We start from the raw sequence: 347,562 nt of genomic DNA on the forward strand, positions 1-347,562 counted from the left end.
TATTACGCTTTCCCGCTGAAGAGTCAAGGTTTTATTTGGTTTCTTTCGAAGTCAAACTCATCTGTTCTCTTCCTGACCCGGCGAAGTATGTTTCGTTGTTCCCGGTCAGTGGAGGCGCATTATAGGGAGTTCCTGACAGGCTGCAACCCCTAATTTCAAATAATTTTCCAACCGCGTTTTTTTTCATCAAAAAGTGCGGAAATGAGTCATTTTTCTACTACTTTTCAGTTAAACAGCCAATACCAGAGTGAAACTGTAGAGTAAAATAGATATATAAGATGTTAGCCAGGACAAATCACCATGCAATTTAATGCCCAACAACAAGCCGCTCAGCGCAACCTTTCCTATTTACTAGCTGAAAAGATCGGTCAACGTATCCTGGCAGGGGAATATATAGCCGGTGCCATACTACCAGGGGAGATAGAACTGGGTGAAGAGTTTGGTGTCAGCCGCACTGCGGTACGTGAAGCGGTAAAAATGTTAGCCGCGAAAGGGATGTTGTTACCACGACCACGGATTGGTACGCGTATTATGCCGCAATCCAACTGGAACTTTCTCGACCAAGAGTTACTGACCTGGTGGATGACACGCGAGAATTTCGATCAGGTGATGCAACACTTTATTCTAGTACGTACTGCGTTGGAACCACAGGCCTGTGCTTTGGCTGCGGTTAACGCTAACGCGGCACAAAAAAAACAGTTAACTATATTAATGGCTGAAATGCAGGCGCTGCATGATGAATTTGACCGTGAACGCTGGATTCAGGTTGATACCCAATTCCATCAGTTGATTTACGAAGCCAGCGGTAATCCGTTCCTGACGTCTTTTGCCAATTTGTTCAGTTCTGTCTATCACAGCTATTTCCGCGCCATTACTGGAGATGAAGTGATTAAGCTACAACATCATCAATCTATCGTTGATACCATTCTCGCCAGTGACCGAGAGGGTGCCTGTGCTGCATGCCAGATATTATTGCAGGACAAAGAATAACGGTATTTTTTATTGGTAATGGTTATCTATATATAGAAGAGACAATATTGATAGTGAGTTCCATCAGGCGATAGCATGATTAAATCGGCTCACAGCTCGGTGGTTCTGACTGATAAGGCTATCTATTAGGGTTTGTGGTGTGCTGGCACCATCAGCCATTAGTTTCACGCTGAGAGACCGAACCGCGATCCACCAATTCTGGTGTAAGGGTGAGAATCTGTGGCTCTTCGTGCAAGTTATTCAATCTATGAATCAATGTATCGATCGCCAATTCCCCCAGTTCATCTTTTGGTTGATGAATCGTGGTGAGCGGCGGCGTCATATAACGGGCTATCTCAATATCATCATAACCAATTACTGCCATATCTTGCGGAATGGATAGACCCACCTGATACAACGCCTGATAAACCCCCACCGCCATGGCATCATTGCTGGTAAAGACCGCTTCTGGCGGTTGTGGCAACGCCAGTAATTGTTTCATTGCAGCGAGACCACCAGCAAATTCGAAGTCACTGGCAATTTCATATCCTGACAGAATCGGCAATCCAGCACGCTTCATCGCTTGTCGATAACCTTCCAGACGTTCCCGCGCAGGGGTTTTATCCTGTGGACCCGCAATACACGCGATGCGTTTATAACCTTTAGCGATCAGGAAATCTGTAGCCATTTCCCCACCCAATAAAGAGTTATCCTGAATAGTGTCGTTCACACCCTCAAAAGGTGCCCAATCCATCATCACTATAGGTAAAAAAGGATAACAGCGTAGAACATCCTGTGATGGGCGGTGATTTTCGGTACACATCAACAACAAACCATCGACTCTTTTTTGTAGTAAGGTTTCCATGCTGCGGTTCATGCGGTCAATATCACCCTCGGTATTACACAAAATCAGGCTATAGCCACGCTCATAACAGCTGCGTTCCACGCCGCGAACCACTTCGGCATAGAATGGGTTACTACTGGCCGTTACCAACATTCCAATCGTGCGTGTTTGATTGAGCTTCAGGCTGCGCGCTAAGGCAGAAGGGGCATAGTTGAGTTGCTTGATGGCGGCAATCACTTTTTCGCGCACCGCATCGCTGACAAAACGATCTTTATTGATAACGTGAGAAACTGTCGAGGTAGAAACGCCCGCCAAGCGGGCGACATCTTTCATGGTGGCCAAAATTACCTCTGACTTTGTAAAAATGTATCAATTTCGGCCCGCCAGGGAATGGAGGGTTGAGCACCAGAACGTGTTACCGCAATGGCAGCGGCGGCATGAGCAAAACGTACCGCAGTGGCCATAGTCTGACCTTCCAATAGCGCGGTAAGTAACGCGCCATTGAATGTATCACCGGCAGCAATAGTATCAACCGCATCAACTTTAAAACCGGGCATTAACTTACCTTGACCTTGTTCGCTGAGCCAAACACCACGGCTGCCCAGTGTGATAATTACCGTCGTAATGCCTTTATCATGCAGAATCTTTGCCGCTCTGTCGGCATCGTTATCATTTTTGATATGAATACCGGTCAAACGCTCGGCTTCAGTTTCATTCGGCGTGATCATATCCACCAGTTGCAGCAACTCATCTGGCAGTTCGCGCGCGGGGGCTGGGTTTAGAATCACCTGGGTCTGATTTTCTCTGGCCAGTTTCGCTGCCGCGATAACTGTTTCCAGCGGTGATTCTAATTGCATCAGCAATGCCTGAGCATCAATGACCTTTTGCTGGTAGCGTTGTAAATAATCTGGCGTGACGGCAGCATTGGCTCCGGCGTTGATGCCAATGACGTTTTCACCTTCACCATTGACGAAAATTAACGCCACACCGGTAGTTTCACCGGCAATAGCTTCAACTGGGCCAGTATCGATTCGGTCTGTGGCTAATTGTTGACGAACCCGCTCGCCGATGTCGTCTTCACCCACACAGGCAATAAATGCGATATCCGCGCCACTGCGCCCGGCAGCCACCGCCTGATTAGCACCTTTCCCACCGAAAGCAACGTTATATTGCTTCCCGATCACCGTTTCACCCGGACGAGGGAACTGCTGAATATTCAGAATATGGTCAGCATTGATACTGCCAAGAACCACCAGCTTACCTGTTTCCATCACATCTATTCCTTTGTATTTGAAGTTGCAGGAGAATTAACAACGTTCACTCATCCGAATCCGTGACTTAAATCAGTTCATCGATGTGCTTGCCCATGTAATCAACCTACAACTCCAATACCGTGGGTTTATTAAATAACAACTAATGAGTCATTTTATTATTTAGTCACTAGCTTCAAATCAACAGGAATAATGGCCTGCACTTTCTGACCTTTCAGTACCTTATCCGCAGTTTGTACCCCGATAGCGCCAATTTGGTCAGGACGTTGAGCAATAGTCGCGCCCAGCTTGCCACCTTCAACCGCTTTAATACCATCATCGGTACCGTCAAATCCAACCACTAATACATCGGTTTTACCTGCGGTCTGCAATGCACGCAGAGCACCCAGCGCCATTTCATCATTCTGTGCGAACACCGCTTGTACCGTTGGATGTGCGGTCAGCAAGTTCTGCATCACGTTCAAACCTTTAGTGCGATCGAAGTCGGCCGGTTGGCTAGCCAACAGCTGGAATTTATGCTGTTCCATTGACTGTTTGAAGCCTTCGCCACGTTCACGAGCCGCAGAGGCTCCGGCAATACCTTCCAGTTGAATAACTTGGGCGTCATTACCCAGTTTTTTGGCAATAAAGTCACCGGCCATTTTGCCGCCAAAGCGGTTGTCGGATGCTACGTGGCTGACCACCTCACCTTTGGCTGCCAAACGATCCAGCGTAATCACCGGAATTTTTGCCTGATTGGCCATTTTGATGGCATTGCCTACCGCATCGGAGTCGGTCGGGTTGATCAATAGTAGTTTGGTGCCACGAACTGTCAGATCCTGCACATTGGCCAATTCTTTTGCTGGGTTGTTCTGTGAATCCAATACCACCAGGTTGTAGCCCAGTTTATCCGCTTCTTTCTGTGCTCCATCTTTCATAGAGACAAAAAATGGGTTATTCAGAGTGGAAACCACTAGCGCAATGGTGTCTTTTGCCAGCGCGTTAGCACTCACGGTGGCGCTCAGTGCAACAACAGAGATCAAGGTAGCCAGTTTTTTCATTTTCATGGTCGTAATTCCTGTAGGGAGAGAGGTTATTTGCTGCTTTTGTTATCTACCAATACCGCGAGCAGAATAACTACTGCTTTTACGATCATTTGGTAGTAGGAGGAGACACCCAATAAATTTAAACCGTTATTCAAAAAGCCGAGGATTAGAGCACCGATTAGCGTACCAACAATACGTCCTTTACCACCAGCCAGACTGGTTCCACCCAGAACAACCGCCGCTATGGCATCCAGTTCATAACCGGTACCTGCCGTCGGCTGAGCTGAGGATAGACGAGCAACTTCGATAATACCTGCCAGTGCTGCCAATAAGCCGCACAGGGAGTAAACGATAATTTTGACTTTATCAACGCTGATACCGGATAGACGAGTTGCAGCCTCATTGCCACCTAACGCATAGATATAGCGACCCAAACGAGTATGGTGCAGCATGTACCAAGCACTAACAAAAACGATAGCCATCAACCAAATTGGCGTTGGAATGCCAAGTGGGCGGCCAATACCGAACCAGCCAAAGGCATCGGCAACATCGGTAAAGCCAGTATTTACTGGGCTACCGTTGGTGTAGACCATAGTGACACCGCGCAACAGCAACATCATGACCAAGGTAGCAATAAAGGCCTGTACTTTGCCTTTCGCCACAATCACTCCAGTACAGGCACCAACGAAGGCTCCAGCGGCCAGAGCAGCACCCACGGCAACCAGTGCATTCATTTCCATCCCGACAAGAGATGCGGCCACCGCGCCGGTTAACGCTAGCAGGGAACCAACGGAAAGATCGATGCCAGAAGTCAGAATAACCAATGTCATCCCGACCGCCATAATGGCGTTGACCGAAGTTTGTTGCAAAATATTGAACAGATTATTCAGGGTGAAAAAATTCGGGCTAAGGGACGAAACCACAGCAATCAGCACCAGCAGCGCAATCAATGATTTTTGTTCTAATAGCCACTCTTTACTGAACCAGCGTTTGGTCTGGATAGTCTGGGAACTCATATCTGATTACTCCTGCTTTGCACCGTATTGCTTGCCGACAGCGGCTGCCATCAACACTTCCTGAGTGGCCTGTTCAATGGAGAACTCACCGCTTAAATGACCTTCATGCATCACCAGAATTCTATCGCTCATTCCCAGCACTTCCGGCATTTCCGAGGAAACCAGAATGATACTCAGACCTTCTTGCTTGAACTGGTTGATTAACTGATAGATCTCTTTTTTCGCTCCCACATCTACACCACGAGTGGGTTCATCCAAAATCAGGACTTTTGGCCGAGTCATTAATCCCCGGGCAATGGCTACTTTTTGCTGATTACCGCCGGATAGTAAGCCAATAGGCTGTTCCATCGACGGTGTTTTGATATTAAATAAACGAATAAAATCGGCGACAGCTTGTTGTTCATCGGCCTGTTTCAGCGAGCCACCACTACGGCTGAAATAGCGTAATGCGGTCAGCGACATATTTTCTTTCACCGACATGCCCAAGACCAGTCCATCCCGCTTACGGTCTTCCGAGATATAGACAATGCCATTAGCCAGGCCATCTTGCGGTGAGTGGGTTACCACTTCACGGCCATTGAGCATCACATAGCCAGATTGACGTGGTAGCGCGCCGTAGATGATTTTCATCAGTTCGGTTCGCCCCGCCCCCATCAATCCCGCAACACCAAGGATTTCCCCTGCACGCAGGCTAAAACTGACATCATGCACGCCGGGACCACAAAGCTGCTTCACCTGCAACCGCACGTCGCCCAGCGGTAGATTCAGCCGTGGGTACTGTTCTTCCAGTTTGCGACCCACCATCATTTCAATCAGCGTATCTTCCTGTAACTCACTCACCGGTTTTTCACCGATAAATTGGCCATCACGAAAGACAGTAACATCGTCGCAGATCTCAAAAATTTCTTTTAAACGGTGAGAGATATAAACAATACCGCGCCCCTCAGCCTTTAACTCTCTGATCACATTAAATAACGAGGCGGTTTCCGTGTCCGTCAGCGCATCCGTTGGTTCATCCATAATGATGACTTTGGATTCAAAGCTCAGTACCTTGGCGATTTCAACCATTTGCTGATCGCCAATGGAGAGTTCACCCACCAAACGGTGGCTACTGTAATTCAGGTTCAAACGGGCAAGCAGGCGATCCGCTTCGGCATACATCTTTTTCCAATCAATGCCGCCAAAACGGTTAACAAATTCTCGTCCCAGAAAGATATTCTCGGCGATGGTCAATTGCGGAATCAGATTTAATTCCTGATGAATAATCCCAATGCCCGCTTCCTGTGAAGCTTTGGGACCATTAAATACCACTTCCTGGCCGAGAAAATGCTGGCTGCCGGCATCTTTACTGTAGATGCCAGTCAGCACTTTCATCATGGTGGATTTCCCAGCACCGTTTTCGCCCACCAGCGCCATTACCCGTCCCGGATAGACACTGAGTGCGGCACCAGATAGTGCTTTAACGCCGGGAAAGGCTTTATCAATCCCTTTCAGTTGCAGCAAAGGTTGCATAAATGCCTCAGAAAGTTACGCCCGCGCACAAGATCACGTTAGCAAAGGGGGAACATTCCCCGCTACGGATCACGGCATGGCTATGTTTGGTTTGCTCTTTGAAGGCCTCATGGCTGACATAGTGCAAAGCAATGGAGTTTCCCTGGTGTTGTTCTAGTTGTTTAAGTTGTGTCAGCAACGCTTCATGGAGTTGCGGATTTTTATTAACCATCTCTTCCGCCAAAATAGCGCTCTCAACCTGCATTTCCTGCGTTACCACCGACAGCACCTGAAGAAAACCAGGTACACCCTGTGTTAGCGCTAAATCAATGCGAGAAGTACTGTCTGGAATCGGCAGCCCTGCATCCGCAATGACTATTTGGTCGGTATGTCCAAGTCTGGAGATAACCGCAGAAATATCAGAATTCAGTAATGCGCCTTTTTTCATTTTTTGCTCCAACAGCGAAACGTTTCGCTGACTAAGAGTTTAGAAAAACGGCAGGATAAGGCAAAACAATTCTGGCCAATTTGTGATCGCCATCGAAACGTTTCGCTAAAAATTTTTTGAGGGAAAAGCGAACCTGATAAATAACAGTGAGAAGGGAAATATGATAAATCGTGGGGTCGAGTCTGAGGCCGCCATATTGACGGCCTCAGACGATTAAATTTCTACCTGTGTTCCCAACTCGATCACCCGGTTTGGCGGGATTTCAAATTGATCCGGCGCTCGCAGAGCATTTCGGCTTAGTGCCATAAACAGCTTGCCACGCAAGAACAGATACCACGGTCGTTTGGATAGAATCAGCGACTCATGCGACATAAAGAAGGAGGTTTCCATCATCTGGCAAGGCAAACCTTCCAACCCGCAACGATGGAAGATTTCCTCCACGTTTGGTGTTTCCCGCCAACCGTAACTGGCCACGACCCGCCAGAAGGTCGGTGATAATTGCTCGATGGTGACACGTTTTACATTATGTACATAAGGCGCATCTTCAGTACGCATTGTCAGCAATACCACGCGTTCGTGCAGTACTTTGTTGTGCTTGAGGTTATGCAGCAAGGCGAACGGGATAACATTCATAGCCCGCGACATATACACCGCGGTACCCGACACCCGCACCGGCGGCGATTTCTCCAGAGAGGCAATCATCGCTTCCAGAGAGTTACCGTGCTCATGCATCCGCCGCAATAATCGGAAGCGCTCGCTTTTCCAGGTCGTCATGATAATGAACATCACCAGACCGAGACTCAGCGGCAACCAACCACCGGAGAACAGTTTTAAGGCATTCGAAGAAAACATAGGAATATCAATGATCAGTAATATCACCAATAAGAACGCCACAAAAAACCGATTCCAATGCCAGTTTTTCAACGCCACGGTACAGAATAGTATGCTAGTCAGCACCATGGTGCCGGTTACCGCAATACCGTAAGCCGCAGCCAGATTACTGGAACGCTCAAAACCAATAATAACCAGTACCACGGCGAGATACAGCGTCCAGTTAATCACTGGAATATAGATCTGACCGGACTCCATCTCAGAAGTATGAATAATACGCATCGGCGGCAGATAGCCTAAACGCACCGCCTGACGCGTCAGGGAGAATACGCCGGAAATAACGGCCTGCGAAGCAATGACCGTTGCCAGCGTCGCCAAAACCAATAACGGTATCAGCGCCCAGTCGGGTGCCAACAAGAAGAAGGGGTTTTTAATCGCTTCAGGGTTTTTGAGTAATAATGCACCCTGACCGAAGTAATTCAGCACTAAAGATGGCAATACCACGGTAAACCAAGCCAAACGGATAGGGAACTTACCAAAATGACCCATATCGGCATACAAGGCTTCCACGCCGGTTATCGCCAGTACCACTGCGCCCAGCGCGAAGAAAGAGACAGCCTTGTGTTCGGCAAAAAAGGCAAACGCCCACTTGGGATTCATTGCAGCCAAAACATCTGGGTTATCCATGATCCCACGCACACCCAGCAATGCCAGCGTCAGGAACCATACCAACATCACGGGAGCAAATAGTTTGCCGACACTGCCGGTACCATGTTTTTGAATAGCAAACAGCAGTGTTAAAACGGCAATAGAGCAGGGAACAATGTAGGGGTCGAGAGAAGGGGCGGCAATTTCCAGCCCTTCTATAGCCGACATCACCGAAATAGCCGGCGTAATGACCACTTCCCCATAGAAGAAACTGCCACCAATTAAACCGAGAATAACCAATATCGAGGTCGCACGGGAGGATGTATTCCTGCCAGCTAATGACATCAGGGTTAAAATTCCGCCTTCGCCCGCGTTATCTGCTCGCATAACGTAAGTAAGATACTTCAGCGAGACTATCAGGATTAACATCCAGAAAATCAAAGACAGAAAACCAAAAACCACGTCAGGACGGACATCAAAACCATAATGACCAGAAAAGCACTCTCTCAGTGTATAGAGAGGACTGGTACCAATATCACCGTAAACCACCCCGATTGCCGCCAGAGTTACCGTCGACAATGATCGTTTATGCTCTGTGCTCATAATTTGTTTCTTTTGCTAGAACATCCATAAGCTGATGTGTGCGTTTAAGAGCCAATAACCTCTATTCTAAGCCCTTGGCGCCCACCAAAAGGCGCACAGTATGCACGATTTACACTGATTGCCTACCCTTAAATCGGGCGGTAGAGAAAGAAAAAAAGGGTGCCATACCTATCATAGATAATAGAAAAATTTTACTAATCAACAAGCTATAACATTAAAAAAAAGATGGTTAATTCCCGTCGATCGGGTAAAAATCCATTCACGCATAGACCATTAGGATAATTATGACGCAATCAACACAATTGGCAGACAGAATATCCCGTTTGAGCAGCGCGCTGGAAACGGGTCTGTATGAAAGGCAAGAAGCCATTCGCTTATGCCTATTGGCAGCACTCAGCGGCGAAAGCGTCTTTTTACTTGGTCCACCGGGGATTGCTAAGAGTCTGATTGCTCGTCGCCTGAAATTTGCTTTTCGTCATGCACGCGCTTTTGAATATCTGATGACGCGTTTTTCTACTCCAGAGGAGGTGTTTGGCCCACTGTCTATTCAGGCATTAAAAGAAGAAGGGCGCTATCAACGTATGACCAGCGGCTACCTGCCTGAAGCTGAGATCGTGTTTCTGGATGAAATCTGGAAAGCAGGGCCAGCCATTCTGAATACCCTGCTAACGGCGATTAATGAACGACGTTTCCGTAATGGCGATAAGGAAGACAGTATTCCCATGCGCCTGTTGGTCACCGCCTCCAACGAATTACCCGAAGCCGACAGCAGCCTGGAAGCTCTTTATGACCGAATGCTGATTCGTTTGTGGCTTGATCGAGTGCAGGAGAAACAGAATTTTCGCTCACTGTTGCTAACCCGGCAAAATGAAAACCACAACCCTGTGGCGGAAAATCTCAGTATCAGTGATGAGGAATTCCACCAGTGGCAACCGCTGATTGATAAAATTATGCTGCCCGATCACTGTTTTGAGCTTATTTTCCAACTACGTCAACGCCTAAGTGCATTGGAACAAGCGCCTTACGTTTCAGATCGCCGTTGGAAGAAAGCCCTACGTCTCCTTCAGGCCTGCGCATTCTTTAGTGGCCGCGATACAATTACGCCGATCGATCTGATTTTACTGAAAGATTGTCTGTGGCATGACCTCAATTCTCTCAAGCTACTGCAACAACAGTTAGAACAACTGCTGTGTGAACAGGGTTATCAGCAGCAAAGCCTGATGATGCAGTTACAGCAGATTCAGGGGCAATGGTTGCAACATCAGCAACAACAAAATGACCGCCAAGCGCTGACATTGATAAAACAAAGCGGTCTATTTAGCCGCAAGGCACAATATACTCTGCCAGAAAATCTGACTGATAGCGCGTTGACCTTATTCTTGCAAAGGCCACTGAACTTGCATGATATTCAAGTCAATCATCTGCAAATCGAGCGGGATGCATTAATACAATGGCTGAATAAAGGCGGTGTACTACGCGCAAAACTGAATACCATTGGGTTTGCTCAAACGATAGAGGCCGAAATTGATGACCGCCAGCATCTGGTTATTCTTGATGTCAGCCGTCAGGGTGCGGTTCTCTCGCTGCCAGGTCAGTCTGCCAGCACGGTACCGGAAGCATTATTGACACAGATGAATGAGCTGGAAAGCCGTCTGGCGGAACAGCGTCGTCAGTTCAGCCAACATCAACCTTGCCTATTCACGCCTTCAGCGTGGCTAGCCAAAATTGAGGCTAGCTTATTGCAAGTCGCTGAACAGGTGAAACAGCAGCAACAAAAATTGCGTGGGCACTAGATCATGTTAAGCCTGGCAACGCTGGATATGCTGTTATCCATCAGTGAAGGCCAACTGATAGATGAACTGGTGATTGGCTTGTTGGCTGCACCTCAGTTGGCTATTTTCTTTGAAAAGTTTCCCCGAATGAAACGCGCCTTACTGAAAGATATTCCCAGTTGGAAATTAAAGCTGAAACAACGTATTCAGGAAGCTAATGTCCCGCCAGCATTAGCCAGCGAGTTCAGCTTATATCAACGCTGCCAACTGCAAGAAAGTACGGCTTTTTATCAGCAGATTTGGGCTATTGTCGAAAATCTGGAGAACATCCATTCCCCTTTTGCGACACAAGCCAGATCCATGTTGGAAGCCGCTGATCTCGCCAATAATCCCCCCAATGGCGACAGCCTGCAAACCCTGTTTTTGCAACGCTGGCGCGTAAGCCTGACGCTACAAACCATGACTGTTCACCACCAACTTTTGGAGCAGGAACGTGAGCAGTTACTTGCCGAACTACAGCAACGGCCAGCGCTAAGCGGTGCCCTCGAACCGATACTGGCAGATAACGATACGGCGGCGGGGCGACTGTGGGATATGAGCCAAAGCCAGTTACAGCGCGGGGATTACCAGCTATTACTGCAATACGGCGATTTTTTACAGCAACAATCCGAATTACAGAAACTGGCTGAAAAACTGGGTCGCAGCCGTTCAGCTAAAGCATTACCCACGCCCGATGCGCGCTTCGAGCCTTATTCTGTGATGGTAAGAATGCCGGATGCGGTTCCAGAAGAGGTCAGCGGTATTCACCAAAGTAACGATATTCTACGTCTGCTTCCTACCGAGTTAGTCATGCTGGGTATGAATGAATTGGAGTTTGAATTTTATCGCCGCTTACTGGAAAGGCGCTTGCTGACTTACCGTTTACAAGGTGATGCCTGGCAAGAACAGCGGTTACAAAGGCCGGTAAGCCTGAAAAATAGTGATGAACAGCCGCGTGGCCCATTTATTGTTTGCGTAGATACGTCCGGTTCGATGGGCGGGTTTAACGAGCAATGCGCCAAAGCTTTCTGCTTGGCATTACTGCGTATAGCTCTGGAAGACAACCGCCGTTGCTATATCATGCTATTCGCTACAGAAATTATTCACTACGAACTATCAGCATCTAGCGGTCTTGAACAGGCCATTCGTTTTCTCAGCCAACGTTTTCGCGGCGGAACCGATCTGGCCGCCTGCTTATCGGCAACACTCACTAAAATGGATGATCGGGAATGGTATGATGCGGATGCGGTGATCATCTCCGATTTTGTCGCCCAGCGCTTGCCAGAGGAACTGATCCGCAAAATCAAAATTCAACAACAAGCTCATCAACATCGATTCCATGCTGTTGCCATGTCGGCCTATGGCAAACCCGGCATTATGCGGATTTTCGACCATATCTGGCGTTTTGATACCGGATTAAAAAGCCGCTTAATGCGCCGCTGGAAGCGCTAACTCAATGATTAATCAGTTAAGTAGCCCCGCGCCCACGTTAATTGACAGCCCTAATATCGTCATATTAAAGATGAAAGATAAAACCGACTGAAACAACACAACGCGGCGAACATCCGGACTACCGATAGAAACATCAGCAGTTTGCGAAGCCACGCCGATCGTAAATGCAAAATAAAGAAAATCCCAGTATGTCGGTTTGGCTATCTGATCGGGGAAAATCAGCGGCAGTACTTTTTCTGGCGTCGGTTGGTTTAAATAAAAAAGAAACAACCCGACGATGATGTCGGGTTGCCTGATAAAACTATCGGGTAAAACACAGAATAATTACAGCAGACCTGCTACTTTTTCACTGATTTCCGGGCCCCAAACGCCACATTGAACTTGGCCAATATGTTGTTGTTGCAGCAATAACATCACCAACCGAGATTGTCCGATGCCGCCACCGATAGTTTGTGGCATTTCACCACGCAGCAGTGACTGGTGCCACTCCAATTTCAGACGGTCTTCATCCGCAGTCAGCGCCAGTTGGCGTTTCAGCGTTTCCGCATCCACACGAATACCCATGGAGGAAATCTCAAATGCATCTTCCAAAATCGGGTTCCAGACAATAATGTCACCGTTCAAACCAGCAAAACCTTCGGCGCTCGGCGACGTCCAGTCATCATAATCTGGTGCACGTACATCATGAGATTTCCCGTCGGCCAGCTTACCGCCAATACCGATCAGGAATACCGCCCCCAATTCTTTGGCAATCGCACGTTCACGGCCTTTAGCATCCAAATCAGGGAAACGGGTAAGCAGAGTTTCGCTATGTACAAAGTGAATTTTCTCCGGCAGGAACGGTTTGATACCAAACTCCGCACTCACTGCTGATTCTGTTTCTTTAATCGCCGTGTAGATCTTGTTAACGGTGAATTTCAAGTAAGCCAGGTTGCGTTCTCCGTCACCCATGACACGCTCCCAGTCCCACTGATCTACATACACTGAGTGGATCGCACTAAGACGATCTTCATCAGGGCGCAACGCTTTCATATGTGTGTATAAGCCTTGATCAGCACCGAAATCGAAACGCCCCAGTGTCTTACGTTTCCATTTAGCTAAAGAGTGCACCACTTCAAAAATGGCCTCAGGTAGCGTTTTCACTTTTACCTGTACCGCTTTTTCCGAACCAGACAAGTTATCCTGAGTACCATCACCAACGCGGCTAAGAATAGGTGCCTGCACTTCGATCAGACCCAGTTGCTGTTCCAACTGGCGAGAAAAGAAGGATTTTACGAAGCTGATTTGTTGCTGTTTCTGGATAAATTGTTTTTTCATGGTGATTTTCTCAATGCTTAATGTTCAGAATGCCGTATGGCTTGACATCGATTAAGCAACAGAACAGACCAATAATTCAATATACAATAAGTAATATTGCCTTTTCACTTTCAATCATTCATTTTTTACTAGTTAAAAATAAACAATCATTAAAAATAGGGGGTAAATATGAGCGAAATGTATCAAATCGATAATCTCGATCGCGGCATCTTGAATGCTTTAATGGAAAATGCACGCACACCTTACGCTGAATTGGCCAAAAACTTTGGCGTAAGTCCAGGAACTATCCATGTGCGGGTCGAGAAAATGAAGCAGGCTGGCATTATTACTGCCGCCTGTGTTCACGTTGATCCCAAACGGCTGGGATATGATGTGTGTTGTTTTATCGGCATTATTTTAAAAAGTGCCAAAGATTATCCCTCAGCACTAAAGAAACTGGAAAGTCTGGAGGAGGTCGTGGAAGCCTATTACACCACTGGGCACTACAGCGTCTTTATCAAAGTCATGTGTCGATCTATTGATGCGTTACAGCAAGTACTTATCAACAAGATCCAAACCATTGATGAGATCCAGTCGACAGAGACGCTAATCTCGTTGCAGAACCCCATTATGCGTACGATTGTTCCTTAATGAATAAATAAGTATACCCATATTGTCCACAGGTAGATCCCAGCTGATTCACAGAGTACAATAGCGTCTCTTTACTTTGGTTGGGTTGTTTATGGCTGATATTACCCTGATCAGTGGTAGCACATTGGGCAGCGCAGAATATGTTGCTGAACATTTGGCTGAGAAATTGGAAGAAGCCGGTTTCTCCACTGAGACATTGCATGGTCCGGAATTAGATGAACTCTCTCTGAAAGGCCTGTGGCTGGTGGTGACCTCGACTCATGGAGCCGGAGATCTGCCTGATAATCTACAACCTTTATTAGAGCAAATAGATCAGCAACAGCCCGATCTGTCTCTGGTTCGCTTTGGTGCCGTCGGTTTAGGCAGTTCTGAGTACGATACCTTTTGCGGTGCGATCCAAGCGCTTGATCAGCAATTGATCGCCAAAGGAGCGAAACGGATCGGTGAAATACTAGAGATCGACGTTACTCAACATGAGATTCCTGAAGATCCAGCGGAAGAATGGGTAAAAAGTTGGATTAATTTACTCTAATACGCTCAAAGATCACGCGATCAATTGTGGATAACTATGCTTAAAAGCAGGGTAAAACCGGTAGTTATCCATATAACAACCTTAGTACACATTATGAGCTGTGGATAACATGCCATTTAGATCCCAGCTTATACGCAATAGGATCACCGATCATTCACAGCAAACGATCCTCCTTAATCCCATGATCTTATTTGTGAATATTCACTTATCCACAGATGATCACGATCCTAATAGAAGATCTAATAAAGAGATCTTTAAATAAAAAGATCTTCTTTTAATTAAGGGCGATCCTAAGGCACTTGGTCGATCGTCTAAACTTGAGTAGAATCCCCCACCCTAGGGCAAACCAACGATCATTCGCATAACGGCGAGGTGCAGTACCATGTTTTATCCAGATCAATTTGACGTCATCATCATCGGTGGTGGTCATGCAGGCACAGAGGCTGCTATGGCAGCGGCACGCATGGGACGTCAGACCCTATTACTGACACACAATATCGATACCCTGGGGCAAATGTCTTGCAACCCAGCGATAGGGGGTATTGGTAAGGGACATCTGGTAAAAGAGATCGATGCTCTCGGTGGACTAATGGCCATCGCAACTGACCACGCAGGTATTCAGTTTAGGATACTAAACGCAAGCAAAGGTCCTGCCGTCAGAGCGACTCGGGCACAAGCGGATAGGGTACTTTACCGTCAAGCGGTACGTACTGCTCTGGAGAATCAGCCAAATCTGATGATCTTCCAACAACCTGTTGAAGATCTGATTGTGGAAAACGATCGTGTCGTGGGTGCAGTTACCCAGATGGGGCTTAAATTCCGCGCCAAAGCCGTTGTGCTGACCGTGGGTACCTTCCTGGATGGCAAGATTCATATCGGGTTGGAAAACTACAGTGGTGGCCGCGCAGGCGATCCTCCGTCCATCTCGCTTTCCCAGCGTTTACGTGAATTACCGCTTCGGGTTAATCGCCTGAAAACCGGTACACCACCGCGCATTGATGCGCGAACCATTGATTTTAGCCAATTGGCTCCACAGTTAGGTGATGATCCTGTACCAGTATTTTCGTTCCTCGGTAATGCATCACAACATCCTGAACAAATGGCTTGTCATATCACCTACACCAATGAAAAAACCCATGAGGTGATCCGTAATAACCTCGATCGTAGCCCAATGTATGCTGGGATCATTGAGGGGATCGGACCACGTTACTGCCCTTCCATTGAAGACAAAGTGATGCGTTTTGCCGATCGCAATGCGCATCAGATCTTCCTTGAACCTGAAGGGTTGACCAGCAACGAAATTTATCCAAACGGTATTTCCACCAGCTTGCCATTTGATGTCCAGATGCAAATCGTTCGTTCGATGAAAGGTATGGAAAATGCCCGCATCATTCGTCCTGGCTATGCTATCGAATACGATTTCTTCGATCCTCGTGACCTGAAACCAACCCTGGAAAGCAAATATATCCAGGGGCTGTTCTTTGCTGGACAAATCAACGGAACGACCGGATACGAAGAAGCTGCAGCTCAAGGGTTGCTTGCTGGCCTTAATGCTGGCCGCTTTGCCAACGACGACGAGGGTTGGTTCCCACGTCGCGATGAAGCTTACCTTGGCGTTTTGGTTGATGATTTAAGCACTCTAGGCACCAAAGAACCGTACCGAATGTTTACATCCCGAGCTGAATATCGCTTGATGCTGCGCGAAGATAACGCCGATTTACGACTGACCGAAATGGGGCGGAAATTAGGGCTGGTCGACGATGCTCGTTGGGCTCATTACAGCCTAAAAATTGAGCAGATCGAGAAAGAACGTCAACGCTTACGGGATATCATGGTGCATCCGAACTCTGAAAAAATTCAAGAGATCAATGCCTTACTTAAAGCACCTTTGTCGAAAGAAGCCAATGGTGAAGAATTACTACGTCGCCCTGAAATCGATTACCGCATGTTAACTGCATTGGATAAATTTGGCCCTGCATTGAGTGATCCCCAAGCTGCGGATCAGGTTGAAATCCAAGTGAAATACGAAGGTTACATTGCGCGTCAGCAGGAAGAAATCGAACGTCAGCTGCGTAATGAAAACACATTGTTGCCTACAGATTTGGATTACAGTCAAGTTTCCGGTTTGTCGAATGAAGTGACCGCTAAGCTAAACGATCACAAACCTAGCTCGATCGGGCAGGCATCTCGTATTTCAGGTGTCACGCCAGCGGCAATATCCATTTTGCTGGTTTGGTTGAAAAAACAGGGTCTACTTCGCCGCAGTGCCTGATGTTTTATCCGGTGTGCTGCGTTTGGTTCCCCGCTGACAGCCAACTGATAGTTGGCTGATTAACTATTCGATTATTTATCAACGCTGGTAGTACTATTTCTGTCCAGAGGACATTGTGGTGTTAAAAAAATTAGAATCCTTGCTAAAAATCGCGGGAATATCATTACCCGATAAGCAAAAACAACAACTTGTCGGCTATGTTGAACTGCTGCACAAATGGAACAAAGCCTACAATCTGACTTCCGTTCGTGATCCGGAACAAATGCTTATTCGCCATATTCTGGACAGTATCGTGGTTAACCCGCATTTGCAGGGGCAACGTTTTATCGATGTGGGGACGGGGCCAGGCTTACCGGGAATCCCTTTGGCGATCGTACGTCCTGATTCCCATTTCACCTTGTTGGACAGTCTTGGCAAACGGGTACGGTTTTTGCGCCAGGTACAACACGAGCTGGGATTGAATAATATCGAACCAGTTCAGAGCCGGGTGGAGGACTTTAGTGGTGAACCCGGTTTTGACGGCGTAATAAGCCGTGCATTTGCTTCGTTAGACGATATGCTGTCATGGTGTCATCATTTGCCAAGTCGGCCTGAAGGGCGCTTCTACGCACTGAAAGGTGTGTGTCCTGACGATGAGTTGGCCACCTTGCCAAAGGGTATCCAATTGGAGTCAGTTGTCCGATTACTGGTGCCTGAGTTGGATGGTGAACGACATTTGATTATTCTTAAGCCAAACTAACTTTGTTTTTTATCAAAAAAAGTCAATAAACTTAGCTCGTTTTAGATAATCTTCAAAGGCTCGGTTTTTGTCGCTAGTTTAAATGCAAAACGCATAATATTTAACCTGTCGTTCACAATGACCGCCAGCAGCACATGATAATAATTAATTGAAGGCAGATACATAGTAACTAATGTAATTAATTCTATTGTTATTATATCCGTATTTGTATTTAAGTTGTTGCAATATCATTATCGAAAATGTCAATAAAAGGTTTTCACCTGGTAGATAAGTTGTTTTAGAAAGGTTTTAATTTAATATTTTGATTTTTATATATTTTTAATCGCTCTTTTGGTTAAAGACACAGAAAAATATTCTGGTTATATAGAGAGAATATTGAGTTATGTGATGCACTGCACGATTTGTTGATTATTAGTGGAATCGTCTAACAATTAAATGAGATCTTTATTTCGAGGGATTTCTTGTGAAAAGAGTCCTAAAGAAGAAAATTTAAATAATTGTTCACCTTTTCGCTACTTATCGATTGAATTCGTTTGTGTGCCCCGTATAATTTGCTCGTTTTTTGCTGCTTGACTCTCTGGAGCAAAGGCAGTTTTATACGTCACTCAGAATACCCCCTCAGGGGTAGGGAGAGAACAAACGTCATGCCTGTATCCCTTTACAATGGGAAAATTGCGCGAAAGTTGCTGCTTTTGCAGTTAATGACTTTTGTTGTTCTCAGTGCCGCTTTCGGTTTAAAAGGCTTGGAATGGAGTGTTTCTGCACTCGCAGGGGGTTTGGCGGCTTGGTTGCCAAATACCATGTTTATGCTGTTTGCTTGCCACCATCAGGCAAAAACAGCCGCTCCGGGTCGTGTTGCTTGGACGTTTGCTATTGGCGAAGGATTAAAAGTTATCGTTACGATAACTTTACTGATTGTGGCTTTGGGGCTGTTTAAAGCGGCGTTTGTCCCACTCGGTTTAACCTACTTATCGGTGCTGATTGTGCAGATATTGGCACCGGTCGTAATTAGCGGTTACCGTACTTAAAACAGTTATCGTATTTAACTAAAAAAGGGTAAGAGGCATCATGTCTGCATCAGGAGAAATCTCTACTCCAAGGGACTATATAGGCCACCATCTGAATAACCTTCAGTTGGACCTGCGTACCTTCGAGTTGGTCAATCCCCACTCTACTGGCCCTGCATCGTTCTGGACGTTGAACATTGACTCATTGTTCTTCTCTGTCGTGCTGGGGTTAGCTTTTCTGCTTTTGTTCCGCAAAGTTGCTGCAGGTGCCACTAGTGGTGTTCCGGGTAAATTGCAGACTGCCGTTGAATTGATTATCGGTTTTGTCGACAGCAGCGTGAAGGATATGTATCACGGCAAGAGTAAAGTGATCGCTCCTCTGGCACTGACCGTGTTCGTCTGGGTTTTCCTGATGAACATGATGGACTTGCTGCCAATCGATTTGCTGCCTTACATCGGCGAACACGTCTTTGGGTTACCTGCATTGCGCGTGGTACCGACTGCGGACGTGAGCATTACCTTGTCTATGGCTTTGGGTGTCTTCATCCTGATCCTGTTCTACAGCATAAAAATGAAAGGTGTAGGCGGTTTCGTTAAAGAATTAACGATGCAGCCGTTCAATCACCCGGTATTCATTCCAGTCAACTTGATCCTGGAAGGTGTCAGCCTGCTGTCCAAACCGGTTTCACTCGGTCTACGACTGTTCGGCAACATGTATGCGGGTGAGTTGATCTTCATCCTGATTGCTGGCCTGCTGCCGTGGTGGTCTCAGTGGTTGTTAAGTGTGCCTTGGGCCATTTTCCATGTACTGATCATTACGTTGCAAGCCTTTATCTTCATGGTTCTGACGATTGTCTATCTCTCGATGGCGTCTGAAGAGCACTGATTTTCTTATAACACTACTGCGTTTAACTGAAATAACTGGAGACTGTCATGGAAAACCTGAATATGGATCTGCTGTACATGGCTGCCGCTATAATGATGGGTTTAGCGGCAATCGGTGCTGCGATCGGTATCGGCATCCTGGGTGGTAAATTTTTGGAAGGCGCTGCACGTCAGCCTGACCTGATTCCTCTGCTGCGTACACAGTTCTTTATCGTCATGGGCCTGGTTGACGCCATCCCAATGATCGCTGTTGGTCTGGGTCTGTACGTGATGTTTGCTGTCGCGTAAGTAGAGATTTTCTCTACTGTGAACTACACCAAACTATTAACTTTGAAAGAGGCATTGTGCTGTGAATCTTAACGCAACAATCCTCGGCCAGGCCATCGCGTTTGTCCTGTTTGTCATATTCTGTATGAAGTATGTATGGCCGCCAATTATGGCTGCCATTGAGAAGCGTCAAAAAGAAATTGCTGACGGTCTCTCTTCTGCTGAACGTGCCAAAAAAGATTTGGACTTAGCGCAAGCCAATGCGACCGACCAACTGAAGAAAGCGAAAGCAGAAGCTCAGGTGATCATCGAGCAAGCGTCTAAACGTAAAGCTCAGATCCTTGATGAGGCTAAAGCCGAAGCTGAACAGGAACGTAACAAAATCGTGGCGCAAGCGCAGGCAGAGATCGACGCCGAACGTAAGCGCGCTCGTGAAGAGTTGCGTAAGCAAGTCGCGATGTTGGCAATAGCTGGCGCCGAGAAGATCATCGAACGTTCCGTGGATGAAGCTGCTAACAGCGACATCGTTGATAAACTGGTCGCTGAACTGTAAGGAGGGAGGGGCTGATGTCTGAATTTGTAACTGTAGCTCGCCCCTACGCCAAAGCAGCTTTTGACTTTGCTGTTGAGCACCAGGCGGTTGAACGCTGGCAGGAAATGCTGGCGTTTACCGCTCAGGTAACGTGCAATGAACAGATTGCTGAATTGCTTTCCGGTGCTGTTGCGCCTGAAGCAATGTCGAAAACGTTCATCGCCGTTTGTGGTGATCAGCTCGATGTGCCCGCTCAGAACTTCATTCGAGTTATGGCGGAGAATAGCCGTTTACTGGTTCTTCCTGAGGTGTTACAGCAGTTTATTCAACTGCGTGCCTCATTGGAGGCTACCGTCGACGTTGAGGTGTTCTCAGCGAGAACACTGAACGACGAACAGCTGGCTAAAATTGCCGCTGCGATGGAAAAACGTCTGTCACGCAAAGTTAAGCTGAATTGCAAAATTGATAAGTCTGTAATGGCCGGCGTCGTAATACGTGCGGGCGATATGGTGATAGATGGCAGCGTTCGCGGTCGTCTTGAACGCCTGGCAGACGTCTTGCAGTCTTAAGGGGACTGGAGCATATGCAACTGAATTCCACCGAAATCAGCGAACTGATCAAGCAGCGCATTGCTCAGTTCAATGTGGTGAGCGAAGCTCACAATGAAGGTACTATTGTTTCCGTCAGTGACGGGATCATCCGCGTACACGGTTTGGCCGAAGTTATGCAGGGCGAGATGATCGCATTGCCAGGTAACCGTTATGCAATCGCACTGAACCTGGAGCGCGACTCTGTTGGTGCAGTCGTTATGGGTCCGTACGCCGATCTTGCCGAAGGCATGAAGGTTAAATGTACAGGCCGTATCCTGGAAGTTCCTGTCGGTCGTGGCCTGTTGGGGCGCGTCGTCAATACTCTGGGTGAACCTATTGATGGTAAAGGTCCGGTAGAAAACGACGGCTTCTCCGCTGTTGAAGCTATTGCACCGGGCGTTATTGAACGTCAATCCGTTGATGAACCCGTTCAAACGGGTTACAAATCCGTTGATGCCATGATTCCAATCGGTCGTGGTCAGCGTGAATTGATCATCGGTGACCGTCAAACCGGTAAAACTGCTCTGGCGATCGATGCGATCATCAACCAGCGCGATTCCGGCATTAAATGTGTGTATGTTGCTATCGGCCAGAAAGCCTCTACTGTTGCAAACGTAGTGCGTAAACTGGAAGAACATGGCGCTTTGGCTAACACCATTGTGGTGGTTGCTACCGCGTCAGAATCCGCAGCATTGCAATACCTGGCACCTTACTCCGGTTGTGCCATGGGTGAATATTTCCGTGATCGCGGTGAAGATGCGCTGATTATTTATGATGACCTGTCCAAACAGGCTGTTGCATATCGTCAAATCTCCTTGCTGCTTCGTCGTCCACCAGGCCGTGAAGCTTATCCTGGCGACGTATTCTACCTCCACTCCCGCTTGCTGGAACGTGCTGCGCGTGTCAACGCCGACTATGTTGAAGCATTTACCCAAGGTGAAGTGAAAGGTAAAACCGGTTCTTTGACCGCTCTGCCGATCATCGAAACGCAAGCAGGTGACGTTTCCGCGTTCGTTCCGACCAACGTAATTTCCATTACCGATGGTCAGATCTTCCTGGAATCCAGCCTGTTTAACGCCGGTATTCGTCCTGCGGTAAACCCAGGTATCTCCGTATCTCGTGTGGGTGGTGCAGCGCAGACCAAGATCATGAAAAAACTGTCCGGTGGTATCCGTACCGCTCTGGCACAGTATCGTGAACTTGCGGCGTTCTCCCAGTTCGCATCCGATCTGGATGATGCTACACGTAAGCAACTGAGCCACGGTCAGAAAGTGACTGAGCTTTTGAAACAGAAACAGTATGCGCCGATGTCTGTCGCACAACAGTCTCTGGTTCTGTTTGCTGCCGAACGTGGTTATCTGGGTGATATCGAGCTGGCGAAGGTGGGTAGCTTTGAAGCTGCGCTGTTAGCTTTTGCTGATCGCGAGCATGCTGAGCTTCTGCAACAAATCAACCAAACTGGCGCGTATAACGATGAGATCGAGGCCAAGCTGAAAGGCATCCTCGATACATTCAAGGCAACCCAGTCCTGGTAACGCTATGCGGCTCTGCTTTTCATTAGAGAAGCAGGCCGTCTGGCAATGAGGAGAAGCAGAAATGGCCGGCGCAAAAGAGATACGTTCCAAGATCGCCAGCGTGCAAAACACGCAAAAGATCACCAAAGCCATGGAGATGGTCGCCGCCTCCAAAATGCGTAAATCGCAGGAACGCATGGCGGCCAGCCGTCCTTATGCAGAAACGATGCGTAGTGTGATTGGTCACCTCGCGTTAGGTAATCTGGAATACAAACACCCGTACCTGGATGAGCGTGAAGTTAAACGCGTTGGGTATCTGGTGGTTTCTACAGACCGTGGTCTATGTGGTGGTTTGAACATTAACCTGTTCAAAAAACTGTTGGCTGAGATGAAAGTCTGGTCCGAAAAAGGTGTCGAGTGCGATCTCGCCCTGATCGGTTCCAAAGCGGCCTCTTTCTTCGGTTCCGTGGGCGGCAATATTGTTGCTCAAGTTACTGGCATGGGGGATAACCCTTCTCTGTCAGAACTGATCGGTCCGGTGAAAGTGATGCTGCAAGCCTACGATGAAGGCCGCTTGGACAAACTGTATGTAGTCAATAACAAGTTTATCAACACCATGTCTCAGGAACCACGGATCATGCAGCTGTTACCTCTTCCACCTGCGGAAGACGGCGAGCTGAAGCTGAAGAAAAAATCCTGGGATTACCTGTACGAACCTGATCCTAAAGCGTTGTTGGATACTCTCCTACGTCGCTATGTGGAATCACAGGTTTATCAGGGTGTCGTTGAAAACCTGGCTAGCGAACAGGCCGCGCGAATGGTAGCGATGAAAGCCGCCACCGATAACGGCGGTAGCCTGATCAAAGAGCTACAGTTGGTTTACAACAAGGCTCGTCAGGCCAGCATCACTCAGGAACTCACCGAGATCGTCGGGGGAGCCTCCGCGGTTTAACCAGGCTATTACCCTAACTAGTTCAGATTGCGGGAAAGCGGTAACTGAGCGAGCCTCTTGGCGCTTACTCGAGTAAGCAACGAGAGTGAGAGAAGACAGCCAACGCGTCAGCAATGTGAAATATGACGGGTAAATGTATTACGTAGAGGATTCAAGATGGCTACTGGAAAGATTATCCAGGTAATCGGCGCCGTAGTGGACGTCGAATTCCCCCAAGACGCTGTACCAAAAGTGTACAACGCCCTTGAGGTCGAAGGCACGGCTTCCAAGCTGGTGCTTGAAGTTCAGCAACAGCTAGGCGGTGGTGTTGTTCGTTGTATCGCAATGGGCTCTTCCGATGGTCTGAGCCGCGGGTTGAAAGTCACCAACCTGGAACACCCAATTGAAGTGCCAGTCGGTAAAGCGACCCTGGGCCGTATCATGAACGTATTGGGTGACCCAATCGACATGAAAGGTCCTATTGGTGAAGAAGAGCGTTGGGCAATCCACCGTGAAGCGCCTTCTTACGAAGAGCTTGCCAGCTCTCAGGATCTGCTGGAAACCGGTATCAAGGTAATGGATCTGATTTGTCCGTTTGCTAAAGGCGGTAAAGTTGGTCTGTTCGGTGGTGCGGGTGTAGGTAAAACAGTAAACATGATGGAGCTGATCCGTAACATTGCGATCGAGCACTCAGGTTATTCTGTATTTGCCGGCGTGGGTGAGCGTACTCGTGAGGGTAACGATTTCTACCACGAAATGACGGATTCCAACGTTCTGGATAAAGTATCGCTGGTTTACGGTCAGATGAATGAGCCACCGGGTAACCGTCTGCGTGTAGCACTGACTGGCCTGACCATGGCGGAAAAATTCCGTGATGAAGGTCGTGATGTACTGCTGTTCATCGATAACATCTATCGTTATACCTTAGCCGGTACAGAAGTTTCTGCACTGCTGGGTCGTATGCCATCGGCGGTAGGTTACCAGCCAACACTGGCAGAAGAGATGGGTGTGTTGCAGGAACGTATTACTTCCACCAAGACGGGTTCAATCACCTCCGTACAGGCCGTTTACGTACCTGCGGATGACTTGACTGACCCATCACCAGCAACCACCTTTGCTCACTTGGATGCTACCGTGGTATTGAGCCGTCAAATTGCCTCTTTGGGTATTTACCCAGCAGTTGACCCGCTTGACTCCACCAGCCGCCAGCTTGATCCATTGGTTGTTGGTCAGGAACATTACGATGTAGCGCGTGGCGTGCAGTCTATTCTGCAACGTTACCAGGAACTGAAAGATATCATCGCGATTCTGGGTATGGACGAGTTGTCAGAAGATGACAAACTGGTTGTATCCCGTGCGCGTAAAATCCAGCGCTTCCTGTCTCAACCGTTCTTCGTGGCAGAAGTCTTCACCGGTTCACCGGGCAAGTTTGTTTCGCTGAAAGATACCATCCGTGGTTTCAAAGGCATTATGAACGGCGACTATGACCACTTGCCGGAGCAGGCGTTCTACATGGTTGGTACCATTGAAGAAGCAGTGGAAAAAGCCAAGAAACTGTAACGCTGTTGACTGGAGGGTGACATGGCTGCAATGACTTACCACCTGGATGTTGTAAGCGCAGAGAAAAAGATGTTCTCTGGCGTAGTACAAAAAATTCAGGTGACGGGTAGTGAAGGTGAGCTGGGTATTTTCCCTGGTCACGCCCCACTGCTCACTGCCATTAAGCCTGGCATGATACGTATTGTTAAACAGTTCGGTGAGGAAGAGTTTATTTATCTTTCTGGCGGCATCCTCGAGGTGCAACCGAGTGTTGTAATCGTATTGGCTGACACTGCTATTCGCGGAACGGATTTGGATGAAGCTAAGGCGCTGGAATCTAAGCGTAAAGCTGAAGCCCACATCAACAATTCCCACGGTGATGTCGACTATGCTCAGGCATCCGCTGAACTGGCGAAGGCGATCGCGAAATTACGCGTAATCGAACTAACCCGTAAAGCGATGTAACTGTATAGAGTCAGATAGTTTATTGCTGTCTGACTTATAGAGTAATAAGGTGCCAGTTAGTGAAAGCTGACTGGCATTTTTCTTTTCTTCTTTTCTTCTTTTCCTTTCCCTCTGTCTCATTTAATTAATCGCGTTTATCTTGTTGTTCTATTAATAGTTAAACCATTGTTGATGATTTCGAGCTGTTTTAGCTCATTCGTTAATTAATAATTAGGGTTATTTTTGTCAATAAATCTGGCCTATAAACAGAGCCTGTAGATAATCAGATAAATCCGTGGCGTCACTAAGCCATTTTTTTATCGAGAGAGTTTCTTTCTGATTTGTCTTGTTTTTTATCGTAAAATAAGTGCTTTATTGCATGATAAAGTTAGTATTGATCAGTAAAAATAGCGTTAAAACGTCGTCGATTGCCGACACTTTTTTCTGCTTTTTTTGAGCTTATACATAAGTAATGCAATCCTTTAGCTATGCGGGTTTGCGGCATTTTTCGCTGAGAAATATGTAGTAATTTTATCGGTAAACGGTTTTACTTTCGTCCATTCAATGGGAGTTATCAGGTTGCTTATGTCTAACAGCACAATGAGTGTAGTTATCCTTGCCGCAGGTAAGGGAACTCGTATGTATTCCGACCTTCCTAAGGTATTGCACCCTTTGGCAGGTAAACCGATGGTTCAGCATGTTATTGATGCGGCAATGAAGCTGGGTTCCAGTAATGTGCATCTGGTTTACGGTCACGGTGGGGATTTACTGAAAAAGACGCTTAGTGATCCCGCATTAAACTGGGTATTGCAGGCAGAACAGTTGGGTACGGGTCATGCGATGCAGCAGGCTGCGCCTTATTTCTCTGACGATGAAGATATCTTGATGTTGTATGGCGATGTGCCGTTGATCTCCGTCGATACCTTGCAGCGTTTGTTGGCAGTTAAGCCTGAAGGCGGTATTGGATTGCTGACGGTGAAATTAGGCGATCCTACCGGTTATGGCCGTATCGTACGTGAGAATGGTGAAGTTGTGGGTATCGTTGAACATAAAGATGCCAGCGAATCTCAGCGCACCATTAACGAGGTCAACACCGGTATTCTGGTCGCTAATGGCCGCGATCTAAAACATTGGTTGTCCATGTTGGATAATAATAATGTGCAGGGTGAGTTCTATATTACCGATATTATCGCTCTGGCTCATGCTGCGGGTAAAAAAATAGAAACGGTGCATCCTTCTCGTCTCAGTGAAGTTGAAGGTGTGAATAACCGTATGCAGTTGGCGAGTCTGGAACGAGAATTTCAGTCAGAGCAAGCAGAGAAACTGTTGCTGGCTGGTGTCATGTTACTGGATCCAGCGCGTTTTGATCTGCGTGGTGAATTAACTCACGGCCGCGATATTACCATTGATACTAATGTCATTATCGAAGGTAAGGTCACTTTGGGTGATCGAGTTAGAGTTGGTAGTGGTTGTGTGCTGAAAAACTGTGTCATTGGCGATGATTGTGAAATAAGCCCGTACAGTGTGCTGGAAGATGCGCGTTTGGATGCAACTTGCACCGTAGGACCATTTGCTCGCTTGCGTCCCGGTGCCGAGTTGGCCGAAGGCGCTCACGTTGGCAACTTTGTCGAAATCAAAAAAGCACGCTTGGGCAAAGGTTCTAAAGCCGGTCATTTATCCTATCTGGGTGATGCCGAAATAGGTGCTGGGGTGAATATTGGTGCTGGAACAATAACCTGTAACTATGATGGTAAGAACAAGTTTAAAACCATCATTGGTGATGATGTTTTCGTTGGCTCCGATACTCAACTGGTTGCGCCCGTGACTATCGCCAAAGGAGCCACTATTGGTGCCGGCACTACGGTTACCCACAACGTGGCTGAGAATGAACTGGTATTAAGCCGTGTTAAACAGGTCAATATTCAGGGTTGGAAACGTCCGGCCAAAAAAATCTGATTGATATCCTTTCATGGTGTCATGCCATGAAAGGAATGTTTTGCTCGGTGTTTTTAGCTTTGAGTGGCTGAAAATATCAAGCAAAACATAATAATCCCCAAACTCTACAGGCTCGGGGAACCCGGAAAATCCGGAAAAATCAGGTCACTGGCATCGAATAGGTTCTTTTCAAAGAATCTAAAATAGGAATTAAACTGATGTGTGGAATTGTTGGCGCAGTAGCGCAACGTGATATTGCTGAGATTCTGATCGAAGGCTTGCGCCGTCTTGAGTACCGTGGCTATGACTCTGCCGGTCTATCCGTGGTAGATAGCAAAGGTAATATGACTCGTCTTCGTCGCGTGGGTAAAGTTCAGGCTTTGTCTGATGCGGCAGAAAAAACGGAGTTACACGGTGGCACTGGTATTGCTCATACCCGCTGGGCAACCCACGGCGAACCTTCCGAGTCGAATGCTCATCCGCATGTTTCTGAGTATATCTCCGTGGTTCATAACGGGATTATCGAAAACCACGAGCCATTGCGTGAGTTGCTGATTAGCCGTGGCTATAAGTTCAATTCAGAGACTGACACTGAAGTTATTGCTCATCTGGTGGATTGGGAACAACGGCAGGGCGGCTCTCTGTTGGAAGTTGTGAAGCGTGTCATTCCTCAGTTGCGTGGTGCTTACGGTACCGTCGTCATGGATAGCCGCGATCCAAGTACGCTGGTGGCCGCTCGTTCTGGTAGCCCGCTGGTTATCGGCTGTGGTGTAGGTGAAAACTTTATCGCTTCTGACCAACTGGCATTATTGCCAGTCACTCGCCGCTTTATCTACCTGGAAGAAGGTGATGTGGTTGAAGTTACGCGTCGTAGCGTAAAAATCTTCGATAAAAGTGGTGATGCTGTTGAACGTGCTGAAATTGAATCTCAGGTTCAATATGATGCTGGCGAAAAAGGCATTTATCGTCACTACATGCAGAAAGAAATCTATGAGCAGCCGATGGCGATTAAAAACACGCTGGAAGGCCGTTTAAACCACGGTTTGATCGATCTGTCAGAATTAGGCCCGAATGCTGATGAGCTGCTGGCTAACGTTCAACATATCCAAATCATCGCCTGCGGGACCTCTTACAACTCAGGAATGGTTTCTCGTTATTGGTTCGAAGCTTTGGCTGGCGTACCTTGCGATGTGGAAATTGCCTCTGAGTTTCGTTACCGCAAGTCTGCGGTGCGCCCAAACAGCCTGTTGATCACCTTATCTCAATCCGGTGAAACGGCGGATACGCTGGCAGCACTGCGTTTGTCTAAGGAACTGGGTTACTTGGGTTCTCTGGCTATCTGTAACGTAGCTGGCTCTTCTCTGGTACGCGAGTCTGATTTGGCGTTAATGACCAAAGCCGGGACTGAAATCGGCGTTGCCTCAACCAAAGCTTTTACCACCCAATTGACGGTATTGCTGATGCTGGTGGCTAAAGTTGGTCGCCTGAAAGGCAAGCCGGAAAGTTTAGAGCACGACGTGGTGCATGCATTGCAGGCGTTGCCTGCACGTATTGAACAAATGTTGTCTCTGGATAAAACTATTGAAGCACTGGCTGAAGGTTTCTCCGACAAACAGCATGCCTTATTCCTCGGTCGTGGCGATCAGTATCCGATCGCAATGGAAGGGGCGCTGAAACTGAAAGAAATCTCTTATATTCATGCGGAAGCTTATGCTGCTGGTGAATTGAAACACGGCCCGCTGGCGCTGATTGATGCTGATATGCCGGTCATTGTGGTTGCACCAAACAATGAATTGCTGGAAAAACTGAAATCCAACATCGAAGAAGTGCGTGCCCGTGGGGGGTTACTGTATGTTTTCGCTGATCAAAACGCTGGTTTTACCGACTGCGATGGGATGAAGATTATTCAGCTGCCACATGTAGAAGAGATTATTGCGCCTATTTTCTACACAGTGCCGCTACAACTGCTGTCTTACCACGTAGCCTTAATCAAAGGTACCGATGTGGATCAGCCACGTAACCTGGCAAAATCAGTTACGGTTGAATAGTTGATTTCAATTTATTCCTCTGCAGGTTAATCCTGCTGATATTGCGCTAAAAATAGTCCGTTATGAAAATAATGGGCTATTTTTTTAATGGTAGATTAGCTGAATAGTTGTTCATTTTGACGCTCAGGTACTGGTGTTGGTCGTTATATGACAAACTGATTACAGTGCGAAAAACCCTCGGCTGTACTGATGCATTTTAGCGGAGATCATGCTTATTGATCTTTTTTACTGATGATAAATCCTCTCTTTTTTGAATTGTCATAAAACCGTCATATTTAATACATTTTTCTGTCACTAAACTGTCCTATTTTCCCTCCTGCACCATACTTAATCTGATGAACACAATTTTGAGTTTGATTCCAATATCCCATTAGGAGGGATTATGAGACTGATGCGTACCACCGTAGCCAGCATTGTGGCAGCGACCTTATCTATGACAACTGTGTCCGCGTTCGCTGCTGCTAGCCTGACGGGTGCAGGTGCGACATTCCCCGCACCGGTGTATGCCAAGTGGGCAGATTCTTATCAGAAAGAAACAGGTAACAAGGTTAACTATCAGGGGATCGGTTCTTCGGGTGGCGTGAAGCAAATTATCGCCAATACCGTGGATTTCGGTGCCTCTGATGCGCCGTTGTCTGATGACAAGCTGGCGGCAGACGGTTTGTTCCAGTTCCCTACCGTGATTGGTGGTGTGGTGCTGGCAGTCAACTTGCCGGGCGTTAAATCGGGTGAACTGACCTTGGATGGTCAGACATTGGGAGATATCTATCTCGGTAATGTGAAAAAATGGAACGATCCCGCTATTGTTAAATTAAATCCAGGCGTAAAACTGCCGGATCAAAATATCGCGGTAGTGCGTCGTGCCGATGGTTCAGGTACTTCATTCGTATTCACCAGCTATCTGGCGAAAGTGAATGCACAGTGGAAAGAGAAGATCGGTGCCGGTTCTACGGTTAACTGGCCGACCGGTTTAGGCGGTAAAGGTAATGATGGTATCGCCGCTTTCGTTCAGCGTTTACCGGGTTCAATTGGTTATGTGGAATATGCTTATGCCAAACAGAACAACTTGGCTTACACCAAATTGATTTCTGCGGATGGCAAAGCGGTCAGCCCAACGGAAGAGAATTTCAGCGCCGCAGCGAAAGGCGTTGATTGGAGCAAGACCTTTGCACAGGATCTGACCAACCAGAAAGGTGAGGGCGCATGGCCAATTACTTCTACCACCTTTATTCTGGTACATAAGGCCCAGAAAAATGCAGAGAAAGGTGCTGAAGTGTTGAAGTTCTTCGACTGGGCTTATACCCACGGAGCGAAACAAGCCAGCGAACTGGATTATGCAACATTGCCAGCCGAAGTGGTTGAACAGGTTCGTGCCGCCTGGAAAACCAATGTAAAAGACAGTTCAGGCAAAGCATTGTTCTAAGTCAGTCAAATACGAATAAAGCAGTTAACAGATCGATATTGTTTTCATTAATTGTCCCTCCCATCAAGTGGGGAGGGACATAACACCCGGATGAGAAGAGAGTCTATGGCTGGTTATAAGCCGACTATCAAAGCACCGAGCAAGTACGGTGACATCATTTTTGGCGCACTGGTAAAACTGGCTGCGCTGATAACCCTATTCCTGCTGGGCGGGATCATCATTTCACTGATCGTTGCTTCCTGGCCAAGTATTGAAAAATTTGGTTTTGCCTTTCTGTGGACCAAAGAATGGGATGCACCCGCTGAGCAATTCGGCGCGCTGGTGCCTATTTACGGTACGGTGGTGACTTCACTAATTGCGTTGATTATTGCCGTTCCCGTCAGCTTTGGTATTGCATTATTTTTGACCGAGCTGGCACCAAACTGGCTGAAACGCCCGTTGGGCGTCGCTATCGAACTATTGGCAGCCATTCCAAGTATTGTTTACGGGATGTGGGGCTTGTTTGTCTTTGCGCCGCTCTTTGCCAAATATTTCCAGGAACCGGTCGGTAACGTACTTTCAGGTATTCCTATTGTTGGTGTGCTGTTCTCCGGCCCGGCGTTTGGTATTGGTATTCTGGCTGCCGGTGTGATTCTGGCGATCATGATTATTCCTTACATTGCGTCTGTTATGCGTGATGTGTTCGAACAAACGCCGGTAATGATGAAAGAGTCAGCCTACGGCATTGGCTGCACCACCTGGGAAGTGATTTGGCGGATTGTGCTACCTTTCACCAAAAATGGGGTGATCGGCGGCGTGATGCTGGGTCTGGGGCGCGCGCTGGGCGAAACCATGGCGGTGACCTTTATCATCGGTAATACCTACCAACTCGACAGTTTTTCGCTATTTATGCCAGGTAACAGTATCACTTCGGCGCTGGCCAATGAGTTTGCCGAAGCCGAATCTGGCTTGCATACCGCAGCGTTGATGGAGCTGGGGCTTATTTTGTTCGTTATCACCTTTATTGTTCTGGCGTTGTCGAAGTTGATGATTTTGCGTCTGGCTAAGAAAGAGGGGCGCTAATATGAACACCATAGATATGCAAACTAACCCAGCATTGCTGGAAACTCGTCGTAAAAAGCAGGCTTGGCGTCGTCAAAAGAACCGTCTGGCACTGGTTTTATCTCTGGCAACTATGGCCTTTGGTCTGTTTTGGCTGGTGTGGATTCTATTTTCCACCGTCACCAAAGGCGTTGACGGTATGTCTTTGGCGCTGTTTACCGAGATGACACCGCCACCGAATACTGCGGGTGGTGGGTTGGCTAACGCCATTGTCGGTAGTGGATTATTGATTCTGTGGGCCACTGTTATTGGTACGCCGCTGGGCATTATGGCTGGTGTTTATCTGGCTGAATACGGGCGTAAATCTTGGCTGGCGGAAGTCATCCGGTTTATCAATGATATTCTGCTATCCGCACCGTCTATTGTTGTCGGTCTGTTCGTTTACACCATTGTAGTGACGAGAATGGAGCATTTTTCTGGCTGGGCTGGGGTGATCGCTTTGGCGCTGTTACAGGTGCCGATTGTTATCCGCACCACGGAAAATATGCTGAAATTAGTACCAGACAGCCTGCGTGAAGCGGCTTATGCTCTGGGAACACCGAAATGGCGCATGATTTCTGCCATCACGCTCAAAGCATCCATTTCAGGCATCCTGACGGGGATCTTGCTGGCTATCGCCCGTATCGCCGGGGAGACAGCACCGTTGCTGTTCACTTCGCTCTCCAATCAGTTCTGGAGTACCGATATGAGCCAGCCGATTGCCAACTTGCCAGTCACTATCTTTAAATTTGCCATGAGTCCTTTTGCTGAATGGCAGCAGTTGGCCTGGGCCGGTGTATTGCTGATTACCCTGTGCGTTTTGTTATTGAATATTCTGGCGCGGGTTATCTTCGCGAAGAAAAAATACTGATTCGTCACCCAAATTCAAAAAAGCGTAGCTTAGGCTGCGTTGGCTAAAAGAGAGAAGTCTTGATGAGTATGGCTACTGAGACCACCAACAGCAAAATTCAGGTTCGCGATTTGAACTTCTATTACGGCAAATTCCATGCGTTGAAGAATATTTCGTTGGATATTGCTAAAAACCAGGTCACGGCTTTTATCGGTCCATCAGGCTGCGGTAAATCGACTCTGTTGCGTACCTTTAACAAGATGTATCAGTTGTATCCGGATCAGCGTGCAGAAGGGGATATTTTGCTGGATGGTGAAAATATTCTAACGGATAAACAAGATATTGCCTTGCTGCGTGCCAAAGTAGGGATGGTGTTCCAAAAGCCAACGCCGTTCCCAATGTCGATTTACGATAACATCGCTTTTGGCGTGAAACTGTTTGAAAATCTGTCACGTGTTGATATGGATGAGCGGGTGCAGTGGGCGCTGACTAAGGCGGCACTGTGGAATGAAACCAAAGATAAGCTGCACCAAAGTGGTTATAGCTTATCTGGTGGTCAGCAGCAGCGCTTGTGTATCGCTCGCGGCATTGCCATTCGTCCAGACGTGCTATTGCTGGATGAGCCTTGCTCTGCGTTGGATCCCATCTCTACCGGGCGTATCGAAGAGTTGATCAGTGAGTTGAAATCCGATTATACGGTAGTCATTGTGACCCACAATATGCAACAAGCGGCTCGTTGCTCAGACCATACAGCATTTATGTATCTGGGTGAGCTTATTGAATTTAGTGATACTGATACCCTGTTTACTGCACCGCAGATGAAGCAGACTGAAGACTATATCACCGGTCGTTATGGTTGATTGCCTGACTCACTAGGCTATTACACTGACCCTGTAGATTTGCCTGGCTGAAAGTCGGCTTTTGGTTTAGGCATCTGCAATAGGTCGCGTTCATTACGCCTATTGGGATAGGCTTATACGTACGGGAAGTATTATGGATAACCTGAATCTGAATAAACATATCTCTGGTCAGTTTAATGCTGAGTTAGAGCATATCCGTACCCAGGTGTTAACCATGGGTGGGATGGTCGAGCAGCAGTTGACCGATGCGATTACCGCAATGCATAACCAGGATGGTGAGTTGGCGAAGCGTGTCATTGAGGGTGATAAAAAGGTCAATATGATGGAAGTGGCGATTGATGAAGCCTGCGTGCGGATCATTGCCAAACGTCAGCCTACTGCCAGTGATTTACGCTTGGTTATGGCGATCATCAAGACAATTTCCGAGCTGGAGCGTATTGGCGATGTGGCGGATAAAATTTGCCGTACCGCATTGGAAAAATTTTCCCATCAGCATCAGCCGCTGTTAGTCAGCCTGGAATCTTTGGGTCGTCACACTGTACAGATGCTTCATGATGTACTAGATGCGTTTGCTCGGATGGATTTGGATGAAGCCATTCGTATTTATCGAGAAGATAAAAAAGTGGATCAGGAATATGAAGGGATCGTGCGTCAGTTAATGACGTATATGATGGAAGATTCTCGCACTATTCCTAGCGTATTAACTGCACTATTTTGCGCCCGTTCCATTGAGCGCATTGGTGATCGTTGCCAGAATATTTGTGAATTCATTTTTTACTTCGTTAAAGGGCAGGATTTCCGCCATTTGGGTGGCGATGCTCTGGAACAACTTCTTGCTGACAATAAAGACAGTCAAAAATAATTTCTAATGCCCGGTTTTTTTCCGGGCTTTTTCCCTCCGCTCTTCCCCCTGTTTTCCCGCCTGCCGCCTGATACAGCCTGAGTTTTTCGTATAGTTAAAATGGTTATAAACATAGTGTTTTATATTATTTCCTGACCTAAGTCCAAATTGGTAGCTTATGTTCAATGCGGCACATCAATTACTTAGGAGTTATCCATGAAACACCACGCTATAGCATTAACGCTGCTCGCCAGTTTAGTTACGCTTTCCGGCCAGGCACAGGCCGATAAACTGGATGATATTAAGCAGGCTGGTGTGGTGCGAATTGCCGTTTTTGATAGCAATCCCCCGTTTGGTTATATTGATGAGCAAAGTAAAAAACTAGTGGGCTACGATGTGGATGTGGCGAATGCAATCGCGAAAGATTTGGGCGTCAAATTGGAGCTGAAAGCAACTAATCCGGCAAACCGTATTCCGTTATTGGCATCGAAAAAAGTCGATTTAATTGCTGCTAACTTCACTATTACTGATGAACGCGCTAAACAAGTTAACTTTAGCCTGCCTTACTTTGCCACGGGTCAGAAATTTATTGCCCGCAAAGGGGTATTAACGACGCCAGAAGATATCGGCAAGCTGCGTATTGGTGCGGATAAAGGCACCGTCCAAGAGATTACTCTGCGGGATCGTTATCCAACGGCCAAAGTGATTTCTTATGATGATACGCCGCTGGCATTCACCGCGTTACGTAATGGTAACGTACAGGCTATCACCCAGGATGATGCCAAATTAGTCGGGCTGCTGGGCAATGTGCCAGCGGCGCAAAAAGCAGACTTTGAAATTTCTCCTTTCAGTATTACCAAAGAATACCAAGGCATAGGTATCCCTAAAGGTGAGGATCGCCTGACTGCAGCGGTAAACCAAACGTTGGAAAAACTGGAAAAAGACGGTGATGCGGTGAAGATTTATAACCATTGGTTTGGGCCGGAAACCAAATCTGCCCAACCTCGTGGTGACTTTACGTTTGCGCCTTTGGATCAACAACCTAAAGCCTGATTTTATGGGTAGTTAGGCGAGCTTAAACGGTTAAAACCCCTGCATTGCCAGCCAATGTGGGGGTGTTTGTTTGAAGGAGACGGAGAAACAAGATGGATTTTATTGCACAACTGAATGGACATAAGGCGATATGAACCTGCATCAATTCACCGACTGGTTGTTGGTTTCTCCCTATCTTGGTTGGCTTTGGGACGGATTTTTACTGACGCTGTGGATCTCCGTCTGCACGGTCGTCGCTGCAACTTTACTGGGTTTTTTCCTGGCGGCTGCACGCGAGAGTCATCTGAAATCATGGCAGTGGTCAGCTATCGCCTACAGCACGCTATTTCGTAATACTCCATTGTTAATTCAATTGTTTTTTTGGTATTTCGCCGCTGGTCAAATTTTACCCTCTGGCTGGATGGAGTGGCTGAATACGCCTCATGAATTGAGTCTGCCTGGATTTACCTTGTATTGGCCTTCTTTTGAGTTTCTGGCGGGTTTTATTGGTTTGACGCTCTATTCGACAGCTTTTATTGCGGAAGAGTTGCGTGCGGGAATTAGCGGTGTTGCCAAAGGGCAAAAATATGCCGCTCACGCTCTGGGATTAACGGGGTGGCAATCCATGCGCTATGTGGTTTTGCCTCAAGCGCTTAAAATAGCCATGCCGCCGTTATTGGGGCAATACATGAATATTATCAAGAACTCATCGTTAGCGATGGCGATCGGTGTCGCGGAACTTTCTTACGCTTCTCGTCAGGTAGAAACTGAAACTTTGCGCACTTTTCAGGCCTTTGGTGTTGCCACACTGTTGTATATCTCGGTGATTGCTTTAATCGAGGCGTGGGGTATGTGGCGTCAACAGCGGCTGGCAGCCAGAGGACATTAAGATGGATTTTACGATTATTACCGATAACTGGCGCTATTTGCTGTGGGGTACTTACCCGGAAGGGCCGCTAGGTGGCGCAGCATTAACCATACTGATCAGCCTGATGGCTGGTGTTGCATCTGCTATTCTGGGGGTTATTTTTGGTGTTGCTCTGGCAATGTCCCGTGGTGTCTGGGCCGGAATACTTGCGGCGGTATTAGGGTTCTTCCGGGCCATTCCGGTGATTATGCTGATTTTCTGGACTTATTTTTTATTGCCGATCGTTTTTGGCGTGGATATTCCGGAAATCACCACCGTAGTTTTCGCTTTGGCGCTGATTGCGGCTGCCTATCTGGCTCATGCGGTTAAAGCGGGAATTATGGCGGTCGGCGAAGGCCAGTGGCAGGCTGGTTTATCTCTGGGGTTCAATCGTTGGCAGGTTTTGGCTTATGTCGTATTGCCACAGGCGCTACGTATCATGGTGCCTTCGTTTATTAATCAATGGATTTCACTAATAAAGGATACATCGCTGGCATATATCGTTGGTGTGAATGAACTGACTTTTCTGGCGACTCAGGTCAATAACCGTAGCATGGTATACCCGATGGAGGTTTTCCTGTTTGTCGGCCTGATTTATTTTGTGCTTTGCCTGATGCTGGATGTGTTCGCCAACGCCATTAATCGTCGTTTCAATCCGAAAAAAAATCGTATTATTAGGCTGTCATGGTGCTGGTGGCGGAATAAATCGACGCTTCCCGCGAATAACCTACCATCGCCGTCAAACATGACACGCTCAATCTGAGGTATAAGGTTAATTCTCGTTATTTATGTACCCGTGATTCACTTTAATGTTGTACGCAAATAATGCGATGGTGAGTTTCACGGTTAGCGAGTTAATTGATGATAAATTCAATAAATACAGCGCTTTGAGTTTAATGACTGAAATTCAGACTTGATTGTCAGGCATGCAATAGCTGTGAAATAGAGACTATTTGGCACAAACATCTGCGAAAATGCGCTAAAAAAGAGTGTGATCCGGCTCAACATTGGTGCATTTTGTTATAGGATAGCTGCCGACTATTCACTCCTTTTGTGGAACTCTAATAATGAGTAAGCCAAACCTTGATGTTGAGCAGGGGATGCTCGAACGCGTATTCAAACTAAAACAGCACGGTACAACGGCGCGCACTGAGCTGATTGCCGGTATCACCACCTTCCTGACTATGGTCTATATCGTTTTTGTGAACCCACAGATTCTTGGGGTGGCGGGTATGGATGTGCAGGCTGTTTTCGTCACTACCTGTCTGATTGCTGCTTTCGGCAGTATCCTTATGGGATTATTGGCTAACTTGCCTGTCGCATTGGCACCGGCTATGGGACTGAACGCTTTCTTTGCCTTTGTGGTCGTGGGTGCGATGGGCATTTCATGGCAGGTGGCGATGGGCGCTATTTTCTGGGGCGCAATCGGTTTCCTTTTGTTAACGATTTTTCGTATTCGTTATTGGATGATTGCCAATATTCCATTGAGCCTGCGCGTCGGTATCACCAGTGGTATTGGCTTGTTTATTGCAATGATGGGGCTGAAAAATGCTGGCATTGTGGTTGCCAATCCGGACACTCTGGTCGCTGTCGGTAATCTGACCTCCCATAATGTTCTACTGGGTGCGCTAGGTTTCTTCATCATTGCGGTACTGGCTTCCCGTAACATTCATGCTGCAGTGCTGGTTTCTATCGTCGTGACTACGCTGATCGGCTGGGCATTGGGTGATGTTCAATACAATGGTATTTTCTCCATGCCACCGAGTGTGACGTCGGTCGTTGGGCAGGTGGATATTGCTGGTGCGTTGAATCTGGGTCTTGCTGGAGTGATTTTCTCCTTTATGCTGGTTAACCTGTTCGATTCATCTGGCACGCTGATTGGTGTTACCGATAAAGCCGGTCTGACCGATGATAAAGGCAAGTTTCCACGCATGAAACAGGCTCTGTACGTTGACAGTATCAGCTCGGTTGCTGGTGCTTTTGTTGGGACTTCGTCAGTAACGGCGTATATCGAAAGCTCCTCTGGTGTTGCCGTCGGTGGCCGTACCGGTTTAACCGCCGTTGTCGTCGGTATTTTATTCCTGCTGGTGATATTTATTTCTCCGCTGGCGGGCATGGTGCCTGCTTATGCGGCAGCTGGTGCGTTGATTTATGTCGGGGTTTTGATGACCTCCAGTCTGGCACGAGTCAAATGGGATGATTTGACCGAAGCGGTTCCGGCCTTTGTTACCGCCGCGATGATGCCATTTAGTTTCTCGATTACGGAAGGCATTGCGCTGGGCTTTATCGCCTATTGCGTGATGAAACTGGGTACAGGGCGCTGGCGTGAAATCAGCCCGTGCGTTGTGGTTGTGGCGCTGTTATTTGTATTGAAAATCGCGTTTGTCGATCACTGATAACGAATTGTTTGCCTAATGGTCATCACGGCCACCGCATCGACCTGATGTGGTGGCCGTTTTCCTTTCCAGGCCGCTTCTTGCACCTATAATGTGATTGGCAACAAAAAAGTCAATATTCCTACCTCTATAGCATAAAGAATCATCAAAAAATGCCGTTAATAGATCTGGACCTATCCAGCTCTCTTTTAGTGAGTGATATGACAATGATTAAGACCACTCAGGCCAGATTTACCTTATTAGTCAGCATCTTCTTTATCTTATTACTGATAATCACCTTTATGGTTATCCAGTCGTTTATCACACCACAACTCAAACGTTCTGAAAGTACGATTATCGGCAATAGTGTTGATCAAATTGCTACCGCGATTAGCACCCAAATGAATAAAGTAGAAGCACAATCACGCAGCATGACTCAGGCGGTTTCGTTAATGGACAGCAGCGCGATTGACTCATTGTTACCGGGATTAGTCGATCAATATGGCGATTCGAATGTATTTGGTGGAGGAATCTGGCCGTTACCTAATAAACGGCAAGAAGGGACGATCAAGTTCAGTACCTTTTATGCGCGCGATGCCAGTAATAAGCTGGCAGTCAATACCCATTGGAACTCACCGGAATCACAAAATTATTTCGAGCAACCTTGGTATAAAGAGGGCTTAAAAAGTGCCAAAGGTTTTTGTGCGTGGGCAAAGGCGTATCAGGATGACGCCAGTCCGCAGCCACGAACCAACTGCGCCATGGCTATTTATAAAGGCAATGAGGTTTACGGTGTTTCTACCATTGATGTCACGCTGGGTTTCTTTAATCAATTAGTCAGCCAGATGGAGCAAAAAATTCACGGTTCTATTTTAATCGTAGAATCTGATGGAAAAATTGTTGGCAGCAGTTTGTCATCTGAAGGATCGTCAGGGTTACAGAATCTGTCTGATATCAGTGCTTCCTCCCCTATGGCGGCAGAAACGCAACGATTGCTGGCTAATATTGCTAATCAGCCAGTAGCAGAACAGGAATATTATCGGGACGGTCAATCTCATACTTTATTTATACGACCAATAGCGAATAGCCCTTGGTATTTGGTGACCGATCTGCCAACCAGCTTATTAGTTAAACAGAGTAATAGCATTCTGTTCCATTTAGGCTTGGTGCAAATTCCGATCATGCTATTGCTGTTTCTATTCCTGATATTCTCAATTCGTATCTTTATGCGGCGTTTGGCGGTGTTAAAACAGAATATTACTGCTTTGTCGGCAGGTGGTGCGGATTTAACTCAACGGTTGCCAGCCAGCAGTAGCCCTGAATTTAATGCCATCAATCAGAGCTTTAATCAGTTCATTGATTATTTACAGCAGATGATGCGCCAGGTAGGCGAAAGTAGTCTGGCTATAGCATCAGCCTCACGACAGATAGCCAGCGGAAATCTAGACTTATCCGCTCGTACAGAGGATCAGGCCAGCGCTATTGAACAAACCGCAGCGTCAATGGATCAGCTAACCAGCACAGTGAAGCAGAATGCGGATAATGCCAGCCATGCCAATCAGTTAGCTATAGATTCATCAGCGGTCGCCGTAAAAGGTAGCACTGTGGTTGGACAGGTTATCAGTACCATGGGCTCGATTAATCATTCATCGAAAAAGATCGTTGATATTATCAGCGTCATTGACAGTATTGCCTTCCAGACCAATATTCTGGCCCTCAACGCCGCCGTTGAAGCGGCTCGAGCGGGTGAACAAGGGCGCGGTTTTGCGGTGGTAGCATCTGAAGTTCGCAGCTTGGCTCAGCGTTCGGCTACATCGGCCAGAGAGATCAAGAAGCTGATTGAAGATTCAGTTGCTGATATTGCGACCGGAACTGATCTGGTGGCCGATGCTGGCCATACCATGAATGATTTAATGAAAGGCGTATCAAATGTTGCTGAGCTAATGAATGAGATCATGTCTTCTAGTCAGGAGCAAAGCCTAGGTATTGAGCAAGTTAATATTGCAATAAATCAGTTAGATAATTCTACTCAGCAAAATGCGGCTCTGGTGGAACAAGTGGCAGCCGCTGCCCAAGCCATGCAGGAGCAAACCGTACAGTTAGAGGGTGTGATCAGCGGCTTTAAAATTTAGCCTGCTTGTTATGGGTAATTTGTTTTAAATCCCTTCTCTAAACAGAAGGGATTTTTTATTGCCGTTTAGTGAGGTAACACCTCGGTTTAAATATACCAAAAGCACGGAATATATATATGAATAAAACAGGTTACTTGAAATAATACTTATTATAGTTAAGTGTTAATTTAAAACTAACCGGCATTAATAACACAATAAATTTAAATTTAATAACATTAGAAAATGGATGATTTGGTGTAATATTTTGATTTTTTTGTAAGTTTAAGTTTACTTATTTATATAATCCACTGTAAATAAACTGATTTATTTATTATCGATTTAACTAATTTATGTAAATAGCTCGGTGTTTGATCTTGCCAACTAAATATCCTATAATTTTTCGCCTTATTGATATAGATGCAGCAATAAAATCAAGCAAGCGTGGCAAAGGAATGTGATTATTTAAATAAATTTTTTTCTATGAAAGATATTGAATGCATTAGTATTTGAAATTTAATTAATAGGTTAAGGAAGTATAGAATCAATCTCTATACGGGGTTTTTGCTACCATAATAAAATTATAGATATTCATTATATTATTTATATAACCATATAGATGTGTGTTTTTTATAAAGGTGTAGTAAATGAAAAAAAATTTTGCGTTATATTTATTTTCCTCGATATGTATTTTCTCAAGCAGTATTTCTTATGCGGTGGTTACACCAACAAGCGGCATGGTCGTATTTAAAGGTAAAGTTGTTGACTCGACTTGTACTGTTTCTAGTTCTGGCGCTGAAATTGTGATGGGAACTTATCTTAAAAATGAAATTAGTGGTAAAAATACGCTGGTTGGTGAAAAAAAACATTTCAAAATTAAACTTTCCAGTTGTCCGATCTTATCGGGTTCTGACGCAATAAAACTAGAATATCAGTTCACCGGTATACCTGATGATGAAGAGCCATCCTTAATTAAGTTAGACAGCGGTTCTACCGCTGAAGGTATTGGTCTTGCTTTATATGATGCATCAGGTGTCGATCGAGTAGACTTAAACAGTAATATTATACATGCTAGATCGGTAAATACCACGGATATGGAAATTCCACTACAGGCGGCATTCCATTCTAGCGGTAAAATAGCTAAATCAGGCTCTGCCAATGCTACAGCTAATTTTGTAATTAATTATAAATAAATAGTTAATCTTGGCTTTTATCATGAATAAAAGCCAAGAGATATTCTGGGTACTTTTTAAATAAGGTTTTATGATAGATGAGGTCAATATTTTATATTGTAATCATACTTTTTGGTATTGGATCTGCGAATGCTGATATCATTGTTGGTGGGACGAGAGTTATTTATAATGGAGAAAAAAAGGAAACATCCATATCAGTGATGAACGGGAGTGAAAGTCGGCCTTACTTAATCCAATCTTTTATTCACAGTCATATCAAAGGCGATAAACCCCCATTTATCGTGACACCACCATTATTTAGACTGGACGCAGAGAAAGAAAACACCCTACGTATTATGCGTACCGGCGGGAGTTTGCCTACCGATCGTGAATCAGTTTTTTATCTTAATGTGAAATCTATCCCTTCAGTTAATGACAATGAACAGAATACCTTAGTAATAGCGGTAAAAACGCGGATCAAATTATTTTACCGCCCTGAGGGTATAAAAGGTGATGCTGATGAAGCTTATAAATCCCTTACGTTCCGCCAAATTGGTAATCAACTCGAGGTTAAAAACCCGAGTAATTACTATGTCACTATTGGGCAATTAAAGGTCGCGGGCAAGGTGATTCCGGGTGTGGATATGATCGCACCACAAGAAATTATGCACTACCTTTTGCCTTCCAAAAACCCAGGGTGGGTCAGTTGGAATAGTATAAATAGCTATGGTGGAGTTAGCACGGAGATAACAAAGAATCTGCTTTAACAGGAAGACGCAAGATTAGCGGGAGGCTGAAATATATTATGTTAAATACAAGTCAAGGCGGTGAACAATCATTTCGATATGACTTCATTTTGGTATTAATTCCTTATCTACTGATACCCACATTGTTATCACCCTCTGTGTTCGCGCAGGACTATTTTCGGGTGTCAGCATTGGAATTAAATGATATTGAGCAATCGGTTATTGATTTAGGCGTATTTTCAACCACCGATGGACAATTACCAGGACAGTATCAGGTTGCTATTATTCTCAATAATCAAGAGAGAGATGTTAGACAGATTGATTTTATTCAGTTACCAAATAAAAAATTATCACCACAGTTGACTATTGATGATTTAAAACAGTTAGGTATAAATTTTTCGGTTTTTCCCGCATTAAAAACGTTATCGTCTGAAGATGTGATTAATGATATTGGAGAATATATACCACAGGCTTCAATAACATTCGATTTTTATCGTCAACGGCTGGAAATCAGCATTCCGCAGGCAGCATTAGATAATCAAGCTAGAGACTCGGTTGCCCATCATTTATGGCAACAAGGGCAATCAGCATTATTGATGAGCTATGATTTTAGTGGTTCTGATAATCATCATGATCATGAAAGAAATCAAAGTTATTTCTTAAATTTACGCAGTGGAATAAATATTGGTCCTTGGCGATTACGCAATCAATCGGTGTATAACTATGATGCTGGCCATAACAAGGATGGAAATAATTTTTCTACCCTAGGTAGTTATATCCAACGAGATATTCATCAGCTAAAAAGCCAGATGATGGTTGGTGAAACTTTTACTGCTGGCAATATATTTGAAAGTGTTCAGTTTACTGGGGCCTCTATTACGTCAGAGGGTTTAATGTTGCCCGGTAGTCAGCGTGGTTTTGCTCCGATTATTCGTGGTATTGCTCAAAGTAATGCGCGGGTTACTGTTCGTCAGAATAACTATATTATTCACGAAAGCTACGTGCCTCCTGGGCCATTTATTATTACAGATCTGTATGCTACATCTGGCTCAGGCGATTTAGATGTGACGATCAATGAAAAAAATGGCCAACAGCGTAAATTTGTCCAACCATTCTCATCGGTGCCGATAATGCAGCGGGCAGGACAATTAAGATATCAGCTGATATTTGGCCGTTATCGCCATGCAAGCACCGAAGTGTACAAGCCCTACTTTAGTGAAGCTGAATTTATTTATGGCCTTTCTAACCAGTTAAGTCTGTTATCTGGTATGCAGATTGCGGATAACTATAAATCATTAAACGGGGGAATAGGTCTTGGAATGGGGGCTTTTGGTGCATTCTCTCTGGATATGACGTTGGCAGAAACTCAGTTTCGTCATCACGGACATAAACAAGGGCAATCCTACCGCATCCAATATGCCAAAAGTATTGCGGCAACAGGGACTGCACTGACGCTGGCTGGATATCGCTATTCCACGTCAGGCTACTATTCGTTTAACGAGGCAAATGAATGGATAGGTAAAAAAGAAACCCGCCACGGCACAAATAAGCGTCATCGGTTGCAGTTATCCCTAAATCAAGGAATGGGGGATTTTGGGCGCTTATATTTATCTGCTTATCAGCAAGATTACTGGGGAGAACAGGGGGCAAGCCAATCATTATCTGCTGGTTACCATATTAGTTATGGCGGCATCGGTTATGGGCTGAATCTCGCTTATAGTAACAGCAAAGAATCCATTCGGCGCAAAGATAGGCAGGCATCTTTTAATGTTTCTATTCCGTTGGATAAATGGCTACCTGGTGGATGGGCGACTTACAGCATCAATAAAAATGACCATGGGCAGGGAAGTCAGCAATTTGCCATTAATGGTAGCGCTCTGAGCGGTGGCGTTTTGTCATACGGTATTACAGGGAGCCAGAATAATTATCAGGGCGGTTCGAGCGCTGGCGCTTCGTTAGGATATACCCATTCATCAGGTCGAATGAATATAGGCTACAGCAACAGTGATCATCGCCGCTCACTGAATTACGGATTATCTGGTGGCATGGTCGCCCATCACGACGGTATCACGTTCTCTCAACCGTTAGGTGAAACTGTGGTGCTGGTAAAAGCCGCCGGTACGGCAGATACAGAAATTGTGAATCACAGTGGAATAAAAACGGACTCTCGCGGCTATGCCGTTATTCCTTCAGTGGAACCTTATACTTATAACCGTATTGCTCTGCATACCGAAGCGCTGGCTGATAATGTAGATATTGACGATGCCGTGAAAAATGTTGTGCCAACGCGCGGGGCGGTCATTTCTGCCGATTTTCGCGTCCGTCACGGATACCGTGTATTGGCGACATTACGGTATCACGGTAAATCCGTGCCTTTCGGTGCCAAGGTGGCATTAACCAATAGCCATAGCAGCGGCATTGTTGGTGATAACGGCGAACTTTATCTGAGTGGTGTGTCAGAAAAGGCCACAATAAATGTGCAATGGGGTAAAGGAAAAGGGCAGCAATGCTATGTGAACACTGATTTATCCGCTTTTTCAAAAAAATCAGGCGTATTACAGATCGCAGAGAATTGTCACGATTAAAAGGATTTAAGTATGTTTTTGTTAGTCAAAGTTATCTTTAATAATAGAGATAAATACTATCTTATCGTTTTTATATTTCTTTTCTTCTATTCCTCATCGGTTTTTTCTGCTGTTCCCTATTGTGCAGCACATAATGTTGCTGTCTCCTTTGGCGATATTTCAGTACGTAATGATGTCAGCATTGGTGAGTCGTTTGGTGAGAAAGTAGTCGTAAAATCAAGGATAATGTGCCGGCACTGGCATGAAATGAGAATGTTTGTTGATTCGGTCGCGGGTGCTGAGTACGAGAATAGGGTTTTTAATACAACTATTCCTGGTGTTGGCATTCGATGGGAGACAGAGAACGAAAATAAAGTAAAACAATTAATGGCTTTGGGTGGTGTTCGTGGGTTAAGTACCAAGGTTACGTATAAGAATACGTTTTCTTTAATTAAAACCGGCGATCACGTTTCTGGGCAGTCGGGTAATATTCTAATTAATATGAAATATAAACAGTATGAGAATATCGGAGGAAGTTTATATTCATATAATATTAGCGCATTTAGTGTAAGGGAGGCCTCTTGTGAAGTTCTTACACCCAGAGTTAATGTACCGATGGGAACGATATTAAAAAGTCACTTTAGAGGTAAAAATAGTACCATCGGAGAACAAGTTTTTAATATTGCGGTGAAATGCAAAGGACCCGCTCAGGCAAGTATTACCTGGCAGGGTGGTGATACCAATGGGGTGATTAACGCTGATGCAACGTCAACGGCTAAGGGCGTGGATATCCAGCTCTGGGATGGCGACCATCCTTTGGAATTTTATAAAGAGATTACGTTGGGTCATATTGCAGGGGAAATCCGTTTGCCTTATACAGCAAAATATTATCAAACCAGTGACAGAGTCTCTGTTGGTAGTATTAATGCGACAGCGACTTTTACGATCAACTATAAGTGAATACGGTATAAGAAGCCGTGGGCAATGCTGGCGGCATATCTATCTTTACGATGTTGAAAGATGTTTTTGTTAACGGATTACTTTAAAATCATAGAGATAAATAGGTTTGTGAGCAATTACTAACATTCTTGTTTTTTTATGCTGTGTAGCGCCTCAAGTGAGGCGCTAATATGATGTAAAATATTACTTCCCGATACAGAAGCTAGAGAAAATTCGGCCTAACAAATCATCTGAACTGAATTCACCCGTAATTTCACTAAGCGATTGTTGAGCAAGGCGTAATTCCTCTGCCAACAATTCCCCAGCGTAGTTGCTGACCAGCTGTTCTTTACCTTGCACCAAATGCTGGGCTGCCATTTCCAGAGCCTGTAAATGACGGCGACGGGCCAGGAAGCCACCTTCAGTATTGCTGGTAAAGCCCATACTTTGCTTCAAATGGTCGCGTAGCAGATCGATTCCATCGCCAGTGCGAGCGGATAAACGAATAAGTGAGTAACCATTCACTTCCGTTAAACCTAGCGTCTCGTCTGTTACATCGGCTTTATTTCGTACCACGGTTATCGGCAATGTCGCCGGTAATCGAGCCATAAACTCTGGCCAGATGGCAGCCGGTTCGGTCGCATCAGTAGTGGTTCCGTCTACCATAAACAGCACTCTATCGGCTTGTTCGATCTCGTTCCATGCTCGCTCTATACCAATCCGCTCTACTTCATCGCTGGCTTCGCGTAAACCGGCGGTATCGATAATATGCAATGGCATGCCATCAATGTGAATGTGTTCCCGTAGTACATCGCGGGTAGTGCCGGCTATATCTGTCACAATTGCGGCTTCACGGCCAGCTAATGCATTGAGAAGGCTGGATTTACCTGCATTTGGTCGACCAGCGATAACGACTTTCATTCCTTCCCGCAGCAAACTACCCTGACGGGCTTCAGCCCGGACTTTCGCCAAATCGCTCATGACACCATTTAATTGGCCTTCGATCTTGCCATCAGACAGGAAATCAATTTCTTCATCGGGAAAATCAATCGCAGCCTCTACGTAGATTCGCAAGTGAGTAAGTGCTTCCACCAGTTGATGAATGCGGATAGAAAATGCGCCCTGTAATGAGTTGACCGCAGAACGGGCAGCCTGCTCAGAGCTGGCATCAATCAGATCGGCGATGGCCTCTGCCTGTGCTAAATCCAGCTTATCGTTGAGAAACGCCCGTTCGGAGAACTCTCCAGGGCGAGCAATGCGCAGGCCTGGCAGCGCCAGAATGCGTTTTAATAACAAATCCAGTATCACCGGGCCACCGTGGCCCTGTAATTCAAGTACGTCCTCGCCAGTAAAAGAATTCGGGCCAGGGAAGTAGAGAACGATACCCTGATCTAGCGTCGTGCCATCGGTATCACGGAAAGGTAAATAGTCGGCATAGCGTGGTTTGGGAAGTTTACCCAACACCGCTTGGGCAACGGCGGCCACGGCGCGACCTGAAACACGTAAAATGCCAACCCCACCGCGGCCTGGTGGGGTTGCTTGTGCGACGATAGTATCCGTTGCGCTCATGGTTATCTCTCTCTTTGGCGTGGCGTAAATCGAATTTCTACTAAAAAGAATAAGGCGGTCAATTGACCGCCTTAGGCTATTAATACAGATGATTACCGGTAAATATTATTTCTTTTTGTCACGGCTGTGTAAGCCACGTTTTTCCAAACCACGGTAAATCAACTGCTGCTGGAGGATGGTCACCAGGTTACTGACGATATAGTACAGCACCAGACCTGCTGGGAACCACAGGAAGAACACGGTGAAGATCACTGGCATAAAGGTCATGATCTTTTGCTGCATCGGGTCAGTCACGGTGGTTGGTGACATTTTCTGAATGAAGAACATGGTGATACCCATCAGAATCGGCAGAATGTAGTACGGGTCTTGTGCCGATAAATCATGGATCCACAGGATGAACGGCGCGTGGCGCAGCTCAACAGAACTCATCAACATGTAGTACAAGGCAAGGAAGATAGGCATCTGGATGACCAGCGGTAAGCAGCCGCCCAGAGGATTAACTTTCTCAGCTTTGTACAGCGCCATCATTTCCTGGCTCATACGTTGCTTATCGTCGCCGATTCGCTCACGCATTGCTGCCAGTTTAGGCTGCAACATGCGCATCTTCGCCATCGAGGTATACTGTGCCTTCGTCAGCGGGTACATGATACCACGCACGATAAAGGTGATTACGATGATGGAAAAGCCCCAGTTACCGACGAAACCGTGAATGAATTTCAACAGTTTGAACAGTGGCTGAGAGATAAACCATAGCCAGCCGTAGTCAACAGTCAGGTCAAGGTGCGGTGCGATAGCCGCCATTTTGTCCTGAATTTCCGGACCCACCCATAGGGTTGCGGCCAGTTGTTTCTGTTCACCCGGTTGCACCACAACCGGCGTACCTTTGAAGCCGATAGCCGCTAACCCATTGCCCAAATCGGCAGAGTAGAAGGTATTGGTTTCGTTGGCTTCTGGAATCCACGCAGTTGCAAAATACTGTTGCAGCATCGCGACCCAGCCACCTTTGGTGGTGATATTCAGCGGATTTTTTTCGATTTTATCGAAAGCATATTTCTGATAGTTATCTTCATCAGAAGAGTACGCCGCGCCGCGGTAAGTGTGCAGAGCAAAATTATTGCTGCCAGTATCACGATGTTTAGGCAGATTGATGCTTTGCTTCAACTGCCCAAATAACGTCAATTCTAACGGTGCAGCAGAGGCGTTCTTAACCTGGTAATCCACGCCAATCGCATAATCATTACGCTTAACAATGAATGTTTTCGTAAAGACTGAGCCATCTTTTGCGGTAAAGGTCAATGGGATACGCAGTTCGTCCTGACCATCAGCCAGTACAAAGCTGTTTTGCGCCGCTGCGAACAGTGGGCGTTCGCCGTTTGCCGGGTTATCCGGGCCGTTTTTGCCGGTCAGACCGCTTTGTGCCTGATAAACAAAGGCCGGGGTCGTTTCCAGCAGTTCGAATGTTTTGTCTGAACCCAGAGAATCCGGGTAAGCCAGCAGGTTAGCCTGCTCAATGTCACCGCCACGGGTATTAATGGTCAGAGACAGCACATCAGTTTTAACCGTGATCAATTGACCTTGACCACTGGCTGGCACAGCCTGGCTTGCAGTATCACCGGTTGCAGCATTCGAAGTCTGTTGCGTGGTCTGAGCTACGGTTTGTGGGTTGTTATCCACTTGCCATGCTTGCCAGATCATGAAAGACACGAACAGCAGCGCGATGAGGAGAAGATTGCGTTGCGAATCCATCGTTAGTGTTCTCTGTTATCGTCGGGTTTCGGCGGCACGGGATCATCGCCACCTGGGTTCAAAGGGTGGCATTTTAATACGCGTTTCAGCGTTAACCAACTGCCTTTTATCATGCCAAACCGGCGCAATGCCTCAATTCCGTAATGAGAGCACGTCGGATGGAAACGACAGCGCGGCCCCAACAGCGGACTGATAGCGAGCTGATAGCCCCTAATCAGGCCGATCAGGATGCGGGAGCCTGGCGACAGTGGCGGCGCCATAATTTTTCCAAAGCTTCCGTCAACGCACGGTTATCAAGGTCAGCCACACCTTTTTTAACCAACACCACAAAATCCATAGACGGCAACGTATGTTGATGCAAGCGGAAGCTCTCGCGTGTTAAGCGTTTGATCCGATTACGTTCATGAGCACGTTTGACATGTTTTTTGGCGACGGTAAGACCGATGCGGGGATGCCCCAGCTCGTTCAGGCGGCCGAGGATGGTGATTTGCGGCGTGCCAGCCCGTTGTGGCTGCTGGAAGACGAAAGTGAAATGACTGGGAGTTAACAAACGTAACTCCCTAGGGAAAGCGAGCTTAACCACTCAGTCGGTTAGCTTTATTACTTAGAAACAGTCAGACGAGTACGGCTTTTCGCACGACGGCGAGCCAGAACTAGACGACCATTTTTGGTGGCCATACGAGCACGGAAACCGTGGCTACGGTTGCGCTTCAATACGGACGGTTGGAAAGTGCGTTTCATAGCGATTTCTACCTAAACTTAAAATAATTACTGATTCAGTAAACGCGTTTGGCTGCTCGGAGTGAAGACCACCGACGCCTCAATCGCAACATATAAAGAAGCGGGATTGTAATAATTGTACAGTCCTGAGTCAATTCACATCGCGCAAGCCAGCGAAGAAGTTTTCTACACTGGGTGTTTACCAAGGAGCCTGCCCGTGTTTACCACTGAATTCCGTTTGGCTAAAAGCCATCAGAAACACAGGCATCACACGTAGGGCTGAGGATTATACGGACTCCTTGATAAATCGCAAGGATCGCATCAAGATCCTTTGATCAATAATAGCGTTCGTGATTGTGGGTAGGCTGTGGGTTATTTCAGGAGAATCTGAGTTTTTTCTTGATTATTCGTTGTGAACTTAACCAAAAGTAGCCAGGTAGGTTACACTTTTATGCTCAGGTCGCAGCCTGTGGATAAAAAGGATCTAATCTGTGAGGAAGGGGAGGATCTATTGCTCCATTTGCGCTATGATCCGCCATTCCGATCGCGATCTCTACTCTGGGATCGTGGGGGGATGTTAATCGTAAAAAAACAACCTAAAAATGGTTCGCATGTCACTGAGGCCTGCTACAGGCCAATTGGCGTGTGTCAAAAACGATGATTTACACAATATCCTGATTTCTTTCTTTTATTGATCTTGTTCGAGTGGAGTCCGCCGTGTCACTTTCGCTTTGGCAGCAGTGTCTTGCCCGATTGCAGGATGAGTTACCTGCCACAGAATTTAGTATGTGGATACGCCCCCTACAGGCGGAACTGAGTGACAATACTCTGGCGCTTTACGCACCTAATCGCTTTGTTTTGGACTGGGTCCGTGATAAGTACTTAAACAATATCAATGGTTTGCTCAATGATTTCTGTGGTACTAACGTACCCTTGCTGCGCTTTGAAGTTGGGAGCAAACCCGTGGTGCAAAGGATGAATCAACCGGTTACGGCAGCCAGCGTCAGTGCGCCTGTCGTTCCAGTGATTCGTAGTGCGCCGATGCGCCCTAGTTGGGACAGCTCACCGGTACAGCCGGAGCTTTCTTATCGTTCCAATGTTAATCCTAAACATACATTTGATAACTTTGTTGAAGGTAAATCCAACCAGCTGGCCCGTGCGGCAGCTCGTCAGGTCGCGGATAATCCGGGTGGAGCCTATAACCCGTTGTTCTTGTATGGCGGTACCGGTTTGGGTAAGACTCACCTGTTACATGCGGTGGGTAATGGTATTATGGCGCGTAAGGCCAATGCCAAAGTGGTTTATATGCACTCCGAGCGTTTTGTGCAGGATATGGTTAAGGCCTTGCAAAACAACGCAATTGAAGAATTTAAGCGTTACTATCGTTCAGTTGATGCGTTACTGATCGATGATATCCAATTCTTTGCCAATAAAGAGCGTTCACAAGAAGAGTTCTTCCATACTTTCAATGCGTTGCTTGAAGGTAATCAACAAATTATTTTGACGTCGGATCGCTATCCGAAAGAAATTAATGGGGTGGAAGATCGCTTAAAATCGCGCTTTGGCTGGGGTCTGACGGTGGCGATCGAGCCGCCTGAGCTGGAAACCCGCGTGGCGATTCTGATGAAAAAGGCCGATGAAAACGATATTCGTCTGCCTGGCGAAGTGGCGTTCTTTATTGCCAAACGTCTGCGTTCCAACGTTCGTGAGCTGGAAGGCGCGCTGAACCGCGTCATCGCTAATGCAAACTTTACCGGACGCGCGATTACCATTGATTTCGTGCGTGAAGCGCTACGAGATTTGTTAGCGTTGCAGGAAAAACTGGTCACTATTGATAACATTCAAAAGACAGTGGCCGAGTATTATAAAATCAAGGTCGCAGACCTGCTCTCCAAACGGCGTTCCCGTTCGGTGGCCCGCCCACGCCAAATGGCAATGGCATTGGCCAAAGAGCTAACCAACCACAGCCTGCCTGAAATCGGCGATGCGTTTGGTGGCCGCGACCATACCACGGTGTTGCACGCCTGCCGGAAAATCGAGCAGTTACGTGAAGAAAGTCACGACATCAAAGAAGATTTCTCTAACTTAATCAGAACATTATCCTCCTAGCGCTATGAAATTTATCATTGAACGTGAGCATCTGCTAAAACCCCTGCAACAGGTCAGTAGCCCGCTGGGTGGACGTCCAACGTTGCCGATACTGGGCAATCTGTTGCTGCAAGTGACTGAAGGCTCTTTACTGCTGACTGGCACCGATCTGGAAATGGAGATGGTGGCGCGCGTTACTTTGTCCCATCCTCATGAACAGGGTGCGACAACCGTGCCAGCACGGAAGTTTTTTGATATTTGGCGCGGTCTGCCGGAAGGGGCTGAAATTACCGTCGCGCTGGATGGCGATCGTCTGTTAGTGCGTTCTGGCCGCAGTCGCTTCTCGCTGTCGACTTTACCTGCTGCGGACTTCCCTAATCTGGATGATTGGCAGAGCGAAGTCGAATTTATGCTGCCACAGGCAACATTGAAGCGTCTGATTGAGTCTACTCAATTCTCTATGGCTCATCAGGATGTGCGTTATTACCTCAACGGGATGTTATTCGAAACCGAAGGTGAAGAGTTGCGCACCGTTGCGACCGATGGCCACCGCTTGGCGGTCTGTTCCATGCCAATTGGTCAATCCTTGCCCTCCCATTCGGTGATCGTACCGCGTAAAGGGGTGATGGAACTGGTACGTTTGCTGGATGGCGGTGACACCCCATTGCGCCTACAAATAGGTAGCAACAATATACGTGCTCACGTAGGTGATTTTATTTTCACCTCCAAGCTGGTTGATGGCCGTTTTCCTGATTATCGTCGGGTATTGCCGAAGAATCCGGATAAAACCCTGGAAGCCGGTTGCGATTTGCTGAAGCAGGCGTTTGCGCGCGCGGCTATTTTATCTAACGAGAAATTCCGCGGTGTTCGTCTGTATGTAAGTCACAATCAGCTCAAGATTACCGCCAATAATCCTGAGCAGGAAGAAGCCGAAGAAATCCTGGATGTCAGCTATGAAGGGACGGAGATGGAAATCGGTTTCAACGTTAGCTACGTGTTGGATGTGCTTAACACCTTGAAATGCGAAGATGTACGCTTGTTGCTGACGGATTCGGTTTCCAGCGTACAAATTGAAGATAGCGCCAGTCAGGCGGCCGCCTATGTCGTTATGCCAATGCGTCTTTGACTTATAGCGGGCTATTGACTTGCCAGCTTGAGATTGGGTCGTGCTCGCCATCCTCACGTACATTAAGTACGCTCCAGTGGCTGTGCGCTGTCCGCCTCCAATCTACCTGCGACAATGACGCCCTGAATCAGATGTCTATCTGAAGCAAGACGATAACGCCCTCGATGGTTCGATAATGAAGAAAGCAGCAGCATGGCATTGACGCGTTTACTGATAAAAGATTTCCGCAATATCGAATCGGCAGATCTGGCTCCGGCAGCAGGATTTAACTTCCTTGTCGGCCCTAATGGCAGTGGAAAAACCAGCGTTTTGGAGGCGGTTTATACCCTTGGTCACGGTAGGGCCTTTCGCAGTTTGCAGGCGGGAAGAGTGATACGGCACGATTGTCCCGAGTTTGTGTTACATGGCCGGGTTGATAGTGGTGAACGCGAGCTGTCGGTGGGATTGAGTAAAAGCCGCCAGGGTGACAGTAAAGTACGGATTGACGGCAGCGATGGCCATAAAGTGGCTGAACTGGCACAAATGTTGCCGATGCAGTTGATTACGCCAGAAGGTTTTACCTTATTGAACGGCGGGCCGAAATTTCGGCGCGCTTTTTTAGACTGGGGTTGCTTCCATAATGAACCCGGTTTTTTTACTGCCTGGAGTAATCTGAAAAGGTTACTTAAGCAGCGCAACGCCGCGCTGCGCCAGGTGAGTCGCTATGCGCAAATTCGACCTTGGGATCAGGAAATTATCCCGCTGGCCGAGCGTATTAGCGAATGGCGAGCGGCATACAGCGACGCTATTGCCGCAGATATTTCTGCGACATGCGCCCTGTTCCTGCCAGAGTTTGCCTTGAGTTTCTCTTTCCAGCGCGGCTGGGATAAAGAGAGCGACTACGGTGAGTTGCTGGAACGCCAGTTTGAGCGTGACAGAGCGCTAACCTATACCGCCGTCGGGCCACATAAAGCGGATTTTCGCATTCGGGCTGAGGGTACACCGGTAGAGGATTTGCTATCGCGCGGTCAGCTAAAACTGCTGATGTGCGCATTGCGGTTAGCGCAGGGTGAGTTTCTCACCCGACAGAGCGGGCGGCGTTGCCTGTATCTGCTTGACGATTTTGCTTCCGAATTAGACACCGGCCGACGTCGTTTATTGGCCGAACGTCTGAAAGCTACCCAGGCACAGGTTTTTGTCAGCGCGGTTAGTGCTGAGCAAGTGGCCGACATGGTTGGTGAAAAGGGCAAGATGTTCCGAGTGGAACATGGCAAAATAGAGGTTCAACCACAGGATTAAAAATGAGCGAGAAACGTTGATGTCGAATACTTATGACTCCTCAAGTATCAAGGTATTAAAAGGGCTGGATGCGGTTCGTAAGCGTCCGGGCATGTATATCGGTGATACTGATGATGGTACCGGTCTGCACCACATGGTATTCGAGGTTGTGGACAACGCTATCGACGAAGCCCTCGCTGGCCACTGTAAAGAAATTATCGTCACCATCCATTCGGATAACTCGGTTTCTGTACAGGATGATGGCCGTGGTATCCCAACCGGTATGCATGATGAGGAAGGGGTATCAGCCGCTGAGGTCATCATGACCGTGTTACATGCTGGCGGTAAATTTGACGATAACTCGTACAAAGTTTCTGGCGGCTTGCATGGCGTGGGTGTGTCAGTTGTTAACGCTCTGTCTGAAAAACTGGAGTTGGTGATTCGCCGTGAAGGTAAAGTTCACGAGCAGACTTACAAAATGGGTGTGCCGCAAGCACCACTAAAAATGGTGGGTGAAACCGATCAGACCGGGACTACGGTGCGTTTCTGGCCGAGCTTCCAGACCTTCACCAATAACACCGAATTTCAATACGAAATTCTGGCGAAACGCTTGCGTGAGCTGTCGTTCCTGAACTCCGGGGTTTCAATCAAACTGAAAGACAAACGTAACGACAAAGAAGACCACTTCCATTACGAAGGCGGTATCAAAGCGTTTGTTGAGTATCTGAACAAAAACAAAACCCCGATCCATCCGAAAGTGTTCTATTTCTCTACTATGAAAGATGACATCGGTGTGGAAGTGGCCTTGCAGTGGAATGATGGTTTCCAAGAAAATATTTACTGCTTTACCAACAACATTCCACAGCGCGATGGCGGTACCCATTTGGTTGGTTTCCGTACGGCGATGACGCGTACGCTGAACAGCTATATGGATAAAGAAGGCTACAGCAAGAAAGCCAAGATCAGTGCCACTGGGGACGATGCCCGTGAAGGCCTGATTGCCGTGGTATCGGTTAAAGTGCCGGATCCTAAATTCTCCTCACAGACTAAAGATAAGCTGGTTTCTTCCGAAGTGAAAACCGCGGTTGAAACGCTGATGAACGAGAAGTTGGTCGAGTATTTGCTGGAAAACCCAAGCGACGCCAAAATCGTGGTCGGCAAGATTATTGATGCGGCTCGCGCTCGTGAAGCTGCACGCAAAGCCCGTGAAATGACGCGTCGTAAAGGGGCATTGGATCTCGCCGGTCTGCCTGGCAAGTTGGCGGACTGTCAGGAACGCGATCCGGCATTATCTGAACTTTACCTAGTGGAAGGGGACTCGGCGGGCGGATCGGCAAAACAAGGCCGTAACCGTAAGAATCAGGCGATTCTACCGCTGAAAGGTAAGATTCTGAACGTTGAGAAAGCGCGTTTTGATAAGATGCTGTCTTCGCAGGAAGTGGCCACGCTGATTACTGCGCTGGGCTGCGGTATTGGCCGGGATGAATATAACCCGGACAAGTTGCGCTATCACAATATCATTATCATGACCGATGCCGATGTTGATGGTTCTCACATCCGTACGTTATTGTTGACGTTCTTCTACCGTCAGATGCCAGAAATTATCGAGCGCGGTCATGTGTTTATCGCTCAACCGCCGCTGTATAAAGTGAAAAAGGGTAAGCAAGAGCAATACATCAAAGATGATGATGCTATGGAACAATATCAAATGTCTCTGGCATTAGATGGTGCCGCCTTGCACATTAATCCTGAAGCACCAGCTCTTTCCGGTGAACGTCTGGAAGCACTGGTTGCTGAACATTACAGCGTGCAGAAAACCATCAAACGTATGGAGCGCCGCTATCCACGTGCTTTGCTGAATAATCTGATTTACCAGCCAACGCTGTTGGAAGACGATTTGGGCAACAAAGAGGTGGTTCAACAGTGGATTGACTCACTGGTTACCTTGCTGAATGAAAAAGAGCAGCACGGCAGCAGCTATAGCTCGATTGTGCGTGAAAACCGCGAACGCCAGATGTTTGAACCGATTCTGCGTATTCGCACCCACGGAGTTGATACCGATTACGATCTGGACTTCGATTTCATTCACGGTGGCGAATATCGTAAGATCTGTCTGTTGGGCGAGAAATTGCGTGGTTTGATCGAAGAAGGTGCTTTCGTTGAACGTGGTGAACGTCGTTTGGCAGTAGACAGCTTCGAAGGTGCTCTGGATTGGCTGGTTAAAGAATCACGTCGTGGCTTGGCAATTCAGCGCTATAAAGGTCTGGGTGAAATGAACCCAGAGCAGCTTTGGGAAACCACGATGGATCCAGAAAGCCGTCGTATGTTGCGTGTCATGGTGAAAGATGCGATTGCTGCGGACCAACTATTCACCACCCTAATGGGTGATGCGGTTGAGCCTCGTCGCGCCTTTATCGAAGAGAACGCTTTAAGAGCTGCAAATATCGATATCTGATTATTTGCGTGAAAAAAACCGGAGCAGGTGACTGTCTCCGGTTTTTTTATGTCTAAAAATACGGATCAATACAGTATTAGTGGGGCGTGGCTGCATGGGTATCAGCGGCTCGGAATACTAGGGGAAAAATAGTGCTCAAGACGTAACTCACTCTTTTTGTTATGGGTCATCGATTCAGTAAACCGTTACTGGTATTCACTCGCTGAATCGCGTTAGCATGATGTAAGACGATGTAAATATATGAGGATGTCATGGCTATTGAACTGATTGCGATTGATATGGACGGTACGTTACTCAATGGGCGCAACCAAATTACCCCCAGAGTGAAGCAGGCCATCAATGCGGCTCAGCAAAAAGGTGTTGTGGTCGTATTAGCGACGGGGCGCCCGTATATCGGTATCACAAAGTATTTGCGTGAGCTGGATATGGAGAACAGCAACGACTATTGCATCAGCAATAATGGTGCGTTAGTGCAAAAAGCGGCAACCGGTGAATGTGTGCTGCAAGAAACGTTACGCTTTGATGATTATCTGTATTTTGAAGCTTTGGCGCGGCAGCTCGGCGTCCATTTCCATGCTTTTGATTACAATACCTTGTATACCGCTAATAAAGACATCAGTAAGTACACGGTTCACGAAGTTTTACTCACGGGAATACCGTTGAAATACCGTAGTATCAGCGAAATGGATTCAGCAATGCGTTTCCCTAAAGTGATGATGATCGATGAGCCGGAACTGTTGGATCGTGCCATCGCGCAGATTCCCGCCGAGGCATTCGACAGTTATACCATTATGAAAAGCTCACCTTATTTTCTGGAAATTCTGAACAAGCGAGTTGATAAAGGTGCTGGCGTGAGAATGCTGGCTGAGCATTTGGGGATTACTCGGGAAAACGTCATGACTTTAGGCGATCAGGGCAATGATTACGCCATGATTGAATATGCTGGCCTCGGTGTTGCAATGGGCAATGCCATTCCTGAGCTGAAAGAAATCGCCCAGTACGTGACAGCGACCAATGAAGAAGATGGCGTCGCTGTCGCGATTGAGACATTTGTATTGAATTAAGCCGATATAGATTTAAAGCGTGCTGGCGGAGCCAGCGACTCTGTGAGGTTAATGACCCAGCGCTCGCAGCGGTGAAAACCGGCAGGATAAGCGCTACAGCGGGTTATTACCGGGAGCTGATATGGCCTATAAACAAGAAAAGCAGCTGACCTTTGATCCCCGAGGTCACCAGTTAACCAATATTAATGTCTGGACGTCTGACAGTCAGTGGTTGGTGTATGACGTGCGGCCAAGTGGTGCCTCGTTCACCGGTTTGACCATTGAGCGAGTAAATTGTCACAGCGGTGCCATTGAAGTGATTTATTTCGCCCAGCATGGTGCACATGTTGGCGTTGTAACCGTTAGCCCAGATCTGCCTGCCCGCTATGTTTTTATCCACGGTCCGGAACATCCAGATAGTCAGTGGCACTACGATTTTCATCACCGGCGCGGTGTGATTGTCAGTGAGCCGGATCGTGAACTGGCGATAACGCTGGATGCTATGGATATTACGCCTCCGTACACACCAGGTGCGTTACGCGGTGGGACACATGTGCATGTCTTCAGCCCCGATGGTCGCCGCCTAAGCTTTACCTATAATGATCATGTGCTGCATGAACGTGATCCTGCGCTGGATTTACGCAATGTTGGGGTTGCTGTGCCGCTACATGGTGTCAATCCACCGAAACATCATCCGCGCGAATATGATGGCAGCCATTTTTGTGTTCTGGTCAGCAGTACCACGCCGACACCGCAGCCAGGTAGTGACCAGATCAATCGTGCATATGAAGAAGCTTGGGTGGGTGATCAAGGATATGTGAAAGCGGATGGTTGCCGGCAGCGCTGGGCGCTGGCATTTATTGGCGATACTCTCTCTGCGGAAGGAAACAAGGTTTCGGAAGTATTTATCGTTGATTTGCCTGACCAGGATCGTGATTTTTCCCGTGAAGGCATCCTTCCATTGGCTGGCGATAGCCAGACGTTACCTGCGCCGCCGCTTGGCATACAGCAGCGGCGGCTGACTTATACCGATAAACGACGCTTTCCTGGCCTGGCAACTACGCCACGCCACTGGCTGCGATCCTCTCCAGATGGGCGCGCTATCGCTTGTTTGATGAGAGATGATGCCGGAGTCGTGCAGTTATGGTTGGTATCGCCACTCGGGGGCGAACCGCAACAACTGACGCAGGGTAGGCATGATATTCAATCGGCGTTTAGCTGGAGTCCGCAAGGTGACAAAATTGCGTTTGTCAGAGACAACAGTATTGCGTACTGCGAAGTGTCCAGCGGACGCATTCAACAGCTGACGGAGCCAACGGCAGAGCCGCCATCTGGCGATGCGGTTGTGTTTTCACCCGATGGGAAGCGAATTGCGTATATGCGTAACCTTGATGGTTGGACGCAGATATTTACGGTTGAAGCCGGTTAGTGATGATTAACCGGTAATCTCTGGATAATTACGGTGTGGTTTGCGTCTCGGCTGTGGCGGTGTCGTTACTCGCCGCCGTATTCTGCGCTTCTTCCTTACGGATGCGTTCACGCGGGGAGTCTGGTGCTTTATCTTCGTCAGAACGCAAATAATCGTAAGGTAGCAATAGCGTGTCCATCACGGCTGAAAGCGGTAAATCGACCGCCAGCATTGAGCGTAATGGCCAACCGGTATTATCGTCTTTGAGCATGTCTAGGTTAGCATGAGTACCGGAGTAGTAACCCTGGCTGCTGCTGGTGTGAGTCATAATGCTGGAGCAACCGCTGGTGAGCAGCAGCGTACAGCCGGTGACTATAGGAAGAACTGCGCTTCTCATCATCTTTTACCATCTCATTTGGCAGTATTTGGTTTGTCAGCCAGCGTAAAGTCGATCACTCAATTTATAGCATCTTATGGCAAGAATTAGAGAATAATTTACATATAGATGTGGTGTTGTTCTCAATTTAGTGTCGATGCCATAACGCACTTCATCTTGGTTCAAAAATTTTTTCCATTTTATCAGTTGAAAAAAAACAACCCGCCCCCACTTTATTATTAGGCCAAGAGAAAATATGCCGATTGGATATTCAGGCTAAAAGTCTGTCCATTAAGGAAGACTATTTTAATCCTTGCTAATAAATTTAGGAGGCAGTTTTTATGCGTAACTCAGATCTTGCTCCACTATATCGTTCTGCTATTGGTTTTGACCGTTTGTTTAATTTACTTGAATCTGGACAGAGTCAGAATAACGGCGGCTACCCACCATATAATGTCGAGCTGGTAGACGAAAATCGCTATCGTATTACTATCGCCGTTGCCGGTTTTTCTGAGCAAGAACTGGACATTGTTACCCAGGATAACTTGCTGATTATTCGTGGTTCTCATGGGGAAGAAACCACTGATCGCACGTATTTATACCAAGGGATCGCTGAGCGAAACTTTGAACGAAAATTCCAGTTGGCCGAACATATTAAAATTAAAGGTGCCAATTTAGAGAACGGCTTATTGTATATTGATCTGGAGCGTATCGTACCGGAAAGTATGAAGCCGCGTCGGATCGAAATTAAGTAATATAGTTTCCCCTATGCATTGAATATATTATTATTTAATATTTTGGCTTGCCGTAATAGGGAGCCAATCTGTCACGGGCTAATTTCGGCTGACCATTATTTATGATGCCGTTATTAATTGGCCGTGGCTGTCTATTATCTCGCTTCAAAGAAGGAGTTAACATTATGCGTAATTATGACTTATCACCTTTGCTTCGTCAGTGGATTGGTTTTGATAAATTGGCAAGCACCATGCAGGGTTCTTCCGACGCTCAGGGGTTCCCTCCATACAATATTGAAAAGAGCGATGACAATCACTATCGCATCTCTTTGGCGCTTGCTGGGTTCAAACAGAGTGAGCTGGATATCGAAGTGGAAGGGCCGCGACTGACGGTACGTGGAAAGCCAACACCGGTGGAAAAACCTGCGGAATATCTGCATCAGGGCTTGATTCGTAAAGAGTTCACCCTGACCTTCACTTTGGCAGAACACCTAAATGTCGATAATGCACAGTTTGAAAACGGCTTGCTGCATATCGATCTACTGCGTCAGGTACCTGAAGCGTTGCAGCCACAGCGGATCAGCATTGGCCGCCCGGCTGAAGAGCGACCAGCGTTGGATAATGCGGCCACTGAACAGCAGTAATTTGCCATGATTTGCACCGGTTTCGACACTCGGAGCCGGTGCCAATAACAAAAAAATCTAATCCCTCCAATAATTGTCTTTCGCGCCAGAAACATTCCTGTTCTCTGGCGCATTTTGTGGTGTATCCCACAGTCCCTTGATTGCCCTTCTGCCAGAATTCCTACTAATTGTAATAATTTAAGACCGTAGTCGGTCGACCGGATTTTAAACTTAGGCAAGGAAGTGATTTATGAGTGATATCGCCCTTACCGTCAGTATGTTGGCGCTGGTCGCCGTATTGGGGTTATGGATTGGTAATTGGAAGATATACGGCGTTGGGCTGGGAATTGGTGGAGTGCTATTTGGCGGAATTATCGTCGGCCATTTTGCTCAAACCTATCAGGTCAGTCTAAACGGCGATATGCTGCATTTTATTCAGGAATTTGGCCTGATTTTATTCGTTTATACCATTGGGATTCAGGTTGGCCCTGGTTTCTTCTCTTCTTTGCGTGTATCTGGTCTACGTTTGAATGCCTTTGCCATCCTGATGGTGGTGATGGGCTGTCTGGTCACGGCGGTTATCCATAAGCTTTTCAATGTTCCCCTGCCAATTATTCTCGGTATTTTCTCCGGTGCAGTGACCAATACTCCAGCGCTGGGGGCGGCTCAGCAGGTACTGACCGACCTCGGTTCTTCACCGCAATTGGTTGGGCAAATGGGTATGGGTTATGCCATGGCATATCCATTTGGTATCTGTGGCATTTTGTTGGTGATGTGGCTGATCCGTCTGGGTTTCAAGATTAATATTGATCGGGAAGCCAAAGATTTTGATAACCGTAGTGGACAGAATCGCGAGCTGCTGCAAACCATGAACGTGGCGGTACGTAATCCCAATCTGGATGGATTGGCAATGCAGGATATTCCTCTGCTAAACAGTGATGACGTGGTGTGCTCACGGTTAAAACGCGGTGAGTTATTAATGGTGCCGCTGCCAACAACCCTGATTGAATTGGGTGATTATCTGCATTTAGTCGGTCAGCGGGAATGTCTGGAAAAAGTGCGTTTGGTGTTGGGAGAAGAGGTGGATGTCTCGCTCTCGACGACCGGAACGGTCTTGCAGTCGGCCAGAGTGGTGGTGACCAATGAGGCGGTATTGGGGAAAAAAATCCGCGATATCAATTTAAAGCAAAAATATGATGTAGCGATCACCCGATTAAATCGCGCCGGGATCGAGTTGGTTGCCAGCAATAATGCCAGTCTTCAGTTTGGCGATATTCTTAATTTGGTCGGACGTCCAGAATCAATCGAAGCGGTCGCGGCCGTGGTCGGTAATGCCCAGCAAAAATTGCAACAGGTACAGATGTTGCCGGTTTTTATTGGCGTAGGCTTAGGCGTCTTGCTGGGTTCGATTCCGTTATTTGTGCCTGGCTTCCCGGCCGCATTACGTTTGGGGCTGGCGGGTGGCCCACTGGTCATCGCGCTAATTCTGGGACGTATTGGTAGTATCGGTAAGCTGTATTGGTTTATGCCACCCAGCGCCAACCTTGCGCTACGAGAATTGGGTATCGTGCTGTTCCTGTCGGTTGTCGGGCTGAAATCCGGCGGCGATTTTATCAATACGTTGGTCTACGGCGATGGGCTGGCATGGATTGGTTATGGCGCGATGATTACTGCCATTCCATTGTTAACCGTCGGTATTTTGGCTCGAATTCTGACCAAGATGAACTATCTGACCCTGTGTGGAATGTTGGCTGGTTCCATGACCGATCCCCCAGCGCTGGCTTTTGCCAACGGGCTGCATCCCACCAGTGGCGCAGCGGCACTTTCTTATGCGACTGTTTATCCGTTGGCCATGTTTCTGAGAATTATGTCGCCGCAAATATTGGCGGTGCTGTTCTGGACGCTGTAGTAGTGCGTGCTTAGCGTGCTAAAAATAAAAAAGGACAACGGGAGATCTGTTGTCCTTTTCTCGAGAATAAACCGGCTAATAACCGCGTATGGCTCAGCTTTTAGCGGGCTTCCTGATAAGCTCGTTCGACTTCTTCTGCCAGAATAACTACACCTTTTTCGATTTGATCCGGTTCAGGTACGTAATTCATACGCATACATTGGTGAGTATGCGGCCAGTCATGTTCCAGACCAGGGAAGAAATAATGGCCTGGCACCATTAATACACCGCGTTTCTTTAGGCGCTGATACAGTAGTTCAGTGCTGATTGGCAGATCTTTAAACCATAACCATAGGAAAATAGCGCCTTCTGGTTTATGGATCAAACAGCGCTCGGCGGGAAGATAGCGCCGTAGTATTTCAATAGTTTGCTGTACCCGCTGTGCGTAAAATGGCCGAATGACTTCGTTGGATAAGCGCAGCAAATCACCGCGTTCAATCATTTCTGCCGCGATTGCTGGACCGATACTGCCAGGAGACAGGCTAATAATGCCATTCATATTGGTGATCGCTGAAATGACTTTCTCATCGGCGATTACAATGCCACAGCGAGTTCCTGGCAAGCCCAGTTTTGACAGACTCATGCATAGGATAATATTGGAGTTCCACAGTGGCGTGGCGTCACTGAAGATAATGCCCGGAAAGGGAACGCCATAGGCATTATCTATCAATAATGGTACTTCGTGCTGCTGAGCTAAGGCATCCAGTCGGATGAGCTCTTCATCCGTAATGACGTTGCCTGTTGGATTAGTCGGTCTGGAGACAGAGATCAGCCCGATATCTTCGGTAATATTAAGGTGATCAAAATCAACGTGGTATTTAAATTGTCCTTCTGGCAGCAACTCAATATTGGGTTTGGTCGAGACGAACAGCCCTTCATCCAAACCGGCATCGGCGTAGCCTAAATACTCGGGAGCGAGTGGGAATAATACTCGACGTAGGGAGCCATCAGCGTGGCGACCAGCGAATAAATTGAATAAGTAGAAAAACGCGCTTTGGCTGCCATTTGTCAGTGCAATATTCTGTGGTTCGACCTGCCAACCTAACTCATCACTCAGCATTTTAGCCAGTGCATTCAGCAGTAGATTTTTGCCCTGAGGACCATCGTAGTTACACAGTGCTTCGGTGAGTTGTCCTTTATCCAGCATCTCCTGACATAGCTGCCGGAAGTAGGCATCCATTTCAGGGATTTGTGCCGGATTACCCCCGCCAAGCATGATGGCACCTGGGGTACGTAATCCTTCATTCAGGTCGTCCATCAACCGTGTAATGCCCGCGTAACGGGTAAATTTTTCGCCAAAAAGAGTGAACTTCATAAATGCTGACTAATTGTTATTTGGAGGTAAAGAAGCACCATACAGCCAGATAATTACCGGTGCAACGTATCGTCAATTCTGCCTACTACGTGAAAACACCAGCAATAGGCAGAATATCAGGATAATACTTGGTATTGTTGTGCTTTATCTCTAGTCCAGGCGACTAGGACTTTATCGCCCTTATATTATCGGCTAAAAACATAATAATCAGTGGGTTGCTGCTATCGCGGACGAGGCGATTTTTACAGCGGACTGAGGGTGATTTCGACCCGGCGGTTTTGTGCTTTGCCTGCGGTAGTGCTATTGGTAGCAACCGGGTTATCCGGGCCAGCACCGATGGTACGGATACGGTTAGCGGCTACGCCTTGAGTAATCAAAGCACTGCCGACCGTCTCGGCACGCTGCTGAGATAAGATCATGTTATGGGCGCGGGCACCAGTGCTATCGGTATAGCCAGTCACATTCACCGCTGTTTTTTCATACTCTTTCAATACCATGGCTACACCGGTCAGGGTATTGGCACCCGCTGGTTTTAAATTGCTGCTATTGGTATCGAAAGTCACATTATTTGGCATATTCAGCACGATATTGTCGCCCTGACGGGTGACACTAACGCCAGTGCCGCGCATTTTGTCTCGCAGCTTGGCTTCCTGCACATCCATATAATAACCGGCTCCGCCACCCAGCGCTGCACCTGCGGCAGCACCAATTAATGCGCCTTTGCCGCGATCTTTCTTGGATGAAGACAAAACACCGATACCGGCACCGAGTACTGCGCCGATACCGGCACCATAGCCGGACTTCCCTGCCTGAGATTCGCCGGTATACGGGTTAGTCGTACAGGCCGAAAGAGCCAGCGTAGTGCAGAGAACTGCGGCAAGGGAAAGCGTACGTTTTTGCATGTCATTTCCTTAAATGTCGTTCGGGCAGATTTTCTAAAGCTTGTATCCACCATCAGTAATGTGTGCAGTCATTCCCTGCAATTTTTTGGGGATGAAGGCTAAGGGCATCGTTATCCGGTAAAACGTCGTGGAATACTATTGAGAAAACTCTGATAGTGTCGCCAAACATAGACGTTTGGCTGGTTTATCAGCGAATAAGGCACGGCAATGTGCAGAGTTGAGGGGGGCCGAGTCATAGCCCCACGGTGATAATAAAAATTAATCAGGATCACAGGTCATTGCGAGGTGGGGCTGTTGGTAATATGTCGGGCAAGAAGTTGAATCCTAGACGCGTTTTGACTTTGGCCGAAGGTTTCGAGATGACTTCGGTGATGATATTGATAACACCATCGGCTCGCATTTGTTCAATTAATGCATTGACGGCTGCGGAGCCTGCTCGTCTTATGGTTCCTTCTCTATTTGGGGTCAACACATAAGCCGGATCCGTTACCGTTGCCATAATGCTGGCAAACCTGATTTCATTATTAGTTTCATCAATAAGATCAAAATAAATATTGGCAGCACTCACGCTGACTACCTGATGGTTTAATCTCACCACGGCAATACGGTTGGTCATACCGTAAACTTTCAGGACATTTCTGATTATTTGATTTGCTATCTGCCCGGCATAGCGATTTGCCTCTATCTCACTGGATAATATGTCATATTTATTACAGTCACTTTTTCTTTCATGATAAATGTCACCCCAATCCGCTATCGATTCGAGTAGGTTGTATCTTTGCTGCCGCGTCTCCGCAATAGTGCCTCGGATAATTTCAATATCGAATCTGTCTTCAGATGTGACCCATTCACCATGATGTAAAATAAGCGGAGAAAATTCCTGTGGAACATAGGTGGAGAGTGTTAATTGATAGGTGCCTAATGGGAAGCGCTGAGCTTGTAGTGGTGTACTGATATCATTGGCGCTATCACTGCCACTGCCACTGCCACTTGTATCACTTTCTTTATTGCTACAGCTCAAATCATTGCTGAATATGGCATAGGCACCAGCGGGTGGATTGAGCTCTACGTAGCGAGCATAGTTTTGTGTGGCATAAGAAAAAGCACTGGTCACGCTATCAATCACATCAGATCTTCCCTGTTGTTCTGCTACGTTATTGATAGTTTGAATTAAACGATGGCCGGAACCAGGATTTTGGAGAAAAGCGTCCATAGCATCGTTATCATTATCGAGGGATTGTCGATCCAGAATGCCATTTAGCGTCTGGATCAGATATTCCGTTGACCAGGTACGTAAATTGGTTCCGAACAACAGAGTAAAATCCTCTAGCACGGCAGAGATCCAGGTGGCGCAAGAATATCTTACTTGGCGTGGGTAACGTCCGCTGATGACGTTTTTAATGGGGGTTTGGCAATAACGTGCAGCGGCGGGAAGCGTTAGAGACTGGTTATGTAGGTGAGGATCAATATGAGTCAGTATCAGAGCATTTTTATCTACTACCGGCTCTGGCGATGGCGGATTGATGGGTTTTACCGGTTTGGCTTCTCCTGCCAATATAACCATTTTTGACTGATCCTCGCCGGAGAAAAATGTTTTGATTTTTGTCCATGCGGATTCAACCTGAGTACAGTGGCCTTGAGTAATGACGTTATAGAGTGCTAATGGGCCAGAGGTCAAACAACCCAATATCCCAGCGACACCGCGTTTATTTCTGATATGACCACTTTGTTGTGTGGCCATCAGAAGGTTTTCCATCCTCAACGACCCGTCAGGGCTACCATTATAAATGACAATATCCGGCAAAAAACCGGCTTCCGGTTGAACGACTCGGCCTAAATCAATAATTGGCGAAAGATAGCGTGGTTGGACGCCGATGCTTTCCATATAATTCAAAAATAACTTTTCATTTTGGAAGTGAAAAAGAAAAGAAAGGCGGGTGGTTTCTTTTTGTAACTCGAACTCAAGGGTATTTATTACTCCACGGCCTGAAATCATGACGGTACGTTGAGTGATGGTAATATCCGTATTCTGTTCAAGATTAAGGGTAAACTCACTGCGTTCTGACACGGAAAAGCTCAAAAGAGCCTGCTGAATAGGCGGTTTGGTTTCTGCGGTATTGATGGTGAAGACTTCACTCAACGGTATCACTTTTTTGCTTGGTATTTCGCAATGTATTGAGCATTCAAGGGGCTTGATTCCTAACATCACTGGCTCTTGCCACTGCTCTCCTGGCTGTGAGCCAAGTAATGTGATTTCTTCTGGCTGATTAAATGAAAAACTTTCGGTGGATAGTTTTTCATCATTATCTAGTGTGTAGGTAGGGCCAATTTCATCAATGTTATTTGAGACAGACAAATATTGAGAGAAAACAATTTCAGGTATCGAAATAAATAAAATTAGCAGTAAAATTTTATTTTTCCTCTTCATTTTACCTCCTTTTTACTAAACACTTTATTTTTTCTTGAAGTGTGTTTTTATCTTTTGTATGTATATGGCTATATGATGTTTATCTTGTTCGTTACAATATCTTTTTTTAATTAATGGATTTCATTTAACATGGCTGAAGTGAATTTATCGATGTGTTTATTGTGAAATTTAGAACGCATCATATTTATAATGAAAATCAGGTTTATTTTTATTCACTCACGGTGAAAAAATCATTATTTCCCTTCATTGCCACAAAAACATTGGTCTTCATGAGTTAATAGGCTAAATAAAAATACCTATGGAGCGACGCCACCTGAGTAATGGTAGCGTCTGAACTATTTTAATAAACCTTCATCATGAAGGATCCTGAAATTGGAATCCCAGTTTATTTTTGACAATCGCTGAGGGTTGCGAAATGACATTAGATTTAAGTGTTTTTTTCCCTTTTTCTTTCAGATAACGGGCTAGTTCTCTTACTGCCGCCGTTCCTGCACCTCGAACGCTACCCTCTTCATGTGGTTTTAACACATATTGTGGGTGAGTTATAGAAAGACTAAGATAGCTATCTTCGCCATTATCATCATTTCTTGATGCTAATACACTGATTATTTTTCCCTTCAGTTTAACCACTACAAATTGATGGTCGTCAGTGTTGTCATGCAAAAGATCAGATAACATATGGCTGGTAACTCTGGCGGCATAAATGGTTCTATCTTTATCAGTTAAAGGTGATCTTGTTTTATCTGATTCATATTTGATCTGACTATAGAATTTAAACCAGTCGGTAACAACTTCGGCTATTTCTTCGGTTAAATTGGTCTCGATATGCCGATCTCCTCCAGGAATCACGGTCACCTCAAAATACAAACCTTCAGGCCGAACCCATTGATTATTGTCTCTAATCAGTGGTGTCGGCGGTTCTTGAGGATGAATATAATTCTCTAAAGGTAAAATATAACTGCCGAGTGGTAGATTTTGCGCGGCGCGAGGAGAGGCCAATGTCTCCTGATTTGCATTATGTATAAAATAACGTACGTAATTTAATTGTGCATAATCGAAAGCGTCCTGCATCATTGCTATTAATGGTTCGATACCCAGAGTGGAAATTGCCTGTTGAACACCTTCAACTAACCGATTCTCCGCCTCCTGATCAGAACCGGCATAGCCTGTAGTCCCGTGTTCATTAATCTGTTGTATAACATGGACTAAATGTGTGGTGGTCCAATCCATAATATTTTCACCAAAAAGCAACGTAAAATCTGCCAGCAAACTAGATAATCTGGACCCACAACGAATACCGGTCTGCCGTGGATAACGGGCAGATAGAATCTCCTCAATTGAGGTTTTACAGGCTTTTGCTACTGCGGGGAGAGTGAGTGCCTGGTGATGTAAGTGCATATTAAGACTGGCTAATTGCAGTATCGATGGGGTGGGATTATCTGCTGGTAAGTTGGGTGGCTGCTCTGGTGCAGGTAATGGCGTTACCGAATCAGTCAAAACCCATGTTTTTCCTTTCCCATCTGCCCGAGAAAACTCGTTTATACCGACCAGTTCATCAAGTTGGTTGCAGTGTCCTTGAATCACATAATTAAAAATTGCCAGCAGAGGGATGCCGAAACAGCCAGCAATACCTAAAGCCCCCCGTTTATCACGATGAGGATGTTTATTAATGGCTATTATCGCTCTATTCAGTATTAACGGATTGCTATTCTGGAGGGTGGGGTCTTCCCCCTCTCCGGGTATTCCATTGATGATATATAAGTTTGCTAAATCATCAGGTGATAATTTGGTATTAATCCAGAATGGGACATTGAGTCGCTCTGTTCCTTTAGCTTCAACGTATTGAAATTGCAAACTGTGGTCATTGAATTTCAAAAGAATAGATAAGTTATCTGTATTGTTATTTAATCTCATATTTATAGGTTTTTGGATTCCTGTACCATAAAAAAACAAATCTCTACCAACAACGATAATCTGCGGTCTGTTAATTGACTGCACGCTGAATCGACTATTTTCATTAAAATCAAAATTCAGTAGTATAATATTATTGATGTCTTCTGTTTTTTGATGGTGATTATTTATTATATCTCTTAATTCTAATTTCTTCTCTTCAATAATAACGCAGTTTAGCGTGCAAAGAACCGATGGTTCAAAGGTCTTTATGGAACTGATTTGGCCTGCCATACCGATTTTATCCAACCCTGCCAAGTTAACAGATTCTGTAAAACTATAATGAGGCGCATTAAATTTATCATTTTTATAAATTGTTACCTGCATGCCGTCAGGTATTTTTATTGAAGATAATTTATCATTTAGATTTTGGTTTTCAGTATTATAAAGGTCTATCATTTCTGGTGGATTTAGGCAAAAATGCTCGCCTTGAAAATGGTCTTCAGTGTAGAAGCAGATGGGGGCGACTGTTTTTCCTTTGGATTGCAATGGCTCTTTTATATCTATCATCGATATAAAATCATGTGGTCTAGCTCCGCAGGAATAGATAGATGTTAAAATATAGAGTAATAATAATGATTTATTATTCATAATGACTCCATTAATTTTATGTTTTTGGAACTCTGGTTCGTTATTGTGGCTATTCATTAAAAAATAAATGCAAGACTGACTTTAATAAAGGCAGGGTTGATGATAGCAAACCCGTAGTGCGTTTGTTTATACGGTGATCGTTTATCTTATTAATTCACTATCCTATTTTTTGATAAGACAATTCACATGAGTTTTTAGAATATATCTATTTCCATATCTCTTTGTTAATTATTTTATATAACTGAGGTGAGGTGTTTTTGTTTGTATACAAAACACCTATTGGTTGATTAGTTATTAATAAGCACGTGGTTTGGTTGTGTGTTGTTTAATTTTATTAATCTAATTAGAGATTAATTCTGTCGCTAATTATTTTTTTCAGAATATTGGTCATACAGCCATTGCATGGTGAGAATAACGTTTTGCGTTTCTTCATTATAGGTACGTTCTGTAACCGTAAAACCTTGTTTACGATAGAAGTGATAAGCCCGCTGATTCTTCTGGTAGACCTCCAAGGTGAGGGCGGGATACTGTGCCTGCGCATGCTGCATCAATGCCTGACCAATATTCTGGCCAAAGTAATTTTGCCTGACAAACAGTGCTCCAATGAGTTGCTCATTAAGAATACTGATGAATCCGTAGATATCATCTTGTCCCTGATAGATCCAGCTAATGGCTTGCGGTAGATAGGTATCCCGAACCAATGCCGCACTTTCGTGCCAGTAGGTTTCTGGCACAAAAGGGTGTGCTGCAATAGTGCTGGGAAGCCACAATTTCATCAGTGCATCCTGATCTTCTGGCTGAGCTTGGCGAATCATTTATCAATGTTATCCGGGTGACGGAAGCAATTGCACATATGATCGTTTACCAGCCCGGTAGCCTGCATAAAGGCATAACAGATTGTCGATCCAATAAATTTAAACCCTTTTTTCTTCAGCGCCTTGGACATCGTGTCTGAGAGCGGCGTTGTGGCTGGCGCTTCGGCCAGACTCCACCAATGATTGACTTTCGGTGTGCCATCGACAAAGCGCCAGATAAATTCCGAAAAATCTTCGCCGTTTGCTTCCATAGCCAGATAGGCCTGAGCGTTGGTAATAATTGCCTGAATTTTACCCCGATGGCGGATTATGCCGCTATCCAACACCAATTTTTCTACCTCTTCCGATCCCATCTTTGCCACACGCACCGGATCAAAGTTATGGAAACATTTGCGATAGTTTTCACGTTTTTTCAGCACAGTTATCCACGAAAGACCAGCTTGTTGCCCTTCTAGGCAAAGCATTTCGAATAATGCCCGGCTGTCAGTACATGGAACTCCCCATTCATTATCGTGATAAGCAAGATAAAGCGGATCCGAAGTGACCCAACCACAGCGCTGTAAAGCCATATTTTTCTCTCTTAATGGTTTATCCAGGCTGAAGATGATCGCTGTTCAGGCAACGATAAGCAACCGACACATTTTTCATTTTGTTGAAAACTTGATCAAGATAGAAAATGATTAATAATTGATCTCTTGAAAGAGAATAAACTTTTTTTCTGCAATAATAAATAATTTAATGGTGAATAATATGCTTTTAAAGAGAAAAGTTCTGATGTTGCCTCTGGCTGGGTTACTCAGTTTGGGATTGCTTTTCGAGGTGACTCCTGCTGCAAAGGCTTCTTCATTCAGTCAATCGCCACTTTTATCGTGTTCCTGTGGTGACGAGTGCCATCGATGTCATGAGTTTTTGTCTCCGGTGGCGAAGAATAATCCAACAACAGTGTTTGCCATGCCAGGCCCCATTATCTGGAAGTGCTGGTTAGGTTGTCCATTACGTTGAATAAAATTCAGGAGGATAGCTCAACCAAAAATAAGGGTATTGCCTGAGTTATTTATATGATTATTTGGATTTTTTCCACCAGGGGAATCCTTTTTACTAGGTAGTATATATTTTTTGTACTAATCGATAATTATGCATTTATTAGTCATCTATATGTTTTTATTGGGTTATTTTCTTGACTGTTAGCCGTATCGGTCAATAATTATACAGCCATAAGCATGAAATACTGCTTTTGGTTCTCCTTTAAATACTTTATAGGATAATTAATATGATGAATAATATAAAACACTTCCGTAAGTCACTTATCACGGGTGCTGCTTTTGCTTTGCTGCTCAGTGCAGGGCAGGCAATGGCCACTGATGCGACCACGATGTTACCGACCACAGACGTAGTACCAGCGGATTCTTCTGCGCCAGCGGTTACCAGCTGCCTGAGTTCGACGAATATGCTGGATTTAACCTGCGTTCTTAATGCCATGATGCAGAGTATGACCCCCACTCCTCCGGTAACCACCGCAACTCCACCAACGGCATAGGATCAGGTCAGCATGTAAAATTTTGAGTGCTGACTGCACGAGGTTAACCGCTCAAAATTTTACCTAAATAAGGTCGCTGAACAGGCCTTGTCAGCAAACAAGATGAGGTAAGTTCAGCTTTATTTTACATATTCCGCCGTGGGCTATTCCTGCCACGGCGCGTGATTCACTGCCATTGTCTGGCTAATTAATCAACAAATTCACCTTCATTCGCTTATCTTGCCGGATTCTGGCTGTATATCTTACGGTCAACGGGTATACTGATTCATTCAATTTTATCCACTTGTATCGCGTGCGAATCCAACATGCAAAAGTTTGATACCAAGACCTTTCAGGGCCTGATCCTGACGTTACAGGACTATTGGGCGCGCCAAGGCTGCACCATTGTTCAACCACTGGACATGGAAGTCGGCGCGGGTACCTCTCACCCAATGACCTGCCTGCGGGCGCTTGGCCCAGAGCCAATCGCTGCTGCTTATGTACAGCCTTCCCGTCGTCCAACCGATGGTCGTTACGGCGAAAACCCTAACCGTCTGCAACATTATTACCAGTTCCAGGTCATTATTAAGCCTTCTCCAGATAATATTCAGGAGCTGTACTTAGGCTCGCTGAAAGAGCTGGGTTTGGATCCGACCATTCACGATATCCGCTTCGTTGAAGATAACTGGGAAAACCCGACATTGGGTGCCTGGGGGCTCGGCTGGGAAGTGTGGTTGAACGGTATGGAAGTAACCCAGTTTACCTACTTCCAGCAAGTCGGTGGTCTGGAGTGCAAACCGGTTACTGGCGAAATCACTTATGGCTTGGAGCGTCTGGCGATGTATATCCAGGGCGTAGACAGCGTATATGATTTGGTGTGGTGTGATGGTCCACTGGGTAAAACTACCTATGGCGATATTTATCATCAAAATGAAGTTGAGCAATCAACTTATAACTTTGAATACGCCGATGTTGATTTCCTGTTCTCCTGCTTCGAGCAGTATGAGAAAGAAGCCCAGTCACTTTTAGCGCTGGAAAATCCGTTGCCATTGCCCGCTTATGAGCGAATTTTGAAAGCAGGTCACACCTTTAACCTGCTGGACGCGCGTAAAGCCATCTCGGTGACCGAGCGTCAACGCTATATTCTGCGCATTCGTACGCTGACCAAAGCGGTCGCCGAGGCCTATTATGCCTCCCGCGAGGCATTGGGTTTCCCTATGTGCAAAAAGAATCAGAACTAAGAGGCTGTCATGACTCAACAGACTTTCCTGGTGGAAATCGGCACGGAAGAGTTGCCACCAAAGGCTCTTCGTTCCCTGGCGGAATCTTTTGCCGCTAATATTACCGCAGAGCTGGATAGCGCGAATTTATCTCATGGTGACGTGAGCTGGTTTGCTGCTCCTCGTCGTTTAGCGGTAAAAGTGGCCAATTTGAGCGCTGCTCAAGCTGACCGTGAAGTTGAAAAACGCGGCCCTGCCATTTCTCAGGCTTTTGACGCTGAAGGCAAGCCAACCAAGGCTGCTGAAGGTTGGGCGCGCGGTTGTGGTATCACCGTGGATCAGGCTGAACGTCTGGCTACGGATAAAGGCGAATGGTTGTTGTACCGTGCTCATATCATTGGCCAATCCGCGCAGCTATTATTAGCGGGTATGGTGAGTACGGCTCTCAGTAAGCTGCCGATTCCTAAATTGATGCGTTGGGGCGATAAAGAAACCCAATTTGTTCGTCCGGTTCATACTGTGACCATGCTGTTGGGTAGTGAACTGATCCCCGGCACCGTCTTAGGGATTCATTCTAATCGTGTGATTCGCGGCCATCGCTTTATGGGCGAAGCCGAATTCACTATCGATAGTGCCGAACAATACCCGCAAATTCTGCTGGAGCGCGGCAAAGTTATTGCTGACTATGAATTGCGTAAATCTATCATTAAACGTGATGCTGAGTTGGCGGCGCAGAAAATTGGCGGTGTTGCTGATCTGAGCGAAAGTTTACTGGAAGAAGTGGCTTCACTGGTCGAATGGCCGGTGGTACTGACGGCGAAGTTTGAAGAGAAGTTTCTCGCAGTTCCGGCGGAAGCGCTGGTTTACACCATGAAAGGGGATCAGAAGTACTTCCCGGTGTACGATGCTGCGGGCAACCTGATGCCTAACTTCATCTTTGTTGCCAACATTGAATCTAAAGATCCTCAACAGATTATTTCTGGTAACGAGAAGGTGGTTCGCCCACGTTTGGCTGATGCCGAATTCTTCTTTAAAACCGATCGCAAACAACGTCTGGAAGATAATTTACCGCGTCTGGAAACGGTGCTGTTCCAACAGCAATTGGGTACTCTGCGCGATAAAACTGATCGTATCCAAGCGCTGGCGGGTTGGGTTGCCGAGCAAATTGGTGCCGATGTCAATCACGCAACCCGCGCCGGTTTGCTGTCTAAATGCGACCTGATGACCAATATGGTGTTCGAATTTACCGACACCCAGGGCGTGATGGGAATGCACTATGCTCGTCATGATGGCGAAGCTGAAGATGTTGCCGTGGCGTTGAACGAGCAATACCAACCGCGCTTTGCCGGTGACAATTTGCCATCCAATCCAGTTGCCTGCGCATTGGCGATTGCCGATAAGATGGACACATTGGCGGGTATCTTTGGTATTGGTCAGCATCCGAAAGGCGATAAAGATCCGTTCGCATTACGCCGTGCATCACTGGGCGTATTACGCATTATCGTCGAGAAAAATCTGCCGTTGGATCTGCAAACCCTGACCGAAGAAGCCGTGCGCCTGTATGGCAGCAAGCTGACCAACGGCAAGGTTGTTGATGAAGTGGTCGAGTTTATGCTGGGTCGTTTCCGTGCTTGGTATCAGGAAGAAGGCCACAGCGTGGATACGATTCAGGCTGTTCTGGCTCGTCGTCCGACCAAACCGGCTGATTTTGATGCGCGGGTTAAAGCTGTCAGTCACTTCCGTACTCTGGATGCGGCTGCCGCTCTGGCTGCAGCGAATAAGCGAGTGTCGAATATTCTGGCGAAATCCACGGATACTTTAAATGATCGCGTCAATGCTGCCGTCCTGAAAGACTCTGCCGAGTTGCAATTGGCTACGCACCTGGTCGTGCTGCGTGACCAGCTGACACCGCTGTTTGCTGAAGGTCGGTATCAGGAAGCGTTGGTTGAACTGGCAACGCTGCGTGAAAACGTCGACGCCTTCTTCGATAACGTCATGGTGATGGCTGAAGACGATGCTGTGCGGATTAACCGACTGACATTATTGAGTAAATTACGTGAACTGTTCTTGCAAGTAGCAGATATTTCTCTGTTGCAGTAATCCAGTTTTCGGCCAAGGCAAAGGGGGATAAATTACCCCTTTGCACTATTCTTATTGATTCAGGGATGTGTAATAAGAACGGACACTTGTGAAAATAAACGTTTATTACAGGAGTAATTCCCTATGGCTTTTGCACTGAATACGCATCGGTATTCGCGTTGGTTAACGTCAATTTTGGCGCTGTTTATGGTGTTTCAGCTCACAGCATGTGGCGATAAAGAGCCAGAGCAACGCAAGGCTTTCATCGATTATCTGCAAAATACCGTGATGCGTAGTGGGATGAAACTGCCAACGCTGAGCGAAGATCAGAAACAGAAATTCGGCCCATATGCTAGTGATTATGCGATTTTGGTGACATTTTCGCAGCAGTTGAACCAATCTATCGATGCTGGGTTCACGCCTGCGATGACGCAGATTAACGAAATTCGGGTCGCGCAGGATTATCTGAGCAAACGTCCCGTATTGCAGCAGGCAGCGGGTACGCTCAATTTATTGACCCAACAGATTCAGACTGCCAAACATCAAGCTGATACCGCGCAGGCGGCATTGAAGCAGCCGGATGATCTGAAAGTGGTTTACAATCAGGTTTATGACAAGCGGGTAACGCAGCCTTCGGCGGTATTGATTCCTGCAATTCCAACCTTGGCTTCTTTTGTACAAGATTTGGTTCAGGTCGGCGATTTCCTGCAACAGCAAGGGACTCAGGTGACCTTCAATGACGGTGGTGTACAGTTTCCGACTCAGCAACAAGCGGTTCAGTACAATACTATGATGACCAATCTGGTCGCGAAATACCCGGCGATGGCTTCCGCGAAGAAAAGTGTTCAGGCTGCCATTCAGTAATCACTTCTTTTACTGTCAGGGCATCGTAATGATGGCCTGACAGACATCTCAAACCTCCTTTCGTAGTATGCCTATTCCCCCAGATTGTTAGAAAGAAAGTGATACCGTGATGGTATCGGTAAAGGCTCCAGCCGTTGGTGTGGTTTGTCCAGATAAGATCTGTGCCGAATAGGTATAGTTTTTGGTGACTAAATCTGAGTTGGTACTGGTAGGAGCGTTGCTCGACCAAGCTTGCCCTGCCGCCAGATTGCCCCAGCGAGGAAAGGTGTTATTCGCACCCTGATAAATATCATAAGCAATGATATTGCCAGTACCGGTGCCAGTGCCATTTCTCGCCATATAACGTACACCGCCGACGGAGTGCTGGCCGTTATCCAGACTGACGGTATAAGTACTGCCTTTGGTGCAGACGACGGCAATATTTCTATTACTGACAGAAGAAAAACTACTGAGTAGCGGTTGGGAGCCAAAGCTGACTGAATCAGCAGTAATGGTCGTGCAGTCATTGGAGACAACGATTGTGACGATTAAAGGTAGTATCGGTGATCCTGTGGTCTGCCCACCCAGCGCACAGGTCAATATTGTACAGATAGAGTAAGTAGTTTTAATGCCGAGCGTTGTTGTATAGGTGCCTGCGGCGACGTTTAAGGATGATGAAGGTAGAGTGAGCAAATAAATCGGCAGCGTGAAGTTTTTGTTCGATGTAGAGAGGTTAATCAGGCTGCTGCTATTAAAATTAATTCCTGCTCCACCGATCAGCATTGGTGTTGTGCAAGGATTGGTGTTTGTGGTGCATACGCTTATTGGGATTGAATCTGTACTCGCCGCCGAGGTTTGTAACACTGGCGTGGAGCCATTGAAATAGGTTGAACTGACTAATTGCAGTGAGATGGTGTCATTAGTCAATAATCCTAGCACTGAAACAGTACAGTTCACTGATACTGAACCTGACGTTGAAGATGCGGGAGGAGTTTTTAGTGCAAAAGAGGTGACCGAGCCAAAAGTTCCATTCACTTCAGCAGTAGTACAGGCAGCCTGGACACAGTGAGTTCCTCCCGCTAGCAAGGCAATAAATAAAACCGCAAGGCCTATCATTCTTTTCATTTAATTTACCTGTGCTGGGGTGAGTGGGCAAACTATCGGGCTGCTCATCGTGGCGGGTTGAGAGGTTGAAGCATCGAAAGGCACTGTGATCTGACACTTTCTGCCGTCTGGCGTCACGACGGTTAAATCATTACTGGCAGCCAGGTCTTCCAGATACACAATGCCATCCCAGCCGACGTAAGTTGTCGTTTGCTTATCTCGTTGGATCTGGCTGGAGAGCGGTAGCGGCTTGCCCTGTTGATTGACGAGCACAAAACTCAGCGAGTTGGATTTTTTGAAATCGAAGTTCAGCATATAGCCGCTATGACGTTGCACGGATAGCCTTTTTTCGGTGTTGCCTATCCTTATATCCGCCGGTAAATCGGTGGTATCAATTTCATATTTGGCCGGATAATAAGATGTGATTCTGGGTACTAAAAGATAGCCACTATTATCAGTCACGCCGATTAGCTGATTTTCATAACGCACTCGCACGTTGGAATAACCCTGAGTGCTCACCAATACAAAAGCATCACTGATACGGTTGGCAGCGAACAGTGATTTATCCATCAATACCAACGAACCGCTGAGATCTGCCCATTGGGTGTCATCACCCGTATTACCATAGGTGCCAATAGCTGATTCAAACTTGGCGTTGCGCCAATTCAAGCTCGCTTGCTGATAATGGCTTTGATCTGATTGTCTGGCATAGGCCAGATCCCAGCTTAGGCCTCCATCACTCGGCATACCTCGGTTATAATTGACCTGCTGGCGGGTTTGGCCGTCGAGGTTGCGTTGGCTGGAAATACTGGCACTCGACTGCGTACCGAAAGGAATCATCAGAGAAAGGGCACCTGACCAGCCGTTGGCCTCAATATCGCGGGTGGCGGAAAGATACAGGCTGCTACCAGAGAGCAAAGAGTGGCTCCAGGACAGACTAAATAAGCGTGTTTGTTCATCGTCTTGGCCGTGAACATCAATATAGGCCGCCCCTAAATTGCCGAAATCATTCAGCATCACGCTGGCAGAATATTGAGCGCTACGACGACTAAGGGAATAAGTTGCATGATTATTGCCATCGTGACTATCGTAACTGGCCAGATTACCAAAATCGGGACTTCTTTGGGTATGCTGCGTGCCGAGGCTGAAACGGCCATGATCATACTGATAGCCCCAGCTGATTTGATTACCGCTTTTTCCTCGCATATTGCTTTGGCTATAAGCGAGATTTATCACGCCGAAATGACCGGGTTTAAATATGCTACCTAAGCCACCCAATGCCAGTGATTCAGCACTTTCACCGTGGCTTTCCAGGGTTAGATAATCAGTTACGCCATAACGGTAAGAGCCACTGACGACCGGTGGGCCATAGTCAAAGCTGTTGATACCATAGCCACGGCGGATGACGCCAGTAGAGAATGCATAATCGGCCAAGCCAGGTTTAAGTAGGGTGCTGGAAACGTAGAATGGCAGTGATACTGAAACCTGTCGACCCAGCGCATCCGTGGTCACTACAGTAGCTTCGCCTGCACCGTTGATAAAGGGCACATTGGTCAGGGTGAAAGGACCTGGACGGGCATGTTCACTGCTGGTCATATTGCCGTTGATAAATAAATCCACCGAGGTCGGCACCACGGCTTGGCCGGAAAACTGTGGCAGCGGAAAGGTCACAATATCGGGTCGGATGGAGAAGTCGCGGGAAACACTCAGGCCACCTATGCGGATGCTATTGCTCCAGACCAGAGAATCCGTGATTAGATCGCCAGCCTGCCAGCGAATGGCATTGGCTTCGTCAAAATGAGAGAAAGTGGTGTCGTAACGCAGATAACCGCCATAATTATCGCTACTTTCGCCAGAAAGTGCCTGTTTCGCGATACCGGAGTTGGAAATGTATCCATAGTGGCCAAATAGTCGCTGTTCACTCCAGGCCGCTAACTGACTATTACGCTTATAGCGGGAGGCATAAATATCGTAATTGAATAAAGCGCCAGTGCTGCTGACGGCCTGAAACTTCGGGTTTCTCATCGCGCTGGAAAGCGCCTGATTAGGTAGCCAGTCAGTGGGGACATCAAGCAACAGGCGCTGTTTTTCGCTGTCATACAGAACGGTTATTTGGGGAGCAGCACTAACGTCGGTTCGTGGAAAAGTCAGGTGCTCGGCGGCAATACCTGTGCGCTGTAAATCTTTTCCCCCGATCAAATAATGCCCATGTTGGAATTCAACCGGTACCACCAGGCCGGTTGCATATTGATTAATAACAAGTTCCAACTGGTACTGAATCATCTGCTCGGTCGATAACGCCGTCGGTGGCGGTGGCGGTGGCAGGGCAGACAATAATTCTTCTGCCGGCGATTCAGCATGAAACCCAGAAAAAACTGTCGTAATGATCACCAGTCTCCAAAATGGAGAATTACGGCCGTTTTTCATCAAGGTACTGTCTGTTCGTCCCTATTAAATTATTTCATACCCAGTTTGACGTTCTTTTGATTATTGACTTGCATGGTCAGCGAGGTAGCCGAATTGACACTAACTGGCCAGCGTTGGATGGAATGAGCCAGTACATAACCTAATAAACCATCTGAGACTTTTTTGTTCAGGCCTCCTTGTTGAAGGCTCACGTCACTTAGGCGGGCATGAATTGCGCCGCGATTGGTCACTTCCAGCATTTTCCGACCTTGCTGATCGACCAACTGCCAGCTTAATTTGGGTTGTTGAGAATTTTTTTCGGCGGCCAGATTGTCGTAGGCCAATCCATCACCATAGACAAAGAGTGGAATGGAGTAGCGCATTTGGAAATTCACGCCGAGGCCTTCTTGTGCTTTGGCGGAAAGCGTCGGTGTGGGAATTTCATCAATTAAAATGCGATAGGCCTGCTCCTGACCGGCTGGCGGTTCGATTTGTTTAATCAAACGGATCAATTGTCTTTTCCCTGCCTCGATACGAACAATCGGAGGGCTGGCGATAGTACTATTTTGTTGGTCAACATAGCCTTCTTTACCTGCCAATTGCTGCCAGCCTAAAACGCGGATTTGCATTATGGCGGCTTGCTCACCTTTATTTTCCACCCATAGAGTTGAGGATTTTTGTGCGGCAGGAATAATTGGGTCAATGGGCCAAATCAGCACATTATTGGCCGCTGATGCAGAAATGGTGATAGCCGAAAAAAATAGTGAAATTAATAATTGATAACAGTCTGTTGTGTGTTTTTTTGGTTTTTTCATTGTATCTTTCACCATGATAAGGTCACTGTTAACGTATCGGTATAAACCCCTGAATAGTGACTTCCATTTAAGGTTAATAAACCATAAATGGGTAACATAATATTGGTGTTATCACTAAAATTGATGGCGATATTGCTATTGACAGGGATAGCCATATTATTTGTGGTGTTATAAAGGTTGTAAGGCACGAGATATGACAGCGTACTGTGTTTCATATTGCGAACTGTGGTGAAGTTGCTGCCACCATTAATACCCATATTGAGAGAAGTGCCCGGCGTACAGGCGATAATAATTGATGAATTTTGGCTATAAGCCCCGGTAATTTGAGCCGTAGAATTACCGGGAATAGTACCGAAATCAATTTGCCCAAATACGCCGGTATTGGTGCCACTAATTAAGCAACCGTTAGCAATAGTGGCCGCGACCTGAAAGGTTTGTGTGGGTAACGCATCGATTTGGGTAATAAATAAAAATAATAAAAAAGGCCAGTTGCGAATAAATAGCGAGATACCTAGTGGCTTATGCCCCATAGCCTCCGTACTCCCTGTTATTAGTAGGTGATTTGTACGTTGATAGTATCGCTGTAGCTATCTGGGTAAAGTGAGGCGGGGCCAGAGACTCCCGTAATATTACCAAAGAAGGTATACAGGCTACCGTAGGTAGAATCCCCGGTTGTTGTCGCGACCACCGTGGTGTTATTGGTGACGATAGTGCTGTAAGCACTGTCGGTATACAGTCCGTAAACTATTGTCTGGAGTGGGTTGCTCGCTCCGGTCAAATAGCGAGGGGTGCTGGGCGCGGTGCCATGAACCACTCCGTTTACAGGCAAAGAATTACTGCTAATAACAGTTAGCACGGGAGTTACGCCTGGAGAGCAGAGAACGCTAATAGCGCTGCCGTTTGATCCTGAAGTAACAGAAAGAGTAGCACTAGCACTAGTGAACGTGGTGGTGGGAAATGCACCAAAACTCAGCGTACCTAGCGCCAAGCCACTGGAATCCGTCGGATTACCATTGACCATACAGGCACTGGTTAATGTTAGCGTCGCTCCAATGGTTCCGGTCGTTGTTCCGGCTGCCAGTGCAGAATTAAGGAAAAGCAAAGGAATACCGAGAGAGCAGAGAAGATGGTTTTTTTTCATCACTTACCCTTAAATTAGAGGGTTGGTCTATTTTTATAAGAATAAAACTAGACGGTTTAATTAATGGTACTTTAGGATTAAACACTAGGTTAGCAGCGGGTAAACTTCAAGTTTGCCAAATGTAGATTAGTTAATTTATTCTGAAATAAAATTTTATTTTATAATTGAAATCAAATATAGGAATTATGTGGTTATGTAGGGAGTGTTCCAACTGATTAATATTGTTTAACTCTCCCATTCCTCTAGAAAAACCCCCATTTAACTGCTTTTCTGTTCATTTTTTTTCCGTCATTCCAGCGGCTGTTTTCGAGAATAGTTCATTTCTTTTATTTAAGTAAAAATAAATCGTGATGATGGTCACGTTTTTAAAACAAAGATCACGGCATTGAATGTGATGTGAATCACGTTTTGTCTGAATTAAGGTGAAATAATATGCAAATTATTAACAAACAAACAGAGAAAATGAGACTTGCGTCACGCATAACACCCCTACTAGTTGGTTTATCATGTGACATCTATCACAAAATTTCCTCGGATTACACCCTTATAAAAGCTCGTGCTAGAGTTTTATTTGTATACAGCAATTCGGCGGATTTCGCAGTGTCGCCTTAATAATTATCTCGCGCTCTTATTGTCAGCGCGTACCAATAGGGGTGTTTTTATGTTTTCACCAGACATCAAGGTTAAAGTGCAAAACTTTGGCCGATTCCTCAGTAATATGGTCATGCCGAATATCGGCGCATTTATCGCTTGGGGTATTATTACAGCGTTATTTATTCCAACTGGCTGGCTGCCAAATGAAACGTTAGCCAAGCTTGTTGGCCCGATGATTACTTATTTATTGCCATTGTTAATCGGTTATACCGGCGGACGTTTGGTTGGCGGCGAGCGCGGTGGTGTCGTCGGTGCCATTACGACCATGGGCGTGATTGTGGGTGCCGATATGCCAATGTTCCTCGGCGCAATGATCGTGGGGCCGTTGGGTGGCTGGGCCATTAAGCACTTTGACCGTTGGGTCGACGGTAAAATCAAAAGCGGCTTCGAGATGTTGGTCAACAACTTCTCTGCCGGTATTATCGGTATGCTGCTGGCGATTTTGGCCTTTATGGCCATCGGGCCATTGGTTGAAATTCTGTCCAAAGCGTTGGCTGCTGGCGTGCATGTGATGGTTAAAAATAACCTGTTGCCGCTAACCTCTATCTTCGTCGAACCGGCGAAAATTCTGTTCCTGAATAATGCCATCAACCACGGCATCTTCTCGCCATTGGGCATTCAACAGGCTACGGAAACCGGCAAGTCGATTTTCTTCTTGATCGAAGCCAACCCAGGCCCAGGTATGGGTGTACTGATGGCTTACATGTTCTTCGGTAAAGGCAATGCCAAGCAGTCTGCTGGCGGCGCGGCTATCATTCATTTCTTCGGTGGTATCCACGAAATCTACTTCCCTTATGTGCTGATGAATCCACGTCTGTTGCTGGCGGTGATTTTGGGCGGTATGACCGGCGTATTCACTCTGACTTTGCTGAATGGCGGTTTGGTTTCTCCTGCCTCACCGGGTTCAATTCTGGCCGTGCTGGCGATGACGCCTAAAGGTGCTTACCTGGCTAATATCTCCGCTGTTGCTGCTGCTTTTGCTGTTTCTTTTGTTGTTTCAGCCATTTTGCTGAAAAACACCAAAGTCAAAGATGAAGACGAGAGTCTGGAAGATGCTACTCGTCGTATGCAGAATCTGAAATCGCAATCCAAAGGCGTTCAGGCAGCGAATGCTGCTGCGGCCGCTGGTGACCTGACCACGGTGCGTAAAATCATTGTGGCCTGCGATGCGGGTATGGGGTCTAGCGCGATGGGAGCCGGTGTCTTGCGCAAAAAAGTGCAGGACGCGGGGCTGAAACATATCTCGGTGACTAACTGTGCCATCAATAACTTACCTGAAGACGTCGATCTGGTCATTACTCACAGAGATTTGACCGAGCGGGCCATGCGTCACGCGCCTCAGGCACAGCATATTTCATTGACTAACTTCCTTGATAGCCAACTGTACAGCAACCTGACGGCACGTTTGGTAGAGGCCAGCAACACGGCGGAAAGCGCGCCAATAGTGCAGAAAGTGATTGAAACCCTTGATGACAGTTTTGAAGCTTCAGAATCCAGTCTCTTCAAACTGAGCGCGGAGAATATCTTCCTAAATCAACATGCTAACAATAAGGAAGACGCAATTCGCTTCGCGGGTGAACAGTTGGTTAAAGGCGGATACGTCGAGCCAGAATATGTCGCTGCCATGTTGGAGCGAGAAAAACTGACCTCTACCTATCTGGGGGAATCTATTGCGGTACCTCACGGCACGATTGAAGCCAAAGACCGCGTGCTGCGAACCGGCGTGGTGTTCTGCCAGTATCCAGACGGTGTTCGCTTTGGTGATGAAGAAGATGAAGTGGCTCGTTTGGTGATCGGTATTGCGGCACGTAATAACGAACATATTCAAGTTATTACCAGCCTGACCAATGCGTTGGATGATGACTCCATCATCGCGCGTCTGAGTAACACAAAAAGTGTGCAGGAAGTTTTGGACCTGCTCTCCGGTAAGAAATCAGCCTGAGGGCGATGAGTGTTGTCGGGCTGCGTAGAGATTTACGCAGCCTGAACAGGGGTCGGAATTCTCCAATGACTCGCTTTTCCAACGACAAATTCAAAGGTAAAAAACGATGAAAGCATTACATTTTGGTGCAGGTAACATTGGTCGCGGTTTCATTGGCAAATTACTGGCTGATGCAGGAGCTGAAGTGATTTTCGCCGACGTCAATCAACCGTTACTGGATGAGTTGAACCGTCGCAAGTGTTATCAGGTTAATGTGGTCGGCGAGCAAGCGCGTACGGAAGAGGTTAATAACGTGAGTGCCGTGCATAGCGGCAGCGAGGACGTGGTCACGCTGATTGCTGATGTCGATATTATTACCACTGCGGTTGGGCCACAGGTGTTGGCCAGAATAGCCGATCGTGTAGCGCAAGGGTTGGTAGCTCGCCACCAGAAGGGAAATAATCAGCCACTGAATATTATCGCCTGTGAAAATATGGTGCGTGGTACCAGCCAGCTAAAACAGCATGTTTTCGCCGTGCTGCCGGACAATGAAAAAGGCTGGGTTGAAGATCACGTCGGGTTTGTCGATTCCGCCGTCGATCGTATTGTGCCGCCGTCAGCGGCAGGCAGCACCGACCTGTTGGCCGTGACGGTTGAAACCTTTAGCGAGTGGATTGTCGATCAAACGCAGTTTAAGGGTCAGCCACCGAAAATTGCCGGTATGGAACTGACTGATAACCTGATGGCTTTTGTTGAACGTAAACTATTTACGCTGAATACCGGTCATGCCGTTACCGCTTATCTTGGCCAGTTATCGGGCCACCAAACCATTCGCGACGCTATTCTCGATCCACAGGTACGCCAGGTTGTTAAAGGGGCGATGGAAGAAAGTGGGGCGGTGCTGATTAAGCGCTATGGCTTTGATCCACAGAAACATGCGGCTTATATCAACAAAATTTTATCTCGCTTCGAAAACCCATACTTGCATGATGATGTTGAGCGGGTGGGGCGTCAGCCGTTACGTAAACTCAGCGCAGGCGACCGACTGATCAAGCCGCTGCTAGGCACACTGGAATACCAGTTACCTCACGACAATTTGGTGAAAGGTATTGCCGCCGCGATGAGTTATCGTAGCCAGCAAGATCCTCAGGCGCAGGAATGGGTTGAATTACTCGACACCGTCGGTCCGAAAGTGGCATTGGCTCAAGTTTCTTCATTGCTGGTCAATAGCGAGGTTGTCGAACAGGTGGTGAATGTGTATAACGCCATGCAGGAAAACCTGATGCACTGAGTTTTCGGGGGCGCGGATATACCTACTTTTTTACTCTCCCGGCATGAGTCGGGAGCTGAATTCCGTGGCGGGTAGAATGGAAAGTGAATGCTGACAGAAGGGATATCACTTTCTGCTCGGGACATCGGCTTAACAACACGGTTTTTATCTCGAAATAGTGGCGTATAACCCAATAGATTTTACGTTGTGCAACGGCAGTGATGAGGCGAGCTATCGCCAACGCCGCAGTCACGTGAAAGATGCAGGGTAGGGATCCGCCAGACGGCTATTAACCAACCATTGCAGTAGAAAACTGATGATTGAGAAAGCACAGGCATTTGAAAATCGAGTTCTGGAGCAGCTTAACGCCGGTAGAACCGTTCGGAGTTTCTTGATTGCCGCCGTAGATTTGCTGGCTGAGGCGTTGAACGTTCTGGTGGTGCAGGTTTTCCGCAAGGACGACTATGCGGTGAAGTATGCCGTTGAGCCGCTATTGATTGTTGATGGGCCGTTGGGGGAGTTATCGGTACGCCTCAAGCTGGTTTATGCCCTTGGCGTGATTTCCCGTCAGGAATATGAAGATGCTGAACTACTGATGGCGTTACGTGAAGAAATGAATAACGACGGCACCGAATATCGTTTCACCGACGATGAGATGCTGGGGCCGTTTGGTGAATTACACTGTGTTACCGCGCTACCGCCAGTACCGACATTTCTTACGGCGGAAGAAGCTGAGCCGTCGCTGATTGCCATGCAGCACCAGCGTTATCAGCAGGTACTACGTTCTACTATGGTGCTGTCAATTACCGAATTTATCGCCAGAATCAGTACTAAGCAGGTTTCTAAACTGTCACCGGTCATACCGCACTGATAAGCTGACTACACTGCCACTCCCGGCTCGTCGATTAACCGCCAGAGCGCGGTAATCGATACTCACCCTGTCCTGCATATTAAACCGTCACCGTATCCGGCTAACCTTCAGTACATGCTGCTATTGTCAGGCTTTTTAGCTGGCTCGCTGCTATCCGTTTTAATAACCGTGATATTGAGGGAGGGGGGGCCGGCACGGCAGCATGTCAAATCAGTGGATTACCGGCAGGAATTGGATAGTTATCTGCGGAGTAGTGGGCTGCCGAAAGATCCACATCCTGATACACTATAGGTGATATCCTATCCCCAACTTTAGCGAATTTTCGTGCCCATCAGTGGCATGTACGGGCCAACATTATGAAAGAACAAGCAGAAATCAAACGTCTTAGCGATATGCTGGATGCATTGAACCATAAAGACACCACGGTGATTCAACAAGGCAATGTTGATTTAATCGCCCAGCATATGAAAGAAAAAGAGAAAATGGCGGCTGAAATTCAGCGCCTGAAAGAAGTTCGGGTAAAAAATCTGAGCGTTCAGGCACAAGAGTTGACCAAAATGCCATTTAGCCGAGCGATCACCAAGAAAGAACAAGCTGATATGGGCTCGTTGAAAAAAGTGGCTCGTGGCTTGATTGTGGTTCACCCAATGACTGCGCTGGGTCGTGAGATGGGTCTGAAAGAAGTCACCGGTTACGCGAAAAAAGCATTCTGATTTTTATCTGCGGTAAAACAGAAACCGGGTTGATGCTAGTGCCATCACCCGGTTTTTTCTTTTCTTTTGCAGAATATGTACAGATAAAGTGTTTAGGTTGATGCTCGGCCGAGCAGGCGGTGGTTGAAATTTTCTATTTCTCCGCCGGTCAATCGCATGACCATCGCTTTACTCCAGCTGGCAGAAAGCCCAGCGGCGCTCAGTAAGCGGCGATACTCCTCTTCATCAAATGGCATATGGAAAGAGATAGCGATAGCTTCTGCTACCGAGATTTCGCTGTTGCGCGTAATCAGCGTTAAAGGCTGCTCATCACTGACCTTGCCCGCGGATACCACGCGATAAAGCCAGCCACACAGGCCTGTTTGCTGCATTAATACCGAAAGATCCTCAATACCAAAATGGAAATTGAGTTTGTAGCAAGGTGAACGTGGTTGTGTGACCTGAATCAGCGCTTCTCCCCAACGGAAAATATCACCGATATAGACATTGTCCTCTGTTAGCCCTTCGGTCGAAATATTTTCTCCGAAACTTGGCGCGGTGAAACTCTCCGCCTGTTCTGGGAATTGCTGACGCCAATGTTCGTAATGCTCACGCGGATAATGACACAGCGCTCGGTCTGGGCCGCCATGAACGCGTTTTTCCGCCTGTTCATCGCCTGCTAGCCCTAACGGCGTCAACATCAGGCTACCGTCTATTTGACGTTTGCCAATGGCGCTGGGGGTGCTGCCCGAATATGACTCGATATTACCGATATAGACCTGTGGATAATCCATAAGCTTCTCTTGTCTGCTGCCAACGAAGAAGATTAATAATACCGACAATGAGCTGGGTGACAAATTACAAAATCAAATGAATGTTATAGCATTAATTAACGGTGATGAAGTAACGGGAGCGACTGGATATCGCTCCCGTTGTCGTTTGAGTATTAGAAGGTTTCCCAGTTATCTTGCTGATTCAATTTTACATTTTCCGCGGTCATACGCGGTGGCGTGGTTTTCGTCGTCGGAGTGGTTTTGGTCGATTCAGTGCTTTCCGACAAGCGGAATACCGCCACTGCCTGCGCTAACAAAATGGCTTGTTCTGCTAGTGAATCGGCTGCGGCAGCAGACTCTTCTACCAGCGCGGCGTTTTGCTGGGTAGTACTATCCATTTCGGAAATAGCCTGACTAACTTGGGTAATACCACGGCTTTGTTCATCGGATGCTGATGCGATTTCCGCCATGATATCGCGCACATGTGTGACTGACCGGACGATGTCTTCCATGGTTTGGCCGGCGTTTTGCACCAAAGAAGTCCCCTTATTCACCTGAGAAACTGACTCGCCGATCAACCCTTCAATTTCTTTAGCTGCCTGCGCGCTGCGCTGAGCCAGATTACGGACTTCACTGGCGACGACGGCAAATCCACGGCCTTGCTCTCCTGCGCGTGCCGCTTCGACTGCTGCATTTAGCGCCAGAATATTGGTCTGGAAAGCAATGCTGTTGATCACTGAAGTGATTTCGGAAATACGTTTAGAACTACTGGAAATATCCCCCATGGTGCGTACGACATCATTGACCAGTTTTCCGCCTTGTTCGGCGGTATCAGAAGCTTCAGTGGCCAGTTGATTGGCATGGTGGGCATTGTCAGCGTTCTGTTTCACCGTTGCATTCAATTGCTCCATACTGGCGGCGGTTTCTTCTACCGCCGCTGCCTGTTGTTCGGTGCGTGACGAGAGATCGGTATTTCCGGCGGCTATTTCTCCAGAGGCGTGAGAAACCTGGCTCACCCCGATGCGAATTTCATCGATCATCCCGCGTAGATTTTCATTCATACGAGCTACGGCATTCATTAACAGGCCTAGCTCATCGGTGCGGGATGACGTGGTCGCTGAGGTCAGATCGCCGGTGGCAATACGTTCAGCCATTGCCAGAGTCGTACGTAACGGAACGGTAATTTGACGAGTGATGCGCCATGCGATCAATAAACCAAGCAGCAGGGCGATAATGGCCGTCAGCGTCATTTGCATCTGTGCTTTGTCAATTTCGTCGTGAGTGCCTTGCAGTTCCTGCGCAAACAGGTTGGATATCAGCGAATTTAGCTCAATGGCTTTATTTTCCAAACGCTTACCAGCCGCCACTTCTTGCTCATAAGCCGGTAAATAGGCCAGAATATTCCCTTTGTAGGCTTTCAGGCTGTCGATTACCGGCAGCATCAGTTTTTGTTGCTCGGTGGACAGCACAGGCAAGAAAGCATTTGCGGCATTTTGTGCCACATCAATTGCGGTGATCATTGAGGCTTCAGCCTCTTTGTTTCGGTCTAGCAGTAACCCGCGAGCGTTGTAGCGTACGGCCATCAGCTTTTGATTCATTTCTGCCAATAAAATGCGGGAATTGGTATCTGCGCCTTCATTCAGAAAATTCTGTGCAAGCTGGTTCAGGTATTTCTGCGTTTCTGAAATATTCCAGCTTTTCCTCACGTTGTCTTTTTTTTCAACCGTGGCTAAAAAGTCTTTTTGATCTAGCTGGTAGGCTTTGATGACCTCGATAATACGGTTGATATTCTTTTGGTTTTCGGCATCCCAGTTCATGCTTTCATTTTGAGCCAAAAGCGTAAGAATGTTATTGATATGCTTGGCATTGGTGGTCATAAATTGCGGATTATAGGAACGCTCGTACAGCGCTCGATTGTACTTTGCCTGGTTCACTTCTTCGTTGATTTGATAGCTCAGATCAACCTTATAGGCACGATCTTCAATCGCGGAAAAATGGTACGCTCCGGTGCCTGCGATAATGCTCACCAACAGCAACATAATGAAAAAACTCAACCCCAGTTTTTTCCCGACGTTTACGTTTTCGAAGCTTCCAAATATATTACTTATTGCAGCCATACTATTCTCCGTTATGCGGTGTTTCTGAGATCAATCAGCGTAGGTCACTCCGAGAAGGGGCTAATTATTTGGGGAATGATTATTGCTGGCTTGTTTAGGGAGCAGTAAACGGCCGCTCTTGAGCGCGGATTACCGTCCCAAAAACGATGTGGGCAATAGATCTTCTTGTACAATCTATCGGCAACTAACGGTTAAACTTTAGCAATGAAGCCCATTGGTGGTGAGAGATAGGATGGGGTGATAAAGGGAGAAATTGGGCGAAAATCCGATATATTCCTGCTGATTTGCAGCAAATCGCGACATATCGCCAGAAAATCGCTTTCGGCGGATATAAAAATGCCAGCAAGTCACTTGCTGGCAGGGTCTTTAGCAGTAAGGCACGGTAAAACCGAGTCTATTCTGACTAATTTGGTTTATTTTTTTGCTTCAGCAAAACGTTTTGCCGCTTCGTTCCAGTTAACCACGTTCCAGAATGCTTTGATGTAGTCTGGGCGACGGTTTTGGAATTTCAGGTAGTAAGCATGTTCCCATACGTCGAGGCCAACGATTGGGAAGCCTGACGCGCCAGAAACCGCTTCACCCATCAGCGGGCTGTCTTGGTTGGCGGTAGAAACGACGGCCAGTTTGCCGCCATCTTGCAGTACCAACCATGCCCAGCCAGAACCGAAACGGGTCGCAGCCGCTTTTTCGAATTCTGCTTTGAAGCTTTCTACGCTGCCGAAATCGCGTTCGATAGCCGCTTTCAGATCGCCTTCCAGCGTGGTGTTCAGCGCCAGACCTTTCCAGAACAGGCTGTGGTTAGCATGGCCACCGGCGTTGTTACGCATAAAGGTGCGTTTATCAGCAGGAACTTTGCTCAGATCTTTGATGACTTCTTCAACGCTCAGGTTAGCCAACTCTGGATAAGCTTCTAACACGGTGTTCGCGTTGTTGATATAAGTCTGGTGATGTTTAGTGTGATGGATTTCCATCGTCTGCTGGTCAAAATGTGGTTCTAGTGCGTCGTAAGCATAAGGCAGGGATGGCAGTGAGTAACTCATATTCATCGTCTCCGTAGTGTAGAGCAGCGCAAAAAAGTGAGCGCCGCGTAAGCATTCGGATCATTATAGTTAAATAAATGATATTGAAAATGATTATCAATTCCATATTAATAGTAAGGCTTTACTCGGCAATTAAGCGTTGTGGATGGGTATACACCGTGGCTCTGCCTGGTTTGCTGAAACCGACTAGCGTGAGATTGCAGCGCTCAGCAACCTCGACGGCCAGCGTAGTGGCGGCGGAAACGGCAAACAGGATTTCGACGCCGCACATGGCGGATTTTTGCACCATTTCATAGCTGGCGCGGCTGGAGACTAAAACCGCACCCTGCTGCCACGGCTGTTTGGCACGTACTCCTAAAAGTTTATCTAGGGCGACATGACGGCCAACATCTTCGCAGCCACCTAATAATTCACCTTCTGGGCTGATCCAGGCGGCAGCGTGGGTACAACCGGTCAGTTGACCTACGGTTTGTACCTGTTTGAGCTGTCCTAGTGCATTATCAAGCTGGCTGACATCGAAACGTTGACTAAAGGGCAAGGGTGCTATCGGGCGGAAAATATCGGCCAGTTGTTCAATACCACACACGCCGCAGCCAGTACGACCCGCCATCGCTCTGCGCCGCTCTTTCAAACCAGCAAAGCGGCGGCTGGATAGCTCAATAGCCACTTCAATGCCGTTACAGGTTGGATGGACGTCGATGGCATAAATGTCCTGTGGGCTGCTGATAATCCCTTCCGATAAAGAAAAACCGAGAGCGAAGGCTGCCAGATCTTTCGGGGTTCCCATCATAACAACATGGGAGATTCCGTTATATACCAGTGCGATAGGAACTTCCTCCGCCAACCAATCGGGTTGAGTTGTGGTGAGATCCTGCCGTTGCCACAGTTCAAGTTGCCTGGCACCGCAAATATTGGTCGGCTTAGCTGTTCGTGCTGGTTTGATCTGGCTCACTGATGCGATCCCGAGTGTTATAACCCATAATGACAGTGTGGTAGTATTCCACGGTAAGGATAAGGCTGTGAACCTTATTCTCTACCGCTGTAAGGCGGTAGTCAGAGAACGATTTTAGCGCCGACCTATTTATTAGGGAAAGCGCCTGTTTAAAACACTGTGACAATCGTGAATTGAGGAGAGATCCATGCAGGTCAGCAGAAGGCAGTTCTTTAAGATCTGCGCTGGCGGTATGGCAGGAACCACGGCAGCGGCACTCGGCTTTGCGCCGGCAGTGGCGTTGGCGGAAACGCGACAGTATAAATTGCTGCGTGCCCGTGAAACTCGTAACACCTGCACATATTGCTCCGTTGGTTGTGGGCTATTGATGTATAGCCTTGGCGACGGTGCAAAAAACGCCAAAGAGAGTATTTTCCACATTGAGGGCGATCCGGATCACCCGGTTAACCGTGGCGCACTTTGTCCGAAAGGTGCAGGTCTGATTGATTTTATTCACAGCGAAAGTCGGCTTAAATACCCTGAATACCGCGCGCCAGGTTCTGATAAGTGGCAGCGAATCAGTTGGGATGATGCCTTTACCCGCATCGCCAAGCTGATGAAAGAAGACCGGGATGCGAATTTCATTAAGACCAACGACGCTGGCGTTACCGTCAACCGTTGGCTGAGCACCGGTATGCTGTGTGCCTCTGCATCCAGCAACGAAACGGGTTTTCTGACCCAAAAATTTAGTCGCGCTCTCGGCATGCTTGCCGTAGACAACCAAGCACGTGTCTGACACGGACCAACGGTAGCAAGTCTTGCTCCAACATTTGGTCGCGGTGCGATGACCAACCACTGGGTTGACATTAAGAACGCGAATTTGATTATCGTCATGGGCGGTAATGCGGCAGAAGCGCATCCGGTGGGATTCCGCTGGGCGATGGAAGCCAAGATCCACAACAATGCCAAGCTGATCGTGATAGATCCGCGCTTTACCCGTACTGCATCGGTGGCCGATTTCTATACGCCAATCCGCTCCGGTACCGATATTGCGTTCCTGTCCGGCGTATTGTTGTACCTGATCACTAACGAAAAAATTAACCGTGAATACGTCGAGGCCTACACCAACGCCAGCCTGCTGGTACGGGAAGACTTTGACTTCGAAGATGGTCTGTTCAGCGGTTATGACGCCGATCATCGCAAATACGATAAAACCAGCTGGAACTATCAGTTGGATGAAAACGGTTATGCGAAACGGGATACCACACTGCAAGATCCACGTTGCGTGTGGAATTTGCTGAAACAGCATATCAGTCGCTATACGCCGGAAGTGGTGAGCAATATTTGCGGTACGCCGCAGGCCGACTTTATCAAAGTCTGTGAATATATTGCCGAAACCAGTGCGGCGGATAAAACGGCCTCTTTCCTGTACGCATTGGGTTGGACCCAGCACACCGTCGGTGCGCAAAATATTCGTACCATGGCAATGATTCAGTTGCTGCTCGGTAATATGGGTATGGCTGGTGGTGGGGTTAATGCCTTACGTGGTCACTCCAATATTCAGGGATTGACCGATCTTGGTTTGTTGTCACAAAGCCTGCCGGGCTACATGACTCTGCCATCGGAAAAATATCCAGATCTGCCAACTTATCTCGCTGCCAATACGCCAAAAGCCCTGTTACCGGGTCAGGTGAACTACTGGAGCAACTACCCTAAATTCTTCGTCAGTATGATGAAGAGCTTCTACGGGGATAAAGCGCAGAAGGAAAATAGCTGGGGCTACGACTGGTTGCCGAAATGGGATAAAGGTTACGACGTACTACAGTATTTCGAAATGATGTCTCAAGGTAAGGTCAATGGCTATCTATGCCAAGGCTTTAACCCGGTCGCTTCCTTCCCGAATAAAAACAAAGTGATAGCCTCACTTTCCAAACTGAAGTTCTTGGTCACTATTGACCCATTGAATACGGAAACCGCGAACTTCTGGCAGAACCACGGCGAGTTTAACGACGTCGATCCGTCAAAAATTCAGACTGAAGTATTCCGCTTGCCGTCTACCTGCTTCGCTGAAGAAAACGGCTCTATCGTCAACTCTGGCCGCTGGTTGCAGTGGCACTGGAAAGGCGCTGATGCCCCAGGCGAGGCGATGAACGACGGTGGTATTCTGGCGGGTATTTTGCTGCGTATCCGTGAGATGTATCGCCGTGAAGGCGGTGCAGTGCCAGAACAGGTGCTTAATATGACCTGGGACTACCTGACACCGGAAAATCCTGAGCCGGAAGAAGTGGCGATGGAAAGCAACGGTCGCGCATTGGCAGATATTACCGATGCCGATGGCAAAGTACTGGTGAAGAAAGGCGAGTTGTTAAGTACCTTCGCTCATCTACGCGACGATGGAACCACTACCAGTGGTTGCTGGATTTTTGCCGGTAGCTGGACACCTGCGGGTAACCAAATGGCGCGCCGCGATAACGCAGATCCGTCTGGTTTGGGCAATACGCTGGGTTGGGCTTGGGCATGGCCGCTGAACCGCCGCATTTTGTACAACCGTGCATCGGCTGATCCACAGGGAAAACCTTGGGATCCGAAACGTCAATTGCTGGAATGGGACGGCACGAAATGGACTGGGATTGATGTTCCTGACTATAGCGCCGCCGCACCGGGTAGCGGCGTCGGGCCGTTTATCATGCAGCCAGAAGGAATGGGGCGTCTGTTTGCTATCGATAAGATGGCGGAAGGACCGTTCCCGGAACACTATGAGCCGTTTGAAACACCGCTAGGTACCAATCCACTGCATCCGAACGTGATCTCTAACCCGGCAGCTCGTGTATTTAAAGACGATTTAGCCAGCATGGGTTCCCATGAGCAATTCCCTTATGTCGGAACCACTTATCGTCTGACGGAACATTTCCACTACTGGACCAAACATGCGCTGTTAAATGCCATTGCCCAGCCAGAGCAGTTTATTGAAATAGGTGAAAAACTGGCCGAGAAGAAAGGCATTCAGCACGGAGATACGGTCAAAGTCAGCTCCAGTCGTGGTTATATCAAGGCCAAAGCAGTCGTGACCAAACGCATTCGCACTCTGAATGTTAACGGGCAGGAAGTGGATACCATCGGTATTCCAATTCACTGGGGTTATGAAGGGGTGGCGAAAAAAGGCTTTTTGGCCAATACCCTGACGCCGTTTGTTGGCGATGCCAATACGCAGACGCCAGAGTTCAAGGCGTTCCTGGTTAACGTGGAAAAGGTGTAACGGAGAACAACTATGTCACTGCAATCTCAAGACATTATCCGGCGCTCCGGTACTAATTCCCTGACGCCACCGCCGCAGGATCGTAATTATCAGGAAGAGGTGGCGAAGCTGATCGACGTCACTACCTGTATTGGCTGTAAAGCCTGCCAGGTTGCCTGCTCAGAGTGGAATGATATCCGCGATAAAGTCGGTAATAACGTCGGGGTGTACGATAATCCCGCTGATTTAACCGCCAAATCCTGGACGGTTATGCGCTTTTCTGAAGTGGAAGAGAACGGCAAACTGGAATGGCTGATCCGCAAAGACGGCTGTATGCACTGCGCCGATCCGGGCTGTCTAAAGGCATGTCCGGCGGAAGGGGCTATTATTCAGTATGCCAATGGCATCGTGGATTTCCAATCGGAACACTGCATAGGTTGCGGTTACTGCATTGCCGGTTGCCCGTTCGATATACCGCGCATGAACAAAGACGACAACCGGGTGTACAAATGTACCCTGTGCGTTGACCGCGTTAGCGTGGGCCAGGAACCCGCTTGTGTGAAAACCTGTCCGACCGGAGCAATTCACTTTGGTACTAAAGAGGCGATGAAGGAAGTTGCGGCGGGTCGTGTTGCCGAATTGAAAACTCGCGGTTTCGATAACGCCGGGTTATACGATCCGGCAGGCGTGGGTGGGACTCACGTGATGTACGTGTTGCACCATGCTGACAAACCGCAGCTTTATCACGGTTTGCCGGAAAACCCGAGTATCAGCCCGACGGTCACCTTCTGGAAAGGCATCTGGAAACCATTGGCTGCGGTCGGCTTTGCTGCCACCTTCGCCGCCAGTATTTTCCATTATGTCGGTGTTGGCCCTAATCGGGTGGAAGAAGAGGACGATGAAGAGGATAAAGAGGATAAATCGGTCTCTACCTCATCGGACTCATCGTCACCAACCCAGCCATCTTCCGAACAGCAAGATGGGGAGACGCGGAAATGAAGAAAGAAAAGCCGATCCAGCGCTATAGCGCACCGGAGCGAATCAACCATTGGATAGTGGCCTTCTGCTTTATGTTGGCGGCAATTAGTGGACTGGGATTTTTCTTCCCATCCTTTAACTGGTTGATGAATATCTTTGGTACGCCGCAACTGGCACGTATTCTCCACCCCTTCGCCGGGGTGGTTATGTTTGCCTCGTTTATGATCATGTTTCTCCGTTACTGGAAACACAACCTGATCAACCGCGAAGACATAGTTTGGGCGAAGAATATTCATAAAATTGCCATGAATGAGGAAGTGGGCGATACGGGACGCTATAATTTTGGTCAGAAATGCGTATTCTGGGCAGCAATGATAAGTCTGGTGCTGTTACTGGCCAGTGGTGTAGTTATCTGGCGGCCTTATTTCGCCGAGTATTTCCCGATTCCATTGATTCGCCTGGCATTGCTGGTGCACTCATTGGCTGCGGTCGGCCTGATCATTATTATCATGGTTCACATTTATGCGGCGCTATGGGTGAAAGGCACGATAACGGCGATGGTGGAGGGTTGGGTTCCTGCTGCATGGGCTAAAAAGCATCATCCACGTTGGTACCGGGAAGTCCGTCAGAAAAAACAGGAAGAGAAACCCTGAGATGAGTATTCGCATTGTCCCTAAAGATCAACTTAGTCAACAAAGCGAAAGAGCAACAACGGCGGGGACAATCCCGCCGTTACTTTTCGCCAATTTAAAAAGCTTGTATACCCGTCGCACCGAACGTTTACGGCAACTGGCGCTAGATAATCCGCTGTCTGATTATCTCGATTTTGCTGCCAAAATTACTGAGGCGCAGCAAAAAGCGTTGCATGATCATCCGCTTACATTAGATATGCATGCGGAGCTGGAACATTCGGCGGCCACGGGAAAACCGCCGTTGGATGCAAGCGTGTTTCCGCGTACCGAACATTGGCGGCTATTGCTGTCGGCACTGATCGCGGAGCTACGCCCTGACGCACCGGAACATATTTTGGCGGTGCTGGATAATCTGGAAAAATCCTCGGTACACGAGCTGGAGCTGTACGCCGATGCATTGTTGAATCGCGAATTTGGCAAAATTGGCAGCGAAAAATCGCCGTTTATCTGGGCGGCGCTATCGCTGTACTGGGCGCAAATGGCGAGCCAAATTCCAGGTAAGGCTCGTGCGGAATATGGTGAACATCGCCAGTTCTGCCCGGTTTGCGGCAGTATTCCGGTTTCCAGCGTAGTGCATATCGGTACGGTAAACGGTCTGCGTTATCTGCACTGCAATCTGTGCGAAAGTGAATGGCACGTGGTGCGGATAAAATGCAGTAACTGTGAACAAAGTCGGGATCTCAATTACTGGTCGCTGGACAGTGAACTGGCGGCAGTAAAAGCCGAAAGTTGTGGTGATTGCGGTACTTACCTGAAAATTCTATACCAGGAAAAAGATCCGCAGGTCGAGGCGGTGGCGGATGATTTAGCCTCCCTGATTCTGGATGCCAAAATGGAAGGGGAAGGTTTCGCTCGCAGTAGCGTGAATCCATTCCTGTTCCCTGGCGAGTAACCTCCCATTATCAGCCTGATTTGAGTGACTATGAGCGCAGAACCCCATCATCTTTACAGCCAGTTACCTGCCATAGATCGCCTGCTGCGGGAGCCAGAAATGGCTCCTTTGCTGGATGAATATGGTGCGGCATTACTCACCGAAACCTTGCGCAAAATGCAAATGCAGGCGCGCGAGATTATCCGCCAGACTCAGGCGCTGCCACACTGGCATAACCGCTGGATTAGCGAATTACGTCATTGTTTGAATCAGCGGCAACCTGCCTTAAAACCCGTTTTTAACCTGACTGGTACGGTATTACATACCAATCTGGGACGTGCGCCGCTGGCTGAATCAGCGGTGACAGCAGTCATGACGGCAATGCGCGGTGCAGTGACGCTGGAATATGACCTTGATGATGCCGGACGCGGGCATCGCGATCGCGCAGTGGCTGATTTGCTCTGCGAGCTGACGGGTGCAGAAGATGCCTGCATTGTGAATAACAACGCTGCCGCAGTATTACTGATGCTGGCAGCGGTGGCGGCAGGCAAAGAAGTGGTAGTTTCGCGGGGAGAACTGGTGGAGATCGGCGGCGCGTTCCGCATTCCTGATGTGATGCGTCAGGCTGGCTGCCAACTGGTTGAAGTCGGTACGACCAACCGCACACATCTGAAGGATTACCGTCAAGCGATCGGTGAAAATACCGGCTTGCTGATGAAGGTTCACACCAGCAACTACAGTATCCAGGGGTTTACTGCGGCGGTAGCCGAGGCACAGTTGGCAGCACTAGGGCAGGAGTTTTCGTTGCCAACGGCTACGGATCTGGGTAGCGGCTCATTAATCGATATGACTCAATACGGTTTACCCGCAGAACCGATGCCGCAGCAGCTCATTGCTGCTGGTGTTGATTTGGTGACATTCTCCGGTGACAAATTGCTGGGTGGGCCGCAGGCCGGGATTATACTGGGCAAAAAACACGTGATCGCCCAGCTCCAGCAACATCCGCTAAAACGTGCCCTACGGGTAGATAAAATGACCCTTGCGGCATTGGAGGCTACACTACGCCTTTACCAACAGCCGGATCGATTGACTGATTTATTACCATCCCTGAATTTACTGACTCGCCCACAACAGGCCATGCGTGACAGCGCCGAACGGTTATTACCGCGCCTGAGTGCTCATTACCCAGCCTTTGACCTTGCCAGCGAGGCCTGCTGGTCACAGATTGGCAGCGGTTCTCTGCCCGTGGATCGTTTACCCAGTTGGGGAATTACCTTTACGCCGAAAGACGGGCGCGGCAGCAGTTTACAAGTGTTGGCAAACCGTTGGCGGAGTTTGGCGCGACCGGTGATCGGTCATCTTCGGGATGGACGAATGTGGTTAGATTTACGCTGTTTAGATGACGAAGACGCATTGCTCAGGGAGCTAGTTTCATGATTATTGCCACCGCCGGTCACGTTGACCACGGTAAAACTACGTTATTACAGGCTATCACTGGTATTAATGCCGATCGCCTACCAGAAGAAAAGCAGCGTGGTATGACTATCGATCTGGGCTACGCCTATTGGCCGCAGCCGGATGGCAGTAGTCTCGGTTTTATTGATGTACCCGGCCATGAAAAGTTTCTGGCCAACATGCTGGCAGGAATGGGCGGGATTGATCACGCCCTGCTGGTTGTTGCCTGCGATGATGGTGTGATGGCACAAACCCATGAGCATCTGACCATTTTACGCCTCAGTGGCCGACCCAAATTGACCGTGGCGCTAACCAAGGCCGATCGAGCCGATGAACAGCAAATTGCACAGGTTCGCCAGCAGGTATTAGCTGAATTAGTACAACAAGGTTGGGTTGCTGAGCAAGTCAGTCTATTTGTGACCGCCGCCAATAGCGGCACTGGCATTGACGAACTACGTACTCACTTGGCACAACTCAATCGGCAACAGAGTGATGCTCAACGTATTCAGCGACGTTTTCGTCTGGCTATCGATCGGGCTTTCAGTTTGAAAGGCTCGGGATTGGTAGTGACTGGCACGGTGCTGGCAGGACAGGTCGCCGTGGGTGAGACGCTGTGGCTAACAGGTAGCGATTGTCCGGTACGGGTGCGCGGTATTCATGCGCAGAATCAGTCCGCCACTCAGGCGCAGGCTGGCCAGCGCATCGCGTTGAATATCACTGGTGATACCAGTAAACAGCAAATCTCTCGAGGTGACTGGCTATTGGCACAACGCCCGCCGGAGACACAGGATCGGGTGCTGGTGGAAGTGACGACAGATACGCCGATGCATCATTGGCAATCTCTGCATTTACACCAGGGAGCCAGCCACATTACGGGTCGTGTTTCCATGTTGAATGGCACTGAAACCCCGATGCTGGCCGAATTATTACTGGATACGCCGCTGTATCTGGCGGAAAACGATCGCTTTATTCTACGGGATATTGGGGCGAAACAAACCCTCGGTGGCGCGCGGGTCATCGCCCTTACCTCACCCAAAAGAGGGAAACGGCAACCCGCGTTTTTGGCATGGTTAACGGCGCTGGCTCAGGCGAGCAGCGACATTGAAATCTTTAATCTTCACCTGACTAAAGGGCCGTTATCGATTCAACAATTCGCCTGGGCGCGTCAGTTGAGTGATAAGCAGGTGAGTGAGTTGCTGGCGGACAGTCATCACCTGGTTGCCGGTGATAGCGTACTCTCCACCGAAATGGCTGAGAGCGTTAGCCAAAGTCTGCGACAGGTACTCAGCGGTTACCATCAGCAACATAGTGATCAGTTGGGGCTGGGTCGTGCGCGGCTTCGGCGTATGGCGCTACCCACGTTGGATGAGGGGTTGGTTTATCGGGTCATTGATGAGTTACTGGCTTGCGGACAACTGACTCACACCCGTGGCTGGTTGCATCTACCGGAGCACCGCTTGGCGTTTACGCCAGAAGAGGAAAAAGAGTGGCTGCGTGCGCGTGGGTACTTTGGCAGTGATCCGTGGTGGGTGCGCGATCTGGCGGTAGCGATTGAAATGGATGAAGAGCAGATGCGTGGATTATTACGCAAAGCGGCCAGGCTGGGACATATCACTGCGATTGTCGCGGATCGTTACTATCTAAATGACCTAATCTATCAATTTGCTGATCTGATTCGTACTTTGGATACCGAAAAAGGCAGCGCCAGCGCCGCCGACTTCCGCGATCATTTAGGCATTGGTCGTAAACTGGCGATTCAAATTCTGGAATTTTTCGATCGCAGCGGCTTCACTCGTCGTCTTGGCAATGATCATATTTTACGAGATCGCGGTATGTTCAGTTAACTGTTTGCCTGCGTTAGGTATATCCATAGCAAGACCGCGATGTGTCCTGCTTTTCGCATGTTGGCTTTTGATGCAATAAGGAAAAGTAAGGAAACGAAAGGGTTAAAGTACGTTCTGTCAGTTGAAAAAGTCGAAGGGCTGGTGTTCCATTATCTGGAGCCATTCTTTATCGATCATCTGAAAAAGGACGTTCATATGAAGTTATGCCTAACGCTGATGACTATCTTTCCTCTGCTTGCGATGGCCGATGCTAGCAGTAGAAACGGAAAGGTAGAAACCCAGCGGCCTGCCGATTTTTTAGATATAAAAAAATTTATTCCCGAAGTACAAACAGATATACGCTACTTTTCTGAGCATAACTTTGTGGGGCGGCGAATTGAGGGTTATCAAATGCCCGTTTGCTTACTTACCGAGGCTGCGGCTGTGGCTCTTAAATCGGTCGTAAAACAATTACTTCCTATGGGGTTGACGCTGAAAATTTATGATTGTTATCGTCCACAGACAGCAGTCAATGATTTTGCTCGCTGGGCCACTGATATCAATGATACAAAAATGCGTGCTGAATTTTATCCTACGGTTGAGAAAAGTCAGCTTTTCGAGCAGGGCTATATAGCTTATAACTCAGGCCATAGTCGCGGTAGTACGCTTGATTTAACCATTGTTCCTCTCGATAGCCATGAAGTTTCCTCCCTTACCCGCTGTTCTGTTCCTCAATCCTCGCATTATCCTGATAATAGTTTAGATTTTGGTACGGGGTTTGATTGTTTTAGCCCGGCATCTCACCCTGATTATCAAGGTATTTCCGCACAGGCTCGCGCTAACCGATTATTGCTACGACTGTTGATGACTCAGGCAGGATTTATACCTCTGGACACGGAATGGTGGCATTTTACCTTGGCTAACGAACCCTATCCGGATACCTATTTTGATTTTCCGGTTAGGTGATGTTATCGCTCAGTAGGCTGTAAAGCTGGGGTAGCAATGCGCTGGATCGCGGTGTGGCGACTCCAGCGCAGGAATAGATTATTCAACTACCACTACCGGCTGACGGCGAATGAAAATACTGACTAAAGCCAACCACAGCAACCCGCTGATCAAGTTGAACAAATTGAAAATACCGCTGTTGCCCCACAGATAGGCAACCTTAGCCAGTTCAATACCTAAGGTGAAAATAAACATGCTGATCATCCCCATCGCGGCTGAAACCGTGCCTTTGCTGATATCACTGGCAAACAGGGTTAAGCGCACCAGGCCGGCATTCGCTAAACCAATACCAAAGGCATACAGGCTTAAGCCTGCGGTCATCCACAGATAGGCGTGGGATGAATAAAGTGTGGAAACCGCTGCCAGCATTAATCCGACGAGCATTGGGCCTGCGCCGAGCTTAATCAGCTTGGGGATACTGGTTTTGCCGCTCAAACGTGCCAACGTCAAGTTACCAATAATCAGAGCACTAAAAATAGGAACCTGCAAAATACCGTAATCAAACGTCGAGAGTTTTTCACCACTGATCAAAATAACCGGTGATTGGGCGATCCAGGCTAGCAATGGTAGGCTGGCGAAGCCCAATGCCAGAGCACCACACAGAAAACGGCGATTAGCCAATACTTGCTTATAGTCGCGCCACATGGCTGAAAGCGACAGTTTCTCCCCTTTCAGTACTGCCGTTTCCGGCATCGCTTTCCATAAGCCTACAAAAGAAATTGCACCTAGCCCGGCAAACAGTACAAACATACTTTGCCAAGGGGCAACGTGAATCAGTGCGGCACCGGCCAATGGGCCGAGCAGAGGAGCAATCAGAGCCACATTGGCCATTAGAGCGGTGATTTTGATACATACCGCTTCTTCAAATGATTCCTGAATGGTGGCATAACCGACGGCACCGATAAAGCACAGGCCGATCCCTTGCAGGAAGCGCATGGCGATAAATTGCTCTATGGTATTGACCAACAAAATAGCCAAACAGGTAACGATAAAGAAAGCAACGCCAGCCAGCATGACCGGACGACGGCCACGGCGATCGGAAAGTGGCCCTAGCAGCCATTGCAGGAACATGCCTCCGGCCAAATAGGCCGTCATCGACGTCGGTACCCATTCAATACTGGCGTTGAAATCAGCCACGACCGCCAGCATACCCGGCTGGATCATATCGTTGGCAATATAGGCTGCGAATTCGAATAGTACTAAACACAGGGGAAACAGCAGCGCCCGGCGACCCAGGGGTTTCGCAGGTGATAACGTAGTTTGCATAGATTATATTACTAATAATAATGAAGAAAAGTTGAACTGCTCCAGAGGAACACTCTGTTGAGACGAGTCAGGGCGGCTATTTTGCCGCCAATATTGAGTAATGGCAACGATTTACATCCATATTAATAATTAATTAGCGTGGGCGTATATTTCGTTTTGGGGTATTGTGAGCGGCTTAAGCATGTAACTAATTATTAACTCTCCTGGCCCAAATACACGAGTGACAGAGAACCGGCATGACCAACAAGATCGGATGGATTGATAACTTGCGGGCGGTAGCTTGCATCATGGTGGTTATGATTCATGCCACGACTTACTCTCTCACCAGTGGATCATCAGTCGGTGAATTCAGTTGGGATATCGCCAATCTATTGAATTCGGCATCGCGGGTTGGTGTGCCGCTGTTTTTCATGATCTCAGGCTATTTGTTCTTTGGTGAAAAAAGTGCCGGTAAGAAACATTTTCTACGTATCGGTCTGTGTCTGGCTTTTTACAGTGCCATTGCCCTGATTTATATCTCTACCCTGACACCAATTGGTGGCTGGGTCTCATTGAAGCATATTCTGCAAAAGCCGGTGTTTTATCACTTGTGGTTTTTCTACGCCATTATTGTCGTATATCTGGTTTCACCCTTGGTGAATGTGAAGCCGGTTTCTGGCCGTTATCTGGCAGTTGTGATGCTACTACTGGCCATATTGGCCAATCCGAATACTAGTAAATTCGCGCTCGATGGCGTGCATTTGCTGCCCGTTAATTTGTATATCTATGGTGATACCTTCTATTACTTGCTGTATGCCATATTGGGTCGTGCAATCGGTATGTTGGAGACACGGGAGCGGAATATCAGTTGGGGTGCGGCGGTAATCTTTATCATCAGCGTCAGTTTGATTGTTATTTCGACGAAAAAACAAAGTATTATCAATGGTAACTTCGCAGATACCTTCTATATGTACTGTAGTCCGCTGGTCTTTATTGCCGCAGTATCGCTGCTGGTTTGGTTTAAAAACTGCCTCGCTCAACCGGTTGGCTGGTTAACCTGGCTTTCAGGTCACTCACTGGCTATTTACGGACTCCATGCGTTAATCATTCACTTTATCCGAACCCATCACTTTGATTTTACGGCTTTCCCGCTCCTGAATATTTTCTATGTTTTCGCCTTGGCACTGAGCGGTAGCATATTGTTATCCATGGCGTTACAGCGAATTGATAAGCGGCGTTTAGTCAGTTAAAACCGGTGATAGGTCAGAAAAGCGCGATCGAGCACCTAACTTACTGACTATCACGTTTTGGCCTATTAGTAATATCTCCTACTATTCGAAAATAGATTATTTATTTACTATGTGAATAGTACAGCTAGCACCAGACAGTAAACACGTTATAATCATCGCCTTATATTCATATCTTCTCTGGAAGATCATCGTCCCCGGTGGGGCGGCTGGACTTCAAATTCAGATGGGGCCGCCAGCGGTCCCTGGCAGGTTCGACTCCTGTGATCTTCCGCCAAAACTCTTCCGTATCACTCCCCAAAAGTCTTAAAAACCCAAGTAAAACCAATAGATAGAGTGTTTTGTTGTCCGTGGGCGTCCGAGCTTATCTCTCTAAATCCGTAACAATTGTGTATAGTAAAGGGTATAGAATTACCCTATACCTTTTTGAGCTATACACATGCCACTTTCAGATATCCAGATTCGCCGTGCTAAACCACAAGAAAAAGCCTATACCCTGAGTGACGGGCAAGGGCTATCACTCTTAATTGAACCTAACGGTAGTAAAGGGTGGCGCTTTCGCTATCGTTTTGCCGGTAAAGCCCGATTAATGTCATTAGGGACTTATGACTTGATATCCCTTGCTGAAGCTCGCTCTAAGCGAGGTTTTCGTTTTCAAATTGTTCCGGGCTGACACCGCCACAGGCACTGTGGCGACGCCACCGATTGTAATCACACTCGATATAATTAAAAACCGTCGTCCGCATTATTTCCCGACGGATAAAGCGTTCTCCATGGATACACTCCACTTTCAGCGAATGAAAGAAGCTTTCCGCGCACGCATTATCGTAGCAACAACCTTTTGCGCTCATGCTGCCGTGCAGGTTGTGCCGCTTCAGTAACGCCTGATAATCCGCTGAACAGTACTGGCTGCCACGGTCAGTATGAACAATAACGTTTTCCGGCCGTTTACGCCGCCAGAGCGCCATTTTCAGCGCATCGCAGGCAAGTTGGGCTGTCATACGTGCTGACATCGACCAGCCAATAACTGCACGAGACCACAGGTCAATCACCACCGCCAGATACAGCCAGCCCTCATCCGTGCGAAGATACGTGATATCGCCTGCCCACTTCTGGTTCGGGCCGCTGGCGATGAAGTCCTGCTTCAGCAGGTTTTCCGATACCGGCAGACCATGTTCACGGTAGTTGACCGGGCTGAACTTTCGGCTGGCTTTCGCCCGTAATCCCTGACGACACAGGCTGGCAGCGATGGTTTTAATGTTGTACTCCGGTAACTCATCAGCAAGGCGAGGCGCACCATAGCGCTGTTTTGCCTCAGCGAATGCATTGCGGACAGCCTCATCACAAACGAGCCGGAACTGCTGACGTGGAGTGATCTGGCAACGACGATTACGCCAGGCATACCAGCCGCTTCGGGCAACCTGAAGCACCCGGCACATCGCTTTGATGCTGAACTCTGCCTGATGTTTTTCGATGAAGACATACTTCATTTCAGGCGCTTCGCGAAGTATGTCGCGGCCTTTTGGAGAATGGCCAGTTCTTCATCCCGTTCAGCCAGTTGCCGCTTAAGGCGGGCGATTTCAACAGACATTTCCAGCCTCGCATATTCCATCAACGCGACTTTATGTGTGTCTTTATAGGGTCTGTAGTGGATCACAAAATCAGGGGATTAAGCTGGGATTATAAAACCAATAACCCCTGTTACTTCGCCATAAAAATTATCGTTAACAATCTGGTGAAGCATGACAAATGGGGCTACAGCCTGAATTGGGGCTGGCGGCGCGATCAGTTAGCCGATCTGGAACGTATGCTGTATTTGCTGGATGGTAAAACCATCCCTAATAACCGGCACGATATCTCCATTCGGTTCATGGATTTTGTTCGCGATAATCCACATCAACAGGTCTTCGAGGATGATCTCTTTAGCATTCGTTATTTTCAGAAAGGCAGCGGGCATATCACGTTCAAGCGTCTGGATCTGGTGGAGAGGATGAATGATATCGTGGCAAAACATTTTCCTGGATCGCTACCTGCTGCAAAATAAACGCTATACGCGTAATGAGCCTCGTCACTGATTTCTGGCATACTACGTTGATTACAGCGTTGTTAGTCAGATTAAAGCGGAGGCAGCATGGTAGATAAACACATAACTCAATCCCCGGCAGGCGAATTTGTTATGTTTGCCAGCAGTGACGGGAGAGTGCGTGTTGAATGCCGCTTTGAAAGCGATACGCTATGGCTCTCTCAGGCGATGATCTGTGAACTGTACGGAAAAGCTAAAGCTACCATCAGCGGGCATATAAAGAATATCTTTGAAGATGGTGAGCTTGAGGAGAATTCAGTTGTTCGGTTTTACCGAACAACTGCCAGTGATGGGAAAAATTATCAGGTTCAATATTTTAGCCTGCCCGTCATTCTCGCCGTTGGCTATCGTGTCCGCTCGCCACGAGGCACTCAATTCCGCCAGTGGGCCACCCAAATGCTCCAGGAATATCTGATCAAAGGTTTTGTGATGGACGACGAGCGGCTGAAAAATCCGCCTGTTGGTACATCGGCTGTACCTGATTACTTTGATGAGATGCTCGAACGCATCCGCGATATTCGGGCCAGCGAGCGGCGGGTTTATTTGCGGGTTCGGGAGATTTTTGCGTTAGCTGCCGACTATCAACCGTCGCTAAAAGAAACCACGCAGTTTTTTCAAACCATCCAGAACAAACTGCATTTTGCCTGTACCGGGCATACCGCTGCCGAACTGATCCATCAGCGTGCTGATGCCAACCAGCCCCATATGGGGTTGAGCAGCTATAAAGGCGAAGAAGTGCGTAAAAGCGATGTGACGGTGGCGAAAAATTATCTCAACCAAGATGAAGTCAGTGAACTTAACCGCGTGGTCAACATGTGGCTGGATTTTGCCGAAGATCAGGCTCGGCGTCGCCAGCAGGTGTTCCTGCGTGACTGGCAGGAAAAGCTGGATCAGTTCCTGCAATTTAATGACCGCGAGGTTCTACAGGGTGCTGGTACTGTCAGTAAGAAAATGGCAGATGAAAAAGCACAGGCTGAATACATCCAATTTGCTGAGCAGCAACGCCGCTTAAAAGAAGCTGAGGGGGAAAAGGATATTGCCGGTTTACTGCAGTGGAAAACCAGCAACAAGAAATAGCCTTCAATGCTCCCAGTTTCCACAAGCAAAATCATTTGGGGGCACAATAGGGGGCACCAACCAAAATCCAACACGATAAAATCAAATAAATTCAATAGCACTAGCTATCAAATACGACTCCTGTGATCTCCTTAACTCAACAAAATCCCCGTAATCACTGGATTAAATGCTCATTATTGTCGCTATCAAGTAAAAGTATTTGGGGGCATAAAGAAAAGCACCTTGCCTTCGGTGCCTATCTTGAGATTTCTCTCGTTCAAGCGCCTGAAAAACGTGATGTATTGAAGAAGGTATGACATTCGAAAATGTTATCTTTTTTAGTTATCACATCTTCGCATCGAAAAGCAGACATCTCACAAATCAATAAAGTATTTCAATTCATTCTAAAGTTAAATAACTCCTGATCAATTCAATAAATCATAATGATGGTGTTGGTGATTAGCATAATCAGTTTATGATATTATTATTAATTATTTTTATTTATTATATTTTATTAGTTTTCCGTATTGACTCTGTATGTAAGTAATTTTTTATCGAGTATTCACAGCGTTTTTTAATACAAAATTAGTACAATGACAGACATGATATCGCACTCATCGATAAATTCAGTCATGGGGTTGGTTAGAAGAAATCATATTAATTTGATAAGGAAATAATAAAGTGAAGTGTTCCCGGACATTATTAAGCTTAATGACTACAGCCGCATTATCTATTACAGCTGTAGCCGCTAATGCCGCAGACCCTGGTTGTGCGGGTGAAGAAATGCCGTTACTGGGCGGAGTTGTACTGACCTGCGCCACCGATCTTGGCATTAAGCCTAATCAAGGATTCGATATATCATCTGAAGTCAGTGCTGCTTTATCTGATGGTAAATCAATATTTTTCCCTGCCGGTAATTATCTTATTGGTAGCGATATTGTTTTGAAAGACAAAAATAGTTTGGTTGGTTCTGAATCTGGCGTGACAATATTCCGTGGTGTAAAGCCGAACAAATCAATATCTATTGGTAATGATACTTACGGCACTATAATCAATCAATTGACAATAAAAAACATTATTTTCGATAATGCCACGGTGAATTTTTACGGGAATAAAAGAAATATAGAAATTATCAATAACGCTTTTATTAATACCGTCTCTGAAGCACAACAACTTTCTGTTTCGCATAATGCTTTTACTATTCATGGTAATGTTTTTTTACGGGATAAAAACCACCCTGGCGTAGGCTTCTCTACCTACAGAAATAATAATGCGAAAATTGAAAATAATGTTGTTGGTGATATTTCAGACAAAAATTTACTATTAACTTTAAATTATTATGATATTGGAACTTTTAATGTCATTAATAAAATTAAAAAATCAGCAAAAAACAAAGAATTGACTGTTTTGGATGAGCAGGGATATTTTGTTGCGGGTTGGTATGCGACTGATGGGCTAAAGAATTCTGTTTTTCGTAATAATGTTATCTCCGGTAACACACTCGATTGTTTAGATGTTAGTGGTGAAACCGATAAAGCCAAGTGTAAGATGACCAGAGACCATGTTATCTATATAAAACAATATAATAACGTCGATGTTGTTAATAATTATTTTAGCGGCTGGCCACTTGATGCTGCAGGTAACATAAAATTCCGTAATGCATCACATCTTTATTTTGCTGGTAATTACTTAAACAAGACTGAATTCAACGCCAGGCCTTATGATAATAGCGAAACGCTGAAGATGGATAATACATTCATATTTAACAATGTCTTGCAAGAAACCGCTATCGGCTATTGGCAAAACTTTGAAGATACGGACGAAAAATATATAGATGCGAGAAATTTTGTTGTCTTCGATAATGTCTTCAGCGCTGAAGACCAGACTGCTAGCCGTATCAATACCTCTTGGCGTAGTACTCACGGTGAATTCTTAGAAGCGAATAATCGTTATACTGACCAGACACCAGTATTGGCTAACCATCTTTTTCAGTCTGTAGATATTACTACCGCTAAAGAACGTTTTCCTGCGAATAAATCAGCATTATTAGCGGTAAAACCGATTCCATTATGGAACAAGATCGGTAATATCGGTGGGCAGGATCTGCAAGAAAATCAGTTGGTCAGGTTAGATATTGAGGTTGAAGGCTATCCATCTCAATTCGTGGTTTATGAGCCTAATAGTTCAAGTGATTACTCCACCTACCGTTGGGCGGCAAAGTTAACCGCCTTGTTTAATGAAAAAATCAAAGGAGCCTGTGCCGGGATCCTGACCAGTAAAGTGACGACTGATAATAGCTGTAAATTTATGACGCCAATGGGGTCGAAATATTTAAATGATATTTATACAACTGAAGGTGGAGCAGCAACTTATACCATTAATATTATCAATAAGTATCTCGAGGTGGGTTATATTTCAGGTTCGAAAATCGAACTTGGTCAGTCAGTTAAGTTAGCGGTAACTTTCGAAGATGGAACACATAAGGAAGTGACTTATACTCCAGATCATGAGTACCGAACGGCAGCTCATCGCTGGACTGCCGAGTTGGCTCATAAGATTAATACCAGCATACCTGGTTTATGTGCTGGCCAATATACGGAGTCCAAAGGACAGAATAATGGGATTGCTCAATGCAAAAACGTGATACCCTCTAACTCATCATATTTAAATAAAATCTATACCGTTAACGGGCAATCGGCAAAAATAGACATCAGCATTGAGAGCTAATTGTTAGTTATAGCAGGTAAAAGATATTAACTTTAGATGTCCATTCGTAAAAAAGCGGCAATTTTATTTGCCGCTTTTTTTTTGATGAAGGCCTTCACCCTCTCTCTTCTAACGACGACAACACCGCTATTTATTGACGGAGAGCGTCTGAGTTATCTTTCTAAATAGTTATCATTTTAATTAATTGATGCTCTATCTTATGTAAACTCTATGTGAAATATATGTGAGTTTGCGCGCAAAAATAGACCAATTTTATGCTGCTTTTACTGGCAAAATCATGGCTAAAGTTCTTTATTAAAGCGATATATCAATATGTGAAAAAACATAATTATATGATTATAAACAGCTAATAATTACTTTTGGTGTTGTTTGCATTCAATAATCTGCCGTTATTACTTTGCTTGCTTGTACTTGTCTATACGAGTATATGTTAACAAACATCCAAAGCGAGCAGTGCCCCCAGGCACTCAGAAACACTGTTGAAGGAAATTGCCGTGACGACTGAAAACAGATTTCGTGATAGTGAGATTCGTGCCCCTCGCGGTACGCAGCTAAACACCAAAAGCTGGTTTACCGAAGCACCATTGCGCATGCTAATGAATAATCTTGATCCTGAGGTGGCTGAGAATCCTAAAGAATTGGTGGTTTATGGTGGTATTGGCCGAGCGGCTCGTAATTGGGAATGTTACGACAAAATTGTCGAAAGCCTGAAAGCATTGAATGACGATGAAACACTGTTGATTCAGTCCGGTAAACCTGTTGGTGTTTTCAAGACGCACAGCAATGCACCGCGTGTATTGATCGCCAACTCTAATCTGGTTCCTCACTGGGCAAACTGGGAGCATTTTAACGAGCTGGATGCCAAGGGGTTGGCGATGTATGGCCAGATGACGGCGGGCAGTTGGATTTATATTGGTAGTCAGGGCATCGTTCAGGGCACTTATGAAACCTTCGTTGAGGCTGGCCGCCAGCATTATAACGGTAGCTTGAAAGGGCGCTGGGTTCTTACTGCCGGTTTAGGCGGCATGGGGGGCGCGCAGCCGTTGGCAGCAACGCTGGCTGGAGCCTGTTCACTGAATATTGAATGTCAGCAGAGTCGTATCGATTTTCGTTTGAAAACCCGATATGTGGACGAACAGGCGAGCGATTTGGACGATGCCTTGGCACGTATCAAGAAATATACAGCTGCCGGTGAAGCGGTTTCCATCGCGCTGTGCGGCAATGCTGCTGAAATCCTACCGGAGCTCGTGCGCCGTGGCGTTCGCCCGGATATGGTCACCGACCAAACCAGTGCACATGACCCCCTGAATGGCTATTTACCGAAAGGCTGGGCTTGGGAGGAATACCGTCAGCGGGCGCAAAACGAACCGACGCTGGTCGTGAATGCGGCAAAAACATCGATGGCCGAGCATGTTGAGGCGATGTTGGCTTTCCAGAAAATGGGCATTCCTACTTTTGACTATGGTAATAATATTCGCCAAATGGCTCAGGATATGGGAGTCAGCAATGCTTTTGATTTCCCAGGTTTTGTGCCCGCCTATATTCGACCACTGTTTTGTCGTGGTATTGGCCCGTTCCGTTGGGCTGCGTTATCCGGAGATGCTGAGGATATTTATAAAACCGACGCTAAGGTTAAAGAGCTGATTCCGGATGATGAACATTTGCATCGCTGGTTGGATATGGCTCGCGAGCGCATCAGCTTCCAGGGGTTACCGGCACGGATATGTTGGGTGGGTTTAGGGCAGCGAGCTAAATTGGGCTTGGCATTCAATGAAATGGTTCGCAGCGGCGAGCTGTCGGCACCTATTGTTATTGGTCGTGATCATCTGGATTCCGGTTCCGTTGCCAGTCCGAACCGTGAAACCGAATCCATGCAAGACGGCTCGGACGCGGTTTCCGACTGGCCATTGCTGAATGCGTTACTCAATACCGCCAGCGGTGCGACCTGGGTTTCTTTGCATCATGGTGGCGGTGTTGGCATGGGCTTTTCGCAGCATTCCGGCATGGTTGTGGTGTGTGACGGTAGTGATGACGCCGCTGAACGTATCGCCAGAGTGCTTCATAACGATCCGGCCACTGGCGTCATGCGCCATGCCGATGCTGGATACGAAATTGCGATCAATTGCGCGCAACAACAGGGGCTGAATTTGCCCATGGTTGCCGCCACTCAAGGGAAGAAAGCATGAAAACTCTGACACTGCGTCCTGGCAAGTTGACTCTGGCCGATCTACGTCATATTTATCAGCATCCGGTACATATTACGCTGGATGAAGGAGCCTACGGACCGATTCAGAAAAGTGTGGATTGTGTCCGTGCCATATTGGCGGAGAAACGTACCGCTTATGGTATCAACACCGGTTTCGGTCTGTTGGCTTCGACCCGAATTGCCACGGAAGATTTAGAAAATCTGCAACGTTCAATCGTGCTTTCTCATGCGGCAGGTGTTGGTGAGGCTAATGATGACGCCATTGTGCGCCTGATTATGGTGCTCAAGGTAAATAGCCTGGCCCGCGGTTTTTCCGGTATTCGCCTGGAAGTGATTCAGGCATTGATTGCCATGGTGAATGCCGAAGTGTATCCCCATATCCCGTTAAAGGGTTCTGTTGGCGCTTCAGGTGATTTGGCACCGTTAGCCCATATGAGTTTGCTGCTGCTGGGTGAGGGTAAAGCCCGCCATCAAGGTGAGTGGTTATCGGCAACGGAGGCGCTGGCTAAAGCAGGTATTAAGCCATTGACGCTGGCAGCAAAAGAAGGGCTGGCATTACTGAATGGTACGCAGGTTTCTACGGCTTATGCCTTGCGCGGTCTGTTTGAAGCCGAAGATCTTTATGCAGCGGCGACGGTGTGTGGTGGACTCACGGTGGAAGCTGCTCTCGGTTCTCGCAGCCCGTTTGATGCCCGTATCCATGAAGTTCGTGGCCAGCGTGGGCAAATTGATGCGGCTGAGGCCTACCGCCATTTACTGGGCGTACATAGCCAACTATCTGATTCCCACAAAAACTGTGAAAAAGTCCAGGATCCGTATTCCCTGCGCTGTCAGCCACAAGTGATGGGCGCTTGCCTGACTCAAATACGCCATACTGCGGAGGTGCTGGCGGTTGAATCTAATGCTGTATCTGATAATCCGTTGGTTTTTGCCGAGCAGGGTGATGTGCTGTCGGGGGGGAATTTCCACGCCGAACCGGTGGCAATGGCTGCTGATAATCTGGCATTAGCGCTAGCGGAAATCGGTTCTCTGTCTGAACGTCGAATCTCACTGATGATGGATAAGCATATGTCTCAGCTACCGCCGTTTTTGGTGGATAACGGCGGTGTTAACTCTGGTTTTATGATTGCTCAGGTTACGGCAGCGGCGCTGACCAGCGAGAATAAAGGGCTGGCATTCCCATCAAGCGTCGACAGCATTCCTACATCCGCCAACCAAGAGGACCACGTTTCTATGGCACCGAGAGCCGGTAAACGTTTGTGGGAAATGGCAGAAAACGTACGTGGTATTTTGGCGGTAGAGTGGTTGGCTGCCTGCCAAGGGCTAGATCTACGCCATGGTCTGAAAACCACAGAAACACTGGAGTTTGCCCGTCATCTGCTCCGTGAGCGGGTGGCTTATTATGATAAAGATCGCTTCTTCGCCCCCGATATCGAAGCCGCTAGTCAACTGTTAGCGCAGCGCCATCTGAATACGCTGATGCCAGCAGGATTACTCCCAAGCCTTCCATAAAATAATAACAGACTATATGGGTGATTCCGTTGTGTGGCATCACCCTCTCTGACCCCCTGCCTGCAAGGGCTTATCTATTGCGAGAATGCACCATGAAAAATGATTCATCCACGCTGAAACGCGGTCTTAGCGCCCGGCATATCCGTTTTATGGCATTAGGTTCTGCCATTGGAACCGGCCTGTTTTATGGTTCGGCGGAAGCGATACGTTTGGCAGGCCCCGCAGTCTTGTTGGCTTATTTAATTGGCGGTGCCGCGGTGTTTATGGTGATGCGGGCGTTGGGTGAAATGGCTGTACACGAGCCGATTGCAGGTTCTTTTGGTCACTATGCCGGGTGCTATCTAGGACCATTGGCCGGTTTTTTGACTGGCTGGACATATACCTTCGAAATGATCATCGTAGCGCTGGCCGATGTAACGGCTTTCGGTATCTATATGGGGCTATGGTTCCCTGATGCACCACAATGGGTGTGGGTGCTCAGTATTATTTTCTTTATTGGTGCGCTGAATCTTTGCAGCGTGAAAGTATTTGGTGAAATGGAGTTTTGGCTCTCATTGCTGAAAGTGACTGCCATTATTGCCATGATCGCCGCAGGTTTGGGCATTATGATGTTTGGTTTCGGAGCCGGACATGAGAGTACCGGGCTAAGTAACCTATGGGCGCATCAGGGTTTTATGCCTAATGGTATCAGCGGCGTCATCGCATCATTTGCCGTGGTCATGTTTGCCTTTGGTGGGATCGAAATCATTGGTGTGACGGCCAGTGAAGCGAAAAATCCGGAGAAAGTGTTACCCAAGGCGATCAACACGGTTCCGGTACGTATTCTACTCTTTTATGTCCTGACATTATTGGTGCTGATGGCAATCTATCCGTGGAATAGCATCGGCCAAAATGGTAGCCCATTTGTTGAGATTTTCAGCAGTCTGGGAATTAGCTCGGCAGCCAATATTCTTAATTTAGTGGTTATCACCGCCGCGATTTCTGCGATTAATAGTGATATTTATGGTGCTGGACGCATGATGTACGGCATGGCTAAAGAAGGCCAAGCACCGAAATGCTTTAGCCGCCTGACACGCAATGGCGTGCCTTGGATGACCATCCTGGTGATGTCAGTTGCTTTGCTGTGCGGCGTAATACTGAATTATCTGATCCCCAAAAACGTCTTCCTGATTATTGCCTCTATTGCGACCTTTGCAACGGTGTGGGTATGGCTGATGATTTTGATTTCTCAGGTCGCTATGCGTCGTGCCATGAGCAAAGAGCAGGTGGCTCGTTTAACCTTCCCGGTACCTTTCTGGCCGGTGGCACCGATATTAGCCATTTTATTTATGGGCTTTATTATTGTGGTGTTAGGTTACTTCCCTGATACGCGGATTGCGATGTACGTTGGACTGGGTTGGATCATATTAATGACACTGGCTTGGTGGATTTGGGGTCGCAAAACGTTGGCTACCTCGTTTGAACTGGCAGAGCGTAGCGAGCCTTAAAAGCTTATCGCAATAGATATCCAGCAGGTGGTCAGCGCTACTGCCTGCTGGGTGTCTATGTAATATTATTATTTTTACCCCTTTCCACCCATTCCACCCATTCCACCCATTCCACCCATTCTCCCTTTGAATGCAACGAACGGCACTATTTAGATATATATCTCACTAAGGGTTATTTTTAACCGGTGTTGAAGCGTTAATCTGAGCGGCTAATTCGTGGGTTAGTACGGTTAACTCGGTGTTTTGACGGAGCAGTTCGAGCATTTGCTCCGCCATTGTTGCCGCCATCTTTTGTCGTTCTTCATTGGCGATGGCCAGTGCCTCACGGTGCTCAGCATCGGCTTCGGCGTGAGCTTTATCTCGTTCGGCCTGACGGGTTTGCGCCAACAGAATCAATGGTGCGGCGTAAGCAGCCTGTAAACTGAATGCCAGATTCAGCAGGATAAACGGATAGATATCAAATTGGGTAAAACCCATCACATTAACACTAATCCAAACGGCAACAATCAGGGTTTGCGCTCCTAAAAAAATCGGGGTGCCGAAGAATCGGGCAAAAGCTTCGGCTTTTAGCGCAAACCAGCCGTTACCAAACGGGCTGGCGAGATGTTCATGAGTGCGATGAAAGCGTAAATAATGACGTTTCGATGTGTCGCTTGATTCGGCTGTAGGCGAAGACTGAGGCTTATTCATATCATTTATCCATGCAGTTAATTATCCAGCTTCAGTTTGAAACTAAATTGCTAATCACTATAGTGGAATAAATGAGCCAATGTTTATGTCGATAAATAGGTTATTGTCGATTTATTAGACATGAAATTCTATTCTAGTCGAATGAAATCCGGTTAAGATAGTTGAACTACCGAATGGTGATAAACTCAATGTTATATTAATTCCTAGAACAAGCCAGGAGTGACGACGCATGCCTACCAGATCTATAACGCGGTGGATTAAACGAATTGTACTGGTAGTGGTAGTGATAGCCGTTACCCTGTTGGCGGTGCGTATTTATGATACTCAGCGCGGCCCCAAACTTGAGCTATGGCATACTTTTGTTCCACATGACATGCGTGCGGCAGAAATTGACAAGGCGAGCTGGGCTGATTACCTCAAGTCTGAGGATAATGTCTTTGCTGAGGTAAAAGCTAATGTTACCGATAAGCTGGAACCACGGGTTCAGGTACCACTTAATCGCTATTATTCTGAAAGCCCGATCTATTCACCGCATTTCGCCAATGATTGGAACCGTTCTTATATATTGAAACCGGATGGTACGCCGAAAGGCGCTGTGGTGTTATTGCACGGTTTGACCGATACCCCTTATAGCTTGAGGCATATTGCCGAAAATTATCGTCAACGGGGTTATGTGGCGGTAGGTATTCGTTTACCAGCTCATGGCTCGGTGCCTGCGGCATTAACGGATGTGGTATGGCAAGATTGGATGGCGGCGACCCGTTTAGCGGTGCGTGAAGCGACAACCTTGAGCGGGAAAGGGCTGCCTTTGCATATTGTTGGTTTCTCCAACGGTGGTGCGCTGGCGATGAAGTATGCGCTGGACTCTCTGGACGACACTCAACTGGTGAAACCTGAGCGTGTTATCCTGATTTCACCAATGATTGGCGTAACCAGTTTTGCGCGCTTTGCGGGTATTGCTGGCTGGCCTGCTGTTTTCCCTGCATTTGCCAAAGCCTCCTGGCTGGGTATTGTGCCGGAGTTTAATCCATTCAAATATAATTCCTTCCCGGTTAACGCTGCTCGTCAGTCGTATTTATTGACGGCAGCGCTACAACAGCAGATTTCCCGCGATGCCAGAGATAAAAAACTGGATGATTTACCGCCGATTCTGACCTTCCAATCTTTGATGGACTCTACCGTTAGTACGCGTGCAGTGGTGACGGCGTTATACAACCATCTACCTAAAAATGGTAGTGAAGTGGTGTTGTTTGATTTAAACCGTGCCGCCAGCTTCGGCCCGCTGCTACGGACTTCGTCTTATACTGCACTGGCTCGTTTATTACCGCCACCACCGCGTAACTACAGCGTGACCATCATTACCAACGTTTCGCCACAGAGCAATGATACTCTGGCTCTGACCACTCTGGCGGGTGAAACTAAAGAAACTACGCAGCCAACCGGGTTACCTTATCCACCGGATATTTTCTCATTGTCCCACGTGGCACTGCCTTTCCCGATGAGTGACTCACTGTATGGTCGTTATCCAGAACCACGCGATCAATACGGCATCAGTCTGGGTACTTTCGCTGCTCGGGGTGAGCGTTCCGTCTTGGTCGTTGGGTTGGATTCCTTGATGCGTATCTCATCAAATCCTTTCTACTCATATATGTTGCAGCGTATTGATGCAAAAATAGACGCGCCAGCAAAGTAAGCCTTTAACCGCCTCCTTTTCAGGAGGCTCAGATCGCTGACAAATCTCGATCCAGCGATCTCTGGTGGAGAAGACAAGCAAAAGAGTCAAGCGTCCGCGCCAAGGATGGCGCAGAACGAGCCGACAAGGAAGTATTCACGGCGTCTTGACGGTCGGCTGGTTTTCACCGCGGCGAGCACTTTGTCATTCACCTCAGCCTCCTTTTCAGGCGTTTTTTTTATGTAGAAATTTTAACTTGGCGCTTTTCTCCTCATTGTTACACCTCATTGCTTTTTTCTCTGACGATAAACTTGTCTTAGCGCATATTCGCTGAGCAGATAATCAGTAAGATGCATTGCCATAAAATTAATAGTGCGCTTATTTTTTATGGAGTGAACCAGCAGTGATGGTGGCTGTCTGATTGATTCAAGTTGTATATGGTTTATCCTGGGATCCGGTTGTTTATGGACAGAGTTAAGTCTTTATCACAACAAAGTATTTCTTTGTTGTTGGCGCTCTACATTGGTATTTTCCTGAATATCTCGGTGTTCTACCGTAGATTCGACTCTTTTTCCCATGGAATTGAAGGCATAAAGGTACTGGCCGCTGCGACAGAGATAGTGGCTACCATTCTGTTTACCTTCTTTGTGATGCGCCTGATTTCTATAGGTGGCCGGCTGTTTTACCGTATCGCGGCCAGTTTATTGGTGTTGATTTCGGTGGCAGCCAGTTATTACATGACATTCTTCAATGTGGTTATTGGCTATGGCATTATCGTCTCGGTCATGACCACCGATATCGATCTTTCTAAGGAATTGATCGGCCTGCATTTTATTATTTGGATGATGCTGGTCAGCGCATTACCGTTGTTGCTGATTTGGAAAAACTCACTGCGTTTAACGTTGCTGGAGCAATGTTGTACTCCGGGCCAACGCATTAAGCCGTTATTGTTGTTATTGGCCGTCGTGGCCTTAGTCTGGCTGCCATTACGCTATCTGGATAAAGCGCAAAAACTGGATGAACAGCTAAAAACGATTGATTTGCCCAGTTATGGTGGCGTGGTTGCGCATTCCTATCTGCCATCCAACTGGCTGGCTGCGTTGGGTTTATATGCTTATACCCAGTTTGATGAAAGTCAGGATGCCGCCAATTTGCTCGATCCGGCCAAAGAATTTACCTACGTTGCTCCAGCGGATATTGATCAGACTTATGTGGTGTTTATTATTGGCGAAACGACCCGCTGGGATCATATGGGCATTCTGGGCTATTCACGGGATACCACACCACGCCTGAGTAAAGAAAAGAATCTGGTGGCATTCAAAGGGACGTCTTGTGATACCTCAACCAAACTTTCACTGCGTTGCATGTTTGTGCGTGAAGGAGGGGCGTCGGATAACCCACAACGGACGCTTAAAGAGCAGAATATCTTTGCCGTGCTGAAGTCTTTAGGCTTCAGTTCGGAACTGTTCGCCATGCAAAGTGAAGTCTGGTTCTACAATAATGCTAATGCGGATAATTACTCATTCCGGGAAATTATTGCCTCTGAGAAACGTAATGACGGTAAACCGGTGGATGACATGCTATTGGTTGATGAATTGAAGGAATCTCTGGGCCGTTATCCTAATGGTAAGCATCTGGTGGTATTGCACACTAAAGGCTCCCATTATCTGTATTCTCAACGCTACCCTCGTAGTTATGCCCGTTATACGCCGGAATGCATGGGTATTGATGATTCCTGTACCCGAGAACAGCTGATTAATGCTTTTGATAACAGCGTGCTCTATACGGATAGCTTTATCGCTAATGTCATCGATCAGGTGCGAGATAAAAAAGCGATGGTGTTCTACGCAGCCGATCACGGTGAATCTATCGAAGCGAATGCTCATTTCCACGGTACACCTCGTGAAATGGCTCCCGCAGAGCAATTCCGGGTCCCTTTATTGGTTTGGGCTTCCGATAAATTTTTGGCCGAACCACAACACCAGAAAGCGTTTGAGCAATTACAGGTTCAGCAGCGATTGGGAGCAAAACATCGCCATCAGGAACTGTTTGACTCGGTTCTGGGTTGCCTGGGTTATACCTCACCCGACGGTGGAATTGTGCCCGAAAATAACTGGTGTCAGGTGCCGAAAAATAAAACGCATCAAATAAAATGATCTTATGCGCCAGATGGTTTTCTATCTGGCGCGAATCCGGTTTCCTCTCCGCAGTTTACTGCTGCTGTTGTATACTCCCACGCTTATTCCCCGTAACCAGAGACCTCCATGACTTATCGCGTGGCGTTTATTGACGATCATGACATTGTGCGTTCGGGTTTTGTGCAACTGTTATCCATGGAGGATGATATTCAGGTCGTTGGGGAATTTAGCTCGGCACAGCAGGCTCGCGCCGGTTTACCGGGGCTGAATCCACATATTTGTATTTGCGATATTTCCATGCCGGATCAGAGTGGATTGGATTTGCTTAAAGATATTCCCTCTGGAATCCGCGTTATCATGCTGTCGATGCATGATAGCCCAGCGCTGGTAGAAATGGCTCTCGAACGCGGCGCAAAAGGTTTTCTTTCCAAACGTTGCAAACCAGAGGATTTGATCACTGCGGTACGAACTGTGGGTTCGGGCGGTGTTTATTTGATGCCGGAAATCGCCCAACAACTGGTGCAGGTGGCTATTGATCCTCTAACTCGTCGCGAGCGGGAAGTGGCTATTTTACTCGCTCAAGGTATGGAGGTGCGTGAGATTGCTGAGTCTTTGAGCTTATCGCCGAAAACTGTTCATGTGCATCGAGCCAATCTTTTTGCCAAATTGGGTATCAGTAATAACGTGGAACTGGCGAAGCGGGTATTGAGTTTATGATGCAGCGCCTGATTACGCTGTTGGCATTATTTTTTATCTATTTTGCCGCGGCTTTTTGTTTGTGGGGAATTGGTACCTTGCTGGTTGAACAGCCATTGCAAGCATTGCTGCTGTTCCCCTTCGGTTTGCGTCTGGGCATTTTATTACAAAGTCCTCGAGGATACTGGCCGGGCGTTTTATTGGCCGATGCTCTGTTGATATGGTTGTTGGCCGATCAATTTGGCAGTCTGATATTTTTATGGACGGCGCTGCCGGTCTTATTGCTGACTACATTATTGGCGGTGTTTGCCTCGCCTTGGCTGCTACGTCATCAACAAAGCGACAGTGAATGGCAGTGGCCATTATTACAAGGCGCGGTGATTGCTGTGGCTGCGTTGATTCAGGCTGCGGTTTGGCAACTCTCTACCGGTCAGGGCGGAATGGCGTTGCTATTGGGATTCTCTGGCGGTTTTACCATTGCCCCGACGTGCCTGCTTCTGTGGCACTATTTGGCGCGGCAGATTTGGTTGCCTCTGGAACCTGGGTTGATTCACAAGCCGATTAACCTACGCCTACGCCATCTGGTTTGGTATTTGTTGCTGTTTGCATTGAGTATTTGGTTGCAACATCAAGTCAATGAGGCTGAGTTAAGGCGCTTTGCCCCTTTCTGCCTGGCGATCCCGATTGTATTTATGTCTTATCGTTATGGCTGGCAGGGAGCGCTGGTCGCCACTTTGCTCAATGGTGTGGCACTGATGGTAAACGAACCGGCTCAAATTGATTCACATCGGGATTTACTGTTGTCCCTGTTGGCGCAGAGTCTTACCGGTTTGCTGTTGGGGGCGGGTATTCAGCGACAGCGTGAGCTGAATCAGCAATTATCAGTGCGATTGAGTGAAAACCGTCGGCTGGCTCGGGATCTGGTGATTGCCGAGGAGCGAACTCGTCGAGAAGTTGCCAGAGAGCTACACGACGAGGTGGGACAAAGCATTACCGTCATTCGCACACAGGCCAGCATTATCAAACGCTTAACCGAACAGGTGCCGGTAGTGGCCAGCGCCGAAGTCATCGAGACACTGGCGCTGAGGGTTTATGACGGCGTCCATGATGTATTGAAACAGTTATGGCCCGCCGCGCTGAATAATTTACCGCTCTCTGCGGCGGTTGCTGCTTTGATGCGTGAATTGATTCCGCAGGATCAATCCGTGCTGGGAGTATTGCAATGGCAATTGAGCGATCAGTCTCTGGATGAAACGCTGAAAATTACGCTGTACCGTATTTGTCAGGAAGGCGTCACCAATGCTTATCGTCACGGCGCAGCCACGCGAATCGAGGTGAATGTGCAGCAGGTGAAACAGCAGGTACATTTGACGATTCGTGACAATGGTAAAGGTGTCAATCTTGAGCTATTTACGCCCGGCTATGGTCTACGCGGTATGCAGGAACGAGTGAGCGCATTGGGTGGAAGTTTTAAACTGGAGGGAAATAATGGCACTTGTTTGAGTGTGATCCTGCCCACAGTTCCTTCGTTAACTAAGCAAAACTAGGAAATATTCCCGATTCATGCAGGAAAGGTGCCCGTTTCTTTCTTACGCGCGCGCGCCATGATGACCACACTTTTATTAATGTCTGAGGTTCAACATGTGGTCTTTCTTTAAAAGCCGCGATAACGTACCGCTGGTAACGGATCAAAAAGAAATTGATACGGCCTATAAATATTGGCGTATTCAGTTAATGTGGACGATGTATATCGGCTATGCCGCTTTTTACTTCACCCGCAAAAGTTTTAACTTCATCATGCCAGCAATGCTTAGCGATTTGGGACTGACCATGTCTGACGTCGGCATTTTGGGCACTCTGTTTTATATCACCTACGGCTGCTCAAAATTTATTTCCGGAATGATCAGTGACCGTTCAAACCCACGTTTCTTTATGGGTATTGGCCTGATAATGACCGGGATAATTAATATCCTGTTTGGTATGAGTTCCTCTCTACTGGTGTTCGGCACCTTGTGGATTATCAACGCCTTCTTCCAAGGCTGGGGCTGGCCGCCATGTTCTAAAATTCTGACCAGCTGGTATTCTCGCTCCGAGCGCGGTGGTTGGTGGGCGATCTGGAATACTTCCCATAATTTTGGCGGTGCGTTGATTCCATTGTTGGTTGGCGGTATTTCACTGCACTTTAGCTGGCGTTACGGCATGATCATTCCCGGTATTATTGGTGTGGTGATTGGTTTGCTGATGTGCTGGCGTCTGCGTGATAAGCCAAGCACCATGGGGTTACCTAGCGTCGGGAGATGGCGTAACGATGCCATGGAACTGGTGCAGGAATCCGAAGGCTTGGGTCTGACGAATAAAGAAATCGTAAAACGTTATGTATTAACCAATAAATATATCTGGTTACTGGCGGTGTCTTATGTGTTGGTTTACATCGTGCGTACCGCGATAAACGACTGGGGTAATCTGTATCTGACGCAGGAAAAAGGCTACTCCCTGATGACGGCCAACTCTGCGATTTCACTGTTTGAAGTGGGTGGCTTTATCGGTTCTCTGGTGGCTGGTTGGGGGTCTGATAAGTGGTTCCGTGGCAACCGTGGTCCGATGAACCTCATTTTCGCCATCGGTATCTTCCTGTCCGTGGCGTCTCTGTGGATTATGCCGGGTGTCAGCTACGTATTACAGGCTGGCTGCTTCTTCGCCATCGGCTTCTTTATCTTTGGCCCACAAATGTTGATTGGTATGGCGGCGGCAGAATGCTCGCATAAAGATGCCGCAGGGGCTGCGACTGGCTTTGTGGGTCTGTTCGCTTATCTGGGTGCGGCATTGTCTGGCTACCCGATTGCTCGCATTATGGAAGTGTGGCATTGGAATGGCTTCTTCGTGGTCATTTCTATCGCGGCCTGTATGTCTGCATTGTTCTTATTGCCGTTTCTGCGCGCACAATCTCCGCGCTCGATCGAGGCAAGTGCCAGCGTCTGATAGCAGGCTGGTAAAGGGTTAATACTTCATTTTTTGGCCGATACGGTGGTTTTATCAACACTTAGTGTCCGGTTATTAAAAAGTGATTGACGACCCAGGAGCGTAGCAGTAAGATGCGCCCCGATTCGGCGAGTAGCGCAGCTTGGTAGCGCAACTGGTTTGGGACCAGTGGGTCGGAGGTTCGAATCCTCTCTCGCCGACCACATTTAAGAACCCTGGCTTTTTAGTCAGGGTTTTTTTCGATCATCTGCTTTATGGGTGAGAGTGACACCGACACTGGCTGCTTCTATCGTCGGAATGTTGAACCAGATTGACAAAACCCAACTCAAATTTCGTCAGATAATGCGTATATAGCAGCATTTCCTCCTGTTTCACTCACCAATCACAAAAAAAACTGGGCATATCTTCATCTTTCAGCAACAAAGTTTTTCTAATTGTCTTTGGGTGTTACCACTGGCATAGACATTTTACCCAGTGAATAACACTGAATAATTAGTAGTAGCATAATTTTTAATGCTAACTATGTTAATGAAAAGTTTTTTTTATGTTTGCTTGCTGTTTCTCATCCTCTGTATAAAACCCTATCAGCCGTATTGACGTTGCTGTTAACTGTTGCCAAATTGGTACCCTCAGGGGTAGTTAACGAGAGACGTTTTGGGGGTTAACCTCTTCAATCCGACCGTCTGAATAGGTTTCTATTCGGCTCCTCATTTTACCATTCCTGTGGCCATCGGGCCAAAACAGCACAGACCGCAGACTAAAAAATTATAGGGTCTGGTTGTACACACAACACACATCACACATCACCATAATGGAGCACAAGCGATGACGATTTCCTTGGGAAACGCAGGGATAGTAAAACTCGGTATTGGGCTAGTTGCGCTGGCGGTTTCTGCCGGTATTCAGGCAAAAACTTTGGTGTATTGCTCAGAGGGGTCTCCTGAAGGTTTTAACCCACAGTTGTTCACCTCTGGTACGACTTATGATGCCAGTTCTCGTGCCATCTATAACCGTTTGGTCGAATTCAAAATCGGGACGACCGAAATTCAACCGGCTCTGGCCGAGACGTGGGATGTCAGCGAAGACGGTAAAACTTATACTTTCCATCTGCGTAAAGATGTGAAGTGGCAGGACAGCAAAGATTTCAAACCTACCCGTACTTTCAATGCCGATGATGTGATCTACACCTTTATGCGGCAAAAAGATGAAAACCATCCTTATCATAAAGTTTCTGGCGGCAGCTATGAGTACTTCCAAGGGATGGGGATGGGAGATTTGATCAGTAAAGTCGAAAAAGTTGACGACCATACCGTCCGTTTCGTACTGACCCGCCCAGAATCGCCATTCCTCGCTGATTTGGGAATGGATTTCGCGTCTATCCTGTCGGCTGAATATGCCGATAACATGATGAAGGCAGGAACACCGGAAAAAGTCGATCTTAACCCGATCGGTACCGGTCCATTCCAGTTGCAGCAATACCAGAAAGATTCACGCATTCTGTATAAAGCCTTCGACGGTTATTGGGGTACTAAACCGAAAATCGATCGGTTGGTATTCTCTATTACACCTGATGCATCAGTACGTTATGCAAAAATGCAGAAAAACGAATGTCAGGTTATGCCGTACCCAAATCCGGCTGACATCGCTCGTATGAAAGAAGATAAATCGATCAACCTGATGGAGCAAGCTGGCCTGAACGTCGGTTATGTGTCCTTCAACGTTGAGAAAAAGCCGCTGGATAACGTTAAGGTTCGTCAGGCATTGACCATGGCGGTCAATAAAGATGCGATCATTGAAGCGGTTTATCAGGGTGCAGGCCAGCCAGCTAAGAACCTGATCCCACCAACAATGTGGGGCTATAACAATGAGATTAAAGATTACGCCTATGATCCGGTTAAAGCGAAAGAACTGCTGAAAGAAGCCGGTTTGCCAGACGGTTTCTCTATCGATTTGTGGGCAATGCCGGTTCAACGTCCGTATAACCCGAATGCCCGTCGTATGGCTGAGATGATTCAGTCTGATTGGGCTCAAGTGGGTGTAAAAGCCAAGATCGTGACTTACGAGTGGGGCGAGTATCTGAAGCGTGCCAAAGAAGGCGAGCACCAAACGGTGATGATGGGTTGGACTGGGGATAATGGGGATCCAGACAACTTCTTCGCCACATTGTTTAGCTGCGATGCGGCGAAACAAGGTTCTAACTACTCCAAATGGTGTTACAAGCCGTTTGAAGATGTTATCCAGCCAGCACGCGCTGAGTCGGATCAAGCTAAACGTGCCGCGTTGTACAAACAGGCTCAGGTCATTATGCACGACCAGGCTCCAGCTCTGATTGTTGCTCACTCCACCGTGTACGAACCTGTGCGCAAAGAAGTGAAAAACTACATTGTTGATCCGTTGGGCGGACATTACTTCCAGCAAGTGGATATCGTGAAATAAGCTGTCAACGCCGTTTATGGATGAGGGGGCTACGGTACCCTCATTGATCTGGTGTTCCAGATGTTCAAGACATCGTTATAGATGTGAGCCTTAAACCCATCCCTGTGAGTTGAGCCTGTGTGGGTGGCTTCAGGGGTCGGGTTTTTAATAAGCCTGACGGCCTATGAGCTGTCGGGCAATTTACACAGAGAGTTCGGGATATGTTTCAGTTCATACTCCGACGTTTGGGGTTAGTGATCCCAACGTTTATCGGCATAACATTGCTGACTTTTGCATTCGTCCACATGATCCCCGGTGATCCGGTGACCATCATGGCTGGGGAACGCGGTATCTCCGCAGAGCGTCATGCACAAATCATGGCGGAAATGGGGCTGGATAAGCCTCTCTATCAACAATATTTCCACTACGTCAACGGCGTATTGCATGGTGATTTAGGGATATCCCTCAAAAGTCGTATCTCCGTCTGGGAAGAATTCGTACCTCGCTTTAAGGCCACGTTGGAGCTGGGTCTATGTGCGATGTTATTTGCCATCAGCGTTGGGATTCCCGTTGGGGTATTGGCAGCGGTCAAACGAGGTTCGATTTTCGATCACACCGCCGTTGGGATTTCCCTGACCGGTTATTCAATGCCGATCTTCTGGTGGGGCATCATGTTGATTATGCTGGTTTCGGTACAGCTTAATCTGACGCCGGTTTCCGGGCGGGTCAGCGATACCATTTTCCTCGATGATAGCCATCCTTTGACCGGTTTTATGCTGCTCGATACTCTGATTTGGGGCGAAGAAGGCGACTTCAAAGATGCAGTAATGCACATGATTCTGCCCGCGATCGTGCTGGGCACTATTCCGTTAGCGGTTATTGTGCGCATGACCCGTTCTTCCATGCTGGAAGTGTTGGGCGAGGATTATATCCGCACTGCGCGCGCCAAAGGTTTAAGCCGAATGCGCGTGATTGTGGTGCATGCATTGCGTAATGCCTTACTGCCTGTGGTCACGGTGATCGGTTTGCAGGTGGGTACTCTGCTGGCGGGGGCAATTCTGACCGAAACCATTTTCTCCTGGCCTGGCCTGGGACGTTGGTTGATGGATGCGTTGCAACGCCGTGATTATCCGGTAGTGCAGGGCGGCGTATTGCTGGTCGCCATCATGATTATTGTTGTTAACCTGCTGGTAGACGTGCTCTACGGCGTGGTTAATCCGCGTATTCGTCATAAGAAATAAGGGGCGCAAAATGTCTCAAATTACCGAGTCAGCAGTAAAAAGTGCGCCGAAGCCAATGACTCCTATGCAGGAGTTTTGGCACTATTTCAAGCGCAATAAAGGGGCTGTCGTTGGCCTGTTCTATATCATTATCATGCTGGTGGTGGCGATTGGCGCGGGATGGTTAGCACCACACTTGCCAGCAGAACAATTTCGCGACGCATTGCTCAAACCACCCGTTTGGCAAGAAGGAGGTAGCTGGAAATTCCTTCTTGGTACTGATGACGTTGGCCGCGATGTGCTATCCCGCCTGATGTACGGTGCGCGTCTATCTCTGTTAGTCGGTTGCCTGGTGGTCACACTGTCGCTGGTCATGGGCGTGGTGCTCGGCCTGTTGGCTGGGTATTTTGGCGGGATAGTTGACGCCATTATCATGCGTATCGTCGATATCATGCTGGCATTGCCGAGTCTGTTGCTGGCATTGGTGTTGGTCGCCGTATTTGGGCCTTCCATTGTGAATGCCGCGTTGGCGCTGACGTTCGTGGCATTGCCACACTATGTCCGTCTGACGCGTGCTGCGGTATTGGTGGAAGTTAACCGCGATTATGTCACCGCCTCTCGCGTTGCGGGTGCCGGGGCATTGCGCCAGATGTTTATTAATATCCTGCCAAACTGTCTGGCGCCGCTAATCGTGCAGGCGTCTCTGGGTTTCTCTAATGCCATTCTGGATATGGCCGCTCTCGGCTTCCTTGGCATGGGTGCGCAACCACCCACGCCAGAGTGGGGCACCATGCTCTCCGATGTGTTGCAGTTTGCGCAGAGCGCTTGGTGGGTTGTGACCTTCCCCGGCGTGGCAATTCTGCTGACGGTTCTGGCATTTAACCTGATGGGGGACGGCCTGCGTGATGCTCTCGACCCCAAACTCAAGCAGTAGAGGAAGAGAGACATGGCACTTTTAAACGTAGATAAGCTGTCGGTGCATTTTGGTGATGAAAATGCGCCATTCAAAGCGGTAGACCGGATTAGCTATAGCATTGAGCAAGGTCAGGTCGTGGGTATTGTGGGTGAATCGGGTTCCGGTAAATCGGTTAGCTCGTTGGCTATCATGGGGTTGATCGATTACCCCGGTAAAGTCATGGCGGATAAACTGGAATTTAACGGACGTGATCTGACTAAAATTTCTGAAAAAGAGCGTCGGCAGTTAGTCGGTTCTGAAGTCGCGATGATTTTCCAAGATCCGATGACCAGCCTGAATCCTTGTTACACCGTGGGTTATCAGATTATGGAGGCGCTGAAAGTACATCAGGGCGGCAACCGCCGCACCCGGCACCAACGCGCAGTGGATTTGCTGATGCTGGTGGGCATTCCTGATCCGGCTTCCCGCTTGGATGTTTATCCTCACCAGCTCTCCGGCGGGATGAGTCAGCGGGTCATGATCGCCATGGCCATTGCTTGTCGCCCCAAATTACTGATTGCCGATGAACCGACCACTGCACTGGATGTGACGATTCAGGCCCAGATTATCGAACTGCTGTTGGAGTTACAGCAGCAGGAAAATATGGCTCTGCTATTGATTACCCACGATTTGGCTCTGGTGGCTGAAGCCGCTCATCATATTATTGTGATGTATGCCGGTCAGGTGGTTGAAACTGGGAAAGCGGCGGAAATTTTCCGCGCCCCGCGCCACCCCTACACTCAGGCATTACTGCGGGCATTACCGGAATTTGCGCAAGATAAAGCACGACTGGCGTCGCTGCCGGGTGTCGTGCCGGGTAAATATGATCGGCCGGATGGTTGTCTGCTCAATCCGCGCTGTCCTTATGCCAACCTTCGTTGTCGTAGCGAAGAACCAGAATTGCTCGGCCCGTCTGGACGTCAAGTTAAATGCCATACACCGCTGGATGATGCGGGGAGGCCGACCCTATGAGTCGCAATATTGAAATGAATAATGAGCCGCAACTCGCCAGACCGCTGTTACAAGCGATCGATCTAAAAAAATACTATCCAGTCAAGAAGGGACTGTTTGCACCGGAACGTCTGGTCAAAGCACTGGATGGCGTTTCGTTCACGCTGGAACGCGGTAAAACGTTGGCAGTGGTCGGAGAGTCTGGCTGTGGTAAATCAACCTTAGGCCGGCTGCTGACCATGATTGAAATACCAACCGGCGGCGAGCTGTATTATCAAGGGCAAGATTTGTTGAAGCCGGATGAAAGCGCAGAAAAACTGCGCCGACAGAAAATTCAGATCGTATTTCAAAATCCTTATGGCTCGTTAAATCCGCGTAAAAAAGTGGGCCAGATTCTGGAAGAGCCTTTGCAAATCAATACCACATTAAGTAGCAAGGAGCGGCGAGAGAAAACATTGGCGATGATGGCAAAAGTTGGTTTAAAAACCGAGCATTACGATCGCTATCCCCATATGTTTTCTGGTGGCCAGCGGCAGCGTATTGCCATCGCCAGAGGTTTGATGCTGAACCCAGACGTGGTGATTGCTGATGAACCGGTGTCTGCATTGGATGTATCTGTGCGGGCACAGGTATTGAATTTGATGATGGATTTGCAGCAGGAACTGGGACTGTCTTATGTCTTTATCTCCCACGATCTATCGGTGGTGGAACATATTGCTGATGAAGTGATGGTGATGTACCTCGGTCGCTGCGTTGAGAAAGGGAGCAAAGAGGCCATCTTTAACAATCCGCGTCATCCTTATACACAGGCGTTGTTGTCGGCGACACCGCGACTGAATCCAGATATGCGCCGTGAGCGGATTAAATTGACGGGCGAATTACCCAGCCCGATGAATCCGCCGCCGGGATGTGCATTTAACGCGCGTTGCCGCAGAGCCTTCAGCACCTGTAGGCAATTACAGCCGCAACTTAAACACTATGGTGATCAAATGGTAGCGTGTTTTGCTATTGATCAGGATGAATCCGAAGTCGGTAGTTAATGTAGTTAATATAGTTAATACCGATGATAAGAGCTAAAAAAGCACCGATGAGTTAATAATCGGTGCTTTTTTTATAACCCAAAGCAAATAATAAGCGAGTAAATTGTATATAGGTATCTCAGCAAGATCTTTCATATTTTTCTCTCGCTGAGATCTCACTTAGAACATCAGTTGAATATTTTTTCGATAATTTGAATATTATGCAGTTTGCATCGTTATTGACTGAATTTATCACGCCATTCTTTAATGAGATAATGCTCACATATTGAAAATATTTTGGCATCGCGATGAGATGGAAATAAACCGGTATTCATTCAATATAAAACAGGAACGTAATTATACGCTCCTGTTTATTGTAGATGATTCTCTTTTCGCTTTTATTGTGGGTAAGGCACCCAGTCTCCACCATTTAAGCGAATGTAGGTTTTTCCCTGATATTGCATAACCACGGCATTATCATTTTCAGATATAACGGCGGTCTCTGGTAAGCCTTTAATCAAAGTCTGCCAGTCAACGTCTGGAGCCGTAAATATCTTGCCGTCAACCACCCGGGAAACCAGCTCTGAAATAGCCAAATAGCTACTTGGCGCTTTGATGACGATCGGGCTGGCTGGATCCGCTGCTTTCATGCCAATCATCTTAATGCCTACTGGAATATGCGTAATGCCTGGGCTGGGTATGTCACGTAAGCCGGACATTTGCATCTTGTCACCAACCAATGCGGCACCGTGTTCAGGCACCACGACCACCATGACTTTACGGCCAGATTTCTCTAATTCCCCAAAGAAGGTATCGAGCTGATCAAACATAGTTTGCGCTCTGGTTTTGTAATCGGCGGTTTTATTGGTTCCGACAAAACGGTTGCCATCATGCAGTGGTACAAAATTCACGAAGGTTGCACTTCTCGCACCTTCCGTCCCTTCTTTCTGCTGTGCCAACCAACGATTCAATAGCTCCAGGTTGTTATAAACCGGCTCATTATCAAAGGAAACCAATTGGTTGCTGATATCTTTCTGTGACATCAGTGGCGCACGCATATTGGCATCTTCCCGCAGATTCTGTAGGTAATTACCGAAAACCCCTGAGTGATCCAGCATCAATTGGGATGTGAAGCCCAATTTTGCTAAGTTATCAAATAAATAGCATTGTTGTTCTGCGGATTGGTACAGATCATGGTGGGATTCCTGACCGCAGCTGGCGCGCAGTAAACGAATTGACGCCGGGCCACTGTAGGCGGTTGCCGAGTTGAAATTTCGGAACACCAAATCAAACTGATTCCACAGCGGATGCTTATCTAACTGAATGGCCTCTATATCTGACCATGATAGAGAACAGACATTAATAACCAGTAAATCAAAAGGTTGAGCGTCATTTGGTAATGTGGACGGGAACTGAGTGACGCGGTTTTTTTCCTGCGCGTAGAAATTGTTCAGGTACGCCGTTAGGTTTGCGCTGGTTGGCGGCGCGTCCACCGCAGGCTGCGCACTGGTGTGAGCGGTTGGAATATTGCTCTCGGTGGCAGTCGTGGTACTGGGTAGCAGGGATAACGCTGGCCCTGCGAGAGTTACCACGTTTAGCCAAATTATTGCCGCAATGATAAATACCGTGACGCGAATCCACTGGGAAATGAACAGATAGCCGACCAACATCACAAAGGCTGCACCGATCATGCGCCAGTTGATGAAGCGTTCAATCAATTCGATGATATAGCTGAAACTAAACCCAGCGACCTGTGAGCTTTGGCTCAGGATGCTGCTGAAACCCGGTAGCCAGGTATCGTGGAGGAACAGCGCCAAGCCGATGGGAATACCAATCCAATGGCGTAAGCGATGCAGCCGTTCAGCAGGAATAGGGAAAACCAGGTAAGCAACAAACACCAAGTTAGCAAATGGATGAAAATTAAGGTAGCCAAACCAGAGTAGAGCCAGTTTCAGTAGGAAATAGTAGTTCCAGCCGCCCAGACCGCGCCAATAACGCCATGGCGTCTGTGATTTTTGCGCATTCTTTTTCAGGTTCATGGTTATTTCTTAATAGGTGAAGAGGAGCCGTCACGCAACCAGATCCCTTCTGATTTCAGATAGCGTGCTGAGAGAAAAAGGTGTTGCTTCTTTGCCCACCAGGCGGGAAAACGACCACGTAAAAAATAACCAAGTGGGAAAAAAACGATAGCCGCCAATAACATAACCTGAAAAATCTCGCTGAGATTCATTAAGTATTCTCCTCGCGTTTACCTATATTCAACGTTATAGCCACTGGTTTTCGGCGCTCTGATGGTACAGAAGTCGGCCGATCTTTTTCCCGTTGATGAATTTTACTATCAATAAAGTTTTGCACATAATCTGGATTGTTCATCTGATTGACTTCAGAAATGATCTCACGATCTTCATACCACACGAGGCGGTTACTGAAGGTTTCATTTACCGGTAGACGGAAAATGTAATTCAGCGCCGTATCCAGATCATTTATTCGACAGGTCGACAGGAATACCACCAGACGATCGCTAGCAAATGTCACAATATCGCCAAAACGTCGTATATGGCACAGCGTCAGTGCCTGACGGGCGGATAGGCCGGGTACTGGGCGCAACGCAACCAGCACGCCTTTGCCATCTTCTGGTAATAAAGTATTGCCTGTTAAAGACAGCACGGACTGGCAGAATTGATCCAGCGGCAGATAACCTTTTAGCTGTAATGGACGAAGTGAGTCCAGTAAATTATTAATATCTTCAGGTACATGGCGAGAAAAACGCTGTCCTTGAATACCTTCTATCATGGTCAGAAAACGAGATAAAGGGGCGATGTGAGGTACGATCAGATTGACACCGCAGGCTAATAACAGGCGTTCATCGCTATAACGCAGACTGGAGTCCATTTCACGCACCACGATTTTCAGTGCATTCCCACGGTGCCGGCGCAAACTGTGAATCTGGCGGGCGAGTTTATCGATCTGATCGCTTTGAGTGAGGGAAAATATAATGGTCGCAGCATAGGTGGAAAAGGCTCGTTCGGATAATAAGAGATTATTTTCAAACAGTTGCCAGTTGGCAGAGAGCGGCGGAGCCCCTTCCAGAGTGGTGGCGGTAGCCAAATAGAGATATTCGTCGTTACGAGACTGCGCCAACGGTTGTTGCTCTTTCTCTTCGGTCATCTGCCAGCCTTCAGAGCCGGGCTGCAATTTAACCAATTGGTTGGCAGTCACGCTGCTGGCAGTACTCCACCAGGAAACCATATATTGCGCGTGATCGTGCTGCCATTGCAGGCTGGCAAGCCCTTGCAGTGCTTTATGCTGATTAACCAGTTGCGTTTTAAGTTTACTGACTCCGCTGCCGTGACTGAGAATCACTAATGTGGCTTGATGTTCTTCCAACCAGTGACTTAATTCCTGTACCCAGTGCTGAGTTTCTTCCGTAGTGAACGTTTGCCACAAGCTGGCATGCGCTAACAAAATAAAAAAACGCTGCTGTGGTCTTAATGATCGCATTAAGTCATTGGCAAAATTTTTAACGGCAGCTTTTTTTTCTGGCAGGGTAAATAAAGGCAGTTTTTCTGGCCCGAAACCGGCAAGGTCTGTCAGTAAATGTGTGGGTTTTTGACCGGAACAAATCAATGCCGAACGGGTATTTTTGGGCTGGTTTCTAATTATCTGTTGGCAGAATAGATTTGCGTCATTCTCGCGGTCTATATTGATCCAATAGAGCCCAGAGGCCTGCACAACGGCCAATTCATCCCAAATTTTACCAATACCTAATGAGAATGTTCTCGACATGGGTTTTTTGCTTCTAAATTGGGTTGAAGTTCTACAGGTCAATGCAAACGAAATGCTGAACATAATTATATCATTGCACCTGACATTAACCAACTTTGTACTAGGATATTAAGTTAAGACTTATCTTAATAGGCAAAGTATACTCTAATTATCAAAATACTTAATTACACTAGCCTATTTTTCAAGGGCCGTAGAATGAATACTCAAATAGATCGGTTCTATGTGAATTCATCCCCCGAAGTTCAGGATGATCTACTAGCATTAAGTCGAGCGTTTGCCTTACCAAAATTAAGCTATATCGATATTGTTCGTCAGGAACGTTTACAGCAGATGATGGCTCGATGGCCATTATTGGCCGAGCTGGCTCAGTTCACAGGGAGCAAATAGTTTATGCCAGTGATTGCAATGCAGGGTTTAAGAGGCGGTACAGGCGCGACATCCATCACCGTGGCTCTTGCCTGGGCATTACAACAGCTAGAAGAGTCGGTTCTGGTCATTGATTTTTCCCCTGATAATTTATTGCGTCTTCATTTCAACATGCCGTTTGAACAGTCTGGCGGCTGGGCGAGAGCCTCGTTAGATCACCACGACTGGCAGCAGCAGGCCATGCGTTATACGCCATTGCTGGACTTTCTGCCTTTTGGTCAACTCAATATGGCAGAACAGCGGCAGTTGCCAACGACGCTGTTGCAGCCTGAACACGACTGGCAGGAAAAAATAGCGACATTGAAAGCCACCGCCGAGCATCGCTGGATTCTGCTGGATGTTCCCGCTGGCGACAATATTCTGTCGCAACAAGCGCTGGCGCTGGCGGATAAAGTTATTGTGATGATTGCCGCCGATGCCGCTTGCCACGCCCGTTTACATCAACAGGCTCTGCCGGTAGATAGCCATTTTCTGCTTAATCAATTTTCGGCTACCAGCCGTTTGCAGCAAGATATGCACCAGTTGTGGCTGCAAAATTTACGCAACTTACTGCCGTTATTTATTCATCGCGATGAAGCAGTGACGGAAGCGTTGGCGGCTAAACAGCCATTAGGCGAGTACGCGTCGCAAAGTTTGGCTGCTGATGAAGTGAATACACTGGCTAACTGGTGCCTGATTCATTGTGCCGGGGGGAATGTATGAGCCTGTTAATGCGGGGACTGTTTATGCCCCCGGTATCGCAGGGATTACAGCGCCACTATAACCAATATTTGAATCAAGGATGTACCGTTCTCACTGCGTTCCTAAACACGCTGGCAGTGGCGTTGGGCTGGTTTTTTCTGCGCCTCGAATCTCCGAGTTGGCAGAATGTGATTCAACATCGCACTTACTGGTTCCCACATATCGCTGCGCGTCGCCCACGGTTGGCGGATGGTTTACGCTATTTACTGCAAGGCATTTGGCTATTGTTAGTCCGTCCTGATTCTGCGGATAGTGAAAAGCCGAAACCGGTTTCCAAGACGCCAGGTTGGTTACGCACCCAAAAGCAACGTTATCGGCAATGGCTTGATGTTTTGCCGGAGAATGTAAAAAAAAATCGGTTGGAGCAAGCAGTTGTTGCACGGCTTAGCCGATTACAAAAACGCACTCGCCGTATTCTTTTTATTACGCTGAGTATTATCGCTGGGATCTTGGCGCTGATTTGTATTTCCCAGCCTTTTGGGTTGATGGCGCAATTTATCTTTGTGTTACTGCTGTGGGCGATAGCTATGGTAGTACGGCGCATCCCAGGGCGTTTGCCGACGCTGATGTTGATTGTGCTATCGGTCACGATTTCCTGCCGTTACCTGTGGTGGCGCTATACCGAAACGCTGAACTGGGACGATCCCGTGAGTCTGGTCTGTGGTTTGCTGCTGTTATTGGCAGAAACCTACGCTTGGGTGGTGCTGGTTCTGGGTTACTTTCAGACTATTTGGCCGCTTAACCGCCAGCCAGTGCCTATGCCAGAAGATATTTCGACCTGGCCGACTGTCGATCTGATGGTGCCCACTTACAATGAAGATCTTAGCGTAGTAAAACCGACTATTTATGCAGCATTAGGTATAGATTGGCCGAAGGATAAGATTAATATCTATATTCTGGATGACGGTAATAGACCTGAATTTAAAGCCTTCGCCGAGCAAGTTGGGGTGAACTATATCGCTCGTACAACCCATGAACACGCGAAGGCCGGTAATGTTAATCACGCATTGAAACAAGCCAAGGGTGAGTTTGTGGCCATTTTCGACTGTGACCACGTACCGACCCGCTCTTTCCTGCAATTGACGGTGGGATGGTTCTTTAAAGACCTGAAATTGGGCATGTTGCAAACGCCACACCATTTCTTCTCTCCCGATCCTTTTGAACGTAACCTTGGGCGTTTTCGTCAAACGCCTAACGAAGGCACGTTGTTCTACGGCCTGGTACAGGATGGGAACGATATGTGGGACGCCACGTTCTTTTGTGGCTCTTGCGCGGTGTTGCGGCGCAGTGCTTTGGATGACGTGGGCGGGATTGCGGTTGAAACGGTTACCGAAGATGCTCATACCTCATTACGCCTACACCGCAAAGGTTATACCTCAGCGTATATCCGTATTCCGCAGGCGGCCGGATTGGCGACGGAAAGCTTATCGGCGCACATCGGCCAGCGTATTCGCTGGGCGCGGGGCATGGTACAGATTTTCCGTCTGGATAACCCCTTGCTTGGCAAGGGGCTGAAGTTTGTGCAGCGGTTATGTTACGCCAATGCCATGTTGCACTTTTTGGCCGGTATTCCGCGTTTAATCTTCCTGACGGCACCGTTGGCTTTCCTGCTTATGCATGCGTACATCATATTTGCTCCCGCGTTGGCAATTGCACTCTATGTATTGCCGCATATGATTCATGCCAGTTTGACCAACTCGCGTCTACAGGGAAAGTATCGTCATTCATTCTGGAGTGAGATCTATGAAACCGTGCTGGCGTGGTACATCGCCCGACCAACTACCGTAGCGCTGCTGAATCCGCGCAAAGGGAAATTCAACGTAACGGCCAAAGGCGGTTTGGTGGAAGAGCAGCACGTGGACTGGGTGATTACTCGCCCGTATATGGCGTTGGTATTACTGAATCTAGCGGGATTGATTGCCGGGTTATGGCGTTTGGGCAACGGGCCGACAAACGAAATTATGACGGTGGTGATCAGTCTGGTGTGGGTGATTTACAACATGACTATTCTCGGTGGCGCGGTGGCAGTAGCGGTTGAGGCCAAGCAGGTTCGTCAGTCTCACCGAGTGGAGATTGCGATGCCTGCGGCCATTGCTCGTAACGACGGTCACCTGTTTGCCTGTACCCTGCGCGACTATTCTGATGGTGGTGTGGGGATAGAAATGCGCGAGGAAGGATTACTACAGGATGGCGAAACGGCGACGCTGCTGCTTAAACGTGGCCAACAGGAATACACTTTTCCGTGCAGGGTAACTCGGGCGTTTGGCAAGAAAGTTGGCATGCAAATGGACGATCTGAGCGTGGCGCAGCATATCGACTTTATCCAGTGTACCTTTGCCCGCGCCGATACTTGGGCGCTGTGGCAGGACGGTTTTCCTGAAGATAAGCCGATTGAAAGTTTGCGTGATGTTTTGGCGCTGGGTTTCAGAGGCTATGTTCGTATGGCGAGTTACGCTCCGCCGTTGATTCGTAATGTTTTGGTTGGATTTACCTCTTTGCTTGCGTGGGTAGCGTCATTTGTTCCTCATGGCGTAGGACAGGGCCGGACTCTGCGGAGTCAGGATCAGACAGTGGCTCAACATTGATGATGATATGATGATTAGACAAATAACCTGGTTTACAGCATTGGCTCTGGGGCTAACAACACTGTCTCATGCCGAAACTACCCCAATCGGTACGGCGGTCGAACCGTTGGTATTGGCCTCTCCTGCGGCAGTCGACCCTTCGCTGGTAGCAACCGCGGTGAATCCTGTGACGTCGCAAGTCGCACCCGTGCGGGATGTGGTATACCCGTTTGCCAAATTGGCTCCGCCGCCGGGAAATTTCTCCTTGTTGAGCGTCAAACCGGAAGGTCAACTGGAATTCGGTGTGCGCAGTGACGAGGTAGTCACTCAGGCAACCTTGAATCTGGAGTTCACGCCGTCACCGTCGCTGACGCCAATTGAATCGCAGCTCAAAATCTACTTGAACGATGAACTGATGAATGTCATGGCGATTACCCGCGAGCAATTGGGCAAATCGAATCGAATCCAGCTATCCATCGATCCGCGTTACATTACCGACTTCAACCGCCTACGGCTGGTGTTTATCGGGCATTATCAGGGTATCTGCGAAAACCCGACACATCGATCCGCGTTACATTACCGACTTCAACCGCCTACGGCTGGTGTTTATCGGGCATTATCAGGGTATCTGCGAAAACCCGACAAACAGTGCGTTGTGGCTGAATATTGGCAAGGCTAGCTCGTTGGATCTGCGCTATCAGTCCTTGCCGCTGAAGAATGATTTATCTCATTTTCCTGAGCCATTCTTTGATACACGTGATAGCCAAGCGCTGACGCTGCCCATTGTTTTTGCCGCTGCTCCAAACGTGGAGCAGCAAAAAGCCGCCGCGATTCTAGCCTCGTGGTTTGGCCAGCAAGCACAATGGCGTGGTCAGCATTTCCCGGTAACCTTCAATCAGATTCCTGACCGCCATGGGGTAGTTTTTGCGACCAACGACAAGCGACCTGATTTCCTGAAAGATTATCCGGCAGTCAATGCGCCAACGGTGGAGATGATCAGCCACCCGGATGATCCTTATGTGAAGTTACTGCTGGTTCTGGGGCGAGATGATAAGGATTTGATTGTTGCGGCAACCGGTATTGCTCAGGGTAACATTCTGTTCCGTGGGCAAAATGTTACCGTAGACAAGGTTGAGCAATTGGCTCCTCGAGTCCCTTATGATGCGCCAAACTGGGTGCGTACCGAAAGGCCGATGACTTTTGCAGAGCTACAGCAATATCCTGAACAGCTACAGAGTAATGGGCAGTTGCCGCCACCTATTCTGCTTTCGATGAATTTGCCGCCAGACTTATTCTTGTTGCGCAGCGCTGGTATCGATATGCAGCTGAAATATCGTTATACCACACCTATCTTAAAAGACGGTTCACGCCTGAGTGTCAGTCTGAATGACCAGTTCTTTACTGATTATCCACTGGTGCCGAGCCGTAATGAAAACGCTAAAATTTTGCGTTTACCACTGATTCAGGGACTGCAAGACGATACCCGAGTGGTCACTATACCGGCGTTGAAATTAGGCATGTCCAACCAACTACGCTTTGATTTCGATTACAGCACCTTGATTGCCAGCAGCTCGGAAGGGCGTTGCGAAACCTTCACCACCTCGCCAAACCATGTGGTGATCGACGGCAACTCGACTATCGACTTCTCCGGCTATCGTCACTTTATGGAAATGCCGGATTTGCGCTCCTTTGCCAATGCGGGCTTCCCATTTAGCCGTTTGGCTGATTTATCCCAAACCTTGGTCTTGGTTCAGCCTAAACCGCAGCCCGCTCAGGTCACGGCATTATTGAATACGGTGGGAAATATTGGTGCGCAGGTAGGTTACCCGGCGATAGGTATTAGCATTACAGATGACTGGAGCAAGGCAAAAGATAAAGATGCCGATATTCTGATGATCGGCGCTATTCCGCCAGAACTACGGGATGATAAGAAAATCAACTTGCTGGTTGATGCCACCCAAAGCTGGGTGAAAATGCCGAACCGCCAGCCAGCGATCGCGGCGGCAACATCTGATCCGACGGATTTAGTCCCTGATAGTAAAACTACCATCAGTTCCGATGGTGCCATGTCGGCGATTATTGGTGTTCAATCGCCTTATCACGACCAGCGCAGCATCGTCGCGTTGTTGGCCGACAGTCCACACGGTTACGACTTGTTAAGCGACGCGTTACTGGATACCGGTAAACGTGCGGCGGTGTTTGGTTCCGTTGCCGTGATTCGTGATTCGGGCGTCAACAGCTTGCGGGTGGGCGATACTTATCAGGTGGGTCACCTACCTTGGTGGGAACGCATTTGGTTTGCCTTATCCACTCATCCCGTGATGCTGGCTGCGGTCGCGGTGTTGGTTGTCGTCTTGGCTGCCATGCTGTTGTGGCGCATTCTGCGGGCTGTCAGCCGCCGCCGTCTATCGCCGGAAGATAGGGATTAAGTTTTATGGTGGTGATGTTTAACCGACTGATATGCAGCCTGTTGCTGTTAGCCTGTAGTGGGGTAGCAGCAGAGAGAGAATGGCCAGCATGGCAGCAGTTCAAACAACACTATATCAGCCAAGGGGGACGGGTGATTGATGCCAGTTCCCCAAAAATGATTACGACCTCGGAAGGCCAGGGCTATGCATTATTTTTTGCGTTGGTAGCCAATGACCGCCCCACGTTTGATTTGTTGCTGGATTGGACGGAAAACAATCTGGCTGCGGGGGATTTAACCGCTCATTTACCGGCGTGGCTCTGGGGCAAGAAAAAGGATAATAGCTGGGGCGTGCTGGACACTAATCCCGCGTCCGATGCTGATTTATGGATCGCTTACGACCTGCTGGAAGCGGGGCGTCTGTGGAACAGTCGGCGCTACACGACTATCGGTACCCTGTTGTTACAGCGTATTGCCAAAGAGGAAGTCGTGAATATTCCAGGGTTGGGATTCATGCTGTTGCCGGGGAAAGTGGGGTTTGTGCATGGCAACAGCTGGCGCTTAAATCCCAGCTATCAGCCACCGCAACTACTGGCACGTTTTGCCAGTATGAATAAGGGACCGTGGAAGGCGATAAAATCGGTAAACCAGCGGCTATGGCTGGAAACAGCGCCGAAAGGGTTCTCACCGGATTGGGTGGTTTGGCATAAAAAAAAGGGTTGGCAAGCGGATAAGGTCATGCCCAATATCGGCAGTTATAACGCGATTCGGGTTTATCTATGGGCTGGCATGTTAGCCGACAACAGCCCACAGAAAGCGGCGTTAATCGAGCGTTTTCAGCCGATGATTGAGGTTACGCAACAACAGGGTCTTCCTCCGGAGAAAACCGATACTGCCAGTGGAAAAACCGTCGGTAATGGACCGGTGGGTTTTTCGGCAGCCTTATTGCCGTTGTTAAGTGCGGGTAAGGCGGCTCACGGTTCAGCAATTTTAACAAAACAGCTACAGCGAGTGGAACAATTCCCTCCTGGATCCGACGCTTATTACAGTTCTGTTTTGACGCTTTATGGTCAAGGATGGGCACAGAATCGTTATCGTTTTAATCAGCAGGGTGAGCTTTTACCCTCTTGGGGCAGTCAATGCGAAACTTCAAATTAAACTGGCTGAGTGTATTTCCTTTTAGTCTAGCGGCGCTATTGCCGCAGGCCAAAGGTGCGGAGGCCATTGCTCCTACCCAATTCCTTTTGGAACAGGTTCGTCTGGGGGAAGCGACCCATAAGGACGAACTGGTACGCCAATCCCTGTATCGCCTGAGTTTAATGGATCCTAATAATCCGGAGGTTGTGGCAGCCGGAGTTCGTCAGGCTCTCCGGCAAGGGAATATGGAGGAGGCGAAGAAACAGTTGGATAAACTGCAACAACTTGCCCCTGACTCTGATATTTATCGCCAGTCAAAAATGGCGTTGGCATTAACGCAGCCCGAAGTCATGCAAAAATTACAACAGGCGCGTTTACTGGCGACCGCCGGGCGTATTCAGGAAGCGAAAACCCAATATGATTTGCTGTTGAAAGGCGAACCGCCTACGTTGGATCTGGCGGTGGAGTACTGGCGACTGGTGGCGCGCTTGCCAGGGCAGGAACCCGCGGCAATGTCGCAGTTGCAACAGTTGGACCAAAAATTCCCCGGTAATATTCCACTGCGCATGGCGTTAGCCAGAATGCTGTTTAGCCAAAAACAGGATGCCCAAGCCTATAGCCTGCTACAGCAAATAGCCGCCGATCCGGCTGGCAAGGTGCAGGCCGCCAATTTGTGGATGGATAACATCAAAACGTTGCCGGTCAGCCCGCAGAGTGTTTCTCTATTAAATCGTTTTCTCGACGTTTTCAGTGACGGCGTGGAGGGAGATAACGCGCGAAAAGAACTGGCCCGACAGGAAAAAATGCTGGCGGATCCCAGCTACCAGGCACGTTTGGCCGGTTTATCCCAAGTTGATAGTGGCGGGAGCAATAGCGCTATTCCAGAGCTGAAACAGGCGCTATCTTCGTCACCGAATGACGCCGAAGTGCTAGGCGCGTTAGGGATGGCCTATGCGCGAGCTGGGGATCGACAAAAAGCGAACAGTTTATTTGAACAGGCCAAAAAAGCGGACACCAATGGGCTAAACAGCGATAAATGGACCAGTCTGATTAAAACTAACCGTTACTGGTTGCTGGTGAATGAGGGCGATAAGATACTGAAGGCGGGTAACTATGCTCAGGCTCAGCAAAAATATCAGCAAGCGCGGCAACTGGGCAGCAGCGACAGCTACGCAGTGCTGGGATTGGCGGACGTTGCAGTCGCTCGTCATGATGATAAAACCGCCGAGCCACTTTATCAGCAAGCATTACGTCTGGATCCGGGCAACAGCAGTGCGGTGCGTGGACTGGCGAATATTTATCAGCGCCAATCCCCTGAACGGGCGATAGCTTACCTCAATGGCTTGCCGCCGGGGCAACAGGCCAAAATGCGTGACACCCTGAACGGACTGAGGCTGGATGGGCTAAAACAGCAGGCGGAGAAATTGGCGGCGCAGCAGCATTGGCGTCAGGCGACGGAAACGTATCGCCAAGCGCAAAAGATGGCACCTGACGATGTTTGGCTAACTTACCGTCTGGCGCAGGCGCTATATCAGGATGGACACCCGCAAGACGCCGATACTGAGTTTAGTCAACTGGCGGCTCGCAAGCCCAATGATCCCGAACAAGTTTATGCTTACTCGCTCTATCTTTCCGGTACCGGACGCGATACGCCGGCCATCAATCATTTGGCAACCCTGCCGAAAGCGCAGTGGAGTGACAATATTCGCGAGTTGGACCAGCGGTTACAATTCGAACGGGTAGTGGAAAATGCGCGCCAGATCCGCAATCGTGGGGATGAAACTTCCGCTATTGCCTTGTTGCGCCAACAGCCAGCCGATTCCCGCATAGACTTGACGCTGGCTGACTGGGCATTAGAACGCGGTGATTATGATCAGGCACTGGCGGGTTATCGTGCCGTTCGCACCCGAGAGCCGAATAACCCTGATGCTCGTTTAGGGGAAATCGAGGTGCTGGTCGCTCAGGGCAATGTCAGCTCTGCTCGCGAACTGTTACACAGTGAATCGGTGGCACAACCGGATGCGACTCTCAATACTCAACGGCGGGTGGCGAATGCCTGGAGTGGTGTTGGCGAACCGCAAAAAGCGGCGGCTATCTTCCAGCAATTGAAACCGCTGGCGGAGAAAGAGGGACCTTCGCAGAGCAATGCCCTGCTGTTTCGTGACTCGGCACGCTTATCCCAACAGATGGGTGAACCCGCATTAGCGCAGGATGATTACAAGCGAGCGATGGTCAGCAGCGGTATCACAGCAACCCTACCAGCGGATAACGACAGTTACACCCGACTGACGCGTAATCAAGCGACAGATGACTGGCTGAAACGCGGTATCCGTTCTGATGCTGCCGATTTGTATCGCCAGCAGGATACACGCGTAACACTGGATCATGACTATGTCCGTTCCAGCGGTACCAAAGGTATTTCCGATCTTAAAGCCCACAACACTATGTTGCAGGTAGATACGCCGCTGTCTGACGGGCGGGCATTTTTCCGTGCGGATACCATCCAAATGGATGCCGGTACCTTTAATGCGAACGAACGCTATAAGGCCGGCACTTGTTATGACGTTGCCAACCCCTGCTTAACTAACCTGCACCAACGGGCAACTGGCACCAGTATTTCTGCCGGTTGGAAAAATGATAGCTGGGAAACGGATATCGGTACCACGCCGCTGGGCTTTGACGTCGTGGATGTGGTCGGTGGCCTCAGTTACAGCAGCGATTGGAACCATATTGGCTGGACGGCAACGGCATCTCGTCGTCCTATCTCCAGTTCGTTGCTGGCTTTTAGTGGCAGGGTCGATCCTAATACCAATGTGACCTGGGGGGGCGTACGAGCCAACGGCGTCAGTCTGGGAACCAGCTATGATCGTGGCGAAGCACATGGTGTCTGGAGTGATGTCAGTTATCATTATCTGACCGGAAAGAATGTGGCCGATAACCAGCGCCTGCGATTAATGACCGGCTACTACTATAAGCTGATTAATGAAGATAACCGCCGCGTTACCGTTGGCTTGAACGGCATGTGGTGGCACTATCAGAAAGATCTTAGCGGTTATACTCTGGGGCAAGGGGGCTATTACAGTCCGCAGCAATATCTGTCATTGGCGATACCAGTGAACTATCGCGAACGCACAGAAAATTGGTCATGGGAACTGGGTGGTTCGATTTCTATTTCTCATTCGGCAACTAGTGATCAACCGCGTTATCCTCTACAAGGGTTACTGAATTCGGCCAGCCAAACGGTGAGAGATCGTAATGCGGTGGAGTTGGGTGATAGTAGCAGTGGAGTGGGTTATACGCTGCGAGCGATCATTGAAAGACGGCTTAGTTCCCATTGGACATTAGGTGCTGGAGTCGATATTCAGCAGGCGAAAGATTATACCCCGAGCCACGCGCTGGTTTATTTGCGCTACTCAATGGCCGGTTGGCAAGGCGATCTGGATATGCCACCACAACCCTTGGTGCCCTACGCTGATTTTAAATAGCGGTAATGCGGGCTTTATCGGCAAATAAGCCGTTTTTCGGCAATTTTTACCCCATAAAGCCTATCTTCCCAATAGGCAAAGATAGAAACCCGCGATATCCTTGCCCCTCGGTTTAGCACCGCAAGGTAAAATCGACACTCGATCGAGTATACTCAGGCTAAGTTGGCGATGGTCTGGGTGGTCAGGTCGCTTTTTATCAGGCTTTATTGACGGAGAAAGAGTTTGCGGGTCAGGCATTCGTTAACGATAAAACAACTGGCGACAGTGTTCTGTGTAGCGCTGGTGACAATTTGTATTTTTATCGTCATTCAACTGTTCCACTCTGTGCAGCAACGCAAAGACGATTATGCCAAGCAGTTGGAGAGTATTGCGTATTCCGTTAAAAATCCTCTATCAGCGGCGGTGCTGAGTGTGGATCTCCCGGAGACCAAACGCGTCATAAATAGCCTGCTGCCTATTGGCATTTTAAGCCGGGCCAACGTGGTATTGCCCAATAACCTTCAGGTCTTGCATGCCAATTTCAAGCCGGAGCGACCGGTTCCTGATTGGGTGCGCCATGTGTTTCAACTCCCGGTACAAATCACGGTACCGCTCTATTCTTTAGAAAGCGTTCCCGCCAATCCCAAGCCCTTGGCCTATCTGGTACTTCAGGCTGATTCTTTCCGTATCTACCAGTTTATTATCAATACCTTATCGACCATGTTTTCAACTTACCTGTTGATGGTATTGATTCTCTCTGTTTCTATAACCTGGTGTATTAACCGACTTATTGTTCACCCTTTACGCGCGATGGCTCGTGAGCTGGATAATATTTCTCAGGAACAGGTATTGGGCCACCAGCTTACTATTCCAGCACGCCATTATGATGACGAAATAGGCATGCTGGCGCGTAATTACAATCGGAATCAGCAGTTACTCTCTAAAGTCTGCGCTGAGATGAATCGTATCAGTAACCATCATCCAGTAACCGAATTACCGAATCGCACGCTATTTTTATCCTTGCTGGAGCAACATATTGCATCCGGTGAGCGGGTGGAAAAATTCCACCTGCTGGTGGTGGGTATTGAAACACTGCACGAAGCCTACGGGGTGATGACCGAGTTACAAAATGAGCAACTGTTGCTGACGATTGTGCAGCGACTGGAGCAATGCATTGATAATCATTGCTTGCTCGGGCAGTTGAGTAAAACCGAATTTGCCGTATTGGCAAAAAAGATTTCACGACCTTTCCCTGCCCTGCAACTTGCTCGCCGTATTATGGCGCAAGTTACCGCACCGTTAACTTTCGAAAATATGCAGCTGCGCCCGCGTGCCAGTATCGGTATCGCCCAATATCTTAATCAGCAGGAAAGTGCCGAAGATGTTATGCGCAATGCCAGCTCTGCCATGATGACGGCTCAGCATCAGGGACGGCATCAGATATTGTATTTCGAACCGCATTTATCCGAAAAAACGCAGAAACGGCTAACTTACGAAAACGATATTCTTCAAGCTATTGAGAAACGTGACTTCACGCTGTATTTACAACCTCAGTGTGAGTTGAGTACCGGGACGGTGATGGGCGCCGAAGCCCTATTGCGCTGGAATCAGGCGGATGGAACCTATCTTTCTCCTGCGGATTTTCTGCCGCTGGTGGAAGAGAAAGGCGTTATGGTGCCATTAGGCAATTGGGTATTGGAAGAGTCTTGTCGGATTCTGGCTGATTGGCAACAGCAGGGGATTCATTTATCGCTGGCAGTGAATATCTCTGGCTTACAGGTGCAGGATGATGCCTTCTTACCACACCTAAAAACCATTATTAATCATTACGGTATTGATGGTCGTCATCTCGTTTTGGAAATTACTGAAACTGCCCATATTCCCGATCTTGACGAAGCGTTAGTGTTATTGCGCGAATTGCATGCATTGGGTGTGTCTGTTGTGTTGGATGATTTTGGTATGGGTTACGCCAGTCTACATTATCTCAATTGCCTGAAATGTTTGCCCATAGACATGATCAAGATTGACAAGAGTTTTGTAAAATCGTTACCTGACGACGATGTTATGGCGAGTATTATTGGCAGTATTTCCACGGTACTTGAATTACGCGTGATGGCTGAGGGGATTGAAAACCAAGCTCAGTTGAAATGGTTGCTAGATCATGGAGTCACCTATGGGCAGGGCTTCCTATTCTCTCGCCCGGTCGCGCGTGAAGAGTTTGAGGCACGCTTTCTGAAACGTTGACCGGTTTTTTCGGTCGAAAAGAAGTCACCTTCTTTCATTATTTCTCTCCGCTCTTTTTCTGGTTTTTTCCCTTGCTGGCCGTTTTGACAAGCCTGACCACAAATATTTAACCATATTGTTTGTCAGGTTACTTTTCCTTGAAGCGTTTCAGTTCTTAGTTTCGTGTTAATGAGACAATTTACGATAATAAATGACTGCCATATTGTTATGGGGGTGTTATTTTTCGCGCTAGCGCGGAATAGAAAAATGAAGCGTCCCTTTCATTTGCGGAGACCATAACGACAAATCGCCGTGCATTTCTCCAAAAGGACATTGATATGAAAACTAACATCTTTAAAAGTCTTTATTTTCAGGTGCTAACAGCAATTACGTTAGGCGTCTTGTTAGGCCATTTTTACCCAGATATTGGCGCTCAGATGAAACCTCTGGGCGATGGGTTTGTAAAACTTATTAAAATGATTATTGCACCAGTGATCTTTTGTACGGTTGTGACGGGTATTGCCGGCATGGAAAGTATGAAAGCGGTCGGACGAACAGGAGCGATCGCACTACTTTATTTTGAGGTTGTCAGTACCATTGCGTTACTGATCGGTCTGGTGATTGTCAACGTGGTGCAACCGGGAGCCGGGATGAATATCGATCCGGCTTCTCTGGATGCCAAAGCGGTTGCAATGTATGCGGATCAAGCCTCACAGCAAGGGATTATTCCATTCCTGCTGGATATTATTCCCGGTAGTGTGATCGGCGCATTTGCCAGCGGCAACATTCTGCAAGTCTTGCTGTTTGCTGTACTGTTTGGTTTCGCTCTGCATCGACTGGGCGAGAAAGGTCAATTAATCTTCAACGTTATCGAAAGCTTCTCCCGCGTTATTTTCGGTATCATTAATATGATCATGCGCCTCGCACCGCTGGGTGCTTTTGGTGCAATGGCCTTTACCATCGGTAAATATGGCGTCGGTACACTGTTGCAGTTGGGTCAGTTGATTGTTTGTTTCTATGCTACCTGCATTCTGTTTGTCGTGGTGGTTTTGGGATCTATTGCCCGCGCTAACGGCTTCAATATCTTCAAATTTATCCGTTATATAAAGGAAGAATTGTTGATTGTCCTGGGAACCTCCTCTTCAGAATCGGTGTTGCCACGGATGCTGGAAAAAATGGAGCGAGCCGGCTGTAAGAAATCGGTGGTAGGGCTGGTTATTCCAACCGGTTACTCATTCAATCTGGATGGTACCTCGATCTACCTGACAATGGCTGCGGTATTTATTGCCCAAGCGACTAATACTCATATGGATATCATGCACCAAATCACCTTGTTGGTGGTGTTGTTGCTGTCATCGAAAGGAGCCGCGGGTGTGACAGGTAGTGGTTTTATCGTCTTGGCAGCCACTATTTCTGCCGTCGGGCATTTACCTCTGGCCGGATTAGCACTGATTCTGGGTATCGACCGCTTCATGTCAGAAGCGCGTGCCCTGACAAATCTGGTGGGTAACGGCGTTGCCACCATTGTGGTGGCAAAATGGTGTAACCAGTTAGATAACGACCAATTGCAGGCGACATTGTCGAATAAGACTCAGGAGAATAAACCAGGAAGCCGGGTTTCTTCTTCCTGATACGTTCTGTAACCGTTCAGATAATTAATCAGCCACCGGTAGCTTGTCGTTACCGGTGGTTTCTGCATAATGAAACACTACCCATTATCATTTAAATCGCTTGGTGATGTTTGTTGAATATTATTTTTCGTCATGATGAGTGACATCGGCAAACACATGCGGTCTAACAGAATGGTACACTTCTGTTTTCCGCTCTCACCTGCTGTGATGAGTATGGTTTTTTATCCAATATAAATGCATTCCAATGATTTTCAGATAGTTGAACTGGTTTGGACATGTCATTTCTTTCAACATTGGATAGTTTTACATTTGGATAGTGATTAAGTAGGGGTTCACATGCAGGGCACCAGAATTCGTCTTATAGTTGGTGGGTTGCTGTTGGCGGCCGCCAGCAGTAATGTGCAGGCTGAAGCACTACAGCCCGATCCTGCCTGGCAACAGGGTAAATTGGATAATGGGTTTACATGGCAGCTGTTGGCAACGCCACAGCGCCCAAGCGACAGAGTAGAGCTACGTCTGGTCGTTAATACGGGTTCATTGTCCGAAAGCGCTCAGCAAGTCGGTTTTGCTCATTTGTTGCCGCGTTTGGCGTTAATCAGCAGTCAAAGTTTTACACCAGCCCAACTCCAGTCGCTGTGGCAACAGGGGGTTGATAGCGATCGCCCTTTACCTCCAGCCATTACTTCTTATGATTTCACGCTTTACAGTCTGAGCCTGCCGAACAATCGTCCCGATCTGATAAAAGAAGCGTTGGCTTGGTTATCTGATACGAGTGGTAAATTGGCGATCAGTGAGCAAACAGTTAATGCCGCGCTGAATCTTTCCAGCGATCCGATTGCCACCTTCCCGCAAAATGTGCAGGATGCCTGGTGGCGGTATCGTCTGAAAGGTTCCTCGCTGCTCGGTCACGATCCGGGCCAGCCTGTGACACCTCCGGTGGACGTCGCGAAGTTACAGCAGTTCTACCAGCAATGGTATACGCCAGATGCGATGACGCTGTATGTGGTTGGGAACGTTGATAGTCGTAATCTCGTGGCACAAATCAGTAAGAGTTTCTCTGCTTTGGAAGGGAAACGCCAGACTCCATCTTCTATTGCGACGTTGGCACCTTTGCCGTCGGAGCCGGTAAGTTTGATGAGTGAACAAGCCACGCAGGACACACTTTCATTGATGTGGGATAGCGCTTGGCATCCGATTCAAGACTCTCAGGCATTGAGCCGCTATTGGCGTAGCGATTTAGCCAGAGAAGCCCTGTTTTGGCATGTTCAGCAGGTACTGGAAAAAAGCGCACAAAAAAGTCTGAAGCTTGGGTTTGACTGCCGGGTACAATATCAGCGTGCTCAGTGTGCGATTCATTTGAATACGCCGACCGAGAATCTGATGGCAGGTACCACCTTTATTGCTACCGAATTGGCGAATCTACGTACCAATGGTTTAAGTCAGGCTGAGTTTGATGCTTTGATGGCGCAGAAAACCGACCAGCTGAGCAAGTTGTTTGCAACTTATGCCCGCACGGACACCGATGTATTGATGAGCCAGCGCTTGCGTTCTCAGCAAAGTGGTGTGGTTGATATTGCACCAGAGCAGTATCAGAAGCTGCGACAGACGTTCCTGTCCGGTCTGACATTGGTCGATTTGAATCGAGAGCTAAAACAGCAACTGTCTCAAGATACCACCCTGGTTCTGGTGCAGCCTAAAGGTGAGCCGGAAGTGAATGTGAAAGCGTTGCAGGAAAGTTATAACAGCATCATGGTACCGCACACCCCCGCGACAACGCCGGAAGAAGTGAAACCGGAAGTGCTACCTGAAAGCACTAGCGCACAGTAAATTGACTCAATCGGGGCCTTTGGGCCCCGATGAGTTTCCTACGTAAAACGATAAGCGTCATTATCTTATTAATTAGCGTGGTGGCATTACCGCCAATGGAATAATCGCTCCGCGATACTGGATAACCGTACTGGCGGTCAGATGACCCCGCACTGCGGCCTGTTGGGCGCTGCCTCCCGTTAAGCGAACAGCCAGATAGCCCGCGCTGAACGAATCTCCGGCGGCAGTGGTATCGACGATTTTTTCTTTTGGCAAGCGAACTGCCGGAATGACCTGCTGTTCCGCAGGCAACTGGCTCCCTGCTTCCCGATGCCAGACGATGCAGGCATCAGCACCACGCTTGATAATAATCTCATTCACGCCCAACGCCTGTGTACGATCGATCACTTGTTCAACGGACATCTTGCCCCATAGCATGTCTTCGTCATCCAGCGTCAGAAAGGCCATATCAGTGCAGGATAACATTGCGTGGTAGGCTTCCTGCGTTTCGGCCTGGCTTTGCCACAAGCGCGGACGGTAGTTGTTATCAAAAATAACTTTACCGCCTTTGGCTCGACAGGTTTGTAGCAATTTCAGTAGACGCTGGCGGCTTTCTGCATCAAGAATCGCGAGACTGATACCGCTAAGGTAAAGATAATCGAAGTCTGCCAGTTTCTGACAAATTTCGTCAACTTGTGGACTATTAAGCCAAAAACGGGCGGCAGCATCGTTGCGCCAGTAATAAAATGTGCGCTCGCCAGTCTCGTCGGTTTCAATGAAATAGAGGCCGGGTAGCTTGTTATCCATGCGCTGAATCAGGTCGGTTTGTACTTTTTCTTTCTGCCAGGCTGCTAGCATTTCATTGCTGAAATTGTCAGTGCCTAATGCAGTCACGTAATGAACGTTCAACGCCTGCTCATCAACCTGGCGGGCAATATAAACCGCCGTATTCAGAGTGTCACCGCCAAAACCTCGGCTAAGATCCGTCCCTTTTTGCGACAGTTCAATCATGCATTCGCCAATAACGGCAATATTTTTGCTGGTCATAGAAAGCGGCCTATTTCTAAACGATATTCAGTCATGGGTGAAATAGGGTTAGTCTCTCTGCTGCTTGGGTGGGAGTCAATAGAATTAAAATGCCGTTTTATATTTTTTATGACACAGGTCGGGAAACAGATAAGTTTCCCGCTATTTCATTAGTCATTAGGGGGCTTTTCGCAGTTCGGTGACGCATTTCCCGCCAATACCCCAGTTATCGGTATCGACCTCATCGATTACGACCACTGTTGTTGAAGGGTTTTTACCCAGAGTATCAACAAGCAGTTGAGTTACGCCGGCAATCAACTGTTTCTTTTGCTCAGCAGTGGCACCTTCACGGGTTATTTTTATGTTCACATAGGGCATGATTCTCTCCATTTATCTTATTGTTAGAGCGGCAAGACTCACTGTAGATGGCTTTATATCGCGATGCCAGCGTCCTGGGATGCTGCAGTTATTAATAATCTGCCACTCTTGCGTATAAAGTTCTGGTCGAACGAGTCGATAACATCTCCAGAAGGAAAAATGTTCTTATCAGAGAACGTCAGACTGCTGACAAACCGCGATCCTGCGATCTCTGGTGGGGAAGACCGGTAGAAGAGTCAAGCGTCCGCGCCAGGGATGGCGCGGAACGAGCCTACAAGGACGTATTCACGGCGTCTTGACGATCTGCCGGTTTTCACCGCAACGAGCACTTTGTCATTAACCTCACGTTCTTATCAGAGAACGTCTTTATGATGGTGGAAAAACTGATACAGCCACTGTCTGATACCCCGAGATATGGCGACAAAACTGATGCTAACTAACAAAATATCAGATTTACTTGCGCCATCCCTTGTCGCTCTGGATTGTAATAAGGGATTTAACTTCTGGCGGCAATGTCAGTGTAGGTATACTTTCCAACCGATTTATCGCACTTCAGGGACGTTACTGGCGATCGAACTATTGACGGCTGTTTATCACCCGTCTTCTCCGGAAACCCGACTTTCTCCCGAGGATTATTTCTCCGCTATTAGCATTCGAGCTCGCCTGAATGTCGTGTTGGAGCAGTTAGAGTTAGTCAGACAATGGCACGGGCTATTTACTCATCGATCGATGCTGGTCTCCATCAATATTGATGGGCAGGCACTGATGGCGATGCAAAATGACCCGGATGCGCGGCAACTGATCGAATCCATGCCTTATGTCAGATTTGAATTGGTTGAACATATGGATACGGCCTGTAATACACCCTTCTCGCAAATCGCTGAGGCGGATCGATTGTGGTTGGATGATTTTGGCTGCGGTGTGGCTAATTTTTCATCCTTTGTTAGCTGGCGTTACGAATACATCAAAATTGCTCGTGATCTCTTTATTCTGTTGCAGCAAAGTGAAATAGGGCAGCAGTTATTCTTCACATTGGTAACGCTGATGAGCCGCTACAGTAAAGGTGTTATCGTCGAAGGCGTGGAAACCGATAAGGAATGGGCGCTGGTGAAACGCTCTGATGCCTGTGCTGCACAGGGTTACTATCTTTCCCGACCCGCACATTTTGATATGTTACAGTCACTTCCTCTCTCATTCGCTGGGTAACAGGCGGGTACAGTTTCTCCCTTTTTGTTGATTGCCCATCATGCATGAGCGTTAGCTAACTCATTTTCATGATGAATGAAATGATCACGCTCTTTATTCGGGATATTCATTCTTATCCATCTGGCTATGACTCTTAGCGAGGAGGCCTCGGCAGTAGTATGCTACATGAGTGGTCCTGAATCTCCTCAATGGAGGCCAGATGCCGCTGCGGTAAATTTCGTTTGGTTGCCAATAGCAAAAACTCGCCATTGGGTAATGCGGTCATGGCCAGCCCGTATTTCCCCATGTTGGCTGCCGCGTCTTGTACGCCCGAAGCCAGTAACCGAAATGCTCCCTGTTCCGCTAACTCGTTGACACTGATTCGTCGAACTAAATAATTATGCCCCAATAATCCGTCTGGCAGAGGTTGCCACCTTGGGCGGAAAGCTTCGCTTTGAGCGATCAGCGCTTTTTTTACTGTCGGTGACAGACAGGAAATATGAATGTGCAGTTGGTTTTGGCTGCGACCAAATTCCGAGTTCACCGCCAGCGAGATATCCCGATCCTCAATGGGTGAACCATACTTATCAGCCATGTAATGTCTGGCTTGCCAGGCCTGCAAAAAATAGTTGGGTGTTTTTGGCTCCAGTAATTCAGGGCTTTCTATCCCGCTAATTTTTCGAATCGGCATCAGCAAATATTGCAATGGCCCATTGCGGTCTTTGTACACGACAAAACCGGCTGATATATCCACTTCTACGCAGGGTTGGGGGGAATGCGTTCGCTGTTGGTTTGGCACACATTGCTGGCTGACAATCTGCCATAAAGCATCGGAGTTTCCGATTTTTGATGGTAAAGCAAAAACAGCAATGGCGGCAAGTAGCGCCAAAAACCCCAAAGCAATCGTCTTGCGGCCAGTCAGAAATGCCATTAACAGATCCTTGATGAGTGATTAAGCTGCAGGCAGTATAATTTCAAATTCTGGCGGAGATCAACGGATTCATGTTTTGCTAAATCATTGACAAATAAAATATTTGTGGTGAGAATCAATCGGCGCTATGCGCGCGGAACAGGTGGGTTTTTATCATTTTTATATTTTGCCGTCGCGATCCAAGCGGCACAATATAGCGTCAAACGAGCGAAAAAATAGAAAAAGGCCATTAAACCGATGACCGAGCCGAAAGCCGCACCGGAGGGTGAGCTGGCAAGGCGGGGTAGCATCATGGTCATGACAAATTTAATGATTTCAAATCCGATAGCGGCAATTAATGTACCGCGTAGTAGAGCTTTCTTTGGTGGTTTATGGCGTGGCAGAATCCAGAATATCCACAGGAATAACAAATAGTTTGCTGAGATAGAAATAGACAGGGCAATGAGCGTCATCGCTGGTCTTAGCCATTCGATACCGCCTAATCCCAATGCATTAACGATCGCAGACTGAGCTGAGCCGGCAATTGAGGTCAGCGATAGTGTAATAATCAGCGCTAGCACCAAACCAGTCAGTGAAATGAAATCGCGGGTATAGCGAATATAGAACTTCTCCACATCTTGCGGATTACGCTCCCAAACATCCCTGGATTGCGCACGAATGGCTTCGCGTAAATTGCCCATCCAGCTCACGCCGGAATACAGTGCAATAACCAGACCGGTGAGTCCTACGGTGGTACGCTGCTGAATAGCGGTATTCACCGTATTTTTCAATGTGGCCGCCAAGCTGGGATCGCTAATACTATTGACAATTTTATTGATCAATTCTGCCAATAAATCGGGATTGGAGGCCAAAATAAAACCGACGGTAGCAAAAGAAACCATTAAAATTGGAATTAAAGATAAGAATGAAAAGTAGGTAATGGCGGCACCGAATTGGCTGCCTAAACGATCGTTAAATCGGTCGGTGGCGCGGATAATATGTGCCACGCTTGGGTAGGTTTTAATCCGATTGCCGATGCGGGCGAGAACAGAAATAGCTTCCTTTCCATTTTCAATTCCGGCACTTAGCAGTGCGGTCTTCGTTCGCTGCGTAGGTGGCTCTGCGCGGGATTGCTGCTGATTATCCTTAGATGAGTTCGGCATAATGTTCCTCAATGGCCTAAATTCATATTTTATGCAGATGATTATCCTAAAGAATATTCTACAAAGACGGCGATATTTGTTGATAATAACAGAGTCGTTGGTTATCACAACCGGCAGGCATAACAGGCCAATCTACTCACGTAGGCAGATAGGTTCCTTGATAAACGGCTTTATTGACTACCCTCATCTCAGGGTGGTGGTGTGATCCAATTATCCCAAACGGGTACGGGTTGTAGTGTTTCTACCAAAAAATCGATAAAAGAACGTACCTTGGGGTTGCTATAGCGGCTGGGGAAATAAAGGGCATATAAACCGTGAGTAGCGTGGGTAATTTCTCCGTCCAACGCTAGCGGTGTAATTTCCCCACGTTGAATGGCATCGCCAAGCAGGTAAGTGGGTAAATAGGCAATTCCTTGATGTTCCAATACGGCTTTCAGTAACACCAAGCTACTATTGGCCTGAATAGGCGAACGAAGTTTAAGTAAATGTACGCTACCCGCTTCATCGGTATCTTTTAATATCGGCGTCAAACCTGGATAGAGTAAACATTGGTGGTTTGTTAATTGTTGCACTGATGTCGGGATACCCATTTTTTTCAGATATTCCGGACTGGCACAATATGCCCAATGAATAGTTGATAGTTTTCTTAATGAATAATTATCGGGTGGCGTAGAGGCAACGCGGATAGCAATATCAAAATTGCTTTCATTTAAATTAACAAAGTTATCGTTTAGATCTATATATAAATCAACGTCTGGGTAACGAGTGCGATAGTTATTAACTAGAGTAATCAGATGGGAGTAGCCAAAGGCAATTGAACAGGTAAGGCGTAATTCTCCTTGAGGACGATTATAAAATCCCGCGGTAGTATTCAATGACTCATCAAAATCTAATAATAATTTCGTGGCTCGGTGGTAAAGATAAGTCCCGGCATCAGTCAGGGTCAGGCTGCGTGTGGTTCTTTTTAGCAGCATAGTGCCTAACTGTGATTCCAGATGGGATAGGCTTTTACTCACTGCAGACGGTGAGATATTGAGCTGCGTAGCCGCCTCAGACAGCCCACCGCATTCTATGATCTTCACTAATATCTCTAACTGCTTTAACGATGCAATATTACTCATTCTTTCCTTCAGGTCATTAGTGATTTTAGTAAATGGCATCAATGTTGTATTTCATTTGCCTACTACAAATGTAATCATTTATTACCAATAGCGATATGTTATTCGTATTAAGAATAAGAAATAAAAAAGGTGAGCTTAATCACAAATAAGATATTTGCTTACCGAATTGAAATGAAAAGGTGACTGAAGTCACATGAAATTTAAATATCACACCAAGGAAAATATTATGTGGAAACGTCTGGAACCCTACAAATCTTCTATTATTCTTTTGTTCGCGCTGACGCTCGGTGGAGTTATTGGTATTTATGCCCCTTCTCTGGCGCTTAAATTACAGCCTATCGGAAAGATATTTCTTAACTTGTTGTTTATGATTATCGTTCCACTTGTGAGCGTTAGTGTGATGTCGTCTATTGCCGGCATGACAGATTTGAAAAAACTTGGGCGGATAATGGGGTTGATTTTTGCTATCTCCATCATTATGGCGTTAATTCCGGCGGCAGCTATTGTCGGATTAGCGACCTTATTTGACCCCGCTCAGGGAGTTACCATCGAGTTAACGCAAGAGTTTAAAGCTGGCAACGGTGAAATGAACTTTGTGAATATGGTGACGACCAATGACTTCGTTGGTTTATTGTCCAAGTCCAACATTCTGGCATTGATTATTATGTCTGTCATTGCCGGTATCGCGATTGGTCAATCTGGTGAGCAAGGCAAACAAATTGCCGAATCATTGAACGGATTAAACACCGTTATTATGAAAATTGTCTCGATTATCATGAAAGCGGCACCATTAGGGCTAGGCAGTTATTTTGCTGCAACTATGGCGAGTCAGGATCCTCAATTATTGATGACCTTTGCCAGAGCCATCGGTTTATTCTTTATCGCCTCTCTACTTTATTACGTCTTTGGTTCGATTCTCTATTCCTGGATCGGCGGTGGGATGAAAGCGGTGCGTGCTTTCTGGCAACATGCCATTGAACCTTCCGCGACGGCATTAGGGACTTGCTCTTCATTAGGATCGCTACCGGTGACTATTCGGGCGGCCAAAGCTATGGGTATTAACCCTGAAATTGTCGATATCTCCTTACCGCTATTAGTGAATTTAAATAAAGGTGGCGTGGCGATGATTGCTGCGCTGAAGATTGTCTTTATCTTCTCGGTCCTGGGATTGGATTTCACGACGGAAACTTTCTTCCTGACCATGCTGATTTCCGTTCTATCCGCCATCATTGTTGGTGGTGTGCCGGGCGGTGCTTTCCTCGGCGAAATATTCATTGTCACGACGCTGGGTCTACCGGTTGAAACCATACCGATGCTGGTTGTTATTGGCACGATTACCGATGCGCCTGCGACTTTGATTAACGTCATCCATGACCTGAATGCAGCGCAAATCATTGAAAGATTTTCCGGTAAAAAACAGCCAGAACATCAGGTTGAACTGCCAACAGTGAATGAACCTACTTGCTAAAACACAACGATGCAGCGTGGCGGATAACCCGTAAGTCGCTGTGAAAATTTAAGTATTCCAGCACCAAAAAAGGAAAAAATAATGACGTCTAAAAAATTGGAAACAGCGTTAGTGACTGCCGGGCGCGCGAAAAAATTTACCCAAGGCTCAGTTAATACCATTATTCAACGAGCGTCGTCTCTGGTATTTGATTCGGTAAAAGCGAAAAAGTTTGCCACCGCCAATCGGGCAAAAGGTGAATTATTTTATGGCCGCCGTGGCACTTTGACCCATTTTTCGTTCCAGGATGCGATGGTGGAGCTGGAAGGTGGCGCGGGTTGCGCACTTTATCCCTGCGGTGCGGCGGCAGTAACCAATGCGATTCTTTCTTTTGTTGCTATGGGTGACCATGTTCTGATGACTGGCGCGGCTTATGAGCCGACGCAGGATTTCTGTAATAAGATTTTGTCAAAACTGGGCATCACGACCACTTATTATTCGCCATTAATTGGTGCGGGTATTACCGAATTAATTCAGCCGAATACCAAAGTCGTATTTTTAGAATCACCTAGCTCCATTACGATGGAAGTTCAGGATGTTCCGGCAATGGTGAAAGCGATTCGGGCGACGAACCCAGATATTGTGATCATGATTGATAATACTTGGGCGGCCGGGGTGTTATTCAACGCGCTGCAGTTTGGTATCGATATTTCTATTCAGGCCGGTACTAAATATATCGTTGGCCATTCTGATGCGATGTTGGGAACGGCGGTATCTAATGCCCGTTGTTGGGATCAACTGCGAGAGCATTCCTATCTGCTTGGGCAAATGGTGGATGCTGATACGGCCTACGTTGCCAGCCGAGGCCTGCGAACGTTGGGCGTTCGTCTAAAACAGCATCAATCCAGCAGTATTCAGATTGCCAAATGGTTGGCCGCCCGTCCTGAAGTTGCGCAGGTTAACCATCCGGCCTTACCGTCTTGTCCCGGTCATGAGTTCTATCTACGGGATTTTTCCGGTAGCTGCGGTTTGTTCTCCTTTGTATTGAAATCGCGTCTGACGGATGAACAAGTTGCTCATTATCTGGATAATTTTGAACATTTCAGCATGGCTTATTCATGGGGTGGATTTGAATCCCTGATTTTAGCTAATCAACCGGAAGAGTTAGATGAGATTCGCCCCGTCGGCGGGGTCGGTTTTGAGGGTACCTTAGTGCGGGTACATATTGGACTGGAAAATGTGGATGATCTGATTGCCGATCTGGAAGCCGGTTTTAATCGTTTGATTGGCTAATCAGTCGAACCGTCATTAACGGTTAAATTTTGTTTATGTATCAAACAGCCGGAAGAAATAACTTCCGGCTGTGATAGATCCCATTTCTACACGATGAGCATATTGTTCGTTGTTATCGCTACAAGTGGCATCCATTTCAACATGGCCATGTTTAGCCATCTTATGCAGCATCAGAATATCAGGCCTGAGTATGGACTGCATAAAACACAATTTTAATTACCGGTTATGCCCGTCAGCAATAAACAGCGGTAAACCCGTTGGGTATTTGCCGTGACTTTTCTCCGTTTTACCACGACTTCTTATCATTTTTCATTTCGATAGCAAAGAAAACTGAAGATTTTTTAACCAGACACTGTCACTTTGTCGCTGACCCACCTGTTTTTCTTTGTATCCCCACCTCATTAGTATTTTTCATTATATATCTAACAAAGCGTTTGATTTTATTGAAGCATTACAAGGAGTAAATGCATTAAGTAAACTACTGTGTCAGTCGTCTCGGCCTTTAATCGACGACTGGCGTCTATTTGTGACAGTATCTATTTTTATTTATTCGGATTTTTCTTGTTGTCATAGTGTAAATTCTGAATTGTCATTATTATTTACATGGGGTTATATATGGACATATTTACATGATTGTGACTGTAAGGGTTGTAGCTTGATTTATTTATTCAGTTCTTGTGAATATTTTTCATATGGATTTAAAAGTATATACAATGCAAAGTTTCCAAAAATGGATTTAGATAGAGATCTTATACTCATTAGTGATTTACGCTTTTTGCAAAGAGAAAAGTTTAGTGATGGCGATATTATTTTCATTAATTACGATGGTCATAATGAAGCATTACTATTGGCTTTAATGGATGTTAAATTACGAGTAAAAGAGATAAGTATTGTAATATTATATCACTTCAATAAGATGTACACATTTATTGAGGAGATGGTTTTTTTTTAATATTACAAAGTTCATTATAAGTAGCTTGAATTGCATTTGTAGTATTCATACTATAATAAATAGCTATTATCATTCAAATGAAGTGAGCGTTTTCATTTTTAAAAAGAGTAAGGTTATATTAAAAGTGGATACATCATTAAATGACAATGAAAAGAGGGTAATAACGTATATTTTACTGGGTCTTAATAACAAAAAGATATCAAAAAAACTAAATATTTCAAATAAAACAGTGAGTTACTATAGGTGCTCAATCTATAAGAAATTAAAAATAAATAATTTATCTTGTCTTTTTATCAGGTTTAATAGGCATTCTGAATTACTAATTGATTAGTGAGTTGATACCAAACACAATTTTTAATTATAACATCATTTTTAATTTGTTTTGACTGAATTGTAGGGTTTTACGATGACTTTATTTTAAACTACAATGCACAACCTCGGATATGTAATATTTTAGTATTATAGTTATCTACCAGTATTTATGAGAAGAAACATCAATAGTTGATGAAGTGATTTATTTTTTCGAATAAAAATGATGATTGCTATTGTTAAAATAATAAAATGGAATATTTAAAAAAATAAAGTTGAAAATGTCATTTCATTTTTATTATATGATTTAGCAAGGTTTGAAAATATATGAATGAAAATATCATCAGGTCTTTTTTTAAAACAAATCACCGGACTTCCCTATTTTTTTCAGCGAAAAATAAACTTCAGCGCCAATATTTTTGTTTGGCTATTTTTCTCTTCCAGGCTCTGTTCCTCATCAGTCCCTCGTTTTCATCTGAGCTTGCCAGTACCCAGAAGGAGCGTAAAGCAGACAAGACACACATGGTGACTAAGTCATATGTACTGGGTGAGGGAGAAACAGTAAGCAGTGTGGCAAAAAAACTGGGGCTAACGCTTGCACAACTGGAGCAGATAAACCAGTTTCGTACCTTTCCACAAGGATTTGAGCAAGTTAGTTCAGGTGAAGAGATTGATATTCCTGTGCCGATAATTGCGGAGCAGGGAGCCACAAAGGTTAGTGTGGTTACTCCCAATGAAGTAAATTGCCCCGTCGGCATTGAGAATAATCCTCAGACTAAGGAATATGTAAAGCGAGTCAGTGCCTTATTGGCTTCATCTGACCCCACTACAGTCGCAACGGATGTCGTTCGTTCGGAGGTTTCCAGTACAGCGAACAAAGAAATTCAGAAGTGGCTGGGGCAGTATGGAACGGCTCAAGTGCGGCTAAATGTGGATGATAAATTTTCACTAAGGGAAAGCTCACTGGATTGGTTGTTTTCGTTCTACGACTCATCATCCGCCATCATTTTCACACAACTGGGCATACGCAACAAAGATCACCGTAATACCGCTAATTTGGGGTTGGGGGGGCGTATCTCAATGGGAAACTGGATATTGGGAGCAAACACTTTTTATGATAACGATCTGACAGGTATCAATTCACGCTTAGGGTTTGGTGCAGAAGCTTGGACTGATTACCTACAATTGTCCGCAAACAGCTATATGCGTCTGAATAATTGGCATCAGTCGCGGGATTTTATTGATCACGATGAACGTCCTGCGAACGGGTTTGATATACGAACAAATGCCTGGTTACCGGTCTTACCTCAGTTAGGGGGAAAACTGATGTATGAACAGTATAGTGGTGATAGTGTGGCGCTGTTTGGTAAGGACAAGTTACAGAAGAATCCTTATGCAGTAACCGCGGGGATAACCTATACACCATTCCCGTTGTTGACGTTCGGTATCGATGAACGTAGAGGGAAAGCAGGTAAAAGTGATACTCAGTTTAATATTCAGCTCAGCTATCATCTAGGTGAGAGTTGGTTATCCCTGACTGACCCATCCGCAGTGGCGGGCACACGTCAGTTAGCAGAAGCACGTTATAACTTGGTTGATCGTAACAACAACATCGTATTGGAATACCAAAAGCAGGATATTTTAAATATTACTAGTACCGAACAATTAAGAGGGTATTCTGGCGATAATGGAATTATACTCACGAAAATTGTTAGTAAACATAATGTTGAACGTGTTGAGTGGATAAATATTTCCGCATTGTTAGCCGCAGGAGGCAATAGTGTTGAGTTACCGGGACGTAAATTAGCCATTACTTACCCCCCTTACCAGATAGATGGTAATAATACCTATCACGTTGATGTTGTAGCTTATGATTCCAGGGGGAACCGATCAAATATAAGCACAACGGCGATAACTGTTTTGCAAAAAGAAAATACTCCAAGTACGGTTAACGCAGTCATCAGTGAGTTAATTACCGTCACAAATAATGCTTGGGCAAACGGAGTTGCGACCAACAGTGTGAAAGCGACTGTTACCGATGAACAAGGCTCTCGCCTCATTGATCAAGTAGTCAATTTCAGTGCTGATAATGATGCAATAATCTCTGCAACAGGAACCACCGATAGCAACGGTGAAGTATTAATAACACTGACAAATAACACTGTCGGAGAGGCTATCGTAACAGCAAGTATCAACAATACTGAGTTGACTACACCCACTATCTTTTTACCCATTGATATCATAACCGGTATTAATGTTAACAATTACAGATTCGCAGCTAATGAGGGTTTTCCCTCTACTGGTTTTGTTGGCGCTTATTTTCAGTTTGAGATAAACACGACTACTACACTTAATTCGAATTATAATTGGACGAGTAGTCAGCCTGATTGGGTGGCGGTAGATAATAATGGGAGTGTGAAATTTTTAGCTGAGCCGAGTAATAAAAGTCCTGTAACTATTACAGCTACCAGTAAAAGTGGAAATGGTGTCGAACTCAGTTATACGTTTACCATTGATAATTGGTTTATACATAATGATAGTAATTATATGACTGGTTCTGCAGCAGATAAATGGTGTGCTAGTTATCCAGGCTATGAGGTACCGAGTTATCGTTTGATCACTAATGCATGGGAAAATAGCTCCGGTACTCGAGGTGTTGGTGCTTTTTGGCCAGAGTGGGGAAAAATCAGTTACTTTAATGTAAATTTTCCTGACGACCAGCACTGGGCCAAAGAATACAGTTCGAATGGGGAAAAACGATACACCGTCGGTCTGACGAGTGGATATCTTCAACCTATCGATTATCCACCGGGTAACAATACTATTCGCCATGTTACTTGTATAAAACAATTATAATATTTTAAAAAGTTGGCGCGGGAGCAGTAATAAGGGAATGAAGAATTGCGGCTTTATTTTGGTGGAAGAAATAATATGACCCGATTGGGAAATCAGAATTTTTAACAGACTATTTTTTAACTATATGATTCACAATAATAAATCGCGAGGCATTATGATGTACAACGGCCAACATAATCCAAAGGATCTCTTTGAGATTCTTCAGACGGCTGACAAACCTCGCTCCTGCGGCCTCTGGTGGTGAAAACAGGGTGAAAAGTCAAGCGTCCGCGTCAAGGATGGTGCGGCTCAAGCGGCAAGGACGTATTGACGGTGTCTTTACGATCTACCGATTTTTACCATTGCGACCACTTTTTTTAATCAACTCAGCCGGAAGAAATAACTTCCGGCTGTGATAGATCCGACTTTGCGATACCACCACCATATTATTTCATAACTTTCTGGTTTTATTAAATATTTACCAGAATATGACAAAATGTATGGGTGGTTTTCCTAAGTTAACCTCTCATGGTCACAAATTCTTCCGCAGCAGTAGGGTGGATTGCCACAGTATTATCGAAGTCTTTTTTGGTTGCCCCCATTTTCACGGCCACAGCGAAACCTTGCAGAATTTCGTCCATACCGAAACCAATCCCGTGAATACCGACGATCTTCTCCTCTACACCGACGCATACCAGTTTCATTCGGCACGGCTGACGGTGTTGGGTGACGGCGCTGTACATGGCGGTGAAGGCGGATTTGTAGACTTTCACCTGATCGTCACCAAATTGTTCGCGTGCCTGCGGTTCGGTCAAACCGATGGTGCCGATTGGCGGATGGCTAAATACTACCGTTGGGATATTGCTGTAATCCAGATGCTCATCCGGCTTATTGTTAAATAAGCGTTCGGATAGGCGGCGACCTGCGGCGACGGCAACCGGCGTCAGCTCGACTGCACCGGTATTATCACCGACGGCATAAAGACCTTTCACATTGGTATTCTGGAACTTATCGACGATGATATAGCCATTTTCATTGGTTTTTACACCACTGGCGGCCAGATTTAGGTTATCAGTTGCTGGTTCACGACCAATAGCCCAAATCAGATGATCAACGGTGACTTCGGTACCCTTTTCCAGTTGTAGGGTTAGGCTACCATCGGCATTTTTAATCACGGCTTTTGGCACGGATTCGGTATGCAGTGTTGGCCCTTCGGTGTTCATGACTTCCACCAGCGTTTCGACGATCAATGGATCGAAGCTGCGCAGCGGTGCGTGTTTACGTACAAACAGGTGGGTTTCTGTACCTAACCCGTTTAATACGCCAGCAATCTCAACGGCGATGTAACCCGCGCCGACAACGGCTACGCGTTTTGGCAGTTCATCCAGTGCAAAAAATCCGTCAGAATCGATGCCGTATTCCGCGCCGGGAATATTTGGGTGACTAGGGCGGCCACCGGTGGCGATCAGGATGTGATCCGCTGTGATCTTCTCGCCGTTGACTTCAACGGTATGGGCATCAATAAAGTGGGCAAAGCCTTTAATTACGTCAACTTTGTTATTGCCTAAACCACGCTCGTAGGACTGATGAATACGATCAATATAAGCGGTACGGTTGGCGATCAGGGTTTTCCAGTTGAAGTGGTTCACCGTGGTGTCAAAGCCATAGTCTGGGCCGTACATACGGATGGCTTCCGCGATTTGTGCCGCGTGCCACATGACTTTCTTTGGCACACAACCGACGTTTACGCAGGTTCCACCCAGATCTTTGGCTTCTATCAAGGCACATTTTTTACCGTACATGGCTGCCCGGTTGATTGATGCAATGCCGCCACTGCCACCGCCAATTGCCAGATAATCGTAATGTTTGGTCATCAGGGTCATTTCCATGAGTGTAGTTTTAAATAAGCTAAGAGTTTAACGCCTGATCCCACTTTGTCGCAAAGGTTGCATCAATGGTTGTGATAGGCATTGGAAGACGAAGGGAGTTTAGCGTTAAACGATGATGAAAAATGCACCGGCAACCTGAGAGTTAAGGGTTGAAGTTATATGATTGCCCTTGTGATGTCATACTGGCGGCAGCAGGGAATCGCTGCCGCTTTTACGTGCATTTATTCAGGTACAACCCATTTGACCAGAGTATGGCCGTGGCCAGATGGTACCAAGGCTTTATGCAGCCAAGGTAGTAGGTCGGTCATCTGTTTTTCCAGCTTCCACGGCGGGTTGATCACGATCATACCGGAAGCTGTCATGCCGTGCTGATCGCTGTCTGGGCGTACTGCCAGTTCGATTTGCAGAATGCGGCGGATGCCTGTGGCTTCCAGTTCTCGCAGCATACGTTTGATTTGTTGACGTAATACCACGGGATACCACAATGCATAAGTACCGGTCGCAAAGCGTTTGTAACCTTCCTGAATACCTTTTACCACGTCCTGATAATCGGTTTTCATCTCGTAGGGCGGATCCATCAGAATAAAACCGCGACGAGACTGCGGTGGCAACTGCGCTTTCAACTGTTGGTAGCCATCGGCACGCTGAACTTTAGCCCGCTCATCTTTAGCGAACTCTTTCCGCAGCATTGGGTAATCACTAGGATGCAGCTCGGTCAGGCTGATTTTGTCGTATTCGCGTAATAAATGACGCGCGATCAACGGTGAACCCGGATAATAACGCAGCTGTTCCCCATGATTTAACGCCTTGATGGCGCTCATATACGGAGCTAAATCAGCGGGTAAATCTTCCCGTTGCCAGATTTTAGCAATACCTTCCAGATACTCCCCAGTGCGTTCAGCATGTTCGCCGCTCAGCTGATAGCGACCAGCGCCTGCATGGGTATCCAGATAGAGGAAAGGTTTTTCTTTTTCTTTCAAAGACTCAATTATCAGGCTTTGAACAGTATGTTTGAGTACGTCGGCATGGTTGCCTGCGTGAAAACTGTGGCGATAACTTAACATTTGCGGCTTCTCCTGCGGCTTAGGCAGCATTATCTATCAAAGGGATTGATGTCGCCAGCCATTGATTTTCCGCACGATAGACCTCATGTTAATCTTTCATCCGCATTTATGGCCTGACGGTAGGAATAATATGAATAATTTACCGTCAGGACGACAACAAAAATCAGGACACCCTATGACAAATCCGCTATTGACTCCGTTCTCCCTGCCGCCGTTTTCGGCTATTCGCCCTGAAGATATCGTGCCTGCGGTGCAATCCGCGTTAGATGAATGTCGTCAATCGGTGGAGCGAGTTGTGGCTCAGGCAGGGCCTTTTACCTGGGATAATCTGTGCCAGCCGCTGGCTGAATCCGATAATCGCTTATCCCGTATTTGGTCGCCAGTAGGCCATCTGAATGCGGTAAAAAATAGCCCGGAATTGCGCACTGCCTATGAGCAGAGTCTGCCGCTACTGTCTGAATATGGCACTTGGGTTGGTCAGCATAAAGGTTTGTATCAGGCGTATGTCAGCCTAAAAGAAGGGCCGGGTTTTGCCGAATTAACACCGCCTCAGCGTAAAGCGGTGGACAATGCCCTGCGCGATTTCCAACTGTCCGGCATTGGTTTACCAGAGGAACAGCAGAAACGTTACGGTGAAATCGTGGCGCGATTGTCTGAACTGGGTTCGACCTACAGCAACAATGTGCTTGATGCCACTATGGGTTGGAACAAGCTGGTTACTGATGAAAAAGAGCTGGCTGGTTTGCCGGAAAGCGCGCTGGCTGCCGCCCGTGCGATGGCTGAGGCCAAAGAGCTGGATGGCTGGTTGCTGACATTGGATATGCCGAGTTATCTGCCAGTGATGACTTATGCCGATAATGCTTCCCTGCGGGAAGAAATGTATCGTGCTTTTGCCACTCGTGCTTCCGACCAAGGTCCAAATGCTGGCAAGTGGGATAACAGCGAGATCATGGCAGAAATTCTGACGCTGCGTCATGAATTGGCGCAATTACTGGGCTTTGCCAGCTATGCCGATCATTCGCTGGCGACCAAAATGGCGGAAGAGCCACAGCAGGTACTGAATTTCTTAACCGATCTGGCCAAGCGTGCGCGTCCGCAGGCGGAAGAAGAATTGGCTCAGTTACGCGCCTTTGCTGAAGAACACTTCGGTGTGAGCGAATTGGCGGCTTGGGATATTCCTTATTACTCCGAAAAACAAAAGCAGCATTTATTCTCCATCAGCGATGAACAACTGCGCCCTTATTTCCCAGAACAGCGGGTTGTAGAAGGCCTGTTTGAGGTGGTTAAGCGTATTTATGGTATTACCGCCAAAGAACGTCATGGTGTTGATAGCTGGCATCCGGATGTGCGTTTCTTTGATTTGTTTGATGCCAAAGGCGAACTGCGCGGGAGTTTCTATCTCGATCTGTATGCCCGCGAGCATAAACGCGGCGGTGCCTGGATGGGAGATTGCATCGACAGCCTACGTTTGGCTAATGGTGAGTTGCAAAAGCCGGTAGCCTATCTGGTCTGTAACTTTAACGGCCCGGTTGGTGATAAGCCGGCGCTGTTTACCCATAATGAAGTTACCACGCTGTTCCATGAATTTGGTCATGGCTTACATCATATGTTGACCCAAATCGATACTGCCGGTGTTGCGGGTATCAGCGGTGTGCCTTGGGATGCGGTCGAATTGCCAAGCCAGTTTATGGAAAACTGGTGCTGGGAACCGGAAGCGTTGGCGTTTATTTCCGGTCACTATCAAACCCATGAGCCTTTGCCGAAAGAAATGCTGGATAAGATGCTGGCGGCGAAAAATTATCAGGCGGCGCTATTTATTCTGCGTCAATTGGAATTCGGCCTGTTTGATTTCCGGATGCATTACGAATTCGATCCGGTTAAAGGCGCACAGATCCTGCCAACCTTGCAAGAAGTGAAAAAGCAGGTTGCCGTAGTACCAGCACCAAGCTGGGGCCGTTTCCCGCACGCGTTCAGCCATATTTTTGCTGGCGGTTATGCTGCAGGTTATTACAGCTATCTGTGGGCCGAAGTGCTGTCGGCGGATGCGTTCTCCCGCTTTGAAGAAGAAGGGATTTTCAACGCTGAGACAGGTCAGTCCTTCCTCGATAATATTTTATCCCGTGGCGGTTCAGAAGAGCCGATGATGCTGTTCAAACGCTTCCGTGGGCGCGAACCGCAGTTGGATGCTATGCTGCGCCACTATGGTATTAAAGGTTAAGTCTGAAGGGCATTATCCCGCGTGAGCATTCGTTTATTTTGTGAAGAAGGTGCCGATTCCGGCACCTTATCTATTCTGGCTGAGCGCTGGGGTTTGGTTTCTGACGAGCAGGCGACGATGGCACTGGTGTTAACACCGACACATCTGGAACTGCGCAAGTTGGATGAACCCAAACTCGGCGGGATTTTTGTCGATTTTGTTTCCGGTACTCTGGCTCATCGCCGCCGCTTTGGCGGCGGTCGGGGTGAAGCGGTCGCCAAAGCCGTGGGCATCAAAAAAGGTTATTTGCCGAATGTGGTCGATGCCACTGCGGGTTTGGGGCGCGATGCTTTTGTTCTGGCCGCGTTGGGGTGCAAAGTTCGCATGCTGGAGCGTAATCCGGTTGTCGCCGCACTGCTGGATGATGGTTTGCAGCGGGGTTATCAGGATCGAGAAATCGGTGGCTGGCTGCGGGAGCGCATGACATTACTGCATGCTTCAAGCCTAACGGCGTTGGTTGATATTGATCCGCGACCGGAGGTGGTTTATCTCGATCCCATGTATCCTCACCGACAAAAAAGTGCCTTGGTGAAGAAAGAAATGCGGGTGTTTCAGTCTTTGGTGGGTGCTGATGAAGATGCTGATGGCTTGCTGGCTCCAGCACGTGCGCTGGCAACTAAGCGAGTGGTCGTCAAACGTCCCGATTATGCGGAACCTTTAGCTGGTGTAGCTGCCCAAGCCGCGATTACCACTAAAAGTCACCGTTTCGATCTGTATTTACCTTAATCGCGACTTTCTCTAATAAACCCCGCTATTCCAGAGGAATAGCGTGAAATGATTAGAGAAAGTGTTCGCTGGGCTGAAAACCGGCAGATCGTCAAGATGCCGCGAATACGTCCTTGTCGGTGACATCCTTGGCGCGGGCGTTTTACTCTTCCCCCTACTTACCAACCAGAGAGTACAGGCTTGAGTTTGATCAGCAGTCTGGCTTAGAGCACGCCCTGCGCCAGCATCGCGTCGGCGACTTTGACGAAACCGGCAATATTGGCACCGTGCACGTACTGAGTTTGCGGCCCTTCTCCGCCATAATCGACGCAAGATTGATGGATATCCAGCATAATATGGCGTAAACGCACATCCACTTTCTCTGATTTCCAGCTCAAACGAGCCGCGTTTTGTGCCATTTCCAGCCCAGAGGTGGCAACACCACCAGCATTGGCCGCTTTACCCGGAGCAAACAGTACGCCAGCTTCAATAAAGGCATCAGTAGCCTGAATGGTTGTTGGCATATTTGCACCTTCCGCTATAGCTTTCACGCCGTTGGCAATAAGCTGACGGGCCGCAGGCAGATCCAATTCATTCTGTGTGGCACACGGCAATGCAATATCCACTGGCACGTTCCACGGTTGCTCACCAGCCAAATAGATTAGATTCCGCTCGCGAGCATAATCTTCTACGCGTCCATAACGCTGGTTTTTAATTTCGGATAAATGTGCCAGCTTCTCGGGGGTGAAACCGGCTTCATCAACCAATGTGCCGCCAGAATCGGAGACGGTAATTACACGAGCACCCAATTCCATCGCTTTTTCAATGGTGTATTGCGCAACGTTACCCGCGCCGGATACGGCCACTTTCATGCCTTCAAAACCCAAACCGTGACGTTTTAACATCGCGTCGGTGAAATACACCAAGCCGTAGCCAGTGGCTTCCGGGCGAATCAGGCTGCCGCCGAAAGACAAACCTTTGCCAGTGAAGACACAGCCGGTGTTGTTGGATAACTTTTTCATCATCCCGGCCATAAAGCCCACTTCTCGTCCACCGACACCAATATCACCGGCTGGCACATCAGTGTCTGGGCCAAGATGACGATACAGTTCAGTCATTAATGCTTGGCAGAAACGCATCACTTCAGCCTGACTTTTTCCTTTTGGATTGAAGTCTGAGCCGCCTTTACCGCCGCCCATTGGCAAGGTGGTCAGGGCATTTTTGAAAGTTTGTTCAAAACCAAGGAATTTCAGGATCGACAGATTGACTGACGGATGGAAGCGCATCCCACCCTTGTATGGCCCAATTGCGGAACTGAATTGTACTCGCCATGCGCGGTTTACCTGTACCTGGCCTTTGTCATCCACCCATGAAACGCGAAACTGAATAACGCGCTCAGGCTCAATCAGTCGTTCCAGCAAACCCTGTTCCCGATAGCGAGGATTCTGTTCCAAAAATGGCCATAAAGAGGTGAAAACTTCACGGACTGCTTGCAGGAATTCGGGTTGGTGAGTATCACGTTGTTGTAAAGATTCTAGAAACGATGACAAAGAGGTTAACGCATTCATTAATGATTCCTTTGTGCAGAATAGAGCTCCCCTAACGACTTCTTATTGGCATGAGTATGACGAAATAGTGAGGAGGTGATGTTGTGTCTTAATTGACTATATCACTGCTTTCTATCGATGTAACAAAGGTTTTCTGACTGAAATATAACGAAGTTATCGGGAGATACTTCAATGCTATTCGGAGTTATATATGTAAAACGCCTGCATAGGCAGGCGTTTTAAGTAAATACTAATTCAGTCCTAGTTTATTCGTCGTCTTCATCATCTTTCAATGGAACGATCAACATGTCGACGTGAACTGTATTGATTAGCTGGCGAGCTGAAGACATCAGCTTGCTCCAGAAGTCTTGGTGATGGCCGCACAGCACCAGATCGATATCGTATTTCTTGATAGCATCAACCAGAACCTGGCCCAGATCGCCGCTACCGCTGAGGGTTTCAGTGATTGGATAGCCTGCATTTTGGGACAATTCGGTCAGCGCATTATGTGTTTCTTCAGAAATACGCTTTTGCATATCGCCGAGATTGACATCAATGAGACCGGTATACAGGTCTGAATAGTTAACATCGACATGGATCAGGGAAACTTTGGCATTGTACGGTCTGGCCATAGAGACCGCTTTTTCAACCAACACCTTGCTTTCCGGAGAGAGGTCAACCGCAATAAGAATGTGTTTATAAGCCATAAGTAAACTCCTTCCATAATGCTAATTAATGGGTAAGCACTCATTCAGTCAACTGAACGGGCGCTAACGCTATGCTCGTATACTATCACTATGATCCATAAGTGAAGTGTTTACCGGATCACAATGACGAATTTAAATTTTTTGCCTTGGGTTAGTATGACTGTTTTACACCAATAGCCCTATTAATCCTATTGCCAAGCTGGTTATTGTCAACGTTTAGGCTGATTTTCTGGCCATTACACCGTTAAATATGGCGTTAATCATGCTGGCAATCCACAGAGGCAGAAGCACGGTTAGCAAGACAGCCCGTGATAATTTGACTCGTGGTATTTAGTTAAGCAAGTTTAACCTTTGAGAGTAATTCTGGACGTTTTAGGGTGGTATTGCAGCCATAAAGAGCAGATTCTGTAAAAAGAGATATTGGGGTGAACACGAGAATATCAGGCTACTGTTGATTTAATTTCCTACACTGGTAAATGGGTTGGCACAAATATTCAGCGATAGCGTCGGCCCATTTAAAAAAGTGATAGAGACGTGTTTAGATGTCTCGGGGGTATTTGTAATGGCTAGAGTGGGTGATTGTGCTGCGGCAGGGAGAGCCCTTCGCTAGCGCAAGATATCGCCATAGGGGGGATCATGATCAGTACCGTCGCGCTTTTCTGGGCTTTATGTGTGGTGTGTGTGGTGAATATGGCGCGTTACTACTCGTCCTTACGGGCGTTGTTAGTGGTTTTACGCGGTTGTGACCCATTACTGTATCAATATGTGGATGGTGGCGGCTTCTTTACCTCTCACGGCCAGCCAAGCAAACAGATTCGGTTGGTGCGTTATATTTACGCTCAGCGTTATACCGACCACCATGATCCGGAATTCATTCGCCGTTGTGAAAGGCTACGAGGTCAGTTTATTCTCACCAGTGCCCTATGTGGGTTGGTGGTTGTCAGCCTGATGGCGCTTGCTCTGTGGTACTGAAATATGCGCTTTCTTATGTTAGCCAACTAAAAAAGGCGACCCGATAAGGTCGCCTTTCTATTTGTAGTCACGTGAGTTCATTCAGCCAAGCTTAAATGAATTTTAACGCCACCCAATACAGAGAGCCAGAAAGAAGAATCGATACTGGCAGAGTAAGAATCCACGCCAACATGATACTTTTAATGGTTTTCCCTTGTACGCCACCGCCATCAACCAGCATGGTACCGGCTACAGCAGAGGAAAGAACTTGGGTCGTGGAAACGGGCATACCGGTGTAGCTGGCAATACCAATAGAAACCGCAGCGGTCATCTGGGCAGAAACCCCTTGCGCGTAGGTCATTCCTTTCTTGCCAATTTTCTCACCAATGGTGACTGCAACACGTTTCCAACCGACCATAGTACCCAGAGAGAGTGCCAGAGCAACGGCAACGATAATCCAGGTTGGTGCGTATTCCACGGTTTCCAGCAGGTCTTTGCGCAGGTCGTTAAGGAAACGACGGTCTGCGGAACTGGTTTCCGGCAATTTGGCAACGGTACCTGCAGTCTCAGCGACACACATCAGTAAACGACGCATATGACCGCGTTGATCTACATTCAGTTGCTCATAGCTTTGCAGGTTGGCCAACAGTGTCTGAGCATGGTCGATAGCGATCATGGCGCGAGAACTGTCACAATGAAATTGCGCTGGAGTCTCTGGCAACGTCTCTGGTGACGGAACCAATGGCTTCAATGCGATAGCATGAGGAAGTACTTCATTGTGCTGCTGATAATATTGTTGTAAATGGGTCACTGCATCCCGCGTACGGGCAATATCATAACCGGTGGCATTCATATTAACGATAAAGCCAGCCGGAGCGACGCCAATTAACACTAACATAATCAGACCAATCCCTTTCTGACCATCGTTAGCACCGTGAGAGAAACTCACGCCGATAGCCGATAGAATCAGTGCAGTACGAGTCCAGAATGGTGGCTTACGTTTGCCATCTTTCTTTTCACGTTCAGCAGGGGTTAGATGAATACGCGCTCGCTTCTTGGTTCCGCTCCAGTAACGACGCAGCAGGAACACCATCAAACCTGCAATAATCAAGCCCACTAATGGCGACAAGATCAACGACAGGAAGATTTGTATCATTTTCGGAATGTTCAGCGCATCCACTACGGATGTACTGGTCATCAGGGCATTGGTTAAGCCGATCCCGATAATGGCACCAATCAGCGTATGTGAACTGGAGGCAGGAATACCAAAATACCAAGTACCCAGATTCCAGATGATAGCAGCCAATAACATGGAGAAGACCATCGCCAACCCATGAGACGAACTGACATTCAACAAGAGATCTGTAGGTAACAGATGAACGATGGCATAGGCCACGCTCAAACCGCCCAGCATCACGCCAAGAAAGTTAAAGACCCCAGCCATAACGACAGCAATCTGCGAACGCATGGCGCGGGTGTAAATTACGGTAGCAACCGCATTGGCTGTGTCATGAAAACCATTAATGGCTTCATAAAACAGCACGAACAGTAAAGCAAGAACTAACATAAGGCCGGTATGGAAATCCAGGCCAGCGAAAAGATGTAGCATAAGCGTTACGCCAGTTTGTGGACATGAACGCGGCGCATTATCGGTGACAATGGGGGCTGGGTAAAAGGAAAATATGACCTTTTTTTGATATAGGCACCAATGAATGCATGATTAACATGAACATAAGCACGATATATCAGCATGTTACTTGGTTTTACGCATTCTAACATTTTCTTACTATAGCGATCTTTTGGCTAGAGCCTTACAATCTTCCGCCGCTGGTTATTCGGTTATTTGTAGTAAATAGTGCGGTAAAATTAACCAAATACCGAAATTTTGCAGCGATAATGATTTTACAGAGAGAGGCCGAGAGTGGAACAGTTTGATGTGGTGGTGGTGGGGGCGGGAGCCGCAGGGCTATTTTGTGCTGCTCAGGCAGGGCAATTAGGACGTCGGGTACTGCTGGTGGACAATGGCAAAAAGGCCGGACGTAAAATTCTGATGTCTGGCGGTGGGCGTTGCAATTTCACCAACCTCTATGTCGAACCGACCGCATATCTTTCGCAGAATCCCCATTTCTGTAAGTCAGCGCTGGCTCGTTATACCCAATGGGATTTCATTGATATAATGAATCGTTATGAAATTGCCTATCATGAAAAAACCCTCGGTCAGTTATTTTGCGATGATTCCGCGCAGCAGGTCGTCGAGTTACTGTTAAAAGAGTGCGAGCTGGGTCAGGTTACGATCCGCCTACGTAGCGAAATTCTGGCGGTTGAGAAAACCGATACAGGTTTCGAACTACAGCTTAATGAACAAAAAGTGAGTGCTTCCTCACTTGTTATCGCTTCTGGTGGTTTATCAATGCCGGGATTGGGAGCGACGCCATTGGGTTACAAAATCGCTGAGCAATTTGGTTTGAAAGTGTTGCCAACCCGCGCGGCTTTAGTCCCTTTTACCTTGCATAAGCCTTTGCTGGAGCATCTGCAAACTTTATCCGGCATATCGGTACCCACAGTGGTGACGGCAGAGAACGGTGTCAGTTTTCGCGAGAGTATCCTGTTTACCCACCGTGGGCTTTCCGGGCCGGCAATATTGCAACTTTCCAGCTATTGGCAGCCTGGCGAATATGTAAGCATTAACTTACTGCCTGATACCGATCTGGATAGCTTCCTAAATAATGAACGTCAGGCGCACCCAAATCAAAGTTTGAAAAATACGCTGGCTCAGTTATTACCGAAACGGTTGGTGGAATGCTTCCAATTGCTTGGGCAATTACCCGATGTCACCTTGAAGCAGTTAAATCCCCCACAGCAAGCCGCTTTGGTGCAGATGTTGCAGGCATGGCGTGTACAGCCTAACGGAACCGAAGGCTATCGTACGGCGGAAGTCACCATTGGCGGCGTCGATACTCAGGAACTGTCCTCCAAAACGATGGCGTCACATAAAGTGCCGGGGCTGTACTTTATCGGTGAAGTGGTGGATGTGACGGGCTGGTTAGGCGGCTATAACTTCCAGTGGGCGTGGAGTTCAGCCTGGGCTTGTGCGCAGGCGCTAGCAACTTTGTGCAGAGACAATAAAGTTTGTCCGTTAGCACTAAAGTTTGTCCCTTAGCTCATTTTTGGACAATAAAGTTTGTCCACTAAAGTTAAATAGGCTAAATTTTGTACAGGCCAGATGATTTTGGATACTGTATGGGACAAAGCAGAAAACTCGAAACTCTTGAAGACTATAAAAGGGCTTTAAAAGGGAAGTATGGAATTGGTGAAGGAGCTGACTACAAGCCGTGGCTCAGAGTTCAGGATGTAAAATCTCAAGGTATCCGCTCTCAAGTCTATGGCAGAAAAGTTCGCAGAGTACACCACCTGCTATCTTCTTTAGAAAGTGAGTTATTTTATCTGTCTGAATTTAGTGATGTTGTCATAGATATCCGAGAACAGTTCCCATTATTACCATTGAATTTATCGCATAAAATCGCCAAAACGATAGGTGTTAAACACCCTTCTCATCCCGTTACTAATGAATCAATTATAATTACTACCGATTTTCTACTTACTATTCAGTCCAGTAACGGTATTCAATACCAAGCCATATCAGTCAAACCAGAAAGCGAAACTAACAATCAGCGCTCACTCGAAAAAATCGATATTGAACGTATTTGGTGGGAACTGCTTGGTATTAATTTTAAATTATATATCGGCAACAAATTAACACGAGCACAAAGCCGAAACATTAGCTGGGCAACATCGCCATTTCGTGAACAGTTGGCGATTTTCTCTGATGTTCAAGTTGAGCAAGCATTGTATGTGTTAAGAGTTGGAAAAATTTTTATTCATGAAATCTGTGATTGTTTTATAAGTGAGAAAATTGTGTCGCATTTAGAAGCATTAACATTATTGCGATATCTTATTGCAGATAGGTTCATCGAGGTTGACTTATCCTTCAACATTGAAGAGGCTGGTATCCTAGACATTACCCAAGTGCTGTTAAATCAGAGAGGTGTGGGAAATGGAAATTGCTAAGAACTCTGTTTGGAGCTTCAAAGGCGCAGAAGATTTATCTGATGGGAAATATCGGGTCATTGAAATATTGGATGATATTGATTGTATTTTATTATTTTCACTAAATAGCACATCACCAACCGAAAGACCAAGAGCAACTCTTCTCTCTTATTTTATTCAGCAGGTTAAAAATAGACATGTTTCAACGGATACTTATCTTTTACCGATTTACTTACTCGTTGGAGAAGAGGAAATAACTGAGGCGCATAAAATTAGAAGAGATAAAAATTATGATTTAATTAATTATTTGATTTCCGATAAAAATTTTTTATTTGATTACGCGACTAAGGAAAGAGTTAACTATTTAACTGAACATGCATTAAAAAATAACACTAATAGTAAGATGATTGCTAGACTTCTTACTAGATACTGGCGTTATGGTCAGGAAAAAATGTCGATGCTTTCAGCGTTTTCTTTTAGTGGTGCAGCTGGGAAAATTCGCCAACTCAATAAAAAACCTCTGGGGGCACCTAAGACTTCTAGAACATTATCTGTAGAGAGGTCGGAAAAATATATATTAGGCAGTGCAGATAAAGATAAATTTAGTAAAGCATTAAAGAAATACTTTCTCAAAAAAAATGGTTTAACACTATCAAAAACATACAAGTCCATGCTTAGAGATTACTTTTCTGATGAAATTCGTTTAGCTGATGCCAAAGGATGTTCTCCGCATATTCCAACCCAAAAACAATTTAATTACTGGACAAAAAAGTTGTTTTCAAAGGATCAGATAATTCTGGCGAGAACGACAGAAAATGATTATTTGCGTAATAAAAGAGGAGTGCTAGGGAGTGTCACTCAAGCATCTATTTTCCCAGGGAGCTTTTACGAAATTGATGCTACCGTCGCTGATGTACATATCGTATCTGAATTTGGGGCACAATATCTTTTAGGCAGACCGACAATATACGTCATTGTAGATAGAGCAAGTCGCATGATCGTTGGGTTACATGTTTCTCTTTTTCATGCATCTTGGCGCGCAGCAAGACAAGCTCTTGCGAATTGTTTTTTACCAAAAAAAGATTATTGTCAGCAGTTTGGAATTGAAATTGATGAATCAGAATGGCCATGTGCTCATATTCCCCAGTCTTTAGTATGTGACAATGGAGAAATGATTGGTTTGAAGCCAAATCAAGTGGTTACTCCTATGACAGAACTAAAGTTCACGCCCCCTTACCGTCCCGATTGCAAAGGTGTTGTCGAAAAGCGTTTCGACATTTTAAATAAAGATGTTATTCATGACCTTCTTGGTTCGACAAGAGGTGGACAAATTGTTAGGGGGAGTAGAGATCCTAGGAAAGACTCAATATATACTTTAAGCCAATTAACTGTTCATCTGATTCAAGCTGTTTTAGAGCATAATCGCTCCATTATTAATGATCTTGCCCAAACAAGCTCATTGCTTATAGAAAATGACCTTTCGCCAACGCCAATAAATTATTGGAAAATCCATCTAATAAAACATAGACATGCACTTAAATCTTCCGATAAAAATGAGGTCATTTCTCGGCTGCTTCCACCTGCGGAAGTTAGCATGACTAGGAGTGGAATTCATTACAATGGCTTATATTACTTTTGTGAGCAGGTTGAACAATTAAACCTTGCTTCTATTGCCAGAACATCGGGGCGTTGGCGTTTACATGCACGAATTGATGAGAACACTACAGATTATATCTATGTCCGTCTGGATAAAAATAAAGATTTTACCAAGTGTACTCTTTTACCTCGCAGCAAAATGTTAGAGGGGAAGAGCATGGTGGAAGCTGAATTTCTTCAAGACTGGCTTGATGTTAAACGGGAATTAAGCCCTATAACAGTTACGTCGATCGATGATCATAAACGACGTAAAGAAATGAAAAAAGATGCCAAACGAGTTCGTCTGCTTTCATTACCCTCTATTAACGAAAGAGTAAGGGATATTCGGCAGCATCGTGCTGAGGAGATAATAGCTACGACTAATGCATTGAGTGAAGATAAGCTATCCTCAGGGGGAGCTGAAGATAAATCAGCCTATATTTGTGACTTTGTCAAAGTCCTGCCGAGAAGAAAAAAAGGGGGGACGGAATAATCATGAGGATTGTTAAGGCAAGCTATAACCAAGCCATTTTACCTGAGCATCAAGGAAATCCTTTGATCGAAGCGCTCCCCCCTAAAAAATCTTGGGAGGGTATGATGGATGCTTTCAGTAACTATCCAGAAATGGCAGAGGATATTAGAGACCATACTAATCCAATGGTGCGAGAGGAATATCTCACTCGATTGAAAGAACTTAGGCAACCACTGCCAATATATTACGATTGTTTTAGAGCGATAGAGAGGGCTTTAAAACAAGGGTATTCTGCGAAAAATCCTCTGACCCCTACGATGGCACAATATCTTCATTATCCAGTTAATGAACGTCCGCACATTGAGCCTAAAACGGGTTATTTTGTCCCAAAAGCGGAGACAATAACCCTTATAGGGGAAAGTGGAACTGGTAAAACTAGTATGCTTGAGCAAGTTTTGAACTATTTTCCTCAAGTAATAGAACATTCATCGTATAAAGGACTGCCAGTTCAACCAAGGAGGCAAGTCGTCTGGGTTAAAGTTGACTGCCCTAGTAATTCTAGTGTGCGAGACTTATGTGAAGAGCTGCTCACTCACTTAGATCTCGCTATGCAACGAGAAAAAACGAAGTCAGCGGGAACTATAGGCGGTTTAGTTAGGCAAATAGAGCAGCATATTAAATCCAGCTTTCTTGGCGTTTTAGTGATCGATGAAATGCAGCGTCTACGATTCAAGCGAACAGGGGGCGAAAACAATCTTCTCAGTTTTTTGCATAGTCTGATTAACAATCTTGGCGTCCCAATATTTTTTTGTGCTAATCCCCCATTTAATGAAACATTAGAAAAAACATTGAAAGCTGCTCGTAGAGCTGAGAGTGGAGGATATTTTACGATGAAGCTTTTGGAACGAAAGAGCGATTCTTGGGAAGCTTTTGTTCATGAATTATGGGATCTTCAATGGACAAGTTTTTTCAACGAATTAACCGATGAACTCAACGATAAAATCTACGATTTATCCGTGGGTAATCTAGATATGGCACATAGGATTTATCGTGAGGCGCAACGTTTAGTCATTGGCTCAGGTGACGAAAGAATTACTACTGCTACGTTGGAAATTGCCAGTATGTTAGCTTGTGGTCTATCATCCAAAACAGAAGAAATAAAACTAATAAAATCAGATCAATTCCTACCAAGAAGAGCTAAAGCCTCTACAATTAATATAGTTAAAAATAATGAAGAAAAGTTTAAAACCCATAGTGCTGGAGATATAACTAAGCCGCAACATCCTGAGTTTGCTAATCAGTTGAGGGAGATTGTTGGTTCGGTTGATATACTCAGTCGGATAAAAAATCCTGATTTATTTCAGCAGGCTGGAATATCGGATAACCCGATAGATTTTTTAAGGTTGCATGACATGATGTTGGATGATCCTCTTGTTAAACTATCAACCTATTGATATATATTTTTTTGTCTCTATAGCATCTTTTTTTTCTGAAACTATTTGATCCTATTACTATTTAATTGCAGATATAGGATAAAAATATAACAGGTAAAGTTGGTTTGATACTAGTACGAATCTATTATCAGAAGTGAGTTAATCGAATAGAACTGGAGGAATACATTGCAACTTCCACAGGCATTACCTGATGAGTCTCTATTTAGCCGCTTGTGCAGACATTTGGCAGTAAATGGAATTAATACTTCCCAATATTTAAATGTTCTGCTGGCAAACTCTCGTGTAACAATACATCCCTATCTGACTTCTGATTTGGGAAGGATTAGTGTTTTCTGCGACGAGTCAGCTGAGCAACTATCTATGAATCAGACGCTTATCTGCTTGTTTTCCTACTATCTACCTAATTATGCATCTATCATCAATGATCCTGCTTCCTCTGCCCATCGCTTGATCAGAGCTTGCCAACTAGCAGCCTACAGAAACACAGAAAATTTAGATATTAAGTATTGTTCAAAATGTGCTGAAAATGAAATGAAAAATTATGGTGTAACATATTGGCACTGCTCACACCAAATACCAGGCGTAGAAGCGTGCCATCAACATAAGATATGGCTAGAACATATAGGGCTACCTGGTAGAACTCATATTGCAGCTTGGTTGTTACCACCATCGCATGCAAATAGCAGTTGCTGTTGTACTCCATTAGCAACTCAATTTGCTCTGTATTCAGAGCATCTGCTTAGTTTGATCAGGACTGGAACATTGCCAGAGAAGTTAGATTATCGCACCAGAATGTTTAACAACAATTTTGTTACGATAAATGGGCGAATCCGTAGAAAACCTCTTGCAAGTAAATTATTCGAAATAGCACAACAACTGTTCCCTTCTATAAATCATCTGAAGCCTAAAGCCGCAGATGACTATGCATATTGGGCTTCAGCTTTTGCAGGGAAAATGAATCAGCATCCATTCAAATACTTGCTATTGGATTTTTGTCTTGAAATTCAAACTCAAGATAACCCAGTTTCTATTCCTCTAACATTAACTCAGAGAGATGTGACACTCGAACAACGTTGTTGTAACTTGTTATATCGGGGTATTTCTATGGAAAATGTAGGGTTGCAGATTGGTAAAAGTCGATGTTATGTGAAAACAGTAGCGCTCAAATATAATATCCCAGTCAAACTAAAGCCAAAAAAAATCACAGAAAACATTAAACTCCATGTGATTCAACTAGCTAGAAAAGGTTTTCATCGAAAAGAAATTGCACGTCGATTTAATATATCAAAAGGTAGCGTTGAGATAATCATTTCGACAACAAGTGGGCTTGTCGATTTTCGAAAAAAATGTAAATTTGAATCTAAGCGACGTTCCTATAAATGCCAAATAATTAGATTCATTCAAAATAATCCATATGCATGCAGGCAAGATATCAAAAGATATTGTAGCAATGCATTCTTCTGGTTATACCAGCGCTGCCCAGCGTGGCTTGAGTGCCATTTACCTGCTGTCAATAAGCCAAAATGTGTGATTCGTGTGGATTGGGCTATAAGGGATAAAATTCTATCGAAAGAAGTAGCTTTTATTATAGAGGAACAAGGAGGTACAATTACACGTACTCAACTTGATCGAATTCTTGGGGGACATGGCTGGTTAACAAAAAATAAAAAAAGACTACCATTAACGCTAGATATTTTTAGTCGTTTAACTAAGGAAATAGATAAAGTAAATATATTCTCGGAGTAATACCATAGATAAAATTTATGAGGTGTTTATTATTGTTAATACTATCTTTCCGGATGAATCATTAAGTGGGTTTGTATTTCGTATTTTGTATTGTTATGGAGCTTTGATAAATGAAAATGATTTGTTAGGTGTGGTTAATTCGGCTGGTAGTAAATGGGTTTTCTTTCCTAATATAAACCCAGGCCATCAATATATGTTTCAACCATATCCGCCATTAGATATGTATGATTCTTTTAACCGAAGATTAAAGCAGTCTTCATTAATTTATAAAACAAATCCAAAATCTGTCTTATCAATTTTTTCTAAAATCTTCTACAATAGACATGTCGATCATGATTTTTATAGAAAAAATAAAAAAATACCTGACATTGAAATAAAGTTTTGTGTGGATTGTTTTTACGAGAAAATAAAAGAAAATGGTATCTCTTGGTTTAAGAGTGATTGGGAAGAGCCACATAGTAGATGCCGTATTCATCATAGGACTCTTATCAAGACGTCTCATTTAATTTCTTGCTGCAAACGTGACCGGCTACAAAACATTCAAGCAGCACTAACAGGAGTATGTCCCTGTTGCTTAACAAACTGTTGGCCAAGTATAAATAATGAGACATATTTTGATTTGGGGTTACCTAGGGATAATGAAACTCTTGATTCTTTTATATCACCTTGCGCAATAGAAATATTTGTACATTGGATAGTCATTTTTAATAAAGGAAATGCTTTTAATCTTGATTTTAATGCAGCTCATTGGATTAATATAATTAGATACTCTTCAAATGGTAATCTAAAACCAAACATTGAAAGTCTAGAGCATATCCTAGCAAGTTTTAAATATTATATACCGGTAGCATATGATTACTTTATTAACCATTTTTTAGATGAATTAAAAATTTCATGTGAAGATTGTTTCCCTCACGAAATTAAGATTCCTTTTTTAGTTAGTAAAAATAGAAATTGCTATGAGTGTATTAATCAAAAAAAAACATGTCCACTTAGTCATTCTATAAAATTATTTAGTTTATCAAATAGTTTAGACGATATTGTTCTAGGGAGAAGAAATTTTTGTGATGCTAGATTTGTAAAGCCATTTAGCCAAGATGATATATTTTTTTATATTGATAGATAATGGATGTGACTTATATTATAGTTATATTATCTATTAACAGGCGGCTTAAATATATGTTGATTTTCATCGACACCGAGTATACAAACCCTTCAGTTCCAGAGTTAATCAGCATTGGTATGGTTTCCGAGGATGGTCAGTACCAATTTTATGCTGAGCTTGATGATTTTGACTCAACTCTTTGCAATAGATTCGTTACTGAAAATGTATTACCTCAACTAAATTTTACATATAAAATGTCAAGACAGGAGTTAACAAATAAATTGTACTCTTGGTTTTTAACCCTACCTCGTTCAATAACAATATGTGCTGATGATTTTCTTGATGTAAAATTATTAACGGATCTTTTTGTGGAACGACCTCTTAATTTAAATGCTGGCTGGTTTGATTTAAGACACCTTATTAATACAAGTATCTACCACGATGCTGTTTGCCATTATCATGATAAATATGGACCTTGGCATCATGCACTAAATGATGCCAAGGCTCATCGCATTGGATGGCTGGCTTGGATGGACAATAGGAAACGGAAATTTTTCTCAAAATAATGAAATTATTAAAAATAAGAAATTAATATTTTATGTATGTTATACAATGATCCACCCTAGATAAGGGACTTAAAAAATCTAGTTAACAATCCTGTGAGTTTTGATGAGAATATCCCTATGGTCTACAACTTTCAGTGCTGAAGCTAATATTTTCCTATCAGGTGTTAAAGCAAATTGTGAGCATTTTTTATATCACGTAAATTACCTCCTGTCGGTTTATCATTCCAGCCCTTACCATGTATTTCTCCTCTAATATTCTCAGCACCGAACTAATTCGCATAATGTATCGCTACGAGGATTTCCGCCTTCTCATCGGTGTGTAGTCTCTCCGGTCTTTAGTACCACAGCTAGAGATTACATCAATTACTAAACAACTTGGCACCAGAAGAATATTGGCTGATAAATAATCAGGGTGAGATATCAAAAATTATATGGAACTAAAGTCAGTATTTTTACAGTAATTCTGCTCAAACTGGCGAAGAGTATCAAGAAATTTCTGACGCGATATTTTTCAGCTCTAGGAACGGAGCCATCAATTATTCAGATACATACCTGAAAAACAGATTTGGCAATATCGATACCAGCAACTCTAATCTTGTTCATGTAATGTTACTCCCAGATTAATGCAGTCAGTAAAAGTATGGTACTGGCTACTTTAGAAGGGAACGTCCATCACATTACTATATTGTTTTATTAATCACATTGTGACTCATAAAGAATATTACAGGCTCACCGATTACTACCGGAGAACTCTAGAATGACAACAAATAGTTATGAGGTTGCTTTAAATGCAATGGCCACATTGATAAATACAGTGCCCTTGTTAGGGGGAAGCCATAGCCGTGAAGACTACGAGCAGGCTCTCGAGATGGTAGATCGACTAATCGGTACCGACGAGAAGAACCCGCTGATCGACCTGTTGGCTAAAAAATTGCTGATTATGAAAATACCGCCCCCGAATTTGAGGCATTTAACGCGCGTATAGCTGCATTACCGCAAGAGTTGGCGATACTACACTTGATAATGGATCAGCACGGGCTGAATCAAAGAAGTTTTAAAGAGGAGATCGGTGCCCGTTCTTTGGTCAGTATGATCCTGAAAGGAGAGCGTAAGCTGACTCTGGATCACATGAAAGCTCTTTCAAAGAGCTTTGGGCTACCAGTTTCTGCCTTTATTTATGATAACATATGACGTTTGGAAAAATAACATCGCTCTTTGGTGGTCAGAAACTGGCCACGTATACCTGCAATAACCCTGCCGTGCTCACAATAAGATTGTGTCGCATTAAGGTGGAGTCCGGTAACATGCCGTTTTTTCTGATGTTACCTGCTTATGTCTTTAATCCTAAAAGTTTTCAGTCGGCTGCATTACCCAGCTGATGTTATTGCTCAGTGTGTTAGCTGGTATCTCGCTTACTCTCTGAGTTTACGTAACTTGGAAGAGATGATTGCAGAGTGTGGAGTTATCGTTGACCACTCTACACTTTACCGATGGGTTATCCGTCAGTGCCGGTGTTGGATAAAGTATTTCGCTGGCATAAACGTTCTGTAGGGTGTTGATGGCGAATGGACGAAACCTACATCAAAGTTAAAGGGCCGTGGAAATATCTGTACCGTGCGGTCGATACTACGGGTCAAACCGTCAACTTCTTGCTGACAGCCAAACGGGACGCGGCAGCTGTATTACGCTTCTTTTACAAGGCCATTCGACACTACGATAAACCTGAGATAGTGACCATTGATAAAAGTGGTGCTAACACGGCAGCGCAGACCACACTTTCAACACTGACAAGCCAGAAGAAAACATGATCACTATCAGGCATGACAATCTATATGAATAATCGGGTTGGGCAAGATCACCGGAATATCGAACGACGGATACGGCTGATGCTGGGATTTAAATCATTTCGTCGGGCTTAGACGATATTGGCGAGCATTGACAGTTAGTGCATATGATACGTGAAGGGCAATATCAGCACCCACACGGGGAGGATTATCCCCCCGACAGAGCAATTTTATTTGTTGGCTGCCTAAAAGATCGGCAGCGCAACTTTTGCTGACTTGCCTACGCTAATGCGACAGAGCAATTTTTATTGAGCAACATACAAACTTTACCATTTAACATTTTGAAAATATGGGCTAATTGTTAACGAAAACTTGCGAATCTCCCTGTACATCAGCTAATGTATAAAACTGATATTTTATGTAATTTAATGGGGTTACCTATGGTATATCAGGATCCGTTGCCAAAACTTATCGTAAAAAAATCAACGCTATTAAACGAGAATCAGGGATTTGTAATCCCACTTTTGGAAGAAATTGAACCAGATGTTTTTAAACCTATAAGTAAGCAGGATTATCCAAGCGATATACTGATTACAAAGGGTTTTCCAAGTGTTGACGAACGTTTTGGAGTAACTGATTTATTCGTATTAGCTGCCCACTCTTACGATGAGACGAAAAGTATAAAGGATGGAAAATCACGATACTGGGCAATGGGCTCTGATGCAGAAAATCTTGCTCAGAATACGCTATTACCAGTATTAGAAATTAGTCTGCCGGATAAGCAAAATGGAATGTTGCCGCAGGATGTTATTCCGTTAAAACAACCATTTTTTATTCTTGATGGTACGGATTTATATGGCCCACTAACTAGTACTCAAAATGATGACAAACGTTATATAATTGAACCTCATGTCCACTCATTGCTAAGTTATGGAAAAGGTTTTTTAGGATGCTTCAAAGTTAGTGATTTAGAAAAAGCACTTGTTACAGTTATAGAAAACAATGTTGAAACATTATATGTATCGTCTTTCAAGACTATTTCAAAATATAAATCAAAAAGTATTGACTATCTTTCTGACGATCAATTAATTAAAGTTGTTAATGCTCAAGGTTTTGGCAAAAAAGCACAGCCTTTAGGAAAAAAAGAAGCCCAACGTCTCCAACAAATAATTGCTGAAAGTGAGAAAACCAATCAGATTTTTAAACAATATGAAAGAGTTGAACGATTAAAGAATTTACTAGATCGGTACTTGTCAGAGTCTGATATTGGTTATTCCTTGATAAAGGAATATTTAAACACGAATGCTGGAATGCGTTTTTTAGAAACGTATATCGAAGATAATAAGTCTTCACTCTTGCAAGAACATTTGGAAAAAGTAAGAGATGATGTTGAACAAGAGGAAAGTCGAATTCGTTCCAGCCTGAGTCGTCTTGAAGAGACATTAGTTAGTAAAGAAAATCAGCTACATGAATATGAACAAAAAGTTGAAAGTAAGAAGCGTGAAGTCGAAAATAAAATCGCTGAATTTGAAGCTGAAAAAGAAGATGCTATAAAGAAAAAATTAGAAGAAAAACAATTAAAACTTTCAACTGAAATTGACAAAGCTAAAGAGAATCTATCCCAAATAAATATAGATATAGAAAAAAGAGCAAATTTACTTAATATCGCTAATGAGGCTGTGCAATTAAATAAAAGAAAAGACTATCTTGAAGAACATAATATGCTTCTCAAGTCTACTGCTGATGGATATCAAGATGTCTTAAGAACTACAAACAATCAAGATCTTGCTAAAAAAATTGGTGAGATGGAAGCCATCAATAAAGTATTAAATGGTCAGTCCTATCTTGATACGACAATGTTTGATGCTAAGCCTGTTGTATTTACTAGTGATGAACCTGAGCGAGTCGAAGATCTGATTGATTGCTTATGCTCCAAATTTTCCGAGGATGGTGGTAGAGATTTCTCTCAAGAGGAAATGACCAATCTTATAGTTTCAATTAATCAATCTTTCCTTACAGTTCTTAGTGGCCCCCCTGGGACTGGGAAAACATCAACTGCTACGAGACTTGCTGAGTCCCTGCATCTAGGGAGCCCCGCAGGCGATAAGAATTTTTTGTTTGTGCCTGTCGGGCGCGGTTGGGTATCAAGCCGGGATATTCTAGGCTTTTATAACTCTCTGAAGGGTGTTTACCAAGAATCACGTACAGGGTTATATGGTTTTTTACAGCATAAGAGTAATGGTGCTCAAAAATTAATACTTCTAGATGAAGCAAATTTATCATCAATGGAACATTATTGGTCTGATTTTATAGGGCTATGTGATGCTGAATATTGCTCAAGGGCGATAGATACAGGAATACCAAAAGATGATCTAAGATTCATCAATATTGATAATTCCGTTAGGTTTATTGCAACTATAAATAATGATTCAACAACTGAACGATTATCTCCTAGGCTAATTGATAGGGCTCCTATAATAAACTTAGATATTTCTAATGATATGGCGCACAATTTTGCTGGAAAAAAATTGGAAGGGACAATAAGAATCGAGACTTTGAATAAACTATTATCCCCTCGAGAAGACATTGAATTATCAAAAGCAAATGACTTAATATTAAATCGTATTATTGAACATTTATCAAAAAGAGACTCAAAATTAGGGAATTCAGTTCATATTAGTAAACGAAAAGTTAATGCCATTACGAACTACTGTTCCGTTGTTAGCCCTATTTTAGATAATGAAATTGCGATGGATTTCTCGATTGAACAACATATATTACCTCATATAGAGGGTTATGGTCAGGGCTTCAAAAATCGGTTAGGAGAACTCTCGGATATTCTTGGACGTTCTTACCCTAGGTCATCCGCACAATTAGAACGAATTATTACTACTGGAAATGAGTTTACGAGCTCTTTCTCATACTTTTAAGTTCGGGATGCGAACATGCAACTTGATATTATAATACTTTCAGGTGATCGTAGTGGGTTAGTAATAAATTTGGGTGAGCTGAGTTCACACAGTTCCATTACTTCATGGGTAAAGGAAAATGAAGCATTAGAGTTGCGCTTAGAAGTTATAGGTTCGTATTCAGAAGCTGAAATAGTGTTATATGACCACCAGATAATAGCAACGGAAATCCTCGAAGATGAAGGGCGTACTGTTTTTGTTTGGAAGCCTAAACGTAGGTGGGGTGAACAGTATGAGTACTTATTCTTTAATTATTTTGGCATTGCAGAGTTTACGGTAAAACTTTTTAGCCATTCTTTCATTGATCCTGATTTCATCAACTTCCAACCTATAGAGGTACTTGCATCTAAAGCTAATGCTAAAAATGTAGAATATATGTTATCTTATTTGGCAAAATTAAATGATGATGAACTCCATTCTATTTTCCAAACTACAAAATATAACTCGGGCTTTAAGGATGGAGTAAACTCCCCTCGAAGTAATTTAGAACGATTGGAATATGCATTTCAACTTGTTTGTACTTTATTACCAGAAATTTTGAAAAAACCCATAACTAAACTTTTACCTATTCAGAAGATAATTAGCCCTAATGACTATAATGTTTTTGATGATTCATCATTAGGTTGGCTAATGTCAAACCTCTCTGTATTAGATGAGTGCGATGATATAAATCAATCTCATTTAATATATGGCACTAGAATGTATAGAGCATCTTCTCTTCAAGTATCTGAACTTGAGGAAAATACCGATGTTTATGAAAACTGGGTCGTTCATGGTTTCTTAGACCTTTTGATTGTTGAAATTTCCAATCAAATTTCCTCATACGATAATATTTTTCCTCAATCATCTAAATTATCAATCCCAAAACCAGATGGATACTCTTCATTTTTTGATCAAATTAACAAATTCAGAAAGAGTTTATTAAATGGTCAGATAACAAGATGTGAGAAGTTAGCTAGTTCAGCAACAAAGTTAAAATTTCATTTAGATAATTATCTTCCTGTTAGTCAAGTATTGAAACAAAGGCCTATCCTTACTCCAAAGGCGGCGGCAAATACAGCTTATCGTTCAATTTTTATTAATTTCATCAATTGGTTTGAAAAAAGCTCTCCTGATTGGTCAGTTTATGAAAATCTATTTGCGATAAAAAGTATTCCTATTTTATTTGAATCATACTCTTTTTATAGAGTAGCAGAGACGCTATCTGGTATTTTTGATGGTAAACAGAAAATAGGTAATTACTGGGAGGATAGTGTTGGAAATGAAATAACATTGTTCCGTGAGCCTATTTACTGGATGAATAAGAATCGGAATATAGCAGATTCGATTTTTATTAACACTGAAGGCCTTTCTTCCACGAAAACAGGTATTAGAAAGCGAGACTATTCACATAGATACGCTCATCGAAGTCCAGATATTGTTATTGAGATTAAATTACCCAATGGTTTTCGAAAGCTACTTATTTTAGATGCTAAATATACTAGCGCTAAATTGGCTGTAGATAAACACTTGCCTGAATGTACAATGAAATATGTTCATGGAATACACTTGAAAGGGAGTGGGGCAACGGTTGTTGATGCATTTACTATATTATATCCAGATGTGCAGGGTAATTTATATAGCTTTCATTCTTTTGAACATGATGTGTTTAGCGATAATCCAGTTACCCCATCATTGCAATGTGTTGGGCTGGAGTTAAGTGAGTCAGAACATCAAGATAATTTATTTAAAGTTATAAACGCTACTCTATTAAATGCACTACGTCATAGTTATAATAGTGAAGATATAAATAAATTAGAAAAAAAAGTAAATTAAAGATACTGAGTTCAGATAAAATATCTAGACCCACTGTTATTGGGAAATATTGAGTTAAAGCTTGGGAATAAGTAAAGAGCGTGAGGCATCCATGCTCTTATGACGCAATAGCTAATTTTGAATTGTATCGTTCTGTCTGATAAGTCCCCCTCTTACTGACATCAAAAAACGCAGGTAACAGAGTTTTGGGGCTCTGTCGCATTAGCGTAGGCAAGTCAGTAAAAGCTGCGCTGCTGATCTTTTAGCCAGCCAACAAATAAAATTGCTCCGACGGGGATAATCCTCCCCGTGTGGGTGCTGATATTGCCCCACACTTTTTCATGCTCTCCTTGACAGCTTAAGACATCAGGCATAGTATTTTGAAAGCACTGTGTTTATATACAGTTGTTTCTTTGTTTTATTTTTAATTATGTCGAAGAGGAAAATACGATGAGTGGTGGAGATGGTAAAGGCCATAACAGCGGAGCCCATAGTACAGGTGGAGTAAATGGTGGCCCGACTGGCCTTGGTGGAGGAGGAAGTCATGGAGGCGGAGTCGGTTCGGGTGAGGGGGCGTTTAAAGTGGCCTCACAGCGGTCAGAAGGCGGTTGGCTAAACAGCTATAACGCTGCAGGTCAGTTGATAGGTTCGACACGCCAATCAGGCAATGGCAGTGGTAATAGCGGTAACGGTGGCGGGTCTGCTAATAATGACGCGGAAAAGGCTAGACTGGCGGCCGAAGAGGCTAAACGTCAGGCCGAAGAGGCAGAGATAAAACGAAAAGCGGCGGAAGATGCGGCTAAGTGGGATGCGGCCCATCCCGTAGAAGTGGCAGAACGGCAGGTGAATGAAGCTCAGCAACGTATGGATCAGGCCCTGCAGGATAAATCATCCGCAGAACAGCGAGCCGCGAACCATGATGCTGTTGCTAATGGTCTCCAGAATGAAGTCTCACCACTGCTAAAAGAAGCTCAGGAGTTCAGGGATAAATTCGCGAATCTCGCTAAAGGGGGGGCATTAGACCCTTCAATCCCCGCGCTTTATCATATGGCGCTGACTATGAATGCGGAAGCATCGCGTAAGAAGCAAGCCGCTGATCAGAAGCAAGCAAGTGCTAACAGCGAGCGCGCGGCTGCGGTTCAGTCCCGAAACGAAGCCAATGCAGCGAGTCAGCGTTTAGAACAAATGCGGCAGGAGAAAATCAAAGCGGAAGCTCACCTGAATGCGGTTCGTCAAAAAGTAGCAGAGGATAAAAAAGCTCAAGAAGAAAATGACGCGGTGAAAGATGCGGTTAAATTTACTGCGGATTTTTATCAGACAGTGACAGAAAAGTATGGTGTTCAGTCGGCTAAAATAGCACAGGAATTGGCCGAGGCGGCTAAAGGAAAGCAGCTCCGTAGTGTTGATGAAGCATTAAAGGCTTTTGATAATTATAAGGATGTACTGAATAAAAAATTTAGCGTGAAAGACCGAGAGGCGATAGCGAAGGCGCTGGAATCGATTGACCGAGACCTGATGGCAAAGAATTTGGCCAAGTTCAGTAAGGCGTTTGGATTAGTAGGTAAGGCCATTGATGGAGTAGATGTTGTAAAAGAAATTAATAACGGTATGGAAACGGGAAATTGGAGACCTTTACTCGTTAAGCTAGAAACGTTGGCTGCTGGGAGAGGGGCAGCTTCGTTAGTTGCATTTACTTTTGGAGTCATGACTGCATCTCCATTAGGAATTTTAGGTTTTGGTTTGCTAATGGTCATTACCAGCACATTAATTAATGATGCGTTAATTGAAAAGATAAATAAATACGTGTTTGACTTATAATGTTTTAAAATTTAAGGCCCTATCGACTGATAGGGCTTTTTTTTATACTTAAAAAAATAATACATAAAACTCCAAGTGGAATAGAAAATATAAAGCAAAATATATAATAAATGGCGTAAAGCCCATTCTTACCTATATCTTCGCTAAAAATTCCTTTATGCCAAAATTCTTTTTTAGTATAAATAAGAGCTATTATTTCGATTAGTTTTTTTGAAAAAGGGTATAGTAATGTACTTATAATTAATATGGACCAAGCTAAAATTAAATTATTTTCTAGCCAAGTGTTACTTTGCCATAAAAAAACGCACAGAAAAAAAACACCCCAGCCGACATTATTTATATAGTATTTCTTATCCATGTAAATACCTCATTTTCATTTGTGTCTATTTGTCTTTCTATTCATTTTATATAAGAATAATTATCTTATCTATACAGAAACACAGATAACTTGCTAATTTTAAGTGTGCACTTTTAGATCTATTTTGTAAAGTCCGAAAAAATTTGGCAAATGAACTTCTTGAGATCCTTTTATTCTGAGCGTAATCTTCTGTCCAGAAACGAAAAAACCGCCTTTCGGCGGTTTCTCGCCGGATCCTTGAGCATCGAACTCTTGAATCCGGACGGTAACTGAGCTCTTCGCGGGAATTAGTCACCAAATCAGTTCTTGTAGTTTAGCCTCTAGAGGTAGACTTGGGGTTTGAAGTCCAGTGATGTTAAAAACCACTGCTAAGCAGTCTCATAAATCGACTCTGATACGATCCAGTCTCAAAATGACCAAAAATAGATATTTGGAACCACTTTTTCGCCCCTAATATGTAGTCTCATAAACCTAGATATTTCAGAATATTAGCTTCTTAACGTGTTTTTTCGCACCGTTGGCCCTCGAACCCCTAACTCAATACCCGCCAATATAGTTTGCGCCCGATGAAATGATTTAAATCCCAGCATCGGCCATATCCGTTGTTTGATATTCCGATGATCTTATCCAACCCGGCTATTCATATAGATTTTTCTGCCTGATAATGATGATGTTTTTGTAAGTATCCCCTCAAAACGGCCCATTCACTTTTAGAGATCTTCCGACATACTGATTATGTCCCCGAGGAGATCGCTATGTGTAAAATCCGATTCACCGAGCACCAGATCATCGCCGTTCTGAAGTCTGTCGAAGCCAGACGCACCGGTGCCGCGAGGCCGCTATTTCCGAAGCCAGCTATTACAATTGGAAGGCGAAATATGGCGGGATGGAAGCCGCTGATATCAAAAAGATCAAAGATCTTGAAGACGAAAATCGTCGTCTGAAGCAGATGTTTGCCGAACTGAGTTTGGAATGCCGGACTCTGAAAGACATCATCAAAAAAAAGCTTTAAAACCAGCGATAAAGCGTGAGCTTGTCAACTATTTGACCGCGCAGTTTACGATGAGCATACGCCAGGCATGCAGGGCGTTATCGCTCAGCAGGACGGTGTTTTGTTACCAACTGGATACGCGACGTGATGAACCGGTGAGCCAGGTGCTGACCGAGGCGGCCGAGCGCTATCCTCGTTACGGCTTTAAGAAGCTTTTTCAGGTAATTCGCAGGCAGGGGCACGTCTGGAACCACAAGCGTATACACCGGATTTACTGTCTGTTGAAACTGAATTTTTGTCGTAAGGGTAAACAACGCCTGCCGGTGCCCAATCCGGCTCCGCTGGCAACGCCGGAAGCACTTAACCAAAGTTGGTCCATCGATTTTATGCCCGACGCATTGACATGTGGTCGACGTTTTAGGACTTTCAACGTCGTGGATGATTTAACCAGCGAGGCGCTGGCTATCGACATTGACCTGAATATCCCTGCTCAGCGGGTCGTCCGGGTGCTGGACAGGATAGTAGCAAACCGTGGATATTCGCTGAAGATGCGGATGGATAATGGGCCGGAACTGATATCACTGACTTTGGCGCAATGGGCTGAAGAGCATGGTGTAGTGCTGGAATTTATCAAGCCAGGTAAGCCAACACAAAACGCGTTTATCGAACGATTTAACCGAACGTACCGGACAGAAATACTGGATTTTTATCTGTTCAGAACACTGAATGAAGTACGGGAAATCACGGAGCGCTGGCTGAATGAATACAACAGTGAGCGTCCCCATAAATCCCTGAATAACCTGACACCGGAAGAATACCGGCTAATGGCTGAGAAACCGGAAATCTCAAAAAGTGTGTGGAACTAAAGTTGGGATACTTACATTTTCTTCTGGCTTGCCGGTGTTGAGTGTGGTCGGCGCTGCCGTGTTGGCGCCATTGTCACTATCTCAGGTTAATCGTGGTGTCGAATTGCCTTGTGAAAGAAGCGTAATGCAGCTGCCGCGCCCTGTTTGGCGGTCAGTGAGAAGTCGACGTTTTGACCCGCAGTATCTGTAAGTACTGGATATCGGAATGCTGGAGGAGCCGCTTGTGAAGCCATTTTTACGATAATGGATAACAGTCAATTAGGGATATTCTTGTAAACAATAGGAAATAGCAATACTGCCAAAGTAAGAGATTTTTACTATCAAAATGAATAAGCCTAATATTAAACTAACAAGCGGACTTTAGTTTCAGGGGATAACTAAATGAGAATACTCAATAGTCTAGGGTGCTAACTCCAAGATCATTAGCCAATGGAATCAGCATCTTTCTGTCTAACGGCCAGTTATCTAACAGCTTATTTTTCTTGTATTTAAGCATCCAATAAATAAGTAAAATAGTGCTTTGTTTATAGAGAGCGCCATCAGTATATTTGGACTTAATAATTTCTGGGATAACTTTATTCTTTCTCACAAATATCTCAATCTTTCCAATTAATTCTGAATCTATTAAATCTTCAAATTCATCCAGAATAGTCAGAATTGATTTCTGAGTCTCGGCTTTTATTCCTGTAAAACTGTAATACAAAGCATCAAGTTTGGAAATGATACCTAGTTCTTCTATTGCACCTTGATTAAGCTCTTGACTTACCTGAGTAAAAAAATCATCAGTTGTTTCTATAAGGGCCATACACTTAGCAACAGTCCTGTGAACTTTTGGTTTTATCGCTGTTTTAGCCTTATAAATAGCATCATGAGTTAACTCAGCATGTGCATGCTGAAGTAACGTTCTAATTTGAACTTCGCAGGGGATATCAATTGGGATATCAACAGAATTAAAGGTTATTGCATGTTTAGGCCGCAAGACAAAATGAACTGATTGATAAGTAAATAATAACGGAGCATTTTCTTTGTCTATATTAAAATGTTTACAGGCATCGAATGACCAAAATTCAGACGATTTTATGATATCACATATAAGCTCAATATCTTCAATGACAAGTACTACAAACCGTGCACCTACTTTATCCTCAATCTCATTGTATGGGTCAGCGTAATGCTTACCAGCGCGATAAAATGCTTTGTCGATTAGTGACTTTTCATCTTTTAACCGATGTTTGGCAGGCAATTTGAGAAAGGTATCTAGATCCTTACCTCTCTCCTTTATAGAAGAAGTAATTTCTTGAACAATAAATTGGCCCCAAGATTTATAGACAGACTCTTCTTGGAGCCATTTTGCTTGAAATTCAGCTTCGGTCATTCCTGCGTCACTATTTTGTCCTTGATAATCACTTGTGTCCACTCCGCCGCCACCCCTGATTCATCTTTGTCTCCATCTATTGTTGTCATGGTTATCAACTCCTTGAAGGACTCTGACGGTGCGGAGATTTTAACATTCTTACTGAAGCTAACTTTTCTGAACTTCAGACTACCTGAAATGTGTTCAATATCTTTAGTAAAAGAAGCTGTCGGAATGCCAGCGTTTTCCATATATTCAGAAAAAGCATCCTGAACATCTGATTCAAAATATGTTGCACCAAAATCCGCAGTGCCAATAGAAGATGAGGTGTCTACCTTGAGATAAGTTGTTAGGGCATTAATATAATCACTCTTCTTGGATTCAGGTACATCTAGTTCGGCAATGAACTTCTTAGTTTCATCATAAAATTGTTTAGTAGTTCTCGCACTCGTTTGGGGATATCCGCAACCGAGGAAGTCAGCATAAAAATATTTAGCAGCAGCTTTTCCTCCTGTTTTACTTATCTGAGAATCAGATACCATCACAACCCATTTGTCATTTAAGTTGCTATAGGGTGAATCATAGACATCCTTTTCAAAAAAACCCGCTGTTTTATATAGCCTGGAGCTAGGTGTTAAGAGTACTTCTTCAACATACTTCAATGATATTTCACCCGTTTTGTCATCAACTTCTTTTTCATAGGCACTGTGTGTTTCTGCTTTGATAATTCCTAAGAAATTTTTGGCTGGATGACCTTGGGTACCAGTAAATACAACTACAATTCCACCCGGTATTGTTCTGATTTGCTGGGCATCTGAAAGTGATGTGGCAAAGTCGTAAGATGACACTGCGAAAGTATCATCAGCTTCCTCTACAGCTCTTTCAACAATCAGAGGAAGATCCTTAGCTTCTTTTTGATTGGTAATTTCCATTTGTACTGCCCGCGAGCTTGACCCCAGAGCCTCAATAACTCTTTGTTTGAAAGTTTCCATTGCCTCATAAGAAAAACGGGTAAAATCTCGGCTTTGCATTGGTTTTTTTTTCTGGCCTTCAGCGTCTCTTTGGTAGACCTGATGGATGATGATACGGTCAATATTTAAATTTAATAACTGCATCTCATTACCTTGTAATAATTTTTTATCCTGAATTCCAATAGGGAATAGATTAGGATAATTTAACCCTGTTTACTACATATACCATTGCCTTTTGATATGGGGTATAGATATTTTTCTACGTATATCTATGAGTGGGGGTGCTAGAAACAAAGCGAAATTGTATACGTTTCGTTAAACCAGTTGTGATTATTCATCAAGGTGGCCGTCAGCAACATAATGGCCACTACGTCTAATTTATGACTGAAAAATCGCAACCCGCAACCATGTTGGACACGGTGCTTTAAAGATTTTTGGTTCTGCCATGTGACTTTTCCAGCGTGTTAGCTCTGTTTATAAGAATATTGTATCAAATTACAGGAATCAATTTACCCAGTTAACAGACAAACTTTATTGTCTGATTTGCCCATAAGGGACAAACATTATTGTTCTTACACAAACTTGTGCAGAGACAATAAAGTTTGCCCGTAAGCAATAAAGTTTGCCCGTAAGCGCATTTTTATACAACAAAGTTTGCCCGCATGTTTTTCATAGACTAAATTTTAATCATGTGAAATGTTTGTGGAAACCTTATGGGAAAAGGACGAAAGCTTGAAACTCTCGGGGACTATCAGCGGGCACTAAAAGACAAATATGGGATTGGCGCTGGCGTTGAGTACAAACCTTGGTTAAGAGTTCAGGATGTAAAATCTCAAGGAGTCCGCTCTCAAGTTTTCGGCAGAAAGGTTCCGAGGGTGCACCATTTTCTATCCTCATTAGAAACACAATTCTTTTACTTGGCCGAATTTACTGATGATGTTATAGACATACGAGAGCAGTTTCCCCTTCTCCCACTGAATGTATCTCAAAAAATAGCTAAAACAATTGGTGTCGAACATCCAACTCACCCCAATACTGGCGAGCCAATAATTGTCACCACTGATTTTCTTCTCACTTTGCAAACTGTTCACGGCGAGAGATACCAAGCTGTTTCGGTCAAGCCTGAAAGCGAATTTAATAACCAGCGTTCGCTTTGACCTGCTCCCAGTTTCTATTCCTCTAACATTAATTCAGAGAGATGTGACGCTCGAACAACGTTGTTGTGATTTGTTATATCGGGGTATTTCTATGGAAAATGTTGGGTTGCATATTGGCAAAAGTAGATGTTATGTGAAAACAGTAGCGCTCAAGTATAATATCCCAGTCAAACTTAAGCCAAAAAAAATCACAGAAAACATTAAACTCCATGTGATTCAACTGGCTAGAAAAGGTTTTCATCGAAAAGAAATTGCACGTCGATTTAATATATCAAAAGGTAGCGTTGAGATAATCATTTCGACAACAAGTGGGCTTGTCGATTTTCGAAAAAAATGTAAATTTGAATCTAAGCGACGTTCCTATAAATGCCAAATAATTCGATTCATTCAAAATAATCCATATGCATGCAGGCAAGATATTAAAAGATCTTGTAGTAATGCATTCTTTTGGTTATATCAGCGCTGTCCATCGTGGCTTGAGTGCCATTTACCTGCTGCCAATAAGCCAAAATGTGTGATTCGTGTGGATTGGGCTATAAGGGATAAAATTCTATCGAAAGAAGTCGCTTTTATTATAGAGGAACAAGGAGGTACAATTACACGTACTCAACTTGATAGAATTCTTGGGGGGCATGGCTGGTTAACAAAAAATAAAAAAAGACTACCATTAACGCTAGATGTTTTTAGTCGTTTAACTAAGGAAATAGATAAAGTAAATATACTTTCGGAGTAATACTATAAATAAAACTTATGAGGGTGCTTATTATTGCTAATACTATTTTTCCGGATGAATCATTAAGTGGATTTGTATTTCGTATTTTGTATTGTTATGGAGCTTTGATAAATGAAAATGATTTGTTAGGTGTGGTTAATTCGGCAGGTAGTAAATGGATTTTCTTTCCTAATATAAAAACAGACTATCAATATATGTTTCAACCATATCCGCCATTGGATATGTATGATTCTTTTAACCGAAGATTAAAGCAGTCTTCATTAATTTATAAAACAAATCCAAAATCTGTCTTGTCAATTTTTTCTAAAATCTTCTACAATAGATATGTAGATCATGATTTTTATAGAAAAAATAAAAAAATACCTGACATTGAAATAAAATTTTGTGTAGATTGTTTTTACGAGCAAATAAAAGAAAATGGTATCTCTTGGTTTAAGAGTGATTGGGAAGAGCCACATAGTAGATGTCGTATTCATCATAAGAATCTTATCAAGACTTCTCATTTAATTTCTTGCTGTAAACGTGACCGGCTACAAAAAATTCAAGCAGCATTGACTGGAGTATGTCCATGTTGCTTAACAACCTGTTGGCCAAATATAAATAATGAGACATATTTTGATTTGGGGTTACCTAGGGATAATGAAACTCTTGATTCTTTTATATCACCTTGCGCAATAGAAATCTTTGTACATTGGATAGTCATTTTTAATAAAGGAAATGCTTTTAATCTTGATTTTAATGCAGCTCATTGGATTAATATAATTAGATACTCTTCAAATGGTAATCTAAAACCAAACATTGAAAGTCTAGAGCATATCCTAGCAAGTTTTAAATATTATATACCGGTAGCATATGATTACTTTATTAACCATTTTTTAGATGAATTAAAAATTTCATGTGAAGATTGTTTTCCACACGAAATTAAGATTCCTTTTTTAGTTAGTAAAAATAGAAATTGCTTTGAGTGTATTCATCACAAAAAAACATGTCCACTTAGTCATTCTATAAAATTATTTAGTTTATCAGATAATTCAGATGATATTGTTCTAGGGCGAAGGAATTTTTGTGATGCTAGATTTGTAAAGCCATTTAGCCAAGATAATATATTTTTTTATATTGATAGATAATGGATATAATTTATAATATAGTTATATTCTCTATTAACAGGTGGGTTAAATGTATGTTGATTTTCATCGACACCGAGTATACAAACCCTTCAGTTCCAGAGTTAATCAGCATTGGTATGGTTTCCGAGGATGGTCAGTACCAATTTTATGCTGAGCTTGATGATTTTGACTCAACTCTTTGCAATAGATTTGTTACTGAAAATGTATTACCTCAACTAAATTTTATATATAAAATGTCAAGGCAAGAGCTAACAAATAAATTGTACTCTTGGTTTTTAACCCTACCTCGTTCAATAACAATATGTGCTGATGATTCTCTTGATGTAAAATTATTAACGGATCTTTTTGCGGAACGACCTCTTAATTTAAATGCTGGTTGGTTTGATTTAAGACACCTTATTAATACAAGTATCTATCACGATGCTGTTTGCCATTATCATGATAAATATGGACCTTGGCATCATGCACTAAATGATGCCAAGGCTCATCGCATTGGATGGCTGGCTTGGATGGACAATAGGAAACGGAAATTTTTCTCAAAATAATGAAATTATTAAAGATAAGAAGTTAATATTGTATGTATGTTGTGCAATAATCTACCATAGATAGGGGACTTAAAATATCTAGTTAACAACCCTGTGAGTTTTGATGAGAATATCCCTATGGTCTACAACTTTCAGTGCTGAAATTAATATTTTCCCATCAGATGTTAAAGCAAATTGTGAGCATTTTTTTATATCACGTAAATTGCCTTCCGTCGGTTTATCATCCCAGCCCTTACCATGTTTTGCGCCTCTAATATTCTCAGCACCGAACTGATTCGCATAATGTATCGCTACGAGGATTTCCGCTTTCTCATGGGCGCAGAAAGACTGGATCTGATAGTCTCTAATTTCAAAAACTTTATCTATAGCAATAGCCTTACGCTGCTTTGTTGCTATAGAGCCTCCTTGACCAAAATGGCTACGCATTCTGTTTTCAAATCTTTTTGTTGAACCAACATACCAACTTCCCCCTTCAAGACGTAAGACATAAATATAGTATATCTCATCTTTTGCTATTGATTTTCCCATGCTTATAGTCCGAATATGTCATATTAAAAATGTTTATGTAGAATAATGTATAAGTACTTAGACTGCAATGATATTACTATTTTTCATTTTAATTCAATTAGATACAACCCTTGGCTTTTAGTAAAAATATTACCATTTATAGTTAAGTTTAAGGGTTTTTACCCAAAAATAATTTTTAGAGAAGCAGGTGAACTATCTAAAAACTGCCATTTTCATTGGCAATATGACCGAGAATTGCTATATTATCATTTAGAGTTAAATATTTTAAGGTCTATTATATGATGATAAATGCAAAGTTAGGGAAAAGAAAATATCTTGGTGGCGCGTCCTTCCTTATTCCAGTTGATATGAATTTTGAATTTATATTAACCTTAGAGGAAAAAGACTGTCCATCATTATCCAAAACGACTGATTTTCCAATGATATTAAAATTTAATGATTATGCAGATAATCAATCTGTATCATTTTCAACTATCGATGGCAAGATGGTTATGACATTACATAATTGGAATGGTGTGGCCACAACGCTAAATGAACCGTTTAAACTTATAAAAATAGAAACTAATGCCGATGTGGAAATGATGATGGCTAATAGTAGAGTTGGGACTACTAATCATTTATCATTACAGTTCTGGTTAAATACATATGAAGAATGAAACTCCACGATTTGAATTGCCTGAAGCTATTCCATTAGGTGGTTTATCAAAAAACACAACAACATACTTAATTCAAGTAACAGAGGATAAGCTGCTACGTATTTTAGATAAATATCGGGATAAAGCGATACGCTCTAAGTCTTGGGAGTTGCCTTGTGGGATTTTTTTTACTTTGATAATTACTATATTTACAGCTGATTTTAAAGATTTTCAGTATATAACTTCCAGCTCACTTAACTTGATATTCTCCATTTCAGCATTTATTTCACTTGTATTAACGGTTAAGAATTTTTGTGCTAATAAAAGCTTACCTTCAGTCGAGGATTTAGTTTCTGAAATAAAAGGGGAGAATAAATAAATTATTAATCTGATAATTATAACTGAAATATAATAATTTGATGATAACTTACTTAATTCATGTTTCTAGTAAGTTTTTGGGAGAGCACAATGGATATTTTAAAGGTACCTTTTGGTCTTGATACTTACGGGAATTTAGTTTCTGTTGACAATATAGTTAAAGGTCAATCATATTTCTGCCCTGCTTGTAGTACTCAGCTGGTGTATAAATCAGGAGAAATTCGTGCAAAGCATTTTTCTCATCCTGCTGAATCTGGCTGTAGTCCTGAGTCAATCTTGCACAAGACAGCTAAGAGGTTAATAAAAAATGTTATCATCAGTAACTCAAATGAAACTAATGAAATTGAATTAGTTAATTATTGTCGTAGTTGTGGCGACGAATATGTAGTTCGTTTAAAAAAAGGGTTTTTCTCAGGAGCGGAAGAAGAAGTATCAATACCTCCTTATATTTGTGATATTGTTGGATTTAAAAATAATGAAATGAGACTTGCTATAGAGATTTTTGTTACTAATGAAGTAAATAGTGAAAAGGCAAAAGGACTAAAGTTATTTTGGATTGAACTTGATGCCCAGTCTGTAATTAATAATCCTTACTATTGGCGGCCGAAAAAAAGTAGACTTAAAGATGGCTTCTGTGATAGCTGTAATATAGAAATAAAACATATTCAAACAGTCGCTGATCATTATAGTATTAATCGAGATTTATATTCTCCCATTTCAGATTCTCGAGTTTTTTACTATATTGCCGGTGTTGAGGTATGTTTTAAATGTAAAAATGAGATTCCGGTTTTCTGGTGGCCTGGCGTCCCATTTTCTTCTGATGAGCCTTTATTACCGAGACCGCATACTATTAAATTAATTTATTCTAAAAAATTTCATGGCTCTTATTGGGCCAATACATGCGCTTATTGTAATTCTACACAAGGGGATAATTATTTGTTCATTTTAAATGGGGCCATATTCGGAAAGTTTCCATTATGTTATGAAAATATTCCTAATAACAATAATATTGAAACTCAAACATCCAATTCTATATCTACTGTTATGAAACGATTGATAGATAAAAACATTGGCTGGCTTGATGATTAAGTTGTGTTAATAAATAAAATGTTAGTATATTTTTTTATACTTTAACCTAAATTTTATCTTATAATTATAGTACTGCATATTCTATTTTAATTAATAATAACCAGAGATGTTTATAGGCTCAGATAAGAAGAACTCTAAATGTGAATGATACGATTATGCGGGATAACTACAGTTTTACTTCATTCGCTTCTACCGCATAACGTCCATAACTTTGTTTCTGCTCTTCAGTCAAAAAAATCGATAGGCATTTAGCACTCCTTGCATAATTATGACGTTGGTCTATTTTTAATTATCTCAAATGTTATAAGTTTTAAGACTACCCAAAACGGCACTAAACATGAGTATAAACCATCCATCAGAAACTGACGGTACAAATTACTGAGCTTAAATGTGTAGGCGTCAGAGATGTCCGGATTTTTTCCGACATAATGTCGGGAGCCACATATGAACGTGAAGGCTTACAACGATTACTTGCCCGTGCAGAAAAGGATGACATCATTATTTGTACCAAAATGGACCGGCTTGGGCGCAATACCGCAGACATGATCTACATTGTTGGTGCTTGTTATAAAAAAGGTATAGCCCCATTCGTTTTCTGGAGAACGGGTTAAGTACTGAAGGAACAAAGGAGAAAATGGTGATTCAAATTTTGGCTGCCGTTGCAGAAGCAGAACGAGAACGTATACTGGAACGCACTAATGATGGCAGAATTGTAGCTATGGAATTAGGTGTCAAATTTGGGCGAAAACCACACTCTAAATCAGCATTTTTCTGGCAACTTATCAATCAAAACCAATCAGAAAAAATAGCACTAGAAAGAACTCGGGCTTCACGAGCAACGTATTTTCGGTTAAAGAAATTAGAAACAAAGCAGAAAACATCAGAAATAGAATATTAAATTAACCTTGATTGACAACTACCTATTTGAATAAAAGAATAGGTAATACAAAACGAATTATGATAGGGAATTAAAATCTATGGAAAAAATAAATATACTTAAAGAAATTCGCGAGCTAAAAAGTCAACTATCTTATGCTAAAAATATTGGCTTTTTTATGGGGGCCGGTACTTCCTGTGCTTTGGGCTTGCCAAACATAGCTCAATTAACTGTTCAAGTCGAAAAAGCATTAATAGAGCCATTATCAGATCTTTTTAATATTATTAAAACTGACTTATCGAAACCTGACGAGACGATTAGTATCGAAGATATTCTTAACCAGATAAGACGAATTCGTGAAATTACGGAAGAGAGAGCTGATAGGGCGTTTCTTGGCGTTACTGGCACGAATGCACGTGATCTGGATGTGGAAATTTGCAGAAATATTTATAATCTAATCACTGAGAAGGAAGCTAGCGCTGATCTGACTGCACCAAAGAAATTTTTCGCATGGTTAAATATGCAAAACAGAGATTTTTCAAAAGAAATTTTTACTACAAATTATGACCTGATAATAGAAAAATCTCTTGAAGCAATTCGCGCACCATATTTTGATGGTTTTGTTGGCTCTTATGAGCCTTTTTTTTGGCAAGAAAGTGTCGAAACACTTGTTCGTAGAAACGATCTAACTCAGAACTGGATTCGATTATGGAAGATACATGGTTCCCTTAGCTGGTTTTGGAAAAAAAGAGAAAATCTAAAATCTCATAAAGTTATACGCCTTGGGAAAATAGATAAAATTGAAGAAGAGAAAAATGAAATAGTCATTTATCCATCAAAAGAGAAATATGACTTATCTCGTAGGCAACCCTTTTTAGTTTACTTCGATCGACTTAAGAATTATTTATTAAGTGGTGAGCTTCTATTCATTTTCACCGGATATTCTTTTTTAGATCAGCAGGTAATCGCCCCATTTTTAACGGAGGCAATAAGTAGAATCAGGCCATACGCTGTATATGCTGCATCGGTGTGTAGCCATTCAACGCCATATTCGGACGTTCGTTATTATAAAACCATTGCCACTGAGTGGCATAGTTCTGCAATTCATCCAGTGATGTAAACAGGTACTGCCCCAGCAAGTCATAACGCACCGTCCGGTTATATCGCTCAATATAGGCATTCTGCTGAGGTTTGTCGGGCTGAATAAAACGAAGGGTTATATTCTGATGAACCGCCCATGACATCAGCATCTTGCCCGTATATTCCGGCCCGTTATCACACCGTATTGCTGTCGGTTTCCCTTTCCACTCAATGAGTTGTTCGAGCGTTCTGATTACCCGACTCGCGGGCAGGGAGAAATCCACCTCAATTGCCAGCGCTTCACGATTAAAGTCGTCAATAACATTCAGTAAACGGACTGAACGACCATCCGATAGCTGATCATGCATGAAGTCCATCGACCAGCATTCGTTTCTGTTTTCAGGCACTACCAGCGGTTCAGGTTTATCCCGTTTCAGTCGTTTCTTCGGCTTTATTCGCATGTTCAGCGACAACTCGCAGTAAATCCGGTATACCCTTTTGTGGTTGAACCGGAAGCCTTTGACATTACGCAGGTATAAAAAACACAGGCCAAATCCCCAGTTGCGCTGACTGTCAGTGATGCGGAGCAACCAGTCAGCAATGAGATCATTTTCTTCATTCAGATGAGGCTGATAGCGATAACAGCTTTCGCTGACAACAAACAACTGGCAGGCAAAACGCACACTGACGTTTCGGTTTCTGACCGCATCCTGTGCCATCTGCTTTCGACGCGATGGCGTCACCACTTTTTTGCCATGGCCTCCTGAATGATTTCGGCTTTGAGCCGTTCTTCAGCATACATTTTTTTGAGGCGACGGTTTTCGTCTTCCAGTTCTTTCAGACGGGTCATCATGGAGGCGTCCATACCGCCAAAACGAGAACGCCACTTATAGAAACTGGCATTGCTCATGCCATGCTCGCGGCACAGTTCGGTCACAGGTGTTCCGGCCTCGGCTTGCTTCAGGATGGACATGATCTGGCTGTCAGTAAAACGTGATTTTTTCATAGAGATCTCCCCGGTTCAGATTACGAGAAAATTCTACTTATAAATACACCGGTTTTTCGGGGGGATTACCAGCATATAAATGAAATTATTTTCAATTGTTTGAGGCAAAACAATAGGCTTAGTGTTGTTGTCTTTTTCTATGCAGATAGTGAAGTCAAAAAATTGCATTTACTCTCAGCTGGGTATCTAAATTTATCGGTATTCGGACCAACAACTGCGATTATAAACGGAACGTTAGGGAGTTGGGTTTTTGATCAATCTGAGCTAAAAAATAAAGAAAAAGGTGATGGTTTTTGGAATGCTGAGGAAGAAAGGTTCTTGCTGGGTGATTTTAATTATTTGGTTGAGTTCTTAGTTGGTAATTCTGGTCGAAGCAGCGAGATCGAGGTATCAATAAATGAAGAGTGACTCTACATATTTAGGCAAGGTTATTCGTGTTGACTCCAGTACTGTAGAGGTAGAGGTTTCATCAGAAATACCTTCCGCAGCTCCGATAATTAACGGTCGCCTGTATAAAATAGGCCAGATCGGCACATTTGTAAAAATGCCAATGGGAAATATTACTATCTACGCTATCGTTGCTGCGGTAAGTGACAGACCATTTGCAGAAAACAGTGATGACGAATATAGAATCAGCTCGAAATTCCTTTCAGTTCAGCTTATTGGTGAAAAAATAGGTGACAGTGAGTTTGAAAAAGGTGTGGGAACTTACCCTACAATAGGCGATGAGGTACACCTTGTAATTGAACACGATTTATTTGAAATTTATGGCGAAAAAGATGCCGGTTCCATTGAGGTTGGGAAACATTCTTCTTCTGAAAACTTAGGCGTTTATGTAGATACACATAATTTGATTCTACGCCATTGTGGAATTTTAGGCTCAACAGGAAGCGGGAAATCTAATACTACCGTAAGTATTTTGAAATCTATTTTACATGGCTATATTGGCTCAAGGATTATACTGGTAGATCCCCATGGGGAATATGCATCTGCATTTCCTGATGCCAAAGTACTTAGAATTAATGAAGTAGAATCCCCATTGGTAATACCATTTTGGCTTATGACATTTGAAGAGCTTGCCTATTTTCTTGTAGGTGCTGATTACCGTGATGAACAAAGAATAGAATATCGTTTACTGAGAGATCTTGTAACAAAACTTAAGAAAGAAAATCTAAATTTAAAATCTGGGATTGTTAATGAAAATCTTATTACAGCGGACTCACCCATTCCATTTAGTGCTAGGCGGCTATGGTATGAGATGAATTGGTTACTTAATGCATCATTTTCTTCTGCAAAGAAAGATGAACAAACTAGAGATACAGCAAATGAACTGGTTGCTGGGGATGCAGAAAAATTGACTCCGGCAACCTTTGAAGCATATGCAATGGGCAACATAGCCCCATATAAATCTCAACACGCAGAGTATTTTTCTTACGAAAAGAAATTACTTTCTCGACTCAGAGATACCCGATACGATTTTCTGTTCAATCCAGGTGATTACAAAACAGCAGATTCTAAAAAAGATTTGCATGATTTACTAACTGATTGGATCGGCTGTGAACAGCGATTAACAATACTAGATCTTAGCGGCGTACCATTTGAGGTGTTAGATATAACCATAGGCTTAATTACAAGATTTGTTTACGACAGCATGTTCTGGGGACGTAAAGAGTCATATACTGGTAAGCAAAGACCATTGCTCTTAGCATTCGAGGAAGCTCATACGTATCTAGGGAAAAATGATAAGAGTAATTATTCGAAAGCTGCTGTTGAAAAAATCTTTAAAGAGGGTAGAAAGTTTGGCGTAGGGGCGCTGGTAATTTCTCAACGCCCCTCAGAGCTGTCAGAGACTATACTTTCCCAAATTGGTACACTGATAGCTCTTAGGCTTACCAATTCAAGCGATCAATCTATAGTAAAATCATCAGCGCCTGATAATCTAAACAGTCTTATGGATCTTCTTGCATCTTTGCGTATAGGTGAAGCCGTTATCTCTGGTGAAGCTATAAAAATCCCATCACGAGTTCGGTTAAAATTGAACCACCCGAGACCAACCAGTGAAGATCCAAAATTAATTGAATGTTGGACAAAAATATTCCCTCAAGATGCAGATAATTATAAAGTCGTTGTAACTAAAATACGTGAGCAAAAAATATAATTAATGGAGAATAAAAATGGAACGAAGAAATGTCTCATCAAGCATGATTCGGAGTATTGGGTACGACGAGTCTATTTCTTTATTAGAGATTGAATTTAATAGTGGAGCGGTCTGGAACTACCATGATTTTCCGCTTGCGAGTTGGTATGAATTCGATGGAGCAGAATCACACGGTAAATTTTTTCGTAGCTCCATAAAGAATAATTATCGAGAGTCACAAGTAGGGTAACCTATGGGTGAACTGCCACCGAATCATATGGTATGACCAGTGGTAGTCACTATTTTATCTTATGCTGAATAGTAAAAATAACTATTAATCAATTGGTTATTTTATTTCCCTGTCATTTAGCGTAGGTTTTCGCCCCATTGGGCCTCAACCCCCCAATTCTACAGTTTCATTCTTTCAACTCTACTAATAACAGCCTATCGTGTGTAATTATTAGACAGTCTATTTCCATGGAGCCTTAGTTATGAGCTACGACTAAACCGGCATAAGCATGCCAACTATTCTGAAATTCACTTTATAGTGCTAGGTGGCTGAGATTGAAAGTTGTTCAGATATATCTTGTGGGTAGGGTCTTTATTCCATTGCTGTTGTAGTGGCTTTAGTGGGCAAACTTTATTGTCTGATTTTAACCTTACGGGCAAACTTTATTGTCGCTACACACAACTGTGCAGAGGCAATAAAATCAAGCCGTGTTGTCACAATGGCAGGAGATACAGCAGTTTCTATCCCGAAGAATAATCGCCATTTAATCAGTTTTAGCCACACTAATAGCGGTAAATGGCCTTGCTGAATAAAGCGAACTTTTGCCCGATTGTTGGACAAGTCATGGCGTCTGATTATGACGCCATGTTTACTGGCAGATATTAGGCTGCGGTAGCCAGTTTGGTGGCAAAACCAAGGAAAAGCAGGCCAACCAGTGAGTTGCCCAACTTGGCGAGACGTTTTTTCTCGCTCAGGAAGTGAGTTAATGCTGCGCCGGAGAAAATCAGCAATGACATATAGAAAAAGCTGATTAGTTCCAGAATCACCGCCAGTATCACAAAGGAGAGGCCGGTGTGAGCATAACTCTGGTCGATAAATTGCACAAAGAACGAAACATAAAACAGAATGGCCTTGGGATTAGTCAGGCTCAACGTTAGCGCTTTACGGAAAGTGTGTTGCGCTGCCTCGGTTGTTTCGCTCGCGCCTTTCTTCACCAGTGTGCTGTAGAGAATCTTAATCCCTAGATACAACAGGTAAATGGCCCCCAGCATCTTGACCAGCGTGAATAAAAACGGCGAAGAACGGATCAGTGACGCGATGCCGACATAAGCGAAAAATATCAGTATTGCATCGCCGATAAATACCGCAGATGCCGCTTTATAGCCTTCTTTGACGCCGCGGGTAATACCCGTTTTCAATACAAACAGGGTGTTTGGCCCCGGCACGATAATGATAAAAATGGCACCCAGGACGTAAGTCCAAAGATAGAGTACTCCATAACTCTCAAACACAACAACCTCATCATCAATTCACACTGTGAGTGACTATTTTGTCGGACGTTTAGTCCATTAAAAGCGAATGTATTCTACGCCTTTTCGTTCGCTTATGGCAGTCGAGTGTGATCCGTGTCATGTTTTTATTTCAGGAGAATATAAGGCAGCGATTGTGCGGAGATCGTCCACGATCGTGAGGCTAATGTAGCGGTGCATCCAAAAGCTATCGTCAACTTGGCCGCTATTTTTTATTTTGGCTCGATCACTCTGGCCATATAGGCAATATCCACATACTGACCATCGCGGAAGGCAAAGCGTTTACCGGTTCCCTCAGTTTCAAAACCAAATTTCTTATACAAGGCAATGGCTGCGGTATTAGCGATTTTTTTCGCCCAGATATCTTGGGTTGGAAGCGGGAGCTGAAGTGTATCGCGATAGACCTTCGGATGGGCATATAGCGGTTGTAGCGCCAAATAATCCGCAGGTTCTACCGAGCGTATATACACATTATTCATAAGGGCTATCCAGACGATTAATATTTGAATAACCTAACAAAATATCGATATATTCACTGTAGTCAATGATATTCGTGCTGATTAAAAATAATGCTTTACAGTTGAGAGTGATAATGATTATCATTGTCGTGCTTTCAGATGAGGCCACCAACTTTTAGGTGTTCACATGATGAAAGCACGACATTGCTCACATTGCTTCCAGTGTTTACTTAGCCAGCCGGGTGCTGGCTTTTTTTTTCTCTTCCCACACCACATTGTCTGCTTTATGGCTGTTTTTCTTCCTCGTCAGATCATTTTTTTTAGGTATTTTTCTTGGTCTAATTTTTTGAACAGAGAAGTGAGTTTTTTGCGCTTTCATATTTTCCTACGGCATCTAGACTAAAGAAAACGTTGAGGAGAATTGAATATGATTTATCTACGCAAAGCAGAAGAACGTGGTCACGCTAATCACGGCTGGTTAGATAGCTGGCATACCTTCTCATTCGCTGATTATTACGATGCCAATTTTATGGGATTTTCGGCACTGCGGGTGATTAACGAAGATGTTATCGATCCCGGCCAGGGTTTCGGTACCCATCCCCATAAAGATATGGAAATTTTAACCTATGTATTGTCTGGCACCGTGGAACATCAGGACAGCATGGGCAATAAAGAACAAATCCATGCGGGTGAGTTCCAGATAATGAGTGCCGGGACGGGTATACGTCATTCCGAATACAATGGCCGTGACGATCAGCCGCTGCACCTTTATCAAATCTGGATTATTCCAGAGACAAAGGGCTTAGCGCCGCGTTATGAACAGAAGATGTTCGATAAACCACAGGGGCGTCAGTGGGTGCTGTCGCCAGATGCTCGCGAAGGCTCGCTGAAAGTATTCCAGGACATGACGTTGTCGCGCTGGGCGCTGAAAAAAGAGGAACAGTCGATCTACCCGATTCAGGCGGAACGTCGTATCTGGATTCAGGTTGTGCGTGGAAAAGTGTCTATTAATGGTCATCATGCCAGTACCAGCGACGCATTCGCCATTTGGGATGAAACGGCGCTGTCGGTTCATGCCGATGAAGACAGTGAAATATTATTGTTTGATCTGCCGCCGGTGTAAAAGTGTGTTTGACCGAGTCATGTTGTCGGTGATTTTGACCTGAGTAGCCTATCAGGCTCATTTCTCGGCTAAAAAGGGTATGCGCATCGCGTTATACCCTTTTTTTTGTTAAAATCCCCGGCCAACCCTCTTGTGCCAGTTCATTGATAATGAAGAAAAAAAGGCCAGTGCTTCAAGATGTTGCCGATATGGTGGGCGTCACTAAAATGACGGTCAGCCGCTATTTGCGTAATCCGCAGCAGGTTTCCGCTGTTTTGCAGGGGAAAATTGCGCTGGCATTGGATGAACTGGGCTACATCCCCAATCGGGCTCCCGATATTTTGTCGAATGCCACCAGCATGGCAATCGGCGTGCTATTGCCTTCATTAACCAACCAAGTTTTCGCCGAGGTCTTACGTGGCATTGAGAGTGTAACCGATGCGCACGGTTATCAAACCATGTTGGCCCATTATGGTTACCAGAAAGCGTTGGAAGAACAGCGGCTGACTTCACTGCTCTCCTATAATATCGATGGTTTAATTCTTTCTGAACGGGATCATACTCCGCGGACTTTGCAGATGATTCAGATTGCTGGAATCCCGGTTATTGAGTTGATGGACTGCATCTCTCCCTGTATTGATTTAGCCGTTGGTTTTAATAATTTTGAAGCTGCCCGCCAGATGACGCAGCAGATCATTGCACGAGGTCACCGTCACGTCGTTTATTTTGGCGCGCGTCAGGATGAGCGGACGGTGATTAAGCAGCAAGGTTATGAGCAAGCAATGCGCGAATCCGGTTTAGAACCGGTGAGTGTCATGACCCGCCGTTCATCTTCCTACTCTGCCGGTGGTGAACTATTGCGTGAAGCGCAGATTAGCTATCCGCAGATTGACAGTATTTTTTGTACCAATGATGATTTGGCGATCGGCGCATTTTTTGAATGCCAGCGTCAGGGGCTGTCAATTCCGCAGGACATGGCGATTGCGGGTTTCCATGGTCACGATATCGGTCAGTCGATGGTTCCCCGTTTGGCCAGTGTACTGACACCGCGCGAAAGAATGGGGCAAATTGGGGCAGAACGGCTAATAGCCAAACTGCGTGGCGAGTCGGTTCACCCCAAAATGGTGGATGTCGGATTTACTATTCTACCCGGTGGTAGCATCTGAACGCTGGCCGCTTCTGTGTTAAAGAAATACCCCCAATCTTACGATAAAGGGGGATTTTAGACTGCTGACAAACCTCGCTCCTGCGATCTGCCGGTTTTCACCGCGGCGAGCACTTTGTCATTAACCTCATTTCTGTGTTGATCTTGGCGGGCAACGCTGGCGCTAAATTACCATTGCCAATAACAGGCAGCCGATCAGTCCACATAGCGAAATAATGGTTTCCAACACTGACCAGGATTTAACGGTTTCCATAATGGTCAGGTTGAAATACTCCTTGAACAACCAAAAGCCAGGATCGTTCACGTGAGAGAAAATCACGCTACCGGAACCGACGGCGATCACCATTAATTCAGGGCTGACACCGGTAGTGGCAATTAGCGGTGCCACAATACCGCCCGCAGTAATCGCCGCCACTGTGGCCGAGCCAAGCGCAATACGCAGCAAGGCGGCAATCGACCACGCCATCAGAATCGGTGAAACGCCACTACCATTCATTATCCCAGCAATATATTGTTCAATACCGCTATCGACCAACACCTGCTTGAAGGCACCGCCACCACCGATAACCAAGAGCATCATGGCGATAATCTTGATGGAATCCGTCACGGTCTCCATCACTGACTCCATTGAACGCCCACGGTTAAGACCAAAGGTGAAAATGGCAATTAACACGGCGATCAAGGTAGCGATAACCGGATCGCCGAAGAATTCAGCGAAAGCCAGCATCGGGTGGCCTTTCGGCAGAATCATTTCGGCCACCGCCCGCAGCGCCATCAGAATAACCGGCACCAATGCCGTGCTGACGCTAACGCCAAAACTTGGCATCTCTGCATCGGTAAAGGTTTTTGGGTTATACAAACCCTCAGGAACCGGTTTATCAATCCCTTTCAGGAACCGCGCATAAACCGGCCCCGCCAGAATGACGGTAGGAATGGCCAGCAAAGTCCCGTACAACAGCGTCTTGCCCATATCCGCATGGAAAATAGTCGCAATGGCCGTAGGACCAGGATGCGGCGGCAAAAAACCGTGAGTCACCGACAACGCAGCAGCCATCGGTACCCCAACATACAGCAAGGGAATGCGAGCAGAAGCCGCGATACTGAAGACCAGCGGGAGTAACAGCACGAAACCGACTTCATAAAAGAGAGCAAAACCCACAGTAAAACCGGTCAATAGCACCGCCCACTGAATATGTTTTTTGCCGAACTTATCGATCAACGTCGTAGCTATGCGTTGAGCGCCACCACAATCCGCCAACAGTTTGCCCAGCATGGCACCAAAGCCCATAATCAAAGCCAAACTACCCAGCGTACCCCCCACCCCAGCTTTAATAGACCCCACCACTTTATCGATCGGCATTCCCTGCATAATACCGACCGCCAGCGCGACCAATATCAGCGAAATAAAGCCGTTCAGTTTGAAGCGGATCATCAGTAACAGCAGCATGGCAACGCCAACCGCGACAATGACTAATGGCATAGCATTTCTCCAATATATTTATCGCTTTTAGTTATAATTTATATACCCTGCATCTTTCCCGCCGCAGCTGTGTTGGCTGCTTTTGCTCACCCCAGTCACTTAGTGGACTAAGCTCCTGGGAATTCGCGCCATTGCCGCCTTGCTGCAACGCGAAATCTATTGGGTATTGCCCTGCATCTTTCCCGCCGCAGCTGTGTTGGCTGCTTTTGCTCACCCCAGTCACTTAGTGGACTAAGCTCCTGGGGATCCGCGCCATTGCTGCCTTGCTGCAACGCGAAATCTATTGGGTATTGCCCTGCATCTTTCCCGCCGCAGCTGTGTTGGCTGCTTTTGCTCACCCCAGTCACTTAGTGGACTAAGCTCCTGGGGATCCGCGCCATTGCCGCCTTGCTGCAACGCGAAATTGGCTGGATATAGTGCTGATCCAGCACAGGCTACGGGACCCGCAGCATGGTTTTATTATTACGCTCAGACATGAGTGCAGGCTGGCGTGATGGCGCGATTGAGTACAAAAATTGATGTTCTTCCCTTTGTGATAACCGTCACATCTCCATTTGTTACCGGTATCATGATACCGGTAACATGATAAAATACGGAACCGTCGAACAGGGTAAATTCCCATTCTGAGATAGAGATCAAACTTATGGCAGGACAGAGCATCATTGTGATGGGCGTATCGGGCAGCGGTAAAACGACGGTTGGTGAAGCCGTTGCTCGTGAAATTCACGCCAAGTTTATTGACGGTGATGATTTGCATCCTCGGGCCAATATCCAAAAAATGGCCAGCGGGCATCCTCTGAATGATGAAGATCGCATGCCATGGCTGGAACGTTTGAATGACGTGGCCTTCAGTCTGAACCACAAAAATGAAACTGGGATTATTGTCTGTTCTGCGCTCAAGCGTCGTTACCGCGATCGTTTACGCGCAGGCAATGAAGAGATGGTTTTTCTGTATCTGAAAGGGAGTTTTGACGTGATCATGCAGCGTTTAAAAGCTCGTGCCGGCCATTTTATGCCGACAGAATTACTGAAAAGCCAGTTTGAAGCGCTGGAAGAACCACCGGTAGACGAGAAAGGTGTCATTTTCGTGGATATCGATGCCGATATTGATGAAGTGGTACGACGCTGCGTTGCAGCACTGGATAAAACGGAGTGAGTGTCGCACCAAGTGCCAATACTGACCCTTCAGACTGCTGACAAACCTCGATCCAGCGATCTGCCGGTTTCACCGCGGCGAGCACTTTGTTATTAACCTCAAGGGCCAATACCGGCCCTTTTGCATTATTTTTCGCTTTTTGGCTGAACAATCACGCCATGAGATAAGCTCTGACGCCGTCCAAAAACATCTGCGTAGAAAGCATCACCAAAATCAATCCCATTAGACGCTCTAACGCGCTAACACCTTTATCTCCCAACAACCGTAAGAACAAGCCTGACATTAGCAGGATCACCGCAGACAAACCCCAGGCAATCAGCAACGCCAGCACCAAATGGCTCATGCGGTTCGGGTATTGATGAGAAAGTAGCATCAGCGTAGCCAAAATTGATGGGCCAGCCATCAGTGGGATTGCCAGTGGCACCAGGAAAGGTTCCTCGCCAGCAGAAAGGCCGGTGGAGTTACCTTCATGGGATGGAAAAATCATCTTAATCGCGATCAGGAACAGGATGATACCGCCGGAAATAGACACAGTTTCGGTGCGCAAATTCAGAAACTCTAGAATCTTCTCCCCAGCAAAAAGGAAAATAAGCATTAATATTAAAGAGATAAGTAACTCTCTAATCAATACGACCCGTCGCCTTTTCGGTTCCAGGTGCTTGAGAACCGACATAAAGATAGGCAGGTTGCCTAAGGGATCCATAATCAAAAACAGCAACACGGTTGCTGCAATCATTTCTGTCATTGTGACCTCAACGAACAAAGAAACTCTGGTATATCAAACCAGATAAGCTCAGACATTAGGAGGATTACTGGGAATTCCTCCGGTATCGAATAAATTAACTTGCCACTTTTTACATATTTTGTAAGGTGGTATCAGGTCTTTCTTAGTTAGTCTGCCATGCCTTGCGGGCGTGCAGCGCCACAAGACAGGCATCCCTTAATCGGTTGTCACCTCTTCCAAGGCAGGACAGTAAACATGAAAAACGTTGGTTTTATCGGCTGGCGCGGTATGGTCGGCTCGGTGCTCATGCAGCGCATGATCGAAGAACGCGATTTTGACGGCATCCGCCCGGTCTTTTTCTCTACCTCCCAGCACGGCCAGGCAGCACCGAGCTTTAGTGGTCAGCAAGGTACTTTGCAAGACGCCTATGATATTGATGCGCTTAACGCGTTGGATATTATCATTAGTTGTCAGGGTGGCGATTATACCAACGAAATATATCCTAAGCTGCGTGAAAGCGGTTGGCAGGGATACTGGATCGATGCAGCTTCTTCTCTGCGTATGAAGGATGATGCCATTATTATCCTCGACCCAGTGAACAGCCAAGTGATTCAGCAGGGGCTGAATAACGGCATTAAAACTTTCGTCGGTGGTAACTGCACCGTTAGCCTGATGCTGATGTCGTTGGGCGGTCTGTTTGCCAATAATTTGGTCGAGTGGGCATCGGTGGCGACCTATCAGGCAGCGTCAGGCGGTGGCGCACGTCATATGCGTGAGTTACTGACCCAAATGGGCATGCTGCATGCCGGTGTCGCGAAAGAGCTACAAGATCCGGCCTCGGCGATTCTGGAAATCGAGCGCAAAGTTACGACCGCCACTCGCAGTGGCACCTTGCCGACCGATAATTTTGGCGTGCCATTGGCGGGTAGCTTGATTCCATGGATTGATAAAGCGTTGGATAACGGCCAAAGCCGTGAAGAGTGGAAAGGTCAGGCAGAAACTAACAAAATTCTGAACACGGGTAGCATCATTCCGGTGGATGGTTTGTGCGTACGCGTTGGTGCGCTACGCTGCCATAGCCAGGCGTTTACTCTGAAACTGAAAAAAGACATTCCGTTACCGGAAATTGAACAATTATTGGCAACGCATAATGATTGGGTTCGGGTGATTCCAAACGATCGTGAATTGACTATGCGAGAGCTGACACCTGCTGCCGTGACCGGTACGCTTAATACGCCGGTAGGGCGGTTGCGTAAGCTGAATATGGGGCCGGAATATCTGTCCGCCTTTACCGTTGGCGACCAGTTATTATGGGGTGCAGCAGAACCGCTGCGTCGGATGCTGCGCATTCTACTGAAATAGTGGCTGATGGCCTGGTGCCGTTCGCTCAGAATGATGAGAGGTTGTCGTGTAGCGGCAACCTGTTTTTATACGTTGAAATCAGTGTTCCTCCGCGGTATTAAATGGCACTTTAATCGTAATGCGGGTGAATTTCTCCGCCTCACAGTTAACGGTGACGCCGTATTGATCGCCGTAGCGCACTTTGATACGCCTATCGACCAAATTCATGCCTAAACCATCGCCCCCCAGTTTTGGCTGATACAAACCGGCATTGTCCTCGACATCCAGTGTCAAAATATCGTCCTGCAACTTCCCGCGCAGCGTGATTTGTCCATTGTTGAACATCTGTGAAATCCCGTGCTTGATGGCGTTTTCTACTATGGGTTGTAGAGAAAATGCAGGTAAACGAGCCTCCAGAACGTGATCCGGCAAGTGGATGTTCACGCTTAAACGATCGGCAAAACGGGCCTTTTCGATTTCCAGATAGGCATTTACATGCTCGATTTCATCACTGAGAGTGACAATATCGTGGCTGCGCTTCAGGTTTTTACGAAAGAAAGTGGAGAGAGAAAGCACCAGCTTCCGGGCATGATTTGGGTCACGGCGGATCACGACTGATAAGGTATTGAGGGCATTAAACAGAAAGTGAGGATTAACCTGTGCATGGAGCAGTTTGATTTCTGACTGCGCTAATAGTTGTTTTTGGTGCTCAAATTTGCCGGCCAGAATCTGTGCTGATAACAGGTGGGCAATACCTTCACCCAAGGTTCGGTTGATACTGGAAAATAGCTTGGTTTTCGGTTCATACAGCTTGATCGTGCCAATGACCCGATGTTCTTCACCCCGCAGTGGGATCACCAACGTCGAACCCAGTTTACACGTCGGTGAAATGGAACAGGTATAGGCCACCGCATTGCCGTCGGCATAAACTACCTGATTCATCTCAATGGCTCTATGAGTGTGGTTTGAGGTAATGGCAGAGCCGACAATGTGGTGATCTGATCCGGTACCGATAAAGGCCAGCAATTTCTCCCGGTCGGTAATGGCAACCGCGCCGACGCCCAGTTCTTCATAGAGAATGCGAGCGACCCGCATACTGTTTTGCTGATCAAAACCGTGGCGCAATAAACCCTCGGATCGGGCCGCAATCTGCAAAGCTTTGGCCGAGAACGCCGTGGTGTATTTTTCAAATATCGCCCGCCGGTCTAATAAGATACGCATAAACATAGCTGCACCAATGGTATTTGTGATCATCATTGGCAGGGCAATATTCTCTACCAATTCTAGCGCTTCGGAAAATGGGCGTGAAACTGCCAGAATGATCGCCATTTGCAAGACTTCGGCCGCCAGAGTGACGCCTGCAATCACCAGTGGTTGAAATAATAGATCCAGCCGATTTTTGCGGATCAAATAATTATGCAGAAAACCGCCAATCAATCCTTCGGCTACGGTGGACAGCATACAAGCGGTAGCAGTCATTCCTCCCATCGAATATCGATGCAACCCGCCGGTTAAGCCCACCAGAAATCCAACCGATGGCCCACCCAATACACCACCTAATACTGCACCAATAGCGCGAGTATTGGCGATTGAATCGTCAATATGCAGGCCGAAATAAGTCCCCATGATACAAAACATGGAAAAAGTGAGGTAACAAACCAACTTGTGTGGCAAGCGGATTGTTACCTGCATCAAAGGGATAAATAGCGGTGTTTTACTGAGTAGATATGCGATGACCAGATAAACGCACATTTGTTGTAGTAATGAAAAGATCAGTTCGACCTGGCTAACGCCCATGCTGGATTGCCTCCGTTATTCTTGAAGCTATTGTAACCAATCAATAGATAAGAAAACTTTAACCGGAACAATTAAATATAAAAAAATTGCAGACCGTGATATCTGCTGCTAATGCATGGATTTAGCCAAGAAGATGCCACAACCAGAAGCAAAATAACGGCATTACCATGATTTTCTCATGAATAAAATTATCATTGATAAGTAACCCTTTTTTTTACGAAGCTTTGACTATGCTTATAGTTTGGGGCGTGCGTTACACGCAGTGGATCGCGCTTGCGTATGTGGTTTCACCAACGCACATTTTGGAATTTTGGATGGAACAGGCCCCGCCTTTGATCTTGATCATTAATTATCCATTGAATGGACTGCATGATAGATAGGTTAATAAATTTAATTTATATGGAAATAATTGCTTATAAATCATGATATTAATAACGGGAATGATGATATGTCAGTACTTCCATCTCTAGATGTAATTGATCAGGTTATTTCTGGCAATTATTCTGATCCTTTCTCCATTCTTGGCATGCATAAAATTGCCGATTGTTTGCAAGTTCGAGCGCTGTTTCCAGATGCGCAAGAAGTATGGGTGATTGACGGAAAGACCAGTAAAAGAGTGACTCAACTGGATTGTCTTGATCCGCGTGGGTTCTTTGCTTCCACGATCCCCAGACGCAAAAATCCATTTTTTTATCAGTTAGAAGTAAAATGGTCGGGTAACACCCAAATTGTTGATGATGTGTATCGATTTGGACCATTACTACAAGATATAGATAGTTGGCTACTGGCTGAAGGTACCCACTTACGACCTTATGAACGTTTAGGGGCTCATCCAATGTCTCTGGATGGGGTTAATGGTGTAAGTTTTGCCGTTTGGGCACCTAATGCCAGGCGAGTGTCGGTTGTTGGTGAGTTTAACTTCTGGGATGGCCGACGACACCCGATGCGGCTGCGTAAAGAAAATGGTGTTTGGGAGTTGTTTTTACCCGCGGTTAGCATTGGACAGTTATATAAATACGAGATTATCGACAGTAATGGCAATATAAGGCTAAAAGCAGACCCTTATGCATTTGAAGCTCAGATGCGACCAGAAACTGCCTCACTAGTCAGCCCGTTACCCGATATTGTTGAAAACTCACCAGCCAGACAACGCGCTAATGCTCTGAATGCACCAATCTCCATTTATGAAGTTCATCTCGGTTCTTGGCGAAGACATACTGAAAACAATCATTGGTTGAGCTACGGCGAATTGGCCGAGCAGTTAGTGAATTACGTCAAATACATGGGTTTTACCCATATCGAATTACTTCCTATTAGTGAGCATCCATTCGACGGCAGTTGGGGCTATCAGCCTTTGGGAATGTATGCGCCTACTCGCCGTTTTGGTACGCCGCAGGATTTCAAACAATTTATCGAGAAAGCCCATCAGGCTGGACTCAACGTCATTCTGGACTGGGTGCCGGGGCACTTCCCCAGCGATGAATACGGTTTAGCACAATTCGATGGTACGGCGCTGTATGAATATGCCGACCCGCGCGAAGGCTACCATCAGGACTGGAATACCCTGATTTATAACTACGGCCGTAATGAAGTGCGTAATTATCTGGCAGGTAATGCTTTTTACTGGCTGGAACGTTTTGGTATTGATGGCCTGCGTATTGATGCCGTGGCCTCGATGATCTATCGGGATTACAGCCGGGCAGAAGGGGAGTGGGTACCCAATAAATACGGTGGTAGAGATAATCTGGAAGCCATCGAATTCCTGCGTTACACCAATCATACTCTTGGTGTTGAGCGGCCAGGTGCGGTGACATTGGCTGAAGAATCAACCGACTATCCTGGCGTGACCTTACCGCCAGAAATGAATGGTCTGGGCTTCAACTACAAATGGAATATGGGTTGGATGCACGACACGCTTAACTATATGCAGTGCGACCCTGTTCACCGCAAATACCACCACAATCTAATGACTTTCGGTATGTTGTACGCTTACACCGAAAACTTTGTGTTACCGATTTCCCATGATGAAGTTGTACACGGTAAACGCTCGATTCTGGATCGGATGCCCGGTGATGCTTGGCAGAAGTTTGCCAATCTACGTGCCTACTACGCCTTTATGTGGGCGCATCCCGGTAAGAAGTTGCTGTTTATGGGTTGCGAATTTGCCCAGGGGCGCGAATGGGATTTTAACCACAGTTTAGACTGGCATCTATTGGACGACGAAGAGGGTTGGCACTGTGGTGTTCAGCGTTTGGTGCGGGATCTTAACCACTGTTACCAACAAAATGCGCCGCTGTATGAATTGGATTATCAGCACGAAGGTTTTGAATGGCTGGTGGTTGATGACAGTGACAACTCGGTCTTTGCGTTTTTACGCCGCGATGCTGCCGGGAATGAACTGATTGCGATCAGTAACTTTACGCCAGTGCCGCGTTATGGCTATCGGATTGGTGTTCCTCATTCCGGTTGTTATCGGGAAATCTTGAATACAGATTCGATGCATTATTGCGGCAGTAATCAGGGGAATCACGGCGAAATACTCAGTCAGTACATTGGTAGCCATCACCACGCCCATTCATTGGAATTGACCTTGCCGCCGCTGGCAACCTTGTATCTACTGCGAGAGAGATGAAATGGCAACTCTACTTGCGGGATCGCCTACACCTTTGGGGGCTAATTTTGACGGTAGCGGCATAAATTTTGCCTTTTTTTCCGCTCATGCCGAAGGTGTGGAGCTGTGCCTGTTTGATGCTGAAGGGCTGGAAATCCGCATCCCGCTTCCTGTGCGCAGCGGCAATATCTGGCATGGTTATCTGCCCGCCGGTAAACCTGGGCAGCGTTACGGTTTCCGCGTTAGCGGACCGTTTGAGCCTCGACAGGGACATCGTTTTAACTCACATAAGTTATTGCTCGACCCCCGAGCCAGAGCGGTAGAGGGGCAGTTGTTAGACAGCCCGAGTCTGGCTGGTGGCCGCGATCAGCCGGATTTGCAGGACAGCGCAGCGGTAATGCCAAAATCAGTGGTCGTGCATGAAGAATATGATTGGCAGCACGATGCTCCTCCGGCAGTTCCTTGGGGAAATACGGTTATTTACGAAGCCCATGTTCGTGGACTGACCCAGTTGCATCCCGATATTCCGGCTGATCTGCGTGGTACTTACGGCGCGCTAGCTCATCCGGTGATGATTGATTACCTGAAAAAGTTGGGTATTACCGCACTGGAGCTGCTGCCAGTTCAGCACCATGTTGATGAACCTCGGCTGCAAAAAATGGGGTTGGAAAATTACTGGGGCTACAACGTCTTGGCAACTTATGCCATTGAACCGGCTTATGCCTCGCACCGCGTCGGTATTTCACCACTCACGGAATTCAGGGATGCGGTGAAGGCTCTGCATCGTGCTGGTATTGAAGTTATTCTGGATGTGGTGTTCAACCACACAGCCGAGCTGGATGTAGAAGGGCCAACCCTGTCTCTGCGTGGCATTGATAACGCCAGCTACTATTGGTTAAGCCCACAGGGTGACTATGAAAACCCAACCGGATGTGGCAATGCACTCAAGCTGGATCAGCCTGAAGTGGTTTGCTGGGTAATCGATTGTCTGCGTTATTGGGTTGAAAGCTGCCATGTGGATGGTTTTCGTTTTGATCTGGGAACAACTTTGGGGCGAACGCCGTCTTTCTCGCCAGAGGCTCCATTCTTCAACGCGTTAAGAGCCGATCCTATTCTAGCCCATTGCAAACTGATCGCAGAGCCTTGGGATATCGGCTGGGGCGGTTATCAGGTCGGTAATTTCCCCACTGGTTTTAGCGAATGGAATGACCGGTTCCGCGATGATATCCGTTGTTTCTGGTTGCGGGATGATCTTTCGTTGGGGCAGTTTGCCCGGCGCTTTGCCGGATCCAGCGATTTGTTTGAACGCCGTGAACGGCGGCCTTCAGCCAGCATTAATCAAATCACGGCCCACGATGGTTTTACCCTGCTCGACCTATTGTGCTTTGAGCAAAAGCATAATCAGGCCAACGGCGAGAATAATCGAGATGGTACCGCAAATAACCATAGCAACAATTTTGGCTGTGAAGGGTTAACGGCAGATGAAGAGGTTTGGCAGCGTCGCCGAGCCTGTCAGCGCGCCTTACTCAGTACATTACTGCTTTCGCAAGGAACGCCAATGCTGCTGGCTGGCGATGAACATGGACATAGTCAGCAAGGCAACAATAACGCTTATTGTCAAAATAATATCCTCACTTGGCTAGATTGGTCGCGAGCTGATAGCGCGCTGATAGCTTTTACCTCTGGGCTTATTCACCTGCGGCAAAAAATTCCTGCGTTAACCCAAGACCGTTGGTGGCAGGACAGTGATGGCAATGTGCAATGGCTGGATTATCGCGGGCAAGCCATCGACGCGGCCGCTTGGGAGCGGAGAGATCAAAAGTGGCTTCAAATTCGGCTATCTCAACGATGGCTGGTGGTGATCAATGCTACTGATCAGCCTTGCGAGATGACTTTACCTGCCGGGGAGTGGCAACTGGCTTTCCCCTTTGAGCCACAAAATATCACTCAGGCACAGCAGACATATCCATTGATCTGGCATAGCTCAGTATTTTCAGTGTTTGTGTTTGAACAGAAAATTTAAGGAACTTTCCATGGCTAAATTCGAAAATAGAGATCCGTTTATGTTGGCCAGACAATTGCCGATTAAATCTGTTGCGTTGATTCTGGCCGGTGGGCGCGGCTCGCGCTTAAAGGATCTGACCGCTACCCGGGCTAAACCGGCAGTACATTTTGGCGGCAAGTTTCGGATTATCGATTTTGCGTTATCCAACTGTCTAAATTCAGGCATTCGCCGTATTGGTGTGATTACTCAGTATCAATCCCATTCCTTGGTACAACATATTCAACGTGGCTGGTCCTTCCTGAACGAAGAGATGAATGAATTCGTTGATCTTTTGCCCGCCCAGCAACGTCTGAGTAATGAAGAATGGTACAAAGGTACCGCAGACGCGGTTTATCAGAATCTGGATATTATTCACCGTTACAACGCAGACTATATTGTCATTTTGGCGGGCGATCACATTTACAAAATGGATTACTCGCGCATGCTGATTGACCATGTCGAAAAAGGGGCTAAATGCAGCGTAGCTTGTATTCCGGTGCCGATTCAGGAAGCTTCTGAATTTGGCGTCATACAAGTCTCAGATGACTATCAGATCGTTTCTTTTATGGAGAAACCAGCCAATCCGCCAGCCATGCCAGGCAATCCAGAGATGGCGCTGGCCAGCATGGGAATCTATATTTTTAATGCTGATTATTTGTACAAATTATTACTGGAAGATATGAATACGCTGGGATCGAATCATGATTTCGGCAAGGATTTGATTCCTAAAATTACCGAGCGCGGAGAGGCATGGGCGCATCCATTTACCCTGTCATGCGTCACCTCCAACTCGGAATTACCACCTTACTGGCGTGATGTTGGGACACTGGATGCTTACTGGCGTGCCAATCTGGATTTGGCGTCGGTCACGCCTGAGTTGGATATGTATGACCGCAGTTGGCCGATTCGTACCCATATGGAGCCGCTTCCACCGGCAAAGTTTGTGCAGGATCGAGACGGTAGCCACGGCATGACCATGAATTCGCTGGTTTCTGGCTGTTGTATTGTGTCTGGTTCGGTGGTGGTGCATTCAGTTTTGTTCCCGCGTGTGCGGGTTAACTCATTTTGTCATATCGATTCGGCGGTGCTACTGCCCGATGTCCGTGTTGGGCGCTCCTGTCGCTTGCGGCGCTGTGTTATTGACCGCGCCTGCCAAATACCGGAAGGCATGGTGATTGGTGAGAACGCAGATGAAGACAGCTCGCGTTTTTATCGTTCGGAACATGGGATAGTCCTGGTAACGCGGGAGATGCTCGCCAAGCTATAACAACATCCTGGGTTGGCGTGAAAACGGCAGCCTCGATACAGTATGTTGTCTGTAACCCTATCGACAACTGATGAAATACAGGAGTGATAATGCGGGTTTTACATGTCTGTTCTGAGTTGTTCCCTTTATTGAAAACCGGGGGGCTCGCGGATGTTGTGGGGGCGTTACCTGCCGCCCAGATCGCCGGTGGTACTGATGTGCGGGTCATTTTACCGGCATTCCCTGATTTAATGCAGGGCATTCCTCATACCGAACTGGTCAAAGAACTCGATACCTTTGCTGGGCACGTGACATTACGTTACGGTATCTATAATGGGGTAGGTATTTATCTGATTGATGTGCCTGGTTTGTATGATCGCCCCGGCAGCCCGTATCACGACCAATCACTGAATGCCTATAGCGATAACCATCGCCGTTTTGCGTTGTTGGGCTGGATGGCCTGCGAACTGGCCTGCGGATTAGACAGCTATTGGCGACCGACTATGGTACATGCGCACGATTGGCATGCGGGTTTGACCTGCGCCTATCTGGCCGCTCGAGGTCGCCCTGCACGTTCGGTCTTTACCGTACATAATCTGGCTTATCAGGGGTTGTTCTCCGCCCATCATATGGCCGAGTTACAACTGCCACCGTCGTTCTTTAATATTTATGGCCTGGAGTTTTACGGTCAAATCTCATTCCTCAAAGCCGGATTGTTCTACGCCGACCATATCACTACCGTTAGCCCGACTTATGCCAAAGAAATCACCCAGCCTGCCTTTGGTTACGGTATGGAGGGTCTGCTACAACAGCGAGCACAGGAAGGGCGGTTGACCGGTGTACTAAATGGCGTTGATGAGAGTATCTGGGATCCGGCCACGGATAAATTACTGGCTGAGTGTTATGACAGCGAGAATTTGGGCGGCAAAGCCATTAATAAGGCACAGTTGCAAAAATCCATGGGATTAGAGGTGACGGATAAAAAACCGGTCTTTGCGGTAGTGAGTCGTTTAACCTCACAAAAAGGATTGGATCTGGTGCTACAGGTATTGCCTGAACTGCTCAGAGCTGGTGGACAGCTAGCGGTGCTTGGGTCTGGGGACGCAGTATTGCAGGATGCCTTTTTGGCTGCGTCGGCGGATTATCCCGATCAGGTTGGTGTACAAATTGGTTACCACGAGGCATTTTCGCACCGAATTATCGCTGGCGCGGATGTTATTTTAGTTCCGAGTCGGTTTGAACCTTGCGGTTTGACACAATTGTATGGCTTGAAATACGGTACCTTGCCATTGGTGCGCCACACTGGCGGCTTAGCGGATACCGTCGTGGATTGTGCTTTGGAAAATCTGGCCGATGGTAGCGCCTCGGGGTTTGTGTTTGATGAATGTGAAGCAACGGAGCTAGAAAGGGCGATTCGACGAGCCTTTGTTCTCTGGCTTCGACCAAAACATTGGCGGCATGTACAGCGTCATGCGATGGGGCTTGATTTTGGTTGGCAGGTAGCCGCAGCGGACTATCGGTCTCTTTATCAGCACTTGTTGTAACCACGAACTAGGGAAATATCGCTTATGACTACACCCTTCAGTTATACCTCGCCGATAGTCAGTGTGGATGCTCTAAAACATTCCATTGCTTATAAACTGATGTTTATCGTTGGTAAGGATCCCGGTATTGCGACCCGACATGATTGGCTGAATGCGACGCTGTTTGCGGTGCGTGATCGTATGGTGGAGCGTTGGCTTCGCTCGAATCGGGCGCAGCTTTCCCAAGATGTGCGTCAGGTTTATTACTTATCGATGGAGTTCTTGCTGGGGCGGACGTTATCTAATGCTCTGTTATCCATGGGTATTTATAATGATATTGAAGTAGCATTGGATGAAATGGGCATCGATCTGAGCGAATTGCTGGCGGAAGAAAGCGATCCGGGATTGGGCAACGGCGGTCTGGGACGTCTGGCCGCCTGCTTCCTTGATTCTTTGGCTACTCTGGCACTGCCGGGACGTGGTTACGGTATTCGCTATGAATACGGTATGTTTAGCCAGAAAATCGTGAATGGTCAACAGGCAGAATCTCCAGATAACTGGCTGGAATACGGCAATGCTTGGGAGTTTCCTCGCCACAATACTCGCTATAAAGTGCGATTTGGCGGCCGCGTTCAACAGGAGGGTGCCAAAATTCGTTGGCTGGAGACCGAGGAAATTCTGGCTTGCGCCTATGATCAGATTATCCCCGGATTTGATACTGACGCTACCAATACACTGCGGTTATGGTCAGCTCGAGCCAGTAATGAAATCAATTTGGGCAAATTCAATCAGGGTGACTACTTTGCTGCGGTAGAGGATAAGAACCACTCAGAAAACGTATCGCGCGTGTTGTATCCGGATGATTCCACCTATTCTGGTCGCGAATTGCGACTGCGACAGGAATACTTCCTGGTTTCCGCCACGGTGCAGGATATTCTGGCCCGTCACTGGGCATTGCATCATACCTTCGACAATCTGGCGGATAAAATTGCTATCCACCTTAATGACACCCACCCGGTATTGTCCATTCCCGAATTAATGCGTCTACTGATTGATGAGCATAAATTTACTTGGATAAAAGCCTGGGGAATGGTGGAAAAAATCTTCTCTTACACTAACCATACTTTAATGACCGAAGCGCTGGAAACCTGGCCGATTGATATGATTGGTCGAATTCTGCCGCGTCACCTGCAAATCATTTTCGATATCAATGACTACTTCTTGAAACAGGTACAAGAATTGTTCCCCAGCGACAATGAGTTGTTGTCCAGAGTTTCTATCATTGATGAAAGCCATGGGCGGCGGGTGCGTATGGCGTGGTTAGCCGTAGTCGTCAGTCATAAGGTGAATGGTGTTTCTGCCCTGCACTCCGAATTAATGGTGCAATCACTGTTTGCCGATTTTGCTCGTATTTTCCCCGATCGTTTCTGCAATAAAACCAACGGGGTCACGCCGCGTCGTTGGCTCGGGTTGGCGAACCGTCCGTTGGCGGCGGTATTGGATGACAGCATTGGTCATAACTGGCGAACCGACCTTAGCCAACTGAGTGATATCAAACCCAATATTGATTACCCGAGCTTCTTGCTGGCAATACAAAAAGCCAAGCTGGAGAACAAAAAACGGCTGGCTATTTATATCGCGAAAAACCTGAACATTGTGTTGAATCCGGAGGCATTGTTCGATGTGCAAATTAAACGTATTCATGAATATAAACGGCAACTGCTGAATGTATTACATGTGATCACGCGTTATAACCGTATTTTGCAGGATCCTGATGCCAATTGGGTCGGGCGAGTGGTAATTTTTGCCGGTAAAGCGGCATCGGCTTATTACAATGCCAAACAAATTATCCGCCTGATCAATGATGTGGCTAAAGTGATCAATAATGATGAACGTATCAATAACTTATTAAAAGTGGTCTTTATTCCTAACTATGGCGTGAGCCTGGCTCAGATCATTATTCCGGCAGCAGATCTTTCCGAGCAAATATCGCTGGCGGGAACCGAGGCTTCGGGGACCAGTAATATGAAATTTGCACTAAACGGTGCGCTCACCATTGGTACTCTGGATGGTGCCAATGTAGAAATTCGCGAGCATGTCGGGGAAGATAATATCTTTATCTTCGGTAATACCGCTGAGCAGGTAGAGGATTTGCGATCTAATGGCTATAACCCGCGTAAATACTATGATGAGGATCCCGAGCTTCATCAGGCGTTGACGCAAATGGCGACCGGCACTTTTAGTCCGGAAGAACCTAATCGTTATACTGGACTGTTTGATTCCCTGGTTAATTTGGGGGATCACTACCAATTATTGGCAGATTATCGCAGTTATATTGATACGCAGGATAAAGTGGATGAGTTATATCAGCAACCGGATGAATGGGCTCGTCGTACCGTGTTGAATATTGCCAATATGGGGTATTTCTCATCTGACAGAACCATTCAGGAATATGCCGATGATATTTGGCATATTAAGCCGATAAAACTGTAAGGTAATTTATTCTCTGTCCACTTAATAAACCCTTTCATTTGAAAGGGTTTATTGTTTGGTTTGTCGATGTTGAATATTGGCAGGTTTATCTGGCATATCACACCGTTTTTCTGATTTTCCCACCTCAGCAAACTGCCCCAGATTTGCCGATTTATCTGGTGCAGTTTGGCTGATATCAGGTTCAGGAAACCAGTGAGAGCGACTGAATTTTTTCTGCCTGTACAGCGGCTAGCCAAACAGCAACTCGTTGTTTTTGCACATCATCTAGTAACATGCCCAGTTTGGTACGACGCCAAATGGCATCATCTAGCTCAACAACCCATTCATGTTCGACCAAATAACGCAGCTCTGCTTCGTACAGGCCATGACCGAAATCTTCGCCCAAATCGCTGAGGCAGGTTGCATTGGCCAGAATGATTTCGCTATGGCTACCGTAAGTCCGGGTATAACGGCGAGCCACAGCTTCCGGCAACCAATTGTAACGATGGCGCAGTTTGACCGTATAAAGGTCGCGATCGCCGCCGATATCACCACCTGGCAATGAACCATTTTTGGTCCAGGCCGGGCCAACTTTTGGGTAATACTGCGTCAGTTTTTCCAGCGCATGTTCGGCCAGTTTGCGGTAGGTCGTTAGTTTGCCACCAAAGACGGACAGTAATGGTGCTTTACCCTGCTCGTCGGCGACATCCAGTGTGTAATCACGGGTGATGGCTTGCGGTGAGTCAGATTCATCATCACACAGTGGACGCACACCAGAATAGGTCCAGACGATATCGTCACGGCTCAGTTGCTGTTTAAAGTGATCGTTATACACTTTCAGCAGATAGCCGATTTCTTGATCGTCAATTTTCACCTCTTTTGGATCGCCTTGGTACTCCACATCGGTGGTACCAATAATGGAGTAATCATCAAGCCAAGGAATCACGAACACGATACGGTGGTCTTCGTTTTGCAGAATATAGGCTTGTGGCTGATGGTGTACTCGCGGTACGACGATATGGCTGCCTTTGATCAGGCGGATACCGTAAGGCGATTTCAATTTCAGACCATCGTCAAAGAACTGTTTCACCCACGGACCTGTGGCATTAACCAGACCTTTGGCGCGCCAGGTTAAGGTTTTACCGGTGTTGTTATCGGTCGCTTCAATCACCCACAGGCCGTTTTCACGCCATGCGCGGGTGACTTTGGTTCGCGTGCGCACTTCGCCGCCGCGTTCAACCACTTCCTGAGCATTCAAAACGACCAGACGGGCATCATCGACCCAGCAGTCGGAATATTCGAAACCGCGCACTAATTCTGGCTTCAGTACCGAGTCTGCGCCAAAACGTAGCCCTTTACTGGCTGGCAAGGTGGTACGTTTACCCAAATGGTCGTACAGGAACAAACCCGCCCGAATCATCCAGGCTGGGCGCAGATGGGGCTGATGCGGTAAACGGAAACGCATAGGGAAAGCGATATGCGGAGCCATTCTCAGCAACACTTCACGTTCGGCCAGTGCTTCACTCACCAGACGGAATTCGTAATGTTCCAGATAGCGCAGGCCACCGTGGATAAGTTTGGAACTGGCGGAAGACGTAGCACAGGCCAAGTCTTGCGCTTCCAGCAGCAATACTGACAGGCCACGTCCGGCAGCATCCGCAGCGATGCCGGCACCGTTAATGCCACCACCGATCACGATCAAGTCTTTGGTTTCCATGTAACCTTCCTCCAGATGTTCGAAACAGCGCTTTAATGTTCGTTTTCGCTCATGATTGTAATCAAAAACCAACAAACAAGCCAAGAGTTAACCAAAAAAAAACATTCATGCGTGATGGTGGTAACGTTTTTGTTGCTGAATCATTTTACAGATGTAACTCATTAGGCTGAAACAAGACGCATTTTTATTTTTAGTGTGATGGTTATGGTAAGGCAGATCGACGAAGCGATATTTATTGGTGATAAATAGTGTCGAAATAATAGAGGCGAGGGATGCGGTGAGCGGGGGCTTAATCCCCTTACACCGCAAAAATGCATGATGGCTATCGAAGGGTGTTGATCAGCACAATTCCAGTTGGACTCCGTGCTGCTCGATGATTTTCATCACGCTGGCTGGTGGTGGTTGATCGGTAAACAGGTAATTGATCAGATTCATATTACCCAGATTGACCATGGCATTACGGCCAAATTTGGAGTGGTCAGTTACCAGCATGACGCAGCGGGAGTTTTCAATAATGGCGCGTTTGGTACGTACTTCATGGTAGTCAAATTCTAGTAGAGAACCGTCCATATCGATGCCACTGATACCCAAAATGCCGTAATCAAGACGGAATTGGGAGATGAAATCCAACGTGGCCTCGCCGATGATTCCACCGTCACGAGTGCGGACTTCACCACCGGCCAGAATCAAACGAAAATCTTCTTTGGCGGTCAATAAAGTGGCTACGTTAAGATTATTGGTTACCACCCGTAGATTTTTATGGTTAAGCAAGGCATGTGCGACAGCTTCAGGTGTGGTTCCAATATCAATAAACAAGGTTGCACCGTCAGGAATCTGGCTGGCAACCCGTTGGGCGATACGGGCTTTTTCTTCCGACCACATAACCTTACGATCATTATAGGCTGCATTCACCGAGCTGGACGGTAACGCCGCTCCGCCGTGGTGGCGATGAATTTTGTTCTGATCGGCCAGATCATTCAGGTCGCGCCGAATGGTTTGTGGGCTAACGGCAAAGTGTTCTACCAACTCTTCGGTGCTGACGTAACCCTGCTGACGCACCAGTTCAATAATCGCATCATGTCGCTGCGTTTGCTTCACGATAATCCCCTAATTTGCCCAGTTATGGTGGACAGTTATTGTGTGGTTCGGGTGCTGTTACGCGTATCCCAAAATGCCATCAGTAAGCCGATTATCAGGCCAGAAACATGTGCTGCATTAGCGATCGATAGACCTAGAATATCGAAATACCCAGCGACAAGCCAAAGTACCGAGAAGGCCATCAGGCCGTTTGGCAGGGAAATGCCTCTTTCAGGTGCCCGTTGTCCAGTGAGCCAAACATAGCCCATTAACGCATAAACCACGCCAGACAAACCACCAAAGTTGGAACCGCTGAACAGGGATTGTCCCCAGCCACTGAACACGGCGGAAACAATGGTTAATACCACCAGTTTTCCCGTGCCAAGCCGCTTTTCCATTTGCCCCCCCAGATACCACCACCACATCAAATTAAACAAAATGTGCATCAGGGAAAAGTGCAGTAAACCATGGCTGACCCAGCGCCAAAATTCGAAATATTGACTGCTATTACGCGGCCATGCCAGCCAACTCATTACCGTATTATCGCCGACAATCTGCATCAGGATATAAACGGCAATACAAACGACCATCATGCTCAGGGTTAATGGGCCAGCCTGACTGCGTAAATTTTGTAGCAGCGAGACGGGTTGGTAAGGTATCTCGGTATGAAGATTACCAGATTGCCAGCTCGCGGCTTGATAGCGTGGATTGAGCGGATCCAATAAAAATTGTTCCAGTTCATGCTGAACCTGGGGGAGTTTTTCATCCTCGGCTAACCAGATTTCTGCATCTTGAGTGCCATGTCGGACGCTAAGTTCCACCTTTTGGGTAGCCATGTAGTCCACAAAGGCCTGCGCCAGACGTAGGTTAGAAATTACTATTACACGAATCATATTTATAGTTTACCGTCTAACGTTATGATCTATAAAACATCTCAGTAGTTATCGCCTTGACTGAGCCTGTTAGCAAGCTGATTCTCCCTTTTCGCTGTAGGGATGTCATCCGTTGTTTAAAAAAGCGTGTCGTAATTACGTTAAAAAAGCCGACGAATCGCGGTTTTCACCTGTGGTAGGGCAAGAGATCAGACAGAGGCCGGAAATGGCCTCTGCATAGGAAAAGAACGAAACTCAGGCTTTCTCGGTTGCGATATCTTGCGGGTAATGTTTGGCCCACGCTTCGAAACCGCCGTTAATACTGTAGACCGCGTCAAATCCTTGTTCCAGAAGATACTGGGCTGCGCCTCGGCTACTGTTACCGTGGTAGCACATGACCATCACCGGTTGATCAACATCGGTGTGCTGTATAAAAGCGGGTAAGCTACCATTGGTGAGATGGAATGCTCCCGGTGTGTGACCCGCTTCATAGCTTTGTGGATCGCGAATATCTACCAGAACAGTCTGGCCTTCTTTCCAGCGGGTATAGGCTTGCTCAATATCGATTACTTCAAATTGTTCCATGCTACTGACGCCCTTTTATTGGCTACTGATTGCGGTTATGCCGCTATTGTAATCAATTCTGCGCCGATTAAGACCAGTGCATTAGTGTGGATAAAGATTTTGGCGGCTAAATGCCGTATCCCATCATCTGTAACAGCCTCTGGGCTTGTTGCACGGCTTCTTGGCGATGCGCAACGCCGAGTTTCTGATACAAGTTGCGAATGTGTGTTTTGATGGTGGTTGCTGCCACATCCAGTTCACCGGCAATCTGATCGTTACTGTAACCGGAATAAATCAGCCCCAATACTTGCCACTCTCGCTGTGTTAACGGACTGGTTCTAATCAGCTCTGGTACCTGCGGATGGGTCAATAATTTATCGACAAAACATTCATCAAAATGCGCAAATTTATGACGATGATGCTGATTAATATCTTTGAGAATACGTTGAGCGCGGTGTTGCTCCAATTCAGGTAATGCATTCAACTGAATGAGCTGACGCAACTGTTGCGCCATCGCTTCCCCTTCGGTCACGAAGTGGCTGATAAAACCGGTACGGTTGGCCAGAGTCAGAGATTCGATCAAGGCTTTCTGCGCTTCGCCTTTGCGTCCGGTCTGCCAGTACAAAATATTACTGAGTAGCAAATTACGGTTGAGGTCGCTGGTCAGGCGCAAGCGGCGCGCATTTTCGTTTAATTCATCCAGCACCACTTCGGCCTCATCAAAATAGCCGAGCATAATTTGTACTCTGGCGATATTGCGCCATTGACCTTGCAGGAAATGATTATCGGCCATACCCGGTTTTTCGGCCTGACGTAGCCAGTTGGCTGCCGCCGCTTTATCGCCGGTCATCTGCCAGTAAATCACCCGTGGTTTATCCGCATTGGTCACCCAATCGCGGTGATATTGCGTGTCGTGAAGCAACGCTTCGCAGCTCTGGAGATACCGATGAGCATTATCCAGATCGCCACGCGCCAAGGAGCATTTTGACAGCATGGCCAGGCACTGTAATTGCTGCTGTGGCTGATAGTTAGCGAGGATCGCAATTCCCTGACGAGCGGCTTCTTCTGCTTCGTCCAGTCGTGACCAAGACCACAGAACCTGCGCGCGAATACGTAGTAAGAATTCATGCATTGGTAATTGTTCAAGGTGCTGCTCGCGTACCAGTTCGAAGGCTTTTTCCTGGGTTTCAAACGCGGCTTGCAGAAAACCTTGAGCAATCAGAATTTCACTTTGTTGCAGTAATGCCCAGAGCGCATAGTGATAAGCCTGATGACGGCGAGCCATTTGCTCGGTTTGTTGCATCATGGGTAATGCGCGCGCCAGCTCCCCTTTGCAGTGGTGAACTTCACCGGTGACGGACGTGGCAACAATCCGGCTGTAGTAGCTGGCCATCGGCAAATATTTCAGGGCGTCGGCCGCCAGCCTTTCCGCTTCATCAGGTTTACCAGCATTAATGGCAACTTGTGCTCGCAGGGCATCAAACTCGGCGCTGAGCGCAGCATCAATCGGAATTTTTCGTTCCTGCATGGCCGATTCAGCCTGACCCAGTAGGGTATTGACCTCGCTGTAGCGATGTTGGCTTTGTGCCAGCCACGCCTGTAACAACGCCAATTCGGGATGTTGCACTAACACCGAATAGGGGAGCGCGTTCAGGCATTGTTCCAGTAACGCCAATTCGCTGTGATTGAACAGCGACCAGGCATGTTGCAGTAAAATATCCCTCAGCATCCCGACATCGCCAGCGGCTAGAGCATGGTGAATGGCTTCCGCTGGATAGCCCAGCGCTAGCCAGCCTTCGGCAGCGGCATGGTGTAGATCCGGCAATTCCAGCGCCAGCTCCCATTGGCAACGTTGGCGTAGGAACGTGGCAAACAGCGGGTGGAAACAGAACCACTCGCCGGTATCATCCATGCGATGAATAAACAGGCCTTGCCGTTCCAACTCCTCTAATCGCTGCTGACCGTTATCTTCACCCGTCAGGCGTACAATCAGTGCGTCGTTCATTGAACGCAGCACCGAACAGCGCAGCAAGAATGCGCGGGCGTTGGTCTCCACCTGATCCAGAACTTCATCGACCAGATAATCGGACAGATGGCTGGCATTCAGCCCAGCCAGACGCTTGGCAGATTTTTGCGCCGATGAATTGGGTTGACGGGAAGATAGCGCAATAAGCTGTAACGCCGTTGCCCAGCCTTCTACCTCGTCACACAGGCGGCTGCTGTCGCTCTGATCTATAGGCTCAGGCAGGCGACAATCAAAGAATTGTTGTGCTTCCTGATGATTGAAAGCCAACTGCTGTATACCCAGTTCCAGCAATTGATCACGCACGCGTAGATTGGCAATGCCGAGAGGTGGCAAGGTGCGAGATAACATAATTAGCGTTAGGTTTTCCGGTTGATGGCGCAGGAAAAAACGCATGGCTTCATGAACGGCATCGTTGATGATCAGATGATAATCGTCAATCACCAGATACAGAGGGCCATCCCAGTCGGATAACTCGACAAACAATTGGGCAAATAGGGCTGAAAGGTTAGCATATTGATGCTTTTGGCTGAGAGCTTCACTCTTGCTGCAATGACCGCCAGTCGCCTGTTGTATTGCCGCGACTAAATAGGTTGCGAAACGTTCTGACTGATTATCGCTTTCATCCAGTGAATACCATCCAAGATTGGATTGACCAGACGCCCATTGCGCAACTAATGTCGTTTTTCCATATCCTGCCGGGCAGTTAACCAATGTCAGGCGATAGTTCGCTGCGCCAGAGAGTTTGACCAATAGGCGATCGCGAACAACGGTATTTTGCAGCCGTACCGGCCGGCTCAGTTTTGATGGGATCAGCATATTATTCCAGACTCAAATGGCGGCTACAGGCGTACGCATTCATAAGGATAATTATTTTAAGCCTCGTAATTAATCACCCCTGTTAAGGTCTGATAACGGCTATGTTATTGCAATAACGTTAGTGCTTCCTATGGTTGTAAGTTGCACCTGATCACATTTTTAGCTACGCCCTGCGACTCATCCCCAGCTAATCCTCTGGCAGGATGATGCTCTTGCCACTTCTCCTCGGCAGGATAAGGGTAAAATTACCCCACTCACAGGATAGAGACCTCCCTATGTCACAGCCCACGCTCAAAAAGGATGATTTTCTGGCAGCACTGACTCGTCAGTGGCAGCACTTTGGCCTTGGTTCAGCGCAACAGATGACTCAACACCAATGGTGGCAAGCGGTTAGTGCTGCATTGGCCGAGCAGTTGGCTGCTCAGCCGGCACCCACCAAGGTGAAAAAGGTACAGCGCCATGTGAATTACATTTCAATGGAGTTTTTGATTGGCCGCCTGACGGCGAATAACCTGATTAACCTCGGTTGGTATGAAACCGTAGAGACGCTGCTGGCTGAACAGCAGGTCAATTTGAGTGACTTGCTGGAGCAGGAAACCGATCCTGCATTAGGCAACGGTGGATTGGGACGTCTGGCTGCCTGTTTCCTTGATTCGATGGCCACGGTGGAGCAACCGGCTACCGGTTATGGCCTGAATTATCAATATGGGCTTTTCCGTCAGTCTTTTAGTGCCGGAAAGCAGCAGGAAGCACCGGATAACTGGCAGCGTGAAAGCTACCCGTGGTTCCGCCATAACGCGGCATTAGCTGTGGATGTCAGTTTCGGCGGCAAGCTGGAGAAACAGACGGATGGTCGCCAAATTTGGCGTCCGGACTTTACTCTGCGTGGCGAAGCCTGGGATCTTCCGGTGCTCGGGTTCCGCAATGGTGTAACCCAACCGCTGCGTTTATGGCAGGCAACCCATGTTCATCCATTCGATCTGACTCGCTTTAACGACGGTAAATTCCTGCTGGCCGAACAAAATGGCATTGAGGCAGAAAAACTGACCAAGGTGCTGTATCCCAACGATAATCATCAGGCCGGTAAGCGTCTGCGTCTGATGCAGCAATATTTCCAATGCGCTTGTTCTGTTGCCGATATTCTGCGTAAACACCATGTTGCTGGTCGCGCGCTGGCCGATTTGCCCGAATACGAAGTGATTCAGCTAAATGATACTCATCCGACGATCGCGATCCCTGAAATGCTGCGGGTGCTGTTGGATGAGCATCAATTGAGTTGGGATGCCGCCTGGGCGATTACCAGCAAAACTTTTGCCTACACCAACCATACTTTGATGCCGGAAGCTCTTGAATGCTGGGATGAAAGATTGGTTCGCAGCCTGCTGCCGCGCCATTTTGCCATTATCAAACAGATTAACGCGCAGTTTAAAAAACAGGTGGATAAACAGTGGCCAGGCGATAAAGCGCTGTGGAGCAAACTGGCGGTCCACCATGATAAACAAGTGCGGATGGCCAATCTATGTGTAGTCAGCGGCTTTGCCGTGAACGGCGTGGCGCAACTGCATTCAGATTTGGTGGTTAAAGATCTGTTCCCAGAATATTTTCAGCTGTGGCCAAATAAATTCCACAACGTCACTAACGGTATTACGCCACGCCGCTGGCTTAAACAATGTAACCCGGCGCTTTCCACGCTGATCGACGAAACGTTGAAAGTGGAGTGGGCTAACGATCTGGATGCGCTACAAGGGTTGGAGTCTTACGCCGCCGATCCGCAATTCTGCGCGCGTTATCAGCAAATTAAATATGACAACAAGGTCAAACTGGCCGAATACGTACATCGGACTATGGGTTTGACCTTAAACCCTGATGCAATATTTGATGTGCAAATCAAACGCTTGCATGAGTACAAACGTCAGCATCTGAATTTGTTACATATTCTTTCCCTATATCGTCAAATCCGCGATAACCCAGATCTGGATATTGCTCCACGAGTGTTCCTGTTTGGCGCTAAAGCGGCTCCGGGCTATTACTTGGCGAAAAATATTATTTATGCGATTAATCAGGTGGCCGAAAAGATCAATAACGATCCGATCGTGCGTGATCGACTGAAAGTGGTGTTTATTCCTGACTATAAAGTCTCCGTTGCCGAATTGATGATTCCGGCGGCAGACGTATCTGAGCAAATCTCTACCGCCGGGAAAGAAGCCTCTGGTACTGGCAACATGAAGCTGGCGCTAAATGGAGCACTGACCGTGGGTACGCTGGATGGAGCCAACGTTGAGATTGCTGAGCAGGTCGGCGAAGACAATATCTTTATTTTCGGTAATACCGTAGAGCAGGTGAAAGCAATTCTGGCGAAAGGTTATCAGCCACTGAAAGTGTTGAAGGCCAATGCCCATCTGAAAGGTATTTTGGATGAATTGGCCAGCGGTGCTTTCAGCAACGGCGATAAACATGCTTTCGATATGCTGCTGCACAGCCTGCGTGAAGGTGGCGATCCTTATTTGGTATTAGCTGATTTTGCATCATATTGTGAGGCGCAACAGCATATCGATTCCCTATACCGTGATAAAGATGAATGGACACGCCGCACCATTCTGAATACTGCCCGAGTGGGAATGTTTAGTTCAGATCGTTCAATTCGCGATTATCAACAGCGAATTTGGCAAGCCAAACGTTGAGGAGAGACTGCATGGATCGTAAATCGCTCGATCAAGCAGCGGCGCTGGCGGGGATAGCCGCCAGCTACATTAATGCACACGGTAAGCAGCAGGCTATCCCGGCGGAAACCAAGCAAAAATTACTGGAAGCTATGGGGCGAGATCCAGATACTGCGCGATTGCCAGTAAATGAAAAAACGCCGCTGCCAGTGGTAAAAGTGTTTACCTATGGCAATCCGATGACGTTGATGGTTGCCGGTGAAGGTGATTACCACTGGCTCTTGGAAACGGAAGAAGGAAAACCTTATCAAGGGCGCGTCGGTGCCCAGAAGACACTGACGCTGCCGGCATTTCTACCTCTTGGCTATCATTGTTTGACGCTAATACAAGGCACTCGGCAATGGTCATGTTCTGTCATCGTTGCGCCACAGCGTTGCTACGAACCCGATGCGCTGCTAACAGGAAAGAAACTGTGGGGTGCCTGTGTACAGCTGTATACATTGCGTTCGGATCGTAACTGGGGCATCGGTGATTTTGGCGATTTAGGCCAGATGATAGAACAGGTAGGCGAGCGCGGCGGTGCATTTATTGGTTTAAACCCGATTCATGCGCTCTATCCGGCTAACCCGAACAGCGTGAGTCCCTATAGCCCTTCATCTCGCCGCTGGTTGAATGTGATTTATATCGATGTGAATGGTGTTGAGGAGTTTCAGCGAAGCGAAGCTGCCCAATGCTGGTGGCAGTTACCGCAGACGCAAAGTACGCTGGCAGCGATACGTACCGCCGAATATGTTGACTATGCACAGGTAATAGCGCTGAAATTGGCTGGTTTACGCTTGGCTTTCCCGTTGTTTTTAGCCCGAGCGGCAACCGATGCACGTATGCAGGCATTTCGCCTGTTTGTCAGCCAAGGCGGTAAGAGTTTGCAGCAGCAGGCGGCTTTTGATGCATTGCATGCGTATTTAAGTCAGCAGGATGCCTCAATGTGGGGCTGGCCGGTATGGCCAGAAAAATATCGAGATGGACAGGGTCAAGGTGTCGCTGAGTTTTGTCAGCAACATAGCGATGACGTGACTTTCTATCTATGGCTGCAATGGCTGGCGGCAAGTCAGTTCGCCCATTGTTTCCACCAGAGTCGGCAGCAAGAGATGCCAATAGGTTTATATCGGGATCTGGCTGTGGGGGTCGCCGAGGGCGGCGCGGAAACCTGGTGCGATCGCGAGCTGTATTGCCTGAAAGCCTCGGTTGGCGCACCACCTGATATTCTTGGTCCGTTAGGCCAAAATTGGGGGCTGCCGCCGATGGATCCACATGTGATGGTCGCCCGTGCTTATCAGCCTTTTATCGATTTGCTGCGTGCTAATATGACCAGCTGTGGCGCATTGCGTATCGACCACGTTATGGCATTGCTGCGTTTGTGGTGGATACCTTACGGTGAAACTGCCGATCAGGGCGCTTATGTGAAGTACCCGGTTGATGACCTGATGGCTGTATTGGCGCTGGAAAGTCAGCGTCATCATTGCATGGTGATCGGCGAAGATTTGGGTACTGTGCCTGTTGAGATCGTCAGTAAACTGCGTGATAGCGGCGTCTATTCTTACAAAGTGCTCTACTTTGAACGGGACAGTGAAAATACTTTCCGCGCGCCGCAGTCTTATCCGGTACAGGCGATGGCGACTATCACCACTCATGATCTACCTACACTACGTGGCTACTGGCAAAGTGATGACCTAACCTTGGGCAATTCGCTGGGTTTGTATCCTGACCAGACTATCCTGAAACAGCTATATGTGGATCGGGAAAGAGCTAAACAAGGGTTGCTAGAAGGTTTGCATCATTATGGCTGTGTACCGAAAAAGGTGGGTCATAAAGCGGCGTTGCTGTCGATGAGTCCGGTGCTAAATCGCGGATTACAGCGCTATGTCGCTGACAGTGCCAGTGCGCTATTGGGGCTACAGCCGGAAGATTGGTTGGATATGGCAACGCCGGTTAATATTCCCGGAACCAGTGATGAATACCCGAATTGGCGGCGCAAGCTGAGTCAATCTCTTGAAGAAATGTTTGCCGATCAACGAATTAATCGCCTGTTGAAAGATTTGGACAAACGGCGGAAGAACGTCTCGGCAAGCTAGCTGGGTACGGTGGCTGCCGGAATCCGCTAAATACGCATAGCAAGAAAGCATAAAAAGGGGAGCCGATGGGTTATTGGCTCCCCGTTTGGTTTTCATCACATCTTAACGTTGGCGGCGTGAGTAATACATCGCACTTCGCATGAGATGCGGCGAAAACTGCAATCAGAATCAATAAATCAAAATAATAAATCAGTAGTAAGAATGCTCACCGCGCTGGTGTTCGGTTAAGTCTCTGACGCCTTTCAATTCCGGGAATTTCTGCAACAGTTCTTTTTCGATGCCTTCTTTCAGAGTGACATCAACCATTGAACATCCGTTACAACCACCGCCGAACTGTAAGATAGCCAGTGCGTCATCGGTGATTTCCATCAGCGTGACACGGCCACCGTGGCCGGCAAGCTGCGGATTAATTTGAGACTGCAACACGTATTCAACCCGTTCCATCAGCGGGGCGGAATCATCCACTTTACGCATTTTGGCATTAGGCGCTTTCAGGGTGAGTTGAGAGCCTAACTGGTCAGTAACGAAGTCGATTTCGGCATCTTGCAGATAAGGCACACTCAATTCATCAACATAAGCTGATAATTGCTCGAATTTCAGCTCAGTATCTGTTGCTTCAACTGCATCCGGTGGACAATAAGAAACACCGCATTCCGCCGTTGGGGTACCGGGGTTGATAACAAATACGCGGATTTGGGTGCCTTCTTCTTGATTTGCCAGCAATTTGGCAAAATGAGATTGTGCTGCATCTGTTATTTTGATCATGGCATTAGCTCAATAGTTGACTACTCTAGTCGGTTATAATACGCCCATTGACGTCGTGACTACAAGGTGCGGCAAATACACCATACCTGCAATGAACTGACCTTCTGCTCCATGAGTGTATGACTTATCTCACTCACCGTGCTGCCGGTTGTTATCACGTCATCCAATAACACCACATCCTGACCTCGGAAATCTTCGGTGAAGCGAAAAACACCCCGTAGGTTTTTTCTGCGTGCGCGTGCATTAAGTTGTTGCTGGGGAGGTGTTGCTACCAGACGTTGCAGGCTTCCGGGATGATAATCGCAACTTAGCCAACGGGCCAGCGATCTCGCCAGCAGGTCGCTTTGGTTGAATCCCCGTCGCCAGTTTCGCTGATGGTGTAAGGGAACGCTAATCAGCCGCTGCGGTTTACTGGCTGTTTCATCGGCATATTTTACGGCGCGCCAGCGTAAAAACAATAATCGAGCCAGCGCGGGGGCCAGCTGCGATATGCCGCCAAATTTCAGTTTTTTAATCAGAGTACTCAGCGGTGGCTGATAGGCGCTGACAAACAGCATTCGTTGCCATGGGGGGGAGTGCAGCAGACAGCGGCCGCAGGGCAAATCAGGTTGTGAGGATGGCAAGCCACAACAAAAGCAGCAGGGCGGCGGCATCGGTAGATGGCGTAAACAGAAGCAACAAATTCCATGATAAGCCAGATGTAATGGCTGTTGGCATAGCCAACACAGCCCGGTGATTGTTAGCATAGACATCTTCCTTGATGGTGAAGGCAACTGGATAATAACCTATGACAAAGCTTTACTGGCAGACCTGCGGCGAAGGCGATCGCGATCTTGTGCTACTGCACGGATGGGGACTGAATGCCGAGGTCTGGCGTTGCATGATTGAGCGGCTCGCGCCGCATTTTCGTCTCCACTTGGTTGATTTACCGGGCTATGGTCGCAGCCGAGGTTATGGTGCGATGTCACTGCATGATATGGCGGCGATGGTATTGGAGCAGGCTCCGCGAAAGGCTCTGTGGCTGGGCTGGTCAATGGGCGGGTTGGTCGCGAGTAAGATAGCGTTAGACCACCCAGAGCGTGTGAGTGGATTGATGACGGTTTCCTCTTCTCCCTGTTTTACTGCCCATGATGAATGGCCGGGGATACGTCCGGAAGTTCTTGCCGGTTTCCAGCAACAGCTTAATGAGGATTTCCAGCGCACCGTTGAGCGTTTTCTGGCATTACAAACATTGGGAACGGAAAGCGCCCGACAGGATGCTCGCCTGTTGAAATCGGTGGTATTGAATCACCAAATGCCCGAAGTGGATGTATTGACTGGTGGTTTGGAAATTTTGCGGACCGTGGATTTATGCCGTGCATTGGTCGATTGCTCGGTACCGTTTCTGCGCATTTATGGTTATCTGGATGGTTTGGTGCCGCGCAAAGTGGCCACGTTGCTGGATGCGTCTTTACCGCGTAGTCGGTCAGTAGTGATGAAAGGGGCTGCTCATGCACCGTTTATCTCTCATCCTGACGATTTCGCTGAACTCATTATTAATTTTTCCTGTGAGATAGCGCTGAATTCCTGATTCACTCTCGCCGTTGGGGGAGGGGGTATCCGCGTTATCCCCAACGGTAGCGAAATAAATGGGTCATTTAGTGGCTAAATGGTGAATCTACTCAATAATTATAAGGGTTAGATAGGGTGCTACAGAAGAACGGGCAGTTTATCGCATTGTTATCTCTGTAACCCTTCCTCTGGGATGACGCCCTGCTTGTGGGGGCATCAATGCAAATCAAATCTAACTCATATCGTTATTACTTTTCTCAATTTTTCGTATACGCACCCATAAATTTAATGCGAGGTATTATAATGAAATTATTGAAAAATTTATCAATTGCTCTGATTGTTGGTGGTTTGTCTTTTGGCGCTCTGGCGGCGAAAGAAATCACCAAAGAAGAAGCGAAAGATAAAGGTTATGAATTGATTGGCACTATTTCTTCTAATGGCGAAGCCACCTCTCCAATGGGTGTGAAACAGGATTTGTCGGCGAAGGCTGATGAAAAGGGCGGTAAGTACTACGTCATCATCGCGGAAAATGAAAAGAAAAAATTCGATGCTACGGCAGAAGTGTATAAATAAGTCATTTTAGATGACAGAAAGGTGATGTCATTGCTGACATCACCTCTTTTTTTAGCAAAATCTGCCGTAAGTTCTCGCCTATCAATGGGTTTTTAACTGATATACCACGGTATTGCATTTCGGGCCTTCTGGGCAGCTTTTACAACCGCCACTCAGGCATCCGCTATTATCCTGCTCAATCCGCTTCAGTTTTCCCATTGCTATCAACCGTTCCAGCATCGCTTCAATCAATGGCAGGGGCGCAGCCAACAACTGGCTTAATTGACTGGCTTCCATACGACCATTGAGTGCGATAGCGTCACGTAGTTGCATTAAGCTGGCCATGCACATGTCCCCGCAAATTAATGACAGTTACCGCTACTTTGGCAGCAACTGTTTGACGTGTTGTTCTGTAACCGGAAAGTCACCCGGCTACGAGCGCGACGCAGAGCAAACAGAATCAACCCGTTAAAGACCACGATCGCAGTGATGAATCCCAGACTTTGCTGTGGGTGGCTGCTAAAGGTCGCGGTCTGGTAAAACAGCGTTGCGAGGGAATAAGCCACGTTCAACCCCCATAAGATTGAGAAGGTCATCCAGCCACGGCTGGTTTCTCGCGCAATGGCACCCATCACCGAAACGCAGGGAACATATAACAGCACAAAAATCAGGTAGCTGTAGGCCGCAATACTGGAACCGAATTTAGCGCTCATCATACCCATGGAGCCTGCAGCCATTTCCCCATCGCCTTTACTGGCTTCAATGGGGTTGGATAACACGCTCAGGCTGAAAGTATCTTTCAATCCCTGCCAGGTTTCGTTTACCGCACCATTCAATTCATCCAGCAAATTAAAACCTTCTGCATCAAAAGGTTCATTCTTGATTTGTTCTGCGGTGTATAAAGTATTTAGCGTACCGACTACCACTTCTTTCGCCATTGCACCAGTGACCAATCCGACGGTTGCCTGCCAGTTATCGGCATGAACACCCATCGGTATCAGTAGCGGCGTCAGCACCTTACTGACGGAAGCCAGAGCGGAATCATTGATGCTATCAGCAGTTTGACCACTAAAGGTAAAACTGTTTAAGCCGCCGATCAGGATACTGGCGACTACGATGACTTTCCCTGCGCGCAGCACAAAGCCTTTTAGGCGTTGCCAAGTTTGCAGCAGCAGGCTTTTCAGATGTGGAACGTGGTAAATCGGTAACTCCATGACGAAAGGCGCAGCCTCACCGCGCATGATGGTGTGTTTGAGTACCAGTCCGGTGAGAATCGCTACCACAATACCGAGTAAATACAGCGAGAAAACGATACCTGCGCCGTCCTGACCGAAGAAAGCCGCAGCGAAAACGGCGAAGATGGCCAGCCGAGCTCCACAGGACATAAAGGGCGCCATCATCACGGTAATCAGGCGCTCGCGCTGAGCGTCCAGTGTGCGGGCACCCATAATGGAAGGCACATTACAGCCGAAGCCGACAATCAGTGGGACGAAAGACTTACCGGGTAGACCCAGTGATTGCATTAGTCGATCCATAACAAAGGCCGCGCGAGCCATATAACCGGAGTCTTCCAGAAAGGACAGAAACAGATACATCATGCCAATTTGTGGTACCAGCGGTAATACGGTGTTGATGCCGCCACCAATGCCTTGTGCCAGGAATAGTGTCAGCCAATCAGGGAAGTGCAGGGTGTAACCGACCCATTGCAAGCCCTGAATAAAAATAGCGGCAGAACCAATATCAAAGATGGGTTGTAGTGCGCCGCCAATATTGATGGCCAACACAAACATCAGGTACATCACGAATAAGAAAATGGGCACGCCCAGCCAGCGATTCAGAATAACGCTGTCCAGTATTTGAGTCAGCCGGTTGGGTTCAGCCTGTTGCGCATTACTGACGGCATCGCACAGCGTGGAGATACTTTGATAACGGGCGTCAGCGATCACCAGCTCAGGATCTTCATGTTGTTGGTCTTTTAGCTGTTGGCGGGATTCGGCCAGCAGTGCAGGCGAAACGCCAGAGCGAGCCAGGCTATAAATGTCACCTTCCAGCATTTGCAGCGCCAACCAGCGCCGTTGCTGCATTGGCAAGTTTTCCGGCATGGCGACAGTGAGTTTCTCCACTTCTTCTAGCAGAATGGGCGGGTAGTTGACCAAGGCGCTGTCGGTGTTGGGCTGATATTGATCGATACTGTTTTTTAGCTCGGTAATACCGGTAGCACGAGTTGATACCAATGGAATCACTGGGCAGCCGAGACGTTGAGCCAAGGCTGCAACATCAATGTTTATCCGCTGACTTTGCGCGATATCCAGCATATTTAGCGCAACAATGCAGGGAATGCCTAGCTCGAGTAGTTGCAGCGTTAAATAGAGGTTGCGTTCCAGGTTTGACGCATCGATAACGTTGATCAACAGGTCGGCTTCGCCGCTGAGAATGTAATGGCAGGCAATTTGTTCATCCAACGAGGTCTGTTCGGAAATGGTCGTCAGAGAATAGGTTCCGGGCAGGTCGACTAATGTCACCTGATGCTGTGCCGTGGAAAAATGGCCTTCTTTCCGTTCTACCGTCACCCCGGACCAATTACCTACCCGTTGACGAGCTCCGGTGAGTTGGTTAAATAGCGTGGTTTTACCTGCATTGGGGTTGCCAATTAAGCCGATTGTGAGTGCTTTCATGATCCAACGTGATATATGAGTAAATTGAAGTTAAGCCAGACAAGGTGAGAGACCCAACCAAGCAGCAGAAAATAAAAAAGAACCTGAAAATTAAGGCTGTAGGTCCAAAGTGAGAAAGTCTAAATCTTTTTTGCGTAATACCAAGCTGACCCGGCGAGTTTCAATCTGAATGGGATCGCCTAATGGTGCGACGCGCACAACATTAAATGATGAGCCAGGCAACATGCCAAGAGACAATAATTTCTGCCGGTAAGCCGGACTGATTTCAGGAGAAAAACCTAAAATCTTATAAGCACGTTGAGGAAGAAGATGCATATAACCCTCGTGATAATAAAAAAATGACATTATCGGCAACTGGATGACTCACTCAACACAACGCAGCATCATGGTGTAAATAACTCATTATCTGTCTGGGATACTGCGCTAACTTTTGAGTAATAGACTGTAGCGCCAAGCGAGAATAGATAAGATAATGATAGTGAGAACCGTTATCGTATTCAACTACAACTAAAGGCCTAATGGTAAATATTCATTACGACATTAGGAATATTATATTCAGAATAGAAATTTTCTTTGTTTTAGCACCAAAATTCGGCATTCGCAAATGAGAACGGTACGTTAAATCAGTTAAGAAATGGTATTTCTCTCACCAATCTAGATGAAAATAATTTTAATTTACAACATTCTTAATTCACCATGATTTGAATCAATAAATGTTGGAACTTATATTTTATTGGTTTCTCTGTTTTGTTTCTCAATCAATTTTTATGGTTACGTGTAGTGTCTGTACTATTTTGTGAAGTTCAGCACAGAATGGGTCAGAGAGGCATTTCAATGCCATGATTTATTACGCCAACTTAATGATGAATATAAATATTCGGCTGAATAGACCGAAAGATTTTCAAAGAAAAGATGGAATATGGTGAAACAGAAACATGGCGTGATGCAGAAAAAAAGCGCCGCTGATACAGCGGCGCAGCAGAACTAGCGTTTTTTACCTAAGGCAGCGGCCAAGGCATCACTCATAGCGCTGTTGCCTACCGAGGTCGTATTTGCCCGCCCTTTTGCTGACGATTTATCCCGAGCATCGGCGTTATGACGTCCAGCCTGACTCGGTACGTGACTCTTTTCGCTGCTGCCGCGGCGAGAATGGCTTTCCCCTGGCTGTTCATCCAGACGCATGGTCAGTGCGATACGTTTCCGCTGTAGATCCACTTCCATCACTTTGACTTTGACAATATCGCCCGCTTTCACCACTTTGTGCGGATCGTCGACAAATTTATCGGCCAGTGAGGAAATATGCACCAGACCATCCTGATGGACGCCGATATCGACAAAAGCACCAAAATTGGTCACGTTAGTCACTGAGCCTTCCAGAATCATGCCGACGGTGAGGTCGTTCATGGTTTCTACGCCTTCGGCGAAAGTCGCCGTTTTAAACTCAGGTCGTGGATCGCGCCCCGGTTTTTCCAGCTCTTTCAGAATATCGGTTACTGTTGGTACCCCAAAGCGCTCGGTGGTGAAATCCCGTGGTTGAAGATTACGTAGAACACTCGGGTTGCCCATCAAATCTTGTAATGCCTGTTCTGTCGCAGCCAGAATACGTTCGACCACCGGATAGGTTTCAGGATGCACCGTGGAGGCATCCAACGGATTATCGCCGTGGTTGATACGCAGGAAACCTGCGCATTGCTCAAAGGCTTTTGGCCCCAATCGGCTGACTTTCAAAAGTTGTTCCCGGTTGCGGAAACGACCATTTTCGTCACGCCAGTTAACGATATTTTGCGCCATCATGCGGGTTAAGCCGGCTACCCGTGTCAACAGGGGCACTGATGCGGTATTCAAGTCTACGCCGACGGCGTTTACGCAGTCTTCTACCACGGCATCCAGTTTTTTCGCCAGTTGGCTTTGGCTAACGTCGTGCTGATACTGGCCGACGCCGATGGATTTTGGATCGATTTTAACCAATTCAGCCAGCGGGTCTTGCAGACGGCGGGCGATGGAGACGGCACCACGAATGGAGACGTCCAGATCTGGGAATTCCAATGCTGCCAGTTCAGATGCTGAGTAAACTGAGGCCCCAGCTTCGCTGACAATCACTTTCTGCGCGGTTACCGCCGGATATTGCTGCTGCAACTCGGTAAAGAAGCGTTCGGTTTCCCGCGAGGCAGTACCGTTGCCAATAGCAACCAGTTCGACCTGATGTTTAAGACATAAAGCTGCTACAGTTGCCGCCGCTTTGGCTGTCTGCCCGGTATGTGGGTAAACCGTGTCGTAGGCCACCAGTTTGCCGGTAGAATCGACCACGGCAACTTTCACTCCGGTACGCAAACCCGGATCGAGGCCCATAGTTGCACGCATCCCGGCAGGAGCCGCCATCAGCAAATCCTGCATATTTCGCGCAAATACCTTAATGGCTTCCTCTTCCGCTCGCTCGCGTAGGGTGCTCATCAGTTCGGTTTCCAGATGCAACAATACCTTGATACGCCACGTCCAGTTAATTACCGCTTTGCGCCATGCATCTGCTGGGGCGTTATTCAGACGTAAATCCAGATGGTTGATAATGATCTGCTCACCCTGACTTTCGCGTGGCGGTTCGTCAAATTGAGGATCGGCATTCAGCGCCAGTTGCAGAATGCCTTCATTACGACCACGGAACATGGCCAGTGCACGGTGGGAAGGAACCTGAGCGATAGGTTCGTGGTGATCAAAGTAATCGCGGAATTTTGCCCCTTCCTGCTGTTTACCTTCCACTACTTTTGAAACCAAATGTGCATTCTTCCATAAGTAATGACGTACTTTGGCCAGCAGCGTGGCGTCTTCGGCGAAACGCTCCATCAGAATATAGCGTGCGCCATCTAACGCAGCTTTGGTGTCGGCTACGCCTTTATTGGCGTCAATATAGGCGGACGCAACGGACTCTGGCTCTTGTTGCGGATGACTCCATAGACTGTCAGCCAGCGGTTCCAGACCGGCTTCAATCGCGATCTGGCCACGAGTACGGCGTTTCGGTTTATAAGGCAGATACAGGTCTTCCAGCTCGGTTTTGCTCATGGTGCTGTTAATCGCACCAGCAAGTTGCTCGGTTAGCTTGCCTTGATCTTCGATAGATTTAAGAATGGTTTGGCGGCGGTCTTCCAATTCACGCAGATAACCCAGGCGGGTTTCCAACTGACGCAACTGGGTATCATCCAAGCCGCCGGTAACTTCCTTACGATACCGTGCAATAAAGGGCACGGTATTACCTTCATCAAGCAGGCGGATAGCGGAGATGACTTGCTCCGGCCGGGCCTGTAGTTCGCTTGCAATAATGCGGCTCAGTGGTTCATTCATAAGTCTGGTATCAAGTTGATAGATGAATAGGGAAATCAGAGAAGACAGTTATACGGATTGCGGCGAAGAAATGCCAGTGCGACGGTTATGCCAGCAAGCCAGAGAAAGTAGTCTCTTAACATTCCGCTTTGCAGTAATAAATTGAAGCCAGTCATACCTAAAGCACTGCCTAACGAATCGCCTAAGGTGGCGGACAGCGATACCAAACCAAAATAGGTAGCGAAACGACCTGGCTCGGCGAATGCGGCATTAACGGCGTTTGAACAGGGCATAAATATCATCAGTGCAAAGGCGAAAAGACAACCAGCAAGTAGGATTAAAACCATACTGTGGGCGTAGTAGATTAGCAGGAAGGACAGGGAAAAGATCACTAGGGCGACTTGATGGAAATACGCCTGAATATGTTGATTAATATAGGTGCTAACCCAGTGCTGAAGCATCATGACGGTGAGTGCTTCTACCATGTAGAACAGCGTTAGGTTGCTTTTTTCACCCAGTATTTCACGAATATAGAGTGGAATGGTAGAAAAGAGTTGGGCATATAACATCCACAACAGGCTATTGATCAACAGAAATCGGCAGTAATGTTGTTTCCTGAAAGCGGTCAAAAAATCAGTGATGACCGCTTTGTTTGTCGTCGCTGGCGGTGGTAATTGAGGCTCTGGCAGGAAAAGTCGGCAGAACAGTAGCAGTAGCAGATAAAAGCCCCCAATGATCCAATACAGTCCGCCGGGGAAATGTCGCATGATAGTAAAACCTATGGCCGGAGCGACAAGTGCCGAGCTATGCATTAGGACATAGATAAAGGAGTAATCAGCAGGGGCGTGAACCTCGTTCAATAAAGCCTGCTTTTGGCGAGCAATACAGGATTGGGTCAGCAGTACGACGGAAGAGATACCAATACCCGCAATGCATAGGCACCAAGGTGCCAGAATCCCTATCAGATTATCGGTCGCTGCCAGAAAAAAACCGGCGGCGGCGATACTCAAAGAAAATGTCAGGCTGGTACGTAGGCTAAGCCGATCAAACCAAGGCCCCAATATGACTTTTGCCAAGCGCGAAATAAACACGTAGCCAAAAATAATGGTGCCAACAGTGGCTACCGTCAGCTTGAGATAGCTATGAAGATAGATGGCGAGGGTTGTCATCAGCATGTAATAAGCCAATGACGAACCAGCAAAAATGATAGAGATTACCCGTAATGGCTGCGATTGTATCCATAGCAGCATTGAGTCAGACCTAAGCCAGCTGTCGAGAGCGATGACCTTCACCCAGCGGGTAAGTGAGATACAGATCCATCATGTGGCGTTGCCAGAGATGGAGCGCTTCGGCAAAGCGATAGGCCAACCGCAGAGCCTCTTCCACACAGGCGATGGACAAGGGAGGGCTGGTGGCGGCAAACTGACTCAATGAATTAAGATGATCATAATCCTCATCGGTTTCGGCGTGGGTGACCAACGGTTCTACCAGTTTATAATCCAATAAGTTCTGAGTAGCGATATTGAGGTAAAATTGGCGGGTTTCATTTACCCGCCGAGCTGTTTTCTCTAATACGGCTACACAGCTTTTGTAAACGAAACAATTCCGCTTGGCGGCCATTTGTAGTATTGCGCAAATCGCGCGAGTACAAGGCAGTGGCAGTAATTCTCCCTCCAGATTGGGTAATTGATGGGCATGACGAAAGCGTGTTGCACTCAGCTTGAACAGATAAGGGTGATCCCATTCTTCGGACAAGTGCGTGATGAATTTATCCGCCATTAACGTATTCGGGGTATGACTCAGTGCGGTTCCCAAGTGCTGAATCACACTATGGGTATGGTGATAGTTTTCTATTGCCCAAGCGTAAAGGGTATTCAGATCTGAAACTGTAGTGGGTGTCTCCATCCGTGACCAAAACGGGTCAAAATACAAAATATCTGCCCAATGATTAAGTTCGTTATTGATCACGTCGGCAGCATCGCTGGCATCAATGTAGTTTGCGCCGACAGGGAAAGGATAAAGCAGAATATTTTTATGCAGAAATGCCATAAAGTCTCTACTGAAATCGGCACTGCAACCGGCTTCGTTTAATGCTGATGCAGGATTTCGATGTGCAGATAGCTTTTCAACAAAAAATGCATTGATATCGTCATGAATGACCTCAACGACCTGCAATCTTGATGTGATACGCAATGTGCGCTCACGAGGATACTCAACCACAACCGAATTTTTTAGCCGCATAGTCTTCTCCAGTTCTAACTGAGATATGGCGCAGAATCTAGGCGCTGTGCAACCAATTCATTTGTCGTTGAGGGAAAGGGAATGCTTTCTCGACGTAGAACACCCGAACACCCCGATAGAATAAATGAAACTGATCGCCCAGTGAGGCCAGATTGATCAGACTGCTGTCGATATCGCGTTGCAAGCGGGCACCGATAATGTCGCTACAAGCTTTACCGTAGCTACCACTATGAGGATAACCATAGGCCTGAGTGGCCGGAATACTGGCGAAAGAAGTCCGGTTATCAAGCGCCTCCGACTGCCATATGGTGAGGGTGTTAATGACGTTTGGGTTATCAAGTAGCTCATTAAAAAACGCTGCGATAGAGTCGATAGATTCGGTATAACCCGGTGAACCAAATAAATCTATGGCATAAGCAAACGCCAAAGGATCCTTGGCCGCAATATTTTCCAATGTAAGCTGAAACATTAATGTGGAGGTTAATGGTTCCAACTCACTCAGCGGGACGTGGGTGAGCGCCTGACAGAGAGTATCCCAAGTCTTTTTCATTCGATGGGCGTGAAAAGCGTGCAGAATAAAAAGCTCTTGTAGCTGTTTATCCTCGGTTTCTGCGGCGCATCGAATCAGCGCCTTGTCTAATCCATACAGCACATGACACATCTCAACGGCGAGTTTGCAGCAGTGTGGCGTCAACCCGTAATACTCGCTCATGGCATTTCCTTTGAGCCAAGTGCGTAGCGAAAGAATAATGGCAGAAAACTGCTGATCCATCTCTTTGGCTTGAATAATATTCAAAGCATCAGCGGCAAAAGACAAATCCTGTGGAGTCATAAGAGGTAACGCTGGGGGTATTGCTGTGTTATCCATAAAGTAGCCTCTATCCCTAAATAGTTGAATTTATGTCGTTAGTGTCAAATAACCGTTCAGAATTAACTAAGGTGTTATGGGTAGCGAAACTTAATGATGGGTGATAGTGCTGATAAATATCGTCATGCCACATCTCAAACCAATTAGTGAGGCGATGACAACTGGTGAATATTTGAGTGACCGTTTGTGCCGGTAGCGTCGGATAATCTTCCAGCAGATGTTCGAAGATATCGATATGTTCAAACTCTTGATCCACCCGTAAATGGTGAATGAGCTGATCAGTAAATATCTGGGGAAGAGCCAGCTGTCGACCTGCGGTCTGATAGAAATCGGCCACCGAGTGCCCATTTTGGGTTGTGGCTTCCAGCAGTGCTTCGCAGGCGTTGTACACCAAGGTACCCATCTTGGCGACACTGTTCATAAAATAGGTAATATTGGTGGTGCTTGCCAAAGGAGGGCTATTATCCAGCTTGGACATGTCAATGCCAGTAGAGTGGCAGGCCGACATAAACAACCGGTAATGATCCCATTCTTCTCTGAGATGACGGAATTGGGTATTTTGCCCGGTTTTATCATTAGCGTATTCTATTGCTCGTGGCATATGCGACATAACGCTGCGCGTGTGATGCATATTTTCCTGTGCCCAACCGATAAGTAATGACGCAGGTTCTACGCCATCGTATAAACCTTGCCATACCGGTTGGTCATACATCCTATCCACCCATATGGGTAGCCAGCGGTTGAACTCCGTCAAAAACAGCGGCGTTGGAATGGATTGATAATCGGTTAGGCACCAGATGAAACCGGCTGATTCCAAAGACGTTAACGCTTTATTGATCGTGGTTATGTCGAGTAATAGCTCCTCGGCGATTTGTTGAGCGGTATGTTTCCCATCACAATAGTCAAGCAGACGCCTAAAGCTATCCCATTGTTCGATGTCTGCAATTGTGAGCAGAACCCCCGCTCTCGAAGCTGTATCTGTTGATACTACTGTGTTGGGCAGTAATAGCGGTTTGGTACCTTCCATGGCTTGAACTCCAGTATGTGAACGACAACATAAGCGAACCCCCCTAATACATTAGGGAGGTATTTGGCCGCTATTGGTCGGCAGCAGGACGAGGTTTATCTTTCTCTGGTAACTTGGTTTCTAGGATAATAATTTCCATTTTAAAACCCTCAGTGACATGTAATAAATCCATAGATAACATAATGTTAATTGATGACCTTCGGGCTGTTTTCTGCCCGCCTTAATCTTTATAACTCGGCGTATAAAAAGTCAACACAGTCAGTCTTAATGTGAAGTGGCGTTAGCACGAATTAGCCCAAAATAGGCGGTCAATCGAGTGGGGAATTCCTTGGTTTCTAAGGGAATACACTTATCGGCAGAAAGTTGCGTTATATTGGGTAGCTAAATCTACATGGCCAACCGATGTTGAGTGGATAAGAGAATGTCAAAAAGTAATTACATCACCCGCGAAGGCTGGCAGGCTCTGGACCTCGAACTAAAATACTTATGGCGAGAAGAGCGGCCACGGGTTACACAGGCGGTTTCTGAAGCGGCGGCGATGGGGGATCGTTCGGAAAATGCTGAATATATCTATGGTAAAAAGCGATTACGCGAAATTGATCGACGGGTACGTTTTTTATCCAAGCGTTTGGATGTATTGAAAATTGTTGATCCCGATCCGCGTCAAGAAGGCAAAGTCTATTTTGGCGCATGGGTTCGGGTCGAGAATGATCAGGGAGAGGAGCGTGTTTTTCGCTTGGTTGGTCCTGATGAATTTGATCCAGCGAAAAAATGGATCTCGATTGACTCGCCAGTAGCGCGTGCCTTGATTGGTAAACAGGTGGATGACGAAATTACGGTTCAGACGCCTAACGGTGAGGCAACTTACGAGATATTGGCGATTCGCTACCGACCATTTGACGAAAATTGTTGATTATTAGGTAGAACAATAAGCTTTGTAACAATTTCGACTAGAATATATACCATAAATTGCTGTCTGTTAGTGTGATATTTTCTAACAATATTAAGGTCGGGCAATACAGCCTTTGGGAGTAATAAAATGCAAGAGAATCACAAGATTCTGGTCGTCGATGATGACATGCGCCTACGAGCGCTTTTGGAACGCTATTTGACTGAGCAAGGTTTTCAAGTCCGCAGCGTTGCCAATGCTGAACAGATGGATCGCTTGCTAACCCGTGAATCATTTCACCTGATGGTGCTTGACCTGATGCTGCCGGGGGAAGATGGCTTGTCTATTTGCCGCCGTTTACGCAGCCAGAGTAACCCGATGCCAATCATCATGGTCACCGCGAAAGGCGAAGAAGTCGACCGTATTGTCGGGCTGGAAATTGGTGCTGATGACTATATTCCCAAGCCGTTCAACCCGCGCGAATTGCTGGCGCGTATTCGTGCCGTTTTACGCCGTCAGGCCAATGAACTGCCTGGCGCACCGTCACAGGAAGAGGCGATTATCGCATTCGGTAAATTCAAACTGAATTTGGGGACACGGGAAATGTTCCGTGAAGACGAGCCTATGCCATTGACCAGCGGTGAATTTGCTGTGTTGAAAGCGTTGGTAAGCCATCCGCGTGAACCGTTATCGCGCGATAAGCTAATGAATCTGGCCCGTGGCCGTGAGTACAGTGCAATGGAACGCTCGATTGACGTACAGATTTCTCGCCTGCGTCGTATGGTTGAAGAAGATCCTGCTCATCCACGTTATATTCAGACCGTTTGGGGTCTGGGCTACGTCTTTGTACCGGACGGCAGTAAAGCATGAGGCGATGGCGCTTTTCTCCACGTAGCTCGTTTGCCCGCACTCTGTTATTGATAGTGACTTTGCTGTTTGTCAGCCTGGTCACTACCTATTTAGTGGTGCTGAACTTTGCCATCTTGCCCAGTTTGCAGCAGTTCAACAAAGTCTTGGCTTACGAAGTCCGTATGCTGATGACGGATCGCCTGCAATTGGAAGATGGCACGCTATTGGAGGTTCCGCCGGCTTTTCGGCGTGAAATCTACCGCGAGTTGGGTATTTCGTTATATACCAACGCCGCGGCGGAGGAGAGTGGCCTGCGCTGGGCTCAGCATTACAAATTCCTCAGTGACCAAATGGCTCAACAACTTGGCGGACCAACGGATGTTCGTGTTGAAGTCAGTAAAAATTCACCGGTAGTATGGTTGAAAACGTGGTTATCGCCCGATATCTGGGTACGCGTTCCACTGACTGAAATCCATCAGGGCGACTTTTCACCGCTGTTCCGTTATACCTTGGCCATTATGCTGCTGGCAGTCGGCGGAGCCTGGCTGTTTATCCGCATCCAAAATCGACCTTTGGTTGAACTAGAGCATGCGGCGCTACAAGTGGGGAAAGGCAATATTCCGCCGCCACTCAGAGAATATGGCGCGTCGGAGGTGCGTTCGGTGACCCGGGCATTTAACCAGATGGCCTCTGGGGTCAAGCTACTGGCAGACGATCGTACTTTGTTAATGGCCGGAGTTAGCCACGACTTGCGCACCCCGCTGACCCGTATCCGTCTGGCAACCGAAATGATGGCGGAAGAAGACGGCTATCTTTCCGAATCGATTAATAAAGATATCGAAGAATGTAACGCCATTATCGAGCAATTTATTGATTACCTGCGTACTGGGCAGGAAATGCCTACTGAAATGAGTGAGTTGAACGCTATTCTCGGTGAAGTGATTGCAGCAGAAAGTGGTTACGAACGGGAAATTGAAACCGATTTATGTGACGAAGAAGTTTTGGTCGAGGTGCATCCATTATCGATCAAACGGGCACTGGCTAATATGGTGGTGAATGCCGCGCGCTATGGTAATGGTTGGATCAAAGTCAGTAGTGGTACCGAGTTGCAGCGAGCCTGGTTCCAGGTGGAAGATGACGGGCCAGGAATCAAACCAGAAGAGTTGAAACATTTGTTTCAGCCATTTGTTCGGGGAGATAGTGCACGTAGTACTAGCGGCACAGGGCTGGGGCTGGCTATCGTTCAGCGCATTATCGATGCCCACTCGGGGATGTTGGATATTGGTACCAGTGATAAAGGTGGGTTACGTATTCGTGCTTATCTGCCGTTATCGCTGGATGTCAAATCTTCAACTTTGGGAAAACACAGCTAACAGACGGTAGCGATGTGTTGGAGCATTCGACCACGTTGTTATTAACCGGAAAGGGCACGAATAGATTTCGTGCCCTTTTTGCATTAGCGTGACGAATCAGATTTTTGGACCGGCGCTAACCAATGCCGCCCCAGCTGGGGTATCGGTATATTTATCGAAGTTGGTTGCAAAGCGTTTCGCCAAATCTTCGGCTTTTTCTTGCCATTGCTCAATGCTGCCGTAAGTCTGACGCGGATCCAAAATATCTGGATTGACGCCTGGCAGAGCGGTGGGTACGGCCAGATTAAATATTGGTAAAGTAAATGTTTCTGTCTTATCGATATCACCATTTAGGATGGCATCAATAATAGCGCGAGTATCTTTAATCGAGATACGTTTGCCAGTGCCGTTCCAACCGGTATTCACCAGATAGGCCTGAGCACCAGCCGCTTGCATGCGTTTCACCAACACTTCCGCATACTGAGTCGGGTGCAGAGACAGGAATGCGGCACCGAAGCAGGCAGAGAAGGTCGGCGTTGGTTCGGTGACACCGCGTTCGGTTCCGGCCAGTTTTGCGGTGAAACCGGATAAGAAGTGATACTGAGTCTGGTCAGCGGTCAGTCGAGATACCGGCGGTAGAACACCGAATGCATCAGCGGTCAGGAAGATCACTTTGTTTGCATGACCGGCTTTGGAAACCGGCTTAACGATGTTTTCAATGTGGTAGATCGGGTAAGAAACTCGGGTGTTTTCCGTTTTGGATCCGTCGTTGAAATCAACAGTACCGTCAGCCAGCACCATCACATTTTCCAGCAAGGCATCCCGTTTAATCGCGTGGTAAATATCTGGCTCGGCTTCTGCAGATAATTTGATTGTCTTGGCGTAGCACCCGCCTTCAAAATTAAACACACCGTCATCGTCCCAGCCATGCTCATCATCACCGATCAACTTGCGTTTAGGGTCGGTCGATAGCGTCGTTTTACCGGTGCCGGACAGGCCGAAGAAGATCGCCACATCGCCTTTTTCCCCAACGTTCGCCGAGCAATGCATAGAGGCAATACCCTTCAACGGCAGCAGGTAGTTCATCATCGAGAACATCCCTTTCTTCATCTCACCGCCATACCAGGTACCGCCAATTAACTGCATACGTTCGGTTAGGTTGAAAGCCACGAAATTTTCGGAGTTTAGACCTTGCTGTTTCCAGTTCGGATTCGTGCACTTCGCACCATTCATGACAATAAAGTCAGGCTCGAAATGAGCCAGCTCTTCATCTGAAGGGCGAATAAACATGTTTTTAACAAAGTGTGCCTGCCAGGCAACTTCGGTGATAAAGCGAACCTTCAGACGAGTATCAGCGTTGGCTCCGCAGAAAGTGTCCACCACAAACAGGCGCTTATCGGACAATTGCTTTGTCACCAGTTCTTTCAAATGAGACCAGGTTTCCTGACTTAGCGGTTTGTTATCATTCTTGCCTTTCCCCTGATCGGCCCACCACACGGTATTTTGGGTGATAGCGTCACGCACAATATATTTATCTTTAGGGGAACGACCAGTAAAAATGCCCGTATCTACGGCAACAGCGCCCAAGTTGGTGACAGTGCCGCGCTCATAGCCTTCTAGTCCAGGCTTGGTTTCTTCCTGAAATAAAAGCTCATAACTTGGGTTGTAAACTATCTCGCTTACATTATGGATGCCATAACTGGCGAGCTCTTGCGGGGTGATTCCTTTAACACTCATGTCTAACTCCTGGGTCACTTATTATTATGCCAACGATTGTAAATCTTCATTTCCGATTAACAGCGATTGCTATCAAAGATTTTAATATATGAGCTACTTTTCGCTGGGTTATGAGAGATAGAACACGAATTATAGCAAGAGAGTGAAACAGCAGGAGAATCGGGCACAGAAGATGTGCCCGTAAAGGACAGAAAAATTAATGTATTTGAGTGTCAGCCGGGCTATTACCGCCCAGTAATCTGGAGATATCTACAGCGTCAAACAGATGATGGGTTCCGCAATACTCACAGTGCATATCAATTTTGCCATCCTGCTCCAGTAATTCCTGCACTTCTTCGGCAGGTAATGTGGCCAGCGCATCGGCACAGCGTTCGCGAGAACAAGTGCAGCGGAAGCTAACATTCTGCGGCTCGTAGAGTGTCACTTCTTCCTGATGGTACAGACGATATAGCACTTCATTTGCTGGCAGAGTAAACAACTCTTCGGCTTTGATGGTGGTGGTCAACTGCGCCAGATGATCGAATTCATCCTCATTACGCTCTTCAGCGGGTAGAACCTGCAATAACATGCCAGCGGCGGCTACCTTGCCGTCTACTTCACCGGTGCGGATAAACAGACGGGTTGGCAACTGTTCGGATTGCATGAAATAGCTTTCCAGACATTCGGCCAGAGTTTCGCCTTCCAGACCGACCACGCCCTGATAGCGTTCACCTTTGGTTGGGGTAATGGTAATCACCATATAACCGTTGCCAACCATTTGTTTTAATGAACTCTCGGCAGAGATCTCGCCATTGGTTCGCGCCACGCCACGCAGTTCCTGCTGATTATTGCCGTTAATAACCGCCAGCGTCAGTGGACCATCACCCTGTAACTGTACGGTAATATTGCCGTCAAATTTTAGTGTAGCAGTCAGTAAACTTGTCGCGACCAACATCTCACCCAGCAGTTTTTTTACCGGTGCAGGATAATCGTGGTTGGCAACAACCTGCTGATAAGTTTCATTAACGGTTACCAGCTCGCCGCGAACTGCATGATGGTTGAACAGATAGCGGTGTAATTGGTCGTGATTAGACATAGTTTTCTCTCTTAAAGGCCGCCGGTTATTCCGACTCGCCGTATTTAAATTTGATCAGATTACGGCGCTCTTTTTTATCTGGCCGTCGATCCGGATGTGGCATGGTCAGGGCATTCAGTTTACGAGCCTGAGCGACTTTTTCCCGGTTAGCCACACTCGCCTCGGTTTCTTCGTAAAGTGCCTGAGCTTCTGTTGCGCTACGGCGTTGGCCGTGAACGGCTAAGACTCGAACTGTACGTTCATCATTCCCTTGGCGTAAACGAATTTCTGCGTTCAGTTCAACCAGCTTGCTGGGTTTCCCTCGCTGGCCGTTATAGTGAACTTTACCGCCATCAATCATGTCCCGCGCGATGGCTCGGGTTTTGTAAAAACGTGCGGCCCACAGCCATTTATCCAAACGAATAGCCGTGTCAGATGCCAATTTTTCTTTCACAGAATCTCCTGTCCGTTAAGCTGCACCAGTACCGTTATGCCGAATAGCGGGTAACAACTTGCGATAATCACCGATCGCGGGATGGCTTTGGAAGGTTTTCTCCGCACAACTTGAATCCGGGTTTTTTACACCCAGGCAATAACGGATACCAAAGGCCTTTGCGGCATCCAAAATGGCCTCGCTGTCATCAACGAATAAGGTTCTGGCTGGGTTGAACCCGGTCTGCTGGGCAACGGCCTGCCACAAACGTTGATCTTCCTTTGGATAACCAAATGTATGGGTGGAAAGTAATAAATCAAGGTGCTGATCGAGGCCGGTATGTGCAATCTTGGTATGCAGACTATGAGGATGGGCATTGGTCAGTAAAATGGTTTTTCGTCCCGAGTCGCGTAATCCCTGGAGAAACGGCAGTGTATCTTCACGCAGGCTGGCGCGCGGACCGACTTGCGTCGTCATGGCATAAATATCCAGATCCAGCCTTTGGCTCCAATAATCAAAGCAATACCAATTCAGCGTGTGCTGTACCGCGTGATATTCATCATTAATGATCGCTTTGGCTTGCGCTAATGGAATGTTCCGACGCTGGCTGAGGGTTTCAGGCACCAGACGTAGCCAAAAATAGCTGTCAAATTCCAAATCCAGTAATGTACCGTCCATATCCAACAGTACGGTATCGACATCTTGCCAGTTAACATCCCAGGGCATAATCACTCCAATTGGCAGGCAGTCCAGCGATCGCCAGAGGACAGCCACAAAAATTTCGCTAAATAATATTTAGCCTAGCATAGCAAAATGACAACCTCTGCGTGTGGTTGATGCGGTACCGCCGCTTAGCGAAGGTAAGACGGAGGGGAGAGGGGGGTATCGAAACAGTGATCATAATAGCGCTGGATATCAACTAGGCGGGTTCGGTTTTTACGCATCCGCACGAGCACCAGATAACCATTGATGGCCAAACAGGCCATTAACGCGAACAGCAGTAACGTGGTGCCTAAATAGCGGCTCAGGGTGATCACATCCGGTTCGCTGTGCAGCGTGATATGTCGCGTACCGTTGGCATCAACGGTAATACTGGTGATAACGCCCTCGGCCTTGAATGGTGTATTCAATAATAATCCGGATAAACGTTGCAGCTCGCGCCATTGCTCTAATGCGGTGTAATCAAACAGCGGTATAGAAGGGATCGGATGACTCACCAACTGCTTGCCTTCATCACTACTAATCAAAAAGCCGCCGGGCGGTGGGCTATTTAACGCTTCCGTGGCCAGATGCGTTTCGCGATAAACAAAGGAAGACGTTGCTGTTTTCACCAGTCTTTCCAGCGCATCAGCACTGACCGGACGGAGCAGCACATTCATGCCTTGCAGTGCACCGGACTGCGCCCGCTTGGTCAGCGCAGCCCAGTTTTTGGCATTACCCAGATTGACCAGCGCATTTTTCAATCGGCCACAATCAGATTCGTTTCTACATAATTCATTGGTCTTCAAAACAATATCGGCAAAGTCATCCAACAAGGTCATGCCGGATTTCTCAATCGCGGTAGCTAACTTTGGGTTAACGTTAGCGTCATTGCTTTCCTGCGGATGCAACTGCTGATGAACGGTTTCCACCAGTGCCGCGGCTTTTTCAATGATTTCAGATTCGGGTTGTGGCAATGGCGATGCGGTATTCCAGTAAATACTGGAACAGTCAAATGGTGTAAAAGCAAGGTTATTCTGGCTCATGGTACTGGGCGGTACGTAACACATACCGGTACCTCTGGCTTTCAGCATATCCCCAATACGCAACGGCATTTTTTCCAGTGCCAGTACGCTGGTAACCTGTTGAGTTTGCGCGCCCTGAATCCATGCCATGCTGAGTTTAAGCGGTAGGCTAAGAGGAATATAGGTTAGCAGCAGTATTAAGATCGCCAGCGATCCCAACATCAAAGTCAGATTCTTTCCCCAGCGCTGCAAAGGAAAGTTCTTCATCTCATCATGCAGGGATAAATAACGTCCCTGACGAATAACCTGACGATTCAGATAGATATCAACGTTGGTTTTCTTACCGAGATCATGAGTGAAATAGGGTAGCCAATGTGCGGGATAAATCAGATCGATAATTCCGAGGGAAATGTTATTCATCTGACTTTGATTGGACTCGCCAAATAATCCCCAGCGCTTGGGTGTACCACTAAGGCAATGCACTTCTTTGAGATCGTTAGCTGAGAGTGGCCGAAATAAATGCCAACAGGCCCAGGATATCAGTGCGATAGCCACCAGAATCAGCCAAGGTAACACCACGGCAGGGCTAATCAGGCTAAGAAACAGCAGGAGTAAAGCCACACAGATTGTGGCAGCTTGCGTCAGGCCATTCGATCCGTAAAGCGCGTGTTCTTCTGGTGTTTCCTTACGAATATTCACCAGTTCAATGTGTTCGCTATCTTCCTTACGGATAGACGCGTTTTGCAGTGAAGAAGGGGCTACCTGCGGGAACGGTATCTCCAGCGTGTAGTCTTTGAGGGAATGACCGTTTAATGAGATGACCAGCGGGACGGTGTTGGTCTGGATAATCTCAACAAAATTATCCTGTGCGATAAAGGGTTTCCAGAACGGTGGCAAGTGAATCTCAACAGAATCAAGATAATAGCGCCATTTATTCGGTTCATCACTGGCGACACCGTAGCGGGTAATTGCACGGGTGACAGCATAGACATTATCACTGTCTGGAGTCAGCGCCAGTTCAGTAGATGCGTTAGTGTGGCCCTGAAGTGCTTTGGGATCGAAGCTGGGCAAGGTATTGGATGTGCTGCTCCCGGGCAGGTTAAGCAGGTAGTTCTCCACGGCAACGCGTTCTTCCGGTGCCAGGGTGCGATGCGTGGGTTTGATAAATGAAAGGGGAACTGAAGAAGCACTGCGGCACTTAAACCACCATAGCAGAGCAACAGCAACAAGGCTGGTAAAGAGTAAGGCCAATATTAATACTATTGTGCTCATCCCATCCCCATCCGAGTGCGACTTAACTCTATTAACTCTATGAAAGAATGCATATTATGCATAAAAACAGTACCAAGGCATACGGAAGAGTTATTTCGTGAATCTGCGCAACAGCGTCTAGGTCAGCGATATAATCAGATAAAAGTGCTCTTCAACGGCCTATTTGACATGAAAGATAACAGGGTAGATACAGGTGGAATATCAGCATATTCCTATTTTCATCTGCGTACTTTAACGCTTTTGGCATTAGGGTAGGGGGTTTTCTAATGGGATAAGCCTTGCTTACGCCCGTTATCATGTTAAAAACAGGTAAATTATATCCAACTGGCGTTGCGATAAAGGTTCCCATTAACGCACAATGTGATCAAGTTCTAAAAGAATCCCTGTGTATTAGACTTTAGCATTAGCGGGACAAGAATATATTGGCCTGAGGCACGTTACGGTAGGCTGGTAAGCCCTAATACTACGTCATATTAGCAGTGGGTTATTAATTCGGGGCTATCATGAAACACCTGCAAAAACCTAAAATTCTGAATATCGAAACGGTTGCCCGCTCTCGCTTGTTTAATGTTGAAGCGGTCAATCTGGAGTTTAGTAACGGTGTCCACCGGCTCTACGAGCGGATGCGACCTTCTCATCGTGAAGCGGTAATGATTGTGCCAGTGATTGGTGACAATTTATTGCTGATTCGAGAATATGCCGTAGGGATAGAATCCTATGAGTTGGGTTTTCCCAAAGGATTGATTGATCCCGGAGAAGATATGCTGGAGGCCGCTAACCGCGAGTTAATGGAAGAGGTAGGTTACGGTGCCAAGCGTTTTGATTATCTGACTAAATTGACAATGGCACCGTCTTATTTTTCCAGCAAAATGAATATTGTGGTAGCGCGGGATCTTTATCCACAAAGCCTGGAAGGAGATGAACCAGAGCCTTTGCCACAAGTACTGTGGCCGATAGCTAACATGATGGATTTGCTCAATGATCCGGATTTTAACGAGGCGCGGAATGTCAGCGCATTATTTTTGGCGCAGAGATTCTTAACCGCATAAAAAACGGGCCAATCGTTAGACTGGCCCGTTTCTGATGGCAGTGTCACCTTAGCACGGTATCGTCTTAGAACAATTCCTGACTTTGCCCATTATCGATTATCGTGGTGCCCACTTCATGTACTGCATGTTCCGTCGGCTGTGTGCCATCAATAAAGTACTCAGGGCGACTCCCTGCGCCACCGTCAGATAATTTGCCAGTACGTTTATCGATAACGACGGTAACAATGCCCGGCGGCGGTGTGGTTTTCTGTTCTGGAATGCCTTCAAGCGCGACTTTCATAAAGTCATCCCACGCGGGTTGAGCTGTTTTTGCGCCACCCTCGCCGCCAGTAATCTGATCTGCAATCGCACCAGAGCCTGAACTACGGCCAAGATTACGGCGATGGTCATCAAAACCGATCCATACTGATGTCACGGTATCCGGGCCGTAGCCAGAGAACCAGGCATCTTTCGAGCTATTGGTGGTACCGGTTTTACCGCCGATATCGTGACGTTTCAGGTCACGGCCAGCACGCCAGCCAGTCCCCATCCAACCCGGTTCGCCAAAGATATTGGTGTTCATCGCATCTTTAATCAGGAAAGCCAACGGCGTGCTAATCACATGCGGAGCATATTGCTGTTCACTGTCCTGCTGCACCTGAGAAGGAGAAACCTGCTCTAACTCTGGCATGGGAACATTACTGATATTGTTGCTCTGTGAGGTTGCAACATTTTCCACATTATCATCTGAAAGTGCTATTGAGCGCTGCGTATCACCGTAAATGACCGGTAGATTACAGTCATGACACACGATCTTCGGTTTGGCTTCGAACAGCACGTGATTCGCTTCATCGGTGATTTTGGTGATGAAATAAGGGTCGACCAGATAGCCACCGTTGGCCATCACAGCGTAGCCACGTACGACTTGCAGTGGAGTGAATGATGCTGAACCCAGCGCCAGCGACTCTGAATGTACAATATTCTGGGCTGGGAAGCCGAAGCGTTGTAGATATTCGGCAGCGTAATCTACGCCCATTGCTCGCATTGCTCGAACCATCACCACGTTCTTAGACTGCCCTAGACCCTGACGTAAACGGATTGGGCCATCATAAGTTGGCGGAGAGTTCTTTGGCCGCCAATCCGTACCGGCACCGGCGTCCCAACGGGTAATCGGCAAATCATTGAGAATCGTCGCCAATGTCAGGCCTTTATCCATCGCTGCGGTATACAGGAAGGGTTTAATATTCGAGCCAACCTGGCGTAATGCTTGAGTTGCGCGGTTAAATTTACTTTGGTTAAAGTCAAAACCCCCCACCAGCGCTTTGATCGCACCATTGTTCGGATCGATAGAGACAATCGCAGAGTTGACGTCAGGTACCTGCGCCAGCCACCAAGTATCATTAACCTGGCGAACCCAAATTTGCTGACCGGCTTGTACCACATCGGTGACGCGTTTGGGGGTTGGTCCCTGGGCGGTATCGGACTTAAACGCGCGCGCCCAGCGCATACCTGCCATTGGCAGCGTCACGCTACTACCGTTGGCCAGCATTGCGGTTGCCTGATCGGCATTCGCCAGTGTCACAACCGCCGGGAGTAATGGACCATAAGTCGGCAATGTTTTCAGCGAATTGATGATCTGCGCTTGTGTCCAGGCGCTTTCACCCACTTTCCACAACACGTTTGACGGGCCACGATAGCCGTGGCGCATATCATAGGCCAGCACGTTGGCGCGCAGGGCATCGACGGCGGCCAGCTGTAGCTTTTTGGTGATGGTGGTATAAACCTGATAGCCGTCGGTGTAAGCATTTTCACCGTAACGCTTTATCATCTCCTGCCGCACCATTTCTGCCAGATAAGGTGCCGAGAAAGCAATTTGCGGTGCGTGGTAGCTCGCTTCAATCGGTTCGCTGCGCGCCTGATCGTATTGAGACTGAGTAATATATTTCTCGTCCAACATCCGCGATAGCACAACATTTCGGCGCGATACGGCCCGATCGTGAGAATAAAGCGGGTTGAAAGTTGATGGTGCTTTAGGCAAACCGGCAATCATGGCAACTTCGCTCAGGGTCAGCTGATTGACTTCTTTACCGAAATAAAACTGAGCTGCGGCACCCACGCCATAAGCGCGGTATCCGAGATAAATCTTGTTCAGATAAAGCTCAAGGATTTCATCTTTGGTTAATAGCTGCTCAATACGCACGGCCAAAAAGGCTTCCTTGATCTTACGCATCAAGGTTCGTTCCGGGCTTAAAAAGAAGTTTCTCGCGAGCTGCTGGGTAATGGTACTTGCCCCTTGAGAGGCATGGCCAGAAACCAGAGCAATCGAAGCTGCCCGCAAAATACCCACAGGATCAACCCCATGGTGCTCATAGAAGCGGCTGTCTTCTGTCGCAATAAACGCATGCACCATTTCCGGTGGGATTTGCTGTAAGGACAGCGGAATTCGGCGTTTTTCGCCAAATTGGGCGATCAATTCGCCATCGGCACTATACACCAGCATAGGTGTCTGTAGTCGGACATCTTTCAGTGTGGCAACGTCGGGTAGCTGTGGCTCAATATATTTGTACAGGCCAAATATCGAGGCTGCTCCCAGTAAAATGCAACACACCGCAAGAATTAAAAAATACTTTACGAACTTCACCTGAGATTTCCCATTCAATGTCATTTGGGCAGTTTATAAACAACCGCGCCGTAGTATAAAGGCAGCCATGCAACATGGATACGTTCTTTTCTGCTCTCTCGATATGGAGGTCGATGAAGATGTACGCACAAATATGGCAGGTTGGGCTGGATATTCAAATGAGCAGCGTCCGGGCGTTAGCGGTGCTGCGGCGACGATATGGCTGGCAGCTGCGCTATTGGTGGCAACAACCATTGCCGGACGGTGTTTTACAAAATGGGAATTTACAACATTTAGAGGCGTTGAGCGAGTTGCTTTCGCATTTGCGCAAACAATTACCAAGACATATTTCTTTACGTATTACTCTTCCGATTCAGCGCATATTACAACAGAACTTCGCACTGCCGGATAAACGACTGAAAGAACCGGATCGTAGTCATTATATTTATAGTGCCGCGGCTCGCCAGTTCCCGCTTATTAGCCAGGTATTGGCTTTGGATTACCGCGAAAATAGCGCTGAGCAACAACCACAGTTGATCACTGCGGCACGTCAACAAGATATTGAGCGCTGGCAGGATTGTCTGCAACAGGCCGATTTTCAGCCCGAGGTGATCGATATTTCCCCCTGTGCACTGCGTTATATGGCGAATGCGGCTGGGTTGCAACCGCAGCATTTACTGGTACACGGTCTGGAAAAAGAGTGGCTTTGGACGACATCTGCGGACATGCCTTTTCGCTATGGCTTAATCCCCGCCCCAGTGGATCGCTGCACGTCTGAAATACTGGCTGAACTACACAGACTGAACCCTGCGGTGGACGCCAAACCTTACGGCGTCTATTACAGCGGTATGCTAGCCGGGCCATTACCCGCGAATACACGGGCTTGGTCGCCTTTTCTCGCGTTTAGGCAACGCCAGCCCCCTTTCCCTGTTTCACCGATGTCTTTTGCGCTTGCTGGGGGATTGGCAATTCGCCCGGTAGATGCTGATGTATCAGGTTAATTTTTTGCCGTGGCGGATGGCTCGCCTACAGGCACGGTATCGTTTCTGGCGTAATTTATTGATAGGGCAGATGGTCGCTATCGTGATGTTCGCAATATGTATTACCGGCTTCCTGCATACGGAACGGGTGCAACATCGGCATGAAGAAGAAACCCTTTTGGCACAGATTATGCAATTGGACACCATGGTGCAATCGACGAAGCGACTCCAGGCTGAGTTGCAACAGCGAAAAGATCATCATGATCGCCAACAGCAAATTTATCGGCGAACTCAGGACTATCTTACGTTGTTAAATTTGCTGGCATTATCGATGCCAGAAAATTGTTGGCTAACCCAATTGCTTCAGCAAAAACAGGTGTATCACTTCGATGCTTATTGCCGCGATTATGCCGCGATTAACCAACTTCATATCGAGCTTGCACAAATAAGAGACAAGGCTGATATCCAGATACATGGCATACAGCGTCAAGATAACAAGGAGAAGTTATTCACAATACAAGCACGATGGTGGCAGGAGGGAGAAACCGATGAATAATTTTCACCTGCGATTACAGGCCCACTCAGGGGCTGTACTTTATTTTTGGTTAAGTATTGTCAGTGTGGTCGTTTTTATCCTGTTGTATATCATGATGATTCGTCCCGAATGGCAAAAATGGACGGCAGTGAAAGAGAGTGTTTGGGCACTACAAAATAAGCAAGTACAGCACAAACTGATTTTGGCCAAATTACCGGCTCAGAACCGGCTTCGGCAACAGTTGGAACAATCGCATTTGCCACTTCGTACGCAAACAATGTTGAAGCGTCCATTGATTAGCCATATTGGAGAATGGGTTGTAAATAGTGGTGGACAGATTGTGAGTTTGCAGCGACAAGTTTCGGAAAATGAGGGTGTCATCAAAGCCAAGCAATGGCACGGAGTTTTACAAACGACTTTTCAAGGGTTGATTGAAATCCTTGGCAATATTGATGCCCTTTACCCTCCTGTCGGCGTCGAGAATCTGCAGGTCATGGCTGAAACAACGGGGTTGAAAATCACGTTAACGTTTTTGGAACCTGCTACCGAATATGACAATGAATAATTGGCGCGGAAAAATCCTGCTGCCCGTGTCGTTACTCGCTATCACAAAGGCTATCGGGCAGCCCAATCTTGAAATACGGCGTGATCCATTTCGGCCAGTGGCGGTGTCACCCTGTGAGAATAACGCCCATCATTTACTGAAAGGGTGGGTATTACTCGGTGTGGTGGGTGTCGAGGGGGCGTATCGTGGTTGGGTTTCAGGGCGTGATGGGCAATGGCTGCGCCTGGCGACAGATGAATATGTGCAAGCCGGTTGGCGAGTGGAGCGTATTGATTTGAAGCAATTGGATTTGTACTACGAAAACCCAGATGAATCTTGTGTGGAGGCTCCTCGTTCATTGTCTTGGTCTCTCCAAAAACGCTAAAGATTAAGGATAAAATATCTGCCTAAAAGGATGTTGGTTTATGAAATTCTCACCCCGATCGCACGGTATCGGTATCGTATTTTTACTGTTGTATTGTTCACTTTGTCGTAGCGAGCAGAGTGAGCCGCCAGTGTCGCTGGTATTTCAGAATGCGCCATTTTCTGTGGTTTTACAGTCACTTGCCGATTATAAAAATCTTAATCTGGTGGCCTCCGCTAATGTGGGCGGCAACCTAAGCCTTCGTTTGGTTGACGTTCCCTGGCAGCAGGCATTGGATACGGTGTTACGCATGGGTAACCTGACCGTTGAGCGAGAAGGAAATCTGTTGCTGGTGCTGACGGAACAAGAAGTCGCCACACGGTTTTTACATGATCAAGGACAAAGAGAGAAAAAGGCGAAACACCAAGTGTTGGATCGCCATTCACAGGTGCTGCTGCATGCAGAAGCGGAAGAGATAGCGGCCAATCTTAATGTCAATCACGGAGGGTTGCTTTCTCCCCAGGGCCGTGTTTTTGCGGATAAGCGAACCAACCGGTTATTGATCCGCGATACGGCGGAATCCATTGCAGCACTAAAAGCCTGGCTGAGTGAATTGGATTCTCCTTTGCAGCAGGTGCAGCTTGCCGCACATATTGTGACCATCAGCAGTGAAAGTTTGCATGAATTGGGGGTGCGCTGGGGCATTCCCGCACGTGATAGCGGTGGTTCAGCACTAAGAATCAATAACTTCAATGTTGGTCTGCCGATCCAGAATAGTGCGATTACTGCCGGTTTTAATATTGCCCGTATCAGTGGCCAGCTACTGGATCTGGAATTGAGCGCCCTAGAACAAGAAAATCAGGTGGAAATTATTGCCAGTCCACGTCTGACCACTTCACACCAGCAAACTGCCAGTATCAAACAAGGAACCGATATACCTTACAGCGTTAGCAGCGGTAAAAATGGCGGAACCACGGTTGAATTTAAAGAAGCAGTGCTGGGGATGGAGGTGACTCCACGCATCTTGGGCGCAGGGAAAATAACGCTCAAATTGAAAATCAGCCAGAATATGCCGGGTATGGCGATCAAACGTGGTGAAAATGAATCGCTGGCGATCGATAAGCAAGAAATAAAAACACAAATTACGGTTAATGATGGTGAGACAATTGTTCTTGGCGGTATTTTTCAGCAAAAAAATTCTCGGGGGGCAAATAAAGTGCCGGTTTTATCCGATATTCCATTGCTAGGCCACTTGTTCAAACAGACGGTTAACGCGAAAAGCAGGCGGGAGTTGGTTATTTTCATTACTCCTCGATTAATTAGTATTTGACGGTATTGGGCAGGTAAGGAGCAAAAAGAGTCTATTCTTGACGGTAATCTGCAACTTTTTGTGTGATTGGGGGCTTCTAAGTTTGACGCTGCGACGGATTTAGCTTACAAGGGTTACCGAATTGAGCTCCGAGGTTTTAAGTAACGTTGATACGCCGATAAAAACGTATGGTTTCCCTCCCACGACGTGTACAACGATTTATTCGGTTGCCAAACTACCAGAAGTGCTGAGATAATTTTTCGTCTGATCTCGCACTATCGCTCATGAGGTTTCAGTTTAGGTCCCGCCGCTGATTTGATTGGCGGGGCGGGTTATCATTAACGAATAGTCTTAGTAATACCAAAAACATGGCAGAGAAACGCAATATCTTTCTGGTTGGGCCTATGGGTGCCGGCAAAAGCACTATTGGTCGTCAGTTAGCTCAGCAACTCAATATGGAGTTTTTCGACTCTGATCAAGAAATTGAGCGACGTACCGGAGCTGACGTGGGCTGGGTATTCGACGTGGAAGGCGAAGAAGGTTTCCGCGATCGTGAAGAAAAAGTTATTAATGAACTAACGGAAAAACAGGGCATTGTTCTGGCGACCGGTGGAGGTTCTGTGAAGTCTAAGGAAACTCGTAACCGTTTGTCAGCCCGTGGCGTTGTGGTGTATTTGGAAACCACTATCGAGAAGCAGTTGGCTCGTACTCAGCGTGACAAAAAACGTCCGTTGTTACAGGTTGATGCGCCTCCACGTGAAGTGCTTGAAGCACTGGCAAAAGAACGTAACCCGTTGTACGAAGAAATTGCAGATGTCACCATCCGCACTGACGATCAAAGCGCGAAAGTTGTTGCTAACCAGATCATTAACATGCTGGAAAGCAATTGATTTTGGCATTCTACTTGTACCGCAAGGCATAAGTTACGTTACGTTAAGAAGGTCACTGAGCGCGACATGGAGAAGATTACTGTCACGTTAGGGGTGCGTAGTTACCCCATTACGATAGCCGCAGGATTGTTTAACGATCCGGCCTCTTTTAAACCGCTAAAGGCGGGTGACCAGGTAATGCTGGTGACTAACCAAACGCTGGCTCCTCTCTATCTGGATTCTATCCAGTCGGTGTTGGAGCAAAGTGGTATTCAAGTTGATCAGGTGATTTTGCCTGATGGTGAGCAGTATAAATCTCTGAGCGTTCTGGAGCAGGTATTTTCTGCCCTTCTGGAAAAACCGCACGGTCGTGATACTACACTTATCGCTTTAGGTGGTGGTGTAGTAGGCGACCTGACCGGTTTTGCCGCTGCTTGTTATCAGCGTGGCGTTCGTTTTATTCAGGTTCCGACTACACTTCTCTCTCAGGTAGATTCCTCTGTGGGTGGAAAAACGGCGGTTAACCATCCGCTGGGCAAGAACATGATCGGGGCATTTTACCAACCGGCCTCGGTAATTGTTGATCTTAATTGCCTAAAAACCCTGCCATCTCGTGAGCTTGCTTCTGGCCTGGCCGAAGTGATCAAATATGGCATCATTCTCGATTCCGATTTCTTTGTCTGGCTGGAAAACAACATTGATGCGTTGCTGGCGTTGGATATGGAAGCGCTGGGCTACTGCATTCGCCGTTGCTGCGAGCTAAAAGCCGCGGTGGTTGCTGCCGATGAGCGAGAAGAGAATGGGCTGCGTGCTCTACTCAATTTAGGTCATACTTATGGTCATGCCATTGAAGCCGAAATGGGTTACGGTGTCTGGCTGCACGGCGAAGCGGTTGCTGTAGGTATGGTTATGGCCGCAGAAACAGCCCATATTATCGGTCAGTTCTCTGCTGGTGATATTGAGCGGATAAAAAAACTGTTGCTACGTGCGGGCTTGCCGGTGAATGGTCCTGCGCAAATGACGCCGGAATCCTATTTGCCGCATATGATGCGTGATAAAAAGGTATTGGCGGGTGAACTCCGGTTGGTACTACCGACGGCGATTGGCAAATCCGAGGTTCGCGGTGGTATTTCCCATGAGATAGTCCTTGCCTCGATAACTCGTTGCCTGGCAGGGTAAATGGCATAAGTATTATGATGTTGTATGATATAAACATCATATTTCTTCGCAAAGGTCCGTCCTGGTCTCTTTGTTGTCAGTCAACTTAATCTGCCGAATCGTTGCTGAAGCAACGGTAGGCTTTTTGCCTCGAGTTGGAGGGTTTAGATGGATGAGTTAAAGCCGGAAGACGATCTGAAGCCTGATACAAGTGATCGCCGTCCTACACGCTCGCGCAAGGCCTCGAGCGGACCTAAAATTGCTGTTTCACGTCAACACATCATGATTGGCATTGGTATTTTGGTGTTGTTGCTGATTATTATTGCAATAGGCTCTGCGCTAAAAGCGCCGACACAGCATGAAGCTTCTCAGCAGAATCCTAATGTGGCTGCCAGAGATATCAATCTCGCTGATTCATCTTCACTGACCAGTGGCGCTCAAACAAACATGACAAACAGTACCAGTGATGGTCATGATGGTAGTGGCGTGAATAACTCTGGGCAACCACAAGCAATCAATGTTCCAGCCATTTCATCTACGCCGACCGAAGCGCCGCCGTTGGCAAATGGTAACGCAGCAACTCAGCGGGTTGATCTGCCAGGCAACATGTCTGATGCATTGTCTCAGCAACAAGGGCAAGTGGATTCGCTTTCTCAGGATCTGAACGGTGCAGTCTCAACGCTGCCTACGGCTCCGGCGACTGTTTCGTCTTCAACTGCGCTCAAAGCACCCGCAGTGCGTGAAAGTACCACCAAGCCAGCACAAAATCTTGCTAACGGAGCGAATAAACAAACCGCTACCGCGCATAAAAATGTGACAGCCGTGGGTAAGGCACCGTCTAAAAATACGTCTGTAGCCTCGAACAATAACGGCTCTTTGACGAGTGTGCCGGGTAGTCACTTTACTTTGCAGTTAAGCAGCGCGTCACGTTCTGATACTTTGAATGCCTATGCGAAACAGCAAAAATTAACCAACTATCAGGTTTATGAGACTAAACGTGATGGTAAGCCTTGGTATGTGTTGGTAAGTGGTAACTATGCTTCTTCTGCGGAAGCGAAGCGGGCGATTGGCAGCTTACCGGCGGATGTCCAAGCGAAGAAACCATGGGTTAAACCTGTACATCAAGTACAGAAAGACCTGAAAAAATAAATCATTCTTATCTGTGCGCTGATGTGCTGTTTGAAACAGAGTACAATCTGCGGCTCTGAATTATTAAGTAGCTAACTGACGGCATGAAGAAAAACCGCGCTTTTTTAAAATGGGCTGGTGGGAAATATCCGCTGGTTGATGACATTCGACGCCATCTGCCAGCGGGGGATTGCTTGATTGAGCCATTCGTCGGTGCGGGCTCGGTGTTTTTGAATACCGAGTATGAATCGTATATTCTGGCCGATATCAACAGCGACCTTATCAATCTGTATAACATTGTTAAGCTGCGTACTGATGACTTTGTGCGTGACGCTCGCGTTTTATTTACCCCTGAATACAACATGTCTGAACAGTTTTATCTGATTCGGCAAGAGTTCAACGCCAGCAAAGATGCTTACCGCCGTGCATTGTTGTTCCTCTACCTTAATCGCCATTGTTATAACGGCCTGTGTCGTTATAATTTGAGCGGTGAGTTCAATGTGCCTTTTGGCCGTTACAAGAAACCATATTTTCCAGAAGCTGAATTATATTGGTTTGCAGAAAAATCCCAAAAAGCGGTTTTTGTCTGTGAACATTACCAGGAAACCTTGCAGAAAGCGGCTAGTGGTTCCGTGGTGTATTGCGATCCGCCTTATGCTCCGCTTTCTGCAACAGCGAACTTCACGGCGTATCACACCAATAATTTTGGTGTTGCAGATCAACAAAATCTGGCTCGTCTGGCTTATCAACTGTCATCTGAAAGCCAGATTCCGGTACTGATCTCTAATCATGACACTGAATTGACGCGAAATTGGTATCATCAGGCGTCATTGCATGTGGTGAAGGCGCGCCGCACGATCAGCCGTAATATTCTTGGCCGTAACAAAGTAAACGAGCTTTTGGCGCTGTACAGCTGAGTGGGATATCCCACCGGGTAAGGATACAAACCCCGCGCTTCCCACAGCGAGAATACGCCTCGGGAAGCAGATGAAAAGTTTGGAGAAGCGGATGAAAAAGTTTTTGATTGCCCCGTCCATTCTGTCGGCAGATTTTGCCCGGTTAGGTGAAGATACCGCGAAGGTAATTGCTGCGGGCGCTGATGTGGTTCACTTCGATGTGATGGATAACCATTACGTCCCAAATCTTACCATGGGACCGATGGTATGCCAGGCGCTGCGCGATTATGGTATAACCGCACCGATTGACGTTCATCTGATGGTTAAACCCGTTGATCGCATCGTGCCGGATTTTGCCAAAGCGGGCGCGAGTTATATTTCGTTCCATCCTGAAGCCAGCGAACATGTTGATCGCACTCTGCAATTGATTAAAGACCACGGCTGTAAAGCTGGCCTGGTATTCAATCCAGCAACACCACTGAGCTATCTGGATTACGTGATGGACAAATTGGATGTGATCCTGTTGATGTCGGTAAACCCCGGTTTCGGTGGCCAGTCCTTCATTCCCGAAACCTTGAATAAATTGCGTCAGGTGCGTCAGCGCATTGATGAAAGTGGCTATGATATTCGCCTGGAAGTTGATGGTGGTGTCAAAGTGGATAATATCCGCGAAGTTGCTGCTGCCGGAGCTGATATGTTCGTAGCCGGTTCTGCCATTTTCGGCAAGCCGGACTATGCCGCAGTGATTGATGCGATGCGCAGCGAATTGGCGGCGGTTTATGGCTGAGTTTAATGCGATTCGTGGGTTGGCTTTCGATCTGGACGGTACCTTGGTGGACAGTGTTCCTGGGCTATCCAGCGCGATGGATATGGCATTAGAACATCAAAGATTACCAAGGGCTGGTCAGACGCGGGTTTCCACCTGGATTGGCAACGGAGCCGATGTTTTGGTTGAGCGAGCGCTGCGTTGGGCTGGCGTGGAGCCACAACCTGAGTTATGCCGCCAGACTCGCGAATTGTTTGATGGCTATTATGCGCAAACCGTAGAGCGCGGTAGCCAGCTTTTCCCTCAGGTTAAAGACACTCTGGCACAATTGGCTGCGGCAGGTTTGCCGATGGGGCTGATTACCAATAAACCCACGCCTTTTGTTGCTCCTTTACTGGCTTCTCTCGGTATTGCTGATTATTTCTCACTGGTTATTGGTGGAGATGATGTTATCGAGAAGAAACCCCACCCTGCGCCGTTGTATTTGATGCTGGGGAAAATGGGGCTACGCGCTAGCGAACTGCTATTTGTCGGTGATTCGCGTAATGACATTATGGCCGCACAGGCTGCCGGTTGCCCCTGTGTAGGTTTGACTTATGGATATAACTACGGTGAATCTATTGCCGAAAGTCATCCAGATTGCGTATTAACGCATTTTGCCGATCTGTTGCCCGCCATCGGGCTGCCATCTTTAAAAAATCAGGAAGTATGAAATGAGTAAACCCACTGAATTAAAGAAACCCATTGTATTTAGCGGCGCTCAGCCGTCCGGTGAATTGACCATTGGCAACTACATGGGTGCTCTGCGTCAGTGGGTACAGATGCAGGATGAGTATGATTGCATCTATTGCATCGTAGATCTGCATGCCATTACTGCTCGTCAAGACGCGGCTTTATTAAGAAAAAGGACGCTGGATACGTTGGCGTTGTATTTAGCTTGCGGCATTGATCCTGAGAAAAGCACCATTTTTGTCCAGTCTCATGTGCCCGAGCATACTCAACTGAGTTGGGCGTTGAACTGCTACACCTATTTTGGCGAATTGAGCCGTATGACTCAGTTTAAAGATAAGTCTATTCGTCATGCGGATAACATCAATGCTGGCTTGTTCGATTATCCGGTGCTGATGGCGGCGGACATTCTGCTTTATCAAACTAATCAGGTGCCAGTGGGTGAGGATCAGAAGCAGCATTTGGAACTGAGCCGCGATATCGCAGGCCGTTTCAATGCAATATACGGTGATATCTTCAAGATGCCAGAGCCATTTATTCCGAAAGCTGGCGCGCGGGTGATGTCTTTGCAGGATCCGACCAAAAAAATGTCCAAATCAGACGAAAATCGTAATAACGTGATCGAGCTGCTGGAAGATACGAAATCTGTGGTCAAAAAAATCAAGCGCGCTATGACCGATTCTGATGAACCGGCAGTGGTTCGTTACGATGTGAAAGAAAAGGCTGGTGTATCTAACCTGCTGGATATTCTTTCTGGTGTTACTGGTCAGTCGATTGCGGAACTGGAACAGCATTTTGAAGGTAAAATGTACGGTCACTTGAAAGGTGAAGTGGCTGATGCGGTTTCTGGCATGCTGAGCGAGTTGCAGGAGCGTTATCATCAGTTCCGTAATGATGAGGCTTATTTGCAATCTGTCATGCGTGACGGCGCGGCCAAGGCTCGTGTTCGCGCACAGGATACGTTAGCAAAAGTATATGAAGCTATTGGTTTCGTTGCTCATCCATAAAGCATAAATCAAAGCGCCGTTGGCACGGCCATTGCCAGCAAAACCAGGGACATGTATTGCGTCCCTGGTTTCAGACGGCGGATAAACCGCGATCCTGCGATCTGCCATTTTCACCACTACGACCATGTTTAACCTCCTTGTTTGATCTTATCCTGCTGCTTTCCTGCGTTGATAGTCAGAATTAGCCGACTTGTTCAGTCTGTTCCTGCTGAAAATGTTGGTTGGAATGTTCCACAGATGAAAACCAGTTCAGTTTTTCTCGTAGGCTGACCACGCTGCCGACAATAATCAGACTTGGACTGTTGACCTGTTGGGATAACAACGCCAATTGGTTGAGTTCACCACTCACGACTTTTTGTTGGCGCGAAGTCCCATTTTCGATCAAAGCGACTGGCGTGGTGGCATTCATTCCGTGGTGAATAAGCTGTCGTTGAATGTCGCCAGCCTGTGACAGACCCATATAAAACACGAGTGTTTGTTGTTCAGCCGCCAGATTGGCCCAATCGAGTTGGTTATCTGATTTGGCATGTCCGGTAATCAAACGTACGCTCTGGGCATGATCTCGATGCGTCAGGGGAATACCGCTGTAAGCGGAACAACCTGATGCGGCAGTAATACCCGGAACCACCGAGAAAGGAATACCGGTTCCGGCTAATGTTTCCAGTTCCTCGCCACCGCGACCAAAAATGAAGGGATCGCCGCCTTTTAGCCTGACAACCCGTTTACCAAGCTGCGCCTGATCTAGCAGAATCTGGTTGATTTGTTCCTGTGGTACGCAATGATGACCCGCTCGTTTGCCAACGAAAATTCGTTCAGCATCGCGGCGTACCAGATTCATCACCTCATCAGAAACCAAACGGTCATAGACCACGACATCGGCCTGCTGAATTTGCTGCAAACCTTTTAACGTTAACAGGCCGGCATCGCCAGGGCCTGCACCGACTAATACCACTTCCCCGCGATCCGTCAATGGTGCACTAAACAGCTGTTCAACCAATTGGTGGGATTGCGGTTGATCGTCATTAGCTAACGATTGTGCCAGACGATCATGAGATAGCAGTTTTTCCCAGAAGCGGCGGCGGGCGGTCATGGCGGAGAATTGCTGTTTAACCCGTTGACGCAGGCTACCTGCGAGCCGAGCCAATTGGCCTAGATGCTGTGGCAGCATGGCTTCAAGTTTTTCTCGCAGCAGTCGAGCCAAAACGGGCGCTTTGCCTCCAGATGAGATCGCAATCATGATCGGTGAGCGATCAATGATCGACGGCATAATAAAGCTGGCACGTTTTGCATCATCCACGACATTACAAAATATTCGTTGCTGATTGGCGCCTTGGTATACCCGTGCGTTGACTTCAACTTGATCAGTGGCGGCGATGACTAACCATTTCTCTGCCAATAATTCAGGCGCAAATTCTCCGCATACCAATGAAATCAGGCCTTGTTCCGCCCATAAATGGAACTGAGGTGAGAATTCGCAGGCATTGACGGTTAGCTGTGCGCCAGCATCCAGCAACAAGCGCGCTTTGCGCTCGGCAATATCACCACCGCCGACCAATAGGCAGGCTTTGTGTTGCAGTTGGCAGAAAATAGGTAAGTAATCCATCAACAATCCTTAATTCTATAGCAGACAGAACCAGCCCTGGTGCAGGGCTGGCGGCCATAATTATGATTTGGCAGTTTGCGGTTGAGTGGTTGATGCAACGACCGGACGCTGGTCTTTCGGTGTAGCGTACCAGTAGCCCAAGCCCATAAACACGGCACCGGACAAGGTGTTACCCAGCGTCACCCACAGCAGGTTATGGCCAATGCCACTCAGGGTATAAGCCTCGCTATGATGACCAAACCAAGATAGGGCAAATAGCGTCATATTCGCTACGGAGTGTTCGTAGCCGGAGGCGATAAAGGCCAGCAGGCACCACCAGATAGCGATAAACTTGGCCGCGCCTTCAACGCGAATTGCCATCCAGATTGCCAGACAAACCAACCAGTTACACAGCACGCCTTTAAAAAATAAAGTCATCGCTGGTGCCGTGGTTTTAGCCAGTGCAGCGCTGTGGATCAGGCTGGTATCGACCGGTAATAGGCTGCCACCCGCATAGTAATAAAGCAGAGCAACAAACACCGAACCAAGCAAATTACCTAACCATGTTTGGGGTAGCACGCTCCACATCTGGCTGGATTTGATCGTGCCAGCTTTGACACCTAGCGTCAGGAACATGGTGTGGCCGGTAAATAATTCGGAACCGGCAATGATAACCAGCGTCAATGCCAAACCAAAAGTCGCGCCCATGACCAAAGGACGCAATGCTGGATCGACCAGATTACCCAGTGTGAAAATCAGAATAATACCCAGCCCGACATAAGCACCGGCCATAGCAGAGCCAATCCAAAACCCTAGTGGACTGTCTTTCGCCAGTTTTACGATGCGGGCCGCATTAGCGGCACATTTGTTAAGAGTATCGGTGTACATATTTGATCCTAAATATAAAAATAATTTTGTTGGCTATTTTCCAGCCCGGCGGCACGATGCCGGGCTACCGTATTCGGGATGATTTAGCTTTTGACCTGAACCACGCCATCGCGCACACGTGCGTCAAAGTGACGAACAGAACGAGTCTCATCTTCCAGACATTCACCGTCATGCAGACGAAAATGTTGTTTTTTCAACGGGCTAGCAACCCATAGTTCACCCTGATGTTCGGCAATTAGCCCACGTGATAACACGCTGGCTTCAGCAAAGGGATCGATATTACTGATGGCAAAAACCTGTTCATCATCATAGGGGCGAAAAATGGCCACCTGTTGTTCCTCGACCAAAGCACAAACTCCGGTGCCAGGTAAAATCACCTCTAACGGACAGACCCTAATCCACTGGCTCATTAGTTAGCCTCCTGTTCAAGTATCCGTACCGGAATGCGCTCATCAGGGCGCGCTGGGCGATGTTGTTCTCGCTCGCTGACTACCTGAACACTCGGGTCACGTAATGGACTGTTAATAAAGTGGGCGAAACGAAGCTGTGCGGCAGGATTTTCGACGGTAGCTTTCCATTCGCAGATGACGATTTCACGCAGGCGGGCAATTTCGGCTTCAAGTTGGTCATTAATGCCCAGTTTGTCGTCGATAATCACGGCGCGCAGATAATTGATACCGCCTTCCAGGCTTTCCAGCCATACCGAGGTGCGCTGTAGTTTGTCGGCAGTGCGGATGTAAAACATCATGAAACGATCCAGATAGCGCATTAAGGTTGCTTCATCAAGATCGGCCGCTAGCAGATCGGCATGGCGAGGTTTCATTCCGCCGTTCCCACAGACATACAGGTTCCAGCCGTTCTCTGTGGCGATGATACCGACATCTTTGCCTTGGGCTTCGGCACATTCGCGGGTACAACCGGAAACACCGAACTTCATTTTGTGCGGCGTGCGGATGCCTTTATAGCGGTGTTCCAGTGAAACGCCGAAGCCGACACTGTCACCTACGCCAAAGCGGCACCAAGTACTGCCAACACAGGTTTTGGCCATACGCAGGGCTTTGGCATAAGCGTGGCCAGTTTCAAAGCCCGCTTCGATTAACTTCGCCCAAATGGCGGGTAAATCGTCTTTCTGTGCGCCGAACAAGCCGATACGTTGTGAACCAGTGATTTTGGTGTACAGATTATATTCCCGACCTATCTTGCCGATGGCAACCAGACCCTCTGGCGTAATTTCACCGCCAGCGGAGCGTGGAATAATTGAGTAGGTGCCGTCTTTCTGGATATTACCGAGGAAGTTGTCGTTGGTGTCCTGTAACGGCGTGAGTTGCGGTTGCAGGACATAATCATTCCAGCAGGATGCCAGCAACGAGCCGATCGTCGGTTTACAGACTTCACAACCGTAGCCTTTGCCGTATTTCGCCAGTAATTCGCCGAAGGATTTAATGCCGTCGACGCGTATCAGGTGGTACAACTCTTGGCGAGAATAGGCGAAGTGTTCACACAGATGATGGTTGACTTCAATCCCTTGCTTACTTAGCTCGGCATTCAATACTTGCGTGACAAGAGGAATACAGCCGCCACAGCCAGTTCCGGCTTTGGTGGCTGATTTGATGGCCGCCACGGTGTGACATCCATTATTGACAGCCTGAATAATGTCACCTTTGGTGACATCAAAGCAGGAACAAATTTGTGCCGTTTCGGGTAATGAATCCACACCGATTGCCGGTTTACTGCCAGCATGAGCCGGTAAAATCAGACTATCTGGATTTTCTGGCAGGGGAATATTATTCAGAGCCAGTTGCAACAAATTGCCGTAATCGCTGGTATCGCCGACCAACACGGCCCCGAGCAGGGTTTTATTGTCCTGACTGACCACCAAGCGTTTGTAAATCTCTTTCGTTTCATCGAGATAAACATAGCTGCGGGCACCTTCAGTGCGGCCATGAGCATCGCCGATACCGCCAACGTCAACGCCGAGCAGTTTCAGTTTGGCGCTCATATCCGCGCCCTGGAAGATATTTTCCCGTTCCAGTAAGTGGTCAACGGCGACCTGCGCCATTTTATAACCAGGCGCGACTAGGCCGAAAGTGCGCTCTTGCCATGAAGCACATTCGCCGATGGCATAAACGTCGGGATCGGAGGTTTGGCAGTAATCGTTAATGGCAATCCCGCCACGTCGTGCTGTCGCTAGGCCACATTGGTGTGCCAGTTTATCTTGTGGGCGAATACCGGTGGAGAAGACGATAAAGTCTACTTCTAACGAGGTACCGTCGGCGAATACCATAGTTTTACGGCTGTTTGGACCGGTATGGAGAATTTCCTGAGTATTTTTGCCAGTGTGAACCCGTACGCCCATACGTTCGATTTTCTGACGCAGTTGATCGCCACCCATAGGATCAAGCTGCTCGGCCATTAAGACCGGGGCGAACTCGATAACATGGGTTTCAACGCCCAAACTTTTTAGTGCGCCTGCGGCTTCCAGCCCCAGCAGACCACCACCAACGACAGCCCCGCGTTTACTGCGGCGGGTACAGGCTTCGATGGCATTCAGGTCTTCAATCGTACGGTAAACAAAGCAATCCTGACCTTCACTGCCTTTAATCGGTGGAATCCATGGATAGGAGCCGGTAGCCATGATCAGCTTATCGTAATACAGCGTTCTGCCGGTATTGGAGTGGATGACTTTCTCTTTACGGTTGATGGTGATAGCGCGTTCACCCACCAGTACTTTAATCCCGTGTTTCTCATAAAATCCTTCACGCACCAGAGAAAGTTCTTCGGCGGTATGATGAGAAAAATACGAAGAGAGATGTACCCGATCATAAGCGATGCGAGGCTCTTCACAGAATACAGTAATGTCGAATGCGTCTTTATCTGCTTTATCCAGTAAATCTTCAATAAAGCGGTGGCCGACCATGCCGTTGCCGATAACAGCAAGTTTGACTTTGCTCATTTTTGCCTCAATTTTTAGTTTTCTACGCTTACCTTAATCTCCCGGAGATCGGGCTTATTGATGTAAATCAATTTGCCGCCCATATACCTCTAAGGTGGTAGATTTATGATTTATAAGGTTTTTTATAAGTTGAGGATTTCATTCATCTTTAGCTGAATGGTGTCAGTTGTGTCATTTTTTCGCTCGTGGAATAAAAACGGTCGACCAAGGAAGAGTTCGGTAAGCTAAGAGCAAGGGTGTCTTTTCGAATAAAAGTTAGCGGGGCAAATAGGGGGCGTTATGGCTGGGCAACAAATACGGATTATTCACAATGTACGGCGGGTCGGATTCACCGGGTTATGGCTGTTCAGCGTGGCTGAGGGGAAAATTACGGCAATAGAGCCACAGCCGGCCAAGATACCGCAAGGTACCGATGTGTTGGATGGTGAAGGCGGATTAATTCTGCCAGCATTTATTGAGCCGCATATTCATCTGGATACGACACAAACTGCGGGGCAACCAGCGTGGAATCAATCAGGAACGCTGTTTGAAGGTATTGAGCGCTGGGCTGAGCGTAAGGCGTTGTTAACCTACGAGGACGTAAAACAGCGTGCCTGGCAGACGCTGAAATGGCAGATAGCCAATGGCATTCAATATGTTCGAACCCACGTGGATGTTTCCGATCCGAGCCTGACTGCGCTGAAAGCTATGCTGGAGGTGAAACAGGAAGTCAGTCCGTGGGTGGAAATGCAGATTGTGGCTTTCCCACAGGAAGGTATTTTGTCTTATCCCAATGGGGAAGCTTTGCTGGAAGAAGCGCTACGTTTGGGGGCTGATGTGGTCGGAGCCATTCCCCATTTCGAGTTTACGCGAGAATATGGCGTGGAATCTCTACATAAAACTTTCGCACTGGCGCAGAAATATCAGCGGCTGGTGGATGTGCATTGTGATGAAATTGATGATGAACAATCCCGTTTTATTGAAACCGTTGCCGCATTGGCTCACAAAGAAGGAATGGGCGGACGCGTTACGGCCAGCCATACCACCGCGATGCATTGTTATAATGGCGCCTATACTTCTCGCTTATTCCGCTTACTGAAACTCTCTGGTATTAACTTTGTTGCTAATCCGCTGGTAAATATTCACCTACAGGGTCGCTTTGATACTTATCCTAAGCGCCGGGGAATTACGCGGGTGAAAGAGATGCTGGAATCAGGAATTAATGTTTGCTTTGGTCATGATGACGTTTTCGATCCCTGGTATCCGTTGGGGACGGCCAATATGTTGCAAGTTCTGCATATGGGTCTACATATCTGCCAGTTAATGGGATATGACCAAATTAATGACGGATTGGATTTGATTACCGTTAATAGTGCTAAGACTTTAAATTTGAATGGATATGGTTTGGTTGTTGGGCATCAGGCCAACCTGATTATTCTGCCGGCGGAGAATGGTTTCGAAGTAGTAAGGCGACAGGTGCCGGTGCGTTATTCCGTGCGCGGTGGGCAAATTATCGCGCAGACCAAGCCTGCAGATAGCCGGATATATCTGGCTGATGAAGAGCGGATTGATTTTCGGCGTTAAAAATAAAATCGCCTTCCCGCCGTATTGGGGGAAGGCGATAATCACGACGTCAGTTAGCGAGTCACATGGCCGTGGCTGCGGTGTTTAGTAAAGAAGCCCAGAATCAGACACATCACGAACACCACCAGATACAAACCATTTGCTGTCGCCAGCGCGGCGTGAACGCCTTTTTCTGCCACGATAGGGCCGGTTACCACGAAGGTCAGCATGGTGCCCACGGTACCGCAGGTCAGAATAAAGTTAACCAGTTTCGGTGAGGAAACCTTGGTTTGTAGAGAGCCTAAGGTAATCAGCGTGGTGTAAATTGCGCTGGAAACAAAGCCCAAAGTCAGGATGTAGTAGCTCAGATACTGCGGATTATCTGATGTTACAAACAGGTACATTGCACCTGTAGCCAGCGCCGCCAGTACCGTAACGATATGTTGTAAATCAAAGAAGCGCAGAACACCGCTGAATACCCACATACCGATCATGTAAGAAATCCAGAAATTACTGACTAACTGGCCTGCTTGGCTAATGTCCATACCGAATGTTTTGGTCGCATATTCAGGAACCCACTGAATAAAGCCCAATTGGCCCAAGATGTAGCACAATGCGGCGATTGCCAGGAACAACACGCCAATGCCCCACTTTTCTTTAGTCACTGGCTTGCTATCCGTGCTGGCCTTGTGACCCAGCACTGGAAATTCGGAGCACAATGTCAGGACGAAAATGGCCAGATACAACAGACCAATACAGGCATAAACCCAGTACCACTCAACGCTACGGGCTAATAGCATCGCAGCGACAACCGGGAAGATCATACCAGCCATACTGAAGAAAGAATCGGTAAACAGCAGGCGTGAACCACGCTGACGACCTTCATACATATGCGTCACCAGGAAGGTCCCGATGGACATGGTAATACCGCTGACAACCCCGAGGATAAACATACTCGCGGAGAATACCATCAGGTTATGCCCGACCATCAAGCCGACTATGGCAATCAGCATCAGAATAAAACCGAAGATAAGCTGACGCTTCAACGGGATGATTTCCATCAACCAAGCGTTGAGGAAGATAGAGATCAAAATACCGGCGTTAAGAAAAGTAAAAGTATTACTCATGCTGGCAATAGGCAGATTGAAGTACTCTGCGATATTCCCCATTACCATCCCTGTGACGATAACTAACGCACCGGTGAGCGCGTAAGAAAAGTAGCTGATCCAGGTGAGCCGAATGCGATTGCTGTTGTTCATAGATAAGACCTGCGTGTCAGTAATAAGACGAATTAAGATCAAAACTGGCGTAGGGCTAAAACGGAACTAAACCTGTTTTCAGCACTAAGGCGGCGAATCCTAGCACAGGCATAGTCCATTTTTGTGACCTATATCTGAATTTTGGTGCAATCCATGAAAATTATTAATGAAAAATGGCGAGGTATCACAAATAAAATGCATTAATAACCGAACGGAAACCTTATTTTAAGTTAGCTTCCGTACTTATTATGGCTCGTTTCAGTACTATTTTTTGCGACGAGAAAACTCAGGGTTGGAATGCTCTGAGGCCATGATATTGAGATTTTTTCATCCAGATAAAGGGACTGCTCCGGTGAAAATAATAATAGCTTTAGGTTGTCAGTGCGGTTGATTCACCGGCGTTATCAAAGACAGCGATTATCTGCCTGGTTGGGTATGTTCGCGATATTAATGCTATTTATCGCACCAGTGATTTCCACCTCGCTGGAGAATGCGCGCGGGCCAGATCTATCCACATTGATAATGGATACTGGCACTGAAAGTATGCCGGTTGCACACACCCATGGTGATATCACCCATTCATCGGTGAAGTCATCAGTGAATCACGCCGGTAATCTGCCGATGATGAACCATGCGGCTTGTGACTATTGCCAGCTCTTGGTTCATCTCCCATTACTGAATACCGCAGAAAATGCCGATGTTCGCATCACTACGCGATTAGCCGTGGTGGTGGCTGTTTTATTTCTTTCCTCGCCAATAATGGCCAAAGATATTTATTCTGAATTACAGCCCCGCGCCCCCCCCCTGCGTTTTATTTCTGAAAACAAAAAAAGATAACCATAAATATGATGTGGATAAGTATCACATCGGACGGACTTATATCGTTCCAGGAATAACAATGTCTAACAAATATAACACCTGCAAAAAAACAAAACTGGCCTACGCGGTGGCTTCTGCTTGCTCTTTATTTGCTCTCGGTAGCCTGTATGTTTCTGCAGCTCATCACCAACAGGGTGATGCACCAACGAAACTGAATGATGCGGACGTTATCACCGTGACTGCACCCGCACATTCACCGCTCACACTAACGACCTCGCCTAAAACGCCACGTCAACCCGTACCTGCCAGCGATGGTGCTGATTATCTGAAAACCATTCCCGGTTTTTCCCAGATACGTAATGGTGGCACTAATGGTGATGTGGTTTTTCGTGGGATGTTTGGTTCACGACTGAAAATTCTGACTGATGGTGCAGAAATTCTCGGTACCTGTGGCTCCCGCATGGATGCGCCGACCTCCTACATTTCGCCGGAAACCTTTGATGTGCTGACGGTGGTAAAAGGCCCGCAGTCGGTATTGTGGGGATCAGGCGCATCCGCCGGAACCATTTTGTTCGAGCGTGAGCATCCACACTTTACCGAAACCGGTGTGGCTGGAAATGGCAGCCTGTTGGTTGGCTCCAATGGTCGCTGGGATAAGAATATTGATATCAGCTTGGGTGGTGAGCAGGGTTATGTCCGAGTGATGGGGAATCAATCTCAAGCGGGGGATTATAAAGACGGTAATGGCGCGCGTGTGCCATCAAAATGGAGTAAATGGAATACTGATGTCGCGGTAGGCTGGACGCCTAATACCGATACGTTACTGGAAGTGACTGCGGGGAAAGGCGACGGTGAAGCCCGCTATGCGACCCGTGGTATGGATGGTTCGCAGTTCAAGCGTGACAGCTTGGGTATGCGTTTTGAACAAAGCAATATCGGTGACGTTCTCGATAAGATCGAAGCCAAAATGTACTACAGCTATGTTAACCACATTATGGATAACAGCACGCTACGTACACCGCCACATATGGCAATGTCTGGTAATCCGGATCGCCGTACCATCGGCGCTCGTATGATGGGTACTTGGCTATGGCAAGATGTGAAAATGGAACTCGGTGGCGATTGGCAAACGGATACCCACCGGAAAAACAATAAAACTCACTGGAGTAAAAATGCCAGCTTTACCCACTACGGCCTATTCGGTGAGTTAGGCTGGGATTTGGATGAACAGAACAAACTGATTACCGGTGCGCGCCTCGATCACCACTCGGTGATCAACTACCGACGAGCGGATCAACCCGAACGCCTAGCCACGTTGCCTGCTGGCTTTATGCGTCTTGAGCACCATGTAGCGGACATGCCGCTGATGTTCTACGCAGGCGTCGGTCATACCGAGCGTTTCCCCGATTTCTGGGAGCTATTTTCTCCGACCTTCGGGCCTAACGGTACCACCAGCGCTTTTGATGGGGTAAAAAGTGAGAAAACTACTCAGTTGGATATCGGCGGGCAGTATAACGGCCAGCAATTCAGCGCTTGGGTTTCGGGTTATGCCGGACGAGTGAATGATTTCATCCTGTTTAAATATGATCCGAAGGATCTGCGTAAAAGTCAGGCTGATAATATCAACGCCACTATCATGGGCGGCGAAGCGGGTATCGCTTACGGGTTCAACGATAATTGGAAAACCGATGCCAGCCTGGCGTATGCCCGTGGGCAAAATACCAGCGATAACCGACCTCTACCGCAAATTTCGCCTCTTGAAGCCCGTTTAGGTCTGACTTACGAAAGTGGTGGCTGGAGCAGCACCGCTTTGTGGCGCTTGGTCAGTAGCCAACAACGAGTAGCGATCAATGAAGGTAATGTGGTTGGCAAGGACTTTGCCAGCAGCGCAGGGTTCGGTGTTTTATCCGCGAACGTGGCCTATAAATTCAATGAACAGGTCAAAGTCAGTTCGGGGATTGATAACCTACTCAACAAGGATTACAGCGAGCACCTTAATCTGGCTGGTAACAGTGGTTTCGGCTATTCGTCCAATACGCCGGTGAATGAGCCGGGCAGAACAATTTGGGCGAAATTAAACGTCACCTTCTGATTCTGGTCATTTACGTGCTAAACAGGGGCGTGGCAGGTTGAAATCTGCGACGCCTTATTTTCTTGGGGTGGTAATACGGATTCACGCATTATCACCGTTGGCACAAAGCTGACGGCTGGCGTTTGCGGATGGATCAGCAGGCGGGTGGCAAATTGTGCCATTTCGACGATAGGGAAATGCAGGCTGGTCAGTGCTGGTGAGACAAAAGGCGCGCGCTCGCCACTGTCGTAGCAAATCAGTGAAATATCTTGTGGCACCTGCAATCGATGTTTGTTGATAGCCAATAGTGCGCCAATCGCCATCTCTTCATTACAACAGTAAATCGCCGTGGGCCTTACAGATTGTCTGAGTATCTCATCTGCCCGCAGGTAACCACTTTCCAGATCATAAACGCCGCTCAGGCAAGCGACCGGTGTTAAATTCGCCCCAGCCATGGCATCAAGAAAACCTTGTAAACGTACCCGACGGGATGGCCGATCGGCAGTACCGCTGATGCAGGCAATACGCTGGTGGCCAGCATCAATCAGCACCTGAGTGGCAATTTGGCTGGCACGTCGGTGATCGAAAGCGACGCAGCGGTTTTCCAAACCGGGCACCAGCCTATCCAACAACACGAAGGAGCGATGACTCGCCGCCAACTGTCTGAGTCGTTCATCGCTGAGAAAACGTACGTGCAGAATCAATCCATCACAGCGTAAATTGAATAGCCGCTGGATGGCCTGCCATTCTTTATCGGCATTGTCACGCCCTTGGGTAACCAACAATTGCTTACCGTGCGATTCCGCTTCGGTTTGCACAAAATCCATCAGCGCACCGAAAAAACCGCCGCGATAAGAGGTAGTGACCAAACCGAGGGTATTACTGTGGCTGGAGGCCAATGCACGAGCCGCCGGATTGGGCGTATAACCCAAAACTGCCACCGCTTGCTCGACTTTCTCACGCGTTTGGGGTTTCACGTTAGTATCACCGTTGACCACGCGGGAAACCGTAGCACGGGATACCCCGGCTAATACCGCGACGTCTTCCAGTGTAACCATGTGTTGCTCCTATTTTCTGACAGTCAGCCGCCAGAGTATAAGCACGGCTGACGGAGTGGGTATAAGCACCAAAAATATCATTTAAATTGAGGTAGATAAGGTTTGTTGACCTCCAATACCTCGTTTAATAAGGGTTGAGCGATGCTGGCATTCGCGACCAGTGGATTGGTCACCAGAGCCAATAAGGCACTGTTACGATCGCCATGTACTGCTGCCTCAATAGTTAAGCGCTCATAGGCTTTTACCTGTTGAGTCAATCCATGCATGGATTCGGGCAATGTACCGAATGTCAGTGGATGGGCACCTTTCGCATCAACAATACAGTTAGTTTCTACCACAGCATCGTCCGGTAAACCGCGAATTGCCCCACGGTTTGCTGTATTCACTACTAATTGCGTACCGAGGTTATTATAAATCGCACGAATTAGCTCTAGGGCAACCTCTGAATAAAAGGAGCCGCCGCGAAAGCTCAGTTGCTCTGGTTTGGTATCCAGAGCAGGGTCGGCATACAGTTCAAACAGTTCTTTTTCGACCTGCATCACCTGTTCAGCGCGGGTGCCACGTTCTTTTGCCGCTTCCACCTCTTCGGCCAGCATGTCTTGAGTCTGATAGAAATAACGGTGATATGGGCAGGGAATCGCACCCATTGCGCGTAAGAACTCAGGAGGCCAAGGTGCTTCCTTGATATTGTTCATGGTGAGAGATGCGCCATCACACAGCATTTTTAGTACATCGGCGGTAACGTCTTTACCTCGCTGTAATACTTCATGTACCCAAACCATGTGATTCAGCCCGGCAAAGCGCAATTGAATATCTTCATAAGGCGTGTGCAGCAGGTTGGCGATCATGTGGTGCATACTGATTGGGACATTACACAGACCAATGATTTTGGCTTTGGTATAACGGGACACCGCTTCGGTTACGATACCGGCTGGATTGGTAAAGTTGATGATCCAGGCCTCGGGGGCTAAACGCTCTACCCGTCTGGCGATATCCAGCATCACGGGAATGGTACGTAGCGCTTTGGCAAAGCCGCCAACGCCAGTGGTTTCTTGGCCGATCAGATGGTATTTCAATCCCAAACGTTCATCGGCGGCACGGGCAGGTAACTGGCCGACGCGGAACTGGGTCAGCACAAATTGGGCATCGCGAATGGCGTCATCCAGTGAGAAATGCAGGCTAACCTTAACCTGTTCCAATCCGTGGCGTGCCAGCATGCGTTGAGTCAGGGCGGCGATAGTTTCAACTTTCTGCCGACCGGGTTCAACATCGACCAGAGCCAGTTCGGTGATGGGTAATTCATTGATACGCTGAATTAAACCGTCAACCAGTTCCGGGGTGTAACTACTACCGCCGCCAATAATAGCGATTTTAAATGGTTTCACTCTAGGTCTCCAAACGGCGTTGATGCCGGTAAATTTCGATCATCTCAGTGGCTAAGCTCAGGATCACCGTAGCGTTGATTAGGTGAGCCGGTACGTGAATGGTGATAAGGGGCATGAGCCGTTTTCCGCAGCCTTCGCCATGCCAATCAGCCGGGTTGAAATCTGACTTGCCTGTTTGGCAGAAGCCAATAATTTGGTCATATCCGGCCTAGCGGTGCCGGACGTGGCTTGGTGGCTGGTTCATTCGTGGCGACCATTCGTATTTATTCTTTGAATAGGCTGGTGGATATTCCTGCGATATCTAGCAGCGCAACGATTTACAGTAGTGCTTTCAACCCTGTTATCTGTCTATGGTGGATAAAATAAAAATGAGAGCGCTCTCATTTGCGTATAGAGTAACAATTAACCAAAATCAAAATGCGAGGGCGATCGCAAAAACAGGGAATGGGAGCAGAATGGGTTGGCAAGGCGTGATCTCACCTGCAAAACTATTGACTTAAATGGGACTAAATTGCGGTTTATTTCGGTTTTTAAGAGAAATGACTCGTTTTTTATCAGAGCGGTCTACTTTGTTAAGTAAATATTGGTAAATCGGTAGCGTTGAGGGGAGCAGCTCTTTAGAATCAAGGCGCTTTTCCGTTGTTTGTATCCAAGAGAAAGGAACCGTTAATGTTTAAACGTATTTTAGTGACCTTCGCTACGCTGATTTCCCTGACTGCTATGGCTCCAGCCGTTTATGCAGCCGCAGCCCCCCACGTATTGCTGACCACATCCGCAGGGAATATTGAATTAGCGCTCGACAACCAGAAGGCACCGGTTTCGACCCAGAATTTTATTAACTATGTTAACAATGGGTATTACAACAATACGGTTTTCCACCGTGTGATTCCAGGGTTCATGGTTCAGGGCGGCGGTTTTACCGCTGATTTGCAGCAAAAAGCGACTAATGCCTCAATCAAGAACGAAGCTGATAATGGCTTACGTAACCTGCGCGGGACTATCTCGATGGCGCGCACTGCGGATAAAGACAGTGCAACCAGCCAGTTTTTCCTCAATGTAGCAGATAATGCTTTCCTCGATCATGGTCAACGTGATTTCGGCTATGCCGTATTTGGTAAAGTCGTAAAAGGTATGGATGTGGTTGATAAAATATCTCAGGTGCAAACACAAAATATCGGGCCGTATCAAAACGTACCCGTTAAACCTATCACTATTTTGTCGGCAAAAGTTTTACCTTAATTGACGAACATCCGTCTTTGTAATAAGCAGAGACGGAATCTTCGACCGGCATTATTTTAATTTCCTCTCCGCTATCTGTATTTCCGAGTATGTTGTGTTATCGCGTCGCGGGTGGCTCCCTCATTTTTCTGGCACCTTTGATGTATATTAATCTGACTGGGGCTGGGGTAACGTTGGCAGGAATGGTATCCATATACCGTCCGCGAAATGGCCTGCGGGATGACATTGTGCAAATTGCAGCTAAAAGTATGGTGCGAGAGTAAGGGCGATAAATGCGCTACAGCATATTGATTTTTATCATCGTCGCGCACAAATACTGACGCAAACTCATCAATAAATAACTTGAAAATCAGTAAGATGGCAGGGTCATGATTTAGATTGGATTGAAAATGCTGTTACTGATAGATAACTACGATTCGTTTACCTACAACCTTTACCAATATTTCTGCGAACTTGGCGCAGAGGTACTGGTGAAACGTAACGATGAAATACAGATTGCCGACATCGAAAAACTGGCACCTTCGCATCTGGTGATTTCCCCCGGGCCTTGTACACCGAATGAGGCAGGTATCTCGCTGGCAGCCATTCGCCATTTCGCCGGTAAAATACCGATCCTTGGCGTTTGTCTGGGTCATCAGGCGCTGGGGCAGGCCTTCGGTGCCAGCGTGGTCAGAGCGCGTCAGGTTATGCACGGTAAAACCAGCGCTATCAGTCACAACAGCCAAGGTGTATTCCGTGGCTTAAATCAACCCCTCACCGTAACGCGTTACCACTCTCTGGTCATCGCCAAAGAAACACTTCCCGATTGCTTTGAACTCACGGCATGGAGCGAACATGATGGTGAAGTGGACGAAATCATGGGAATTCGCCACCGGTTCTTACCACTGGAAGGCGTCCAGTTTCATCCAGAAAGCATCCTCAGTGAGCAAGGTCATCAATTATTGGATAATTTCCTTAAAAATTAGCCTGTTGTGAATGTTTCCCCGTTAAAGGTGTTTTTTGTTTGCCATGATTTGATTTTTTATGCATATTTCATGATTATGTTTTCATTGTTGGCTGGCGAATTTCATGCCATTTATCGAGGTGGACAGCAGAATGATAGAAAAGTCAGTGGTAAATCGTAGTACATTTGACCGGGTGATTTTGCCTGTTTATGCGCCAGCTCAGTTCATTCCCGTAAAAGGAAAGGGAAGCCGAGTCTGGGATCAACAGGGCAATGAATACATCGATTTTGCCGGTGGTATTGCTGTAACCGCTTTGGGGCACTGTCACCCAGCGTTAGTCATGGCTTTACACCAGCAAGGTGAAATGTTGTGGCATACCAGCAATGTTTTCACCAACGAACCCGCACTACGTCTGGCCGAAAAACTGATTGCTGCTACCTTTGCCGACCGGGTCTTTTTCGCCAATTCTGGTGGCGAAGCCAATGAGGCCGCCTTCAAACTGGCTCGTCACTACGCGATTGAGCGTCATAGTCCGTACAAAACCAAAATCATTGCTTTTCATCATGCTTTCCATGGTCGTACGCTGTTTACTGTCTCTGTGGGTGGGCAGCCTAAATATTCCGATGGTTTTGGCCCGAAACCAGCAGATATCATCCATGTACCCTTTAATGATCTGGCGGCAGTCAAAGCGGTAATCGATGACCATACCTGTGCCGTTGTGCTGGAACCGATTCAGGGTGAAGGTGGCGTTACCGCCGCGACTCCAGAGTTCCTGCAAGGTCTGCGTGATTTATGCGATCAGCATCAAGCCTTGTTGGTATTCGACGAAGTACAGAGTGGGATGGGGCGTAGTGGTAAACTGTTCACCTATATGCATTATGGTGTTATCCCAGATATTCTGACCACGGCGAAAGCGTTGGGCGGCGGTTTCCCAATCAGCGCTATGTTGACGACGGAAGAGATTGCTTCGGTGATGACGGTCGGTACTCACGGAACCACCTATGGCGGTAATCCGCTAGCCTGTGCGGTTGCAGAAGCTGCGTTGGATGTGATTAACACCCCGAAGGTTCTTAATGGTATCGCGCAGCGTCACGAGCTGTTTGTCACGGCATTAACGGCTATGGGTCAGCAATACGATTTGTTCAGTGATATCCGTGGCATGGGATTATTGGTCGGTGCGGAGTTGAAACCACAGTTTCATGGTCAGGCACGCAATTTCCTGACGGCTGCCGCTGCCAACGGCCTGATGATTTTAAACGCTGGTCCAAATGTACTGCGTTTTGCACCTTCACTGGTGATTGAGCTGAAAGATATTGAGCAGGGTATGCAGCGTTTCGCGCAGGCAGTTGCCAGTATCTTGAACGTGGATTAATACGTATTGTCTGGCGGTATGTCAGGTCTAATCGGAAGATTGAAGGGAGGTGGTTCCTCCCTTTTTTAATCAGCTATCCCGCAATTTTCTGTTCAGCCAGATCCCATGATGTGGCCGTTGACGCCACGCCAGAGACGAGATGGTGTGCATGACACTTAAGTGAGACAGAATCCGCCGCAGGTGGCGCTCCATTTCGGTCATTGGCATATCAGGATGCAATTCTGGCGGTTGTAAGACGCTATTTTCACTACTGGGACCATCATATTCCAAGCGTTGCTGACAACTCTGCAAGGCAATTTCACAGCGTTGTAAATAATCCTCAGCCAACTTATCCGTCAGCATATAGTGATCGCGCGCTAGGATAGTCATCGCATTGATATGCTCGACAATAAACTGGCTATGGGTCACCCATAGGCGCATATCTGCCAGATAGCGTGAATTGAAGCCCGGCTCTTGCATCGCCTGATTGAGGGAGGTAAAAACGGCATTATGGGACTGATTTACCAACATTCGTTCTTTGGCTAATTCATCTGTATTGGGATTTTTCGTCAGTAATGACTGCAATAGCTTTTGATCGTTTTCCAACGCTTGATGAGCATTTTTGCGTAACAGACCACTCTGCCACTGCGGCCACAGCCAAATAGCGCTACCAAAGGCCAGAGCACAGCCGATCAGCGTATCGATCAGGCGGGGAACCAGAAAATTCAGGCCGTTCAGAGCCAATAATTGCAAGGTATACACAGCGGTAATTGTCAGCCCAATCACGGCCAACCCATAGTTTTTCCGCAGAACTAGATAAGCCGCCAGTGTGATAAATAGCATAATGATTAGCGTGATATTTTCTGGCAATTGTAAATGCAACAAGCCAGCGGCAATCACCAGCCCGACCACGGTACCCAAAGCTCTATGCTGAATTCTCACTCGCGTGGCGTTATAACCATTTTGCGTCACCAACATCACGGTCAGTAAAATCCAGTAAGGTTTTGGCAGGTTGAATACCATGCCCAAACTGCTGCCGATAGCCAGAGTGACGGCTAATCGACCGGCATTACGCAAAGCGACAGATTTAAATGAAAGATAGCTTCTTAACGCTGGCCAGAAAGGCAGTCGGTGCTGATCTGACATCAGCTCTCGTCGGTACAGCGGGCGTTGGTTACGCAATAAACGTGCAATGCGGCGAAAATGGTAGAAGCAAAATTGGCCAACGGGGTTATCAGGATATTGTCCGGCAATTTTCTCCAGAGCTGCCAGCTCTTTTGTCATGGTAAAACGCTGTAATTGATGACGGTGGTAGAGAATATTATCAGCTACCACGCGTAATCGGTGCGCAATAATCTGTGCATTACGACGGATAACCGCTTCGGCGTGGCTTTGCTCAACCAGTTTTTGGACTTCCTCCGGTTGGTGCAGACTTACGGTTATATGCTCCTGTAAATCCAGAGCCACCTGAAACATCATACGCAGGCGCTTTTGTTCCATTTTATGAGCGAGCGGCAACATATTAAGTTGTTGATATAGCTGATTGATCAGATCCATTACCGCTTGCTGGCGTTGCAACAATGGCGGTAACGCCGTTTCTGGATCGATATGTTGGGTTAATAGGCTATATTTAGCTTCTAAATAATCGGCCAGTTGCCGATATAGCTGACTAAGAGTTTCCCGCATCGGCTGCTCTTTCCACAGACGGAACCATAAACTGGTAAATAACCCATACCAAGCGGTGCCAATGATGAAAAGCAGTGGGGTATGCCAGATAGGAAATCGGCCAATCATGCTGAGTGTGAATATTGCCGCCACTAGTGCGGCTGGCAGTAAACGGGCATGAAGTGGACTTATTGCACCATTAATGCCGAGAATCAGGGTCAATCCAAACATAATCAGCGGCAGGGGAATGTGCCACAGCAGGCATTGCTGAATAAGAAAACTGCTGAGGGCAAATAGAGTGCCGCCAATCACCCAGCGTTTGGTGAAACGCTTGTGAGGGGTATCTAAACCGGCAATATTACAGCAGGCTGGTACCAGAGCGAAAAGCAGGCCCAGTTGCAGATCACCGAATAATAAGCCAATACTCACTGGTAAGCAGAGCACCAGCGTTTGCCGCAATGCATAATTAACTTCAGGGTGGTAAATCAGCCGCCGCCACATCAGTTCGATACCAGTAATTTGTCTTTTTGAAAAGAAAAAGCCGGTATTGTATTAAGGATACGATACCGGCTTTGGGAGGAGTTAACGGGTGCCGTAAACGACAATCGTTTTTCCGTGCGCAGAGATCAGGTTTTGATCTTCGAGCATTTTCAGTATGCGACCGACAGTTTCGCGGGAACAGCCAACAATCTGACCGATTTCCTGGCGAGTAATTTTAATCTGCATCCCATCTGGGTGTGTCATAGCATCAGGCTGTTTTGCCAGATTGAGCAGCGTTTGCGCGATACGTCCGGTAACATCGAGGAAGGCGAGGTTACCCACTTTTTCCGACGTAATTTGTAAGCGATTCGCCATCTGTGCAGACAGACGCATCAAGATATCTGGATTAACCTGAATCAGTTGGCGGAATTTCTTGTAAGAAATTTCAGCCACTTCACAGGCGGTTTTTGCACGAACCCAGGCACTACGCTCTTGGCCTTCTTCAAATAATCCAAGTTCACCGATGAAATCCCCCTGGTTTAAATAGGAGAGAATCATTTCTTTACCTTCTTCATCTTTAATCAGAACCGCAACGGAACCTTTCACGATGTAGTAAAGCGTTTCGGCTTTTTCACCCTGGTGAATCAGCGTACTCTTCGATGGATACTTATGGATATGGCAGTGAGACAGGAACCATTCGAGAGTAGGGTCTGTTTGTGGCTTGCCGAGAACCATTCGCTGTTATCCTCTGTTGTTATCGCTGCCTAACTTAACAGGGTTCAGAGTTCCCCGTACGGCGTGCTTATAAAATACACTTTCTCTTAGCATATTAATGTGCTCAATTGCTGAAAGGTATAGCCTTGATACATACTAGATAAAGATCCTTCATTGATTCTTGATCTTTAGCCTTTTTATTCTAAGAAAGATCTCTTTCGGCTTTGTTTGTAGCACAGGATGAAGCCAGTGTCTTGTGTTGTATCGCTTCAGCATGATAAGGGTCGGGTTACATTGCCACTTTATGAATGAAAGAGTAGTCTGATTCGGAAAAATCAACGGGGAGTGATGGGTATGCAGGCACGTGTAAAATGGGTTGAGGGTCTGACTTTTCTGGGCGAATCAGCTTCTGGCCATCAGGTTTTAATGGACGGTAACGCTGGCGATAAAGCGCCGAGTCCAATGGAAATGTTGCTGATGGCGGCGGGAGGATGCAGCGCTATCGATGTGGTTTCCATTTTACAGAAAGGGCGCAATAACGTACGCGACTGCGAAGTAAAATTAACTTCGGAACGCCGGGAAGAAGCTCCTCGTCTGTTTACTTTGATTAATCTGCACTTTATCGTTAGCGGTAAAGACCTTACAGAGAAAGTGGTGGAACGCGCCGTCGAGCTTTCTGCGGAGAAATACTGCTCTGTCTCACTGATGCTTGGCAAGGCGGCCACCATCACTCACAGTTTTGAAATTCGGACTCTGGCCTGTTGACATCCTCCCCGTCCTAAAGAATGGAGATTCCTACAGCGTTCAGACCGGAGCCTGAATCACCTCGGTGGGTGACTGCACCCTCCCTCCACAGGCAAGCACGGCATGCCCTGCCGCTAAAATGTTACGAGCACCATTGATATCGGCGTTCTCGGTATATCCGCACTCAAGGCACTCGAATCTACTTTGTGACAGGCGGTTCTCTTTCACTGTATGACCACAGCAGGCGCAACGCTGGCTGGTATATTGGAGGTATCGCCAGAACCTGACCACCGCGCCAGAGCTGCTTGTACTCAAGCTGGCGACGCATTTCATACCCCCCCTGATCCCGTATCGAGCGGTTCAAGCCTGATTTGGCTTTGACGTTTCGTCCGTGCTGCTCTGCCGTGCTTTTTGCCGATTTCGACATGTTACTGACCTTCAAGTCTTCAATGATGATCATCGCGTGGTTTTTGCTGATTTCACTGGTGACTTTATGAAGGTAGTCGCGGCGGATACTGGCAATATGCGAGTGCAGACGCTGAATTTTTACCTTCTGTTTCTGCCAGTTTGCGCTGAATTTCACTTTGCGGATTAACTGGTGCTGGAGTATTGCCAGCTTGCGCTGGCTTGTTTTGAAACTGTTGACGGGCGGGTATACCGTGCCATCTGAAAGCGTGGCGAGTTTTGTGACTCCGGCATCCAGTCCGACCATCGATTCTGCGTTGTGAACGGGGGGTAGCCACTTCGTATTCAGTCTGGATACTGGCGTACCATTTCCCACATGACTAACTGACAGTGACGTTTTTCACTTCACCCACTATTTTTTAAATAAATGCCCTGTTTTTCCAACTGGCGGATTGTTCGATAATCCCGGCGAAGTACATCTTTTGATGAGTGAACCAGATAAATGGTTCCAGGCTGACTGAATACATCTTGCGTGACGCCGATAGATTGACCATCATCGATATAAAATACCGCCTGCGAGAAGGACGCCAGTTTTTGCAGCTCAGTGACAAAATCCTGCTGATGGAAAATACCTTCATGGGTATTAATTAGGCAAACATTATAAGAATGGTTGAGCAATTGGTAAGGTGCAGGTGATTCCGTCAGAGCTAAAAAACGTTCAGGTTCGGTAATTGCCATGACTGTTGCACTTATCTGACCGAGTTGCGTAGTGCGAGCTGATATTTCCGGCCTTAGGATGCCATCGGTTCGTGCGGCGACTTCGACCAATTTGGGGCCTTGTGCCGTCAACATCACTTCCGCATGACTTGGGCCATTATGAATACCCAATGCAGCAATAGCCTGACGGGTATAATCCACCAGCGTCCAATAGTGTGTAAAAGATTCGTCCAGAATATCATCGATATCGTAGAGAATTCGGCCAGATTCAAGACGGACTTTAGTATAGCGAACCACTTCGGTAACCCGTGTTTTACCCTGAAGAGAAACCATATTTACCACGTATTCGACGCCGTCGAGATATTCCTGAATTAATACCTGTTTATTGACGATATTCAATTTACTGTGGCTGCCAAGAATTTGCGCAAAGGCTGCTTTAGCCTCGGTAAGGTTATGACAAATAAATACGCCATCAGAACCCGCACTGGCGAGCGGCTTCAATACTACAGGGAAGAGGTTGTGATGTTTAATCCACCATTCCGCGGCCATCCATTCTTGCGTTTTTAGCTGCTTGGCTGCGGCTAATCCAGCACTTGAAATGGCCTGAATCATGTCATATTTATTCCTACGAGCATGGCTATGGTTATAATCATTAGAAAATCCTAATGCAAAATGGCGATTTAATTCGTCACTAAGTAACACACCACTTTCTGCTCCAGCAATAATATAATGGGGCGAAAACATACTTATTTTCTGACAGGTTTCAGCATAATCTTGACATGTCAGAAAAGCAGAGTATATCGTATAGTCAAAGTTCTTGTAATAATATTCATGTATATCAGGATCAGATGAAACATGGAGTAAAACACATCCGTAATCATAAAGTTCTCTTGCCAAGAATTTACCTGACGAAAAACCATCAACAATGACGACTCTAATCATTTTTAACTCCTGGTTATTTAGCTGTCTTTAATTTAAAAATGGATAAGTAAAGTAATAGAATAAGAATAAAACTCAATGAAACTATGCTACTTATAGAAACAGATATCCGCTCATCAAGGTATTGCAATATCAAAGTAAAAATAGGTAAAGTCAGTAAGACTAATGAAACTCTTAGCGCCGTTAAATAAAATATTGTTTTTTGTATAAGATAGATAGGAAGAATATGGCCGATGAGAACCAGTATGATCAGTGGAATTATATAATTATCATTAACCAAAAATAGTTGTTTATCTGAGGAGAGATAAACAAATGATGCCAGCAATATTAATATATTCCGTACTGCAAGGATCTCGTAAGTTTGCCAGCCGCGTTGAAACATTATTTTAGATACGATGGTGTACAGAACGGTGCCGAGTGCACAAAGAATGACGCTAATAATCCCTACGATACGTTGAGTCGGCGAAGTGCTCGTTAGTCCGCTACTGCCAGTAAAGGAGTTGATCAACATAATGAATACGGCGATCAGCACTAAATATGAAACCACTTTTTCAGCTCGGGCCGCGGGAGTGTTATCTTTTAACCAATGGGAGAGGACGTAAGAGGACAGAACGATAGTCAATGCCGGTCCGCAGGCAACGGAAACTACGCCAACTACGGCAGGTTCAAGGTAGCGCAGAGAGTAGAATAGACCGCCCCAATTTAATAACACTGATATATTTACCATTAAAACTAACCAGGCATCTGACTGTATTTTTCCTATGAGTTCGGAAAGACCTTTACGCCACGAGATAATAAAGAAAACCGAGCTTGATGAAATAAAACAATAAAAAACCAGTGTCATTGTATTAAATGATTGCGTAATATAAGCAACATATACATCAAAAGCTGCGCTAATTAAACAGAATGTAACGCCGATAATTATACCGATATAATGTATTGGCACGAAGTTAACCTTTTATTCCTTTACGATGGTGACTTTATTTTTGTCAATGGATATCTTCAGCGTGCTGTTAACAGTTATACCTGTTTTTTCCAGTACGTGGTTTCTACCATTTTGCTGTACTTTCTCTACGGCACAAAAAATCCCAGTCACTTCGCCACCAAAATGGCGGATTGATTCCACCAGTGAAATAGCCGTTCCGCCAGTACTTAATGTATCGTCAATAATAGCAACCCGATCACCGTGACAAATGCCATTTAAATATAAAGAACCTTCGAAGTATTCGGATTGGAGGTTAACTTTGTGTGTTGTAATATCGTCTAAACTATAGGGGTACCAGCGTGCCATAGCCAAAGGTATACCGGTAAAGATTGAAATTGCAGTGGCCAGCGGAGCCCCTTTATCTTCTTCAGTTACGATTTTATCGATAGTGAGATCCATTGTCTTTATAATACGGTATGCCACTTCGATTAATAATTCTGGACGCAAGGCTGGAAGTTGATCAGTAAATTCGTTAACCGTTGTTAGATGCCTCCCTGAATAGACAATCTGAGCGTTATTATAGACTTCTTCAAGTAACATAGTGAATATCCTTATGCGCTTTAACTTAATTGTTACGGTAACTATTACTCCAATGGACTATTTATTCCGAATATTCTGGATAGATACCATCCCAGCGACTTTTGTATTTCCAGGCGCTATCGAAAAATAATGTTATGATTGTTTTATTTTCAACTTTTTCAACAAGTTTTTCACAGATAACTAGATTTGCTCCGCAGGTTGGGCCAATGTTCAGTTTTTCACTTTCGTTGTACTCCTTCATTTTTTTCCACGACTGATTTCCATTAACGGTAACCACTTCATCAATTAAGCCAATATCGGTATTTACCGATATGATTCCTGCGCCTAACCCCATAAGGTTATGATTACGATGTTTGAAATTTAGATGATTTTTCAGGGCATAGATAGGAGAGGAGTTTTCAACCTCAATAGCAATGGTTTTCAAACGTGGAAAATCAGATTTCAAAATGTGGCTGATGCCTGAGAAGGTGCCACCTGTCCCAATGCAACAGATAAAGTAATCTGGGATAATACGCTGTCTGTTTAGTTGTTCGCAAATTTCATGACCACATTGATACCAAGCCTCTTTATTCAGTAAAGACGTTGATTGATCGATGAAAAATGTATTTTCACGGTTCTTTTTAAGGAAGGAGTTGGCGCTGTCGATGGTTCCTGACAGAAATTTATCTTTTGCCGTCTCTACAATTGTCGCACCAAATCTTAATATTTGATCTTTTCGTTCCTGTGTCATTCCTTCCGGCATGAAAATTACAGTCTTATAACCTTTTCGCTGTGCTATCCATGCTAATGAGGCACCACCATTACCCGTTGAGCATTCAATCAGTGTCATTCCTTTTCTTATTTTCTTGGTTTTCTCTAACTCATTTATTATATGAATGAATGTTCTATCTTTATGACTTCCTGTTGGGTTTTGATACTCACATTTGGCAAATACTTGATTCCCATTCAAATTGAGTTTGTTTATTTTTATCAGTGGTGTATTTCCAATAACCGTGTTCTCCATTTATCGATTCCCTTTAATTGTTCGCAGTAGTGAGTAATGCGTGAAAGAGGCATGATAGAAGGAAAATTAACATTGTTTTATTTTAAATAAAAGAATTTAATTTATTGCTTTAATTAATTATATTTATTTATATTATTAATTATATTGGTAACTGTATCAGGTGGAGTGAACCAGAAGCTATTAATTAATAGCCTCTGAGTGTATTAAATTGGGTTGCATGAAGATATGTTATTTAATTATCCAATTTTCTTTCCTTCCAATAATTGCTGAACTAATGGAGCCATAATTAACTCCATTGCCAGACCCATTTTCCCACCGGGTACTACCAATGTATTGATATTAGAGATGAACGAGCCTTGTATCATTGCCAGCAGATAAGGAAAGTCGATTTGATCCAATCCGCGAAAGTGAATGACAACAAAACTTTCATCCAACGAAGGAATCGCTTTAGCGGCAAAAGGATTGGAGGTATCTACGGTAGGGACACGTTGAAAGTTAATATGGGTTCGGGAAAACTGAGGTGTAATATAATTGATGTAATCGTCCATTGAACGTACGACGGAATCCATCACGGCTTCACGAGAATGCCCCCGTTCGCCGGTGTCGCGCACCAGTTTCTGGATCCATTCCAAATTTACGATCGGGACGACGCCAACGAGTAGGTCGACATGTTTGGCCACGTTGTGATGCTCGGTAACAACTCCACCATGCAATCCTTCATAAAATAGGACATCGGTTGGTTCAGGCAACGCTTCCCAAGGCGTGAAGGTACCTGGAACTTGGTTGTATGGCACCGCTTCATCGTAAGTATGCAGATATTTGCGCGAACGACCTTTGCCGTGCTCACCGTATTCGATAACGCTTTTTTCCAGCAGGCCAAAATCATTGGCTTCAGGGCCGAAGTAACTGATATGACGACCTAAATCCCGTGCTTTACGAATCTCGGCGTCCATTTCTGGTCGGCTGTAACGATGAAAACTGTCACCTTCTATTTGCGCTGCTCGTATCTTTAGTTGTTGAAATATTTTACGAAAAGCCAGGCTGGTTGTGGTTGTACCTGCTCCGCTTGAACCTGTTACTGCAATAACCGGATATTTGGCTGACATAAGCGTTCTGCTCCGTAGAATTTCGATATTATTAGTATATTTTTCAATTAACTATCGATTTTTTTACTCTGTAAAAAAGAACGATGGTCATGGCCGGAGAAAAATGGCGGATAGCTATTTTTAGGGTAAAGAGGAAGTTTTGTCATCTTGTTTCACTGAGGAATCTCGCTGGATTCCTCAGTGAATGGGGGAATGCGCGGTGGTTTACTCTTGTTCTTCTGTACCAGCCCGAAACTGTGATTTAGGCATAATATTGATGGTTTCATGTAGTTCAGACCACACTAACACTGCCTCGCCATTCACCAGTTGGCGACGAACATCTGCAACTTTCTGCGCCAAAGTACGCTCTTGTTCGCCGTAGTCTGTGCCTTCGCGCAGTACAAAACTTTCCAACAGGTTTTCCAGTGTTTCGTTGTCTATGTGTTGCCAGGGGATAATCACTGCTGATACTCCAGATAAAGGGAAAGCCAGGTCGGAATACGTTGTTCCAGCCACATTTGTGGTTGTTTGATCGAGCCACCGACAAATCCAACGTGGCCGCCATGTTCAGTTAGCTGGTATTCAATATTTGCCGGTAATACCGCCGGATCGGGGATGACATCGGGCGTCATAAAGGGGTCGTCTTTGGCGTGGATAATCAGCAATGGGGTGCAGATTTGTGGCAATAGCGGCAAGGCGCTGCAACGTTGGTAATAGTCCAACGCATCGGTAAATCCATGCACTTTGGCCGTGATGACATCGTCAAAATCCCGTATGCGCCGCAGATTCTTCAATTGGGACAAATCCAGTGGCAAACTACCTGGATAACTCAATAGCTTGCGGGTTGCATTGAGTTTAAGTTGACCCAGTAAATAGCGCTGATAAATACGCGAAAGCCCTTGTTCCAAACGGTCGGCGCAGGGTTCCAGCATCAAAGGTGCAGATACCACTACCGCGGCGTCCAATAGGCTATTTTCGCCGTGCTGTGCCAGATAGCAGGCCAACATATTGCCTCCTAGCGAGACACCGATGGCAGCGGTTGGAACTCGACCATAATGATTCCGCAGCCATTGCAGGAAGAAACGGGCATCTTCTGTTTCGCCCGAATGATAAATTCTCGATTTACGATTCGGTTCCCCGCTACAGCCACGGAAATGCATTACAACGGCGAGCCATCCCTGCTCCTGACATGCATGAAGTAAACCGTGAGCATAGGGGCTGTAGAAATTGCCTTCCAATCCATGAAACAGCGCAACGCGAGGTTTATCCTGAGCAAAAGCCGGATTTTCACTCCAAGCGAGATCGACAAAATCCCCATCCGGCAGCTCCAGTCTTTGCCAGTAGGGTTGAAGGCGCACCCTACGGCGAACCAGACGCGGTAATAGGGTCTGCAAATGTGGGTTACTTGCCCCGACGAGGGGGCGAAAAATCTCATACATATAGTGAATATAAATCATGCAATTGCTCTTGTATGATCAATATCACACTGTTAGCTTCATTGATATATCGCATCTATTCCAAAGGTAAGAGGCACCCGCGTTATGGCGCTGAGTTTATTTCTTTCAATGTTGGGATTTCTTTGGGTTGCCGCAATCACGCCGGGTCCGAATAATATGTTGTTGACCGCATCTGGCGCGAACTTTGGATTTTCCCGATCCATTTGGTTGATGCTGGGAATTATGCTGGGCATGCAAAGTGTGCTGTTATTGGTGGCATTCGGCGTGGGTAGCCTGATTCTGATTTACCCTTCGCTACATTTTGCCTTAAAGGTATTGGGGAGCCTTTATTTACTGTGGTTGGCATGGAAAGTGGCCACTTCGGTATATCAACCATTGGAAACGGATATGGCACCTCCCAAGCCGATACGTTTATATCAGGGTTGGTTACTACAGTTTCTTAATCCAAAAGCCTGGTTGATGGCACTAGGCTCGGTGGCCAGCTTTAGTCTGGTTGGAGAGGCTTATAATCATTCCATCCTGATGATTAGCCTGGGGATGTTTTTGGTCAATCTGGTGTGCAGCACTATCTGGCTGGGATTTGGCAGCGTGATTGGACGCATGTTACGTAGCCGTCGTGCATGGTTCACTTTCAATATCTCGATGGGGATACTGACTGCGGCCTGCGTGCTGCTTATTTGGCATTAATCACGCGAATGGTTTTCTGCATCCTGAGGTACGAATCCAACCAAGTTATGCATCAGGCGACACTATTGGGTAACAGACCGGTTATCGGTCTGAGATTTCTGAAGATTAACCATCGATTAGCACGAGCGAGAATATTGCTAGATCATTATCGGCGTTAGCCGTTGAGCTCATTTGCCAATTTATGTACTGCGGTTTCTACGGCATCAACGCTAATATCTTCAACCCGTGACCCAGCATAAACCATGACATGGCGGACTAATGGATACCAGCGCAGGTATTTCTCTGGCCGTGCCTCAAATAATGCCACGACTGGAATATCGAGTGCTGCACTGAGATGGACAGGGGCACTATCAGCAGAAATAACCAGATCCAATTGACTCATTGCCGCCACTAAATCGGGTATTGATGGAGTGGCCAGCCAGCGAGCAGTAACCTCGCCAAGCTGTCGCTCGGTTGGATGGTCTGCTGGGTCATGAAATATTAACAGTTCCATTTGTGGCGATAACTTGGTCGCCAGCGCATGCCATTTATCCCAACTCCAGCGACGTTGTTCAGATTTATTAGAGATAAACAGGCCTACCCGCAGTTTGCTTTTTACACCTAAATCATGCTGCCATTTAGCTTGCAACTGTGGTTCTGGGTAAATATGAAGTCGCAGGCTACTGATATCTGGATAGCCCAGCTCTGGCAACAATGCAAAACCTGACAGCGCTTCATGGCGTACCGCTCGATTAGCAATATGGTCAGAATTGCGGTCATCAAATTCTGTTGCTTTGGTGTGCCAACGGCAGTCAGATACATTAAGTTGTTTGGCGAATTGGATACTATTTTTGTTCATGCCACCGTTAGGAATGACCAACATATCGAAACGCAGGCGGCGCAAGCGCCAGATCAGCGCCAAGCGGTCAAAAATAGCTGCCAGTTTACCCGGGCGCAGGTTCCGCTCGCACTGTTTACTGTAAACATAGGTATGTATCGCACTGATATCCGGATTGTTTTTTAGTGCTTCCTGATTATATTTATTAGCTAATACATGGATTTCGGCCGCTGGCCAGCGTTGTTTCATTGCATGAATTAATGCGGTGGTACATACCATATCACCAAGGAAATCAATCCGGATTACCAATATGCGATGCATTGCAACCTATTCCTGTAGATATACTGCTGCTCTGTTGAGGGAATAGATTTATCTATGACATAGCTTTAAGCAATATATTTATTGGATACATTTGGATTTTATCCCTGTTTCAAGGCTATTTTACGTCAATGATTATGCTGGTTCTCTTAACCGGATTATTGATGTTTTTGCCTTACACATAACCTAAAAAACAGGATACAGCGGATTGCTCGCCAGTATTCGCGCGGGGTTACCGCTCCCAACCATATTAGTCTCGGCAATTTCAGCGCAATAAATTGCTTGGCCAACTGAGTGCGTACTGGTGGGGAGGTTATTTTTTTGCGTAGTAAACCAAACAGGTGACCACTTTCTTGGTTGATATGACGTAGTAGTGCGCGCCGTAAACGCGCTGGAGCGGTGGTAGCCGTGTTGATTAACGCCGATAAAATAGCCAGATAGCTTTCCGCTCGACGTTGCAAAGTTTGCGGCGACGGGGTTTGGGTAATAGATTGCGGATTGGTGCGATAACCATAAAAAGGGGTCGCGCAGAACCCAATACGTTGTGCTGCCAGTGCCAAATATGTCGTCCACAAAATATCTTCATGTAGCATTTGTGGAATAAAGGCGAATTGATGAGTCACGATAAATTCACGTCGAATCAGCTGTAGCCAGGCATAATGAGGCCATTCTTGTTGCTCAACACAGTGAATAATCCAACTGGAGCCATCCAGTATCATCCCCCAGGTTTGTTTGTGCAGAAGTGGCGGGGATAGCGCGGGATTAGGGTCAGTAGTGAAGCTGTAGCCATTACCGATTAACATCTCCAGTTGTTGTGCCGTAGCCTGCGTTAACCAGGTTTTCAACGCTTCAGGAGCCAGCCAATCATCACAGTCGGCAAAAGCAATCCATTGACCGCTGGCATAGCGGATTCCCGTATTACGGGCAACGGACAAACCTTGATTGGACTGATGAATAACCTGAATGCGTGGGTCATTTAACGCGTGATTGGCTAGAATTTGCGCACTCTTATCACTGGAACCGTCATTGACTGCGATAATTTCAATAGATACGCCTGTCTGGCTACTCAACGAGTCGAGTAACGTAGACAGGTAAGCCTCACCGTTGAATACGGGAACGATAATACTGATATCAATTTTTCTCATGTCGTAATCATCCTAAAATTACGGCAATCGTCATGTTATTAAACCTTAAATACCTTAAAATTAGCGGGTCAGTGACTCTAATTGCTCTTGTGCATCCAGCCAGTGCATTTCAGTTTCCTCCAGCTTGGATTTCACTTGTATCTGTTGTTGCAAGCACTGTGTCAGATCGGCCTTACGGGAAATATCGTATAAGGCTGAGTCTGCCAGTTGCTGCTCCACGGCAGCCAGCTCTGCGCTGAGTTTATCCATCTGCTTTTCCAGTGTCATGATTTGCTTACGCAATGGCTGTGTCTGCGTGCGCAATTCAGCTTCACGACGTTTTTGATCTTTACGTTGTTGTGCGCTGTTGGCAGAGACTTCTTTCGCTGGATTATCTTGTTGACTTTGCTGACGTTGAGCATCAACCAGCCATTGTTGATAGTCCTCCAGATCGCCATCGAACTGCTCGACTTTTCCGTCGTGTACCAGATAGAGATCGTCAGTGGTTGAACGCAGTAAGTGGCGATCATGGGAAACCACCACCAGCGCGCCTTCAAAATCGATCAGCGCTTCAGTCAGTGCTTGGCGCATATCCAAATCCAGATGGTTGGTCGGTTCATCCAGCAGTAGCAAGTTTGGTCGTTGCCAGATAATCAGAGCCAGTACCAAACGTGCTTTTTCACCACCGGAGAAGCGTGCAGTCGGATCGGTAACCTGATCGCCCTGAAAACCGTAGCCCCCCAAATAATCACGCAGTTGCTGTTCTGATTCTTTCGGTGCCAGACGCGTCATATGCTGTAGCGGTGATTCATCTGCACGCAGAAATTCCAGTTGATGCTGGGCGAAGTAGCCCAGTTTGATGCCTTTGGATAAGCCAATTTCACCGCTTTGTGGCTCAAGTGTGCCGGCGAGTAACTTAATCAGTGTCGATTTCCCCGCGCCGTTGCGGCCTAACAGACCGATGCGGGAACCGGGCACCAGATTCAACTTGATGGATTGCAGAATGGTTTTATCACCATAACCCGCGCTGACCTTTTCCATGCGTAACAGCGGATCCGGCAGGCTTTCAGGTGTGCGGAAACTGAAACGGAACGGATTATCAACATGTGCGGGGGCGATCATCTCCATACGTTCCAACATCTTGATTCGGCTCTGTGCTTGTTTGGCCTTGGTCGCCTGGGCGCGGAACCGATCGATATAGTGTTGCAGATGAGCGACTTTTTCCTGCTGATTTTGATACATGGATTGTTGTTGCGCCAGTTTGGTCGCGCGCTGGCGTTCGAAGGATGAATAGTTTCCGGTGTATTCATTCAGCGATTGTTGTTCAATATGCAGAATTTTATCGATAATAGGATCAAGAAAATCCCGATCGTGAGAAATCAGAACCAGTGTGCCGGGATAGCTTTTCAGCCATTTCTCCAGCCAGATAACGGCATCCAAATCCAAATGGTTGGTCGGTTCGTCCAGTAGCAGCAAATCAGAGCGGCACACCAAAGCCTGCGCCAGATTCAGGCGCATACGCCAGCCGCCGGAGAAAGAGCGCACTGGTTGTTGTAGCTGCTCCTGTGAGAACCCCAGGCCGTTTAACAGACTGGCGGCGCGTGACTGAATAGTCCAAGCCTGGATAGCGTCCAGTTTCCCATGCACTGTAGCAATGGCGTGACCGTCATTTTTTTCATTGGCGATCTTTAATTCGGATTCTAACTGACGAAACTCACGATCACCGTCGATAACATACTCTATCGCCGGTATATCCAGTGCTGGAGTTTCCTGATTAACCCAAGCCAATGCCCAATTACTCGGAAAGGTTGCGTTGCCCCCATCGGCGCCCATTTCGCCTTTCAGTAACGCCAGCAGGGTTGATTTGCCACAGCCGTTTTTACCGACCAACCCGATTTTTTGCCCTGGGTTTACAGTCGCGGTGGCATTGTCCAGTAAGACGCGGGTACCGCGTCGAATTTGAAGCGAGGAGAAAACAATCATAGAGTGCCGTATGTTTAGAGTATGTTAAATTGTCATCATAATAAGGTATCCCTGGTATTTAAAGTCGCCGGGGATTGGCTACACTACTTATCCTCATGACTTGATTGAATAAGCTTGCCGGAGGTCGTTAGCTTGCCTCCTACCTGTAACGCCAATTACGTTGGGTACATTATGTTGGTTACAAACAGGGCGTCAAACGTCCTATTTTTAGTCTTTGCGACGCATGGTAACGGAAAACCCGCACCCTGACGACGCTTTGGAGGGGAATGATGTCACCGCCGCCGAAGGTTTTGCTGCTATATGCCCATCCGGAATCACAGGACTCAGTGGCAAACCGGGTTTTACTACAGCCGGTAAAACAGTTGGAGCATGTCACTGTGCACGATCTTTATGCACATTATCCGGATTTTTTTATTGATGTTCACCACGAGCAACAACTGCTGCGTGAGCACCAGGTTATTGTTTTTCAGCACCCACTTTATACTTATAGCTGCCCGGCATTACTGAAAGAATGGCTGGATCGTGTTTTGGCGCGCGGATTTGCCAATGGCGTTGGCGGTAATGCACTACGGGGCAAGTATTGGCGTTCGGTGATTACCACTGGCGAGCCGGAAGGGGCTTATCGGGTCGGCGGTTATAATCAGTATCCGATGGTTGATATTTTACGGCCGTTCGAATTGACGGCGTCCATGTGTCATATGCACTGGATTGAGCCAATGATTATTTATTGGGCGCGGCGGCAAAAACCGGAAGTGTTGAGCAGCCATGCTCAGGCCTATGCTGAGTGGCTATCATCACCTTTGCGATTGGGAGGGCAATAATTATGGAAGGTTCGCCGCTATTAACCGCAATTATACTGTTTTTGTTTGCCGCAGTGGTTGCGGTTCCCATTGCACAGCGGCTAGGAATGGGGGCGGTATTGGGATACCTGATTGCGGGTATTGCCATTGGCCCGTGGGGGCTCGGTTTTATTCGTGATGTGGATGAGATTCTCCATTTCTCTGAATTGGGCGTGGTTTTCCTGATGTTCATCATCGGCCTGGAATTGAATCCGGCCAAGCTTTGGCAGCTCAGACGCTCGATTTTTGGCGTTGGCGCAGGACAAGTGGCGATCACGGCAGCGGTATTGGGCGCGTTGCTCTACTTTACCCATTTTTCCTGGCAGGCCGCAGTGATCGGCGGTGTTGGTTTGGCGATGTCGTCCACCGCGATGGCGCTGCAATTGATGCGTGAAAAAGGGATGAACCGTAATGAAGGCGGTCAACTCGGTTTCTCCGTACTGCTATTTCAGGATATTGCCGTGATTCCCGCATTGGCGCTGATTCCCATTTTGGCGGGCGGCGGCGGTGCCAATGACTGGGCAAAAATTGGTCTGAAAGTCGCGGCATTTGCCGTGATGCTAATTGGTGGCCGCTATCTGCTGCGTCCGCTATTTCGCTATATCGTGGCGTCTGGAGTCAGGGAGGTCTTCACTGCCGCAGCGTTATTGGTGGTATTAGGATCGGCGTTGTTTATGGACGCGCTGGGTTTGTCGATGGCATTGGGCACTTTTATCGCCGGTATTCTGTTGGCTGAAAGCGAGTTTCAGCACGAATTGGAAATTGCGATCGAGCCATTCAAGGGATTATTGCTGGGGTTATTTTTCATTTCCGTCGGTATGGCGCTGAATATAGGTGTTATTTTTACGCATTTGCTGGAAGTGCTGCTTGGCGTTCTGGCGTTGGTTGCGATTAAAATGACGGTACTTTACGGCTTGGCGCGGGGATTCGGGCTACACCGTTCGGTGCGTCTTCAATTTGCCGGCGTACTCAGTCAGGGGGGGGAATTTGCCTTCGTACTCTTCTCGGCAGCCTTCAGCCAGCATGTGCTGACAGGAGACCAACTGGCGCTGCTGTTGGTTATTGTCACGCTGTCCATGATGACCACACCGCTGTTGATGCAGAGCATCGACCGTATTCTTTCCCGACGCTATAACGCACCCGATGAAAACGACGAAAAACCCTTTGTGGAAGACAATGATCCGCAGGTTATCGTGGTGGGATTTGGGCGCTTCGGTCAGGTTATCGGCCGATTACTGATGGCCAATAAAATGCGGATTACCGTGCTGGAGCGTGATGTCAGCGCCGTCGGTGTCATGCGCAAATATGGTTATAAGGTTTATTACGGCGATGCGACGGAATTGGAGCTGCTACGTGCTGCCGGCGCAGATAAAGCCAAAGCGATAGTGATTACCTGCAATGAGCCAGAAGACACCATGACTTTGGTGCATTTGTGTCAGCAACATTTCCCTAACCTGCATATTTTGGCTCGTGCCAGAGGCCGTGTGGAGGCGCATGAGTTATTGCAAAACGGAGTGAAAGATTTTAGCCGCGAAACCTTCTCCAGTGCGCTGGAGTTGGGGCGCAAAACACTATTGGAATTGGGGATGCATCCCCATCAGGCTTATCGGGCACAGCAACATTTCCGCCGGCTGGATATGCGAATGCTGCGCGAATTAGTGCCGCAGCATCATGGTGATGTGGCGCAGATTTCCAGAGTAAAAGAGGCCCGCCGCGAACTGGAAGATATTTTCCAACGGGAAATGCTGCATGAAAGCAGGCAGCTCGATGGTTGGGATGAATACGAGTAATACCGGAGAGACAATCATGTCCGTAACCCGTAAACGATTTATTGCTGGCGCGACCTGCCCGCAGTGTAAGGCCATGGATACGCTCGCTTTATGGCGGGAGGATCAGGTAGAAGTCGTGGAATGTGTGAAGTGTGGTCATCATCAGCGACAAACCGATCAGCAGGTCAATCAGCATGTCCGCCCGAAAGAGCAAGTTATCGGTATTTTTGATCCAAAGTAGCGTTATCTGCAGTGATTTTTTATGCTGAAGGGTACAGGGGGTCAGATTTCCGCTACAATCTGTGCCAATTTTTGTTCCAAGGGTAGGAGATGTCATGAAAGTAGCAAAAGACCTAGTGGTCAGCCTGGCTTACCAGGTACGTACAGAAGACGGTGTTTTAGTTGATGAGTCTCCGGTGAGTGCGCCGTTGGACTACCTGCACGGACACGGTTCCCTGATTTCCGGTTTGGAAAATGCATTGGAAGGCCATGAAGCGGGCGACCGTTTTGATGTGCGTGTAAGTGCTGATGACGGTTACGGCAGCTATGATGAAAATCTGGTTCAGCGTGTACCGAAAGATGTATTTATGGGCGTTGACGAACTGGAAGTCGGTATGCGTTTCTTGGCTGACACTGATCAGGGCCCAGTGCCGGTAGAAATTACGGCAGTGGAAGATGAGCACGTTGTGGTTGATGGTAACCATATGCTGGCTGGTCAGGATCTGAACTTCCACGTTGAAGTTGTAGCTATCCGTGAAGCGACGGCTGAAGAGCTGCAACACGGCCATGTACACGGCGAACATGACCACGAACATGGCGACGGTTGCTGCGGTGGTCATGGACATGATCACGACCACGACCACGACCATGATCACGGCAAACAAGGCGGTGGTTGCGGTAAAGGCGGTTGTGGCTGCCACTAAGGCATCACGCGTCAATAAAAAGCCAGCCGCAAGGCTGGCTTCTTTGCAATACCAACCTCAATAGTGAGGAGGCGGCGTTTCATCGGCCTGTGATGCCAACATTGATGGTTGAGAAGCCCGCAATTTATCCGTCAGCAAACGCAGATGTTCCCGCAGCTTGGTCATTTCCAACTGGTGCTCGGTCACAATCAGATTTAATTCTTCAATGGTCACTTCCTGAAACGCCAGGCGACTTTCCAGCATTTCAAGCCGTTGTTCGAACAGCGACGCTTCCATAATATTTCCTCTCGTTATCCCTAGTGACGATTCTATAATTCTTGCATGCATTGACGCATGTTTGAATGACAGACATATCCGAGATTCTACCCGTAAATGCCGCAAAATGCCTCGTACAGACGTGGACAACAAGAGAAAGGAAACTTATTGTGATAAAAAAAGTCGAAATATCACTGAATACTGTCAGTACAGAGATTGTTTTGTCTTCGCACAGACAGTTATAGTACTAAAACTTACACAATCGTTGCTTGGGGTAAGAAGCCCCGGGCCAATTGGAGAAATGGATGAAATCATTGTTTAAAGTAACCTTGCTGGCCACAACCATGGCACTGACCCTGAACGCAACTCAGGTTATGGCTGCTGACGCGGCAAAAACTCCTGAAGCGGCTGCAACGACTAACAGCAAGTTCAAAAATGACGACCAGCAATCCGCTTACGCGCTGGGTGCATCTTTGGGTCGTTATATGGACAACTCACTGAAAGAACAAGAAAAACTTGGAATAAAACTGGATAAAGACCAGCTAATCGCCGGTGTTCAAGACGCTTTCGCCAATAAAGCCAAGCTGACTGATGAAGAAATTGAAAAAACGCTGCAAAGTTTTGAATCTCGTGTAAAAGCTTCTGCTCAGACAAAAATGGAGCAGGATGCGAAAGAAAATTCAGATAAAGGCACCAAATACCGTGACACCTTTGCGAAAGAGAAAGGCGTGAAGAAAACCGCTAGCGGCCTGCTGTATAAAGTTGAGAAACCGGGTGCTGGTGATGTGCTGAAAGACAGCGATACCGTCGTGGTCAACTACAAAGGTACTTTGACTGACGGCACGGTATTTGATGATTCATACAAACGTGGTGAGCCACTGTCTTTCCGTCTGGATGGCGTTATTCCAGGTTGGACTGAAGGCCTGAAGCAAATCAATAAAGGTGGCAAGATCACGCTGGTGATTCCACCTGAACTGGCTTATGGCAAAAATGGCGTCCCAGGCATCCCAGCTAACTCTACTCTGGTATTTGATGTAGAGCTGTTGGATGTGAAAGCTGCACCTAAAGCTGATGTAGCTGCGGAAAAACCGGCTGCGGAAGTTGAAGCAAAAGCTAAAAAATAAGCCGGTAGCGCTTATCTGACCATTAAAAACCGCTGCGAATTATTTTCGCGGCGGTTTTTGTATCCAGCACCGCATTTCACCTATCTTATCGTTGATAACTTGACGCTCATGGGTTGTGGGCTTAACGTCAATACCACGCGCAAACGCAAGGATTTTATCTTGGCATATTTGCTAGACTAAAATTCAGGATATTGAGTTATGAGTCTGCCATTGCTATTGAGACAGGCTCTATATAGAGGATGTGTCTTCGATGTCTAATTCGCTTCTAAGTGGCGAAACCAGTGAACTGGATTTACTGGATGAACGTCCGTTTAGTCAGACGGACTATGAAATACTGAAATCATACGAGGCCGTCGTTGATGGTTTGGCCATGTTGATTGGTGGACACTGCGAAATCGTCCTGCATTCCTTGGAAGACCTAAAGTGTTCAGCGGTCAGAATTGCCAACGGAGAGCACACTGGCCGACAGATTGGTTCGCCAATCACCGACCTGGCGTTGCGCATGTTGCATGATATGGCTGGCGCTGATAGTAGCGTATCCCGTGCTTATTTTACTCGGGCAAAAAGCGGCGTCCTGATGAAGTCCGTGACCATCGCCATTCGGAATCGCAGTCAACGAGTCATAGGTCTGCTGTGCATCAATATGAACCTGGATGTGCCTTTCTCACAAATTATTCAGACATTTATGCCGCCGGAAACGCAGGAAGTGCCTTCCTCGGTCAACTTTGCCTCCTCGGTGGACGATCTGGTGGCTCAAACCCTGGAATTCACCATTGAAGAGGTGAATGCGGATCGTAATGTGTCGAATAATGCGAAAAACCGTCAAGTAGTACTCAATCTTTATGAAAAGGGTATTTTTGATATCAAGGATGCGATCAACCAGGTTGCCGAGCGCTTAAACATCTCTAAACATACAGTTTATCTCTATATCCGCCAATTCAAAAGCGGTGACCTGATAGGACATGAACGCTGATGCTGCGTTATTGTCTACTGGTTACCGGCCCGGCTTATGGAACTCAGCAAGCCACTAGTGCTTACCAATTTGCACAGGCTTTACTGGCGGCAGGGCACCAACTGGTGAGTGTCTTTTTCTATCGGGAAGGGGTGCTCAATGCCAATCAGCTCACCTCACCGGCCAGCGATGAGTTCGATCTGGTTCGGGCGTGGCAGCAGTTGGCAAAAACTGACAGCGTAGTGCTAAACGTATGCGTGGCAGCCGCGCTGCGACGAGGCGTCTGTGATGAGCATGAAGCCAACCAGCTTGGTCTGAGCCGCGCTAATCTACAACCCGGCTTCACCTTGAGTGGCTTGGGTTCATTGGCTGAAGCGGCGCTGACATGCGACCGTGTTGTACAATTTTAGGGATGAGAATGAAACGAATGGCTTTTGTTTTCACCCAAGGGCCACATGGTAATGCCAGTGGCCGTGAAGGACTGGATGCCTTACTTGCCACATCGGCACTCAGCGAAGATATCGGCGTTTTCTTTGTCTCGGACGGCGTATTCCAACTTTTGCCTCGGCAGCAACCGGAAAAGGTTCTCGCCAGAAACTATATTGCGACTTTTGGTGTCCTACCTTTGTATGACGTCGAAAAGTGCTATGTGTGTGAAACGGCGCTAAAACAACGTGGTCTGACCGAAGTCAGCGATTGGGTGTTGCAGGTTGAGAAATTATCGCCGGAAAAATTGCGTCTTCAATTGGCAACTTATGATGTTGTGCTGACATTTTGAGCGTATCAGGATACTAAACATGTTGTATACCGTCAGCCGTTCACCTTTTCAATGCGATTTATCTGCGCTGTTAAGATTAACCACTGTTGGGGATGACATCCTGTTTTTACAGGATGGCGTATTAGCGACGCTTAGGGGTAGTGATGTTCTTAACATCTTGTTAAATAACTCAGCTTCGCTGTTTGTGTTGGAAAACGATTTGGCGGCCCGCGGTCTTATTGGTCAAAATTCAGACAAAATTGCGGCAATCGGTTATAATGACTTCGTCGATTTAACCGCTAAACATCGTCAACACTTGGCATGGTAATACGACTAATGCTGTATATTTCTTGACACCTTAGGTAGTCAGCCATAAAATTCTGCGTCCTCGTACTCTGCCCTTAGTGCATACGAGGTGGATTTATCACGTGTTTACGAAGCAAAAACCAGGAGCTTTTTTAATAATGGCAACGATTAACCAGCTGGTTCGCAAGCCACGTAGCATGAAGGTTGCCAAGAGCAACGTTCCTGCACTGGAAGCCTGCCCGCAGAAACGTGGTGTATGTACCCGCGTATATACCACCACCCCGAAAAAACCTAACTCCGCACTGCGTAAAGTTTGCCGTGTGCGTTTGACTAACGGTTTTGAAGTCACCTCCTACATCGGTGGTGAAGGTCATAACCTACAGGAACACTCCGTGATCCTGATCCGTGGCGGTCGTGTTAAAGACTTGCCAGGTGTGCGTTACCACACCGTCCGCGGCGCGCTTGACTGTTCAGGTGTTAAAGACCGTAAGCAAGCTCGTTCCAAGTACGGCGTGAAGAAGCCAAAGGCTTAATGGTTCTCCGTTAAGTAAGGCCAAACATTTTCACTTTAATGTCAAAATAAACTCTTAGAGTTTTGGACAACCCTGAATTAACAACGGAGTATTTCCATGCCACGTCGTCGTGTTATTGGTCAACGTAAAATCTTGCCAGATCCTAAGTTCGGATCTGAGTTACTGGCCAAATTTGTAAACATCCTGATGGTAGACGGTAAAAAATCTACTGCAGAAGCAATTGTCTATACCGCGCTAGAAACCCTGGCTCAGCGCTCTGGTAAAGACTACCTGGAAGCGTTTGAAACCGCTCTTGATAACGTGCGCCCGACTGTAGAAGTCAAGTCTCGCCGCGTGGGTGGTTCAACCTACCAGGTACCAGTTGAAGTTCGTCCGGTTCGCCGTAATGCCTTGGCAATGCGTTGGATCGTTGATGCTGCTCGTAAACGCGGTGATAAATCCATGGCTTTGCGCTTGGCGAATGAACTGTCTGACGCAGCAGAGAACAAAGGTTCTGCTGTTAAGAAACGTGAAGACGTTCACCGCATGGCAGAAGCCAACAAGGCGTTCGCCCACTACCGCTGGTAATCACCACGCTGTAGTCATGCTAACCATGCGGGCGCTTCAATTGGCCAACCCGCATGGGTTAACTGAACTTGAACGCCCTAGGAATAGAGGAATCAAATGGCTCGTACAACACCCATTGAGCGCTATCGTAATATCGGTATCAGTGCTCACATCGACGCCGGTAAAACCACCACTACCGAACGTATTCTGTTCTACACCGGTGTAAACCATAAAATCGGTGAAGTTCATGACGGCGCTGCCACCATGGACTGGATGGAACAGGAGCAGGAACGTGGTATTACCATCACTTCTGCTGCGACCACGGCCTTCTGGTCTGGTATGGCTAAGCAGTTTGAGCCACACCGCGTCAACATCATTGACACCCCAGGACACGTTGACTTCACCATTGAAGTAGAACGTTCCATGCGTGTTCTTGATGGTGCTGTAATGGTTTACTGTGCTGTTGGTGGTGTTCAGCCGCAGTCTGAAACCGTATGGCGTCAGGCTAACAAATATAAAGTTCCACGCATTGCGTTCGTTAACAAAATGGACCGCATGGGTGCTAACTTCCTGAAAGTTGTTGGTCAGATTAAATCTCGTCTGGGCGCGAATCCAGTTCCATTGCAACTGGCAATCGGCGCGGAAGAGAAATTCACCGGTATTATTGACCTGGTGAAAATGAAAGCGATCAACTGGAATGAAGCTGATCAGGGCGTGACCTTCGAATATGAAGAGATCCCTGCAGACATGGTTGAACTGGCTGCTGAATGGCACCAGAACCTGGTTGAGTCTGCTGCTGAAGCTTCAGATGAGCTGATGGACAAATACCTGGGCGGCGAAGAGCTGACCGAGGCAGAAATCAAGAAAGCTCTGCGTCAACGCGTTCTGAACAACGAAATTATTCTGGTTACCTGTGGTTCTGCGTTTAAAAACAAAGGCGTACAGGCGATGCTGGATGCAGTTATCGAATACCTGCCAGCTCCAACTGATGTTGAAGCTATCAACGGTATTCTGGATGACGGTAAAGATACCCCGGCAGTTCGTCACTCAGCTGACAACGAGCCGTTCTCTGCACTGGCATTCAAAATTGCTACCGACCCGTTTGTGGGTAACCTGACCTTCTTCCGTGTGTACTCTGGTGTTGTAAACTCCGGCGACACCGTGTTGAACTCAGTGCGTTCACAACGTGAGCGTCTGGGCCGTATCGTACAGATGCACGCCAACAAACGTGAAGAGATCAAAGAAGTTCGTGCAGGCGACATCGCAGCTGCAATCGGTCTGAAAGACGTGACTACTGGTGACACTCTGTGTGATCCAGCTAATCCGATCATCTTGGAACGTATGGAGTTCCCAGAACCGGTTATTTCTGTAGCTGTTGAACCAAAAACCAAAGCCGACCAAGAAAAAATGGGTATGGCTCTGGGTCGTCTGGCAAAAGAAGATCCATCATTCCGCGTTTGGACTGATGAAGAATCTGGTCAGACTATCATCGCAGGTATGGGTGAGCTGCACTTGGATATCTTGGTTGACCGTATGCGCCGCGAATTTAACGTGGAAGCAAACGTCGGTAAACCTCAGGTTGCTTACCGTGAAACTATCCGCGATACCGTTAAGGACGTGGAAGGTAAGCACGCTAAACAGTCAGGCGGTCGTGGTCAGTATGGTCATGTTGTTATCGACATGTCTCCATTACCACCGGGTGGCGCAGGCTATGAATTCGTCAACGAAATCGTTGGTGGTTCTATTCCTAAAGAGTTCATCCCGGCCGTTGATAAAGGTATCCAGGAACAGCTGAAAGCTGGTCCACTGGCAGGTTATCCGGTTGTAGACGTTAAAGTTCGTCTGCATTACGGTTCTTACCATGACGTTGACTCCTCAGAATTGGCGTTTAAATTAGCCGGTTCTATTGCCTTTAAAGAAGGTTTCAAACGAGCTAAACCAGTTCTGCTTGAGCCAATCATGAAGGTTGAAGTCGAAACCCCAGAAGATTACATGGGTGACGTAATGGGCGACCTTAACCGTCGTCGCGGTATCATCGAAGGTATGGAAGATACTGCTACCGGTAAAACCGTTCGCGTCAAGGTTCCGTTGTCTGAAATGTTCGGTTATGCTACTGACCTGCGTTCTCAGACTCAGGGCCGTGCTTCTTACTCCATGGAATTCCTGGAGTATGCTGAAGCACCTAGTAACGTCGCTAAAGCCGTTATCGAAGCCCGTGGCAAATAAGCTTTCGGGTTTAAAACAATGATCCAGTGCTCTCTCATAAGTGGGAGAGCACAAGAGTAAGGAATATAGTCGTGTCTAAAGAAAAATTTGAACGTACCAAACCCCATGTAAACGTCGGTACTATCGGCCACGTTGACCATGGTAAAACTACCCTGACTGCAGCAATCACTTCCGTACTGGCTAAAACCTACGGCGGTAACGCTCGTGCATTCGACCAGATCGATAACGCTCCGGAAGAAAAAGCTCGTGGTATCACCATCAACACTTCTCACGTTGAATATGACACCCCGTCTCGCCATTACGCGCACGTTGACTGCCCAGGTCACGCCGACTACGTTAAAAACATGATCACCGGTGCTGCGCAGATGGATGGCGCGATCCTGGTTGTTGCTGCAACTGATGGCCCTATGCCACAGACTCGTGAGCACATCCTGTTGGGTCGCCAGGTTGGCGTTCCTTACATGATCGTATTCATGAACAAATGCGACATGGTTGACGATGAAGAGCTGCTGGAACTGGTAGAAATGGAAGTTCGTGAACTTCTTTCTGCTTACGATTTCCCAGGCGACGATATCCCAGTAGTTCGTGGTTCAGCGCTGAAAGCACTGGAAGGCGAAGCTGAGTGGGAAGCTAAAATCATCGAACTGGCTGGCTTCCTGGATTCTTATATCCCAGAACCAGAACGTGCTATCGATAAGCCATTCCTGCTGCCAATCGAAGACGTATTCTCTATCTCTGGCCGTGGTACTGTAGTTACTGGTCGTGTAGAGCGCGGTATCGTTAAAGTTGGTGAAGAAGTAGAGATCGTTGGTATCAAAGATACTGTTAAATCTACTTGTACTGGCGTTGAAATGTTCCGCAAATTGCTGGACGAAGGCCGTGCTGGTGAGAACGTTGGTGTTCTGCTGCGTGGTATTAAACGTGAAGATATCGAACGTGGTCAGGTTCTGGCTAAACCAGGTTCTATCAAACCACACACTACCTTTGATTCAGAAGTTTATATTCTGAGCAAAGACGAAGGCGGCCGTCATACTCCGTTCTTCAAAGGCTACCGTCCACAGTTCTACTTCCGTACAACTGACGTGACCGGTACCATCGAACTGCCAGAAGGCGTTGAGATGGTAATGCCAGGTGACAACATCAACATGAAAGTTACCTTGATCCACCCAATCGCGATGGACGACGGCCTGCGTTTCGCAATCCGTGAAGGCGGCCGTACTGTAGGCGCTGGTGTTGTTGCTAAAGTAATCGCTTAATTTCTTTACTGATTAAGTTAGAAGGGCGCTCAGGCGCCCTTTTTTTATATAAAAAGAAAATAATCTTAATTGAAATAAAAAGCATTCCTATTTACACTTATGGCATTGATTAAGAAGTGAGCCTTATATGTACGTATGCCTGTGTAACGGAGTGTCTGACAAAGTTATCCGCAATGCTGTTCGTCAGCACCATCCTCATACTTTGAAGCAATTACGCCAACTGGTTCCCATCGGTACTGACTGCGGAAAATGTATTCGACAAGCGAGAGAAATCTTGATTGAGGAGTGCGCGAATATTCCAGAAATGAATGACGTCGCTTAAAACATAACAGGGATAACATTCCCCACACTTTGCCATCTGGTACTACACTTTTAATACTGGAAGCGGGGAGGTTACCTATGAAAGGCGATAAAAAAATAATTTCTCATCTCAATAAGCTACTCGGAAATGAGTTGGTTGCTATCAATCAGTATTTTCTTCACGCCCGAATGTTCAAAAACTGGGGGCTGATGCGCCTTAATGATAAGGAGTATCACGAGTCCATCGATGAAATGAAGCATGCGGATCGCTATATTGAACGTATTCTATTTCTCGAAGGCATTCCTAACCTCCAGGATCTCGGCAAAATCAATATCGGTGAAGACGTTGAAGAAATGCTTAAATCAGATTTGGCATTAGAATTAAGCGGCGCGAAAGATTTACGTGAAGGTATCGCGTATGCGGATTCAATACATGACTATGTCAGCCGAGATCTGCTCAAGTCGGTTCTGACAGAAGAAGAAGAGCATATAGACTGGTTGGAAACCGAACTGAGTCTCATTGAACGCTTGGGCATACAAAATTATTCTCAGGCACAACTCGCGAAAGAATAGCACCATGCGTACCGCACGAATAAGTGAGTATCAAATTGGATACTCACTTATGGCTATAACAAAGTGTGAAAATCGGTAGATCGTCACGACGCTGTTAATACATCCTTGCAGGCGCGTTCCGCGCTATCCGCAGTGCCAATGCTAACTCTTCTACCCGTCCTCAACACCAGAATTGCGTCGTCGATACCCAAGCTGTTATGTGGAACGATACCTGCATCAGTCAACCTTCATTCCCGAGGTAGTTTGTTCGGGTTAATGTTTATCGGGTCCTGATTGACAAACTTTGTAAGTTCTCGCATAGATTTTCAACAGTAGCTTGCTTACTTCCCTAATTTACGTATAATGCGCGTGCCTACCTAATCTTGGTTGGTCAGATTGAATTTAGTCTGTCGGAAGTAGTTATTTAATACTTCTGAACAATACTCCCGATTTGGGGGTTATATGTTGAACGATTACACTCTCCCATCAATCGAAATGGGTGTGAGTAGTAATCATTTATGTTTATAAATAATTGGAGCTCTGGTCTCATGCAGAACCAAAGAATCCGTATCCGCCTGAAAGCGTTTGATCATCGTTTGATCGATCAATCAACTGCGGAAATCGTCGAGACTGCCAAGCGCACTGGTGCGCAAGTCACCGGTCCGATCCCGCTGCCGACCCGCAAAGAGCGCTTTACCGTTCTGGTTTCTCCGCACGTCAATAAAGATGCGCGCGATCAGTACGAAATTCGCACTCACAAGCGTCTGGTTGACATCGTTGAGCCAACCGAGAAAACCGTTGATGCTCTGATGCGTCTGGATCTGGCTGCCGGTGTAGACGTGCAGATCAGCCTGGGTTAATCAGGTCATTGAGCGATTGAGAGGTTGAAACAATGATTGGTTTAGTCGGTAAAAAAGTGGGCATGACTCGTATCTTCACTGAAGATGGCGTTTCAATCCCAGTAACTGTTATCGAAATTGAAGCGAACCGCGTAACTCAGGTCAAAAGCCTGGAGAACGACGGATACCGTGCCGTTCAAGTAACTACCGGTGCTAAAAAAGCTAACCGCGTTACCAAACCGGAAGCGGGTCACTTCGCTAAAGCTGGCGTAGAAGCTGGCCGTGGTCTGTGGGAATTCCGCCTTGCAGAAGGTCAAGAATTCACTGCTGGTCAAGAAATTAGCGTTGAAATTTTCGCTGACGTTAAGAAAGTCGATGTTACAGGTACATCTAAAGGTAAAGGTTTTGCCGGTACTGTTAAGCGCTGGAACTTCCGTACCCAAGATGCAACCCATGGTAACTCCTTGTCTCACCGCGTTCCGGGTTCTATCGGTCAGAACCAGACTCCGGGCAAAGTGTTTAAAGGCAAGAAAATGGCTGGCCACCTGGGTGACGAGCGTGTAACCGTTCAAAGCCTGGACGTAGTACGTGTTGACGCTGAGCGCAACCTGCTGCTGGTTAAGGGTGCTGTACCGGGCGCAACCGGTGGCAACCTGATCGTTAAACCAGCTGTGAAGGCGTAAGGGGATAGCAATGGAATTAGTATTGAAAGACGCGCAAGGCGCGCTGACTGTTTCCGAAACTACCTTCGGTCGTGATTTCAACGAAGCGCTGGTACATCAGGTTGTTGTTGCTTATGCAGCAGGTGCCCGTCAAGGTACTCGCGCTCAGAAGACCCGCGCTGAAGTGACTGGTTCCGGTAAAAAACCGTGGCGCCAGAAAGGTACCGGCCGTGCACGCGCAGGTTCTGTAAAGAGCCCGATTTGGCGTTCAGGTGGTGTGACCTTTGCTGCGAAGCCTCAGGACCACAGTCAGAAAGTAAACAAAAAGATGTACCGCGGCGCGCTGAAAAGCATCCTGTCCGAATTGGTACGTCAAGATCGTCTGATCATTGTCGAAAAGTTCTCTGTAGAAGCGCCTAAAACTAAGCTGCTGGCACAGAAACTGAAAGATATGGCTCTGGAAGATGTACTGATCATCACTGGCGAATTGGACGAGAACTTGTTCTTGGCTGCTCGTAACCTGTACAAGGTTGATGTCCGTGATGTAGCAGGTATTGACCCAGTTAGCCTGATCGCCTTCGACAAAGTGGTTATGACTGCTGATGCTGTGAAGCAAGTTGAGGAGATGCTGGCATGATTCGTGAAGAACGTCTGCTGAAAGTACTGCGCGCGCCGCATGTATCTGAAAAAGCGTCCGCTGCGATGGAAAAAAGTAACACCATCGTTCTCAAAGTTGCCCTCGACGCGACCAAAGCAGAAATTAAAGCTGCAGTGCAGAAACTGTTTGAAGTCGAAGTCGAAGACGTTAACACCTTGCTGGTTAAAGGCAAGAGTAAGCGTCACGGTCAGCGTGTTGGTCGTCGTAGCGACTGGAAAAAAGCTTACGTCACCCTGAAAGAAGGCCAGAATCTGGACTTCATCGGCGGCGCAGAGTAAGTCGGAGGAGTAAACAATGGCAATTGTTAAATGTAAACCTACATCTCCGGGTCGTCGCCACGTTGTTAAAGTGGTTAACCCTGAGCTGCACAAGGGTAAGCCTTATGCCCCGTTGCTTGAGAAATTAAGCAAAAGCGGTGGTCGTAACAACAATGGCCGTATCACCACCCGTCATATCGGTGGTGGCCACAAGCAGCATTATCGTCTGGTTGACTTCAAACGCAACAAAGATGGTATCCCTGCAGTGGTTGAGCGTCTGGAATACGATCCGAACCGTTCCGCGAATATCGCGCTGGTTCTGTACAAAGACGGCGAACGCCGTTATATCCTGGCGCCTAAAGGCCTGAAAGCTGGTGACCAGATCCAATCTGGTGTTGATGCTGCAATTAAAGCAGGTAATACCCTGCCTATGCGTAACATCCCAGTTGGTTCAACGGTTCACAACGTAGAAATGAAACCAGGTAAAGGCGGCCAGTTGGCGCGTTCTGCTGGTGCATACGTTCAGATCGTTGCTCGTGACGGTTCCTACGTTACTCTGCGTCTGCGCTCCGGCGAAATGCGCAAGGTTCTAGCTGATTGCCGCGCCACCTTAGGTGAAGTCGGTAATGCTGAACACATGCTGCGTGTGCTGGGTAAAGCAGGTGCAAGTCGTTGGCGTGGTATTCGCCCTACCGTTCGCGGTACTGCGATGAACCCGGTAGATCACCCACACGGTGGTGGTGAAGGTCGTAACTTTGGTAAGCACCCGGTAACCCCGTGGGGCGTTCAAACCAAAGGTAAGAAGACCCGTAGCAACAAGCGTACTGATAAGTTCATCGTACGTCGCCGTAGTAAAAAATAATTAGAGGATAAGCCATGCCACGTTCTCTCAAGAAAGGTCCCTTCATTGACCTGCACTTGCTGAAGAAGGTAGAGAAAGCGGTGGAAAGCGGAGACAAGAAGCCAATTCGGACTTGGTCCCGTCGTTCAACGGTCTTTCCAAATATGATCGGTTTGACCATCGCTGTCCATAATGGTCGTCAGCACGTTCCTGTTTTTGTTTCCGATGAAATGGTCGGTCACAAATTGGGTGAATTCGCGCCGACCCGTACTTATCGCGGCCATGCGGCCGATAAAAAGGCTAAAAAGCGCTAAGGTAGGAGGAAGAGATGGAAACTATCGCTAAACATCGCCACGCTCGTTCTTCTGCTCAGAAGGTTCGCTTGGTAGCGGACCTGATTCGCGGTAAGAAAGTGTCGCAAGCTCTGGAAACTCTGGCCTATACCAACAAGAAAGCTGCTGGTTTGGTTAAGAAAGTGCTGGAGTCTGCCATTGCTAACGCAGAACACAACGATGGCGCTGACATCGATGATCTGAAAGTCACGAAGATCTTCGTAGACGAAGGCCCAAGTATGAAGCGTATTATGCCTCGTGCAAAAGGTCGTGCAGATCGCATCCTGAAGCGCACCAGCCACATTACTGTGGTTGTGTCCGATCGCTGAGACTCTGGAGACTAGCAATGGGTCAGAAAGTACATCCTAACGGTATTCGCCTGGGTATTGTCAAACCTTGGAACTCTACTTGGTATGCGAATACCAAAGAATTCGCTGACAACCTGGACAGCGACTTTAAAGTTCGCCAATTCCTGACTAAGGAACTGGTGAAAGCTTCCGTTTCTCGCATCGTTATCGAGCGTCCAGCGAAGAGCATCCGTGTGACTATTCACACCGCTCGTCCTGGCATCGTTATCGGCAAGAAAGGTGAAGATGTCGAAAAACTGCGTAAGGTCGTAGCGGATATCGCTGGCGTTCCTGCGCAGATTAACATCGCCGAAGTCCGTAAACCGGAACTGGACGCAAAATTGGTTGCTGACAGCATCACTTCACAGCTGGAACGTCGCGTTATGTTCCGTCGTGCTATGAAGCGTGCTGTACAGAACGCAATGCGTCTTGGCGCTAAAGGTATCAAAGTTGAAGTAAGCGGCCGCCTTGGCGGTGCTGAAATCGCGCGTACCGAATGGTACCGTGAAGGTCGTGTTCCGTTGCATACTCTGCGTGCGGATATCGATTACAACACATCTGAAGCGCACACCACTTATGGTGTAATCGGCGTTAAGGTATGGATCTTCAAAGGTGAGATCTTGGGTGGTATGGCTGCTGTTGAACAACCGGAACCGGCTGCTCAACCTAAAAAGCAGCAGCGTAAAGGCCGCAAGTAAGGAGAATCGCTGATGTTACAACCAAAGCGTACAAAATTCCGTAAGATGCATAAAGGCCGTAACCGTGGTCTGGCGCAGGGTACGGATGTTAGCTTCGGTGAGTTCGGCCTGAAAGCTTGTGGCCGTTGCCGCCTGACGGCTCGTCAAATCGAAGCAGCCCGTCGTGCGATGACACGTGCAATTAAGCGTCAAGGTAAGGTCTGGATCCGTGTATTCCCGGACAAACCGATCACTGAGAAGCCGCTCGAAGTGCGTATGGGTAAAGGTAAGGGTAACGTGGAGTATTGGGTTGCCCTGATCCAGCCAGGAAAAATGTTGTTTGAAATGGCTGGTGTACCGGAAGAAACTGCACGCGAAGCATTTAAGCTCGCAGCAGCGAAACTGCCTGTAGGAACCACCTTTGTAACTAAGACGGTGATGTAATGAAAGCACAAGAGCTGCGTGAAAAAAGCGTTGAAGAGCTGAACACTGAGCTGCTCAACCTGCTGCGTGAGCAATTTAATTTGCGCATGCAGGCGGCTAGTGGCCAGCTGCAACAAACTCACCTGTCGAAACTAGTGCGTCGTAATATCGCACGTGTTAAGACTTTACTGACTGAAAAGGCGGGTGCGTAATGACTGACCAAACTCGTACTCTGCAAGGTCGCGTAGTTAGTGACAAAATGGAGAAATCCATGGTCGTTGCTATCGAACGTGTGGTGAAACACCCTATTTATGGGAAATTCATCCGTCGTACGACGAAATTGCATGTACATGACGAGAACAATGAATGTGGTATCGGTGACGTGGTAGAAATCCGCGAATGCCGTCCATTGTCAAAGACTAAGTCTTGGACGCTTGTTCGCGTTGTAGAGAAAGCGATTCTGTAATAGAGTAGCCAACTCGCATAGAATAAACGGCTCAGAAAGTGAGCCGTTTATTTTTTCTACCCATAATTTGGAACCGGTGTTATAATGCCGCGCCCTCATTAGTGGGGCTTTTAAACGACCTATTCTGGGTCCTAAAGTAGTAGTTGACATTAGCGGAGCACTAACATGATCCAAGAACAGACTATGCTGACCGTGGCCGACAACTCCGGTGCACGTCGCGTAATGTGTATCAAGGTTCTAGGTGGCTCGCACCGTCGCTACGCAGGCATCGGCGACATCATCAAAATCACCATTAAGGAAGCAATTCCTCGTGGCAAGGTGAAGAAAGGCGATGTGCTGAAGGCGGTAGTGGTGCGCACCAAGAAGGGTGTACGTCGCCCGGACGGTTCTGTCATTCGCTTCGATGGTAATTCTTGCGTTATTTTAAACAATAACAGCGAGCAGCCAATCGGCACGCGTATTTTTGGGCCGGTAACTCGTGAACTGCGTAATGAGAAGTTCATGAAAATTATCTCTCTGGCACCAGAAGTACTCTAAGGAGCGAACCATGGCAGCGAAAATCCGTCGTGATGACGAAGTTATCGTGCTAACCGGGAAAGACAAAGGTAAGCGCGGTAAAGTAAAGAATGTCCTGTCTGCTGGTAAGGTCATTGTTGAAGGTATCAACCTGGTTAAAAAACATCAGAAGCCGGTTCCGGCCCTGAACCAACCAGGCGGCATTGTTGAAAAAGAAGCTGCTATTCAGGTTTCCAACATTGCGCTGTTCAACGCGACAACCGGTAAGGCTGACCGTGTAGGCTTTAGATTCGAAGACGGCAAAAAAGTACGCTTCTTCAAATCTAATAGCGAAACTATCAAGTAATTTGGAGTAATACGATGGCGAAACTGCATGATTACTACAAAGACGAGGTGGTCAAACAACTGATGTCTCAGTTTGGCTACAACTCTGTCATGCAAGTCCCTCGGGTCGAGAAGATCACCCTGAACATGGGTGTTGGTGAAGCGATCGCTGACAAGAAACTGCTGGATAATGCAGCAGCTGACTTGACAGCAATCTCCGGTCAAAAACCGTTGATCACCAAAGCCCGCAAATCTGTTGCAGGCTTCAAAATCCGTCAGGGCTATCCGATCGGCTGTAAAGTAACCCTGCGTGGCGAACGCATGTGGGAATTTTTAGAGCGACTGATCTCCATTGCTGTTCCACGTATCCGTGACTTCCGTGGCTTGTCCGCTAAGTCATTCGATGGCCGTGGTAACTACAGCATGGGCGTGCGCGAGCAGATCATCTTCCCGGAAGTCGACTATGATAAAGTCGATCGCGTGCGTGGTTTGGATATTACCATTACCACTACTGCGAAATCCGATGATGAAGGCCGTGCATTGTTGGCTGCTTTTAACTTCCCATTCCGCAAGTAAGGTAGGGTTACTGATGGCTAAGCAATCAATGAAAGCACGCGAAGTCGTTCGCGTGAAACTAGCTGAAAAATACCGCGCTAAACGCGAGGAATTGAAAGCTATTATCTCTGGTGTGAACTCTTCCGACGAAGATCGTTGGGATGCTGTTCTGAAGCTGCAGTCTCTGCCGCGTGATTCCAGCCCGTCCCGTCAGCGTAATCGCTGCAACCAAACTGGTCGTCCGCATGGTTTCCTGCGGAAGTTCGGGTTGAGCCGCATTAAAGTCCGTGAAACCGCAATGCGCGGTGAAATCCCGGGCCTTAGAAAGGCTAGCTGGTAATTTCACCAATTGAATCACGGGAGTAAAGACAGATGAGCATGCAAGATCCGATCGCGGATATGCTGACCCGTATCCGTAACGGTCAAGCCGCGAACAAAGTTGCGGTCACCATGCCTTCCTCCAAGCTGAAAGTGGCAATTGCCAACGTGCTGAAGGAAGAAGGTTTTATTGAAGATTTTAAAATCGAAGGCGACACTAAGCCTGAACTGGTTTTAGTACTTAAGTACTTCCAGGGCAAGCCAGTGGTAGAAAGCATTCAACGTATCAGCCGTCCAGGTCTGCGCATCTATAAGAAAAAAGATGAGCTGCCAAAAGTTATGGCCGGTTTGGGTATCGCTGTTATTTCTACCTCTAAAGGTGTTATGACCGATCGTGCAGCTCGCCAAGCTGGTCTTGGTGGCGAGATTATCTGCTACGTAGCTTAATTCGGGAGGAAAGAATGTCTCGTGTTGCAAAAGCACCCGTCGTCATTCCTGCCGGCGTAGAGGTAAAACTCAACGGTCAGGTTATTTCGATAAAGGGTAAAAACGGCGAGCTGACTCGTACCATCCATAGCTCCGTTGAAGTTAAGCAAGTAGAAAATACACTGACTTTCGCTCCATGCGAAGGCGCTGTAGACGGTTGGGCCCAAGCGGGTACCACTCGTGCATTGCTGAATTCAATGGTTATTGGTGTTACCGACGGCTTCACTAAAAAGCTTCAACTGGTAGGCGTAGGTTACCGTGCCGCAGTTAAAGGCAATGTGGTGAATTTAGCCTTAGGCTTCTCTCATCCAGTTGACCATGAATTGCCGGCTGGCATCACTGCAGAGTGCCCGACCCAAACTGAAATCGTGCTGAAAGGCGCTGATAAGCAGGTGATTGGTCAGGTTGCGGCAGATTTACGTGCCTACCGTCGTCCTGAGCCTTATAAAGGCAAGGGTGTCCGTTACGCCGACGAAGTCGTGCGTACCAAAGAGGCTAAGAAGAAGTAAGGTAACACTATGGATAAGAAAGCAGCTCGTATCCGTCGTGCGACCCGCGCACGCCGCAAGCTCAAAGAACTGGGTGCGACTCGCCTGGTGGTACATCGTACCCCACGCCATATTTACGCGCAGGTTATCGCACCAAACGGTTCTGAAATTTTGGTAGCAGCTTCTACTGTAGAAAAAGCTATCAATGAGCAATTGAAGTACTCCGGCAACAAAGATGCCGCAGCAGCTGTAGGCAAAACTATTGCTGAGCGCGCATTGGAAAAAGGGATCACGAAAGTATCCTTTGACCGTTCCGGTTTCCAATATCATGGTCGAGTCCAGGCACTGGCAGATGCTGCCCGTGAAGCTGGCCTTCAGTTCTAAGGTAGAGGTGTAAGATGTCACACATCGAAAAACAAGCTGGCGAACTGCAGGAAAAGCTGATCGCGGTAAACCGCGTATCTAAAACCGTAAAAGGTGGCCGTATTTTCAGCTTTACCGCACTGACAGTAGTTGGTGATGGTAACGGTCGCGTTGGTTTTGGCTACGGCAAAGCACGCGAAGTTCCAGCAGCGATCCAAAAAGCGATGGAAAAAGCCCGTCGCGCTATGATTAATGTTGCTCTGGATAGCGGTACTCTGCAGCATCCTGTTAAAGGTGCTCACACGGGTTCTCGCGTATTCATGCAACCAGCTTCCGAAGGTACCGGTATCATCGCCGGTGGTGCAATGCGCGCCGTTCTGGAAGTTGCAGGGGTTCATAACGTATTGGCCAAAGCTTATGGTTCCACTAACCCGATCAACGTGGTTCGTGCAACTATTTTAGCTCTGGAAGATATGAAATCCCCAGAAATGGTCGCTGCCAAGCGTGGTAAGTCCGTCGAAGAAATTCTAGGGAAATAACCATGGCAAAGACTATTAAAGTAACTCAAACAAAAAGCAGCATCGGTCGTTTGCCAAAGCACAAGGCAACTCTACTCGGTTTAGGTCTGCGTCGTATTGGTCATACTGTAGAGCGTGAGGATACTCCTGCTGTGCGTGGTATGGTCAACTTGGTTTCCTACATGGTTAAAGTTGAGGAGTAACAGATGCGTTTAAATACTCTGTCTCCGGCTGATGGTGCCAAGCATGCGCCTAAGCGTGTAGGTCGTGGTATCGGTTCTGGCCTGGGTAAAACTGCCGGTCGTGGTCACAAAGGTCAGAACTCTCGTTCTGGCGGTGGCGTACGTCGTGGGTTTGAAGGTGGTCAGATGCCGTTATATCGTCGTCTGCCGAAATTCGGCTTCACCTCTCGCAAAGCGATGATCACGGCAGAAGTTCGTCTGTCTGAACTGGCTTTAGTGGAAGGCGACGTAATCGACCTGAACACGCTGAAAGCCGCTAACGTTGTTGGTACCCAGATTGAATTCGCGAAAGTTATGCTTTCTGGCGAAGTCACTCGTCCGGTAACTCTGCGTGGTCTGCGTGTCACCAAAGGCGCTCGTGCTGCTATCGAAGCTGCTGGCGGTAAAATTGAGGAATAAGTAGCAGATGGCTAAGCAACCAGGATTAGATTTTCAAAGTGCTAAAGGCGGATTAGGCGAACTGAAGCGCAGACTTTTGTTTGTTATCGGTGCGCTTATTGTTTTCCGTATCGGCTCTTTTATTCCGATTCCTGGTATCGATGCCACTGTGCTTGCCAAATTGCTCGAGCAGCAGAGAGGCACCATCATTGAAATGTTTAATATGTTCTCTGGTGGTGCTCTCAGTCGTGCTTCGATCTTTGCCCTGGGTATTATGCCGTATATTTCGGCGTCAATTATTATCCAGCTGTTAACGGTGGTTCATCCAGCGTTAGCTGAAATAAAGAAAGAAGGGGAGGCTGGCCGTCGTAAGATTAGTCAGTACACCCGTTATGGCACGCTGGTATTGGCTATATTTCAGTCGATCGGTATTGCTACCGGTCTACCGAATATGCCTGGGATGCAAGGTCTGGTATTAAATCCAGGCTTTGCCTTCTATTTTACCGCTGTTGTTAGCTTAGTCACTGGGACAATGTTCTTGATGTGGCTGGGTGAACAGATTACTGAACGCGGTATCGGTAACGGTATCTCAATCATAATCTTTGCTGGTATTGTCGCGGGGCTCCCGCCGGCAGTTGGTCATACCATCGAGCAAGCTCGGCAAGGCGACCTGCACTTCCTCCTGTTGCTGTTGGTTGCAGTATTAGTGTTTGCAGTAACCTTCTTCGTTGTTTTCATCGAACGTGGTCAACGTCGTATTGTCGTTAACTATGCGAAACGTCAACAAGGACGTCGTGTTTATGCAGCACAGAGCACACACTTACCGTTGAAAGTGAATATGGCTGGGGTTATCCCTGCGATCTTCGCTTCCAGCATAATTCTGTTCCCTGCCACGATTGCATCATGGTTTGGGGGCGGGACAGGTTGGAACTGGCTGACGACTATTTCGATGTATTTGCAGCCAGGACAGCCGCTTTATGTGTTACTCTATGCGTCTGCAATCATCTTCTTCTGTTTCTTCTACACGGCGTTGGTGTTTAACCCGCGTGAAACAGCAGATAACCTGAAGAAGTCCGGTGCATTCGTGCCAGGAATTCGTCCGGGAGAGCAAACGGCGAAGTACATCGATAAAGTAATGACACGTCTAACCTTAATTGGTGCGATGTATATTACTTTCATCTGCCTGATCCCGGAGTTCATGCGTGACGCGATGAAAGTACCATTTTACTTTGGTGGTACCTCACTACTAATCGTAGTTGTGGTCATCATGGACTTTATGGCTCAAGTGCAAACTCTAATGATGTCTAGTCAGTACGAGTCTGCATTGAAGAAAGCAAATCTGAAAGGCTATAATCGCTAATCAGAGATGTTTGAGAAGTTACGGAGAGTAAAAATGAAAGTTCGTGCTTCCGTCAAGAAATTATGTCGTAACTGCAAAATTGTTAAGCGTAACGGTGTCGTTCGCGTAATCTGCAGTGCCGAACCAAAGCATAAACAGCGTCAAGGCTGATTATCTTGCATATTTTTCTTGCAAAGTTGGGTTGAGCTGGCTAGATTAGCCAGCCAATCTTTTGTATGTGACAGCAATGCTATTTGAGTATCCTGAAAACGGGCTTTTCAGAATGGTATTGCCGTATAAAATAGTAGGAGTGCATAGTGGCCCGTATAGCAGGCATTAACATTCCTGATCAGAAACATACTGTTATCGCCTTAACAGCGATCTACGGTATCGGTAAGACCCGTTCACAGGCTATCTGTGTTGCTGCGGGTATTGCTGAAAATGTTAAGATCAGTGAGCTGTCTGAAGAGCAAATCGAGAAGCTGCGTGACGAAGTTGCCAAGTACGTTGTAGAAGGTGATCTGCGTCGTGAGGTGACCCTGAGCATCAAGCGTCTGATGGACCTTGGGACTTATCGTGGTTTGCGTCATCGTCGTGGTCTACCAGTTCGCGGTCAGCGTACTAAGACCAACGCACGTACCCGTAAGGGTCCGCGTAAACCGATCAAGAAATAATCGGGGTGATTGAATAATGGCAAAGGCACCTATTCGTGCACGCAAGCGTGTAAGAAAGACAGTCTCTGACGGTGTGGCTCATATCCATGCTTCTTTCAACAACACCATCGTTACCATTACTGATCGTCAGGGTAACGCTTTGGGTTGGGCAACAGCCGGTGGTTCCGGTTTCCGTGGTTCTCGTAAATCTACTCCGTTTGCAGCGCAAGTTGCAGCAGAGCGCTGCGCAGAAGCAGTGAAAGAATACGGTATTAAGAACCTGGAAGTTATGGTTAAAGGACCTGGTCCTGGTCGTGAGTCAACTATTCGCGCGTTAAACGCGGCTGGTTTCCGCATCACTAATATTACTGATGTGACTCCGATTCCTCATAACGGTTGTCGTCCGCCGAAAAAGCGCCGCGTATAACGTTGCTTTTAGGTTTGTTGGAGAGAGAAAATGGCAAGATATTTGGGTCCTAAGCTCAAGCTGAGCCGTCGTGAGGGCACAGACCTGTTCCTTAAGTCTGGCGTTCGCGCGATTGACACCAAGTGTAAGATTGAACAACCACCTGGCCAGCACGGTGCGCGTAAACCGCGTCTGTCTGACTACGGTGTGCAGTTACGTGAAAAACAAAAAGTTCGCCGTATCTATGGTGTTCTGGAGCGTCAATTCCGTAACTACTATAAAGAAGCCGCTCGTCTGAAAGGCAACACAGGTGCAAACCTGTTGCAATTGCTGGAAGGTCGTCTGGACAACGTAGTTTACCGTATGGGCTTTGGCGCAACTCGTGCTGAATCACGTCAGCTGGTTAGTCATAAAGCTATCATGGTAAATGGTCGCGTTGTTAACATCGCTTCTTATCAGGTATCTCCGAATGACGTAGTCAGCATCCGTGAGAAAGCTAAAAAGCAGTCTCGTGTGAAGGCAGCTTTGGAGCTGGCTGAGCAGCGTGAAAAGCCGACTTGGCTGGAAGTTGATGCTGTCAAGATGGAAGGTGTGTTCAAACGTATTCCTGAACGTACTGATCTGTCCGCGGACATTAACGAACACCTGATCGTCGAGCTTTACTCCAAGTAAAGCTTAGTACCAAAGAGAGGACACAATGCAGGGTTCTGTGACAGAGTTTCTAAAACCGCGCCTGGTAGATATCGAGCAAGTCAGTTCGACGCACGCCAAGGTGACCCTTGAGCCGTTAGAGCGTGGCTTTGGCCATACTCTCGGCAACGCACTGCGCCGTATTCTGCTTTCATCTATGCCGGGTTGCGCGGTGACCGAGGTTGAGATTGATGGTGTACTACATGAGTACAGCACCAAAGAAGGCGTACAGGAAGATATCCTGGAGATCCTGCTCAACCTGAAAGGGCTGGCGGTGAGAGTTCAAGGAAAAGATGAAGTTATTCTTACCCTGAATAAATCTGGCATTGGCCCTGTGACTGCAGCCGATATCACCCATGATGGTGATGTCGAAATCGTCAAGCCGCAACATGTGATCTGCCACCTGACCGATGAAAACGCATCTATTAGTATGCGTATCAAAGTTCAGCGCGGTCGTGGTTATGTGCCGGCGTCTGCCCGAATTCATTCGGAAGAAGATGAGCGCCCGATTGGTCGTCTGTTAGTAGATGCATGCTATAGCCCTGTAGAGCGTATTGCCTACAATGTTGAAGCAGCGCGTGTAGAACAGCGTACCGACCTGGACAAGCTAGTCATCGAGATGGAAACCAATGGCACGATCGATCCTGAAGAGGCGATCCGCCGTGCGGCAACTATCTTGGCTGAACAACTTGAAGCTTTCGTTGACCTACGTGATGTACGTCAGCCGGAAGTTAAAGAAGAGAAGCCAGAGTTCGATCCGATCTTGCTGCGCCCTGTTGACGATCTGGAATTGACTGTCCGCTCTGCTAACTGCCTTAAGGCAGAAGCTATCCACTACATCGGTGATCTGGTACAGCGTACCGAGGTTGAGTTGCTGAAAACGCCGAACCTGGGTAAAAAATCTCTTACTGAGATTAAAGACGTACTTGCTTCACGTGGTCTGTCACTAGGCATGCGCCTGGAAAACTGGCCGCCGGCAAGTATTGCTGACGAGTAACCGGATCACAGGTTAAGGTTTTACTGAGAAGGATAAGGTCATGCGCCATCGTAAGAGTGGTCGTCAACTGAACCGTAACAGCAGCCATCGCCAGGCTATGTTCCGTAACATGGCCGGCTCTTTGGTTCGTCATGAGATCATCAAGACGACCCTGCCGAAAGCGAAAGAGCTGCGTCGCGTTGTTGAGCCGCTGATTACTCTTGCCAAGACCGACAGCGTTGCTAATCGTCGTCTGGCATTCGCCCGTACTCGTGATAACGAGATCGTGGCAAAACTGTTTAACGAGCTAGGCCCGCGTTTTGCGAGCCGCGCCGGTGGTTACACTCGTATTCTTAAGTGTGGCTTCCGTGCAGGCGACAACGCCCCGATGGCTTACATCGAGCTGGTTGATCGTGCTGCGTCTGAAGCAGAAGTAGTTACAGAGTAATCTGTAAACGCGTAAAAAAACCGGGCTTGCCCGGTTTTTTTACGCCTATCAAACAGTAAAATTCCAACCCATTTTTGGTAATTTATCTCGCTGATTATCGACTCTCTGATGGATTAAGCTGTTGATACATAATGAGATGGAGTGACGTCTAACGTGTTGTTAGTTGATGAGCGAGCGGAACGACTTATAGTCATACATTAAAAAATGAGTTTAATGATTGGCCTGACTATACTGATTCCTTAGAGTTGGAGAATAATTCTCATATTTACTCTGATCTAAGAGCCAGTTATTGAAGGATATAACTTATTTTTCCCCCTAGTATTATTGTAGCTTTAGTAATACGCGGACTATAGCTAACTTGCTGATACGAATTAAATTTGTTGATGCAGGATTTTGAGCAGCAAAAAATTTAGGCAAGTATCTCGTGTTACTTTATTTTTGGCTCACGTAAACTGGGCTAAGTACGAATTTCACTGGGTTATTATCATCATTTAGTCGCTTAAAAATGATCTGGAGAATAAAAATGTTGAAGATTGGACAGTTAGCCAAGCTTGCTGATGTTACGCCAGATACTGTGAGATATTACGAAAAACAAGGGATGATGGAACACGGTGTACGTACCGAGGGTGGTTATCGACTATATACCGATCAAGATTTACAGCGCTTACGCTTTATTCGTTATGCAAAGCAATTAGGTTTTACTCTTGAGACGATCGCCGAATTGTTATCGATCCGGGTGGATCCAGAACATCATACTTGTCAGGAGTCAAAGTCTATCGTTGACTCACGGTTAAGTGAGGTAGACGGTAAACTCAAAGAGTTGCAAAAAATGCGCGAGTCTTTGAAAAGATTAAGCGATGCTTGCTGCGGTAGCCACCATACCAGCACTTATTGTTCGATATTAGAAGCGCTAGAGCAAGGTGCTACTGAAGACTCTACAAGAGGATGATTTTTTCATCAGGCTCTTTCATTGTTCGGAGGACAGCAGTATCATTCGGCTGTTTTTCAAACAATACTGATTGCAATGAGGATATACCATGACTACTTATCGTCATACCAAAGGCAAAATTAAAAATAATGCCATTGAAGCATTGTTACGTGATCCGTTATTCAGAGTTCGTATAGAGAAGAATAATAAAGGGAAAGGCAGTTACCAGCGGAAAGATAAACACGTTAAAGGCTGTAACTGGGAGGCCAGTGGTAAAAGATCAGCAGATTTATTACCACTGGCCTTCTGGTTTTAGATAATAAAAAAGCCATCTTATTGAACTGCATCCGATGGCTTTTTGCATAGCAAAATAGTGATTATTTAGTTTGTTGTTCTTTTAATAAGTCACGGATTTCAGCTAGCAATTTTTCTTCTGTTGTTGGTGCCGGTGGCACCGCAGGTTCTTCTGCTTTTTCACGACGCATTTTATTCATTAATTTAATTGCAGAGAAAATGGCTAATGCCACAATAACAAAATCAAAAATACTTTGAATAAATGATCCATAATTCATGACTATTGCGGGAATGGTGCCTTCAGCTTCACGTAGTACAACATGGAATTGTTTGAAGTCTACGCCACCCAATAATAACCCTAGTGGTGGCATAATGATATCAGCCACCAGTGAAGAAACTATTTTCCCAAAAGCTGCACCGATGATAACACCGACAGCCAAATCAACCACATTGCCACGCATGGCAAACTCACGAAATTCTTTCATAAAGCTCATAACAATACCCCTTAAAAATATATAACTAGCAAAAAGATCTTCTATCCCAATAATTATAGGAAGTTTTTATTTATTTCCCATAAGAATGGTTTTAATTTTTTTGTTCTTCATTGATGATCGTAAGATTAGCCAATTATAGGAAGAATGGACTTGGCTGGAACAATCTCTCCACATCAGGTACGAACTTCTTGTCAGTAATAAACATAATCACGTGATCGCTTTGTTGAATAACGGAATTTCTATTGGCAATAATGACTTCATCACCACGCACAATCGCACCGATCGTTGTGCCTGGCGGCAGCTTAATATCTTCTACCATACGGCCAACAACTTTTGATGTACTTTCATCCCCGTGAGCCACAGCTTCAATGGCTTCAGCCACACCTCGCCTCAAGGACGATACGCTGACGATATCTGCTTTACGAACATGGCCTAATAAAGCAGAAATTGTTGCCTGTTGAGGCGAGATGGCAATGTCAATAACGCTACCTTGAACCAGATCGACGTAAGCACTGCGTTGAATTAGTACCATGGCTTTTTTGGCTCCCATGCGTTTTGCTAGCATGGCCGACATAATATTAGCTTCATCATCATTGGTGATGGCAATAAATACGTCTACTTGTTCGATGTGTTCTTCAGCTAATAATTCCTGATCTGAAGCGTCACCATAGAATACGATAGTATCATGCAGCATTTCGGCTAATTCAGCGGCTCGCTGCTGGTCACGTTCAATTAATTTTACACTGTAATCTTTTTCTAATCTTAATGCTAAACCGGCGCCAACATTACCGCCGCCTACAATCATAATGCGTTTATAAGGTTTTTCCAGCCGCTGTAACTCGCTCATTACTGCGCGAATATGTTGCGAGGCGGCGACAAAAAACACTTCATCACCAGCTTCAATAATAGTAGATCCCTGTGGCCGGATAGGACGATCTTGTCGGAATATAGCCGCTACTCTCGTATCAATATGTGGCATATGTTCACGCAGTGACGACAATGCATTCCCAACTAGCGGGCCGCCATAATAAGCTTTAACCGCGGCAATACTGACTTTACCTTCGGCAAAATTAACGACCTGCAAGGCGCCAGGGTATTCGATCAATTTATAGATATAATCAATAACCAGTTGCTCTGGGGATATCAAATGATCGATTGGTACGGCTTCAGGCAAGAACAATTTTTCGGATTCACGGATATATTCCGGTGAACGAATTCGGGCAATTCGATTTGGCGTATTAAATAGCGAATAAGCGATCTGGCAGGCGATCATGTTGGTCTCGTCAGAGTTGGTCACTGCGACCAGCATATCCGCATCTTCAGCTCCCGCTTCTCTTAGTACCCGAGGATGTGAGCCGTGGCCTTGTACAACACGCAGATCAAACTTGTCTTGCAGTTGGCGAAGGCGAGTTGTATTGGTATCAACAACGGTAATATCGTTGTTTTCACCGACTAAATTTTCTGCCAGCGTTCCGCCAACCTGTCCCGCACCGAGAATTATTATTTTCATCGCGTTCTCTGTTTACCCTGAAGTCAGTCCAAAATATCCATCAATAACCACTACGCTGCTGCTTAATTAACCTTTAATAAGCTTAGCGTAAAAGAAACCATCGCCATCTTCCGGATGAGGCAGATTTTGCTTACCGGGTTGGGCTGGCGTGCCGGTTTCGACTAAACGAGCCTCTGGGTGACGTTGCAGGAAATTAGCAATCTGTTGCTGGTTTTCTTCTGGCAAAATAGAGCAGGTTGCATAAACCATCACGCCATCTTTTTTCAGTTTAGGCCAGATAGCTTCAAGAATTTCTGATTGTAGCTGCGCAAGTTCCGCAATATCGCTATCGCGACGTAGCCATTTGATATCAGGGTGACGGCGAATAACACCGGTTGCCGAGCAAGGTGCATCAAGAAGAATTCGGTCGAACAACTGATTGCCACACCATTTATCCGGAGCGCGGCCATCACCCACTGTTACAGTGGCGTGTAGCTGAAGACGCTGCAGGTTTTCTTTGACTCGACTTAAGCGTTGTTCATCAATATCTACGGCTAGCACATGAGATTTAGGCGCAGCCTCCAAAATATGTGTAGTTTTCCCACCAGGTGCTGCGCATAAGTCGAGGATCTGTTCTCCATTCTGCGGATCCAGCAGATCAACACAACCTTGCGCCGAGGCATCCTGAACCGTTACCCAACCTTGGGTAAATCCGGGAAGATCGTTCACCGCACAAGGTGTTATCAGACGAACTGCATCACTATATTCCGTGTGTGGTTCAGCCTCAATTCCGGCCTGTTTCATCAACTCAAGATAATCTGCACGTGAATGATGAAGACGGCTAACGCGTAGCCACATGGGGGGTTTTTGGTTATTGGCATCAATAATCTGTTGCCATTTATCTGGATAGGCCTTTTTAATTCGTGCCAGTAACCAGCTTGGGTGCAAATAGCGGCTCTCGTTATTAGCAGCACGTTCCAGCAGGTCAACCTGCTGTCGTTGGAATTGGCGTAATACGCCATTGACTAGCCCTTTGAGCTGTGGCCGTTTCAATGCAACTGTGCCTTCCACGGTTTCCGCCAATGCTGCGTGAGGTGGAATTCGGGTATAAAGCAATTGATAGAGACCGACCATGATCAGGTAATGGAAAACTCGCTGTTTACCCGTCATTGGACGCGCCATTAATTGCTGGATGCACCACTCAAGTTGTGGGAGAACGCGTAAAGTGCCAAAACACAACTCCTGCAGCAACGCACGGTCTTTATCGGAAATACTCTTTTGGAGACCAGGTAAAACTGTACTGAGGGATTGCCCTTTATCCAGTACCTGGCTAATTGCTTTGGCAGCGATGCTGCGGAGGTTATATGTGTTTTTCATAGCCAAAAAAGCTGACAAAAGTCAGCAAAATAAAGGGAAAGAATAGCCCGATAATGAAGTATCGAGCGATGAAGTTGTTGTTAAAACTTGTTCACTACGCCAGTTGATTACCGACGGTAAACCATTCACGTCGAGAGTTAAGTAAATCTGCGGCGGACATCGATTTTTTGCCAGCTGGCTGCAACTGAGTGATGTTGAGCATACCGTCAGCAGTTCCCACTTGAATACCTTGCTTATCGGCTTGCACGATAGTGCCAGGTTGCACATCTTCCACTGCGGGGAGAACTTGAGCCTGCCACACTTTTACCGGCTGTTCGTCGATAACAAAGTAGCTCACAGGCCACGGATTGAAAGCACGGATGCAGCGTTCTAACTGTTGCGCAGACAGCGACCAATCCAGCTTCGCTTCCTCTTTGCTTAATTTTTCTGCATAAGTCACTAATTGCTCGTCCTGAACCTCAGGCTTGGCTTGACCTACAGCCAATTGTTGCAGCGTTGTCAGCATGCCTTGCGGCCCGAGCTCGGCCAACTTGCTATACAGGCTGGCGCTGGTGTCCTCCGGCTGTATCTGGCAGGCAATTTTATGCAACATATCACCGGTATCTAAACCGACATCCATTTGCATGATAGTGATGCCGGTTTCTTTATCGCCAGCCCACAATGAACGTTGGATCGGTGCCGCACCACGCCAGCGTGGTAGCAGGGAGCCGTGAACATTAATACAACCCAGACGCGGCATTTCTAATACGGCTTTCGGTAAAATAAGACCGTAAGCGACGACGACCATAATATCGGCGTTAAGATCAGCAACCAGATGTTGGTTTTCTTCTGGCCGCAGAGACTTTGGCTGAAAAACCGGAATGTGGTGTTGTTCAGCTAAAATCTTTACCGGGCTGGGCGTCAGTTTATTCCCCCGGCCAGCCGGACGGTCTGGTTGAGTGAATACCCCAACGACTTGGTGCCTGGAAGCGGTTAGCGCATCAAGATGACGCGCTGCAAAATCGGGCGTTCCGGCAAAAATAACCCGTAAAGAATCTGACACGGTTGGTTTCCTGCGTAAAAAGGATTAGTTGGCGCGAGCGTTAAGTTTTGCCAGTTTATCCAGCTTTTGTCGGATGCGCTGACGCTTCAGTGGCGACAGGTAGTCCACAAACAGTTTGCCAATCAGATGATCCATTTCGTGCTGGATACAAATTGCCAACAGATCGTCAGCTTCCAGTTCGAAAGGTTTCCCGTCGCGATCTAATGCTCTGATCTTTATTTTCTCGGCACGGGGAACCAGAGCACGTTGCTCAGGGATAGAGAGGCAGCCTTCTTCAATACCGGTTTCACCACTTTTTTCCAGTAGTTCCGGGTTAATTAAGACTAAACGCTGGTCGCGGTTTTCGGAGACATCGATGACGATAATCTGCTGATGAATATCCACTTGCGTAGCGGCTAGCCCAATGCCTTCCTCTGCGTACATGGTGTCGAACATATCGTCCACGATGCGTTGGATTTCTGCATTGACTTCTTTTACTGGCGTAGCAACTTTGCGCAGCCGCTCATCTGGATAATGTAATACTTGTAATACTGACATAAATATCTAGATCTGTGTCCGAATGGTGAATGATATTCAGTCTCCATTCTAGACATTTTTAGCTTGGATTGACAGCATCGGCTACCATTTGAACAAATTGGTGTTGACACACAAAGCCGCCAGGGAGGGCGAATGTTAACAACCGAGTTGTGGTTACGTATCAGTAAGATTAGCGGGTTGGGCGCGGCTAAAAGTCTGGTCATTGGGCAATGTCTGCTTGCTGGCGGTGATTTTCATGTGGGAATGTTGCAACTTTCAGGGTTGAGCGAGCGGCAATGCCAACAATTTTTGACGGTCAACCCTCGCCACATCGCGGCGACGTTATCTTGGTTGGATCAACCTGAGCATCATTTGCTTATCTACGGTCAGCCCGGCTATCCGACACAGCTGATGGCAATTTCTTCCGCGCCACTCATGTTGTTTGTTAGCGGAGCAAAAGAAGCGCTAGCGATGCCTCAGATTGCCATGGTGGGGAGTCGTAACTTTAGTCACTATGGTGAACGGTGGGGGCGACTCTTCTCTACCGAGCTAGCCCAGTCTGGAGTGGTGATTACCAGCGGTCTGGCCATTGGAATCGATGGAATTTGCCATCAGGCTGCTTTACATGGCGGAGGCAGAACCATCGCGGTTCTGGGAAGTGGGCTTGCCAATATTTATCCAAAGCGACATGGGAGACTGGCGCAAGAGATTGTCGCCGAAGGCGGAGCGTTAGTTTCGGAGTTTTTATCCACGGCTTTACCTATCGCGACTCACTTCCCTCGACGTAACCGCATTATCAGCGGTTTAAGTGCGGGAGTGATTGTTGTTGAAGCGACGCGCAAAAGTGGTTCATTGATTACTGCTCGTTATGCTCTGGAGCAAGGGAGGGATATATTTGCATTGCCAGGCCCTTTGGGTAGCACGGGAAGCGAAGGTACACATTGGTTGATTCAGCAGGGTGCTTATCTGGTTTGTCATCCCAGAGAGGTTATCGAATATATCGGTGGCGCATTACAGTGGTTATCTTTGTCCGACGAAAACATTATTTCTTCGTCGGAGGCACAACTTGAATTGCCATTTTCCGATGTGTTGGCTAACGTAGAATATGAGGTGACACCCGTTGATGTCGTCGCCGAACGTGCCGGCCACTCTGTACCAGATATCGTGGTAAAACTGCTCGAACTAGAGTTGGCAGGGTGGATCGCAGCTGTACCCGGCGGCTATGTCCGAATAAGGAGGGCAGGCCATGTTCGACGTTCTGATGTATCTATTTGAAACTTACATGCATAACGAAGCAGAAATGCTCGCCGATCAGGACAAAATTACCGATGATCTCGCTGAGGCGGGCTTTTATCGTGAAGATATCTATAACGCCTTAAATTGGCTCGAAGCACTGGCAGATTTACAGGAAGGTGAAATTGCACCTTATCAATACACTGCCGATCCTTTCGCGCTACGTATTTATACCCCGGAAGAAAATGTACGTTTGGATACCCAATGCCGTGGTTTTATCTTATTTCTTGAGCAGATCAATGTACTAAAACTCAATACCCGTGAAATGGTGATTGATCGTATTATGGCGCTTGATTCCACGGAGTTTGATCTCGAAGATCTCAAATGGGTGGTACTGATGGTGTTATTTAATGTTCCTGAGTATGAAAATGCCTATCAGTTGATGGAAGATTTGCTCTTTGAAGTGAATGAGGGCTACCTGCACTAGGTGGTAGTATGAGAGCAGACAAATCTATTAGAGAAGGCATAATGACAAAAACTGTAACTGCGAAGGGTAATGGGTTATGCCCTGAATGTGGATCAGCATTAGTGATCCGCAGCGGTAGTCATGGCCCATTTCTTGGATGTTCCCATTATCCTACATGCCAATATATACGCCCGCTAAAAGCACAGACAGATGGTCATATCATTAAAGTTCTGGAAGGGCAGGAATGTCCAAAATGTCAGTCTACGTTAGTACTTAGGCAAGGGCGCTATGGCATGTTTATCGGCTGTAGCCAATATCCACAATGTAATCATACGGAAGTCATAGATAAACCGGATGAGACATCTATTGCGTGTCCGCAATGTGGCCAAGGTAAGTTATTGCAGAGAAAATCCCGCTTTGGGAAGGTTTTTTATGCCTGTAATCGCTATCCGGACTGCCAATTTTCACTTAATCAGCAACCTATAGCTGGAGAATGCGCTCATTGCCACTATCCGCTTCTGATGGAAAAGCGTACTGCTCAAGGCGTAAAGCGTTCTTGTGCTAGTAGATTATGCGGAAAACCAGTAACAACTGAGTAAGAACCCATGAGTAAAGAAGAAGTTTCCCGTTTCGAAGGTGTGCTGCAAGCTTTGCAGCAGGAAGAGATTATCGCCTATCCGACTGAGGCCGTTTTCGGGTTGGGCTGTGACCCAGATAGTGAGAAGGCAGTGAATGATTTGCTGGCATTAAAACAGCGGCCTTGGCAAAAAGGGCTGATTCTGATTGCCGCTAATTATGAGCAGCTTTTACCTTATATTAATGATGAAAAACTGGATGATACTCAGCGAGCTACGATATTTTCCAGTTGGCCAGGCCCGGTAACATGGGTTATCCCAGTGAGAAAAACGACCCCGCGTTGGCTTACGGGGCATTTTAACTCTTTAGCGGTACGAGTTAGTGATCATCCTCTGGTCCAGCAGCTTTGCACTTATTATGGTAAGCCGTTGGTGTCGACCAGTGCCAATCTGAGTGGATTGGAGCCTTGCCGTACTGAAGAAGACGTGAGAAAGCAGTTTGGTGCTGATTTCCCAGTATTGTCGGGGCTGGTAGGGGGGCGTTTAAATCCATCCGAAATTCGTGATGCCCTCACCGGTGAGCATTTTCGCCAAGGTTAAGGACATCAAGTGGAACAACCATTCGCAGTTTTTGGTAATCCGATTAGCCACAGTAAATCGCCGCGTATCCACGCCCTTTTTGCTGCTCAAACGGGAATCGCTCATCATTACGGAACGGTACTCGCTCCCCATGATGACTTTGAAGCAACGCTGGCGGCTTTTTTTGCTCAAGGGGCGAAAGGCGCAAATATCACCACGCCATTTAAAGAACAGGCTTATGCTATTTCTGCCGAGTTGACCGATCGTGCCGCGTTTGCTGGTGCCGTGAATACGCTAAAAATGCAACAGAATGGGCATTTGCTCGGAGATAACACCGATGGTATTGGCTTGCTAAGCGATCTAGAACGTTTGAATCTGATCAAACCGCAGGATCGTATCTTGCTGGTTGGTGCTGGTGGTGCCGCTAGGGGAGTGATATTACCGCTGCTTTTCTTCGGTTGCCAACTTGTTATTACTAACCGAACATTTAGCCGTGCGCAGCAGTTATCCGATGTTTTCCAACATCAGGGTGAAATCGAAGCCATTGAAATGGTGAATCTTGCCGCACAACAATTTGATTTAATCATCAATGCAACGGCGTCAGGCATTTATGGTGATGTTCCCACTCTTCCAGCTTCGCTGATTACTCAGAACTCTCGTTGCTACGATATGTTTTATCAACAGGGTTTAACGCCGTTCCTGGCTTGGGCGGCCACTCTTGGCGCGACGCAGTATGCGGATGGTTTAGGAATGCTGGTTGGGCAGGCTGCGCATGCGTTCCATCTTTGGCACGGAGTGATGCCTGATGTTGAGCCAGTATTGATAGTGTTAAAAAAAGAGTTGGGTAACTGATTGCGTCGGACATATATAGAGGGAGTTAATTATTCCCTCTATATAGATAGAAATAGAATCGATGAGAGCGAAAGGATTACTTTCCTTCAGCCAAATAGTTATCTTTCCAACGGACGTAATTGTTAGCTGAGTAAATCAGCCCTTCTCGTTCAGCAGGTGACAGTGGGCGAACTTGTTTCGCCGGACTTCCTATATAAAGATAGCCGCTCTCTAATCGTTTACCGGGCGCAATCAAACTACCTGCACCAATCATTACATCATCTTCTATCACTGCACCGTCCAGTAAAATCGACCCCATGCCGACTAATACACTATTTCCTATCGTGCAGCCATGAAGCATGGCTTTATGCCCGACGGTGACATCTTCGCCGATGATAAGAGGATTACCCGCCGGATTATATTCGGACTGATGAGTAACATGTAACACACAGCCATCCTGAATATTGGTACGCGCACCAATTTTCACTTGGTTTACATCACCCCGGATAGCAACCAAGGGCCATATACTGACATCATCGCCGAGCAAAACATTACCGATTACTACGCTGGATCTGTCGATCATAACCTTTTGACCAAGGATTGGTGTGTAATGAAGATAAGGACGAACAGAATCAGACATGGAAAGGCCTCGTAGTAGGAACGTATTTTATTGGCAATACTAGCTTTTGCTGGTGGAATTACAACCAAAATGCCAGTGAGTTCAACTTGAATACAGTCAAGATCGTGCAAGATCTACCCGTAAGGAGTGAAAATCACTCAAACAGTAGAAAAAGGTGAAAAAAGGGTTGTGCAAAAAATTCGACTCCCTATAATGCGCATCCATCGAGACGGCACACAACGAATCAAGTAGTTAAGTGACCGGCAAAGAGAACAGAGAAATTCAACGAAATAAGTAGTTGACTCTGAGTGAGGAAAGCGTAATATGCGCACCTCGAGTTACCCACCGAAAGGTTGCTAACTCACTGCTCTTTAACAATTTATCAGACAATCTGTGTGGGCACTCGCAAGACGATATCTAGCCTGTTTCGGCAGGCAGAAGAAATATCAAAGTCTTGAAGAGTGACCAAAGCAGTACACATTTGAACTTCGGTTCGAATGCATATTTGCAGAAAGTAATCTTTGAGCATCGCTACCCTCGGGTAGCAAATCAAACAAATCTTAAATTGAAGAGTTTGATCATGGCTCAGAT

At 46.7% G+C, this 347,562-nt stretch carries 301 protein-coding genes, 2 tRNA genes and 12 pseudogenes; 207 read left to right on the forward strand and 108 right to left on the reverse strand.

All coding sequences use genetic code 11. The annotated features are described in order from the left end of the window. The first annotated feature begins 300 nt into the window (after positions 1-300). A complete protein-coding gene (locus DJ39_RS00165; protein ID WP_004718157.1) occupies positions 301-990 on the forward strand; it encodes a FadR/GntR family transcriptional regulator in 690 nt (229 codons plus the stop codon). Between the two features lie 151 nt (positions 991-1,141). Here the strand turns inward: DJ39_RS00165 and rbsR are convergent, their stop codons facing one another. The 7 genes from rbsR to kup form a co-directional block, all read right to left on the reverse strand. Continuing rightward, positions 1,142-2,155: a ribose operon transcriptional repressor RbsR gene (gene rbsR, locus DJ39_RS00170; protein ID WP_038251067.1), complete on the reverse strand. Its 1,014-nt coding sequence runs from the start codon at positions 2,153-2,155 to the stop codon at positions 1,142-1,144. A gap of 2 nt (positions 2,156-2,157) precedes the next feature. Next, complete coding sequence (gene rbsK / locus DJ39_RS00175) at positions 2,158-3,084, reverse strand: ribokinase (RefSeq protein WP_004718160.1); 927 nt, start codon at positions 3,082-3,084, stop codon at positions 2,158-2,160. A gap of 158 nt (positions 3,085-3,242) precedes the next feature. After that, the gene (gene rbsB / locus DJ39_RS00180) at positions 3,243-4,130 is read right to left on the reverse strand and encodes a ribose ABC transporter substrate-binding protein RbsB (protein WP_004718162.1); all 888 of its coding nucleotides are present in this window, start codon (positions 4,128-4,130) and stop codon (positions 3,243-3,245) included. A 26-nt stretch (positions 4,131-4,156) separates the two neighbouring features. Beyond that, positions 4,157-5,125: a ribose ABC transporter permease gene (rbsC, locus tag DJ39_RS00185; RefSeq protein WP_004718164.1), complete on the reverse strand. Its 969-nt coding sequence runs from the start codon at positions 5,123-5,125 to the stop codon at positions 4,157-4,159. Positions 5,126-5,131: 6 nt separating this feature from the next. Then, a complete protein-coding gene (gene rbsA / locus DJ39_RS00190; protein ID WP_004718166.1) occupies positions 5,132-6,637 on the reverse strand; it encodes a ribose ABC transporter ATP-binding protein RbsA in 1,506 nt (501 codons plus the stop codon). Between the two features lie 7 nt (positions 6,638-6,644). After that, positions 6,645-7,064, reverse strand: coding sequence for a D-ribose pyranase (gene rbsD / locus DJ39_RS00195; protein ID WP_038242232.1), 420 nt, complete (start codon positions 7,062-7,064; stop codon positions 6,645-6,647). 213 nt (positions 7,065-7,277) lie between these two features. Next, positions 7,278-9,146, reverse strand: a complete 1,869-nt coding sequence (gene kup, locus DJ39_RS00200; RefSeq protein WP_038242228.1) for a low affinity potassium transporter Kup — start codon at positions 9,144-9,146, stop codon at positions 7,278-7,280. Between the two features lie 284 nt (positions 9,147-9,430). On the opposite strand from kup, the gene ravA reads away from it, so the two are divergent. Both ravA and viaA read left to right on the forward strand, forming a co-directional pair. Continuing rightward, entirely contained in the window at positions 9,431-10,939 is a 1,509-nt protein-coding gene (gene ravA / locus DJ39_RS00205) for an ATPase RavA (protein ID WP_004718173.1), read from the forward strand. A 3-nt stretch (positions 10,940-10,942) separates the two neighbouring features. Continuing rightward, the gene (gene viaA / locus DJ39_RS00210; RefSeq protein ID WP_004718175.1) at positions 10,943-12,409 is read left to right on the forward strand and encodes an ATPase RavA stimulator ViaA; all 1,467 of its coding nucleotides are present in this window, start codon (positions 10,943-10,945) and stop codon (positions 12,407-12,409) included. A gap of 12 nt (positions 12,410-12,421) precedes the next feature. On the opposite strand, the pseudogene DJ39_RS00215 reads toward viaA, so the two are convergent. Together DJ39_RS00215 and asnA are read right to left on the reverse strand one after the other, a co-directional pair. Beyond that, positions 12,422-12,673 (reverse strand): annotated as a pseudogene (locus DJ39_RS00215) (DUF1345 domain-containing protein); the annotation flags it as partial. Positions 12,674-12,733: 60 nt separating this feature from the next. Then, complete coding sequence (gene asnA / locus DJ39_RS00220; RefSeq protein ID WP_004718179.1) at positions 12,734-13,726, reverse strand: aspartate--ammonia ligase; 993 nt, start codon at positions 13,724-13,726, stop codon at positions 12,734-12,736. Positions 13,727-13,894: 168 nt separating this feature from the next. Here asnA and asnC point away from each other — a divergent pair, with 168 nt between their 5' ends. The 29 genes from asnC to DJ39_RS00365 all read left to right on the forward strand — a co-directional run bounded on the left by asnC (position 13,895) and on the right by DJ39_RS00365 (position 46,509). Next, the gene (asnC, locus tag DJ39_RS00225; RefSeq protein WP_004718181.1) at positions 13,895-14,356 is read left to right on the forward strand and encodes a transcriptional regulator AsnC; all 462 of its coding nucleotides are present in this window, start codon (positions 13,895-13,897) and stop codon (positions 14,354-14,356) included. Positions 14,357-14,447: 91 nt separating this feature from the next. Continuing rightward, on the forward strand, positions 14,448-14,888 hold the full coding sequence (gene mioC, locus DJ39_RS00230) for an FMN-binding protein MioC (protein WP_038242219.1): 441 nt from the start codon (positions 14,448-14,450) through the stop codon (positions 14,886-14,888). A 382-nt stretch (positions 14,889-15,270) separates the two neighbouring features. After that, positions 15,271-17,160 (forward strand): tRNA uridine-5-carboxymethylaminomethyl(34) synthesis enzyme MnmG, encoded by a 1,890-nt coding sequence (mnmG, locus tag DJ39_RS00235; protein ID WP_004718186.1) that lies wholly within the window; start codon positions 15,271-15,273, stop codon positions 17,158-17,160. Between the two features lie 118 nt (positions 17,161-17,278). Next, positions 17,279-17,899, forward strand: a complete 621-nt coding sequence (rsmG, locus tag DJ39_RS00240; protein ID WP_038242254.1) for a 16S rRNA (guanine(527)-N(7))-methyltransferase RsmG — start codon at positions 17,279-17,281, stop codon at positions 17,897-17,899. 644 nt (positions 17,900-18,543) lie between these two features. Continuing rightward, positions 18,544-18,927 (forward strand): F0F1 ATP synthase subunit I, encoded by a 384-nt coding sequence (gene atpI, locus DJ39_RS00245; protein WP_038242217.1) that lies wholly within the window; start codon positions 18,544-18,546, stop codon positions 18,925-18,927. 40 nt (positions 18,928-18,967) lie between these two features. Further along, entirely contained in the window at positions 18,968-19,792 is an 825-nt protein-coding gene (atpB, locus tag DJ39_RS00250; protein WP_038242216.1) for a F0F1 ATP synthase subunit A, read from the forward strand. Positions 19,793-19,839: 47 nt separating this feature from the next. Further along, on the forward strand, positions 19,840-20,079 hold the full coding sequence (gene atpE, locus DJ39_RS00255) for a F0F1 ATP synthase subunit C (protein WP_004393045.1): 240 nt from the start codon (positions 19,840-19,842) through the stop codon (positions 20,077-20,079). A gap of 61 nt (positions 20,080-20,140) precedes the next feature. Beyond that, positions 20,141-20,611 carry a F0F1 ATP synthase subunit B gene (gene atpF / locus DJ39_RS00260; RefSeq protein ID WP_038242211.1) on the forward strand — a complete coding sequence of 157 codons (471 nt, stop codon included), beginning with the start codon at positions 20,141-20,143 and terminating at the stop codon, positions 20,609-20,611. A gap of 14 nt (positions 20,612-20,625) precedes the next feature. Continuing rightward, positions 20,626-21,159: a F0F1 ATP synthase subunit delta gene (gene atpH, locus DJ39_RS00265; RefSeq protein WP_004718197.1), complete on the forward strand. Its 534-nt coding sequence runs from the start codon at positions 20,626-20,628 to the stop codon at positions 21,157-21,159. 14 nt (positions 21,160-21,173) lie between these two features. Further along, entirely contained in the window at positions 21,174-22,715 is a 1,542-nt protein-coding gene (atpA, locus tag DJ39_RS00270; protein ID WP_004718198.1) for a F0F1 ATP synthase subunit alpha, read from the forward strand. 61 nt (positions 22,716-22,776) lie between these two features. Beyond that, on the forward strand, positions 22,777-23,646 hold the full coding sequence (gene atpG / locus DJ39_RS00275) for a F0F1 ATP synthase subunit gamma (RefSeq protein WP_004718200.1): 870 nt from the start codon (positions 22,777-22,779) through the stop codon (positions 23,644-23,646). Between the two features lie 156 nt (positions 23,647-23,802). Further along, positions 23,803-25,185, forward strand: a complete 1,383-nt coding sequence (gene atpD / locus DJ39_RS00280; RefSeq protein ID WP_038242209.1) for a F0F1 ATP synthase subunit beta — start codon at positions 23,803-23,805, stop codon at positions 25,183-25,185. Positions 25,186-25,206: 21 nt separating this feature from the next. Next, on the forward strand, positions 25,207-25,629 hold the full coding sequence (locus DJ39_RS00285; protein WP_038242203.1) for a F0F1 ATP synthase subunit epsilon: 423 nt from the start codon (positions 25,207-25,209) through the stop codon (positions 25,627-25,629). A 564-nt stretch (positions 25,630-26,193) separates the two neighbouring features. Then, positions 26,194-27,564 (forward strand): bifunctional UDP-N-acetylglucosamine diphosphorylase/glucosamine-1-phosphate N-acetyltransferase GlmU, encoded by a 1,371-nt coding sequence (gene glmU / locus DJ39_RS00290; RefSeq protein ID WP_038242200.1) that lies wholly within the window; start codon positions 26,194-26,196, stop codon positions 27,562-27,564. Positions 27,565-27,761: 197 nt separating this feature from the next. Continuing rightward, the gene (gene glmS, locus DJ39_RS00295; protein WP_004718208.1) at positions 27,762-29,591 is read left to right on the forward strand and encodes a glutamine--fructose-6-phosphate transaminase (isomerizing); all 1,830 of its coding nucleotides are present in this window, start codon (positions 27,762-27,764) and stop codon (positions 29,589-29,591) included. Between the two features lie 382 nt (positions 29,592-29,973). Beyond that, entirely contained in the window at positions 29,974-31,014 is a 1,041-nt protein-coding gene (pstS, locus tag DJ39_RS00300) for a phosphate ABC transporter substrate-binding protein PstS (RefSeq protein ID WP_038242199.1), read from the forward strand. Between the two features lie 105 nt (positions 31,015-31,119). Next, on the forward strand, positions 31,120-32,076 hold the full coding sequence (gene pstC, locus DJ39_RS00305) for a phosphate ABC transporter permease PstC (protein WP_004718212.1): 957 nt from the start codon (positions 31,120-31,122) through the stop codon (positions 32,074-32,076). A 1-nt stretch (position 32,077) separates the two neighbouring features. Next, on the forward strand, positions 32,078-32,965 hold the full coding sequence (pstA, locus tag DJ39_RS00310; protein WP_004718215.1) for a phosphate ABC transporter permease PstA: 888 nt from the start codon (positions 32,078-32,080) through the stop codon (positions 32,963-32,965). 62 nt (positions 32,966-33,027) lie between these two features. Further along, positions 33,028-33,804 (forward strand): phosphate ABC transporter ATP-binding protein PstB, encoded by a 777-nt coding sequence (gene pstB, locus DJ39_RS00315; RefSeq protein WP_004718216.1) that lies wholly within the window; start codon positions 33,028-33,030, stop codon positions 33,802-33,804. A 133-nt stretch (positions 33,805-33,937) separates the two neighbouring features. Next, positions 33,938-34,666: a phosphate signaling complex protein PhoU gene (gene phoU / locus DJ39_RS00320; protein WP_004718218.1), complete on the forward strand. Its 729-nt coding sequence runs from the start codon at positions 33,938-33,940 to the stop codon at positions 34,664-34,666. A 195-nt stretch (positions 34,667-34,861) separates the two neighbouring features. Beyond that, positions 34,862-35,698 carry an ABC transporter substrate-binding protein gene (locus DJ39_RS00325; RefSeq protein WP_004718220.1) on the forward strand — a complete coding sequence of 279 codons (837 nt, stop codon included), beginning with the start codon at positions 34,862-34,864 and terminating at the stop codon, positions 35,696-35,698. 130 nt (positions 35,699-35,828) lie between these two features. Continuing rightward, positions 35,829-36,566 (forward strand): amino acid ABC transporter permease, encoded by a 738-nt coding sequence (locus tag DJ39_RS00330; protein WP_004718221.1) that lies wholly within the window; start codon positions 35,829-35,831, stop codon positions 36,564-36,566. 1 nt (position 36,567) lies between these two features. Then, the gene (locus tag DJ39_RS00335; protein WP_004718223.1) at positions 36,568-37,347 is read left to right on the forward strand and encodes an amino acid ABC transporter permease; all 780 of its coding nucleotides are present in this window, start codon (positions 36,568-36,570) and stop codon (positions 37,345-37,347) included. Between the two features lie 304 nt (positions 37,348-37,651). Continuing rightward, positions 37,652-38,980: an NCS2 family permease gene (locus tag DJ39_RS00340; RefSeq protein ID WP_004718226.1), complete on the forward strand. Its 1,329-nt coding sequence runs from the start codon at positions 37,652-37,654 to the stop codon at positions 38,978-38,980. Between the two features lie 206 nt (positions 38,981-39,186). Further along, entirely contained in the window at positions 39,187-41,091 is a 1,905-nt protein-coding gene (locus tag DJ39_RS00345) for a methyl-accepting chemotaxis protein (protein WP_038242252.1), read from the forward strand. Positions 41,092-41,714: 623 nt separating this feature from the next. Next, entirely contained in the window at positions 41,715-42,260 is a 546-nt protein-coding gene (locus DJ39_RS00350; RefSeq protein ID WP_004718231.1) for a fimbrial protein, read from the forward strand. A gap of 77 nt (positions 42,261-42,337) precedes the next feature. After that, positions 42,338-43,006 carry a fimbrial biogenesis chaperone gene (locus DJ39_RS00355; protein WP_038242196.1) on the forward strand — a complete coding sequence of 223 codons (669 nt, stop codon included), beginning with the start codon at positions 42,338-42,340 and terminating at the stop codon, positions 43,004-43,006. A 38-nt stretch (positions 43,007-43,044) separates the two neighbouring features. Then, positions 43,045-45,570 (forward strand): fimbria/pilus outer membrane usher protein, encoded by a 2,526-nt coding sequence (locus DJ39_RS00360; protein ID WP_069971747.1) that lies wholly within the window; start codon positions 43,045-43,047, stop codon positions 45,568-45,570. Positions 45,571-45,582: 12 nt separating this feature from the next. Beyond that, positions 45,583-46,509, forward strand: a complete 927-nt coding sequence (locus DJ39_RS00365) for a fimbrial protein (RefSeq protein WP_004718236.1) — start codon at positions 45,583-45,585, stop codon at positions 46,507-46,509. Between the two features lie 183 nt (positions 46,510-46,692). Here DJ39_RS00365 and mnmE read toward each other — a convergent pair whose 3' ends face one another. From mnmE to rpmH, 5 genes are all read right to left on the reverse strand, one after another. Beyond that, positions 46,693-48,057, reverse strand: a complete 1,365-nt coding sequence (gene mnmE, locus DJ39_RS00370; protein WP_004718238.1) for a tRNA uridine-5-carboxymethylaminomethyl(34) synthesis GTPase MnmE — start codon at positions 48,055-48,057, stop codon at positions 46,693-46,695. A gap of 105 nt (positions 48,058-48,162) precedes the next feature. Then, positions 48,163-49,803, reverse strand: a complete 1,641-nt coding sequence (gene yidC / locus DJ39_RS00375; protein WP_038242190.1) for a membrane protein insertase YidC — start codon at positions 49,801-49,803, stop codon at positions 48,163-48,165. A 2-nt stretch (positions 49,804-49,805) separates the two neighbouring features. Then, positions 49,806-50,063, reverse strand: a complete 258-nt coding sequence (gene yidD, locus DJ39_RS00380; RefSeq protein ID WP_038242187.1) for a membrane protein insertion efficiency factor YidD — start codon at positions 50,061-50,063, stop codon at positions 49,806-49,808. After that, on the reverse strand, positions 50,027-50,386 hold the full coding sequence (gene rnpA, locus DJ39_RS00385; RefSeq protein WP_025380108.1) for a ribonuclease P protein component: 360 nt from the start codon (positions 50,384-50,386) through the stop codon (positions 50,027-50,029). The genes yidD and rnpA overlap by 37 nt, the downstream gene beginning before the upstream one ends. Before the next feature lie 17 nt (positions 50,387-50,403). Continuing rightward, a complete protein-coding gene (gene rpmH / locus DJ39_RS00390; RefSeq protein ID WP_004718242.1) occupies positions 50,404-50,544 on the reverse strand; it encodes a 50S ribosomal protein L34 in 141 nt (46 codons plus the stop codon). A 696-nt stretch (positions 50,545-51,240) separates the two neighbouring features. Here rpmH and dnaA point away from each other — a divergent pair. The 6 genes from dnaA to DJ39_RS00420 all read left to right on the forward strand — a co-directional run bounded on the left by dnaA (position 51,241) and on the right by DJ39_RS00420 (position 59,921). After that, positions 51,241-52,632 (forward strand): chromosomal replication initiator protein DnaA, encoded by a 1,392-nt coding sequence (gene dnaA, locus DJ39_RS00395; RefSeq protein WP_004718244.1) that lies wholly within the window; start codon positions 51,241-51,243, stop codon positions 52,630-52,632. A gap of 4 nt (positions 52,633-52,636) precedes the next feature. Then, positions 52,637-53,737 carry a DNA polymerase III subunit beta gene (gene dnaN, locus DJ39_RS00400; RefSeq protein ID WP_004718245.1) on the forward strand — a complete coding sequence of 367 codons (1,101 nt, stop codon included), beginning with the start codon at positions 52,637-52,639 and terminating at the stop codon, positions 53,735-53,737. A 192-nt stretch (positions 53,738-53,929) separates the two neighbouring features. Then, complete coding sequence (recF, locus tag DJ39_RS00405) at positions 53,930-55,015, forward strand: DNA replication/repair protein RecF (protein WP_004718248.1); 1,086 nt, start codon at positions 53,930-53,932, stop codon at positions 55,013-55,015. A gap of 19 nt (positions 55,016-55,034) precedes the next feature. After that, a complete protein-coding gene (gene gyrB, locus DJ39_RS00410) occupies positions 55,035-57,449 on the forward strand; it encodes a DNA topoisomerase (ATP-hydrolyzing) subunit B (protein ID WP_004718251.1) in 2,415 nt (804 codons plus the stop codon). A gap of 251 nt (positions 57,450-57,700) precedes the next feature. Continuing rightward, a complete protein-coding gene (yidA, locus tag DJ39_RS00415; protein WP_004718252.1) occupies positions 57,701-58,513 on the forward strand; it encodes a sugar-phosphatase in 813 nt (270 codons plus the stop codon). Between the two features lie 121 nt (positions 58,514-58,634). Continuing rightward, entirely contained in the window at positions 58,635-59,921 is a 1,287-nt protein-coding gene (locus tag DJ39_RS00420) for a YidR family protein (protein ID WP_004718254.1), read from the forward strand. Between the two features lie 28 nt (positions 59,922-59,949). Here the strand turns inward: DJ39_RS00420 and DJ39_RS00425 are convergent, their stop codons facing one another. Then, entirely contained in the window at positions 59,950-60,297 is a 348-nt protein-coding gene (locus DJ39_RS00425; protein WP_038242248.1) for a YceK/YidQ family lipoprotein, read from the reverse strand. A gap of 320 nt (positions 60,298-60,617) precedes the next feature. Here DJ39_RS00425 and ibpA point away from each other — a divergent pair, with 320 nt between their 5' ends. From ibpA to DJ39_RS00440, 3 genes are all read left to right on the forward strand, one after another. Next, complete coding sequence (gene ibpA / locus DJ39_RS00430; protein WP_004718257.1) at positions 60,618-61,031, forward strand: small heat shock chaperone IbpA; 414 nt, start codon at positions 60,618-60,620, stop codon at positions 61,029-61,031. 164 nt (positions 61,032-61,195) lie between these two features. Then, a complete protein-coding gene (gene ibpB / locus DJ39_RS00435) occupies positions 61,196-61,654 on the forward strand; it encodes a small heat shock chaperone IbpB (protein ID WP_038242174.1) in 459 nt (152 codons plus the stop codon). Between the two features lie 229 nt (positions 61,655-61,883). Next, positions 61,884-63,542, forward strand: a complete 1,659-nt coding sequence (locus tag DJ39_RS00440; protein ID WP_004718260.1) for a putative transporter — start codon at positions 61,884-61,886, stop codon at positions 63,540-63,542. Positions 63,543-63,642: 100 nt separating this feature from the next. On the opposite strand, the gene DJ39_RS00445 is transcribed toward DJ39_RS00440, so the two are convergent. The 6 genes from DJ39_RS00445 to DJ39_RS00470 form a co-directional block, all read right to left on the reverse strand. Beyond that, a complete protein-coding gene (locus DJ39_RS00445; protein WP_004718262.1) occupies positions 63,643-64,896 on the reverse strand; it encodes a valine--pyruvate transaminase in 1,254 nt (417 codons plus the stop codon). A 242-nt stretch (positions 64,897-65,138) separates the two neighbouring features. After that, positions 65,139-65,798, reverse strand: coding sequence for an OmpA family lipoprotein (locus DJ39_RS00450; RefSeq protein WP_004718264.1), 660 nt, complete (start codon positions 65,796-65,798; stop codon positions 65,139-65,141). 268 nt (positions 65,799-66,066) lie between these two features. After that, positions 66,067-68,226: a class I SAM-dependent methyltransferase gene (locus DJ39_RS00455; RefSeq protein WP_004718266.1), complete on the reverse strand. Its 2,160-nt coding sequence runs from the start codon at positions 68,224-68,226 to the stop codon at positions 66,067-66,069. Between the two features lie 354 nt (positions 68,227-68,580). Continuing rightward, a complete protein-coding gene (locus tag DJ39_RS00460) occupies positions 68,581-70,767 on the reverse strand; it encodes a GNAT family protein (protein WP_038251070.1) in 2,187 nt (728 codons plus the stop codon). Between the two features lie 362 nt (positions 70,768-71,129). Beyond that, a complete protein-coding gene (locus DJ39_RS00465) occupies positions 71,130-71,582 on the reverse strand; it encodes an N-acetyltransferase (protein ID WP_038242168.1) in 453 nt (150 codons plus the stop codon). Next, complete coding sequence (locus DJ39_RS00470; protein WP_004718273.1) at positions 71,579-72,151, reverse strand: DNA-3-methyladenine glycosylase I; 573 nt, start codon at positions 72,149-72,151, stop codon at positions 71,579-71,581. Before DJ39_RS00470 ends, DJ39_RS00465 begins: the two co-directional genes overlap by 4 nt. A 701-nt stretch (positions 72,152-72,852) precedes the next feature. Between DJ39_RS00470 and DJ39_RS00475 the strand changes: the two genes are divergently transcribed. The 4 genes from DJ39_RS00475 to DJ39_RS00490 all read left to right on the forward strand — a co-directional run bounded on the left by DJ39_RS00475 (position 72,853) and on the right by DJ39_RS00490 (position 77,261). Beyond that, entirely contained in the window at positions 72,853-73,119 is a 267-nt protein-coding gene (locus tag DJ39_RS00475; RefSeq protein ID WP_004718276.1) for a hypothetical protein, read from the forward strand. A gap of 305 nt (positions 73,120-73,424) precedes the next feature. Next, positions 73,425-74,339, forward strand: coding sequence for a glycine--tRNA ligase subunit alpha (gene glyQ / locus DJ39_RS00480; RefSeq protein WP_004718277.1), 915 nt, complete (start codon positions 73,425-73,427; stop codon positions 74,337-74,339). Between the two features lie 9 nt (positions 74,340-74,348). Then, positions 74,349-76,418, forward strand: coding sequence for a glycine--tRNA ligase subunit beta (gene glyS / locus DJ39_RS00485; RefSeq protein ID WP_004718280.1), 2,070 nt, complete (start codon positions 74,349-74,351; stop codon positions 76,416-76,418). Between the two features lie 123 nt (positions 76,419-76,541). Continuing rightward, the gene (locus DJ39_RS00490) at positions 76,542-77,261 is read left to right on the forward strand and encodes a DUF3053 domain-containing protein (protein WP_004718281.1); all 720 of its coding nucleotides are present in this window, start codon (positions 76,542-76,544) and stop codon (positions 77,259-77,261) included. Positions 77,262-77,348: 87 nt separating this feature from the next. Here DJ39_RS00490 and DJ39_RS00495 read toward each other — a convergent pair whose 3' ends face one another. From DJ39_RS00495 to DJ39_RS00515, 5 genes are all read right to left on the reverse strand, one after another. Next, entirely contained in the window at positions 77,349-78,365 is a 1,017-nt protein-coding gene (locus DJ39_RS00495) for a Csu type fimbrial protein (protein ID WP_038242163.1), read from the reverse strand. Then, a complete protein-coding gene (locus tag DJ39_RS00500) occupies positions 78,366-80,735 on the reverse strand; it encodes a fimbria/pilus outer membrane usher protein (protein ID WP_004718289.1) in 2,370 nt (789 codons plus the stop codon). A gap of 65 nt (positions 80,736-80,800) precedes the next feature. Then, positions 80,801-81,565 (reverse strand): fimbrial biogenesis chaperone, encoded by a 765-nt coding sequence (locus DJ39_RS00505; RefSeq protein ID WP_004718291.1) that lies wholly within the window; start codon positions 81,563-81,565, stop codon positions 80,801-80,803. Positions 81,566-81,573: 8 nt separating this feature from the next. Continuing rightward, positions 81,574-82,095 carry a Csu type fimbrial protein gene (locus DJ39_RS00510; protein ID WP_004718293.1) on the reverse strand — a complete coding sequence of 174 codons (522 nt, stop codon included), beginning with the start codon at positions 82,093-82,095 and terminating at the stop codon, positions 81,574-81,576. A gap of 20 nt (positions 82,096-82,115) precedes the next feature. Then, positions 82,116-82,706, reverse strand: coding sequence for a spore coat protein U domain-containing protein (locus DJ39_RS00515; protein WP_038242159.1), 591 nt, complete (start codon positions 82,704-82,706; stop codon positions 82,116-82,118). A gap of 661 nt (positions 82,707-83,367) precedes the next feature. Between DJ39_RS00515 and DJ39_RS00520 the strand changes: the two genes are divergently transcribed. The 4 genes from DJ39_RS00520 (at position 83,368) to DJ39_RS00535 (ending at position 88,135) form a co-directional block, all read left to right on the forward strand. Further along, positions 83,368-85,302 carry a PTS mannitol transporter subunit IICBA gene (locus DJ39_RS00520; protein WP_004718297.1) on the forward strand — a complete coding sequence of 645 codons (1,935 nt, stop codon included), beginning with the start codon at positions 83,368-83,370 and terminating at the stop codon, positions 85,300-85,302. 106 nt (positions 85,303-85,408) lie between these two features. Beyond that, positions 85,409-86,572 carry a mannitol-1-phosphate 5-dehydrogenase gene (locus tag DJ39_RS00525; RefSeq protein ID WP_004718299.1) on the forward strand — a complete coding sequence of 388 codons (1,164 nt, stop codon included), beginning with the start codon at positions 85,409-85,411 and terminating at the stop codon, positions 86,570-86,572. A 295-nt stretch (positions 86,573-86,867) separates the two neighbouring features. Further along, a complete protein-coding gene (locus DJ39_RS00530) occupies positions 86,868-87,422 on the forward strand; it encodes an MltR family transcriptional regulator (protein ID WP_004718301.1) in 555 nt (184 codons plus the stop codon). Positions 87,423-87,778: 356 nt separating this feature from the next. Beyond that, complete coding sequence (locus DJ39_RS00535) at positions 87,779-88,135, forward strand: YibL family ribosome-associated protein (RefSeq protein WP_004718303.1); 357 nt, start codon at positions 87,779-87,781, stop codon at positions 88,133-88,135. A gap of 92 nt (positions 88,136-88,227) precedes the next feature. Here DJ39_RS00535 and yiiM read toward each other — a convergent pair whose 3' ends face one another. From yiiM to fdhD, 4 genes are all read right to left on the reverse strand, one after another. Beyond that, on the reverse strand, positions 88,228-88,908 hold the full coding sequence (yiiM, locus tag DJ39_RS00540) for a 6-hydroxyaminopurine reductase (protein WP_004718305.1): 681 nt from the start codon (positions 88,906-88,908) through the stop codon (positions 88,228-88,230). Between the two features lie 152 nt (positions 88,909-89,060). Beyond that, the gene (locus tag DJ39_RS00545; protein WP_004718307.1) at positions 89,061-91,004 is read right to left on the reverse strand and encodes a methyl-accepting chemotaxis protein; all 1,944 of its coding nucleotides are present in this window, start codon (positions 91,002-91,004) and stop codon (positions 89,061-89,063) included. A gap of 413 nt (positions 91,005-91,417) precedes the next feature. After that, complete coding sequence (sodA, locus tag DJ39_RS00550; RefSeq protein ID WP_038242150.1) at positions 91,418-92,044, reverse strand: superoxide dismutase [Mn]; 627 nt, start codon at positions 92,042-92,044, stop codon at positions 91,418-91,420. Positions 92,045-92,165: 121 nt separating this feature from the next. After that, a complete protein-coding gene (gene fdhD / locus DJ39_RS00555; RefSeq protein ID WP_004718312.1) occupies positions 92,166-92,996 on the reverse strand; it encodes a formate dehydrogenase accessory sulfurtransferase FdhD in 831 nt (276 codons plus the stop codon). A gap of 187 nt (positions 92,997-93,183) precedes the next feature. Here fdhD and fdnG point away from each other — a divergent pair, with 187 nt between their 5' ends. From fdnG to DJ39_RS00595, 7 genes are all read left to right on the forward strand, one after another. Next, positions 93,184-96,231 (forward strand): formate dehydrogenase-N subunit alpha, encoded by a 3,048-nt coding sequence (gene fdnG, locus DJ39_RS00565; protein ID WP_115369932.1) that lies wholly within the window; start codon positions 93,184-93,186, stop codon positions 96,229-96,231. Between the two features lie 12 nt (positions 96,232-96,243). Continuing rightward, the gene (fdxH, locus tag DJ39_RS00570) at positions 96,244-97,209 is read left to right on the forward strand and encodes a formate dehydrogenase subunit beta (protein ID WP_004718318.1); all 966 of its coding nucleotides are present in this window, start codon (positions 96,244-96,246) and stop codon (positions 97,207-97,209) included. After that, the gene (gene fdoI, locus DJ39_RS00575; protein ID WP_038251073.1) at positions 97,206-97,841 is read left to right on the forward strand and encodes a formate dehydrogenase cytochrome b556 subunit; all 636 of its coding nucleotides are present in this window, start codon (positions 97,206-97,208) and stop codon (positions 97,839-97,841) included. The genes fdxH and fdoI overlap by 4 nt, the downstream gene beginning before the upstream one ends. A gap of 1 nt (position 97,842) precedes the next feature. Beyond that, positions 97,843-98,772, forward strand: a complete 930-nt coding sequence (gene fdhE, locus DJ39_RS00580; protein ID WP_038251075.1) for a formate dehydrogenase accessory protein FdhE — start codon at positions 97,843-97,845, stop codon at positions 98,770-98,772. 30 nt (positions 98,773-98,802) lie between these two features. Beyond that, positions 98,803-100,188, forward strand: a complete 1,386-nt coding sequence (selA, locus tag DJ39_RS00585) for an L-seryl-tRNA(Sec) selenium transferase (RefSeq protein WP_004718323.1) — start codon at positions 98,803-98,805, stop codon at positions 100,186-100,188. Then, the gene (gene selB, locus DJ39_RS00590; protein ID WP_038242138.1) at positions 100,185-102,050 is read left to right on the forward strand and encodes a selenocysteine-specific translation elongation factor; all 1,866 of its coding nucleotides are present in this window, start codon (positions 100,185-100,187) and stop codon (positions 102,048-102,050) included. The genes selA and selB overlap by 4 nt, the downstream gene beginning before the upstream one ends. A gap of 195 nt (positions 102,051-102,245) precedes the next feature. Further along, the gene (locus DJ39_RS00595) at positions 102,246-102,995 is read left to right on the forward strand and encodes a M15 family metallopeptidase (protein ID WP_038251599.1); all 750 of its coding nucleotides are present in this window, start codon (positions 102,246-102,248) and stop codon (positions 102,993-102,995) included. A 78-nt stretch (positions 102,996-103,073) separates the two neighbouring features. On the opposite strand, the gene DJ39_RS00600 is transcribed toward DJ39_RS00595, so the two are convergent. Beyond that, positions 103,074-104,300 carry an MFS transporter gene (locus tag DJ39_RS00600; RefSeq protein ID WP_004718327.1) on the reverse strand — a complete coding sequence of 409 codons (1,227 nt, stop codon included), beginning with the start codon at positions 104,298-104,300 and terminating at the stop codon, positions 103,074-103,076. 236 nt (positions 104,301-104,536) lie between these two features. Here DJ39_RS00600 and DJ39_RS00605 point away from each other — a divergent pair, with 236 nt between their 5' ends. From DJ39_RS00605 to DJ39_RS17190, 3 genes and pseudogenes are all read left to right on the forward strand, one after another. Next, a complete protein-coding gene (locus DJ39_RS00605) occupies positions 104,537-105,529 on the forward strand; it encodes an acyltransferase (protein WP_004718329.1) in 993 nt (330 codons plus the stop codon). Between the two features lie 179 nt (positions 105,530-105,708). Continuing rightward, positions 105,709-105,803 (forward strand) — tRNA-Sec (locus tag DJ39_RS17800). Positions 105,804-105,965: 162 nt separating this feature from the next. Next, positions 105,966-106,196: pseudogene (locus DJ39_RS17190) on the forward strand (Arm DNA-binding domain-containing protein); the annotation flags it as partial. Here DJ39_RS17190 and DJ39_RS00610 read toward each other — a convergent pair. After that, positions 106,162-107,120: pseudogene (locus DJ39_RS00610) on the reverse strand (IS3 family transposase); the annotation flags it as partial. The pseudogenes DJ39_RS17190 and DJ39_RS00610 overlap by 35 nt on opposite strands. A gap of 69 nt (positions 107,121-107,189) precedes the next feature. On the opposite strand from DJ39_RS00610, the pseudogene DJ39_RS00620 reads away from it, so the two are divergent. The 6 genes and pseudogenes from DJ39_RS00620 to DJ39_RS00645 form a co-directional block, all read left to right on the forward strand. After that, positions 107,190-107,570, forward strand: a pseudogene (locus tag DJ39_RS00620) (DUF4942 domain-containing protein); the annotation flags it as partial. Between the two features lie 87 nt (positions 107,571-107,657). Next, on the forward strand, positions 107,658-108,686 hold the full coding sequence (locus DJ39_RS00625) for a virulence RhuM family protein (RefSeq protein ID WP_071815373.1): 1,029 nt from the start codon (positions 107,658-107,660) through the stop codon (positions 108,684-108,686). A 690-nt stretch (positions 108,687-109,376) separates the two neighbouring features. Beyond that, entirely contained in the window at positions 109,377-111,392 is a 2,016-nt protein-coding gene (locus DJ39_RS00630; RefSeq protein ID WP_004718336.1) for a hypothetical protein, read from the forward strand. Positions 111,393-111,886: 494 nt separating this feature from the next. Beyond that, the gene (gene hutU, locus DJ39_RS00635) at positions 111,887-113,578 is read left to right on the forward strand and encodes a urocanate hydratase (RefSeq protein ID WP_038242919.1); all 1,692 of its coding nucleotides are present in this window, start codon (positions 111,887-111,889) and stop codon (positions 113,576-113,578) included. Continuing rightward, the gene (gene hutH / locus DJ39_RS00640; protein ID WP_038242917.1) at positions 113,575-115,110 is read left to right on the forward strand and encodes a histidine ammonia-lyase; all 1,536 of its coding nucleotides are present in this window, start codon (positions 113,575-113,577) and stop codon (positions 115,108-115,110) included. Before hutU ends, hutH begins: the two co-directional genes overlap by 4 nt. Before the next feature lie 92 nt (positions 115,111-115,202). Next, positions 115,203-116,597 (forward strand): amino acid permease, encoded by a 1,395-nt coding sequence (locus tag DJ39_RS00645; protein ID WP_004718342.1) that lies wholly within the window; start codon positions 115,203-115,205, stop codon positions 116,595-116,597. A 165-nt stretch (positions 116,598-116,762) separates the two neighbouring features. Here the strand turns inward: DJ39_RS00645 and DJ39_RS00650 are convergent, their stop codons facing one another. Then, a complete protein-coding gene (locus tag DJ39_RS00650; RefSeq protein WP_004718344.1) occupies positions 116,763-117,287 on the reverse strand; it encodes a DUF1003 domain-containing protein in 525 nt (174 codons plus the stop codon). Between the two features lie 229 nt (positions 117,288-117,516). On the opposite strand from DJ39_RS00650, the gene DJ39_RS00655 reads away from it, so the two are divergent. From DJ39_RS00655 to dppF, 11 genes are all read left to right on the forward strand, one after another. Further along, entirely contained in the window at positions 117,517-118,980 is a 1,464-nt protein-coding gene (locus tag DJ39_RS00655) for an alpha/beta hydrolase (RefSeq protein ID WP_038242916.1), read from the forward strand. Positions 118,981-119,423: 443 nt separating this feature from the next. Then, positions 119,424-121,115: a kdo(2)-lipid A phosphoethanolamine 7''-transferase gene (gene eptB / locus DJ39_RS00660; protein ID WP_004718348.1), complete on the forward strand. Its 1,692-nt coding sequence runs from the start codon at positions 119,424-119,426 to the stop codon at positions 121,113-121,115. Positions 121,116-121,223: 108 nt separating this feature from the next. Further along, positions 121,224-121,814, forward strand: coding sequence for a response regulator transcription factor UhpA (gene uhpA / locus DJ39_RS00665; protein WP_038242915.1), 591 nt, complete (start codon positions 121,224-121,226; stop codon positions 121,812-121,814). Next, positions 121,811-123,340 carry a signal transduction histidine-protein kinase/phosphatase UhpB gene (uhpB, locus tag DJ39_RS00670; RefSeq protein WP_038242914.1) on the forward strand — a complete coding sequence of 510 codons (1,530 nt, stop codon included), beginning with the start codon at positions 121,811-121,813 and terminating at the stop codon, positions 123,338-123,340. Before uhpA ends, uhpB begins: the two co-directional genes overlap by 4 nt. Before the next feature lie 94 nt (positions 123,341-123,434). After that, complete coding sequence (gene uhpC, locus DJ39_RS00675; protein WP_004718352.1) at positions 123,435-124,772, forward strand: MFS transporter; 1,338 nt, start codon at positions 123,435-123,437, stop codon at positions 124,770-124,772. Between the two features lie 126 nt (positions 124,773-124,898). After that, positions 124,899-124,975 (forward strand) — tRNA-Pro (locus DJ39_RS00680). Between the two features lie 622 nt (positions 124,976-125,597). Continuing rightward, a complete protein-coding gene (gene dppA, locus DJ39_RS00685; protein ID WP_004718354.1) occupies positions 125,598-127,208 on the forward strand; it encodes a dipeptide ABC transporter periplasmic-binding protein DppA in 1,611 nt (536 codons plus the stop codon). A gap of 200 nt (positions 127,209-127,408) precedes the next feature. After that, on the forward strand, positions 127,409-128,428 hold the full coding sequence (dppB, locus tag DJ39_RS00690; RefSeq protein ID WP_038242913.1) for a dipeptide ABC transporter permease DppB: 1,020 nt from the start codon (positions 127,409-127,411) through the stop codon (positions 128,426-128,428). 10 nt (positions 128,429-128,438) lie between these two features. Next, on the forward strand, positions 128,439-129,341 hold the full coding sequence (gene dppC, locus DJ39_RS00695; RefSeq protein WP_004718359.1) for a dipeptide ABC transporter permease DppC: 903 nt from the start codon (positions 128,439-128,441) through the stop codon (positions 129,339-129,341). A gap of 12 nt (positions 129,342-129,353) precedes the next feature. Then, positions 129,354-130,334: a dipeptide ABC transporter ATP-binding protein gene (dppD, locus tag DJ39_RS00700; protein WP_004718360.1), complete on the forward strand. Its 981-nt coding sequence runs from the start codon at positions 129,354-129,356 to the stop codon at positions 130,332-130,334. Between the two features lie 14 nt (positions 130,335-130,348). Next, entirely contained in the window at positions 130,349-131,353 is a 1,005-nt protein-coding gene (gene dppF, locus DJ39_RS00705) for a dipeptide ABC transporter ATP-binding subunit DppF (RefSeq protein WP_004718363.1), read from the forward strand. Positions 131,354-131,730: 377 nt separating this feature from the next. Here the strand turns inward: dppF and bcsG are convergent, their stop codons facing one another. Genes bcsG through bcsE form a run of 3 tightly spaced genes read right to left on the reverse strand, consistent with a single transcriptional unit; the run spans position 131,731 to position 135,118 of the window. Next, a complete protein-coding gene (bcsG, locus tag DJ39_RS00710; RefSeq protein ID WP_004718365.1) occupies positions 131,731-133,371 on the reverse strand; it encodes a cellulose biosynthesis protein BcsG in 1,641 nt (546 codons plus the stop codon). A 2-nt stretch (positions 133,372-133,373) separates the two neighbouring features. Next, positions 133,374-133,562 (reverse strand): cellulose biosynthesis protein BcsF, encoded by a 189-nt coding sequence (gene bcsF / locus DJ39_RS00715; RefSeq protein WP_038242912.1) that lies wholly within the window; start codon positions 133,560-133,562, stop codon positions 133,374-133,376. Then, positions 133,562-135,118, reverse strand: a complete 1,557-nt coding sequence (bcsE, locus tag DJ39_RS00720) for a cellulose biosynthesis protein BcsE (RefSeq protein ID WP_004718367.1) — start codon at positions 135,116-135,118, stop codon at positions 133,562-133,564. Before bcsE ends, bcsF begins: the two co-directional genes overlap by 1 nt. Positions 135,119-135,313: 195 nt before the next feature. Here bcsE and bcsR point away from each other — a divergent pair, with 195 nt between their 5' ends. The 9 genes and pseudogenes from bcsR to DJ39_RS00765 all read left to right on the forward strand — a co-directional run bounded on the left by bcsR (position 135,314) and on the right by DJ39_RS00765 (position 151,538). Continuing rightward, positions 135,314-135,505, forward strand: coding sequence for a cellulose biosynthesis protein BcsR (gene bcsR / locus DJ39_RS00725; RefSeq protein WP_038242910.1), 192 nt, complete (start codon positions 135,314-135,316; stop codon positions 135,503-135,505). 3 nt (positions 135,506-135,508) lie between these two features. Further along, on the forward strand, positions 135,509-136,246 hold the full coding sequence (gene bcsQ / locus DJ39_RS00730; protein ID WP_004718371.1) for a cellulose biosynthesis protein BcsQ: 738 nt from the start codon (positions 135,509-135,511) through the stop codon (positions 136,244-136,246). Continuing rightward, positions 136,243-138,870 carry a UDP-forming cellulose synthase catalytic subunit gene (bcsA, locus tag DJ39_RS00735; protein ID WP_038242906.1) on the forward strand — a complete coding sequence of 876 codons (2,628 nt, stop codon included), beginning with the start codon at positions 136,243-136,245 and terminating at the stop codon, positions 138,868-138,870. The genes bcsQ and bcsA overlap by 4 nt, the downstream gene beginning before the upstream one ends. Before the next feature lie 10 nt (positions 138,871-138,880). Further along, positions 138,881-141,278 (forward strand): annotated as a pseudogene (gene bcsB / locus DJ39_RS00740) (cellulose biosynthesis cyclic di-GMP-binding regulatory protein BcsB). A 5-nt stretch (positions 141,279-141,283) separates the two neighbouring features. Beyond that, positions 141,284-142,414 carry a cellulose synthase complex periplasmic endoglucanase BcsZ gene (gene bcsZ, locus DJ39_RS00745; RefSeq protein ID WP_004723238.1) on the forward strand — a complete coding sequence of 377 codons (1,131 nt, stop codon included), beginning with the start codon at positions 141,284-141,286 and terminating at the stop codon, positions 142,412-142,414. Continuing rightward, positions 142,396-145,878: a cellulose synthase complex outer membrane protein BcsC gene (gene bcsC / locus DJ39_RS00750; protein ID WP_038251078.1), complete on the forward strand. Its 3,483-nt coding sequence runs from the start codon at positions 142,396-142,398 to the stop codon at positions 145,876-145,878. The genes bcsZ and bcsC overlap by 19 nt, the downstream gene beginning before the upstream one ends. Before the next feature lie 222 nt (positions 145,879-146,100). Next, on the forward strand, positions 146,101-148,101 hold the full coding sequence (gene hmsP / locus DJ39_RS00755) for a biofilm formation regulator HmsP (RefSeq protein ID WP_004723242.1): 2,001 nt from the start codon (positions 146,101-146,103) through the stop codon (positions 148,099-148,101). 317 nt (positions 148,102-148,418) lie between these two features. Then, on the forward strand, positions 148,419-149,711 hold the full coding sequence (locus tag DJ39_RS00760; RefSeq protein ID WP_004723244.1) for a dicarboxylate/amino acid:cation symporter: 1,293 nt from the start codon (positions 148,419-148,421) through the stop codon (positions 149,709-149,711). A 336-nt stretch (positions 149,712-150,047) separates the two neighbouring features. Further along, positions 150,048-151,538: a M16 family metallopeptidase gene (locus tag DJ39_RS00765; RefSeq protein ID WP_004723246.1), complete on the forward strand. Its 1,491-nt coding sequence runs from the start codon at positions 150,048-150,050 to the stop codon at positions 151,536-151,538. Positions 151,539-151,610: 72 nt separating this feature from the next. On the opposite strand, the gene kdgK is transcribed toward DJ39_RS00765, so the two are convergent. Further along, positions 151,611-152,564, reverse strand: coding sequence for a 2-dehydro-3-deoxygluconokinase (gene kdgK, locus DJ39_RS00770; RefSeq protein ID WP_004723248.1), 954 nt, complete (start codon positions 152,562-152,564; stop codon positions 151,611-151,613). A gap of 156 nt (positions 152,565-152,720) precedes the next feature. Beyond that, positions 152,721-152,921, reverse strand: coding sequence for a 2-hydroxymuconate tautomerase family protein (locus tag DJ39_RS00775; RefSeq protein WP_004723249.1), 201 nt, complete (start codon positions 152,919-152,921; stop codon positions 152,721-152,723). A gap of 414 nt (positions 152,922-153,335) precedes the next feature. Here DJ39_RS00775 and pdeH point away from each other — a divergent pair, with 414 nt between their 5' ends. Then, positions 153,336-154,127 carry a cyclic-guanylate-specific phosphodiesterase gene (pdeH, locus tag DJ39_RS00780; RefSeq protein WP_004722650.1) on the forward strand — a complete coding sequence of 264 codons (792 nt, stop codon included), beginning with the start codon at positions 153,336-153,338 and terminating at the stop codon, positions 154,125-154,127. 133 nt (positions 154,128-154,260) lie between these two features. On the opposite strand, the gene DJ39_RS00785 is transcribed toward pdeH, so the two are convergent. The 3 genes from DJ39_RS00785 to DJ39_RS00795 all read right to left on the reverse strand — a co-directional run bounded on the left by DJ39_RS00785 (position 154,261) and on the right by DJ39_RS00795 (position 157,300). Next, positions 154,261-155,037 (reverse strand): CDP-diacylglycerol diphosphatase, encoded by a 777-nt coding sequence (locus DJ39_RS00785; protein WP_004722649.1) that lies wholly within the window; start codon positions 155,035-155,037, stop codon positions 154,261-154,263. Positions 155,038-155,162: 125 nt separating this feature from the next. Beyond that, the gene (gene yhjD / locus DJ39_RS00790) at positions 155,163-156,179 is read right to left on the reverse strand and encodes an inner membrane protein YhjD (RefSeq protein ID WP_004722646.1); all 1,017 of its coding nucleotides are present in this window, start codon (positions 156,177-156,179) and stop codon (positions 155,163-155,165) included. A gap of 188 nt (positions 156,180-156,367) precedes the next feature. Continuing rightward, positions 156,368-157,300 carry a LysR family transcriptional regulator gene (locus DJ39_RS00795; RefSeq protein WP_038242898.1) on the reverse strand — a complete coding sequence of 311 codons (933 nt, stop codon included), beginning with the start codon at positions 157,298-157,300 and terminating at the stop codon, positions 156,368-156,370. A 226-nt stretch (positions 157,301-157,526) separates the two neighbouring features. Between DJ39_RS00795 and DJ39_RS00800 the strand changes: the two genes are divergently transcribed. From DJ39_RS00800 to yrInv, 4 genes are all read left to right on the forward strand, one after another. Next, positions 157,527-158,768, forward strand: coding sequence for a dicarboxylate/amino acid:cation symporter (locus DJ39_RS00800; protein ID WP_038242963.1), 1,242 nt, complete (start codon positions 157,527-157,529; stop codon positions 158,766-158,768). 81 nt (positions 158,769-158,849) lie between these two features. Next, positions 158,850-160,040 (forward strand): cystathionine beta-lyase, encoded by a 1,191-nt coding sequence (gene metC, locus DJ39_RS00805; protein WP_004722641.1) that lies wholly within the window; start codon positions 158,850-158,852, stop codon positions 160,038-160,040. A gap of 1,076 nt (positions 160,041-161,116) precedes the next feature. Then, complete coding sequence (locus DJ39_RS18390) at positions 161,117-161,323, forward strand: helix-turn-helix transcriptional regulator (RefSeq protein WP_071815390.1); 207 nt, start codon at positions 161,117-161,119, stop codon at positions 161,321-161,323. 305 nt (positions 161,324-161,628) lie between these two features. Next, positions 161,629-164,157, forward strand: a complete 2,529-nt coding sequence (yrInv, locus tag DJ39_RS17045) for an inverse autotransporter invasin YrInv (RefSeq protein WP_004722634.1) — start codon at positions 161,629-161,631, stop codon at positions 164,155-164,157. Positions 164,158-164,654: 497 nt separating this feature from the next. Here yrInv and gorA read toward each other — a convergent pair whose 3' ends face one another. Together gorA and DJ39_RS00825 are read right to left on the reverse strand one after the other, a co-directional pair. Beyond that, a complete protein-coding gene (gorA, locus tag DJ39_RS00820) occupies positions 164,655-166,010 on the reverse strand; it encodes a glutathione-disulfide reductase (protein WP_038242962.1) in 1,356 nt (451 codons plus the stop codon). A 236-nt stretch (positions 166,011-166,246) separates the two neighbouring features. Next, positions 166,247-167,089, reverse strand: coding sequence for a 23S rRNA (adenine(2030)-N(6))-methyltransferase RlmJ (locus DJ39_RS00825; RefSeq protein WP_038242894.1), 843 nt, complete (start codon positions 167,087-167,089; stop codon positions 166,247-166,249). A gap of 175 nt (positions 167,090-167,264) precedes the next feature. Between DJ39_RS00825 and prlC the strand changes: the two genes are divergently transcribed. Together prlC and rsmJ are read left to right on the forward strand one after the other, a co-directional pair. Continuing rightward, on the forward strand, positions 167,265-169,307 hold the full coding sequence (gene prlC / locus DJ39_RS00830) for an oligopeptidase A (protein ID WP_038242892.1): 2,043 nt from the start codon (positions 167,265-167,267) through the stop codon (positions 169,305-169,307). 21 nt (positions 169,308-169,328) lie between these two features. Then, a complete protein-coding gene (rsmJ, locus tag DJ39_RS00835) occupies positions 169,329-170,072 on the forward strand; it encodes a 16S rRNA (guanine(1516)-N(2))-methyltransferase RsmJ (protein WP_004722626.1) in 744 nt (247 codons plus the stop codon). 203 nt (positions 170,073-170,275) lie between these two features. Here the strand turns inward: rsmJ and gdhA are convergent, their stop codons facing one another. Then, positions 170,276-171,619, reverse strand: a complete 1,344-nt coding sequence (gene gdhA, locus DJ39_RS00840; protein WP_004722623.1) for an NADP-specific glutamate dehydrogenase — start codon at positions 171,617-171,619, stop codon at positions 170,276-170,278. A 245-nt stretch (positions 171,620-171,864) separates the two neighbouring features. After that, on the reverse strand, positions 171,865-172,305 hold the full coding sequence (uspA, locus tag DJ39_RS00845) for a universal stress protein UspA (protein WP_004722622.1): 441 nt from the start codon (positions 172,303-172,305) through the stop codon (positions 171,865-171,867). Between the two features lie 636 nt (positions 172,306-172,941). On the opposite strand from uspA, the gene uspB reads away from it, so the two are divergent. Next, on the forward strand, positions 172,942-173,277 hold the full coding sequence (gene uspB, locus DJ39_RS00850) for a universal stress protein UspB (protein ID WP_004722620.1): 336 nt from the start codon (positions 172,942-172,944) through the stop codon (positions 173,275-173,277). Positions 173,278-173,368: 91 nt separating this feature from the next. Here uspB and pitA read toward each other — a convergent pair whose 3' ends face one another. After that, positions 173,369-174,865 carry an inorganic phosphate transporter PitA gene (gene pitA, locus DJ39_RS00855; protein WP_004722619.1) on the reverse strand — a complete coding sequence of 499 codons (1,497 nt, stop codon included), beginning with the start codon at positions 174,863-174,865 and terminating at the stop codon, positions 173,369-173,371. A 312-nt stretch (positions 174,866-175,177) separates the two neighbouring features. Here pitA and DJ39_RS00860 point away from each other — a divergent pair, with 312 nt between their 5' ends. The 13 genes and pseudogenes from DJ39_RS00860 to DJ39_RS17065 all read left to right on the forward strand — a co-directional run bounded on the left by DJ39_RS00860 (position 175,178) and on the right by DJ39_RS17065 (position 192,646). Continuing rightward, complete coding sequence (locus DJ39_RS00860) at positions 175,178-176,416, forward strand: BaiN/RdsA family NAD(P)/FAD-dependent oxidoreductase (protein WP_004722613.1); 1,239 nt, start codon at positions 175,178-175,180, stop codon at positions 176,414-176,416. An 80-nt stretch (positions 176,417-176,496) separates the two neighbouring features. Continuing rightward, the gene (locus DJ39_RS00865) at positions 176,497-177,324 is read left to right on the forward strand and encodes a TnsA endonuclease N-terminal domain-containing protein (RefSeq protein WP_004722610.1); all 828 of its coding nucleotides are present in this window, start codon (positions 176,497-176,499) and stop codon (positions 177,322-177,324) included. Beyond that, on the forward strand, positions 177,311-179,431 hold the full coding sequence (locus tag DJ39_RS00870) for a Mu transposase C-terminal domain-containing protein (protein WP_038251081.1): 2,121 nt from the start codon (positions 177,311-177,313) through the stop codon (positions 179,429-179,431). The genes DJ39_RS00865 and DJ39_RS00870 overlap by 14 nt, the downstream gene beginning before the upstream one ends. Positions 179,432-179,433: 2 nt before the next feature. Next, positions 179,434-180,864 carry an ATP-binding protein gene (locus DJ39_RS00875; protein ID WP_004722605.1) on the forward strand — a complete coding sequence of 477 codons (1,431 nt, stop codon included), beginning with the start codon at positions 179,434-179,436 and terminating at the stop codon, positions 180,862-180,864. A 165-nt stretch (positions 180,865-181,029) separates the two neighbouring features. Then, the gene (locus DJ39_RS17200) at positions 181,030-182,610 is read left to right on the forward strand and encodes a TnsD family Tn7-like transposition protein (protein WP_038251083.1); all 1,581 of its coding nucleotides are present in this window, start codon (positions 181,030-181,032) and stop codon (positions 182,608-182,610) included. Positions 182,611-182,632: 22 nt separating this feature from the next. Continuing rightward, positions 182,633-183,736: a hypothetical protein gene (locus tag DJ39_RS17805; RefSeq protein WP_147282169.1), complete on the forward strand. Its 1,104-nt coding sequence runs from the start codon at positions 182,633-182,635 to the stop codon at positions 183,734-183,736. 53 nt (positions 183,737-183,789) lie between these two features. After that, positions 183,790-184,281 (forward strand): 3'-5' exoribonuclease, encoded by a 492-nt coding sequence (locus tag DJ39_RS17060; protein ID WP_049688050.1) that lies wholly within the window; start codon positions 183,790-183,792, stop codon positions 184,279-184,281. 757 nt (positions 184,282-185,038) lie between these two features. After that, positions 185,039-185,266 carry a hypothetical protein gene (locus tag DJ39_RS18395; protein WP_370274471.1) on the forward strand — a complete coding sequence of 76 codons (228 nt, stop codon included), beginning with the start codon at positions 185,039-185,041 and terminating at the stop codon, positions 185,264-185,266. Between the two features lie 38 nt (positions 185,267-185,304). After that, positions 185,305-185,472 (forward strand): helix-turn-helix domain-containing protein, encoded by a 168-nt coding sequence (locus DJ39_RS18400; protein WP_004723229.1) that lies wholly within the window; start codon positions 185,305-185,307, stop codon positions 185,470-185,472. Between the two features lie 141 nt (positions 185,473-185,613). Continuing rightward, positions 185,614-186,314 (forward strand): annotated as a pseudogene (locus tag DJ39_RS17205) (IS6 family transposase). A 191-nt stretch (positions 186,315-186,505) separates the two neighbouring features. Next, complete coding sequence (locus DJ39_RS00905; protein WP_038251087.1) at positions 186,506-188,995, forward strand: ATP-binding protein; 2,490 nt, start codon at positions 186,506-186,508, stop codon at positions 188,993-188,995. A gap of 15 nt (positions 188,996-189,010) precedes the next feature. Then, on the forward strand, positions 189,011-190,849 hold the full coding sequence (locus DJ39_RS00910; RefSeq protein ID WP_004723224.1) for a hypothetical protein: 1,839 nt from the start codon (positions 189,011-189,013) through the stop codon (positions 190,847-190,849). Positions 190,850-191,278: 429 nt separating this feature from the next. Beyond that, the gene (locus DJ39_RS17065; protein WP_050777626.1) at positions 191,279-192,646 is read left to right on the forward strand and encodes a colicin-like pore-forming protein; all 1,368 of its coding nucleotides are present in this window, start codon (positions 191,279-191,281) and stop codon (positions 192,644-192,646) included. A gap of 19 nt (positions 192,647-192,665) precedes the next feature. Here DJ39_RS17065 and DJ39_RS00920 read toward each other — a convergent pair whose 3' ends face one another. Together DJ39_RS00920 and DJ39_RS18190 are read right to left on the reverse strand one after the other, a co-directional pair. Next, on the reverse strand, positions 192,666-193,004 hold the full coding sequence (locus DJ39_RS00920) for a colicin E1 family microcin immunity protein (RefSeq protein WP_038251089.1): 339 nt from the start codon (positions 193,002-193,004) through the stop codon (positions 192,666-192,668). 533 nt (positions 193,005-193,537) lie between these two features. Further along, a pseudogene (locus tag DJ39_RS18190) lies at positions 193,538-193,627 on the reverse strand (IS6 family transposase); the annotation flags it as partial. 132 nt (positions 193,628-193,759) lie between these two features. On the opposite strand from DJ39_RS18190, the pseudogene DJ39_RS00930 reads away from it, so the two are divergent. Beyond that, positions 193,760-194,861, forward strand: a pseudogene (locus DJ39_RS00930) (IS3 family transposase). An 18-nt stretch (positions 194,862-194,879) separates the two neighbouring features. Here DJ39_RS00930 and DJ39_RS17675 read toward each other — a convergent pair. The 3 genes and pseudogenes from DJ39_RS17675 to DJ39_RS00940 all read right to left on the reverse strand — a co-directional run. After that, positions 194,880-195,046: pseudogene (locus tag DJ39_RS17675) on the reverse strand (IS6 family transposase); the annotation flags it as partial. A 206-nt stretch (positions 195,047-195,252) separates the two neighbouring features. After that, on the reverse strand, positions 195,253-196,278 hold the full coding sequence (locus DJ39_RS00935) for a GTP pyrophosphokinase (protein WP_230596551.1): 1,026 nt from the start codon (positions 196,276-196,278) through the stop codon (positions 195,253-195,255). Then, positions 196,233-197,330 (reverse strand): nucleoid-associated protein, encoded by a 1,098-nt coding sequence (locus tag DJ39_RS00940; RefSeq protein ID WP_004723213.1) that lies wholly within the window; start codon positions 197,328-197,330, stop codon positions 196,233-196,235. The genes DJ39_RS00935 and DJ39_RS00940 overlap by 46 nt, the downstream gene beginning before the upstream one ends. Before the next feature lie 569 nt (positions 197,331-197,899). Between DJ39_RS00940 and DJ39_RS00945 the strand changes: the two genes are divergently transcribed. The 4 genes from DJ39_RS00945 (at position 197,900) to DJ39_RS17070 (ending at position 200,748) form a co-directional block, all read left to right on the forward strand. Next, positions 197,900-198,343, forward strand: a complete 444-nt coding sequence (locus tag DJ39_RS00945) for a TnsA endonuclease N-terminal domain-containing protein (RefSeq protein ID WP_038251610.1) — start codon at positions 197,900-197,902, stop codon at positions 198,341-198,343. 91 nt (positions 198,344-198,434) lie between these two features. Then, a complete protein-coding gene (locus DJ39_RS00950) occupies positions 198,435-199,076 on the forward strand; it encodes a TnsD family Tn7-like transposition protein (RefSeq protein WP_052068566.1) in 642 nt (213 codons plus the stop codon). 23 nt (positions 199,077-199,099) lie between these two features. Next, entirely contained in the window at positions 199,100-200,203 is a 1,104-nt protein-coding gene (locus DJ39_RS00955) for a hypothetical protein (protein ID WP_147288323.1), read from the forward strand. 53 nt (positions 200,204-200,256) lie between these two features. Further along, a complete protein-coding gene (locus tag DJ39_RS17070; RefSeq protein ID WP_049688048.1) occupies positions 200,257-200,748 on the forward strand; it encodes a 3'-5' exoribonuclease in 492 nt (163 codons plus the stop codon). 78 nt (positions 200,749-200,826) lie between these two features. On the opposite strand, the gene DJ39_RS00965 is transcribed toward DJ39_RS17070, so the two are convergent. Then, the gene (locus DJ39_RS00965) at positions 200,827-201,276 is read right to left on the reverse strand and encodes a GIY-YIG nuclease family protein (RefSeq protein WP_004723374.1); all 450 of its coding nucleotides are present in this window, start codon (positions 201,274-201,276) and stop codon (positions 200,827-200,829) included. 278 nt (positions 201,277-201,554) lie between these two features. Here DJ39_RS00965 and DJ39_RS00970 point away from each other — a divergent pair, with 278 nt between their 5' ends. The 6 genes and pseudogenes from DJ39_RS00970 to DJ39_RS18195 all read left to right on the forward strand — a co-directional run. Beyond that, positions 201,555-201,932, forward strand: a complete 378-nt coding sequence (locus DJ39_RS00970; RefSeq protein ID WP_004723373.1) for a hypothetical protein — start codon at positions 201,555-201,557, stop codon at positions 201,930-201,932. Further along, complete coding sequence (locus DJ39_RS00975; RefSeq protein ID WP_038251095.1) at positions 201,922-202,290, forward strand: hypothetical protein; 369 nt, start codon at positions 201,922-201,924, stop codon at positions 202,288-202,290. Before DJ39_RS00970 ends, DJ39_RS00975 begins: the two co-directional genes overlap by 11 nt. Before the next feature lie 89 nt (positions 202,291-202,379). After that, entirely contained in the window at positions 202,380-203,378 is a 999-nt protein-coding gene (locus tag DJ39_RS00980) for a competence protein CoiA family protein (RefSeq protein ID WP_038251097.1), read from the forward strand. Between the two features lie 374 nt (positions 203,379-203,752). Then, complete coding sequence (locus DJ39_RS18305; protein ID WP_329955086.1) at positions 203,753-203,989, forward strand: recombinase family protein; 237 nt, start codon at positions 203,753-203,755, stop codon at positions 203,987-203,989. Positions 203,990-204,012: 23 nt separating this feature from the next. Continuing rightward, a complete protein-coding gene (locus DJ39_RS18310; protein ID WP_004723371.1) occupies positions 204,013-204,276 on the forward strand; it encodes a hypothetical protein in 264 nt (87 codons plus the stop codon). Between the two features lie 499 nt (positions 204,277-204,775). Next, positions 204,776-205,201: pseudogene (locus DJ39_RS18195) on the forward strand (SIR2 family protein); the annotation flags it as partial. A gap of 52 nt (positions 205,202-205,253) precedes the next feature. On the opposite strand, the gene DJ39_RS00990 reads toward DJ39_RS18195, so the two are convergent. After that, a protein-coding gene (locus tag DJ39_RS00990; RefSeq protein ID WP_115369940.1) for an IS3 family transposase occupies positions 205,254-206,341 on the reverse strand; the annotation gives its coding sequence in 2 pieces (ribosomal slippage) (positions 205,254-206,089 and positions 206,089-206,341; 1,089 coding nt in all). A 99-nt stretch (positions 206,342-206,440) separates the two neighbouring features. Here DJ39_RS00990 and DJ39_RS01000 point away from each other — a divergent pair. From DJ39_RS01000 to DJ39_RS18405, 3 genes are read left to right on the forward strand one after another with little or no spacing between them, the layout of a single operon-like run. Then, on the forward strand, positions 206,441-206,749 hold the full coding sequence (locus DJ39_RS01000) for a hypothetical protein (RefSeq protein ID WP_038251099.1): 309 nt from the start codon (positions 206,441-206,443) through the stop codon (positions 206,747-206,749). Next, the gene (locus DJ39_RS01005) at positions 206,739-208,499 is read left to right on the forward strand and encodes an ATP-binding protein (RefSeq protein ID WP_038251101.1); all 1,761 of its coding nucleotides are present in this window, start codon (positions 206,739-206,741) and stop codon (positions 208,497-208,499) included. The genes DJ39_RS01000 and DJ39_RS01005 overlap by 11 nt, the downstream gene beginning before the upstream one ends. A gap of 43 nt (positions 208,500-208,542) precedes the next feature. Further along, complete coding sequence (locus DJ39_RS18405) at positions 208,543-208,728, forward strand: KTSC domain-containing protein (RefSeq protein ID WP_366663855.1); 186 nt, start codon at positions 208,543-208,545, stop codon at positions 208,726-208,728. Positions 208,729-209,118: 390 nt separating this feature from the next. On the opposite strand, the gene DJ39_RS17810 is transcribed toward DJ39_RS18405, so the two are convergent. The 4 genes from DJ39_RS17810 to DJ39_RS17815 form a co-directional block, all read right to left on the reverse strand. Beyond that, entirely contained in the window at positions 209,119-209,328 is a 210-nt protein-coding gene (locus DJ39_RS17810; RefSeq protein ID WP_004723340.1) for a hypothetical protein, read from the reverse strand. 41 nt (positions 209,329-209,369) lie between these two features. Then, entirely contained in the window at positions 209,370-209,999 is a 630-nt protein-coding gene (leuE, locus tag DJ39_RS01015; RefSeq protein ID WP_004723339.1) for a leucine efflux protein LeuE, read from the reverse strand. Between the two features lie 230 nt (positions 210,000-210,229). After that, on the reverse strand, positions 210,230-210,496 hold the full coding sequence (locus tag DJ39_RS01020; RefSeq protein WP_038242884.1) for a GNAT family protein: 267 nt from the start codon (positions 210,494-210,496) through the stop codon (positions 210,230-210,232). A gap of 205 nt (positions 210,497-210,701) precedes the next feature. Further along, a complete protein-coding gene (locus tag DJ39_RS17815) occupies positions 210,702-210,854 on the reverse strand; it encodes a hypothetical protein (RefSeq protein ID WP_004723336.1) in 153 nt (50 codons plus the stop codon). 48 nt (positions 210,855-210,902) lie between these two features. Here DJ39_RS17815 and DJ39_RS01025 point away from each other — a divergent pair, with 48 nt between their 5' ends. Both DJ39_RS01025 and gntR read left to right on the forward strand, forming a co-directional pair. Beyond that, the gene (locus DJ39_RS01025) at positions 210,903-211,598 is read left to right on the forward strand and encodes a pirin family protein (RefSeq protein WP_004723335.1); all 696 of its coding nucleotides are present in this window, start codon (positions 210,903-210,905) and stop codon (positions 211,596-211,598) included. 149 nt (positions 211,599-211,747) lie between these two features. Next, positions 211,748-212,743, forward strand: a complete 996-nt coding sequence (gene gntR, locus DJ39_RS01030) for a gluconate operon transcriptional repressor GntR (protein ID WP_004723334.1) — start codon at positions 211,748-211,750, stop codon at positions 212,741-212,743. A gap of 162 nt (positions 212,744-212,905) precedes the next feature. Here the strand turns inward: gntR and gntT are convergent, their stop codons facing one another. Further along, positions 212,906-214,222, reverse strand: coding sequence for a gluconate transporter (gene gntT, locus DJ39_RS01035; protein WP_004723333.1), 1,317 nt, complete (start codon positions 214,220-214,222; stop codon positions 212,906-212,908). A 643-nt stretch (positions 214,223-214,865) separates the two neighbouring features. On the opposite strand from gntT, the gene DJ39_RS01045 reads away from it, so the two are divergent. Next, the gene (locus DJ39_RS01045) at positions 214,866-215,378 is read left to right on the forward strand and encodes a gluconokinase (protein ID WP_004718382.1); all 513 of its coding nucleotides are present in this window, start codon (positions 214,866-214,868) and stop codon (positions 215,376-215,378) included. Between the two features lie 151 nt (positions 215,379-215,529). Here DJ39_RS01045 and DJ39_RS01050 read toward each other — a convergent pair whose 3' ends face one another. After that, the gene (locus tag DJ39_RS01050) at positions 215,530-216,123 is read right to left on the reverse strand and encodes a YhgN family NAAT transporter (protein WP_004718383.1); all 594 of its coding nucleotides are present in this window, start codon (positions 216,121-216,123) and stop codon (positions 215,530-215,532) included. 234 nt (positions 216,124-216,357) lie between these two features. Here DJ39_RS01050 and asd point away from each other — a divergent pair, with 234 nt between their 5' ends. Beyond that, a complete protein-coding gene (asd, locus tag DJ39_RS01055; protein WP_004718386.1) occupies positions 216,358-217,464 on the forward strand; it encodes an aspartate-semialdehyde dehydrogenase in 1,107 nt (368 codons plus the stop codon). A 78-nt stretch (positions 217,465-217,542) separates the two neighbouring features. Here the strand turns inward: asd and DJ39_RS01060 are convergent, their stop codons facing one another. Next, positions 217,543-219,240, reverse strand: coding sequence for a sensor histidine kinase (locus DJ39_RS01060; protein WP_004718387.1), 1,698 nt, complete (start codon positions 219,238-219,240; stop codon positions 217,543-217,545). 448 nt (positions 219,241-219,688) lie between these two features. Between DJ39_RS01060 and glgB the strand changes: the two genes are divergently transcribed. The 5 genes from glgB (at position 219,689) to glgP (ending at position 229,157) form a co-directional block, all read left to right on the forward strand. Beyond that, on the forward strand, positions 219,689-221,872 hold the full coding sequence (gene glgB, locus DJ39_RS01065; protein WP_004718390.1) for a 1,4-alpha-glucan branching enzyme: 2,184 nt from the start codon (positions 219,689-219,691) through the stop codon (positions 221,870-221,872). Between the two features lies 1 nt (position 221,873). After that, positions 221,874-223,874, forward strand: a complete 2,001-nt coding sequence (gene glgX / locus DJ39_RS01070; RefSeq protein WP_004718391.1) for a glycogen debranching protein GlgX — start codon at positions 221,874-221,876, stop codon at positions 223,872-223,874. A 10-nt stretch (positions 223,875-223,884) separates the two neighbouring features. Continuing rightward, a complete protein-coding gene (gene glgC, locus DJ39_RS01075) occupies positions 223,885-225,162 on the forward strand; it encodes a glucose-1-phosphate adenylyltransferase (protein WP_004718394.1) in 1,278 nt (425 codons plus the stop codon). Positions 225,163-225,251: 89 nt separating this feature from the next. Next, a complete protein-coding gene (glgA, locus tag DJ39_RS01080) occupies positions 225,252-226,685 on the forward strand; it encodes a glycogen synthase GlgA (protein WP_004718397.1) in 1,434 nt (477 codons plus the stop codon). Positions 226,686-226,709: 24 nt separating this feature from the next. Further along, positions 226,710-229,157, forward strand: a complete 2,448-nt coding sequence (glgP, locus tag DJ39_RS01085; RefSeq protein ID WP_004718398.1) for a glycogen phosphorylase — start codon at positions 226,710-226,712, stop codon at positions 229,155-229,157. A gap of 181 nt (positions 229,158-229,338) precedes the next feature. Here glgP and glpD read toward each other — a convergent pair whose 3' ends face one another. The 5 genes from glpD to malT form a co-directional block, all read right to left on the reverse strand. Then, complete coding sequence (gene glpD, locus DJ39_RS01090; RefSeq protein ID WP_038242876.1) at positions 229,339-230,853, reverse strand: glycerol-3-phosphate dehydrogenase; 1,515 nt, start codon at positions 230,851-230,853, stop codon at positions 229,339-229,341. Positions 230,854-231,192: 339 nt separating this feature from the next. Next, positions 231,193-231,951 (reverse strand): DeoR/GlpR family transcriptional regulator, encoded by a 759-nt coding sequence (locus DJ39_RS01095; RefSeq protein ID WP_004718404.1) that lies wholly within the window; start codon positions 231,949-231,951, stop codon positions 231,193-231,195. A 35-nt stretch (positions 231,952-231,986) separates the two neighbouring features. Continuing rightward, positions 231,987-232,823: a rhomboid family intramembrane serine protease GlpG gene (glpG, locus tag DJ39_RS01100; protein ID WP_004718407.1), complete on the reverse strand. Its 837-nt coding sequence runs from the start codon at positions 232,821-232,823 to the stop codon at positions 231,987-231,989. Positions 232,824-233,057: 234 nt separating this feature from the next. Beyond that, complete coding sequence (glpE, locus tag DJ39_RS01105; protein ID WP_004718408.1) at positions 233,058-233,387, reverse strand: thiosulfate sulfurtransferase GlpE; 330 nt, start codon at positions 233,385-233,387, stop codon at positions 233,058-233,060. 106 nt (positions 233,388-233,493) lie between these two features. Then, positions 233,494-236,208 (reverse strand): HTH-type transcriptional regulator MalT, encoded by a 2,715-nt coding sequence (gene malT, locus DJ39_RS01110; protein WP_004718410.1) that lies wholly within the window; start codon positions 236,206-236,208, stop codon positions 233,494-233,496. Between the two features lie 275 nt (positions 236,209-236,483). Between malT and malP the strand changes: the two genes are divergently transcribed. Then, positions 236,484-238,889: a maltodextrin phosphorylase gene (malP, locus tag DJ39_RS01115; RefSeq protein WP_004718411.1), complete on the forward strand. Its 2,406-nt coding sequence runs from the start codon at positions 236,484-236,486 to the stop codon at positions 238,887-238,889. Between the two features lie 11 nt (positions 238,890-238,900). Further along, positions 238,901-241,000 (forward strand): 4-alpha-glucanotransferase, encoded by a 2,100-nt coding sequence (gene malQ / locus DJ39_RS01120; RefSeq protein ID WP_004718414.1) that lies wholly within the window; start codon positions 238,901-238,903, stop codon positions 240,998-241,000. 189 nt (positions 241,001-241,189) lie between these two features. On the opposite strand, the gene nfuA is transcribed toward malQ, so the two are convergent. Together nfuA and gntX are read right to left on the reverse strand one after the other, a co-directional pair. Beyond that, entirely contained in the window at positions 241,190-241,765 is a 576-nt protein-coding gene (gene nfuA / locus DJ39_RS01125) for a Fe-S biogenesis protein NfuA (RefSeq protein ID WP_004718415.1), read from the reverse strand. A 59-nt stretch (positions 241,766-241,824) separates the two neighbouring features. Beyond that, positions 241,825-242,511: a DNA utilization protein GntX gene (gene gntX / locus DJ39_RS01130; RefSeq protein ID WP_038242870.1), complete on the reverse strand. Its 687-nt coding sequence runs from the start codon at positions 242,509-242,511 to the stop codon at positions 241,825-241,827. A gap of 41 nt (positions 242,512-242,552) precedes the next feature. On the opposite strand from gntX, the gene bioH reads away from it, so the two are divergent. Beyond that, the gene (bioH, locus tag DJ39_RS01135) at positions 242,553-243,335 is read left to right on the forward strand and encodes a pimeloyl-ACP methyl ester esterase BioH (protein ID WP_004718421.1); all 783 of its coding nucleotides are present in this window, start codon (positions 242,553-242,555) and stop codon (positions 243,333-243,335) included. Between the two features lie 284 nt (positions 243,336-243,619). Further along, positions 243,620-243,889, forward strand: coding sequence for a YdgH/BhsA/McbA-like domain containing protein (locus DJ39_RS01140; protein WP_004718423.1), 270 nt, complete (start codon positions 243,620-243,622; stop codon positions 243,887-243,889). An 81-nt stretch (positions 243,890-243,970) separates the two neighbouring features. On the opposite strand, the gene DJ39_RS01145 is transcribed toward DJ39_RS01140, so the two are convergent. From DJ39_RS01145 to DJ39_RS01180, 8 genes and pseudogenes are all read right to left on the reverse strand, one after another. Beyond that, positions 243,971-244,213, reverse strand: coding sequence for a FeoC-like transcriptional regulator (locus DJ39_RS01145; protein WP_004718425.1), 243 nt, complete (start codon positions 244,211-244,213; stop codon positions 243,971-243,973). 17 nt (positions 244,214-244,230) lie between these two features. Next, positions 244,231-246,543, reverse strand: a complete 2,313-nt coding sequence (gene feoB / locus DJ39_RS01150; RefSeq protein ID WP_004718426.1) for a Fe(2+) transporter permease subunit FeoB — start codon at positions 246,541-246,543, stop codon at positions 244,231-244,233. A gap of 90 nt (positions 246,544-246,633) precedes the next feature. After that, positions 246,634-246,858, reverse strand: a complete 225-nt coding sequence (gene feoA, locus DJ39_RS01155; protein WP_038242864.1) for a ferrous iron transporter A — start codon at positions 246,856-246,858, stop codon at positions 246,634-246,636. 825 nt (positions 246,859-247,683) lie between these two features. Then, positions 247,684-249,876: pseudogene (locus DJ39_RS01160) on the reverse strand (Tex family protein); the annotation flags it as partial. Positions 249,877-249,911: 35 nt separating this feature from the next. Then, positions 249,912-251,105: an MFS transporter gene (locus tag DJ39_RS01165; RefSeq protein ID WP_004718432.1), complete on the reverse strand. Its 1,194-nt coding sequence runs from the start codon at positions 251,103-251,105 to the stop codon at positions 249,912-249,914. Between the two features lie 10 nt (positions 251,106-251,115). Beyond that, positions 251,116-252,096, reverse strand: a complete 981-nt coding sequence (locus DJ39_RS01170; protein ID WP_004718434.1) for a hypothetical protein — start codon at positions 252,094-252,096, stop codon at positions 251,116-251,118. Positions 252,097-252,133: 37 nt separating this feature from the next. Next, the gene (locus DJ39_RS01175; protein ID WP_038242856.1) at positions 252,134-252,964 is read right to left on the reverse strand and encodes a hypothetical protein; all 831 of its coding nucleotides are present in this window, start codon (positions 252,962-252,964) and stop codon (positions 252,134-252,136) included. Positions 252,965-252,980: 16 nt separating this feature from the next. Continuing rightward, positions 252,981-253,991 (reverse strand): MarR family transcriptional regulator, encoded by a 1,011-nt coding sequence (locus DJ39_RS01180; RefSeq protein ID WP_004718438.1) that lies wholly within the window; start codon positions 253,989-253,991, stop codon positions 252,981-252,983. Positions 253,992-254,412: 421 nt separating this feature from the next. On the opposite strand from DJ39_RS01180, the gene greB reads away from it, so the two are divergent. From greB to envZ, 3 genes are all read left to right on the forward strand, one after another. Then, positions 254,413-254,904: a transcription elongation factor GreB gene (gene greB, locus DJ39_RS01185; RefSeq protein WP_004718441.1), complete on the forward strand. Its 492-nt coding sequence runs from the start codon at positions 254,413-254,415 to the stop codon at positions 254,902-254,904. Positions 254,905-255,030: 126 nt separating this feature from the next. Next, a complete protein-coding gene (gene ompR, locus DJ39_RS01190) occupies positions 255,031-255,750 on the forward strand; it encodes an osmolarity response regulator transcription factor OmpR (RefSeq protein WP_004393220.1) in 720 nt (239 codons plus the stop codon). Further along, entirely contained in the window at positions 255,747-257,102 is a 1,356-nt protein-coding gene (envZ, locus tag DJ39_RS01195; RefSeq protein WP_038242854.1) for a two-component system sensor histidine kinase EnvZ, read from the forward strand. The genes ompR and envZ overlap by 4 nt, the downstream gene beginning before the upstream one ends. A gap of 96 nt (positions 257,103-257,198) precedes the next feature. On the opposite strand, the gene pckA is transcribed toward envZ, so the two are convergent. The 5 genes from pckA to DJ39_RS01220 all read right to left on the reverse strand — a co-directional run bounded on the left by pckA (position 257,199) and on the right by DJ39_RS01220 (position 263,301). After that, the gene (gene pckA / locus DJ39_RS01200) at positions 257,199-258,818 is read right to left on the reverse strand and encodes a phosphoenolpyruvate carboxykinase (ATP) (protein WP_004718445.1); all 1,620 of its coding nucleotides are present in this window, start codon (positions 258,816-258,818) and stop codon (positions 257,199-257,201) included. Between the two features lie 196 nt (positions 258,819-259,014). Continuing rightward, positions 259,015-259,893 carry an Hsp33 family molecular chaperone HslO gene (gene hslO / locus DJ39_RS01205; protein ID WP_004718447.1) on the reverse strand — a complete coding sequence of 293 codons (879 nt, stop codon included), beginning with the start codon at positions 259,891-259,893 and terminating at the stop codon, positions 259,015-259,017. Between the two features lie 25 nt (positions 259,894-259,918). Continuing rightward, on the reverse strand, positions 259,919-260,326 hold the full coding sequence (hslR, locus tag DJ39_RS01210; RefSeq protein WP_004718450.1) for a ribosome-associated heat shock protein Hsp15: 408 nt from the start codon (positions 260,324-260,326) through the stop codon (positions 259,919-259,921). 15 nt (positions 260,327-260,341) lie between these two features. After that, on the reverse strand, positions 260,342-261,031 hold the full coding sequence (gene yrfG / locus DJ39_RS01215; protein ID WP_038242850.1) for a GMP/IMP nucleotidase: 690 nt from the start codon (positions 261,029-261,031) through the stop codon (positions 260,342-260,344). 125 nt (positions 261,032-261,156) lie between these two features. After that, positions 261,157-263,301 carry an intracellular growth attenuator family protein gene (locus DJ39_RS01220; protein WP_038251109.1) on the reverse strand — a complete coding sequence of 715 codons (2,145 nt, stop codon included), beginning with the start codon at positions 263,299-263,301 and terminating at the stop codon, positions 261,157-261,159. 503 nt (positions 263,302-263,804) lie between these two features. Here DJ39_RS01220 and nudE point away from each other — a divergent pair. Beyond that, on the forward strand, positions 263,805-264,350 hold the full coding sequence (gene nudE / locus DJ39_RS01225; protein ID WP_004718456.1) for an ADP compounds hydrolase NudE: 546 nt from the start codon (positions 263,805-263,807) through the stop codon (positions 264,348-264,350). A gap of 64 nt (positions 264,351-264,414) precedes the next feature. On the opposite strand, the gene mrcA is transcribed toward nudE, so the two are convergent. After that, positions 264,415-266,970: a peptidoglycan glycosyltransferase/peptidoglycan DD-transpeptidase MrcA gene (mrcA, locus tag DJ39_RS01230; protein ID WP_038251618.1), complete on the reverse strand. Its 2,556-nt coding sequence runs from the start codon at positions 266,968-266,970 to the stop codon at positions 264,415-264,417. Between the two features lie 119 nt (positions 266,971-267,089). Here mrcA and pilM point away from each other — a divergent pair, with 119 nt between their 5' ends. The 12 genes from pilM (at position 267,090) to trpS (ending at position 277,234) form a co-directional block, all read left to right on the forward strand. Next, positions 267,090-267,950, forward strand: coding sequence for a type IV pilus biogenesis protein PilM (gene pilM / locus DJ39_RS01235; RefSeq protein WP_038242846.1), 861 nt, complete (start codon positions 267,090-267,092; stop codon positions 267,948-267,950). Continuing rightward, positions 267,937-268,485 (forward strand): PilN domain-containing protein, encoded by a 549-nt coding sequence (locus DJ39_RS01240; protein ID WP_038242844.1) that lies wholly within the window; start codon positions 267,937-267,939, stop codon positions 268,483-268,485. Before pilM ends, DJ39_RS01240 begins: the two co-directional genes overlap by 14 nt. Next, a complete protein-coding gene (locus DJ39_RS01245; protein ID WP_038242842.1) occupies positions 268,478-269,029 on the forward strand; it encodes a hypothetical protein in 552 nt (183 codons plus the stop codon). The genes DJ39_RS01240 and DJ39_RS01245 overlap by 8 nt, the downstream gene beginning before the upstream one ends. Next, a complete protein-coding gene (locus DJ39_RS17075; protein ID WP_049688112.1) occupies positions 269,022-269,393 on the forward strand; it encodes a hypothetical protein in 372 nt (123 codons plus the stop codon). The genes DJ39_RS01245 and DJ39_RS17075 overlap by 8 nt, the downstream gene beginning before the upstream one ends. Positions 269,394-269,433: 40 nt before the next feature. Continuing rightward, positions 269,434-270,702 carry a DNA uptake porin HofQ gene (gene hofQ / locus DJ39_RS01255; RefSeq protein ID WP_004718469.1) on the forward strand — a complete coding sequence of 423 codons (1,269 nt, stop codon included), beginning with the start codon at positions 269,434-269,436 and terminating at the stop codon, positions 270,700-270,702. Between the two features lie 347 nt (positions 270,703-271,049). Then, the gene (gene aroK / locus DJ39_RS01260) at positions 271,050-271,571 is read left to right on the forward strand and encodes a shikimate kinase AroK (RefSeq protein ID WP_004718471.1); all 522 of its coding nucleotides are present in this window, start codon (positions 271,050-271,052) and stop codon (positions 271,569-271,571) included. Between the two features lie 66 nt (positions 271,572-271,637). Further along, on the forward strand, positions 271,638-272,729 hold the full coding sequence (gene aroB, locus DJ39_RS01265) for a 3-dehydroquinate synthase (RefSeq protein WP_004718474.1): 1,092 nt from the start codon (positions 271,638-271,640) through the stop codon (positions 272,727-272,729). A 147-nt stretch (positions 272,730-272,876) separates the two neighbouring features. Further along, positions 272,877-273,857, forward strand: coding sequence for an SPOR domain-containing protein (locus DJ39_RS01270; protein WP_038242837.1), 981 nt, complete (start codon positions 272,877-272,879; stop codon positions 273,855-273,857). Between the two features lie 83 nt (positions 273,858-273,940). After that, entirely contained in the window at positions 273,941-274,753 is an 813-nt protein-coding gene (gene dam, locus DJ39_RS01275; protein WP_004718478.1) for an adenine-specific DNA-methyltransferase, read from the forward strand. A 91-nt stretch (positions 274,754-274,844) separates the two neighbouring features. Continuing rightward, positions 274,845-275,519, forward strand: a complete 675-nt coding sequence (gene rpe / locus DJ39_RS01280) for a ribulose-phosphate 3-epimerase (protein ID WP_038242835.1) — start codon at positions 274,845-274,847, stop codon at positions 275,517-275,519. Beyond that, positions 275,512-276,210: a phosphoglycolate phosphatase gene (locus DJ39_RS01285; protein WP_038242834.1), complete on the forward strand. Its 699-nt coding sequence runs from the start codon at positions 275,512-275,514 to the stop codon at positions 276,208-276,210. The genes rpe and DJ39_RS01285 overlap by 8 nt, the downstream gene beginning before the upstream one ends. A 1-nt stretch (position 276,211) precedes the next feature. Next, complete coding sequence (gene trpS, locus DJ39_RS01290) at positions 276,212-277,234, forward strand: tryptophan--tRNA ligase (RefSeq protein ID WP_004718483.1); 1,023 nt, start codon at positions 276,212-276,214, stop codon at positions 277,232-277,234. Positions 277,235-277,415: 181 nt separating this feature from the next. Here the strand turns inward: trpS and cysG are convergent, their stop codons facing one another. The 4 genes from cysG to nirB all read right to left on the reverse strand — a co-directional run bounded on the left by cysG (position 277,416) and on the right by nirB (position 282,657). Continuing rightward, on the reverse strand, positions 277,416-278,837 hold the full coding sequence (gene cysG / locus DJ39_RS01295) for a siroheme synthase CysG (RefSeq protein WP_004718485.1): 1,422 nt from the start codon (positions 278,835-278,837) through the stop codon (positions 277,416-277,418). 60 nt (positions 278,838-278,897) lie between these two features. Beyond that, a complete protein-coding gene (gene nirC, locus DJ39_RS01300) occupies positions 278,898-279,704 on the reverse strand; it encodes a nitrite transporter NirC (RefSeq protein WP_004718487.1) in 807 nt (268 codons plus the stop codon). Positions 279,705-279,787: 83 nt separating this feature from the next. Continuing rightward, positions 279,788-280,114, reverse strand: a complete 327-nt coding sequence (gene nirD, locus DJ39_RS01305; RefSeq protein WP_038242833.1) for a nitrite reductase small subunit NirD — start codon at positions 280,112-280,114, stop codon at positions 279,788-279,790. After that, positions 280,114-282,657 (reverse strand): nitrite reductase large subunit NirB, encoded by a 2,544-nt coding sequence (nirB, locus tag DJ39_RS01310; RefSeq protein ID WP_004718490.1) that lies wholly within the window; start codon positions 282,655-282,657, stop codon positions 280,114-280,116. The genes nirD and nirB overlap by 1 nt, the downstream gene beginning before the upstream one ends. 279 nt (positions 282,658-282,936) lie before the next feature. Here nirB and DJ39_RS01315 point away from each other — a divergent pair, with 279 nt between their 5' ends. Continuing rightward, positions 282,937-284,220: a cytosine deaminase gene (locus DJ39_RS01315; protein WP_004718492.1), complete on the forward strand. Its 1,284-nt coding sequence runs from the start codon at positions 282,937-282,939 to the stop codon at positions 284,218-284,220. Between the two features lie 53 nt (positions 284,221-284,273). Here the strand turns inward: DJ39_RS01315 and tsgA are convergent, their stop codons facing one another. Beyond that, positions 284,274-285,458: an MFS transporter TsgA gene (tsgA, locus tag DJ39_RS01320; protein ID WP_004718494.1), complete on the reverse strand. Its 1,185-nt coding sequence runs from the start codon at positions 285,456-285,458 to the stop codon at positions 284,274-284,276. 435 nt (positions 285,459-285,893) lie between these two features. On the opposite strand from tsgA, the gene DJ39_RS01325 reads away from it, so the two are divergent. Then, a complete protein-coding gene (locus tag DJ39_RS01325; protein WP_049688116.1) occupies positions 285,894-286,295 on the forward strand; it encodes a DUF2946 domain-containing protein in 402 nt (133 codons plus the stop codon). A 61-nt stretch (positions 286,296-286,356) separates the two neighbouring features. Continuing rightward, positions 286,357-288,369 carry a TonB-dependent copper receptor gene (locus tag DJ39_RS01330; protein ID WP_038242829.1) on the forward strand — a complete coding sequence of 671 codons (2,013 nt, stop codon included), beginning with the start codon at positions 286,357-286,359 and terminating at the stop codon, positions 288,367-288,369. A 17-nt stretch (positions 288,370-288,386) separates the two neighbouring features. On the opposite strand, the gene DJ39_RS01335 is transcribed toward DJ39_RS01330, so the two are convergent. Then, positions 288,387-289,406 carry a LacI family DNA-binding transcriptional regulator gene (locus DJ39_RS01335; protein ID WP_004718499.1) on the reverse strand — a complete coding sequence of 340 codons (1,020 nt, stop codon included), beginning with the start codon at positions 289,404-289,406 and terminating at the stop codon, positions 288,387-288,389. Between the two features lie 77 nt (positions 289,407-289,483). Continuing rightward, positions 289,484-290,791, reverse strand: coding sequence for a 6-phospho-beta-glucosidase (locus DJ39_RS01340; protein ID WP_004718500.1), 1,308 nt, complete (start codon positions 290,789-290,791; stop codon positions 289,484-289,486). Positions 290,792-291,460: 669 nt separating this feature from the next. On the opposite strand from DJ39_RS01340, the gene ppiA reads away from it, so the two are divergent. The 3 genes from ppiA to argD all read left to right on the forward strand — a co-directional run bounded on the left by ppiA (position 291,461) and on the right by argD (position 294,346). After that, positions 291,461-292,030, forward strand: a complete 570-nt coding sequence (gene ppiA, locus DJ39_RS01350; protein WP_004718505.1) for a peptidylprolyl isomerase A — start codon at positions 291,461-291,463, stop codon at positions 292,028-292,030. A gap of 389 nt (positions 292,031-292,419) precedes the next feature. After that, a complete protein-coding gene (locus DJ39_RS01355; protein ID WP_004718510.1) occupies positions 292,420-292,995 on the forward strand; it encodes an aminodeoxychorismate synthase component II in 576 nt (191 codons plus the stop codon). Positions 292,996-293,125: 130 nt separating this feature from the next. Then, entirely contained in the window at positions 293,126-294,346 is a 1,221-nt protein-coding gene (argD, locus tag DJ39_RS01360) for a bifunctional acetylornithine/succinyldiaminopimelate transaminase (RefSeq protein WP_038242945.1), read from the forward strand. Between the two features lie 69 nt (positions 294,347-294,415). Here argD and DJ39_RS01365 read toward each other — a convergent pair whose 3' ends face one another. Beyond that, complete coding sequence (locus DJ39_RS01365; protein WP_004718517.1) at positions 294,416-296,491, reverse strand: YccS/YhfK family putative transporter; 2,076 nt, start codon at positions 296,489-296,491, stop codon at positions 294,416-294,418. Between the two features lie 81 nt (positions 296,492-296,572). Beyond that, the gene (gene crp, locus DJ39_RS01370; RefSeq protein ID WP_004718520.1) at positions 296,573-297,205 is read right to left on the reverse strand and encodes a cAMP-activated global transcriptional regulator CRP; all 633 of its coding nucleotides are present in this window, start codon (positions 297,203-297,205) and stop codon (positions 296,573-296,575) included. A 333-nt stretch (positions 297,206-297,538) separates the two neighbouring features. Between crp and DJ39_RS01375 the strand changes: the two genes are divergently transcribed. Beyond that, a complete protein-coding gene (locus tag DJ39_RS01375) occupies positions 297,539-297,949 on the forward strand; it encodes an OsmC family protein (protein WP_038242944.1) in 411 nt (136 codons plus the stop codon). A gap of 39 nt (positions 297,950-297,988) precedes the next feature. Here DJ39_RS01375 and DJ39_RS18155 read toward each other — a convergent pair. From DJ39_RS18155 to DJ39_RS01415, 8 genes and pseudogenes are all read right to left on the reverse strand, one after another. Continuing rightward, a pseudogene (locus DJ39_RS18155) lies at positions 297,989-298,752 on the reverse strand (RNA-guided endonuclease InsQ/TnpB family protein); the annotation flags it as partial. Further along, positions 298,739-299,992 carry an ATP-grasp domain-containing protein gene (locus tag DJ39_RS01385; RefSeq protein ID WP_038242826.1) on the reverse strand — a complete coding sequence of 418 codons (1,254 nt, stop codon included), beginning with the start codon at positions 299,990-299,992 and terminating at the stop codon, positions 298,739-298,741. The gene DJ39_RS01385 and the pseudogene DJ39_RS18155, both read right to left, overlap by 14 nt. Positions 299,993-300,005: 13 nt before the next feature. After that, complete coding sequence (locus DJ39_RS01390; RefSeq protein WP_038251622.1) at positions 300,006-300,929, reverse strand: EamA family transporter; 924 nt, start codon at positions 300,927-300,929, stop codon at positions 300,006-300,008. 18 nt (positions 300,930-300,947) lie between these two features. Beyond that, positions 300,948-301,514 (reverse strand): phosphoribosyltransferase family protein, encoded by a 567-nt coding sequence (locus DJ39_RS01395; RefSeq protein WP_004718530.1) that lies wholly within the window; start codon positions 301,512-301,514, stop codon positions 300,948-300,950. Positions 301,515-301,575: 61 nt separating this feature from the next. Further along, positions 301,576-302,517 (reverse strand): cysteine synthase family protein, encoded by a 942-nt coding sequence (locus tag DJ39_RS01400; RefSeq protein ID WP_004718531.1) that lies wholly within the window; start codon positions 302,515-302,517, stop codon positions 301,576-301,578. Between the two features lie 236 nt (positions 302,518-302,753). Continuing rightward, the gene (locus DJ39_RS01405; RefSeq protein ID WP_004718534.1) at positions 302,754-303,623 is read right to left on the reverse strand and encodes a phosphoribulokinase; all 870 of its coding nucleotides are present in this window, start codon (positions 303,621-303,623) and stop codon (positions 302,754-302,756) included. Between the two features lie 204 nt (positions 303,624-303,827). Then, positions 303,828-304,064 carry a YheU family protein gene (locus DJ39_RS01410; RefSeq protein ID WP_038242821.1) on the reverse strand — a complete coding sequence of 79 codons (237 nt, stop codon included), beginning with the start codon at positions 304,062-304,064 and terminating at the stop codon, positions 303,828-303,830. Then, entirely contained in the window at positions 304,061-305,041 is a 981-nt protein-coding gene (locus DJ39_RS01415; RefSeq protein WP_038242942.1) for a hydrolase, read from the reverse strand. The genes DJ39_RS01410 and DJ39_RS01415 overlap by 4 nt, the downstream gene beginning before the upstream one ends. Before the next feature lie 102 nt (positions 305,042-305,143). On the opposite strand from DJ39_RS01415, the gene DJ39_RS01420 reads away from it, so the two are divergent. Further along, positions 305,144-305,746: a LysE family translocator gene (locus DJ39_RS01420; protein WP_038242820.1), complete on the forward strand. Its 603-nt coding sequence runs from the start codon at positions 305,144-305,146 to the stop codon at positions 305,744-305,746. Between the two features lie 154 nt (positions 305,747-305,900). Here DJ39_RS01420 and DJ39_RS01425 read toward each other — a convergent pair whose 3' ends face one another. From DJ39_RS01425 to DJ39_RS01435, 3 genes are all read right to left on the reverse strand, one after another. After that, entirely contained in the window at positions 305,901-306,884 is a 984-nt protein-coding gene (locus tag DJ39_RS01425; protein WP_004718544.1) for a glycosyltransferase family 9 protein, read from the reverse strand. Positions 306,885-307,039: 155 nt separating this feature from the next. Beyond that, positions 307,040-308,026 (reverse strand): glycosyltransferase, encoded by a 987-nt coding sequence (locus DJ39_RS01430; protein ID WP_004718546.1) that lies wholly within the window; start codon positions 308,024-308,026, stop codon positions 307,040-307,042. A 60-nt stretch (positions 308,027-308,086) separates the two neighbouring features. Continuing rightward, a complete protein-coding gene (locus tag DJ39_RS01435; RefSeq protein ID WP_004718548.1) occupies positions 308,087-309,988 on the reverse strand; it encodes an ABC transporter ATP-binding protein in 1,902 nt (633 codons plus the stop codon). 269 nt (positions 309,989-310,257) lie between these two features. On the opposite strand from DJ39_RS01435, the gene kefG reads away from it, so the two are divergent. The 4 genes from kefG to slyD all read left to right on the forward strand — a co-directional run bounded on the left by kefG (position 310,258) and on the right by slyD (position 313,519). Continuing rightward, positions 310,258-310,809: a glutathione-regulated potassium-efflux system ancillary protein KefG gene (gene kefG / locus DJ39_RS01440; RefSeq protein WP_038242819.1), complete on the forward strand. Its 552-nt coding sequence runs from the start codon at positions 310,258-310,260 to the stop codon at positions 310,807-310,809. A gap of 2 nt (positions 310,810-310,811) precedes the next feature. Further along, on the forward strand, positions 310,812-312,617 hold the full coding sequence (gene kefB, locus DJ39_RS01445) for a glutathione-regulated potassium-efflux system protein KefB (protein WP_004718552.1): 1,806 nt from the start codon (positions 310,812-310,814) through the stop codon (positions 312,615-312,617). Positions 312,618-312,633: 16 nt separating this feature from the next. Next, positions 312,634-312,837, forward strand: a complete 204-nt coding sequence (locus DJ39_RS01450) for a YheV family putative zinc ribbon protein (RefSeq protein WP_004718554.1) — start codon at positions 312,634-312,636, stop codon at positions 312,835-312,837. 94 nt (positions 312,838-312,931) lie between these two features. Continuing rightward, on the forward strand, positions 312,932-313,519 hold the full coding sequence (slyD, locus tag DJ39_RS01455) for a peptidylprolyl isomerase (RefSeq protein WP_004718555.1): 588 nt from the start codon (positions 312,932-312,934) through the stop codon (positions 313,517-313,519). 57 nt (positions 313,520-313,576) lie between these two features. Here the strand turns inward: slyD and DJ39_RS01460 are convergent, their stop codons facing one another. Further along, complete coding sequence (locus DJ39_RS01460; RefSeq protein WP_004718557.1) at positions 313,577-313,795, reverse strand: protein SlyX; 219 nt, start codon at positions 313,793-313,795, stop codon at positions 313,577-313,579. Between the two features lie 284 nt (positions 313,796-314,079). On the opposite strand from DJ39_RS01460, the gene fkpA reads away from it, so the two are divergent. From fkpA to DJ39_RS01660, 41 genes are all read left to right on the forward strand, one after another. Next, positions 314,080-314,898, forward strand: a complete 819-nt coding sequence (fkpA, locus tag DJ39_RS01465; protein ID WP_004718558.1) for an FKBP-type peptidyl-prolyl cis-trans isomerase — start codon at positions 314,080-314,082, stop codon at positions 314,896-314,898. Positions 314,899-315,148: 250 nt separating this feature from the next. After that, entirely contained in the window at positions 315,149-315,871 is a 723-nt protein-coding gene (locus tag DJ39_RS01470; RefSeq protein ID WP_004718561.1) for a helix-turn-helix transcriptional regulator, read from the forward strand. After that, positions 315,871-316,260 carry a sulfurtransferase complex subunit TusD gene (tusD, locus tag DJ39_RS01475; protein WP_038242815.1) on the forward strand — a complete coding sequence of 130 codons (390 nt, stop codon included), beginning with the start codon at positions 315,871-315,873 and terminating at the stop codon, positions 316,258-316,260. The genes DJ39_RS01470 and tusD overlap by 1 nt, the downstream gene beginning before the upstream one ends. A 2-nt stretch (positions 316,261-316,262) precedes the next feature. Beyond that, entirely contained in the window at positions 316,263-316,628 is a 366-nt protein-coding gene (tusC, locus tag DJ39_RS01480; RefSeq protein WP_087931016.1) for a sulfurtransferase complex subunit TusC, read from the forward strand. Positions 316,629-316,647: 19 nt separating this feature from the next. Next, positions 316,648-316,935 carry a sulfurtransferase complex subunit TusB gene (tusB, locus tag DJ39_RS01485; protein ID WP_004718565.1) on the forward strand — a complete coding sequence of 96 codons (288 nt, stop codon included), beginning with the start codon at positions 316,648-316,650 and terminating at the stop codon, positions 316,933-316,935. 136 nt (positions 316,936-317,071) lie between these two features. Further along, positions 317,072-317,446, forward strand: coding sequence for a 30S ribosomal protein S12 (gene rpsL, locus DJ39_RS01490; RefSeq protein ID WP_004718567.1), 375 nt, complete (start codon positions 317,072-317,074; stop codon positions 317,444-317,446). Between the two features lie 96 nt (positions 317,447-317,542). Beyond that, complete coding sequence (gene rpsG / locus DJ39_RS01495; protein WP_004702306.1) at positions 317,543-318,013, forward strand: 30S ribosomal protein S7; 471 nt, start codon at positions 317,543-317,545, stop codon at positions 318,011-318,013. Positions 318,014-318,109: 96 nt separating this feature from the next. Continuing rightward, the gene (gene fusA, locus DJ39_RS01500) at positions 318,110-320,218 is read left to right on the forward strand and encodes an elongation factor G (protein WP_004718568.1); all 2,109 of its coding nucleotides are present in this window, start codon (positions 318,110-318,112) and stop codon (positions 320,216-320,218) included. A 71-nt stretch (positions 320,219-320,289) separates the two neighbouring features. Further along, positions 320,290-321,474 carry an elongation factor Tu gene (tuf, locus tag DJ39_RS01505; RefSeq protein ID WP_004718571.1) on the forward strand — a complete coding sequence of 395 codons (1,185 nt, stop codon included), beginning with the start codon at positions 320,290-320,292 and terminating at the stop codon, positions 321,472-321,474. 127 nt (positions 321,475-321,601) lie between these two features. Further along, on the forward strand, positions 321,602-321,796 hold the full coding sequence (bfd, locus tag DJ39_RS17220; protein ID WP_071665759.1) for a bacterioferritin-associated ferredoxin: 195 nt from the start codon (positions 321,602-321,604) through the stop codon (positions 321,794-321,796). Positions 321,797-321,873: 77 nt separating this feature from the next. Further along, positions 321,874-322,347, forward strand: a complete 474-nt coding sequence (gene bfr, locus DJ39_RS01510) for a bacterioferritin (protein ID WP_004718575.1) — start codon at positions 321,874-321,876, stop codon at positions 322,345-322,347. Positions 322,348-322,874: 527 nt separating this feature from the next. Next, on the forward strand, positions 322,875-323,186 hold the full coding sequence (rpsJ, locus tag DJ39_RS01515) for a 30S ribosomal protein S10 (RefSeq protein WP_004718576.1): 312 nt from the start codon (positions 322,875-322,877) through the stop codon (positions 323,184-323,186). A 32-nt stretch (positions 323,187-323,218) separates the two neighbouring features. Then, positions 323,219-323,848: a 50S ribosomal protein L3 gene (gene rplC / locus DJ39_RS01520; RefSeq protein WP_004718579.1), complete on the forward strand. Its 630-nt coding sequence runs from the start codon at positions 323,219-323,221 to the stop codon at positions 323,846-323,848. Positions 323,849-323,858: 10 nt separating this feature from the next. Continuing rightward, positions 323,859-324,464, forward strand: coding sequence for a 50S ribosomal protein L4 (rplD, locus tag DJ39_RS01525; protein WP_004391426.1), 606 nt, complete (start codon positions 323,859-323,861; stop codon positions 324,462-324,464). Then, on the forward strand, positions 324,461-324,763 hold the full coding sequence (gene rplW / locus DJ39_RS01530; protein WP_038242810.1) for a 50S ribosomal protein L23: 303 nt from the start codon (positions 324,461-324,463) through the stop codon (positions 324,761-324,763). Before rplD ends, rplW begins: the two co-directional genes overlap by 4 nt. Before the next feature lie 16 nt (positions 324,764-324,779). Further along, on the forward strand, positions 324,780-325,604 hold the full coding sequence (gene rplB / locus DJ39_RS01535) for a 50S ribosomal protein L2 (RefSeq protein WP_004709246.1): 825 nt from the start codon (positions 324,780-324,782) through the stop codon (positions 325,602-325,604). Between the two features lie 14 nt (positions 325,605-325,618). Further along, positions 325,619-325,897, forward strand: coding sequence for a 30S ribosomal protein S19 (gene rpsS / locus DJ39_RS01540; RefSeq protein ID WP_002213430.1), 279 nt, complete (start codon positions 325,619-325,621; stop codon positions 325,895-325,897). Positions 325,898-325,911: 14 nt separating this feature from the next. Beyond that, positions 325,912-326,244 (forward strand): 50S ribosomal protein L22, encoded by a 333-nt coding sequence (gene rplV / locus DJ39_RS01545; RefSeq protein ID WP_004391423.1) that lies wholly within the window; start codon positions 325,912-325,914, stop codon positions 326,242-326,244. A gap of 17 nt (positions 326,245-326,261) precedes the next feature. Then, positions 326,262-326,960 (forward strand): 30S ribosomal protein S3, encoded by a 699-nt coding sequence (gene rpsC / locus DJ39_RS01550; RefSeq protein ID WP_004718588.1) that lies wholly within the window; start codon positions 326,262-326,264, stop codon positions 326,958-326,960. A gap of 12 nt (positions 326,961-326,972) precedes the next feature. Further along, positions 326,973-327,383, forward strand: a complete 411-nt coding sequence (rplP, locus tag DJ39_RS01555; RefSeq protein ID WP_038242806.1) for a 50S ribosomal protein L16 — start codon at positions 326,973-326,975, stop codon at positions 327,381-327,383. Beyond that, entirely contained in the window at positions 327,383-327,574 is a 192-nt protein-coding gene (rpmC, locus tag DJ39_RS01560; RefSeq protein ID WP_038242805.1) for a 50S ribosomal protein L29, read from the forward strand. Before rplP ends, rpmC begins: the two co-directional genes overlap by 1 nt. Beyond that, positions 327,574-327,828, forward strand: coding sequence for a 30S ribosomal protein S17 (gene rpsQ, locus DJ39_RS01565; RefSeq protein ID WP_004718590.1), 255 nt, complete (start codon positions 327,574-327,576; stop codon positions 327,826-327,828). Before rpmC ends, rpsQ begins: the two co-directional genes overlap by 1 nt. A gap of 165 nt (positions 327,829-327,993) precedes the next feature. Then, positions 327,994-328,365, forward strand: a complete 372-nt coding sequence (rplN, locus tag DJ39_RS01570; protein ID WP_038242804.1) for a 50S ribosomal protein L14 — start codon at positions 327,994-327,996, stop codon at positions 328,363-328,365. 10 nt (positions 328,366-328,375) lie between these two features. After that, positions 328,376-328,690 carry a 50S ribosomal protein L24 gene (gene rplX, locus DJ39_RS01575; RefSeq protein WP_004709242.1) on the forward strand — a complete coding sequence of 105 codons (315 nt, stop codon included), beginning with the start codon at positions 328,376-328,378 and terminating at the stop codon, positions 328,688-328,690. 14 nt (positions 328,691-328,704) lie between these two features. Beyond that, positions 328,705-329,244, forward strand: coding sequence for a 50S ribosomal protein L5 (gene rplE, locus DJ39_RS01580; RefSeq protein ID WP_004718595.1), 540 nt, complete (start codon positions 328,705-328,707; stop codon positions 329,242-329,244). Positions 329,245-329,257: 13 nt separating this feature from the next. After that, complete coding sequence (gene rpsN, locus DJ39_RS01585; protein WP_038242803.1) at positions 329,258-329,563, forward strand: 30S ribosomal protein S14; 306 nt, start codon at positions 329,258-329,260, stop codon at positions 329,561-329,563. Between the two features lie 32 nt (positions 329,564-329,595). Then, positions 329,596-329,988: a 30S ribosomal protein S8 gene (gene rpsH, locus DJ39_RS01590; protein ID WP_038242802.1), complete on the forward strand. Its 393-nt coding sequence runs from the start codon at positions 329,596-329,598 to the stop codon at positions 329,986-329,988. A gap of 14 nt (positions 329,989-330,002) precedes the next feature. Next, positions 330,003-330,536: a 50S ribosomal protein L6 gene (gene rplF, locus DJ39_RS01595; RefSeq protein ID WP_004718602.1), complete on the forward strand. Its 534-nt coding sequence runs from the start codon at positions 330,003-330,005 to the stop codon at positions 330,534-330,536. 9 nt (positions 330,537-330,545) lie between these two features. Further along, positions 330,546-330,899, forward strand: coding sequence for a 50S ribosomal protein L18 (gene rplR / locus DJ39_RS01600; protein WP_004718604.1), 354 nt, complete (start codon positions 330,546-330,548; stop codon positions 330,897-330,899). Between the two features lie 14 nt (positions 330,900-330,913). After that, the gene (gene rpsE, locus DJ39_RS01605) at positions 330,914-331,417 is read left to right on the forward strand and encodes a 30S ribosomal protein S5 (RefSeq protein WP_004718607.1); all 504 of its coding nucleotides are present in this window, start codon (positions 330,914-330,916) and stop codon (positions 331,415-331,417) included. 2 nt (positions 331,418-331,419) lie between these two features. Next, entirely contained in the window at positions 331,420-331,599 is a 180-nt protein-coding gene (rpmD, locus tag DJ39_RS01610; protein ID WP_012147215.1) for a 50S ribosomal protein L30, read from the forward strand. 3 nt (positions 331,600-331,602) lie between these two features. Next, positions 331,603-332,037 (forward strand): 50S ribosomal protein L15, encoded by a 435-nt coding sequence (rplO, locus tag DJ39_RS01615; RefSeq protein WP_004718608.1) that lies wholly within the window; start codon positions 331,603-331,605, stop codon positions 332,035-332,037. 7 nt (positions 332,038-332,044) lie between these two features. Next, positions 332,045-333,376, forward strand: a complete 1,332-nt coding sequence (secY, locus tag DJ39_RS01620; protein ID WP_004718611.1) for a preprotein translocase subunit SecY — start codon at positions 332,045-332,047, stop codon at positions 333,374-333,376. 33 nt (positions 333,377-333,409) lie between these two features. Beyond that, positions 333,410-333,526: a 50S ribosomal protein L36 gene (rpmJ, locus tag DJ39_RS01625; protein ID WP_002227352.1), complete on the forward strand. Its 117-nt coding sequence runs from the start codon at positions 333,410-333,412 to the stop codon at positions 333,524-333,526. A gap of 146 nt (positions 333,527-333,672) precedes the next feature. Next, on the forward strand, positions 333,673-334,029 hold the full coding sequence (gene rpsM, locus DJ39_RS01630; RefSeq protein WP_004702348.1) for a 30S ribosomal protein S13: 357 nt from the start codon (positions 333,673-333,675) through the stop codon (positions 334,027-334,029). A 16-nt stretch (positions 334,030-334,045) separates the two neighbouring features. Further along, positions 334,046-334,435 (forward strand): 30S ribosomal protein S11, encoded by a 390-nt coding sequence (rpsK, locus tag DJ39_RS01635; RefSeq protein ID WP_002218948.1) that lies wholly within the window; start codon positions 334,046-334,048, stop codon positions 334,433-334,435. Positions 334,436-334,465: 30 nt separating this feature from the next. After that, complete coding sequence (gene rpsD / locus DJ39_RS01640; RefSeq protein WP_002218949.1) at positions 334,466-335,086, forward strand: 30S ribosomal protein S4; 621 nt, start codon at positions 334,466-334,468, stop codon at positions 335,084-335,086. Positions 335,087-335,111: 25 nt separating this feature from the next. Further along, positions 335,112-336,101, forward strand: coding sequence for a DNA-directed RNA polymerase subunit alpha (locus tag DJ39_RS01645; protein WP_002438685.1), 990 nt, complete (start codon positions 335,112-335,114; stop codon positions 336,099-336,101). A 40-nt stretch (positions 336,102-336,141) separates the two neighbouring features. Then, positions 336,142-336,528, forward strand: coding sequence for a 50S ribosomal protein L17 (gene rplQ, locus DJ39_RS01650; protein ID WP_004718615.1), 387 nt, complete (start codon positions 336,142-336,144; stop codon positions 336,526-336,528). Between the two features lie 523 nt (positions 336,529-337,051). Continuing rightward, entirely contained in the window at positions 337,052-337,477 is a 426-nt protein-coding gene (gene zntR / locus DJ39_RS01655) for a Zn(2+)-responsive transcriptional regulator (protein WP_038242790.1), read from the forward strand. Between the two features lie 88 nt (positions 337,478-337,565). Further along, complete coding sequence (locus DJ39_RS01660) at positions 337,566-337,772, forward strand: alternative ribosome-rescue factor A (RefSeq protein ID WP_004718619.1); 207 nt, start codon at positions 337,566-337,568, stop codon at positions 337,770-337,772. A 61-nt stretch (positions 337,773-337,833) separates the two neighbouring features. On the opposite strand, the gene mscL is transcribed toward DJ39_RS01660, so the two are convergent. The 5 genes from mscL to def all read right to left on the reverse strand — a co-directional run bounded on the left by mscL (position 337,834) and on the right by def (position 342,689). Next, positions 337,834-338,244, reverse strand: coding sequence for a large-conductance mechanosensitive channel protein MscL (mscL, locus tag DJ39_RS01665; protein ID WP_004718621.1), 411 nt, complete (start codon positions 338,242-338,244; stop codon positions 337,834-337,836). A gap of 133 nt (positions 338,245-338,377) precedes the next feature. Then, positions 338,378-339,754: a Trk system potassium transporter TrkA gene (gene trkA, locus DJ39_RS01670; protein ID WP_004718622.1), complete on the reverse strand. Its 1,377-nt coding sequence runs from the start codon at positions 339,752-339,754 to the stop codon at positions 338,378-338,380. A gap of 66 nt (positions 339,755-339,820) precedes the next feature. Beyond that, positions 339,821-341,110: a 16S rRNA (cytosine(967)-C(5))-methyltransferase RsmB gene (rsmB, locus tag DJ39_RS01675; RefSeq protein ID WP_004718625.1), complete on the reverse strand. Its 1,290-nt coding sequence runs from the start codon at positions 341,108-341,110 to the stop codon at positions 339,821-339,823. A gap of 94 nt (positions 341,111-341,204) precedes the next feature. Then, the gene (fmt, locus tag DJ39_RS01680) at positions 341,205-342,152 is read right to left on the reverse strand and encodes a methionyl-tRNA formyltransferase (RefSeq protein WP_004718626.1); all 948 of its coding nucleotides are present in this window, start codon (positions 342,150-342,152) and stop codon (positions 341,205-341,207) included. 24 nt (positions 342,153-342,176) lie between these two features. Then, a complete protein-coding gene (gene def / locus DJ39_RS01685) occupies positions 342,177-342,689 on the reverse strand; it encodes a peptide deformylase (protein WP_004718628.1) in 513 nt (170 codons plus the stop codon). A gap of 132 nt (positions 342,690-342,821) precedes the next feature. Between def and dprA the strand changes: the two genes are divergently transcribed. The 5 genes from dprA to aroE are packed head-to-tail and all read left to right on the forward strand — an operon-like array spanning position 342,822 to position 346,373. Further along, positions 342,822-343,943, forward strand: coding sequence for a DNA-protecting protein DprA (gene dprA, locus DJ39_RS01690; protein WP_004718630.1), 1,122 nt, complete (start codon positions 342,822-342,824; stop codon positions 343,941-343,943). Next, positions 343,915-344,388, forward strand: coding sequence for a DUF494 family protein (locus tag DJ39_RS01695; RefSeq protein WP_038251113.1), 474 nt, complete (start codon positions 343,915-343,917; stop codon positions 344,386-344,388). Before dprA ends, DJ39_RS01695 begins: the two co-directional genes overlap by 29 nt. 41 nt (positions 344,389-344,429) lie before the next feature. Further along, positions 344,430-344,966 carry a DNA topoisomerase family protein gene (locus tag DJ39_RS17225; protein WP_071815376.1) on the forward strand — a complete coding sequence of 179 codons (537 nt, stop codon included), beginning with the start codon at positions 344,430-344,432 and terminating at the stop codon, positions 344,964-344,966. 6 nt (positions 344,967-344,972) lie between these two features. Further along, positions 344,973-345,542: an L-threonylcarbamoyladenylate synthase type 1 TsaC gene (gene tsaC, locus DJ39_RS01700; RefSeq protein WP_004718634.1), complete on the forward strand. Its 570-nt coding sequence runs from the start codon at positions 344,973-344,975 to the stop codon at positions 345,540-345,542. Positions 345,543-345,551: 9 nt separating this feature from the next. After that, positions 345,552-346,373: a shikimate dehydrogenase gene (aroE, locus tag DJ39_RS01705; protein WP_004718636.1), complete on the forward strand. Its 822-nt coding sequence runs from the start codon at positions 345,552-345,554 to the stop codon at positions 346,371-346,373. 76 nt (positions 346,374-346,449) lie between these two features. On the opposite strand, the gene DJ39_RS01710 is transcribed toward aroE, so the two are convergent. Then, positions 346,450-346,992 carry a gamma carbonic anhydrase family protein gene (locus DJ39_RS01710; RefSeq protein ID WP_038251115.1) on the reverse strand — a complete coding sequence of 181 codons (543 nt, stop codon included), beginning with the start codon at positions 346,990-346,992 and terminating at the stop codon, positions 346,450-346,452. Between the last annotated feature and the right edge of the window lie 570 nt (positions 346,993-347,562).

This window comes from Yersinia ruckeri ATCC 29473 (assembly GCF_000754815.1).
Taxonomy (GTDB): Bacteria; Pseudomonadota; Gammaproteobacteria; order Enterobacterales; family Enterobacteriaceae; genus Yersinia; species Yersinia ruckeri.

Bases quoted from the DNA above. Each gene is read 5' to 3' on its own strand.
- DJ39_RS00165 (WP_004718157.1), top strand. From the start codon at position 301: ATGCAATTTAATGCCCAACAACAAGCCGCTCAGCGCAACCTTTCCTAT.
- rbsK (WP_004718160.1), bottom strand. From the start codon at position 3,084: ATGGAAACAGGTAAGCTGGTGGTTCTTGGCAGTATCAATGCTGACCAT.
- rbsB (WP_004718162.1), bottom strand. From the start codon at position 4,130: ATGAAAATGAAAAAACTGGCTACCTTGATCTCTGTTGTTGCACTGAGC.
- rbsC (WP_004718164.1), bottom strand. From the start codon at position 5,125: ATGAGTTCCCAGACTATCCAGACCAAACGCTGGTTCAGTAAAGAGTGG.
- rbsA (WP_004718166.1), bottom strand. From the start codon at position 6,637: ATGCAACCTTTGCTGCAACTGAAAGGGATTGATAAAGCCTTTCCCGGC.
- rbsD (WP_038242232.1), bottom strand. From the start codon at position 7,064: ATGAAAAAAGGCGCATTACTGAATTCTGATATTTCTGCGGTTATCTCC.
- kup (WP_038242228.1), bottom strand. From the start codon at position 9,146: ATGAGCACAGAGCATAAACGATCATTGTCGACGGTAACTCTGGCGGCA.
- ravA (WP_004718173.1), top strand. From the start codon at position 9,431: ATGACGCAATCAACACAATTGGCAGACAGAATATCCCGTTTGAGCAGC.
- viaA (WP_004718175.1), top strand. From the start codon at position 10,943: ATGTTAAGCCTGGCAACGCTGGATATGCTGTTATCCATCAGTGAAGGC.
- asnA (WP_004718179.1), bottom strand. From the start codon at position 13,726: ATGAAAAAACAATTTATCCAGAAACAGCAACAAATCAGCTTCGTAAAA.
- asnC (WP_004718181.1), top strand. From the start codon at position 13,895: ATGAGCGAAATGTATCAAATCGATAATCTCGATCGCGGCATCTTGAAT.
- mioC (WP_038242219.1), top strand. From the start codon at position 14,448: ATGGCTGATATTACCCTGATCAGTGGTAGCACATTGGGCAGCGCAGAA.
- mnmG (WP_004718186.1), top strand. From the start codon at position 15,271: ATGTTTTATCCAGATCAATTTGACGTCATCATCATCGGTGGTGGTCAT.
- atpI (WP_038242217.1), top strand. From the start codon at position 18,544: ATGCCTGTATCCCTTTACAATGGGAAAATTGCGCGAAAGTTGCTGCTT.
- atpB (WP_038242216.1), top strand. From the start codon at position 18,968: ATGTCTGCATCAGGAGAAATCTCTACTCCAAGGGACTATATAGGCCAC.
- atpE (WP_004393045.1), top strand. From the start codon at position 19,840: ATGGAAAACCTGAATATGGATCTGCTGTACATGGCTGCCGCTATAATG.
- atpH (WP_004718197.1), top strand. From the start codon at position 20,626: ATGTCTGAATTTGTAACTGTAGCTCGCCCCTACGCCAAAGCAGCTTTT.
- atpA (WP_004718198.1), top strand. From the start codon at position 21,174: ATGCAACTGAATTCCACCGAAATCAGCGAACTGATCAAGCAGCGCATT.
- atpG (WP_004718200.1), top strand. From the start codon at position 22,777: ATGGCCGGCGCAAAAGAGATACGTTCCAAGATCGCCAGCGTGCAAAAC.
- atpD (WP_038242209.1), top strand. From the start codon at position 23,803: ATGGCTACTGGAAAGATTATCCAGGTAATCGGCGCCGTAGTGGACGTC.
- DJ39_RS00285 (WP_038242203.1), top strand. From the start codon at position 25,207: ATGGCTGCAATGACTTACCACCTGGATGTTGTAAGCGCAGAGAAAAAG.
- glmU (WP_038242200.1), top strand. From the start codon at position 26,194: ATGTCTAACAGCACAATGAGTGTAGTTATCCTTGCCGCAGGTAAGGGA.
- glmS (WP_004718208.1), top strand. From the start codon at position 27,762: ATGTGTGGAATTGTTGGCGCAGTAGCGCAACGTGATATTGCTGAGATT.
- pstS (WP_038242199.1), top strand. From the start codon at position 29,974: ATGAGACTGATGCGTACCACCGTAGCCAGCATTGTGGCAGCGACCTTA.
- pstC (WP_004718212.1), top strand. From the start codon at position 31,120: ATGGCTGGTTATAAGCCGACTATCAAAGCACCGAGCAAGTACGGTGAC.
- pstA (WP_004718215.1), top strand. From the start codon at position 32,078: ATGAACACCATAGATATGCAAACTAACCCAGCATTGCTGGAAACTCGT.
- pstB (WP_004718216.1), top strand. From the start codon at position 33,028: ATGAGTATGGCTACTGAGACCACCAACAGCAAAATTCAGGTTCGCGAT.
- phoU (WP_004718218.1), top strand. From the start codon at position 33,938: ATGGATAACCTGAATCTGAATAAACATATCTCTGGTCAGTTTAATGCT.
- DJ39_RS00325 (WP_004718220.1), top strand. From the start codon at position 34,862: ATGAAACACCACGCTATAGCATTAACGCTGCTCGCCAGTTTAGTTACG.
- DJ39_RS00330 (WP_004718221.1), top strand. From the start codon at position 35,829: ATGAACCTGCATCAATTCACCGACTGGTTGTTGGTTTCTCCCTATCTT.
- DJ39_RS00335 (WP_004718223.1), top strand. From the start codon at position 36,568: ATGGATTTTACGATTATTACCGATAACTGGCGCTATTTGCTGTGGGGT.
- DJ39_RS00340 (WP_004718226.1), top strand. From the start codon at position 37,652: ATGAGTAAGCCAAACCTTGATGTTGAGCAGGGGATGCTCGAACGCGTA.
- DJ39_RS00345 (WP_038242252.1), top strand. From the start codon at position 39,187: ATGATTAAGACCACTCAGGCCAGATTTACCTTATTAGTCAGCATCTTC.
- DJ39_RS00350 (WP_004718231.1), top strand. From the start codon at position 41,715: ATGAAAAAAAATTTTGCGTTATATTTATTTTCCTCGATATGTATTTTC.
- DJ39_RS00355 (WP_038242196.1), top strand. From the start codon at position 42,338: ATGAGGTCAATATTTTATATTGTAATCATACTTTTTGGTATTGGATCT.
- DJ39_RS00360 (WP_069971747.1), top strand. From the start codon at position 43,045: ATGTTAAATACAAGTCAAGGCGGTGAACAATCATTTCGATATGACTTC.
- DJ39_RS00365 (WP_004718236.1), top strand. From the start codon at position 45,583: ATGTTTTTGTTAGTCAAAGTTATCTTTAATAATAGAGATAAATACTAT.
- mnmE (WP_004718238.1), bottom strand. From the start codon at position 48,057: ATGAGCGCAACGGATACTATCGTCGCACAAGCAACCCCACCAGGCCGC.
- yidC (WP_038242190.1), bottom strand. From the start codon at position 49,803: ATGGATTCGCAACGCAATCTTCTCCTCATCGCGCTGCTGTTCGTGTCT.
- yidD (WP_038242187.1), bottom strand. From the start codon at position 50,063: ATGGCGCCGCCACTGTCGCCAGGCTCCCGCATCCTGATCGGCCTGATT.
- rpmH (WP_004718242.1), bottom strand. From the start codon at position 50,544: ATGAAACGCACTTTCCAACCGTCCGTATTGAAGCGCAACCGTAGCCAC.
- dnaN (WP_004718245.1), top strand. From the start codon at position 52,637: ATGAAATTTATCATTGAACGTGAGCATCTGCTAAAACCCCTGCAACAG.
- recF (WP_004718248.1), top strand. From the start codon at position 53,930: ATGGCATTGACGCGTTTACTGATAAAAGATTTCCGCAATATCGAATCG.
- gyrB (WP_004718251.1), top strand. From the start codon at position 55,035: ATGTCGAATACTTATGACTCCTCAAGTATCAAGGTATTAAAAGGGCTG.
- yidA (WP_004718252.1), top strand. From the start codon at position 57,701: ATGGCTATTGAACTGATTGCGATTGATATGGACGGTACGTTACTCAAT.
- DJ39_RS00420 (WP_004718254.1), top strand. From the start codon at position 58,635: ATGGCCTATAAACAAGAAAAGCAGCTGACCTTTGATCCCCGAGGTCAC.
- DJ39_RS00425 (WP_038242248.1), bottom strand. From the start codon at position 60,297: ATGAGAAGCGCAGTTCTTCCTATAGTCACCGGCTGTACGCTGCTGCTC.
- ibpA (WP_004718257.1), top strand. From the start codon at position 60,618: ATGCGTAACTCAGATCTTGCTCCACTATATCGTTCTGCTATTGGTTTT.
- ibpB (WP_038242174.1), top strand. From the start codon at position 61,196: ATGCGTAATTATGACTTATCACCTTTGCTTCGTCAGTGGATTGGTTTT.
- DJ39_RS00440 (WP_004718260.1), top strand. From the start codon at position 61,884: ATGAGTGATATCGCCCTTACCGTCAGTATGTTGGCGCTGGTCGCCGTA.
- DJ39_RS00445 (WP_004718262.1), bottom strand. From the start codon at position 64,896: ATGAAGTTCACTCTTTTTGGCGAAAAATTTACCCGTTACGCGGGCATT.
- DJ39_RS00450 (WP_004718264.1), bottom strand. From the start codon at position 65,798: ATGCAAAAACGTACGCTTTCCCTTGCCGCAGTTCTCTGCACTACGCTG.
- DJ39_RS00455 (WP_004718266.1), bottom strand. From the start codon at position 68,226: ATGAAGAGGAAAAATAAAATTTTACTGCTAATTTTATTTATTTCGATA.
- DJ39_RS00460 (WP_038251070.1), bottom strand. From the start codon at position 70,767: ATGAATAATAAATCATTATTATTACTCTATATTTTAACATCTATCTAT.
- DJ39_RS00465 (WP_038242168.1), bottom strand. From the start codon at position 71,582: ATGATTCGCCAAGCTCAGCCAGAAGATCAGGATGCACTGATGAAATTG.
- DJ39_RS00470 (WP_004718273.1), bottom strand. From the start codon at position 72,151: ATGGCTTTACAGCGCTGTGGTTGGGTCACTTCGGATCCGCTTTATCTT.
- DJ39_RS00475 (WP_004718276.1), top strand. From the start codon at position 72,853: ATGATGAATAATATAAAACACTTCCGTAAGTCACTTATCACGGGTGCT.
- glyQ (WP_004718277.1), top strand. From the start codon at position 73,425: ATGCAAAAGTTTGATACCAAGACCTTTCAGGGCCTGATCCTGACGTTA.
- glyS (WP_004718280.1), top strand. From the start codon at position 74,349: ATGACTCAACAGACTTTCCTGGTGGAAATCGGCACGGAAGAGTTGCCA.
- DJ39_RS00490 (WP_004718281.1), top strand. From the start codon at position 76,542: ATGGCTTTTGCACTGAATACGCATCGGTATTCGCGTTGGTTAACGTCA.
- DJ39_RS00495 (WP_038242163.1), bottom strand. From the start codon at position 78,365: ATGAAAAGAATGATAGGCCTTGCGGTTTTATTTATTGCCTTGCTAGCG.
- DJ39_RS00505 (WP_004718291.1), bottom strand. From the start codon at position 81,565: ATGAAAAAACCAAAAAAACACACAACAGACTGTTATCAATTATTAATT.
- DJ39_RS00510 (WP_004718293.1), bottom strand. From the start codon at position 82,095: ATGGGGCATAAGCCACTAGGTATCTCGCTATTTATTCGCAACTGGCCT.
- DJ39_RS00515 (WP_038242159.1), bottom strand. From the start codon at position 82,706: ATGAAAAAAAACCATCTTCTCTGCTCTCTCGGTATTCCTTTGCTTTTC.
- DJ39_RS00520 (WP_004718297.1), top strand. From the start codon at position 83,368: ATGTTTTCACCAGACATCAAGGTTAAAGTGCAAAACTTTGGCCGATTC.
- DJ39_RS00525 (WP_004718299.1), top strand. From the start codon at position 85,409: ATGAAAGCATTACATTTTGGTGCAGGTAACATTGGTCGCGGTTTCATT.
- DJ39_RS00530 (WP_004718301.1), top strand. From the start codon at position 86,868: ATGATTGAGAAAGCACAGGCATTTGAAAATCGAGTTCTGGAGCAGCTT.
- DJ39_RS00535 (WP_004718303.1), top strand. From the start codon at position 87,779: ATGAAAGAACAAGCAGAAATCAAACGTCTTAGCGATATGCTGGATGCA.
- yiiM (WP_004718305.1), bottom strand. From the start codon at position 88,908: ATGGATTATCCACAGGTCTATATCGGTAATATCGAGTCATATTCGGGC.
- DJ39_RS00545 (WP_004718307.1), bottom strand. From the start codon at position 91,004: ATGGCTGCAATAAGTAATATATTTGGAAGCTTCGAAAACGTAAACGTC.
- sodA (WP_038242150.1), bottom strand. From the start codon at position 92,044: ATGAGTTACTCACTGCCATCCCTGCCTTATGCTTACGACGCACTAGAA.
- fdxH (WP_004718318.1), top strand. From the start codon at position 96,244: ATGTCACTGCAATCTCAAGACATTATCCGGCGCTCCGGTACTAATTCC.
- fdoI (WP_038251073.1), top strand. From the start codon at position 97,206: ATGAAGAAAGAAAAGCCGATCCAGCGCTATAGCGCACCGGAGCGAATC.
- fdhE (WP_038251075.1), top strand. From the start codon at position 97,843: ATGAGTATTCGCATTGTCCCTAAAGATCAACTTAGTCAACAAAGCGAA.
- selA (WP_004718323.1), top strand. From the start codon at position 98,803: ATGAGCGCAGAACCCCATCATCTTTACAGCCAGTTACCTGCCATAGAT.
- selB (WP_038242138.1), top strand. From the start codon at position 100,185: ATGATTATTGCCACCGCCGGTCACGTTGACCACGGTAAAACTACGTTA.
- DJ39_RS00595 (WP_038251599.1), top strand. From the start codon at position 102,246: ATGAAGTTATGCCTAACGCTGATGACTATCTTTCCTCTGCTTGCGATG.
- DJ39_RS00600 (WP_004718327.1), bottom strand. From the start codon at position 104,300: ATGCAAACTACGTTATCACCTGCGAAACCCCTGGGTCGCCGGGCGCTG.
- DJ39_RS00605 (WP_004718329.1), top strand. From the start codon at position 104,537: ATGACCAACAAGATCGGATGGATTGATAACTTGCGGGCGGTAGCTTGC.
- DJ39_RS00625 (WP_071815373.1), top strand. From the start codon at position 107,658: ATGGTAGATAAACACATAACTCAATCCCCGGCAGGCGAATTTGTTATG.
- DJ39_RS00630 (WP_004718336.1), top strand. From the start codon at position 109,377: ATGACTACAGCCGCATTATCTATTACAGCTGTAGCCGCTAATGCCGCA.
- hutH (WP_038242917.1), top strand. From the start codon at position 113,575: ATGAAAACTCTGACACTGCGTCCTGGCAAGTTGACTCTGGCCGATCTA.
- DJ39_RS00645 (WP_004718342.1), top strand. From the start codon at position 115,203: ATGAAAAATGATTCATCCACGCTGAAACGCGGTCTTAGCGCCCGGCAT.
- DJ39_RS00650 (WP_004718344.1), bottom strand. From the start codon at position 117,287: ATGAATAAGCCTCAGTCTTCGCCTACAGCCGAATCAAGCGACACATCG.
- DJ39_RS00655 (WP_038242916.1), top strand. From the start codon at position 117,517: ATGCCTACCAGATCTATAACGCGGTGGATTAAACGAATTGTACTGGTA.
- eptB (WP_004718348.1), top strand. From the start codon at position 119,424: ATGGACAGAGTTAAGTCTTTATCACAACAAAGTATTTCTTTGTTGTTG.
- uhpA (WP_038242915.1), top strand. From the start codon at position 121,224: ATGACTTATCGCGTGGCGTTTATTGACGATCATGACATTGTGCGTTCG.
- uhpB (WP_038242914.1), top strand. From the start codon at position 121,811: ATGATGCAGCGCCTGATTACGCTGTTGGCATTATTTTTTATCTATTTT.
- uhpC (WP_004718352.1), top strand. From the start codon at position 123,435: ATGTGGTCTTTCTTTAAAAGCCGCGATAACGTACCGCTGGTAACGGAT.
- dppA (WP_004718354.1), top strand. From the start codon at position 125,598: ATGACGATTTCCTTGGGAAACGCAGGGATAGTAAAACTCGGTATTGGG.
- dppB (WP_038242913.1), top strand. From the start codon at position 127,409: ATGTTTCAGTTCATACTCCGACGTTTGGGGTTAGTGATCCCAACGTTT.
- dppC (WP_004718359.1), top strand. From the start codon at position 128,439: ATGTCTCAAATTACCGAGTCAGCAGTAAAAAGTGCGCCGAAGCCAATG.
- dppD (WP_004718360.1), top strand. From the start codon at position 129,354: ATGGCACTTTTAAACGTAGATAAGCTGTCGGTGCATTTTGGTGATGAA.
- dppF (WP_004718363.1), top strand. From the start codon at position 130,349: ATGAATAATGAGCCGCAACTCGCCAGACCGCTGTTACAAGCGATCGAT.
- bcsG (WP_004718365.1), bottom strand. From the start codon at position 133,371: ATGAACCTGAAAAAGAATGCGCAAAAATCACAGACGCCATGGCGTTAT.
- bcsF (WP_038242912.1), bottom strand. From the start codon at position 133,562: ATGAATCTCAGCGAGATTTTTCAGGTTATGTTATTGGCGGCTATCGTT.
- bcsE (WP_004718367.1), bottom strand. From the start codon at position 135,118: ATGTCGAGAACATTCTCATTAGGTATTGGTAAAATTTGGGATGAATTG.
- bcsR (WP_038242910.1), top strand. From the start codon at position 135,314: ATGAATACTCAAATAGATCGGTTCTATGTGAATTCATCCCCCGAAGTT.
- bcsQ (WP_004718371.1), top strand. From the start codon at position 135,509: ATGCCAGTGATTGCAATGCAGGGTTTAAGAGGCGGTACAGGCGCGACA.
- bcsA (WP_038242906.1), top strand. From the start codon at position 136,243: ATGAGCCTGTTAATGCGGGGACTGTTTATGCCCCCGGTATCGCAGGGA.
- bcsZ (WP_004723238.1), top strand. From the start codon at position 141,284: ATGGTGGTGATGTTTAACCGACTGATATGCAGCCTGTTGCTGTTAGCC.
- bcsC (WP_038251078.1), top strand. From the start codon at position 142,396: ATGCGAAACTTCAAATTAAACTGGCTGAGTGTATTTCCTTTTAGTCTA.
- DJ39_RS00760 (WP_004723244.1), top strand. From the start codon at position 148,419: ATGAAAACTAACATCTTTAAAAGTCTTTATTTTCAGGTGCTAACAGCA.
- DJ39_RS00765 (WP_004723246.1), top strand. From the start codon at position 150,048: ATGCAGGGCACCAGAATTCGTCTTATAGTTGGTGGGTTGCTGTTGGCG.
- kdgK (WP_004723248.1), bottom strand. From the start codon at position 152,564: ATGACCAGCAAAAATATTGCCGTTATTGGCGAATGCATGATTGAACTG.
- DJ39_RS00775 (WP_004723249.1), bottom strand. From the start codon at position 152,921: ATGCCCTATGTGAACATAAAAATAACCCGTGAAGGTGCCACTGCTGAG.
- pdeH (WP_004722650.1), top strand. From the start codon at position 153,336: ATGGCGACAAAACTGATGCTAACTAACAAAATATCAGATTTACTTGCG.
- DJ39_RS00785 (WP_004722649.1), bottom strand. From the start codon at position 155,037: ATGGCATTTCTGACTGGCCGCAAGACGATTGCTTTGGGGTTTTTGGCG.
- yhjD (WP_004722646.1), bottom strand. From the start codon at position 156,179: ATGCCGAACTCATCTAAGGATAATCAGCAGCAATCCCGCGCAGAGCCA.
- DJ39_RS00795 (WP_038242898.1), bottom strand. From the start codon at position 157,300: ATGAGTAATATTGCATCGTTAAAGCAGTTAGAGATATTAGTGAAGATC.
- DJ39_RS00800 (WP_038242963.1), top strand. From the start codon at position 157,527: ATGTGGAAACGTCTGGAACCCTACAAATCTTCTATTATTCTTTTGTTC.
- metC (WP_004722641.1), top strand. From the start codon at position 158,850: ATGACGTCTAAAAAATTGGAAACAGCGTTAGTGACTGCCGGGCGCGCG.
- yrInv (WP_004722634.1), top strand. From the start codon at position 161,629: ATGAATGAAAATATCATCAGGTCTTTTTTTAAAACAAATCACCGGACT.
- gorA (WP_038242962.1), bottom strand. From the start codon at position 166,010: ATGACCAAACATTACGATTATCTGGCAATTGGCGGTGGCAGTGGCGGC.
- DJ39_RS00825 (WP_038242894.1), bottom strand. From the start codon at position 167,089: ATGTTAAGTTATCGCCACAGTTTTCACGCAGGCAACCATGCCGACGTA.
- prlC (WP_038242892.1), top strand. From the start codon at position 167,265: ATGACAAATCCGCTATTGACTCCGTTCTCCCTGCCGCCGTTTTCGGCT.
- gdhA (WP_004722623.1), bottom strand. From the start codon at position 171,619: ATGAATGCGTTAACCTCTTTGTCATCGTTTCTAGAATCTTTACAACAA.
- uspA (WP_004722622.1), bottom strand. From the start codon at position 172,305: ATGGCTTATAAACACATTCTTATTGCGGTTGACCTCTCTCCGGAAAGC.
- uspB (WP_004722620.1), top strand. From the start codon at position 172,942: ATGATCAGTACCGTCGCGCTTTTCTGGGCTTTATGTGTGGTGTGTGTG.
- pitA (WP_004722619.1), bottom strand. From the start codon at position 174,865: ATGCTACATCTTTTCGCTGGCCTGGATTTCCATACCGGCCTTATGTTA.
- DJ39_RS00865 (WP_004722610.1), top strand. From the start codon at position 176,497: ATGGGACAAAGCAGAAAACTCGAAACTCTTGAAGACTATAAAAGGGCT.
- DJ39_RS00870 (WP_038251081.1), top strand. From the start codon at position 177,311: ATGGAAATTGCTAAGAACTCTGTTTGGAGCTTCAAAGGCGCAGAAGAT.
- DJ39_RS00875 (WP_004722605.1), top strand. From the start codon at position 179,434: ATGAGGATTGTTAAGGCAAGCTATAACCAAGCCATTTTACCTGAGCAT.
- DJ39_RS17060 (WP_049688050.1), top strand. From the start codon at position 183,790: ATGTTGATTTTCATCGACACCGAGTATACAAACCCTTCAGTTCCAGAG.
- DJ39_RS18395 (WP_370274471.1), top strand. From the start codon at position 185,039: ATGACAACAAATAGTTATGAGGTTGCTTTAAATGCAATGGCCACATTG.
- DJ39_RS18400 (WP_004723229.1), top strand. From the start codon at position 185,305: ATGGATCAGCACGGGCTGAATCAAAGAAGTTTTAAAGAGGAGATCGGT.
- DJ39_RS00905 (WP_038251087.1), top strand. From the start codon at position 186,506: ATGGTATATCAGGATCCGTTGCCAAAACTTATCGTAAAAAAATCAACG.
- DJ39_RS00910 (WP_004723224.1), top strand. From the start codon at position 189,011: ATGCAACTTGATATTATAATACTTTCAGGTGATCGTAGTGGGTTAGTA.
- DJ39_RS17065 (WP_050777626.1), top strand. From the start codon at position 191,279: ATGAGTGGTGGAGATGGTAAAGGCCATAACAGCGGAGCCCATAGTACA.
- DJ39_RS00920 (WP_038251089.1), bottom strand. From the start codon at position 193,004: ATGGATAAGAAATACTATATAAATAATGTCGGCTGGGGTGTTTTTTTT.
- DJ39_RS00940 (WP_004723213.1), bottom strand. From the start codon at position 197,330: ATGCAGTTATTAAATTTAAATATTGACCGTATCATCATCCATCAGGTC.
- DJ39_RS00945 (WP_038251610.1), top strand. From the start codon at position 197,900: ATGGGAAAAGGACGAAAGCTTGAAACTCTCGGGGACTATCAGCGGGCA.
- DJ39_RS00950 (WP_052068566.1), top strand. From the start codon at position 198,435: ATGGAAAATGTTGGGTTGCATATTGGCAAAAGTAGATGTTATGTGAAA.
- DJ39_RS17070 (WP_049688048.1), top strand. From the start codon at position 200,257: ATGTTGATTTTCATCGACACCGAGTATACAAACCCTTCAGTTCCAGAG.
- DJ39_RS00965 (WP_004723374.1), bottom strand. From the start codon at position 201,276: ATGGGAAAATCAATAGCAAAAGATGAGATATACTATATTTATGTCTTA.
- DJ39_RS00970 (WP_004723373.1), top strand. From the start codon at position 201,555: ATGATGATAAATGCAAAGTTAGGGAAAAGAAAATATCTTGGTGGCGCG.
- DJ39_RS00975 (WP_038251095.1), top strand. From the start codon at position 201,922: ATGAAGAATGAAACTCCACGATTTGAATTGCCTGAAGCTATTCCATTA.
- DJ39_RS00980 (WP_038251097.1), top strand. From the start codon at position 202,380: ATGGATATTTTAAAGGTACCTTTTGGTCTTGATACTTACGGGAATTTA.
- DJ39_RS18310 (WP_004723371.1), top strand. From the start codon at position 204,013: ATGGTGATTCAAATTTTGGCTGCCGTTGCAGAAGCAGAACGAGAACGT.
- DJ39_RS01005 (WP_038251101.1), top strand. From the start codon at position 206,739: ATGAAGAGTGACTCTACATATTTAGGCAAGGTTATTCGTGTTGACTCC.
- DJ39_RS18405 (WP_366663855.1), top strand. From the start codon at position 208,543: ATGATTCGGAGTATTGGGTACGACGAGTCTATTTCTTTATTAGAGATT.
- DJ39_RS01020 (WP_038242884.1), bottom strand. From the start codon at position 210,496: ATGAATAATGTGTATATACGCTCGGTAGAACCTGCGGATTATTTGGCG.
- DJ39_RS17815 (WP_004723336.1), bottom strand. From the start codon at position 210,854: ATGAAAGCGCAAAAAACTCACTTCTCTGTTCAAAAAATTAGACCAAGA.
- DJ39_RS01025 (WP_004723335.1), top strand. From the start codon at position 210,903: ATGATTTATCTACGCAAAGCAGAAGAACGTGGTCACGCTAATCACGGC.
- gntR (WP_004723334.1), top strand. From the start codon at position 211,748: ATGAAGAAAAAAAGGCCAGTGCTTCAAGATGTTGCCGATATGGTGGGC.
- gntT (WP_004723333.1), bottom strand. From the start codon at position 214,222: ATGCCATTAGTCATTGTCGCGGTTGGCGTTGCCATGCTGCTGTTACTG.
- DJ39_RS01045 (WP_004718382.1), top strand. From the start codon at position 214,866: ATGGCAGGACAGAGCATCATTGTGATGGGCGTATCGGGCAGCGGTAAA.
- DJ39_RS01050 (WP_004718383.1), bottom strand. From the start codon at position 216,123: ATGACAGAAATGATTGCAGCAACCGTGTTGCTGTTTTTGATTATGGAT.
- asd (WP_004718386.1), top strand. From the start codon at position 216,358: ATGAAAAACGTTGGTTTTATCGGCTGGCGCGGTATGGTCGGCTCGGTG.
- DJ39_RS01060 (WP_004718387.1), bottom strand. From the start codon at position 219,240: ATGGGCGTTAGCCAGGTCGAACTGATCTTTTCATTACTACAACAAATG.
- glgB (WP_004718390.1), top strand. From the start codon at position 219,689: ATGTCAGTACTTCCATCTCTAGATGTAATTGATCAGGTTATTTCTGGC.
- glgX (WP_004718391.1), top strand. From the start codon at position 221,874: ATGGCAACTCTACTTGCGGGATCGCCTACACCTTTGGGGGCTAATTTT.
- glgC (WP_004718394.1), top strand. From the start codon at position 223,885: ATGGCTAAATTCGAAAATAGAGATCCGTTTATGTTGGCCAGACAATTG.
- glgA (WP_004718397.1), top strand. From the start codon at position 225,252: ATGCGGGTTTTACATGTCTGTTCTGAGTTGTTCCCTTTATTGAAAACC.
- glgP (WP_004718398.1), top strand. From the start codon at position 226,710: ATGACTACACCCTTCAGTTATACCTCGCCGATAGTCAGTGTGGATGCT.
- glpD (WP_038242876.1), bottom strand. From the start codon at position 230,853: ATGGAAACCAAAGACTTGATCGTGATCGGTGGTGGCATTAACGGTGCC.
- glpG (WP_004718407.1), bottom strand. From the start codon at position 232,823: ATGATTCGTGTAATAGTAATTTCTAACCTACGTCTGGCGCAGGCCTTT.
- glpE (WP_004718408.1), bottom strand. From the start codon at position 233,387: ATGGAACAATTTGAAGTAATCGATATTGAGCAAGCCTATACCCGCTGG.
- malT (WP_004718410.1), bottom strand. From the start codon at position 236,208: ATGCTGATCCCATCAAAACTGAGCCGGCCGGTACGGCTGCAAAATACC.
- malP (WP_004718411.1), top strand. From the start codon at position 236,484: ATGTCACAGCCCACGCTCAAAAAGGATGATTTTCTGGCAGCACTGACT.
- malQ (WP_004718414.1), top strand. From the start codon at position 238,901: ATGGATCGTAAATCGCTCGATCAAGCAGCGGCGCTGGCGGGGATAGCC.
- nfuA (WP_004718415.1), bottom strand. From the start codon at position 241,765: ATGATCAAAATAACAGATGCAGCACAATCTCATTTTGCCAAATTGCTG.
- gntX (WP_038242870.1), bottom strand. From the start codon at position 242,511: ATGCTAACAATCACCGGGCTGTGTTGGCTATGCCAACAGCCATTACAT.
- bioH (WP_004718421.1), top strand. From the start codon at position 242,553: ATGACAAAGCTTTACTGGCAGACCTGCGGCGAAGGCGATCGCGATCTT.
- DJ39_RS01140 (WP_004718423.1), top strand. From the start codon at position 243,620: ATGAAATTATTGAAAAATTTATCAATTGCTCTGATTGTTGGTGGTTTG.
- DJ39_RS01145 (WP_004718425.1), bottom strand. From the start codon at position 244,213: ATGGCCAGCTTAATGCAACTACGTGACGCTATCGCACTCAATGGTCGT.
- feoB (WP_004718426.1), bottom strand. From the start codon at position 246,543: ATGAAAGCACTCACAATCGGCTTAATTGGCAACCCCAATGCAGGTAAA.
- feoA (WP_038242864.1), bottom strand. From the start codon at position 246,858: ATGCATCTTCTTCCTCAACGTGCTTATAAGATTTTAGGTTTTTCTCCT.
- DJ39_RS01165 (WP_004718432.1), bottom strand. From the start codon at position 251,105: ATGCTGCTATGGATACAATCGCAGCCATTACGGGTAATCTCTATCATT.
- DJ39_RS01170 (WP_004718434.1), bottom strand. From the start codon at position 252,096: ATGCGGCTAAAAAATTCGGTTGTGGTTGAGTATCCTCGTGAGCGCACA.
- DJ39_RS01175 (WP_038242856.1), bottom strand. From the start codon at position 252,964: ATGGATAACACAGCAATACCCCCAGCGTTACCTCTTATGACTCCACAG.
- DJ39_RS01180 (WP_004718438.1), bottom strand. From the start codon at position 253,991: ATGGAAGGTACCAAACCGCTATTACTGCCCAACACAGTAGTATCAACA.
- greB (WP_004718441.1), top strand. From the start codon at position 254,413: ATGTCAAAAAGTAATTACATCACCCGCGAAGGCTGGCAGGCTCTGGAC.
- ompR (WP_004393220.1), top strand. From the start codon at position 255,031: ATGCAAGAGAATCACAAGATTCTGGTCGTCGATGATGACATGCGCCTA.
- envZ (WP_038242854.1), top strand. From the start codon at position 255,747: ATGAGGCGATGGCGCTTTTCTCCACGTAGCTCGTTTGCCCGCACTCTG.
- pckA (WP_004718445.1), bottom strand. From the start codon at position 258,818: ATGAGTGTTAAAGGAATCACCCCGCAAGAGCTCGCCAGTTATGGCATC.
- hslO (WP_004718447.1), bottom strand. From the start codon at position 259,893: ATGTCTAATCACGACCAATTACACCGCTATCTGTTCAACCATCATGCA.
- yrfG (WP_038242850.1), bottom strand. From the start codon at position 261,031: ATGCCCTGGGATGTTAACTGGCAAGATGTCGATACCGTACTGTTGGAT.
- DJ39_RS01220 (WP_038251109.1), bottom strand. From the start codon at position 263,301: ATGAGCACAATAGTATTAATATTGGCCTTACTCTTTACCAGCCTTGTT.
- nudE (WP_004718456.1), top strand. From the start codon at position 263,805: ATGAAACACCTGCAAAAACCTAAAATTCTGAATATCGAAACGGTTGCC.
- pilM (WP_038242846.1), top strand. From the start codon at position 267,090: ATGTACGCACAAATATGGCAGGTTGGGCTGGATATTCAAATGAGCAGC.
- DJ39_RS01240 (WP_038242844.1), top strand. From the start codon at position 267,937: ATGTATCAGGTTAATTTTTTGCCGTGGCGGATGGCTCGCCTACAGGCA.
- DJ39_RS01245 (WP_038242842.1), top strand. From the start codon at position 268,478: ATGAATAATTTTCACCTGCGATTACAGGCCCACTCAGGGGCTGTACTT.
- DJ39_RS17075 (WP_049688112.1), top strand. From the start codon at position 269,022: ATGAATAATTGGCGCGGAAAAATCCTGCTGCCCGTGTCGTTACTCGCT.
- hofQ (WP_004718469.1), top strand. From the start codon at position 269,434: ATGAAATTCTCACCCCGATCGCACGGTATCGGTATCGTATTTTTACTG.
- aroK (WP_004718471.1), top strand. From the start codon at position 271,050: ATGGCAGAGAAACGCAATATCTTTCTGGTTGGGCCTATGGGTGCCGGC.
- aroB (WP_004718474.1), top strand. From the start codon at position 271,638: ATGGAGAAGATTACTGTCACGTTAGGGGTGCGTAGTTACCCCATTACG.
- DJ39_RS01270 (WP_038242837.1), top strand. From the start codon at position 272,877: ATGGATGAGTTAAAGCCGGAAGACGATCTGAAGCCTGATACAAGTGAT.
- dam (WP_004718478.1), top strand. From the start codon at position 273,941: ATGAAGAAAAACCGCGCTTTTTTAAAATGGGCTGGTGGGAAATATCCG.
- rpe (WP_038242835.1), top strand. From the start codon at position 274,845: ATGAAAAAGTTTTTGATTGCCCCGTCCATTCTGTCGGCAGATTTTGCC.
- DJ39_RS01285 (WP_038242834.1), top strand. From the start codon at position 275,512: ATGGCTGAGTTTAATGCGATTCGTGGGTTGGCTTTCGATCTGGACGGT.
- trpS (WP_004718483.1), top strand. From the start codon at position 276,212: ATGAGTAAACCCACTGAATTAAAGAAACCCATTGTATTTAGCGGCGCT.
- cysG (WP_004718485.1), bottom strand. From the start codon at position 278,837: ATGGATTACTTACCTATTTTCTGCCAACTGCAACACAAAGCCTGCCTA.
- nirC (WP_004718487.1), bottom strand. From the start codon at position 279,704: ATGTACACCGATACTCTTAACAAATGTGCCGCTAATGCGGCCCGCATC.
- nirD (WP_038242833.1), bottom strand. From the start codon at position 280,114: ATGAGCCAGTGGATTAGGGTCTGTCCGTTAGAGGTGATTTTACCTGGC.
- nirB (WP_004718490.1), bottom strand. From the start codon at position 282,657: ATGAGCAAAGTCAAACTTGCTGTTATCGGCAACGGCATGGTCGGCCAC.
- DJ39_RS01315 (WP_004718492.1), top strand. From the start codon at position 282,937: ATGGCTGGGCAACAAATACGGATTATTCACAATGTACGGCGGGTCGGA.
- tsgA (WP_004718494.1), bottom strand. From the start codon at position 285,458: ATGAACAACAGCAATCGCATTCGGCTCACCTGGATCAGCTACTTTTCT.
- DJ39_RS01325 (WP_049688116.1), top strand. From the start codon at position 285,894: ATGTTCGCGATATTAATGCTATTTATCGCACCAGTGATTTCCACCTCG.
- DJ39_RS01330 (WP_038242829.1), top strand. From the start codon at position 286,357: ATGTCTAACAAATATAACACCTGCAAAAAAACAAAACTGGCCTACGCG.
- DJ39_RS01335 (WP_004718499.1), bottom strand. From the start codon at position 289,406: ATGGTTACACTGGAAGACGTCGCGGTATTAGCCGGGGTATCCCGTGCT.
- ppiA (WP_004718505.1), top strand. From the start codon at position 291,461: ATGTTTAAACGTATTTTAGTGACCTTCGCTACGCTGATTTCCCTGACT.
- DJ39_RS01355 (WP_004718510.1), top strand. From the start codon at position 292,420: ATGCTGTTACTGATAGATAACTACGATTCGTTTACCTACAACCTTTAC.
- argD (WP_038242945.1), top strand. From the start codon at position 293,126: ATGATAGAAAAGTCAGTGGTAAATCGTAGTACATTTGACCGGGTGATT.
- DJ39_RS01365 (WP_004718517.1), bottom strand. From the start codon at position 296,491: ATGTGGCGGCGGCTGATTTACCACCCTGAAGTTAATTATGCATTGCGG.
- crp (WP_004718520.1), bottom strand. From the start codon at position 297,205: ATGGTTCTCGGCAAGCCACAAACAGACCCTACTCTCGAATGGTTCCTG.
- DJ39_RS01375 (WP_038242944.1), top strand. From the start codon at position 297,539: ATGCAGGCACGTGTAAAATGGGTTGAGGGTCTGACTTTTCTGGGCGAA.
- DJ39_RS01385 (WP_038242826.1), bottom strand. From the start codon at position 299,992: ATGATTAGAGTCGTCATTGTTGATGGTTTTTCGTCAGGTAAATTCTTG.
- DJ39_RS01395 (WP_004718530.1), bottom strand. From the start codon at position 301,514: ATGTTACTTGAAGAAGTCTATAATAACGCTCAGATTGTCTATTCAGGG.
- DJ39_RS01400 (WP_004718531.1), bottom strand. From the start codon at position 302,517: ATGGAGAACACGGTTATTGGAAATACACCACTGATAAAAATAAACAAA.
- DJ39_RS01405 (WP_004718534.1), bottom strand. From the start codon at position 303,623: ATGTCAGCCAAATATCCGGTTATTGCAGTAACAGGTTCAAGCGGAGCA.
- DJ39_RS01415 (WP_038242942.1), bottom strand. From the start codon at position 305,041: ATGTATGAGATTTTTCGCCCCCTCGTCGGGGCAAGTAACCCACATTTG.
- DJ39_RS01420 (WP_038242820.1), top strand. From the start codon at position 305,144: ATGGCGCTGAGTTTATTTCTTTCAATGTTGGGATTTCTTTGGGTTGCC.
- DJ39_RS01425 (WP_004718544.1), bottom strand. From the start codon at position 306,884: ATGCATCGCATATTGGTAATCCGGATTGATTTCCTTGGTGATATGGTA.
- DJ39_RS01430 (WP_004718546.1), bottom strand. From the start codon at position 308,026: ATGAGAAAAATTGATATCAGTATTATCGTTCCCGTATTCAACGGTGAG.
- DJ39_RS01435 (WP_004718548.1), bottom strand. From the start codon at position 309,988: ATGATTGTTTTCTCCTCGCTTCAAATTCGACGCGGTACCCGCGTCTTA.
- kefG (WP_038242819.1), top strand. From the start codon at position 310,258: ATGTCACCGCCGCCGAAGGTTTTGCTGCTATATGCCCATCCGGAATCA.
- kefB (WP_004718552.1), top strand. From the start codon at position 310,812: ATGGAAGGTTCGCCGCTATTAACCGCAATTATACTGTTTTTGTTTGCC.
- DJ39_RS01450 (WP_004718554.1), top strand. From the start codon at position 312,634: ATGTCCGTAACCCGTAAACGATTTATTGCTGGCGCGACCTGCCCGCAG.
- slyD (WP_004718555.1), top strand. From the start codon at position 312,932: ATGAAAGTAGCAAAAGACCTAGTGGTCAGCCTGGCTTACCAGGTACGT.
- DJ39_RS01460 (WP_004718557.1), bottom strand. From the start codon at position 313,795: ATGGAAGCGTCGCTGTTCGAACAACGGCTTGAAATGCTGGAAAGTCGC.
- fkpA (WP_004718558.1), top strand. From the start codon at position 314,080: ATGAAATCATTGTTTAAAGTAACCTTGCTGGCCACAACCATGGCACTG.
- DJ39_RS01470 (WP_004718561.1), top strand. From the start codon at position 315,149: ATGTCTAATTCGCTTCTAAGTGGCGAAACCAGTGAACTGGATTTACTG.
- tusD (WP_038242815.1), top strand. From the start codon at position 315,871: ATGCTGCGTTATTGTCTACTGGTTACCGGCCCGGCTTATGGAACTCAG.
- tusC (WP_087931016.1), top strand. From the start codon at position 316,263: ATGAGAATGAAACGAATGGCTTTTGTTTTCACCCAAGGGCCACATGGT.
- tusB (WP_004718565.1), top strand. From the start codon at position 316,648: ATGTTGTATACCGTCAGCCGTTCACCTTTTCAATGCGATTTATCTGCG.
- rpsL (WP_004718567.1), top strand. From the start codon at position 317,072: ATGGCAACGATTAACCAGCTGGTTCGCAAGCCACGTAGCATGAAGGTT.
- rpsG (WP_004702306.1), top strand. From the start codon at position 317,543: ATGCCACGTCGTCGTGTTATTGGTCAACGTAAAATCTTGCCAGATCCT.
- fusA (WP_004718568.1), top strand. From the start codon at position 318,110: ATGGCTCGTACAACACCCATTGAGCGCTATCGTAATATCGGTATCAGT.
- bfd (WP_071665759.1), top strand. From the start codon at position 321,602: ATGTACGTATGCCTGTGTAACGGAGTGTCTGACAAAGTTATCCGCAAT.
- bfr (WP_004718575.1), top strand. From the start codon at position 321,874: ATGAAAGGCGATAAAAAAATAATTTCTCATCTCAATAAGCTACTCGGA.
- rpsJ (WP_004718576.1), top strand. From the start codon at position 322,875: ATGCAGAACCAAAGAATCCGTATCCGCCTGAAAGCGTTTGATCATCGT.
- rplC (WP_004718579.1), top strand. From the start codon at position 323,219: ATGATTGGTTTAGTCGGTAAAAAAGTGGGCATGACTCGTATCTTCACT.
- rplD (WP_004391426.1), top strand. From the start codon at position 323,859: ATGGAATTAGTATTGAAAGACGCGCAAGGCGCGCTGACTGTTTCCGAA.
- rplW (WP_038242810.1), top strand. From the start codon at position 324,461: ATGATTCGTGAAGAACGTCTGCTGAAAGTACTGCGCGCGCCGCATGTA.
- rplB (WP_004709246.1), top strand. From the start codon at position 324,780: ATGGCAATTGTTAAATGTAAACCTACATCTCCGGGTCGTCGCCACGTT.
- rpsS (WP_002213430.1), top strand. From the start codon at position 325,619: ATGCCACGTTCTCTCAAGAAAGGTCCCTTCATTGACCTGCACTTGCTG.
- rplV (WP_004391423.1), top strand. From the start codon at position 325,912: ATGGAAACTATCGCTAAACATCGCCACGCTCGTTCTTCTGCTCAGAAG.
- rpsC (WP_004718588.1), top strand. From the start codon at position 326,262: ATGGGTCAGAAAGTACATCCTAACGGTATTCGCCTGGGTATTGTCAAA.
- rplP (WP_038242806.1), top strand. From the start codon at position 326,973: ATGTTACAACCAAAGCGTACAAAATTCCGTAAGATGCATAAAGGCCGT.
- rpmC (WP_038242805.1), top strand. From the start codon at position 327,383: ATGAAAGCACAAGAGCTGCGTGAAAAAAGCGTTGAAGAGCTGAACACT.
- rpsQ (WP_004718590.1), top strand. From the start codon at position 327,574: ATGACTGACCAAACTCGTACTCTGCAAGGTCGCGTAGTTAGTGACAAA.
- rplN (WP_038242804.1), top strand. From the start codon at position 327,994: ATGATCCAAGAACAGACTATGCTGACCGTGGCCGACAACTCCGGTGCA.
- rplX (WP_004709242.1), top strand. From the start codon at position 328,376: ATGGCAGCGAAAATCCGTCGTGATGACGAAGTTATCGTGCTAACCGGG.
- rplE (WP_004718595.1), top strand. From the start codon at position 328,705: ATGGCGAAACTGCATGATTACTACAAAGACGAGGTGGTCAAACAACTG.
- rpsN (WP_038242803.1), top strand. From the start codon at position 329,258: ATGGCTAAGCAATCAATGAAAGCACGCGAAGTCGTTCGCGTGAAACTA.
- rpsH (WP_038242802.1), top strand. From the start codon at position 329,596: ATGAGCATGCAAGATCCGATCGCGGATATGCTGACCCGTATCCGTAAC.
- rplF (WP_004718602.1), top strand. From the start codon at position 330,003: ATGTCTCGTGTTGCAAAAGCACCCGTCGTCATTCCTGCCGGCGTAGAG.
- rplR (WP_004718604.1), top strand. From the start codon at position 330,546: ATGGATAAGAAAGCAGCTCGTATCCGTCGTGCGACCCGCGCACGCCGC.
- rpsE (WP_004718607.1), top strand. From the start codon at position 330,914: ATGTCACACATCGAAAAACAAGCTGGCGAACTGCAGGAAAAGCTGATC.
- rpmD (WP_012147215.1), top strand. From the start codon at position 331,420: ATGGCAAAGACTATTAAAGTAACTCAAACAAAAAGCAGCATCGGTCGT.
- rplO (WP_004718608.1), top strand. From the start codon at position 331,603: ATGCGTTTAAATACTCTGTCTCCGGCTGATGGTGCCAAGCATGCGCCT.
- secY (WP_004718611.1), top strand. From the start codon at position 332,045: ATGGCTAAGCAACCAGGATTAGATTTTCAAAGTGCTAAAGGCGGATTA.
- rpmJ (WP_002227352.1), top strand. From the start codon at position 333,410: ATGAAAGTTCGTGCTTCCGTCAAGAAATTATGTCGTAACTGCAAAATT.
- rpsK (WP_002218948.1), top strand. From the start codon at position 334,046: ATGGCAAAGGCACCTATTCGTGCACGCAAGCGTGTAAGAAAGACAGTC.
- rpsD (WP_002218949.1), top strand. From the start codon at position 334,466: ATGGCAAGATATTTGGGTCCTAAGCTCAAGCTGAGCCGTCGTGAGGGC.
- DJ39_RS01645 (WP_002438685.1), top strand. From the start codon at position 335,112: ATGCAGGGTTCTGTGACAGAGTTTCTAAAACCGCGCCTGGTAGATATC.
- rplQ (WP_004718615.1), top strand. From the start codon at position 336,142: ATGCGCCATCGTAAGAGTGGTCGTCAACTGAACCGTAACAGCAGCCAT.
- zntR (WP_038242790.1), top strand. From the start codon at position 337,052: ATGTTGAAGATTGGACAGTTAGCCAAGCTTGCTGATGTTACGCCAGAT.
- DJ39_RS01660 (WP_004718619.1), top strand. From the start codon at position 337,566: ATGACTACTTATCGTCATACCAAAGGCAAAATTAAAAATAATGCCATT.
- mscL (WP_004718621.1), bottom strand. From the start codon at position 338,244: ATGAGCTTTATGAAAGAATTTCGTGAGTTTGCCATGCGTGGCAATGTG.
- trkA (WP_004718622.1), bottom strand. From the start codon at position 339,754: ATGAAAATAATAATTCTCGGTGCGGGACAGGTTGGCGGAACGCTGGCA.
- rsmB (WP_004718625.1), bottom strand. From the start codon at position 341,110: ATGAAAAACACATATAACCTCCGCAGCATCGCTGCCAAAGCAATTAGC.
- def (WP_004718628.1), bottom strand. From the start codon at position 342,689: ATGTCAGTATTACAAGTATTACATTATCCAGATGAGCGGCTGCGCAAA.
- dprA (WP_004718630.1), top strand. From the start codon at position 342,822: ATGTTAACAACCGAGTTGTGGTTACGTATCAGTAAGATTAGCGGGTTG.
- DJ39_RS01695 (WP_038251113.1), top strand. From the start codon at position 343,915: ATGTTCGACGTTCTGATGTATCTATTTGAAACTTACATGCATAACGAA.
- DJ39_RS17225 (WP_071815376.1), top strand. From the start codon at position 344,430: ATGACAAAAACTGTAACTGCGAAGGGTAATGGGTTATGCCCTGAATGT.
- tsaC (WP_004718634.1), top strand. From the start codon at position 344,973: ATGAGTAAAGAAGAAGTTTCCCGTTTCGAAGGTGTGCTGCAAGCTTTG.
- DJ39_RS01710 (WP_038251115.1), bottom strand. From the start codon at position 346,992: ATGTCTGATTCTGTTCGTCCTTATCTTCATTACACACCAATCCTTGGT.